This window comes from Microbispora rosea, from assembly GCF_044460045.1.
Taxonomy (GTDB): Bacteria; Actinomycetota; Actinomycetes; order Streptosporangiales; family Streptosporangiaceae; genus Microbispora; species Microbispora rosea.
Genome location: NZ_JBITJO010000006.1, coordinates 170,503 through 569,405, shown reverse-complemented (window position 1 = coordinate 569,405; position 398,903 = coordinate 170,503). Strand labels below are relative to the sequence as shown.

367 protein-coding genes, 1 tRNA gene, 2 pseudogenes and 3 riboswitches (1 of these 373 running past the window's edge) are annotated in these 398,903 nt (G+C 71.8%); of the genes and pseudogenes, 212 read left to right on the top strand and 158 right to left on the bottom strand.

Going from position 1 to position 398,903, the window contains the following annotated elements; genetic code table 11:
• Positions 1-496: 496 nt before the first annotated feature.
• Together ACIBK1_RS27465 and ACIBK1_RS27460 are read left to right on the top strand one after the other, a co-directional pair.
• Complete coding sequence (locus ACIBK1_RS27465) at positions 497-1,210, top strand: hypothetical protein (protein ID WP_396738592.1); 714 nt, start codon at positions 497-499, stop codon at positions 1,208-1,210.
• A gap of 159 nt (positions 1,211-1,369) precedes the next feature.
• Positions 1,370-3,076 (top strand): amidohydrolase, encoded by a 1,707-nt coding sequence (locus ACIBK1_RS27460; protein ID WP_396738590.1) that lies wholly within the window; start codon positions 1,370-1,372, stop codon positions 3,074-3,076.
• Positions 3,077-3,223: 147 nt separating this feature from the next.
• Here the strand turns inward: ACIBK1_RS27460 and ACIBK1_RS27455 are convergent, their stop codons facing one another.
• The 10 genes from ACIBK1_RS27455 to ACIBK1_RS27410 all read right to left on the bottom strand — a co-directional run bounded on the left by ACIBK1_RS27455 (position 3,224) and on the right by ACIBK1_RS27410 (position 10,652).
• Positions 3,224-3,676, bottom strand: coding sequence for a VOC family protein (locus ACIBK1_RS27455; RefSeq protein WP_357321113.1), 453 nt, complete (start codon positions 3,674-3,676; stop codon positions 3,224-3,226).
• Positions 3,673-4,590 (bottom strand): helix-turn-helix domain-containing protein, encoded by a 918-nt coding sequence (locus ACIBK1_RS27450; RefSeq protein WP_396738588.1) that lies wholly within the window; start codon positions 4,588-4,590, stop codon positions 3,673-3,675. Before ACIBK1_RS27450 ends, ACIBK1_RS27455 begins: the two co-directional genes overlap by 4 nt.
• Positions 4,591-4,679: 89 nt before the next feature.
• Positions 4,680-4,967, bottom strand: coding sequence for an HPr family phosphocarrier protein (locus ACIBK1_RS27445; RefSeq protein ID WP_030508309.1), 288 nt, complete (start codon positions 4,965-4,967; stop codon positions 4,680-4,682).
• A gap of 75 nt (positions 4,968-5,042) precedes the next feature.
• A complete protein-coding gene (locus ACIBK1_RS27440; RefSeq protein WP_030508308.1) occupies positions 5,043-6,083 on the bottom strand; it encodes a zinc-dependent dehydrogenase in 1,041 nt (346 codons plus the stop codon).
• Complete coding sequence (locus ACIBK1_RS27435; RefSeq protein ID WP_076431713.1) at positions 6,080-6,547, bottom strand: PTS sugar transporter subunit IIA; 468 nt, start codon at positions 6,545-6,547, stop codon at positions 6,080-6,082. Before ACIBK1_RS27435 ends, ACIBK1_RS27440 begins: the two co-directional genes overlap by 4 nt.
• Entirely contained in the window at positions 6,540-6,848 is a 309-nt protein-coding gene (locus tag ACIBK1_RS27430; RefSeq protein ID WP_396738585.1) for a PTS lactose transporter subunit IIB, read from the bottom strand. The genes ACIBK1_RS27435 and ACIBK1_RS27430 overlap by 8 nt, the downstream gene beginning before the upstream one ends.
• 4 nt (positions 6,849-6,852) lie before the next feature.
• Positions 6,853-8,055: a mannitol-specific PTS transporter subunit IIC gene (gene mtlA, locus ACIBK1_RS27425; RefSeq protein ID WP_396738583.1), complete on the bottom strand. Its 1,203-nt coding sequence runs from the start codon at positions 8,053-8,055 to the stop codon at positions 6,853-6,855.
• A gap of 211 nt (positions 8,056-8,266) precedes the next feature.
• Positions 8,267-9,232, bottom strand: coding sequence for a 1-phosphofructokinase (pfkB, locus tag ACIBK1_RS27420; RefSeq protein ID WP_036406665.1), 966 nt, complete (start codon positions 9,230-9,232; stop codon positions 8,267-8,269).
• On the bottom strand, positions 9,229-9,990 hold the full coding sequence (locus ACIBK1_RS27415) for a DeoR/GlpR family DNA-binding transcription regulator (RefSeq protein ID WP_030508303.1): 762 nt from the start codon (positions 9,988-9,990) through the stop codon (positions 9,229-9,231). Before ACIBK1_RS27415 ends, pfkB begins: the two co-directional genes overlap by 4 nt.
• A 191-nt stretch (positions 9,991-10,181) precedes the next feature.
• Positions 10,182-10,652, bottom strand: coding sequence for a MarR family winged helix-turn-helix transcriptional regulator (locus ACIBK1_RS27410; RefSeq protein ID WP_143734019.1), 471 nt, complete (start codon positions 10,650-10,652; stop codon positions 10,182-10,184).
• 86 nt (positions 10,653-10,738) lie between these two features.
• On the opposite strand from ACIBK1_RS27410, the gene ACIBK1_RS27405 reads away from it, so the two are divergent.
• Entirely contained in the window at positions 10,739-12,334 is a 1,596-nt protein-coding gene (locus ACIBK1_RS27405) for an FAD-dependent monooxygenase (RefSeq protein WP_396738581.1), read from the top strand.
• Between the two features lie 849 nt (positions 12,335-13,183).
• The gene (locus tag ACIBK1_RS27400) at positions 13,184-13,531 is read left to right on the top strand and encodes a hypothetical protein (RefSeq protein ID WP_396738579.1); all 348 of its coding nucleotides are present in this window, start codon (positions 13,184-13,186) and stop codon (positions 13,529-13,531) included.
• Between the two features lie 64 nt (positions 13,532-13,595).
• Here ACIBK1_RS27400 and ACIBK1_RS27395 read toward each other — a convergent pair whose 3' ends face one another.
• Together ACIBK1_RS27395 and ACIBK1_RS27390 are read right to left on the bottom strand one after the other, a co-directional pair.
• A complete protein-coding gene (locus ACIBK1_RS27395) occupies positions 13,596-15,551 on the bottom strand; it encodes a Xaa-Pro dipeptidyl-peptidase (RefSeq protein ID WP_081903572.1) in 1,956 nt (651 codons plus the stop codon).
• 171 nt (positions 15,552-15,722) lie between these two features.
• Positions 15,723-16,970 carry a DUF7402 domain-containing protein gene (locus ACIBK1_RS27390; RefSeq protein ID WP_197042631.1) on the bottom strand — a complete coding sequence of 416 codons (1,248 nt, stop codon included), beginning with the start codon at positions 16,968-16,970 and terminating at the stop codon, positions 15,723-15,725.
• A 417-nt stretch (positions 16,971-17,387) separates the two neighbouring features.
• On the opposite strand from ACIBK1_RS27390, the gene ACIBK1_RS27385 reads away from it, so the two are divergent.
• Both ACIBK1_RS27385 and ACIBK1_RS27380 read left to right on the top strand, forming a co-directional pair.
• Complete coding sequence (locus ACIBK1_RS27385; RefSeq protein WP_396738577.1) at positions 17,388-18,632, top strand: CynX/NimT family MFS transporter; 1,245 nt, start codon at positions 17,388-17,390, stop codon at positions 18,630-18,632.
• A 131-nt stretch (positions 18,633-18,763) separates the two neighbouring features.
• Positions 18,764-19,549: a class I SAM-dependent methyltransferase gene (locus ACIBK1_RS27380; protein WP_357315062.1), complete on the top strand. Its 786-nt coding sequence runs from the start codon at positions 18,764-18,766 to the stop codon at positions 19,547-19,549.
• Positions 19,550-19,772: 223 nt separating this feature from the next.
• Here the strand turns inward: ACIBK1_RS27380 and ACIBK1_RS27375 are convergent, their stop codons facing one another.
• A complete protein-coding gene (locus tag ACIBK1_RS27375) occupies positions 19,773-20,246 on the bottom strand; it encodes a hypothetical protein (protein ID WP_396738575.1) in 474 nt (157 codons plus the stop codon).
• Positions 20,247-20,710: 464 nt separating this feature from the next.
• A complete protein-coding gene (locus tag ACIBK1_RS27370; RefSeq protein WP_396738573.1) occupies positions 20,711-22,105 on the bottom strand; it encodes an MFS transporter in 1,395 nt (464 codons plus the stop codon).
• A gap of 209 nt (positions 22,106-22,314) precedes the next feature.
• On the opposite strand from ACIBK1_RS27370, the gene ACIBK1_RS27365 reads away from it, so the two are divergent.
• The 3 genes from ACIBK1_RS27365 (at position 22,315) to ACIBK1_RS27355 (ending at position 24,558) form a co-directional block, all read left to right on the top strand.
• Positions 22,315-23,025: a TetR family transcriptional regulator gene (locus ACIBK1_RS27365; protein WP_396738571.1), complete on the top strand. Its 711-nt coding sequence runs from the start codon at positions 22,315-22,317 to the stop codon at positions 23,023-23,025.
• 2 nt (positions 23,026-23,027) lie between these two features.
• Positions 23,028-23,354 (top strand): GNAT family N-acetyltransferase, encoded by a 327-nt coding sequence (locus tag ACIBK1_RS27360; RefSeq protein ID WP_396738569.1) that lies wholly within the window; start codon positions 23,028-23,030, stop codon positions 23,352-23,354.
• Between the two features lie 223 nt (positions 23,355-23,577).
• Entirely contained in the window at positions 23,578-24,558 is a 981-nt protein-coding gene (locus ACIBK1_RS27355) for a DUF4232 domain-containing protein (protein ID WP_396738567.1), read from the top strand.
• Positions 24,559-24,667: 109 nt separating this feature from the next.
• Here the strand turns inward: ACIBK1_RS27355 and ACIBK1_RS27350 are convergent, their stop codons facing one another.
• Complete coding sequence (locus ACIBK1_RS27350) at positions 24,668-25,003, bottom strand: hypothetical protein (protein WP_396738565.1); 336 nt, start codon at positions 25,001-25,003, stop codon at positions 24,668-24,670.
• A gap of 220 nt (positions 25,004-25,223) precedes the next feature.
• Complete coding sequence (locus tag ACIBK1_RS27345; RefSeq protein ID WP_081903571.1) at positions 25,224-25,670, bottom strand: MarR family winged helix-turn-helix transcriptional regulator; 447 nt, start codon at positions 25,668-25,670, stop codon at positions 25,224-25,226.
• A 54-nt stretch (positions 25,671-25,724) separates the two neighbouring features.
• On the opposite strand from ACIBK1_RS27345, the gene ACIBK1_RS27340 reads away from it, so the two are divergent.
• Positions 25,725-26,111, top strand: coding sequence for a hypothetical protein (locus ACIBK1_RS27340; protein ID WP_156080924.1), 387 nt, complete (start codon positions 25,725-25,727; stop codon positions 26,109-26,111).
• Between the two features lie 202 nt (positions 26,112-26,313).
• The gene (locus tag ACIBK1_RS27335) at positions 26,314-26,613 is read left to right on the top strand and encodes a helix-turn-helix domain-containing protein (RefSeq protein ID WP_030508287.1); all 300 of its coding nucleotides are present in this window, start codon (positions 26,314-26,316) and stop codon (positions 26,611-26,613) included.
• A gap of 521 nt (positions 26,614-27,134) precedes the next feature.
• Here ACIBK1_RS27335 and ACIBK1_RS27330 read toward each other — a convergent pair.
• Positions 27,135-27,211, bottom strand: a tRNA-Ile gene (locus ACIBK1_RS27330).
• 238 nt (positions 27,212-27,449) lie between these two features.
• Here ACIBK1_RS27330 and ACIBK1_RS27325 point away from each other — a divergent pair.
• A complete protein-coding gene (locus ACIBK1_RS27325) occupies positions 27,450-28,472 on the top strand; it encodes a substrate-binding domain-containing protein (RefSeq protein WP_396738562.1) in 1,023 nt (340 codons plus the stop codon).
• Positions 28,473-28,561: 89 nt separating this feature from the next.
• On the opposite strand, the gene ACIBK1_RS27320 is transcribed toward ACIBK1_RS27325, so the two are convergent.
• Both ACIBK1_RS27320 and ACIBK1_RS27315 read right to left on the bottom strand, forming a co-directional pair.
• Positions 28,562-28,801 carry a hypothetical protein gene (locus tag ACIBK1_RS27320; RefSeq protein WP_396738560.1) on the bottom strand — a complete coding sequence of 80 codons (240 nt, stop codon included), beginning with the start codon at positions 28,799-28,801 and terminating at the stop codon, positions 28,562-28,564.
• Positions 28,802-28,810: 9 nt separating this feature from the next.
• Complete coding sequence (locus ACIBK1_RS27315; protein WP_231513903.1) at positions 28,811-30,484, bottom strand: sodium:solute symporter family protein; 1,674 nt, start codon at positions 30,482-30,484, stop codon at positions 28,811-28,813.
• A gap of 188 nt (positions 30,485-30,672) precedes the next feature.
• Between ACIBK1_RS27315 and ACIBK1_RS27310 the strand changes: the two genes are divergently transcribed.
• Positions 30,673-30,870 carry a DUF2795 domain-containing protein gene (locus ACIBK1_RS27310; protein ID WP_076431748.1) on the top strand — a complete coding sequence of 66 codons (198 nt, stop codon included), beginning with the start codon at positions 30,673-30,675 and terminating at the stop codon, positions 30,868-30,870.
• 166 nt (positions 30,871-31,036) lie between these two features.
• On the opposite strand, the gene ACIBK1_RS27305 is transcribed toward ACIBK1_RS27310, so the two are convergent.
• Complete coding sequence (locus ACIBK1_RS27305) at positions 31,037-31,864, bottom strand: patatin-like phospholipase family protein (protein ID WP_396738558.1); 828 nt, start codon at positions 31,862-31,864, stop codon at positions 31,037-31,039.
• A 201-nt stretch (positions 31,865-32,065) separates the two neighbouring features.
• Between ACIBK1_RS27305 and ACIBK1_RS27300 the strand changes: the two genes are divergently transcribed.
• The 8 genes from ACIBK1_RS27300 (at position 32,066) to ACIBK1_RS27265 (ending at position 41,452) form a co-directional block, all read left to right on the top strand.
• Positions 32,066-34,810: a cellulose binding domain-containing protein gene (locus tag ACIBK1_RS27300; protein WP_396738556.1), complete on the top strand. Its 2,745-nt coding sequence runs from the start codon at positions 32,066-32,068 to the stop codon at positions 34,808-34,810.
• 119 nt (positions 34,811-34,929) lie between these two features.
• On the top strand, positions 34,930-35,232 hold the full coding sequence (locus ACIBK1_RS27295; RefSeq protein ID WP_396738554.1) for a hypothetical protein: 303 nt from the start codon (positions 34,930-34,932) through the stop codon (positions 35,230-35,232).
• Between the two features lie 257 nt (positions 35,233-35,489).
• On the top strand, positions 35,490-36,095 hold the full coding sequence (locus ACIBK1_RS27290) for a hypothetical protein (RefSeq protein ID WP_396738552.1): 606 nt from the start codon (positions 35,490-35,492) through the stop codon (positions 36,093-36,095).
• Between the two features lie 16 nt (positions 36,096-36,111).
• Positions 36,112-36,609, top strand: a complete 498-nt coding sequence (locus tag ACIBK1_RS27285; protein WP_396738550.1) for an HAD domain-containing protein — start codon at positions 36,112-36,114, stop codon at positions 36,607-36,609.
• A gap of 101 nt (positions 36,610-36,710) precedes the next feature.
• Positions 36,711-37,490 carry a phosphotransferase gene (locus ACIBK1_RS27280; RefSeq protein ID WP_396721061.1) on the top strand — a complete coding sequence of 260 codons (780 nt, stop codon included), beginning with the start codon at positions 36,711-36,713 and terminating at the stop codon, positions 37,488-37,490.
• Between the two features lie 157 nt (positions 37,491-37,647).
• Positions 37,648-39,705 carry a phosphate acetyltransferase gene (gene pta, locus ACIBK1_RS27275; protein WP_396738548.1) on the top strand — a complete coding sequence of 686 codons (2,058 nt, stop codon included), beginning with the start codon at positions 37,648-37,650 and terminating at the stop codon, positions 39,703-39,705.
• 83 nt (positions 39,706-39,788) lie between these two features.
• Positions 39,789-40,967, top strand: a complete 1,179-nt coding sequence (locus tag ACIBK1_RS27270) for an acetate/propionate family kinase (protein ID WP_030508275.1) — start codon at positions 39,789-39,791, stop codon at positions 40,965-40,967.
• Positions 40,968-41,029: 62 nt separating this feature from the next.
• Complete coding sequence (locus ACIBK1_RS27265; RefSeq protein WP_231513901.1) at positions 41,030-41,452, top strand: TIGR02611 family protein; 423 nt, start codon at positions 41,030-41,032, stop codon at positions 41,450-41,452.
• Between the two features lie 3 nt (positions 41,453-41,455).
• Here the strand turns inward: ACIBK1_RS27265 and ACIBK1_RS27260 are convergent, their stop codons facing one another.
• From ACIBK1_RS27260 to ACIBK1_RS27250, 3 genes are all read right to left on the bottom strand, one after another.
• Positions 41,456-42,643 (bottom strand): M20 family metallopeptidase, encoded by a 1,188-nt coding sequence (locus ACIBK1_RS27260; protein WP_396738546.1) that lies wholly within the window; start codon positions 42,641-42,643, stop codon positions 41,456-41,458.
• Positions 42,644-42,713: 70 nt separating this feature from the next.
• On the bottom strand, positions 42,714-43,034 hold the full coding sequence (locus tag ACIBK1_RS27255) for a GroES family chaperonin (protein WP_030508272.1): 321 nt from the start codon (positions 43,032-43,034) through the stop codon (positions 42,714-42,716).
• A gap of 61 nt (positions 43,035-43,095) precedes the next feature.
• Positions 43,096-43,695, bottom strand: a complete 600-nt coding sequence (locus tag ACIBK1_RS27250; protein WP_030508271.1) for an RlpA-like double-psi beta-barrel domain-containing protein — start codon at positions 43,693-43,695, stop codon at positions 43,096-43,098.
• Between the two features lie 356 nt (positions 43,696-44,051).
• Between ACIBK1_RS27250 and ACIBK1_RS27245 the strand changes: the two genes are divergently transcribed.
• Positions 44,052-44,600 (top strand): DUF1349 domain-containing protein, encoded by a 549-nt coding sequence (locus tag ACIBK1_RS27245; RefSeq protein ID WP_030508270.1) that lies wholly within the window; start codon positions 44,052-44,054, stop codon positions 44,598-44,600.
• Between the two features lie 3 nt (positions 44,601-44,603).
• On the opposite strand, the gene ACIBK1_RS27240 is transcribed toward ACIBK1_RS27245, so the two are convergent.
• Entirely contained in the window at positions 44,604-44,999 is a 396-nt protein-coding gene (locus ACIBK1_RS27240) for a winged helix-turn-helix transcriptional regulator (protein ID WP_396738543.1), read from the bottom strand.
• Between the two features lie 88 nt (positions 45,000-45,087).
• Between ACIBK1_RS27240 and ACIBK1_RS27235 the strand changes: the two are divergent.
• Positions 45,088-45,744 (top strand): annotated as a pseudogene (locus tag ACIBK1_RS27235) (NADPH-dependent F420 reductase); the annotation flags it as partial.
• Positions 45,745-45,747: 3 nt separating this feature from the next.
• On the opposite strand, the gene ACIBK1_RS27230 reads toward ACIBK1_RS27235, so the two are convergent.
• Positions 45,748-46,779 (bottom strand): endonuclease/exonuclease/phosphatase family protein, encoded by a 1,032-nt coding sequence (locus tag ACIBK1_RS27230; RefSeq protein WP_030508267.1) that lies wholly within the window; start codon positions 46,777-46,779, stop codon positions 45,748-45,750.
• A 93-nt stretch (positions 46,780-46,872) separates the two neighbouring features.
• On the opposite strand from ACIBK1_RS27230, the gene ACIBK1_RS27225 reads away from it, so the two are divergent.
• Positions 46,873-48,123: an ArgE/DapE family deacylase gene (locus tag ACIBK1_RS27225; protein ID WP_396738541.1), complete on the top strand. Its 1,251-nt coding sequence runs from the start codon at positions 46,873-46,875 to the stop codon at positions 48,121-48,123.
• Positions 48,124-48,142: 19 nt separating this feature from the next.
• Here the strand turns inward: ACIBK1_RS27225 and ACIBK1_RS27220 are convergent, their stop codons facing one another.
• Both ACIBK1_RS27220 and ACIBK1_RS27215 read right to left on the bottom strand, forming a co-directional pair.
• Complete coding sequence (locus ACIBK1_RS27220; protein WP_396738539.1) at positions 48,143-50,530, bottom strand: helicase-associated domain-containing protein; 2,388 nt, start codon at positions 50,528-50,530, stop codon at positions 48,143-48,145.
• A 421-nt stretch (positions 50,531-50,951) separates the two neighbouring features.
• Positions 50,952-51,461, bottom strand: a complete 510-nt coding sequence (locus ACIBK1_RS27215; protein WP_030508264.1) for an ATP-binding protein — start codon at positions 51,459-51,461, stop codon at positions 50,952-50,954.
• Between the two features lie 200 nt (positions 51,462-51,661).
• Between ACIBK1_RS27215 and ACIBK1_RS27210 the strand changes: the two genes are divergently transcribed.
• From ACIBK1_RS27210 to ACIBK1_RS27200, 3 genes are all read left to right on the top strand, one after another.
• Positions 51,662-52,483 (top strand): helix-turn-helix domain-containing protein, encoded by an 822-nt coding sequence (locus ACIBK1_RS27210; RefSeq protein WP_197042637.1) that lies wholly within the window; start codon positions 51,662-51,664, stop codon positions 52,481-52,483.
• Positions 52,484-52,717: a DUF397 domain-containing protein gene (locus ACIBK1_RS27205; protein WP_030508262.1), complete on the top strand. Its 234-nt coding sequence runs from the start codon at positions 52,484-52,486 to the stop codon at positions 52,715-52,717.
• 116 nt (positions 52,718-52,833) lie between these two features.
• Positions 52,834-53,109, top strand: coding sequence for a hypothetical protein (locus ACIBK1_RS27200; RefSeq protein ID WP_030508261.1), 276 nt, complete (start codon positions 52,834-52,836; stop codon positions 53,107-53,109).
• 67 nt (positions 53,110-53,176) lie between these two features.
• Here ACIBK1_RS27200 and ACIBK1_RS27195 read toward each other — a convergent pair whose 3' ends face one another.
• On the bottom strand, positions 53,177-53,755 hold the full coding sequence (locus ACIBK1_RS27195; protein WP_396738537.1) for a histidine phosphatase family protein: 579 nt from the start codon (positions 53,753-53,755) through the stop codon (positions 53,177-53,179).
• A gap of 102 nt (positions 53,756-53,857) precedes the next feature.
• Here ACIBK1_RS27195 and ACIBK1_RS27190 point away from each other — a divergent pair, with 102 nt between their 5' ends.
• Entirely contained in the window at positions 53,858-54,730 is an 873-nt protein-coding gene (locus ACIBK1_RS27190) for a Gfo/Idh/MocA family protein (RefSeq protein ID WP_396738535.1), read from the top strand.
• Here the strand turns inward: ACIBK1_RS27190 and ACIBK1_RS27185 are convergent.
• The gene (locus tag ACIBK1_RS27185) at positions 54,693-55,988 is read right to left on the bottom strand and encodes an acyltransferase (protein WP_231513900.1); all 1,296 of its coding nucleotides are present in this window, start codon (positions 55,986-55,988) and stop codon (positions 54,693-54,695) included. The two genes, ACIBK1_RS27190 and ACIBK1_RS27185, sit on opposite strands and share 38 nt — an antisense overlap.
• A gap of 573 nt (positions 55,989-56,561) precedes the next feature.
• On the opposite strand from ACIBK1_RS27185, the gene ACIBK1_RS27180 reads away from it, so the two are divergent.
• The 4 genes from ACIBK1_RS27180 to ACIBK1_RS27165 all read left to right on the top strand — a co-directional run bounded on the left by ACIBK1_RS27180 (position 56,562) and on the right by ACIBK1_RS27165 (position 60,228).
• The gene (locus ACIBK1_RS27180) at positions 56,562-57,512 is read left to right on the top strand and encodes an ABC transporter substrate-binding protein (RefSeq protein ID WP_396738533.1); all 951 of its coding nucleotides are present in this window, start codon (positions 56,562-56,564) and stop codon (positions 57,510-57,512) included.
• Between the two features lie 105 nt (positions 57,513-57,617).
• Positions 57,618-58,646 carry a FecCD family ABC transporter permease gene (locus ACIBK1_RS27175; protein ID WP_357320375.1) on the top strand — a complete coding sequence of 343 codons (1,029 nt, stop codon included), beginning with the start codon at positions 57,618-57,620 and terminating at the stop codon, positions 58,644-58,646.
• Positions 58,643-59,458, top strand: coding sequence for an ABC transporter ATP-binding protein (locus tag ACIBK1_RS27170; RefSeq protein ID WP_030508255.1), 816 nt, complete (start codon positions 58,643-58,645; stop codon positions 59,456-59,458). Before ACIBK1_RS27175 ends, ACIBK1_RS27170 begins: the two co-directional genes overlap by 4 nt.
• Positions 59,455-60,228 (top strand): adenosylcobinamide amidohydrolase, encoded by a 774-nt coding sequence (locus ACIBK1_RS27165; RefSeq protein WP_396738530.1) that lies wholly within the window; start codon positions 59,455-59,457, stop codon positions 60,226-60,228. Before ACIBK1_RS27170 ends, ACIBK1_RS27165 begins: the two co-directional genes overlap by 4 nt.
• Positions 60,229-60,334: 106 nt before the next feature.
• On the opposite strand, the gene ACIBK1_RS27160 is transcribed toward ACIBK1_RS27165, so the two are convergent.
• On the bottom strand, positions 60,335-62,146 hold the full coding sequence (locus tag ACIBK1_RS27160; protein ID WP_396738528.1) for a serine/threonine-protein kinase: 1,812 nt from the start codon (positions 62,144-62,146) through the stop codon (positions 60,335-60,337).
• A gap of 27 nt (positions 62,147-62,173) precedes the next feature.
• A complete protein-coding gene (locus ACIBK1_RS27155) occupies positions 62,174-63,814 on the bottom strand; it encodes a zinc ribbon domain-containing protein (protein ID WP_396738526.1) in 1,641 nt (546 codons plus the stop codon).
• Positions 63,815-64,007: 193 nt separating this feature from the next.
• On the opposite strand from ACIBK1_RS27155, the gene ACIBK1_RS27150 reads away from it, so the two are divergent.
• Complete coding sequence (locus ACIBK1_RS27150) at positions 64,008-65,192, top strand: sensor histidine kinase (RefSeq protein WP_051761766.1); 1,185 nt, start codon at positions 64,008-64,010, stop codon at positions 65,190-65,192.
• Entirely contained in the window at positions 65,189-65,851 is a 663-nt protein-coding gene (locus ACIBK1_RS27145; RefSeq protein WP_396738524.1) for a response regulator, read from the top strand. The genes ACIBK1_RS27150 and ACIBK1_RS27145 overlap by 4 nt, the downstream gene beginning before the upstream one ends.
• On the opposite strand, the gene ACIBK1_RS27140 is transcribed toward ACIBK1_RS27145, so the two are convergent.
• On the bottom strand, positions 65,791-66,501 hold the full coding sequence (locus ACIBK1_RS27140; RefSeq protein ID WP_076431800.1) for a hypothetical protein: 711 nt from the start codon (positions 66,499-66,501) through the stop codon (positions 65,791-65,793). The genes ACIBK1_RS27145 and ACIBK1_RS27140 overlap by 61 nt on opposite strands.
• A 173-nt stretch (positions 66,502-66,674) precedes the next feature.
• On the opposite strand from ACIBK1_RS27140, the gene ACIBK1_RS27135 reads away from it, so the two are divergent.
• The 3 genes from ACIBK1_RS27135 (at position 66,675) to ACIBK1_RS27125 (ending at position 70,641) form a co-directional block, all read left to right on the top strand.
• A complete protein-coding gene (locus ACIBK1_RS27135; RefSeq protein WP_396738521.1) occupies positions 66,675-68,795 on the top strand; it encodes a DUF6421 family protein in 2,121 nt (706 codons plus the stop codon).
• A gap of 37 nt (positions 68,796-68,832) precedes the next feature.
• The gene (locus ACIBK1_RS27130; protein ID WP_030508247.1) at positions 68,833-69,486 is read left to right on the top strand and encodes an SDR family NAD(P)-dependent oxidoreductase; all 654 of its coding nucleotides are present in this window, start codon (positions 68,833-68,835) and stop codon (positions 69,484-69,486) included.
• A 63-nt stretch (positions 69,487-69,549) separates the two neighbouring features.
• Positions 69,550-70,641, top strand: a complete 1,092-nt coding sequence (locus ACIBK1_RS27125; protein ID WP_396738519.1) for a threonine aldolase family protein — start codon at positions 69,550-69,552, stop codon at positions 70,639-70,641.
• A 123-nt stretch (positions 70,642-70,764) separates the two neighbouring features.
• Here ACIBK1_RS27125 and ACIBK1_RS27120 read toward each other — a convergent pair whose 3' ends face one another.
• The 10 genes from ACIBK1_RS27120 to ACIBK1_RS27075 all read right to left on the bottom strand — a co-directional run bounded on the left by ACIBK1_RS27120 (position 70,765) and on the right by ACIBK1_RS27075 (position 82,773).
• Positions 70,765-72,399, bottom strand: a complete 1,635-nt coding sequence (locus tag ACIBK1_RS27120) for a PucR family transcriptional regulator (protein WP_197042628.1) — start codon at positions 72,397-72,399, stop codon at positions 70,765-70,767.
• Positions 72,400-72,449: 50 nt separating this feature from the next.
• On the bottom strand, positions 72,450-73,574 hold the full coding sequence (menC, locus tag ACIBK1_RS27115; RefSeq protein WP_030508244.1) for an o-succinylbenzoate synthase: 1,125 nt from the start codon (positions 73,572-73,574) through the stop codon (positions 72,450-72,452).
• Positions 73,571-74,377: a GNAT family N-acetyltransferase gene (locus ACIBK1_RS27110; RefSeq protein WP_396738517.1), complete on the bottom strand. Its 807-nt coding sequence runs from the start codon at positions 74,375-74,377 to the stop codon at positions 73,571-73,573. Before ACIBK1_RS27110 ends, menC begins: the two co-directional genes overlap by 4 nt.
• Complete coding sequence (locus tag ACIBK1_RS27105; RefSeq protein WP_396738515.1) at positions 74,374-74,583, bottom strand: hypothetical protein; 210 nt, start codon at positions 74,581-74,583, stop codon at positions 74,374-74,376. The genes ACIBK1_RS27110 and ACIBK1_RS27105 overlap by 4 nt, the downstream gene beginning before the upstream one ends.
• Before the next feature lie 2 nt (positions 74,584-74,585).
• Positions 74,586-75,980: a serine hydrolase domain-containing protein gene (locus ACIBK1_RS27100; protein ID WP_030508241.1), complete on the bottom strand. Its 1,395-nt coding sequence runs from the start codon at positions 75,978-75,980 to the stop codon at positions 74,586-74,588.
• Complete coding sequence (locus ACIBK1_RS27095; RefSeq protein WP_063754614.1) at positions 75,977-76,765, bottom strand: ABC transporter ATP-binding protein; 789 nt, start codon at positions 76,763-76,765, stop codon at positions 75,977-75,979. Before ACIBK1_RS27095 ends, ACIBK1_RS27100 begins: the two co-directional genes overlap by 4 nt.
• A gap of 67 nt (positions 76,766-76,832) precedes the next feature.
• Positions 76,833-78,737 (bottom strand): dipeptide/oligopeptide/nickel ABC transporter permease/ATP-binding protein, encoded by a 1,905-nt coding sequence (locus ACIBK1_RS27090; RefSeq protein WP_396738513.1) that lies wholly within the window; start codon positions 78,735-78,737, stop codon positions 76,833-76,835.
• 1 nt (position 78,738) lies between these two features.
• Positions 78,739-79,749, bottom strand: a complete 1,011-nt coding sequence (locus ACIBK1_RS27085; protein ID WP_396738511.1) for an ABC transporter permease — start codon at positions 79,747-79,749, stop codon at positions 78,739-78,741.
• Positions 79,750-79,751: 2 nt separating this feature from the next.
• Positions 79,752-81,350 (bottom strand): ABC transporter substrate-binding protein, encoded by a 1,599-nt coding sequence (locus ACIBK1_RS27080; RefSeq protein WP_396738509.1) that lies wholly within the window; start codon positions 81,348-81,350, stop codon positions 79,752-79,754.
• 43 nt (positions 81,351-81,393) lie between these two features.
• On the bottom strand, positions 81,394-82,773 hold the full coding sequence (locus tag ACIBK1_RS27075; RefSeq protein ID WP_396738507.1) for a serine hydrolase domain-containing protein: 1,380 nt from the start codon (positions 82,771-82,773) through the stop codon (positions 81,394-81,396).
• Positions 82,774-82,983: 210 nt separating this feature from the next.
• On the opposite strand from ACIBK1_RS27075, the gene ACIBK1_RS27070 reads away from it, so the two are divergent.
• Entirely contained in the window at positions 82,984-83,835 is an 852-nt protein-coding gene (locus ACIBK1_RS27070) for an alpha/beta fold hydrolase (RefSeq protein WP_357323499.1), read from the top strand.
• 30 nt (positions 83,836-83,865) lie between these two features.
• On the opposite strand, the gene ACIBK1_RS27065 is transcribed toward ACIBK1_RS27070, so the two are convergent.
• Positions 83,866-84,543, bottom strand: coding sequence for a DUF305 domain-containing protein (locus ACIBK1_RS27065; protein WP_239104776.1), 678 nt, complete (start codon positions 84,541-84,543; stop codon positions 83,866-83,868).
• A 106-nt stretch (positions 84,544-84,649) separates the two neighbouring features.
• Between ACIBK1_RS27065 and ACIBK1_RS27060 the strand changes: the two genes are divergently transcribed.
• The gene (locus ACIBK1_RS27060) at positions 84,650-85,327 is read left to right on the top strand and encodes a DUF3105 domain-containing protein (RefSeq protein WP_030508233.1); all 678 of its coding nucleotides are present in this window, start codon (positions 84,650-84,652) and stop codon (positions 85,325-85,327) included.
• A gap of 95 nt (positions 85,328-85,422) precedes the next feature.
• Here ACIBK1_RS27060 and ald read toward each other — a convergent pair whose 3' ends face one another.
• The gene (gene ald, locus ACIBK1_RS27055; RefSeq protein ID WP_030508232.1) at positions 85,423-86,541 is read right to left on the bottom strand and encodes an alanine dehydrogenase; all 1,119 of its coding nucleotides are present in this window, start codon (positions 86,539-86,541) and stop codon (positions 85,423-85,425) included.
• Between the two features lie 853 nt (positions 86,542-87,394).
• Between ald and ACIBK1_RS27050 the strand changes: the two genes are divergently transcribed.
• From ACIBK1_RS27050 to ACIBK1_RS27040, 3 genes are all read left to right on the top strand, one after another.
• Positions 87,395-88,312 (top strand): SecDF P1 head subdomain-containing protein, encoded by a 918-nt coding sequence (locus ACIBK1_RS27050; protein ID WP_156080922.1) that lies wholly within the window; start codon positions 87,395-87,397, stop codon positions 88,310-88,312.
• A gap of 230 nt (positions 88,313-88,542) precedes the next feature.
• On the top strand, positions 88,543-89,058 hold the full coding sequence (locus tag ACIBK1_RS27045) for a hypothetical protein (protein ID WP_231513898.1): 516 nt from the start codon (positions 88,543-88,545) through the stop codon (positions 89,056-89,058).
• Between the two features lie 159 nt (positions 89,059-89,217).
• On the top strand, positions 89,218-89,928 hold the full coding sequence (locus tag ACIBK1_RS27040; protein WP_156080921.1) for a hypothetical protein: 711 nt from the start codon (positions 89,218-89,220) through the stop codon (positions 89,926-89,928).
• 128 nt (positions 89,929-90,056) lie between these two features.
• Here ACIBK1_RS27040 and ACIBK1_RS27035 read toward each other — a convergent pair whose 3' ends face one another.
• The gene (locus ACIBK1_RS27035; protein WP_396738504.1) at positions 90,057-92,324 is read right to left on the bottom strand and encodes a molybdopterin cofactor-binding domain-containing protein; all 2,268 of its coding nucleotides are present in this window, start codon (positions 92,322-92,324) and stop codon (positions 90,057-90,059) included.
• Positions 92,325-92,443: 119 nt separating this feature from the next.
• Between ACIBK1_RS27035 and ACIBK1_RS27030 the strand changes: the two genes are divergently transcribed.
• Positions 92,444-93,967, top strand: coding sequence for a PucR family transcriptional regulator (locus ACIBK1_RS27030; protein ID WP_396738503.1), 1,524 nt, complete (start codon positions 92,444-92,446; stop codon positions 93,965-93,967).
• Here the strand turns inward: ACIBK1_RS27030 and ACIBK1_RS27025 are convergent.
• Together ACIBK1_RS27025 and ACIBK1_RS27020 are read right to left on the bottom strand one after the other, a co-directional pair.
• On the bottom strand, positions 93,917-96,802 hold the full coding sequence (locus ACIBK1_RS27025) for an AfsR/SARP family transcriptional regulator (protein WP_396738502.1): 2,886 nt from the start codon (positions 96,800-96,802) through the stop codon (positions 93,917-93,919). The genes ACIBK1_RS27030 and ACIBK1_RS27025 overlap by 51 nt on opposite strands.
• A gap of 90 nt (positions 96,803-96,892) precedes the next feature.
• Positions 96,893-99,811 (bottom strand): AfsR/SARP family transcriptional regulator, encoded by a 2,919-nt coding sequence (locus ACIBK1_RS27020; protein WP_396738500.1) that lies wholly within the window; start codon positions 99,809-99,811, stop codon positions 96,893-96,895.
• A 979-nt stretch (positions 99,812-100,790) separates the two neighbouring features.
• On the opposite strand from ACIBK1_RS27020, the gene ACIBK1_RS27015 reads away from it, so the two are divergent.
• From ACIBK1_RS27015 to ACIBK1_RS27005, 3 genes are all read left to right on the top strand, one after another.
• A complete protein-coding gene (locus ACIBK1_RS27015; RefSeq protein ID WP_030508224.1) occupies positions 100,791-102,083 on the top strand; it encodes a helix-turn-helix domain-containing protein in 1,293 nt (430 codons plus the stop codon).
• A gap of 310 nt (positions 102,084-102,393) precedes the next feature.
• Positions 102,394-102,972 (top strand): copper resistance CopC family protein, encoded by a 579-nt coding sequence (locus ACIBK1_RS27010; protein WP_030508223.1) that lies wholly within the window; start codon positions 102,394-102,396, stop codon positions 102,970-102,972.
• A complete protein-coding gene (locus ACIBK1_RS27005; RefSeq protein WP_396738497.1) occupies positions 102,969-104,963 on the top strand; it encodes a cytochrome c oxidase assembly protein in 1,995 nt (664 codons plus the stop codon). The genes ACIBK1_RS27010 and ACIBK1_RS27005 overlap by 4 nt, the downstream gene beginning before the upstream one ends.
• A 147-nt stretch (positions 104,964-105,110) precedes the next feature.
• Here the strand turns inward: ACIBK1_RS27005 and map are convergent, their stop codons facing one another.
• Positions 105,111-105,959 (bottom strand): type I methionyl aminopeptidase, encoded by an 849-nt coding sequence (map, locus tag ACIBK1_RS27000; protein WP_030508221.1) that lies wholly within the window; start codon positions 105,957-105,959, stop codon positions 105,111-105,113.
• Positions 105,960-106,002: 43 nt separating this feature from the next.
• On the opposite strand from map, the gene ACIBK1_RS26995 reads away from it, so the two are divergent.
• A complete protein-coding gene (locus tag ACIBK1_RS26995) occupies positions 106,003-106,179 on the top strand; it encodes a hypothetical protein (RefSeq protein WP_396738495.1) in 177 nt (58 codons plus the stop codon).
• 55 nt (positions 106,180-106,234) lie between these two features.
• Here ACIBK1_RS26995 and ACIBK1_RS26990 read toward each other — a convergent pair whose 3' ends face one another.
• Positions 106,235-106,525, bottom strand: a complete 291-nt coding sequence (locus ACIBK1_RS26990) for a CBU_0592 family membrane protein (RefSeq protein WP_156080920.1) — start codon at positions 106,523-106,525, stop codon at positions 106,235-106,237.
• Positions 106,526-106,629: 104 nt separating this feature from the next.
• Between ACIBK1_RS26990 and ACIBK1_RS26985 the strand changes: the two genes are divergently transcribed.
• Complete coding sequence (locus ACIBK1_RS26985) at positions 106,630-106,770, top strand: LysR family transcriptional regulator (protein ID WP_197042626.1); 141 nt, start codon at positions 106,630-106,632, stop codon at positions 106,768-106,770.
• Between the two features lie 22 nt (positions 106,771-106,792).
• Here the strand turns inward: ACIBK1_RS26985 and ACIBK1_RS26980 are convergent, their stop codons facing one another.
• From ACIBK1_RS26980 to ACIBK1_RS26960, 5 genes are all read right to left on the bottom strand, one after another.
• Positions 106,793-107,371 carry a hypothetical protein gene (locus tag ACIBK1_RS26980; RefSeq protein WP_030508219.1) on the bottom strand — a complete coding sequence of 193 codons (579 nt, stop codon included), beginning with the start codon at positions 107,369-107,371 and terminating at the stop codon, positions 106,793-106,795.
• Between the two features lie 342 nt (positions 107,372-107,713).
• Positions 107,714-108,127, bottom strand: coding sequence for a lasso peptide biosynthesis B2 protein (locus tag ACIBK1_RS26975; RefSeq protein ID WP_396738493.1), 414 nt, complete (start codon positions 108,125-108,127; stop codon positions 107,714-107,716).
• 5 nt (positions 108,128-108,132) lie between these two features.
• On the bottom strand, positions 108,133-108,405 hold the full coding sequence (locus tag ACIBK1_RS26970) for a PqqD family peptide modification chaperone (protein WP_197042625.1): 273 nt from the start codon (positions 108,403-108,405) through the stop codon (positions 108,133-108,135).
• 38 nt (positions 108,406-108,443) lie between these two features.
• Positions 108,444-110,234, bottom strand: a complete 1,791-nt coding sequence (locus ACIBK1_RS26965; protein WP_396738491.1) for an asparagine synthase-related protein — start codon at positions 110,232-110,234, stop codon at positions 108,444-108,446.
• Between the two features lie 102 nt (positions 110,235-110,336).
• Positions 110,337-110,462, bottom strand: a complete 126-nt coding sequence (locus ACIBK1_RS26960) for a lasso RiPP family leader peptide-containing protein (protein WP_142556472.1) — start codon at positions 110,460-110,462, stop codon at positions 110,337-110,339.
• A gap of 587 nt (positions 110,463-111,049) precedes the next feature.
• Between ACIBK1_RS26960 and ACIBK1_RS26955 the strand changes: the two genes are divergently transcribed.
• A complete protein-coding gene (locus ACIBK1_RS26955) occupies positions 111,050-112,783 on the top strand; it encodes an ABC transporter ATP-binding protein (protein ID WP_387068232.1) in 1,734 nt (577 codons plus the stop codon).
• A 59-nt stretch (positions 112,784-112,842) separates the two neighbouring features.
• Here ACIBK1_RS26955 and ACIBK1_RS26950 read toward each other — a convergent pair whose 3' ends face one another.
• Together ACIBK1_RS26950 and ACIBK1_RS26945 are read right to left on the bottom strand one after the other, a co-directional pair.
• The gene (locus tag ACIBK1_RS26950; RefSeq protein ID WP_396738488.1) at positions 112,843-113,517 is read right to left on the bottom strand and encodes a response regulator transcription factor; all 675 of its coding nucleotides are present in this window, start codon (positions 113,515-113,517) and stop codon (positions 112,843-112,845) included.
• Positions 113,514-114,299 (bottom strand): sensor histidine kinase, encoded by a 786-nt coding sequence (locus ACIBK1_RS26945; RefSeq protein WP_231513896.1) that lies wholly within the window; start codon positions 114,297-114,299, stop codon positions 113,514-113,516. The genes ACIBK1_RS26950 and ACIBK1_RS26945 overlap by 4 nt, the downstream gene beginning before the upstream one ends.
• A gap of 165 nt (positions 114,300-114,464) precedes the next feature.
• Here ACIBK1_RS26945 and ACIBK1_RS26940 point away from each other — a divergent pair, with 165 nt between their 5' ends.
• The 4 genes from ACIBK1_RS26940 to ACIBK1_RS26925 all read left to right on the top strand — a co-directional run bounded on the left by ACIBK1_RS26940 (position 114,465) and on the right by ACIBK1_RS26925 (position 117,845).
• Positions 114,465-115,205, top strand: coding sequence for an ABC transporter ATP-binding protein (locus tag ACIBK1_RS26940; protein WP_396738486.1), 741 nt, complete (start codon positions 114,465-114,467; stop codon positions 115,203-115,205).
• Positions 115,206-115,261: 56 nt separating this feature from the next.
• On the top strand, positions 115,262-115,966 hold the full coding sequence (locus tag ACIBK1_RS26935; RefSeq protein WP_396738484.1) for an ABC transporter permease: 705 nt from the start codon (positions 115,262-115,264) through the stop codon (positions 115,964-115,966).
• Positions 115,963-116,733, top strand: a complete 771-nt coding sequence (locus ACIBK1_RS26930) for an ABC transporter permease (protein ID WP_030508211.1) — start codon at positions 115,963-115,965, stop codon at positions 116,731-116,733. Before ACIBK1_RS26935 ends, ACIBK1_RS26930 begins: the two co-directional genes overlap by 4 nt.
• 446 nt (positions 116,734-117,179) lie before the next feature.
• A complete protein-coding gene (locus ACIBK1_RS26925; RefSeq protein ID WP_231513895.1) occupies positions 117,180-117,845 on the top strand; it encodes an LmbU family transcriptional regulator in 666 nt (221 codons plus the stop codon).
• An 89-nt stretch (positions 117,846-117,934) separates the two neighbouring features.
• On the opposite strand, the gene ACIBK1_RS26920 is transcribed toward ACIBK1_RS26925, so the two are convergent.
• Positions 117,935-119,830: an ABC transporter ATP-binding protein gene (locus ACIBK1_RS26920; RefSeq protein ID WP_051761760.1), complete on the bottom strand. Its 1,896-nt coding sequence runs from the start codon at positions 119,828-119,830 to the stop codon at positions 117,935-117,937.
• A complete protein-coding gene (locus tag ACIBK1_RS26915) occupies positions 119,827-120,729 on the bottom strand; it encodes a hypothetical protein (protein ID WP_396738482.1) in 903 nt (300 codons plus the stop codon). Before ACIBK1_RS26915 ends, ACIBK1_RS26920 begins: the two co-directional genes overlap by 4 nt.
• A gap of 311 nt (positions 120,730-121,040) precedes the next feature.
• Here ACIBK1_RS26915 and ACIBK1_RS26910 point away from each other — a divergent pair, with 311 nt between their 5' ends.
• From ACIBK1_RS26910 to ACIBK1_RS26880, 7 genes are all read left to right on the top strand, one after another.
• Positions 121,041-121,253 carry a mersacidin/lichenicidin family type 2 lantibiotic gene (locus tag ACIBK1_RS26910; protein ID WP_076431873.1) on the top strand — a complete coding sequence of 71 codons (213 nt, stop codon included), beginning with the start codon at positions 121,041-121,043 and terminating at the stop codon, positions 121,251-121,253.
• A gap of 54 nt (positions 121,254-121,307) precedes the next feature.
• Positions 121,308-124,313, top strand: a complete 3,006-nt coding sequence (locus tag ACIBK1_RS26905) for a type 2 lanthipeptide synthetase LanM family protein (protein WP_396738480.1) — start codon at positions 121,308-121,310, stop codon at positions 124,311-124,313.
• A 65-nt stretch (positions 124,314-124,378) separates the two neighbouring features.
• The gene (locus ACIBK1_RS26900) at positions 124,379-125,134 is read left to right on the top strand and encodes an ATP-binding cassette domain-containing protein (RefSeq protein WP_396738478.1); all 756 of its coding nucleotides are present in this window, start codon (positions 124,379-124,381) and stop codon (positions 125,132-125,134) included.
• Positions 125,131-125,829, top strand: a complete 699-nt coding sequence (locus ACIBK1_RS26895) for a hypothetical protein (RefSeq protein ID WP_030508204.1) — start codon at positions 125,131-125,133, stop codon at positions 125,827-125,829. The genes ACIBK1_RS26900 and ACIBK1_RS26895 overlap by 4 nt, the downstream gene beginning before the upstream one ends.
• 47 nt (positions 125,830-125,876) lie before the next feature.
• Positions 125,877-126,665 (top strand): twin-arginine translocation signal domain-containing protein, encoded by a 789-nt coding sequence (locus ACIBK1_RS26890; protein ID WP_030508203.1) that lies wholly within the window; start codon positions 125,877-125,879, stop codon positions 126,663-126,665.
• 129 nt (positions 126,666-126,794) lie between these two features.
• Positions 126,795-127,466 carry an NADPH-dependent F420 reductase gene (npdG, locus tag ACIBK1_RS26885; RefSeq protein ID WP_030508202.1) on the top strand — a complete coding sequence of 224 codons (672 nt, stop codon included), beginning with the start codon at positions 126,795-126,797 and terminating at the stop codon, positions 127,464-127,466.
• A gap of 85 nt (positions 127,467-127,551) precedes the next feature.
• Positions 127,552-128,847 (top strand): esterase-like activity of phytase family protein, encoded by a 1,296-nt coding sequence (locus ACIBK1_RS26880; RefSeq protein WP_396738476.1) that lies wholly within the window; start codon positions 127,552-127,554, stop codon positions 128,845-128,847.
• Between the two features lie 74 nt (positions 128,848-128,921).
• On the opposite strand, the gene ACIBK1_RS26875 is transcribed toward ACIBK1_RS26880, so the two are convergent.
• On the bottom strand, positions 128,922-129,602 hold the full coding sequence (locus tag ACIBK1_RS26875) for an alpha/beta hydrolase (protein WP_357318105.1): 681 nt from the start codon (positions 129,600-129,602) through the stop codon (positions 128,922-128,924).
• A 113-nt stretch (positions 129,603-129,715) separates the two neighbouring features.
• Between ACIBK1_RS26875 and ACIBK1_RS26870 the strand changes: the two genes are divergently transcribed.
• A complete protein-coding gene (locus ACIBK1_RS26870) occupies positions 129,716-130,894 on the top strand; it encodes a trans-sulfuration enzyme family protein (protein WP_030508199.1) in 1,179 nt (392 codons plus the stop codon).
• A 174-nt stretch (positions 130,895-131,068) separates the two neighbouring features.
• On the opposite strand, the gene panB is transcribed toward ACIBK1_RS26870, so the two are convergent.
• A complete protein-coding gene (gene panB / locus ACIBK1_RS26865) occupies positions 131,069-131,914 on the bottom strand; it encodes a 3-methyl-2-oxobutanoate hydroxymethyltransferase (protein WP_396738473.1) in 846 nt (281 codons plus the stop codon).
• A 201-nt stretch (positions 131,915-132,115) separates the two neighbouring features.
• On the opposite strand from panB, the gene ACIBK1_RS26860 reads away from it, so the two are divergent.
• From ACIBK1_RS26860 to ACIBK1_RS26850, 3 genes are all read left to right on the top strand, one after another.
• Entirely contained in the window at positions 132,116-133,414 is a 1,299-nt protein-coding gene (locus ACIBK1_RS26860) for an MFS transporter (RefSeq protein ID WP_396738471.1), read from the top strand.
• A 543-nt stretch (positions 133,415-133,957) separates the two neighbouring features.
• Positions 133,958-135,472: an MFS transporter gene (locus ACIBK1_RS26855; RefSeq protein WP_081903559.1), complete on the top strand. Its 1,515-nt coding sequence runs from the start codon at positions 133,958-133,960 to the stop codon at positions 135,470-135,472.
• 7 nt (positions 135,473-135,479) lie between these two features.
• Positions 135,480-136,121 (top strand): TetR/AcrR family transcriptional regulator, encoded by a 642-nt coding sequence (locus ACIBK1_RS26850; protein ID WP_357318096.1) that lies wholly within the window; start codon positions 135,480-135,482, stop codon positions 136,119-136,121.
• Positions 136,122-136,725: 604 nt separating this feature from the next.
• Here the strand turns inward: ACIBK1_RS26850 and ACIBK1_RS26845 are convergent.
• Positions 136,726-137,445 (bottom strand): response regulator transcription factor, encoded by a 720-nt coding sequence (locus tag ACIBK1_RS26845; protein ID WP_363528521.1) that lies wholly within the window; start codon positions 137,443-137,445, stop codon positions 136,726-136,728.
• Positions 137,442-139,163: a sensor histidine kinase gene (locus ACIBK1_RS26840; protein WP_396738469.1), complete on the bottom strand. Its 1,722-nt coding sequence runs from the start codon at positions 139,161-139,163 to the stop codon at positions 137,442-137,444. Before ACIBK1_RS26840 ends, ACIBK1_RS26845 begins: the two co-directional genes overlap by 4 nt.
• 136 nt (positions 139,164-139,299) lie before the next feature.
• Here ACIBK1_RS26840 and ACIBK1_RS26835 point away from each other — a divergent pair, with 136 nt between their 5' ends.
• The 3 genes from ACIBK1_RS26835 to ACIBK1_RS26825 are packed head-to-tail and all read left to right on the top strand — an operon-like array spanning position 139,300 to position 142,582.
• On the top strand, positions 139,300-140,238 hold the full coding sequence (locus tag ACIBK1_RS26835) for an ATP-binding cassette domain-containing protein (protein ID WP_396738467.1): 939 nt from the start codon (positions 139,300-139,302) through the stop codon (positions 140,236-140,238).
• Complete coding sequence (locus tag ACIBK1_RS26830) at positions 140,235-141,803, top strand: hypothetical protein (RefSeq protein WP_396738465.1); 1,569 nt, start codon at positions 140,235-140,237, stop codon at positions 141,801-141,803. The genes ACIBK1_RS26835 and ACIBK1_RS26830 overlap by 4 nt, the downstream gene beginning before the upstream one ends.
• Positions 141,800-142,582, top strand: coding sequence for an ABC transporter permease (locus tag ACIBK1_RS26825; protein ID WP_396738463.1), 783 nt, complete (start codon positions 141,800-141,802; stop codon positions 142,580-142,582). The genes ACIBK1_RS26830 and ACIBK1_RS26825 overlap by 4 nt, the downstream gene beginning before the upstream one ends.
• On the opposite strand, the gene ACIBK1_RS26820 is transcribed toward ACIBK1_RS26825, so the two are convergent.
• From ACIBK1_RS26820 to ACIBK1_RS26805, 4 genes are all read right to left on the bottom strand, one after another.
• On the bottom strand, positions 142,579-144,327 hold the full coding sequence (locus tag ACIBK1_RS26820; RefSeq protein ID WP_396738461.1) for an NAD+ synthase: 1,749 nt from the start codon (positions 144,325-144,327) through the stop codon (positions 142,579-142,581). The genes ACIBK1_RS26825 and ACIBK1_RS26820 overlap by 4 nt on opposite strands.
• Before the next feature lie 50 nt (positions 144,328-144,377).
• Entirely contained in the window at positions 144,378-145,886 is a 1,509-nt protein-coding gene (locus tag ACIBK1_RS26815; protein ID WP_030508188.1) for a BTAD domain-containing putative transcriptional regulator, read from the bottom strand.
• 81 nt (positions 145,887-145,967) lie between these two features.
• Positions 145,968-147,992, bottom strand: a complete 2,025-nt coding sequence (locus ACIBK1_RS26810; protein WP_396738458.1) for a sensor histidine kinase — start codon at positions 147,990-147,992, stop codon at positions 145,968-145,970.
• Between the two features lie 301 nt (positions 147,993-148,293).
• The gene (locus ACIBK1_RS26805; protein WP_197042624.1) at positions 148,294-149,505 is read right to left on the bottom strand and encodes an MDR family MFS transporter; all 1,212 of its coding nucleotides are present in this window, start codon (positions 149,503-149,505) and stop codon (positions 148,294-148,296) included.
• A gap of 74 nt (positions 149,506-149,579) precedes the next feature.
• Here ACIBK1_RS26805 and ACIBK1_RS26800 point away from each other — a divergent pair, with 74 nt between their 5' ends.
• On the top strand, positions 149,580-150,542 hold the full coding sequence (locus ACIBK1_RS26800) for an ArsR/SmtB family transcription factor (protein ID WP_030508185.1): 963 nt from the start codon (positions 149,580-149,582) through the stop codon (positions 150,540-150,542).
• Here ACIBK1_RS26800 and ACIBK1_RS26795 read toward each other — a convergent pair whose 3' ends face one another.
• Entirely contained in the window at positions 150,543-152,630 is a 2,088-nt protein-coding gene (locus ACIBK1_RS26795; RefSeq protein ID WP_396738456.1) for a sensor histidine kinase, read from the bottom strand.
• A gap of 245 nt (positions 152,631-152,875) precedes the next feature.
• Between ACIBK1_RS26795 and glnA (ACIBK1_RS26790) the strand changes: the two genes are divergently transcribed.
• Positions 152,876-154,237: a type I glutamate--ammonia ligase gene (gene glnA, locus ACIBK1_RS26790; protein ID WP_030508183.1), complete on the top strand. Its 1,362-nt coding sequence runs from the start codon at positions 152,876-152,878 to the stop codon at positions 154,235-154,237.
• 158 nt (positions 154,238-154,395) lie between these two features.
• Complete coding sequence (locus ACIBK1_RS26785; RefSeq protein ID WP_030508182.1) at positions 154,396-155,154, top strand: hypothetical protein; 759 nt, start codon at positions 154,396-154,398, stop codon at positions 155,152-155,154.
• Between the two features lie 110 nt (positions 155,155-155,264).
• On the opposite strand, the gene ACIBK1_RS26780 is transcribed toward ACIBK1_RS26785, so the two are convergent.
• Positions 155,265-156,122 carry an alpha/beta hydrolase gene (locus ACIBK1_RS26780; protein ID WP_030508181.1) on the bottom strand — a complete coding sequence of 286 codons (858 nt, stop codon included), beginning with the start codon at positions 156,120-156,122 and terminating at the stop codon, positions 155,265-155,267.
• A gap of 69 nt (positions 156,123-156,191) precedes the next feature.
• Here ACIBK1_RS26780 and ACIBK1_RS26775 point away from each other — a divergent pair, with 69 nt between their 5' ends.
• Both ACIBK1_RS26775 and ACIBK1_RS26770 read left to right on the top strand, forming a co-directional pair.
• Positions 156,192-156,893 carry a type 1 glutamine amidotransferase gene (locus ACIBK1_RS26775; RefSeq protein WP_030508180.1) on the top strand — a complete coding sequence of 234 codons (702 nt, stop codon included), beginning with the start codon at positions 156,192-156,194 and terminating at the stop codon, positions 156,891-156,893.
• A gap of 269 nt (positions 156,894-157,162) precedes the next feature.
• Entirely contained in the window at positions 157,163-160,189 is a 3,027-nt protein-coding gene (locus ACIBK1_RS26770; RefSeq protein ID WP_396738453.1) for a bifunctional [glutamine synthetase] adenylyltransferase/[glutamine synthetase]-adenylyl-L-tyrosine phosphorylase, read from the top strand.
• Between the two features lie 82 nt (positions 160,190-160,271).
• On the opposite strand, the gene ACIBK1_RS26765 is transcribed toward ACIBK1_RS26770, so the two are convergent.
• Positions 160,272-161,084, bottom strand: coding sequence for an SAM-dependent methyltransferase (locus ACIBK1_RS26765; RefSeq protein WP_030508178.1), 813 nt, complete (start codon positions 161,082-161,084; stop codon positions 160,272-160,274).
• A 127-nt stretch (positions 161,085-161,211) separates the two neighbouring features.
• On the opposite strand from ACIBK1_RS26765, the gene ACIBK1_RS26760 reads away from it, so the two are divergent.
• Positions 161,212-162,579 carry a hypothetical protein gene (locus ACIBK1_RS26760; RefSeq protein ID WP_396738451.1) on the top strand — a complete coding sequence of 456 codons (1,368 nt, stop codon included), beginning with the start codon at positions 161,212-161,214 and terminating at the stop codon, positions 162,577-162,579.
• A 71-nt stretch (positions 162,580-162,650) separates the two neighbouring features.
• The gene (locus ACIBK1_RS26755; protein ID WP_396738449.1) at positions 162,651-163,889 is read left to right on the top strand and encodes an MFS transporter; all 1,239 of its coding nucleotides are present in this window, start codon (positions 162,651-162,653) and stop codon (positions 163,887-163,889) included.
• Positions 163,890-164,034: 145 nt separating this feature from the next.
• On the opposite strand, the gene ACIBK1_RS26750 is transcribed toward ACIBK1_RS26755, so the two are convergent.
• Positions 164,035-164,211, bottom strand: coding sequence for a type II toxin-antitoxin system prevent-host-death family antitoxin (locus ACIBK1_RS26750; RefSeq protein WP_083743859.1), 177 nt, complete (start codon positions 164,209-164,211; stop codon positions 164,035-164,037).
• A gap of 53 nt (positions 164,212-164,264) precedes the next feature.
• Between ACIBK1_RS26750 and ACIBK1_RS26745 the strand changes: the two are divergent.
• Positions 164,265-165,416 (top strand): annotated as a pseudogene (locus ACIBK1_RS26745) (RNA-guided endonuclease InsQ/TnpB family protein).
• Between the two features lie 100 nt (positions 165,417-165,516).
• Complete coding sequence (locus ACIBK1_RS26740) at positions 165,517-165,840, top strand: ester cyclase (RefSeq protein ID WP_030508840.1); 324 nt, start codon at positions 165,517-165,519, stop codon at positions 165,838-165,840.
• Positions 165,841-165,887: 47 nt separating this feature from the next.
• Here ACIBK1_RS26740 and ACIBK1_RS26735 read toward each other — a convergent pair whose 3' ends face one another.
• Positions 165,888-166,328 carry a YybH family protein gene (locus ACIBK1_RS26735; RefSeq protein ID WP_396738446.1) on the bottom strand — a complete coding sequence of 147 codons (441 nt, stop codon included), beginning with the start codon at positions 166,326-166,328 and terminating at the stop codon, positions 165,888-165,890.
• A 57-nt stretch (positions 166,329-166,385) separates the two neighbouring features.
• The gene (locus tag ACIBK1_RS26730; RefSeq protein ID WP_030508842.1) at positions 166,386-166,976 is read right to left on the bottom strand and encodes an NADPH-dependent FMN reductase; all 591 of its coding nucleotides are present in this window, start codon (positions 166,974-166,976) and stop codon (positions 166,386-166,388) included.
• 152 nt (positions 166,977-167,128) lie between these two features.
• On the opposite strand from ACIBK1_RS26730, the gene sigJ reads away from it, so the two are divergent.
• Positions 167,129-168,064 carry an RNA polymerase sigma factor SigJ gene (gene sigJ, locus ACIBK1_RS26725; RefSeq protein WP_030508843.1) on the top strand — a complete coding sequence of 312 codons (936 nt, stop codon included), beginning with the start codon at positions 167,129-167,131 and terminating at the stop codon, positions 168,062-168,064.
• Positions 168,065-168,079: 15 nt separating this feature from the next.
• On the opposite strand, the gene ACIBK1_RS26720 is transcribed toward sigJ, so the two are convergent.
• Positions 168,080-168,850, bottom strand: coding sequence for a neutral zinc metallopeptidase (locus ACIBK1_RS26720; RefSeq protein WP_156080964.1), 771 nt, complete (start codon positions 168,848-168,850; stop codon positions 168,080-168,082).
• Between the two features lie 124 nt (positions 168,851-168,974).
• On the opposite strand from ACIBK1_RS26720, the gene ACIBK1_RS26715 reads away from it, so the two are divergent.
• A complete protein-coding gene (locus ACIBK1_RS26715) occupies positions 168,975-169,493 on the top strand; it encodes a GNAT family N-acetyltransferase (RefSeq protein WP_396738443.1) in 519 nt (172 codons plus the stop codon).
• Between the two features lie 10 nt (positions 169,494-169,503).
• Here the strand turns inward: ACIBK1_RS26715 and ACIBK1_RS26710 are convergent, their stop codons facing one another.
• Entirely contained in the window at positions 169,504-170,118 is a 615-nt protein-coding gene (locus tag ACIBK1_RS26710) for a class I SAM-dependent methyltransferase (protein WP_396738440.1), read from the bottom strand.
• 4 nt (positions 170,119-170,122) lie between these two features.
• Positions 170,123-170,995 (bottom strand): LysR family transcriptional regulator, encoded by an 873-nt coding sequence (locus tag ACIBK1_RS26705; RefSeq protein WP_036407160.1) that lies wholly within the window; start codon positions 170,993-170,995, stop codon positions 170,123-170,125.
• An 83-nt stretch (positions 170,996-171,078) separates the two neighbouring features.
• On the opposite strand from ACIBK1_RS26705, the gene ACIBK1_RS26700 reads away from it, so the two are divergent.
• A complete protein-coding gene (locus ACIBK1_RS26700; RefSeq protein WP_030508848.1) occupies positions 171,079-172,320 on the top strand; it encodes an MFS transporter in 1,242 nt (413 codons plus the stop codon).
• A 75-nt stretch (positions 172,321-172,395) separates the two neighbouring features.
• The gene (locus tag ACIBK1_RS26695; protein WP_396738437.1) at positions 172,396-173,121 is read left to right on the top strand and encodes an HAD family hydrolase; all 726 of its coding nucleotides are present in this window, start codon (positions 172,396-172,398) and stop codon (positions 173,119-173,121) included.
• Positions 173,122-173,179: 58 nt separating this feature from the next.
• Here ACIBK1_RS26695 and ACIBK1_RS26690 read toward each other — a convergent pair whose 3' ends face one another.
• Positions 173,180-173,605, bottom strand: a complete 426-nt coding sequence (locus tag ACIBK1_RS26690; RefSeq protein WP_030508850.1) for an MmcQ/YjbR family DNA-binding protein — start codon at positions 173,603-173,605, stop codon at positions 173,180-173,182.
• Between the two features lie 166 nt (positions 173,606-173,771).
• On the opposite strand from ACIBK1_RS26690, the gene ACIBK1_RS26685 reads away from it, so the two are divergent.
• On the top strand, positions 173,772-174,536 hold the full coding sequence (locus ACIBK1_RS26685) for an SDR family NAD(P)-dependent oxidoreductase (RefSeq protein WP_363416099.1): 765 nt from the start codon (positions 173,772-173,774) through the stop codon (positions 174,534-174,536).
• A gap of 18 nt (positions 174,537-174,554) precedes the next feature.
• On the opposite strand, the gene ACIBK1_RS26680 is transcribed toward ACIBK1_RS26685, so the two are convergent.
• From ACIBK1_RS26680 to ACIBK1_RS26665, 4 genes are all read right to left on the bottom strand, one after another.
• Complete coding sequence (locus ACIBK1_RS26680) at positions 174,555-175,136, bottom strand: dihydrofolate reductase family protein (protein ID WP_030508852.1); 582 nt, start codon at positions 175,134-175,136, stop codon at positions 174,555-174,557.
• A 66-nt stretch (positions 175,137-175,202) separates the two neighbouring features.
• On the bottom strand, positions 175,203-176,042 hold the full coding sequence (locus ACIBK1_RS26675) for a helix-turn-helix domain-containing protein (protein WP_197042675.1): 840 nt from the start codon (positions 176,040-176,042) through the stop codon (positions 175,203-175,205).
• Positions 176,043-176,323: 281 nt separating this feature from the next.
• On the bottom strand, positions 176,324-177,748 hold the full coding sequence (gene glnA, locus ACIBK1_RS26670) for a type I glutamate--ammonia ligase (protein WP_030508854.1): 1,425 nt from the start codon (positions 177,746-177,748) through the stop codon (positions 176,324-176,326).
• 169 nt (positions 177,749-177,917) lie between these two features.
• Positions 177,918-178,973, bottom strand: coding sequence for a hypothetical protein (locus tag ACIBK1_RS26665; RefSeq protein WP_156080966.1), 1,056 nt, complete (start codon positions 178,971-178,973; stop codon positions 177,918-177,920).
• 109 nt (positions 178,974-179,082) lie between these two features.
• On the opposite strand from ACIBK1_RS26665, the gene ACIBK1_RS26660 reads away from it, so the two are divergent.
• Complete coding sequence (locus ACIBK1_RS26660) at positions 179,083-179,544, top strand: RDD family protein (RefSeq protein WP_030508856.1); 462 nt, start codon at positions 179,083-179,085, stop codon at positions 179,542-179,544.
• Between the two features lie 18 nt (positions 179,545-179,562).
• Here ACIBK1_RS26660 and ACIBK1_RS26655 read toward each other — a convergent pair whose 3' ends face one another.
• Positions 179,563-180,219, bottom strand: a complete 657-nt coding sequence (locus tag ACIBK1_RS26655) for a response regulator (RefSeq protein WP_030508857.1) — start codon at positions 180,217-180,219, stop codon at positions 179,563-179,565.
• Between the two features lie 3 nt (positions 180,220-180,222).
• Positions 180,223-181,275, bottom strand: a complete 1,053-nt coding sequence (locus ACIBK1_RS26650; protein ID WP_396738431.1) for a HAMP domain-containing sensor histidine kinase — start codon at positions 181,273-181,275, stop codon at positions 180,223-180,225.
• A 220-nt stretch (positions 181,276-181,495) separates the two neighbouring features.
• Here ACIBK1_RS26650 and ACIBK1_RS26645 point away from each other — a divergent pair, with 220 nt between their 5' ends.
• From ACIBK1_RS26645 to ACIBK1_RS26635, 3 genes are all read left to right on the top strand, one after another.
• Positions 181,496-181,771, top strand: a complete 276-nt coding sequence (locus ACIBK1_RS26645) for a hypothetical protein (RefSeq protein WP_030508859.1) — start codon at positions 181,496-181,498, stop codon at positions 181,769-181,771.
• Positions 181,772-181,815: 44 nt separating this feature from the next.
• The gene (locus ACIBK1_RS26640) at positions 181,816-182,274 is read left to right on the top strand and encodes a CBS domain-containing protein (protein WP_396738428.1); all 459 of its coding nucleotides are present in this window, start codon (positions 181,816-181,818) and stop codon (positions 182,272-182,274) included.
• Positions 182,275-182,490: 216 nt separating this feature from the next.
• A complete protein-coding gene (locus ACIBK1_RS26635) occupies positions 182,491-183,777 on the top strand; it encodes an ArsB/NhaD family transporter (protein ID WP_396738425.1) in 1,287 nt (428 codons plus the stop codon).
• Positions 183,778-183,817: 40 nt separating this feature from the next.
• Here ACIBK1_RS26635 and ACIBK1_RS26630 read toward each other — a convergent pair whose 3' ends face one another.
• The 4 genes from ACIBK1_RS26630 to ACIBK1_RS26615 all read right to left on the bottom strand — a co-directional run bounded on the left by ACIBK1_RS26630 (position 183,818) and on the right by ACIBK1_RS26615 (position 187,571).
• Positions 183,818-184,615 carry a class I SAM-dependent methyltransferase gene (locus ACIBK1_RS26630; protein WP_030508862.1) on the bottom strand — a complete coding sequence of 266 codons (798 nt, stop codon included), beginning with the start codon at positions 184,613-184,615 and terminating at the stop codon, positions 183,818-183,820.
• Between the two features lie 5 nt (positions 184,616-184,620).
• Positions 184,621-185,292, bottom strand: coding sequence for a DUF4191 domain-containing protein (locus ACIBK1_RS26625; protein ID WP_387068358.1), 672 nt, complete (start codon positions 185,290-185,292; stop codon positions 184,621-184,623).
• 29 nt (positions 185,293-185,321) lie between these two features.
• Positions 185,322-186,263 carry a lipoyl synthase gene (lipA, locus tag ACIBK1_RS26620; RefSeq protein WP_030508864.1) on the bottom strand — a complete coding sequence of 314 codons (942 nt, stop codon included), beginning with the start codon at positions 186,261-186,263 and terminating at the stop codon, positions 185,322-185,324.
• A 135-nt stretch (positions 186,264-186,398) separates the two neighbouring features.
• A complete protein-coding gene (locus tag ACIBK1_RS26615) occupies positions 186,399-187,571 on the bottom strand; it encodes a hypothetical protein (RefSeq protein WP_396738422.1) in 1,173 nt (390 codons plus the stop codon).
• 82 nt (positions 187,572-187,653) lie between these two features.
• Between ACIBK1_RS26615 and ACIBK1_RS26610 the strand changes: the two genes are divergently transcribed.
• Positions 187,654-188,307 carry a TetR/AcrR family transcriptional regulator gene (locus ACIBK1_RS26610; RefSeq protein ID WP_396738419.1) on the top strand — a complete coding sequence of 218 codons (654 nt, stop codon included), beginning with the start codon at positions 187,654-187,656 and terminating at the stop codon, positions 188,305-188,307.
• Positions 188,304-188,591, top strand: a complete 288-nt coding sequence (locus ACIBK1_RS26605; protein WP_357322230.1) for a DUF6204 family protein — start codon at positions 188,304-188,306, stop codon at positions 188,589-188,591. The genes ACIBK1_RS26610 and ACIBK1_RS26605 overlap by 4 nt, the downstream gene beginning before the upstream one ends.
• Before the next feature lie 3 nt (positions 188,592-188,594).
• Here ACIBK1_RS26605 and lipB read toward each other — a convergent pair whose 3' ends face one another.
• The 6 genes from lipB to ACIBK1_RS26575 form a co-directional block, all read right to left on the bottom strand.
• Positions 188,595-189,263, bottom strand: a complete 669-nt coding sequence (lipB, locus tag ACIBK1_RS26600) for a lipoyl(octanoyl) transferase LipB (RefSeq protein WP_051761889.1) — start codon at positions 189,261-189,263, stop codon at positions 188,595-188,597.
• A gap of 5 nt (positions 189,264-189,268) precedes the next feature.
• Entirely contained in the window at positions 189,269-190,009 is a 741-nt protein-coding gene (locus ACIBK1_RS26595; protein ID WP_030508869.1) for a Type 1 glutamine amidotransferase-like domain-containing protein, read from the bottom strand.
• A gap of 34 nt (positions 190,010-190,043) precedes the next feature.
• A complete protein-coding gene (locus ACIBK1_RS26590; protein WP_396738414.1) occupies positions 190,044-190,934 on the bottom strand; it encodes a TIGR01777 family oxidoreductase in 891 nt (296 codons plus the stop codon).
• 101 nt (positions 190,935-191,035) lie between these two features.
• Positions 191,036-192,514 carry a 2-oxoglutarate dehydrogenase, E2 component, dihydrolipoamide succinyltransferase gene (gene sucB / locus ACIBK1_RS26585; protein ID WP_030508871.1) on the bottom strand — a complete coding sequence of 493 codons (1,479 nt, stop codon included), beginning with the start codon at positions 192,512-192,514 and terminating at the stop codon, positions 191,036-191,038.
• 33 nt (positions 192,515-192,547) lie between these two features.
• The gene (gene lpdA, locus ACIBK1_RS26580) at positions 192,548-193,927 is read right to left on the bottom strand and encodes a dihydrolipoyl dehydrogenase (RefSeq protein WP_030508872.1); all 1,380 of its coding nucleotides are present in this window, start codon (positions 193,925-193,927) and stop codon (positions 192,548-192,550) included.
• A 154-nt stretch (positions 193,928-194,081) separates the two neighbouring features.
• Complete coding sequence (locus ACIBK1_RS26575) at positions 194,082-195,602, bottom strand: leucyl aminopeptidase (RefSeq protein ID WP_396738409.1); 1,521 nt, start codon at positions 195,600-195,602, stop codon at positions 194,082-194,084.
• Positions 195,603-195,738: 136 nt separating this feature from the next.
• Between ACIBK1_RS26575 and ACIBK1_RS26570 the strand changes: the two genes are divergently transcribed.
• From ACIBK1_RS26570 to ACIBK1_RS26560, 3 genes are read left to right on the top strand one after another with little or no spacing between them, the layout of a single operon-like run.
• Positions 195,739-196,098 (top strand): GntR family transcriptional regulator, encoded by a 360-nt coding sequence (locus ACIBK1_RS26570; RefSeq protein WP_030508874.1) that lies wholly within the window; start codon positions 195,739-195,741, stop codon positions 196,096-196,098.
• Positions 196,095-197,123 (top strand): DUF1648 domain-containing protein, encoded by a 1,029-nt coding sequence (locus ACIBK1_RS26565; protein WP_396721207.1) that lies wholly within the window; start codon positions 196,095-196,097, stop codon positions 197,121-197,123. Before ACIBK1_RS26570 ends, ACIBK1_RS26565 begins: the two co-directional genes overlap by 4 nt.
• Positions 197,123-198,109, top strand: a complete 987-nt coding sequence (locus ACIBK1_RS26560) for a lysostaphin resistance A-like protein (RefSeq protein ID WP_396738406.1) — start codon at positions 197,123-197,125, stop codon at positions 198,107-198,109. The genes ACIBK1_RS26565 and ACIBK1_RS26560 overlap by 1 nt, the downstream gene beginning before the upstream one ends.
• 18 nt (positions 198,110-198,127) lie before the next feature.
• Here the strand turns inward: ACIBK1_RS26560 and ACIBK1_RS26555 are convergent, their stop codons facing one another.
• Positions 198,128-199,108, bottom strand: a complete 981-nt coding sequence (locus tag ACIBK1_RS26555; RefSeq protein ID WP_396738403.1) for an adenosylcobinamide-GDP ribazoletransferase — start codon at positions 199,106-199,108, stop codon at positions 198,128-198,130.
• A gap of 18 nt (positions 199,109-199,126) precedes the next feature.
• Positions 199,127-200,185 carry a bifunctional adenosylcobinamide kinase/adenosylcobinamide-phosphate guanylyltransferase gene (locus tag ACIBK1_RS26550; RefSeq protein ID WP_396738400.1) on the bottom strand — a complete coding sequence of 353 codons (1,059 nt, stop codon included), beginning with the start codon at positions 200,183-200,185 and terminating at the stop codon, positions 199,127-199,129.
• A 165-nt stretch (positions 200,186-200,350) separates the two neighbouring features.
• On the opposite strand from ACIBK1_RS26550, the gene ACIBK1_RS26545 reads away from it, so the two are divergent.
• The gene (locus ACIBK1_RS26545) at positions 200,351-200,557 is read left to right on the top strand and encodes a hypothetical protein (protein WP_030508879.1); all 207 of its coding nucleotides are present in this window, start codon (positions 200,351-200,353) and stop codon (positions 200,555-200,557) included.
• Between the two features lie 79 nt (positions 200,558-200,636).
• Here the strand turns inward: ACIBK1_RS26545 and ACIBK1_RS26540 are convergent, their stop codons facing one another.
• Positions 200,637-201,635 (bottom strand): aldo/keto reductase family protein, encoded by a 999-nt coding sequence (locus ACIBK1_RS26540; RefSeq protein ID WP_030508880.1) that lies wholly within the window; start codon positions 201,633-201,635, stop codon positions 200,637-200,639.
• Between the two features lie 64 nt (positions 201,636-201,699).
• On the opposite strand from ACIBK1_RS26540, the gene ACIBK1_RS26535 reads away from it, so the two are divergent.
• The gene (locus ACIBK1_RS26535) at positions 201,700-202,881 is read left to right on the top strand and encodes a hypothetical protein (protein WP_396738398.1); all 1,182 of its coding nucleotides are present in this window, start codon (positions 201,700-201,702) and stop codon (positions 202,879-202,881) included.
• Between the two features lie 102 nt (positions 202,882-202,983).
• Here the strand turns inward: ACIBK1_RS26535 and ACIBK1_RS26530 are convergent, their stop codons facing one another.
• Complete coding sequence (locus ACIBK1_RS26530; protein WP_030508882.1) at positions 202,984-203,619, bottom strand: DUF3043 domain-containing protein; 636 nt, start codon at positions 203,617-203,619, stop codon at positions 202,984-202,986.
• A gap of 147 nt (positions 203,620-203,766) precedes the next feature.
• On the opposite strand from ACIBK1_RS26530, the gene ACIBK1_RS26525 reads away from it, so the two are divergent.
• The 5 genes from ACIBK1_RS26525 to ACIBK1_RS26505 are packed head-to-tail and all read left to right on the top strand — an operon-like array spanning position 203,767 to position 207,080.
• Positions 203,767-204,567: a PspA/IM30 family protein gene (locus tag ACIBK1_RS26525; protein WP_030508883.1), complete on the top strand. Its 801-nt coding sequence runs from the start codon at positions 203,767-203,769 to the stop codon at positions 204,565-204,567.
• Complete coding sequence (gene pspAA, locus ACIBK1_RS26520) at positions 204,564-204,842, top strand: PspA-associated protein PspAA (RefSeq protein WP_030508884.1); 279 nt, start codon at positions 204,564-204,566, stop codon at positions 204,840-204,842. The genes ACIBK1_RS26525 and pspAA overlap by 4 nt, the downstream gene beginning before the upstream one ends.
• On the top strand, positions 204,842-205,735 hold the full coding sequence (gene htpX / locus ACIBK1_RS26515; RefSeq protein ID WP_396738395.1) for a zinc metalloprotease HtpX: 894 nt from the start codon (positions 204,842-204,844) through the stop codon (positions 205,733-205,735). Before pspAA ends, htpX begins: the two co-directional genes overlap by 1 nt.
• A 10-nt stretch (positions 205,736-205,745) precedes the next feature.
• Positions 205,746-206,294 (top strand): PspA-associated protein PspAB, encoded by a 549-nt coding sequence (gene pspAB / locus ACIBK1_RS26510; RefSeq protein ID WP_030508886.1) that lies wholly within the window; start codon positions 205,746-205,748, stop codon positions 206,292-206,294.
• Between the two features lie 15 nt (positions 206,295-206,309).
• Positions 206,310-207,080 carry a maleylpyruvate isomerase family mycothiol-dependent enzyme gene (locus tag ACIBK1_RS26505; protein ID WP_396738392.1) on the top strand — a complete coding sequence of 257 codons (771 nt, stop codon included), beginning with the start codon at positions 206,310-206,312 and terminating at the stop codon, positions 207,078-207,080.
• A gap of 97 nt (positions 207,081-207,177) precedes the next feature.
• Here the strand turns inward: ACIBK1_RS26505 and nadA are convergent, their stop codons facing one another.
• Positions 207,178-208,332 carry a quinolinate synthase NadA gene (gene nadA, locus ACIBK1_RS26500; protein ID WP_197042676.1) on the bottom strand — a complete coding sequence of 385 codons (1,155 nt, stop codon included), beginning with the start codon at positions 208,330-208,332 and terminating at the stop codon, positions 207,178-207,180.
• A gap of 196 nt (positions 208,333-208,528) precedes the next feature.
• Here nadA and erpA point away from each other — a divergent pair, with 196 nt between their 5' ends.
• Positions 208,529-208,882, top strand: coding sequence for an iron-sulfur cluster insertion protein ErpA (gene erpA, locus ACIBK1_RS26495; protein WP_030508889.1), 354 nt, complete (start codon positions 208,529-208,531; stop codon positions 208,880-208,882).
• A gap of 178 nt (positions 208,883-209,060) precedes the next feature.
• Entirely contained in the window at positions 209,061-210,047 is a 987-nt protein-coding gene (locus tag ACIBK1_RS26490; protein ID WP_030508890.1) for a carbohydrate kinase family protein, read from the top strand.
• Positions 210,048-210,057: 10 nt separating this feature from the next.
• On the opposite strand, the gene ACIBK1_RS26485 is transcribed toward ACIBK1_RS26490, so the two are convergent.
• Entirely contained in the window at positions 210,058-210,381 is a 324-nt protein-coding gene (locus ACIBK1_RS26485; RefSeq protein ID WP_081903633.1) for a sulfurtransferase TusA family protein, read from the bottom strand.
• The gene (locus ACIBK1_RS26480) at positions 210,381-211,514 is read right to left on the bottom strand and encodes a cysteine desulfurase family protein (protein WP_363534691.1); all 1,134 of its coding nucleotides are present in this window, start codon (positions 211,512-211,514) and stop codon (positions 210,381-210,383) included. The genes ACIBK1_RS26485 and ACIBK1_RS26480 overlap by 1 nt, the downstream gene beginning before the upstream one ends.
• Positions 211,515-211,701: 187 nt before the next feature.
• Here ACIBK1_RS26480 and ctaC point away from each other — a divergent pair, with 187 nt between their 5' ends.
• The 4 genes from ctaC to ACIBK1_RS26460 all read left to right on the top strand — a co-directional run bounded on the left by ctaC (position 211,702) and on the right by ACIBK1_RS26460 (position 215,894).
• Positions 211,702-212,532 (top strand): aa3-type cytochrome oxidase subunit II, encoded by an 831-nt coding sequence (gene ctaC / locus ACIBK1_RS26475; RefSeq protein ID WP_030508893.1) that lies wholly within the window; start codon positions 211,702-211,704, stop codon positions 212,530-212,532.
• Positions 212,529-214,193: an aa3-type cytochrome oxidase subunit I gene (ctaD, locus tag ACIBK1_RS26470; protein ID WP_030508894.1), complete on the top strand. Its 1,665-nt coding sequence runs from the start codon at positions 212,529-212,531 to the stop codon at positions 214,191-214,193. Before ctaC ends, ctaD begins: the two co-directional genes overlap by 4 nt.
• Positions 214,190-214,585 (top strand): cytochrome c oxidase subunit 4, encoded by a 396-nt coding sequence (locus ACIBK1_RS26465; RefSeq protein WP_030508895.1) that lies wholly within the window; start codon positions 214,190-214,192, stop codon positions 214,583-214,585. The genes ctaD and ACIBK1_RS26465 overlap by 4 nt, the downstream gene beginning before the upstream one ends.
• Positions 214,586-214,778: 193 nt before the next feature.
• Positions 214,779-215,894, top strand: a complete 1,116-nt coding sequence (locus ACIBK1_RS26460; RefSeq protein WP_396738388.1) for a L,D-transpeptidase — start codon at positions 214,779-214,781, stop codon at positions 215,892-215,894.
• Here ACIBK1_RS26460 and ACIBK1_RS26455 read toward each other — a convergent pair.
• A complete protein-coding gene (locus ACIBK1_RS26455; protein ID WP_197042677.1) occupies positions 215,851-217,017 on the bottom strand; it encodes an acyltransferase family protein in 1,167 nt (388 codons plus the stop codon). The genes ACIBK1_RS26460 and ACIBK1_RS26455 overlap by 44 nt on opposite strands.
• Positions 217,007-218,059, bottom strand: a complete 1,053-nt coding sequence (locus ACIBK1_RS26450; protein WP_396738385.1) for an alpha/beta hydrolase — start codon at positions 218,057-218,059, stop codon at positions 217,007-217,009. Before ACIBK1_RS26450 ends, ACIBK1_RS26455 begins: the two co-directional genes overlap by 11 nt.
• 134 nt (positions 218,060-218,193) lie before the next feature.
• Between ACIBK1_RS26450 and ACIBK1_RS26445 the strand changes: the two genes are divergently transcribed.
• Entirely contained in the window at positions 218,194-219,423 is a 1,230-nt protein-coding gene (locus ACIBK1_RS26445; RefSeq protein WP_396738382.1) for a sensor histidine kinase, read from the top strand.
• A complete protein-coding gene (locus ACIBK1_RS26440; RefSeq protein ID WP_396738379.1) occupies positions 219,420-220,073 on the top strand; it encodes a response regulator in 654 nt (217 codons plus the stop codon). The genes ACIBK1_RS26445 and ACIBK1_RS26440 overlap by 4 nt, the downstream gene beginning before the upstream one ends.
• A 101-nt stretch (positions 220,074-220,174) precedes the next feature.
• Here ACIBK1_RS26440 and qcrB read toward each other — a convergent pair whose 3' ends face one another.
• Genes qcrB through ctaE form a run of 4 tightly spaced genes read right to left on the bottom strand, consistent with a single transcriptional unit; the run spans position 220,175 to position 224,323 of the window.
• Positions 220,175-221,806 (bottom strand): cytochrome bc1 complex cytochrome b subunit, encoded by a 1,632-nt coding sequence (qcrB, locus tag ACIBK1_RS26435; RefSeq protein ID WP_030508901.1) that lies wholly within the window; start codon positions 221,804-221,806, stop codon positions 220,175-220,177.
• Positions 221,803-222,882: a cytochrome bc1 complex Rieske iron-sulfur subunit gene (gene qcrA / locus ACIBK1_RS26430; RefSeq protein ID WP_363535978.1), complete on the bottom strand. Its 1,080-nt coding sequence runs from the start codon at positions 222,880-222,882 to the stop codon at positions 221,803-221,805. Before qcrA ends, qcrB begins: the two co-directional genes overlap by 4 nt.
• The gene (gene qcrC, locus ACIBK1_RS26425) at positions 222,879-223,688 is read right to left on the bottom strand and encodes a cytochrome bc1 complex diheme cytochrome c subunit (protein WP_030508903.1); all 810 of its coding nucleotides are present in this window, start codon (positions 223,686-223,688) and stop codon (positions 222,879-222,881) included. The genes qcrA and qcrC overlap by 4 nt, the downstream gene beginning before the upstream one ends.
• A 17-nt stretch (positions 223,689-223,705) precedes the next feature.
• A complete protein-coding gene (gene ctaE, locus ACIBK1_RS26420; protein WP_030508904.1) occupies positions 223,706-224,323 on the bottom strand; it encodes an aa3-type cytochrome oxidase subunit III in 618 nt (205 codons plus the stop codon).
• 162 nt (positions 224,324-224,485) lie between these two features.
• On the opposite strand from ctaE, the gene ACIBK1_RS26415 reads away from it, so the two are divergent.
• The 3 genes from ACIBK1_RS26415 (at position 224,486) to ACIBK1_RS26405 (ending at position 227,168) form a co-directional block, all read left to right on the top strand.
• Positions 224,486-224,881 (top strand): response regulator transcription factor, encoded by a 396-nt coding sequence (locus ACIBK1_RS26415; RefSeq protein WP_030508905.1) that lies wholly within the window; start codon positions 224,486-224,488, stop codon positions 224,879-224,881.
• 335 nt (positions 224,882-225,216) lie between these two features.
• Complete coding sequence (trpD, locus tag ACIBK1_RS26410) at positions 225,217-226,266, top strand: anthranilate phosphoribosyltransferase (protein ID WP_036407110.1); 1,050 nt, start codon at positions 225,217-225,219, stop codon at positions 226,264-226,266.
• Between the two features lie 98 nt (positions 226,267-226,364).
• On the top strand, positions 226,365-227,168 hold the full coding sequence (locus ACIBK1_RS26405) for a sensor histidine kinase (protein ID WP_396738376.1): 804 nt from the start codon (positions 226,365-226,367) through the stop codon (positions 227,166-227,168).
• A gap of 40 nt (positions 227,169-227,208) precedes the next feature.
• On the opposite strand, the gene ACIBK1_RS26400 is transcribed toward ACIBK1_RS26405, so the two are convergent.
• The 3 genes from ACIBK1_RS26400 to ACIBK1_RS26390 all read right to left on the bottom strand — a co-directional run bounded on the left by ACIBK1_RS26400 (position 227,209) and on the right by ACIBK1_RS26390 (position 229,975).
• A complete protein-coding gene (locus ACIBK1_RS26400; RefSeq protein ID WP_030508908.1) occupies positions 227,209-227,496 on the bottom strand; it encodes an Lrp/AsnC family transcriptional regulator in 288 nt (95 codons plus the stop codon).
• Positions 227,497-227,605: 109 nt separating this feature from the next.
• The gene (locus ACIBK1_RS26395) at positions 227,606-229,333 is read right to left on the bottom strand and encodes a DEDD exonuclease domain-containing protein (protein ID WP_396738373.1); all 1,728 of its coding nucleotides are present in this window, start codon (positions 229,331-229,333) and stop codon (positions 227,606-227,608) included.
• A gap of 60 nt (positions 229,334-229,393) precedes the next feature.
• Positions 229,394-229,975, bottom strand: coding sequence for a GNAT family N-acetyltransferase (locus ACIBK1_RS26390; RefSeq protein ID WP_396738370.1), 582 nt, complete (start codon positions 229,973-229,975; stop codon positions 229,394-229,396).
• 324 nt (positions 229,976-230,299) lie between these two features.
• On the opposite strand from ACIBK1_RS26390, the gene ACIBK1_RS26385 reads away from it, so the two are divergent.
• The 5 genes from ACIBK1_RS26385 to ACIBK1_RS26365 all read left to right on the top strand — a co-directional run bounded on the left by ACIBK1_RS26385 (position 230,300) and on the right by ACIBK1_RS26365 (position 236,086).
• Positions 230,300-231,616 carry an NYN domain-containing protein gene (locus ACIBK1_RS26385; protein ID WP_030508911.1) on the top strand — a complete coding sequence of 439 codons (1,317 nt, stop codon included), beginning with the start codon at positions 230,300-230,302 and terminating at the stop codon, positions 231,614-231,616.
• A 148-nt stretch (positions 231,617-231,764) separates the two neighbouring features.
• Positions 231,765-232,727, top strand: coding sequence for a C40 family peptidase (locus ACIBK1_RS26380; RefSeq protein WP_030508912.1), 963 nt, complete (start codon positions 231,765-231,767; stop codon positions 232,725-232,727).
• A gap of 318 nt (positions 232,728-233,045) precedes the next feature.
• Positions 233,046-233,200, top strand: a riboswitch (cyclic di-AMP (ydaO/yuaA leader).
• Between the two features lie 74 nt (positions 233,201-233,274).
• Entirely contained in the window at positions 233,275-233,856 is a 582-nt protein-coding gene (locus ACIBK1_RS26375; RefSeq protein ID WP_396721238.1) for a C40 family peptidase, read from the top strand.
• Between the two features lie 103 nt (positions 233,857-233,959).
• Positions 233,960-234,877, top strand: coding sequence for a hypothetical protein (locus ACIBK1_RS26370; RefSeq protein WP_396738367.1), 918 nt, complete (start codon positions 233,960-233,962; stop codon positions 234,875-234,877).
• Positions 234,878-234,976: 99 nt separating this feature from the next.
• On the top strand, positions 234,977-236,086 hold the full coding sequence (locus ACIBK1_RS26365) for a glycosyltransferase family 4 protein (protein ID WP_030508915.1): 1,110 nt from the start codon (positions 234,977-234,979) through the stop codon (positions 236,084-236,086).
• A 7-nt stretch (positions 236,087-236,093) separates the two neighbouring features.
• Here the strand turns inward: ACIBK1_RS26365 and ACIBK1_RS26360 are convergent, their stop codons facing one another.
• The 4 genes from ACIBK1_RS26360 to ACIBK1_RS26345 form a co-directional block, all read right to left on the bottom strand.
• Complete coding sequence (locus ACIBK1_RS26360) at positions 236,094-237,410, bottom strand: Nramp family divalent metal transporter (protein WP_396738364.1); 1,317 nt, start codon at positions 237,408-237,410, stop codon at positions 236,094-236,096.
• Positions 237,411-237,628: 218 nt separating this feature from the next.
• The gene (locus ACIBK1_RS26355; protein ID WP_030508917.1) at positions 237,629-238,528 is read right to left on the bottom strand and encodes a manganese catalase family protein; all 900 of its coding nucleotides are present in this window, start codon (positions 238,526-238,528) and stop codon (positions 237,629-237,631) included.
• 242 nt (positions 238,529-238,770) lie between these two features.
• Positions 238,771-239,625: an SAM-dependent methyltransferase gene (locus tag ACIBK1_RS26350; RefSeq protein ID WP_363533165.1), complete on the bottom strand. Its 855-nt coding sequence runs from the start codon at positions 239,623-239,625 to the stop codon at positions 238,771-238,773.
• A 308-nt stretch (positions 239,626-239,933) separates the two neighbouring features.
• Complete coding sequence (locus ACIBK1_RS26345) at positions 239,934-241,733, bottom strand: AMP-dependent synthetase/ligase (protein WP_030508919.1); 1,800 nt, start codon at positions 241,731-241,733, stop codon at positions 239,934-239,936.
• Positions 241,734-241,970: 237 nt separating this feature from the next.
• On the opposite strand from ACIBK1_RS26345, the gene ACIBK1_RS26340 reads away from it, so the two are divergent.
• The 7 genes from ACIBK1_RS26340 (at position 241,971) to ACIBK1_RS26310 (ending at position 248,049) form a co-directional block, all read left to right on the top strand.
• Complete coding sequence (locus tag ACIBK1_RS26340) at positions 241,971-242,738, top strand: metallophosphoesterase family protein (RefSeq protein ID WP_030508920.1); 768 nt, start codon at positions 241,971-241,973, stop codon at positions 242,736-242,738.
• A gap of 14 nt (positions 242,739-242,752) precedes the next feature.
• Complete coding sequence (locus tag ACIBK1_RS26335; RefSeq protein ID WP_030508921.1) at positions 242,753-243,190, top strand: SRPBCC family protein; 438 nt, start codon at positions 242,753-242,755, stop codon at positions 243,188-243,190.
• Complete coding sequence (locus tag ACIBK1_RS26330; protein ID WP_030508922.1) at positions 243,187-244,347, top strand: ArsA family ATPase; 1,161 nt, start codon at positions 243,187-243,189, stop codon at positions 244,345-244,347. Before ACIBK1_RS26335 ends, ACIBK1_RS26330 begins: the two co-directional genes overlap by 4 nt.
• Positions 244,344-244,793, top strand: a complete 450-nt coding sequence (locus ACIBK1_RS26325) for a hypothetical protein (protein WP_030508923.1) — start codon at positions 244,344-244,346, stop codon at positions 244,791-244,793. The genes ACIBK1_RS26330 and ACIBK1_RS26325 overlap by 4 nt, the downstream gene beginning before the upstream one ends.
• Positions 244,794-244,987: 194 nt before the next feature.
• A complete protein-coding gene (locus tag ACIBK1_RS26320; protein ID WP_030508924.1) occupies positions 244,988-245,932 on the top strand; it encodes an ROK family glucokinase in 945 nt (314 codons plus the stop codon).
• A 4-nt stretch (positions 245,933-245,936) separates the two neighbouring features.
• Positions 245,937-246,680 carry an endonuclease/exonuclease/phosphatase family protein gene (locus ACIBK1_RS26315; RefSeq protein ID WP_030508925.1) on the top strand — a complete coding sequence of 248 codons (744 nt, stop codon included), beginning with the start codon at positions 245,937-245,939 and terminating at the stop codon, positions 246,678-246,680.
• 169 nt (positions 246,681-246,849) lie between these two features.
• Positions 246,850-248,049, top strand: a complete 1,200-nt coding sequence (locus ACIBK1_RS26310) for a hypothetical protein (RefSeq protein WP_051761867.1) — start codon at positions 246,850-246,852, stop codon at positions 248,047-248,049.
• Between the two features lie 57 nt (positions 248,050-248,106).
• On the opposite strand, the gene ACIBK1_RS26305 is transcribed toward ACIBK1_RS26310, so the two are convergent.
• Positions 248,107-248,610, bottom strand: coding sequence for a hypothetical protein (locus ACIBK1_RS26305; protein ID WP_030508927.1), 504 nt, complete (start codon positions 248,608-248,610; stop codon positions 248,107-248,109).
• A 12-nt stretch (positions 248,611-248,622) separates the two neighbouring features.
• Entirely contained in the window at positions 248,623-249,387 is a 765-nt protein-coding gene (locus ACIBK1_RS26300; protein ID WP_030508928.1) for an alpha/beta hydrolase, read from the bottom strand.
• A gap of 118 nt (positions 249,388-249,505) precedes the next feature.
• Here ACIBK1_RS26300 and ACIBK1_RS26295 point away from each other — a divergent pair, with 118 nt between their 5' ends.
• Positions 249,506-250,204: a lysophospholipid acyltransferase family protein gene (locus ACIBK1_RS26295; protein ID WP_030508929.1), complete on the top strand. Its 699-nt coding sequence runs from the start codon at positions 249,506-249,508 to the stop codon at positions 250,202-250,204.
• A gap of 265 nt (positions 250,205-250,469) precedes the next feature.
• Entirely contained in the window at positions 250,470-252,008 is a 1,539-nt protein-coding gene (locus ACIBK1_RS26290) for an MDR family MFS transporter (RefSeq protein ID WP_051761868.1), read from the top strand.
• A 337-nt stretch (positions 252,009-252,345) separates the two neighbouring features.
• Here ACIBK1_RS26290 and mmuM read toward each other — a convergent pair whose 3' ends face one another.
• The 3 genes from mmuM to ACIBK1_RS26275 all read right to left on the bottom strand — a co-directional run bounded on the left by mmuM (position 252,346) and on the right by ACIBK1_RS26275 (position 257,465).
• Entirely contained in the window at positions 252,346-253,200 is an 855-nt protein-coding gene (gene mmuM, locus ACIBK1_RS26285; protein ID WP_396738357.1) for a homocysteine S-methyltransferase, read from the bottom strand.
• A gap of 547 nt (positions 253,201-253,747) precedes the next feature.
• Positions 253,748-256,417: a VIT domain-containing protein gene (locus ACIBK1_RS26280; RefSeq protein ID WP_396738354.1), complete on the bottom strand. Its 2,670-nt coding sequence runs from the start codon at positions 256,415-256,417 to the stop codon at positions 253,748-253,750.
• 4 nt (positions 256,418-256,421) lie between these two features.
• Positions 256,422-257,465, bottom strand: a complete 1,044-nt coding sequence (locus ACIBK1_RS26275) for a helix-turn-helix domain-containing protein (RefSeq protein WP_396738351.1) — start codon at positions 257,463-257,465, stop codon at positions 256,422-256,424.
• Positions 257,466-257,911: 446 nt separating this feature from the next.
• Here ACIBK1_RS26275 and ACIBK1_RS26270 point away from each other — a divergent pair, with 446 nt between their 5' ends.
• Entirely contained in the window at positions 257,912-259,003 is a 1,092-nt protein-coding gene (locus tag ACIBK1_RS26270; protein WP_231513943.1) for an alkaline phosphatase PhoX, read from the top strand.
• Positions 259,004-259,116: 113 nt separating this feature from the next.
• Here ACIBK1_RS26270 and ACIBK1_RS26265 read toward each other — a convergent pair whose 3' ends face one another.
• Positions 259,117-260,337 (bottom strand): MFS transporter, encoded by a 1,221-nt coding sequence (locus ACIBK1_RS26265; RefSeq protein ID WP_396738347.1) that lies wholly within the window; start codon positions 260,335-260,337, stop codon positions 259,117-259,119.
• A gap of 88 nt (positions 260,338-260,425) precedes the next feature.
• Between ACIBK1_RS26265 and ACIBK1_RS26260 the strand changes: the two genes are divergently transcribed.
• Positions 260,426-260,884, top strand: a complete 459-nt coding sequence (locus ACIBK1_RS26260; RefSeq protein ID WP_396738344.1) for a winged helix-turn-helix transcriptional regulator — start codon at positions 260,426-260,428, stop codon at positions 260,882-260,884.
• A gap of 221 nt (positions 260,885-261,105) precedes the next feature.
• On the opposite strand, the gene ACIBK1_RS26255 is transcribed toward ACIBK1_RS26260, so the two are convergent.
• Complete coding sequence (locus ACIBK1_RS26255) at positions 261,106-262,014, bottom strand: bifunctional helix-turn-helix transcriptional regulator/GNAT family N-acetyltransferase (RefSeq protein WP_396738341.1); 909 nt, start codon at positions 262,012-262,014, stop codon at positions 261,106-261,108.
• Between the two features lie 263 nt (positions 262,015-262,277).
• Between ACIBK1_RS26255 and ACIBK1_RS26250 the strand changes: the two genes are divergently transcribed.
• From ACIBK1_RS26250 to thiI, 4 genes are all read left to right on the top strand, one after another.
• The gene (locus ACIBK1_RS26250) at positions 262,278-263,303 is read left to right on the top strand and encodes a 6-phosphofructokinase (RefSeq protein WP_030508938.1); all 1,026 of its coding nucleotides are present in this window, start codon (positions 262,278-262,280) and stop codon (positions 263,301-263,303) included.
• Between the two features lie 183 nt (positions 263,304-263,486).
• Entirely contained in the window at positions 263,487-264,629 is a 1,143-nt protein-coding gene (macS, locus tag ACIBK1_RS26245; RefSeq protein ID WP_036407115.1) for a MacS family sensor histidine kinase, read from the top strand.
• A 107-nt stretch (positions 264,630-264,736) separates the two neighbouring features.
• Positions 264,737-265,387 (top strand): response regulator, encoded by a 651-nt coding sequence (locus ACIBK1_RS26240; protein WP_030508940.1) that lies wholly within the window; start codon positions 264,737-264,739, stop codon positions 265,385-265,387.
• A gap of 192 nt (positions 265,388-265,579) precedes the next feature.
• Positions 265,580-266,776 (top strand): tRNA uracil 4-sulfurtransferase ThiI, encoded by a 1,197-nt coding sequence (thiI, locus tag ACIBK1_RS26235; RefSeq protein WP_036407118.1) that lies wholly within the window; start codon positions 265,580-265,582, stop codon positions 266,774-266,776.
• An 87-nt stretch (positions 266,777-266,863) separates the two neighbouring features.
• Here thiI and aroF read toward each other — a convergent pair whose 3' ends face one another.
• Positions 266,864-267,922 carry a 3-deoxy-7-phosphoheptulonate synthase gene (gene aroF / locus ACIBK1_RS26230; protein WP_030508942.1) on the bottom strand — a complete coding sequence of 353 codons (1,059 nt, stop codon included), beginning with the start codon at positions 267,920-267,922 and terminating at the stop codon, positions 266,864-266,866.
• Positions 267,923-268,173: 251 nt separating this feature from the next.
• Here aroF and ACIBK1_RS26225 point away from each other — a divergent pair, with 251 nt between their 5' ends.
• Complete coding sequence (locus ACIBK1_RS26225; protein ID WP_030508943.1) at positions 268,174-268,794, top strand: sulfite oxidase-like oxidoreductase; 621 nt, start codon at positions 268,174-268,176, stop codon at positions 268,792-268,794.
• A gap of 27 nt (positions 268,795-268,821) precedes the next feature.
• Positions 268,822-269,964: a sensor histidine kinase gene (locus ACIBK1_RS26220; protein WP_363531357.1), complete on the top strand. Its 1,143-nt coding sequence runs from the start codon at positions 268,822-268,824 to the stop codon at positions 269,962-269,964.
• Between the two features lie 49 nt (positions 269,965-270,013).
• Here the strand turns inward: ACIBK1_RS26220 and ACIBK1_RS26215 are convergent, their stop codons facing one another.
• Positions 270,014-271,381 carry a sensor histidine kinase gene (locus tag ACIBK1_RS26215; protein WP_030508945.1) on the bottom strand — a complete coding sequence of 456 codons (1,368 nt, stop codon included), beginning with the start codon at positions 271,379-271,381 and terminating at the stop codon, positions 270,014-270,016.
• A gap of 214 nt (positions 271,382-271,595) precedes the next feature.
• On the opposite strand from ACIBK1_RS26215, the gene ACIBK1_RS26210 reads away from it, so the two are divergent.
• Positions 271,596-272,324: a LytR/AlgR family response regulator transcription factor gene (locus tag ACIBK1_RS26210; protein ID WP_030508946.1), complete on the top strand. Its 729-nt coding sequence runs from the start codon at positions 271,596-271,598 to the stop codon at positions 272,322-272,324.
• 32 nt (positions 272,325-272,356) lie between these two features.
• Here the strand turns inward: ACIBK1_RS26210 and ACIBK1_RS26205 are convergent, their stop codons facing one another.
• Positions 272,357-272,938, bottom strand: coding sequence for a TetR/AcrR family transcriptional regulator (locus ACIBK1_RS26205; protein WP_030508947.1), 582 nt, complete (start codon positions 272,936-272,938; stop codon positions 272,357-272,359).
• A 77-nt stretch (positions 272,939-273,015) separates the two neighbouring features.
• On the opposite strand from ACIBK1_RS26205, the gene ACIBK1_RS26200 reads away from it, so the two are divergent.
• Both ACIBK1_RS26200 and ACIBK1_RS26195 read left to right on the top strand, forming a co-directional pair.
• Positions 273,016-273,960 carry a daunorubicin resistance protein DrrA family ABC transporter ATP-binding protein gene (locus ACIBK1_RS26200; protein WP_030508948.1) on the top strand — a complete coding sequence of 315 codons (945 nt, stop codon included), beginning with the start codon at positions 273,016-273,018 and terminating at the stop codon, positions 273,958-273,960.
• Positions 273,957-274,784: an ABC transporter permease gene (locus ACIBK1_RS26195; protein ID WP_030508949.1), complete on the top strand. Its 828-nt coding sequence runs from the start codon at positions 273,957-273,959 to the stop codon at positions 274,782-274,784. Before ACIBK1_RS26200 ends, ACIBK1_RS26195 begins: the two co-directional genes overlap by 4 nt.
• Positions 274,785-275,274: 490 nt before the next feature.
• Here ACIBK1_RS26195 and ACIBK1_RS26190 read toward each other — a convergent pair whose 3' ends face one another.
• A complete protein-coding gene (locus ACIBK1_RS26190; RefSeq protein WP_030508950.1) occupies positions 275,275-276,114 on the bottom strand; it encodes a deoxyribonuclease IV in 840 nt (279 codons plus the stop codon).
• Positions 276,115-276,300: 186 nt separating this feature from the next.
• Here ACIBK1_RS26190 and uraD point away from each other — a divergent pair, with 186 nt between their 5' ends.
• The 9 genes from uraD (at position 276,301) to alc (ending at position 284,418) form a co-directional block, all read left to right on the top strand.
• Positions 276,301-276,774, top strand: coding sequence for a 2-oxo-4-hydroxy-4-carboxy-5-ureidoimidazoline decarboxylase (uraD, locus tag ACIBK1_RS26185; RefSeq protein ID WP_030508951.1), 474 nt, complete (start codon positions 276,301-276,303; stop codon positions 276,772-276,774).
• Positions 276,771-277,118, top strand: a complete 348-nt coding sequence (gene uraH / locus ACIBK1_RS26180) for a hydroxyisourate hydrolase (protein ID WP_030508952.1) — start codon at positions 276,771-276,773, stop codon at positions 277,116-277,118. Before uraD ends, uraH begins: the two co-directional genes overlap by 4 nt.
• 1 nt (position 277,119) lies before the next feature.
• The gene (gene pucL / locus ACIBK1_RS26175) at positions 277,120-277,992 is read left to right on the top strand and encodes a factor-independent urate hydroxylase (RefSeq protein ID WP_396738334.1); all 873 of its coding nucleotides are present in this window, start codon (positions 277,120-277,122) and stop codon (positions 277,990-277,992) included.
• Positions 277,993-277,995: 3 nt separating this feature from the next.
• Complete coding sequence (locus ACIBK1_RS26170; RefSeq protein ID WP_396738331.1) at positions 277,996-278,853, top strand: FAD binding domain-containing protein; 858 nt, start codon at positions 277,996-277,998, stop codon at positions 278,851-278,853.
• On the top strand, positions 278,853-279,353 hold the full coding sequence (locus tag ACIBK1_RS26165) for a (2Fe-2S)-binding protein (protein WP_076432050.1): 501 nt from the start codon (positions 278,853-278,855) through the stop codon (positions 279,351-279,353). Before ACIBK1_RS26170 ends, ACIBK1_RS26165 begins: the two co-directional genes overlap by 1 nt.
• A 98-nt stretch (positions 279,354-279,451) precedes the next feature.
• Positions 279,452-280,819 (top strand): 8-oxoguanine deaminase, encoded by a 1,368-nt coding sequence (locus ACIBK1_RS26160; RefSeq protein ID WP_396738327.1) that lies wholly within the window; start codon positions 279,452-279,454, stop codon positions 280,817-280,819.
• Between the two features lie 43 nt (positions 280,820-280,862).
• Entirely contained in the window at positions 280,863-282,044 is a 1,182-nt protein-coding gene (locus ACIBK1_RS26155) for a glycerate kinase (protein ID WP_396738324.1), read from the top strand.
• Between the two features lie 107 nt (positions 282,045-282,151).
• Entirely contained in the window at positions 282,152-283,444 is a 1,293-nt protein-coding gene (allB, locus tag ACIBK1_RS26150) for an allantoinase AllB (RefSeq protein ID WP_363531390.1), read from the top strand.
• Positions 283,441-284,418 (top strand): allantoicase, encoded by a 978-nt coding sequence (gene alc / locus ACIBK1_RS26145; protein ID WP_396738320.1) that lies wholly within the window; start codon positions 283,441-283,443, stop codon positions 284,416-284,418. Before allB ends, alc begins: the two co-directional genes overlap by 4 nt.
• Positions 284,419-284,521: 103 nt before the next feature.
• Here the strand turns inward: alc and ACIBK1_RS26140 are convergent, their stop codons facing one another.
• The 5 genes from ACIBK1_RS26140 to thiO all read right to left on the bottom strand — a co-directional run bounded on the left by ACIBK1_RS26140 (position 284,522) and on the right by thiO (position 289,854).
• A complete protein-coding gene (locus ACIBK1_RS26140) occupies positions 284,522-285,271 on the bottom strand; it encodes an NUDIX hydrolase (RefSeq protein WP_396738317.1) in 750 nt (249 codons plus the stop codon).
• A 211-nt stretch (positions 285,272-285,482) separates the two neighbouring features.
• The gene (pknB, locus tag ACIBK1_RS26135) at positions 285,483-287,543 is read right to left on the bottom strand and encodes a Stk1 family PASTA domain-containing Ser/Thr kinase (protein WP_396738314.1); all 2,061 of its coding nucleotides are present in this window, start codon (positions 287,541-287,543) and stop codon (positions 285,483-285,485) included.
• 210 nt (positions 287,544-287,753) lie between these two features.
• Positions 287,754-288,518: a thiazole synthase gene (locus ACIBK1_RS26130; protein ID WP_396721290.1), complete on the bottom strand. Its 765-nt coding sequence runs from the start codon at positions 288,516-288,518 to the stop codon at positions 287,754-287,756.
• A 2-nt stretch (positions 288,519-288,520) separates the two neighbouring features.
• A complete protein-coding gene (gene thiS, locus ACIBK1_RS26125) occupies positions 288,521-288,721 on the bottom strand; it encodes a sulfur carrier protein ThiS (RefSeq protein WP_030508963.1) in 201 nt (66 codons plus the stop codon).
• Complete coding sequence (gene thiO, locus ACIBK1_RS26120; RefSeq protein ID WP_051761870.1) at positions 288,718-289,854, bottom strand: glycine oxidase ThiO; 1,137 nt, start codon at positions 289,852-289,854, stop codon at positions 288,718-288,720. The genes thiS and thiO overlap by 4 nt, the downstream gene beginning before the upstream one ends.
• Positions 289,843-289,953: riboswitch (TPP riboswitch) on the bottom strand. Its footprint overlaps the gene before it by 12 nt.
• A 110-nt stretch (positions 289,954-290,063) precedes the next feature.
• Here thiO and ACIBK1_RS26115 point away from each other — a divergent pair.
• The 4 genes from ACIBK1_RS26115 (at position 290,064) to thiE (ending at position 293,043) form a co-directional block, all read left to right on the top strand.
• Positions 290,064-290,603: a dihydrofolate reductase family protein gene (locus tag ACIBK1_RS26115; protein WP_396738310.1), complete on the top strand. Its 540-nt coding sequence runs from the start codon at positions 290,064-290,066 to the stop codon at positions 290,601-290,603.
• A 161-nt stretch (positions 290,604-290,764) separates the two neighbouring features.
• Entirely contained in the window at positions 290,765-291,943 is a 1,179-nt protein-coding gene (locus ACIBK1_RS26110) for an NAD(P)/FAD-dependent oxidoreductase (RefSeq protein WP_030508966.1), read from the top strand.
• A 43-nt stretch (positions 291,944-291,986) separates the two neighbouring features.
• Positions 291,987-292,361 carry an Rv2175c family DNA-binding protein gene (locus ACIBK1_RS26105; RefSeq protein WP_030508967.1) on the top strand — a complete coding sequence of 125 codons (375 nt, stop codon included), beginning with the start codon at positions 291,987-291,989 and terminating at the stop codon, positions 292,359-292,361.
• A 28-nt stretch (positions 292,362-292,389) separates the two neighbouring features.
• Positions 292,390-293,043: a thiamine phosphate synthase gene (gene thiE, locus ACIBK1_RS26100; RefSeq protein ID WP_036407125.1), complete on the top strand. Its 654-nt coding sequence runs from the start codon at positions 292,390-292,392 to the stop codon at positions 293,041-293,043.
• Positions 293,044-293,101: 58 nt separating this feature from the next.
• Here thiE and ACIBK1_RS26095 read toward each other — a convergent pair whose 3' ends face one another.
• A complete protein-coding gene (locus ACIBK1_RS26095; RefSeq protein ID WP_030508969.1) occupies positions 293,102-294,169 on the bottom strand; it encodes a polyprenyl synthetase family protein in 1,068 nt (355 codons plus the stop codon).
• Between the two features lie 140 nt (positions 294,170-294,309).
• Between ACIBK1_RS26095 and metF the strand changes: the two genes are divergently transcribed.
• Positions 294,310-295,239 carry a methylenetetrahydrofolate reductase [NAD(P)H] gene (metF, locus tag ACIBK1_RS26090; RefSeq protein WP_030508970.1) on the top strand — a complete coding sequence of 310 codons (930 nt, stop codon included), beginning with the start codon at positions 294,310-294,312 and terminating at the stop codon, positions 295,237-295,239.
• Positions 295,240-295,253: 14 nt separating this feature from the next.
• Here metF and ACIBK1_RS26085 read toward each other — a convergent pair whose 3' ends face one another.
• Together ACIBK1_RS26085 and ACIBK1_RS26080 are read right to left on the bottom strand one after the other, a co-directional pair.
• On the bottom strand, positions 295,254-295,832 hold the full coding sequence (locus tag ACIBK1_RS26085; protein ID WP_363535294.1) for a GNAT family N-acetyltransferase: 579 nt from the start codon (positions 295,830-295,832) through the stop codon (positions 295,254-295,256).
• 44 nt (positions 295,833-295,876) lie between these two features.
• Positions 295,877-296,353: a YbaK/EbsC family protein gene (locus ACIBK1_RS26080; protein ID WP_030508972.1), complete on the bottom strand. Its 477-nt coding sequence runs from the start codon at positions 296,351-296,353 to the stop codon at positions 295,877-295,879.
• A 126-nt stretch (positions 296,354-296,479) separates the two neighbouring features.
• Between ACIBK1_RS26080 and ACIBK1_RS26075 the strand changes: the two genes are divergently transcribed.
• Together ACIBK1_RS26075 and ACIBK1_RS26070 are read left to right on the top strand one after the other, a co-directional pair.
• Complete coding sequence (locus ACIBK1_RS26075) at positions 296,480-297,367, top strand: L,D-transpeptidase family protein (protein WP_396738307.1); 888 nt, start codon at positions 296,480-296,482, stop codon at positions 297,365-297,367.
• A 403-nt stretch (positions 297,368-297,770) separates the two neighbouring features.
• The gene (locus tag ACIBK1_RS26070; protein ID WP_030508974.1) at positions 297,771-298,208 is read left to right on the top strand and encodes an SAV_6107 family HEPN domain-containing protein; all 438 of its coding nucleotides are present in this window, start codon (positions 297,771-297,773) and stop codon (positions 298,206-298,208) included.
• Positions 298,209-298,431: 223 nt separating this feature from the next.
• Here the strand turns inward: ACIBK1_RS26070 and ACIBK1_RS26065 are convergent, their stop codons facing one another.
• Both ACIBK1_RS26065 and bldD read right to left on the bottom strand, forming a co-directional pair.
• Entirely contained in the window at positions 298,432-299,676 is a 1,245-nt protein-coding gene (locus ACIBK1_RS26065; protein WP_030508975.1) for an arginine deiminase, read from the bottom strand.
• Between the two features lie 202 nt (positions 299,677-299,878).
• Positions 299,879-300,373 (bottom strand): transcriptional regulator BldD, encoded by a 495-nt coding sequence (bldD, locus tag ACIBK1_RS26060; RefSeq protein ID WP_030508976.1) that lies wholly within the window; start codon positions 300,371-300,373, stop codon positions 299,879-299,881.
• A gap of 488 nt (positions 300,374-300,861) precedes the next feature.
• On the opposite strand from bldD, the gene pyrR reads away from it, so the two are divergent.
• The 20 genes from pyrR to ACIBK1_RS25960 all read left to right on the top strand — a co-directional run bounded on the left by pyrR (position 300,862) and on the right by ACIBK1_RS25960 (position 324,363).
• The gene (gene pyrR, locus ACIBK1_RS26055; RefSeq protein WP_030508977.1) at positions 300,862-301,419 is read left to right on the top strand and encodes a bifunctional pyr operon transcriptional regulator/uracil phosphoribosyltransferase PyrR; all 558 of its coding nucleotides are present in this window, start codon (positions 300,862-300,864) and stop codon (positions 301,417-301,419) included.
• Entirely contained in the window at positions 301,416-302,351 is a 936-nt protein-coding gene (locus ACIBK1_RS26050) for an aspartate carbamoyltransferase catalytic subunit (RefSeq protein WP_030508978.1), read from the top strand. The genes pyrR and ACIBK1_RS26050 overlap by 4 nt, the downstream gene beginning before the upstream one ends.
• A gap of 26 nt (positions 302,352-302,377) precedes the next feature.
• Positions 302,378-303,682 (top strand): dihydroorotase, encoded by a 1,305-nt coding sequence (locus ACIBK1_RS26045; protein ID WP_357319220.1) that lies wholly within the window; start codon positions 302,378-302,380, stop codon positions 303,680-303,682.
• Complete coding sequence (gene carA / locus ACIBK1_RS26040) at positions 303,679-304,797, top strand: glutamine-hydrolyzing carbamoyl-phosphate synthase small subunit (RefSeq protein WP_396738303.1); 1,119 nt, start codon at positions 303,679-303,681, stop codon at positions 304,795-304,797. The genes ACIBK1_RS26045 and carA overlap by 4 nt, the downstream gene beginning before the upstream one ends.
• On the top strand, positions 304,790-308,068 hold the full coding sequence (gene carB, locus ACIBK1_RS26035) for a carbamoyl-phosphate synthase large subunit (RefSeq protein WP_030508981.1): 3,279 nt from the start codon (positions 304,790-304,792) through the stop codon (positions 308,066-308,068). The genes carA and carB overlap by 8 nt, the downstream gene beginning before the upstream one ends.
• Before the next feature lie 133 nt (positions 308,069-308,201).
• The gene (locus ACIBK1_RS26030; RefSeq protein WP_030508982.1) at positions 308,202-309,059 is read left to right on the top strand and encodes a dihydroorotate dehydrogenase electron transfer subunit; all 858 of its coding nucleotides are present in this window, start codon (positions 308,202-308,204) and stop codon (positions 309,057-309,059) included.
• Between the two features lie 21 nt (positions 309,060-309,080).
• Positions 309,081-310,055 carry a dihydroorotate dehydrogenase gene (locus tag ACIBK1_RS26025; protein ID WP_030508983.1) on the top strand — a complete coding sequence of 325 codons (975 nt, stop codon included), beginning with the start codon at positions 309,081-309,083 and terminating at the stop codon, positions 310,053-310,055.
• Positions 310,052-310,750: an orotidine-5'-phosphate decarboxylase gene (pyrF, locus tag ACIBK1_RS26020; protein WP_396738300.1), complete on the top strand. Its 699-nt coding sequence runs from the start codon at positions 310,052-310,054 to the stop codon at positions 310,748-310,750. Before ACIBK1_RS26025 ends, pyrF begins: the two co-directional genes overlap by 4 nt.
• A 219-nt stretch (positions 310,751-310,969) precedes the next feature.
• The gene (mihF, locus tag ACIBK1_RS26015) at positions 310,970-311,293 is read left to right on the top strand and encodes an integration host factor, actinobacterial type (protein WP_030450375.1); all 324 of its coding nucleotides are present in this window, start codon (positions 310,970-310,972) and stop codon (positions 311,291-311,293) included.
• 122 nt (positions 311,294-311,415) lie between these two features.
• On the top strand, positions 311,416-311,976 hold the full coding sequence (gene gmk, locus ACIBK1_RS26010) for a guanylate kinase (RefSeq protein ID WP_396738297.1): 561 nt from the start codon (positions 311,416-311,418) through the stop codon (positions 311,974-311,976).
• Between the two features lie 13 nt (positions 311,977-311,989).
• A complete protein-coding gene (gene rpoZ / locus ACIBK1_RS26005; protein WP_030508986.1) occupies positions 311,990-312,253 on the top strand; it encodes a DNA-directed RNA polymerase subunit omega in 264 nt (87 codons plus the stop codon).
• Between the two features lie 14 nt (positions 312,254-312,267).
• Entirely contained in the window at positions 312,268-313,545 is a 1,278-nt protein-coding gene (coaBC, locus tag ACIBK1_RS26000; RefSeq protein ID WP_396738294.1) for a bifunctional phosphopantothenoylcysteine decarboxylase/phosphopantothenate--cysteine ligase CoaBC, read from the top strand.
• A 68-nt stretch (positions 313,546-313,613) separates the two neighbouring features.
• Complete coding sequence (locus tag ACIBK1_RS25995; RefSeq protein ID WP_030508988.1) at positions 313,614-313,982, top strand: hypothetical protein; 369 nt, start codon at positions 313,614-313,616, stop codon at positions 313,980-313,982.
• 165 nt (positions 313,983-314,147) lie between these two features.
• On the top strand, positions 314,148-315,335 hold the full coding sequence (gene metK, locus ACIBK1_RS25990; protein WP_030508989.1) for a methionine adenosyltransferase: 1,188 nt from the start codon (positions 314,148-314,150) through the stop codon (positions 315,333-315,335).
• Positions 315,336-315,489: 154 nt separating this feature from the next.
• Positions 315,490-318,126 (top strand): primosomal protein N', encoded by a 2,637-nt coding sequence (locus ACIBK1_RS25985; RefSeq protein ID WP_396738291.1) that lies wholly within the window; start codon positions 315,490-315,492, stop codon positions 318,124-318,126.
• 40 nt (positions 318,127-318,166) lie between these two features.
• Positions 318,167-319,834: a hypothetical protein gene (locus tag ACIBK1_RS25980; protein WP_396738288.1), complete on the top strand. Its 1,668-nt coding sequence runs from the start codon at positions 318,167-318,169 to the stop codon at positions 319,832-319,834.
• 23 nt (positions 319,835-319,857) lie between these two features.
• Positions 319,858-321,099 carry a hypothetical protein gene (locus tag ACIBK1_RS25975; protein ID WP_396738285.1) on the top strand — a complete coding sequence of 414 codons (1,242 nt, stop codon included), beginning with the start codon at positions 319,858-319,860 and terminating at the stop codon, positions 321,097-321,099.
• Between the two features lie 46 nt (positions 321,100-321,145).
• Positions 321,146-321,694, top strand: a complete 549-nt coding sequence (gene def, locus ACIBK1_RS25970; protein WP_030508993.1) for a peptide deformylase — start codon at positions 321,146-321,148, stop codon at positions 321,692-321,694.
• Positions 321,694-322,623, top strand: a complete 930-nt coding sequence (gene fmt / locus ACIBK1_RS25965; protein ID WP_030508994.1) for a methionyl-tRNA formyltransferase — start codon at positions 321,694-321,696, stop codon at positions 322,621-322,623. Before def ends, fmt begins: the two co-directional genes overlap by 1 nt.
• 240 nt (positions 322,624-322,863) lie before the next feature.
• Positions 322,864-324,363, top strand: a complete 1,500-nt coding sequence (locus tag ACIBK1_RS25960; RefSeq protein WP_396738281.1) for an RsmB/NOP family class I SAM-dependent RNA methyltransferase — start codon at positions 322,864-322,866, stop codon at positions 324,361-324,363.
• A 161-nt stretch (positions 324,364-324,524) separates the two neighbouring features.
• On the opposite strand, the gene ACIBK1_RS25955 is transcribed toward ACIBK1_RS25960, so the two are convergent.
• The gene (locus ACIBK1_RS25955; protein ID WP_396721313.1) at positions 324,525-325,397 is read right to left on the bottom strand and encodes a winged helix-turn-helix transcriptional regulator; all 873 of its coding nucleotides are present in this window, start codon (positions 325,395-325,397) and stop codon (positions 324,525-324,527) included.
• 61 nt (positions 325,398-325,458) lie between these two features.
• On the opposite strand from ACIBK1_RS25955, the gene ACIBK1_RS25950 reads away from it, so the two are divergent.
• Positions 325,459-326,766, top strand: coding sequence for an MFS transporter (locus ACIBK1_RS25950; RefSeq protein ID WP_396738278.1), 1,308 nt, complete (start codon positions 325,459-325,461; stop codon positions 326,764-326,766).
• Positions 326,767-326,892: 126 nt separating this feature from the next.
• Positions 326,893-327,567: a ribulose-phosphate 3-epimerase gene (gene rpe / locus ACIBK1_RS25945; RefSeq protein ID WP_030508998.1), complete on the top strand. Its 675-nt coding sequence runs from the start codon at positions 326,893-326,895 to the stop codon at positions 327,565-327,567.
• A 204-nt stretch (positions 327,568-327,771) separates the two neighbouring features.
• Here rpe and ACIBK1_RS25940 read toward each other — a convergent pair whose 3' ends face one another.
• The 5 genes from ACIBK1_RS25940 to ACIBK1_RS25920 form a co-directional block, all read right to left on the bottom strand.
• Positions 327,772-328,803 (bottom strand): ABC transporter ATP-binding protein, encoded by a 1,032-nt coding sequence (locus ACIBK1_RS25940; RefSeq protein ID WP_051761872.1) that lies wholly within the window; start codon positions 328,801-328,803, stop codon positions 327,772-327,774.
• A complete protein-coding gene (locus ACIBK1_RS25935; protein ID WP_051761873.1) occupies positions 328,800-329,864 on the bottom strand; it encodes an ABC transporter ATP-binding protein in 1,065 nt (354 codons plus the stop codon). Before ACIBK1_RS25935 ends, ACIBK1_RS25940 begins: the two co-directional genes overlap by 4 nt.
• 52 nt (positions 329,865-329,916) lie before the next feature.
• On the bottom strand, positions 329,917-330,897 hold the full coding sequence (locus tag ACIBK1_RS25930) for an ABC transporter permease (RefSeq protein WP_030509001.1): 981 nt from the start codon (positions 330,895-330,897) through the stop codon (positions 329,917-329,919).
• 78 nt (positions 330,898-330,975) lie between these two features.
• The gene (locus ACIBK1_RS25925; protein ID WP_357322251.1) at positions 330,976-332,769 is read right to left on the bottom strand and encodes an ABC transporter substrate-binding protein; all 1,794 of its coding nucleotides are present in this window, start codon (positions 332,767-332,769) and stop codon (positions 330,976-330,978) included.
• A gap of 32 nt (positions 332,770-332,801) precedes the next feature.
• Positions 332,802-333,827 (bottom strand): ABC transporter permease, encoded by a 1,026-nt coding sequence (locus ACIBK1_RS25920; RefSeq protein WP_081903640.1) that lies wholly within the window; start codon positions 333,825-333,827, stop codon positions 332,802-332,804.
• 339 nt (positions 333,828-334,166) lie between these two features.
• Positions 334,167-334,317: riboswitch (FMN riboswitch) on the top strand.
• A 132-nt stretch (positions 334,318-334,449) separates the two neighbouring features.
• Between ACIBK1_RS25920 and ribD the strand changes: the two genes are divergently transcribed.
• The 6 genes from ribD to ACIBK1_RS25890 all read left to right on the top strand — a co-directional run bounded on the left by ribD (position 334,450) and on the right by ACIBK1_RS25890 (position 339,286).
• Entirely contained in the window at positions 334,450-335,598 is a 1,149-nt protein-coding gene (gene ribD / locus ACIBK1_RS25915) for a bifunctional diaminohydroxyphosphoribosylaminopyrimidine deaminase/5-amino-6-(5-phosphoribosylamino)uracil reductase RibD (protein ID WP_396738273.1), read from the top strand.
• Positions 335,599-336,207: a riboflavin synthase gene (locus ACIBK1_RS25910; RefSeq protein ID WP_030509005.1), complete on the top strand. Its 609-nt coding sequence runs from the start codon at positions 335,599-335,601 to the stop codon at positions 336,205-336,207. It begins immediately after the preceding gene.
• On the top strand, positions 336,204-336,836 hold the full coding sequence (locus ACIBK1_RS25905; protein WP_396738270.1) for a nicotinamide riboside transporter PnuC: 633 nt from the start codon (positions 336,204-336,206) through the stop codon (positions 336,834-336,836). The genes ACIBK1_RS25910 and ACIBK1_RS25905 overlap by 4 nt, the downstream gene beginning before the upstream one ends.
• Positions 336,833-338,113, top strand: coding sequence for a bifunctional 3,4-dihydroxy-2-butanone-4-phosphate synthase/GTP cyclohydrolase II (locus ACIBK1_RS25900; RefSeq protein WP_231513948.1), 1,281 nt, complete (start codon positions 336,833-336,835; stop codon positions 338,111-338,113). The genes ACIBK1_RS25905 and ACIBK1_RS25900 overlap by 4 nt, the downstream gene beginning before the upstream one ends.
• 76 nt (positions 338,114-338,189) lie before the next feature.
• Entirely contained in the window at positions 338,190-338,660 is a 471-nt protein-coding gene (gene ribH / locus ACIBK1_RS25895; RefSeq protein ID WP_396738266.1) for a 6,7-dimethyl-8-ribityllumazine synthase, read from the top strand.
• 176 nt (positions 338,661-338,836) lie between these two features.
• The gene (locus ACIBK1_RS25890) at positions 338,837-339,286 is read left to right on the top strand and encodes a PH domain-containing protein (RefSeq protein WP_030509009.1); all 450 of its coding nucleotides are present in this window, start codon (positions 338,837-338,839) and stop codon (positions 339,284-339,286) included.
• 25 nt (positions 339,287-339,311) lie between these two features.
• Here ACIBK1_RS25890 and ACIBK1_RS25885 read toward each other — a convergent pair whose 3' ends face one another.
• The 5 genes from ACIBK1_RS25885 to ACIBK1_RS25865 form a co-directional block, all read right to left on the bottom strand.
• Positions 339,312-340,481: an LLM class flavin-dependent oxidoreductase gene (locus ACIBK1_RS25885; protein WP_396738262.1), complete on the bottom strand. Its 1,170-nt coding sequence runs from the start codon at positions 340,479-340,481 to the stop codon at positions 339,312-339,314.
• Positions 340,478-341,470, bottom strand: coding sequence for an ABC transporter substrate-binding protein (locus ACIBK1_RS25880; protein WP_396738259.1), 993 nt, complete (start codon positions 341,468-341,470; stop codon positions 340,478-340,480). Before ACIBK1_RS25880 ends, ACIBK1_RS25885 begins: the two co-directional genes overlap by 4 nt.
• Complete coding sequence (locus ACIBK1_RS25875; RefSeq protein ID WP_396738256.1) at positions 341,467-342,228, bottom strand: ABC transporter ATP-binding protein; 762 nt, start codon at positions 342,226-342,228, stop codon at positions 341,467-341,469. The genes ACIBK1_RS25880 and ACIBK1_RS25875 overlap by 4 nt, the downstream gene beginning before the upstream one ends.
• Positions 342,225-343,070, bottom strand: coding sequence for an ABC transporter permease (locus ACIBK1_RS25870; protein WP_396738253.1), 846 nt, complete (start codon positions 343,068-343,070; stop codon positions 342,225-342,227). The genes ACIBK1_RS25875 and ACIBK1_RS25870 overlap by 4 nt, the downstream gene beginning before the upstream one ends.
• Before the next feature lie 79 nt (positions 343,071-343,149).
• Positions 343,150-344,109, bottom strand: coding sequence for a helix-turn-helix transcriptional regulator (locus ACIBK1_RS25865; protein ID WP_396738250.1), 960 nt, complete (start codon positions 344,107-344,109; stop codon positions 343,150-343,152).
• 88 nt (positions 344,110-344,197) lie between these two features.
• Between ACIBK1_RS25865 and ACIBK1_RS25860 the strand changes: the two genes are divergently transcribed.
• Entirely contained in the window at positions 344,198-345,331 is a 1,134-nt protein-coding gene (locus ACIBK1_RS25860; protein ID WP_396738247.1) for an epoxide hydrolase family protein, read from the top strand.
• A 33-nt stretch (positions 345,332-345,364) separates the two neighbouring features.
• Here ACIBK1_RS25860 and ACIBK1_RS25855 read toward each other — a convergent pair whose 3' ends face one another.
• Positions 345,365-345,952, bottom strand: coding sequence for a hypothetical protein (locus ACIBK1_RS25855; RefSeq protein WP_197042682.1), 588 nt, complete (start codon positions 345,950-345,952; stop codon positions 345,365-345,367).
• Positions 345,953-347,189: 1,237 nt separating this feature from the next.
• Between ACIBK1_RS25855 and ACIBK1_RS25850 the strand changes: the two genes are divergently transcribed.
• On the top strand, positions 347,190-347,456 hold the full coding sequence (locus ACIBK1_RS25850; RefSeq protein ID WP_030509017.1) for a DUF4031 domain-containing protein: 267 nt from the start codon (positions 347,190-347,192) through the stop codon (positions 347,454-347,456).
• Between the two features lie 114 nt (positions 347,457-347,570).
• On the opposite strand, the gene ACIBK1_RS25845 is transcribed toward ACIBK1_RS25850, so the two are convergent.
• The 7 genes from ACIBK1_RS25845 to ACIBK1_RS25815 all read right to left on the bottom strand — a co-directional run bounded on the left by ACIBK1_RS25845 (position 347,571) and on the right by ACIBK1_RS25815 (position 354,024).
• Positions 347,571-348,185, bottom strand: coding sequence for a metal-dependent phosphohydrolase (locus ACIBK1_RS25845; RefSeq protein WP_396738244.1), 615 nt, complete (start codon positions 348,183-348,185; stop codon positions 347,571-347,573).
• A gap of 80 nt (positions 348,186-348,265) precedes the next feature.
• On the bottom strand, positions 348,266-348,919 hold the full coding sequence (locus ACIBK1_RS25840; RefSeq protein WP_076432127.1) for a UbiX family flavin prenyltransferase: 654 nt from the start codon (positions 348,917-348,919) through the stop codon (positions 348,266-348,268).
• The gene (locus ACIBK1_RS25835; RefSeq protein ID WP_030509020.1) at positions 348,916-349,755 is read right to left on the bottom strand and encodes an ABC transporter permease; all 840 of its coding nucleotides are present in this window, start codon (positions 349,753-349,755) and stop codon (positions 348,916-348,918) included. Before ACIBK1_RS25835 ends, ACIBK1_RS25840 begins: the two co-directional genes overlap by 4 nt.
• A complete protein-coding gene (locus tag ACIBK1_RS25830) occupies positions 349,752-350,552 on the bottom strand; it encodes an ABC transporter ATP-binding protein (protein ID WP_030509021.1) in 801 nt (266 codons plus the stop codon). Before ACIBK1_RS25830 ends, ACIBK1_RS25835 begins: the two co-directional genes overlap by 4 nt.
• On the bottom strand, positions 350,549-351,589 hold the full coding sequence (locus ACIBK1_RS25825; protein WP_030509022.1) for an ABC transporter substrate-binding protein: 1,041 nt from the start codon (positions 351,587-351,589) through the stop codon (positions 350,549-350,551). The genes ACIBK1_RS25830 and ACIBK1_RS25825 overlap by 4 nt, the downstream gene beginning before the upstream one ends.
• Complete coding sequence (locus tag ACIBK1_RS25820; protein ID WP_051761877.1) at positions 351,586-353,079, bottom strand: UbiD family decarboxylase; 1,494 nt, start codon at positions 353,077-353,079, stop codon at positions 351,586-351,588. The genes ACIBK1_RS25825 and ACIBK1_RS25820 overlap by 4 nt, the downstream gene beginning before the upstream one ends.
• 186 nt (positions 353,080-353,265) lie before the next feature.
• Complete coding sequence (locus ACIBK1_RS25815) at positions 353,266-354,024, bottom strand: IclR family transcriptional regulator (RefSeq protein WP_030509024.1); 759 nt, start codon at positions 354,022-354,024, stop codon at positions 353,266-353,268.
• A gap of 272 nt (positions 354,025-354,296) precedes the next feature.
• Between ACIBK1_RS25815 and ACIBK1_RS25810 the strand changes: the two genes are divergently transcribed.
• From ACIBK1_RS25810 to ACIBK1_RS25745, 14 genes are all read left to right on the top strand, one after another.
• A complete protein-coding gene (locus ACIBK1_RS25810) occupies positions 354,297-355,517 on the top strand; it encodes a flavin-dependent oxidoreductase (protein ID WP_396721341.1) in 1,221 nt (406 codons plus the stop codon).
• Between the two features lie 124 nt (positions 355,518-355,641).
• The gene (locus ACIBK1_RS25805; RefSeq protein WP_030509026.1) at positions 355,642-355,962 is read left to right on the top strand and encodes an ArsR/SmtB family transcription factor; all 321 of its coding nucleotides are present in this window, start codon (positions 355,642-355,644) and stop codon (positions 355,960-355,962) included.
• 107 nt (positions 355,963-356,069) lie between these two features.
• On the top strand, positions 356,070-356,972 hold the full coding sequence (locus ACIBK1_RS25800; RefSeq protein ID WP_051761878.1) for an AAA family ATPase: 903 nt from the start codon (positions 356,070-356,072) through the stop codon (positions 356,970-356,972).
• A complete protein-coding gene (locus ACIBK1_RS25795) occupies positions 356,965-358,170 on the top strand; it encodes a vWA domain-containing protein (RefSeq protein WP_051761879.1) in 1,206 nt (401 codons plus the stop codon). The genes ACIBK1_RS25800 and ACIBK1_RS25795 overlap by 8 nt, the downstream gene beginning before the upstream one ends.
• A complete protein-coding gene (locus ACIBK1_RS25790; RefSeq protein WP_030509029.1) occupies positions 358,163-359,263 on the top strand; it encodes an XdhC family protein in 1,101 nt (366 codons plus the stop codon). Before ACIBK1_RS25795 ends, ACIBK1_RS25790 begins: the two co-directional genes overlap by 8 nt.
• Positions 359,260-359,835: a nucleotidyltransferase family protein gene (locus ACIBK1_RS25785; protein WP_030509030.1), complete on the top strand. Its 576-nt coding sequence runs from the start codon at positions 359,260-359,262 to the stop codon at positions 359,833-359,835. The genes ACIBK1_RS25790 and ACIBK1_RS25785 overlap by 4 nt, the downstream gene beginning before the upstream one ends.
• A 75-nt stretch (positions 359,836-359,910) precedes the next feature.
• Positions 359,911-360,711, top strand: coding sequence for an SAM-dependent methyltransferase (locus ACIBK1_RS25780; protein ID WP_030509031.1), 801 nt, complete (start codon positions 359,911-359,913; stop codon positions 360,709-360,711).
• A gap of 95 nt (positions 360,712-360,806) precedes the next feature.
• Positions 360,807-361,841, top strand: a complete 1,035-nt coding sequence (locus tag ACIBK1_RS25775; RefSeq protein ID WP_030509032.1) for an LLM class F420-dependent oxidoreductase — start codon at positions 360,807-360,809, stop codon at positions 361,839-361,841.
• 255 nt (positions 361,842-362,096) lie between these two features.
• Positions 362,097-363,158: an aminopeptidase P family protein gene (locus tag ACIBK1_RS25770; RefSeq protein ID WP_396738237.1), complete on the top strand. Its 1,062-nt coding sequence runs from the start codon at positions 362,097-362,099 to the stop codon at positions 363,156-363,158.
• 25 nt (positions 363,159-363,183) lie between these two features.
• Positions 363,184-363,744 (top strand): elongation factor P, encoded by a 561-nt coding sequence (gene efp / locus ACIBK1_RS25765; RefSeq protein ID WP_030509034.1) that lies wholly within the window; start codon positions 363,184-363,186, stop codon positions 363,742-363,744.
• Position 363,745: 1 nt separating this feature from the next.
• The gene (gene nusB / locus ACIBK1_RS25760) at positions 363,746-364,156 is read left to right on the top strand and encodes a transcription antitermination factor NusB (protein WP_030509035.1); all 411 of its coding nucleotides are present in this window, start codon (positions 363,746-363,748) and stop codon (positions 364,154-364,156) included.
• Positions 364,157-364,270: 114 nt separating this feature from the next.
• Complete coding sequence (locus tag ACIBK1_RS25755; protein WP_030509036.1) at positions 364,271-364,993, top strand: methyltransferase domain-containing protein; 723 nt, start codon at positions 364,271-364,273, stop codon at positions 364,991-364,993.
• A gap of 42 nt (positions 364,994-365,035) precedes the next feature.
• Complete coding sequence (locus tag ACIBK1_RS25750; protein ID WP_396738234.1) at positions 365,036-366,280, top strand: DNA polymerase IV; 1,245 nt, start codon at positions 365,036-365,038, stop codon at positions 366,278-366,280.
• A gap of 147 nt (positions 366,281-366,427) precedes the next feature.
• A complete protein-coding gene (locus tag ACIBK1_RS25745) occupies positions 366,428-366,805 on the top strand; it encodes a DUF3040 domain-containing protein (protein ID WP_030509038.1) in 378 nt (125 codons plus the stop codon).
• A 119-nt stretch (positions 366,806-366,924) separates the two neighbouring features.
• Here the strand turns inward: ACIBK1_RS25745 and ACIBK1_RS25740 are convergent, their stop codons facing one another.
• From ACIBK1_RS25740 to ACIBK1_RS25730, 3 genes are all read right to left on the bottom strand, one after another.
• Positions 366,925-369,369 (bottom strand): DUF3488 and transglutaminase-like domain-containing protein, encoded by a 2,445-nt coding sequence (locus ACIBK1_RS25740; protein ID WP_063754633.1) that lies wholly within the window; start codon positions 369,367-369,369, stop codon positions 366,925-366,927.
• A 35-nt stretch (positions 369,370-369,404) separates the two neighbouring features.
• Positions 369,405-370,661: a DUF58 domain-containing protein gene (locus ACIBK1_RS25735; protein WP_030509040.1), complete on the bottom strand. Its 1,257-nt coding sequence runs from the start codon at positions 370,659-370,661 to the stop codon at positions 369,405-369,407.
• A gap of 77 nt (positions 370,662-370,738) precedes the next feature.
• Positions 370,739-371,719, bottom strand: a complete 981-nt coding sequence (locus ACIBK1_RS25730; protein ID WP_396738231.1) for an AAA family ATPase — start codon at positions 371,717-371,719, stop codon at positions 370,739-370,741.
• A 499-nt stretch (positions 371,720-372,218) separates the two neighbouring features.
• On the opposite strand from ACIBK1_RS25730, the gene mraZ reads away from it, so the two are divergent.
• The 18 genes from mraZ (at position 372,219) to ACIBK1_RS25640 (ending at position 393,883) form a co-directional block, all read left to right on the top strand.
• Entirely contained in the window at positions 372,219-372,650 is a 432-nt protein-coding gene (mraZ, locus tag ACIBK1_RS25725; RefSeq protein WP_030509042.1) for a division/cell wall cluster transcriptional repressor MraZ, read from the top strand.
• 283 nt (positions 372,651-372,933) lie between these two features.
• The gene (rsmH, locus tag ACIBK1_RS25720; protein ID WP_396738228.1) at positions 372,934-373,857 is read left to right on the top strand and encodes a 16S rRNA (cytosine(1402)-N(4))-methyltransferase RsmH; all 924 of its coding nucleotides are present in this window, start codon (positions 372,934-372,936) and stop codon (positions 373,855-373,857) included.
• Positions 373,854-374,633, top strand: coding sequence for a hypothetical protein (locus tag ACIBK1_RS25715; RefSeq protein ID WP_156080970.1), 780 nt, complete (start codon positions 373,854-373,856; stop codon positions 374,631-374,633). The genes rsmH and ACIBK1_RS25715 overlap by 4 nt, the downstream gene beginning before the upstream one ends.
• A 959-nt stretch (positions 374,634-375,592) precedes the next feature.
• Entirely contained in the window at positions 375,593-377,323 is a 1,731-nt protein-coding gene (locus ACIBK1_RS25710; RefSeq protein ID WP_036407146.1) for a peptidoglycan D,D-transpeptidase FtsI family protein, read from the top strand.
• A 79-nt stretch (positions 377,324-377,402) separates the two neighbouring features.
• A complete protein-coding gene (locus ACIBK1_RS25705; RefSeq protein WP_076432457.1) occupies positions 377,403-378,974 on the top strand; it encodes a UDP-N-acetylmuramoyl-L-alanyl-D-glutamate--2,6-diaminopimelate ligase in 1,572 nt (523 codons plus the stop codon).
• Between the two features lie 63 nt (positions 378,975-379,037).
• Positions 379,038-380,405 (top strand): UDP-N-acetylmuramoyl-tripeptide--D-alanyl-D-alanine ligase, encoded by a 1,368-nt coding sequence (locus tag ACIBK1_RS25700; RefSeq protein WP_363534605.1) that lies wholly within the window; start codon positions 379,038-379,040, stop codon positions 380,403-380,405.
• Complete coding sequence (mraY, locus tag ACIBK1_RS25695; RefSeq protein ID WP_030509048.1) at positions 380,402-381,478, top strand: phospho-N-acetylmuramoyl-pentapeptide-transferase; 1,077 nt, start codon at positions 380,402-380,404, stop codon at positions 381,476-381,478. The genes ACIBK1_RS25700 and mraY overlap by 4 nt, the downstream gene beginning before the upstream one ends.
• Positions 381,460-382,839, top strand: a complete 1,380-nt coding sequence (murD, locus tag ACIBK1_RS25690) for a UDP-N-acetylmuramoyl-L-alanine--D-glutamate ligase (RefSeq protein WP_030509049.1) — start codon at positions 381,460-381,462, stop codon at positions 382,837-382,839. Before mraY ends, murD begins: the two co-directional genes overlap by 19 nt.
• Positions 382,836-384,296: a putative lipid II flippase FtsW gene (gene ftsW / locus ACIBK1_RS25685; RefSeq protein ID WP_081903644.1), complete on the top strand. Its 1,461-nt coding sequence runs from the start codon at positions 382,836-382,838 to the stop codon at positions 384,294-384,296. Before murD ends, ftsW begins: the two co-directional genes overlap by 4 nt.
• Position 384,297: 1 nt before the next feature.
• Positions 384,298-385,377, top strand: coding sequence for an undecaprenyldiphospho-muramoylpentapeptide beta-N-acetylglucosaminyltransferase (gene murG, locus ACIBK1_RS25680; RefSeq protein ID WP_030509051.1), 1,080 nt, complete (start codon positions 384,298-384,300; stop codon positions 385,375-385,377).
• Positions 385,374-386,798, top strand: a complete 1,425-nt coding sequence (gene murC, locus ACIBK1_RS25675; RefSeq protein ID WP_030509052.1) for a UDP-N-acetylmuramate--L-alanine ligase — start codon at positions 385,374-385,376, stop codon at positions 386,796-386,798. The genes murG and murC overlap by 4 nt, the downstream gene beginning before the upstream one ends.
• Positions 386,799-386,853: 55 nt before the next feature.
• Complete coding sequence (locus ACIBK1_RS25670; RefSeq protein ID WP_030509053.1) at positions 386,854-387,525, top strand: cell division protein FtsQ/DivIB; 672 nt, start codon at positions 386,854-386,856, stop codon at positions 387,523-387,525.
• A 247-nt stretch (positions 387,526-387,772) separates the two neighbouring features.
• Positions 387,773-389,236 carry a cell division protein FtsZ gene (gene ftsZ, locus ACIBK1_RS25665; protein WP_396738222.1) on the top strand — a complete coding sequence of 488 codons (1,464 nt, stop codon included), beginning with the start codon at positions 387,773-387,775 and terminating at the stop codon, positions 389,234-389,236.
• A 33-nt stretch (positions 389,237-389,269) separates the two neighbouring features.
• Positions 389,270-389,983, top strand: a complete 714-nt coding sequence (locus ACIBK1_RS25660; protein ID WP_396738219.1) for a YggS family pyridoxal phosphate-dependent enzyme — start codon at positions 389,270-389,272, stop codon at positions 389,981-389,983.
• 134 nt (positions 389,984-390,117) lie between these two features.
• The gene (locus tag ACIBK1_RS25655; protein WP_030509056.1) at positions 390,118-390,645 is read left to right on the top strand and encodes a cell division protein SepF; all 528 of its coding nucleotides are present in this window, start codon (positions 390,118-390,120) and stop codon (positions 390,643-390,645) included.
• 104 nt (positions 390,646-390,749) lie between these two features.
• Positions 390,750-391,016 (top strand): YggT family protein, encoded by a 267-nt coding sequence (locus ACIBK1_RS25650; RefSeq protein ID WP_205829672.1) that lies wholly within the window; start codon positions 390,750-390,752, stop codon positions 391,014-391,016.
• Between the two features lie 49 nt (positions 391,017-391,065).
• A complete protein-coding gene (locus ACIBK1_RS25645; RefSeq protein ID WP_030509058.1) occupies positions 391,066-391,929 on the top strand; it encodes a DivIVA domain-containing protein in 864 nt (287 codons plus the stop codon).
• A 46-nt stretch (positions 391,930-391,975) separates the two neighbouring features.
• Complete coding sequence (locus ACIBK1_RS25640) at positions 391,976-393,883, top strand: hypothetical protein (RefSeq protein ID WP_396738216.1); 1,908 nt, start codon at positions 391,976-391,978, stop codon at positions 393,881-393,883.
• Between the two features lie 75 nt (positions 393,884-393,958).
• On the opposite strand, the gene ACIBK1_RS25635 is transcribed toward ACIBK1_RS25640, so the two are convergent.
• Positions 393,959-394,390, bottom strand: a complete 432-nt coding sequence (locus ACIBK1_RS25635; RefSeq protein ID WP_396738213.1) for a carboxymuconolactone decarboxylase family protein — start codon at positions 394,388-394,390, stop codon at positions 393,959-393,961.
• Positions 394,390-395,139 carry a dienelactone hydrolase family protein gene (locus ACIBK1_RS25630; protein ID WP_396738210.1) on the bottom strand — a complete coding sequence of 250 codons (750 nt, stop codon included), beginning with the start codon at positions 395,137-395,139 and terminating at the stop codon, positions 394,390-394,392. The genes ACIBK1_RS25635 and ACIBK1_RS25630 overlap by 1 nt, the downstream gene beginning before the upstream one ends.
• Before the next feature lie 141 nt (positions 395,140-395,280).
• Between ACIBK1_RS25630 and ACIBK1_RS25625 the strand changes: the two genes are divergently transcribed.
• Entirely contained in the window at positions 395,281-396,126 is an 846-nt protein-coding gene (locus ACIBK1_RS25625) for an MmyB family transcriptional regulator (RefSeq protein WP_396738207.1), read from the top strand.
• A gap of 37 nt (positions 396,127-396,163) precedes the next feature.
• Here ACIBK1_RS25625 and ileS read toward each other — a convergent pair whose 3' ends face one another.
• Positions 396,164-398,903, bottom strand: partial view of an isoleucine--tRNA ligase gene (ileS, locus tag ACIBK1_RS25620; protein ID WP_396738204.1) — the 3' portion only. Its footprint extends 419 nt past the window's final position; 2,740 of the gene's 3,159 nt are visible here — the last part of the coding sequence; the start codon falls outside the window, past its right edge; the stop codon is at positions 396,164-396,166.

Sequence of the window (398,903 nt, the reverse complement as noted above, 5' to 3'; positions counted from 1 at the left end):
TGATGCACGCCGCGGCGGAGGACACCGCCGCCGGCAGACTGGACGCCGGCGACGCCCCACGGGTCATCTCCGCGACGCTGCTCGCCGCCCTCACCGCGCCCGGCACGGCCGTACCCACACCCGCCCCGTAACCACCGCCGTCACCGGCCCGCCCCCGGCTCGCCCCGGGCCGCGCGAGCCGACGCCGCGAGCACGCCGCGCGGCATGGCCTCCGCCAGGGTGCCCTCTCAAGGCGCCGGACCTCCTCGCCACCGTGCCGCGACCGCGCACGCCTCTCAATATGGCAGCGATCGAGAGACTGCTAGCACCTAAGTCGTACATATAGGTACGACTTAGGTGCTAGCCTGAACTCGTACATGGGTGTACGAGTTATCGAATCGTGCGCACCTTCCACCGACTCGGCGGCGCACTCGGGGACGCCGCCCTGTCCACCGTCGCCGCCGGCCGCGCATCAGACGCGCACCCCCGCAATGCAACGAGATCCAGGAGAACGACGATGAGTAGCCACCGCTCGGCGCACGAGGGCGCCGGCACGACGACATCCGCCCGGCCCCTCCACCACCACGGCGCCGAGGACGGCACCCGGTATGTACGGGCGATGGTGAGGCTCACCGCGATGATCGGGGGCCCGTTCTTCCTGCTCACCGTCGTCCTGCACCCTGCCCGCGACGGACACGACATCGCGGCGGGCGCCCAGTGGTACGCCTTCACCCATTCCATGGAGGCCATCAGCCTGCTGATCCAGGCGACCTGCCTGGCCGGTGTCCTGGCTCTGGTCATGAACAGGTTCGGTCCGCGCGGACTCACCACGCTGTACACCGCCCTGGCCGGGACCATGCTCTGGTTCGGTCTGATCGTCTTCGACGGCGGCCACAACCCGGTGACCGCCAAGTACGCGCCCGACCTCGTGCACACCTCCAAGGACATCGACATCGAGGGCGGCATCATCGTGCTGGCCGCGAACATCGTCTTCCCGCTGGGATACGTCTTGCTCGCCCTGCTGCTCAACCGGTACGGACAACGGCTGACCGGCCTGCTCCTGGGATTCGGCGGCGTCGTCTACGCGATCGGCGGAACCGCGTCCCTGTTCGGCTTCGGACCGCACTCGATGATCACATCCGTCATCGAGATCACCGGCGCCGCCCCGTACGCGCTGGGTTACGTGCTGCTCGGCCGCACCTTCGGACGGGCCCGGCAACTCTCCACCTGACGCCCCGGTCGCGCCGGCCTCCCCGCCGGGTGACCGCCGCGCCGCGGCCCTACGAGAAGGACGCCGTCGTCGGGTCGCGTGCCGTTGGTGGGTGGTGAACGCCACCAAGCACTGAAGGAGGCGCCCATCGGAGACCGGCAGCGGAAGCACGGAGGACCAATGGACACGACCGTACTGGTCGGCGGCCGCATCATCACCTGCGACGAACGCGGCAGCATCGCCGAGGCCATCGCCATCCGCGACGGCCGGGTGCTGGCCGTGGGCGACAGCGACACCGTCCGCGCTCAGGCCGGAACCGGCGCCCGGGTGGCCGACCTCGGCGGCGGCATCGTCATCCCCGGTCTGATCGACACCCATCCGCATCTGATGCACTTCGGCGCGCTCGCGGAGCCGCTGGTCGACCTCACGGACGTGAGCTGCCACGAGGACATCGTGGCCCGGATCGCCGCCCGGGCGGCCGTGACCCCACCGGGTGAGTGGATCATGACCACTCCCGTCGGCGAACCGCACTACTTCATCCGCCGGTCCTATCGCGATCTCGTCGAGGGCGTCCTGCCGCACCGCGACGTCCTCGACCGCGCGGCGCCTCGGCATCCGGTGTTCATCCAGGCGTGGGCACCGGTGGTGCCGAACGTCTGCGCCATGAACAGCCTCGCGCTCGACCTGCTGGACATCGGCCACGCCACCCCGGATCGCGTCGGCGACGTCTGGATCGAGAAGGACGCGGCCGGCCGTCCGACCGGACGCCTGCACGGCTCGGTGACCAACTACTACTGCGACGACCCGTTCATGAACGGCCTGCTCCGCCGGCTTCCGCTGCTGCAGCCCGAGGCGATCATCCCCGGGACGCGGCGGGCGATGCGCGCCTTCAACGCCCTCGGCGTCACCGCCGTGTACGAGGCGCACCTGATGACCTTCTCGCTCATCGAGTTCTACCGGTCGCTGCGCGACCAGGACCAGCTCACTCTCAGGGTGCTGTGCGCCCCAGAGGCCGAGCCCTTCGGGGTGGTGTGGAGCGACCCGCTGCAACCTCCCGGCTATCGGGAGCGGCTGGACCGGGCTCGCGACCTCACCGACCGCTCGGATCACATGTTCCGCGTCGACGGCGTCACCGTCTCGCCGTACGGCCCGTGCTGGCCGGGATTCGCCCGCATGCGCGAGGCGTACCAGGACCCGTACGGCAGGCAGACCCGAGGCCGGTCCACCGTGAGCCTGGAAAAGGTCGGTCAGGCGATCCGGTACTGCCACGAGAAGGGGGTGCGCCTCAACATCGTCACCTCAGGCCAAGCCGAGACCGACGGCGTGCTCGGCCGGCTCGAAGAGCTCGGGCACGTGCCCCTCACCACCGACGGCCGGGCCTGGCTGCTGCAGCACTTCTCCTTCGCCGAACCCGACCTGGTGCGACGCGCCGCCGCCCTCGGCCTCGACATCACGACCACCATGTCGTTCTCCTGGGGCAAAGGAGAGCTCGTTCGCGAACGGTTCGGCGACCACCTGCTCCCCGACTTCATCCCGCTCGCCCGGCTCCTGGACTCCGGCCTGCACGTCGCCGCCGGCACCGACTGGGGACCCAAGAACGTCTTCGAACACATCGCTCTGGCCGTCGAACCCCGCTATGCCGCCGGCGGCAACGCCGCGGCGACCCCCGGTATCAGCCGCCGCCGGGCACTGGCCATGTGGACCAGCGAAGCCGCCCACGTCCTTCGCTGGGACGACATCGGATCGCTGCGACCCGGTAACCACGCCGACCTGGTCATCCTCGACCGCGACCCGCTCGCCTGCCCGCTCGACGAGCTTCCCGGCACACAGGTCGTCACCACCATGCTCGGCGGCAAGACCGTCACGGGGCCCGACCCCACGGAGTGACTCACCGCTCCTCTTCGCGGCGGCAGCGCGTTGCGACTCTCGTCATGCCGGGTCCGAGGGGGCAGAACGCCGTGGCGGTCGTGCCGCCCGCGGACCCGGCTGGGCTCATCACGGCCGAAGGAACCGCCGGGCCTTTCGCGGACGCCGCTATTCGCTGCCGCCGGCCGCCGAATGGGACGACGTCTCAAGGGCCGCCCTCCGCGGCTCGCCGCGGTAGGTGCCGAACGACCAGAGGTTGTCCTCCCGGTCGCGGACGACGAACTCGCGGGAGCCGTAGTCGGTGTCGTGCGGCTCCTGGACGATCCGCGCCCCCGCGGCGGTCGCCCGGGCGAACAACGCGTCGGGATCGTCGGTCACGGCGTACGCGCCGAACGAGCCGGGGGTGAGGCTCCACTTGTCGTCCGGCGTGTCCCGGACGCTGCCCAGCATGATCCCGCCGCCGTGCGGCCAGGAGAGCTGGGCGTGGTCGACGTGGTCGCCCTCGCCGTAGACGGCGGTCTCCTCGAAGCCGAACGCCTCGACGAGGAAGGCGATCAGGGCGCGTGCGTCCCTGGCCCGCAGCGTGGGCCATACCTGCGGTGCTGGTGTGGTGTCGTTCATGCCACCGAGTCTGGCGAGCCGTCCCCCAGGCCGGCTTGGACGTTTCGGAACAGCTCGCTGCCGTGGCCGCCCTCATCGGCCAGCCAGCGACTGGGCGAGCACCCGGCGAACGCGCCGAACTCGCGGGCGAGATGCGCCTGGTCGTAGAACCCGCACTCGACCGCCGCGTCGGCCAGCGTGAGCCGCCGTCCGGACGCCGCCGCCCCCTGCAGCAGACGGCGGACCCGGTCGAACCGCACGACCCGCGCCGCCTCCTTGGGGGACAGGCCGATCTCCTCCCGGAACCGGCCGTTGAGGTGCCTGGTGCTCCATCCCGTCTCGTGGGCGAGACCGGACACGGTGACCCGCCCGCCGGCGGTCAGCATCCGCCGCCACGCGCGCGCCACCTCGGCCGGGTGTGCCCGGGTGGGGCGGGCGTGCCGGGACAGGACCGAGTCGAGGACGGCGAAGCGCTCGTCCCAGCCCCGCGCCGCAAGCAGGCGCTCGCGCAGCTCGCCCGCCAGCCGGCCGAGCACCTCGGCGCCGTCCAGGTCGAGGCCGGACAGCTCCCCGGCGGGCAGCCCGAGCAGGGCCCGCGCACCGAGCGGCGTCAGCGCGAGCTGCACGCCCGACTGCCGCCCGTCGTGCGTGATCAGTGCGGGGCTGGTGTGCAGCCCGCCGACCAGCGTGTCGTACGACCCGGGAGGGGTGCGCGGATCGGGGTGCGCCGCGACGACGAGCGGATCGTCGAGCGTGACGATCATCGTCAGGTAGGGCGACGGCAGGCCGCGGTGCGTGGCCGGCGGAACCCCGGCCTCGCGGTAGCCGCTGTACCACGCGACCAGCGGACGCAGCGCGGGAGCGGGCCGCCGGTGCAGGTAGCGTGCCTCGTCGCGCTCGTCTTGCTTGCCCGCAGTCCGCCGTGTCGCCGCCATCGGCCGGTCCTCCTTCCCGCCCTCCCAGTCTCCACGAAGGAGCGCACGGCGGCCATCGTCGCGGCGGTTCCCGTGTCCGCGGCCGGCGGTCAGGCGGCCCCTTCGGCCCCTTCGGCGTCCAGGTCGCGGGACAGCAGGTCCGCGAGGGCGGCGAGGGCCTCGTCCGCCCCCGGGCCCTCGGCCTCCAGGGTGACCTCGGTGCCGTGCCCGGCGCCGAGGGTCAGCACGCCCAGCATGCTGTTAGCGGGGACGGCCTTCCCGCCGCCCACACGGATGCGCACGGGCACCGTCTGCCGCGCCGCCGCCTCGACGAAGATCTTGGCGGGTCGGGCGTGCAGGCCGGAGCGCGAGGCGACCGCCACTGTCCTTTCCGGCATCGCGTTCCTCTCAGGGCTCGGTTGACGAGCTCGATCTCAGGGCTCGGTCTCAGGGCTTGATCTCAGAGTTCGATTTCAGGGCTCGATGGTGACCTTGATGGCGGCGCCGCGGGCGACGACGTCGATGGCGTCCATGACCTCGTCCAGGCCGAGGCGATGGGTGATCAGGTCGGCGACCGGCACCGCCCCCTCGGCGATGAGCCGCAGGGCGCGGGCGTTGTGCGCGGGGCTCGACCCGTTGGCACCGACGATGGTGAGCTCCCGGTAGTGCACCAGGTTGGAGTCGCAGGCGATGATCGGGTCGTCCTTCGGCAGTCCGCCGAAGAAGCTGATCCGGCCCTGCCGCGCCGCCATCTGCAACGCCTGCTGCTGGGCCGCACCGGAGGCCGCCGCCGTGATCACCACGTCGGCGCCCCGGCCCCCGGTGAGCTTGAGCACCTCGTCCACGAGGTCGGTCTCGCCGGAGCAGATCGCCGCGTCCGGCCGCACGAGGTCGGCCGCCATCGTGAGGCGTTCGGCGTTCAGGTCGGCGAGGAACACCCGGGCCGCGCCGCGCGAGCGGGCCAGCCGCACGTGCAGGCAGCCGATCGGGCCCGAGCCGACGACGACCACGTCGTCGCCCTCGCCGACGCGGGCCAGCTCCTGCCCGTTGAGCACGCACGCGAGCGGCTCGGCGAGGGACGCCTCGGCGAACCCGACCCCGTCGGGGATGCGGTTGAGCCCGTCCACGGCGAGCACCTTGGCCGGCACGACCATGTACTGCGCGAAGCCGCCGTCGTAGTGGTAGCCCATCGACTCCTGGTTGGGGCAGACCGTGAGGTGACCCCGGCGGCACTCCTCGCACGTGCCGCACGGGATCGCGGCGATCACCTGCACCCGGTCGCCCGGGCTCCAGCCGGTGACGCCCTCGCCGAGCTCCACGATCTCCCCGGCGATCTCGTGGCCCATCACCCGGGGCGGCCTGATGTGGTGATGTCCGAACCGATAGATCTTCACGTCCGTGCCGCACGTCGAGCAGTTGCGTACGCGGATCTTGACCTCGCCGGGGCGGGCGACGGGCTCGGGAACCTCCTCCAGGCGGATGTCCCCGGGAGCATGGAAACGGGCGACTTTCACTCGGAGTCTTCCTCTCCGTCCGGTTGCAGCAGATGGATGACCTCGTCGACCTCGGTGGCCCCGCGCAGGGCCGCGGCGCGGTCCGGGTCGAGCAGGATCTGGGCGAGCTCCGACAGCAGCCGCAGATGGCCGTCCCCGCGGGCCGCGATGCCGACGCACACCGTCACCTGCTCGCCGTGCCAGTCGACGCCGTCGGGGAAGCGCAGCACGCAGAGGGCGTCGTGGCGGACCGCCTCCTTCGAGGTCAGCGTGCCGTGAGGGATCGCGACGCCCTCGCCGACGTACGTGGAGATCGACCGCTCGCGTTCGAGCATGGCCTCGGTGTAGCTCCCGTCGACCGCGCCGACCTCTTGGAGGACCGCGCCGCACTGCCGGATGGCGTCCTCGACGTCCGTCGCGGTCGCGGCCGTCCGTACGGCGCGGGGATCGAGGGGGAGCGGGGCCGTGCCGGCCCGGTCAGCCATCGATCGTGCCCCCGTTCTTGATGGCGGTGACGACCCGCGCCACGGCCGGGTCGCCGATGAAGACCTGGAACGGCACGAGCACGACGCCGGGGGCGCTCGCCCTGGCCCGGTCGGCCAGCCCGGTGTGGCACACGATCACGTCGGCGTCCCCGGGGATCGAGTTGACCGGGGTGTGCTCCACGCTGACCGTGGTGCCCTTGAGCTGCTTGCGCAGCGTGCTCGCCAGCATGACGCTGCTGCCCATGCCCGCGTCGCAGGCCACGATGAGCTTGCGGACGTCCTTGCCCTCGATGCTGGCCACGGTTCTACGCCTCCTTGGTGGCGGGCACGCTCTCGGCCGCCGTCTCGCCGGTTGTGTCGCGGTTCTCGCCGCTCGTGATGGTGGTGTCGTTCGTGTTCGTGTCGTTCGGGGTCGAGTCGTTCGGGGTCGCGCCCTGCGCCGGGTCGTCCGCCTGGTCGCCGTTCGCGCGGCCGAAGCCCAGCAGCGCGGCGGCGACGGCGAAGGAGACGGCCGTCGCGATCACGATCCCGGCGATCACACCGAACCAGCCGCCCTTCGGGGTCACGGCCATGTAGGCGAAGATGCTGCCCGGCGACGGCGTCGCGACCAGGCCCGCCCCGGTGACCAGGAAGGTGAGCACGCCCGAGGCGCCGCCGGCGATCACCGCGAGGATCAGCCGCGGCTTCATCAGCACGTACGGGAAGTAGATCTCGTGGATGCCGCCGAAGAAGTGGATGATCATCGCGGCCGGAGTGCTGGGACGCAGCGACCTCGGGCCGAACAGCAGGTAGGCGATCAGCAGGCCGAGGCCCGGGCCGGGGTTGGACTCCAGCATGAACAGGATCGACTTGCCGTGCTTGACCGACTCGGCGACGCCCAGCGGCCCGAGCACGCCGTGGTTGATCGCGTTGTTGAGGAACAGCACCTTGGCCGGCTCGATGATGACCGAGGCGATCGGCAGGAGCGAGTGGCTGATGAGCCACTCGACGCCGCTGCCCGCCACCTCGGTGACCTTCTCCACGATCGGGCCGATGGCGAGGACACCGGCGATCGCCATGACGGCGCCGACGATGCCGGCGGTGAAGTTGTCGACCAGCATCTCGAAGCCGGCCTTGGTCCGTTCGGCGGTGAACCGGTCGACGTACTTGAGGATCAGCGCGGCCAGCGGGCCGATGATCATCGCGCCGAGGAACATCGGAACGTCCGCCCCGACGACCACGCCCATCGTGGCGACGGCGCCGACGACCGCGCCGCGCTGGGCGTGGACCATCCGGCCACCGGTGTAGCCGATGAGCACCGGAAGGAGGGTGCTGATTATCGGGCCGACGAGCTCGGCGAGTGTCTTGTTCGGCAGCCACCCGGTCGGGATGAACAGGGCCGTGATGAGGCCCCAGGCGATGAAGGCGCCGATGTTGGGCATGATCATCCCGGCGAGATGGCCGCCGAAGCGCTGGATCGTGGCCCGCACACCGGTGCCGGTGACAGTGGGGGTATAGGGCGTGGCCATTGACGTGCTCCTTTGGGGGGCGACCGGCCTGGCTGGCCGGGTTGTGAGGGGGGTGGACCGCTGTCATCCCCCGGGTTATGAGCGAGCGGACCGGATGTGTCGTGTGACGCGGAGCGGACGGAGCGGATGAAGCGTTCGAGCCGGAGCGGGTGAGTCCGAGCCGACAGCGGGCTGGGGGAGGGCGAGTGAGCCGGCGGGCGCCGTGTGGGGCTCACACGCCCCCGGGCGCCGGGCGCGGAGGTGGCGTGAGCGGCCGGGCCGGGTCGGGCGGACCGATCCGGACGTTGGTGCGATCGATGTCGGCCGGGCCGGGCATCCGGCTGCCGGGCAGCCCCACGGCGGCACCGGCCCAGGCGAGGCCCTCGGCGAGGGCCGTCGCGCCGCGGGCCCCCGCGGCGAGAAAGCCCGCCAGCAGGGCGTCGCCCGCGCCCACGCTGCTGCGCGGCTCCTCGACCGCGCATTCGCCGTACCAGACCTGGTCGTCGTGCTCCACCAGCAGCGCGCCGTCCGTCCCGAGGCTGGTCAGGACCGACCGCGCGCCCATGGCGCGCAACTTGCCGACCGCGTCGAGCACGTCGCCGACACAGGCGATCGACGTGCCGGTCGCCTCGGCCAGCTCGTCACGGTTCGGCTTGATCAGCGCGGGGCCGGCGTTCACCGCGGACACGAGGGCGGGGCCGCTGGTGTCGACCGCCAGATTGATGCCGGCCTCGGCGAACCGGCGGCACAGCCCGGCGTAGACGTCCACCGGCACACCGGGCGGGAGGCTGCCCGAGGCGACCACCCAGTCGGCCGACCGGGCGGCGTCGAGCACGGCGCCCGCCAGCGTGTCGAGCTCGGCGGGGGTCAGCGCGGTGCCCGGCTCGTTGACCTTGGTGACGGTGCCGTCGGGCTCGGCGATCGCGACGTTGGACCTGGTGGGGCCCTCGACCGGCACGGGGATCATGTCGATGCCCTCCGCCGACAGCAGGTCGAGGAGCCGGCGCCCCTCGCTGCCGCCGTACGGGATGACCGCGCACGACCGTACGTCGTTGGCCAGCAGGGCCCGCGACACGTTGACGCCCTTGCCGCCGGGGTCGAGGTGGGTGGCGGCCGCCCGGATGACGGCACCGCGGGTGAGCTCGCCGACCTCGATCGTGCGGTCGAGGCTGGGGTTGAGGGTCAGGGTGAGGATCACGCCCGGACCACCTCCGGCCCGGCGGCGGCCAGCGCGGCGGCCTGGTCGGGGTCGAGCCCGGTGTCGGTGATGACGACGTCGATCTCGCCGAGCGTGGCGAAGCGCGCCAGATAGGTGCCGGAGAACTTGGTGTGATCGGCCAGCAGGACGGCGCGGTCGGCGCAGGCGATCATCGCCCGCTTGATCGCCGCCTCGGCCGGATCGGGGGTGGTCAGGCCCTTGGCCACCGAGCAGCCGTTGGTGGCCATGAAGGCCACGTCCACGTTGAGCTGTGACAACTGCTGGATGGCCCAGTCCTCCACGGTCGCCAGCGTCCGGCCGCGCACCCGGCCGCCCAGCATGAGCACGGTCAGGTTGGGGCGGGCCGCCAGCACCGTGGCCAGCGGAGGCGAGTTCACGACGACGGTGAGCTCGCGGTCCGGAGGGAGGGCCTGCACGAGCCGGCTCGTCGTGGAGCCCGCGTCGATGACCACGGAGCCGTCCTCGGGGAGTTCGGCCAGGGCGGCCTTGGCGATGCGCTCCTTCTCGGCCGTCAGCACCTCGTCCCTGGCGGCCAGTGCGGGCTCGAACCCCAGGCGCTCGACCGGGATCGCGCCGCCGTGCACGCGCCGCAGGACGCCCGCGCGCTCCAGTGCGGTCAGGTCGCGGCGGATCGTCTCCGTCGTGACGCCGAACCGCTCGGCCAGCGTCACCACGTCGACCCGGCCGGCGTCGCGGGCCGCCCGCAGGATCTCCTGCTGCCGCTCCTCGGCGTACATCGTGTTGGTTCACCGCCGTTTCAATGTTGTTTCGTATGTGTTTATACCTGCCTGTGTTGGAGGGTCAAGGGCAGTCAACGTAACGAAACGGACACCCGGCGTTGTGAGGAGGGGTGGGGGCGCCTGGTCCACCATGTCCGCGAAGGCCGGTCGGCCCGCGCGGCGCGAACCGGCCGGCGTCGCCGCAGTGGTCAGTCGCGGGGACGCGCGATGAGCGCGGCCGTCACCTGGTGCGCCCGCGCGTTGAGGCGGCGGACGAAATCGACGAACTTCTCCAGTTGGTCGTCGTCGTAGTCGGAGACGACCGCCAGGAACTCCGCCTCCATGGTGCTGAAGATCTCCTCCAGTGCCGCCTCGTGTCGTCCGGTCGAGTGGATCAGCACCTTGCGGCGGTCGAGGGTGTCCCGGCGCCGTTCGACGAAGCCGCCGCGTTCGAGCCGGTCGACCACCGACGTGACGGCCGACGTGCTCAGGCCGGTGAGCTCGGCCAGCCGTCCCGCCGTCAGCTCCGGCTCGTGGCGGGCCAGATCGAGGCACTTCAAATCGGTCGGGCCGAGGCCGAAGCGGTCCGCGATCGCCTGATGCAGCACGAGTCCGCGGCCGGCGTTCTCGCGCATCGCCTCCATGAGGGATCGGAGGGCCTTGGATCGGTGGGTTGACACGAGCGCTCCACATCGTTCATAAGTAGATATCTCGATTAGTCGAGATTTCCCAACAGTCGGACGAATCTTATCGTGAGGGGCCGATCATGACTATGGAGTCCGTACCCGTCCTCGTCGTCGGAGCGGGTCTGGCCGGGCTGTCCACCGCGATGTTCCTCGGTCTGCACGGGGTGTCCGCGCTCGTCGTGGAACGCCATGCGGGACTGTCGACCCAGCCGAAGGCGCGGGGCCAGATGCCTCCGACGATGGAGGCGCTCGCCACGGCCGGTGTGGCCGGACGGTTCCTGGAGGCCGCGCCGCCCGGGGGGACCGAGAGCATCATCGTGATCGCCGAAAGCGTCACCGGCAGGGTCCTGCACGACTTCGTGCAGACCGCGCCGGACTTATCCGCCTTATCCGCTGCTCCCATGGCCGCGACAAGTCAGGAACGGGCGGAGCGCATCCTCGCCGGCAGGGCCGTCCAACTGGGAGCCGAGATCAGGTTCTCCACCACCCTGGAGTCGTTCCGGCAGGAGGAGGACGCGGTCGTCGCCACGCTCCTCGACACCGCCGGCGGGCGGCGGCGGACGGTGACCTCCCGCTTCCTGGTCGGCGCGGACGGCCACAAGGGCACGATCAGGGACGCCGCCGGCATCGCGGCGCACGGGCGGACCTCGCCCCGGCCCGCCCGGACGATGTTCCTGCAGTTCGAGGCCGATCTCGACGTCACGCTCAAGGGAGCAGCCTTCGGCCTGTTCTACCTCCGCAACCCCGCCCTGCCTGGCGGGTCGGTCACCGTGGTCACCACCGATCACCCCGGCAGGTACGTCGTGAGCTGTGTGTTCGGCCCGGATGAGGAACCCGATCGGGACGGGCTCACCGAGATGATCCGCATCGCCTGCGGCGTGCCGGACCTGGACGTGACGATCGTGGACGCGGCGTGGTCCTCCTCGGGCGAGCATGTCACCCGCATCGCCGACGTTTTCCACTCCGGGCGGGTCCTCCTCGCGGGTGACGCCGCCCACCTGATGCCGCCGACCGGCGGGCAGGGCGGCAACACCGCCGTCATGGACGGGTATCACCTCGCCTGGAGGCTCGCGTACGCGCTGGCCGGTGTCGCGGGTCCCGGGCTGGTCGCCTCCTACGACGCCGAGCGCCGCCCGTACGCCGACGCCCTCGCCGAGCAGCAGTACGCGAACATGATTCAGCGGCAGACGCCGCATCTGCGCGACGACACGGTCGCGGAGATCATGGATCCCGCGGTCGGGCTGTTCGGGTACGTCTGCCCGTCGGGGGCGTTCGTCCGCGAACCGGGCGAGGAGCGCCCGCTCTTCGAGGATCCGGCCGCGCCCTCGGGACGTCCGGGGACCCGGGCGCCCCATGTGCGGCTCAGCCGGGAGGGCACGCCGATCTCGGCCCGCGATCTGTTCGGCACCGGGTTCACGGTGCTCGCCGGCGCCGGGGGAGGGGCCTGGGAGAAGGCGGCGGCCGAGGCCGCGCGGACTCTGCGCGTCCCCGTCGAGACGTACGTCGTCGGCGCCGGGCCGGTGCTCGGCGACCCGGACGGCCGGTTCCCCACCGCGTACGGGATCACCTCGACCGGGGCCGTGCTCGTACGGCCGGACGGGATCATCGCCTGGCGGTCGCCCACTGAGGCCGGCCTCGTGGAGCTGGAAGGCGTGCTGTGCAGAGTCCTCGCGTGAGCGGCTAGGGTGCTGGGCTCGTGAGATCGCGCGGGGAGGTGCCGATGCGCCCGTCGGGGCAGGAATGGGCGAAGGTGCGGCGACGCCTGGACGGGCACCGGCACGAGCTGGCCGTCGCGGCGGATCGGCTCTACCCCGGGCCGGCCAGGGCCGGATCGACGCGTCTGCTCACCCGGGACGGCTGGACTGCGACCCCATGGACCCTGGCCACGCCGCTCGACCTGCGTGAGGTGCGGCTCGGCTGGGTGGAGGACGCTCCCGCGCCCACTGTCACGGGCCGCGAACCGGAGGCGGCGGCTCTGCTGCCGGAGGGCGCGGACGCCTACCCGGACGCGCTGGGGACGCTCGCCCGCCCCCGGCTCTTCGAGGACCGCACCTGCTACCGGCTGCTGGACGTCGCCTGGCCGGAGCTGACCTTCACCCGAGCCCGCTACTTCGACGGCGTGAGCGTGGGAGAGGCGGCCGCCCACGAGTTCGCCGCCCACGAGTTCGCCGCGCGCGAGCTCCCCGGGCATGAGTCCGACGGGCATGAGTTCGACGGGCACGGGTTCGACGGGCCTGGGGGCGGGCGGCCGCTGCCGTTCCGCGCGCTCGTGGGCGATCCCACCGACCTGAGCCGGCGGCCCGCGCTCTGCGCGATCTCCACCCTGACGCTGCGCCACGATCGCCGTACGGGCGAGACGTCGTTCGTCCTGCACTGGCGTGACCCGGCGCGGGTGGCGCACGGCGGCGGGCTCTACCAGGTCATGCCGGTCGGGGTGTTCCAGCCCGCGCACGAGTCCGCGGACGCGGAGAAGGCCGACTTCGACCTGTGGAAGTGCGTGGTCCGCGAGTACGCCGAGGAGTTCCTTGGGCGGGGAGAGGAGTACGGCGACGGGGTTCGACTACGAGAGCTGGCCGCTTTACCGGCTGCTGACGGACGCCCGCGAGGACGGCCGGGTGCGTTCCCTCGTGCTGGGCGTGGGGGTCGATCCGCTGACCTTCGCGACCGACTTCCTCACGGTGACCGTGCTGGAGGCGGAGACGTTCGACGCCGTCTTCGGCGACATCGCCGCCTCCAACAGCGAGGGCCGGATCGTCGGCCGCGTCCCGTTCGACGCGGAGACCGTGCGCCGGCACGTCCGCGACGAGCCGATGCAGGCGGCGGGCGCGGCCGTGCTGGACCTCGCCTGGAGGCACCGCGAGGATCTGCTGTAGTCACACGAACGCCGTCCCCACCGGCTGGTCAGGCCGAGGGGGACGGCGTGTCGAGAGAGGACGGTCAGCCGGCGGAGGCGAGCGCGCCTTCGCCGCCCACGATCGGCAGCGTCACCGTGCTCTTCGTCGTGTCGAGGTACAGCAGCGCGCCGGGGGCGGGCCGGATGGTGTACTCGTAGTCGCTCGACAGCAGCACGACCCCGAGCCGGTGCCCGGCGGGGAAGATGTAGTCATGCGGCTGCATGTCGAAGTCGAGGCGGTAGGGCGTGCCCGGCTTGACCGGCTCGGTCTGCCAGATCGACTTGCGGTTCTGCGGGTCGGTCCAGCCCCGGGTGATGATCTTCGCCTTGCCGTTCTGGTCGTAGTCGACGAGCAGCGCGGTGACGTTCGCCGCCGGCTGGCCGAAGGACATCCGCAGCGACACCCGCGGCGTGCCGCTGAGCCTGGCCGGCGCGGTCAGCGCGGCCGACTTGTACGCCAGGCGGTTGGGCGAGGTGGCGGCGTCGGCGAGGGTCTGCGCCGGCTTGGTGGCGTCGTCGACGATCGTCTCGGTCACCGGCTTGCCCTTACGGGTCTTGTCCGGAGTGAGCACGCCGGCCGCGCCGCCGTCGCCGGGGGCGAGGTTGAGCTCGGTGTCCGCGGCGGCCGGGTCGGGCCACTCGGCGTACTGCACCAGGGTCCTGTCCTCGCGCTGCACGAGGGCGCGCGGGTCGTTCTCCACGCCGTTCTGGTAATTCCAGAGGTAGCGGGTGAACCAGCGGTTGAGCACGTCGACGCTGGGGGAGCCGCCGTGGCCGCCCTGGTGCAGGTAGATCTTGTGCGGCACCCCGCGCGCCTTGAGCGCCTCGTACCACTGCGCGGCGTGCTTGGTCTTGACGTTCCAGTCGTTGAGGCCGTGCGCGACCAGCACCGCGGCGTGGACCTTGTCCACGTCGTTCATGTAGTTGCGCTCGTCCCAGAAGGCGTTGTAGTCGCCGGTCTCGCGGTCCTGCGCCTTCGCGAGCTCCTCGATGACGCTCCGGCAGACCTGCTGGTCCGCGCGCGTGTAGACGTACTCGGCGAGCACGTCGGTGTCCTCGCCCTGGTAGCCGCCGGCGGCGACGACGGCGCCGTTCGCCCGGTAGTAGTCGTACCAGCTGGAGATCGCCGAGATCGGCACGATGGCCTCCAGCCCGTCGACGCCGGTGCTCGCGACCGCGTTGGGCAGGGTGCCGTTGTACGAGGTGCCGATCATGCCGACCTTGCCGGTCGTCCAGGTCGCCTTGACCTCCTGCCCGGAGGCGTCGTACGCCTTCGCGCGGCCGTTCAGCCAGTCGACGACGGACTTGGCGCCGATGGTCTCGTTGCGCCCGCCGGTGGTCGGGCAGCCGTCGGACTGGCCGCTGCCCAGCGACTCGGCGTGGACCACCGCGAAACCGCGGGGCAGCCAGTTGGACTCGTGGCTGGTGCTGATGACGGGCTGCGGGCCGCTCGCCGAGAGGGACGCGTCGGCGCCGCCGTCCCCGGAATCGTCCGCGGCCGCGGCGGACAGGCGCTCGTCGGTGGCCGGGTCGAGCAGCGTGCCGCCGCGGTTCAGCCAGCCCTTGCCCGGGCGGACCGCCTGGTGGAGCTCGTGGTCGACGTCGTGGTTGGCGATGTCGTTGCCGCCGGCGTAGTAGGGGCTGACCTCGTAGACCACGGGCGACTTCAGGCCGGCCGTCTCGGTCTCCCGCAGGCGGGTGACCTCGGCGTGCACCCGGTCGTTCCGCCCGTCGCCGTCGCTGTCGACCGGGGTCTCGACCCACACCTCCTCGCGGATCCAGTCGTTCCTGTTGGACGAGAACACCGGCTGGGCCATGCCGTCCTGGATCACCGGTCCGACGGGGGCGGCCGCGGTCGCGGGGGCCGAGTTCACGGCGAGCCCCGTGACGGTGGTGGCGACGGCCAGGCCCAGCGCCGCCGCGCTGCGGCGTGCGGCACCCTTACGGCGTGACGCGGCTGGCGGGACGAGGCCAGGCGTCACCCGGCGCGATGAGGACATCGAAAACCTTCCACGAACGATCGGGGGGACTCTGGGCCGGGAGATTCGGCCCGCAGAGGGCGATGCTAGGGACGCAAATGCGGAATGTCTTCGGACGACCGTTCTGTCTTGATCGGGACTGTTTTCGACATATGTCGAAATCGGTCGCCGCGCCAGGGCCGCGGGCGGGCGTCAGTAGCCGTAGCGGCTCTTCAGGTGCCGCCAGACGTCGCGCAGCATCCACGCGTCGAACTCGGTGATCGACGTGGCGGAGCCCGCCTTCATGAGGAAGCAGCACTGCCCGGCCGGGGTCCAGTCGTAGAAGTCGTCCAGGCCGAAGCTGTGCCCGATCTCGTGGAGGAGGATGTGGATGTCGTCGCTGCCGAGGTTGTCCGTCAGATACTCGCTGCCGACGCGCTGTCCCCAGGCGCCTCCCATGCCGCCGTTCATGCCCTCGGTGAGCCACAGCGACATGTCGTAGTGGTGGGACGCGCCGCCCGGGCAGTTCGGGTAGGCGCCCGACTGGTCGAACAGGCGTCCGCACGGCTCGGCGCACTGCGGCGCGTTCTCGCTCATGTCGCCGACGTACACGTCGACCGAGTCGTCGCTCCACTGCAGCAGGGCGCGGTCGCGTACGGCCCAGCCGACCACCTTCACCGGCACGTCCGCGTACGGCCAGCCGTTGTGGCCCGCCATCACGTCCATCCACTTCTTGAACGACCTGGCGAGCGCGGCCTGGATGTCGTCGCGCAGCTTCGCCGAGACCGGCGCGCCGGAGTCCCAGCGGACGCAGTAGTTGACGCTGCCGCCGTTGGCCATGATCTGGTCCCAGGCGTAGTTGCGGTAGCCGTACAGGTCGGGGTAGGTGGACTCGACGTGCCGCCAGACCTCGTCGAGCGGCGCGACCAGGTTTGCGGGCGGGCTCCAGGTGCTCTGCCGCCCGGCGGCGTCGGCGAGCGCCCTGATCTCCAGGAGCCCGACCGACGCCTCGCCGCTACGCAGGACGACGCGCAGCCGGGTGGTGGTGACGGCGGGGAACGTGACGGTGTTGTAGGTGTCGGCGGCGGTGGGGTAGGAGGCGGGGATGTCGACGTACGCTCCGCCGTCCCAGCTCTGGAGCTTCCACGAGGCCGGCAGACGCACGCCGCCTCCGTCGTCGAAGAAGTAGACCTGCACCGAGGAGATCGTCTGGGCGGACGGCCAGGTCAGCAGGGCCCACTGCTCGCCGGCCTCGGGCCAGGTGCCCCAGCGGCGGTTCTGCGTCTCGTCGGAACGAGCCGGGTCGATGCCGTCGTTGACGGCGGCCACGCTCTCCCAGGGAGAGGTGTAGGAGGCGGAGGCGGTGGCCGACGGGGCCACGTCCACGACGGCGGCGTCGGCATGCGCGGGCGCCAGCAGGAAGCCTGCGACCAGCGCGAAAACGGCGAACAATCGCCTCATGCCTGTCTCCTTCGCGGCTGATGCTCACCGGCCGCTGTGGGGGAAGTGCTGTGGAACGGGAGTGATCCGAGTTTTTTCCGCCACAAAAGGGGTGTCAAGTCCCCAACCGGAACGATGTGACGGACGGGCTGCGAGCAGGCAGGGTCGTCGCAGCCCCAAAGGCGACCCGGTGGATTTCGGAAAAAGTCGCTGATTCTAGGATGACCTGGTCGTTTGAGGGTGACGAGGTGGTTTACGGGATGACAGCGCGTGGATGACAGGGCGGTTGGGGATCCGCCGGCTCCGCATGACGGAGTGGTCCGGAATGGGCCGGCGGTTCGGGAGGGGCCGGTGGCCAGGGATGAGCCGGTGGCCCGGGATGAGCCTGTGGTCCGGGACAGGACGCGGCCGAAGGGCGACGCAGCGCGGCGGAGCCCGGTGAGGCAGCGGCAGGGCCCGGCCCGGTCCGCCACATGGACGCGCCGCCTGGCGGTCACCGCACTGGTGCTGGCCGCGCTCAACCTCCGCCCCTTGGTCACCAGCCTCGGACCCGTGCTCGAAGAGGCCCGCGCCGCTCTCGGGATGAGCGCCGCCGTCGCCGGCCTGCTCACGTCCGTGCCGGCGGTGTGCTTCGCGCTGGTCGGCTCGGCCGCGCCCCGCCTGGCCCGCCGTTACGGACCGGACGGCGTCGTCCTCGCCGGGATGGCGGCGGTCGCGCTCGGGCTCGCCGTGCGTCCGTTCGTCGGCAGCACCCCGGTCTTCCTCACGCTGAGCGGCCTCGCGCTGGCCGGGATCGCGGTCGCCAACGTGCTGTTGCCGGTCGTGGTCAAACAGCGCTTCCCGGACCGGGTCGGCATGATGACCGGCCTGTACTCCATGGCGCTCAACCTCGGCGCCTCGGCCGCCGCCGCCGTCACCGTCCCCCTCGCCGGCGCGTTCGGCGGTGACTGGCGTGCCGGTCTCGGCTCCTGGGCCGTCCTCGCCGCCGTCGCCGTGCCGCCGTGGGCCGCCCTCGTGAGGGACGGCCGGCGGCCAACCGGGCCCCGGCTCGGGCATCAGCTCGGGCAGGGCGAACGTACAGCGGGAGGGGACGTCGCCGCGGAGGCCGGGACGCGCGTACGGGTCGCGCGCAGTCCCATGGCCTGGGCGCTCGCGGCCTTCTTCGGCCTGCAGTCCACTTCCGCGTACGTCATCATGGGCTGGCTGCCCCAGATCTTCCGTGACGCCGGGCTGTCCGCCGAGGCCGCCGGGCTGCTGTTCGCCGTCACCTCGGTGCTCGGGGTGCCGCTGTCTTTCGTGCTGGCCGCCGTCGCCGGTCGGCTGCGGAACCAGAGCGGCATCGCGGTCCTGCTCGGTGCGTTCGGGCTCGCCGGGTACGCCGGGCTGTGGGCGGCTCCCGCCGCCATGCCCTGGTTGTGGGCGGTGCTCCTCGGCGTGGCCAACTGCTCCTTCCCGCTGGTGCTCACCATGATCGCCATGCGCGGCAGGGACGGCGCGACGGTGATCCGGCTGTCCGCCTTCGCGCAGAGCGTCGGTTACCTGCTGTCGGTCCCCGGTCCCATCCTGGTCGGAGTGCTCTATCAGCACAGCGGCGGTTGGCACGGGCCGTTGGCCTTCGTGTTGTGCCTCATGGTGTCGCAGATCGCGGCCGGATACTTCGCGGGCCGCAACCGGCAGATCTGATCTCCCGCCGCTCCGGTCGCCGGCCCTCCCGGCCGCCGCCGTGGGCGCGAGGGGCACCGGGCGTCGCGGAAGACGTCCCGGCCGCGGCGAGCCCTTGCGCACGGAAAATCGTTGGACGGTCGCGTGCGCCGATGATGATCCTGGGGAGCATGCGGCAGGAGGACATCTGGAACACCGACACCGCCCAGCACTACGACACGCCGGGCGCCGGGATGTTCGCGCCCGAGGTCCTCGGGCCGGCCGTCGACCGCCTCGCCGAGCTCGCCGGCGACGGGCGGGCGCTCGAATTCGCGATCGGAACCGGCCGGGTGGCCGTCCCGCTCGCCGAGCGTGGCGTGCCCGTCACCGGCATCGAGCTGTCACGTCCGATGATCGACCAGCTGCGCACGAAAGTGGACGAAGCGACGATCCCGGTTGTCGTCGGCGACATGGCCACCGCCACTGCCCCTGCCACTGCCCCGGGCGAGTACACGCTCGTCTACCTCGTCTACAACACGATCTCCAACCTGCTGACCCAGGCCGAGCAGGTCGCGTGCTTCCGCAACGCCGCGCGCCACCTGACCCCCGGAGGCCGCTTCGTGATCGAGCTCTGGGTGCCCGAGCTGCGCAAGCTCCCACCGGGCCAGGACGCCGTGGTGTGGCATCGCGAACCCGGCTACATCGGCCTGGACGCCTACGACCTCTTGCGGCAACACCTCGTGTCGCACCATTTCAGGTTCGACGAGAGCGGACAGGCCCGGCTGTTCCGCAGCCCCCACCGCTACATCTGGCCGGCCGAGCTCGATCTCATGGCCCAGCTGGCCGGGTTCGAGCTGGAGAGCAGGCACGCGGACTGGATCGGGACCGAGTTCACCGCGGAATCGCGTTCGCACGTGTCCGTTTACCGCATACCTCCGGGTGAAACCGCGTCTCGATAAGGGCGACGCTGTCGCCGACGTGAATTGCGCATCCGCTGAGGTCTGGAAATCCGCTTACGGCGGCGACGGGCCGAAATGCCGATGAATGGGCCGTGCGCCCCGGCGGCAGGGGAGAGCCCCGCGAGGCGGCTGCCTCGTGGGGCAGGAGGGTCCGGCAGGTTCGATGTGCGGTTATCGGTCCTTGCTGCTGTTGGGGCCTCTTCTCTCCCCGCTGCTGATGCCGCTACCGCGGTCCGCGTTCCTCGAATCGGCCGCGCTCTTCCATGCGCCCGCGTTCACGGCCGCGCTCCTCGAATCGTCCGCGTTCGCGTCCGCGCTCTTCCATGCGCCCGCGCTCGCGTCCGCGTTCCTCGAATCGTCCGCGTTCGCGTCCGCGCTCTTCCATGCGCCCGCGTTCACGGCCGCGCTCCTCGAACCGGCCACGCTCGCGTCCGCGCTCTTCCATGCGCCCGCGTTCACGGCCGCGCTCCTCGAACCGGCCACGCTCGCGTCCGCGTTCACGACCGTAGTGGCCGTACGTCCGGCGGCGCTCACGTTCACGGCACCTGCCTCCGGGACAGGGTTGCGCCGGGTTCTGCATGACCTGTGCGGTGCTGCCGGCCGCGTTGGCCGGCTGCGTCTGCATCGTCACCGGGACGATGAGGGCCGACGCCGTGATCGCGCCAGCAGCCAGTGCTTGCTTGAGCATGAGTATCACTCCGTCGACTCCGTGAATGTCACCCGGGAAACCCGGCCACACGGAGCGCGAATCGATCCATCGAACCTTGGATCCAGACCCTCGTTCTCACGCTAGAGGTAAGAAAAGGCCCCGTCACCCAGAAATGCGCAAACAACCGCTTTCCGCTGCAGAAAACACATGTAATCGGAGATGTTGTCGGACCGTTTCCCTGCGCCGACAACTCCTTTACCCGGGTTGCTGAATTCCTTCCACATCATTGAGCTGCATGGGTTGCGATCGCATATCGGCGGCCGGAGCTCCGTCTCCGGCCCCTTCCCGATTATTACGGTGAATCGCTGACCGAAACCGCGCGGGTTCTCGAGGTTGCCATGACGGCTGCCGAGGAAACGGCCCGGCGCGAGCCCCGCTCGCCGCCCAGCCCGTCGGCCACAGCCGTGTCCGGGCCGCAGTGCGGCAACCACGAGATCGCGCGGCATGGCCGGTCATTCCGGTTCCGGGACCACGTCGCGGCCGCCGTGCCGCGCAGGCGTCGCCGTGCTCGTACGCGGCAGGACGGTGAAGGCGATGAGGACGGCACCGGCCAGGAGCGCGGCGCTGAGTGTCATGCCGAGTGCGTATCCCTCGGTGAGGCCCTCGACCGTGGTGCTCGGGCCGGTGCGGGCGTGGGCGGCCGTGCCGAGAACGGCCAGTCCGAGTGATGCGCCGATCTGGCGTGAGCTGGAGAGCAGTCCGGAGGCCATGCCCGACTCGCTCGGCGTGACTCCCACGGTGGCGGCGGAGACGACCGGTCCGAGGCAGAGCCCGAATCCGACGCTGGTGACGAGCGACGGGCCGAGGACGTCGGCGAGGAAGGAGCCGTCGGCGCTGATCAGGCCGAACCAGGCGAACCCGATCGCGGTCACCAGCCCGCCGATGATCAGCATGGTGCGGAGCGGGAGACGGTAGCCGAGGTTGATGGCGGCCGCGGCGCCGGCGATCACGCCGACCGCGAAGGGCAGCAACTGGATCCCGGCCACGGTCGGGCTGACCTGGAGCACCTGCTGGAGGTAGAGGGACGCGAAGTAGAAGGACGAGGCCATGGCGGCGCCGAGCAGGAGGTTGTAGGAGTTGGCGCCGGCGACCGAGCGGTTGGCCAGCAGGCCGAGCCGGATCAGCGGGTCGCGGGTGGTGGTCCGCTCGACGTGGACGAACGCGGCCAGCAGGGTGACGGCGGTCACCAAGGTCGCCAGGGTGACGGGCGAGGTCCACCCGTACTGGTCGGTGCGGACGACGCCGAACACGAGCAGGGACATCCCCGCCGTCGCCAGGATGGCGCCCAGCACGTCCGGACGGCCGCCGGGAGCCGTGGGCGGAGCGCCGGTGACACCCCGCCAGGCCAGGGTCAGCGCGACGGCGGCCATCGGGACGCTGATGAACATCACCCAGCGCCAGCCCGCGTACTGGGTGAGCACACCGCCGATCAGGACGCCGAGGGCGCCGCCGGCGGCGTTCACCGCGCTCCATATGCCGTAGGCCCGCACACGGGCCTTGCCGGAGGGGAAGGTGACGGTAAGCAGCGCCAGCGCGGCCGGAGACAGCGCGGCGGCCCCGATGCCCTGCAGGGCGCGGGCGGCCACCAGATGGCCGGGCTCCTGTGCGAAGCCGCCCGCCAGGGAGGCGAGGCCGAAGACGGCGAGCCCGAGCAGCAGGACCCGTTTGTGGCCGTAGCGGTCGGCGATCTTCCCGCCCAGCAGGAGGAGGCCCCCGAAGGTGAGGGCGTAGGCGTGGATCACCCAGGTCAGGCCGACCGCGCCGAAGCCGAGGCCCGCGGCGATCCGCGGAAGTCCGAGATTCACGACCGACAGGTCCACCGACACCATGAACTGGACCACTGCCACCGCGGCGAGGGTGAGCCCTGGCCGAGCGGCCGTACGAACGACCGGTGTTGTGCTTGGTGATCGCGTATGTGTCACCGTTCCTCACTCCTCCGGCAGATTAGGGCGGATACTTTTCGTACGGGTACTGAAAGTACATCGGAAGCGGGGTGGGTGTCGATGGCCGAAGTCCCGATTGGCGGAAGGGAACAGCCGGACGGAATGATGGGACGGTGTCCCGAAGCAATGCGCCGCACGGCCGCACCGGCCGTCCACCGGTGACCTCCCGCGCGCAGATCCTGGAGGCGGCCCGCCGGCTCATCGATCGGGACGGCTGGGAGAAGCTGAGCATTCGCCGCCTGGCCGCGGAGCTCGGCATCGGGACGATGACCCTCTATCACCACGTGCGGGACAAAGAAGACCTGCTGCTTCTGCTGATCACCGAATACGCGGACCAGGTCCCGCGACCCGACCTGCCCGGCGACCCGCGCGACCGCATCATCGCGACCGCCACCCTGGTCCACGACGCCCTCGCGGCCTGGCCGTGGGCCGCGGAGGTCCTCACAGTCGACGGGTTCGTCGGCCGGCTCGGCGAATCGGTGTGGATGGTCGAGACCATCGTGGCCGGAGCCATCGACCAGGGATGCACACCCGAACAGGCCGTGCACGTCTTCCGCCACATCTGGTACTACACGGTCGGCGAGATCCTCGTCCGCGCCCACTCCGCTCACCAGCCGGCGGACGACGGGCGACCCGCGGACCAAGCCCCCCTCTTCAGCGGCCTCGACAAATCGCGGATGCCACGCCTGGTCGCTGTCGGCGACCAATGGCGAACGCTGTCCGCGCAGGACACCTACCCCCAGGGACTGCGGGCCCTCGTCGACGGGCTGCTCGCACAGGCCACGCCGGAAACGTCGCGTAAGCCCCGCTCGATACGATCGTGATCGTGGTGGACTGGAGGCTCCGGCCCGCTTCGACGGCGGACGTCGAGGCGGTGGCCGAGCTGCGGGCCGTGGTGCTCAAAGCGGATCTCGAGCGGCTCGGCCGATACGACGAGCAGCGCGTACGGCAGCGGCTGCGCGACGGATTCGCGCCGGCGCACACCTGGACGATCGAGGTGAACAATGCCTTGGCCGGCTGCGTGGCGCTGCGACCGGCCGAGGGCGCCTACTGGCTGGAGCACTTCTACCTGGCGCCGGAGCTGCAGGGCCGGGGCGTCGGCTCCGCCGTGCTGGGCAGGCTGCTGGACGGTGTGACCGAGAAGGCGCCCTGATCCGGCTGAACGTGCTGCAGGGCAGTCCGGCCCGGCGGCTGTACGAGCGGCACGGGTTCACGGTCGAGACCGAGGACGAGGTGGACGTGTTCATGGTGCGCGATCCGGACCCTGCCCGTCGCTGATCGATGCCTGTCGCTGATCGATCGGCCACGCACCTCCGGCCTCGTACGGTCACGCCCAGAGGGGGCCTCGGCGGCCTGTCTGCCCTAAGGTTCTTCTCATGCCTTACGGCCGGATGCGTACCAGTTCGCTCGGCCTTTCCGCCGTGCTCGCCGGCGTCCTGCTCCTCTCGGCCTGCGGATCGGAGAGGGTCGCCGCCTGGAGCGACGGTTTTCAGCAGACCCGGGGACCCGACTCGGCAGACCGGCGTGGCGACCCCTCATGTGGGGCCCCGTCCACCGGTATGTCACCCGGGTCTGGCACTTCGGAGCTTCCCGGCGGCTCCGAAGATCTGGAGAAGGACGGCGTCAGGATAACCGGCCCGGGCAGAGGGGTCCGCGACTGCGACCTCTATCCGTTCTCCGCCGAGTTCCAGGTCACCAACCACGAAACCGAACCCTTCACGTACACCATCACCTTCACGTTCGTGTCCCGTTCCGGAGAGGTGCTGGCAGGTACGGAACAGACGGTTCCAGCGGTCGAGCCCGGTCAGACCGTTGAAAGCACGGTCGCCCTAAGCCGGCTTCCTCCGCAGGGGCCTCCCGTTGCGGGCGCGCGAATAGCCAAGGTCAGAAGCGTCCCGGCGGACGAGGCGCCCGCTGCGGCAGGCCCCTGCCCGCCCTCCGGGATCCGGGTCACATTGGGCAATGCCGACGCCGCCATGGGGCTCCGCGTCGTGGGTCTCCGTCTGGAGAACTGCTCGGCCCACGCCTACCGCCTCGACGGCTACCCGCAGCTCCAGCTCCTCGACGAGGACAGAAAGCCGGTCACCGGTGTCGAGGTCCTGCACGGTGACGGCGGCATCTCCACCGTGACCGGCTTCGACGATCCGCCCCAGCCGGTGACCCTGAAGCCGGGCCAGAGCGTGTCCGCAGGCCTGATGTGGCGCAATACCGTCACTGACGGCATTTCCGTGAACGTGCCGTACGTCAGAGTGAACGCCAAGGCCGGTGCTCCTCCGGTGATGGTGACGCCGGAGCTCGATCTCGGCACCACCGGGAAACTCGCCGTCAGCCCGTGGAAGAAGGACGAGGCTCGATAGGCCCTGTCGAAGGATCGGCTCGGTCTCGGTCTGCTCCGGCTCGCGACGTGCGTGGGCAACGCGAGACGGCCAACTGTCGCATCCTGGAAGCGCTCACGGGATGAGGGCCTCAGTCGCCGTCGAGGTGCAGTTCTGTCGCCAGGTCGGCGGCGCACCGGCGGGCGAGATCTTCGAGTCTTCGAAGCGCCTCCACGTCCTGAGCGGCCGATGTGGGGAGGCGGGCAAGCTCGGAGAGGAGCTGCGGCATCTCGGCCGGCGAAAGGATCAGGCTGCCATACGGGTCGACGCGTTCCAGCATCGGATGGGTGCCTTGTCCGCGCACCTGGTCGACGACACGCACGAAGACATCCTTGGGGTCCGGTGCGACGGCGACGGGCGTGAGCTTTCTGCGCTTCGGGCTGGTTCCACGCTGCTCCACCCTCATCAGCACCGCGTCAACGCCCATGATCACACCTTAGTCAGGACCCTGGGAGAGATCTCGGAGTCCTTCGGTGTACGGGCGCGGAGTTCCGCGAGGCGCCGAAGCGCGCCAGGCTCGCACCGGGAAACGGTGCGGGCAAGATGCGCCGGGGGCGGTTCGAGGCTGGTGGTTCGGACGAGTTGTCGCGCGCCGGGCTCCTTAGCCGGGACTGGCCGTGCGGGTGTCGCTCACCCCCCGTCTCCGGTTACATCTTGCGGTTGGCGGCCGCGATCGAGTCGCGGAGTTTCGTGAGGAGCCGTTCGAGGGTCTGGACCTCGGCGGCGGCCCAGCCGCCGGTGAACAGCATCCAGCGTTGCAGGCCCATACGCTCCAGGGTCGCGAGTTCGGTGCGGCCTTTCTCGGTGATGGTGATGGTGTTCGCCCGGCGGTCGGCCGGGTCGGTGAGGACCTGAACCTTGCCCTCTTCGGTGAGGGCCTGGACCTGGCGGGTGGCCGATGACTGGTGGACGCCGAGTTCTTTGGCCAGGTCGGAGACGCGGACGGGTTGTGTGCTGGCAATGAGTTGCAGCATGCGCAGCAGGCCTGCGTTGGGGCGTCGCCTGCGCGTGCGTTCGATGCCCTCGCTGATCAGGAGGAGGGCGTCCACCATGCGTTGAACGTCTTGTTCGTCGGGTTTCTCGTGGTCGTGCATGAGTTCACTCTAAGATGTTTGCATGCCGCATGCAATTAAAGTAGTGTCGCGACCATGACAAAGAACGCATTGATCAAGCGGCTCGCCTACACCATCGCGGGCCTTGGCATCGGTGTATTCCTGCTCACGATGGCCGTCGCCGCCTTCGGTCAGGAACCGGCGAACAACGTGTGGACCAAGGCCGGCGGCATCCTCGCGGGGTCGGTGATCTGTCTGATCCTGACCAAGCGCGTCCTCGCGGGATCGAAGGGCACCTATGACCGGCTCCGGATCATCTCCCTCGTCGCCTGCGCCCTGGTCGCGGTCAACGTCGCCCTCCCCGGTGTCATCCCGGTCTGGTTCCGCGCCGAGCAGGTCGTCCACGGCCTCCTTCTCGTGACCCTCGCCTGGGCCCTGTGGTCGCCCGAGATGCGGGAATCCTTCCGTGTCACCGCACGCTGAACTTGATCCCTCGGGTCGTCGACACCTGGTTTGCACCGGGAAGCGGTAAGGATCACCTACTGGATCGCTCCGGGGAGGCGGATCGTCATGCTGACGGTGTTCCGTAAGCAGCGGATGCGGAGTCGGCCGAGATCGAGCGTGCGTGGCGGGCCATGCAGCGGTGTATCGCTGCGGCCCACACCGCAGATGAGGAGTGAGCGGCATGGGGGAGCGCAGAGCCTGGGCGGACAAGAAGGCTGAGATCATGAGCCGCCCCGGTGCGGGAGCGGCATACGAGGCGGCCAGGATTAGGTTCGAGCTGGGCGAGGCGGTACGGCTGCGGCGTGAGCAGCTCGGGCTGACCCAGGCAGAGCTGGCCGAACGCACAGGGCTGAAGCAGCCGGCGGTGGCGCGGTTCGAAGCCGGCGGGACGATGCCCACCATCCCGATGCTGGAGCGGCTGGCGGAGGCTCCGGAGATGCGGCTGAGCGTCCAGTTCCAGCCGCTGCGGGAGGCGAGCTGATCCCACCGGAGCGGCGTTCGACCTCGTACCATTCGAAGCCACTTCAGGAACATCAAGGCCCGGGGCTGGAGTCCTGTCCTGACCTGGGCCTTCGTGGGTAGAGCGGGTGACGGGAATCGAACCCGTGCTGTCAGCTTGGGAAGTCTCTAACGCACTTGGCCTCTGAGCTGGGAAGCGCTGACCTGCGGGGGAGAGTACCCCGGCTGCCATGAGTCCCTCTCGTTCCCTCTGCTGACGGGCACGCAACGGGCACGGTCTGACCTGCTGGTCGTGGCCGTACAGCCAACCCACCAGCTGTCCAGGTAGACGCGTTAGTCCGTACCCTTGGCGGCCCGGCCGTACGATCTCTGCCATGCGCGCCGAAATCGCCGGGATCACCTGGGGAAACGAGGCCGTGAGCATTCCATGTATGTCCCGCGGACGGTGGCATGCGGCTGCTTCCGGCGGCTGTCGAGGGTATGTCCGGACAGGCGTGATCAACCATAAAACCGCAGGTGAGGCCGCGGATGGCTGGTCGTACGTGGTAGGGCGGGTGGGACTTGAACCCACGACCCACGGATTATGAGTCCGATGCTCTGACCGGCTGAGCTACCGCCCCGCAATGGTGGAGTCTCTCACAACTTAGTGGGTGAGGGGATCGGTGGACTGAGGTGAACAGCGGCCTTCGGCCGTGGGCGTAATCGCCGCCCGATCGCCCTCCGGTGATCGCTCGTGCTGAGGCGCGGCTGCCCTCCGAGAGTCATGGGGCGTATGTCCGGGTATGTGACTGTTGAGGCGACATCGCTCCACAAGACGGCTCTGCGAAACGTGGCTCCGCAACGAATCGGGGGTGCCCCGTGGGGAGACGACTGGCGGGCGTCTGCGTGCTTCTCATGATGTCCCTTCCAGCCTGCGGGCAGGGCGGGCGACAGCCAGGAGCGGAACTCGGAGCGGTCGGCGACGTGCGGGAGGGCTTCACCGTCGGCCTGCTGCTCCCCGGCGAGGGACCCGACCGGCCTCTGTTCACCCGGGCCCTGGCGTCCCTCTGCCCGCGCTGCCACGTCCAGTATGCGAACGCCGCGGGCGACCAGGCCCGGCAGGGGCGGCAGATCGGCCGGATGCTGGCCGACGGCGTGCGGGTGCTGGTCCTCGGCGCGGTGAACCCGGGGGCCGCCGCTCCCTGGGTGGCCAGGGCCAAGCTGTCCGGGGCGAAGGTCGTCGCGTACGACCGGCTGGCGAACGGGCCGGTGGACGCCTACGTGGCGACCGATCCGGCGCGCGTCGGGCGGGAGCAGGCGCTGGCGCTGCTCGGCGCCATGAAGGCCGCGGGTCCGGTGCTGCTCCTGAACGGCCCCGCCACAGACCCGTACGCCGCGACGGTGAAGCGGGCCATGCACGCCGTGCTCGACGGCCGGGTGACGATCGGCTGGGAACGGGACCTGACCCGGCCCGACGAGGCCGTACGCGAGGTGGCGGCGGCCGTCGCCGCGCTCGGCGGGCCCGCGAAGGTGGCGGGCGTGTGCTGCGCGAGCGACGCGGCGGCGGAGGCCGTCGCGGCCGAGATGGCGCGGACGGGGATGGCCGGGGTGCCGTTGATCGGGCACGGCGGGCGGCCCGCCGCGCTGGGGCGTGTCCAGGCCGGCACGCAGACCGCCACGGTCCGCGCCGACGTCGCGGCCCAGGCGGCGGCCGCCGCCAGGCTGGCGGTCGAGGTCGCGGGCGGCAGGACCGTGTACGGCACGGCCGTCGTGTCCAACGGGACGACGGTCTCGATCCCGGCGGTGCTGGTCCCGCCCGCCGTGGTCACGAGGGCACCGGCCCGTAAGGCCCCCGCCCCCGCCCCCGGCACCGCTCGCGGACAGGGCGCGCCGTCACACTGACACACGCGGGACCGAGCATGGGACAGGGCTCCCCACAGGGAAGGGCCGCGGCCGCACGGGGATGCGACCGCGGCCTGGGGAGGGCGGGTTCACTCCTCTTCGTCGGAGGCGGCGGGACCGTCGAACGGGCGCAGGCGCTCCCAGAGCAGGAACGCGCCGCCGACGACGAGCATCGCGACGCCCGTCCACAGGTTGATGCGGATGCCTTCCGCCTTCTGGATCTCCTGGGCGCTGTCGAGCAGCCCGGTGACCGTGAGGATCAGTCCGTACACCAGGAACAGACCACCGATCACGCGGCGGATGTCGAAGAGCCGTTGCGGGGCGGCCATGCAAACCTCCTACAGGAAGGGCAGGTAGAACGCCGCGGCGAGCACGACCGCCCCGGCGCCGAGGATCACGGGGGAGCGGTACCAGGCGGCGTCTCCCGCCAGCGCGTCGTCGGAGACGGACGCGTCGCTCAGGCCGTAGACGAGCCCGCGCAGCTCGCTCTCCGGCTTGGGGGTGGTGGCGAGCGTGACCACGACGGAGACGATCGCGTCGACCACGAAGGCGATGCCGGCGCCCCAGAAGCTCGCGTTCAGCTCGGTGCCGAAGTCGAACACGCCCGCCTTGTAGAGGATGTACGAGGCGAAGGCGCAGACCGTGCCGCTCAGCAGGCCCCAGAAACCCGCCCAGGCGGTCATCCGCCGCCAGAACAGGCCGATGATGAACGTCGCGAACAGCGGGGCGTTGAAGAACGAGAACAGCGACTGCAGGTAGTTCATGATGTTGCCGAACCCGGCGGCGATGAACGCCGTGCCGATTCCGGCGAGGACGCCGACCACGGTGGCGATCCGGCCGAGCCGCACGTACCACTCGTCGGGGTGGTCGCCGTTGACGTGCGCCTTCCAGATGTCCTGCGTGAAGACCGTGTTGAAGCCGCTGATGTTGGCGGCCATGCCGGCCATGAACGACGCGAGCAGGCCGGTCACCGCGACGCCGAGCACACCGTTGGGCAGGAACTCGTTCATGAGCAGCGGGATCGCCTCGTTGTACGTCGGCCCGCCGTCCTTGCCGAGGTTGCCGAACAGCACCACCGCGACCAGGCCGGGGATGACGGTGACGATCGGGATCACGAGCTTCGGGTAGGCCGCGACGATCGGGGTCAGCCGCGCGGCGTTGGTGTTGCGGGCCGACAGCGCGCGCTGCACCTCGGCGAAGTTCGTGGTCCAGTAGCCGAAGGACAGCACGAAGCCGAGACCGAAGACCAGGCCGATCCAGTTCGCGTTGAGCGGGTTGTCGGTGCCGGCGGTGTGCGCCCAGGTGTGCAGCCCGCCCTCGCCGAGCACGCTCTGCTTGACCTTCTCGCCGAGGCCGGAGAAGCCGCCGACCCGCGTCAGTCCGATGATCACCACAGGTACGAGCCCGGCGACGATCACGAAGAACTGCATGACCTCGTTGTAGATCGCCGAGGACAGGCCGCCGAGCGTGATGTACGCCAGCACGATCGCGGCCGACACGAGGATGGACAGCCACAGCGGCCAGCCGAGCATGGCGTCCATGATGAGCGCCAGCGCGTACAGGTTGATCCCGGCGATGAGGATCTGCGCGACGGCGAAGGTCCCGGCGTTGAGCAGCTGGGTCGCCCCGTTGAAGCGGCGGCGCATGAACTCCGGGACGCTGTGCACCTTGGACCGGTAGTAGAACGGCATCATCACGACGCCGAGGAACACCATGGCGGGGACCGCGCCGATCCAGTAGTAGTGCAGGGTCATCGCGCCGTACTGCGCGCCGTTCGCCGCCATGCCGAGGACCTCGGTCGCGCCGAGGTTGGCGGACATGAAGGCCAGGCCGGTGATCCAGGCGGGAAGCGCGCGGCCCGAGAGGAAGAAGTCCAGACTCGTCCGTACGGCCCGTTTGGCGGCGAAGCCGATTCCCAGCACCACGAGGAAGTACAGGGCGAGGATCACGTAGTCCAGAACGTTGACGTCGAGCCGCAGATCCTGTGCGGCCAGCAATTGGGCATCAGGCACGCGATGCCAGCTACCCGCAGGTCCCGTCGTTTCACAAACTCCCGCCCCGTATACCCAATCGTGACAAAACCGCAGGTGAAGGCACTGCAAAGCCCGTCAGGGGACGTGCGTGGCGGAGTCCCGAGTGACGGGGGAGTGACCGGGTAGGCGAGGGAGAGCAGGAGAACACCGACGAAGGGAGGCACGTCATGGCGACCGCACCGAACCCGATCCAGCTGCAGAAACACCTGAAGGGCGTCGACTATCCGGCCGGCAAGTCGGACCTGATCCGCACGGCCCGCGACCATGGCGCGGACGACAACGTCATCGACGCGCTGGAACGCATTCCGGACCGGCAGTACGACGGCCCCAACGCGGTCAGTAAGGCGGTCACCGAGGCCCGGTGAGAAAGGGCCCGGTGAGAAAGAGGGCCGGTGAGAAAGAGGGCCGGTGAGAAAGAGGGCCGGTGAGAAACCGGTCCCGGCTCGGGCGGCCGGCGCGGGAGCGTTCCCGCGCCGGCCGCCCGCGTGACGTCGGGCGCCGTTCCGGCGGGTACGGCGGGCGGATCCGGAGTCAGGACCAGACGGCGGCGATCGGCTCGGCGAGCACGGCGGCCTGGTCGATCCCCGCCGCGAAGGCCGGCCCCCACAAGGCCGGGTCGAGGACGTTCTCGCCGAACACCGCGGTGGACGCCGCGTCGGGGTGGACGACGTACGACGCGGACGCCCCCGCCTTCGTCATCTCGGCTTCGAGGACGGCCCGGGGGGTGAGGTTGCCGAGCGGTTCGAGCACCACGAGCGCGCGGGCGCCCTCCGCGAGATCGGCGTTGGTCGCGGAGCGGACGCCTCCGTCCACGTACCTGCGGCCGTTGATCTCCACGGGCGGGAAGACCATCGGCACGGCGCAGCTCGACGCGACGGCGAGCACCAGCGGCGCGCCGGAGGACCGGTCCCATACGACGAACTCGCCGGTGGCCGCGTCCACGCTGGTGATCAGCAACTCGCGCTCGGGCCACTCCTTCACCGGCAGCCGCTCGCCGACCGCCGCGAGCCGATCGGCGTAGTGGTCGACCCTGGCCGCGAGGGCCATCTGGCCGACCCTGCGCCGGGCCTCCCGCCGGTCGAGGGTCGGGTCGAACATGATGGCGAACGCCTGCATCACCTCGTCCATGTGGTCGACGGCCGGAGGCGGGCCGGTGTCCACCACGGCCTGGTGCGCGATCGCCTCCTCCAGGTCGGCATCGGTGGCCACGAGTGTGCCGACGACCGAGCCGGCCGAGGTGCCGATGATCCGGTCCGCCGTCCCCAGGTCCACGCCGAGACGGCGCAGGCCGGTGACGATCCCCGCTTCCCAGGCGATGCCGGCGACTCCTCCGCCGCCGAGCACGAGAGCAGTAGTCATAACCAGAATTATGTTCCACGCGAACGGGTGCTCGGGCCGGAGTGAAACCGGTTGCAATTTGTCTGGACGCCAAACTATTGACGGCGCTTCCGCTGGTGTGTGAATCTTCCCTTCAGATTTCCATGCACGTGGGAGAAGGACGGTCAGGGTCCCCGCCTGGTCGTGCATGGCCGGTTGTCCGTGCTCGGAGGGAAACCGTCCATGCGAAGATTCGCAACCCTGCTCGTGGTCGCCGCCGTGGCCCTGGTCACGGCCGTGATCAGAATGAGCCCTGTGTCGGCCGTGGCCGCCGACCCCTACACGTTCAAGAACGTGCAGATCCTCGGGGGCGGATTCGTTCCCGGGATCGTCTTCAGCCCCGCGCAGAAGGACCTCATCTATGCGCGCACCGACATCGGCGGCGCGTACCGCTGGAACCAGTCCTCCCAGACCTGGACGCCGCTGCTCGACTGGGTGGGGCAGTCCAACTGGGGCTACAACGGCGTGGCCAGCATCGTCCCCGACCCGGTGGACGCCAACAAGGTGTACGCCGCCGTCGGCATGTACACCAACAGCTGGGACCCCAACAACGGCGCGATCCTGCGCTCGTCGAACAAGGGCGACACCTGGCAGGTGAGCCCGCTGCCGTTCAAGCTGGGCGGGAACATGCCCGGCCGCGGCATGGGCGAGCGCCTCGCGGTGGACCCGAACAAGAACAGCATCCTCTACTTCGGCGCGCCCAGCGGCAACGGCCTGTGGCGGAGCACCGACTCCGGCGCCAGCTGGTCGAAGGTGACGAACTTCCCGAACGTCGGCAACTACGTCGCCAGCCCCGGGGACGCCTACAACGGCGACAACCAGGGCGTCGTCTGGGTGACCTTCGACAAGCGCACCGGCACATCGGGCAACGCCACGCAGACGATCTACGTGGGTGTGGCCGACAAGAGCAACACGGTCTACCGCACCACCAACGGCGGCACCTCGTGGGAGCGGGTCGCGGGGCAGCCCACCGGCTACATCGCCCACAAGGGCGTGCTCGACACGGCCAACGGCTACCTCTACATCGCCACCAGCGACACCGGCGGCCCGTACGACGGCGCCAAGGGCGACGTGTGGCGCTATGCCACCGCCACCGGCGCCTGGACCCAGATCAGCCCGATCCCGTCCAGCAGCGGCGACGACTACTTCGGCTACAGCGGCCTGACGATCGACCGGCAGAACCCGAAGACCATCATGGTCGCCACCCAGGTCTCCTGGTGGCCCGACGCGATCTTCTTCAGGAGCACCGACAGCGGCGCGACCTGGACCCGCATCTGGGACTGGACGTCCTACCCGAACCGCAGCTTCCGCTACAAGATGGACATCTCCGCCGCTCCGTGGCTGACCTTCGGGACCAACCCCCAGCCGCCGGAGGTCACGCCCAAGCTGGGCTGGATGAACGAGTCGGTGGAGATCGACCCGTTCGACTCCGACCGGATGATGTACGGCACCGGCGCGACGATCTACGGCACCACCGACCTCACCAAGTGGGACTCGGGCGGCCAGTTCACGATCAAGCCGATGGTGAAGGGCCTGGAGGAGACCGCCGTACTCGACCTGATCAGTCCGCCGAGCGGCGCCCCGCTGGTCAGCGCGCTGGGCGACATCGGCGGCTTCCGGCACACCAACCTCGACGCCGTGCCGTCCATGATGTTCACCCAGCCCGTCTTCACCTCCACGACCTCGCTCGACTACGCCGAGACGAACCCGAGCGTGATGGTGCGGGCCGGCAACTTCACCGACTCCGACCGCCCGAACGACAGCCACGTGGCGTTCTCCACCGACGGCGGCGCGAACTGGTTCCAGGGCACCGAGCCGGGCGGGATCAACAGCGGCGGCACGGTCGCCGCGGCGGCCGACGGCAGCCGCTTCGTCTGGGCGCCCGGCGACCCCGGCATCCAGGTCGTCTACTCCGTCGGCTACGGCAACAGCTGGAGCGCCTCCAGTGGCGTCCCGGCGGGCGCGATCGTCGAGTCCGACCGTGTGAACGCGCAGAAGTTCTACGCCTTCTCCGGCGGCAAGTTCTACGTGAGCACCAACGGCGGCGCGAGCTTCAGCGCCACCGCGGCGACCGGGCTGCCCACCACCGGCGTGCACTTCAAGGCGCTGCCCGGCAAGGAGGGTGAGATCTGGCTGGCCGGCGAGGGCGGCCTGTGGCACTCCACCAACTCGGGCGCCTCGTTCACCAAGCTGTCCAACGTCAGCAGCTCGATCAACGTCGGCTTCGGCAAGGCGGCGCCCGGCAAGACCTACCAGGCGCTCTACCTGGCCGGCACCGTGGATGGCGTGCAGGGCTTGTTCCGGTCCGACGACACCGGCGCGAGCTGGGTGCGCATCAACGACGACCAGCACCAGTACGGCAACATGGGCGAGGCCCTGACCGGCGACCCGCGGATCTACGGCCGGGTCTACCTCGGCACCAACGGCCGGGGCATCATCTACGGCGACCGCACCGGCGGGTCCTCCCCGTCGCCGTCGCCGTCCGCTTCTCCGTCGAAGTCGCCGTCCCCGAGCCCGTCCGCGTCGCCCTCGGCCTCCCCGTCGCCGTCCCCGAGTCCGTCGGCGTCGCCCTCGCGCAGCCCGTCCCCGAGCCCGTCGCCCTCGGCGAGCCCGTCGGGCGGCAAGGGGTGCTCGGCGACGTACAAGGTGGTCAACCAGTGGCCGGGCGGCTTCCAGGGCGAGGTCACGGTGAACAACACCGGCAGCGCCTCGATCAGCGGCTGGAGCGTCAAGTGGGCCTTCGCCAACGGCCAGACGGTCAGCCAGTCCTGGAACGGCACGGTCAGCCAGTCCGGAGCGAACGTCACGGTCACCAACGTGAGCTACAACGGCTCGGTCGGTGCCGGGGCGTCCACCACGTTCGGGTTCCAGGCGAGCTGGAACGGAACCAACGCCGTCCCCTCGCCGGTGACCTGCACCGCCTCGTGAGATAGCACGGCAACGGCCGTACGGATGCGCCACCTCGGCGGCGCATCCGTATGGCCTCTTGCCTGTCTCGACGAGAACGGCCTGGGTCTCCTCCGGGGTCCCGTCCCGTCCTCCGATTCATGACGCGGGAGTGCCTGGAGCGGCTGATGTGGCAGTTGGCATCCAATGACATACGGCACGTGGTCATGGAACGTAGGAACGCCGCAGGCGACAAAGAGGACCTTGACTTGGTCAACGCCCTTCGCGCTCGGCAAGAGCTGCCGCACGACATGCATGTTCAGTGGGGCGATCCTCTCGCCGAGGAACTCCTCTGGCTGCCCGATGTGGTCGCGGGAATAGTCGCCAGAGCGGAGGCGGGGGATGACTCGTTGTGGCGTCTGCTGCGCGGCGAGCGCATGACCGAGCGCGTGATCTGCGAATGATCGCGCAAAACCGGGAATGATCCCGAGAACGCGAAGCCCGGGTTCCCGTCAATTCCGGCGGTAAGCCCGGGCTCACTTCCTCTCCCCCTCGCAGGGGGCGGCATCTGGAAGCATACCTGGGAAGACGGCTCCGCGCATCACCGTCAGTGACGTTCGCATGACCTGACGCAATGATCGAACCGTCCGCGAGCGACCCGACCGTTCTCAGCGGGAAATTCGCGTGCGCCCCGAGGGCGGCCGGGTGTTGCATGAATCCGATGATCGACGAACCGCTGGAACGACTGCGCGCCGCCGCCCGGCGCACGCGTGAACTCGCCCTCAACCGGGCGGGCACCGGCCTGGGCCACGAGGACGCCGACGACGACGTCGGCACGATCGGCACGGACGGCGCCCTCGGATTCGACCCGTTTCCCCTGCTCGAAGCCCTCCACCGCCACGGCGTCCAGGCCGTGGTGATCGGGCAGGTCGCGGGCATCATGCACGGATCCGCCGAGCTGACCGGCGATCTGGATCTGCTCTGGGACGGCGAACCGGTCCACGCCCCGGCCCTGGCGGCCGCCTTCATGTCCGTCGACGCCCGGCTCTCCGACGAAACGGGCGCCCCCATGGCGACTCATCCGGATGCTCTGCTCCGTCCCAAAGTGCAGTTCACCGCGCCCGGAGCGAGCGGCGACTGCTGCACCCCCGCGCTCCCCTGGGGCGACATGCGTGTCCCGGAGATCCTCGACAGGGCGATCACGGCACACGGCCCGGGCGGCCTGGAAGTCCACTACGTGTCCCGGGAGGACCTCATCCGGATGCGGCGGGCCATGGGCCGCCCCAAGGACCTCCGGCGAGCAGCCGAGCTCGACGGTCTCGCGTGAGACGAGGTGAGACAGCGTGACCGATCATGCCGGTCGTCCGCTGCTCTTCCTCGACGTCGACGGACCGCTTCTTCCCTTCGGCGAGGACCCGCAACGCGCAGCGCCGGGTGCTTCACCAGGCTCGCGCCTGGCGCGGCTCACCTCCGAGGTGGGGAGTCGGCTGGCAGCGCTGCCCTGCGAACTCGTCTGGGCGACCACCTGGGAAGAGGAGGCGAATGCCGAGATAGCGCCCCGGATCGGGCTGCCGCGGCTGCCAGTGGTGAGCTGGCCGGAGCCGACCGGCCACCACACACGTGAGGACCAGTGGTTCGGGCTCTGCTGGAAGACCCGGACCCTGGTGAACCGGGCGGGCGGACGCCCGTTCGCCTGGGTAGACGACGAGATCACCGACGCCGACAGGGACTGGGTCTCCGCGCGCCATAGCGGTCGGGCTCTCCTTCACCGCGTGGAGTCATACAGGGGGCTCACCGACGAAGACTTCGCAGCCCTCGATCAATGGCTTCGAGCCTTGTGAATCACGCGGGATGCATTCGTTCGACCTGTCCGCGCCCGGCCCCGAAGCCAGGGCCGGAAAAGGGTTGGGCTGGGACGGCGCACAGGTGATCTATTGGAGCGGTGACGGGACTGTCGGATGAGTGGGGCGGGGCGGGATGGGACAGCCAGGCGCGGTTGGTCCGCGGGCGGTGGGTGGAGCGCCGTCCCAGGCGGCCGGAGGTGGCTGCGCGGCTGCTCATGGAGACCCGCCTGATGCCGTGGCTCGCGCGGCGGCTGCCGCTGCCCGTCCCGATCCCTCATGTCCTGCGGCAGGAGCCCTTGGTCGTACGGCACGAGATGGTCGCCGGTGAGCCGCTCGGGACTTTCGAAGCCGCGGGCGGCCGGACCCTGGGCGCGTTCCTGCGGGCCCTGCACGCGGTAGATCCCACGGAGGCCGTACGGCGCGGTGCGCCGCCGCCGCGGGAAGTGCTGAGAGAGCGGGCGGCGACGGTGAAGGACTTCGGCGCCCGCGTCATACCGCTCCTGCCGGACGACCGGCGAGACGCCGCTTCGACGTTGCTGGACGCCGTGGCCGCGTTGCCCGCCCACTCTCTGGTCCATGGCGACCTCGGGCCCGAGCATGTGCTGATGCGGGACGGCGCGGTGAGCGGCGTCATCGACTTCAGCGACGCGCACGTCGGTGACCCGGCGCTCGACCTGGCATGGGCGCTCCACGGCGCCCCGCCGGCGTTCGCCCGGGCCGTCGCGGCGGAGTACGGCGCCGCCCCGGAGCTCGCGGAACGGGCACTGCTGTGGCACCGGCTCGGCCCGTGGCACGAGGTCACGCACGGCCTCGACACCGGCGACCCGGACACGGCGCGCAGCGGTCTGGAAGGCATCCTCGCCCGCCTCCCGGCCTGAGCAGGCGGGCCGCGGGCGCTTCAGCGCCTGGGAGACCGTACGACCAGTGAGGAAAGGCCCTACGGATGTGACCTTCGACTGGTATCTCCGCAGGGCCCTTCGCATAGCCTTGCCTGGGCGGGCCGTCGGGCCGCGCCTGGACAGGGGTGACTGCGCGATGGCGATCGGGGTTTACGTCGCGGCCGGCGACGCGAGGAGCAACAAGGGCACGATCGCCCTCGGCATGATCGAACTGCTGACCCGCCAGGTGGGCACGGTCGGCGTGTTCCGGCCGGTCGTCCGGTCGGGCCGCGAGGACAGCCTGGTCAACACCGTGCGCAGCCGCTTCGGGATCGGCCTGCCGTACGCCATGTGCACCGGCGTCACCTACGAGGAGGTGCACGCCGACGAGGAGCGCGCGGCCGGGGAGATCCTGGCCCGCTACCGGGCGCTCGCCGGGCGGTGCGACGCGGTCGTGGTGATCGGTACCGACTACACCGACGTGGGCGCGCCCACCGAGTTCGTGTTCAACGCCGAGCTCGCCGCCAACCTGGGCACGCCGGTGATGAACGTGGTGACCGGGCTCGACCGCACCCCCGACGACATCGCCGCGGCGGTCGAGATGTCGCGCAAGGAACTGGCCGAGCGGCACGCCACCGAGCTGGCGACGGTCGTCACGGGGGTCGTCCCCGGCCTGGTGGACGAGGTCGCCGCCCGCGTCCCCGCGTACGTCCTGCCGGAGGTGCGGCGGCTGTCCGCGCCGACGGTCAGCGACCTGATGGCCGCCTGCGACGGCGACCTGTTCATCGGTGACGCCGACCAGCTCGGCCGGGAGACGGGCGGGCTGATGATCGGCGCGATGTCGCTGCCGAACATCCTGGAGCGCCTCACCGAGGGCCTGGCGGTCGTCGTCCCCGCCGACCGGGCCGCCGCGCTGGTGCCGGGTCTGCTGGCCGCGCACAAGGCCCCCACGTTCCCCGCCCTGTCGGCGATCATCCTCAACGGCGGGCTGGAGCTGCCCGACGCGGTGGTCCGCCTGCTGAAGGGCATGGACATCCGGCTGCCGATCATCACGACCGGCGGCGGCACGTTCGAGACCGCGACCAAGCTGTCGAAGGCCGAGGGCCGGTTCAGCCCCGACGCCAAGGGCAAGATCGACACCGCGCTCGGGGTCTTCGCCGAGCACGTCGACGGCGGGGCGCTGCTGCGCAGCCTGCAGGTCACCAAGGCCGCCGCGATCACCCCGCTCATGTTCGAGTACGACCTGCTGGACCGCGCCCGCGCCGACCGCAGGCACATCGTGCTGCCGGAGGGCGCCGAGCCGCGGATCCTGCGCGCCGCCGACAGCCTGCTGCGGCGGGGCGTCGCCGAGCTGACCCTGCTGGGCGACGAGCGGGAGATCCGGCTGGCGGCGGCCACGATGGGCCTGGCCGTCGACGGCGCCCGCGTGGTCAGCCCGTTCGACCCGGAGCTGCGCGAGCTGTTCGCCGAGGAGTACGCCCGGCTGCGCGCGCACAAGGGCGTGACGGCCGGGCAGGCCCGCGACATCGTCACCGACGTCTCCTACTTCGGCACGATGATGGTCCACCTCGGGCTTGCCGACGGCATGGTCTCGGGCGCCGCCCACACCACGGCCCACACGATCAGGCCCTCGTTCGAGATCATCAAGACCTCGCCGGGCGTCGGCGTGGTGTCCAGCGTGTTCTTCATGTGCCTGGCCGACCGGGTCCTGGTGTACGGCGACTGCGCCGTCGTCCCCGACCCCACGGCGGCCCAGCTCGCCGACATCGCGATCTCGTCGGCCACCACGGCCGCCAGGTTCGGGGTCGAGCCGCGGGTGGCGATGCTGTCGTACTCGACCGGCGAGTCCGGCGCCGGGCCCGAGGTGGACAAGGTGCGCGAGGCCACCGCGCGGGTCCGCGAGCTGCGGCCGGACCTGCCCGTCGAGGGCCCGATCCAGTATGACGCCGCGGCCGAGCCGAGCGTGGCGCGGACCAAGATGCCCGGCAGCCCCGTGGCCGGCCGGGCGACGGTGTTCGTGGTGCCCGACCTCAACACGGGCAACAACCTCTACAAGGCCGTGCAGCGCAGCGCCGGCGCGGTCGCGATCGGGCCGGTCCTGCAGGGCCTGCGCAAGCCGGTCAACGATCTGTCCCGCGGCGCGACCGTGGGCGACATCGTCAACACCGTCGCGATCACGGCCATCCAGGCGCAGGCGCACAGGGAAGCACAGTGAGCGTGCACGCGTGACGGGAAGCACAGTGAGCGCGCAGGCGCGAGGAAAAGCACAGTGAGCGCGCAGGCGCGGGAGGAGACAGAGTGAGCGGGCAGGTCCTCGTCCTGAACACGGGGTCGTCGTCCATCAAGTACCGCCTCATCGACATGGGGGCGCGGCGGGCCGTGGCCGGTGGGCTGATCGAGCGCATCGGCGAGGACGAGAGCGTGCTCACCCACGACGGCGTACGGACCGAGCGCCGGGTGGCCGACCACGAGGAGGGGCTGAAGGCGGTGCTCGCGGCCTTCGCCGAGCACGGGCCGCCCCTCGACGGCGTGACCGCCGTGGGCCATCGGGTCGTCCACGGCGGCAGCAGGTTCGTCACGCCCGTGCTGATCGACGACGAGGTCGAGCGGGCCATCGAGGAGATGGCGCCGCTGGCTCCGCTGCACAATCCGGCGAACCTGGAGGGGATCCGGGTCGCCCGGCGGGCCTTTCCCGGTCTGCCGCACGTCGCGGTCTTCGACACCGCCTTCCACGGCACGATTCCGCCCCACGCGCACACCTACGCCGTCCCCCGAGAGTGGACCCGCAAGCTCGGTGTCCGCCGCTACGGCTTCCACGGCACCTCCACGGCGTACGTCTCCCGCCGGGCGGCCGCGCTGCTCGGCCGGCCGTACGACGAGGTGAACTCGATCGTGCTGCATCTCGGCAACGGCGCGAGCGCGACGGCGGTGCGGGGCGGGCGCAGCGTGGACACCTCGATGGGCATCACCCCGCTCGCCGGGCTGGTGATGGGCACCCGCTCCGGGGACGTCGACCCGGCTCTGGGCGCCTACCTCGGCCGGGTCGCCGGCATGGACCTCGCCGGTGTCGATGTGGCGCTCAACAAGGAGAGCGGCCTGCTCGGCATGTGCGGCGTCAACGACATGCGGGAGGTCTGGCGGCTGGCCGACTCGGGCGACGAGGACGCCCGGCTCGCGCTCGACGTCTACGGCTACCGCGTGCGGGCCTACATCGGCGCCTACTACGCGGCGCTCGGCCACGTGGACGCCCTCGTCTTCACGGGCGGGGTGGGGGAGAACAGCCCCCGTGTCCGCGCGCTCGCGACGACGGGGCTCACCAGGCTCGGCATCGAGATCGATCCCGATCGCAACACCGCCGAGGCGGCGGAGGCCAGGGTGGTCTCCCCGGAGGGCGCCGAGGTGACGGTGCTGGTGGTGCCCACCAACGAGGAACTGGAGATCGCCGAGCAGACCGCCGCCTGCCTCGGGGACGCGTGAACCCGCCGGTCGCCGCCGCGTCGCGTGCTGGCTATCGTGGGCAGCGAATGGGGGTGAGCCGTGTGGCGACGGCTGAGGACAGTCGTACGGGTGAGCACGAGGGGACTGCCGATCCGCCGGGCTGGCTCGACCGGATCCGTGCGACTCCGGCGGGCCGGTTGACGCTGCGGATCGTCATCGGGGTGGTCGGCGCCGCGCTCGTGATCACCGGCCTGATCATGGTGCCGTTCCCGGGGCCGGGCTGGCTGGTGGTCTTCGCCGGGCTCGCCGTGCTGGCCACGGAGTTCACCTGGGCGTCCCGGCTGCTGGCGTTCGCCAAGGACAAGGTCAGGGCGGCGACCGGCTGGCTGAAGCGGCAGAACTGGTTCGTCCGCATCGTCGCGAGCGCGCTCACCCTGCTCTGCGCCGGGGCCATCATCTGGGTGTCGGTCCGGCTGACCTTCGGCGTCGACCTGATCCAGGAGGCCCGCGAGCTCCTCGGCTGACCGTCAGGCGCGGGCCAGCCTGCGGACCGCGAGTTCGGTGAGCAGCGTCGCGCCGTCGGACAGGATGGCGTCGTCGAACTCCGCCTCCGCGGAGTGGTTGGCCGGGGCGGTGGCGAGGTCCCGGCCGGGCGGGCAGGCGCCGACCACGAGGAACGCCCCGGGCACCTGCTCCAGCACGTACGAGAAGTCCTCCGAGCCGGTCGCCGGCGTGGGCAGCGGGAAGTAGCGGTCCTGACCGAGGGCCTCCCGCACCGTGTGGGCGGCGAACTCCGCCTCGGCGTCGTCGTTCACCGTCACCGGATAGCCGATGCCGAACGTGCAGTCGACGGTGAGGCCGTGCGCCTCGCCGATGCCGCGGGCGAGGCGGACCAGGCCCTCCCTGACGCGGTCGCGTGAGCCGGCCGAGAACGTGCGCACGGTGGCCTCGAACGTGGCCTCGTCCGGGATCACGTTGTCGGTGGTGCCGGCGTGGAAGCTGCCCACCGTCACCACGACCGGGTCGAAGACGTCGTAGCCGCGGGTGACGTGGGTCTGCAGGGCCGTCACGATCTCGCAGGCGGCGGGGATCGGGTCGAGGGCGCGGTGCGGGGAGGACCCGTGGCCGCCCCTGCCGCGCACGGTCACGGTCAGCGTGTCGGCCGCGGCCAGCACGGGCCCGCCCTTGGTCAGGAACAGCCCGCGCGGGATCGTCGTGGAGAAGACGTGCATGCCGTACGCCGCGACGGGCCTGGCCCCGGCCGCGTCGAGCACGCCCTCCTCGATCATCAGCCGGGCGCCCTCTTCCCCCTCCTCACCGGGCTGGAACATCAGCACCACGTCTCCGGCGAGGTCGGCACGGCGCTCGCTGAGCAGGCGGGCGGCCCCCACCAGCATGGCCGTGTGCAGGTCATGGCCGCAGGCGTGCATGCGGCCGTCGAATCGCGACCGGTAGGGAACGTCGGTCTTCTCGTGCACCGGCAGCGCGTCCATGTCGGCGCGCAGCAGCACGGCGGGGCGGTGATCAGCGGGGCCGGGGCCGCCGCCGCGCAGGACGGCGGTCACCGACGACAGGCGCTCGCCGGTGGTGATCTCCAGGGGCAGGCCGTCGAGTGCCGCGAGCACCTTCTCCTGCGTGCGGGGCAGGTCGAGACCGATCTCCGGCTCCCGGTGCAGCGCGCGGCGAAGATCGACGAGGTCATCCTGAAGCGTCACGGTTCACCTCGGCGGGAGGTCGGGAGGCCAGAGACAGAGGTCCGGAGGCCACAGACAAGAGGTCGGGGGGTCAGAGGTAGAGGCCGGTGCCGTGGTCGGTCTGCTGCGTCGCCACGGCGTGCAGGTCGCGCTCGCGCAGCACCAGGTAGAGCTGGCCGTGGACCTCCACCTCGTACTGGTCCTCGGGGTTGAATAGGACCTTGTCACCGGTCTTGACCGACCTGACGTTGGCGCCGGCGCCGCACACCTCGCCCCAGACGAGCCGGTTGGCCATCTTGACCGTTGCCGGGATGACGATGCCCGCGCTGCTGCGCCGCTCCTCAAGGTCCCGCTGAACCCTGACCATCACGCGGTCGTGGAGCATCTGGATCTCGAACTTCGGGTCAGCCACGCTCGCAGTTTACGCGCAGCGGCCCGGGCACCGTCATCGGAGGTTCACCGGCGCCGGGGGCTCACCGGCGGCCCATGGCCAGGTCGTGGCCCGTTCCCGAGCGGCGGTAGACACCGCCCTTGCCCCACTTCAGCACCTGGAACCGTACGTGGACGGTGTTGGAGGCGACGCCCGTCAGGTCGGCCATCATCTTCTCGGACAGGTCGACGATCGCCGGGATGTCGTGCTGGGCCACGGCCCACTCGGCCGGGCCGAAGTCCTCGACGACGCCGATCGCGCTCTTCTTCTTGTACGTGATCCGCACCTTGGTGCCGAGGGGCCAGTAGGGGCTGGCGATGGTCCGGTATCGCATCGGCTTGCCCGACGCGGTCTGGGCGTCCCAGAAGGACGTGGCGGTGGAGACGCCGGAGGGCAGGGCGGCGGCCTTCTTCGCCTTCGCGTACGCCGAGCGGAGGGCCTCGTTGAAGGCCGCGCCCAGTGCGGCCAGGTCTGTGGGGATCGGGCGGGCGGTGTCGGGGGAGACGACGGGCGCCCTCGGGGGGAGTGGCACGGAGGAGGGAGCCTGAGGGATCACCGAGGCGTCCGCGGCGGTGGCCGCGCAGGCGACGAGTGTGGTTCCGGCCATCGCCGTGATGATCACCTGACGGGCTCGCTTGCGCATGAGGTTCCTTTCGTCTCGGTCGCGGGGCGGCCCTCGGGGGAACGGGGCCTCGCGTCGTCGAGGAGTCCCGGCTGGCAGGCGGGTTCCGCACGCGCGCCCGGGTATGGCGGAGCGACCTTCGGAAAAGTGGGGCGGAAGGCTCCGGAAGCGGGTCGCGCGTTCCCTGGGGAAGGGGATACGACGGTTTTGCGATGTACGGGATTTACTGGGGCAAAAGGTGATGTGAGGCACGAGTATAGGGAAAGAGTAAGTAAAGTGGACAAATCGATCTAAAGACCGCGTAGATCGTCCTTGACGCAGGCGCCCGGAAAGCGCTCTGATTGCACGATCAGGCAAAGCGACGGCAGGGGGCCGGCATGGCGTTGGACGACTTCGTGTGGATCAACGAGCCCGCCGAGTGGTCGCAGACGGGGGAGGGCCTGCGGGCCGTCGCCGGCGCCCAGACCGACCTGTGGCAGACCACGCACTACGGCTACTCGTACGACACCGCCCACATGTTCGGCCGCCAGGTCGCCGGGGACGCGCGGCTGACCGTGACGTTCGAGGCCGACTACGCCGAGCAGTACGACCAGGCCGGGGCCGTGCTGCGGATCGACGAGGAGAACTGGATCAAGGCGGGGGTCGAGTTCGTCGACGGCGGCCACCAGCTCAGCGTCGTCGTCACCCGCGGCTTCTCCGACTGGTCCGTCACGCCCGCGCCCGGCGGACTCGTCTCCGCGACGTTCGACCTCGAACGAGCCGGCGACGCCGTGACCGTCCGATACGGCGTGAACGGCGCGGAGCCGGAGCACTTGCTGCGCCTGGCCTACTTCCCGCCGCAGGCCCCGGCCCTCGCCGGGGTGATGTGCGCAGCCCCGGTGGGCAAGGGCTTCGAGACCCGCTTCGGCCGCGTGTCGCTCAGGTAGCCCTCACGCGCCTGTGAGGCGCCGCTCCCGTCCCCGTGCCGTGTGGCGGTCCTGGGCGTCCAGCACGGCGTCTCCGTGGCGCACGGCCCACATGCCCATCGCGCGCATGGGTGCGAGCAGAGCCGTGCCCGCCTCCGTCAGCGCGTAGTCGACACGGGGCGGCGCCTCGGCGTACGCCCGGCGTTCGACCAGGCCGTTGTGCTCCAGGCGGCGCAGTGCCTCGTTGAGGACCTTGGGAGAGATCCCGCCGATATGGGCGCGCAGCCGCCGTGGCCGCATCGGGCCGGTCTCGCCGAGCGTGTAGACCACGACGCTATCCCAGCGGTTCGCGAGCACCTCGAACGCGAGGCGCGCCCGGCAGTCGGAGGTGTACGCCGGCCGGTCGGGGAACTCGTCCATGGCCTCATCCTGCCCGCCGCGAAGGACACCGTGTGGTGTGCGTCGGTTCGCCTAGCGTCGCGGACCGTCACCTGATTCCCCGGAAACGGAGCCCCTCATGCGTATCGGCATCCTCGGCACGGGCGCGATGGCCACGGCACTGGGCGGCGCCTGGGCCCGCGCCGGGCACGACGTGCTCGTCGGCGGACGCGACCGGTCCGCGGCCGCCGCGACGGCGGCTCGCATCGGCGCCGCGAAGGACGGGACGCTCGCGGACGCGGCGGCCCACGGCGACGTCGTCCTCGCGGCGGTTCCCGCCGGCGCGGCGCCGCGGCTGGTGAACGGGCTCGCGGCCGACCTCGCCGGGCGGACCGTCGTCGACTGCTCGAATCCCCTCCGGCCAGGAGACGACGGGCCTGTGCTGACGACGGGCGGCACGACCTCGGTCGCCCGGCTGATGGCGGACGCCGCGCCGGGCGCCCACGTGGTCAAGGCGTTCAACCTGTGCCACGACAGCATCTGGACGCTGCCCCGGCCGGCGTTCGAAGGGGTCGCGCTGGCCGTGCCGTTCTGTGGCGACGACCCGCTGAGCCTCGACAGGACCGCCGCGCTGATCACGTCGATGGGATGCACGCCGATGCCCTGCGGAGGGCTGTCCCGTGCGGTCTACGTCGAGGCGGCGGCGGCGTTCGCGATCGGGGCGTGGTGGTCCGGGGCGGAGCCGCGGTTCGCCTTCCCCGCGTCGGAACGGGCCCCGCGGCGCTAAGCGCTAGGTGCCGGTCGTGGGCAGGACCAGCTCGGCGAAGATCGCCCGATGGTCGGTCTCCGGCAGCCGATGGACGCCGAACGCCCGGACCGCGACGCGCGGGTCCACCAGGATGTGGTCGATCGTGACGGGCGGCACCGGCAGGCCACCGAAGTCCGACGACTTCCGGTAAGGCCAGGTGCCGGCCAGGCCGTTGCCGGTCGCGTCGGCCGCGTCCCGGTAGCCCGCGTCGAGCAGGCTCCGCACCGGGGCGTGGTCGAGCGTCGCGTTGAAGTCGCCGGACAGGATCCGTACGAGCTCGCCCGGGCCGGGCAGCGAGGCGAGCGACCTCGACCAGCACCTGAACCGGAACGCGTAGCGCGGCGCGCACGGGTGCACGGACACGACGGCGACGGGTCCGGCGCCGGGAACCTCGATGACGCCCGCCGCCTGCCTGCGGCCGTTCACCGCCGTGAGATCCGCCGGCCGCAGCGGGAACCGCGTGAAGATCCCGGAGCCGCTGGAGTCCTCCTGGGCCCGGTCGTCCGCGTACGGCAGGAGCGTGGTCAGGCCCGCCGCGCGCAGGCCCGCCGAGGCCTGCGGGGTCAGTTCCTGCAGCGTAAGGACGTCGGGGCGCAGCCGCCGCACGAGGTCCACCAGCGCGGCGGGCGGCACCGAGCCGTAGAGCAGGTTGGCCGACAGGATCCGCAGGGCCGGGCCGGCATCGCCGGCCGCCCGCACGCCGGGACCGGCCGAGCCGAGAGGGGACGCGTCCGACAGCGCGCGGGGCAGCACGCAGGCCGCCAGCGTCACGGTGACCGCGAGGCCCGCGACCAGCGCGACGGGACGCCGCACGAGCAGCGCGACCAGCGGCGCGACGACCGAGGCGAGGGCGACGTACGGCGTGAACGCCACCAGCTGCACCCAGCGGAAATGGACGTCGCCGGGCACCAGCCGCAGCAGGGCCCACAGCGCGAACGGAGCGACCGCCGGCCACGCGATCAGGCTGCGCCAGACCCCCGGGCGGCCCACCCAGCCGGCTGTCAGTCTCGCCATCCCGGACTCCTTCCTGAAAGATCCACCGTACGACGGAATGCACGTGCATTCCGGGGCTCCACGCCGGTCGTGGCAGGCCGTACAGTCTCCGGCATGGATGTCGAAGCGAGAGTTCTGGACGCCCTCGACGAGGCGGAGACGGTGCGCCTGCTGGCCGACCTGGTCAGGGTGCCGAGCATCACCGGCACCGACGCCGAGTCGGACCTGCAGGACAGGTGCGCCCGCATGCTCACCGAATGGGGCCTCGACGTCGACATGTGGAAGCTCGACCTCGACGATCTCCGCTCCCGTGAGGGGTTCCCCGGCATGGAGGCGGAGCGCGCCGAGGGATACGGCGTGGTCGGCGTCACCGAGGGTGAGGGCGCGCCCGCGCTGATCCTGCAGGGGCACGCCGACGTGGTGCCGATCGGCGACCCGGGCAAGTGGGAGGGGCAGGACCCCTTCGGCGCGCGCCTGACCGCGACCGCCCTGCACGGCCGGGGCGCCTGCGACATGAAGGCCGGTCTCGCCGCCAATCTCGCCGTGGTGCGCGCGCTGCGCGCGACCGGCGTGCGGCTCGCGCGGCCCCTGGCCGTCCACTGCGTGATCAGCGAGGAGGACGGCGGGCTCGGCGCGTTCGCCACCCTGGCCAGGGGCCACAGCGGGGAGGCGGCCGTGATCACCGAGCCGACGAGCGGGAAGCTGATCACCGCCAACGCCGGCGCGCTGACCTTCCGCCTGGAGGTCGCCGGCCGGGCCGCGCACGGCGCCACCCGCTACGAGGGGGTCAACGCCGTCGAGGCGTTCGTGCCGGTGCTGCAGGCCGTCCGGCGGCTCGAACGCGAGCGCAACGCCGATCCCGGCTCCCTGTTCGCGGGCAACCCGCTGCCGTACCCGATCGAGATCGGCACCGTGCGCGCGGGCGACTGGGCGAGCACGGTGCCCGACCTGCTCGTGGCCGAGGGACGGCTGGGCGTCCGGCTCGACGAGGACCCGGCCGACGCCCGCGCCGCCTTGGAGAGCGTCCTCGCCGATCTGGACGACCCCTGGTTGCGGGACAACCCCGTACGCGTCACCTGGCCGGGCGGGCAGTTCGCCAGTGGCCGGCTGCCCGAGGGGCACCCGCTGGCGGAGGAGGCGGCCCGGGCCGTGGCCGACGTGACCGGGGGACGGCCGGGCCGCACCGCCGCGCCGTACGGGAGCGACCTGCGCCTGTACGCGGGGGCGGGCGTGCCGACCCTGCACTACGGGCCGGGCGACGTCCGGTTCGCGCACGCCCCGCGTGAGCAGGTCGACCTGCGGGAGGTCCGCGACGTCACCCGCGCCCTGGCCCTGCTCGTGCTGCGCCGCTGCGGCGTCCGCTGAGGCGTCCCCGTGAGGCGCGTCAGCAGTCGGCGGTGACCGCGGCGATCTCGTTGAGCGGGAACTCCAGGTAGTCGCCGGCCTCCTCGCACCACGCGTCGAGCACGCCGCTGCGCAGTTCACCGTGGCTGACCGTGGCGGTGACCCCGTCGGCCAGCGTGATCATCGCGCGGACGTCGCGGTCCACGACGAAGCCGAGCAGCGACTGCTGCGCCGCCGGGAGCCGGGTCGCCATGCGCCCGATGACGGCCCACGTCTGGCGGGGCTGCGCCGTGGCCGCCACCGGGCCGCCGCTGACCAGCAGCCGCCTGGCGTGCTCGCGGGGGTCGGGCGGGGGCTCCAGCAGGGGGCCGGGAGGTTCGAGCTCGGCGACCCGGCCGCCGGGCAGGAGGATCAGCCGCCCGCCCTGCGGCTCGCGCCGGATGGTGATCTCTCCGGTGTCGTCCACCGGCACCGGGGCGTAGCCCGCATCCCTGAGGGCGGCCAGTGTGGCCGCGGCGGGCGCCGCGCCGGCGAGCACGGTCGGCGCCAGCAGCCGCAGGCCCAGCTTGGCCAGTTTGCGGTGGGCGGCGATCTCGGCGAGCAGCGCGGGGTCGGAGCCCTGGACGATGCAGCCGACCGACGACACCGTGACCTCGCCGTGCCGCCGCGCCACGTCCCTGATCAGGTAGGTCAGCGGCTGGGGGAGCGTCCCGGCCTCCGACAGGTCGGCGACGAGCGTGTCGGCCGTGTCCCCGCCGTCCAGGGCCCGCCGTACGCTCGCGGGGCTGAACCGCCAGACCGACGCCGTGCCCTGCGACTCGCGGTCGGCGGCGCGGTCGAGCAGCGCGGCGAGCTCGACCGACGGCGGGCCGGTCACCACGGCGGTGAGGTCGGCGCCGAACAGGGCCGTGCGCTGGGCGCTGGCCATGGCGTGCGTGGCTGCCTTCGCCAGCGCGGGGTCGTGCTCGACCTCGGGCGCGCATTCGCGCGTCTCGTCCCCGGCGACGGCCGCGAGCGGGGCCAGGGCCCGGCCGAGAGCGGTGAGCGCGTCGCAGGCCACGAGCCCCAGCAGGCGGGCCTCCGCGAGCACGGCCTCCGCGCAGCCGTCCAGCAGTTCCCGGTCGAGCAGCGGGGCGCGCCAGTGCACCCGCTGCACGAGCTCCGGCAGCGTCGCGAAGGCCCTGCCCTCCGTGATCTCGGCGAGCGCCGCGAACAGGGCCCACCGGATCCTGGCGATCGTCTCGCCGGCCGGGTCGTCGCCGAGCGCGGCGGGGTGGCGGCCGTCCACCCGGCGCAACGACGACCGCTCCATCCGCCACCAGGCGGCCAGCAGGACGCGCAGCCGCATGGGCGCCTCCTCCAGCCGCCACGCGTCGTACCGGCCGGCCGGCGTCAGCCCGCCCGCCTCCTCGTCGATCGCGATCAGCCGGGCGACCGCGCAGACCTCCAGCAGCAGCCGGGTCTCGTCCTCGGCGCAGCCGGTCTCCCTGGCCAGGCGCTTGATCTCCCGCACGCCGACCCCGCCGTTCTTGAGCAGTGGCAGCGGCGTCTTGTCGACGTTCTCCAGCAGCGCCGTGGCCCGGTCGAGCACGTGCGGCGCGGCAAGGCACATCGCGTGCTCGACGCCGTCGGCGTCCGCCTCGGCCGTGGCCAGATCGGGCGGGTACGGCGTGAACGGCCCGCGGTAGTCGGGCCCGCGCAGCGCCAGCGCGACCTCGCGGGGCATCTCCGCCAGGTCCCACTGGGTCCGGAAGAGCAGGCCGCGGTCGAGGGCCCACTTCTCCGGCGTGCCCGGGGTGATGAACCGGTTGCCGTTCACGCTGCGGACCGGGCCGTCCCACGCGAAGTCGTCGAGCATGCCGAGCGTGCCGTCGGGGGCGTCGTCGAGAAGCGCCCCCAGGCGCTCGCAGTCGCCGAGCAGCGCGGTGATCCGGGCGACCACCTGGCGCCTGCCGCCCTGCGCGGACAGGTCGAGCACGCGGCACATGCGGCGCAGCGCGTCGGTGCTGAGCTTCCAGGAGTCGAGGTACGCGCCGAGCGGCTCGCCCAGGCCGCAGGGCGCGGTCCACCAGCGGGCGACGGCCTCGGCCACGGTGATCCTGCCGTCGCGGCCGGGCCAGGCGACGGCGTGGTCGTAGAGATGGTCGAGCCAGGGGATCACCGCGGAGGTGCTCACCCCGAGGAAACGGGCCAGTTCGTCCTCCGTCGGACGGCCGCCGATGACCAGGCACGCCTGCAGGAGTTCGAGCGGGGGAAGGGGGAGGCCGCGCATGACCTCCATGACGGCGAAGGTGTCGGTCAGACGTTGCGCGAGGGCGTCCAGTCGCCGGGGCCACGGCGCGGCGATCGCGTCCGGCCGGTTCGCCAGCACGCGGGCGAGCCTGTCTTCGTCAAGACTGGTCAGCCAGCCGATTAGGTGATCGTCCATCGTAGATCTCTCGGGAGTCCCAGGAAGCCACCGTAGTGCAGATCACCGTCTCGCCGGGGTCCGTGAGCGAACAAAGAGCGCAAAGTCACGAATCCGGAGATCACGATATTTCTCCGCCGATCGCTGGGGAACGAGCACGCCGCCGGGCCGTCGCGGCCCGCTCTCCGCCCATCATCGCGTGCCGCGCCCGGCCTCAGGGGCGGTTCCGGGGAATCCGGGCCGCCGGCCGGAGGGCGCTCCCATGCATTCCGGGCTGCACGGGAGCGCTCTTCGGCCGGCGGACCATGACCGGCGATAGGTAAATCTGGCGATCCGGTTAGGTTTTCCGGCACCCCCGGCAGGAGAGCCGGCACTCCCCGTCCGGGACGGCCGAAGCCTACGGCGAAGCGCGTGGCCCCGCCGTCCGGCCGCAGGCCGGTGGTCAGGCCGCCAGTACGGCCCACACCGCCTTGCCCTGTGGGACGAGCGGGCACCATCCCCAGCACACGCTCAGCGATTCCACGATGTGCAGCCCGAGACCGCCCGGCTCGAAGGGCGTGGGGTCCCGCAGCACCGGCGCGGACGACCCCGGATCGGTGATCGCGCAGGTCACGTGTGCTCCCCGCCGGATCAGCGACAGCCGCATGGCCTCCCGCACACGGCCGTCGGCGAGTGTCATGCCGTGCCGCAGGGCGTTGGTGACCAGCTCCGAGACGACAAGTTCCATCCCGTCGATCAGGTCGGCCAGCTGCCAGCCCGCGAGGGTCCCCATGGCGAAGCTGCGCGCCGAGTGGACCGATTCCGCACGGGGTGGCAGGACGAAGGTGGCGCTGGCGGCGGCCGACCCGGGGTCGAGGAGATCGCGGGCGGGCTCCGGCCACCAGCCGATGGGCGGCCACCAGTCGAGCGCCGACCACTGGTTCTGGCCACGAGTCAGGTTCGTGGACTGCACGGGATCATGATGAGGGACACTCCCGTGCATGTGCAAGAGCGAATGCACGTGCAAGCGTGTTGTGCACGCGCTACGGTTACCCCCGAACACCACCGGGACGAAGGGGGCGATCTTTGACAGACTGTGAACCAGTCCACAAAGCGGAGGAATAGCACGTGTCCATAGATCCGCCCGGATCCGGTTCCACCGTTCGACGCATCATGCTCGGCGCGAGCCTGCGCCGGCTGCGTGAGCAGCGGGGGCTGACCCGCGAGGTCGCCGGATTCCACATCCGTGCCTCGGAGTCGAAGATCAGCCGGATGGAGCTCGGCCGGGTCGGGTTCAAGACACGTGACGTCGAAGACCTCCTCACGCTGTACGGCGTCCACGACGACGCCGAGAGGCGTGGCCTGCTGGAGATGGTCCGCGAGGCGAACACGCCCGGGTGGTGGCACAAGTTCGGTGAGGTGCTGCCGAACTGGTTCGTCACCTACGTCGGCCTGGAGGAGGCCGCCAGCGTGATCCGCACCTACGAGGTGCAGTTCGTGCCCGGCCTGCTGCAGACGGCGGCGTACGCCCGCTCGGTCATCCTGCTCGGTTATCCGGACGCCCCGGAGGACGAGCTCGAACAGCGCGTCCATCTGCGGATGCAGCGGCAGGAGAGGCTCACGCGCAAGGACGGCCCCCGGCTGTGGGCCGTCATCGACGAGGCCGCGCTCAAGCGGCCCATCGGAGGGAGTGCGACGATGCGGGAACAGCTCCAGCATTTGCTGGAGGTGTCCACGCTGCCGAACATCACCCTTCAGGTGATGCCCCTTCGCTACGGGATGCACGCGGCCGAGGGAGGCGCGTTCACCATCCTCCGCTTCCCGGAGTCCGACCTTTCGGACGTGGTCTACGTCGAGCAGCTCTGGGGTGCGCTCTACCTGGACAAACGTGAGGACATCGATCCCTACCTCACGGCCATGGAGCAGCTGTGCGTGGAGAGCACCACGCCCGGCGGCACTGCCGAGATCCTCGGCGAACTTCTCAGAGAGACATAAATGCACGCTTATAACGGGATGCCCGCAACCGACATCGCCGGGGTCACCTGGCGGAAAAGCGCCCACAGCAACTCGACCGGCAACTGCGTGGAGCTGGCCGAGCTTCCCGACGGCAGCGTGGCCGTCCGGAACTCCCGCTATCCCGACGGGCCGGCGCTCATCTACACACGTGACGAGATACGGGCTCTGGTGCTCGGGGTCAAGGACGGCGAGTTCGACGGACTGCTGGTCTGACCGGCTCTGGAGCGACCCCGTGTTCACCCGCTTCTCACAGGCGTAACAGCGCGACGCGGGAGGCGTAACACGGATCCGGCAGAGTGGGTCCCAGTAAAGCTCACAAGGGGGACCCCGTGCTGGACCAGATGACTCTTTATCCGGTGGCCGACGACGTGCTGTTCGCACCCGGAGGCCGCGTGGTGATCCGCACCTACGGAGTCGCCACTCCGGCCGACCCGGCGGACGGGCAGCCGAGGTCGGTGGCCTACCGGACATGGGTCACGGGGGTACGGGAGCAGCCCAGGTACTGGCGGTGGGGGCACTTCGAGGACGCCCGGCGCGGCCACCGCAAGGTCCTGGAATGGCTCACCGGCCGAGGCCCGCAGCCCCAGCCGGTCGCCCAGGTGTGACACGCGTCTCGGGCGCGCGTGATCGGACAGGTTCGATCGGACAGACGTGACTCAGGCCGGCACGCCTTCAGGCCGGCGCATTCCAGCGGAGCAGGACCGGCTCGTCGTGCTCGTAGCCGAGGACGGAGTACGTCCCGGTGTCGAGGCGGAAGTTCCTGCCGTGGTCGGCGGGCAGCGCCAGCCAGCGGGCCGCCAGCACACGCAGGATGTGCGCGTGCGCGACGACCAGGACGTCCCCGTCCGCCGACCGGATCCGGGCGAGGACCTTGTCCGCCCGCTCCCCGACGTGCTCGACGGTCTCACCCGGGTGCGCCCCGTCTCCCGGGACGACGCCGTCGCGCCAGACGTACCAGCCGGGGCGTGACTCGCGGATGTCGGGGGTGGAGATTCCCTCGTAACCGCCGTAGTCCCACTCCCACAGATTCGGGTCCACCTCGTACGGCCCGGCGCCGGCCAGCTCGGCCGTACGGCGGGCCCGCTGCGCGGGACTTACGAGGACCAGCGCGAACGACCGGCCCGCCACCAGGCGGGACAGGGCGCGCGCCTCCTCCTCGCCGTGGGGTGTCAGTGGCAGGTCGGTGCGGCCCGTGTGCCGCCCGGCCCTGCTCCACTCGGTCTCGCCGTGCCTCAGCAGGATGACGTTCATAGGGCCTCCATCTTGCCCGTGTGACCGGTTTCACTCGCCACGGCCCCCTTGACCGCCCGGCCGTGGCCTGCAGTAGGGTCCCCCGCGGGAAAGGGGGCCGTCATGGAGCCGGTGCGGGTGGGACTCGTCGGTGCGGGACCGTGGGCGGAGATGGTGCACGCGCCCGCGCTCGCCGCCGGGCCGCACACGACGCTGTCCGGGGTGTGGGCGCGCAGGCCCGAGGCGGCGCGATCGCTGGCCGGCGCCCACGGCGCGCCCTCCTTCGAGCGGCTGGAGGACTTGTTCGCGGCGTCGGAGGCGGTCGCCTTCTGCGTGCCGCCCGCCGTCCAGGCCGAGCTCGGCGTGCGCGCGGCCCGGGCGGGCAGGGCGCTGCTGCTGGAGAAGCCGCTCGCGGCCGACCTCGACGGCGCCCGGCGGCTCGCCGGGGCGATCGAGGAGGCGGGCGTCGCCTCCCAGATGCTCTTCACGTTCCGCTACTCGGCGGCGACGGCCGGCTTCCTGGACCGGGCCCGGCGGATCGAGCCCTTCGGAGGGCACGCCGCGAACATCTCCGGAAGCCTGCGCGGCGGCCCCTTCGCCACCCCCTGGCGGCTGGAGCGCGGCGCGGTGCTCGACGTGGGCCCGCACATGATCGACCTGCTCGACGCCGCGCTGGGCCGGGTGGTCGCGGTCAAGGCGCACGGCGACCCGCTCGGCTGGGTCGGCCTGCTGCTGGAGCACGAGGGCGGCGCGGTCAGCGAGGCGTCGCTGAGCATGGCCGCCGAGGGCGAGACCCCGCCCAGCCGCGTCGAGGTGTACGGACGGCTCGGCAACGCCACACTTCTCGGTTCCGAGCTCGGCGACGTCTTCCCCGAGGTGGTACGGCAGTTCGCGGGCACGGTGCGCGACGGCGGCGGGCATCCGCTCGACGCCCGCCACGGCCTGCGCATGCAGGAGATCATCGACGACGTGGAGCGGCAGCTGCGGGCCGGCTGACCAGGGCGAGGCCCGCGATCAGGGCGACGGACGCGATCAGCGGCGCTGCGCCGGGCGCGAAACCGGTGATCGTGAGGGTGAGCAGCGCGCCGCCCACGAGCGGGACGGCCGCCGGCACATGCCGGTGGGCTGCGGCGCCCGCGGGGTCCTCGAACCGGCCGAGCATCGCGGTGAGCGCGACCAGGACCAGCGCCAGGACGGTCAGCCACAGCGGGACGGCGCTCCACCAGGCCGCCGAGCCGGCCTGCGGGGTCGTCAGCCCGAACCCGACGGTCGCCACACCGCCGACGGCGACGAGCGCGGTCATGTGCCACAGGTAGACCGTCATCATGCGCGGAGCCAGCGCGCTGAGCACCGCCTCGGCCCTCGGGCGGGCGGCCAGCGCGTTCACGGCGGGGCGCAGCAGCATCGCCAGGCCGAGCTGACCGGCGAACAGCGCGAGCAGGCAGGCGCTCGGCGGGGCCATGTTCGAGATCATCCCGGGCATCCCGATCATGCTGGCGGGGTAGGGCCCGGTCGCGACCAGGGCCGCCACCATCGCGAACCCGGCCACCGCGAGCCCGGCCGCCCGGCGGCCCGTCAGCCACTCCAGGCCGCCCTCGGCGTACCGGAACCCGACCTGGTGGACCGCCAGCCAGACGAAGGCGACGTTGAGGTAGCCGGCGGCCTCAAGGCCCGAGAACCGGACCACGTCCATCAGCACCGCGCCGCCCGCAAGCACCGGCAGGACCACCCCGGTCCGCATCCGCAGCAGGCGCGGTGTGGCCACCACGGCCAGCAGGTAGACCGCCAGGAACCACAGCAGCTGGCCGACCGTCCGCGCGGCCACCTCCACCGGCTGCGCGGGAACGCCGAGGGCCACCAGGAGGTGGGGGAGCGGCAGCCACACGACCGCCAGCGGCACCACCGGCCAGGCCAGGCGGCGTACCCGGCGCGCGGTCCACTCCCGCGCCGCGCCGGACCGCGCTTGCGGGCCCCCCGCCCGTCGCACCGCCGACCGGAAGCTGATCGCGTTGGCCGCGCCCCCGGCGAAGAAGACCAGCGGCATGACCTGCGAGATCCAGGTGACGTACGGGATCGCCGCCAGGGCGTTGCCCGTGGTGAGCCGTCCCTGGGCGTATGACAGGACCGGCATCGTCCAGTGCTGGACGACCACCAGGACCATCCCGAAGACGCGCAGGACGTCGATGAAGCGATCCCGCGGCGCGGGCGCGGCTGGGGCCCTCTCGGCCGCGGGGGGAAGCATGGTCAGGGACACGGGGGCCGCCTTCGCTGTGTCGGGCCGCCGCGGAGGGCGATCCACGGGCGGCGGGGCCGGGGAATTCGGGTCCTCCGGCTCTCGGGGTCTTCTGGCAGGGGGTCTTCTGGCGCAGGGTCTTCTGGCGCAGGGTCTTCTGGCGCGGGGTCTTCTGGCAGGGGGTCTTGGGGCTGCGCGTCAAGCGTCCCGCCGCGGCCCCGCCCGGCGCAGCGACGCGGTCCCTACTTCAGCTCATGGGCGCCCCCCTACCGCCGGGGTAGGGCCTGCCCTACCACCCCGGCGTACGCCCAGGCAGACGGCCCGTCCGAGTGGAGCGCCGTCCGCCCCCGGGCGGCGGGTTCCGGGGCGGGGGTGGACGCCGCGTGAGGGATTGGTACCGTTGCGTCCGACGCGCGCCGCGCAGCGAAGTCCGGTGAGAACCCGGCGCTGTCCCGCAACTGTGGTTCCCCGCCCCCGGGGACGAGCCAGGTCGCCTGCGCTGCGCGCCGACGCCATCGACCCTCGTGGAAAAGGGTGATCCGTCGCTTCCAGCGGGTCCCTCGATTCCCGGCATTCCCCCTTATGGAGGACCTCGTGAGGCCCGTACGCACGGCCGTCGCGGGTGTGGTGCTGGGCGTGCTCGCTCTGGCCGGCTGCGGCCAGAGCGACGGCGCCGCCACGTCCGCGACCCCCACCCCCGCCGCCTCGGACGGCACCGGACAGGGCGCCTTCCCCGTCACGGTCCAGGCGGGCAACGGCGCGGTGACCATCGCCAAGAGGCCCGAGCACATCGTGTCGCTGTCCCCGACGGCCACCGAGATCCTGTTCGCGATCGGCGCGGGCGCGCAGGTGACGGCCGCGGACGACCAGTCGAACTACCCGCCCGAGGCGCCCAAGACCTCGCTGTCGGGGTTCAAGCCCAACGTCGAGGCGATCGTCGCCGCCAAGCCCGACCTCGTGGTGCTCGCCAACGACCTGGAGGGCGTGGTCTCCGGGCTCGGCAAGGTCGGCGTGCCGGTGCTGCTCGAACCCGCCGCGGCCAAGCTGGACGACACCTACGACCAGATCAGGGACCTCGGCGCGGCCACCGGCAACGCGGCCAAGGCCGACGAGGTGGCGAGCGGCGTCAAGCAGAAGATCGACGCCCTCGCGGCGGCGGCGCCGAAGGACAAGGAACTGACCTACTACCACGAGCTGGACACCACGCCCTACGCGGCGACATCGGGCACGTTCCTCGGGCAGGTCTACGGCCTCTTCGGGCTGAAGAACATCGCCGACGAGGCGCCGGACGCGGCGGGCGGCTATCCCAAGCTGTCGGCGGAGTTCATCGCCAAGGCCGACCCCGACCTGATCTTCCTCGGCGACACCAAGTGCTGCGGGCAGGACGCCGCCGCGCTGGCCAAGCGGCCGGGCTGGTCCGGTCTGTCCGCGGTGAAGAAGGGCCGCGTGGTGGGTCTGGACGACGACGTCGCCTCCCGCTGGGGGCCTCGGGTCGTGGACCTCGCCCAGGCCGTCAGCGACGCCGTGCAGAAGGCGGCGAGCTGAGCCGGTGACGACGCGGACGCCCCTGGTGGCGCGGTGCGCGATGACGACGCGGACGGCCCTGGTGGCGGGGTGCGCGGTGACGCCGGTGAGGCCGGCGGTGGCGTCATGACTCCGGCCCGGCCGCGCGGCCGGGCGCTGCTCGTCGCGTCCGTCGTGCTGGCGGCCAGTCTCGCCCTCGGCCTGATGGCGGGCGCGGCGGGCATCTCGCCCCGCGCCATCGCGCTCGCGCTGCTCGACCGGCTGCCGCTGGTGTCCGTGCACTCGGGCCTTGCGCCGGTCGAGGAGGGCCTGCTGTTCCAGCTCCGGGTGCCGCGGGTGCTGCTCGCCGCCGTCGTGGGCGGGCTGCTCGCCACTGCGGGGGCCGGCTACCAGGGCGTGTTCCGCAACCCGCTGGCCGATCCCTATCTGCTCGGGGCGGCGGCCGGAGCCGGCCTCACGGTGACGCTCGTCGTGGTCTTCCTGGGCGGCGATACCGGGGTGAGCGCGGTGCCGATCGCCGCCTTCGCCGGGGCCGTCGGCGGGGTGTTCCTCGCGTACGCGCTGGGCCATACGGCGGGCCGGGGCGGCGGCACCGCGACGCTCGTGCTCGCCGGGGTCGCGGTCACCTCGTTCCTCACCGCCATCCAGACCTTCGTGCAGCAGCTCAAGGTGGAGGAACTGCAGCGGATCTACTCCTGGATCCTCGGCGACGTCGGCGGCGGCTGGGACCAGCTCCGCATGATCGCGCCGTACGCCGCGGTGTCCACCGTCGTCATGCTGCTGCACGGGCGGCTGCTCGACGTGCTGTCGGTCGGCGACGAGGAGGCGGTCAGCCTCGGCCTGCGCGCGGCGCGCGTGCGCTTCGTCGTGCTGCTGGCCGCCTCGCTCGCCACCGCGTCGGCGGTGGCGGTCAGCGGGCTGATCGCCTTCGTCGGCATCGTGGTGCCGCACGTGGTCCGCCGGCTCGCCGGCTGGTCCTACCGGATCGTGCTGCCGCTGTCGTTCCTCGGCGGCGCGGCGTTCCTCGTGCTGGCCGACACGATCGCGCGTACGGTGCTCGCACCGGCCGAACTGCCGATCGGGGTCGTCACGGCGTTCGTCGGGGCGCCGTTCTTCGTCACCGTCCTGCGCGTGACCCGGCGGGTGGAGACGTGAGCGGGCGGGCCGTACCGGCCGTCGAGGCGCGCGGCGTGGGCGTCACGCTGGGCGGGCGGCGGGTGCTCGCGGACGTCACGCTGTCGGCCGCGCCCGGCCAGTGGCTGGCGATCATCGGCCCGAACGGCGCGGGCAAGTCCACGCTCCTGCGGGCCGTCGCCGGGCTGGTGCCGAGGGAGGGCGAGGTGCTCGTCGAGGGGACGGCCGTGGACGACCTGCGCCCGCGCCGGCGGGCCCGGCTGATCGCCTACGCCCCGCAGAGCCCGGCGCTGCCGCCCGACATGACGGTCTACGACTACGCGCTGCTCGGCCGCACGCCGTACATCGCCTATCTCGGCAGCGAGAGCGCGCGGGATCGTGAGGTGACGCGGTCGGTGCTGGAACGGCTCGACCTGGGCGGCTTCGCGTCCCGGCCGCTCGGGCACCTGTCCGGCGGCGAGCGCCAGCGCGTCGTGCTCGCGAGGGCGCTGGTGCAGCAGGCGCCGGTGCTGCTGCTCGACGAGCCGACCACGGCGCTCGACCTGGGCCATCAGCAGCAGGTGCTCGAACTCGTCGACCGGCTGCGCCTGGCCGACGACCTCACCGTCGTGACGACGCTGCACGACCTCAGTCTCGCCGCGCAGTACGCCGACGCGCTCGTGCTGCTCGCCGCCGGGCGGGCGGTCGCGGCCGGGCCGCCCGCGCGGGTGCTGGCCGAGCCGCTGCTGACCGAGCACTTCGGCGCCCGCGTGCGGGTGGAGCCCGGCCCCGAGGGGCGGCCGGTCGTCCACCTGGTCCGCCCGTCGGTCGCCTCGATGGCGGAGGAGGCGTGACGGGCCTCCCTCGGCCGTCCCTGACATACCGGACGGAGGACGGCCTCCGGCTGGGCGCGCTGCTGTGGCGGTTCGGGCCCGGCTGGCGGATGATCTCCTCGGCGATGCTGGGCGGCGGCGTCGGCCGCCGTGAGTGGGCGCTGAACGCGCAGGTGGCCGCCGGTTACTCACGCATGGACCCGGTCGAGCACATGGACGCGCTCGGCCCCGGCGGCCCCGGCGTCGGCATGATGACGGCGGCGGTGGTGGAGCGGTACGCCGCGGCAGAAGACGGGGGAGCGGAGGCCGTCGCCACGGTCGGCCTGGGCGTGCCGACCTGGGCGGCCGCGCCCGAGGGCGTGCCCGACCCCGGCCTGCCCGCCGCCCCGGAGTCCGCGCGGGAGACCGCCCCGGAATCCGAAGCGGAGTCCGCGCGGGAGACCGTCGGCGCGGGCGACGCCGGGGTGCTGGAAACCGGCGGGCGCGCGCCGCGCCCAGGGACGATCAACATCCTGGTGGCCGTGCCGGTCGCGTTCTCCGACCCCGCGCTGGTCAACGCCGTCATGACGGTTACCGAGGCGAAGACGCAGGCGCTGCTGGAGGCGGGATTCCCCTGCACCGGAACCGCGTCGGACGCCGTGTGCGTCGCCGTACGGGAGGACGGTCCGGCGGAGGCGTTCGGCGGCCCGCGCTCCGTCTGGGGCGCGCGGATCGCCCGCGCGGTCCACCGGGCCGTCCTCGACGGCGCCCGGGACTGGCGCGCCCGGCGGGAACACAGCCCGCTTCTGTGATCGGTCGTTCCGGGACGGCCATGCGCTCCTCCTGCCGCCGGGTACCGATCACGTGTGCCGGCGGCGGGAGCCCGGCCAAGGCCCGGGGGCGGCCCGGCGGACCCGGCTAGGACGTGAACGTGATGCTGTTCACCATGTGGTCGATGTTCGACTGGTTGAACTTGCCCGCCGGGCAGAAGAACGTGATCAGCACGGTCGTGCCGGTGTCGCCCTGCCGTACGACGTAGGTGATGAATTCCAGCCGCGAGGCCTGCTGGGGGTCGCTGAGCACGCCCTCGATCCGGAACGCCGGCCTGGCCCCGACAGTCGTCGGCACCGGCACGCCGTAGTAAGTGGCCACGCCGGGCAGCGCGGGGCCCAGGCTCTCCTGGAGCTCCATCGGCGAGTCGGAGGTGCTCAGGGTGTTGCTGACCTGGGCGAACACGCCCGCGGCGCGATCAGGCTGGCCCGTGATGATGGGGGTCACCTTCGACCAGTCGGTGTTGCCCGGCACCGCGAACAGCGCGTTGAACTCGTTCACCGCAGGGGAGGCGATCATCCACTGGTCGGCGTTCGTCGTGGCTTCGCCCCAGGCCGAGGGGTACGACATGGTGAACGGCGCCGCGGTGCTGCCCGGGTAGGTGTTCCACGTCGCGGCGGTGTCCCCGCCCCTGGTGAGCAGCAGCGTGGCGGCGACGGCGATGGACACCAGGATCGCCAGGCCGCCGATCAGCGGTCCGAGCGGCAGCCCTCGCCGGTGGCCCTGCGGGGCCGCCGACGCGACCGTCGCGTGTGAGTGCGGTGACCCGGGAGGGAACGACCCCTGTCCCTGCACCCCTCCCTGTACGTGGCCCACGGCGGTCCCGGCGCCGGTCGGATGGCTCACGGGCGGGCGGGACGCCGCGGGCGTCGAGCCGGAGGGATGGGTGACGGGCGGCCTGGTGCCGGGAGGGAACGAGGTGGGCGTGGCCGGCGGGTAGGACCCCTGCGGACGGGTCCCGGCGGGTTCCGGAGAGACCGGCGGATACGAGACCGGGGGATAGGAGGTGGAGACCGGAGGATACGACGGGGAGGCCGGCGCCGGGTCGCCCGCACCGCCGCTGATCGCGTCGCGCAGCGCGGACACGAACGCCTGGCACGTCTCGAACCGCTCGCCCGGCGACTTGGCCAGCGCCCGCGTGAGCACGGCGTTCACCGCGTGCGGCAGGTCCGGCCGGTACGGCGTCAGCGGCGGCGGGTCGTGGGACACGTGGGCGTAGAGCAGCGCGAGTTCGGTGTCCCGCTGGAACGGCGGCTGCCCGGCGAGCGCCTCGTACACCACGCAGGCGAACGCGTACATGTCGCTCCGGCCGTCGACCGGCAGCCCCCGGATCTGCTCGGGGGCGACGTAGCGGGGGGTGCCCATGAAGTGCCCGTGGCTGGTCAGCCCGGCCTCCGCCGAGGAGCTCTTGGTGAGCCCGAAGTCGGTCAGATAGACGTGGTCGGCCCGCGTGACCAGGATGTTGGCCGGTTTCACGTCGCGGTGCACCAGGCCGTGGGCGTGCGCGGCGTCCAGCGCCGAGGCGATCTGCACGAACAGCGGGTTGGCCCGCCCGACCGGCAGCGGCCCCTCCGACTGCACGAGCTTGCGCATGTCGCTGCCCTCGACGTAGCGCATGGCGATGAACAGCAGCTCGTCGCGCTCGCCGGCCTCGTACACCGGGATGATGTTGGGGTGGTCGATGCTCGCCACCATCCGGGACTCGCGCACGAACCGGTCGCGGAAGCGATCGTCGTGCGCGAGCTGCGGCGCGAGCACCTTCAGCGCCACGGCCCGCCCGAGCCGCTGGTCGCGGGCCCGGTAGACCGTCGCCATGCCACCCCGTCCGACGACCGCCTCGACCGTGTAGTCGCCGAGCCGCCGCCCGACGAGCGGCGGCATCACGGGTCCCTCGGTCATACGGTCTCCCCTTGAACGTCCTGTAGATCACGAATCGGCTGGGTTCCCGCAGAAGCCGCAGAAGCGGTGTCCCTGCCCCAGCCGCATGCCGCACTGCGTGCAGAACTTCAGCTGCGCCTGTCCCCGAGGCGGCGACGGGTTCGGCGGGTACGAGTGCCCGCGCGGCGGCGAGGGCTCCTCCGGATGCGCGTGCCCGTGCGCCGGCGACAGGTCCGCGGGGTACGAATGTCCGCCGGGCGGGGACGGATCCGCGGGCACGGGAGCCGGCGGCGGCCCCACGACGTCGGGAGACCGGGCGGCCTCCGCCCCGAACACCCTGGTCACGGCGTACGGCGGCCAGGAGTTCTCCGGCGGCGGGTAGGACCCGGCCTCGCCCGCGAACTCCCCCTGCGCGGCGACACCGGGTGCGGCGACACCGGGCACGGGGACACCGGGGTCGGTCTCGCCGCCGGTGCCGGGGCGTGCGGTGCTCCTGCGGCGCAGCAGCACGACGCCCACGGCCAGCAGGGCGAGGACCGCGACGCCGCCGGCCGCCCACACGTACAACGGCACCGACGACTTGGGCGGCGTGACGGCGACCGGGCGCGCCGCCGGTTTGGCGCCGGCGTCCTCCGCGGTGCCCTGCTTGGATTGGGCGACCCGTAGATGGTCGGCCGCCACCGCGTGGTCGGGCCGCAGGTTGAGCACCTGCTGCAGCGCCGGTATCGCGCCGCTGTAGAGCTTGTTGTGGTAGGAGGCGAGCGCGTTCTCGTACACGACGTCGACCGCGCCGCGGCGGGGGGTGACCCCCGCGGCGACCAGCGCGCTGCGGATGTCGTCGGCGGGGGTGATCGTCGCCGGTTCGCCGCCGCCCCCGGAGACGAACCCGACGACCTCGCTCTTGCCGTCGTCGATGAGGGCCGCGCCGGGCGCGCCCTCGTCCAGCAGCTTGGCGACCTTGTCGCGCTCCTTGAAGGTCCGGCTGCCCGGCGGGTCGAGGTGCGCGGTGTCGAGCTTGGGCGGGGTCTTCGCCGAGGGCCTGCCCGGGAGCGACATGACGTCGAGCGACTCGACCGCCCCGCCGATCGTCGTGCCCAGCGGAACGGTCGGCAGCGACTGCTTCTCGCCACCCTTGGTGACCTTCAGCACGGCCGGGGACGCGGGGGAGGTTCCGGCGGTCAGGATCTGCGCGGGCAGGCCCCCGGGCGGCGGTGGGTCGAGGTAGGGGTAGACACTGACGTTGGTCGTGACGTCGGCGATGCAGGTCGATTCGGTCTGCTGCGGCGGATAGCACGCCTGGAGTCGCCGGTCGAGGTCGGCGTCGTCCAGGGAGTGCCGCTTGAAGTCGGCCGGGATCTTCACCTTGAAGTATTCGGCGAACACCCGGTTGGCGGCGTACACCCGGGGATCCTCGGCGGCCTGCACGACCTGGGTCGCGGTGACGACCACGCCGTCGGGCGTGACCGTGAAGCCGCTGCCCTTCGCCAGGTCGACGTCGTAGTCCCGGGCCAACTGCTTGATCACGCCACGGTCGTCGAGCAGCGTGATGCGGACATGCGAGGAGGACTCCACGCGTACCGCGCCGGGGGTGACCCGGTCGGTGGAACCGCTGGGGTGCGGGTGGAGCAAGGGCGCCGCGAGCGCCGACAGCGCGCCCAGCCCCGCGATAAGGGAGTGCAGGCGGGGCATCTGCTTCTCCTATGCCTGTTCGGAACGCCTCAAGCGTCTCAGCGCGGACAGTGCTCGACAAGGTGGGTTTCGTGACCGACACCCACTTGATACAGCGCGATGATCGCGCCGTCGCTTGACGATTACTTGCAGGCCGATTGCGGGAGGTCTGTTCCCTGATGCGCGCTGTGCCGTCAAGGATTACTCTGCGCGCATGCGCTTGTCCCCCCTCCGCTCGGTTCCCCGCGTCGACCTCCTGATCGGCCTCGCGATCATCGCGCTGGGCACCCTTGAGGCGTTCACGGACGCCATGGACTACGGAGCGGCCCGCAATCCCGAGCTGTGGTGGGTCGGGCAGGCGCTGGTCACCGGCGTCCTGGTCTGGTATCGCCGCAGGGCTCCGGTGGCGGTCTTCATCCTCATGATCCTCGCGCAGTACGCCTGGCACCGGCAGGGCAACGAGTCATGCCCGGTCTGGCAGCTCGCCGCGCTGCTCATCGTCTTCCACACGATCGGCGCCCACCTGTCGGTCAGGCACGGCGGCGCCTGGGCGTTCGCGGGCATCCTGATCTTCGACTCGGGGGCCGTCGACCACCGGTTCCTGCCGTTCCAGGAGGTCGTCTACCTCACCGTCATGTTCGGCTCGGCGTACGCCACGGGACTGGCCCTGCACGGCTACCTCCTGCGGGCGCACCGGATGAGCGAACGGGCGGCGCGGCTGGAGTCGGAGCGGGAACGCCGGGCCGCCGAGGCCGTCGCCGCCGAGCGCAACCGGATCGCCAGGGAACTGCACGACGTGGTGGCCCACAGCGTGAGCATGATGGTCATGCAGGCCGGGGTGCTGCGCCGGCGGATGGGCGCGGCGCAGGAAGACGGCCCCTCTCAGGAGGCCGAGATGCTCAGCGGCATCGAGCAGGCGGGCCGAGAGGCGGTCGAGGAGCTGCGGATCATGCTCGGCGCCCTGCGGATGCCGCAGGACGAGGCGCTGCCCCAACCGGGGCTCGACATGGTGCCCAACCTCATCTCGACCGTCGGGTCCTCCGGGCTGCGCGCCACGCTGCGGGTCGAGGGCGACGCCGTACGGCTCGCGCCCGGTCTCGACCTGTCGGCCTACCGGATCGTGCAGGAGGCCCTCACCAACGCGGTCAAGTACGCCGGGGACGCCGACGTGCGCATCCGGATCGCCTACCACCCCGAACGGCTGGAACTCGAGATCATTGACGACGGCGGGGGCGCCGGACCGGCGCTGTCCACCGGCAACGGGCTCATCGGCATGCGGGAGCGGGCCGAGCTGTTCGGCGGCTCCCTGGACGCCGGGCCGCTGCCGGAGGGCGGTTACCGCGTCCGCGCGACGCTGCCCATCTCCCAGGGAGTGCCGATGAGCGAGGCCACGAATTGACCGTCCGCATCGTCCTCGCCGACGACCAGGCGATGATCCGGGCCGGCCTGCGCATGGTGGTCGAGAGCGAGCCCGGCATGGAGATCGTGGGCGAGGCCGCCGACGGCGCCGAGGCGGTCGCCCTGGCCCGCCGGGTGCAGCCCGACGTCGTGCTCATGGACATCTCGATGCCGCGCATGGACGGGCTCACCGCGGCCAGGCAGCTGCTCGACGCGCCCCGGCCGCCCAAGGTCATCATGCTGACGACGTTCGACACCGACGAGAACCTGTACGCCGCGCTGCGCGCGGGCACCAGCGGCTTCCTGCTGAAGGTGTCGCCGCCGGAGCAGCTCGTGGAGGCAATCAGGGTCGTCGCCGCGGGTGACGGCCTGCTCGACCCCGCCGTCACCACCCGGGTGATCGCCTCCTTCGCGGGCCGGCACGAGCCGGTCCGGCCTCCGCAGCTCGCCGAGCTCACCCCGCGCGAACTGGAGGTGCTGCGGATGCTCGCCCGGGGCCTCACCAACGCCGAGATCGCCAAGGAGCTCTTCGTCGGCGAGGCCACGGTCAAGACCCACGTCGCCCGCGTGCTCATGAAGCTGAACCTGCGCGACCGCGCTCAGGCGGTCGTGTTCGCGTACGAGTCGGGCGTGGTGACGCCGGGGTCGGCGCTCGGGTAGTACGACGCCCAATCGGCGTTCGTCATGCGCAGCACCTTGAGACCGAGGTAGCCCATGGCGATGACGGGGGCGCCCCAGAACGGGATCGTCAGCGGGCTGTACGGCACCGCGATGGCGCCCAGGTAGCCCACGGCGACGACGGCCGAAACCCACCAGTGGACGAAGCCGGCGCGCCAGACGGCCAGCAGGAGCAGCGGCAGTCCGATCATGCCGAGGTAGATCCACGGCAGCGTGAACCCGAAGATGACGCCGGGCAGGTTGAACACCTCGTCGAACATCTTCTGGCCCTGCTCGACCGGGTAGTGCTGCCCGAACCACCACTCCACGGGGTCCATGAGGAGCAGCGCCGAGACGCTGATGTAGCCGATGATCGTCATGCCACCGGCGATGTGCCCGAAGACGACGGCCTTCCTGCGCACCAGGTGCAGCAGGCCGAAGGCCGCGATCGGGACGAGCACCCAGCTCCAGTGGTAGAGCAGCGACTCCAGCTGGGCCAGGGCGGGGTTGTCGCCGTAGCTGACCATCTCGCGGTCGTCGCCCCACGTGCCGGGGTCGACGAGGAGCGCGACGAACTGCAGCAGCGGCGCGACGAACAGCAGGACTCCGGTGACGGAGCGCCGGAAGGCCACCGAGTCGGACATTTTGAACATCGATCTTTCCCTTCGGGTCTTTCTCCCTACGGCCGGTGACGGTAGGTGAGCGACCCCCGGGGACTCGTCCGCCGCTCGGATGATGGCTCCTCATCCGCTAGAGCGACTTATCGCTGCAAGGCCGGATATGTGTATATTTTCCGGAAGACGGCTCACAGTACGGGAGATTTTTCATGACGGCTTTCCCGGCGGTCTTGTTCGACGAGGCGCACAGCGAGGCGTGGACGATCCGGCGAGAGGTCGCCGAGTCCATGAATCCCGCCCACCCCGACGACAACAGCTATGCGGAGGCCGCCGGGGCGCTGCGGCGGCTCGGCCACACGGTGCACGCGCACACCGAGGGCCCGATCACCCCGGCCGTGCTGGACGGGTGTGACGTCTTCGTGGTCGCGCACCCCTCGGCCGGGCGCTGGGAGCGCACCACCGGGGTCGGCAGCCCCGTCTTCTCCGCCGAGGAGATCGACGCGCTCGAGGCGTACGTCGCGGGCGGCGGCGGGCTGATCGTGCTGGCCGAGCACGAGCAGGAGAAGTACGGCAGCAACCTGGGCGAGCTGCTCGCCCGGTTCGGGGTGACGGTCGAACACACGACTGTGCAGGACCCCGGCAACTGCCACAACACCGTGGCGACCTGGGTCCTCGGCGTGCCCACCGCGCAGGCCGTGACCGCGCAGGCCGTGACCGGGCAGGCCGTGACCGGGCCGGCCGGCGTGGCCCAGGACCTGCTGGCCGAGGTCAGGCGTGCCTGCTTCTACCGCGCGGGCACGCTCGGCGCGCCGGCCGAGGCGAGCGTCCTGTTCACGACCTCCGGGTCCGCCGACCCCGCGGGCGCCCCGCTCGTCGCCGCCGTACGGCACGGCAGGGGCCGGGCGGTCGTCCTGGCCGACTCCGACCTGTTCGGCGACGACTCGATCCGCGACTACGACCACGAGAAGCTGTGGGGCAACCTGGTCACCTGGGCCGCCCGGGTGCCCGAGGCGTCCGGCGCCGCCCGCGCGTCCCGCCCCGAGGTGGCGGAGGAGTTCGGCCGGCTGAAGGCCGCCGTGGAGCGGCTGCGCCCGCTCCAGGCCAAGGACGGCTCGGTCACCGGCGACCACGACGAGGCCGTGGCGTGCATCAGCGAGATCGTCGACGGCGTCGCCCGGCTCGCGCCGCACTTCCCGCACGACGCCGAGTATCTCGACGCGGTGATGAAGGACTTCCGCGCGTGGGTCGCGGCCGGCCTCGGCAAGCCCGACTTCCTCGACTCGCTGAACCTCTTCCACCCCGACGCCCAGCGGATCGACGGCCTGGAGCACCTGGTCGTCTTCCCGATGTACACCCAGAACGGCAACCCCGACCGCAACGTCGAGGCGGTCTGGATCAGGGTCGTGTGGCCCGACTGGCTGGCCGAGCTGGAGGCGGGCGGCTACGACAACCCGATGTTCGTGCCGATCACGTTCGTCGACTTCACCTCCGGCTACGACACCAACTCGGCCGTGCTGTTCCCCGAGACCGTGGTCGTGCGCCAGACCCCGCCGCGCTTCACCTGGGGCGGCATCTTCTGCGACCGCGAGGCCGCCCGGTTCCGCCGGGTCAGCGAGGCCGCCGCGGCCACGCTGAAGCTGGAGCTGCCGCCGGACGCCGCCCGGCTGCTGGCGTCCCAGGACCTCGCCCAGGACACGTTCGTGCTCTGGGACCTCGTCCACGACCGCACGCACAGCCACGGCGACCTGCCGTTCGACCCGTTCATGATCAAGCAGCGCATGCCGTACTGGCTCTACAGCCTGGAGGAGCTGCGCTGCGACCTCACAGCGTACGGCGAGGCCGTGAAGCTGGAGGCCGCGGGCGTGCCGCACGCGCGGTACGTGCAGTACGCCATCCTGTTCGACCGGCTGTTCCGCTTCCCGATCACCGGCGAGCGGGTGCGCAACTACGACGGGCTCGGCGGCCAGCTGCTGTTCGCCTACCTGCACCGGCAGGGCATCGTGCGGTGGACCGACAACCGGCTCACGATCGACTGGTCGCGGGTCGCCGACGGCGTCGCCGACCTGCGCGGCGAGGTGGAGAAGCTCTACCGCGACGGCATCGACCGGTCCAAGCGGGCCCACTGGCTCGCCGCGCACGAGCTGGTCGCGACGTACGTCGAGCCCGACCCGGCCTCGGTCTGGAAGCAGGGCGTCCAGGCGCTGCCCGCGGAGCAGAAGGCCATGGTCGACGCCGTGCTGCCCGACGAGTTCCCCCTGAGCATGTTCTACGAGGCCCTGCGCCGTAAGCTCACCGAGGTGGTGGAGTCGACCCGGGGCATCCGGGCGTGAGCGCGAACCACGTGGGTGAGATCGGGAGGGGCGTGCGATGAGCAGGGTGATCGTGGTCACGGGGGCGGGCGGTCCGGCAGGCCGTGCCGTCGTCGGGAGGTTCACCGAGCTGGGGGACACGGTCATCGGCGTGGACAAGTCCGGCGCGGAGGGCTGCCTGGCCGTCGACCTGCTCGACCGGGACGCCGTACGCGGCCTGGCCGGGCGGGTGCGGGCCGAGCACGGGCGGGTGGACGGCGTCGTCCACCTGGTCGGCGGCTGGCGCGGGTCGAAGACCTTCGCCGACACCTCGCTCGACGACTGGGACCTGCTGCACGACCTGCTGATCAGGACCCTGCAGAACGTGTCGCTGGAGTTCGAGCCGCTGCTGCGGGAGAGCGGGAACGGCCGTTTCGCGATCGTGTCGGCCCGGGCCGCCCAGAAGCCGACGCAGGGCGGCGCGGCGTACGCGGCCGCGAAGGCCGCCGCGGAGGCGTGGACGCTGTCGCTGGCCGACGCGCTGAAGGACACATCCGCCGCCGCGGTGGTCCTGGTGGTCAACGCGTTGGTGCACGATGAGATGAGGGCCGCGAACCCGGACAAGCCGTATCGGACCTTCACCGACGTGAAGGACCTGGCGGCGGCGGTCGCGGGCCTGTGGGACGAGGAGCCGGCTGCGGTCAACGGCCGCAGGATCGACCTCGTGCCCTGATCTACGCTGCTGATCCGGACCCGCGGCCGGCCTGAACGGGCCGGTCGGGGGCCCGAAACCGCGATGGGGAGACATCTCGTGACAACCGATGCCGTACGCCGGCACGACCCGGCGAGCCGGACGTTCGCCAGTGACAACTACGCGGGGGTGCACCCCGAGGTCCTGGAGGCGATCGCCCTCGCCAACGGGGGACACCAGGTCTCCTACGGCGACGACGTCTACACCGAGGCGGTCCGGGGCGTCTTCCGCAGGCACTTCGGCGAGCACGCCGAGGTGTTCCCCGTGTTCAACGGCACGGCGGCCAACGTCGTGTCGCTGCGCTCCATGTGCGCCCACTGGGAGGCCGTGGTCTGCCCGGAGACCGCGCACATCAACACCGACGAGGGCGGCGCCCCCGAGGTCACCGGCAGGCTGAAGCTGCTGACCGTGCCGACCCCCGACGGCAAGCTCACGCCGGATCTGATCGACCGGCAGGCGTGGGGGTTCGGCGACGTGCACCATGCGCAGCCCCGGGCCGTGTCGATCTCCAACACGACCGAGCTGGGCACGGTCTACACCCCGGCCGAGATCAAGGCGGTCTGCGACCACGCCCACGAGCTGGGGATGGTCGTCCACCTCGACGGGTCGCGGATCACCAACGCCGCCGCCGCCCTGGACGTGCCGCTGCGCGCGCTGACCACGGACGCGGGGGTCGACGTGGTGTCGTTCGGCGGCACCAAGATCGGTCTGCTGCTGGGCGAGGCCGTCGTCGTGCTGAACCCGGAGGCGTCGCGGGGCCTGCCCTACCTGCGCAAGACGAGCATGCAGCTCGCCTCGAAGATGCGCTTCGTGTCGGTGCAGTTCGAGGCCCTGCTCGGGGGCGACCTGTGGCTGCGCAACGCCCGCCAGGCCAACGCGATGGCCCGGCGGCTCGCGGACGCCGTACGGGACCTGCCCGGGGTGAGCGTGCCGCGCCCGGTCGAGGCCAACGCGGTCTTCGCGGTCCTGCCCGTCGACGTGGCCGACCGGCTGCGCAAGCGGTTCCGGTTCTACAACTGGAAGGAGCAGATGGGCGGGGGCGTGGTCGAGGTGCGGTGGATGTGCGCCTTCGACACCACCGAGGCCGACGTGGACGCGTTCGCCGCGGCGCTGGCCGAGGAACTCCGCGCCTCGTAGGGCTCGGTCAGGTCGGCCTCTTGATCCTTCGGCCCGCCGCGATCAGCGGGCCGAAGGGCGGCCTACCCGTGGGCCTGCCGCTGGACGGCCGCCGCGAGCGCGCGGTGACGCAGGGATCGATCGTCAGCGCGGCGCAAGGATGCGCAGTTGCAGCATCGCCGCGAACCGCTGTTCCGGATCGTCGAGGTCGATCTCGCCCACCTCGGCGACGCGCCTGAGCCGGTAGCGCAGTGTGTTGGCGTGGATGAACAGCGCGTTGGCCGCCTTGCCCACATCACCGAGGGCGTCCAGCCAGGCGTCCAGTGATTCGACGAGCCCGGCGTTGTGCCGCTCGTCGTACTCCATCAGACGGGCGATCGCGCCGCCCGGTCGCTCGTCGCGCGCCGCGGCGAGGTCGCGCAGCTCCAGGACCAGGGCGAGCGTCTGAACGTCGTCGAGCCGGGCCACCCGCAGGTTGGTGTGGCCCTCTCGCATCACCCGGAGCACCCGGTCGGCCTGGGCCCTTCCCTGGACGATCCCGCTGATGTCCGATCCCGCGGAGGCGACCGCCACGAACGCGCGGAGGCTCCCACCGACCCGCTCCACGAAGTCGGCGGCGAGCCGGGCGGCCCGCTGTTCCGGGCTGCCCGTCGAGACGACCACGGGCAGCAGGCCGTACACCGTGCCGCCGACGGCCGCCACCGCGGACGACGGCACCGTCACCGACAGATGCACCGACAGCGCGTCCGCGAGCCGTTCGAGCAGGGCGGCCCTGCTCTGGTCCGCCCCAGAGTGATCGTCGTCGGGCGGCAGGCCCGCGCTCACGATGACGAGACGGCGGCCGGAAAGGCCGAGCCGCGCGAGCGCGTCCCGCGCCCCGGCACCCCCCTCCAGGACGGTTCCGACGAGGTCGGTGCGCAGCCTCCGCTGGACGTCGGCACCGGCGCGGATCCGCAGCAGATGCAGCGCGACCAGCTTCGACGCGTCGAGCAGAGCCTCCGTGCGCTCGTCGTCGACGTCGCCGTCCATGGCGGCCCAGATCGAGCCGAGCACCTCGTCTCCGGCGCGTACCGCGATGGCGACGCGTTGCACCGTGATCCCGTCGTAGCCCAGATCCTGCGGCTTGACGACGACCGGCCACTGGAAGCGGTAGAGGTCCCGGAAGACGCCCAGTTCCGTCAGCCGCGTGGCGTACCGCTCGGGCACCTGCCGGCCGATGACCGTCTCCACCCGGGAGGGGTCCGCCTCGTCCTGGCGCCCGGAGAAGGCGAGCACACGGGAGTTGCGGTCCTCGATGGTGATGGGGGCGTCGAGGAGCGCGGCCACGGCGTTGGCCACGGCGAAGAGGTCGCCGGACGGGAGACCCCCGAGCGACTCGTGCCCGATGACTCCGATGTCTCCTTCGGCGAGCACCGAGCGGATGAGCGCGGTGAGCTGTGCCCACGTGGCGCCCCGGCGCAGCCCGATCAGGGCCACGCCGCTCGCGAGGACCGCCTCCCGCACCTCGGGGGTCACGGCGACCGGGGCCCGGACGACGAGGCCCACCGTGTCATGGTCACCGAGCGAGCGGAGCAGCCCGCCCAGCGTGCCACCGGCCGGGTCGACTCCGACGCCCAGCACGAGCGAGCGCGGCGGGAGCACGGGTTCGTCGAGCGGGTCGAAGATGACGAGTCCGCTGATCTCTCCCGGGTGGTCGACGTCGCCGATGACCAGTTCGAGCAGCGTGGTACCGAGGTCGTCCAGCACACGACCGAGGCTGGCACGCGGACGCCGGCTCACGCCGGGAAGTATAGGCGGCCGGGCCCGCGTGTGATCCGATCGGCCGATGACTAGAAGGGGATCCATTCGGCCGACGTCGTCACCGCGTCCAGCACCTCCGGAATGGGGGTGACACCCAGCCCGGGGCCGGCGGGCACCGCGATGTGACCGTCCGCCATCACGATCGGCTCGGTGATGTCCGTCTGGTAGAAGCGGTCAGAGGCCGAGATGTCCCCCGGCAGAGTGAATCCGGGCAGGGCGGCCAGGGCGACGTTGGCCGCCCGGCCGATGCCCGTCTCCAGCATGCCCCCGCACCAGACCGCGAGTCCGTGAGCCGCGGCCAGGTCGTGGATCCTCCGGGCCTCCAGGTACCCGCCGACGCGACCGGGCTTGATGTTGATGATCTGGCAGGCGTCGAGTGCGATCGCCGCGGCGGCGGTCTGCGCGGAGACGATGGACTCGTCGAGACAGATCGGCGTCGCCATCTGCCGGGCCAGCGCGGCGTGCCCGAGAACGTCCTCTTCTTCCAGCGGCTGCTCGATCAGGAGCAGGTCGAACTCGTCGAGCTTCGCGAGGTGGCGCGCGTCGCGAAGCGTGTAGGCCGTGTTGGCGTCGACCTGAAGCGGCACGTCCGCGCCGAAGCGCTCGCGCACGGCGGCCACCGGGACCAGGTCCCACCCCGGTTCGATCTTCAACTTGATGCGTACGTACCCCGCGTCCAGAAATCCCTGGACGACCGTCAGCAACTGCGGGACCGAGTCGTAGATGCCGACCGACACACCGCTGGGGACCCGGTCGGCGACGGCGCCGAGTTCACGACCGAACGAGCGGCCGAGCCCCCGGAGTTCCGCGTCGAGGATCGCCATCTCCACGGCGGCCTTGGCCATGCGCTGTCCCTTGAACGGATGCAGCAGGCCGGCCACGGCGGCCGCACCCGAGCGCGCGATCGCCGCCTGCCCCTCGGGCGACGCCAGCTTCGGCAGGAGGAAGCGTCGCAGCACGTCCACCTGCGAGTCGACGTACTCGCTCGAGTAGAGCGGGTCGGCGAGCGCCACACATTCCCCCCAGCCCTCGGCGTCGTCCGTCACGGCCTTGAGCAGGAGGATGTCGCGCTTGGTCTGCGTGCCGAACGAGGTGCGGAACGGTGATACGAGCGGCATCGAGACACGCCGAAGTTCGATTCCGCGCAGCTTCATGACGTTTCTCCATCGGGTCGGGGGAGCTCGACGAGGTAGCCGAGCGTGAAGTCGAAGTCGACGACGCGACCGCCGGAGGCCATCAGCGGCTCCAGCTCGCCGCGGAGCCGGCGGCGCCAGGCCCCGGCGGCGGCCGCGTCGCCGGCACGGAGGGACTCGATATCGGCCGGAGCCGCCACCCTCCTGCTCGACGGGCCGCCGGCCGGGCGTTCGTACGGTGCTCCCGAGCAGGCGGCGAGGACACGTGGCGAGAGCAGTTCCCAATGGACCAGAAGCCGGTCGGTGTCGTCGCCACCGTTGATCGCGTCGTGCATCGCGCCGTAGAAGTTGGGCAGGTACTCCACCGGGAGCGCCCCCAGTTTGACGATGTTGAAGTAGGCGTTGCGGCTGACCAGCGGATCGAAGGTCCACTCGATCGTGCCGATGCCGCGCGCGAGTGCCCACGCGCGCTGGTGCAGCTTGAGCGCCGTCCCGACGCCGCGGCCGGCCAGCCCCGGCGCCACCCCCGCGATATGGCTGTGCAGGGTGCGTGCCGCCGGCTCCGCGTGGAAGCCGATGCAGACGCCGATGAGCCGGTCTCCGTCATAGGCGCCGACGACGTAGTTGCCCGCCATCGTCAGCGCACGGAGGAACTCGACGGTGATCAACGGGTTCTCCGGCCGGCCCCAGATCCCGACGAGCAGGTCGATCACGGCGTGGGCCTCGTCGAGGTCCCGGACTTCCCGGATCACCACTCCTGCCTTCGCCGCCCATCTCGCCGCCTGGTCCGCCGCCACGTCGAGGGAGGAAGCCTCGATGCTCACGCCTCGCCCTCCAGCGGTTCGGCGGCAGGCTCGCGAACCGGCATCGTGCGAACGAGCAGCCTGCCGGCGACGACATGTTCGTGGCCGGCGTGGGCGCCGCACCGATCCGAGGAGGGCGGCTCGCACTCGACGAGCTCCCGGAGATCGGTCCGGATCGCGCCGGGGCTGAGGTCGGGGCTGAGGGAGCCATGCGAAGTCCCGGGCACGGTCAGCCGAGCTTCTTCGGGGTCGCGCGAGCGCCGTAGTGGACGTACTCCTCGCCGGTGGGCAGCGAGTAGAACCGCACCGGCGCCCACGACTCCATGCCCTCGGGACGGACCGCGTACACGTCCCGCTCGACCGGGATCATCTCGTAGGTCTCGACGGGAATGTCCTCGATCTCGGCCAGGGGACCCATCACCGTGACGCGCAGGACCGGCTTGCCCTCGTCCTCGAGCACCTCCATGCGCACCGACTCGCGCTCGTACGTGCCGGCGTACGGCGTCACGTCGGCCGTCACCGGCTCGGCGGGCGGCTCGAACGGCTCGGGCAGCTTCACACCGGTGAGCTCGTTGAAGATCTCGTCGTAGAGGTTGACGTAGAGGTCGCGCGTGTGGCCGCCGTTGGTGGTGAGCGCGACCGCGACGCCGGCTTCCGGCAGGATGCGCAGGAACGCCGCCTGGCCGACCGTGTTGCCGTCGTGCCCGTGGGCCCGGTGGCCTCGCCAGTCGCACCGGAACCAGCCCAGGCCCCACGAGTCGCCGAGCAGGTGCTTCTCGGGGCAGTCGGTCTGGTAGGCCGACATCGCCGCGACGCTCTCCTCCGACAGCACGCGGGTGCCGTCGGCGGCGAGCCCGCCGGTCATGTGCATCCGGGCGAAGGCGAGCACGTCGGTGACGGTCGCCGTGATCAGGCCGGCCGGACCGACCGCGCGGGGCAGTCCCCCCCACACCGGCGCGACCACCGGCTCCTCACCGCCCTTGATGTGGCCCATCGCGTGGGCGAAGACCATGGCCTCCTCGGGCAGGGTCGTGGTGTGGGTGAGGCCGAGCGGGGAGAAGAGCCTCTCCCTGATCGCCTGGTCCCAGGTCTGGCCGGTGACGACCTCGATGATCCGGCCGAGCACCGAATATCCCGCGTTGCAGTACGACCAGGTGGCGCCGACCGGATGGTTCTGCGCGGAGTCGGCCAGCAGCGCGACGTACTTCTCCAGCGCGTCGTCACCCCGGCCGGTGTCGGTGAACAGATCGCCGTCGATGCCGCTGGTGTGGGTGAGCAGGTGCCAGACGGTCACGGCCGCGGTGGTCTCCGGCTCCCGCAGCCGGAACTCCGGAAGGATCTCCATGACCGGGGTGTCGAGGGCGAACCTGCCCTCGTCCACGAGCTGCATGACGACGGTCGCTGTCCACACCTTGGAGATCGAGCCGATCTGCCACACCGAGTCCGTGGTGGCCGGCTGGCCGGTGCCGGCGTGCAGCACGCCTGTGGCGGCGGTGACGAGTTCGTCGTCGCCGCCGTCGGCGCCGAGCCGGAGAATGCCCAGCTGGGCGCCCGGAACGCCATGCTTGGCGGCGAGCTCGTCGAGCCGGCTCTGCCAGTGCGGCTGGTCGATGGTGGTGGTCACGTGTGCTCCTTCGGGGTGGGGGAGAGGACGTCGTGCCTGTTTCCCGCGGACGCCCGGTGCGCGGCGCCGGGAACGGCGGTGAGGAGATGGCGGGTGTACTCGTGCTGCGGCGAGCCGAGCACCTGCGTGGTGGGGCCGTGCTCGACGATCTCTCCGTCGTACATCACCGCCACGCGGTCGGCGACGTACCGGACGACCGCCAGGTTGTGGGAGATGAACAGCAGGGACAGATCCAGTTCCCGCCGCATCTCACGGACGAGGTTGAGCACGGCGCCCTGCACGGAGACGTCGAGCGCCGAGGTGATCTCGTCGGCGAGGATCACCTCGGGCCGGGCGGCCAGGGCGCGGGCCAGCGCGACCCGCTGGCGCTGGCCGCCGGAGAGCCGGCCCGGGCGGTCGTCGGCGCGTGCCGCGTCCAGATGGACCAGCGCGAGGAGACGCGCGATCTCCGCGCGCCGAGCCTGTTTGCCGAGGCGCTCCCGCATGGCCTCGGCGATGCTCTCGCCCACGGTCATGCGCGGGTCGAGCGAGGAGTACGGATCCTGGAAGACCATCTGCACCGGGCGCTCGCGCCCGCGGGTCGGCACCGGCCGATCGTCCAGCAGAATCCGGCCGCCCGTCAGGGGCGCCAGGCCGACGGCGGCCCGGGCCAGGGTCGACTTCCCCGACCCCGACTCGCCGACGAGGCCGACGATCTCGCCCTGGGCGATGTCGAGGCTGACGCCCTTCAGCACGGTGTGCGAGCCGTAGCTGACGGAGACGTCGCGGAAGCTGAGGACGCTCATGCTGTCCCCTCGCCTGACGGCTCGGGGTCGCATGAGCGAAGCGCGCTGTGTCTATTGATTCGCTCGCTCATGCGGTCACCTCCGCGGTGTCGGTGGGAAGCGCCTGTCCGGCCTTGTGGCACGCGACGCGGTTGCCCGCCGCGTCGGCCTGGAGCCGGGGCTCGGCCGTGCGGCAGTGGTCGTCGGCGAGCGGGCAGCGGGCCGCGAAGGCGCAGCCGGGCGGAACCCGGGAGGGATCGATCGGCAACCCGGGAATGACGGCGAGCGGCTTGGTCAGGTCGGTCTCCATGTCCGGCACGGCCGCGACGAGCGCCCGCGTGTACGGGTGCCGGGCGAGCGTCCGAAGGTCCTGCGCCGGAAGTTCCTCGACGATGCGGCCGGCGTACATCACCAGCACCCGGTCGCACACGTCCGTCACGACCGAGACGTCGTGGCTGATGAGCAGGAGGGCGGCGCCGGTGTCGCGGCGCACCTCGGTGAGGAGTTCGAGGACCTGTCGCTGCACGGTGACATCGAGAGCGGTGGTCGGCTCATCGGCGATGATGAGCCGCGGGGTCCCCATGAGGCCCATGCCGATCATCGCCCGCTGGCGCATTCCCCCGGAGAACTCGAAGGGATACTGCCTCGCGCGCCGCTCGGGCTCGCGGAGCTTGACCGCACGCAGGCGATCGACCGCACGGGCGAAGGCCGCCCTACGGCTCAGGCCTTGGTGAAAACGGCTCACCTCGGCCAGTTGCGGACCGACCCGGTGAACCGGGTTGAAGGACGTCATGGGGTCCTGGAAGACGACGGCCAGCGACGTGCCGAGGCGCTTGCGCCGGGACTCGGGATCGCCGGCGGCCATGAGGTCTTCTCCTCCGAAGACCAGGTGATTCGCCTCGACACGCGTCGGCTCCTCGATGAGCTGGGCCAGGGCCAGCGCCGTCATGGACTTGCCCGAGCCGGACTCGCCGACGACACCGACGGCTTCGCCGTCCCGGATGGCGAAGGTGACGCCCCGCACCGCCCGGATCGGGTTCCGGGCGGCGGGAATCGTCACCCGCAGGTCTTCCACCGAAAGGACCGTGCCGGCGTCGGCGGACGCCGTCGTGGCCCCTGAACCGCGGATCTTGCCGGCGGTGTTCCGGACCTGGCGCGGCCGCACCACGCCGGGGATCACGTCGATGCCGAAGGCGGCCGCGAAGGCCTCACCCGTGAGGTTGAACGCGAGGCCCGCGAGGATGACGGCGATGCCCGGCCCGAGCGCGGCGAGGGGGTGGACGTATATGCCGTTGAGCCCGTCCTGCATGAGCTTGCCCCAGTCGTAGGACGGGGCTTGCACGCCCAGCCCCAGGAACGAGAGCCCGGCGAACGTGAGCAGCGCCCCGCCGGCGGCCATCGTCGCGTTGACGATGAGCGGCTGGGCGATGTTCGGCAGCGCGTGGCGCAGCAGGATGCGCAATCTGCTCACGCCCGCGATGCGGGCCGCGGCGATGTAGTCCCGCTCCGAGATGCCGGCGATGAGCGTGTGACACAGCCGGGCGAACGCGGGCGCTCCGGCCAGGCCCACCGCGAGTGCCGCCCCTCGCGCGCCGACGCCGAAGATGACGGCGAAGAACAGGACGAGTAACAGGCCGGGGAAGGCCACCAGCACGCTGACGGCGCCTGTGACGAGCCGGCCCGCGCGCCGCCCGACCAGCAGGGGCGCGGCGCCCAGAACGATGCCCAGCGCCATGCTGATCGCCGTCGCCGCGAGTGCCAGCGCGATCGAGAGCCTGGTGGCCACCAGCACCCGGAAGAAGAGGTCCCGGCCGAGGTTGTCGGTGCCGATCCAGTGGCCGGCCGAGGGCCCGGCGAGCAGGTTTCCCGTGTCGACGACCGTGGCCCGTCCGTCCCACAGGACCGGTCCGAACACGGCGACCAGCAGGACGAGGACGAGGAGGCCGAATCCGACCAGGCCGACGGGCCTGAGCAGGACGCGTGCCGCGCGCATCTCAGCTGTCTCCGATCGCCGAACGGGGGTCGAGCAGCGCGAGCACCACGTCGACGAGGGTGTTGATCAAGAGGACTCCGACTCCGTAGACGAGCACGGTGCCCTGCACCAGCGGATAGTCCTTCGTAGTGATCGAGGAGACGATCGTGGAGCCGAGACCGGGCCAGGCGAACACGTTCTCCACCAGGACCGTTCCGGCCACGAGCGAGCTCAGCAGCAGACCGCCGAGCGTCAGCGTCGCCGTGACCGCGTTGGGCAGGGCGTGCAGGAGATGGATCCGCACCGGGGTCAGCCGCTTGGCCCGTGCCGTGCGGATGTAGTCGGCCTCCATCACCGCGAGCATCTCCACGCGGACGATGCGCGACAGGACCGCGGCGGGACCGATCGCCAGCGCGAGCACCGGAAGCACATAGGAATCGAGGCCGTCGCGACCCGCCACAGGGAAGAGGTGGGTCTGCACCGCGAGCAGGTAGACGAGCCCCACGCCGAACAGGAAGTCGGGGATCGCGCCGAGCACGATGTTGGTCCCCGTGAACGCGAGCTCCGTGCGCCGCCTCCTGCCCCGGCGGGTGAGCACCGCCATCACGACGCCCAGGGGCACCGCGATGAGCATCGAAAGGACGAAGGCGGCCACGGCCAGCTCGGCCGTCGCGGGCAGCCGCTGCGCGATCGTCTCGCTCACGGGAAGGCGGCTGGTGATCGAGGTGCCCAGCTCCCCGTGGAACAGGTGCACCAGGTAGTCGGCGTACTGCCGCCAGAGCGGGTCGAGCAGACCGAGCTCCCGCGTACGTGCCAGCACCAGGTCCGCGGGCGCGGTCGGCCCGAGCGCGGCCCGCACCGGATCACCCGGGATCAGATGAATCATCAGGAACGAGGCGGTCACCAGGATCCAGAGCGACAGCAGCAGGCGTCCCGCCCGCCGGACGGCGAAGCGGAACCACCTGTGCGCCCACAGGCCGCCCAGCCAGCCGGGGAGGCCGCGCGGGACTGTCGCCGACGTCGATTCGCTCATCGTCAGCCGAGCATCCGGATGCTCGTCGGGACGATGCTGCCGATGACGTCGAGCGTCGCTCCCTTGAGGAAGGTCGGGATCGGGCTGTTGGCGAACGGCACCATGTCAGCGGCCTTGTAGAGCGCCTGCTCCGCGGCGAACCAGTCCTTGCACCCCTCGGCGCCGTTGGCCTTCATCGCCTTGGTGGCGGCGGCGAGGTAGTCGGGGTTGTCGATGGCGGAGAAGTTCGTGCCCTTCGGGGCCGCGGGGCCGGAGACGAACGGCATGACCTGGTCAGGGGTGCTGACGGCGAGCGGCAGCCAGACGATGTCCCAGGCGCCGGTGCCGAAGACCACGCCGGAGGCCTCGGTCTGGGTCTGCTGCGTGGCCTTGACCTCGATGCCGACCGCCTTCCAGGCCGCCACCGCGAGCTCGGCGGCGGCGCCCCCGCCGGTCCCGAGCGAGTTGGGGTAGATGAGGGTGAGCGAGAGCTTCTTCCCGTCCTTGACGCGGATGCCGTCCGGGCCCTTCGCCCAACCGGCGGCGTCGAGGGCGGCCCCGGCGGCGGTGGCGTCGAAGGAGGGCACGTTGCCGGTCACCGCGTCACCGGTGCAGGCGGCCGGCGGAAGGGCGGCCAGCTGGGTCGCGGGCAGGCCCTTGCCGGAGGTCAGGGCGACCTGGAGCTGCTTGAGATCGACCCCCTGGGTCAGCGCCATCCGCACCGCGGGGTCGGCGGTGGCGTGACCGTCCGCGTGGTTGTACCACTGCTCACCGATGACCGTCTGCGTGTCGGCGGACTTCAGGCCCGCCTTGGCGAGGCGGTCGGCGTCGGGGCCGACGATCTGGACGGCGTTGATGGTGCCGGCGAGCAGCTCGTTGGCGGAGGTGGTCTCGTTCGCGACGACCTTGAAGATCACCTTGGCCGGCATCCCCGTCTCGGCCGTGGTGGCGCCGCCGGGTCCCCACGTGTAGCCCTTGCGGACCTCGTAGGTGTAGTGGTCGGACGGAACCGCCTCGGTGAGGACGTACGGGCCGGTGCCGCTCACCCCGGCCTTGAGGCTTGCACGGTTCTTCATGCCGCCGTCGCACACCATCGGCAGGCTCGCGAACGAGTTCAGCACGAACGGAGCCGGCGCGGCCAGCTTGACGGTGACGGTCGAGCCCGAGGCCGTGGCGGTCGCGCCGGCGGGGATGAAGACGCCCAGGAACGGGCTCTTGTTGTCCGGGTTCTCCACGTACGTGATGTTGTCGACCACCGTCTGCGCCGTGAACGGTGTGCCGTCCGAGCACGTGACGCCGTCCTTGATCGTGAAGGTGACCGTGGTGCCCTCGACGGTCCACGACTTGGCCAGCTGCGGAAGGATCGTGCCGTCCTTGCCGGTGGCCACCAGGTTGTCGTAGGCGAACTGGGTCATGCCGTACAGGGTGCTCACCACCGAGCCCTGTGGGTCGAGGGCGCCCGGGTCCGAGGAGACGTCGATGGTGAAGGTCTTGCCGTCGGCGTAGCCGGCGGCACTTGGCGCGGCGGAGTCGGACCCGTCGCCACCGCAGGCGGTGAGACCGGCCGAGCCGGTCAGCGCCAGGGCGAGCGCCGTGAGAGCCCTCGTACGGATGGGAGTCATGTGGTTCCTTTTCCGGGGGGTGGGCCGGAGCCGATCCGAGCTCTCAGGCGCGGGCGACCACACGGCCGTAGTGGATGTACTTTGCGAGGCCGGCGTCGTCGCGTCCGATGAAGGCGAAGATGGGGTGGATGCCCTGGGTCGACTCGAGGGAGATCAGAGAGTCGCCCTCGAAGTGCACCAGTCGAGTGCGCATGGGCTTCTCGCCGATCTCGGCGATGATGTCCTTGGGCACCCGGTCGAGCCAGATCGCTCCGTCGGCGTCCTGGCTGACGGTGAAGTCGTAGATCGTGTCCGAGTAGCGGCCCAGGTACGGCGTCGGGTCGATCGTCTCCGGCTCGGCCGGCGGCACCGGATGACCCGGCAGGGTGATGCCGGTGAGCTCCTTGAGCAGGTGCGCCAGCACGTCGGTGAAGACACCGAAGAAGCCGCCGCCGTTGGTCAGCAGCGCGATCGCGACGCCGTGCTCCGGCACGAACCGGAGGAAGGCCGCCTGGCCGATGGTCCCGCCGTCGTGGCCGATGACGGTGTGGCCGTCGTGCTCCTCCATTTCCCAGCCCAGGCCCCACGAGCCGCCCATGCCGGTGAGCCGGGGCACTTTCACCTGCGGCTGCTGCATGGAGGTGACGGTGCCGGGCGTGAGTATGACGGAGCCGTCGGGCGCCGTACCGCCAGCCATGTGCATGGCGATGAAGCCGAGCAGGTCGCGTGGGGTCATGGCGAGCATCGCGCCGGCGGGGGCGTTGGACCTCGCGAGCGCCCAGGTCGGTGCGGCCGCGATCGTGCCGTCGGGGCCGGGCACGTGGCCGACGGCGGTCCGGTGCAGGATCGCCTCGTACGGGCTCGGACAGACGTGGGTGAGCCCGAGCGGGGTGGCCAGGCGCTCGATCAGCACCTGGTCGAAGGGTTTGCCGCGCAACACCTCGACCAGGCGGCCCAGCACCACGAAGCCGGTGTTGTTGTAGGAGAAGACCTCGCCCGGCGGGTAGAGCTGCGGGATGTCGTGAATCGAGGCGAGGTACTTCTCGATGGCGTCCTCGCCGCGACCGGTGTCGGTGAAGACGTCGCCTTCGAAGCCCGCGACGTGGCACAGCAGCTGGCGGGTGGTGATCGAGGCGGACGCGGCCTCGTCGCCGACGGTGAACTCCGGCAGGTAGGTGCGCAGCGGAGCGTCGAGGTCGACCAGGCCGTCGTCGACCAGCTGCATGACCAGGGCGCTGGTCCACAGCTTGGTGATCGACCCGATCTGGAAGACCGAGTCGGTGGTCGCCTCGACTCCGGTGGCCATGCTGAGGACACCTGCGGCCGAGGCGAGCACCTGCCCCTGGGTGAGCACCGCGATCGAGGCGCCCGGCACCTCGTGCTCGGCCACGAGCCGGGCGAAGTTCTCGTCAAGCCAACGCTGCACGCTCTCCGGCGACATCATGCCGCTGAGGCTAGAGGCCGATCATGCCGCCGTACTCGGCCGATCGGACAACCAAAATCGCTGGCGATTGTCCGATCGGACAAGTCGATGTCGTAATCGCCACCTTCGCACGACCACCCGCCGGAAGTCGGCAGGGGAGCAACCGAGGGAGACAACCGAGGGGAACATTCGTTCAAGACGCCGGCGCGTACCGGCGGCGACAGTGGGCGCATGACTGTTTCCGACGGCAATCTGCATGTGGGCGACGAGACCACCGAGAGCTCGACACTGTCCCTGGACGACGGCGACATCCATGTGTGCCAGGACGGTCCCCGCGACGCGCCGGCACTCCTGCTCATCCACGGGTCCGCCTCCTCGACCCGCTCGTGGGACCGGCTGGTTCCGCTGCTGACCGGATCGCATCGCGTCATCAGGATCGACCTGCTCGGGCACGGCCGGTCGGCCAAACCGGCCGGCCCGAGTTACGCGGTCCCGGACCAGGCGCACCGGGCCGGTGAGGCACTGGACCGGCTCGGCGTCGGGCGCGCGATCGTGGCCGGTCATTCCAGCGGCGGCGCGGTCGCCACCGCTCTCGCCGAGCGACGGCCCGACCTGGTGACCGCGCTCGCGCTCGTCAACACCGGACCCGGCATGCACGCCTTCATCCCGTCGGAGTCCGCCGTGATCACACCGTCGCAATGGCCGCCGACCGACGAGCAGCTCCGCCGCTTCGCCGGCACCGCGTTCAGCCGCGCGGGCTACCGGATCCCGCAGGAACTGCTGGACGAGGTCCGCATGATGACCTACCACACGCTCACCGCGACGATGCAGGGCATCCGCGACTACCTGGAGCAGCGTGCCCTGCCGGATCGGCTGGCGGTCCTCGGCCGACCGCTACTGGTGATCTTCGGCGAGGACGACCGGAGATGGCGATCCTCGTCCGCCGCCGACTACCGCGTCGTCCCGGGCGCGGAAGTCGAGTTGCTGCCGGGTCTCGGACACTCGCCCATACTTGAGGACCCGGAAAGGACCGCCCGCTCGCTGCTGGCCTTCACCGCGGTCCACGCCGTTCGGGCGGACTGAACGCGACCGCCGGACCGCGGCCGGAGAGGGTCACGGCGCGGGGAGCGGCTGGGCTCCCCGCTTGGCCAGCAGGTCCTTCATCGTGCGGATCTCGGCGTTCTGGCCGTCCACGATGTGCTGGGCCAGGGCGCGCACCTCGTCGCGATCCGACAGCTTGAGCAGGCCCTCGGCCATCTCCACGCCGCCCTGGTGGTGGCGGATCATGAGCTGGAGGAAGAGGATCTCGGCGTCCCTGCCGGTGGCCTGGCGGAGCCGGTTCATCTCCTCCTCCGTGGCCATGCCGGGCATCGTTCCCGGCGTCGGGGCGGTCGTGGCCGCCCCGCCGTGCCCGTGCCCGGACATCCAGGCCATGGCCGGGCGGTCGGAGCTCTGGTCGAGGCCCCACTGCTGCAGCCAGCCCATGAAAATTCCACGCTGGGTGCTCTGCGTCGTGATGATGTCGTACGCCAGGCTGCGCAGCGCCTCGTCGGAGGTCTTGTCCCTGAGGATGAAGGACATCTCCACCGCCTGCGCGTGGTGGACCCCCATGTCTCTGGCGAACCCGGCGTCGGGGGAGGTGTCCCCGGGCGTCCCCTGCCTGGTGAAGAACAGCACGAGCGCCGCCGCCGCGAGGAGGACGACGACCAGCCCGAGGATGGGAAGGCGGCGCCGGGCCGGGGGAGCGGTCTCCACGGCGTTGTCCTCTGGGGCGTCGATGTCAGTGCTCACCGCCCACAGGCTACTCTCCAGGGACGTCGCCCTGCCCGAAGCAATACCTTTAGCCACTATTCTCCATACGCAGCGGGGGTGTTGGTGATCAGCAGATGGAGGAGCGATGACGAAGGAGAAGGCGCAGGCGAGGCGTGACCACCTCGCCCGCATGCGCGCCGAGCAGAAGCGCAAGGAGCGGCGCGCCGCACTTCTCATGTGGGGGATAGGCGGTCTCGTGATCGTCGTCCTGGTCGCCCTCGTCGCCGTCTACGTGGTCAACGACCGCTCGGCCAAGTCGCTCAGCGCCGTCAAGACCTTCACCTACAAGGGCTCCGACCACTCCTGGACGAAGGTCGCCTACAAGGAGACCCCGCCCGTCGGTGGCCAGCACAACTTCTATTGGCAGAACTGCGGCATCTACGACAAGCCGATTCACAACGAGCACGGCGTCCACTCGCTGGAGCACGGCGCGGTGTGGATCACCTACCAGCCCAACCTGCCCAAGGCCGAGGTGGACAAGCTCAAGACCATCGCCTCCGCCGACTACATGCTGCTGAGCCCCTACCCCAACCTGCCGTCCAAGATCGTCGCCAGCTCCTGGAACCACCAGATCGCGCTGGACTCGGCGGACGACCCCCGGCTGCCCGAGTTCGTCAAGAAGTACAAGCAGAACCCGACCGACACTCCCGAGTACGGCGCCTCCTGCTCCGGCGGCATCGGCACCACCGACGAGCAGCCGCTCCCGCCGCCGCAGACGGACGCCGCGCAGGAGCCCATGCCGAGCACGGCCCCGTCGTCCTGACGGCACGGCGCGTCAGGGCGCGTCGTGTCACGGCGCGTGGTGCCAGGACACGTCGCGTCAGGGCACGTCGCGTCAGGGTGCGTTGAACCAGGGACTCAGGGAACCAGCACGCGGTCCACGGGTACGGCCTCCAGCCCGTGGGCCTCGGCCACCGGGCGGCTCGTGAGGTGGCCCTCGTGGGTGCTCAGACCGTGGGCGAGCGCGGGGTCGGCGGTCAGCGCCTCGCGCCAGCCCAGGTCGGCGATCGCCAGCGCGTACGGCAGCGTGACGTTGGTCAGCGCGTACGTCGAGGTGTGCGGCACCGCCCCCGGCATGTTGGCCACGCAGTAGAACACCGAGCCGTGCACCCGGTAGACCGGCTCGGCGTGGGTGGTCGGCCGCGAGTCCTCGAAACAGCCGCCCTGGTCGATGGAGATGTCCACCAGCACCGACCCCGGCTTCATCCGTGAGACGAGGTCGTTGCTCACCAGGGTCGGCGCCTTGGCGCCCGGCACGAGCACCGCGCCGATCACCAGGTCGGCGTCCACCACCGCCCGCTCGACCTCGTACGCGTTGGACGCCACCGTCTGGCAGCCTCCCCGGAAGACGAGGTCGGCGTGGCGCAGCCGGTCGACGTCGCGGTCGAGCAGCAGCACCTGGGCCCGCATGCCCACGGCGACCGCGGCGGCGTTCATGCCCGACACGCCCGCGCCGATCACCGCCACCTTGGCCGGGTAGGTGCCGGGGACGCCGCTCATCAGCACGCCGCGCCCGCCGCCCTGGCGCATGAGATGGTAGGCGCCCACCTGTGGCGCCAGCCGTCCGGCGACCTCGGACATGGGCGCGAGCAGCGGCAGCGTGCGGTCGGGTTTCTGCACGGTCTCGTACGCGATGCCGGTCACGCCCGACTCCAGCATGGCCCGGGTGCAGGACTCCGAGGCGGCCAGGTGGAGATAGGTGAACAGCACCTGGCCCTTGCGCATCCGGTGGTACTCGTCCGGCACCGGTTCCTTGACCTTCAGGACGAGGTCGCCCTCGGCCCACACCTCATCCGCCGTGCCGAGGATGACGGCCCCCGCCGCGGTGAAGTCCTCGTCCGGGATCGCCGACCCGAGTCCCGCGCCCTTCTCGACGAGGACCTGATGACCCTTGCGTACGAACTCGTTGACCCCCGCGGGTGTGAGCGCGACCCGGTACTCGTGCGTCTTGATCTCTCGGGGAACTCCCACCTTCATGTCTTCACTGTCTGCTCCCGACGTCCGTATGGGCATCGGTCAACGGGCAACCATTTGGCGGATATTCATGACAAATTGTCAATAAAGGATCGCATTGAACGTTCCATGGTCACCCGGTTACCCGCAGTTGGCAGACCTCGGTAGGCTCTGCGAGCGGTGTAAGGGATCGAGGTAGGGAATGCACAACGCGCCCGTGCCGGGAGACGAAGAGCCCGGCCCGCGGCCCGGCCTGACATCGGGAGCCGAGACGGCGCCCATGCCCAAGCCGGTCGGCCCCGAGGACCGCGGCGGCGTGCCCGCCGAGGCGTCCGGCGGATGGGGCGGCTGGTTCGGGGGCACGTCCGGCGGTACCGGGGCCGCCGCGGAGACGACCGTTCTGCCGCCCGCCGGCGGCGGACCAGGTGACACGTACGGCGGGCCCGGGGACCCCGGTGGAGGCCATCCGCCGCCCGGCGTGCCCGACGAGCGCGCCGGGTTCGGCGACCCGCTCGCCGGCTCACTCGCTGATCCACTCGGTGACCCGGGCGGTGCACGGAGTGAGTACGGCGGGTTCGGCGGGTCCGACGATCCGCTCGGTGAACGCGGTGAGCCGCCGGGCAGGCCCGGTGATCCGCTCGCCGACACGCTCGCCGGCCCGGTAGGTGTGCCGGGTGAGTCCGGCGGGCCGTTTGACCCTCTCGGCATGTCAGGTGGACCCGGTCTGTCAGGCGGACCCGGCATTCCGGATGGGCCGGCTGACCCGCTCGGGGGCCCGGGCGGAGCGGGCGACCCGCCTGGGATCCCCGGCGAACTCGGTGGCGTGCCCGCTGTCGAAGGTGCTCCCGTCCTACCCGCTGAGCCGGTGGAGCCCGCCGTGCCCGGCGCAGCCGATGGCGCGCCTCCAGGCGAGGCCGCAGAGCCGGGTGACGGGCCGCCCGCCCCCGACGGCCCCACGGAGCCGAGGGCGGCCAGGGGGACGACGATCGCTCTCGTCGCGGCCCTCGTGCTCGTGGTCGTCATGTCCGGCGTCCTCGGCGCCGTCGCCGTGGTGATGACCCGCAACCCGGACGCCCCGCCGCTCAAGCAGACGCCCGTACGCACCCTGCTGACGCCCGTGCACTTCGCCCCGGTAACCGGGGTGGGGGCGGCGCCCTGCGCGGGAACGGACGCGATTCCGGACGACAAGGGCACCTCCTGCTACCAACTCGACCCGGGGGTCACGGTCACGACCGTGCAGAAGATCGAGGAGGTGACGGACAACGACGGCACCTACTCGATCAGGCTCGTGCTGTCCCCCTCCAGCCAGGAGCAGATCGCCGCGCTCACCCGGGATACGGTCAAACAGCAGCTTGCGATCGTGGTGGGGGAGAAGGTGGTGGCCGCCCCGCGGGTGGCCCAGGAGATCACCCAGGACAGCCTCGGCATCGCGGGCTTCGACAAGGCCCAGGCCGATGCGATCATGGCGCTGCTGACCGGATCCGCCCCCGCGAACCAGCAGAACCCGGCCGCATCGCCCGCCGCCACCGACACCGGCCAGCCCGGCGGCACTCAGCCCGGTGGAACGCAGCCGGGCGGCACTCAGCCCGGTGGCACTCAGCCGGGCGGCACTCAGCCTGGTGGCACTCAGCCTGGTGGCACTCAGCCGGGCGGCACGGTGTACGAGGGCGGCCAGCCGGGTGGGTCGCAGACGGGCGGGACCCAACAGGGTGGGACCCAACAGGGCGGTACGGGACAGCAGGGCGGCACGGGACAGCAGGGCGGCGCGCAGTCCAGCCCTGAGGGGTTCCAATGAGCGCATCATGGTCCGGGCCCGCGCCCTCAGACCTGAAGCGGACCTGAGTCACCCCGAATCAGGCCCGAATCGGGCCGAATCGGCCTTCCGACGGCCGGGGCGCGTTCGCCCCGGCCAACCGGCCCTGACGGGGATGATCAGCCGTTGATCGCGATACCGGTAGGGTCGCCGTCATGCAGCGGATGACCGGTTTGTTGGTAGGTGCGGTTTTTGGGACCGTCTTCGTGTTCGTGAACTCGCATCCACCCCTTGGTCACTCTCTCGCGCTCGTCCTCCGGATCGCCGCGGCCGTCGCCCTGGCCGGCGTCGTCGCCACCTGGGTCCTCGCCGTCGGGCGTGCCAGGTCCACCGGTGCCGAACCCGGCATCGGGGGAGGCGGCGCGGCCGGGAAGATGTTCGGCCTCGGCTTCGCGGTGGTCGTCGTGATCGAAGCCGTCGCACTGTTCGGCGGCATCGCCGTGCTGCGGGCCCTGAGCCGCCCCGAGGAGAGCAACGTCGCCTGGATCGCTCTCGTCGTCGGCGTCCACTTCGTCGCCCTCGGGCCGATCTGGAGGGATCGGACGATCATGGTGCCCGGTGCGGTCCTCACCGCGCTCGGGGTCGCCGGGCTCGTCATGTCCGCCACCTCGGCGGTGGCGTGGGTGCCCGTGGTCAGCGGAGTGCTGTCCGGTGTGACGCTGCTGGCCGGATGCCTGTCCGCCGCGGGGCGCGGCCTGGCCGCCCAGAGGTCCCCGGCGTCAGGCTGAGGCCGGTGACCGTCCCTGCCCGGCATCGGGCTGAGGTGCCTGTCCCCCTGACCTCGGTCGGAGGCCGGCTACGGCCCGGATGGCCGTCGGGAGGGCGGCAGCGGCCGGTGCAAGCCGGGGTCAATCCAGGTGCAAGCAGAGCCTCGTAGCGTACGGCACGTGTCAGCACGATGGTTGCGAGGCGCGGCCGCCACGGCCGCGACCGCCGCGTTCCTGGTCCCCGCCTCCCTGCTCGCCGCCGCCCCGGCTCTCGCGCACACCGCGCACGCCCCCGTACGTGCCGCCGCGCACGCACCTGCGCAGTCCCCCGTCAGAGCGGCCGCTCACGGCGCGGCCGCACCGGCGGTCGTCGCCAAGAAGCTGTTCCGCGCGTGGCTGCGCGCGGACCGCCACGCGGCCTCCCGGGTCGCCACCGCGGGCGCGGTCTCCACGCTCTTCGCCTACCCCTTCCGGGCTCCGGACGAGTTCGCGGGCTGCTCGGGCAACGCCTGCCGGTTCGTCCACACCAGCGTGCGCGTGCCGGGCGGGCTCGACGGCATCCTGATGATCGTGTCGGGCGCCAAGGTCACGAAGGTGTACGAGTCCCGCCACCTCGTCACGCCGTCCGCCGCGGCCAAGCACCTGTTCGACGCCTGGCGCAAGGGCGACCGCAACCGGGGCCTGGAGATCGCCACGACCACGGCGGTGAAGACGCTGTTCCGGACGAAGTACGACCCGAAGGGCGTGAAGTACTTCTTCCAGGGCTGCAACTCCGAGCCCAAGGGCTACGGCTGCGCCTACTCCTACGAGGGCGGCGGCATGTTCATGCACGTGCGGGGCTCGAAGAGCCGCGGCTACGAGGTGACCTCCATCAGCTACATCGCCGACTGACCCCGACCCGGCACCAGCTGCGCCCGCCCAACCTGCGCCGACTCAACCTGCGCCGGCTGAACCGAGCCGGCGGAACCGAGCCCGCCGCCCCGGCTGCCTTTCGGGCGCGCCGAGCATGGCGGCGGGGCTCAGCGGGCGACCGGCGAGAGCGCGACGTCCTCGGGCCGGATCGGGACACGGGAGAGATCCAGCCCGGTCGCGGCCCTGACCGCCGCGGCCACCGCCGGGGTCGACGACAGCGTGGGCGGCTCGCCCGCGCCCCGCAGGCCGTACGGCGCATGGGGGTCGGGGTTCTCCAGCACCGACACCCGCATCGGCGGCATGTCGAGGATCGTGGGGATCAGATAGTCGGTGAACGAGGGGTTGAGCACCCGGCCGTCCCTGACCTGGATCTCCTCCATCAGCGCCAGGCCCAGGCCCTGCGCGGTGCCGCCGTGGATCTGCCCTTCCAGAGCCAGCGGGTTGAGGATTTTTCCGACGTCCTGCACGGCGGCCAGCTCGACGACCTTGACCAGGCCGAGCTCGACGTCGACGTCGACCACGGCCCGGTGCACGCACAACGCGAGCTGCGTGTGGGAGTCGCCCTGGCCGGTGACCGGATCCATGGGGAACGTGGGCCGGTGGCGATATTCCCGCGTCTCCTCGACCGGCCCGAACCGCTCCAGCACCTCCTCCAGCGACAGCTCCGGATGCGCCGCCCGCAGCGCGTCGAGGCGCGCCCGCACCGCCTCGCAGGCCGTCTTGACCGCCCCGCCGGTGACGTACGACTGGCGCGAGGCCGAGGAGGACCCGGCCGAGCCGACCGCGGTGTCCGCCGGGGCGACGGTGACCTTGGCGATCCCGAGCTCCGTACGCGCGATCTGGGCCTGGACGGTGACGAGCCCCTGGCCCACCTCGGCGGCGGCGGTGTGCACGAGCACGTGCGGCTCGGCCCCGGCGAGCTCGACGCGCACCCGTGCCGTCGAGTAGTCGTCGAAGCCCTCCGAGAAGCAGATGTTCTTGATGCCGACGCCGTAGCCCACGCCGCGCCGCACGCCCTCGCCGTGGGTGGTCTGCGCGACGCCGCCCGGCAGGAGGCGCAGGTCGGGCCGCTCGTCCGCCGGTTCCGTCGGCAGCGGCATCGCGGCCAGCTCCTTCAGCATGTCCGCGAGCGGCGCGGGGCTGTCGATCACCTGCCCGGTGGCCAGGCGCGACCCCTGCGACACCGCGTTGCGGACCCGGATCTCGACCGGTGACAGCCCGCAGGCCGCCGCGAGCCGGTCCATCTGCGACTCGTACGCGTAGCACGCCTGGACCGCCCCGAACCCGCGCATCGCCCCGCAGGGCGGGTTGTTCGTGTAGACGCCGTACGCGTCGATCCAGACGTTGCCCACCTCGTAAGGACCGACGCCGAGCGAGGCGGCGTTGCCCACCACGGCCGGGGTGGACGAGCAGTAGGCTCCGCCGTCGAGCAGGATCTCCGCCCTGACGTAGACGAGCCGCCCGTCGGACGTGGCGCCGTGCTCGTAGCGCATCCGCGCCGGATGCCGGTGGACGTGGCCGAAGAACGACTCCTCGCGGCCGTACACCATCTTCACCGGGCGGCCCGTCCGCAGCGCCAGCATCGAGGCGTGGACCTGCATCGACAGGTCCTCCCTGGCGCCGAACGCGCCGCCGATTCCGGCGAGCGTCAGCCGCACCTTCTCCTTCGGCAGGCCCAGGCACGGCGCCACCTGGTCCTGGTCGACGTGCAGCCACTGGGTGGCGACGAACAGGTCCACCCCGCCATCCTCGGCCGGCACGGCCAGACCCGACTCCGGCCCGAGGAACGCCTGGTCCTGCATGCCGACCTCGTACTCGCCGGTGACGACCACCTCGGCATCGAAGGTCTGGCCCACCCTCACGGGCTGGTGCCGTACGAGGTTGCCCTCCGGATGTACGGCGGGGCAGGACGGGTCGAAGGCGGCCCGGCGCGGATCGGTCACCGCCTCGCGCTTCTCGTAGTCCACGACGATCGCGGCGGCGGCGCGGCGGGCGGTCTCCGGATGGTCGGCGGCCACGATCGCCACCGGCTCGCCCTGATAGCGGACCTGGTCGACGGCGAGCACCGGCTGGTCGCGGACGTCCAGCCCGTAGAACTTCTCCCCGGGCACGTCCTCGTGGGTGAGCACGGCGAACACGCCGGGCATCGCGAGCGCGGGGCCGACGTCGATCGAGCGGATCCAGGCGGACGGGTGCGGGCTGCGCAGCGTCGCGCCCCAGAGCATGCCCTCAAGCCACAGGTCCGAGGAGTACGCGAACTCCCCGGTCACCTTCAGCGTGCCGTCGGGTCGCGGCGCGCTCTCGCCGAGGCCGGAACGCCGCCCCGCTCCGGTCGTCGTGCCCGCCGTTGTGCCCGCCGCCGTCTCAGTCGCCATCCACCGCTCCACGGTCGTAGTACAGCAACCGGGCGGGGGCGGAGCCTATCGGCGCGGCCATGAAACCCGGGGACGGGCGTAGTCGATGCTTGTAGATATCTCCAAATACGCTGTCTTCCGTGCTGTTGCATGATCTGCTCGCCGCCCCGGAGCTGCGGCTCACCCTGCTCACGGGCGACGAGCGGCTGGACCGCGAGATCAAGGGCGTGCTCATCACCGATCTGCCCGATCCCCGGCGATACCTGTCGGGCGGCGAACTGGTGCTGACCGGCCTGATGTGGCGCCAGTCGCCCGACGACTCCGCCCGGTTCGTGGACGCCCTGGCCGAGGCGGGCGTGGCCGCGCTCGGCGCGGGCGACGCGCGGCTCGGCACGGTCCCCGGCGACCTGGTGGAGGCCTGCCGGGCTCGCGGGCTGCCGCTGCTCGAAGTGCCCGTCGAGGTGTCGTTCGGGGCCGTCACCGAACTCGTCGGCAGGCGCGTCGCCGCAGCCCAGGCGGGCGACCTGCGCGGCGCCCTCGGGCGGCACCGCAGGATCGTCGCGGCGGTGGCAGAAGGAGCCGGGCTCGGCGAGCTGTTCACCCTGGTAGAGGCCGAGCTCGGCGTCACGGCCGCGGTCGTGTCCGCTTGCGGCGCGGTCGTCGCGGGCGACCTGCCGCAGGAGCGGGCCGTACGGCTGGCCCACGACTACCTCGCCGCCGTCCGCCTGCCGGTCGTCGTGAACCGCGGCGGGCCGTTCACGCTGTTCGCCGTGGGCCGATCGCACCGGGCCGCCGGCTGGGCCCTGGTCTGCCGGGGCGAGGTCGACGTGGAGATCGGCTACGAGCTGGCGGCGTGCGTCGCGATGGAGCGGACGCGGGCGGAGGAGGGCCGCCGGGTGGAGCGCCGGCTGGCCGAGCAGCTCATCGCCCTGGCCTGCGCGGGCGGCGACCTCGCGGAGCTGTCGGCCCGGCTGCGGACGTGCGGCATCGACCCGGCCGAGCCGTACGCGGTGGTCACCGCCACGGCGAGCAGGCGCGGGGCGAAGGACGGCCCCGACCCCGCTCTGCTGGGCGGTCAGGTGGTGGAGGAGCTGCTGGACCGCGGGGTGGTGGCCGCCGCGGGCGCCGACGCGTCGGTGGCGCTGGTCCCCCTGCGCGCCGACACGCCCTGGGGCGACCGCGACGCACTCGCGGCGCTGCTGCGCGCCCGTACGGCGGTGCTCGCGGGCGGGCTGTCCTCGATCACGGTGTCGGCCGGGCTGAGCGGCGCGCTGACCGGGGCGCAGGCCATCCGGGGCGGGGTGGAGGAGGCGGGCCACGCACGGCGGATGGCCGAGGCGCGCGGCGGGGGAGTGGTCACCAGCGACGAGATCTACACCCACGCGCTGCTGCTGGCGACCGTGCCCGGCGACGTGCGGTCCTCGTTCGCCGAGAGGCTGCTCGGGCCGTTGTTCGACTACGACCGGAGGCACGGGGCCGAGCTGGTGCGCACGCTCGGCGCGTTCCTCGACTGCACGGGCTCGTGGAACGCCTGCGCCGAACGGCTGCACGTGCACGTCAACACGGTGCGCTACCGGATCAGGCGGGTCGAGGAGCTCACCGGCAAGGACCTGTCATCCATGGCCGACCGCGTCGACCTCTTCCTCGCCCTCCGCGCCGGCTGAGCCGTCCGCGGTCCGCGACGGACCGTCCTGCGGGCTCTCGCCGAGCAGGGCGAGCTCCTCGCGGGCGAAGTCCACCCAGTAGCCGGCCCCGCACTCCTGCGCGACCGCCAAGGTCTCCCGCAGGTACGCGCGCGCCCTGTCGAGCCTGCCCATGAGGCGTTCGGCCCTGCCCAGCTTGCCGAGGCACCTCGGTTCCATGGCGCGGGAGCTGTTCTCCCTGATGAGGACGAGGGCCTCGTCGTAGAGCATCGCCCCGGACCGGGGGTCGTCCTGCCTCAGGTGCACCTCGGCCATGCCCATCAGCGCGTCCGAGCGATGCATGGCGTCCCCGGCCTCTTTCGCGAGCGCCGCCATCTCGACGTACGCGGCCATGGCCGCCGCCACGTCCCCCAGGCCGAGATGTGCCGCGCCGAGGCAGACGAGAGCGTGGCGTTCGCCCACGGCCGCCCCGATCTCCCTCGCTATCCGCAGCTCCTCCCGTGCCGACGACAGGGCCTCCTCGTGCCGATCGAGCGCGTTGAGCACGATGGCGAGGTTCCCCAGGGCCCTCATCCGCGCGAAGGAGTCGCCGCACGTGCGGCGAAGGTTCACCTCGGCGCGCTGGTGGGCGAGCGCCTCCTCGTAGCGTCCCGTATGGCCCAGGCCGAGGGCGAGATAACCGTTCGCGAGGGCGGAGATCTCCAGGTCCCCGAGCCGCTCGCCCACATCGAGCGCCTGGCGGCCGAGGGTGATGACGTCCCGGTGGTGACCGGCGAAGGTAAGAGGCCAGTGGAAGGAGAAGCCGAGGTGCGCGCCGGAGCGCGCGAGGGACGGAGTGCGCCGGGCCATCCCCTGTGCCGCGACGGCGAGGACGTTGGGGCGTTCCCGCTCCAGCCACGCGGACGCGTCCGTGCTGCCGGTCAGGGCAAGAGGTTCACACGTCGCGAACTCGTGCGGGGGATGCACCCGATGCGGGTCGATCAGTTTCATCGCCAGGCGCACGGTCGTGCCGTACAGGCCGAGCACGCGGTCGAGCGCGTCGTCGCGGTCGCGCTCGCTCAGACGCCGCTCGGCCAGTTCCATCGCGAACAGCCGGACCAGGTCATGGAGGCGGAACCGTCCCTGCTCGCCTGGTTCGGCCAGATTCGCCCGCACCAGGCGGGCCACGGCGCGCTCCGCCGCGTCCCGCGGCACGTCGAGAAGGGCCGCCACGACCTCGGGTGTGGCGTCCGGCGTGCGCAGGACGCCCAGATGGCACAGGGCAGCCGCCGCCGCCCGGTCGAGCTCGTGCCCGCTTGCCGCCAGCACATCGTGGCTGAGCTGCAGGCTGGCGCGCACCGCGAGATCGCCCGACTCCAGCTCGTGCAGTGCCCGCCGTTCGTCGCGTAGCCGGGCGTTCAGCTCGGTCAGGGGCGTGTGGCGGTTCTCCATCAGACGCGCCGCCGCGAGGCGCAGGGCGAGGGGCAGTCCGCCGCACAGGTGGGCCAGTTCGGCGGCGGCGGCCGGATCGGCGGCGATCCGTTCGGCGCCGACAAGTTTCGCGAGCATGGCGACCGACTCCGACCGCTGCATCCTGCCGAGGACGAACTGGACGCAGTCGTCGGCCGCCGCGAACGACTCCCGGCTCGTGACGAGCAGGGCATTCCCGGCCGGCAGGCCCAGCAGAGGGCGGACCTGGTCCAGGCCGGACGCGTCGTCGAGCACGATCAGCGTGCGGCGGCCCGCCAGGCGGTCTCTGAGCATCGCCGCGGCCTCGTCCGGATCGGACGGGACCGAGTCCGGGCGCACACCGAGGCCCCGCAGTAGCCTGCCGAGCAGATCGAGGGGGTTCAGCCGTCCGACTCCCGGTGTCGCCCCGAGCAGGTTCAGGTACAGCTGGCCGTCCGGATAGTGATCGCTCACCGTGTGGGCGGCGCGTACGGCGAGGGTCGACTTTCCCGCTCCCGCCGTGCCGGTGACGGCCACCACCGCCTGCGGGTCGCCCCCGTCCCCGGGCGCGAGCAGAGCGCGCAGTCGCACCAGCGTCTCCGTCCGCCCCACGAAGATCTGCGGATCGCGCGGAAGCTGACGCGGCCGGTCGATCTCTCCGGGAGCCGTGACCGCCATGGGGGACGGCGCCGTCGCGAGGGAGGGGTCCGCGCGGAGGATGAGCTCGTACGCCCGCCGCAGGGATACGCCGGGATCGACGCCGAGGTGTTCGGCGAGCAGACTCCTGGTGTCGTGGAAGACCTCGAGCGCCTCCGCCTGCCGCCCGCAGCGGTAGAGCGCGAGCATCTGCAGTTCCCGGGCCCGCTCCCGCAGCGGGGCCTCCACGGTCAGCCCGGCGAGCGCGTCGAGCGCTTCCTGACGCCGGCCAAGCCGCAGCAGCGCGTCGGCCTGGTCCTCCCGCACCGTCTGGCGCATGCTCTCCAGCCGGGTTCGCGCCGCCTCGCAGAAAGGGCCGGGAAGGCCGCCCAGGGCGGTGCCCGCCCACAGTCCCAGCGCGGCCTGCAGTTCGCGCAGCCACGCGCCGAGGTCCTCCTTGGCCTGGTAGCGGCGAGCCTCCGCGAGGCGCTGTTCGAACTCCTCGGCGTCGGTCCGGCACGCGTCCCGCGCCAGGCTGTAGCCGTTCGCGGACTGGGTGAGCAATGTGAACGGCCCGCGCCTGCCGCGCTCCGGTTCGAGCAGCCGCCTCAGCCCGGCCACATAGGTGTAGAGGCTCTGCTCGGCCGTCTTCGGTGCGGCGGCGCCCCACAGGGCGCCGATGAGCCTGTCCTTCGTGACGAGGTGGCCCGCCTGTGCGGCGAGCACCCAGAGGGTGGCCCGTTGCAGCGGCGGCCCCGGGTTCAGCTGCCGGTCCTCCAGCGACACGGTCACCGGTCCGAGGACCCGGAGCCGGAGGCCACCCCCGCCGATTTCTCCATGTGCCGTCCCCATGGACGTCCTGTCCCTCCTGCGAACCGACGATCAGCCGGTGAGCGCCGCGCGGGGCGGTACCTCGCGGGTCGCTCTCAGCTCGGGGAAGGCCGTCTCGATGACGCGCAGCTCGTCTTCCGCCAACCGGGAGAGATTCTCGTCCGCGGACCGCTGCCGCGCCGCCAGCGCCTCCCGGGCGTAGGCCAGGGCCCGTGCCGGCTCGTTCAGGAGACGGTGCACTCTGGCGAGCATGGCGAGCGACTCGCACTCGCTGACCCGGTAGCCGATCTCCCGGGCCAGACGCAGGCCGCGCTCGAGGTAGGACTTCGCCGTCCGCGGATCGCCGCGGTCCAGGCACAGCTCGGAGAGCAACGCGAGGCCTTCCGATTCGTGGTAACGGTCTCCCGCGGCCTGCGCGAGTGCGAGCACCTCGCCGAGCAGGCTCATGGCCGCCGTCAGGTCGCCCAGCTCCCGGCAGGCGACCACCCTGATCAGCAGCGAATGACGCTCGCCGACCTCGGAGCCGATCTCTCTGGCGATCGCCCGCTGGGCTTCCGCCCCCTCACGCGCCTCCGCGTATCGCTCGAGCTTGAGAAGGACGACGCCCAGGTTGCCCAGGGCGCGCATCTCGCCGAACCGGTCGCCTAGCGCGCGTCTCAGCTCGAGCTCGGCACGCTGGTGCAGCAGGGCCTCGGTTTCCCTGCCGAGGTTCACCAGAGCGTGCGCGAACTGGCCGTGGGCCAGGGACAGGATCTCCTGGTCGCCGGTCCGTTCGCCCACGGCCAGGGCCTGCCTGTTGAGGTCGCGCTGCTCGTGGCGGTGCGCGCCCCTCGTCAGCTGCCACATGAGGGAGAACCCGACGTAGGCCCCCAGTCGTGCGACGTCGTCGTCCTCGCTCTGCATCGCCTGTGCGGCGGTGGCGACCACGTCCGGCAGCTCCTCCTCCAGCCAGTCCCTGGCCTCGTCCGCCGACGTCAGCGCGAGCGGGCGCTGTGGCACGGCGGGCCAGGGAAGCTGCACGCGGTGGGGATCGAGCACCGTGCTGGCGTGGCGTGCGGTCGCTCCGTAGAAGCCGAGCGCGCTCATGAGCGCGTCCTTGCGCGCCTCCGGCAGGAGACGGGCGTCCGCGAGCTCGATCGTGAACAGCCGCACGAGGTCGTGGAGGCGGTAGCGGCCCGGTCCCGAGATCTCCAGCAGGTGCGCGCGTGCGAGGCGGCCGAGGGCGCGCTCGGCGGCGTCGACCGGTTCCCTGAGAAGGGCGGACACCAGCTCGGGGGTCAGGCTCGCCACATGCAGGACGCCGAGGTGGCACATCGTCCGCGCGGCCAGCCGATCGAGCTCGCCGCCGTGGGCCAGACCCTCGTAGCTCAGCTCCAGACTGGAGCGGACGGCCCTTCGGCCCGACTCCAGCTCGTGCAGCGTACGCCGCCGGTCCTCCAGCCTCGTGCCCAGATCCCGCGCGGTCCAGTCGGGACGTTCGGCGAGGCGGGCGGCGGCCAGGCGCAGGGACAGCGGCAGCAGGTCGCACAGGTGCGCCAGGCGGTCCGCGGCGGCCGGATCCGCCGCAATCCGTTCCGCTCCGACGAGCTTCGCCAGCACGGTGACCGCCTCCGACCGCAGCAGCCTCCCGAGCACGAGCTGGACGCAGTCGTCGGTCTCCGCGTGCGACTCACGGCTCGTGATCAGCACGGCGTTGCCGGACGGCAGGCCCAGCAGGGCGCGCACCTGCTCGGGCCCCGCCGCGTCGTCGAGCAGGATCAGGGTCCTGCGTCCCTCCAGCCGGTCGCGCAGCACCGCGGCGGCCTCGTCCTCCTCGGACGGCACGGCCCCGCCCGGCAGCCCCAGGGCGCGCAGGAGCCTGCCGAGCACGTCGATCGGCTTCAGGCGCTCGCCCCCCGGCGTCGCCCCCTGGAGGTTGACATACAGCTGTCCGTCAGGAAACGCGGAGGAGGAGGCGTGGGCGGCCCGTACGGCCAGTGCGGACTTGCCCGCCCCGGGGGCCCCGGTGATCGCGACCACCGCCTGCGGGGGTCCGCCGTCCCAGGGGGAAAGCAGGGACCGCAGGCGGACCAGTTCCTCGGCCCGCCCCACCAGAACGCTCGCCGCCCGCGGCAGCTGGCGGGGAGGCCGCGCCGGGGCCTTGGCGCCGCTCGCGCGGTCCTGCACCCGCGCGAGGGAGGGATCGGCCCGCAGGATCAGTTCGTACCGCTCACGCAGGGCCGTGCCGGGATCAACGCCGAGCCGCTCCGCGAGCAGCCGTTTGATGTCCATGTACGTCTGGAGGGCGTCGGCCTGCCTGCCACAGCGGTACAGCGCGAGCATGAGCAGGTCGCGGGTGCGCTCTCGCAGGGGAGCCTCCGCGGCCAGGTCGGTCAGCGCCGCCGCGGCCTCCTGGTGCAGTCCCAGGCCGAGCAGCGTGTCGGCGTGGTCCTCCCGCGCGGACAGGCGCAACTCCTCGAGACGAGCCCGTTCCGCCTCTGCGAAAGGACCCGGCACGCCGCACAGGGCGGGCCCCGACCAGTGCGCCAGGGCGGCGTCCAGCGCGCGCAGGCCGCCACGGTGGTCGCCCGCGCTGTGCAGCCGGCGTGCCTCGGCCAGGTGGCGTTCGAAGTCCGCCACGTCCACCTGCATCTGCCCGCGTTCCAGCGCGTAGCCGCGCGACCGGCTCACCAGGACGGCGTATGGACCGCGGGTGCCGGGGTGGGGCTCCAGCACCCGCCGGAGGCCGGCGATGTAGGTGTAGACGCTCTGCTCGGCCGTGTTCGGGGGCCGATCCCCCCAGAGACCACTGATCAGCATGTCCTTCGGGACCACGCGTCCCTCATGCCCGACGAGTACGCACAGGGCCGCCCGCTGCAGCGGCGGTCCCAGCTCGATGGGCCGTCCGCCGCGCCAGCCCGCAGGCGGACCCAGTAACCGCAGACGGGACGGTAAGTCCTGAGACGTTCCACATTCATTCGCATTATCCATACGACTTTGGACTCCATGCGGTGACGGCGCAGACGCGTTGAGTGCATCGCCCGGCCCTATTGGGAGGCTGTGCGCGGAGCCTCGTGACCGGGCCGCCGGTGCTGTCCCTCGGCGTTCTTGTACAGCTACTTCAATACGAAGTCATCCCCGTGACGCCGCCTATGGGCACATCGTTGGACCTAGATCGGCAGAAGCTTCAATATGCCATCACGTATCTAGATTTTGTCTAGATACGTGGAGAAGCGTTCGAGGATCTGGCGTGGAGGCGTGCGTCGGAGCCGCGGTCTCCCTATGTCCCCGCAGCTACGTCATGGGCATCCCGATGTCACGTGCGACCCCTTCGTGCGGCCGCTCCATCGTGGGTGACGAAGAGGGGCGATCGCGGCTTCGTGCCGCTTGAGCGGGTCGCATGCCGGGTTGGACTCCTGCCTCCGGGCCGGCGAGCCAAGGCTGAGTCCGAGAGGGGCGCCGGGCGCGATCCCTCGGTGGTCTGGCACCGGACAAAGGAACGCGGTCCGGCGCGGACAATTTTATTGCGTCACCGAGGTGCAATCGGTATCTGGCGCCACCGGGAGATTGAATTCACCCGCTCCGACAATCGCGGAAATGAGATGCGTTGATATGCGGCGGCGGACTGAAAATAATCGCTCGATTGGGTTGGAGGCATGGCCGCTTTGAATACTTGAATACTTGGAGCGGCGTGCGCCGGAGCGCCGGAGAGGATGCAGGGATGCCGGACAGTGCCTGATCTTCGTCTCCGGCGTCCCGGCGTGCTGCCAAGCGGCTTGATCAGCAGCAGAGTTGGTTGGCCAGGAAATTCGTCTCCGCAGAAGACGTGGAGGCGGTAGCTGGCGTAACATCGCCGCCAACGGCCAGTACGGCCGAAATGACGAGGGTAAGAACAGGCAGGGTAAGGCGGCGCACGGTGGATCTCCCATCAGCTCAGACTGCCGGGCCTACAATAGTGCAGGAGTTGCCAATGGCGGCGCAAGATCTGGTCGGACAGCGCATCAAGGCGATTCGCCGTCAGCGTGGGCTCTCGCAAGCGCAGTTGGCACACCCCGAACTTTCAGACAGTTATGTATCACTGATCGAAAGCGGCAAGCGCACCCCCACCCCCGCCGTGCTCGAACTCCTCGCACAGAAGCTCGACTGCTCGCTCACCTACCTTGTCAACGGTGTCACAGCGGAGCAGATGGAGGACCTCGAGGTCGGCCTCAGCTTCGCCAAGATGGCGTTGGAGAACGGCGAGGTGGGCGAGGCCCGCCGCCGCTACGCCGAACTGCTCGCCGACGGCAACCTCCAGGGACTCGCCTCGCTGCGGGTGGAGGCACGGTACGGCTACGCGCTGGCCTCCGAGGCGTGTGGCGAGCTCGCCGAGGCCATCTCCGTGCACGAGCAGCTCAGCGAGTCGGAGTCGGAGACGATGACGCAGGAGCGCAAGATCGCGGTGGCCCTGGCATTGTGCCGGTGCCATCGGGAGCGGGGTGACTATTCCGCCGCCGTTCAGGTCGGTGAGCAGGCGCTTGAGAGACTGGGCAAGTCTGGTTGGAATGATGCGCTGATCGAGCTCGGCTCCACGCTGCTGGGCGTCTATCTCAGGCGGGGCGACATGCTGCGGGCCGGGCATTTCGCCGCCGAGTTGCTGGCGGCCGCCGACGCCCTGGGAACTCCCCGGGCCGCCGTAGCAGCATGTTGGAACGCCGCGTATGTGGCCGAGGAGGCGGGGCGCGGGGAAGAGGCCCTCACCCTGATCGAACGTGCGCTGGCGATCCAGTCCGAGACCGGCGAGCCACGCAACCTGGCGCGCCTACGGGGGGCACACGCGAACCTGGTCCTCAATCTGTGCCCCGACGACTCGGAGAAAGCGTACGACCTCCTGCTCAGGGCGCAGCGGGAGATGGAAGCCGCGGCCACGAGCACCTTCGAGAGGGCCCTCGGCGCCCTCGATCTCGCATGGGCGGAGATCGTCCTTCACCATCCCGAACAGGCCATTGAATACGCGCGGGCCGTCGTCGACCTGGTGCGCGGCACTCCAGGGTGGATGGAGACACGGGCCGCCCTCCTGCTCAGCCAGGCGCACTTCCTGCTCCACCAGGACGAGGAGGCCGCGGCCGAGCTGGACACGGTGAGCCAGTGGCTGGAGAACGCGCCACCCACGCGGAAGACGGCCGAGGACTGGATGACGCTCGCGGAGATGCGCCGGCGGACTGGCGGAGAAGAGCAGAGCGTAGTCGCCTACCAGCGTGCTCTCGCCTGCGTCGAGCTCTGACCGCGCGCGGGGATCAGGCGTCAGAGGGACAGGTTCTGCCGGGCCGGAGGCTGCTCGCCCCGGCCCGGCTCGCGTCTCATGCGATGAGCGCGCGGACCTTAAGAGCTTGCTGACGCGTGGGCCACGACGACGGACGCGGGCCGCGAACGGAGCGGCCGGCCCCCGTTCACCGGTCCGCCGAGCGGGGCGCCGTCGGCCGGCAGGCATGGAGGGCCGGCTGCGGCGTGATCAGGGGTCTTCTTCGGGTTATCCCCAGTCTGCCGGTGCGAGGTATGGACCGGACCCCCGCGTCGGTAGCCTGGGAGGTGCCATGAAGACACCCTTCCTCGCCGCCTTCGCCGCGCTCGTGGCGGCTCTCCTGCTCTGTGTCGCGCCGGCCCTGCCCGCCGAGGCGCACACCTCGCTCAAGAGTAGCGACCCGCAGAAGAACGCGCAGGTCAAGACCTTGCAAAAGGTCACGCTCGAGTTCGCGGACTCCGTTCAGTTCCCGGTCGTGGTCGTCCGCGGTGAGGACGGCAAAAGCTATGAGAAAGGCGAGCCGGTCGTCGACGGGCCCAAGGTCACCGAGGCGGTGACCGAGCCGGTTCCTCCGGGTCGCTACACGATCGCCTGGCGTGTGGTCTCTCCTGACGGGCACCCGCTTGAGGGGGAGATTCCGTTCACCGTGGTCGGCGACCAGTCCATAGGGGCGGCGACCTCGGCGGCCGCTCCCGGCGACCCGTCGTCTCCCGGCGACCCGTCGCCGGCGGCCGCCGCGCCCGCGACGGCACCTGCGGCGCAGGCCGATGACGGCGGGCAGGGAGGCGTCCCCGGGTGGATCTGGGCGGTGATCTTCGGGATCGCCGGCGTCGGCATCGGGATGTTCCTGAGCCTGCGGAAGAAGCCGTGAACAAGGCGGTGCGCCTGACCGCCGCGGCGCTCTGCGCGGCCGTCGGCGCACTCGTCATCGCGATGGTGCTCGGCGGCGCCGCGACGCCGCGCATCATCCCCGGCCTGCCCGACGAGGGCACGCTGACCCGCTGGATGCTGCCGCTGTCGAAGCTCGCGATGGACGTCTCCGGCGTCCTGACCGTCGGCCTGCTCGCGGCGGCCGCGGGGTTCCTGCCGAACGACAAGGGCCTGCTCGGCAAGCAGGCGCAGAGTTACGTGAAGGGCGCGTCGTGGTCCGCGCTGGCCTGGGCGGTCGCCGCGGCGGTGGCGCTGGTCTTCAGCCTGTCGGAGACCCTTGGCGCCCCGGTGGGGCAGATCCTCGCCGGCGACGAGCTCACCAGCTACGCGAGCCAGGTGCCGCAGGGCATCGCGCTGACCCTGGTCGTGCTGTTCGCCGTCGCCATCGCGCTGTTCGCCCGGGGGGCGATCACCGCGGGCACCGCCGGGGGGCTGCTGGTCTTCGCGCTCGTGACGCTGCTGCCGCCCGCGCTCACCGGGCACTCCTCCTCCTCACCCAACCACGGGCTGGCCACCACCTCGGTGGCCATGCACCTGCTCTTCCTGGCCCTGTGGGTGGGTGGTCTCGGGGTGGTCTGTGTGCACGCGCTGCGTGGGCGGCCGCTCCTGGACGTCGCCGCCGCGCGCTTCTCCCGGATGGCGCTGTGGTGCTTCGCCGGGGTCGGCGTCTCGGGGCTCGCCGCCGCCGCTTCGCGCCTCACCTCGGTCGGCGAGCTGTTCACCTCGAACTACGGCCTGCTCCTGCTGGCCAAGATCGTCGCGTTCGGCGTGCTCGGGTTCGTCGGCTGGCGCCACCGGGGCCGTACGCTGCCGAAGCTGTCGGCGGGGGAGCCGCACGCCTTCCTCCGCCTCGCCCTCGGCGAGGTCCTGCTGATGGGGGCGACGATCGGGCTGGCCGTGGCGCTGTCCCGGACGGCTCCGCCGCCCGTCGACACGCCGGTCGACCGCGCCTTCGAGCTGCTCGGCTACCTGGTCCCGCCGCCGATGACGTTCGCGAACCTGCTGACGCTGTGGTGGTTCGACCTGTTCTTCGCCGTGCTCGCCGTCGTCATGGCCGGCCTGTACGGCGCGGGCGTCGTGCGGCTGGCCCGCCGGGGCGACCGGTGGCCCCTGGGCCGCACGGTCAGCTGGTATCTCGGCGTCGTCGTTCTCGTCCTCAGCACGCAGAGCGGCGTGGCGCGTTACTCGCCCGTGCTGTTCAGCGTGCACATGACCGAGCACATGATCCTGTCGATGCTGGTCCCGATCTTCCTGGTGCTGGGCGCGCCGGTAACGCTGGCGCTGCGTGCGCTCAAGCCCGCCACCCGCCGGGGTGACCGGGGCCCGCGCGAGTGGCTCACGGTGATCCTGCACAGCAGGGTCCTGAAGTTCGTCAGCCACCCCGCGATCGCGACCGCGATCTTCGTGGTGTCGACGTTCGCGCTGTACTTCACCCCGCTGTTCGCCGCGGCGATGGAGGAACACCTCGGTCACATCGCGATGACCGTGCACTTCCTGCTGAGCGGCTCGCTGTTCTTCTGGGTGATCATCGGCGTGGACCCGGCGCCGTACAAGCTGCCCTACTACGGGCGGCTGCTGCTGCTCATGGTGACCATGCCGTTCCACGCGTTCTTCGGAATCGCTCTGATGAGCATGGGGACGGTGCTGGCGTCCGGTTACTACGACCAGCTCGGGCGCACCTGGGGCGCGTCCTCGCTGGCCGACCAGCAGACCGGCGGCGCAATCGCCTGGGCCTTCGGCGAGATCCCCACGCTGATCGTGCTGCTCGCGCTCGGCTTCCAGTGGTGGCGCGACGACGAGCGCGTCGCGCGCCGTGCCGACCGCCGTGCCGACGCCGCGGCCGCCAAGTCCGGCGGCACCGGGGACGCGGAGCTGGACGCCTACAACGACTACCTGGCGAAGCTGGACAGGCGGGACAGGGCCGCCGAGTAGGCCGCCGGCGTTTTCGACGGGCCGTGCCGCCGGCGATCGTGCCCCGCCGAGACCCGCGGTTAAAGGAACCCGCGCGACGCCTCACGCAGACGCCGCGGCGCGTCGCCGGAACACCGGCGCGGCGCCGCGGCACCGCCTCCCACGCTCCTACGGCAGCGTGAGGATCTCGTAGCCCGACTCGGTCACCACGAGAGTGTGCTCGAACTGCGCGGTGCGCTTGCGGTCCTTGGTCACCGCGGTCCACTTGTCGGGCCAGATCTCGTAGTCGATCGTGCCGAGCGTGAGCATGGGCTCGATCGTGAACGTCATCCCCGGCACCAGGGTCACCGACAGCGAGGGGTCGTCGTAGTGGGGGACGATGAGCCCGGAGTGGAACGAGGTCGAGATGCCGTGCCCGGTGAAGTCGCGGACGACGCCGTAGCCGAAGCGCTTGGCGTACGCCTCGATGACCCGGCCGACGATGTTGAGCTGGCGGCCCGGCGCCACGGCCTTGATCGCCCGCATCATCGCCTCACGGGTCCGCTCCACCAGCAGGCGCGACTCCTCGTCGACGTCGCCGACCAGGAAGGTGGCGTCGGTGTCGCCGTGCACGCCGCCGATGTAGGCGGTGATGTCCACGTTGACGATGTCACCGTCGCGCAGCAGGGTGTCGTCGGGGATCCCGTGGCAGATCACCTCGTTGATCGAGGTGCACAGCGACTTCGGGTAGCCGCGGTAGCCGAGCGTCGACGGGTAGGCGCCGTGGTCGCAGAGGAACTCGTGCCCGATGCGGTCGAGTTCGTCGGTCGCCACGCCGGGGGCGACGTGCCTGCCGACCTCCTCGAGCGCCTGCGCGGCGATCCGGCCCGCGATCCGCATCTTCTCGATGGTCTCGGGGGTCTGGATGTCGCTGTCGCCCTTCTTGGGCTCGGCCTTCCCCACGTACTCGGGCCGGGGGATGTGGGCGGGAACCTTGCGGGTGGGCGAGATTCGCCCGGGGCGGAGCAGCGTGGTCATGCGGCCAAGTCTAGTTGCGCGTCAAGGGGGCACGATTAAGGACGTGAGCGATCAATGGTGGTTCTGCCTGAAGCACATGAGCGTCGAGCCCGAGAAGGGCTGCCCGAACAAGGACCGACTCGGTCCCTACGACTCCCGCGACGCGGCCGCCAACGCCCTGCAGACGGCGGCCGAGCGCAACAAGCGCTGGGCCGAGCAGGACAAGGAATGGGACGACTGACCCCCTGACCCCCGACCCGGGCCCGGCCTTCCAGAGTCTCAACCGGGCCCGGTTCTCACCGTCCCGGTGCCGGTGCGGGGTCCGCCGCGTGCCGCCGGGCGGTCGCACGGCGGGCGACGAGCCGGCCGAGCGTCCACACGCCGATGCCGCTCCACACCAGGTTGAGGCCCGCCGAGGGCCAGGCCGAGTAATACGCGCTGTTGATCATCAAGGTGGCCGCCCCGCCGAAGTTGAGCAGCTGGTAGGGCAGCTTGTCCGCGGACATCCGGCCGGACGACACCAACGCGTACGCGAGCAGAAGGACGACGGCGCCCGCGGTGCCGATGATCGTGATGAAGGTGGACATCAGGACGGTTCGCCGTCCACGCACATGGTCATGACCCGATGATCCTGCCTGCGGAGAGTGAAGGGCAAATGAAGGATTCTTGATCCGAACATAAGACCTGCTGCATGGATATCGACCCGTGGCGGCTGCGGATCCTGCACGGGGTGTCCCGCAGAGGCGGCGTCATGAAGGCCGCGCAGGCGCCGCACCTCACGCCCTCGGCCGTCTCCCAGCGGCTCGCCATCGTGCCGTCGCCCGCGTCCTGATCCGTCGCCGGGTGCCGGTCGCTCAGTCGCTCACCCGGGGGCCGGTGATCCGGTCGGCCAGGCGGGCGAGGCGTTCCCGCAGACCGAGCCGCCGAATCTCCCCGGCCGCGCTGCTCACCAGGTGCTGCGCCGCGTCGAAACTCAGGACGGCCCCCTCGGCCGGTACGGCGATCGCGTCGTGGGCCAGAGACTCCAGTTCGGGGTCGCCGCCGTCGACGGCGAGGATCGTGGCGCCGCTGCGGCGGGCGTCGTCCACGCGTTCGAGCAGGGGCACGGGCGCCCGTTGCTCGGTGACCACGAAGAGCGTCTCGCCCCTGCCTGCGCTCCGCAGGCGCTCCACCCCGACCCGTAGGTGGGCGGGCGCGCCGGGCGGCGGCGCCCAGCGGACCAGCGTGGGGGAGAGCTGGGCGAGCCCCGACAGCCGGGCCTCGTCGGAGAGATGGGCGGTGACGTGCCACGGCTCGTCCTCGGGGGTGCCGACGACGAGGAGCCCTCCGGCCGACCGGGTGGCCCGCAGGGCCAGGCCGAGCTCCCGGGTGCGTTCGAGCCATCCGGTGGAGGCGAGCACTTCGCGCAACAGGTTCACCGATGCGGCGTCCATGAACGTTATGGTGCCTGACACGAGCGCGTGAAGTCCCGCCAATCGGGTCCATGACACACGGTTACCGCTGGGTAACGATCAGCCCGCGGCGCCGATTACCGAATGGGATCCAACAGCCGGAAGGCGGCTTCATGAACCTTCGCGTTCGCGCCACCCTGTCCGTGATCGGGTCTCTCCTCCTGCTGCCCGCGCTCACCGGCACCGCACGCGCGACCTCCGCCGGAGGCGCCGGGTGCCGGGCGCGAACCTGTCCGGCAGCGCTCCCGTCGTCGTCATGGGCTATTCGCAGTGCCGGTCGTCCGCGACCTGGGCCGGAGCATCGGGGATGTCCTGTTCCTCACGTCACGACCGGGACCCCGCCCGACGAGGCCGGACGCGGGACGCGTGAACGACCGTATAGGCCGATACCTTCTCGGGCTCTCCCACCGGCCGGCCATCCACCTCCACCCAGGCGTGAGCGGTGAACGGGTGCATCGCGAATCCGGCGCGCCAATCGGGGGCGCTTCCCCGGAGGCGGCACAAGATCACGACGGCCACCGAACGTTGGAGGCATCCCTGTCCGGCGCAGCGCGGGCTCAGCGCGCACACCACGTTCCGCGCTTCACCGGCGTCCGTCGCCGACGCGTGAGCGACGCCTCGGCAAAGCCACGTCAGTACGGCGGCAAGACGATTTGGGGAAAGCAGGATCAGCACCCGTGCGACGGTGATGGCCAGGCGCGCTTGAGCCCGGTACCTGACCGGATGGAGCGTTTCCATCGTGATCAGTCCGAAGAGTCGGCGCGAATGAGGCGCGCCTCGACAAGAGCCGCGACCAACTGGTCGATGTCGGCTTTCACCCGCACGCGATCGATGTCATGGGTTTGAGCGATCGACTCGACCACTTCGGTGGCTGTGTCGCCGTCGAGCAGGCGTTTCAGCATCAATAGTGCGGTGCCGTTGATGCGCCAGTAGGCCGCTTTACGTCCGGTCCCTACCAGGACCGCTTGCCCGTCGACTTCCTGGAGCACAACTCCCTTGTTCAATTGGATAGCCACGCTATTTCCTTATTCGTCGTGAAGATGGAAACGGGTGATCAATCGACTCCACGCAGCCATCGCTCCGCGGTGACCAACTTCTCAAGTTCAAGTAGCCCGATGTCGGATGCCGCTGGTTCAGCCAGAATCGGCTCGATCAATTCTCGCTGAACGAGGTCGCGCTCCACCAGACAGCTGTCCTTGAACTCGACGAGGAGCTTGTCCCGGCGGGCTCGATGCTCGGCGTAGATATCCGAGGTGAAGTCTCCCCGGCCTCTCTTGTCGTAGAAGCCGCTTGGCGCGATTCCGTTCATCGTGGCCGCCAGCAGCGGCTTGTCGACAGAGTCGCTGACCCGGGCGGATGCTGGAGCGCGGAGCACCGCGCGCACGACCCGGCTGTCGGTGAAGGGCGCGCACCAGCGAATGTCGTACTGGCCGTACACCTCGGAGAACTGCCGGAGTATCTTGCCTTGAAAAGTGACCGACTCCACGGTCTGGTGTGCGAGCGGGTCGCGGCCCAAGGGCTCGGGCGCCGACGTGGCCGCATCGAAGAACGCCTGAACGACAAGGTTTCTCGCCTTGGTCGTGATCCACCGGGGGAGAACCACCGGCGGAAACCAGGAGTACGCGTCCTCGGGCCGCGAGGGGGCATCGTGCGCGATCGAGGCAGCGACACGCAGGAAATATCTCTGATAGCTCTGCCGGGATGACGCGCCCCTGAGAAGCGGAACTAGACGCTGCTTCTGCGTGAGTTGGAATCTGCGCATACGCCTCAAGGCCGCGACGGCATTCTCGCGCCACAGAGCCCGGAACAAGCCAGGAACCACGTCGAAGAGTTCGTCGCCACCGAGGCCGGTGAAGTGAACGTGCGCCCCGGTCCGGCAGAGCTCATCCGCCAGGAGGTCGAGGTAGCCGCGGGAGGCGGCCCAGACAAGAGGACCTTCGGCGATGGAGGCCGGGCTCGGGTCGGGATCCAGGTCGAACGCCGTGCTCTGTTCGGCCAGCGGCGGGAACTCGTGCAGGGGCAGCCGGAGGTCTCGGGCAACCTCGCGGGCACGGGTCGTCTCGTCATTCCATGGGCTCATGGACGACGTTCTGTAGGTCGTGAATTCCGCGTCCAGGTCCGCGAGCAGGAAACAGAGGCTCGTCGAGTCCAGGCCGCCGGACAGGTCCGCACTGACGCGCCTGGCGCCGCTGTGGATCGCTCTGCCGGCCGCTTCGCGCAGCGACGCGCGAACAGCGTCGGCCGACGACGCGAAGTCTTCGCCCGAAGCCGGAGGAACCCACCATCGCACGGGCCGAGCCGACCCCCGCGCGTCGATCCGCAGCCACTCGCCGATGCCCAGCGAGCACAGACCAACCCACGGTGTCCGCGAAGCGAACGGGTGGATGGGCAGTGCCTTCACCAGGGAGAGTGCAAGCCACGTCTCATCGACCTGGGGCTGTGTCACCTCCCTCAGTACACGCGGGCTGTTCGAGGCGAGCGCGACACCGTTGACCATGCCCCAGAACAGCTGCCTTTGCGTGCTCAACGAGCCTTGCAGACGCTGCTGCCCGTCGGCCGAGACAAGGAGGAAGCTGTGTAGCGTCAGGCTCTTCGCGATGTCGTCGACGCGCGCACTCGTCGAGAGGTCGTCGACTTCGGCCGCGACGACAGGGTCGCTGTTCGCTTCGGGAACGGCGATCCTCGTCCCGTCCGTCAAGTCCCGGACCGCCCAGTGCGACAGATCGTCCGTGAGAATCCAGGGCCTTCCCGAAGGATGCCGGACGACATCCGGCTCGACATCCCAGCCGAGACGGCCGGCGATGTGGTGATCGAGGTCTCGGTCCGGTAAAGCCAGAAACTTCACGTGACGTCACCCAACCATTGGAGTTCCAGTTGCGTCGCCGGTGAGTCGACCAAGCAAATGTGCGGGTGAGGTGAACTGAATCACCTCACCCGCGCACCGGACTCACGGTGAGATGAACGTGTGCCCACCGAAGAGGTCGCGGTAGTCCCACCAGGGGTAGCCGTTTGTCACTTCACGGAACCCGCCAATTTCCTCCAGGACCGGAGCGACGTAAGACTGCTTAGCCATGTCTCTCACCTCCTTCCTATTAGAACGGGTACCACAAGATAGGCGCAGTCAGCGCCTACTGACCCCCGCAATAGGCGGCAGTTGTTGTTCTCTGCCCCAAGCCTGCGGGCCGTGGGGTCACGCTAACACGCCGGCAGAGAAGCGGCCAGATTCGCGTCGAGATGTCCGATGACGGCCTCGATATTTTTCCGCTTTCGACGGACCGGGCCCTAGAAGAATGAGGATGTGCGCGCGAATACCATGCGCTTCACTATCTGTCATCCCCTTGACTCGGAGTGGGGTGCTTATCGACATGATGCGACGGCGGTTCTGATGACGGTATGCATCTTCCTCAATCCGCCTCGCAATGAGAGATCGGTCACATTGTCCGCGGCAGACTCCCTGTGATAGTCCGAAATCATTCTTCCACCGGCCTCTTGGCGCCTCATGTCGTGCTGGGTCTTCCATGCGAACGGGCCGAAAGACCGAGGTCGCAGACCTCCGGATGTCGCGCGACCACCCGTGATCTTGTTCTTCCGCTCGGACGTTGAATCGTGATTGGATGGTGTGACATGCGACGTGGCGATGGAGCCCGTTCGTCGCTCCGTGTGCTGCTGGGCCTGCTGAGGGGCAATGGCGGACTTCTCACAGGCGGGATCGTCGTCAGCCTGCTGGGAGCCGCCGCGTCGTTGCTGCTTCCCGTTGTCGTGAACCGCCTGGTGAAAGAGGTCGGCGGCTCCGGCGGGACGTCCCTGATCCCGCATGTTCTGCTGGCATGCGCGCTCCTCCTGGCCGTAGGACTTCTCAGCGCGCTGCAGCAATATCTCCTCTACCGCATGGGGGAGGGCATTGTTTTCAACGCCCGGCGGACGCTGATCCGTTCGTTGCTGCGCCTGCCGATCCGTGAGTTCGACGAGCGCCGAAGCGGCGACTTGGTGTCTCGTGTCTCCAACGACACGACAGTCATTCGCCTGGCATTGACCCAGGGGGTCCTCGCGAGTGCCGGCGGAATCGTCACGATGGTTGGCGCGCTGGCCGCACTGCTGCTACTCGATGCCTTACTCTTCGGGCTGACGCTGGGCATAGCCGCGGTTTTCGCGATACTCACGACTGGGATGTCGCTGGGCGTCAAGAAGGCGAGCCGCGAACTGCAGGAAAGCGTCGGTCAGCTCACATCGGCGCTGAGCAGGGCCATTGTGGGCATCAGGACGATTCGCGCCGGGAACGTGACCGATCCCGAAGAGCGGGCCATCATCCGCACCGCCGACGACGCGCGCAAGGCGGGGCTGAAGGTCGCAAGGATCACAGCGCTCCTGGAGCCGATGTCGCTTCTGACCATGCAGGCCGCCGTCCTGATGGTGCTGGGGGTCGGCGGCCTCAGGGTCGCGGCCGGTCAACTCGCCATCGGCGACATGGTGTCGTTCCTTATGTACGTTTTTCTGCTGATCGCCCCGCTCGGACAGATCTTCTCCGCCTTGGGGTCCCTTGGCTCCTCGATAGGTGCGATCGATCGCATTCGGGAGATCACCGAGCTGCCGAGCGAGTCCGGCGATCACCGGGTCACGTGCACGTCCAAGGGGCGCGCAGGAGCGGCGAGCGTCACGTTCAGGAACGTCACCTTCGATTATCGGGCCGCGGCCGTGAACGGCTCCTCGCGGCGGGGCGCGCTCTCGGATGTGTCCTTTCATATCGATCCCGGTCAGCGTGTCGCCTTGGTCGGCCCTTCGGGAGCGGGCAAGACCACCGCTCTCAGCTTGATCGTGCGCTTCTACGATGCGACTTCCGGCCGAATCCTCATCGACGGCGTGGACATCGCAGATCTTCCTCACGAACTCGTGCGTGACCGCGTTGCGTACGTCGAGCAGGACTCGCCGGTATTACCGGGGACGATTCGCGAGAATCTCACGCTCATCGCGCCAAAGGCGACGGACGCCGACTGCTGGGGTGTCCTGGACGCCCTGGAACTCGGGGAGAGGATTCGGGTCTCGACCACGAGATTGGACACTCCGGTCGGGGAGTTCGGCGCGACCCTGTCGGGTGGAGAGCGTCAGCGGCTTGCCGTCGGACGCGCGCTTCTCGCACGGCCCCGGCTCCTCCTCCTCGACGAGTCGACGGCGAATCTCGATGGACGAACCGAGATGCTCGTCCGCCGGGCGATCGCGTCGGCAGCGGACAACTGCACTCTCGTGATCGTGGCTCATCGCCTCGCGACCGTGCGAGACGCCGATTCCATCATCGTCTTGGACGAGGGCCGTGTCTCGGCGCAGGGCAGCCACGATGATCTGATGAAGGAGAGCCCGCTGTACCGGGAGCTCGCGCGCAATCAGCTCCTTGTCGAGTGAACGCGCGCGCCGGTTCGCGGGCGGCTGCACGTGCGATCGCGAGACGCCCCGGCGCGTATTCAACGTGTCGACTGGACGAGGTTGCTCTCGTAGGCCGCGATGACGAGGTGCGCGCGATCTCGCGCCTGGAGCTTGCTCAGCAGGTTGCCGATGTGGGTCTTGACGGTTTTGATCGAGATCGTGAGCGTCGTCGCGATCTCGTCGTTGGAGAGCCCGTGGCCGACCAGGGTGAGGACCTCGGTCTCCCGCTCGGTGAGACCGTCCAGGCTCCCCGGCTTCGCGACCGCCGGCTGGGCGATGTAGGCCTCGATCAGGCGTGTAAGGACTCTCGGGGCGAACAGCGACTCGCCCTGATGCGTTCGGCGAATCGCGTCGAGGAGTTCGTCCGGGTGGGCGTCCTTGAGGAGAAAGCCGCTGGCGCCGGCTTGCAGGGCGGCGCGGACATACTCGTCGAGCTCGAACATCGTGAGAACGATGACCTTCACCGATTCAGTGCCCGGGTCGGCCATTAGGCGGCGGGTGGCTGTGATTCCATCTGTGCCCGGCATGCGGATGTCCATCAGCACGACGTCGGGATGGAGTTCAGCCGTGAACTCGACCACCTCATCGCCTGTGCCCGCCTCGCCGACCACCGTCATGTCGTGATTGGCGTTGATGACGGCGGCCAGGCTGTGACGCAGCAACGGCTGGTCGTCGGCGATGACGACGCGAATCGGAGTCTCGCAGTCACTCATGACGTCCGAGCCTCGGGAATACGGGCGGTGACGCGAAACCCGTTCTCGACGTGCTCGGCTCGAAAGGTCCCGCCGACGGCGGCAACGCGCTCCCTGAGCCCCTCGATCCCATGCCCGGCTCCCGGGTGAGGTGTCCATCCGTCCACAGGGCCTTCGTCCCATACGCTCGTGACCACCCAGTCGCCGTCGCGACGCACGTGCACGTTCGCGCTCGTGGGTCCGGCATGCCGAGCGGTGTTCGTGAGGGCCTCACGCACGATGGAGCAGACCGTGAGTTGCGCGCCGGAGCTGATGTCATCGATCTCGCCGAGTCTGAGAGTGACGGTTGGGCCTGCCCTTTCGGCATCCTCGATGATGGCCGGCAGGTCGTGAAGGGATTCCGCGGGCCGCAGAGGTGCGGTCGTGCCAGTCGAGTCACGCAGCACGTTGAGCATCCGGCGTAGCTCTGTCGTGGTCTGCCGCCCGATGCGCTCGATGTCCGACAGCGCCGCGGAGCTGTCATCCCCCGCGCCGAGATAGCGTGCCGCGCTCGCGCGGACGGTGATCAGACCGAGGCCGTGAGAGACGATGTCGTGCAACTCGCGAGCGATGCGGAGTCGTTCGGCCTGTGCCGCGCGTTCGCCGGCCCATGCCGTCAGGCGCGCTTCGTACGCGATTCGCTGCCGGCGTGCGTGAAACAGCGCCCACACGGTGACCGTCAACGCCAGCGCGGCGATGACTACCGGGAGGACGACCGCGGCGGTACCCCCGCGGCCGACCGCGAGAAGAGCGAGCAGGAGCACGACGTGGACGGCGATGGCCAGTGGCCAGACTCGCCGACTGCGTTTCGGAAGTGCCTGACCCGGCCCCATCCCCCAAGTCTAAGGACTCGCTCGTGGATGAAGCATCAGTCCTGGGTCCGAGAGGCCCAGGTCCGAGCCGCGAGACGATGTCCGGTCTTCGGTCCGATGACCGGAGGCCATGTTCCGGGTTCACATGTGAACATGATTACGATCGACAGCCTCGTCAAGCGGCGCGGTTCCAAGGAGATTCTGAGCGGCGTCGGCTTCCAGGCCCGCCCCGGAAGAGTGACCGGCTTTCTCGGCCCGAACGGAGCGGGAAAAAGTTCCACGCTGCGCATTCTGCTGGGCCTGGATCGAGCGACCTCCGGCACGGCACTCATTGGTTCTGTCCCGTTCGTGCAGCTTCGTGATCCGCTTGCCACGGTCGGGGCCATGCTGGACGGCTCCGGCGCGCATCGGGCGCGGACGGGCCGGGCACACCTGCGGTGGGTGGCTCGCTCCGCAGGGCTGCCGCGGGCGCGCGTCGACGAGGTCCTTGACATCGTGGGCCTGACGAGCGCCGCATCGAGGCGGGTCGGCAGCTACTCCCTGGGGATGGCGCGTCGTCTCGGGCTGGCGGCGGCGCTGCTCGGAGACCCGGAGATCCTGATCCTGGACGAGCCGGTGAACGGGCTGGACCCGGACGGCATCCGCTGGATCAGGACCTTCCTCCGCCAACAGGCCGCGTCCGGCCGTACCGTGCTGCTCTCCAGCCACCTCATGGGGGAGCTCGCGGAAACCGTGGATGACGTCGTGGTCATCAACGAGGGCAAGGTCGTGGCGGATGGCACCCTCGACGAGATCACCGGCTCTCACCGCACTCTCGAGGACGCGTTCTTCGCCCTCACCACGGGGGGTGCGCCATGAGGGCGCTCGCGGCTGAGGCGTCGAAGCTCGCCTCGTTGCCGACGGTGTGGATCGCGATGGCCGCCGGGGTGCTCGTGCCAAGCGTGATCGCCGCAATCACCGCGTCGTCGACCCGCAGCACGATCACCCGCGGCGCCGCGACCGTCGCCGGGGCCGACACCGGATATCAGGAACTGGCGTTCGGCGTGGTTGGTGCGATCATCCTCGGTGTCGTCGCCATCAGCAGCGAGTACTTCACCGAGAGCGCGGAATCCGGAGGCGGGCGTCAGATCACCACCAGCCTGACCGCCGTTCCCGCCCGCCTTCGGTTCCTGCTCGCGAAAATCTCCGCGGTCGCGATCGCCGCCGCGGTACTCGCGATCATCGCGTCGGGGACCACCATGGGTGTCATCCACGTGGTGCTCGGCGAGCACGCCCCTGCGATGGGAGCGGACGATGTTCCGCGGCTGGCCGGTGTCGTCTGCTACTGGGTGTACACCGCGCTCCTTGCCTTCGGGATCACCGTGCTCACCCGCCACGGGGTGATTCCGCTCGCGGTGCTCATCGCGAACACCTCGGTCGTCACCGTCACCTATCTGCTGACCAAGATCACTCCGCTGGCGAATTACCTGCCCGACATGGCCGGGGTCCGCATGTTCATTCGGAGGCTCGCCGACAACACTGTCGAGATCAGCCCGCTTACCGGAGGGCTGGTGATGACCGCCTGGGTGGCGGTGCTGCTCGTGATCGCCGCCGTCGCATTCACGCGGAGGGACGCATGACCGCCCCTACGACGGCGACTCGCACCCGTGGCCGGGAAGCCGCTCAGGCGCTCGCGGCGGAAATGTCGAAACTCGTGTCTCTTCCGGCGACCTGGCTGACGCTCGGAGGCACTCTGGTGGTGAATCTGATCCTCGCGGTCGCGTTCACGGTCGCCGGCCTCCAGGGTTCCACCGGCACCAAGAGCGCCATCGACATCGGATTGGCTTCGATCAGCTACGCGCAAGCCGGCTTCGTCATCCTCGGCGTCCTGACAGCCTGCTCCGAGTACATCGGTGGGCAGATCCGCACCACGCTGACCGCGATGCCCCGCCGCGCCCTTCAGTTCACCGCCAAGCACCTCGCGTTGGCGATAGTCGTGTTTCCCGCAGCGGCGATCACCGCCGCGTCCGGAGTCGTGCTCACGGCTGGTGTGCTCGGCGACACCGCTGCGCCGTCGACCTCAGGTCGTGTCGTGGGGGCCCTGAGCGGTGTGAGCGCGTATCTCGTGCTCACAGCGTTGATCAGCGCCGCCGTCGGTGCGCTCGTGCGCCGGACTCTTGCGGCAGTCGTCGTCCTGCTGGGGTATTTCTTCATCGTCGGACCGCTCCTGCGTGATCACACCCCTGCGGCGAAGTACCTCCCGGACACTGCCGGATTCGCCATGTGGTTTCCGGTAGCGGACGACGCGAGCGCGGTGACACCGGCGCAAGGCGCCCTGCTCCTCACGGCGTGGACTGTCGCCCTGATCGTCTTCGTCGTAATCGGGTATCGCCGTTGGGATATGTGACGCACAATTCCCAGAACCACTGGTCAGACGGCCGGTCGACGCCGTCGGCGAGCGCGATCACGATTTGCGGCCGGAGCGCAAGGCCCGCCGGGGATGATCCGGGCACCGCGGAGTTGGGGGAGTCGTCCTTCGCGCCTCCCACGTCAACAGCGTGGTTGACATCTCAAGACAATGGCGGAAATCATGCAGATGTTCCCGGCGGCCTCCGTTAGCGGGAAGCGTGCTCAGCGGTGCTGCCGCGTGTCCGTGTTCCTCCTTGCTTCGCACATATCGCTGCCGAGGAGTGCGGTCAACCAGCTCCATGACGACATGGGTGAGGAGGCAGCGCTCTCACACCCCTGAGATTGAGGAGCCGATCGGGAAAACCGTCCTCATGAATCAGAGGCGGAGCCGAGGCCTGACCGCCTTGGCTCTCTACGGGGTTTCAGAACCGGGGGTTATGACCAATGGCGATGCCACTTCTCGATCCTGTTCCGAGGAAGGAAGAAGAGCGCGGGACTGCTCGCCGGGGAGTCAGCGACATGAGAAGGCATTCTCAACAGGAGAGGCTGGGGCTCGACGCGTCAGTGCGAGCGGGCAGGCTCGGGCTGCGTCTTCCAGTGGACCTGACATTCGAGTCATGGCAGAGGATCGGCAACCAGTTATGCGTCATCGCGAACTCCTCCACCTGGTGGCTGGGTGACTGGCTCGTCTACGGTGAGGAGTTCTTCAGTGACCGGTACCGGATGGCTATCGCAGAGACGTCCTTGTCGTACAAGACTCTCCGTAACTATGCATGGGTGGCCCGAAAGTTCCCAATGTCCCGTCGACGGGACACGCTGAGCCTGCAGCACCACGCGGAGGTGGCCGCCCTCACCGAAGACGAGCAGGAGTTGTGGCTCACCCGGGCGGAGAAGGAAGGCTGGCCGCTCAACAGGCTGCGCAGGGAGATACAAGCAAGCCGTGGCCGCGGCCAGGACACGGACACGGTGACGGTGACCATCTCCGTCGCGGTCTCGTCGGAGCAGGAGGAGCGGTGGAAGGCGGCGGCGCAGGTCGCGTCCGTCCCCTTGCCCGAGTGGATCGCCGCGACACTCGACCGGGCCGCTGTTCAGGACCACGATCCGAGGTAGCTGTTGGTCGTCGGCGACAGGTGGGCGGAGGACGTGGCTCCCGATACCCGTCGCCGGCCGGTCCGATCCTCCGGCGGTCCCAGCCGCGTTCACCCCGGGCTCTGCGCCGTCGAGCTCGGGGAGCCGGAAGTCATGTAGGCGGCGGCCTGCAGTGTGTACATCTCGGCGTACAAACCCTTGTCCGCCATGAGGCTGTCGTGCGTCCCACGCTCCAGGATGCGCCCATCCTTCAGCACGAAGATCTGGTCGGCGTGCCGGACGTTGGAGAAACGGTGTGAGACAACGATCGCGGTGCGCCCCCGCAACAGCTTCCGCAGGTTCTCCAGCAGCGCGTGGTCGGCCTGCGCGTCCAGCGCCGACGTCGGCTCATCCATGATCACCAGGTCCCGGCCCCGGTAGAAGGCGCGGGCGATGGCCAGGCGCTGTCGCTCGCCTCCGGACAGCGCGGTGCCGCCACCGAACTCGGGGCCGAGCGGGGTCTCGTACCCGCCCGGCAATCGGTCGACCAATTCGCGCGCGCCCGCTTCGTCGACTGCCGTGCGGACGGCCGTCTCCCCGTCCGGCCGCGTCGTGTCCCCAAGCGCCACGTTCTCGGCGACGGAGAAGTGGTAGGTCATGTGGTCCTGGAAGACGGTCGTCACCTGGTCGCGCAATCCCTCACGGCTGAGCTCGGAGGTGTCCGCACCGTTCCAGAGCACGGCGCCCGACGAGGGCTCGTACAGGAAGGCCAGGATCTTCGCCAGCGTGGTCTTGCCCGAGCCGTTCGGGCCGACGAACGCGACTATCTGGCCGGCTCGGATGGTCAGGTCGACGTTGCGCAGGGCCGGCCGCGCGGTCTCGGGATAGACGAAACCGAGCTCGCGCACGCACAGTTCGCGCAGCGGTCCCGGCTGCGCGACCTGACGGCTGACCGAGCTCCTGCGCATGAGCTGAGCGAAGAAGGCGTGCTGGTCGTCGAGGAACAGCCCCGCCTCGGACAACTCGGCCAGCGGACCGCCCAGACCGGCCATCGCCGTCGCCAGCCTGCTCAAGCTGAGCACGGTGGTGAGCACCGTCGAGGTGTCCATCGCCCCGGCGGCGTAGAACCAGGCGAGCACGGTCACGACCACGCACAGGATCAGGCCGAACGCCAGCACTCCCAGCAGCTGTCTGCGCCACTGCCCGCGCAGGGTTTCGCGCAGTTCCGCGTACCGCCTGCGGGTCAGGAGGTCGTATCTCTCGGCGAAGTGCTCCGACAGGCGGAAGGAGCGCACTTCCGCGGCGGCCTGTCGGCCGGTGATGAGCATGCCGACGTACCTGCGCATCCGCTCAAGCGGGGTCATCCTGGTGAAGAAGGCGAATCGGTCGCCGGCGAGCTTGGAGCTGACGACCGCGATCGGGGCCGCGGTGAGCGCCATCACCGGCAGCAGCCATGGCTCCAGCACGATGAGCAGCACGGTGAAAGCGGCCACCTGGAAGGCGGAGGCCAGCAGGCCGTTGACGCCCCTCACCACCTGCCGCGGTTTGCCGTCGGCGGTCTCCTCCGCCCGGCTGATCCGGTCGTGTACGACCGGGTAGTCGAAGTCGGCGAGGTCGAGCTTCGCGATGGCGGCGTGCATGCGGCGGCTGCTGAACTGACGCACCCGGTCCACGAGCAGCTCGTTCAGCGTATGACGCAAGTTGCCGAGAATGAGAGTGACCAGGGTGAGCAGGACCGCTCCGGCAAGCCACGGGATGAGCGTCCTGGTCGCCTGCGCGGGGCCGTCGGAGGACTCGAGGAAGACCCCTACGCTGCCGCGGAACAGCAGCAGCAGACCGACGCCGAGCAGCCCCTCGACGGCCGGCAGGAGGATCACCCCTGTCCAGAACAGCGTCGCGTCCGCCTGCCTGCTCAGCCTGAGGGCGGCCATGACGGTGGCGGCGGTGCCGGAACGGCTCATCGCTTCCTTCATCGCCGTGCCGGCGGTCTCCCCCTGCTCCGCGGGGCTCGCTGGAGAGCCCTTCATCGGCGTTCGTATCCGAGCAGGTCCAGCAGGTGCCCGTGGCGGCGATCGAAGGCGCGGACGGTGGCCTCGGAGAACGCGGCCCGCCATGCGCCCGACCGGCCGTCACGGAAGGTGAACGACGCTCGATTGAACAGCGACTTCGCCAGCGTCGCCGGATCCGCCTCGGCGCCCAGGAACGCGACGACCCGCTTGACCGCCGCCTCCTGGAGATCGAGGGTTCCGCCGCCGTCGGGGCCTATCAGTTCCTCGAAGGAGACCCTGCACACGGCCGGATGCGCGGCCAGCCAGCGACTGCTTCGCAGTTCCGAGAGCCCGGGGAACTGCTCGTCCTCCAAGGCGTAGGCGATCTGTTCGTCGAGGTGGGTAAGGGAATGGAGTATGTCGCTGTAGAGGCCGAAGCGGACCAGCTTGCCGATGCCCTCCGGCCGCGTGTCGGTGAGGAAACGCACCATCGACAGAAGGCTGTCGCGCGGGTCGCGGTGCAGGAACAGAATGCGTGGCTCACCGCCCGTGCGCCATTCGTGGATGAATTTGCCGTACACCTGCGCGAGGTCCATCTCGTGCACGAACCAGCAGGTGTTCGGAGGAGTGTCGGAGAAGGTGCCGGTGGCGGTACGCCACAGGGTTTTCTGCACGAGCTCGCTGAGCATCGTCTCGTGCGGATAACGGGAGGCCAGCGGGACGCCCAATCGATGGAGCCATGCCCACATCACAGCCGTCCGGGCCACGTCGGTCAGCCGCGCGAAGCGCTCGGGGTCCTCCGTGACCCGCATCCGGAGCAGTTCCTCGTGGTCGTAAACCTGTGAGACGAGGTTCCACGAGGCGTCCTCGTCAAGAGTCATGCGCTCGTCCGGTGACGTCTTCACCTCTCCCTGGAGGCCGTACCCGAGAGCGAGCATCAATTCCTTGATGAGATGGGTGCCCGCTTTGGGAGGCGATACCACGACGACTCTTGGAGCACGGGCCATGAAATTTCCCTCCTCATACCGCCCTACAGCAATACCACGGTCCGCGCCGGGCTGAAAGACGGATGGAACTCGGCGTGAAAATTCCGGGATAATACGTCGGCGATTTCACCGGGTCAACCCTCCTCGGGTGTTAGTGCAAAAAAGGGATTTATGGAAGCCTGTCGCGATGAGAGGTTGCTCACATTGTCGGGAGTTACGGTCCCATGTGATATTTCGGAACGACCGCTTAGGAGAGGAGAAAAATGCAGACAACAGATCTGGCCAAGGCGTGGAAAGACCCCGGTTTCAGCGCCACCCTCACCGCTGAGCAACTGTCCACCCTTCCCGCGAACCCGGTCGGCGACCTCGCCGACATCGCCGACTTCGCCAACGAGGGCGAGGTCCAGCCGATCATGATGTCGTGGGCTCCGTGCTGGATCACCTGGAGCAGCGACACGAATTGCTGCGCCTACTGACGCGGCAAGGTGAGAGGAGGTCGGGCGTCCGCTCCGCGCGGGCGCCCGCACCTCGTGTCCCTGCCGATCTGGATCGCCGAGTCTGTGAAATACGGGGTCAGAATGGCGCCTGAGCACGCGATCGATTCACTGCTCCAATTCTCGAAGCGCAACGTAGATGCCGCCGCCGCTGATTTGATCGAGAGAGTGCAGGAACGTCTCGGATCCCTCGCGGCCGAGCCGCTTCTCCATCACCTGACAGCGGCGCCGCCCCGCGCCGGGCTCGCCAGGATCGTTCTCAGGATCCTCGTACTGGAGCTCAACGTGCAGCGGGTCGAGGGCCTCTTGCACGGGGCCACGCCCGCCGAGCGCTTCGACTTCTTCTTGGCGCGCTTGTCGGACACGGACTTCACACGGCGAATTTGGCGCGACTATCCGCTGATGCATGCGGAATGCCACCGGCTGCTCGCTCACTGGGTGGGCGCGCGCTGTGCGTTCGCCGAGCATCTGGCGGCCGACTTCGGGCTGTTGCGCGGGCTTGGTATCCAGGCGGACCTACGAGAGATCGACGAGATCTCCTTCGACGCCGGCGACAGCCACGAAGGTGGCCGGTCTGTGGCTATCGTCCATTTCGGTCGCGGGCAGAGCGTCGTGTACAAGCCCAGAGCGGTGTCGATGGAGGCTCGGTTCCAGGCGTTGCTGGACTGGGTGAACGCCAAGGGGTTCGAGCCGCGGTTGCGCACCGTGCGCGTCCTCGACCGCGGCGACCACGGATGGCTGGAGCACGTCGGCGGCGGCGAATGCGACACCTCCGCCGCCGTCGAGCGTTTCTACCGCCGTCAGGGCGGCTATCTGGCTCTGCTGCACGCGCTCCGGGCGCGCGACCTGCACATGGACAACGTCATCGCGGCCGGTGAGCATCCCTTCCTCGTCGATCTCGAATGCCTGTTCACCGGAGACCTGAACGCCTCACAGGCCGACTCCGCCGGAGATGAGGCTCTGATGCGCGGCCTGTTCGACTCGACCGTGCTCGCGGTGGGCATGCTGCCCTTCTCACGCCCGCGGACGGATGCGGCGGGCAGGGAGACGAGCGGCGACGTGAGCGGGCTCAACGGCGGCGGCGACTCGCGGTTGAGCGCGGGCGAGCTGCCCCAATGGGTGGACGCCGGCACGGACACGATGCGGCTGGCACATGGCCGGGTACCCGTCCCCGCGTCGGCGAACCTGCCGCGCCTCTACGGCGAGGTGCGACGGTTCGACGAGTACCGGGACGTCTTCCTGTCGGGGTTCGAGCGCATGTACAGGCTCATCCGGACGCACGCCGACGATCTGCTCGCTGAAGGTGGCCTCCTGGAGACCTTCCGAGGCGCCCGGGCCCGTCACATCCTCGGGGCGACGCAGACGTACAACGCCTTCCTCTGGGCGAGCTGCCACCCGCACCTCCTGGGCGCAGCAGAGCAACGCGAGAAGTACCTCGACCGTGCGCTGTCCCGCCAGAAAGGACTCGCGCTGGGAGCGGAGATCGCGGCCAGCGAACGTGCACAACTCGCGGCCGGCGACATTCCCATCTTCACGGCGGACGCGGACGGCACCTGCCTCATCGGCGGAGACGGACGGGTGATTCCCGGCGCGCTGGCTCAGGATGGGCTGAGCGCTGTACGTGAGCGGATCGCGGGATTCGGCGACGACGATCTTCTGCGCCAGCGATGGATCGTGGAGTGCGCTGCGGCCACGGCCGCCGCCCCGGATCTCGACTCCTCCCCGGTCTTCCGGGTGCCCAGGGACGACAGACCGGTCCACCGACGGTCCAGCTCGAAGGAGGCGCCCGACGCCGGGACCGTCGTCGGTCATGCCATCGAAATCGGGGACGAGCTGATTCGGTCCGCGCTACGCCATGAGGGGGAGGTCGGCTGGCTCGGCCTGGCCTCGGTAAGCGGGGGAGGGTGGCAGCTCCTACCGACCGGGCTCGACCTCTATTCCGGCAACAGCGGCATCGGCCTGTTCTTCGCCTACCTGGCCCGAGTGACCGGCCAGGACAGGTTTCATGAGCTGGCACGGGATATCTCGTACGGCATCGTGCGCCGGATGGAACGCGCGATCTCGTTCGGCCATCGTGAGGGCCGGCAGAACGCAATGCTGACCCTCGGCATGTCGGGCGGCTTGACCGGCGCCCTCTACTTTCTGACGCACTGGGCGGCTCTCACCGCGGACACCGTTCCGCTCACTCGGTTGATCGACGACGTCGCGCCGGGGATGGAGGAGATCTGTGGCGCCGACGAGACCCTCGATGTCGTCGGCGGCGCCGCCGGTCACGTCCTCGCTCTCTGCGCGGCCTGGAGCGTCGCCCCGTCCCACGGGCTCGTGGGGCTGATCGGAAAGGTGAGCACGCACCTGGCCGAGCGCGGGGTCCGCACCGGCGACCAGATCAGCTGGCCCACAGCGCAATTCGACGGCCTGGCGCTGGGCGGATTCGCGCACGGCGCGTCCGGCATTGCGCTGGCCCTGGCCAGGGCGGCACGGGTGACCGGCGACGACACGCGGCTCGAGACCGCCAGGGCCGCGCTGCGTTTCGAAAGATCACTGCGCGACGAACATGGCGAAGCCTGGCCGGACCTGCGGCCGAACGTCCCCTGGGAGACGATGGTCGCCTGGTGTCACGGCGCGCCGGGAGCCGGTCTCGCCCGGCTGGCACTGGCCGAGACGCTGGGCGACGACAGGTCCCTGGCCGCCGACATCGAGCTCGCGGCTCGCATGACCGCCGACTATTACCAGGCGGCGAAGGAATATTACCCGGTGCGCAATTTGTCGCTTTGCCACGGGGAGCTGGGGAACCTGGATTTCCTCTGGTCGGTCGCCCGAAAAACAGGTGAGGGTGATCTGCTCCGCCTGGCGGAAAACGTCACGACGGCAGTGCTGGCCGCGCAGGAGGATTATGGTTGGATTTGCGGGGTGCCGCGCGGGCTTCGCACCCCAGGTTTACTGCTCGGACTCGCCGGTATAGGACTCGGCTATCTACGCATCGCCGATCCCGCCCGGGTGCCCTGCCTTCTCACGCTCGACGCTCCGGCCGGTAACCTGTGATATGCCCAGCATCGGATACGATCACAGATCCGACTGAAAACCTATCGCAGAGTGGAGGGCGGCGAGTGCGCCTCCGGAACGTCTCCTATCGTTACCGGCGCAAAGCTCCTTGGGTTCTCCGTGGTGTCGACGTCGAGGTGGCGCCGGGCCGGATAACCGAGGTAACCGGAGCGAATGGTGCCGGTAAATCGACGCTGCTGCGGCTTGTCGCCGGACTGGCCCGGCCGTCGGCCGGTCACATCGAGCAGCGGCCGCGAATCGTGGGATACGCGCCCGAGCGTTTTCCCTCCGCCCTACCCTTCACGGTGCAGGAATATCTTGAGCACGTATGTCGTATCCGCGGGGTGCGCGTGGCCGACCGGCAGGCCGTGATCGGCCATTGGACGGAGAGGCTGCGGTGCCGGCACCTGGCCGCGACCCGAATCCGTGATCTCTCCAAGGGCAGTGCCCAGAAGGTCGGGCTGATCCAGGCGTTCCTGGCCAAGCCGGAGCTCCTTGTGCTCGACGAGCCTTTCGCCGGGCTCGACGTGGCGGCCATGAACGCCGTCTCCGCCGCAGTGGGCGAGGTGGCGGCGCGCGGCGGCAGCGTCGTCGTGAGCGACCACCAGAACTACCTAAGCGACGTCGACCTGCGACAGCGGTGGGAAGTCGGCGCGGGCACGGTATCCGTGTTGCCGGCCTCGCCCAAGCCGCGGGAGGAGAAGCAGACCGTGGTCCTGCGGGTGCGTGTACAGGAACGCAGCGCGGGCATCGCCGTCGAGCACCTGCGCGAGCTGGGCTATGACGTGGAGATCGGCGGCCCGGCGGAGGTCCGGAAATGAACGTCGCGGCCCTGAGCTGGTTCTACATCAAGGCATACGGAAACTCCTATCGGTTCATCCAGCCGCTCGTCCCCACGCTGGTGCTGCTGGCGATCCTTTCCGGCGCGCCGCCGGGCACGCCGGGCGCGGCCCAGGCCGCGGTGCTGGAGACGTTGGGGTACCTCAGCGTTTTCATGATTCCGGTGTGGGCGTGGGCGTCCCGCCAGGTCCTCGACACAGAACCGGACACCCATCGGCTCGTGTCGGCCACGATGGTGAGCTCCCGTCCCAGGCTGCTGACCGGGCGTCTGCTGGCCTGCTACGCGGTGAGTCTGGTGCTTTCAGTGATCGCCCTGCTGCCGCCCCTGTGGATGACTCTGCAGTCGGGGGCGGGCATGCGGGGGCTGCTCTCCGGGGCGGTGCTTCTGGTGGTCGAGCCGGCTGTCGCTCTCGTTTTCGGCATCCTGACCAGCCGCGCACTGGTCCCGTCCACCGGCGGATCCACCCTGTTGTTCCTGGGAGGGCTCCTCGTGGCCGCCCTCCTGGACGCCCGCGCCGGGTTCTGGCCGGGCCCGCCGATCGTGTCGGGGGTCGGTGCGGCCAACGAAGGGCTGGACGCCCTGCTCGCCGCCCTGCCCGGCGTGGCGTCGCGCGCCCTGGCGTGGACGGCCATCGGAATCGCCGTGTTCGCGTTTTTGCGGAGGCGCCGCGAGTGACAGTCTTCGTCGGTTCCTGTCCTTCTAGTGGAGAATGAGGTCCCCCCATGCGCCAGCCCAGCCGTCGTAGCGTCCTGAAGGCTTCCGTGGTGACGCTCGGAGCGATCGGAGCGGGAATTCCGTTGAGCGGTCCCGCGTTCGCCGCCGACTACAATCCCGCCCCACAGGACCCGGAATTTCCGGACGTCGAGGGAATGCGCGGGGACCGGCGGGCGAACGAGCTGTGGTACACCTACGAGAATGTCTTCCAATATCAGGCGACCGCCGAGATAATCGACGCCTACACCACCATCGGCGCGGTCGCGGGCGGATCGCCCGAGCAACTCTATCCCCTCTATAAGCAGCACCGCCAGGCGGGCACCTATCCCGACGGATTCATCGCCCAGATGGCTCCGGCCAAGGACGCGCTCGAATATCTCTCCCGCTTACAGCTCGACATCTACGACCGCTTCTACCGGCACGACGACAATGGATTGACGGCGGCGTTCGTCTGGTTCGGCGAGGGAGTTCTTTTCGATCCGCGCATGCCGTACGGATCGAAAACTCACATGATGAACGTCAAGCCCGGCGAGCCGCCGCAGAACTGGCATGCGTGGCACCCGATCATCAGGGCCACGGTGTTCCTCGGGATCGACGTCATGCGATGGATCGAGATCAACCGTCTCGTCGGGATCGGCTGGACGATCCAGTCCATCACCAAACCGCGAGCCGGCGCCGACAATCCCTACCTGGACAAGAAGAGCGTCCACAACGTGGTGAAGACGTGGCGCCACATGTCCCCGGCGAGGATGGACGATATGTTCGATAACTTCCCCTATCCTCCGGGCATCTCCTGACATCGGCGCCGAGTGTGAGGCTTCACCCGCCCGGGGGGTGAAGGCCGCGTGGGGCTGCGGCTGACAGCTCGCGTCCTCTGAGGGACGCCCCGGGGCGGCTCTCGGTGGTGACCTGGCATGATCGGAGCCATGGTTGAGCACACCGCCGTAGATCTGCCCGACGTCTCCGCGCTGACCATCGGCATCCTGGGTGGGACCGGGGACCAGGGCAAGGGACTGGCCCGCCGGTTCTCGCTGGCCGGGCACACCGTGCTGATCGGCTCGCGCAGCGCCGAGCGCGCCGAGGAGGCGGCCCGCGAGATCGGCGTACGCGGGGCCGCGAACGCCGAGGTGGCGGCCGAGGCGGACGTCGTGATCGTCGCGGTGCCCTGGGAGGGGCACAAGGCACTGCTGGAGTCCCTGCGCGAACCGCTCGCCGGGAAGATCGTGGTGGACTGCGTCAACCCGCTCGGCTTCGACAAGCAGGGGGCGTACGCGCTGCCCGTGGAGGAGGGCAGCGCCGCGCAGCAGGCCGCCGCGGTGCTGACCGGCAGCCGGGTGGTCGCGGCCTTCCACCACGTGTCGGCGGTGCTGCTGCTCGACCCCGCGGTGGCCGAGATCGACCTCGACGTGCTCGTGCTCGGCGACGACCGCGAGGCCACCGACGTCGTACGCGCGCTCGCCGGCCGCATCCCCGGCGCGCGCGGGATCTACGCGGGCCGGCTGCGCAACGCCCACCAGGTCGAGGCGTTCACGGCGAACCTGATCTCGGTCAACCGCCGCTACAAGGCCCACGCGGGCATCCGGGTCACCGACGTGTAGCCATCCGCGCTTCATCTGATCGTCACGTCGCAGACGTGATCGTTCACTACCTTCGGGCGCTGTCTCGCCGTCTGAAAGGTTCCCAGTGCTACGTCACGTCTCCGCCGGTCTGGCGATCGCCGCCGCGCTCACCCTCACCACCACCGGTACGGCCGCAGCCGATCCGGTCAAGGGACCCGTCGTCGTCGCCGACGTCACGCTCCCCGCCCCCGCGCTGAAGCAGGTGCAGCCGTCCATCGCGGACGATCATGGTGTGCGGCTCGGCGGCGTCGGCAGCGGCCTGTTCCCGGCCGAGCGGGCCGGGGAGTTCTGGCTCGTCACCGACCGCGGCCCGAACGGCCAGCCGACCGTGGACGGGGAGAAGCGCCGGACCTTCCCGGTGCCCGAGTTCGCCCCGGCGATCGTGCGGGTCGCCCTCGCGGGCGGCACGGCGAAGATCAAGCAGTACATGCCGATCGTCGGCGCCTCCGGCAAGCCCGTGACCGGCCTGTCGAACCAGGCAGGGCACGACGAAACGCCCTACACCTGGGATGGCCGCACGGTTCTGCCGTACAACCCGAGCGGGCTGGACGTCGAGGACCTCGTGCGCACCCGCGACGGCGACTTCTGGCTGGTCGACGAGTACGGCCCGTCACTGGTGCGGGTGTCGCCGGACGGCCGGGTGCTGAGGCGGCACGTCCCCGCGGGGCTCGGGCTGACGGGTGCGGACTACCCGGTGAAGGAGACGCTGCCCGCGATCCTGGCGAGCCGCCAGCAGAACCGCGGCTTCGAGGGCCTGGCGATCTCATCCGACCAGCGCACGCTGTACCTGGCCGTGCAGAGCCCGCTGGCCAACCCCGACAAGAAGGCCGCGAAGAAGTCGCGGTTCGGGCGGATCCTCACCTTCGACCTGCGCAGCGGGAAGGTGACCGGGGAGTATCCGTACCGGTTCGAGGACGTCACGACCTTCGACCCGAAGGTGAACGGCGACCAGAGCGAGATGAAGATCTCCGGTCTCGCGTACGCCGGCCCGGACCGCCTGCTCGTGGACGAGCGCACCGACAACGTCGCGCGGGTGTACTCCATCGACCTGAAGAAGGCGACGAACCTGCTCGGCGGGCCGTACGACGACGCGAAGACCAGCCCGTCGCTGGAGGAGCTGACCGGCGCGTCCGGCCTGAGGCTGCCCGTCAAGTCGCTCGTGCTGGAGCCGAACGCGCTGGTGTCGTCGCTGCCCGGCAAGATCGAAGGGCTGGCGGTGCTCGATCCGCACACGATCGCGCTGGCCAACGACAACGACTTCGGCCTCGGAGACTTCGGCCCCGACGGCAGGCTGGTGGACAGCGGCGTGCCGAACCGTCTCGTCGTCGTCCGGCTCGCTCGCGCGCTCGGCGCCCGCTGAACGCGCCCCCTGAACGCGTCCTCTAAGCGCCTGCACTGAGCGCGTGCACTGACCGCGCCCGCCCACGGGCGCGGTTATGCGGCGCTCGCGAGCAGCCAGTCGGCCACCGCCTCCGGCGCGACGAGCTGGTGCAGGTGCTCGCCGGGGATGCGGGCGACCGGCCAGCCGCGCTCGCCGGCCTCGTGGGCTAGGGCGGCATACGCGTCCGCGAACCACAGGTAGCCGCTCCTGAGATGGTCCCAGCGGGCCGGCACCGGGATCTCCTCCTGGTAGTACGCGAGGGGCAGCCGCGCCTGCTCGGCCACGACCACCTGGCGGATCACCGGGTCGGGCAGGAGGGCGGCGACGTCGTCCTCGGGCCACCAGTCGGTCCATCGGGGCAGGACGCCCGCGTCGTCGGCGAGGGAGCGCAGGAAGGCGAGATGCTCCGGCTCCGCCGCCTGGCACACGCCGCTGCGCGGCGGCACCGCGGCGTCGACGAACAGGCACGCGGCGACCTGCCCGGCGAGGGCCTGCGCGATCAGTGGCACGAACAGCCCGGCGTTGCTGTGCGCCACGACGGCCAGCGGGCCGCGCGGCGCGCTCGCCGCCACCTCGCTCACCACCCTCGGCCAGTAGGGCGGCGGACCGGCCGTCACGTCGGTCAGCCGCGGCACCACGGCGGTGTGCCCGCGCGCCCGCAGGGTCTCGGCGACGGGGGTCCAGGTCGAGGGGCCGACGGAGGGACTGTGCACGAGGAGGAAGCTGACGTCCATCCCCTCATCCTCACCATCGGCGACGGCGGCGGACGCCCTCTCCGCTCGCCGCGTAACCGGTCGTCGAGTGTCTAATCTGACAAGAACGGCTTTTCTAGGTAATTGTGGACGCCATGAGCTCCTTGCATCCGGAAACGCGCGTCGTCCACCTGCCCCGGCCCACGCCGGAGGCCAGCACGCCGATCTCCATGCCGATCTACCAGACCTCGGGATTCGTCTTCGACGACCCGGCCGTCTTCGCCGACGGCATGGGGCGGCCCGACGGGGCGTACGTGTACGGCCGGCTCTCCAACCCCACGGTGCGCGCGCTGGAGGAGGCGGTCGCCGGCCTGGAGGGAGGCGTGGCCGCCGTGGCCACCGGCTCGGGCATGGGGGCGATCAACGCCGTGCTGCTCGGCCTGCTGAAGTCGGGCGACCACGTGATCGCCCAGTCCGCGTTGTACGGCGCCACCGCGCAGACGCTGGCCGACCTCGCGGAGCGTTTCGGCGTCGAGGTCACCCGCGTGCCGGAGGACGACCCCGCGGCCGTACGCGCCGCCGTGCGGCCCACGACGAAGCTGCTGTATCTGGAGACCATCGCCAACCCGATGACGCAGGTGGCCGACCTGCCGGGGATGTGCGCGGCGGCGCGCGAGGCCGGGATCCTCACCGTGGTCGACAACACCTTCGCCTCGCCGGTCCTGTGCCGTCCCATCGAGCACGGTGCGGACATCGTCGTGCACTCCGTCACCAAATACCTGTCCGGGCACACCGACGTCGTCGGCGGGATCGCCGTGTTCGCCTCCGAGGACGTGTACCGCAGGGTGTGGTCGTACGCGGTGGAGCTCGGCGCGACGACCGACCCGTTCGCCGCGTGGCTGACCCTGCGGGGGATGCAGACGCTGCCGCTGCGGATGGAGCGCCACTGCGCCAACGCCCGCGTGCTCGCGACGCGGCTCGCCGGACACCCGGCCGTGGCCGCGGTGCACTGGCCGGGCCTGTCCTCCCACCCGTCGCACGAACTCGCCGCGAAGCTCCTGCCCGACTTCGGCGGCGTGTTCTCCTTCGACCTCGCCGGAGGGCGTTCCGCCGGAGAGGCGTTCATGCGCAACGTCCGGCTCGCGCTGCTCGCGCCGTCGCTGGGCGGCGTGGAGACCCTGATCCTCCACCCGGCCACGACGTCGCACCGTACGGTGAGCGCCGAGGGCCTGGCCGCGGCGGGCATCGGCGAGGGGACGGTCCGGGTGGCCGTGGGCATCGAGCACGCCGAGGACCTGTGGGCCGACTTCGCCCAGGCGCTCGACGCGATCTGATTCGACACGGTCTGACCCGGCTGAATCGGCGCGGTCTGATTCGACCCGGCTGAATCGGCGCGGGCCGATTCGGTGCGGCGACGGCTCGCGGGGAACGGTCCCGGCCGCCGGAAGACGCCGGAAGACGCCGGTCGAGGGCGGCCGCCGCGCGGTGCCGCGGCCGCCCGCCGGGTGTCAGCGGTAGCTGTGCTCGGGCCTGGGGAAGACCCCGGAGACCACCTCGTCGGCGTACGCGCGGATCGCCCGGTCCATCTCTCCGGCCAGGTCGAAGTACTTCTTCACGAACTTCGCGGGCTGCGGGGTCAGGCCCATGAGGTCCTGCCAGACGAGGACCTGCGCGTCGGTGTGGGGCCCCGCCCCGATGCCGACCGTGGGGATGCTCACCGACGTGGTGACCCGCTGGGCGAGGTCGGCGGGAACGCATTCGAGCACGACGGCGAAGGCGCCCGCGTGCTCCAGCGCCTTGGCGTCGGCCATGATCTCGTCGCCCGCCTGCCCGCGGCCCTGCACCCGGTAGCCGCCGAAGGCGTTGACCGACTGCGGGGTCAGGCCGAGGTGGGCCATGACCGGGATGCCGGCCGACACCAGCATCTCCACCTGCGGGAGGACCCGGTGGCCGCCCTCCAGCTTGACGGCGTGCGCGCCGGCCTCCTTCACGAAGCGGGCGGCGGTCTCCAGGGCCTGCTGGGGTGAGGCCTGGTAGGAGCCGAACGGCAGGTCGGCCACGACCATCGCCCGCGACGAGCCGCGTACGACCGCGGCGGTGAGGGGGATGAGGTCGTCGACCGTGACGGGCAGCGTCGAGTCGTAGCCGTAGACGACCATTGCGGCCGAGTCGCCCACGAGCATCACCGGGATGCCCGCCTCGTCGAACACCTTGGCGGTCATGGCGTCGTACGCGGTGACCATCGGCCACTTCTCGTGGCGTTCCTTGGCTGCCGCGATGTCGCGGACGGTGACCCTGCGTCCTGCGGCCCCGCCGTAGAGGGCGGGCTTGGACACAACGGAAACAGAGGACATGGCTACCTCCCGGCCTCGTGGCGCCCCTGTGGCGTCCCCGGACAGTCAGATCATTGCATGCCGCCATGGGCTGGAACACCCCCATACGGGCGCCGTAATCCTGGCGTGCAACGAGTGGGACTAAAGGGACGAAAGAGGCGACCCGGCGACGGAAATGTCAGACGCGCCCGGCACAATGCCATGCGGAGGTAAGGAACCACAATGGCTTTTGATCGTTACCGGCGGGTGCTCGCCCTGCCGGGTGTGCGGGCGTTGCTGCTGGTCGGCATGATCGCGAGAATTCCCCTCACCGGCACCGGCATGACGCTGACCCTGCACGTGGTGAACGACCAGAAGCTGGGGTTCCTCCAGGCGGGCCTGGTCGGCACCGCCTCCATGGCGGGCGCCGCGATCGGCTCGCCGCTCGTCGGCCGGTTCGTCGACCGGCGCGGGCTGCGGCCGGTGATGGCCGTGACGACCATCGTGCAACTGTGCCTGTGGTGCGTCGCGCCTGCGATGCCGTACGCCGTGCTGCTGCCGGGCGCGCTGATCGGCGGGCTGTTCAGCCAGCCGGTGTTCGGGACCATCCGGCAGTGCGTGGCCGCGATGGTGCCGAAGGAGAACCACCAGACCGGCTTCGCCCTCGACTCGATGGGTGTGGAGTTGTCGTACATGGTCGGGCCCGCCCTCGCCGTCGCGAGCGTGACGGCGTTCGGCAGCACGGCGACGATGTACGGGGTGGCGGCCGGTCTGGCGGGTTCGGGAGTGGCGCTGTATCTGCTCAACCCGCCCACGCGGTCGGCGGAGGAGGACGCGGGGCACGAGGGTTCCGTCCCCCGGCGGCAGTGGCTGCGTCCTGGCCTGCTCGCCCTGCTCTGCCTGGTGTCCGGGCTCACCTTCGTGCTCACCACCACCGAGTTGAGCGTGGTGGCGATGCTCAAGGCGGACGGCGCGACCGCCTGGACCGGGCTGGTCCTCGCGCTGTGGTGCGCGTACTCGCTCGTCGGAGGGTTCGTGTACGGCGGGCTCTCCCGGGGGCTGCCGCCCGCCCTGCTCGCGGGCGGCCTGGCGCTGCTGACCGCGCCCGTGGGACTGGTCGGCGGGGGCTGGGGCTGGCTGTGCCTGGCGCTGGTGCCGGCCGGGCTGCTGTGCGCCCCGGCTCTGTCGTCCACCGTGGACGCCGTCAACCGGCGCGTCCCGGCGGCGGCGCGGGGTGAGGCGATGGGCCTGCACGGCACGTCCCTGACGATGGGAGGAGCCCTGGCCGGGCCCCTCGCGGGCGGGCTCCTGGACACCCGCGGCCCGGTCTTGGCCTTCGCCGTGTCCGGAGCGGTCGGCGTCGCGCTGGCCCTGCTCACCGCCCTGGTCAGGCGCGACGCTCCGCCCGCCGCTCTCGCCCCGGGCGGATCGAGTGACGCGGCCGGGCCGGAGCGTGTGAGCGGTCTCGGCGCGGCGGCCGGAGCGGACATCGCGGCCGGGCCGGATGTCGCGACGCCCCTGCCCGCCGCCGCTGGAGAGTAGGGACCGGTGCCCGCCTCCGCGGGAGCAGGACCGGTGCCTGCCCCCGTGCGGGAGGAAGACCGGTGCCCGCCTCCGCTCCGGAGGAAGACCGCCGGGCCGGGTGGAGGAATGAAATCCGCCCCGGAGTGGGAATAGAACCTGCCCCCGCGTGGATGTACAGGGGGGCGTGGTTGTCTCTCGGGGCAGCCGCGCGAAGGGCGTCCGCCGCCTGTCCGGGTGGCCTCGGCTGCTCCGGAGCGCCGTGCGAGACGCGGTCGTGCCCCCCGGCGCGCCGGAAGACGCGGGGTGCCGGAGACGAACAAGGCGCGGGTGCCGGAGGCGAGCGGCACGGGAGCGGCGCCTCGGCCGAGCATCTTCAACCCAACTGACCAGCGGATACGGCGGCACCACCCCGGATTATGAAACGGTCCCGTTGCGTATCGGAATGACCAACGCTACGCTTGCGTTGCGAAACTCAGTCGTATCGAAATCATGGGGGAATCCGTGGAAGCTTCCGCAGAAGCTCATACAGGTCACCCACGCCGTTGGCAGGTCCTCGGCGTGATGGTGTTCAGCCTGCTGGCCGTCGTCCTCGACAACACCATCCTCAACGTGGCGATCAAGACGATCGCCGATCCCGTCCACGGCCTGGGCGCGACCCAGAGCGAGCTCGAGTGGGCGATGAACTCCTACACGCTGGTGTTCGCCGGCCTGCTGTTCACCTTCGGCGTGCTGGGCGACCGCTACGGGCGCAAGCGGATGCTCATGGCCGGCATGGTCCTGTTCGGCCTGGCCTCCCTGGCCAGCGCGTACGCGCAGGACCCGATGCAGCTCGTCGCGGCGAGGGCCCTGATGGGCCTCGGTGGCGCCGCGATCATGCCGGCCACGCTGGCGATCATCTCGAACGTCTTCCCGATCCACGAGCGGGGCAAGGCGATCGGCATCTGGGCAGGCGGCGTCGGCATCGCCGTGGCGATCGGCCCGATCACGGGGGGCCTGCTGCTGGAGCACTTCTGGTGGGGTTCGGTCTTCCTCGTCAACGTGCCGATCGTGATCATCGGCCTCGCGCTGATCGCCGGGATCGTGCCCGACTCCAAGGACCCGAACAAGAGCGGTCTCGACCCGATCGGTGTGCTGCTGTCCATCCTCGGCCTGATCGCCCTCGTCTACGGCATCGTCCGGATCAGCGACCTCGGCACCGTCGCCGACGTCTCGGTCATCGTGCCGTCGCTGCTCGGTCTCGCGATCCTCGCCGCGTTCGTCTGGTACGAGAGCCGGATCGACCACCCCGCCTTCGACGTGCGCAACTTCCGCAACGCAGGCTTCTCCACCGCGATCGCCACCGTCGGCCTCGTGTTCTTCGCGGCCATGGGCGTGATGTTCTTCCTCGCCTTCTACTGGCAGATCGTCCGGAACTACTCGCCGCTGCAGTCGGGGGCGCTCGTGCTGCCGTTCGCGGCCGCTCAGCTGATCTTCGCGCCGCAGAGCGCGCGCATGGTGCAGAAGTACGGCGCTCGCGCCGTCGGCACGGTGGCCATGCTCGTCATCACGCTGGCCCTGGCGTGCTACGCCTTCGTGCAGGTGGACACCCCGATCTGGATCCTGCTGGCCCTCGGCTTCGTCCAGGGCGCCGCGATGGCCAACATCATGCCCCCGGCGACCACGGCCATCATGAACGCGCTGCCGCGTGAGAAGGCCGGCGTGGGCTCCTCGATGAGCAACGTCGTCCGGCAGGTCGGCGGCACGCTGGGCATCGCCATCCTGGGCGCGGTCCTGTCCGCGAGCTACCGCAGCGACATGGAGGACAAGGTCGCGGCCCTGCCGGAGCAGCTCCGCCACGTCGTGACGGAGTCCATCTCCGGCGCGGCCGGCGTCGCCGAGCACCTGGGCCCGCAGGGCACGAGGCTGCTCGACGCCGCGAACGCCGCCTTCGTCACCGGCATTCACTGGGCGGCCCTCGGATCGGCCTTCGTCGCCCTCGTCGGCACTCTCGTGGTGGCCCGCTGGATGCCGGGGAAGGGTTCCGCCGGCGCCGCGGTCGACAAGGCTGAGATCGAAAAGGAAGCGGCGGTAGTGTGAACTGGTCATGAAGACGCAGCAGACGGCTGAGGTGGCGGCCCGCCCGGCGGGCCGCCCGCGCAGCGAGAAGGCGGAACGGTCGATCATCGAGGCCACTCTCGAACTGCTCGGCGAGGGCATCGGGGTGTCGGAGCTGTCCATCGAGTCGATCGCCGGCCGCGCCGGTGTCGGGAAGACCACGATCTACCGCCGGTGGTCCAACAAGGAAGACCTGGTGGTGGACGCCCTGGCGACGCTCAAGCCGCCGATCCCGCTGCCACAGGGCGGAACCGTGCGGGACGACCTGGTGACCTACCTCCGGGTGATCCAGGAGGAGTCCCGCCACCATCGCACCCGGTGCATCATGAACATCGCCATGAGCGACTCCGAGCGGCATCCCCGGCTGGCGGAGCGGTTCCGCGAGCTGGCCGTGGAGCCGCGCAGGGCGGTGGTGACGGCGGTTCTGCGGCGCGGCATGGAGACCGGTGAACTGCGTGCGGACCTCGACCTCGACATGGCGCTGGCGCTGCTCAGCGGGGCCATGATCTGGTCCACGAAGTGGTCCCACTCCGGCGACCCTCAGACCGACCTGCCCGAGCGGATCGTCGACGAGGCGCTCAAGGGCTTCCGCCCCCGCCCCTCCACCTCTGAGCCGTGCCCCGAGTTGTGACCTGTCCCTCCGCCCCCGAGCTGTGACCCGGCTCTCCAGGCCCGGGCCGTGATGCGGCCCTCCACTTCCGAGTCGTGACCCGGTCCGTACGGCCCACGGCCGTGCGGACCGCGCTCGTCACCGTCGTGCGCTGCGCGCGGAACGGCGCGTAGCGCCGAGCATCCTCGGGAGAGCCGGGTACCACTGGCGGGAATGGACGCGAGGGCGGGCGGCCGTCCACCGACGACGCCGTCTCCTATGACCTCTCCGATATCCCCGTGACCGGTGCCGGACGCCTACCGGCACCGGTCACGGCTTTCTCGTTCCGGGCCCGCCTCATTTCAGGCGCATAGAGCGCGCCCATCAATGTGCCGGTGTCCCCGGACATCTCCCAGACCATCGGTGGTCGCGACTGCCGGAGCCGTTGTGCACCTCGTACGCGCTGGTGGGCAGGCTGCCGGGGGTCGCGGCGTCTCAGGCCGGCGTCGCCGTCTTGGGGGTCTCCACGGTGGCACGGAGGTCGCGTCGGCAAGGGCCCGTTCGATCGGGGCCGCCGCGAACGGCCGCCGGGCCACCGGCGCGCGGCGCGTATGGCAGGCGGTCGGGTGGCGCGTATGGCACGCGGTCAGGTCAGGCCGGGGAAGCCCGGCCCTTGCGGGCCGAGGTCCTGCCGGCCCGAGGGTCCCGTAGAGCGGGGAACGACCAGTCCGGTCTCGTACGCCATGACGACGGCCTGGGTCCGGTCGCGCAGGCCGAGCTTGCCCAGCACCCGGCTCACGTGCGTCTTGACCGTCTCCTCGGTGACGGTCAACCGTGCGGCTATCTCGGCGTTGGACAGCCCCTCGGCCACCAGCCGTAGCACCTGCGTCTCACGCGGGGTGAGCGCGGCCGGGACGGCGGGCTCGGGCCTCGGCCGGAAGCGGGCGAACTCGGCGATGAGGCGGCGGGTGATCGAGGGGGCCAGCAGCGCGTCGCCCGCCGCCACGACGCGGACCGCGTCGAAGAGGCGCTCGGCGGTGACGTCCTTGAGCAGGAAGCCGCCGGCTCCGGCGCGCAGCGCGTCGTAGACGTACTCGTCCAGGTCGAAGGTCGTCAGGATGAGGACCCGTGTTCCGGAACCGGTGAGCCGTCGGGTGGCCTCGATGCCGTCCATGACCGGCATGCGGATGTCCATGACGACGACGTCGGGGCGCAGCTCTCGGCATGCCCGGACGGCCTGCGCCCCGTCGGACGCGGTCGCGACGACGACGAAGTCCTGCTGGCTGCCCAGCAGTTCGGCGAAGCCGGTGCGGACGACCAGATGGTCGTCCGCGACGACGACGCGGATCGGTGTCGCGCCGGTCACGGGTGCCCTCCCTCAGAGGCGGCGGATGCGACAGGGCCACCATGGCAGGCAGGACCATCAGGGTAGGCAGGACCATCAGGGTAGGCAGGACCATCAGGGTACGCAGGACTGTCAGGGGCGCCGGAAGCCGGGGAACCGTCGGCACCCGGGAGGCGGGGGAGGCGCGCCTCCACGACGAATCCGCCGCCGGCCGCGGAGCCGATGCGCAGTTCGCCGCCGACGGCAGCGGCCCGTTCCCGCATTCCGGCCAGTCCGTGACCGGCCAGTGCGTGACCGGCCAGTGCGTGACCGGCCAGTGCGTGACCGGCCAGTGCGTGACCGGCCAGTCCGTGACCGGTCACGCCGCCCGGCACGCCCGCGTTGTCCGATGCGCCGGCTCCGCCCGGCGTGCCCGTGCCGTCGTGCCCACCGTGCCCACCGTGCCCGACGTGCCCGACGGTGCCGGTCGTCGTGCCCGAGGAGAGCGGAACGCCGGGGCCGTTGTCCCGTACGCGAAGCCGCAGAGCGTCGCGGGTGTAGTGCAGCTCCACGTCGACGGCGGCGCCCGGCGCGTGCCGCCGGGCGTTGGTGAGCGCCTCCTGGATGATGCGGTAGGCGGCGAGCTCGACGCCGGGATCGAGCACGGCAGGGGAACCGCTGAGAACGAGGCGCACGGCTGTTCCCGCGGCGTCGCGCGCCTCGTCGAGCAGCGCGTTCAGCTCGGCCAGCCGCAGGCCGGGCTGCGGGCGCAGATCCGCAGCCCGTTCCCGGTCGTCCTCGCGGAGCACGCCGAGCAGGCGCCGCATCTCGGTCAGCGCCGCACGGGCGGTGTCGCCGATCGCCCGCAGCCGCTCCGCCCCGGCGGACGGCATGCCCGGCACGGCGACACGGGCCGTCTCCGCCTGTACGGCGACCATGGAGATGTGGTGGGCGACCACGTCGTGCAGTTCCCGGGCGATGCGCGCCCGCTCGCCGCGCGCGGTGTGCTCCAGCAGGGTGCCGGCGATGACCTGCCGGGCGGCCAGGTTGTCCGCGGCCTCACCTCTGGCCCGCCGGGCGACTCCGGCCAGGGCCGCCGCCGGGGCTATGCACGCGAGCAGCAGGACGAGGACGCGCGTCTCGCCCTCAGCGGGAACCAGCATCTCCACCCCTCGGGGCGGGGTCCAGCCGGGCAGGCCGAGCAACGCCGCCACGACGTACGGCACGGCGAGTAAGGGGCCGAGCCACCGCGCTCCGGTGAGACCGAGCCGGTAGAGGCAGACCACCACGACGGCCGCGCCTGCGATGGTGAGCGTCCGGAAGGCCGTGAACGACAGCAGGCCCGCGACGCCGACGACCACGGCGGCGGTGGCGGGCTGGGTCCGCAGGAACACGACCGGCACCGTGGTGGCCAGGGCGAGCAGGCCGAACGCGACCAGACGCAGCGAGGCCCCGGCGGGATCGCCCCCCGGGCCGGTGAACGGCGTGAGCGCCGTGCCCGTGCCCATGCCGGTACCCGTGCCGGTGCCCGTGCCCATGGGGGTGCCCGGAGCGCTCGATGCCATGCCCATCGGTGCGCTCACGCCGTGCCCGAACAAGGGCGGCGCGGTCGCGCCGCGGGCGTGCGCGACCGCCTCGGCCAGCGCGAGCAGGGCGGCGAGCACCCCCAGCGCGACGGGCGCGTACGAGGCACGGAAAGCGGGTGTCCACGCGCGAAGGGTCCACCCCCGCCTGTCTCTCCGGTCGTCCGCGCGCTCCACGGGAGGTCATTGTCCCAGGCATTCCCTTTCCGGACATCCCTCACAGGAGGGACGGAAGGTCCCTCATACCGGGGAGGGCGAAGATGGCTCCCCGCCGTGACGCCGCGCGTTCCGGCCGCCGCCTAACCTGCCGGGCATGCGAGCGGCCATCGAAGTAATCGGATTACGCAAGCGCTACGGGCGCACTGTGGCGCTGGACGGGATGTCCTTCACGGTGCTGCCGGGCCGGGTCACCGGTTTCGTCGGACCCAACGGCGCGGGCAAGTCCACCACGATGCGGGTGATCCTCGGCCTCGACGCGGCCGACGAGGGCTCCGCGCTGGTCGGCGGCCGGCCGTACCGGAGTCTGCGGGCTCCTCTGTGCCAGGTCGGCGCTCTGCTGGACGCCGCCGCGCTGCAGCCGTCCCGTACGGCGCGCAACCACCTGCTGTGGCTGGCCCACTCCCAGGGGCTGGGCGCGCGGCGCGTCGACGCGGTGATCGAGCAGGTCGGGCTGGGGGCCGTGGCGCGGCGCAGGGCGGGCGGGTTCTCGCTCGGCATGCGGCAGCGTCTCGGCATCGCCGCCGCGCTGCTCGGGGATCCGCCCGTCCTCATACTGGACGAGCCGGTCAACGGCCTCGACCCGGAGGGCGTCGTGTGGATCCGCGGCCTGCTGCGGTCACTGGCCGCCGAGGGACGCGCGGTGCTGGTGTCCAGCCACCTGATGAGCGAGATGCAGGACATGGCCGACCACCTCGTGGTGGCGGGCCGGGGGCGGGTTGTGGAAGACACGAGCGTCGCCGACCTGATCGCCGCCGCCTCCGACGGGCGGGTCACGCTGCGCACGACCGCGCGTACGGAGGCGATGGAGGCACTGGCCCGCGCCGGCGCCAGGGTTGCCGTCCAGGACCGGGACACGCTCACCGTTTCCGGGCTGGAGGCCGGGCGGATCGTCGCCCTGCTCGGCGCGAACGACGTGCCGTTCTCAGAGGTGGCCGCGCACCGCGCCTCGCTGGAGGAGGCGTACATGGAGCTGACCAGGGACGCGGTCGAGTTCCGCGCCACGACTCCGGGAGACGGGACGGCGACCTCATGACGGACCCCTCGACGGTCGTGACAGACCCCACGACGGGCGGGCGCGACGGCTTTCCGCACCTGGTCCGTGCTGAATGGACCAAGTTCAGGACCGTACGCGGCTGGGTGGCCGGCATGACCCTCGCCGTGATGCTCGTCGTGGCGCTGGGGCTGCTGTCCGCGGCGGGCAGCCACGCCTCCTGCGGCATGGGCGGCGTCGAGACCGCCTGCACGCTCACGACCGGGCCGGGCGGTGAGGCGGTGAGCGACAGCTTCTTCTTCGTCCACCGCCGGTTGGACGGCGACGGCTCGATCACCGTGCGGGTGGACTCCATGACCGGGCAGATCCGGCTCCCCGACACCGTTCCCGGGGTGCGCAGGGTGGTGGCCGGAGTGGTGCCGTGGGCGAAGGCCGGGATCATGGTCAAGGACGGCGTCCGGCAGGGCGCGTCGTACGCCGCGGTGATGGTCACCGCCCGGCACGGGGTGCGGATGCAGCACGACTTCACCGAGGACGTCGCGGGCAGGTCCGGCGGCGTCTCGCCGGGGTCGCCGCGCTGGCTGCGGCTGACCCGGTCGGGCGGCACCCTGACCGGCTACGAGTCGGTGGACGGCAGGCGGTGGACCGTGGTCGGCACGGCCCGTCCGGCCCATCTGCCGGCCACGGTGGAGGCCGGCATGTTCGTGGCCTCCCCGGGCGACCTGACGGTGAGCAGAGGGGATCTGGGCGGCGCCTCCGTCCAGGTCCGGTTCACCGAGGCGAGCGCCGTCTTCGACCAGGTCCGGGTGGAGGGCCGGGCGGGCGGCACGTGGAGCCATGACGACGTCGGCGTCGCGTACGAGGCCGACGGCAGGACGCCCCACCACCCGGGCCGGTTCACCGAGTCCGGCGGAGCGTTCGCGATCACCGGGGTGGGCGACGTCGCGCCGAGCGTAGACGGCGTGCGGATCGAGAGCACGCTCTCCGGCCTGGTCGCCGGGCTGGTGGCGGTGATCGTCGTGGCGGTGCTGTTCGTCAGCGCGGAACACCGGCGGGGCCTGTTCCGCACCACTCTGCTGGCGGCACCACGGCGGGGCCGGGCGTTCGCGGCCAAGGCCGTGGTCGTCGGCGCGGTGGCCTTCGCCGCCGGCCTCGCCACCGCCCTCACCGTTCCCCTCGGCGCGCGCGTCCTGCGGGCGAACGGCAACGCCGTCCTCCCGGTGAGCACGTTCACCGAACTGCGGGTCGTGGCCGGTGTCGCGGCGCTGACGGCCGCCGTCGCGGTCCTCGCCCTCGCCTGCGGCGCCCTGGTGCGGCGGGGCGCGGTGGCGGTCGCCGCAGTGGCCGGGCTGGTCGTGGTGCCGTACATCCTCGCGACCGCCTCCGTCCTGCCCCCGGATGTGGCGCGGTGGCTGCTGCGGCTCACCCCGGCGGCCGGGTTCGCGGTGCAGCAGAGCATTCCGGAGTACGCCCAGGTGCTCGGCTACTACAGCCCCCAGGGCGGCTACTATCCGCTGCCGCCCCTCGCCGGGCTCGCCGTGCTCTGCGGCTATGCCGCACTCGCTGCCGTCCTGGCCGCCGTACGCATCCGCAAGGGGGACGCGTGAGACGCGAGCTTCGCGCGGAGTGGACCAAGGCGCGCACCGCACCGGGCACGGCGTGGCTGCTGTCGGCCATCGTCGTGCTCACCGCCGCCGCGAGCGCCGCCGTGGCCGCGACCGTCTCCTGTACGGCGGGGGGCTGCGACCAGGACGTCCCCCGGCTCGGCCTCGCCGGGATCCAGGCGGGCCAGGCGGCCGTGGCCATCATGGCCGTGTTCGCGGTCACCGGCGAATACGGCAGCGGCATGATCGCGACGACGTTCGCGGCGATGCCGCGCAGGGGCCGGGTCCTCGCCGCGAAGGCCGCCGTCCTCACCGGCCTGACGCTGGTCGCCGGGACGGTCGCGGTGCTCGCGTCCGTGCTGGCGGCGCGGCTCATCCTGCCCGGCAACGGGTTCACGGCCGCCAACGGCCACCCGCCGCCGTCCCTGGCGGACGGCCCGACGCTGGGCGCGGCGGCCGGCACGGTGCTCTACCTCGCGCTGATCGCCCTGTTCAGCCTCGGCGCCGCCACCGCCTTGCGGGACTCCGCCACCGCGGCCGGCGTGGTGTGCGGCGTGCTGTACGTGCTGCCGCTCATCCCGCACATGCTCGCCGACCCGGGCTGGCGGCGGCTGCTCTGGCAGGCCACGGCGGCGAACGCCGGGCTCGCGATCCAGACGACCACGCACCTGGACGACCTTCCGCTCGGCCCGTGGGAGGGCCTCGGCGTGACGGTCGCCTGGGCCGCCGCGGCGTTGCTCGGCGCCTGGTTGCTGGTCCGCACGCGCGACGTGCGGGCTTAGGGGCGCTCGCGCCAGCGGTTGGTGATGGGCAGGCGGCGGTCGCGGCCGAAGTTCTTGGGCGTGATCTTCGGGCCCGGCGGGTACTGACGGCGCTTGTACTCGGCCAGGTCGACCAGGCGGATGATCTGCGTGACCAGCTCGGGGTCGTGACCGGCCGCGACCAGCTCGTCGCGGCCCATGTCCCGCTCCACGTAGTCGCGCAGCAGCCGGTCGAGCACCTCGTAGGGCGGGAGCGAGTCGGTGTCGCGCTGGTCGGGCCGCAGCTCCGCGCTCGGCTCCTTGGTGATCGAGTTCTCCGGGATCGGAGGCCGCCCCGGCTGGACGTTGCGCCACTCCGCGAGCTTCCAGACCACGCTCTTGAGCACGTCCTTGATGGGGGCGAACCCGCCCGCCGAGTCGCCGTACAGGGTGGAGTAGCCGGTGGCCAGCTCGCTCTTGTTGCCAGTGGTCAGCACCAGGTGGCCGTGCTCGTTCGAAAGGCTCATCAGCAGCATGCCGCGCACCCGGGCCTGCAGGTTCTCGGCCGCAAGGCCGTGCAGCTCGATCTCCTTCTCGAACCCCGCGACGATGTCGGCGATCGGCACCATCTGCGAGTTGACCCCCTGGCGGCGCACCAGCTCCTCCGCGTCGGTGATCGAATGGTCCGAGGAGTAGCGCGAGGGCATCAGCACCACGTGCACCCGCTCGGGCCCGACGGCGTCGGCGGCGATCGTGGCGACGAGGGCGGAGTCGATGCCGCCGGACAGGCCGAGGATGACCGAGCGGAAGCCGTTCTTGCGCACGTAGTCGCGCACGCCGAGCACGAGCGCGTGGTAGATCTCGGCCAGGTCGTCCAGCCGCTCGGCGACGACCGGCGCCTCCGGCTCGTACGGCTCGACCGGCGCGGCCGACAGCAGCACCCGTTCGACCGTGATGACCGTGCCGTCGTGCGCGTCGTGGCGGGACTCGCCGAGCTCGCCCGTGCCCTCCGGGAGCTCCAGGTCGGTGACGAACAGGTCCTCCTCGAACTGCGGCGCGCGGGCGACCAGTTCCCCGGAGGCGTCCACGATGAGCGAGTCGCCGTCAAAGACGAGCTCGTCCTGCCCGCCGACCATGTTCACGTACGCGAGCGCGCAGCCCGCCTCGCGGGCCCGCCGCGCGCACAGCTCCAGCCGCACGTCGTCCTTGTTCGTCTCGTACGGCGAGCCGTTGGGGACGACGAGCAGGCCGGCGCCGGCCTCGGCGACCACCGACACGGGACCGCCGTCCTGCCACAGGTCCTCGCACACGGCCACGGCGACGTCCACGCCGTGCAGGCGGAAGATCGGCAGGCGGTCGCCGCGCACGAAGTAGCGATACTCGTCGAACACCCCGTAGTTCGGCAGGTGGTGCTTGGCCGACTTCGTGACCACCCGGCCCTCGTGGAGCAGGGCGACCGCGTCGAGCGGGGCGCCCTTGGGCTGTCCCACGCGCGGGGCGAGGTCGGCCCGGTCGAGGTAGCCCACCACGACGGGGAGATCGCCGAACCCCTCGTCGGCGAGCCGCATGGCCGCCTTCGACAGCGCCGTGATCGACGCCTCGACGAACGACGACCGGAGCACCAGATCCTCGGCGGGGTAGCCGGTCAGGAACATCTCGGGGAACACCACGAGGTGCGCGCCGCGCCCGGCGGCCCTGCGGGTCCACTCGACGAGCATGTCGGCGTTGCCGGTGATGTCACCGACGACCGGATTGGTCTGGGCGAGAGCGATACGCAGTTGAGCCACGGTCCCACCCTAAGGTGTCCGATTATTTGTCGTCAAAGCGACGATAAGGGTCAGGCGCCGGGCGATCCGGGGCTGACCAGCCCTCTCTCGTACGCGAGGACCACGAGCTGGGCGCGGTCGACCAGGCCGAGGCCGCGCAGCAGCGCCGTGACCTCGTCGGCGACCTCCTGCTCGGGCACGGCGAGCGTCATAGCGATCTGCCGGTTGGTGAAGCCCCGGGCGACGAGCTTGATCAGGTCGAGGTCGGAGTCGGACAGGCCCTCCGGCGCCGCCGGGTCGCGCCGCCCCGCGAACGCCGCGATGAGGTGCGTGGTGACCGCCGGGTCGAGCAGCGCGTCACCCGCGACGGCCGCCCGGACCGCCGCGATGAGCTGCTCGGGCGCCGAGGTCTTCAGCACGAAGCCGCTCACCCCCGCCCGCAGCGCGGCGTAGAGGTTCTCGTCGGTGCCGAAGGTGGTCATCATGATCACCTTTGGCGGCGCCTCCGCCGCGAGGATCCGCCGGGCCGCCGCCAGGCCGTCCAGGCGCGGCATCTGGATGTCCATGAGCACCACGTCGGGCCGCACCGACTGGACGAGCGCGATGGCCTGCTCGCCGTTCTCCGCCTCCCCGACGAGGTCGAGCCCCGGCTCGCTGTCGAGGATCACCTTGAGACCGGTGCGCACCAGCGCCTGGTCGTCGGCGACCAGCACGCGCAGGGCCGCCACGCCGGGGGCCGCTCCCGCCCCCGCCGTACCCGCCGGTGCCGACACCACGGACGGCCCCTTCGAGGGCCCGCCCGGCGGCGCGTCCGCGGCCGGACCGGGGGCGTCCAGATGCTCCGCCTGGACGAGGATGTCCTGCTCAAGTCGCTGCAGGGTGGGGCCGAGGTCGAGCCCGAGTTCGTCGCGCAGCGCCTCCCGGGCCCGGCGCAGCGCGCCGAGCGCGTCACCCTGCCGGCCGGCGCGGTAGAGCGCGAGCGCCAGCAGCCGCCAGGCCTCCTCCCGCAGCGGGTGCGCCGACGCGTGCGCCTCCAGGTCGGGGATCATCGGGCCGGTGCGCCCCAGTCGCAGGGCGGCGTCGGCGCGGCGCTCCACGGCGAGCAGGCGAAGCTCGTCGAGCCGCGTGGCCTCGGTCTGCGCCCAGGCCAGCTCCTGGAACCCGGCGAGCGCGGGCCCGCGCCACAGGGCGAGGGCCGTCTCCATCCGCTGCAGCGTCACGGCCGGGCCCTCGTGGTCGCTCTTGACCAGGTGCTCGAAGTGCCAGGAGTCCACGTTCTCGACGTCCGCCCGCAGCGCGTAGCCGGGCGGGGCCGACACCAGGACGCCGGCCTCCTCGCGCGGCGCGCGGTTCGGTTCGAGCGCCCGGCGCAGCCGGGACACGTACCCCTGGATCGTGGACAGCGCCTGAGCGGGCGGCTCGCCGGGCCACAGCTCGTCGATCAGCATGCTCACCGGTACGGCGCGCCCTCCGGCCACGAGCAGCCGGGCGAGCACGGCCTGTTGCCGCTGGCCGCCCAGGTCGAGCGTCTCGCCATCGGAAAGCGCCTCGAACGGCCCAAGAGCACGAAAAGTCACCATCGCACGGTAAGCGTAGAGGCAGCGGCCGTCCCGGTCGTGCCACGCGGCTCTCGGTTGGGTCACGAGGCGGGCGGGCGGCGCTCAGGCGGTGAGCGGGAACCGCGCCTCGACGACCGTGCCGCCGGTCCCGGGGGCGGTGACCACGCAGCTTCCGCCCAGTTCGGCGGCGCGCTCGCGCATCGAGGACATGCCGACCCCCGCGCGCAGCCGGGCGGGCGGGCCGATGCCGTCGTCGGCGACCGTCACCCGCAGTTCGCCGCCGCCGTCCCCGGCCGGGGGACGAGTGACGCGGACCTTGACGCGGGTGGCTCGCGCGTGGCGGCGCACGTTGTTCAGCGCCTCCTGCACGATGCGGTACACCGCGACCTCCACGGCGGCGGGCAGCCCCGCGAGTTCGCCGTCCACCCGCACCGAGACGCCCTCGACGCCGTCCGTCCCCGCGGGCAGCGTCTCCTCCGCCAGCGCCCGTACGGCTCCCTCCAGCCCCAGGTCGTCGAGGGCCGGGGGACGCAGGCCGTACACGAGCTCGCGGATGTCGCCGGCGACCGCGTCCATGCCGACCCGCAGGTCCCGCAGCAGGTCGTCGGCCGTACCCGGCGACGTGGACAGGTTGATCCTGGCCATGTTGATCGTCATCGCCATCGCCCCGAGCGTCTGGCCGAGCCCGTCGTGCAGGTCGCGGCGCAGCCGCCGCCGCTCCTCCTCGCGGGCGGCGAGGATGCGCTCGCGCGAGCGCTGGAGGTCGGCGGCCATCCGCACGGCGTGGGCGACGTCGGCCACATAGGGGAGCAGCGTGGACAGCACCCGATCGTCGTGGGCGGCGGCGAACCGCCGGGCCCCGGGCGGGCCGACGAGCAGCCGGCCCACCGGCTCGCCGTGCCAGACCAGCGGCACCTCGCGCGGCGACGGCCCGACCTGGCCGCTCTCGACGTACCGCGGCCTGCCGTCGGCGATCTCGACGGCGACCCCGTCCACGGCCAGGCCCTCGCGCACGACCGTCACCACCGACGCCAGCGCGTCGGCGGGATCGGCCCGCCGCACCTCCTGCGTCAGCCGTTCCGCGAGCAGCGCGGGATCGCCCACCCTGCCGTAGAGGGCGCGATCGACCACGCATTGCAGGACGCGGCGCAGCGGCTGGAAGAACGCGCCGGCGAACAGCGCCGCCACGAGGCCGCCCACCTGGTGGTATCCGGACACGACCAGGCTGGAGACCGCCCCGGCCCCGAAGTAGACGGCGCTGATCGCCCCCAGGAGCCCGGCGGTGACGAACGTACGGCTGATCACCGTGTCGATGCCGTACAGCCGGTAGCGCAGCGCCGCGAAGAGGATCGCGAACGGGATGAGCGCCGTCCACAGCGTCGCGGGCAGCCACATCGCGGGGCCGAGCAGGTACAGCGCCACGTATACCGCGAAGACGGACAGCGGCCAGGCGATCTGCCGGCGCGTCACCGGGTCGGCGCGCCGCAGCCGGAGCGCCAGCGAGGCCAGCGCCGCCACCACGCAGGCCTGGATCACGTACTGCAGGACGTCCCAGACCGTCGCGTAGTAGGGGAGGAGGGCCCTCACCTGCAGCGGGTTGTGGATCACCGCCGGCCAGGGGTAGCCCACCGGATCGGGATCGGGCCGCAGCAGGCCCAGGACGACCTCGGCGAGGGTGGCGACGGCCCCGGCGGCGAGGACCACGCGCCAGCCGCGGGAGGGCAGCCTCCCGGTGGGGGAGTGGAGCGGAACCATGACCGCCAGCAGCAGGCCCGACACCGCCCAGCAGGTCAGCTGGACCGCCCGGGCCGTGGCGGCCGCCCCCATGTCGCCCTGCGAGGCCCAGTGGAACATCAACGCGGTGAAGGCCACGTTGCCCGAGCCCAGCACACCGCCCACCCAGATCAGCCAGGCCACGCTGAGCCGGGGCCGCTGGGAAAGCAGGAACGCTCCCGTGAGCGGGAACGTGAGCGCGACGCCGAAGTCCGGCGTCAGCGGGGGGTGCGGCTGCCACTCGGCGGGGATCCGGACCTGGACCAGTACCCCCACGAGGGTCAGGGCCAGTGCCACGGCCGCCATCGCCCAGGCCATCGTCCGCACGGGAAAGGCAGGGGGGTTCTCGTCCATGCTGGGATGGATTATGTCCCGTCCCGTTCGCCCCCGCCAGCAACCCCCACCCCACCCCTTTCCCTTCCCCCGTGATCTTGTAGTTTGCCGCAGATAATCGCCCTGCCTGCGCCTTCTCCGTCCGTGATCTTGCACATCTTCTCGTAGGCCGTCCTGGACCTCGGCGAACGTTGTTGGTGATCTTGCAAATGCAAGATCATGGACGATGAACGCGAAGGTCAGCCGGTCTGTGTCCGAAAAACTGCATGATCACCGACGATGAACGTCCAGGTCGGGCGGCACTGCGCGACAAACTACAAGATCACGGTGATGGTGAGGGGGAGGGGCGGCGGCGGATGGCGCGGCCGATGAGGAGCTGGCCCACCGCCGCGAGCAGGCCGAGGCCGCCGAACAGGGGCCACACCAGGCCGGGGGCGTCGGCCAGCAGCCGGGTGCCCACCAGGGGCGCGAGCAGGGTTCCGGCCGACCAGGACAGGCCGTACAGGCCCGAGTAGCGCCCGCGCAGGTGGGGCGGCGCGAGCGTCGCGACGATCGCCCCCGGGATCCCGGCCGTGAGCACCTCGCCGAGCGTCCAGACCGCCACGGCCGCCGCGTGCCCGGCCGCCGACGACGCCAGTGAGGTCACCGCGAATCCGACGCCGACGAGCGCGAACCCGGACGCGAGGACCTTGGACGAATCGAACCGGGCCAGCCACGCGTTGGTGAGCGGCTGGACGACCACGATCAGCAGGCCGTTGACCGCCATCGCCATGCCGTACGCGCTCGCGGGCAGCCCCTGGCCGGTCATGGCGAGCGGCAGCGTGGTGTAGCCCTGCAGGTAGACCAGCGAGTACGCCAGGTTGCCCAGCACGAAGACCAGCATGAGCCGGTCGCGCAGCACGTCGGCGAACCGGCCGGGCAGCGCGTCCTCGCGGGCCGGGCGGGTCTCCGGGATCGCCCGCCACACGAGAAGGCCGAAGATCAGGCAGGTCACGGCGTCCACCCAGAACAGCACGGTGAAGCCCGAGTGGGCGAGCCACCCGCCCGCCACCATGGCGACGGAGAAGCCGAGGTTGATGGCCCAGAACAGCAGCCCGAACGCCCGCGGCCGGTCCTCCGGCGACACCAGGTCGGCGACGATCGCCTGCGAGGCCGGGCGGTAGGCGTCCACCACGATGCCCAGCACGAACATGCCTGCGACGAGCCCCGGCACGCTGGTGGTGTAGCCGAGCGCGACCATGGTGACGGCCGTGGCGACCATGCCGCCCGTCAGCGTGATCCGGCGCCCGAGGCGGTCGGCCAGCCACCCGGCGACCGGCTGCGACAGCAGGGACCCCACGCCGAACATCGTCATGACCAGCCCGGTGGTGGCGAGGGAGACGCCGCGCGCCTGGGTGAGGTAGATGCCGATGAACGGCTCCACCATCGTGCCGAGCCGGTTGACGAACGTTCCGCCGAACAGCACCCAGAACGGCCGGGGCAGGCCGCCGACCTTCGACTGGATGAAGCCGGTCCTGCTGATCACAGTGGTCACGGGCGTCCACTCTTGGACACCGGGGCCGCGCCATGCCAATCTTTTAGCCCTGGCTAAAACATGGGGGGTCGATCGTGGCGGTGGAGTGGCGGTTCACGCCGGACGACGTGGCGCGGCTGCGCTTCGCGTTCTCCCCGATGTGGGAGCTGGTCGCCAGCCTCCGGGTGCTGCGCGCCCCCGGCCGCCACTCGCTGCACCTGCCGTGGCTGCGGGCCGTACGGCCGCGCCTGCGCGAGGTGGACCTCACGGATCTGTTCGCGCTGGTCCCGGTGACCGGCTATGTACCCGACTTCCTCACCCCGCCGCCCGACACCCCGCTGCCGGACTTCGCCGCCGAGCTGGAGCGGGTGCGCGCCACGCCGCCCGGCACCGCGTACGAGGAGATGGTCTGGGTGCAGACGCCCGATCCCGCGGCGCTGCGGCGGTTCGCCGACGACCCCGCGGAGGGCGTGCGGCGGGTGGCCGACCAGCTGCGGGCGTACTGGTCGGTCGCGCTCGAGGAGTTCTGGCCGAGGATCAGCGCGCTGCTGGAGGGCGACGTCATGTGGCGGGCCCGCACGCTGGCGGCCGGGGGAGTGCGCGAGCTGTTCGCCGACTTGCACCCGGGCGTCGCCTGGCACGGCGACCGGCTCGTCACGGCCAAGAACTGCGCCTACGACGGCGACCTCGGCGGGGACGGCCTCGTCCTCGTGCCCAGCGCCTTCTCCTGGCCCGACGTCTGGGTGATGTACGAGCCGTACTCGCCGATGCTGTGCTACCCGGCGCGGGGCGTCGGGACGTTGTGGTCGGACGGCACGCCCTGTACGCCCGAGGCGCTGGCCGCGCTCATCGGCCGCACCCGGGCGCAGGTGCTCGCCGCGCTGGCCGAGCCCGGCTCGACCAGCGGGCTCGCCCGGCGGCTCGGCCTCACGCCGGGCGCGGTCAGCCAGCACCTCGCCGTGCTGTCCGACGCGGGCCTGGTGGCGCGGCGGCGGCTCGGCCGCGAGGTGCTCTACCGGCGGACCCCGATCGGCGAGTCGCTCGCCGCCGTCTCCTGATCAGTCCGCGGCCGGCAGTGCGGGCACGGCGGGCAGCCGGGCGGTGACCGTCGTGCCGAGGCCGGGTTCGGAGCCGACGGCGCAGGTGCCGCCCAGCTCGGCCGCCCGCTCGGCCATCGAGCTCATGCCCACGCCCGACCGGCGGCCCGGCGGCAGTCCCACGCCGTCGTCGGCCACGACGACCCGCAGCTCGCCGTTCCTGTGCAGGACCACCCGCACCCGCCGGGCCCGCGCGTGCTTGCGCGCGTTGGTCAGCGCCTCCTGCACGATCCGGTAGGCCGCCACCTCCACGGCGGCCGGCAGCCCCGACATGTCCCCGGTCACCTCGACCTCCGCGACCGACTCCGCACCCGCTGCCAGACCGGGGCGCGCCTCCTCCACCAGGGCCCGTACGGCTCCCGCCAGCCCGAGGTCGTCGAGCGCGGGGGGACGCAGGCCGTACACGAGCTGGCGGACGTCGGCGGTGACGCTGTTCATGCCCTCGCGCAGGTCCCGCAGCAGGGTGTCGGCCGTCTCCGGGGACCGTTCCAGGCTGTGGCGGGCCATGTTGATCGTCATCGCCATCGAGGCGAGCGTCTGCCCGAGCCCGTCGTGCAGGTCGCGCCGCAGCCGCCGCCGTTCCTCCTCCCGCGCCGTCAGGATGCGCTCGCGGGAGCGCTGCAGCGCGGTGGTCAGCGACACCGTGTGCGCGGCGTCGGCGACGTACGGCGCCAGCACCGCGATCACGCGCTCGTCGTGTGCGGCGGGGAAGCGGCGCCTGTCGGGCGGGCCGATGAGCAGGCGGCCGACCGGCTCGCCGTGCCAGACCAGCGGCATCTCCCGCGTCACGGGAGCGGGCCGCCCGCTCGTCGTGACGATCCCGTCGATCTCCACCGCGATGCCGGTGACCGACAGACCCTCGCGCAGCACCTCCAGGGCGGCCAGCAGGGCGTGCGCGGGGTCGGCGTGCTGCAGCCGCCGCCGCAGCCCGGCGGCGAGCGCGAGCGGGTCGCCGCGCCTGCCGTACAGCGCGCGGTCGACGAGGCGCTGCAGGCCGCCGCGGATCGGATGGAAGAACGCCCCGGCGAACAGGGCCGCGGCCAGGCCGGCGAACCGGTCGACGCCGGACAGGATCAGGCTGGAGCCCGCTCCGACGAGCACGTAGACGGCGGCGACGACGCCGGCCAGGCCCGCGCCGACGAGGGCCCTGCTGATCAGCGTGTCGATGCCGTACAGCCGGTAGCGCAGCACGGCGACCGCGATCGCGGCCGGCACCAGCGGGAGCGTGAGCGAGGCCGTCCACCAGACCGGATGGCCGACCACCCAGGGGATCACCACCCCGGCCATGGCCATCAGCGGCCACAGGATCTGGCGGCGCTCGATTCCGTCGGCCCGGCTGAAGCGGACGACGAGCGAGGAGAACGCCAGCGCCATGCCCACCGCGACGACCGTGTGCGCCACCTGCCGGGCACCCTGGTAGTACGGCGCGAAGGCCGCCACCTCCAGCGCGTTGTAGCCGGTGCGCACGCTCGACGGGGCGATCAGCGAGCACAGCCAGTCGAGGGCGAGGGCCGTGGCGGTCACGGCCCCGGGCACGCACCACCGCTTGGACAGGATGCGCCCGGTGGGGTAGAGCAGCGGCAGCAGCACCCCGAGCGCGTACGTCGTGAGGTTCCACACGCCGTCGGCGAACACCCAGAGCGGGTGGACCAGCGGATGGCCGCCGTTCTGGACGAGCAGGGTCGCCGTGTTGGCGGCGAGGATGTTGGCGGCCGAGCCCAGGCCGCCCAGGCACAACAACCAGCCGAGCAGCAGCCGGGGCCGCGAGATCACCAGCAGCGCGCCGAAGATCGGAAATGTCGTGCCGGCCACGTCCTCGGGCGCGAACGGCAGCGGCGTGTAGGGGGAGTCGGGCAGCTGGGCGGTCACCCAGATGTCGGCGAGCTCCAGGCAGATCGACACGCCCGCGATCGCCACCGCGACGGCGGGCCCGAGGACCCGCACCCTGCCCGGCCAGTCGAGCGCCCGCAGCCGCCGGAGCCGGGGTTCCGCGGAGTCGAGCAGCGGTCGTGCCACGGACGTGGGCTCCTTCGGGTCGGGCACCGGCATGCCGGGAAGGTAGTGCGCACGGGTCGACACCCGATCAACACCGGATCAACAGCAACGACGACCGGGCCGCGAGGTTTGTTCTGTGTGACGTTCGTCACCATCCGCGTCCGTGCCGCCGGGCGCCGCCGCCGTTCCCCGCCGTGGTGATCCGCAGGACCGCCGGCTCACATCCCCTCGTAACCCCTGTGAAACACTCAGCAGGCAGACTGGTAGGCGACCAGACCTGTGACTCCGTGAGGTACGCCTTGGACCGCCAGCAGGAATTCGTGCTCCGCACGCTCGAAGAGCGAGACATCCGGTTCATCCGGCTGTGGTTCACCGACGTGCTCGGTTTCCTGAAGTCGGTGGCGATCGCGCCCGCCGAGCTGGAGGGCGCCTTCGCCGAGGGCATCGGCTTCGACGGCTCGGCCATCGAAGGCTTCTCCCGGGTCTACGAGTCGGACATGCTGGCCAAGCCCGACCCGTCGACGTTCCAGATCCTGCCGTGGCGCAGCGAGTCTCCGGGCGCCGCCCGCATGTTCTGCGACATCCTGATGCCGGACGGCTCGCCGTCGCACGCCGACCCGCGCTTCGTGCTCAAGCGGACGCTGGCCAAGGCGGCCGACATGGGCTTCACGTTCTACACCCACCCCGAGGTGGAGTTCTTCCTCCTGCGCAACCGGCCGGAGAAGGGCGACAGGCCCCAGCCCATCGACGAGGGCGGCTACTTCGACCACACGCCGCACAGCGCGGGCCACGACTTCCGCCGCAACGCGATCATGATGCTGGAGTCGATGGGCATCTCGGTGGAGTTCAGCCACCACGAGGGCGCGCCGGGCCAGCAGGAGATCGACCTCCGCTACGCCGACGCGCTGACCACGGCTGACAACATCATGACGTTCCGGCTGGTCATGAAGGAGGTGGCGCTGGAGCAGGGGGTGTGGGCGTCGTTCATGCCCAAGCCGTTCACGGACTTCCCCGGGTCCGGCATGCACACCCACATGTCGCTGTTCGAAGGCGACCGCAACGCCTTCTACGAGCCCGGCGCCGACTACCAGCTGTCCAAGATCGGCCGGTCCTTCATCGGCGGCCTGCTCCGGCACGCCGCGGAGATCACCGCCGTGTGCAACCAGTGGGTCAACTCCTACAAGCGGCTGTGGGGCGGCGCCGAGGCGATCGCCGGGGCCGGCGGCGAGGCCCCCGCGTACATCTGCTGGGGGCACAACAACCGCTCCGCGCTCGTCCGCGTGCCCATGTACAAGCCGCACAAGGGCGGCTCGACCCGCATCGAGTTCCGGTCGGTCGACTCCTCCTGCAACCCCTACCTCGCCTTCGCCGTCATCCTGGCCGCCGGGCTCAAGGGCATCGAGGAGGGGTACGAGATGCCGCCGGGGGCCGAGGACGACGTGTGGGCGCTCACCAGCGCGGAGCGGCGGGCGCTCGGCATCCAGCCGCTGCCCCAGTCGCTGGACGAGGCGATCGTGGCGATGGAGCACAGCGAGCTGGTCGCCGAGACGCTGGGCGAGCACGTCTTCGACTACTTCCTGCGCAACAAGCGCGCGGAGTGGCAGGATTACCGCCGCCAGGTGACCGAGTTCGAGCTCGGCCGCTACCTGCCCGTGCTCTGACGGGGTCACCGCGTCACCACGGCGTTACAGGCTGCAAATCTTTCTGACACTCTCGTCTGTTTGGCTGGTCCCTACGCCGGAACAGTAAAATCGGCTCACTTGTTACGACTTTTGTGGGTGAGCCGTATCAAGACGTGACTCAGGGAGGGCGTGGCCATATGACGGCGGCTGCGGGGCTGCAGACCGTTCTGACGGTACCGAAGCGTTTCCGGGGACCCGAGGGCACCGCCAACGGCGGCTGGATCGCGGGGACTCTCGCCGGCACGCTGACGGGAGGCGGTCACGACTCGCCGGTGGAGGTCACCCTTCGCAGACCGGTACCGCTGGAGACCGCCCTGTCGGTCGAGCACGTCGGCAACGCCGTCGTTCTCAGCCAGGGCGACAGTCACCTCGTCGAGGCGATTCCCGTCGCCGAGACGCTGACGCCGCCGCCGTTCGTGCGGTTCACCGACGCGGCCCGTGCGGAGGCCGGCTTCCCCGGCAGGCACGGCCACGCCATCGCGGGCTGCTTCGCCTGCGGGCTGCGCGAGCCGGGCGACGGGCTGCGGATCTTCCCCGGCCCGGTCGAGAACCCGGAGGACGGCGCCGAGCTCGTGGCCGCGGGCTGGCGGGTGCCGTTCAACGTGACCGACGAGCAGGGCGTGGTCCCCGACTCGATCGTCTGGGCGGCGCTGGACTGCGCCACGGGATGGGCGCACTACCGCAGCTTCCCGGACCGGCAGCCCATCCAGCCTCCGCTGCTGGGCCGGCTGACCGGGCAGGTGTTCCGCCGGGTCTATCCGATGGGCCGATACTCGGTCGTGGCCCGGGCGGAGGGCCGTGACGGCCGCAAGCTGTTCGGCACGAGCGCGGTCTACGAGGTGGACGGCGCGCTCGTCGCCGCCGCCAAGGCCACCTGGATCCTGCCCCGCCAGTGACACGGCTCCGCCAGTGACATGGCTCCGCCAGTGACGCGGCCCGGCGGGTGACGCCGGGCCGCACCCGAGTCAGGCCGACGGCTGCCGTTCCCGCACGAAGGGATGACCGCTCACCCGGTGAGGCGGGCGGCCACGACCGCGGCGCAGCGGGGGTCGAACAGGATCGTGTAGTGGTTGCAGCCGGGCACGACCTCGTCGCGGAGGCCGGGCAGGACGGCGGCCCACTGAGCGGTGAGGTCGTCCGGGAGCATCCCGACATCCTGGTTCAGCAGCCCTCGCGGCGCGCGGAGCAGGAGTGGCGCCGGTTCGAGGGCCTTCAGCGCCGTCCCGATCGCCTCGTGCTCGGTGAGCAGCCAGCGGCCGTCCTGCCGTACGGCGTCCTCGCGGGCGCGTGAGCGGACGGCGCCGTCCGGCCCGGCGGCGTCGTAGCGGACGTACTCCTCGATCAGCGGGGACCAGTCGTGGGCGAGCGCGGGGTGGGCCCGGAAGAAGTCGAGGTAGGCGTCGACGCTCGGATAGGTCTGGGAGAGCCGGACGACGGCCGGGCCGAGCGTCGCCTCCAGCACCTCGTCGGGGTCGGCGCCGGGCGGCAGCGGCAGCGGCAGGCCGCCGTCCACGAGCACCACCCGGGCGTAGCGCCGGTGCGCGCCGTGCAGCGCCGCGACGTAGGCGCCCATCGAGTGCCCGGTGAGCACGCTCGTGTCGTCGGCGCCCACGTGCTCGGCGACCCGTTCCAGGTCCTCGGCGTGCCGGTCCAGGCCGTACGGGCCGGGCAGATCGGCGCTGTGGCCGCGCCCGCGCAGGTCCACGGCGACCAGCGACCAGCCGGGCGGCAGCGCCTCGGCCACCGCCCGCCACGCCATGAGGGAGGCGGTGATGCCGTGCGCCGCGATGATCAGGCGGGGACCGCCGCCGAACCTGGCGATCCGCAGCCGTCCGCCGGGGACGGCGACCTCATCGATGTTCATGATTCGGACTGTACGGTACGACCCTCTCCGGTATCGCCTGTCCTGATATGTGTCTTTAAGCTCTCCCCTATGGGTGAACGTCTGATCGTCATCGAGCACGAGGCCGAGGCCGGTCTGGGCTTCTTCGCCGGCCGGCTGGAGGCCGCGGGTGTCGAGGCCGAAGTCGTCCGGCCGTACAAGGGAGAGCCGGTGCCCGGCCGCGCCCACGCCGGGCTGCTGGTCCTCGGCGGCGCCGCGGCGGCCTGGGACGACGAGGGGTACGGCTGGCTGCCGGCCACCAGGGACCTGATCGCCCGCGCCGTGGACGAGGGCGTGCCGACGCTCGGCATCTGCCTCGGCGCCCAGCTCATGACCATGGCCTGCGGCGGGACCGTCGAGCGCGGCGACGCGGGCCTGGAGATCGGCCTGGGGGAGATCGAACCGCTGCCCGAGGCCGTCGCCGACCCGCTGCTGTCCGCGCTGCCGTCCGGCCCGGTCCGGGCGATCCAGTATCACTACGACGCCATGACCACCCTGCCCGAGGGCGCCGTACGGCTGGCCACTGGCGCGCGCTACGCCAACCAGGCGTACCGGCTCGGCGACCGGGCCTGGGCCGTGCAGTTCCACCCCGAGGCCACGCCGGAGATCTTCGCCTCCTGGACCGCCGGAGGAGACCTGCCGCCCGAGCGGGCCGGGGAGCTGAACGCGCAGGTCGAGGCGGCCGGCGACGAGCTGAGGCGCACCTGGGGGCCGTTCGCCGAGGCGTTCGCGGCCCAGCTCACCCGGCGCTGACATGCACCGACAAGGGCCGACATGAGTGGAGAGGCGCGCGCGGAAAACGCGTGATGGGCCGATTACGCAGAGAAACCGCTAAGGACGCGCACAACGCGGAGGGTTAGCGTGTGCGCTGAGCCCGGCGGGCGCCGGGCGGTGACATCCGAGGTCGGCTCCGCCGCAGGGGGCCGATCTCTGCGAGGAGGCTTCCGACCCATGTGTACGGTTACTGGGAAGGTTCGTCTCGGGGGGCCGACGTGATCGACGTCGGGGTGGAGGAAGGAACGGTGAACGCCGCGCCTCGGATACAGACGACGGCAGGGCGCCTCGCGGCGCTCGGATTCGCCGACGGTGCGCGGGCCGAACGGCTGCTCGACGAGCTCGGCCCCGAGGCGGTCGGCGATCTCGCGCTGCTCGACGACCTCGTCGGGGCCGCGGACCCGGATCTGGCGCTGACCACGCTGAGCCGCCTGGTCGAGCGGGACCCGAGCGTGCTCGGAACGTTCCGCGCCGACCCGGACCTGCGCCGCAGGCTGCTCGGTGTGTTCGGGCTCAGCGCGGCGCTCGGCGAGCACGTCGTGCGGCACCCGGAGTGCCTGCCGTCGATCCAGTGGACGCGATGGCCTGCGCTCGGCGACCTGCGCGAGGAGATGCTGCTCGCGGTCGGGGCGGACCCGGACACGGCCGAGCCCGTCGCCGAGCCCGCGGCCGACGGGGTCACCGCCGGGCCGGGCACACCGAGTACCTCGGGCACGCCTGGACCGGCGATGGAGGCGCTGCGCGTCGCCTACCGGAACCGCCTGCTGCACCTGGCCACGCGGGACGTGACCGGCGAGTGCACCCTGGCCGAGGTCGCCGCCGCGCTGGCCGACCTCGCCTCGGTCGCGCTGGAGGCCGCCCTCGCCATCGCCAGGGCCGAGGTGGCGGACGCGGGCGACGTACGGCTGGCCGTCATCGGCATGGGCAAGTGCGGAGCCCGCGAGCTGAACTACATCTCCGACGTCGACGTCGTCTTCGTGGCCGAGCCCAAGGAAGGCGTGGACGAGACCAAAGCGCTGCAGACCGCCACGCGCCTCGCGCAGGGCATGATGCGGGCCTGCTCGGCGAGCACCCCCGAGGGCGCGCTGTGGGAGGTGGACGCCAACCTGCGCCCGGAGGGCAAGATGGGCCCCCTCGTCCGCAGCATGGAAAGCCACCTGGCCTACTACCGCAGGTGGGCCAAGACCTGGGAGTTCCAGGCGCTGCTCAAGGCACGCCCGGTCGCGGGCGACCTGGAGTTCGGCCAGCAGTACGTCGCCGCGGTCAACGAGCTGGTGTGGCAGGCCGCGGCCCGGCCGAAGTTCGTGGAGGACGTGCAGTCCATGCGCCGCCGCGTGGAGGCGCACGTGCCCGCGGGCGAGGCCGACCGGCAGATCAAGCTCGGGCCGGGCGGGCTGCGGGACATCGAGTTCGCCGTCCAGCTCCTCCAGCTCGTGCACGGCCGCTCCGACCCGCTGCTACGCCGCAGGGCCACGCTGTCGGCCCTCGCCGCCCTCTCCAGGGGCGGCTACGTCGGGCGCGACGACGCCAAGGCGCTCGCCGAGGCCTACACCTTCCTGCGCCAGGTCGAGCACATGCTCCAGCTCCACCGGCTGCGCCGCACGCATGTGGTGCCGGCCGACACCGCCGACCTGCGGCGGCTCGGCCGGGGGCTCGGCATGACGACCGACCCGGTGGGGGAGTTCACCACCACGTGGAAGCGGCACGCGCTGGAGGTGCGGCGGCTGCACGAGAAGCTGTTCTACCGCCCGCTGCTGCAGGCCGTGGCCCGGCTGCCGGAGACCGAGGCCCGCCTGTCCACGGCCGCCGCCACCGCGCGGCTGGAGGCGCTCGGCTACGCCGACCCCGAGGGCGCGCTGCGTCACATCGCCGCGCTCACCAGCGGCGTCTCCCGCCGGGCGGCCATCCAGCGGACGCTGCTGCCGGTCATGCTCGGCTGGTTCGCCGACGCCCCCGACCCCGACGCCGGCCTGCTCGGCTTCCGTCAGGTGAGCGACAAGCTCGGCACCACGCCCTGGTATCTGCGCCTGCTGCGCGACGAGACCGCCGTGGCCGAGCGCCTCGCCCACCTGCTCGGCACCAGCAAATACGTCACCGGGCTGCTGCTGCACGCCCCCGAGGCCGTCGCGATGCTGGGCTCGCCCGCCGAGCTCGCCGTACGGCCCGCGGCGACGCTCGCCGCCGAGGCGGCCGCCGCGGTGGGCCGCCACGCGGAGGACGCCGAGACCGCCGTCGCCGCCGTGCGGGCGCTGCGCCGCAGGGAACTGCTCCGCACGGCCTGCGCCGACCTGTCGGGGCTGATCGACATCGAGGAGGTCGGCCAGGCCCTCTCGTCGCTGAACGACGTCACGATCCAGGCGGCGCTGGACACCGCGATCAACAAGGTGACGCTGGAGCGGCGGGCTCCGTTCCCGACGCGGATGGCCGTGATCGCCATGGGCCGCCTCGGCGGCCTGGAGAGCTCCTACGCCAGCGACGCCGACGTCATGTTCGTGCACGCGCCGCTGCCGGGGGCGGCCGAGCGGGACGCGACCGGCGCCGCCCACGCGGTGGCCGAGGAGACGCGCAGGCTGCTCGCGCTGCCCGCCCCCGACCCGCCGCTGCAGATCGACGCGGGGCTGCGGCCGGAGGGGCGGCAGGGGCCGCTCGTGCGCACGATCGCCTCCTACCGGGCCTACTACGACCGCTGGGCCTCGCACTGGGAGGCCCAGGCGCTGCTGCGGGCCCGGTTCTGCGCCGGCGACGCCGAGCTCGGCCGCGAGTTCGTCGCGCTCGTCGAACCGCTGCGCTACCCGGCCGGGGGGATCTCCGCCGACGCCGTACGCGAGATCCGCAAGCTCAAGGCGCGCATGGAGGCCGAGCGGCTGCCGCGCGGGGCGGACCCGGCCCTGCACACCAAGCTCGGCAGGGGCGGGCTGAGCGACGTGGAGTGGGTGGCCCAGCTCATCCAGCTGCGGCACGCGGGAGCCGTGCCCGCGCTGCGTACGACGCGTACCTTGGACGCGCTGCGCGCGGCGGCGGGGGAGGGCCTGCTCGACCCGGCCGACGAGGAGGTGCTCGCGCAGGCGTGGCTGTTCGCGTCGCGCATCCGCGACGCCCTCATGCTGGTGCGCGGGCGGGCGGCCGACAGCATCCCGACCACGGTCAAGGAGCGTGTGCTGCTGGCCCGGGCGCTCGGCTATCCCCCCGAGGGCACCGAGGACTTCGTCGAGGACTACCGGCGCGCCACCCGGCGGGCCCGGGCCGTGGTGGAGCGCGTCTTCTACGAGGACTGACTCCGGCCCTGGGCCGGGTGCTCCCGTGCGGGGCCGGTGAGGGGCCGCGTGGGGCGGGTGGCGGGGGCCGTGCGGGGGACGGTCAGAGCTTCCTGCCCACGGCCCCGTACCCGCCGTGTACGCGGTCGGCGAGGAAGGGGACCTCGTCGGGGTCCGTGCGCCACTCGCTGAGGGCCGCCATGCCGGGCTCGACGAGCTCGAAACCGTCGAAGAACCGGCTGATCTCGGCGCCGGTGCGCAGGGTGAGCGGCACGGGCCCGGTGTTGTACGCCTCGGCGAAGGCCTCCAGGCTGTCGCGGGCGAAGTCGCCGGTGACGTGGGTGACGGCGAGGTAGCTGCCGGGCACGACCGCGTCCGTGTAGCGCTTGACGATGCCGAACGGGTCGTCCTCGTCCTTGATGAACATGAGCGTGCCCACGATCACCACGGCGATCGGCCGGTCGAAGTCGAGCGTCGCCAGCGTGTCCGGATGCGTGAGGACGGCGTCCGGGTCGCGCAGATCGGCCTCGACATAGGCGGTCCTGCCCTCCGGCGTGCCACGCAGCAGCGCGCGGGCGTGGACCATCACGATCGGGTCGTTGTCGACGTAGACGACCCTGGCCGCCGGATTCACGGCCTGCGCGACCTCGTGGGTGTTGTTCTGGGTCGGAATGCCGGTGCCGATGTCGAGGAACTGGGTGATTCCCTGCTCCGCGAGGAACCGTACGGCCCGGCCGAGAAACGCCCGATTGTCCCGGACACCTTGGACGACCCCGGGGGAGGCGATCTTGACCGCTTCGGCGACCCTGCGGTCGGCCTCGAAGTTGTCCTTGCCGCCCAGCCAGTAGTCGTAGATCCGGGCGGGATGCGGCACCAAGGTGTTGAGCTTTGCGGCGGCGGGTGTTTCGTCAGCCATTACATGCTCCGGAGGACGTGGTTTTCCTGATCTTATCCGTTCGCACCTCGCTTCCGGTCGCTTGATCGAAATTCGGGATCGCGGAATGCGTTGCCCTCACTGAGGCGACGTTGTATCAACGGTACGGGTGATCTCTTTGATCTCGTATTACGCAGACCTGGCCATCGGGCTGATCCTGGCCTTCCTGCTGCTGTCGCTTCTCGTCAGCGGCGTCAACGAGGGCATCGTCAGGCTGCTCGGAATCCGCAGCAAGTTCCTGTGGGCGTACCTGCGCGACACCCTCGACGGCGCGGAGACGGCGGACGGGGCCTCCCGGCTCGACCGGATCCTGGACGCGCTCAAGAGGCTCGGCCGCACGCCGCCGACGCAGGCGGTGTCGCCGGAGGAGGGCCGCTCGCGCCTGCCCGCCAGCCTCGTGGGGGTGTTCGCGCGGCTGCCGTTCGGCCGGGACCCGCGGCCCGCGTTCAGCCAGCAGCCGCCCCCGGTGGAGAGCCCGCCGCTCGCCGCCGCCGCGGGCTCCGTCGCCGCCGAGCAGATGACCGCCGAGCAGATGACGGCCGCACAAACGACGGCCGGGCAGACCGGGCAGGCGACGGCGGCCGGAGAGACCGTGGACCCCGCGCACCCCGCAGGGCAGGCCGACCCCGAGGAGACCGCCGTCCTCACGGTGGAACCGGCGGCTGACGGCGCGGCTGACGGCACGGCGGTCGGTGCGGCGGCCGGCGTGCTGCCGCCGGAGCAGGGCATGTCGATGGCCGAGTTGCTCCACGAACGGCTGCAGGAGATCGACCACGCCAAGCGCGGAAGGACGAGCATCGCCGACATCCCGCCCGCGCGCTTCGCCGTCGCCGTGATGGAGATCGCCACCGAGCACGGCGGCGTGGAGGCCCTGATGCGGGACCTCGACGCGTTGAAGAGCCCCTTCTCGCGCCCGCTCAAGGCCGTGTGGGACAGGGCGAGCCACGACCTGGAGGCGTTCCGGCACGGCGTCGAGGACTGGTTCGACGGTGAGATGGAGCGGCTCAGCCTGCTCTACCGCCGCTACGTCCGCTGGGTCATCGTCGCGCTCGGCCTCGTCGTGACGCTGTCGTTCAGCATGGACTCCCTGGAGTACGGCAAGACCCTGCTGCGCGACAACGCCTACCGCAGCGCGGTGACGGCCTTCGGCGAGGCGGGCCCCCAGGCGCTGGAACCGCTGCGTGAGCAGTGCGAGCCGGGCCAGGACCCCTACGCGTGCGTCACCGACGTGCTGAGCACCCCGGCGTTCGTGAAGATCTTCACGCACGCCCCGGTGAGCGTCACGATGGACGCGGCCGACGGCCCGGCGTGGGGCTGGCACGGCGGGGACTGGTGGCAGCGCCTCACGTCGCCGGCCCACTGGCCGGGGTTCCTCATCACGCTGATCGCCCTGCTGTTCGGCGCGCCGTTCTGGTGGGACATCCTGCGCCGGGTGAGCGGCCTGCGCACCCGGAGCCCCGGCTCCACCTCCTCCTGACCGGCCGCGCCGCGGTCCGAGGCCCCGTATATCGGTTGCGGCGGCCGATCCGCGTGCGTACGGTCGGCCGGGTGCGTGGGCGAGGGCCGGCCGGGTCGCTGTGGCGGCACCGGGACTTCATGCTGCTGTGGAGCGGCCACACGGTGAGCCTGTTCGGCTCGCAGATCAGCTGGATCGCCCTGCCGATGGTCGCGGTCGCCGGGCTGCGCGCCACCACGTTCGAAGTGGCGGTGCTCGGGGCCATGAGCACGCTGCCGGCGCTGGTCGTCTCGCTCCCGGCGGGCGTGCTGGCCGACCGTCACCGCAGGCGGCCTCTCATGATCGCGTGCGACGCCGGGTCGGCCCTGGCCATGGCGTCGGTGCCGATCGCCGCCGTCCTGGGCCGGGTCACGATGGCCCAGCTCTACGCGGTCACGCTGGTGGTCGGCGCGCTCGGCGTGCTCTTCGGCACCGCGTCCGGCAGCCTGACGCCGGTGCTGCTCGGCGGGGGCCGGCTCACCGACGCCAACGCCAAGATGAACACCGCGCGGGGCCTGGCCGAGATGGCCGGGCCGAGCGTCGGAGGCTTCCTGGTCGGCCTCGTCGGCGCCGCCCGTGCGGTCGCCGTGGACGCCCTCTCGTACGCCGTGAGCGCCGCGGCCCTGGCGTCGATGCGCCTGCGGGAACCGAAGCCCGAGCGCGCCCCGCACCGCGGGCGCTTCCTCGGCGAGATCGCCGAGGGGCTGCGGTTCGTGCTCGCCCATCCGGTGCTGCGCGTGCTCGCGCTCTCCGGGGCGGTCAGCGCCGTGCTGCTGCGCGGGATCAGCTCGATGTGGCTGCTCTATGTCGTGCGGGAGCTGGGCTGGAGCCCCCGGGCGGCCGGGCTCGTCTACGGCCTGAGCCTCATCGGCGGCATCGCCGGGAGCATGGTGGCCGCGCGGGTCACGGCCCGGCTCGGCCTCGGCCGCGTGATCGTCCTGGGCGCTCTGCTGTCGGCCCCCTTCGAGCTGGTCACCCCCCTCGTGCCGCCCGGCCTGGCCGGCCAGTGGACCGTCGGGCTGGTCTTCACCTTCCTGACGGCCGCCGGGATGGTCCAGATGACCGCGGCCCAGACCGCGCGCCAGTTGCTGTGCCCGCCCGGCATGCTCGGCCGGATGAACGGCTCCACCCGTTTCCTGGGGGCGGGCCTGCTGCCGCTCGGGCCGCTCCTGGCCGGCGCTCTCGGCGTCTGGATCGGCCTGCGCCCCGCTCTGATCATCCTGGGCGGCGCGACCCTGCTGTGGCCGCTCCTGCTGTCCCTGTCACCCGTACGCGCTCTGGATGTGAGATGACCACCGTGAACGACGACGAGTCGCGGTCGCCCCGGCGGCTCGCGACGTGCTACCAGGATGCGGGCCAGTGCTCCGGCCTTCAGGGCGCGGGTGAAGGCCCGTGTGGGAGGGCCGTCAAGGCCTGAGCGTGCTCTAACCCGCAGCGTCAGCCAAGTTCGCCCTGCACGAGTTCGGCAGCTTCCGCGACCGGTACCGGCACGATGGCGGCGACTCTGCGCCCCCGGTTGGTGATGTAGGTGATGCGGCCTCGGACAGCGGCGTCGTTGAGGACGTCTGCGAACAGCCTGCGTGCGTCGGCGACGCTCATCTCTTCCGACTCCATATGAGGCAGCGTACATGGATGCGCTTTCATGTACATTGATGTACAATTGATTCGTGCAGCTCAGGTACAACTTCCGCCTCTACCCGACGCCGGGTCAGCGTCAAGCGCTGGCACGGGCGTTCGGGTGCGCGCGGGTGGTGTTCAACGACGGGCTGCGCGCACGGACCGACGCTCGGGAACAAGGCGTGCCGTACATCCGCGACGGGGAGTTGTCCAAGCGGGTCATCACCGAGGCGAAGAAGACCCCCGAACGCTCCTGGCTGGGCGAGGTCTCCGCCGTGGTGCTGCAATAGGCGCTGGCGGATCTGAACACTGCCTACCGGAACTTCTTCAACTCAATGGCGGGGAAGCGGAAGGGGCCGAAGGTCGCCCCACCCCGTTTCCGATCCAAGAGGGACAACCGGCAGGCGATCCGCTTCACGAAGAACGCCCGGTTCTCCGTCACAGCGGGCGGGAAGCTGCGCCTGCCAAAGATCGGAGACGTTCCGGTCCGCTGGTCACGGGACCTGCCCGCCGAACCGTCCAGCGTGACGGTGATCAGGGACGCCGCCGGGCGGTACTTCGCATCCTTTGTGGTCGAGACGGCAGGCGAGCCGCTTGCCAAAGTGACGCCGGAGATCGGGATCGACCTCGGTCTCACGCACTTCGCGGTGCTGTCGGACGGTCGGAAGGTGGACAACCCGCGTTTCCTCCGCCGTGCCGAGCGACGCCTGCGTAAGGCACAGCAGGAACTGTCCCGTAAGGAGAAAGGTTCAGCGAACCGCCACAAGGCCAGGGCCAAGGTCGCCAAGGCACATGCCGGGGTGGCCGACGCGCGCCGTGACTGGGCACACAAGCTCTCCACCGCGTTGATCCGCGATAACCAAGCGGTGTACGTGGAGGATCTTGCCGCCTCCGGCCTCGGCCGTACCCGCCTTGCCAAGTCCGTTCACGATGCGGGCTGGTCATCCTTCGTCGGCATGCTGGAGTACAAGGCGGCCCGGTACGGCCGCCACTTCGCCAGGATCGACCGGTGGTTCCCCTCCTCCAAGCTCTGCTCACAGTGCGGGGCGCTGCAAGAGAAGATGCCGCTGAACGTCCGGTCGTGGGAGTGCCCGTGTGGTGCGGTCCACGACCGGGACGTCAACGCGGCGAAGAACATCCTGGCCGCCGGACGGGCGGACAGGCTAAACGCCTGCGGAGGGACCGTAAGACCCGCCGCCTAGCGGAGGGCAGGACCTGGCGAAACAGGAAGCCACAGAGGTGCCGCACGCGCGGCACGGGCTGAATCCCCAGGCTTCAGGCAGGGGAGCGCGTCAATTCGAGATGTGGAACACCGGCGACGCCTCGGCGGCCGAGCGGATCCTGAGCCCGGGCTGGGTCGATCACGCCCATCCCGAGGTGACCGGGCCCGAGGGCGTGCGGGAGGCGATCGAGCGGATCCGCGGCGCGCGGCCGGACCTCCGGTTCCGCATCGACGCCGTCCTCGGGGAGGGCGACCTGGTGGCGGTCGTGGGGAGCGCGGGCCGCGGCCAGGACGCGGACGGCGCCCCCCTGGTCTGGCTCATCCGCGCGGAGGACGGCCGGCTCGCCGAGATGTGGACTTATCACGGCAGCGGCGGGGGCCCGGGGGGCCTTCGGCTCCGGTAACGCCCAGGTCGGCGCGGACCGGGGCGTTACCGGCAGCACCGCCCGCGTCAGGGTTCGAGGTCGGTCACTCCCCGGCCGCTCGCGACGTCGAACGGAACGGAGGCCTGGTCGTGCACGACCAGCCAGTCGCCTCCGGTCTTCCGGAAGCAGAAGGTGCCCCGGACCCACATGCCGCTCGTCGCCGTCCCGTTCCCCAGCGTGCCGCTGAGCCGGCCGAAGCAGTGACCGAATGCCACGTCGTCCCCCACGGCGAGGGTCAGGTCGCGCACCTCGTAATCCACCTCGTGGAAGAACGCGAACACCTTCGCCCAGTTCTTCAACTTCGCGTCCACCCCGACGTGCTGCAGCGGCGGCTCGACGTCGAAGGACACGACGTCCTTCGCGTAGAGCCGCCTCAGGCCGTCGAGATCCTTGGCCCGGATCCCTTCGACGATCCTGCCGATCTGCCGCCTGATCGTGGCTTCGTCGTCCTCGCGTCGCGTAGACATCGCTGTCCGTCCTTTCAATCAGTTCTCACTGGTACGACCGGACAGCGCCGGGAAATGTCAGGTCGCGGCGACGGCGACCGGGGCGGCGGCGCGCAGCGGCGCGAGGGCGGTGCTCCAGGCGACGACATGGTCCAGCAGCGTGTCCAGGGCGCCGGCGCTGTGGGCGCCCGGCCTGAAGACCGTGTAATCCTCGAACTCGGTCTGCAGCGGCAGCGTGACCTGCGGGGCCACATCCGCTATCTGCAACGCCCCGCAGACCAGCCGCAACTGCTCGACCGCGCGGGCGCCGCCCACGACGCCGTACGAGACGAACCCGGCCGCCTTGTTGTTCCACTCCGCGTACAGGTAGTCGATGGCGTTCTTGAGCACTCCGGGGGCCGACTGGTTGTATTCGGGAGTGACCATCACGAACCCGTCGAACGCGGCGATGGTGTCCGCCCAGGCCCTGGTGTGCTCGTGCTGATAGCGGCCCGGTGACATCAGCGCCGGCGTCGCCTCGTCGAGGTGCGGCAAGGGGTGGTCGAGCAGGTCGACCAAGGCGAACTCGGCGTCGGTGCGGCGTGACGCCGTCTCATGCACCCATGTGGCGACCTGTTCGCCCCTGCGGCCGGGGCGGGTGCTGCCCAGTATGATTCCGATCTTGATCATCGCTCTCCTGCTCTCCACTGCCGATGCCGATGCTTCGAGCGGTACGACAACGCGGCGCCCCGGAATGTGAGGCGGCGGTCCGGCCTCACACTTCACCGCGCTGTCTTGTCGGACCGGTAGGGCAGAACTCGACCCAGGGAGCTTCCGGAACCATGACCGACCACGCGGGACCAGGACACGACGGGTCCGACGCGGGCCTGAGCGCGATCATCAGCGAGCGGCGCCAGCTGATCAACCTCGCCTACCGGCTGCTCGGCTCCCTGGCCGAGGCCGAGGACGTCGTCCAGGAGACCTACGCCCGCTGGTACGCCATGTCCCCGCAGGAGCGGGACGCCATCGCGTCCCCCGGCGCCTGGCTGACCAAGGTCGCCGGCCGCGTCTGCCTCAACGTGCTCACCTCGGCGCGGGCGCGGCGGGAGACCTACGTGGGCGAGTGGATCCCCGAGCCGCTGCCCGACCCCACGGAGTGGACCACCGGGCGGCCGGACGGCATCGGCGCCGACCCGGCCGACCGGGTCACGCTGGACGAGTCGGTCAGCATGGCCTTCCTCGTCGTGCTCGACGCGATGACCCCGGCCGAACGCGTCGCGTTCGTCCTGCACGACGTCTTCCGCTACTCCTTCGCCGAAGTGGCGGAGATCGTCGGCCGGACCCCGGCGGCCTGCCGCCAGCTGGCGTCCTCGGCCCGCCGCCGCATCCGCGACTCGCGGGCCGCCACGGCGCCGGCATCCCGGCAGGCCGGGATCGTCAGGGACTTCAAGCAGGCGTGGGAGACCCAGGACATCAACGCCCTCATCGGGCTCCTCGATCCCGGCGCCACGGGAATCGCCGACGGCGGCGGGCTGGCCAGCGCACTGCTCCGCCCGATCGAGGGCGGCGAGCAGATCGCACGTTACTTCGCCGGACTCGCCGCCAGAGCGCCCAGCCTGACGCTCCTCGAGCGTACGGTCAACGGACAGCCCGGCCTGATCGCCCAGCAGGACGGCGTCACCGTCTCCGTTTTCGCGTTCGAGGTGGTCGACGACCGGATCACGCGCATCTGGGCCGTACGCAACCCCGACAAGCTCCACCCGTGGACGACCGCCTGACGGCGCCGCTCACCGTCAGGTCACCTTCGAGGACGGGGCGGTCCAGGTGTTGCAGGCTCCGGGGTCGCCGGACTTGAATCCCTCGGTGGCCCAGTAGGTGATGGACTTGCGGCTCCCGCTGTACTTGCCCGCCCAGCCACGTACGTAGAAGAGCAGATCGTCCCAGTCCTCGGGGTCACGCCGGAAGGACTTCCAGACGCTTCGCAGGGAGGCTGCGGCGAAGCAGGTGTTCTGCAGGCTGTAGCGCCGTGTCTGCTCGGCGAGCTCGGCCTTGTTCCGGTAGTCGAGCTTGAAAGAGGCCCGGTACATGCCGGTGACGTTCTGCACGTGTTCCCCGTAGGACGTCGCCAGCAGGTTGAACAGGTAGAGATCCCCCGGCTGCCGCAAGAGGTCCTTCGAGAGCACGATCAGGATCGTGCGCGACGTCTCGCAGTAGAAGCCGTCCCAATCGCCCTTGCGCCACTTGTCGCCGCAGTACTTCGCCGGCACTTCGGTGGCGTACGTGAGCTTCACGGGGGACGGCTTCAGATTCGCCCGGCGGAACTCGGTGCCCCAGGTGCGGGTGAGGCAACGCAGCGCCTCGTTCAGATAGAGCTTCACGGACCTCGCGTCCCCCTTCTTCACCGGCCTTTCCCGGCACGCGGTGGCCGGCAACGGTCCCGCGCCGTACAGGCGGTTGTCGGTGAGGGTCCTGCTCTTGACCGGGTGGGCGGCGGCCGTGCCGGTGAGGGCCGGGACGAGCCCCAGTGCCACTGTGCCGGCAAGCGCGATCTTGGCGAGTTTCACGGACGACGAGGTTAGGCCACACAAAAGAGTCGCGGAAGGCTTTCGTGTGGAAATAAACCGCTTGCTTCGCGCGCGGTAGTGAGGTGTACAACGGGCGGCGTCGGAAAGCGGAAATGGAGCGTGGATGGTCATCAGACGCGCCGAACCGGCGGACGCGGAGGCGATCGCCGTCGTCCACGTCCGGTCGTGGCAGGCCGCCTATCCGGGGCTCATGCCTCAGGCCCATCTCGACGGGCTCACTGCGGCCATGCGCCTGCCCGTCTGGGAGCGGCTGCTGGGGGAGGCCGCCCCGCCGCGTACGGAGGTCCTCGTGGCGGAGGCGGACGGCTCCGTCGCCGGGTTCGCCTCGCTCGGCCCCGGCCGGGACGACGACGTCGATCCCGCCGTGGTGGCGGAGATATCGGCGATCTACCTGGTGCCCGAGATATGGGGCGCCGGGGTCGGTGGGCGTCTCATGGCCGCCGCGCTGGACAGCCTCGCCGCCGCCGGGTATGAACAGGCCGTCCTCTGGGTCGTCGACGGGAACACCCGCGCGCGGCGGTTCTACGAGCGCGGCGGCTGGCGCCCCGACGGCGCCGCACTGCACGACGAGTCGGACGGCTTTCCGCTCACCGAGATTCGCTATCGCCGGGCCCTGGGTTGACCATCGAGCGCTATCGGCCGGGCTTCGTCCAGGTCAGGGAGTATCGGCGGAGCACGTGCCGGCGGTAGCGCACGCCCGGCAGCAGGCGGCCCGCCGCGGCCCGCACCTGCCCGTAGCTCATCCGCGGTGCGGCCACCGGCATCCCCTCGGGCTCCCGCGCGCGGCGCAGCACCTTCGTGATTCGCACGACCGGGGCGGCCGCGATCATCGCCGCCCACTCCGCGGGGGACGCCTCGCGAGCCAGGCCGACCACCACCAGCGTGCCGCCGGGGCGCAGCAGTGCGCGCATCCGGGTGAGGGCGGCGTCGAAGTCCATGTGGTGGATCGCGGACACCGAGCAGACGAAGTCGTACTCCTCGGCGGGCAGGACGGCGGTGGGGAAGTCGCCCTCGACGAAGGTGAGCTCCGGCCGCCCGGCCGCGAGCTCTCGGGCACGGGCGATCATCTCCGGCGATCTGTCGACGCCGGTGACGCGCTTGGCCCGGCCGGTCAGCTTCCGGGCGAGCAGCCCGTCTCCGCAGCCGACGTCCAGCGCGTCACCGCACCCTTCGGGGACGGCGCGGAGGATGCCCGGGTGCCGGGCGACGTTGGTGTTCCAGTAGGGGTCCGAGTCGGCCTGGCGCATCGGGTCATCGTAGAGCGGGCGTCATGACGAAGTCCCGGAAGCGGGTGGCGGGGGCGGCCGGATCGTGGTCGGTACGCCAGGCGAGGCCGATGGTGCGGCGGGCGGCCTCCGCCGCGATCCTGACGCCGACGGTGCCGGACTGCCCGGCGAAGGGCTCCGGGACGACGGCCACGCCGAGCCCGGCCGCGACAAGGCCCTCGATGGTCGCGAGGTCCTGGCTCTCGAAGGAGACGGCGGGGGACACCCCGGCGTCGCGCAGCAGCGCGTCGACCAGGGCCCGGTAGCCGAAGCCGACCGGCGTGGTGACGAGCTCCTCGTCCGCCAGCTCCTGGAGGGCCACCTCCTCCCGGTGACGCAGCCGGTGGCTCGGCGGCACGACGAGCACCAGCCGCTCCTCCTGCAGCGGGTGCCAGCCGAAGTCTCCGGGCGGGCGTGGGGAGGTGATCGCGAGGTCGGCGGCCCCGGTGCGCAGATCCTGGACGATCTCGTGCGCCGGTTCCTGGCGCAGCAGGATGCGCATCCGGGGAGCGTGCTCGTGGAAGGCGCGCAGCAGCCGCGGGACGAGGGAGGTGGCGATGGAGTCGAGGAAGGCCAGGCGCACCACCCCGGTGTCCGGGTCGAGCAGGCTCCGGAGGTCGGTCAGCAACTGCTCGTAGCGTGCCGTGAGGTCGCGCGCGGCCGCCGCCACGAGTCTCCCGTTGGGCGTCAGGTGGACCCCGTCCGGCGCCCGCTCGAACACCCGGGTGCCGAGTTCGGCCTCCACCCGGGCGAGGGCGCGCGAGAGCGTCGGCTGGCTGGTGCGCAGGATGGCGGCGGTGTCGGTCACGTGCCGGTGCTCGGCGAGGGCGACCAGCCAGGACAGGTCCCGGAGCAGCATGCCCGCCATCATACGCATCGCGTATCGAAAGCCGCTTATCATCGCATTGGACGCATAACGGCAGCAAGTGCACAGTCGTTCGGGTGACCGCTGTTCTCGAGACCTCCGCCGTGGAAGGACACCTGCCGGGCACCGCCGGATACCGGCGGGTCGTCGTCGCGCTGTTCGCCGCCGGGGTGGCGACCTTCGCGCTGCTGTACAGCACCCAGGCGATCCTGCCCGAGCTCGCCGCGCAGTTCGGGGTGTCCACCGCGGAGAGCACGCTGAGCGTGTCGCTCACCACGCTCGGGCTCGGCGTCGCGCTGCTGGTGGCGGGCCCCCTGTCCGACGTCGTCGGGCGCACCCGGCTGATCCACCTGTCGTTGACGGCGTCCGCCGTCGTCGCGGCCGCGTGCGCGCTGGCGCCCGGCTGGCCGGCGCTCGTGGTCCTGCGGACGCTCCAGGGCATCACACTGGCCGGGCTCCCCGCGGTGGCCACCGCCTATCTGCGCGAGGAACTGCACCCGTCCACGCACGCCCGCGTCGCCGGTCTGTACGTCGGCGGCACGGCGCTGGGCGGGATGGCCGGTCGCCTCCTGACCGGCGCGGTCGCCCAGGCCGGCGGCTGGCGCTGGGCTCTCGCCGCGGCCGCCGTACTCGGCTTGCTCTGCGCCCTGACCGTACGCGTGCTGCTTCCGGCCTCCCGGCGCTTCACCGCGGCCCCCGCGAGCATGCGCGCCCTGCTCCGCGGGAGCCTGCGCGCGGTCTCGGACCGCGGACTGCTCGCGTTGTACGGCATCGGCGGCTGTTCGATGGGGGCTCTGGTCGCGGTGTTCAACACCCTGGGCTTCCGGCTCTCGGGCGCGCCGTTCCACCTCGGCGTCGGAGCCGCCGGCCTGATGTTCCTCGTCTATCCCATCGGCTCGGTCAGCTCCGCGGTGTCCGGCCGGCTGGCGGACGGCTACGGACGCCGGACCGTGACGCCGCTCGGCTGCCTGCTGGCCGTCGCCGGCGCGCTGGTGACGCTGTCGTCCTCGCTGCCGGTCGTGGTGATCGGGCTCGCTCTCCTCACCGCGGGCTTCTTCGCCGTCCACGGGGTGGCCAGCGGCTGGGTTCCGGCACGGGCGCACGCGGGCGGGGTCTCCACGGGCCAGGCCGCCTCGCTCTACCTGTTCACCTACTACCTCGGGTCCTCCGTCTTCGGCAGCCTCGCGGGGCGCGCCTGGACGGACGCCGGGTGGCCAGGGGTGGTCGCCCTCGCCGTGCTCCTGCTCATCGGCACCGGCGCTCTCACACTCCTGCTGCGCAGGACCCCCGCCCATGCGCCGGCTGGCTCGAAACAGTGAACCCACGTGGTGGGGCCGCGGTTGCGCGACGGTGTGAATCAGCCGCCGCCCCCTCTATGTGGGAGATTTCCGCTTATGAGTACGAGGGTGCGGCTACATGTCGCCCGTGTCCTGGCACGGACCCACATCGTCCTGATCCCGCTCGATGGGACACTTTGCGATTTCTATCGCGGTGTGGACACGGCGGCGATCGCGGACAGGATCCACGAGATGCTCTTCTCGGCAGGACACAGGATGTCGGTCCTGATCGCCATCCAATCCGACCCTGTCGCGAAGATGGGCTACGCCTACAGCGTCGGCCCGGACTACGGGGCGCAGGCCGAGGAGATGGTGAGGGAGGCCGAGCTGGCGGCGGCCACGACGGCCGTGCCCACATCGGGAGCGCAGGAGGTGTTGCAGGCCTGCCGGGCCAGCGGCAGGCGCATCGTCGTGGCCGGAGACATCTGCTCCGACGCCATGGAGACCTACCTTGACCTGCACGGCCTGCGACCGCTGGTGGAAGCGGTCGTCGGGCGTGAACAACGGCCGGCGATGTCGGAATGGCCGGGTCTCGATCTCGCGCGGCAGGCGGTGAAGGCGCTGGGAGCGGAACCGTCCGATTGCACTCTCGTCAGCATGTCCGTCCTGGGGATGTATGCGGCGGCGGAAGCCGGTATCCAGGCGATCGGCGTGGTGAGCAGGAACGGCAGCCGCAAGCATCTCGCCGGCAACGGCGGTTCGGTCGCCGTATCGAACTTTGCCGAACTGGCCGGTGCGCTCACTGCCGTCCCGGCGACGGACTCATATGAGCCCTCACCGTGACTGCCGCGCATCAACCGGTTACTTCTCTGTCACCCTCCACATCACCCACCCGTGGGTTCTAGACCAGGCCACGGCGCTGATCCGTGAGGCGCTCGCGCGCTGACCCCCCCTTTCTCGCGATCTCAGGCCGAGCTGTGCGGTCATGCTCGGCCACCAGCCGCTTCGGCGCCTGCTGACGCCATGCCTCTTCCACGAGACTCCTGACGCGTTCCGCCGGGACTCCGCCCAGCTCGACCTGCAGCCCGAGGAAGCTCTTCCGCGCATCGGGGCGGCGCAGGGCCTCGTAGGCGGACGGGTCGGCCTGCGACGCGTCGGCTGCCTGCTGCTCGCCGACGCAGAACACCGCCGTCGTCTCGTCCCTGCCCATGCCGAGGAAGGTCCGGCCCCGAACCTTGAAGACGGGAACGTGGAACCGGAAGTGACTGACCTCTTCGACCTCGGGCAGCGCCGTGGCCCAGCGCCGGATGTCGTCCGTAATGGTCATGAATGGACACTATCCACATGCTGCCGCGGCAGCCGTCCCCCAGGGCCGCGGTGACCTGATTGGACTTGCCGGTCCATTTTTCATCTCGCACAGTGGCAGTGCCGCACGGGTGACCGGACCAGGTTCCGGTGCGGGCACAGGCAGACGAGGATGACAGGAGCGCGTAATGGGTGGACGGCTACAGGGCAAGCGGGCGCTGGTGACCGGATCGACGAGCAACATCGGGCGGGCGATCGCGGAGGCGTTCTCGGCGGAGGGCGCGCACGTGATCGTATCCGGCCGCAGCGCCGAGCGGGGTGGCAGAGTCGTCGACGGCATCCGTGCGCGTAGTGGTCGGGCCGACTTCGTGAAGGCGGATCTGGACGGAAGCGCCGAGGCCTCGTACGCCCTGGCGAGGGAGGCGATGTCCGTTCTCGGCGGGGGCATCGACATCCTGGTCAACAACGCCGGGATCTACCCCGGGGACAGCACGGCGGACACCGACGAGAAGACCTTCGACCAGGTCTACGCCGTCAACGTGAAGGCGCCGTTCTTCCTGACCGCCGCGATCGCTCCGGCCATGGTCGAGGCCGGCGGCGGGGCGATCATCAACCTGGGGTCGTGGATCACGCGCCTGGGCGTTCCCGTGGGCGCGCTCTACAGCTCCACCAAGGGCGCGGTGGAGACCCTTACGCGCGCCTGGGCCGCCGAATTCGGTCCTCGCGGCGTGCGCGTGAACGCGATCTCCCCGGGCGTGATCCTGGAGCCCACTCCGGGGGTGGCGCACCCGGGCGAGGTCATGATGAACGGCACTCCGGCGGGGGGCATGGGCGAGCCGCAGGCCGTCGCGCATGCCGCGGTCTACCTCGCCAGTGAGGAGGCCGCGTTCGTCCACGGCATCGTGCTGGACGTGGACGGCGGCCGTACGACCACGGCCGTCATCGCCGCATGACGCGGCGCATCAGATCGGTCAACGGCGCACCCGATAGCGCAGGTGAAGCACCCGGTTGCCCTGAATCACCACGTCAGGATCCTCCAACAGGTGCTGCGCGTGGACCGACCCGAAGTAGCGCTTGCCGGACCCGAACACGACGGGTACGACGTCCATGCGCACCTCGTCGATCAGGCCCGCGGCAAGCACCTGGCCACCGACGTCGCCGGCGGCGACCTCGACCACGCGGTCGCCCGCAAGCTCCTGCGCCTTGGCCACGGCTGCCTCGACGTCGTCGACGAAGTGGAACGGCGCCTCGGGGTCCCAGCCCTCGGGCATCGGCCGGTGCGACACGACGACCACGTGGTCGATCCCGCTCGGCGGCGTGCCGCCCCAGCCGTCCGTCAGGTCGAAGACGTGGCGGCCGACGATCGTGACTCCGATCTGGTCCCAGTACGCCCGGGTGTAGTCGTAGGACGTCTGCGACACCTTCAGCTCGCCGCTCTCGTCCAACGCGACGTCACCGCTGGACAGCCAGTCGAACAGCGGTCCGGGCTGGTCGTTCTCGTCCGCGACGAAGCCGTCCACCGACACCGAGCTGTACATGACCACCTTGCCCACGGGGCTCTCCTCTGCTCTGGGGTGCCCCCAAATTAGCGAGTCGTGAGCCGTCGCTCTTGTAAGAAATCAATCGGCCGGCAGCGGCCAGCCGTCCATCACGTGGCCGGGATGTTCGCGCAGGAACCGCCGCCGGACTTCGACGTACCGGGTCGGCGTGAGCCCGGTGAACGCCCGGAACTCGTGGCCGAAGTGGGCCTGGTCGAAGTAGCCCGCGCCACCGGCGAGGTCGCTCCAGTCGATCGGGCCGGCGGGATCGATCGCGAACACGGTGGCGGCGAAGCGGCAGGTGCGGGCCAGCCGCTTCGGCGTGACGCCGATGAGCTCCTTGAACCGCTGTGCCAGATGAGTGCTGCTGACACCGGCCGCCACGCTCAGGTCGCCGATCGCCACCGCCCCGCTGGTCGCCGCGATGACGCTGCTCGTATGGCGGACCAGCCCCAGACCGGCGGTCTCGCACAGCCGTCGCATCAGCTCCTCCTCGAGCAGCGTCAGCATCTCGTGCGGTCCGTCCGCCGTCGCCATCCGGTCTCGCAGCTCAGCGACGGCGGGCCGGCCCCACACCTGCTCTATCGTCACCGGCCGGTCACACAGCTCGGCCGCGGGCATCGGCAGGAACGGCGCCAGCCCCCACGGCTTGACGTGCGCGCCGACGGACCGGCTCGGGAGCGGGTAGCCGAACTCGAACGCGCGGGTGGGCATGGTGACCATGCAGCCGTCGGCGTACTCGGCCGTCTCGATGTCGGTGCCGGATCGGATGCGGAACGGTGCCCCGAGGTTGACGATGAGCAACGCCGACGGCATCGGCGGCAGCGTCAGCCGGGCGTACGGCGGCGCACCGTCCAGGTAGTAAAGGTCGTCGATCAGCCCGTCCAGCGGCGGTCGCGGCACTCTGGACACGTACTCCACGCCCACAGCATCGCGGCGACCCTGTTCGCGATCAACCCCGCCGCCGTCCGGCGTGCTTTCACCCGATCGCCGGGAGCGCCGGCGGGAGGCGGCGGCGTTGCCGTGACGGCGGCGCGTGCGGCCCGGTCAGGGCCGCCGTGAGCGCGCATTGCGGAAAGCCCGTGGCAAGGTACGGAACCTTGCCACGGGCTTTCGATGGGGTGATCGTCGCTCGGACGGAACTGAGGCGGAACCGGCCGGACACCGCGCGATGGACGAGCACGTCACCGCGCGGTCACCGGTCACACGTCGTAGTAGAGCTCGAACTCGTGCGGGTGCGGGCGGAGGCGGATCGGGTCGACCTCGTTCTCGCGCTTGTAGGAGATCCACGTCTCGATGAGGTCCGGCGTGAACACGCCGCCCTCCAGCAGGTAGTCGTGGTCGGCCTCGAGCGCGTCGAGCACCTTCTCCAGCGAGCCCGGCACCTGCGGGATGTTGCGGGCCTCTTCCGGCGGCAGCTCGTACAGGTCCTTGTCGACCGGCTCCGGCGGCTCGATCTTGTTGCGGATGCCGTCGATGCCGGCCATGAGCATGGCGGCGAAGGCGAAGTACGGGTTGCAGGACGGGTCCGGCACGCGGAACTCGATGCGCTTGGCCTTCGGGTTCGAGCCCGTGATCGGGATGCGGACGCAGGCCGAGCGGTTGCGCTGCGAGTAGACCAGGTTGACCGGGGCCTCGTAGCCGGGCACCAGGCGGTGGTAGGAGTTCACCGTCGGGTTGGTGAAGGCCAGCAGCGACGGGGCGTGCTTGAGCAGACCGCCGATGTAGTAGCGCGCGATGTCCGACAGACCGGCGTAGCCGACCTCGTCGTAGAACAGCGGCTCGCCGTCCTTCCAGAGGGACTGGTGGCAGTGCATGCCGGAGCCGTTGTCACCGAAGATCGGCTTGGGCATGAACGTGACCGTGCGGCCCGCCTGGATGGCCGTGCTCTTGATGATGTACTTGTACAGCATCAGCTTGTCGGCCGTCTGGAGCAGCGTGCCGAACCTGAAGTCGATCTCGGCCTGGCCCGCGGTGCCCACCTCGTGGTGCTGCATCTCGGTCTCGATGCCGGCCTCGATGAGGTTGCGCACCATCTCCGAGCGCAGGTCGGTGAAGTGGTCCATCGGCGGGACCGGGAAGTAGCCGCCCTTGTAGCGGGGCTTGTACCCCAGGTTGCCGCCCTCGGAGGCCTTGCCGGTGTTCCAGGCGCCCTCGATGGAGTCGATGTAGTAGTAGCCGGCGTTCTGCTTCGTCTCGAAGCGGACGTCGTCGAAGATGTAGAACTCGGCCTCGGGGCCGAAGAACACGGTGTCCGCGATGCCGGTGCCCTTGAGGTACTCCTCGGCCTTGCGTGCGACGTTGCGCGGGTCGCGGCTGTAGGCCTCACCGGTCAGCGGGTCGTGCACGAAGAAGTTGATGTTCAGCGTCTTGTGCTGACGGAACGGGTCGAGCACGGCCGTCGTCGGGTCGGGCAGCAGGAGCATGTCCGACTCGTGGATGGCCTGGAACCCGCGGATCGACGAGCCGTCGAACATGAGGCCGTCGGTGAAGACGTTCGGCCCGAAGTTCTCGGACGGGAAGGTGAAGTGGTGCGTCGTCCCCGGCAGGTCCGTGAACCTGACGTCGACGAACTGCACACCCTCGTCCCGGATGAACTTGAGGACGTCATCGGCGGAGTTGAACACTCTCGAACCTCCCAGGGGCATGGGCTAGCAACCCGAAAATAGGCCGATGCCGTTTCCGCCCCATGTCTCGATTGTTTCGCGCGTGTTAAGGGAATGCGCTACCCGGGCGGTCGCGGCGATATCGTCGGCCCGCCGTTCCCCGGGCTCCATCGTACGACCTTTTCGCAGGTCAGGTGCCCAACGCGGCCGGGCAGCGCGGCCCGCCGGAAACGCCCGGGACGCGGTCGTAGGGATCGACGGGCTCGCCGGAGGGCCGCGCTCCCTGCGGGTCGCCGGGGAATCGCGGACGTACGAATCCGTCATCCGGTGTGCAATTCGCACCAAAGAGGGCCGATCTGTCGCTGTTCACCCAGACGACGAGCTTTCCGTCCTCGCGGTACGCGGAGAATTCGCTTCTGTGGTGCTCGACGACCCTCGTCACGATCGAGGGCGCGCCGGGGCGGCTGACCGGGTGGACGAACAGATAGTCCGTCTCGATCCTGACGCCTCCACCGGCCCTTTCGGAGATCGTCGTCTCGCCGGAGACCTTCACGACGTCCCCGACCGGCTCGGCCGTGTCCGGCGCGAGGCTGAACAGCCACGACCGGGTGCCGGAGGGGCCGCTGTCGCGCAGGTGACGGAGGAACGTCTCGCGCTGCCGGGGATGCAGCAGGCGGATGAACTCCTCCGGGCGTCCGCCGCGCACGGTGGCCGGGTCGAGGTGCGCGGCCGACAGCAGTCGCCGTACGCGCCGCAGGGCGTCGCCGACCTCCTGCTCGGTGAGCCCGCCGAGCGAGCGCGCCGCGGGCATGGCCAGCCCCTGCTCGCCGTCGGCGTAGTCGACGGCGGGAGTGCCGGCGAACGGGGCGTCGGACGGCGCCGGGACGGGGCCGTGGTCGAACAGGCCCTCCTCGCCGTCGGGAATGGGCGTCAGCACGGGACCCGGCCGGGCGACCACGGGACCGGAGATCATGAGCTTCTCGCCGCCTGCGGCCGGGCGGACGATGCCGAGCCGCTCCAGGACGTCCGGCCGCAGGACGACGACGAGCCCCACGAGCACGACCAGGCCCGCGATCACCAGCAACGCGGCCGGGCGGCGCCGCCGTCCCGGCGGATAAACGTCCGTCTCGGCCGCCGTGGTCATCCGCCGGATCTCGTCCTCGTCGAACTGCGCGACCAGCGCCTCGAAGCGCGCGTCGATGTCATCGGGGTCCGCCGGTCGCACGGTGCCCTCCAAAGCGCTCAAGTCGGAAACGATTCAAGATACCGGGATTCAATGCGAAAAGCCCGCACAGGAGGTACGGCTTCGCGGCCGGACGCCGGACCGGCGACCCTCCCCGATACGCTGGGAAACCATGAACGACCGGCAGCCGCGTTGGACGCAGACCTGGATGGGGGGCCCGCGGGCCGCCGGGGTGGACCTGGGTTATCCGGGGCAGCGCCTCGGTCTGCCCGAGCAGGGTCCCGGGGCGGTCGCGGGGTGGGGACGCAGGATCGGCGCCGTCGTCGTCGACTGGCTGCTGTGCACCTGGGCCATCGCCGGCGGCCTGCTGCGCTTCCAGGGAAACGACGTCGGCGCGGTCGGACTCGGCGTCTTCGCGGCGGAGTACGTCCTGCTGGTCGGCACGATCGGCATGACGCTGGGGATGCGCCTGTTCGGCATCCGCGTGGCCCGGCTCGACGGCGGGCGGCCGCACTTCTCCGGCGTGCTGGTGCGCACGCTGCTGCTGTGCCTCGCCGTGCCCGCGCTCATCTGGGACCGCGACCGGCGCGGCCTACACGACCGCGCGAGCGGCACTGTCGTGGTCAACCTCTGACATAGAGGGAGGCCGCGGTCAGGGTTCGACGAGGCCGGCGCGGATGGCGTAACGGGTCAGTTCGAGCCGGTCGCGCATGCCCAGCTTCTGCAGGATGTTCGCGCGGTGCCTGTCCACGGTCTTCACGCTGATGAAGAGCGTCTCCGCGATCTCCTTGGCCGAGTTGCCCTCGGCGATGAGCTTGACGATTTCCTCCTCCCGGGGCGTCAGGATGCTGTCCGGTACGCGCTCGCCCTGCCGGGCGCGCCGGAGGTAGTCGCGGATGAGGGCGGTGACCGCGCCCGGGTAGAGGAAGGGCTCCCCGCGCATCGCCGCCCGGCAGGCCTCCAGGAGGTCCTGGTCGGCGACCGACTTGAGCACGTAGCCCGAGGCGCCGGCCTTGAGCGCCTCGAAGAAGTACTGCTCGTTGTCGTACATCGACAGGATCAGTATCCGGATGTGGGGGGCGTGCCGTGAGATCTCGCGCGCCGCCTGGATCCCCGTCATGCGGGGCATCGCGATGTCGAGGATGGCGAGGTCGATCTCCTCGGACCGGGCGGCCTCGACCGCCTCGGCGCCGTCGGCGGCCTCGGCGACCACGACGAGATCGGGCTCCGCGTCGAGGATCAGCCGCAGTCCGCGCCGGACCAGCGCGTGATCGTCGGCAAGCAGGATGCGGGTCTTGGGGCTCTCCATCGATCAGCTCTCCTTCACCGCGTGCGGGGGTACGACCAGACGCACGTCCGTGCCGCCGCCGGGCGGGGAGTCGACGGTCAGCCGGGCGCCGATGAGAAGGGCGCGCTCGCGCATGCCGCGGATCCCGGCGCCTTCCCTGCGGACGCCCCCGCGCCCGTCGTCGGCGATGCGCAGTGTGAGCCGTCCCTCCTCCTGCCGGAGCGACAGCTCCACGTGGCGGGCGTGGGAGTGCCTGGCGACGTTCGTCAGCCCCTCCTGCGCGATCCGATAGAGGACGAGTTCGACCTCGCCGCTGAGGGCGGGCAGGCCGGGGTCGACCTCACGCGTGATCGCGATTCCGCTCGCCCCCGCGAAATCGCTGCTCAGCGCGCTCAGCGCACTGTGCAGGCCGAGGTCCTCCAAGACCCCGGGCCGCAGCCGCCTGGCGACCTGCCGCACCTCGTCCAGGCTGGCGCGCACCGTCTCCTGGGCCGAGCGCAGCTCCTCCCGGAGCTCCTCGGGCGCCCGGTCGACGACGCGCTTGAGCGACAGCAGCGCCACCGTGAGGCTCTGGCCGATCTCGTCGTGCAGCTCGCGCGCGATCCGCTGCCGTTCCCCCTCCTGCGCGGCCAGCGCGTACGCGCTGCTGGCGCTGCGCTCGGCTTCGAGACGTTCGAGCATCTCGTTGAACGTGCCGATCAGCTGGGCGAGATCGCCGTTGCCGCTGTCGGTGAGCCGGTCGCCCGCCCTCAGCAGGTCGACCCGCCGCATGAGCGTGGTGAGCGCGTCCAGCGGGGCGAGGCTTTTGCGGATCAGCAGCGCGTTGGCCGTGATGATCAGGGCCAGGCCCACGATCAGGACCGGGATCTCGGCGAGCAGGACCGGTGAGGACACCGTGGCGGGGGAGAGCGCGAGCACGAACGTCCCGGCGGTGAAGACCAGTCCGTTGATCGCGAACAGCCGCCAGAACAGCGCGCGGGCCGGATGCCGCGACCGCGTCGCCGCCGCTCGGCCGGCCCCCGAGTCGATACGCGGGCCGGCCCGCGGGTCGGTACGCGAATCGGTGCGCTCGTTCACGGCTCACAGCCTGCTCGTCCGCGTGCGCCGGTGTCCATGCGGGCTGCCCCCCATCGTGCGGCCGTCCTACATGTCATACCTCTCCCGATATGGGTGTCGCACCCGATGGTGGTGGCCCGCGCCGTCTCGAAGACTGGTGACGACGGGCGGAGAGGGGACGCGATGACGCCGGCGGGCCTCATTTCCCCGGCGCCGCTCGCCGCGATGGGAGGGAGCTGAGATGGACGTGACCCGCGCCACCCTGCCCGGCGTCGCGACCGTGGTGCACCAGTGCGTCACCCGCGACGGACAGCGCTTCGGCGTGCTGGTGGAGAAGTCCGGCGGCCGGAGGCTTCTCCTCTATGGCTCCGCGGAGCCCGACACGCCGTTGCAGGTGATCACACTGGACCGGCGCGAGGCCGATCAGCTCGCCGACATCCTGCACAGCAGGCCCGTCCTCGATCGGCTCGCCCATCTGGAACGCCGCTTCGCCGAGTTCGTGGAGGCGGCCCGATGACCACGCCAGGAACCGTCCGCCTCTCCGATCGATGTGATGGTCTGATGCAAGCACGCGATGTCGTTGTGAACCTGCCGACGGTGACCGTCCACGACTCCGTCGCCCGGGCCGTACGGATCATGGTGCTGAACCGGATGCCCGGGCTGATCGTGGTGGACGACAGGGGACGGCCGGGATGGGTGCTGCCCGGCACGCAGGTCCTGCGTCTCACGGTGCCCGGGGCCTATCAGGAGGACCCGGCGCTCGCCCGGGCGATCGACGAATCCCACGCCGACCGCCTCTGGCAGGAACTGGCCGGCATAACGGTGGGCGAGTGCCTGCCGTCCCGGCCGCCCAGGCCGGTCACGGTGCCCCTCGACGCGACCCTGCTCGAAGTGGCCGCCCTCATGACGCGGCTGCGCAGCCCCATCGCCGCCGTCGTCGGGCCGGACGGCACCCTGGCCGGTGCGATCACCCTGGAGCGGCTGCTCACCAGCCTGGCGCTCGTACCACCGGGTGAGTGATCTCCCCATCTCGGCGGCGGGCCGTCCCGCACCCTTTCCGGTCGCAGACCCATCTCGCGTCCGTCCGCGTCGCGCCGTGCGGCGTCCCCACGATCCGGAGGTTCCGATCATTCACCGCTTCGCCATGCCGTCGTCGTCGCGGCGCCCGCCCACCGGGACGCCGTTCCGCAACCCCGCCTGCCGTGCGCGCACCGCCGGACCACCGGGGCGCCGCACGTGAGCGCGGCCGTCTCCTTCGCGATTTTCCTGGTGGCCTTCGTCTTCATCGCGTCGGAGAAGGTGCACAAGGTCAAGGTGGTCCTCGTCGCCGCCGGGGCGATGGCGGTCCTGGGGCTGATCCCCGGCGACGAGGTGTTCTTCTCCGAGGCCGCCGGAATCGACTGGAACGTCATCTTCCTGCTGCTCGGCATGATGATCATCGTCGGCGTCGTCAAGCACACGGGAGTCTTCGACTACCTCGCCATCTGGGCGGCCAAGAAGTCCAAGGGCCGGCCGTACCGGCTGATGGTCATGCTGATGATCATCACTGCGATCGCCTCGCCGTTCCTGGACAACGTCACCACGATCATGCTCGTCGCGCCGGTCACCGTGGTCGTCTGCAACCGGCTCGGCATCCCGGCTCAGCCGTACCTCATCGCCGAGGTCCTCGCGTCCAACATCGGCGGCGCGGCCACGCTCATCGGCGACCCGCCCAACATCATCATCGGCAGCCGCGCCGGCCTGACGTTCAACGACTTCCTGGTCCACATGGCGCCGATCGTGGTCGTCGTCTTCGTGGTGTTCGTGCTGCTCACCCGGGTGCTGTTCCGCACGTCGTTCCACTACGCACCGGAACGGGTGGCCGCGGTGATGGCGCTGCAGGAACGGCGCGCGATCACCGACCCGCGCCTGCTCGTGCGATGCATGATCGTGCTCGGCGGGGTCGTCGCCGCGTTCTGCCTGCACCCCGTCGTGCACGTGGAGCCGTCGATCGTCGCCCTGGTGGGCGCCGGGGTGATGCTGCTGGTGTCCCGCGCCGACGTGTCCGACGTCCTGCGAGAGGTCGAGTGGAGCACCCTGGTCTTCTTCATGGGCCTGTTCGTCCTGGTCGCCGGCCTGGCGAACACGGGTGTCATCGCGACGATGGGCGGCTGGACCGTCGGCGCGCTCGGCGGCGACCACTTCCTGTCGGCCACGGCGCTGCTGTTCGGCTCCGGCGTGCTCGGCGCGTTCTTCGACAACATCCCCTACGTCGCGACGATGGTGCCCGTCGTGGAGGAGATGGTCGCCCAGGCGCCGGACGCGAGGACCGGGCAGGCCCTGTGGTGGTCCTTCGCCCTGGGGGCCGACTTCAGCGGCAACGGCACCGCGGTGGCGGCGAGCGCCAACGTCGTGGCCGTGGGCATCGCCGCCCGGACCGGCCACCGCATCGGCTTCTGGCAGTTCACCCGCTATGGCGTCCTCGTCACCGCGCTGAGCATCACGATGGCCTGGGTGTACGTCTGGCTGCGTTACTTCGCCTGAGATGAGCGCGCGGGAACGCGGGGCCGTCCGCCGCCGGGTCCTACGACGCGGCCCTGACGCACCGGAAGATCGCCGTGCCGGGGAGCAGGCGGCCGCGCAGCGGACTCCAGCCGCCCCACGCGCGGTCGTGACCCGGCGGCCACTCCGGCTCCGTCAGGCCGGTCAGGACGAGGCCGGAGGCGGCGATCAGGCCCACCCAGTCGCCCATCGTCCGGTGGTGCTCCACGTACGACGCCTCACCGTCCTCGCCGAACTCGACGTACGGCGATCGGTCGAAGTAGGGGCGGTCGGCGGTCAGGCCGCGCGGGCCCGGATCGTCGGGGAAGGCCCACCGCACGGGGTGGCTGACGGAGAACACGAACCGGCCGCCCGGCCGCAGCACCCGGCGCACCTCGGCGAGCACCGCCCCGGCGTCCGCGACGAACGGCAGCGCCCCGTAGGCCGAGCACGCGAGGTCGAACGACTCGTCCCCGAACGGCAGCGTCTCGGCGTCGGCCTGGACGACGGGCAGCCACACCTCGGCGGCCATGTCGATCCGCCGGGAGTGCTGCAACTGCCGGTAGGACAGGTCGACCGCGGCGACCGTCGCGCCCTGTCCCAGCAGCCACCGGCCGCACTGGCCGGCGCCGCACCCGATCTCCAGCACGCGGCGCCCCGCCACGTCGCCGAGCAGCCGGGCCTCGGCCTCGTCCAGGCCCTCGGGGCACCACACGAAGCCGTCGTCGCGCAGGAACTCGCCGTGCTCGGCCTGGTAGTCGTCGGCCGCGCCGTCCCACCAACCGCGGTTGGCCCGGGAGGTCTGCGACCGGGAGACCGGCCGCCTTCCCACGAAGTCCAACGTCGTCAGCGCATCTTGGGGCCGCGCGGCATCCGGGCGCCCTTGGGGATGGGGCCCTTCGGCATCGGGATGGCCGGGGTGAGGGCGCGCATCCGGTTGTTGACCTCGGACACCGCCCCCTTCTTCAGGTTGCGGGGCAGCTTCATCATGTGCCGCTGGAGCTTGGCCAGGGGGATCTGACCCTCCGCGTCACCGCACTGGACGTCGTACACGGGCACGTCGACCGCGACGCGCTGCACGCGCTTCTTCTCCGCGACGAGCATGCGCTGCACCCGGTTCGACGGGCCCTCGGAGACCAGGATGACCCCCGGGAACCCGACGACCCGGAAGACGAGGTCCTGGTCGCGGTTGACCGCGACCGGCTTCTCCTCGACATACCAGGTGCCGCGCAGGCTCTGCAGGATCGCGTACGTCGCCCCCGGCTGGCCGTGCAGCATCGAGTACTGCGCCTTCTGCGCCAGACGGCTGAAGACGATCATCCCCACCAGCACGGCGGCGAAGACGCCGAACACGATCCACGTCCAGCCGAAGATCACGCCGATGACGACGAACAGGACGAGCGTGCCCAGAGCCGACGCGTAAACGATCGGCATGCCCTTGGGGTTCGCCTGCTGAATGATCTGTGCGACCATCCGGAGCTGCTTGAGGCGCCCCGGAGACGCTGCGTCTTTCGCCATGCTCTGAAGGATACAAACGTCGAGCTGACTTAATGAAAACGAGACTCGCCCACGCGGGCGGCGATCGCCTGCTGGTACAGGCGGCCGGCCCGGTAGGACGAGCGCACCAGCGGCCCGGACATGACGCCGGCGAAACCGATCTCCTCGGCCTCACGCTGGAGCTCCACGAACTCCTCGGGCTTGACCCAGCGGTCCACGGGGTGGTGGCGGGGGGTGGGGCGCAGATACTGCGTGATGGTCACCAAATCGCAACCGGCCTCGTGCAGGTCGCGCAGCGCCTGGATGATCTCCTCGCGCTCCTCGCCCATGCCGAGGATGAGGTTCGACTTGGTGACCAGCCCCGCCTCGCGGGCCAGGGTGATGACCTGCAGCGAGCGCTCGTAGCGGAACGCGGGCCGGATCCGCTTGAAGATCCGGGGCACGGTCTCGATGTTGTGCGCGAAGACCTCGGGCCTGCTGGAGAAGACCTCCTCCAGCTGGCCGCGGTCGCCGTTGAAGTCCGGCACCAGCAGCTCGACGCCGCAGCCGGGCACCGCCTCGTGGATCTGCCGGGCGGTCTCCGCGTACAGCCAGGAGCCGCCGTCGGGCAGGTCGTCACGGGCGACACCGGTCACCGTGGCGTAGCGCAGGCCCATCTGGCGCACCGACTCGGCGACGCGGCGCGGCTCGTCCCTGTCGTACTCGGCCGGCTTGCCGGTGTCGATCTGGCAGAAGTCGCAGCGCCTGGTGCACTGGTCGCCGCCGATGAGGAAGGTGGCCTCGCGGTCCTCCCAGCATTCGGAGATGTTGGGACAGCCCGCCTCCTGGCACACGGTGTGCAGCCCCGCGCCCTTCACCAACGACTTGATCTCGTTGAAGTTGGGGCCGTTGTGCAGCCGGGTCTTGATCCACGGCGGCTTCTTCTCGATGGGGGTCTGGCTGTTGCGCACCTCCAGGCGGAGGAGCTTTCGGCCTTCAGGAGCGACGGTCATGCGACTTCCTTCGCAGCACTCCGCGGTAGCGGTCCGCGGGCCCGGGGTCCGAGCGGGAGCACGCGGCCCTGCGCCGTACGCGGGCCTGCGTGCCTGTCGGAACGCTCGTTCACACGTCCAGCTTATTACCTGCTCTCAGGTGATCCGGGACAGCTCCCGGACGGCGCGGGCGAGCCGGCGGGACAGCTCGGCGTCGATCCGGTCGGACTCGCCGGAGCCGAGGCCCGCCGAGCCCTCCTCGACGCCGGCGGATTCGAGGAGTGAGGCCCGCAGCGCCATCGGCGGCTCCGCCTGCCAGGCGGCCTGCCCGGCGAGGGACTTCTCCCGGCGCGCGGCCACCATGCCGGGGCCGGCGTCCCTGGAGAGCACGGCACGGCGGATCTCGTCGGCCGTCTCCCCGCGCCTGGCCGCGGCCATCACGGGAGTGAGGCGGCTTTCCGCCATGACGAGCGCGTCGACATACTCGACGACGGCCCGCGACGAGACGGCGCGGGCCGCGACCTGGTCGGCGTAGTAGACGGCGTGCTGCGACTGGGCGGAGACGAGCTGGCGCAGCGCGAGCTCGGCGAGGAACAGCGGCCACACCAGAATCCAGCCGGTGACCTTGCCGATCGCCTGCGACGCCATCCTGCCCCCCTTGACGGCGCTGTTCGCCTCCACCAGGGGATCGCCGAAATCGCGGTAGCCGTCGACCCGCATGCCCGTGAGGGCGTGCCGCCACTCTCCCACGGTGGCCAGCGCCGACGGGACGAGCAGGCCGCGGCCGGGGTCGCCGCTGACGTCGCGCGCGAGCTCCGCGCCGAGCATGCCCGCCCGCTCGCGCGGCGTCAGCGTGAGCAGCAGCGGGAGGCCGACGAGCAGCACGGGCCGCCGTCGCAGCCCGGGGCGCAGATGGGCGCACCGGTAGAGACGGTCGTGCAGGTGGATCGCGGTGGGTGGCGCCGCCCCCACCGCGCCGGCGATCCGGTCGGCCGCCTCGAACAGAGCCGGCGCCTCGGCTCTGGTGACCTCTTCGGCGCCGTCCGGGAGCCGGACCGTACGGGGCCTGGTCCAGATCGCGATGGCGATGGGCACGCTGCCGCACAGCCAGCCGATCACGTTCCCGCCCCAGCCGACGACGATGAGGACGCCGGCGGCCAGGACGGCGGCGGTCACCGCGTGGACGACGGCCGACAGGGCGAGGGAGACCAGCGTGGCGGCCGTGCGGGGCCGGTCGAGTCGCCGGCCCCGGAGCCGGTGGAACCGCCTCATGGCGTCACGGGGCAGCAGATCGGCACGGACCTCGCCGGGGGGTGAGGAGAGGTTCATGCCGCGAGTATCACCGAGGCGGTCCCGCTCGGCGAGAGGCCGAAAACCGCAATGCATTGCAATTTTAGAGTAGGGTGCAGCAATGGCCGAGGGACTGCGGGAGCGCAAGAAGCGGCGGACCCGGCAGCACATCGCCGACGTGGCGATCGGGCTGTTCGTGGAGCGCGGCTTCGACAACGTCACGATGGCCGAGGTCGCGTGGGCCGCCGAGGTGTCGGTGAACACCGTCTACAACTACTTCCAGGCGAAGGAGGACCTCGTGCTCCCGCCCGAGGAGGCGTCGCCGCGGCGGCTGGCCGACATCGTGCGGGAGCGGCCGCCGGGGCAGTCGGCGGCCGGCGCGGTGCTGGATCGCCTGCGCCGGGAGATTCGCGGACGCGAACGCGCGGTCGGGCTGAGCGCGGGATTCGGGCGGGTGCTGGAGATGATGCGCGCGGCCCCCACGCTGACCGCCCGGCTGGAGGACCTCGGCCGCCGGATGACCGACGCGCTGGCGGCCGAGCTGGCCGAGGAGACCGGCGCGGACGCCGCCGATCCGCTGCCGCGCCTGATCGCCTGGCACATCGGCTGCCTCCACTCGCTGGTCTACGCCGAGATCGGGCGGCGTACGACGGCGGGGGAGAGCCCGGACGCCATCGCGGCCGCCGTGCTGGAGCTGCTCGACGTCGCCGAGAGCCTCCTGGGCGAGCGCGTCCGCGCCTATGCCGTACGAGAGGGACGACCGTGTTCAGAGTGACGATCAGGGGCAAGTTCAAGGGGCTCGACGACGCCGGCCGGGCCGCGGTGACGGCGGCGGGCGGCGCGGCCTACACCGAGGGCGGCACGTTCACCCACGACGCGAGCGTGTCCGCCTTCACCTTCCGCTGCCAGGTGCCCGCCGGGCCGGACGACGGCGAGGACGAGGCCACGCTGGGGGCGATGGCCGCGCTCGACGCGCACGGGCACCCGTACGAGATCCTGCGGGTCGCGGTGACCGACATGCGCCAGATCAAGATCCGCCGGAAGGGCCGGGGCGCGTAGGCGTCAGGCGAGATCCTCCTCGTACAGGTCGTACGGCTCCTCGCCCAGGGCCTCGGCGAGACGCTTGCCGGCGAACGGGATGACCTCGTCGACCGTGATCCGCCGGCCGGTCTCGGCCGCCAGCGACGTGACCCCGGCGTCGTCTCCGGCGATGCGGGTGTACCAGCTCAGGTCGTTGACGCAGTTGAGCGCGAAGCCGTGCATGGTGACCCCGCCGGAGACCCGGATGCCGATCGTGCCGAGCCTGCGGTCGGGCACCCCGTGCGCGGGGTCGCCGGGCACCCATATCCCGCCGGCGCCCTCGACCCGCCGGGCCGTCACCCCGAAGTCGGCGCAGACCTGGATCAGGACCTCCTCCAGCGACCGGATGTAAGAGACCACGTCGCCGATGCGGATGATGGGGTAGCAGACGAGCTGCCCCGGGCCATGCCAGGTGATCTTCCCGCCCCGGTCGACGTCGATGACCGGGGTGCCGTCGACCGGCCGCTCGTGCGGCAGCGTCCGCTTGCCCGCCGTGTAGACGGGGGCGTGCTCCAGCACGAGGCACACGTCGGAGATCTCGCCGGCCGCCCGCCGCGCGTGCAGCCGCCGCTGCAGGGTCCACGCCTGCTCGTACGGAACGTCGACGCCCAGGCGGACGATGGCCACGCCCTTCACGTTCCCATCGCCCATCACGTTCACAGCGTAGAGGTGAGCAGCCGGGGCTCGATACGCAGCTCCTTGACGGCGGGCCCGTCCCGCTCGATCCGGTAGGCGTACCCCTGGGGGTCGGTGGTCACGGCCTGGATGAACTCGGTGCCCACGTAGTGCAGCGCCACGCCCTCGTCGGCGGCGTACCCCTCGGGCAGCTCGCCCGCCGCGACCGACTCGTGCAGCAGCGCCCGCCGCTGCGGGTCGGAGTTGTAGTGGACGCCGCACGAGTAGGGCAGCAGGCCCAGGCCCTCGGCCCAGGGACGCAGCGTCGGGCCGAACGAGTCGGTGTTGCCGCCGACGTGCCAGCACAGCGCGCCGGCGCTCTGCCCGGACAGCACGATCCCCGCCCGCCACGCCTCGGCGAACGCCTCGTCCAGGCCGTGCAGCCGCCACAGCGCGGCGAGGTTGGCGACGCTGCCGCCGCTCACGTAGATCGCGTCCTGCTCCAGGATCCACTCGCGGGGGTCCTCGACGTTCGGCATCGGGAAGACGGTCAGGTGGCTCACCTCGACGTCCCAGCGGGCGAACGCGCCGTACATCTTGAGCAGCCAGTCGGCGTCGTCGCCGGTGGCCGTGGCGAGCAGGCCGAGCTTGGGGCGGTCCTGGCCGGTCAGGTCGAGGACGTAGCGCAGCAGGGCGGTCGGCTCGATGAACCCGTATCGCTCCGTCTGCCGGAACGAGCCGCCTCCGATGGCGACGATGTGCGACTGCCCGATGCGGCTCATGCCCATCACTCCTGTTCCCGGATCGAATGACTCTTTAGAGTACGGCGGCCAGCGCCTCGCCGATGGTGGGATGGGCGAACCGATGACCCGCGTCGAGCAGCCGCCGGGGGAGCACCCGCTGACCGGCGAGCAGGGCCTCCTCCGCGAACTCCCCGAGCGCCAGGCGCAGCGCGAGGCGCGGGGCCGGCAGCGGCATCGTCGGGCGCCGCAGCGCCTTCGCGAGCGCGGCCGTGTACTCGGCGTTGGTCACCGGCTCGGGAGCCGTGAGGTTCACCGGCCCCGCGAGCCCGTGCGCGAGCAGGAAGCGCACCGCGTCCACCCAGTCGGGCAGCGAGATCCACGAGACGTACTGCCTGCCGCTGCCGAGCACGGCGCCCGCGCCCATCTTGAAGATCGGCAGCATCCGGGCGAGCGCGCCGCCCCGGCCGCTGAGCACCATCCCGGTGCGCAGCAGCGTCACCCGCACGCCCGCCTCTCCGGCGGGCTCGGTGGCGGCCTCCCAGCCGCGCACCAGATCGGCCAGGAAGCCCGTGCCCGCCGGCGCGGACTCGTCCACGGCGCGATCCCCGGTGTCGCCGTAGAAGCCGATCGCGGAGGAGGACAGCAGCACCCGCGGTCCGCCTTCGGCGCGGGCCAGCGCCGCGGCGAGGGTGCGCGTGCCGCTGAGACGGCTGTTCACCAACTTCCGCTTGTACGCCTCGGACCACCGGCGCTCGCCGATCCCGGCGCCGGCCAGGTGGACGACCGCGTCCGCGCCCTCCAGCGCGCCGGGGTCGAGCACGTCGCCCTCCGGGTCCCAGAAGGACTCGTCGGGCCCGGCGGGCGCCCGCCGTACGAGACGGTGCACCTCGTGCCCGTCGGCGCGCAGCGCGCTCACCAGAGCCGTCCCGAGCAGCCCCGACGAGCCTGTCACCACTGTCGTCATCGTCTCCACGCACGCATCACTACCCGGAAACGGACGGGGCCGCCCCGCGAAGCGCGGGACGGCCCCTGTGGCGGTGCGGCTGGCGCCGCCCCGGCGTACGGCTACGCCAGGCCGAGCTGGGCCTCGAAGCGGCCCTCCTCGAGACGGTGCTTGATCGTCGTGAGGAAGCGGGCCGCGTCGGCGCCGTCGACCAGGCGGTGGTCGTAGCTGAGCGCGAGGTACACCATCGAGCGGACCGCGATGACCTCGCCCTCCGGGGTGTCCACGACGACCGGGCGCTTGACGACCGCGCCGGTGCCCAGCATGCCGACCTGCGGCTGGTTGAGGATCGGCGTGTCGAACAGCGCGCCCCGGCTGCCGGTGTTGGTCAGCGTGAACGTGCCGCCGGTGATCTCGTCGGGGCTCACCTTGTTGGTGCGGGTGCGCTCGGCCAGGTCGGCGATCTTACGGGCGAGCCCGGCGATGTTGAGGTCGCCCGCGTTCTTGATCACCGGGACGAGCAGGCCCCGCTCGGTGTCGGTTGCGAAGCCGAGGTGCTCGACGTCGAAGTAGGTGACCTCGTTGGTCTCGCTGTTGATCGTGGCGTTCAGCTTCGGGTGCTGCTTGAGCGCCTCGATCGCGGCGATCGCGAAGAACGGCATGAACGACAGCTTCACGCCCTCGCGCTGCAGGAAATCCGACTTGGCCCGGTCGCGCAGGCGGGCGATGCGGGTGACGTCGACCTCGACCACGGTGGTGAGCTGGGCCGAGACCTGCAGCGATTCCACCATGCGCTTGGCGATGGTCTGCCGCAGGCGCGACATCTTCTCCGTACGGCCGCGCAGCGTGGTGTCCACCCGCACCTCCGACGCGGCGGGCGCGGCGGCGGCCGGGGCGGCGGGCGCCTGGGCCGGGGCGGGCGCCGCCTGCGGAGCCGGAGCGGCGGCAGCGGCGGCGGCCTGCTCGCGCTGGACGCGGGCGGCCTCGATCACGTCCTGCTTGCGGATCCGGCCGCCGACGCCGGTGCCGGTCAGCGCGTCGAGGTCGACGCCGTGCTCGGCGGCGAGCTTGCGGACCAGCGGCGTGACGTACGGGCCCTCGCCCGACGAGGGCAGCGGGGTCGGCTCGCTCGGCTGCGCGGCCGGGGCGGAGGCCTGCGGCTGCGGAGCCGGGGCCTGCGGGGCCGGGGCGGGCGCCGGCTGCGGCGTCACGACGGCGGGCGCGGGCTGCGGGATCGACGAGATCGGCGCGGCGGGAGCGGGCTCGGGCGCCGCCGCCGGCGCAGGGGCCGGAGCGGGCTCGGGCTCGGGCTGCGGAGCGGGGGCCGGAGCCGCCGGCTCGGCGGCGGCCGGAGCGGCGCCCGCCTCGGAGTCGATCAGAGCGAGCTCGGCGCCGACCTCGACCGTCTCGTCCTCAGCGACGATGATCTTGGTCAGGTAGCCGGCGGACGGCGACGGGATCTCGGTGTCGACCTTGTCGGTCGACACCTCGAGGAGCGGCTCGTCGGCCTCGACGCGGTCGCCTTCCTTCTTCAGCCAACGGGTGACGGTGCCCTCGGTAACGCTCTCGCCGAGCTGGGGCATGGTTACAGAGACCGGCATGGTGTGTCTTCTCTCGCGTTCGCTAGGAGGGCTTCAGTTGTGGACGTGCAGCGGCTTGCCGGCCAGGGCCAGCATGGCCTCGCCGAGAGCCTCGGACTGGGTCGGGTGCGGGTGGATGAGCTGGGCGACGTCGGTGGGCGTGGCCTCCCAGTTGAAGATCAGCTGAGCCTCCGCGATGAGCTCGCCCACCCGGCTGCCCACCATGTGCACACCCAAGACCCGGCCGTCGCGCTCGGCGACGACCTTGACCTCGCCCTGAGTCTGGAGGATCTTGCTCCTGCCGTTGCCGGCGAGGTTGTAGCTGAGCTCGACGACATCGTGACCGCGCTCCCGGGCGACGGCCGTGCTGATGCCCACCGAGGCCACCTCGGGCTCGGAGTAGGTGATGCGCGGCACGCCGTCGTAGTCGATCGGGACCGGGTTCATGCCGGCGATGTGCTCGGCGACCAGGATGCCCTCGGCGAATCCGACGTGGGCCAGCTGCAGCGTGGGGATCAGGTCGCCCACGGCGTACACGCCCGGCACGCTGGTCTGGCAGAACTCGTTGACCAGCACGTAGCCGCGCTCCATCGCGACGCCGTTCTCCTCGTAGCCGAGGCCGGCGGAGACCGGTCCGCGCCCGACGCAGAGGAACAAGAACTCCGCGTCGAGGGTCTTGCCGTTCTGCAGGGTGACGACCACGCCGGTGTCGGTGGTCTTGACGCTCTCGAACCGGGCGCCCAGCTCGTACTTGATGCCGCGGCGGCGGAAGGCGCGCTCCAGCAGCTTGGAGCTGGACTCGTCCTCCAGCGGCAGCAGGTGCGGCAGCGCCTCGACGATCGTGACCTCGGCGCCGAACGAGCGCCACACGCTGGCGAACTCGACGCCGATGACGCCGCCGCCCAGGATGACGACCGAGGACGGGATCCGATCGAGGACCAGCGCGTGGTCGCTGCTGATGACCCTCTCGCCGTCGATGTCGAGGCCGGGCAGCGACTTCGGCTCGGAACCGGTCGCCAGCACCACGTGGCGGCCCTCGAAGACCTGGTCGCCGACGATGACGCGGTTCGGGCCGGCGAGGCGGCCCTCGCCCTCCACGATCGTGATCTTCTTGCTCTTGACGAGCCCGGTGAGGCCCTTGTAGAGGCCCGCGATCACCTTGTCCTTGTACGCGTGGACGCCGGGGACGTCGATGCCCTCCAGCCGGGTGCGGACGCCGAACGACTCGCCCTCGCGAGCCTGGTCGGCGAGCTCGGCCGCGTGCAGCAGCGCCTTGGTGGGGATGCAGCCGCGGTGCAGGCAGGTGCCCCCGACCTTGTCCTTCTCGATGAGGACGACGCTCATGCCGAACTCGGCCGCCCGCAGGGCACAGGCGTATCCACCGCTACCGCCACCTAGGACGACGATGTCGTAGGGGCCGCTGCCATCAGCCACTGGAATGCTCCTTGGTCGTATTCGCACCGCCGGGTGGACCCGGCAGCATCTTTTCACTTGTCCCGGAAGATCGTGGCCCCGGCCCGGGGCCCGTGCGGGCACGCCGCGACGGGGCCGTCTTCCGTTCTCGAACAGCCCGCGAAGGCTCCTTCTCTTAAACAGCCTGCGCGGACGTGCCGTTCCCCGCGTAACGCTCGGCGACGGCGACGAGCGTGCGGGTCAGTGCGCCGGTGCCGCCCTTGGGCGTGTAGCCGTGCGGCTCGCCCTTGTTGAACGCGGGCCCGGCCATGTCCACGTGCGCCCAGCGGACGCCCGCGGGGACGAACTCCCGCAGGAAGATGCCCGCGGCGAGCATGCTGCCCCACCGCTCGGGCTGGAGGTTGGCGATGTCGGCGACCGCGGAGTCGAGCCCCTTGCGCAGCTCGGCGGGCAGCGGCATGCCCCAGGCGCCCTCGCCCTGCTCGCCGGCGATGCGGACGATCTCCTCGCGCAGGTCGTCGTCGTTGGCCATCACGCCGGCCGTGCGCCACCCTAGCGCCACGATCTGGGCGCCGGTCAGGGTGGCGACGTCGATGATCACGTCGGGCTCGTCCTCGGAGGCGCGGGCGATGCCGTCGATCAGGACCAGGCGGCCCTCGGCGTCGGTGTCGAGCACCTCGACGGTCTTGCCGCTGTAGGTGTGCAGGACGTCGGAGGGGCGCTGGGCGCTGCCCGAGGGCATGTTCTCCGCGAGGCAGAGGTAGCCGACGGCGTTGACGCGCAGGCCCAGCCGGGCGATCGCGAGGAGCGCGCCGAACACCGCTCCCGCTCCGCCCATGTCGGACTTCATCCAGTCCATGGAGGCGGAGGGCTTGAGCGACAGGCCGCCGGAGTCGAAGGTGATGCCCTTGCCGACGAACGCGACCTTCCGAGTGGCCTCGGGGTGGCTGTAGGCGACGCGTACCAGGCGAGGCGGGTTGATCGAGCCCTGGCCGACGCCGATGATGCCGCCGTAGCCGTCCTCCTTGAGCCTGACCTCGTCCAGCACCTCGACCGACAGGCCGGCCTCGCCGCCGGTCTCCTGGGCGATCTCGGCGAAGCGCGCGGGCCACAGGTCGGACGGCGGCGTGTTCACCAGGTCGCGGACGAGGGTGACGGAGTCGGCGAGCGTCGCCGCGTGCGCGACGGCCTCCTCGGCCCCGGCCGCGCCGGACAGGACGGTGAGCTCGCCGACGGGCGGCTTGCGGTCACCGCCGGTGCGGTAGCGCGTGAAGTCGTAGGCGCCCAGCAGACCGCCCAGCGCCACGGCTTCCGTCTCGGCGGCCGTACGGGCGGGCAGGGCGAGCGTGGCGGACGCCGTGCCGGCGAGGGAGCGGACCGCCGCTCCGGCCGCGCGGCGCAGGGTTTCCAGGTCGTAGCCGTCCCCGGCGCCGTCCTGCGGCGCGTCGCCGAGGCCGACGGCGACGGCGACGGGCGCGGGCAGCGCCCCGAGGGTGGGGATCTTGACGACCTCTTCGGCCTTGCCGGTGAACCCTACGGTGGTGAGGATCCCGGCGAGTCGTCCGTCCAGGGCCTGGTCGAGGCCTTCGCCTCCGGGAGCCGGGCGTGGACCCTCCGGGGTCGTGTGGACGCCGATTATGAGAGCACTGGTCTCGATGGAGACCGCGTCAGATGCGTTTATGCGCACTGTGGTCACGTGAGCCGATGCTAGCTGGGCTGATGCGGCTACGCATAAACGAGGGTTCATCCCACCTATCGGCAATCCCGATGGTGCCAATGAAGGTAGCACCATATAGACCTTTCCGGCCTATGGTGCTAATGTCACTAGCACTATGTTGCTCACGCTGGATCTCAACGATCCGCGGCCCCTGCACGAACAGGTGGCCGCCGCCATCAGGCGCGCGATCGGAGCCGGAGACATCGCCCCCGGCGATCGGCTGCCGCCGGCCCGCGACCTCGCCCACGCGCTGGGCGTCAACGCGAACACGGTGCTGCGCTCGCTGCGCGACCTGCGCGACGAGGGACTGCTGGAGTTCCGCCGCGGGCGCGGCGTGTCCGTGCTGCGGCGGCCGGACGGCCGCGCGGCGCTGCGGACCCGTGCGCGCGACCTGCTCGACGAGGCCGTCAAGTACGGCCTCACCCCGGACGACGTCGTGGCCCTGGTCAGGGACGTCGGGAAGGAAATGGCATGACCGACACGCGGGACACCTCCGCGACCGGCTTCCGCACCCGATTCCTGCTGGCCGCCGCGGCCTGGGCCGTCCTGGTCGCCGCCGTGCTCGTGGCGGTGCCGAAGGCGTTCTCCGATCGCCTGCCGGACCCGGTGGCCACCCACTGGGGTCCGTCCGGCGCGCCCGACGGCTCCGCCCCGGCCGTCTTCCTCGCGGTCGTCCCCCTGGCGCTCTGGGCGGTGCTCGCGGTGTCCTGTCTCGCTTTCGGGCGGCGGCGCCTCGTCGTCCGGCGTGCGGGCCGGTACGGGATCGTCGCCGGTCTCGCCTGGGGTGGGATCTTCGTGGTCGGGGCGCAGGCCGTGTCGATCGCCGCCAACCTCGACAGGTCCCGCTGGCAGGACGCGGCTCCGGTCACCTGGCAGGCGATGCTCGTCGTCGTCGCGGCCTCCGCGTGCGCCCTGCTCGCGGCGTGGGCGGGACGTCGTGGGCCGGACGAGCCGCCGCGGGCGCCCGAGCCGGGCGCGGCCGTCCCCGACCTCGCCCCGGGACGGCGGGTGGTGTGGGTGTCGTCGGCGTCGGCCCCGCTGCTGCTCGTCCTCTCCGGCGCCGTGCTGGCCGCGTCCGTCGCGTTCGCCGTGCTCAGGCTCATGGGCCTGTCCGGCCGCGACTGGCACACGGCCGCCGTGCTCGCCGTCGTCGCCCTCGCCGGGTTCGCGCTCTCGACCGTCTCGGTCAGGGTGAGCTCCGAGGGCATGCGGGTGGCGTACGGCCCGCTCAGGTGGCCCGCGCGGCGGGTGCCGCTCGGCCGGATCGAACGCGCCTGGGTGGAGGAGCGGTATCCGTCCCAGGTGGGCGGCTGGGGCTACCGCGGCCTCCCGGGACGGGCCACGATCATGATCCGCGGCGGCGCGTGCCTGGTCGTGCGGTACACCTCCGGCGGGCAGCTCGCCATCAGCGTGGACGACGCCGACAGCGGCGCCGCCCTGCTCAACGCCCTCCTCGCCCGCCATCCGGCCGCCCCCGGCCCGGCCTCAGGTGAAAGGTGATGACCGTGATCCGGCGCCACACCGATGTCTGGCTCTTCCTCCTCGTCGCGTTCGGGGCCTCGTGGCTGATCGCGCTGCCCCTGTGGACCGGGCCCGTCAGCCCGGCCGCCTTCCAGCTCCTCGGCATCCCGATCATGTTCACGCCGTCCCTGGGCGTGCTGGCCGTGTGGCTCACCCGGCGGCGCGGCACGCCGCTGAAGGAATGGGCGCGGGCGACCGGGCTCACGCTCGGACCGGACCGGGGCACCACGGCCCCGCTCCTGGTGACGGCGCTGCTCGGCGTGCCGCTCCTCGTTGCCGTCGCCCTCCTGGTCAGCGCCGCCGTCGGCGTGGTGAGCCTCGACTTCGCCGGGCTGAGCCTCTACCGCGCGCAGCTGGGCGCGGCCCTCGACAAGGTGCCGCTGGACCCGGGGGTCCTGTACGTCGTGCAGGTCGCGCAGGCCGTGCTGATCGCCCCGTTCATCAACGCGATCCCCGCGTTCGGTGAGGAGTGGGGCTGGCGGGGCTGGCTGCTGCCGCGTCTGCTCGGCGACCCGGCGGTCGCACCCGTGCCCACGGCCTCGCAGGTGCCGGGCGGCTCGCCCGTGCCGGCGGGAGCGCCCGGCACGGGGGAGCGGCGGCCCGCCCGGGTGTGGCCGGCGATCGTGCTGTCCGGCGTGATCTGGGGTCTCTGGCACGCCCCCCTCACGCTGAAGGGCTACAACTACCCTGCGCTCGGCGCCTGGGCGGCGGTGCTGTTCATCGGCTTCTGCGTCATCTTCGGCGCGCTGCTCGGCTGGATGCGGCTGCGCTCGCGCAGCGTGTGGCCCGCGGTCATCGCACACGGCTCGCTGAACGCCCTGGCGGGCCAGGCGCTGCTCCTCGGCGACGCGGACGCGCCGCCGAACCCGGCGCTCGCCGGGATCACCGGGATCGTCGGCTGGGTGCTGCTCGCGGTCGTCGTCGTCATCGCCTACCGGCTGCGCCCCGTCGCCGTGCGGCGCTGACCGGCGCGTCCGCGCCCCTCACAGCAGCAGGGCGGCGACCAGCAGCGTGACGGTCGTGGCCGTCTCCACCAGAGCGCCGAGCACGTCGCCGGTGATGCCGCCCAGCCGCCGTACGGCCCGGCGGCGCAGCAGCGCGGCCGCCCCCAGCCCGGCGGCCATCGCCAGCAGCAGCCCGGCCGTCGTGATGACGTACGGATCGTCCGACAAGCGGTGCAGCAGCCACGCGGGCCGCAGGCCCGCGCCGGGGATGCCCTCGTAGATGATTCCCGGGGACAGGTCCGGGGCGGAATAGCTGGTGTAGCCGAAGGCGGTCGCCGAATCGAACGGCCAATCGAACGGCCAGCAGTAGTTCAGCAGCGACGGGCCAGCGGCCGCCACGAGGGCGAGCACCACCACGACGGCCGCCGTCGCGGCGGTGGCCCCGATCGCGGCGCCGCGCCCCACGGTTCCGGCGACGAGCGCGCCGAGGCCGGTGGGTTGGGCGGCGGGCACGCCCTCGCGGCAGGCCCACGTGACGGCCAGCCTGCCGGTCGCCGCGGCCGCCACCAGCACGACCCAGGCGACCTCGCCGTCCCGCGCCAGCACGGCCACCTGCACGAGCAGGGTGATCACGAGGGTGACCACCCCGAACGGGCCGATGTCGGAGCGCTTCATCACGTCGAGCGCGCCGTCGGCCGGCTTGCCGCTGCCGAGCCCGTCGGCCAGGTCCGCGAGGCCGTCCAGATGCAGCGCCCGCGTCAGCCACGCCAGTGTGCCCACGGCGAGGACGGCGCCGAGCAGCTGCGAGCCCGACAGCGCGCCGGCGACCACGAGCACCACGGCGGCGATCACGCCGAGCAGCAGGCCGACGAACGGCGCCAGCGACATCGCGCGTCCCGCCACGGCGCGGTCGACCTCCACCGGCCGCACGGGGAAGACGGTGAGGGTCCCGACCGCGAGCCGCCAGGCCGCGCCGGGGCCGCGTACGGGGCCGGGTGCGGGGGAGGGTTCATCGGGCACGAGGGGAGATCGTAGTTGTCAAAGGGGCAGCGGGACTACCCGGCCGGAGACCACCAGGGCGACGTCCTCGGACTCGCGGGCGAGGGCCTGGTTGAGGCGGCCGAGCGCGTCGCGGAACAGCCGTCCGGCGGGGGTGGCCGGGATCACCCCGAGGCCCACCTCGTCGCTCACCGCCACCACGTGGGCGCGGGTGCCGCGCCAGGCGGCCGCGAGCGCGTCGCACCGCTCCGCCACCCGATCGAGGGCGGCGCGGTGACCGGCCGAGGACGTGCCGTCGGGCCAGGCGGCGCACTCGTCGAACACGGCGGCGAGCCAGGTGCCGAGCCCGTCGACGAGCAACGTCCCCGGACCGCCGGAAAGGACGGACACGAGGTCGGTCGTCTCCACGGTCCGCCAGTGCGCCGGGCGCCGTTCGCGATGGGCGCGCACGCGGGCGAGCCAGGCCGGGTCGTCACCGCCCGAGGGACCGGTGGCGACGTAGGTCACCTCGGGTTCGGCGGCCAGGCGGAGCTCGGCCTCCTCGGACTTGCCCGACCGCGACCCGCCCAGCAGCAGCGTCCGGCGGGGCCGCACCCGCGGGGTCGCCTCCGTGGTCGTCCCTGTGGTCGCCGTGTCCACGACGGTTCCGTCGGGGACGGCCGCCGCGCCCCAGAAACCGAGCCGGCGGCCCAGCTCGCTCTCCGCGGGAACGCGGTGGTCGAGATGCACCGCGATGATCCGTGTCGCGGGCGTGACCCGTCCGCGGCGGCGCAGGTCCCCCAGCCGCTCGGGACGGTCGGGCAGGTCCATGAGCACCGCGTCGAACGGCCCGTCGGCGTCCCGCCCGGGTGACCCGGTGGCGGGTCCCGCGGCGTACAGCAGCCGGCCGCCGCCGGGCCCGGTGACCTCGCGCCCGTCGGCCGTGTCGCGGACCGTGTACCCATCGGGCAGGCGGGCGTCGGTCACCCGTACGCGGCCGTCGAGCACGATGGACGACGGACGCCGGTGGCCGGGGGCGAGCCGGCCGCAGGACGCGCAGGGACAGCCGGGGACGGGCCAGCCCTCCGGGCCGCCGGTTCCCTCCAGGCGGATCTCCATGCCGCTGCCTTTCCGCGTCCGTGTCGCCGGTCGGCCCCGCGTCGGCGGGGGAGGTTGGACGCCGGGAAGAGAGGATAGGGTCCGGCTGCACGGTCTTTGTGCCGCACCGGCCCCGGCGTGAAGTCCCGGCGCGGGGGCGGCGAGGAACCGAAGGAGCGGGTGCGCATGATTTGGCGGTGGCGTTACGAGGACGCGAACGGCGGCGAGGTCACGGACCGGCCGCTGCCCCGGGAGATCTTCTCCAGCCAGTCGGACGCGGAGTCGTGGCTGGGGGAGAGCTGGCGCGAGCTGCTCGAGGCCGGTGTCGAGCAGGTGTCGCTGATGGAGGACGAGCGGGTCGAATACTCGGGGATGTCCCTGCGCGCCGACTGAACCGCGCGGGGGCCGGGACCGCGACGGGCGCGGTCGCGACCCCCGCGACCGCGCCCGTCCGGCAGGACCGGAGACGGCGTCAGGGACGCGTGGGCGGGCTGACGGTCTTGGCCGGGTCACGCTCGACGACCGGGCCGAGCACGTCGTCGATCTTCTTCAGCACCTCGGCGTCGAGCTTCACACCCGCGGCCTTGACGTTGTCGCGCACCTGCTCGGGCTTGGTGGCCCCGATGATGGCCGACGACACGTTGGGGTTCTGCAGCACCCACGCCACGGCGAGCTGGGCCATCGAGAGCCCGAGGTCGGCCGCGATCGGCTTGAGGTCCTGCACCCGGCGCAGCAGCTCGTCGTCCATCAGCCGGCCGATGAAGCCCGAACCGGACGGGTCGGTGGCGCGGGACCCGGCCGGCGGCGGCTGGCCGGGCAGGTACTTGCCGGTCAGCACGCCCTGGGCGATCGGCGACCAGACGATCTGGCCCAGGCCCTCCTTCTCGCACAACGGCACGACCTCGGCCTCGATGACCCGCCAGAGCATCGAGTACTGCGGCTGGTTCGACACCAGCCGGTCGAAGCCCATCTCGTCGGCGATCTTCAGGGCCCGGGCGATCTGGTCGGCCGACCACTCGCTGACTCCGACGTACAGCACCTTGCCCTGCCGTACGAGGTCGTCGAAGGCCCGCAGGGTCTCCTCCAGCGGCGTCTCGGCGTCGAAGCGGTGCGCCTGGTAGAGGTCGACGTAGTCGGTCTGCAGCCGGCGGAGCGACCCGTTGATCGACTCCATGATGTGCTTGCGGGACAGTCCCCGGTCGTTCTTGCCTTCGCCCGTGGGCCAGTAGACCTTGGTGAAGATCTCCAGCGACTCGCGCCGGATGCCCTTCAGCGCCCGGCCGAGGACCTCCTCGGCCCTGGTCCCGGCGTAGACGTCGGCGGTGTCGAAGGTCGTGACGCCTTCGTCGAGGGCCGCGCGGACGCACTCGACGGCGGCGTCCTCCTCCACCTGGGACCCATGGGTGATCCAGTTGCCGTAGCTGATCTCGCTGACCATGAGGCCACTGCGGCCAAGATGACGGTATTCCATGGGTCCGACCTTAGGACATGACATCGCGTCACTCCCCCGGATGGTTCGCGGTAATGTGCCCGGCGTGCGCCGGTTGATCGTTTCTCGCCCCGTACGGCTGGCTCTGGCCGTCGCGCTGGTGGCCGGTGTCGCCGTAGGGCTGGTCGCCGCCGCCCGCCGGCGCCGCGCCGCCGTGCAGGTCCCGGCCGCTCCGCACTCCGCTCCGCCGGATTCGCGGCAGCCCGCCCCGCTGAAAGAGGTGGGGGAGCCGGCCGGGCGCGGCCCCGAGCCCGTGCTCGGCTGGCCCACGAGGGAGGACCTCGAGAGGTACGACCGGCCGGAGGCCGGCGCGCCGATCGCGCGCCTCCTCGGCGGGCTTCCCCGGATGGAGCGGCCGCGCGGGCGGAAGGCGCGCCGCTGGACGGCCGCGCTCGTCGGGCTCGGCCTGCTCGTGCTCGCGTCGCAGTTGCTGGAGAACGCCGTGTTCCGCCCGGAGCCCGGGGCGTCGTTCGGCTGGACGGCGTACGCGGGAGACCCTGCCGGGCCCTGCCTCGCGGACGGTTGCCCGGCGGCGGGCAACCGCGTGTCCGCCGGTCGGCCGGACGAGTCCTGCCTCGCGGCCGCGTGCGGCGTGGTGCGGAATCTCGTGCCGTCCGAGGGTCCCGCGGGCGCGGAGGCCGCGCCGGTGGCGCCGGTGCCGTCCCCCGCTCCCGAATGCGCGGTCCGGAAGAGGTCCACGACTCCAGTGGCACGGCCGGTATCCCGGCGCGTGACGGCCGCGGTGAACCGGCAGTGGCGGCGGATAGAGAGATGGCTGAAGGCGCACGCGCCCAGGACGTACGCCTCGCTGAACGGCCCCGCCAGCCGACGACTGGTGGCGACGGCCGAGGCGCGGCTGGGGACGCGCATCCCCGACTCGTTGCGGGCCTCGCTGCTGCGCCACAACGGAGCCCGGGGATCGGCGGCGTTCCGGTTCTCGCCGTATTACTGGGTCATGGGCGCGCGCGAGCTGGTCGCCTCCTGGCCCGAGGTATGCCGGATGGGCGGAGGCATCCCCTTCGCCTACAGCTCCGACGTCGCCGACTACCTCGTGACGGACTCCGCCACGGGCGGGGTGGGCTCGGCGGACTGGGAGACGCCGTACTTCGAGGACGAGTGGACGTCGTATTACGCGCTGCTCACGGCCACGGCGGACGCCCTCGCCGAGGGCGGGCCCGTGGGCGGGTCGGTCCCCGTGGTGCGCGAGGGCGTTCTCGAGTGGAAGTGAGGCGGCCCAGGCCGGACGGCCTGGGGAGCCACGCCCGGGCAACCCGGGCCGGGCAGCCCGGACATCCGGGGTCAGGCTGCCCGGGTCAGGCGGCCGTGCGGGTCACTTCTTCGCGCCGGCCGTGTTCTTGAGGGCGACCGGCAGACCGCCGGGCAGGACGGTCGGCTTGGGGAAGCGCAGGCGGCGCATCTGCGACGAGCGCATCGCCGCGTAGAAGCCCACGCCCTTGAGGTCCTCGCCCGGGAACTTCGCCGCCGCCTCCTTCTTCACCCTCCCGGCCACGTAGAACGAGCTCGCCAGCACGAGCACCATCACGACCGGCAGGGACAGCGTGTAAAGCAGCATGACGGCCGAGCGGACCGGGATCGGGAACGGCACCATCGACAGCAGCATGATGACGAACACGACGGGCAGGAAGTACTGCCCCGGCAGCCGCCGCGAGTCCACCCAGTCGCGCGCGAACTTGCGCACCGGGCCGCGGTCGCGTGCCGGAAGCGCCCGCTCGTCGCCGCGCAGCATGGCGTCGCGCTGCTTGCCGCGCAGCGCCTTGTCGCGCTCGCGCGCCAGACGGTAGGCCTCCTTGCGGTTGGCAGGAGCGGTCACCGGGGAGCGGCGGCGGCCCTGCGCCTCGCTCCGCTTGGGGGTGGGACGGCCCTTACCCGGGGTGCCGTGGGGCTTAGGATCCTCTACAGGGACGGGGGAGTCCTCCGCTGAGGTCTGAGTGCGACGTCGGAACACGTCGCCCAGCCTACCGGGAGTGCAACTTAGTGACGCCCTCGCGCGTTATGCGTAGGGTGAACCCAGGCGGTTACGCCGCCTGACAAGGGGTTTGAGACGGCTGGGGTCACCCACGCACAACCTTGGAGAAGGGGACGGCCGACGCGCATGAGCGTGATGAAGAGACTTTCCATGATCTTCAAGTCCAAGGCCAACAAGGCCCTGGACAAGATGGAGGATCCGCGGGAGACGCTGGACTATTCCTATCAGCGCCAGCTTGAGCTGCTGCAGAAGGTCCGCCGGGGCGTGGCCGACGTGGCCACCAGCCGCAAGCGGGTGGAGCTGCAGATCAACCAGCTCGAAGGGCAGGCCACGAAGCTGGAGAACCAGAGCAGGCAGGCCCTGTCGGCCGGGCGCGAGGATCTGGCCCGCGAGGCGCTGACCCGCCGCAACGGTCTCAACGCCCAGATCGCCGACCTGCGCATCCAGTACAGCAACCTCCAGGGCGAGGAGGAGAAGCTCACCCTCGCCAGCCAGCGGCTCCAGGCCAAGGTCGACTCCTTCCGCACGAAGAAGGAGACCATCAAGGCCACCTACACGGCGGCCGAGGCCCAGACGCGGATCAACGAGGCGTTCTCCGGCATCTCCGAGGAGATGGGCGACGTCGGCCTGGCCATCCAGCGGGCCGAGGACAAGACCGCGCAGATGCAGGCGCGCGCCGGCGCGATCGACGAGCTGCTCGCCAGCGGCGCACTCGACGACTTCACCGGGCAGCGCGACGACATCCAGGCGGAGCTCGACCGCATGGGCGGCGGCTCGGACGTCGAGCTGGAGCTCGCCAAGATGAAGGCCGAGCTCGGCCAGGGCCCGGCGCCCAGGAGCGCGATCGAGCAGGGCCAGCAGGGCCAGGCCGCCCCGTCCAACCAGCAGCACACGCAGCAGCTGCGCCAGCCGGGGGAGGGACTGTGATCGTCAGAATCATGGGTGAGGGCCAAGTCGAGATCGGCGCCGCCGACATCGACGTCCTCAACGAGCTCGACAGCGAGCTGGAGGCCGCGATCGAGTCGGACGACGAGACCGAGTTCCGCACCAAGCTGCACGCGCTCCTCGACAAGGTGCGTCACGTCGGCAAGGCCCTGCCGGACGACTCGCTGGAGCCGTCCGAGCTGATCCTGCCGCCGGCCGACGCCTCGATCGAGGAAGTGCGGGAGATGCTCGGGGACACCGGGCTCATCCCTGGCTGATGGCCTCCACGCGCTTCGCCCCTGATCGCGGCCTCACCGTCCGGATGACCGTGACGATGTTCCTGCTCGGGCTGCTCTATGTCGCGTTCGTGGCGGTCCTGGTCGTGGTGGGCGTACGTGCGGTCACCGTGCTCGTGATCGCCGGGGGTCTCCTGCTGGTGCAGTACTTCCTGTCCGACAAGATCGCGCTGTTCGCGATGCACGGGCGGGAGGTCTCCCCGCAGGAGGCTCCCGAGCTGCACGGGATCATCGACCGGCTGAGCGCGATGGCGGGGATGCCGAAGCCGCGGGTGGCGATCGCCGACTCGGACATCCCGAACGCGTTCGCCACCGGACGCAACCAGAAGAACTCGGTGGTCTGCGTGACCACCGGCATTCTGCGCAGGCTCGACGCGCGGGAGCTCGAAGGCGTGCTGGCCCATGAGATGTCCCACGTGGCCCACCGGGACGTGGCGGTGATGACGATCGCCTCGTTCCTGGGCGTCGTGGCCGGTCTGATGACGCGCTTCGCGCTCTACACCGGTCTGGGCGGCCGGAGGAACGACAACGGCCCCCCGGTCGGCCTGATCATCTTCGCGGTCTCCGGCCTGGTCTACGCCGTCAGCTTCCTGCTGACGCGGGCGCTGTCGCGCTACCGCGAACTGGCCGCCGACCGTGCGGGCGCGCTGCTGACGCAGCAGCCGAGCGCCCTGGCCAGCGCCCTCGTCAAGATCAGCGGTGACATCGGCAGGATCCCGACCAGGGACCTGCGCGAGGCGCAGCCGTTCAACGCCTTCTTCTTCGCGCCCGCCCTGTCGGGCCAGAGCGTCGCCTCGCTGCTGTCGACCCACCCCTCGCTGGAGCGCCGGCTGGACCAGCTGGCCAGGATCTCCGCCGCGCTGGGCCGCGGATGAGGGGGCGCTGATGGGCTGGTTCGACTCACTGCTCGGCCGCTCCAAGCCCGCCAGGCCCGACCTGGACGCGCTGTTCGCCCTGCCGTCGGCCGCCGTCACGCTGCAGGCCGCCACCGGCTTCGCCCCGGCGGGAACCGGGTCGGTGTGCTTCCGCGCCGCCGAGGGCGGCGCCTTCGCCCGGCTCGAACAGGACATCGAGGCCCTGATGGGCAGGGTCGAAGTCTCCCGGGACTCCTACGGCTACACCTGGCTGCAGGTGCGCAATTCCGACGTGGCCGGGCTCGTCACCGACCTGCACGCGGCCAACTCGTCCCTGGAGTCGGCGGGGTTCGGCCCGTCGCTGCTGTGCTCGCTCGTCACCTTCGCCGACCCGTCGCGACGGAAGCTGGCGATCGTGTATCTCTACAAGCGCGGCACGTTCTACCCCTTCGCCCCGGTGGGCGAACCGCGCCGCGACAACGCGCTGGAACTGCAGGTGCGCGGCGTCCTGGACCACGAGCTCACGATCGAGCCCGAACTCGCGAGCTGGTTTCCCGTCTGGGGCGCCCCCGGCCTCTGACCTTCGGGAGCTCCCATGACCGAGTGGACCCACCTCCGGCACACCGAGGCCGCGGCCGCGGAGATCGGCCGGATGGCCGAGGCCGTACAGGGACGGGACGGGACCACACCTGTGCCGACCTGCCCGGGGTGGGACCTCAGGGAGCTGGTCGAGCACACGGGAGCCATCCACCGGTGGGCCGCCGCGATGGTGCGCGACGCCGCCGTCCGCCGATACGACCGCGCCGCGATGGACCACGGCATCCCCGAGGACTTCGCCGGCCACGCGGAGTGGCTGGAGGCCGGAGCCGGGCAGCTCGCCGAGGCGTTGAAGGGCCGCGACCCGGATACCGAGGTGTGGAACTGGACGGGGAACCGCAGCGCCCGGTTCTGGTCCCGCCGCCAGCTGCACGAGACCGTCGTCCACCGCGCCGACGCCGAGATCGCCCTCGGGATCGCCCCGGAGATGGACGAGGACGTCGCGGCCGACGGGGTGGCGGAGTTCTTCGACATACTCCCGTACACCCGGTGGCAGCCCCTGATCGCCGAGCTGAGGGGCGACGGGGAGACGATCTCCTGGCGGACGGAGACGGGCGGGATCTGGCTGGTGCGGCTCACGCCCGAGGGGTTCGCGTACGAGCGGTCCGGCGCCCCGGGTGACGTGGCCGCGGACGTCACTGCGGATGTCACCGTGCGCGCGGAGACGACCGGCGACCTGATGCTGACGCTGTGGGGACGGCGCGAGCCCGGGGCGGTCGAGGGCGACACGGCTCTACTGGACTGGTGGCGCGAGCGCGCCCGGATGTGAGGCCGGAAGCCGCGGTCGAGGTCGGAAGAACGCGGGGCGCCCCCGGGAGGTCCCGGGGGCGCCCCGCGTCACAGTGCCCCGATCACGGCGGCCTCGGTTACGGCAGGGCCAGCATGCGGTCGAGGGCGACCTTGGCCCAGTGGGTGGTGTCCGCGTCGACCGTGATCTGGTTGACGACCTCGCCGTCGGCCAGCGACTCCAGCGCCCAGACCAGGTGCGGAAGATCGATGCGGTTCATGGTGGAGCAGTAGCACACGGTCCGGTCGAGGAACGTGATGGTCTTGTCGGGGAACCGGTTCGCCAGCCGGCGCACCAGGTTCAGCTCCGTTCCGACGGCCCAGGAGGACCCGGCCGGGGCCTCCTCCAGCATGCGGATGATGTACTCGGTCGAGCCGACGAAGTCCGCCTTGGTCACGACCTCGTGGCGGCACTCGGGATGCACGAGCACGTTCACCCCGGGGATGCGGGCGCGCACCTCGTCCACGCAGGCAGCGGAGAAGCGCCCGTGGACCGAGCAGTGGCCCTTCCACAGGATCATCTTCGCGTTCTCCAGCTGCTCCCGGGTGAGGCCGCCGTTCGGGCGGTGCGGGTTGTAGACCACGCAGTCGTCCAGCGACAGCCCCATCTCCAGCACGGCCGTGTTCCGGCCCAGGTGCTGGTCGGGCAGGAACAGCACCTTCTCGCCCTGCTCGAACGCCCAGTCGAGGGCGCGCTTGGCGTTCGAGGAGGTGCACACGGCGCCGCCGTGCCGCCCGCAGAACGCCTTGATGTCCGCGCTGGAGTTCATGTAGGTGATCGGCACGACCCGGTCGGCGATGCCGGCGTCCTCCAGGGCGTCCCAGCAGTCCTCGACCTGGTTGAAGGTCGCCATGTCGGCCATCGAGCAACCGGCGGCCAGGTCGGGAAGCACCACCTTCTGCGTGTCACCGGTCAGGATGTCGGCCGACTCCGCCATGAAGTGGACACCGCAGAACACGATGTACTCCGCTTCGGGCCGGGCGGCGGCCTCGCGGGCGAGCTTGAACGAGTCGCCGGTCACGTCGGCGAACTGGATGACCTCGTCGCGCTGGTAGTGGTGACCGAGCACGAACAACCGGTCGCCGAGCCGCTCCTTGGCCACGCGGGCGCGTTCCACGAGGGTCGGATCGGACGCGGGAGGCAGCTCGCCCGGGCAGTCGACGCCGCGTTCGCTGTGCGGGTCGGTGTCCCGGCCCAGGATGAAAAGCGGAAGGCCAGTCTCTGTGATCGTCACGACCACACCCCCTCGGGGACTTATCGTCTAACTGACGACTAATCATTACACATCACCTCGCCTGGTTCGTCGCGCGGTTGCCTGTGAGGCATCTGGAATGTGTAGGGCTGCACGGGTGTTGGTAGCGTCTAGGTAGGACGTCAGAACCAATCAGACCGCCCCGAAGGGCGGTTGGCGCAGACGCGGGAGTCAGCACATGACGGTTGAGAGCAGCGAGACCACGCAGCAGGGCCTGATCCTGACTGACGCGGCCGCGGCCAAGGTCAAGAGCCTGCTCGAGCAGCAGGGCGAGGAAGGGCTGCAGCTCCGGGTGGCCGTCCAGCCGGGTGGCTGTTCCGGCCTGCGTTACCAGCTCTTCTTCGACGACCGGTCGATGGACGGCGACGTGGTCGCCACCTTCGGTGGCGTGAACGTCGTCACCGACCGGATGAGCGCGCCGTACCTCATCGGCGCCACGGTCGACTTCGTGGACACCATCGAGAAGCAGGGCTTCACCATCGACAACCCCAACGCGACGGGGTCGTGCGCCTGCGGCGACTCGTTCAACTGACGGCGAGCGCGTGCCCGGCGTCGCCGGGCTCGTGCCGCGATGGAGGGTGGGTCGAGCGCCCCGTACGGGTTGTTCCGTGCGGGGCGTCGTCGTGCCCGAGACGGTACGCTCAGGAGGTTCGGCGGGACAACGTCCCCGCCCCTGTCTCTCTGATGCTGACAACGAGGAGAATGACCCCGTGCGCATCGCCGTCACCGGCTCCATCGCCACCGACCATCTGATGACGTTCCCCGGCCGCTTCGGCGACCAGCTCATCGCCGAGCAGCTCGACCGGGTCTCGTTGTCGTTCCTCGTCGACGAACTGCAGATCCGCCGTGGCGGATGCGCGGCCAACATCGCGTTCGGCATGGGCTGCCTGGGGCTCACCCCGGTCCTCGTCGGCGCCGTCGGCACCGACTTCGCCGACTACCGCTCGTGGCTGGAGCGCCACGGCGTCGACTGCGACTCGGTGCACATCTCCGAGCTGCACCACACGGCGCGCTTCCTGTGCACCACGGACGAGGACCACAACCAGATCGCCTCGTTCTACACCGGCGCGATGGCCGAGGCGAGGGAGATCGAGCTGGGCCCGATCGCCGACCGTCTCGGCGGGCTCGACCTCGTCCTGATCAGCCCCAACGACCCGGCGGGGATGCTGCGGCACACCGACGAGGCGCGGCAGCGGGGCATCCCGTTCGCCGCCGACCCGTCGCAGCAGCTCGCCCGCATGCCGGGCGAGGAGATCCGCCAGCTCGTGGAGGGCGCGGCGTACCTGTTCAGCAACGACTACGAGCTGGGCCTGATCGCGCAGAAGACCGGCTGGTCGGACGAGGAGATCCTCGACCGGGTCGGCGTACGGGTGACCACCCTCGGGCCCAAGGGCGCCAGGATCGACCGCAAGGGCGAGCCGTCGCTGCACATCCCGCCGGCGCCCGAGCTGGGCAAGGCCGACCCGACCGGCGTCGGCGACGCCTTCCGCGCCGGGTTCCTCTCCGGGCTCGCCTGGGGCCTGTCCCTGGAGCGCTGCGGCCAGATCGGCAACCTCACCGCCACCCACGTGCTCGAGCAGGTCGGCTGCCAGGAGTACGAGCTGAGCCAGCGCGTCTTCCTGGAGCGCTTCGCCGCGGCGTATGGCTCGGAGGCGGCCGACGAGGTGGGCGGGCACGCCCGCTGCCACTACGCCTGAGGACGGGCGCTCAGTAGTTGCGGCGCACGTGGATGGACCAGCCGCCGTGAGGCAGCTCGTAGCTCCCCACGTGCTCGTGTGACTTCAACCGGCACCAGGCCGGGACGTCGGTGAACGCGGCGGGGTCGTCGGCCAGCACGGCGACCACCCCGCCCGTCGCCACCTGGTTGATCCGCTCGGCCAGCATGATGATCGGGATCGGGCACTTGCGGCCCAGCGCGTCGATCGTCAGCGCGGGCGGCTCCGCCGGCTGGATCGGCTCGGCGACTTCGGCGGGCTCGGCCCCAACCGCCTCGGGAGACCGCCGGGCGCCGCCCGTCCGTCTGCGCCACATCAGTGCACCCCCAAGCTCGACCGGATCCGCCGCACGATGTCCGGGAGCACCGCGAGGAAGCGATCGATGTCGTCCTCGGACACGCCACGGGGCAGCGATACCCGCACATTTCCATGCGTAAGCACGCCCATTGCCTCCAGAACATGCGATGGACGAAGCGTACTCGCCGTGCAGGAGCTGCCGGACGAGACGGCGAAACCGGCCTTGTCGAGCTCGGTGAGCAGCGCCTCGCCCTCGACGTACAGGCAGGAGAACGTGACGAGGTGCGGCAGCCGCAGGACCGGGTCGCCGACGACCTCCACGTCGGGCACCAGGCGGGGCACCTCGGCGCGGATCCGGTCGACCAGGGCGGACAGCCGCCGTCCCTCGGCCTCCGCCTCCTCGGCCCGGGCGCGCAGCGCCGCGGCGGCGGCCACGATCGCGGGCACGTTCTCGAACCCCGGCACGCGCCGCCGTTCCCGCTCGTCCTCGGGCAGCGGCGAGCGCCATCGCACGCCCTTGCGCACCGCCAGAACGCCCACCCCGGCCGGTCCGCCCCACTTGTGCGCGCTCGCGGTCAGGACCGACCAGCCGTCGGGGACCGGCAGGCGGCCCGCCGACTGCGCAGCGTCGACCAGCAGCGGCACACCCGCCTCACGGCAGGCCCGCGCCGCCTCCTCGACCGGCTGGAGGGTCCCCACCTCGTGGTTCGCCGTCTGCAGGCACGCCAGGGCGGCGCCGGGCCGTGCCACGGCCTCGGCGAACGCGTCCGCGTCCACCCGGCCCGTACGGCTCACGCCCACGATCTCCATCTCGCCGCCGCCGCCCTCGTGGAGGGCGCCCGCGTGCAGGACACTGGAGTGCTCGACGGCGCTCGCCACCAGGCGGGTCCCGGCCCGGCGGCGGCCGGCCAGCGTGCCGAGCACGCCGAGGTGCACGGCCTGCGTCCCCGACGAGGTGAACGACACCTCGTCGGGCCGGGCGCCGATCAGCTCGGCTACCTCTGCCCTCGCGCGCTCCAGTAACATCTGGGCGCGGCGCGCCGTGCCGTACAGGCGGGCGGGATCGGCCCAGCCGGCGTCGATCGCCGCCAGCAAGGCGTCACGGGCCGCGGGATGGAGAGGTTCGGTCGAAGCCGCGTCCAGGTAGGCCACAGTTAGGACATTAACGGGGGCTGCTCAGAGGGGCGGCGCCGGTCCGCGCTAATGTGTCCCCCAGCGTGAACTCAACCAAGTAAAGGTCTGACCGGCCGGAAGACTGGCGCCGGTCTCACCTAAGGGTCAATTGGAAAAACCGCCCAGGAGAGGAACTCTTGGGCTTCATCTGTGGGGTAGGCGATCCGTGAGTCCGACCCGCCGTACGACACGGCGACCGTGGGCACGCCGCCGGTTGCCCGGAGCCGCCGCCCTGGCGCTGCTGGTGGCGTCCGGGACGGCGTGTAGCAACCAGGCGATCGATCAGTGGTCCCGTGGGGGCATGCCGGAAGGTGTCACCAAGCAGGCCGGCATCGTCCAGACGCTCTGGAACGGGAGCTGGATCGCGGCTCTCGCCACCGGCGTGGTCGTCTGGGGACTGATCCTGTGGGCGTGCATCTTCCACCGTAAGAAGAAGAACAGCCCCGATCAGCTGCCTCCGCAGGTGCGCTACAACCTGCCGATCGAGATCCTCTACACGGTGGTCCCGGTCATCATGGTCGCGGTCTTCTTCTACTTCACGGCCCGTGACGAGACCGAGATCACGCGGATCACCAAGGCCGCCCCGGTCAAGGTGGCCGTCGAGGGCTACCAGTGGAGCTGGCGCTTCACGACCGAATACCAGGGCCAGAAGGCCGTGGTCGCGGGCGTGCCCGTGGACCTCAGCAAGCAGAGCGCGGAGAACCCGCAGGGTCCGCAGCTCGTGCTGCCGGTCAACACCCAGGTCCAGTTCGACCTGCACTCGCCCGACGTCATCCACTCGTTCTGGGTGCCGGCCTTCCTGTTCAAGCAGGACGTCTTCCCGGGCAACGTGCACAACCGCTTCCAGATCACGACGCTCGACAAGACGGGTGTCTTCGTCGGCCGATGCGCCGAGCTCTGCGGCACCGACCACAGCAAGATGCTGTTCTCCGTGAAGCTCGTCCCGCAGGCCGAGTTCGACCAGTACATCAAGAGCCAGGCGGGGAGTGCGCAGTGACCGCCATCCAGGAACCGGCCGGCATCGCCGCGCGGCCGTACACCAAGGGCACGGTCATCGCCAAGTGGCTGTCCTCGACCGACCACAAGGTGATCGGGCACCTCTACCTGATCACGTCGTTCGTGTTCTTCCTCATCGGCGGCCTCATGGCGCTGGTGATGCGGGCCGAGCTCGCGCAGCCGGGGCTGCAGGTCGTGTCCAACGAGCAGTTCAACCAGCTGTTCACCATGCACGGCACGATCATGCTGCTCATGTTCGCGACGCCGCTGTTCGCGGGCTTCGCCAACGAGCTGATGCCGCTGCAGATCGGCGCGCCCGACGTGGCGTTCCCCCGGCTGAACATGGTGAGCTACTGGCTCTACCTGTTCGGCAGCACGATCGCCGTCTCCGGCTTCTTCACCCCGAACGGGTCCGCGTCGTTCGGCTGGACCGCGTACGCGCCGCTGTCGAACGCGGTGACCTCGCCGGGCCTCGGCAGCGACCTGTGGGTCCTCGGCCTGGCGCTGTCCGGTCTCGGCACGATCCTCGGCGCGGTGAACTTCATCACCACGATCCTCACCATGCGGGCCCCCGGCATGACGATGTTCCGGATGCCGATCTTCACCTGGAACATCCTGCTCACCAGCATCCTGGTGCTGCTGGCCTTCCCGGTCCTGGCGGCCGCGCTGCTCGCCCTTGAGGCCGACCGCAAGCTGGGCGCGCACATCTTCGACTCGCCCACGGGCGGGGCGATGCTGTGGCAGCACCTGTTCTGGTTCTTCGGTCACCCCGAGGTCTACATCATCGCGCTGCCGTTCTTCGGCATCATCACCGAGATCCTTCCGGTCTTCAGCCGTAAGCCGATCTTCGGGTACATCGGCCTGGTCGGCGCGACCATCGCCATCGCCGGCCTGTCGGTCACCGTGTGGGCCCACCACATGTTCGTGACCGGCCAGGTGCTGCTGCCGTTCTTCTCGTTCATGACGTTCCTCATCGCCGTGCCGACCGGAGTGAAGTTCTTCAACTGGATCGGCACCATGTGGCGGGGACACCTGTCGTTCGAGGCGCCGATGCTGTTCGCGGTCGGCTTCCTGGTGACCTTCCTGTTCGGCGGCCTGACCGGCGTCATCCTGGCGTCGCCCCCGCTGGACTTCCACATCAGCGACACCTACTTCGTCGTGGCCCACTTCCACTACGTGGTCTTCGGCACCGTGGTGTTCGCGATGTTCGCCGGGTTCTACTTCTGGTGGCCCAAGTTCACCGGCAAGATGCTGAACGACAAGCTCGGCAAGCTCCACTTCTGGCTGCTGTTCTTCGGCTTCCACCTGACCTTCCTGGTGCAGCACTGGCTGGGCGTCATCGGCTTCCCCCGGCGCTACGCCGACTACTCGGCGAGCGACGGCTTCACCGACCTGAACATGGTCTCCTCGGCCGGCGCGCTCCTGCTCGGCCTGTCCACCCTGCCGTTCTTCTACAACGTGTGGGTGACGTGGCGTAAGGCGCCCAAGGTCACCGTGGACGACCCGTGGGGCTTCGGCGGCTCGCTCGAGTGGGCGACCTCCTGCCCGCCGCCGCGGCACAACTTCACGTCGCTGCCGCGCATCCGGTCCGAGCGCCCGGCGTTCGACCTCAAGTACCCGCACATCACCGCCAAGCCGGAGCTGGTGGAGGAGTCCCGATGAAGATCCAGGGATGGATGTTCCTGCTCTGCGGCGTCTTCTTCGCCGCCGCGGACGTGGTCTACTGGTTCTGGTCCAAGGAGCCGACCGGCACCACCGCCATGGCGATCTCCGTCGGCCTGGCCCTCATGATCGGCTACTACCTGCTGTTCACCGCGCGTCGCGTCGGCGACCAGCCGGAGGACAACAAGGAAGCCGAGATCAGCGACGGCGCGGGCGAGATCGGCTTCTACAGCCCGCACAGCTGGTGGCCGCTGTTCGTGTGCCTGTCGGCCGCGCTGACGTTCTTCGGCTTCGCGGTCGGCTGGTGGCTGTTCTTCATCGGCCTGTTCTGCACGGTCATGAGCATGATCGGGTTCGTGTTCCAGTACTACCGGGGCAACTTCTCGCACTGATCGCGCGAATCCTCTGACGGCCGGTCGGCGTTCTCGCCGACCGGCCGTCCGCGTTCTTTGCCGGCATGCGGTCCCCGGACTGCCCGAGCGGTACGTCACCAGGGAATAACCCCCGGAAAGCGACGCTAGGGGGACGGACGTGCGTGCTGGTGCGGGGGCGCTGGCCCTTCTCGTGATGGTTGCCGGGTGTTCCATGTCAGGCGGGCGCGACGAGGATCGAGGCCCAGGGACAGCGATCAGCATCAGCCCGCTGGACGGCGCGGCCGACCTGCCGCCCGAGCTTCCGATCCTGATCGGCGCGGCGGGCGGCACGCTCACCCACGTGGCCGTACAGGCCGCGGGGAAGCCCGTGGCGGGCGTGTTCAGTCCCGACCGCACCCAGTGGCGCAGTGAGCGTCCCATGGCTCCTGGGACGGCCTACAGCGTCGAGGCGACGGCCGCGGGCTCCGGCGGCTCGGCCACCAGGACCGTACGCTTCGCCACGAAACAGGCCGCCAAGACCTTCGGCATCTCCACCTTGCTGCCCAACAAGCAGGACACCGGGCTCAAGGTCGGCATCGGCATGCCGATCATCATCACCTTCGACAAGCCGATCGGCGACCGCGTGTCCGTCGAGCGCAACCTGATCGTGCGGGCGTCCAAGCCCATCGACGGCGCCTGGCACTGGCTCGACGACAAGAACGTGGTCTTCCGCCCGGAGAAGTACTGGCCGACGTACACGAAGGTCCGCGTCACCGCGCGCCTGGCCGGCATCAGGGGCGGCGAGGGCATGTACGGCAAGCAGGACTACGTCAGGGACTTCGAGATCGGCCGTTCGCAGATCAGCGTCGCCAACACCCAGACCCACTACATGAAGATCGAGCGGGACGGCAAGCAGATCAAGAACATGCCGATCAGCGCGGGCATGGGCGACGTGCTCCGCCACCACACCACCAGCGGGATCCACGTGGCGATGTCCAGGGAGGACGTCACGGTCATGACGTCTCCGGACGCCTCGCCGGGGCAGTCCGGCTACTACGAGACGACCGTGTACAACAGCGTCCGCATCTCCAACACCGGCGAGTACGTCCACGGCGCTCCGTGGTCGGTCGGCGACCAGGGCAACTCCAACGTCAGCCACGGCTGCGTGAACGTCAGCCCCGAGAACGCCAAGTGGTTCAAGAACAACACCCTGATCGGCGACCCGATCATCGTGACCGGGACGCCGCGCAAGCTGGAGGCGACCAACGGCTGGAGCTACTGGCAGGACTCCTGGCCGGAATGGCTCAAGCGGAGCCGCCTGCGCGCGGCTCCCGCCGAGTCCCTCTGAGCGGCCTATCAGCGCCGCGTGGGCGGCGTGTCTCGTGGCGGCGGAAGACGGCCCAGCACACGGCCAGGGCCGCCCCGAACGCCGGCAGCCACGCCAGCCGGGCGGCCACCCAGCCGGGATCGCCGGGGACGGTGTGCAGCCCGGGCAGCGGGCCGCCCGCGAGGCGCAGGGCCGCCGCCGTGACCGCGATCATCGCGGTCTGGTGCCACAGGAAGATCGTCATCGCGGAGAGGTTGGCCAGCGCCACCGGCGCCCAGGCGGCGGGACGGCGCAGCACCCGCCGCAGCGGCCCCGACAGCACCAGGGCCGCCCCGCACTGGGCGAGCCCGAAGGCGACGGCCGCCACCGTGGGCGGGGACTGGTTGGAGACCGGCGCGCCCGGAACCCCGACCATGGACGCCGGATAGCCGGCCCACAGGACGAGAGCGGCGGTGGCGGCGGCCCCGCCGAGCAGCAGCGCCCACCCTGTCAGGCGGCCGTCCAGCCGTCCGCGCGCCCAGAGGGCGCCCAGACAGTACGGCACCAGCCAGCCGGTTCCCACGTTGATCCAGCCGGCCCAGGACGGCCCGTCCAGGCCGAACCTGACGAGGTCGGCCAGCGCGACGGCGGCGAGCGGCCACGCCGGGTGCAGCCGGGCGGCGAGCGGGGTCACCGCCGTCAGAGCGGCGAAGACCAGCAGGAACCACATCGGCGACCACACCAGCTTGACCAGCGCGTAGACGGTCCCCGGATCGGCTCCCCACCCGAGCATCGCGACCGCCGCCGCGCTCCACACCCCCAGCAGGGGCGCCACCGGGCGGAACAGGCGGGCCATCCGGGCGGCGGCCCACCGCCCGTGACCCACGCCCCGGCCCCGCGCGCGGCCGTGGCTCTCAACGGCCACCCGCCCGCCCACGAAGAAGAACACGGCCATGGTCTGGAACAGCCAGGAGGCGGGCGCGAGCTGCGGCATGTACTTCAACGGGCTGGTGACGCGCAGGACGCCGCTGTCGGCGACCGGGGCGGTCACCAGCCAGTGGCCGGCCACCACACCGGCGACGGCGAGGGCGCGCAGCGCGTCGACGGCCCGGTCGCGCCGGCCGGGTGTCGCCTCCTCGACGCGCCGGACGAGGTCACGAAGCATGGTTCACCCCGGCGGGAGCATGCCCCGACAGGATCCGGGCGATGTTCGCCAGGGCGGGCGATCCGTCTTTCAGATAGTCGCTGTGACCGCCGTCGCCCGCGGTGAAGATCCGGGCGCCGAACCGGGGGTCCACGGGATCCTCTCCGAGCCCGATCGTGGCGAAGGGCAGGCGCACCGCCGCGTGCGGCAGGCCGCCGACCCAGTCCCCGGTGCTGCGTGCGGCCCACACGGTCGCCCGGGTGCGCATCGCCGCCACGTCGGCCACGCCCGCGCCGGCGCTGCCGTACAGGATGATGTCCGCGACGTCCAGACCGGGCGCGGCCCGGCCGCACAGCACGCTCCCGTACGAGTGACACAGCAGGCCGATGCGGGCGGTGGGCTTGAGCCGGGCCAGGTCGCGGACGAAGGCGCGCAGTGCGGGGACGCCCTCGTCCGCGCGGCCGGGAGTCAGCGCCTGGAAACTCACGACGCTCGGGGGCCGGTAGCCGAGCCAGGCGACGACGGCCCCCCGGCCGCCGAGCGCCCGCTGCAGCCGCATGGAGCCGCCCCGCAGGAGTCCGTACGTGTCGAGGCCGGTGCCGGAGCCGGGGACGATCACCGCGATCCGGTCGGCCGCCGCCAGGTCGCCGAACACCTCGGCGACCCGGCCGCCGTCGCGGCCGTCGAAGGACAGGAAGCTCCGGGCGGGGCCGGCCATCGCCCGCAGCATCGCGGCCCGCCATCGGTGACCGGCGGCCGTGGCCGTCCGCATCGCCGCCTCGATCGCGCCGCGGGTGGCGGCGTACCGCTCGGCCAGGCTCGCGGCGGTCACGGCCCGCAGTGGGGGCAGGCGGGGCGGGACGGGCGCGGCGACCGCCTCGGGACGCGCCGCACCGGTCACCGGGAGGGCGAGCGCGGCGGCGACGAACGCGGCGAGCAGCCTCCGGCGCAGGCGCCCCCCGGCAGGGCGGAGGTGGCGGCGTTCGCCCGTGCCGCCGCGGGGGAGGGGGAGTGGGGAAGGCGGCCGGGCGTGGGCGCCCGTCGGCTGCGTGGTGTCGATCACCCGATTCACGGTGCCGCGAGCTGCGCCCCCGCCACATCGGACTGTCAGCGACATTCGCCGCGACACCGGTCAGACCGTGGATGTAAACCCCTGGTCGGATGCTCGCAAATGGGACACTCCTCTACGCTCTGAGCATGCCGGTCACGCCCCCGAGTCCCTCCCTGAAGCGGCTGCCGCCCGGGACCTGGGTGGTCCTCGCCTGGTGTGGGGGCATGGCGTTGACGTTCCTGCTGCGACTGCAGTTGCCCGGAGAGTGGCACCCCGCCATGCGACCGGCGGCGCAGTTCTTCCGCTGGGACGGCCTGGTCGACATGGCGGTGGCCACCGCACTCGTGCTGGTCTGTGGCGCACTGCTGCGCCGCCGCCCGTTGCCGGCTCTGGTCCTGGTGCTCGCCGCGTCCGTTTTCGGGACGTTACCCCTGGGCGTGGCGGAGATTCCGCTGCCGCAGTTCCTCGCGGCCGAGGTCGCGGTGTTCTTCATCGCCGCGGAACGGCCGCGCGGGACCGGTGTCGTCGCGGTCGTCATGGCCCTCGCCACGCTGGGCGCCCATCTGGCGGTGCGGTTGATGTGCGGGTGGCCGATCGGGGTGTCGTCCGAGGCGGCCGTGGCCCTCACGACCGTCATCGCCTGGCTGCTCGGCAACTCGGTGCGCGAGTCGCGGGAGCACGCCGAGCAGCTGCGCGCCCGCGCGGCGACCCAGGCGGTCAGTGACGAGCGGCTCAGGATCGCTCGTGAGCTGCACGACATGGTCGCCCACAGCATCGGAGTCATCGCCCTGCAGGCGGGCGCCGCGCGGCGGGTCATCGACACCCAGCCGGAGCGGGCACGGGACGCGCTCGGCGAGATCGAGACGGCCGGCCGCCAGACGCTGTCGGGGCTGCGCCGGATGCTCGGCGGCCTGCGCGGCCCCGAGCAGGGGCGTCCGGCGTCGCCCGGGCTCCTGGGGACGGCGTCCCTGGAGACGGCGCCTCTGGAACCGAGTGCCGGCCTCGCCGGCGTCGACCGGCTGGCCGCCACGACCACGCAGGCGGGCGTACGGGTCGACGTGCGCCGGCTGGGGGAGCCTCGTCCACTGCCGCCGGAGATCGACGTGTCGGCCTACCGCATCGTCCAGGAGGCCGTGACCAACGTGGTGCGTCACGCCGGCACGGCGTCGTGCCGCGTGTGGATCGACTACCGGGACGACGAGGTGCGCATCGAGGTGCTCGACGACGGGCGCGGCGGTGACAGCGGGGAAGGTTACGGCCTGATCGGGATGCGCGAGCGGGTCGGCGTCCTGCACGGGACCTTCGCCGCCGGCCCGCGTCCCGAGGGAGGCTTCCGGGTCGAGGCCCGGCTGCCCGTGCCCGCGGGGGTGCGATGACCGTCCGCGTGCTGCTCGCCGACGACCAGCCGCTGGTCCGCGCCGCCCTGCAGATGGTCATCGCCGACGCGCCCGACCTCGACCTCGCCGGAGAGGCGGGCACCGGCGCGGACGCGGTGCGGATGGCGGAGGAGGCCGGGCCCGACGTCGTGGTGATGGACATCCGCATGCCCGGCATGGACGGGATCGAGGCCACCCGGCTGATCACCGAGGGCTGCGGCGCCCAGGTCCTCGTCCTGACGACCTTCGACGACGACGAGTACGTCCACGGCGCGTTGCGCGCCGGAGCGTCCGGGTTCCTCGTCAAGGACATGGCCCTGGACGACATCCTCGCCGCCATCCGGGTGGTCGCCGCCGGGGAGGCCCTGATCGCGCCGCGCGTGACCCGCCGGCTGATCGAGGAGTTCGCTGGCCGTGCCGCGCCCGGTCCGCGGCCTCGTCAGGCCACGGGGCTCACCGAGCGGGAGGCCGAGGTGCTGACCCTCGTCGGGCGCGGCCTGTCCAACGCGGAGATCGCCGCCGAGCTGTTCATCAGCGCCGCCACCGTCAAGACGTACGTGACGCGGCTGCTCGCCAAGCTCGGCGCCCGCGACCGCGTGCGGCTCGTCATCATCGCCTACGAGACGGGCCTCGTGTCCCCGACCGGCTGAGCCGGATACGCGCAGATGGCGCGAGGCGGGAAGCACAACGGCCCGGCGGGGGAGTGGTCTCCCCCTGCCGGGCCGCTTCGTGCCTGTCGGTCAGGTGCCCGTCAGTGGAGCTCCTTGCGGTCGCCGGCGCCGACGCCCGCGTGCTCCTCCTCGTGGCCCTCCTCGTGGTGGCCGTCGGTCAGCGGAACCCGGTCGGTCCCGTACGCCTGACTCATCTTGAGCCGGAGCCGGCCGAGGGCGCTGCGGGCGCCCTTGGGCGGGATGCCCTCGCCGTCTTCGGCGCTCTCGAGCATCGGGATCTCCTGCTTGCCGCGGATGTGCTCGGCGATGTCCTCCGCCGGCGGCGTGTGGACCTCGATGTACTGGCCGTTCGGCATTCGCTTGATGACGCCGGACTCCACGCCGTGGGACAGCACCTCGGCGTCCTTGCGCTGGAGGCCGATGCACATCCGGTAGGTGATCCAGTACGCGATGGCCGGGCCGATGAAGATGGCGAACCGTCCGAACCACGTCGTGCTGTACAGGTCGAGGTGGAAGTTCGCCGACAGCTCGTCGTTGGCGCCCAGCAGCCACAGGATGCCGTAGAACGTCATGCCCGAGATGCCGATGGCCGTGCGGTGCGGGTTGTTGCGCGGCCGGTCGGCGATGTGGTGCTCGCGGCGGTCGCCCGTGACCCACTGCTCCAGGAACGGATACAGCGCCAGGCCCGTCATGACGAGGCCCAGCGGCACCAGCGCCGGGATCAGCACGCTGAACGTCACCGTGTGGTCGAGGAAGTTGATCTCCCACGACGGCATGAGGCGGAGCGCGCCCTCCAGGAAGCCCATGTACCAGTCGGGCTGGGATCCGGCCGAGATGTCCGCCGGCGTGTACGGCCCGAACAGCCAGATCGGGTTGATCTGGGCGAACGTGCCGAGCAGCGCGATGACGCCGAACGTGAACAGGAAGAACGCGCCCGCCTTGATCATGAAGGCCGGGTAGAACGGGGCGCCCACCACGTTCTTGTCGGTCCTGTTCTTGCCCGGCATCTGCGTGTGCTTCTGCACCCACATGAGGATCATGTGGGCCGAGACGAGCGCGAGCAGGATGCCCGGGAGCAGCAGGATGTGGATCGAGTAGAACCGCGAGATGACGTCGTGGCCCGGGTACTCGCCGCCGAACAGGAAGAACGAGACGTAGGTGCCCACGATCGGAATCGACTGGGCGACGCCCTGGGTGATCCGCAGACCCGCGCCGGAGAGCAGGTCGTCGGGGAGGGAGTATCCGGTGAGGCCCTCGAGAAGCGCCAGCGAGAGCAGGAGGATGCCGATGATCCAGTTGAGCTCGCGCGGCTTGCGGTACGCCCCGGTGAAGAAGACCCGGAGCATGTGCACCGTCATGCCGCCCACGAACAGCAGCGCCGCCCAGTGGTGGATCTGCCGCATGAGCAGACCGCCGCGGACGTCGAAGCTGATGTGCAGCGCCGAGGCGTAGGCCTCCGACATCCTCACGCCGTACAGCGGGGCGTAGTTGCCCGTGTACGTGACCTCGCCCATGCCCGGCTTGAACCAGAACGTCAGGAACGTACCGGTCAGCAGCAGGATGACGAACGAGTAGAGCGCGATCTCCCCCAGGAGGAACGACCAGTGGTCGGGGAAGATCTTCCTCAGGTTGCGCTTGAGGAAGTTCCCCGAGCCGATGCGGTCGTCGACGAACGTCGAGACGCCTTCGATGGCCTTCGGGGGAGCGTTCATGATGCGTTCTCCCTAGCTTCGGCTTCAGCGTCGCCACGCTCCCAGAAGCTGGGACCGACGGGGACCTTGAAGTCGGACTTCGCGACGAGGTAGCCCTCCTCGTCGATTCCGATGGGGAGCTGCGGCAGCGGCCGGGCGGCGGGGCCGAAGACCACCCTCGCTCCGTCCGCCGCGTCGAAGGTCGACTGGTGGCACGGGCAGAGGATGTGGTGCGTCGTCTGCTCGTAGAGCGCCGCCGGGCAGCCCACGTGGGTGCAGATCTTGGAGTAGGCGACGATGCCGTCGTGCGTCCAGTTCAGGTTCGTGCCGGACTTGAGCTCCTCCGGACGGAACTTGAGCAGGATCAGCGTCGCCTTGGCCAGCGCGTTCAGGTCCTCCTCGTAGCCCTCGGGGACCACGGAGAGGATGCCGCCGGGCGAGTTGAAGTCGGCCGCGCGGATCGGCTGGCCGGAGCCCTCGACCACGAGGCGGCGCGGCTTGCCGTCCTTGGTGGGCTCACCCCAGACGGTGTGCCTGAGCGCGGTCCCGGGGAGCGGGCCGAGGTCCTTCAGCAGCACCAGCGGGGCCAGGCCCAGCGGAGCGGCGGCCAGCAGCAGCGTGCGGCGCAGCAGCCGGTGCTTGACGAACCCGCTCTCGTCGGCGCCCTGGAGGAAGGTCTCGTTGACGTACTCACGCGTGTCGTCGTCGGAGCGCATCTCGTGGCGCTCCTGGACGAGGTTGTACTTCGGCATGATCTGCCGCACCCAGACCGTGAGTCCCGCGGCCAGCGCGAGCAGGGCCAGGGCCAGGGTGCCGCCGAGCGCGAAGTTCGAGGCGGCCGTCTTGTCGATCGTGCCGACCTGGAAGATCACGTACGAGGCGATGAAGCCGGCCCCGGCCAGGAAGGTGATCAGGAACAGCAGCGCGACGAGGCGCTCGGCCTTGCGGGCCTTGACGGGGTCCTGCGGGATCACGCCGGGAACACCCACGGGCGCGTGGATCGGGTCGCTGTCGACGATCGGCGCGTCCGCGGGTGGCGTGCCGAGGACACGCGTCGGCACGCGGCTGCTCTCGGGGTACTCGTTCTGCTCTGTCATGCCGCACGCCGCTTCTTCGCTGTGATCCAGATGGAGGCCAGGATCAGGAGGCTGAGACCCACGACCCACGCTACAAGGCCCTCGGTGACGGGGCCGATGCGGCCCAGTCCCGAACCGCCCGGGTCGACCTGCGACCGCACGTGGGTGATGTACGCGATCATGTCACGCTTCTGCTCGGGCGTGATCGTCGAGTCGTTGAACACCGGCATCGCCTGCGGGCCGGTGGCCATCGCCTCGTAGATCTGCGTCGGCGTCGCCGGGTTCAGCGGCGGCGCGTACTTGCCGTAGGTCAGCGCGCCGCCGGCGCCCACGAAGTTGTGGCACTGGATGCAGTTGGCGCGGAAGAGCTCGCCGCCCTTGGCCGGGTCACCCTTGGCCGGGTCGACCTGCTCGGCGCTGGGCACCGTCGGACCGCCGCCCAGCGACTGGACGTACGCCGCGAGCTGGTCGACGGCCTGGTCGGTCGCCCACTCCGCGCGCGGCTTGCGCGGAGCCTGGGGACCCGCGTCGGCGGCGGGCATGCGGCCACTGCTCACCTGGAAGTTCACAGCGGCGGCTCCGACGCCGATGAGCGTCGGAGCCTTCTTGGTGCCCTCGGCGTTCAAGCCGTGGCAGCTCGCGCAGTGCGCCACGAACAGGCTCTTGCCCTGCGCCGCGTCGTCGGCCTTGCCGGACGCGATCGCGGCGTCCGCGGTGCTGCCGTTCGGCGCCGTGAGCGCGTAGCCGCCGCCGAGCAGGCCCAGCGCGAGCGCCACGACGGCGACTCGCGCGAGGGGATGGCGCCGTCGGGCGGTGATGGAGTTCACCGAAATCCCCGTTCCGATCATTTGATGATGTAGATGGTCGCGAAAAGGCCGATCCAGACCACGTCGACGAAGTGCCAGTAGTAGGACACGACGATCGCGCTGGTCTGCTGCTCATACGTCAAGCGCTTCGCGGCGTACGTACGTCCCAGGATGAACAGGAACGCGATCAGACCACCCGTCACGTGCAAGCCATGGAAGCCCGTGGTCAGGTAGAACACCGAGTCGTACGGAGAGTGCGAGAGGATGTGACCCTCCTCCGCCAGGTGCCCGTACTCCCAGAGCTGTCCGCCCACGAAGAACGCACCCATCAAGAAGCTTACGACATACCAGAATCGCAGCTTCTTGACCTGGCCTTTCTCGACGGCCCACACGCCCAGCTGGCACGTGACGCTCGACAGAACCAGGACGGTCGTGTTGAAGGTCGCGAACGGGACGTTGAGGTCCGCCTCGGGCCAGTGCGTGCCCTGCCCCAGGCTGACCGACCGGATGGTGAAGTACATCGCGAACAGCGCCGCGAAGAACATGAGCTCAGAGGACAACCACACGATGGTGCCGACCTGAACCAGGTTCGGCCGGCTGGACCCGTGCGGTCTCGTCGTCGTAGTAATTGCGGATGCTGTCGCCACGCCCAGCATTATTGCGGCTCCCCAGGTCGGGTCGCCCCACGACCCCCCGCTAGGGTCCATCTGCGCCTACGAAACGGGCATGTCATGGCAATCGCCCCGGGGCTGCGAGCCCTGCAGCCGCGCCGGTAGCATCACGATGACCATACCCCGCGATTCGACAGTGAGCGTGAAATGAGGGTTCTCGTCTACAGCGACGACGCAAGCACCCGGGAGAAGGTGCGGCTGGCCATCGGGCGGCGCCCCGCCGCGGACGTGCCCCTCGTCGAGATCGTCGAGTGCGCGACCCAGCCGGCCGTGATCAAGCACCTCGACTCCGGCGACATCGACGTGGCCGTCCTCGACGGCGAGGCGCAGCCGGCCGGCGGGATGGGGGTCAGCAGGCAGGCCAAGGACGAGGTGCACAACTGCCCGCCGATCCTGCTGTTGATCGCCCGCAGGGACGACCGCTGGCTGGCCAACTGGTCCCGCGCCGACGCCGTCGTCGCGCAGCCCATCGACCCCGTCGTCCTCGCCGAGGCGGTGGCCGATCTCATGCGGCGCCGCCTCAGCCTCACCAGGGCGCACTGAGCCGCGCGCACCGAGCCGCGCACCGGCCCGCGCGCCCTCAACCGGGCGTACCGAGCCGGGCGCACTCAACGGGCGCACTCAACGGGCGCACTGGACCGGGCGTACTGGACCGGGCGTACTGGACCGGGCGCACTCAATCGGGCGCACGGAGCCCGGGCGGGCCGGGCCCCGGCGCATCGTCGGGCGGGCCCGTAACCGGGAACGCCGGCGCCGGACGCACGTCGACGCCGGGCGCAGGCGCGCCCGGCCCACCGGTCCCGTGCCCCGGCCCGCCCGGCCGTACCGCACAGCCGACACGCCGACCCGACCCCACATCGAATCCCGCGGAGCCCACCATGGACACGCGCACCACCTGGCCCTCCACGCTGAACGCCCTGCTGGCGGGCGAGAACCTGACGGCCGACGAGACGGCCTGGGTAATGGGGGAGATCATGTCGGGGTCGGCCACCCCGGCGCAGATCGCCGCCTTCGCCGTCGCCCTGCGGGCCAAGGGCGAGACCGTCGCCGAGGTGACGGGCCTCGTCCGCACCATGTTCGAGCGCGCGACCCCGCTCACGGTCGAGGGGCCGGTGGTCGACATCGTCGGCACCGGCGGAGACCGGGCGCACACCGTCAACGTCTCGACCATGGCCGCGATCGTCGCGGCGGCGGCCGGGGCCCGGGTCGTCAAGCACGGCAACCGGGCCGCCTCCTCGCTGTGCGGCGCGGCCGACGTGCTCGAACACCTGGGCGTCGCCCTCGACCTGTCGCCGGAGACCACCGCCAGGGTCGCGGTGGAGTCCGGCATCGCCTTCTGCTTCGCGCCCGTCTACCACCCCGCGCTGCGCTTCACCGGCCCGCCGCGCAAGGAGATCGGCGTGCCCACGGTGTTCAACTTCCTCGGGCCGCTGGCCAACCCCGCGCGCCCCGCCGCCCAGGCAATCGGCGTGTTCGACGCGCGCATGCTGCCGGTCATGGCCGGGGTCTTCGCGGAACGCGGCGTGTCGGCGCTGGTCTTCCGGGGCGACGACGGCCTGGACGAGCTGTCCACCGCGGCCCCGTCGACGGTCTTCGTCGTCCGGGAGGGCACCGCGACCCAGACGACGATCGACCCGGCCGACCTCGGCATCCCCCGCTCCCAGCCGGGCGACCTGCGCGGCGGCGACGTCGAGTTCAACGCGGGGGCGGTGCGCGACCTGCTGCGCGGCGAGACGGGACCGGTGCGCGACGCGGTGCTGCTGAACGCGGCGGCCGGCCTGGTCGCCTACGACGGGCCGGGCGACGACCTGATCGGCGACCTGCGCGCGGCGTACGCCCGCGCGGTCGAGGCGGTCGACTCGGGCCGGGCCGCGCAGACGCTGGAGCGCTGGGTCGAGATCAGCCGCGCGCTCGGCGGTAAGGCCTGATCGCGCTCCTGATCCGGATCTCCTCCACCGCGGGAGGGATCAGCGGTCCGTCTTGATGGGGACGTGCCGGATTCGGCCTGAGCCGTACCGTTCCCGCCATGATGCGCCTGTCCGCCCTTCGCGTCATCCACCGCTGGGCCGCGTCGGCCCGGGGCGGGATGGCCTCACTCGCCGCCGGTCTCCGTGGTGCGCCCTCCGCCGGTCGTCGCCCCGGCGCGGTCTCCCCTGGAGGAGACCGCGACAGGGACGGCCGGCGGGTCAGGCCGGAGGGCGGGGACGACGCGCGGCCCGGAAGGCCCGCTCACCTCGCGGCCGAGGACGACGTCGTCAGGGAACGCCTGCGGATCGCCTCGGAACTGCACGACCTGGTGGCCCACGACCTCAGCGTGATGACGCTGGGCGTGGGAGCGGGCCGGGTGATCATGGACCAGGACCCGGAACGGGCGCGGCGGACCTTCCGTGAGGCCGAGGAGTCGGGCCGGCGCGTCCTGTCCGACCTGCGCCGGATGATGGGCCTGCTGCGCGTGGAAGGGCAGCGCCACGGCCCCCAGCCGGGCCTGGGAGACCTGCCCGGGCTGATCGACGACTTCCGGGCGGGCGGGCTCGCCGTCCGGCTCACCGAGGTCGGCGCCCGGGGGAGCGGCCCCACGCTGGAGCTGTCGGCCTACCGCATCGTGGAGGAGGCGCTGGGCAACGCCCTGTGGTACGGCATGGCCCGCTCCGCGACGGTCACGCTGCGGTGGCTGCCGGCCCTCCTGGAGGTCGTCGTCCACGACGACGGGCTGCCCCGCGACCGGCTCGTCGGCACCTGGGAACGCGCGGCGCTGTTCGGCGGCTCGGTCGCCGCGCACCGGCTTCCCGGCGGGTTCGAGGTCCGCGTCCGGCTGCTCCGCCCGGCCTGACCCGCCGCCCCGGGCGACCATGGCGCGTGGCCGGGCGGGATCAGTCCGCGTCGGCGAGGCCGATGGAGAAGGCCGCCTCCAGGTCGTGGCGGGAGTAGGTGCGGAAGGCGATGTGCGTCTCGGTGTGACGCACCCCGGGCACCTTGTTGACACGGCCGGGCACCACCTCTGCCACCGCCTCGTAGCGGCCGACCCTGACCATGGCCAGCAGGTCGAACTCGCCGGTGATCGAGTACACCTCGCTGACGCCCTCGATCTCGGCGATGGCCTCGGCGACCTCGGGGATCCTGTCGACGTCCGCCTTGATGTGGACGATCGCGGTGACCATGGGCGTCTCTCCTGCTGTCTCGCGGCTCGGGTCTGTCGACCCCGACATTAGTGCCACCCCCGCGGCCTCACCTCCGCGGCCTCACCTCCGCGGCCTCACCTCCGCGGCCTCACCGCAGGGGCCGTCCCTCCCGGCGGTCGCCGCGCTGGTGCCGGTAGGCGCGCTCGATGCGCTCGACCAGCCGCCCCGCGCCGTACGCGGGAAGGCTCCAGGTGCCGTCGACCTGGACGAGACGCACGCCGGGGGAGTCGAGCCAGCGCAGCACGCACTCGGTCTCCTCGGCGCTGGCGGCCGGGGTCGGGCCGGGGCCGGGGACGACGGTCTCCGCCGTGGCGACCAGCGCGTCCACGTACGGCGTGGGGTGGGCGCCCCGGGGCATCACGCCGGCCGCGGCGAGCCTGCCGTGCCGGATGACGTGGATGTCCCAGCCGCCGTCGAAGGCGGGGCTGGCCGCGACCATCTGCGGGATGCCGGTCAGGGAGCGCAGGCGCTGCATGCGCGCGGCGGTCCTGACGTATGCCGCGAGCCGGTCCCGGTCGACGGCCGCCTCCTCGTATCGCTGCTCGGCCGACAGACGGCTCATGCGCGCCTCCATCGCCGAGAACACCGCCTCCGCGTCGAGCTCCATCGCGTGCCGGGCGCGGCGGGCGTGGCGGGCGTAGCTCTCCTCGCTCTCGCGGCCCTCGCAGGGCGCGCCGCAGCGGCCCATCTCGGCGAGCGCGCAGGCGGGGCGCCGCACGCGGGCCGACAGCCGTTCGGTGCACTGCCGCAGCGGCAGCGCCTCGTGCATGGCGGTCCGCGCGTCGTCGGCGGTGCGGCTGCTGCCGAACGGGCCGAGGTAGGCCGCGCCGTCGTCCTTCACCTCGCGCACGACGCTGAGCCGTGGGAACGCCTCGTCGGTCAGCTTGAGCCAGACCGCCCGCTCAGGGAAGCGGGACCGCCTGTTGTAGCGGGGCTTGGTGGCTCCGATCATCCGCAGCTCGCGGATCTCCGCCTCCAGCGCGGTGGCGCAGACGATCGTCCTGACCCGCTCGGCGATGCCGACCATCTCGCGGATGCGGGAGCGCGTCTCGCTCGCGGTGAAGTAGCTGCGCACGCGGTTGCGCAGGTTGGAGCTCTTGCCGATGTAGAGCGCCTCACCCTTGAGGTCCTCGAAGATGTAGACGCCGGGCGCGCCGGGCACCCCCTCGGCGAGGTGGCGCTTGCGCTGCTGCTCCGGGGTGGGCGCGCGCACGAAGCCGCGCAGGTCTTCCAGCGTGTGCACGCCGAGCGACCCGACCCGCGCGATGAGGCCGTGCAGCACGTCGACCGTGGCCTTCGCGTCGGCCAGCGCCCGGTGGCAGGGCTCGGTGGAGCTGCGGAAGACCCGCGCGAGGGTGGCCAGCTTGCAGTTGGGGGTCTCGTCGCGGGTGAGCACGCGGCGCGCGAGGTCGGCCGTGTCCACCACGGGGTTGGCCGGGGGCGGATAGCCGTTGACCTGGCACGCCGCCTTCAGGAACGACATGTCGAACGGCGCGTTGTGCGCCACCAGCGCGGCGCCGGCGACGAACTCCAGAAAGCTCGGCAGCACCTCGGAGAACTTCGGCGCGGCCACGACCATCGCGTCGGTGATGCCGGTCAGCACGGAGATGAACGGCGGGATCGGGCCGCCGGGGTCGACCAGTGTGGCGAACTCGCCGATCACCTCGCCGCCGCGTACCTTCACCGCGCCGATCTCCGTGATGGCGTGCTCCGCGGCCGACCCGCCGGTGGTCTCCAGGTCGAAGACGACGAACGTCACCTCCCGCAGGGGAGTGCCGAGCTCGTCCAGCGTGCCCTGTACCGCATCCACGCCCATGACCATAGAAGTCCCGACCGACAATTGCCGCCCCCGCCCCAGGCGAAGGCAAAGCGACGGTCAGGCCGGCGGCTGCGCGCCGACCGCTCCCGCGTGCCATTCGCGCGCCAGCATCGCGTAGATCAGCTCGTCGCTCCACGCGCCGGCGAAGAACTCGTTCTCCACCAGGTGGGCCTCCTTGCGCATGCCGAGCCGCTCCATGAGGCGGGCGGAGGCGGTGTTGCGCGCGTCGCAGTTGCCGTGCACGCGATGCAGCCCGAGACCCTCGAATGCGATGCGGAGGACCTCGCGGGCCGCCTCGGTGGCCAGCCCGCGGCCCTGGTACGCCGGGTTGAAGACGAAGCCGATCTCGCCCTGGCGGTGCTCCCGGCTGCGCAGGAACAACGTGAGGTCCCCGATCACGGGCCCGCCGCCGGCCGACTCGGCGGCCACGCACAGCATGTCGCCGCCCTCTCCGAGCGACGCGCAGGCGATCTTCCGATCGAGCGCGGCCTTCGTCTCCTCCCGCGTGCGGGCGTCCCAGTAGAGGTATCTGGCGACCTCGGGCAGGGAGTGGAAGGCGTGCAGGTCGTCGAGGTCGGTCTCGGTGAAGGGGCGCAGGACCAGCCGGGGGGTCGTGATCGGATACGGCGGCGTGAACACGCCGCCAAGCGTACGGCCAGGGACCGGGCGCCCCATCGAGGGGTTGTGCCGCGCCCGGGCCGCCGGTGCGGGACGCCGTGACAGATCATGAACGCGACATGGACACGGTGCGACGGCCGTACCCTTGAAAGAAGACAGGAACAAGGGAGTGTCTCGCAGATCTTGCCGTGTGATGGCGGTCCGGTGGGCGCGCCGTGAGGCCCACGCCTCGCGGACGGCGGGCATCGGGACGTTCTCGCACTCGGGGGCGACAGCACCGCGAGGCGCCGCCGGGGCGACCGCAGTGGGCAGCAGATCCGTAGGACACGGCCGAGGAGCGACGAGATGAGTTCAGCCGGAGAAGGCCTGTCTCGTCCGTTGCCCGAGCAGGTGCGTTTACAGGTGGTGGAGGTCGCGGCGCAGGTGCTGGGCTCGATGCCCGCCGCGGCCGTGCCGCCGCCGTTGCGCAACATCGCCAAGTTCGACCCGCGCAAGCGCGCCCGTCTGGGCAGCGCGCCCATCGCGGCCCAGCTGGAGAACGACAAGGAGTTCCGCGAGCGGGTGGCCGAGGCGGTGGAGGTCGCCTGGCCCGAGCTGGTGGGGAGCCTGGCCGAGGGCACGGTGCCCCCCGCGGCCGAGCCGGTGCTGGTCGCGGCGGCGGCGTACCTGACCCGCCCGCCCGGCTGGCCGGACCTGGTCGAGCAGGCGCGGACCGACCTGGAGCAGGCCGCCGCCGCGGGCACCCAGCGGGAGCAGGCGGAGACGCGGCTGCGCGAGCAGCTCGCGGCGCAGCGCGCCTCCGCCAAGGAGGAGATCGACCGGGTGCGCGAGCAGCTCAAGGCGGCCCGCGCGGAGAACTCCGACCTGCGGCGCAAGCTGCACGACGCCCGCGAGCGGGTCAGGGCCGCCGAGGCCAGGGCGGCCGAGCTGGAGGCCGAGACGGCCGAGGCGCGGACCAGGGCCGCGAGCGCCAACGGCGCGGCCGAGACCGAGGTGCGCCGGCTCAGGGAGCGCCTGGCGGACGCCGAGCGCCAGCTGGAGGCCAGCCGCAGGGCCGCCCGCGAGGGCCGCAGCGTCGAGGACGCCCGGGTGCGGGTGCTGCTGGACGCGCTCCAGGACGCCGCCTCCGGGCTGCGCAAGGAGCTCGGGCTGCCCACGACGATCACCAGGCCGGCCGACCACGTGAACGCGGTGCAGCCCGGCGAGCCGGGCGTGACGGCCGTTCCCGCGCGGGCGCTGGCCAACGACGACCCGCAGCTCCTCGACCAGCTCCTGGCCATCCCTCATCTGCATCTGATCGTCGACGGCTACAACGTGACCAAGACCGGCTACCCGTCGCTGACCCTCGCCGACCAGCGGGCCCGGCTGCTGACCGGGCTCGGCGGGCTCGCCGTGCAGACGCGGGCGGAGGTGACGTGCGTGTTCGACGGCGCCGAGCTGAACGGGCCGGTCCAGGTCTCCGCGCCGCGTGGGGTGCGGGTGAGGTTCAGCGCGCCCGGGGAGATCGCCGACGACCTCATCCGCGCACTGGTGCGGGCGGAGCCGCCCGGGCGGGCCATCGCCGTGGTCTCCTCCGACAGGGAGGTGGCCGAGTCGGTGCGCCGCATGGGCGCCCGGCCGGTGCCCTCGCTCCTGCTGCTGCGCCGTCTCGGCCGCGGCTGAGCCGCCGCGCGCGCAGCCCGCGACGGCGTCGTCACCAAGGGTGATGACTGCCGCGAATACCTGCGAATAGGTTGAAGCTTCAAGATCGCCTAGATAGAGTCGCGCCGCAGGTTCGTTGATCTAAGAGGTTGATCCTCAAGGGGGCTCAGTGCGAGGGCGTGTGCCGGTGGCCGCCGGTCTGGCCGCCGTGGTCCTGCTGACGCCGATGACGGGCGCGGAGGCGGATCCGAAGCCCACGGTCGCGCAGGCCAAGGCGAAGCTGAGCAAGCTCAACGAGCAGGCCGACAAGCTCGTGGACCGCTACAACGCGGCCAACGAGAAGTGGAAGAAGTCGCGGCAGAAGTACCTCGCGATCAACGAGGACTACAAGAAGCAGAACGTCCGGGTCGAGGCGCTGCGCTCCGGACTGGTCTCGATGGCCGTCAGCAGCTACCAGGTCGGCGAGATGGGGTCGTGGGGCGGCGTCTTCTACAGCTCCAACCCCGATGCCATGCTCAGCGGCCTCGCCACGCTCAACCACATGTCGGCCGAGCGGGCCGGGCGCCTCAGGGAGTACGAGGGCGCCATCAAGGACCTCAAGGACCGCCGCGACCAGAGCAAGGTGGTCTACAAAGAGGCCGCCGACGTCAAGGACGAGCTGGCCGGCGAGAAGGAGAAGGTCGACAAGCTCGTCCGGGAGCAGATGAAGCTGCTGCGCTCGCTCGGGACGTTCAACCCCGGCAACCCCAACAGCGCCGGCGTCGTCTACACCGGGCCGGCGTCCGGCAACGCGCTGGAAGCCCTCCAGTTCGCCTACAAGCAGGTCGGCAAGCCCTATCGCTACGGGGGCACCGGACCGGGCGCCTGGGACTGCTCCGGGCTCGTGCAGGCCGCGTGGGCGGCGGCGGGCGTGCGGCTGCCCCGGACCAGCTACGAGCAGTGGGCCTGGGGTGCGAGCCGCAGGGTCTCGCTGGACGAGCTCCAGCCGGGCGACCTGCTCTGGCACGCCGGATACGGACACGTCGGCATCTACGCCGGCGACGGCAAGGTCGTCCACGCCCCGCAGACCGGCGATGTTGTGAAGATTGTCTCACTCGCGGAGTATCACGCGATCGGAGCTGTGCGCCCCTGAGGGGTTGGCCACCTCTGTGACGGTGTGTGGTTTTCGGGGCTCTTGTGACCGCATTCAGCCCTTGTTGCGCAGATTGTGAGCAGAGTCACACTTAGCCCTCTCGCGAGGTGGGTAAGCTGCGATTTCTTCTCCGCGGCCTTCGTTATCCGATCTTTATCCGGCGGGCGGGCTTTGCCGAACGCCGCGAGTCCTCGGTAGCTTCTGGGCCGCGGCGAGCACGCCTCGCCGCGGCGCGTCCCGGTCCGGCCGGCCGGGCCGCGCAGTCATCCACCGGCATCGGCGTCCTCCAACACCCTCCCCCTCGCGGGATCCCCCGGCGCCGATGACCAGCCGAGTCCGTGCAGTCAGGAGGCACGGAGCCGGGGAACCATCGACCTTCACGCGAAGGTCCGGGGTGAATCGGCGCATCGCGCGCCGTAGGGCGACTTCCCCGCCCGAACCCGTCAGCTAACCCGGTAGGCGTGAGCGGAAGACCCGAGGAGAGATCCTGTCTACCACCCCCGCTAGTCTGTCCCGTCTTGCCCGAATTGCCGTTGGTGGTGCCGCGTTGACGGCATCCGTAGGGGTCGCCGGAGCACATCCGGCGGCGGCCGATACGGCGGCCGACACGGTGACGGTCACGGTCGTCAAGACGGCCACAGCGACGAAGACGGCCACGAACACGAGCGACGGGAACAGCGCGAAAACCGCCGCCCGCAAGGCCGCCGCGAAGAAGCGGACCAAGAAGCACACCGCCAAGCGGAAGATCAGCAGGACCTCGCTCCAGCGGGCCAAGGCCCGGCGCGCGGTGAAGACCGCCGAGAAGCAGATCGGCGACCCTTACCGCTACGGAGCCACGGGACCGGGCGCGTTCGACTGCTCGGGCCTGGTCCAGTACGCCTGGCGCAAGGCGGGCGTACGGCTGCCGCGCACGACGTGGTCCATCCGCGGCGCGGTCAGGACGAAGGTGTCCTGGGGGCACTTCGAGCCCGGTGACCTCATCTTCACCAGCGGCGGCGGCCACGTCGGCATGTACGTCGGGCACGGCAAGATGATCCACGCTCCGCACACCGGCACGCGGGTCAGGATCGACAAGCTGGACGCCTATCGGAAGAGCACCTTCGTGGGTGCCGTCCGTCCGGGCGTCTGACGGGCGCCGGTCACCAGCCCCCTCGACCGGCGCCGTCCCTACGGCCCCGTCCATCTCGCCGAGGTGGACGGGGCCGTGACATGTGCTGGCTACCATGCACGGCGTGACTGTCACGAGCGGCGTGCCCGGGGGCGGCCTGCGGAGCGTGCGCGCCGGGACCGACCGGTGCCGGCTCGAAGCCGCGCCCCACGGGGTCCCTCCCCGCCGGGTCGCGGTCGTGGCCGTCGCGCTGGCCGCGCTGCTGGCCGGGCTCGCCGCCGCGGCGCCGCCCGACCCGCTGCGCGCCCTGCGGCTGGACGCCCGCGCCGCCGTGCGCGAGCATCCGGGCATGTGGACCGGCGCCTCCGTCGCCCGCGGCGAGCGCGCCGTCGTCGTCGGGTCGCCCCGGCCGCTGGTCGCCGAGGTCGCCGCACTGGCCGATCGCGCGGGCCGCACGGTCACGAGGATCTGGGGCGGGCGCGGCGGCGCGGTGGTCCTCGTGCCGCGCACCGAGGAGCAGGCCGCCGTGCTGGCGACGCCGGCGAAGGTGGACGGCCTGGCGGCGGTCGCCACCGGCGGCCGTGTGATCGTGCAGCCGGCCGCGTTCGCCCGCCTGTCCGCGACCGGCCGCCTGGTCGTCGTGACCCATGAGCTGACGCACGTCGCGACCTCCGGTCCTCGCGCGGTGCCGATGTGGCTCATGGAGGGCTTCGCCGACTACGTGGGCTACCTGGACAGCGGACTGCCGGTCCGTACGGTCGCCGCCGAGCTGGCCGCCGACGTGGCGGCGGGGAGGGCGGCGCTGGACGGCCTGCCCGGGCCCGCCGACTTCGCCGCCAGGCCCGCCCAGGCGTACGAGGAGGCGTGGCTCGCCTGCCGCTACATCGCGGCCCGCTTCGGCGAGCGGAGGCTGGTCGCCCTCTACCGCGCCGCGCTGCGCGAGGAGATCGGCGCCGCCCTCGGAGAACAGCTCGGGCTGACCGCCGACGGCCTGACCAGCGCCTGGCGGTCGTGGGCCCGCGAGCAGCTCGCCCGGCCCTGATCCCGATCTTCTTGGGACGACGGTGCGGCGGCGGCTGCGACAATGCGTTCTCGGGCGGCGCGGGCGGACCGTGCGATCACGCCGGCAGCGGGGGTGAGGATGACGAAGCGGACGCTGATCGTCACGAACGACTTCCCGCCCAGACCGGGCGGCATCCAGGCGTTCGTGCACGGCCTCGCCTCGCGCCGGCCGCCCGGCTCCGTGGTCGTGTACGCCCCGCGCTGGAAGGGATGCGAGGAGTTCGACTCCCGCCAGCCGTACGAGGTGGTCCGGCATCCCTCCTCGCTGATGCTGCCGACGCGCTCGGTGGCGAGAAGGGCGGCGGCGCTCGTGGAGGACGGCGCCACCGTCGTCTTCGGCGCGGCCGCGCCGCTGGGGCTGCTCGCTCCCGTCCTGCGCGCCGCCGGCGCGGGCCGGATCGTCATGCTCACCCACGGGCACGAGGCGTCGTGGGCCCGCCTGCCGGGCGCGCGCGCCCTGCTGCGCCGCATCGGCGCGGGGGCCGACGTGGTGACCTACCTCGGCGACTACACCCGCCGCCGGATCGCCCGGGTCGTGCCCGCCTCCAGGCTCGTACGGCTCGCGCCCGGCGTGGACACCGCCCTCTTCCATCCGGGGGCGGGCGGCGACCGGATCCGCGCGTCGCTCGGCCTGGGCGACCGGCCGGTGGTCGTGTGCGTCTCCCGGCTGGTGCCGCGCAAGGGCCAGGACGTGCTGCTGCGGGCCTGGCCGCTCGTTCTCCGGCGGGTTCCCGGCGCGGTCCTCCTCCTGGTCGGCGGCGGCCCCCTGCGGCGGTCACTGGAGAGGACGGCCGCCGGGGCCGGGCCGCGCGGCTCGGTGGTCGTCACCGGGTCCGTCCCCTGGGCGTCCCTCCCGGCCTACTACGACGCGGGCGACGTGTTCGCCATGCCCTGCCGCAGCAGGTTCGGCGGGCTCGACGTCGAGGGCCTCGGCATCGTCTACCTGGAGGCGTCGGCCACCGGGCTGCCCGTGGTCGCGGGCTCCTCCGGCGGCGCCCCCGACGCCGTACGGCACGGCGAGACGGGCCTGGTGGTCGACGGCACGTCGCACACGGCGGTGGCCGGCGCGCTGAGCGATCTGCTGGCCGACCCGGCCCGCGCCCGCGCGATGGGCGAGCGGGGCCGGGCCTGGATCGAGGAGGAGTGGCGCTGGGACCTCGTCGCGGCCCGGTTCGCCGCACTGCTGTGAGGCCGCCTCAGCCGGTGAACACGTCCACGAGGAGAAAGCCGTTCAGTGCGCTGATCACGGCGGCGACGGCGACGCCGGCGACCGTGGTGAGGCGGCGGTTGACCAGATCGCCCATCAGCTTCCTGCTGCCGGTGAACGCCACGAGCGGGACCAGGGCGAACGGGATGCCGAAGGACAGCGCGACCTGGCTCAGCACGAGCGCCCGCGTGGGGTCCACCCCGGCGGCCAGCACCGCCATGGCCGGGATGATCGTGACCAGCCGCCGCGCCAGGAGCGGCACGCGGCGGCGCAGGAACCCCGCCATGATCACCTGCCCGGCGTAGGTGCCCACGCTGGACGAGGCCAGGCCCGAGGCGAGCAGCGCGAGCGCGAACGCGACGGCCGCCCCGGGGCCGAGAACCTGCCCGAGCCCGGCGTGGATGGCCTGCAGGCTGCCGGGATCGCCGCCGCCGAACGTGATGGCGGCCACGGTCAGCATCGCCATGTTCACCAGCCCGGCGGCGCCGAGGGCGACGGCGATGTCCATCCGGCTGGCGCGCACGGCCTCCCTGCGCACATCCTCTCTGCGCACATCCTCGCTGCGCACCTGCCCCCTGCCCATCTCGTCGGGGGACCCGCCGGGCGCGCCCTGGTGCTGGGTGAGGGCCGAGTGCAGGTAGACGACGTGGGGCATGACGGTCGCCCCGACGATCCCGGTGGCCAGCAGCAGGCTGTCGGTCCCGGCCAGGCGGGGCACGAAGCCGCCCGCCACACCCGAGAGGGACCCCGACAGCAGCACCTGGTAGGCGAATCCGGCCAGGACCACTCCGAGCATCGCCGCGACGGTCGCCTCGAACCGGCGGCGCCCGCGCGGCGCGAGCATGAGCAGCAGCGAGGAGACGACGGCCGTGATGGCGGCGGCCGGCAGCAGCGGCACGCCGAACAGCAGGTTCAGGGCGATCGCGCCGCCGATGAACTCGGCCAGGTCGGTGGCGGCGGCGACCAGCTCGGCCTGCACCCACAGCGGCAGGCTCACCCGGCGCGGCAGGTGGTCACGGCACAGTTCGGGCAGGTTGCGGCCGGTGGCGATGCCGAGCTTGGCCGAGAGCGCCTGCACGAACATGGCCAGCACGTTCGCGAGCGCGATCACCCACAGCAGCATCGTCCCGTATTGGGCCCCGCCCGCCATGTTGGTCGCGAAGTTGCCCGGATCGATGTACGCCACGGAGACGACGAAGGCGGGGCCGCACAGCCCGGCCAGCCGCGCCAGGCGGCCGGGCGCCGCCCGCCCCTCGGCGCGTACGGCGGGTGCGGGCCCCTTCAGGGGACGGCGGGAGTCGAGCACGAAAGCCTCACAGGAAACACGGGAGCCTCACAGGCGGGAAATGCGGGGTGCGGCACGGCGGGCTCCCGGCGGGCGTGCCAGGGGCCCGGGCCGGGCGCCGTGATGCGGCATCTGCGGTCGGCGCAGGCGCCGTCAGGTCGCGCGTGGTGCGAGGGAAGGAGCGGAGGCCGGAGCCCGACCGGCCCCCGCGTCCGGCTCGCGGGCTCGGCGAGGCCCGGTCAGGTGAGCTTGTCCTTGAGCTTGCCCATCGGGCCCACCTCGGTGCCGAGGGCGGGGCTCTTCGGTTCGCCCATGCTGCCGTCGTAGGTGTCGTACAGATTCGGGTCGGGCGGCGGCGCCATGGCGAGATCCCCGAGCGGCTCGGGGTTGAGGAGATAGGAGAACTGGTGGCGGCCGTCGGGCTGCGGGCCGCTCGCCCAGCCGCCCGCCTGGGCCTCGGCGCCGTCGGACAGGTCCCAGATCGTCTCCGCGTGCTCGGCGTGCTCCTCGTCGAACAGCGCGTTGGGCACCACGACGTCCTCCAGGCCGTCCGTCCGGAGTTCCTCGATGGCCTTGAGCCACAGGTTCTGGTGCAGGGTGTCGCGGGCGAGGTTGAACTTCAGCATGTCCTTCACGCCCCGGTCGTCCGTCATGTGATAGAGCCGGGCGGTCTGCAGCCTGCCGTGCGCCTCGGCCGCGACGTTCGCCTGGAAGTCCGCCAGCAGGTTGCCGCTCGCGACGATGTAGCGGCCGTTCCAGGGATACCCGTTGCTGTCGGCGGGCATCGGGCCACCGCCGGCCACGATGGCCTGCTGCGGGTCCATCCCGCCGAGGACCGCGCCGAGCACGGGGTCGACGGTGGCCATCTTCGTGACCGCCGTGGAGGGCGCGCCTTCGAGGAGGCGGGCGACCATCGTGGCGAGCATCTCGACGTGCCCGATCTCCTCGGTCGCGATGTCCATGATCAGGTCCTTGTACTTGCCGGGCATGCGGCAGTTCCAGCCCTGGAACAGGTACTGCATCGTGACCGTCATCTCGCCGAAGGCGCCGCCGATGAGCTCCTGGAGTTTGCGCGCGTACACCGGGTCGGGCTTTTCTGGCTTGGCCTCGAACTGCAGGCGGCGGTTGTGCCGGAACATATGACTCCTTGCGTGGAAGACCACAGGGAGCCGCAGGCCCTACGGCGGGCCAAGGGCGCGACCCCGCTGGTGCATGTGGTGGGGGGTCACGCATAAATCCCAACACGTGGCGCAACGGGACCACAGGAGCGACACCTAACGAAGGGTCCAATGGATGGACAGGTGCCGCCCCACGCCTTGATTAGGTGCGAAAACCAACTGTTCGCGCAAATGCGACACACCGGCCCGCGCGAGCGGCGCGGTCAGGGTTTGCGGCCGACGCCGCCGGCGACGCAGATGCCGCCGAGGTCGAGGGGGTGGCGCACGGGTTCCTCGGGACGCCACTCGGGCACGTGCACGACGCCGGGCTCGACCAGGTCGAGGCCGTCGAAGAACCGCGCGATCTCGGGCATGTCCCGTGCGCGGCCGGTGCCGAGCATCTGCAGCAGCACCGCCTCCAGTTCGCGCATCTCCGGCGCGCAGGAGCAGAAGTGGGTGAGCTGCATGTAGCTGCCCGGGGCCAGGCGCGCCTTGTAGGCGTCCACCAGGCCGTTCGGGTCCTCCGCGTCGGCGAGGTGGTGGACCACGGCCACCAGCAGCAGGCCGACGGGACGGGAGAAGTCGAGGAAGCCCTCGACGTCGGGGTGGTCGAGGATGACCTCGGGCTCGCGCATGTCCGCGGTGATCACGCGGGTGCGCTCGTCGGTCTGCAGGATCGCCCGGGCGTGGGCCAGCACGATGGGGTCGTTGTCCACGTAGACGACCTTCGCGGCGGGATTGATCCGCTGCGCGACCGAATGGGTGTTGTCCATGGTGGGCAGACCCGACCCGATGTCGAGGAACTGGTCGACGCCCTGCTCGGCCATGTACTTCACGCCGCGGAACAGCATGGCCCGGTTGTTGCGGGCGCCCTCGCCGCGGTCGGGGAAGTGCCGCATGCCTTCCATGGCGATCGCGCGGTCCACCGCGAAGTTGTCCTTGCCGCCCAGGAACGCGTCGTACACCCGCGCGATGCTGGGCTTCGTCGTGTCGATCTCCGGGGGGAGATAGTCGGGATCGCGGTGCGTCCAGTCCCAGCTGCCGGCCCTGTCGCCCATCGCCCGCCCTTCTCCAGCCATCGATCATGGATGCGTCTGGAGCATAACCAAGCAAGGCGCAACATTGCGGGACCAAACCCGATATTTTCGGGGACCGTGCGGGGCCGGCAAGGCATCGCCGCAGGTGGCCTGTCGTCGGCGACACGGAGGATCCGCACCTGTCAGGGTGTTCCGGTCGTCCCGATCACCGCATGTGGCGGGGGATCGTGGTCGATTTCGTGACCGCAACCCGCTTCGTCCTGACGGTGCGCCGAGAATCGCTGAAACTTTCAAAGAATCATCGACAGATTTCGGCGCACCGTGTCGTGCCGCGACCGGCGGTGCGCCGCTCAGCCGCCGTACAGCTCGTCGATCTGCTTCGCGAAGTCGCGGGCCACGACGTGCCGCTTGATCGACTGCTTCGGCGTGACGTGGCCGCTGTCCTCGCTCAGCTCGATGTCGAGGATGCTGAACTTCTTGATCTGCTCGGCCTTGGAGACCATCCGGTTGGCGTCGTCGACGGCCTGCTGCACCTCCGCGACGACGGCCGGGTCCGAGCAGAGTTCGGCCATGGAGGCGCCGGAGCGGCCGTTGGCCTGCTTCCACTGCTCCATCGCCTCCTGGTCGAGGGTGACGATCGCCCCGATGAACGGTTTGCCGTCGCCGACGACCATGACCTGACTGATCAGGCGGTGCGCCCGGATGGCGTCCTCAAGCGGCGCCGGCGCCACGTTCTTGCCGCCGGCGGTGACGAGGATCTCCTTCTTGCGGCCGGTGATGCTCAGGTAGCCGTGTTCGTCGAGGCGGCCGACGTCCCCGGTGTGGAACCAGCCCTCCGGGTCGATCGCCTCCTTGGTGGCGCGCTCGTTGTTCCAGTAGCCGTCGAAGACGTGGCGGCCCTTCACCAGGATCTCGCCGTCGTCGGCGATCCGGATGCTCACGCCGGGGAACGGCTTGCCGACCGTGCCGATCTTGTTGGCGCCCGGGATGTTGACGGTCGAGGGCGCGCTGGTCTCGGTCAGCCCCCACCCCTCGAACACCTCGATGCCCACCCCGCGGAAGAAGTGGCCGAGCCGCTCGCCGAGGGCCGAGCCGCCGGAGACGGCCGCCGTCAGCGCGCCGCCCGTGGCCGCCCGCAGCTTGCCGTACACGAGCTTGTCGAAGGCCGCGTGCTTGAGCCGGGCGCCGAGACCGGCCCCGCCGGAGCTCTCGGCCTTGCTCCACTCGATCGCGGCCCGTACGGCGGCGTGGAAGATCTTGCCCTTGCCCTCCGCGTTGGCCTTCTGCTCGGCGGCGTTGTAGACCTTCTCGAACACGCGCGGCACGCCCAGCAGGAACGTGGGCTTGAACTCCCGCAGGTCGGGGGCCACGTTCTTCATGTTCGGGCTGTGCGCCAGCACCGTGCCGGTCTCGATCAGGACGACCTGGATGAGCCGGGCGAAGCTGTGCGCCAGGGGGAGGAAGAGCAGCGCGGCCCGGCCCTCCACGTCGAACAGCGCCTCCAGCGGTCCGCGGGAGACGTTGCGCGCGGTGAACAGCAGGTTGTCGTGGGTCAGGCGGCAGCCCTTCGGCATGCCGGTGGTGCCCGAGGTGTAGATGATCGTGGCGAGGTCGCGCCCGCCCCGGCTCGCCCTGCGCTCGGCGAGCGTGTCGTTGGACACGTCGGCGCCGAGGCGCTCCAGCTCGGCGAACCCGCCGCCGTCGATGCGCCACAGCAGCGGCAGCCCGGGCACGGCCTCGCGGACGGTCTCCTCGTGCGCGGCCGTCTCGACGAACGCGGCCTTGGCGCCGCTGTCGGTCAGGATCCACTTCACCTGGTCGGCGGAGGAGGTCTCGTAGATCGGCACCCCCACCGCGCCGGCCGCCCAGATGGCGTAGTCGGCGACCGTCCACTCGTAGCGGGTGCGCGACATCAGGCCGACCCGGTCGCCGGGCTCGATCCCGGCGGCGATCAGTCCCTTGGCGACAGCCGCCACCCGGTCCCTGAACTGCGCGGCGGTGACCGGTGTCCACGGCGCGGCCGGATCCTCACCCTCCTTGCGGCGGATGACGACGGCGTCCGGCTCGTCCACGCCGCGCTGGAACACCACGTCGGTGCAGTTCGCCGACAGGGGCACGTCCACCAGCACGGGAACGCTGAACTCGCGCACGGGTCACTCCTTCGCGCACGGCCGCGCGACCCCCGGAGCGCAGGGCGGGGACCGCGTTGCGGGCATAACTCTTCGTGTCTCACCGGACGCTACCGCGCCAAGTTACGCATGGGTAGGTCCGTCACCCAGGCGTTATCCAGGGGCGAATCGACGCTATCAGTGTCCCCCGCGCCGCGGGCCCGACACCTTTCCGTTACCCAAGCGGGTGCTAGGTAAAGCGACCGTTACCATGTCCGCATGCGCATCCACGTCGTCAGCGACGTCCACGGCCGGGCCGACGCGCTCGCCCGCGCGGGCGACGGGGCCGACGCCCTGATCTGCCTCGGCGACCTGCTCCTCTTCATCGACTACGCCGACCACTCGCAGGGCATCTTCCCGGACCTGTTCGGCGCGGAGAGGGCGAGCGAGTACGTGGGACTGCGCGCGGCGGGCCGCTTCGACGAGGCGCGGCAGCTGTCGGCCGGGCTGTGGGCCACCCTCGACGGCGACCCCCGCGACTTCATCGAGGCGGCCGTCCGCCGCCAGTACGAGCAGATCTTCGCCGCCATGCCGACGCCGGCCTACCTGACGTACGGCAACGTGGACATGCCGCGCCTGTGGACGGACCATCTGCGGCCCGGCCAGCAGGTCCTGGACGGCGAGGTGGTCGAGATCGGCGGGCTGACCTTCGGGTTCGTCGGCGGCGGCCTGCGCACCAGATACCGCACGCCGTACGAGATCGACGACGAGGAGTACGCGCGCAAGGTCGAGGCGGTGGGCGAGGTGGACGTGTTGTGCTGCCACATCCCGCCCGCCATCCCCGACCTGCTGTACGACGTGGTGGCCCGGCGGTTCGAACGGGGGAGCGAGGCCACGCTGGAGGCGATCAGGAGGACGCAGCCGCGCTTCGCGCTGTTCGGCCACGTTCACCAGCCACTGGTCAGCCGCACCCGCGTCGGTCGCACGGAATGCGTCAACGTCGGCCACTTCCGCGGCCGTGGCACGCCTTTCGCCCTGGAATGGTGAAGTACGGTTGGCGCATGGCTGATCGCACTTCGTCGAGCATCACGATCGGCGCCGGCCGGTCGACAATCATGGCCGTCATCGCCGACTTCCCCGCCTATCCGGAGTGGGCCGGCCAGGTGAAGAAGGCCGACGTCCTGGAGACGGACGCGGACGGCCGTGCTTCCCGGGTCCGCTTCGTCCTCGACGCCGGCGTGATCAGCGACGAGTACGTCCTCGGGTACGACTGGGACGGCGACGCGGGCGTGAGCTGGCGGATGGTCGAGGCCGGGAAGATGCTGTCGGGCCTGACCGGCAGCTACCGCCTGGACGACAGCGGCGGCGGCACCGAGGTCACCTACGACCTGGCCGTGGACCTCAAGGTCCCGATGATCGGCATGATCAAGCGCAAGGCCGAGAAGGTCATCGTCGACACCGCGCTGAAAGGGCTCAAGCGGCGCGTCGAGAGCCGATGAGGATCCTCCTCTTCACGGGGAAGGGCGGGGTCGGCAAGACGACGGCGGCCGCCGCGACCGCCACGCTCGCCGCCGAGCGGGGCAACAAGACGCTGGTCGTCTCCACCGACACCGCGCACTCGCTCGCCGACGCGCTCGGCGTGCCGCCCTCGTCCGAGCCTGTCGAGGCCGCGCCCGGCCTGCACCTGCAGCAGGTGGACACCCAGAGGTCGCTGGAGCGGCACTGGGGCGAGTTACGCGACTACGCCGGCAACCTGCTGGCCGAGCTCGGCCTCGACGAGGTCACCGCCGAGGAGATCACCGTACTGCCCGGCGCCGAGGAGATCCTCGCGCTGCTCGAACTGCGTGAGCAGGCCCGCACCGGCCGCTGGGACGTGATCGTCGTCGACTGCGCGCCGACCGCCGAGACGCTGCGCCTGCTCGCCCTGCCGGAGGCGCTCGACTGGCACGTCAACCGCCTGCTCCCGACCGGCAGGCGGATGCTCAGGGCGCTGTCGCCGGTCATCCGGCACGTCGCCAAGGTGAGCGTGCCCGAGGGCGAGGTCGTCTCGGCGGGGGAGCGGCTGCACCGCGGCCTGCTGGAGGTACGCGCGCTGCTGACCGGCGACGACGCGTCCGTGCGGCTCGTGCTGACCCCCGAGGCGGTGGTCGTCGCCGAGGCCCGCCGCACCCTCACCTCGCTCAGCCTGTACGGCTACCGCGTCGACGCGGTGATCGCCAACCGGGTCTTCCCCGCGGAGGGCGCCGACGAGTGGCGGCTGGGATGGGTGGAGGCCCAGACCAGGCAGCTCGCCACGGTGCACGAGTCGTTCGCCCCGCTGCCCGTCTTCACCGTCCCCTATCTCCCGGCGGAGCCGGTCGGGACCGCCGCTCTGTCGGGCCTCGCCGCGCGGATGTACGAAGACCGGGACCCCTTCGCGCGCCCCGGCGTCGAGCCGCCGCTGAGGTTCACCACCGACGAGCTGGCGCTGTCCCTGCCGCTGGCCGACCGCGACGACCTCGACCTCGCGCGCAAGGGGGACGACATCATCGTCACCGCCGGGTCCTACCGGCGCGTCATCGCCCTGCCCGCCGCCCTCGCCCGCCGCGAGATCTCTTCGGCCGCGCTCCGGGACGGCCGGCTCCGGGTACGGTTCGAGGCAGGAGGGGCGAAATGACGGATTCCAACGACACAACTCCGCGCAGCCAGGACCCGCTCGGGTCGGCGGCGGAGGAGGCGATGAAGCTGCTGGACGCCGTGCAGCGGCGGATGGGCCGGGAGTTCGGCAAGGGGCTCGTGAAGGGCGGCGTGAGCGGCTTCGGATCCGCCTTCGGCGGCGCCGGCGCGGGCGGCCGGGGCGGCGACGACGTGTGGAGCGAGGCCGTCGCGGAGGACCACGACGAGTACGTCTGCCGGGCCTGCCCGGTGTGCCGGGTCATCGCGGCACGCCGCGAGGCCGGCGGCGACGTCACCGGCCACCTGATCGCTGCGGGCGGAGAGCTGTTCGCGGCGTTCCGGGAGGCGGTCGACGCCCTGCAGCGTCCCTCGGCGAGCGGCAGGGAGCGCCCGGCCGGGGAGCGGCGACCCGGCGAGCCGAAGGTCGAGCACATCGACCTCGGTTGACGGGCCGGCCGAGGGCGGGCGACGACGGGATTGCCACAACCCGGCTCTATCGGCTTCAATCGGCGCGGCGTGATCGCTCGGGCGGTAGCGGCCCGGGCGCAGGCGGATCCGGGCGAGAAGCCGATCTGGGCGAAACGCGGATCTGGTCGAGAAGTGGATCCGGGCGAGAAGCGGATTGGGCGGGAGGAAGACGAATGGCGCTGACCATCGGCGTAGACGTGGGCGGTACCAAGATCGCGTACGGTGTCGTCGACGAGCACGGCGCCATCCTCGAGCGCGGCCTGCGGCACAGCCCGGCGGGCAGTCCCGAGAAGATGGCGCTCACGATCGCCGATGCGGTGACCGAGCTCGCGGCCCGGCACTCGGTCGAGGCCGTCGGCATCGGCGCGGCGGGCTTCGTCGACGAGACCCGCTCGATCATCCGCTTCGCCCCCAACCTCGCCTGGCGCGAGGAGCCGCTGCGCGAGAAGGTGGGCGAGCTGGTCGGCCTGCCGGTCGTGGTCGAGAACGACGCCAACGCGATGGCCTGGGGCGAGTACCGGTTCGGCGCGGGCCGGGGCGAGAGCCACGTCGTGTGCGTGACCGTGGGTACGGGGATCGGCGGCGGCATCGTGCTCGGCGGCGAGCTCTACCGCGGCCGGTGGGGGATGGGCGCCGAGCTGGGCCACATGCAGGCGGTGCCGGGCGGCCGGCCCTGCGGTTGCGGCAACAGCGGTTGCTGGGAGCGGTACGCCAGCGGCAGCTCGCTGCTGCTGGAGGCCAGGAACAACGCGCAGGCCGACCCCGACGGAGCCGAGCACCTGCTGCGGCTCGGCGGCGGCTCGGCCGAGGGCATCCAGGGCGAGCACGTGACCGAGGCGGCGCGTCAGGGCGACCGGGCGGCGCTGGCCGCCTTCGAGTCGCTCGCCCAATGGCTCGCCCAGGGGCTGGTCGACATGGCGGCCGTCCTCGACCCCGGGTGCTTCATCATCGGCGGCGGCGTCTCCGGCGCGGCGGACCTGTTCGTCGACCGGGTGCGTGAGGAGTTCGCCGCCCGGCTGACCGGCCGGGGCCATCGCCCGCTCGCCGAGATCAGGGTCGCCGAGATGGGCCCGTCGGCGGGGCTCGTGGGAGCCGGCGACCTCGCCCGGCTCCGCTGACGGCGTGCTGCGGGTCGCGACCTACAACGTACGGGGACTCAAAGACGACCGGAGGGCGCTGGTCCGGGTGATCCGGGCCCTGCGGCCCGACGTGCTGTGCCTGCAGGAGGCGCCCCGCCTGCCCGGCTGGCAGCGGGAGCGGCGGGCGCTGGCCCGCGCGGCCGGTCTGTCCGTGGCCGCCGGAGGCCGCGTGGGCGGGACCGCCGTCCTCACCGCCCCGGCCGTACGGCTCCTGCGCGGGCGGGGGCACCGCCTGCGGTGGTTCGCCGGGCTCGAGTGGCGGTCCGTCGCGCTCGCCGTCGTGGAGAAGACGGTGGGGAAGGACCGCGAGCGGTACGCCGTGGGCTCGGCCCACCTCGACCTCCTGGCGGGGGCGCGCCTGAGTCACGCCGCCCAGATCGTGCCGATCCTGGAGCGCGCGGCCCGGGAGTTCGAGGCCGCGCCGGTGCTGGCCGGGGATCTCAACGAGGTTCCCGGGGCTCCCGTCTGGCGTCTCCTCGGGGGCCGCTACACGGACTGCTTCACCGCCGTGCGGGACGCCGCGCCGCGGATCGGGGCGGACGGAGACGACGGCCGGGAAGGTGCGACGTTCCCGGCCCGCGATCCCCGCGTGCGGATCGACGCGATCTTCGCGGGACCAGGCCTGACCGTCGTGTCGTACGGCGGCACGGAGATCCCGGCCGAGGACCTGCGCGCCGCGAGCGACCACCGGCCGGTCGTCGCCGAGATCGCCCTGACGCGGCCCTGACGACGCCCTGACGCCGCCCGCCCGGGCCTGACCCGCCGCGGCCGTGCCGGCGGCGGCGCGGATTCCGGCCGGCCGGAGAGGGCCGATACGGCCGCGCCTCCGCATCTCTAGGTAGTCGGATTCGCGACCTGTGTGACGGGGAGTGCCCGGCCACCCGTACGATCGTTTCATGACCCGCCGCCTCACACGGCGTGCGGTGCCGTTGTGTGTGCTGTTCGCCGGTCTGCTGGCCGGTCTCCTCCCGCGCGCCACATCGGTCGCGCACGCGCACGCAGGGATCGTCCGCGCCCAGACGGAGCGCGGCCCGTCGGGGAACGAGGTCGCCCAGGACGCGGGCTCCTCCACCGGACGGCTCCAGCCCGACGGCTCGCTGTCCGACGTGGCCGGCCTGTCGGCCACGGACATCTGGGCCGTGGGCCAGCAGAACGCCTGGGACTTCTGGCGCAACCAGGGGATCATCACGCATTGGGACGGCTCCTCCTGGCGCGAGGTGCCGATCCGGGGCGACGCCACCGGCGCCGGCCACCTCCGGTCGGTCGCCGCCGCCTCCGCCACCGAGGTCTGGGCCGTCGGCGACGGCCACGACGGCCTGCCGTACGTCGCGAAGGGCACGCGCGACGGGTTCGACCGCGTCGGCGTGCCGCAACTGCGCACCGGGGACTGGCTCGGCGGGCTCGCCGCCTCGTCCGGGCGGGTGGTCGCGGTCGGCAGCCGGGACGGCAAGGCGTTCCTGCTGAGCAGCGCCGGCTCCGGCAAGGGCACGGTCTGGAAGACCGGCCAGGGCCCGGCGGGCGCGATGTACGGCGTGGCGCTCGCGGGCCGGTCGGACGGCTGGGCGGTGGGCGACTCCGGCTCCGGGCCCCTGGCCATGCACCTGACCGGCAGCGGATGGAAACAGGCCGACCTGCCGGAGATCAAGGGCGGCTTCCTGCGGGACGTGTACGCGGACGGCCGCAAGCGCGCGGTCGCGGTCGGCGGCGTCTACCAGCGCGACGGCGGCATCGCCCCGCTGGTGCTCGACTGGGACGGCAGGCACTGGAAGCGGGTGACGCCGCCGGAGCGGCGCGCCGAACTGTACGGCGTCACAGGGGACGGCGACGGCGCGTTCTGGATCTCGGGATACGACCCGAAGCACGAGGCCGAGGGCTTGCTGCTCCGATACGACGGATCGCGCTGGACCACGCTGCGGGGCCCGGCGACGACGGAGGAGCGCACGGTGCGACTGCAGGCGGTCGCGCACGTCGGCGACCTCACCATGGCGGTCGGTCACAGCCTGGACGACAAGGGCCGCTACACCGACCTCGTGGAGCGGTTCGGCCCGCCTCCCGTCGACGGCGGCACGGTGAAGGCGGCCTCCGAAGCCGAATGAACGCCGGCGCGGCCTGACCAGGACCGGCCGAGGCGTGCGCCGTCGTCCCGGCCGGAGTCAGATGACCGCGCCGTCGTCCCAGCCGGAGTCGGCGGGCGGGCCGTCGCCCATGCGCACGACGAGGATCACGAACCCCGCGATGAACGCCGCCACCGCGGCGAACACGATCCAGCCGTCCATGGGCCACTGCAGCAGGGCGGCCAGGAGCAGGTAGGCCGGGCCGCCGAACAGCGCCAGCCAGGAGAGCCGGCTGAGGGCGTCGCCGTGCGGAAGCGGCGGAGGGGGCGGCGGGATGTAGTGGTCGTCGTCGCCGGGGGTGGGAGCCCGCTCCTCACCGGTCCGGTCGTCGTCCTCGACCCCGTCGCCGAGCGCGTCGTCGCCGAGAGCCACGCCACCCGGAGCACCACCGCCGCGGGCGTCGTCGCCGTCGCCCGCGTCGGCCTGCTCGGTGACGTTCTCCCGGTCGGGCCATGGTTGTTCGGCCGAGGCGTCCTCGGCTGTCTCGTTGAACGAGGCGACGATCTGGCGCCAGACCTCGTCCTCGTCACTTTGCGGCGTCACGTCGATCCCGGGTCACAAGTCCTTCGTCAAGGGTACCGAGGCATGGGAGCGGATGAACTCCAGGCTCCCTTCGAAGATCACAGGCGCGTCGTTGTCGAGGGTGGCGACGTGATAGCTGTCCGCCAGCTCTCTGACCTCCAGATTGTTTCCCATTCTCGCCTGCAGGAACGCGACGCTCCCCGGCTTTACCACGTGGTCGTCGCTGCTGTGGAACACCAGCACCGGCTGGGTCACCTTGGCGATGTCGGACTGGACGAGCTTCCACAGCCGGGGCAGCGTGGCGGCGGCCCGGACGGGCGTGCGCGGATAGCCGAGCTCGCTCGCGCCCTCCTTCTTGATGTCGCCCGCCACCCCCGGGGTCGAGCGTACGACGTACTTGAGCGCCGGGGCCAGGTGCAGCAGCGGCACGTCGTTGATCACGGACGGGTTGACCACCACGACGCCCGTGACGGCGTCCCCGTGGACCTCGGCCAGGCGCAGCGCCATGCAGCCGCCGAGGGACAGGCCCATCACGAACGCCTGCGCGCACCGGCCGCGCAGGTCGGCGAACGCCTTGTCCAGCTCGGCGTACCAGTCCTCCCAGCGGGTGCGGCTCATCTCCTGCCACGTCGTGCCGTGGCCGGGCAGGCGGGGCAGGGACACCGTAAGTCCCGCCCGGGCCAGATGCTCACCCCACGGTCGCAGGGATTGCGGCGAGCCGGTGAACCCGTGGCAGAGCAGGACGCCGGTCTCACCGCCCTCGTGGTGGTACGGCTCCGCACCCGGTAGCACTGGCATGGGAGACCTCCGCGAAACGGTGGCGTGTTCCGCCCGATACTCGCACGTTGGTCAGCGTTAGTGCGAGAGGGCTGCGCGTGCGAAGATGACTGCACATCTGAGCCGAGGGGGTGCCCGAGTGTTCTACTGGGTGGTCAAGGCCATCATCTGGCCGATCCTCCGCTTCGTGTTCCGCCCCTGGGCAGAAGGGGTGGAGAACGTGCCGAAGGAGGGTCCGGTCATTCTGGCCGGCAACCACCTGTCGTTCGCCGACCACTTCTTCGGGGCCGGATTCCTCCCGCGCAAGGTCATCTCTTTGGGCAAGGCCGAATACTTCACCGGCCGGGGGGTCAAGGGGCTGGTGAGCCGCGCGTTCTTCTCCGGCGTCGGCACCGTGCCCATCGACCGCTCCGGCGGAAAGGCGAGCGAGGCGGCGCTCCGCACCGGCCTGCGCATCCTCAAGGACCGCCAGGTGCTCGGCATCTACCCGGAGGGCACCCGCTCGCCCGACGGGCGTCTCTACAAGGGCAAGACCGGTGTGGCGCGGCTTGCCCTGGAGTCCCGGGCACCGGTGATCCCGTGGGCGATGGTCAACACGTTCGAGATGATGCCCCCCGGCCGGCCGCTCCCCAAGTTCGGCATCCGCCCCGGCGTCCGATATGGCAAGCCGATCGACTTCTCCCGTTACTACGGCATGGAGAACGACCGCCTCGTGCTGCGGGCGGTCACCGACGAAATCATGTACGCGCTGATGGAGCTGTCGGGCCAGGAGTACGTCGACAAGTACGCGGCGGCGGCCAAGACGGAAACGACCAGGGCAGCTCGCGAGAATTCCTAATACTTCCGGACCGGACGGGTAACGTTGCGGTGTTCGCCGCGCACATTGGGACGTTCAGACACGTTCGGATCGGAAGGCGTAGGAGCATGCCAGCACGCAGGCACCGCATTTGGGCCGAGCCCGGCGCCGCGAGGCACGGAGCGGACGACGAAGCGGACGACAGGGCGGACGACGGAGCGGACGGCGCGTCCACGACCCCGGCGAGCAGGTCCGCCGCATTCCGCGGGACCGCGGCCGTCGGAGTCGCCGCTTGCGGGTGCCCCGCATGAGCGTCCGCGAGGAGCAGCAGGCCGACACCGGATATCTGCCACACCGCCAGATCCTGGTCGTGCTCTCCGGAGTGGCGGCCGGAATGCTGCTGGCCGCCCTCGACCAGAGCATCGTCGGCACCGCCCTGCCGCGCATCGTGAGCGAACTCGGCGGCCTCGACAAGCTGTCGTGGGTGGTCACCGCCTACCTGCTCACCTCGACCGCGGCGACCCCGCTGTGGGGCAAGATCTCCGACCTGTACGGCAGGCGGATGATCTTCCAGGCCGCCATCGGCATCTTCCTGCTCGGCTCGGTGCTGGCCGGGCTGAGCCAGAACATCGGTCAGCTCATCGGGTTCCGGGCGATCCAGGGCCTGGGCGGCGGCGGGCTGATGGCGCTGGCGTTCAGCATCATCGGCGACGTCATCCCGCCCCGTGAGCGCGGCCGATACCAGGGCTACTTCGGTGCCGTGTGGGGCACCTCCAGCGTCGCCGGGCCGCTGCTCGGCGGCTTCTTCACCGACGGCCCCGGCTGGCGGTGGATCTTCTGGATCAACCTGCCGATCGGGCTGATCTCGCTCGTCGTGACCTCGATGGCGCTGCGGATCCCCTTCACCCGCCGCAGCCACCGCGTCGACTATCTGGGTGCGGCGCTGATCGTGGCCGGGGTGTCGTGCTTCCTGCTCTACCTCGACTGGGCGGGCGGCGACATCGGCTGGACGGCTCCCGGCTCGCTGGCCCTGCTGACGGGCTTCGTGGCGTTCGCGGCCCTGTTCGTGTTCGTCGAATTGCGGGCGCCCGAGCCGATCCTGCCGATGCGACTGTTTCGCAACAAGATCTTCAGTGTGGGCAACGGCTTCAGCTTCCTCGCGGGCCTGGCGATGTTCGGCGGCATGATCTTCCTGCCGGTCTATCTCCAGGCGGTCCAGGGCATGTCGCCCACCGTCTCCGGACTGGCGCTGCTGCCGGCCGTCTTCGGCATCTTCTCCACGTCCATCACCTCCGGCCAGATCATGAGCCGGACCGGCCGATACAAGATCTTCCCGATCCTGGGCGGAGCGGTCCTCCTGGTGGCCATGTGGCTGCTGTCCACGATCAAGGTGGGCACGCCGTACTGGCAGGTGGCGGTCTACGCCTACCTCTTCGGCGCCGGGCTCGGATTCACCATGCAGACGATCGTCACGGCCATCCAGAACGCGGTGGAGCGCGCCGACATGGGCGTGGCGACGAGCTCGGCGACGTTCTTCCGGATGATGGGCGCCGCCATCGGCACGGCGATCATGGGTGCGGTCCTCACCAGCCGGCTCACTCACTACCTGACCGCCGAGTTCGGCGGCAGGATGCCGCCGGGGCGGGTGGACGCCAACAACGTGCAGGCGATCCAGCAGTTGCCGCAGCCGTTCAAGGATCACGTGCTGGTCGCGTTCACCAGCGCGATCGACGACGTGTTCCTCGCCAGTCTGCCCTTCGTCGCCCTCGCGCTGGTCGTGGCCTTCTTCCTCAAGGAGATCCCGCTCGCCGCGCGGAGCACCGAGGGCCCGGCCGCCATGGGCTGATCACGCGTGTAGCCGACGGCGGCGTACGGCCCGGGAGCGGGCGGTTCGCCGCCGGTGCGGAGCGCCGCCGGGTGACGGCCAGAACGCGGCAGTGTCTTCGCGCCTGGCTCTCGCGGTCTCTGCGCGGCCCGGCTTTCGTAGTCTCTGCTGGCCCGGCTCCCGCGGGCCTTGCCCGCCCGGCTGGCACGGTCTTCGCGCGGCCTGGCTCCCGCGGTCTTCGTGCGGCCGGCTTTCGCGGTCCTTGACCCGGCTTTCGCGGTCTTCGTGGGGGCCCGGCTCCCGCCACCGGTGGCGAGGAGCCGGGCGATGCCGGTCTTTCCGCTCTCCGTATTCGGGCTCAGGTGAGGTGGGAGCGGATCTCGCGAATGTGGGCCGGGGTGGTGCGGCAGCAGCCGCCCACACGACGGGCGCCGAGCGCGGCCCAGTCGGCCGCCGCCCTGCCGAACTCGACGGGATCGGCGAGACCCAGCCAGCGCCGGTTCGCGGGGTCCCACGTCTCACCGGAGTTCGGGTAGACGATCGAGGCTCCGCGCTTGATCAGGTCCGGGATGAACCGCGGCGCGGTGCAGTTCGCGCCCACGGCGACCACCTGAGGCAGGTCCGTGAAGATCGCCGCGGACTCCTCGAACGGCGTTCCGTCGCTGATGTGCTCGCCGTCCCGGCAGGAGAAGGTGACCCACGCCTGCACGGACGGAGTCTCGCGCAGGAGCCTCGCGAGCGCCCGCGCCTCGGCCTGCGAGGGGATCGTCTCGCACGCCAGCAGGTCGGCCCCCGCGCCGGCGAGGATCTCGAACCGCTCCCGATGCCACTCGGTGAGGCCGTCCTCGTCGAGGTCGTACTCGCCGGTGTACTCCGCGCCGTTGGCCAGGTAGGCGCCGTACGGTCCCACGCTCGCGGCGACGAGCCCGTGCCCGGCTTCGTCCCTCGCCTGTACGGCAAGCGTCACCGACAGCCGGATGAGGTCGCGGGCCTCCTGGGAGGTGAGGCCGTGCCGTACGAACCCGGGGACGCTCGCCTGGTAGCTCGCCGTGGTGGCGACATCTGCTCCGGCCCGGAAGTAGTCCAGGTGCGCTTGACGGATGACGCCGGGGTCGTCGGTGAGCAGCCGTGCCGACCAAAGGTCGTCGCTCAGGTCGCAGCCGAGTGTCTCCAGGTGCGTGGCGAGACCGCCATCGAGGACGATTGGGTTCATACCGGGCAACACTACGTGCTCACGTGCATCGGCGTGCGGCCCCGTCGCCGGCTGGACCGAGGCTGGGGCGCCTTCGGCCGGCCGGCCGAAGGCGGAGGCCGCGACTCGCGTGGCGGGAACCGATCGGCGATCCCCGGCGTTGGCGGCATATGGGGCTGAAAGGGCTCATCAATCGGTTGCTGCGCCGCCGGTCTCCCGTCCCCGCAGGTGGACGCGACGATCGGCCCGACACGGGAGGGGTGAGGGAGCCGCGGCGTCCCGTACCCACCCCGCCGTCCGATGTCATTCGCCTACCCGAACCCTCGTAGGGGCTCCGCTTACAGCGGAACCCGAACCGATGCGGCCGGGGCCTGGCTTCCCCGCCGGTGCCCCGGTCGCGCTGGTTCTCCTCTCGGCAGGCCGGTCGCTCCGAGCGGCGCCGTCCGATGAGCCGGCGGTCGGCTGACCGCACTTCGCGCGGCCCAACTGCTGGCGACAGAGCTGGGCGGCACGCCGGGTGGTGCGGCGCGGTGGGCCGGCCCTCCTCGCCGGTGTCCCGGACGCCGTCTCACGATCGTTTCCAGAAGGGACGCCGGCCCTCCTTCGCTCCGGTCGCGGACCCCGGGGGCGCGGACCCCGGGAATGCGGACCCCGGGGACGTGGGCCCCGGGTATGTGGACCCGGGGGACGTGGGATCCGTCGTGGAGGCGGAGCCGGAGCGGCCGGTCAGGGCCGTCAGCAGGTCGGCCGTCCGCCGCCAGAGGTCGTCGAGTGAGACCTCGGCCCACTCGGCCCTCTCCAGGTCGGTCGCGAGCGCGGCGAGGTCCGGGTGACCCCCCACCATCTGGGCGACGACACGGAGGCGACTGGCGAGATCCGCCAGATAGCGCCGCCGCTCCCGCTCGGGCAGCGACTCCGCCTGGCCCAGCCTCGCGAGCTCCTCGGCCAGCACAGGCCGGATGCCCTCGACATCCGTGACAGGGGCGGTTCCTTCGCCGGGATGCGGAAGGAAACGACCGACAGAGAACCCGCGGGACGCCCGTCTCCGAGCCGGTGCGGGCGCCGCGGCGTAAGGCGGGGCAGCGGGTGCGGCAGGAGGTGCGCCGGGCGGCGGAGCCGCTGCGATGGGCCGGTCCGCCGCCGAACCGGGAGGCGTCTCGGGTCCGGCCGGGATGAACGCGGCCATCTTCGCCATCATCGGAGCGCCGGCCGCCATCATCGGCATCGCTGTCGGCATCTCCCAGCCGCTCGGCGGTTCGACGGGCTGGATCACCCGGTGCTCCGGGCCGCCCTCGCCGGTGACGCGGGTGTCGACGGCCACGAAGGCGGTGAACCGGCACAGCACGCCGAAGCGTAGCGACGCGTCGACGATCCGCTGTTCGAGGGAGTGGTCGCCCATGGCGTATCGGTCTTCCAGGCCGCGCAGATGCGCCCGCGCCCACACGGCCCGGGCCGCCGGGCCGTGGGCGGGACGGCCCTCGATCCGCTCCTCCCACGGGCGGCCGTCGGCCGTGCGGCCCTGCACGGTGAGGGCTCCGGCGGGCCGCCGCCCTTGGTAACGCCCGCTCACGACCAGAGGGACGCCGGGGTAGAGCGAACCGGCATGCGTGACGGTGTCCGCCACGAGATCCAAGCCTTCCGCCTTCAGCGCGACGTCCGTCACCAGCGGCGAGCCGATGCGGCGGTGGATGTGCTCCATCGCCGCGTCGAGCCGGTCCTCCGACTCGACCAGCTCGCACCGGCCCGAGCCGAGCAGGGCCAGTCGCCCGAGGAACCCCGCGTTCACCGCCCTGTCGATGCCCACGGTGTGCACCCGGATGCCGTGCAGCCGGGCGCCGATGCGTTCGAGGATCTCGTCCTCGTTGCCGACCTGGCCGTCGGTCACCAGGACGAGCACCCGGTCTCGTGCCTGCTCGCCGTACACTCCGGGTCCGCCGTGCCGGCCGTCCTCACCCGGCTGACCGGGGTTCGTGCCGGTGGCCTTCCCCGGAGCGGGCGCGGTGTGGCCGTCGAGCAGCCGCAGGGCCTCCTCCAGGGGAGCGAGCATCTCCGTCCCTCCGCGCGCGTCGAGCCGGGACAGGTGCTCGACGGCGCGGTAGCGGTTGCGGTCGCTCGCATCCACCAGTCCGCCCGAGAGGGCCCGCTCAACCACCGAATCGAACGAGAGCACGGCGAACCGGTCATGCCGGGTCAACGTGTCGACGATCCGGGCGGCGGCCCGCCGTGCGGCCACCATCTTCCAGCCCGTCATGCTGCCGGAGCGGTCGAGCAGCAGGACGACGTCACGGGACACGGTCCGAGTGGCGTCCTCCGGCGGCGGCAGCAGGGTCAGCACGAAGGTTCCCCCGGCGTCCGCCGTGTCCTCCGCTGTGCCTTCGGCGGAGCCGCTGCCGTCGGTCGTGCCTTCGCCGGGTGAGCCGGCGTCCGCGGCGTCGTCCGGGACGAGCGCGAGCGACGAGGAGGCGTCGAACGCCAGGCGCAGGATGAAGTCACGGTCGAGCCGCTCGCCGGGCCGCAGCCTGATCGTGTCGCCCTCCCTGTCGACCTCATGCAGGCTGGAACGGACCTCACGCAGGTCGAGCCCGGTGGGGTCGATCGTCGTCGCGAGCGACAGCCGTACGGGATAGGGGAAGCCGGGAAGCAGGACGGGCGGCGTGATCCGGGAGGCGTCGGGCACGGCGTCGGTGTCGGGTGCCACGCCGCCACCGGCAGACGGGCCGGGCAGCGGTGCCCCGGGGATGTAGCGGGGGGCCACGACCAGCGGGAAGCGGAACTCGGCCGCGCCGTCCTCGTAGGGAAGCGGCTGGCTCAGCGTGAGGCGGACCACCACGCGCTCCCCGGGAACGATGTTGCCGACCCTGATCGTGAACACGTCGGGCCGGTCCTCCTCGGCGATCGCCGCGCGCCTGCCCTCGGCGAGCGCCCGGTCGTAGTCGGCCCGTGCCTGCCCGCGCTCCTTGAGCACGCCGTCGACCACCCGGTCGTCCGCCTCCATCCGGAAGGCGGTGACCGCGGCCCGCGGCGGCAGCGGGAAGACGTAAGTCGCTTCCAGCGACACATCGAAGGCATTGCGGAAGGTCTGGACGACCTCGACGCCCGCCACCAGTCCGGTGACGTGGGCGGCGACGTCCACGCTTTCCAGCGGAAGGTTGCCCTTCTCGGTCTCCAGCGCTCCGAGCCCGGCGTCCGGCACGGGCCGGCACTCCTCCGGCCGCAGAGGTGTGATGGGAACGGTCATGACGTCATCCCTCCAGCGTGTCGGGCATGTCGGAAGCGTGTGGATCGAGTGCCGAGGCGTCACGGGGGTCATGGGCGCTCTCGAACGGCCCGGCCAGACCGAGCGTGGCGAGGGCCGCGAGAAGCGGCGCCGCGGCCTGGCGTAGCGCGGCCACGTCGTGGCCATGTGGGACCCGATGGGCCGGATCGAGCAGGACCGTCACCCCGGGCGCGAGCCGTACACCGTGCACGACGTCCGGGGTCACGGTGTTCACGGGCACGGTGTCGATGGGCCCGCTGTTCACGGGCGCAGCGTCCCCGTGGGTGGTGTCTCTGTGCGGCGTGTCTCTGTGCGGCGTGTCTCTGTGCGGCGTGTCTCTGTGTGTGGTGTCTCTGTGCGCGGTCAGGAAGTGGCCGGAGTCCGCCGTGGCGGCGGATGAGGCCGTCCGCGCCCAGAAGCGGTCTCGCGCCGCCGGCCGCGCGACGTCCGGGATGGCGGGCTCGGTGCCGCTTTCCGGACTCCCCCCGCACCAGCCGGGGGCCGGCGATGTCGCGGTGTCCGGCGGGCCGAGAGGGCGGTTCGCGCCGTTCGCCGGGGCCGGGACCGCCGGGCCGCGAGGAGGGGGCGGGGAGAGCGGCCGAGGCGCCGGTCCGGACGACGGCTCGGCGAGCCCGGCGACGCGCTGGAGCATGGCGTCGGTCGCGCCCGCCAGTTCCGCCTGGATGTCGGCGATGGACAGGCCGTCCGCCTGGCGGCGCTTCACGGCCACAAGCTGGAGCAGGTGACGGCGGCCGTAGAGGGCCACCCGGCCGCGCCGGCCCAGCGGCGGGTCGAGCAGCCCGATCGTCGTGTACCAGCGGATGAGGCGCTCGTTCGGCACTTCGCGGACCCTGCCGTTGGCGCGCGGCTCCGGACCGCCGACGCGCAGCTCCCGGTCCTTGGCCTGTGGCTCCGGACCGTCGTCGCGCGGCTCCCGGGCGTGCCGCTCCTGGCCGTGGACGTGCCGCTCCTGGCTAAGCAGGTCCGCCGCCCGCTCCGCCAGTTCGCCGATCGTCCAGGTGTCGCTCATGCCTCCACGATGACACTGTCACAATGACACTGTCAACATCGCTTCCGTTATGCGGCGGCATGGTTTTCGAAGAGTTCGTCTCGGCGAGGGACGCCGCTTCTCCCGTCGTTCACACGAGACGGCTCGACTGGGTGCCGCGACGTGTGCGACGTGCCGCCGCGGGACAGGAGAACGCGGGACAGCAAACGCCGGACAGGCGGACGCGGAACCCAACGCGCAGCAGCCCACGGCGGAGCACCTAAGCGCGGAGCAAGAAGACAGCGGAACACGGCGCGGGACAGGCGGACCCGGGGGCAGGAACCCCCGGTCGGGTGCCCGCCGGGCGGGCAGGGGAGCGAGGCGGCTCGGCCCGATCCGGCCCGGCGCGGCGGCCGCGCGGAAACGAGCGAACGGCCCGTCGGTGGGCGGCCGGCATGACCAGGGGCAGGTCAAGGAGGCGGTCAGCGGTGCAGGGTACTTCCGTCCGATCGGCGGCGCTCTCGGCGCTGCCGGGAGCGATGTGGCGCGCGACGTTCGCACGGCCTGACGACGGAGGCGAGCCGCCCGGTGGCGAGCCGTACGGGCCGGGGGATCCGGACGGCCCGTTCCCGGCGGACGTGCTGCGGGCCCTGCCGCCGGGTTTCGCCGGCCGGGTCGTGGCGCGGTCGGGCGAGCGTGCCGGGGGAGTCCTCTGGCACGCGGCCCCGGACGGCGGCGGATGCTTCCCCGACGAAGACGGCTGGATATACGTGTCCAACTGCGCGCTGCCACTGCTCGGCGGCGTGACGGCGCTGCGTTTCGCCCCGGACGGGACCCTGCGCGGCGGATATCGCATCCTGTCCGGCGCCGACCGCTGCGGGGCCGGCGCCGCGACACCGTGGCACACCTGGCTGTCGGGCGAGCGGACGCCGTACGGCCGGGTCTTCGAATGCGACCCGTACGGCCTGCGCGCCCCCATGCCCCGGCTCGCGATGGGCCTGTTCACCCATGGTGGCATGGCCTGCGATCCCGACCGTGGCGTCGTCTACCTGACGGAAAGGGAGCCGGACGGATGCCTGTACCGGTTCCGCCCTGACGACTGGGGCGACCTCACGACGGGCGTGCTCGAGGTGATGGCCGGCGACCCCGGCGAGGAGTCCGTGACCTGGGAACGGGTGCCGATCCCGGCCCTCCCTGACCACGTGCCCCTGCGTGAGCAGGTCGAAGGGGCCAGGAGGTTCGCGGGCGGAGGTGACTGCCGCTGCTCCGACGGCCTGGTGCGGTTCGTCACCGAGGGCGACGGCCGGGAGTGGGCGTACGACGCCGGCCGCGAGCGCCTGACGGTGCTGCGCGAAACGGCAGGAGGGCAGGGCGGCGGTGCGGACGGCGAGATCGTCCTCGTCGCCGGTGATCGAGCGGTGCCGTTCCTGCGCGTCACGGGCGGCTGGACCGTCGCGGGCCCTTCGATGTCCCCGGACGGCGACCGGCTCTACTTCTCCTGCCGTCCACCCAGGAACGGGTCGCCGGCCCCCGTGACCGTCGAGGTCCGCGGGCCGTTCCACGATCTCGCCGGCGCCTGAGCCGGCGCCCCCACAAGCCGGGCTGCTCCGCGTCACGTCGAGGTCCACGCCGCGCGGCGCACGCGGCGAGGTGATGACGATTCGGCGGATGCTCCGCGAACCGGACGGCTTGGTCAGCCTCTTGCGCTTCCTCCTGCGCCCGGCGCGCGTGCCTGCCTTCTCGGATCGGAGGTTCGCGCTGTCGAGGAGCGGTCCCGGCCGGCCGCCCAGACGACCAGCGCGCAGGCCGCGAACGCGGCCCCGAGGAGACTGCAGCCCGCCCAGCCGTGGGCGGTGAAGACGGCGGTGGTCGCGGCCGCGCCGAGGGCGGAGCCGAGCGAGTAGAAGACCATGTAGCCGCCGATGACGCCGCTGGTGCGCTCCGGATGCGCGGCGGTGAGCAGGTGCTGGTTGCTCACATGCACGACCTGGACCGCGAAGTCGAGAACCACGATTCCGGCGACGAGGAGCCACAAGGACCATGGCAGCCGCGCTATCGCTGCCCACGAGACGACGAGCAGGGTGAGCGCGAGACCGGTGATCGGGGTCGCTCGTCCCGCGTCCGCCCATCGTCCCGCGCGTGCCGCTCCGAGTGCACCGGCGAGTCCGGCGATGCCGAACAGTCCGATCTGGCTCTGGCTCAGCTGCCACGGAGTGCCGGTGAGCGGCAGGGAGAGTCCGCTCCACAAGGTTCCGAAGGAGGCGAACAAGAAGAACGCGATGAGCCCGCGTGTCAGGAAGAGTCGCTGCCCGAACAGTCCGCCGAGTGAGACGACGGTTTGCCTGTACCCCTGATGCCGGTTGGGGCGCTCCTCCGGCGGCAGGACGGCGAGGACGAGGGCCGCGAGCCCGAGTGACAGCACCGCGAGCACGGCGTAAGAGCTTCGCCAGCCCCACGCCTCGGCGAGCGCTCCGGTGACGACCCGCGCGCCCAGGATGCCGGCCACGACGCCCGAGGTCACGACACCGATGTTCCGTCCGCGTTCGGCGGGCGGTGAGACCGACGCGGCGTAGGCCACGGTGGTCTGCACCACGACGGCGAACACCCCTGCCGCCGCGATCCCCGCGAGCGCCACCCACGCGGCTGACGCCGAGGCCGCCACGATCATGCCCACAGCGCTGATCGCCAGGTGCGCGGCGATGAGCGGGCGCCTGTCGACCACATCGCCGAGCGGCACCAGCAGCACCAGCCCTGCCAGGTAGCCGATCTGGCCGGTCGCGACGATCCATCCAGCGCGGTCCGCGGCCAGACCGAGATCTCGTCCCATCGGCTCCAGAACCGGCTGCGCGGCGTAGATGCTCGCCACAGCGACACCACACACGACCGCGAGCAGTAACCGCCGCCACGCGTCCATCGCACCCCGATCCCCATCAGTAGCAAATTGCAACCAATTCGACCGTAGGGCAGAATGGTTTCAATCTGCAACTGATTGGGAGGGTGCCGTGTCGACCAGCACCATGCGCGTCCCGGACCCGGCCTGGACCGACCCCGAGTGCCCGGTGGCCCGCACGCTCGATCTCGTCGGCGACAGGTGGAGCCTTCTCGTCATCCGTGACGCGATGGACGGGGCGCGGTCGTTCACCGAGTTCCAGCGGCGCACCGGCATCGCCCGCAACATCCTCGCCGACCGCCTCCGCAGGCTGATCGCTCAAGGGCTCCTCGCCCAGCACACCGCACCGTCGGGACGCCGGCAGGAATACGTGCTCACCGACGCGGGCCGCGACCTCTTCCCGGTCATCCTCACTCTGCGGCAGTGGGGGGAACGCCACGCCTTCGCCCCTGGCGAGACCCATTCCGTCCTCGTCGACCGGCACGGCATCCCCGTGCCGGAGATCACGCCGACCGGCGCCGACGGCACCCCTCTCGACACTGACACCACGCTCGTGCGGAAAACCCGATAAGGAACCCGGCCGCGCCGTGACGAGGGGGCCTCGCCGGCTTCATCGGGCCGGCGCCGCGTCCGGGGGAGGAGCGGCAAGGCCGAATGCAGGGCGGGGCGAACCTCGTGAAGCCCGCCCGGCCCCGCGTCGCCGGGTCCCTCATCGCCTGGCGTCCCGTCCACCTGCCCGAACGCCCTGATGTCACCGCCAGGGCCGCGGCAGCGGCCGGGCGGAGCCGGAAATCACAGGTCCTTGGCCCATACCTGGTCGGTGACGGGGATGCCCGACTCCTCGCCCGGATGCTGCTCCACCAGCTCGAATCCGGCGGCCTGGTAGATCCGGCGGGCGCTGACGAGCACGTCGCGGGTCCAGAGCACGATCCGGCGATAGCCGGCGGACGCGGCGAAGCGCAGGCACTCGTCGACCAGGCGCCCGCCGATGCCCATGCCGCGGGCGGACGACTCGACCAGCAGCAGGCGGAGCTGGGCCGTCGTCTCGTCCTTGCGCACGCAGAAGATGCATCCCACCGGCTCGCCGTGCACCTCGGCGATCCAGGCCGCCTCCCCGCGGGGGTCGTGGTCCTCGACGTACTCGGCGACGATCCGCGCGACCAGGGCCTCGAACGCGGCGCCCCAGCCGTACTCCTCGCTGTAGAGGACCCCGTGCCGGTGCACCACCCAGCCGAGGTCGCCGGCCCGCGGCGGCCTGATGACGTACGGCTCGCGCCGCTCGGCGGGCTCCAGCAGGCTCCGCACGGCGCCCATCGCGGAGACGAGCCGACGGCGTTCCGGATCGGTCAGCTTCGCCAGCAGGGTCTCGATCTCGGCGGCCGATCGCCGGTCGAGCACGGCGAAGGTGTCGCGGCCCTTCGGGGTGAGCCGTACGACCTGCCGGCGGGCGTCCTCGGCCGACCGCTCCCGGGACACGAGCCCGTCGCCTTCGAATCTGGCGAGGATCCGGCTCAGGTAACCGGGGTCGAGACCGAGCATGGCCCTGATGTCGGCGGTGTCGGCCGCCTCCCTGGTGCCGAGTTCGAACAGCACCCGCGCTTCGGTCAGGGAGTAGGAGGTGTCGTGCATACCGGCCCCGAGCACGCCGATGACGGACGTGTAGAAGCGGTTGAACGCACGGACTTCGGGAACTATGTCCATTTTTCCCTTGCCTAACTCAAGGAAATGATTGACGGAGTCAAAGATAGAACCGCGGCGGGTCGTTGGGAAGACGCCACTTACGACGCGGGTGGTCTCGTCGTGCGAGACTGAGTTGGTCCGGTCGGCCGGGTGGCGTAGCCTCTCCTTTTGGTCTAGACCATTGAGACAGGCTCAGGCAGAATGCGATGCGGTGGAGCGCCGGGGCCTGCGTCGGGCCGGCCGCGCCATTCCACGCGTAATCCCAGATGGAGGAAGAACCCGTCATGCGTATTGGAGTCCTGACCGGAGGCGGCGACTGCCCCGGGCTGAACGCGGTGATCCGCGGCGTCGTCCGCAAGGGCGTCGGCGTGTACGGGCACGAGTTCGTCGGATTCCGCGACGGCTGGCGTGGCCCTCTGGAGGGCGACACCATGCCGCTCGACATCCAGGCCGTCCGGGGCATCCTGCCGCGTGGCGGCACCATTCTCGGCTCCTCCCGCACGAACCCGATCAAGATCGAGGGCGGCGTCGAGCGGATCAAGGAGAACCTCGCCGCGCAGGGCGTCGACGCGCTCATCGCCATCGGCGGTGAGGACACGCTGGGCGTGGCCAAGCAGCTGTTCGACCGCGACGTAAAGGTCGTCGGCGTGCCCAAGACGATCGACAACGACCTCAACGCCACCGACTACACCTTCGGCTTCGACACCGCGGTCAACATCGCGATGGAGGCCATCGACCGGCTGCACACCACCGCCGAGTCGCACCACCGCGCGCTGATCTGCGAGGTCATGGGCCGTCACGCGGGCTGGATCGCGCTGCACGCGGGCATGGCCGCCGGCGCCAACGTGATCCTCATCCCGGAGAAGCCGTTCGACATCGAGAAGGTCTGCGCCTACGTCGAGTCGCGGTTCAAGACCCGCTACGCGCCGATCATCGTCGTCGCCGAGGGCGCCCACCCGCTCGAGGGGCAGATGGCGCTGCAGGCGGGCGAGCTGGACGCGTTCGGCCACGTGCGTCTCGGCGGCATCGGCGAGCTCCTCGCCAAGGAGATCGAGAAGCGCACCGGCAAGGAGGCCCGCACCACGGTCCTCGGCCACATCCAGCGCGGCGGCACCCCGACCGCCTACGACCGCGTGCTCGCGACCCGCTTCGGCCTCGGCGCGATCGACGCGGTGAACGAGGGCGACTTCGGCAAGATGGTCGCGCTGCGCGGCACCGACATCGTCCGCGTCCAGCTCGCGGAGGCGACCGCCGAGCTCAAGACCGTGCCGGCCTCCCGCTACGAGGAGGCCGAGGTCTTCTTCGGCTGATCGGTCGCGGGCCCGTCACCGCGGCCCGCGCACGATCCGTACGGCTCCCGCGTCGCCCCGCGGGAGCCGTACGCATGTGCGGTCTCGAACGGCACGAAGTGAACCCCCGGGGCGCGGCGATTGCCCGATTATGTGAGCGGAGGGCCCGGCCCTCCCGGCTCAATCACGAGAGGGCGCCGCGCGATGGGCATCGAAGGACCGTTCTGGCGGGCGATCGCCGTCTTCCGCGTGGCGTCGCTCGCGTACGCGGCGCTGCTCGTGCTCAGGGCCGGCGGCTACGACCGTCCCGCCGTGGCCTGGGCCGTCGTCGGCGTGATGGCCGTCTGGACGGTGGTCATGCTCGTCCCGCCTCCCGCCGCGCGGCGGGGACCGCTGCTGGCCGCCGACCTCGTCGTCACGGCGGCGTGCCTGCTGGCCTCGCCGTACGTGCAGAGCCGCGACGACATGCTGGCCGGGGCGATCCCGATCACGGCGACCTGGGCGGCCGGGCCCGTCCTGGCGTACGGCGTGGCGCGGGGACGCCGTGCCGGTGCGGTCGCCGCCGCGGTCATGTCGGCGGCCGACCTGTGGCTGCGCAGCGGCAACGGGGTCGACCTCGCCTCCATCCCGGTGAACGGCGCCGTGCTCATGTTCATGGCCGGCGTCGTCGTCGGGCACGTCGCGCGGCTCGCGCGGGAGGCCGAGGAGCGCATGCGGCGCGCCGCGCGGATCGAGGCGGCGGGCCGCGAGCGGGAGCGGCTGGCCCGCGGCATCCACGACTCGGTGCTCCAGGTGCTGGCCCTGGTGCAGCGCAGGGGCGCGGAGATCGGCGGCGAGGCGGCCGAGCTGGGCAGGCTGGCGGGGGAGCAGGAGGCGGCGCTGCGGGCGCTGGTGCAGGTTCCGTCAGGCGCGGCGGAGGCCGATGCCGACCTGCGTGAGCTGCTGCGGCCGTACGGCACCTCGCGGGTGACCGTGTCCGCGCCCGCGACGCCGCTGCCGCTGCCGGCCGAAAGCGCGCGGGAGGTGGCGGCGGCCGTCGGCGCGGCCCTCGACAACGTCGCGCGGCACTGCCCCGAGGGCACCCGGGCGTGGATACTCGCGGAGGAGGACGGCGGCGCGGTCGTCGTCACCGTACGCGACGACGGACCGGGCATCCCCGAGGGCCGGCTGGAGCAGGCGGCCCGCGAGGGGCGCATGGGCGTGGCCCGCTCGATCCGGGGCCGGGTGGCCGACCTCGGCGGCACGGTGGCCATCACCTCGTCGCGGACGGGAACGGAGATCGAGCTGTCGGTTCCGGTGAGCGCGGACGAGGCGCGGGCGGACGAAAAGAGCGGGAGGCGGTCGTGAGCGGAGACGAACGGCCGGGCGCGGATGATCCCGCGCGTCCGGCCGCCGGCGCAGGGGCGGAGGACGGGGCGGCGGCCGACGGCCGGGGACGCGCGCGGGTGCGGGTCATGGTGGTGGACGACCACCCGATGTGGCGGGAGGCGGTCGCCAGGGACCTGACCGAGGCCGGGTACGACGTCGTCGCCGCCACCGGGGAGGGCCGCCAGGCGCTGCGCGTCGCGGCGGCGGTGCGGCCGGACGTGGTGGTGCTGGACCTGCGGCTGCCGGATCTGCCGGGCGTCGAGGTGGCCCGGGGGTTCGGCGCGTCCGCCGCCCCGCCGCGCGTGCTCGTCCTGTCGGCCAGCGCCGAGGAGGCGGACGTGCTGGAAGCGGTCAAGGCGGGAGCCTCCGGGTATCTCGTGAAGTCGGCGAGCCGGGAGGAGTTCCTGGACGCCGTCCGGCGCACCGCAGAGGGCGACGCCGTCTTCACTCCCGGCCTGGCCGGGCTGGTGCTGGGGGAGTATCGCCGGCTGGCCCATGGGGCGGCCGGCCCGGGCCGGGACGCCGCGCAGGACGGCCCCCGGCTGACCGACCGGGAGACCGAGGTGCTGCGCATGGTCGCCAAGGGCCTGACCTATCGGCAGATCGCCGAGCGTCTGGTGCTGTCGCATCGCACCGTGCAGAACCACGTGCAGAACACGCTGAGCAAGCTCCAGCTCCACAACCGGGTCGAGCTGGTCCGCTACGCGATCGAGAAGGGCCTGGCCGAACTCGACTAGCGACGACGACGTGGCGGGGCGATGCGGCGAGGCAAAGATTGGAGGGGCGCCGGGAGCCGATCGGCGCTGGTACGGCGGCGGCATTACAGTGGGAAGCCCGTATCGCCGTGACGCGTTGTCCCTGGCGTATGTCCCCTGGCCGTGCCCTCCCCGGCGTGACGGCCGTCCATGTCCGTCCGGAGGTTTCCACAGATGACCATGACCGCCCTCGGAGAGCCCTCGGTGCTGCTCAAGTTAGGCGAGGTGGTTCTGAAGGGCCGGAACCGCGAGATCTTCGAGATGCGCCTGCGGGCGAACATCAAGCACGCTCTCAAGGACCACCGGGTCGACATCCGCCAGCGGCACGGGGTGATCGCCCTGTTCCTGCCCGCGGGGACCGAGGTGGAGGAGGCGGAGGTGGTCGCGGCCCGCGTGGCCGACGTGCCCGGCATCGTGCTGGTCCACCTGGCCTGGCGGGTGGCGAAGGACACGGACGCGATCACCAAGGCCGCGATCGAGCTGATCAGGGACAGCGACGAGGTGGCCCGCAAGGCGCGCTTCGCCGTACGGTCGCGGCGTCGCGACAAGCGCTTCCCGCTGCGTTCGAACGAGCTCGACCGCGTGGTCGGCGGGGCGATCAACGACACCTACGGGCTGCCGGTCGACCTGAGCAACCCGGAGCTGACCGTGCACATCGAGGTGGACAAGGACGAGGCGTTCCTGTTCACCGGCGGCCGGCCGGGTCAGGGCGGCCTGCCGGTCGGCTCCAGCGGCCGGGCGCTGGCGCTGCTGTCCGGCGGCATCGACTCCCCGGTCGCCGCCTACCGCATGATGCGGCGCGGCCTGCGCGTGGACTTCCTGCACTTCTCGGGCATCCCGTTCACCACCTCCGAGTCGATCTACAAGGCGTACGCGCTGGTGCGCAACCTGGACAAGTTCCAGGGCAAGTCGCGCCTGTGGGTGGTGCCGTTCGGCAAGGCACAGCAGTCGATCAAGAACTCCGGCCAGGACCGGCTCGCGGTGATCGCGCAGCGGCGGCTGATGCTCAAGACGGCCGAGGAGGTCGCCCACCGCATCCACGCCGAGGCGCTGGTCACCGGCGACAGCCTCGGCCAGGTCTCCTCGCAGACCCTCACCAACATCACGGCGCAGGACCACGCCGTGGACCTGCCGATCCTGCGTCCGCTGATCGGCCTGGACAAGACCGAGATCATGGCCGAGGCCCGCAGGATCGGGACGCTGGAGATCTCCGAGCTGCCCGACGAGGACTGCTGCACGCTGCTCGCGCCCCGGCAGGCCGAGACCCGCGCGAAGATCGAGGACCTCAAGCAGATCGAGAAGCGCCTGGACGCCGAGGACCTCGCCGCCCAGCTGGCCGATTCGATCCAGCCGTACAAGCTCGACGTCTGAGCCCGCGTCGTCCTCCGGCGCCGCCGGGGCCCGGGGCCGCGTGACGCGGTTCCCGGGCCCCGGCGGACCGGTCCGGCCGGGACGGGGTCAGGCGGGGATCGGGGACGCCGCCGTCGCGCCGGCGGTCGTGACGGTCGCGGTGCGGCCCACCAGCGGGGGGAAGTCGCGCATGACGGCCGCGAGGTCGTCCAGGTCGCCGTTCACCAGGGCCTGCGGGCCGTCGCACAGGGCCTGCTCGGGGTGGGGGTGCACGTCGACGATCAGGCCGTCCGCCCCGACCGCGACGGCGGCCCGCGACAGCGGCAGCACGAGGTCGCGCCGGCCGCCCGAGTGCGACGGGTCCACGATCACCGGCAGGTGCGACAGCCGCTGGACGACCGGGACCGCCGAGATGTCGAGCGTGTTGCGGGTGGCGGGCTCGTAGGTACGGATGCCGCGCTCGCACAGCACGATGTCGAGGTTGCCGCGCTGGGCGACGTATTCGGCCGCCATCAGCCACTCCTCGATGGTCGCCGTCATGCCCCGCTTCAGCATGACCGGCTTGCCGGCCGCGCCCACGGCCTGCAGCAGCGCGAAGTTCCCCGCGTTGCGGGTGCCGACCTGGAGCATGTCGGCGTACGACGCGACGAGCGCCACGTCGTGGGCGTCCACGACCTCGGTGACGATCGGCAGCCCGGTCTGCTCGCGCACCTCGGCCAGGATGCGCAGGCCCTTCTCGCCCAGCCCCTGGAAGGCGTACGGCGAGGTGCGCGGCTTGTAGGCGCCGCCGCGCAGCAGCGTCGCGCCCGCCGCCTTGGCCATCAGCGCGGCCTCCAGCGTCTGCTCCGGCGTCTCGACCGCGCACGGGCCCGCGATCAGGGTGACGGTGTCCGGGCCGATCGGCACGCCGCGCACGGTCACCGTGGAGCGCTGGGGATGGTTCTCCCTGCTCACGAGCTTGTACGGAGTGGAGACCCGCACGACGTCCGCGACGCCCGGCATGGAGCGCAGGTTCAGTGTGGCGAACTGCTCGACGTCGCCGATGAGGCCGACGATCGTGCGGTTCACGCCGCGGCTCGCGAACGCCTTCCCTCCGGCGGCGGCCACGACGCCGGCGATCGCCTCGACGTCGTCCTGCGTTGCCTCGGGGGTCATGACGATGACCATGGTGACTCCTGTCGCTGTGAACGGTGCGGGTCCGGAAAAACGACGAAGGCCCCGGGTCCGTGTGGACCCGGGGCCTTCGTTCGCCGTGGCTGTCAGCGCAGCGCATGGAGGCGATCGGTCCTCACGGGTCCGTCGCCATACCAAAACGACCAAGCGGTGCGCATGTGACGCAATATAGCGCACGCTTCCATGATCGTGCCGCATTCGCACGCCCGGGGGCCGGTGTGGTCGTCCTCCGGGCGGATGGCAGGATGGCGTGCGTGCCGGAGAACCCTGAGGAGGAGACGCGCCTGCCGCCGGGCCAGTACGTCCCGCGCGGACGGCCCGTCGTCCACTACGGGCGGGTCCCGGCGTTCCGCCCCGAGACATGGCGTTTCCAGGTTTTCGGCGCCACGGCCTCGGGCCGGGTCCACGAGTTCTCGTGGGAGGAGTTCTCCGCGCTGCCCAGGATTACGGTCGTCGCGGACTTCCACTGCGTCACCAAGTTCTCCCTGATGGGCAACGAGTGGGGTGGCGTTCCCACGTCGGCGCTGCTCGACCGCGTCCCCCCGGCGCCGGGCGTGCGCCACGTCATGGTGTGGGCCGAGTACGGCTACAGCGCCAACATGCGCATGTCGGACTTCGACCGCCCAGCCACGCTGTTCGCCACACACCTCGACGAGACCCCGCTGTCCCCCGAACGCGGCTATCCCGTACGGATCGTGGTGCCGCACCTGTACGCCTGGAAGAGCGTGAAGTGGGTGCGCGCGGTCGAATACCTGACCGAGGACCGGCGCGGCTTCTGGGAGGAGCGCGGCTACCACAACGTGGCCGATCCCTGGAAGGAACAGCGCTACTCATACCAGGAGGACCCGGGCGACGGCCCTCCGTGAGGCCGCCGAGCGGCTACGGTGTCCGGCGTGTCTTCAGCCGTCTGGGTCACGCTGTGCGCGCTCTGCGGGGTCTGCGGCGGCGTGCTGGCCCGCACCCTCGCCTGCCGCGGGCCCGCCCCCGGCGAACTGCGGGGGGAGGGGACGTTCCTCGCCCTGCGCGTCGCCGGGCTGGCGGCCGGCTCGCTGCGCGCCGGGCTGACCCGCGGCTCCGCCCGCCGCGCCGCACGGCACCTGCGGACGTTGCTCGGCACGGCAGGCCTCGTGGTCGCCACGAGCGACCGCGTCCTGGCCAGGGACGGCACGGGCGCGCCGGCGGACGAGGCGGTTCTCGCGGAGGTGCGCGCGACCATGGAGGGCGGCAGGCCGCGCCTCGTCTCCGCCCCCGGCGGCGACCGGCACGGAGTGGTCGTCCCCCTGACCGTGGAGGGCAGGGCGGTCGGCGCGCTCGCGGCGTACGACGCCGAGATCGGCACCGGCCTGGTGCGCACGGCCGCCGAGGTGGGCCGCTGGATGTCCGGCCAGCTCGAACTCGCCGAGCTCGACGCCTCCCGCAGGCGCACCCTGGAGGCGGAGGCGCGGGCCCTGCGGGCGCAGATCTCGCCCCACTTCGTGTACAACTCGCTGACCACGATCGCCTCGTTCGTCCGGACCGATCCCGAGCGCGCCCGCGAGCTGCTGCTCGACTTCGCCGACTTCATCCGCTACGCGCTGCGCCGGGCGGCCGACTTCACCTCGCTGGCCGACGAGCTGAGCTGCGTGGACCGCTACCTGCTGCTGGAGCAGGCGAGGTTCGGCGACCGGCTGCGCTTCACCGTCCAGGTCGCTCCCGAGGTGCTGCGGGTCGACGTGCCGTTCCTGTGCCTGCAGCCCCTGGTGGAGAACGCCATCAAGCACGGCATGCCGGGGGAGGTCCGGGTCGTGATCAGGGACGCCGGGCCGGAGGCGCACATCTGGGTCGAGGACGACGGCGTCGGCATGGACCCCGAACATCTGCGGGCCGCGCTCGCCGAGGAGAGCAGCGGGATCGGGCTGAGCAACGTGGACCTGCGCATGCGCCACCTCTACGGCCAGGACTACGGGCTCATGGTCGAGACGGCGCCCGGCAAGGGGACCCGCATCCGGCTGCGCATCCCCAAGGCCCGCTCCCGCCCCGTCCCGGCCCGCTCCTGAACCCCGGCGGGGAACGGGCCGGGGAGCGGGGGCGACGGCGACCGGGGGTTCAGCCGGTCAGGATCGGGAGCCGGAGGACGAACCGCGCGCCGCGCGGGGAGTCCTCGACGCACAGGCTGCCCTCGTGCGCCACCGCGATCGCCCGGCACAGGGCCAGGCCGAGGCCGCTGCCGTCGGGATCGAGGCGCCGCCCCGCCTCCAGCCGGATGAAGGGTTCGAAGATGCGCTCCCGGTCCTTCTCGTCGACACCGTCGCCGTCGTCCAGCACGACCACCAGCGCCTGGTTCCCGGCGCGCTCGGCGCTCACCTCCACCTGACGGATGGCATGGCGCTGCGCGTTCACCAGCAGGTTCGTCACGATGCTGGCCAGCTGCACGCGGCTGCCGAGGACGTGGACGTCCGGCTCGGTCCTGCTGCGCACCGGCACGCCCGTGGTGCGCGCCGCCGCCTCGGCGCGTACGAGCGCTCCGAGGTCGACCGGCTCGGCCGAGCACGGCGTGTTGCGCAGCCGGGCGAAGGCGAGCAGCTCGTCGATGATCTGCTGCATGCGCTCGGCGGCCGGCAGCGCCCTGACGATCGCCTCCCGTGGGTCGATCTCCGGGAAGAGCAGCGCCTCCTCCAGTCCCGTGCGCAGGCCGGTGAGCGGGGACTTGAGCTCGTGGGACACGATGGCGGCGAACTCCCGTTGCCGCGTGACCGCCGACTCCAGCCGGTCGAGCGTCTGGTTCGCGGTGTGGGCCAGCCGGGAGACCTCGTCCCGGCCGGACGGCTGCGGCACCCGCATGGACAGGTCGTTGGCGGTGATCTCCGACATCCGCTGCCGGATCGCGTCGATGGGGCGCAGGATGCGGCCCGTCCCCCGCCAGGTCGTCCACGTCCACAGGGCCACCAGCAGCACTCCGCCGACGCCGACGAGGAGCTCCAGCCTCCGCCCGCGCAGGGCGGGCGGCTGGTCCGTGCCGGCGTAGACGAAGTGGGGCTCGCCCTGCCAGAGCTCCCCGGACTGCAACGACGGGACCCGGGCGGCGGTGAGCATGACGCACCGCTCGCTCCCGGGGCACTCGGTCACGTCGTGGATGCGGTTCTCCTCGGTCGGCCTGACCGTGCTCATCGGCTGGTCTCCGACCATGGGCCCGGCCGTCACCACCTGGCCCCGCGAGTCGACGAGCTGGACGAGCGGGACCCGCGCCGTCGGCGTCGGCGGCGGAACATGTCCGCGTTCCATCAGGCCGATCCACTCGGTCGCGACCCGGCGGGTCTCCCTGAAGATCTCGGCTTCGAGCCGGTGCCGGACGAGCAGGCACAGGCCGACGCCGATCACCACGGCGAGGAGTACGGACACCGTCGCCACGGTCAGCGTCACACGCGCCTGGATGGAGTTGGAGAGAGGAGGGAGCGTGACCGGCCTGATGCTCATCCAAGTTCCTCATTGGCTTGGTATTGCTGTCAACGGTAAGCGGCCCTAGTAGACAAAATGGCTGCTAGACGCCCAAAGCCGGATAGTTCTATCTAGTCTTGGCCTGGACCTTGCCTCGGAATCGCGGGTGACGGTGGCGGAGAGTATCGGGAATGTCACCTACCGCTCAGTCACCTCTTGCGCGGAGGGCTGAACACGCGGCACGGTGGACGCCATGCTGCGTGTCCTCGCGGTGGACGACGAGGTCCCCGCCCTGTCCGAGCTCGCCTTCCTGCTCCGCCAGGACGCCCGGGTGGAGCACGTGAGCACGGCGACCGACGGCGGGGCCGCCCTGCACGACATGGTCCAGATGATCGCCGACGGGGAGCGCCTCGACGGCGTCTTCCTCGACGTGCGCATGCCGGGCCTCGACGGCCTCGACCTGGCCCGGCTCATCGGCGGGTTCCCCGCGCCTCCCCGCCTGGTCTTCGTCAGCGCCCACGACTGCGCGGTCCAGGCGTTCGAGCTGGAGGCCGTGGACTACCTGCTCAAGCCCGTACGCCCGGAACGCCTGGCGGAGGCCGTACGCCGGCTCTCGGCCGCCGTCGCGCCACCCGGCGCCGAGGAGGACCTGGAGACGATCCCGGTCGAGCTCGGGGGCCGCACGAAGTTCGTGGCCCGGCAGGACGTGTGCTACGCCGAGGCTCACGGCGACTACGTCCGCCTGCACACGGCCGAGGCCGTCTACCTCGTGCGGATGTCCCTGGCGGCCCTGGAACGCCGCTGGGCGGGCGCCGGGTTCGTCCGGGCCCATCGCAGCACCCTGGTCAACGCCCGGCACGTCAGCGAGCTCCGCTTCGACGCCGGGCGGGTGGTCCTGCAGGTGGGCGGCGAGACGCTGCCGGTGAGCAGGCGGCACACGCGGCAGGTGCGCGAGCAGCTCGTCCGGCAGTTCCGTCCCTGAGCCTGCGCGCGCCACCCGCACCGTAGGGCGCGTCAGGGGCGAGCCGGGGACACGACCATGCCGCTCTCGAAGGCGCGGGTCACGGCGGCGGCGACGCCGTGCCGGGGGAGCAGCCCCTTCTCGGCCGCCTCCCACCCGGTGTAGGTGAGGGCCCACAGCACCTGCTGGATCCACTCGGCGCTGACGCCGGGGTCGAACACGCCCTCGGCCTGGCCGCGCTCGATGAGGGTGACGGTGGTCGGCACCGACAGATCGGGCTCGAAGCAGGCCGTGAACTCCTCGAGCACCCGGGGGTCGCCGAACAGGAACGCCAGGCGGTCCCCGGCGTCCACCAGGGCGGCGATCAGCCTGCGCATCGCCTCGATCGGCGGGCCCTGGTCGATGGCCGCCCCGGCCGTCGATTTCTCCACCACGCGGAAGGAGTCGACGACGGCCGCGTTCACGAGGTCCTGCCGGTCGGAGAAGTAGCGGTGCAGCGTGCTGCGGCCGATCTGGGCGGCTTCGGCGATGTCCGCGAGCGTCGCGCCGCGGTCGCGGGCGAGAACCGAGGCCGCCGCAGCGAGGATGGCACGGCGCGTACGGCTGCGCGTGCCCGATTCCCTGGTGTCGGTCACCTCCGGAAGGCTAGCAGCGCCTCCATTAGGAGACGATCGCGGTTGATAATGAGACATCGAAGTCTCATTATGAGGTGATGAACTCTTACTCAATCGTCGCCGAGGGGCTGGGCAAGCGCTTCGGCGACACCAGGGCCCTCGACGGGTTCGACCTGAAGGTCGCCGGCGGGAGCGTGTGCGCGCTTCTCGGCCCGAACGGCGCGGGCAAGACCACCGCCGTCCGCGTGCTCACCACGCTGGCGCGGCCGCACTCCGGCCGTGCGCTCGTGGCCGGGTTCGACGTCGCGCGCCGACCGGCCGAGGTGCGCCGCCGCATCGGCCTGGCAGGACAGGAGGCCGCCGTGGACGAGATCCTCACGGGACGGGAGAACCTCGAGATGTGGGGGCGGCTCCACCACCTCGGCGCGGCGGCCGCGCGACGTCGCGCCGGCGAGCTCCTGGAGCGGTTCGGGCTGGCCGAGGCGGCCGACCGGCGGGTCAGGCACTACTCCGGCGGCATGCGGCGGCGTCTCGACCTGGCCGCCGCGTTCATCCAGGCCCCGCGCGTGCTCTTCCTGGACGAGCCGACCACCGGGCTCGACCCCCGCGGCCGCACGGAGGTCTGGCGCACCGTGCGCGCCCTGGCCGACGCCGGCAGCACCGTGCTCATGACGACGCAGTACCTCTTCGAGGCCGACCAGCTCGCCCGGCAGATCGCGGTGATCGACGGGGGGCGCGTGATCGCGGACGACACCCCCGAGCGCCTGAAGTCGCTGATCGGCGGCGACCACCTCGACCTCGTCGTGCGCGATCCCGCCCGCCTCGGCGACGCCGCCGCCGTCCTCGCGGGCGTCGCGCAGGCCGAGCCCGTGGCCGACGCGGACGCGCGCCGCCTGACCGCCCCCGTGCGCGACCGCGTCGCGGCGCTCACCACGGTCGTACGCGAGCTGGAGCGGCGCGGCATCGAGGTCGAGGACGTCTCCCTGCGCCGTCCGACGCTGGACGAGGTGTTCCTGAGCCTGACGGCGGAGGCGGCCGCGTGAGCGCCCTCGCCGCCCCGGACGCGCCGCCTCGGTGGAGCGAGCGGCTGCGCTGGACGCTCTCGGACGCGTCGGTCATCGCCCGCACCAACCTCACGCACTGGGTCCGCAACCCGGCCGCGGTCCTCAATCTGACGCTGTATCCGATCGTCATGGTCGTGCTGTTCGGCTACGTCCTCGGCAGCGCGATGAACGTCGCGGGCGGCGGCGACTACCGCGAGTTCCTCATGCCGGGCATGTTCTCCCAGACGATGGCGATGGGGGTGATGACCACGATGACGGTGGTCAGCCTGCAGACATCCCGCGGGGTGACCGACCGCTACCGCTCGACGCCGATCTCACGGCCCGGGGTGGTGCTCGGCCGCGCCTTCGCCGACATCGTCAACTCGGTGCTCGAACTGCTGATCCTGCTCGCGTGCGGCCTGGTCGCCGGATGGAGCTGGCACCGGGGGATCGGCGACGCTCTGGCCGCCGTGGGCCTGCTCCTCCTGCTGCGCTTCGCGCTCATCTGGGTGGGGATCTACCTCGGGCTGGCGCTCACCCCGGAGGCGGCGAGCGCGGCCTGGCTGCCGCTGCTGCCGCTCACGATGCTGGCCAACACCTTCGTGTCCCCGGCGCTCCTGCCGGGCTGGCTCGGGGCGATCGCGGAGTGGAACCCGCTGTCGGCGACGGTCGCCACCTGCCGGATGCTGTTCGGCAACCCCGGCTGGCAGGGCGACTCCTGGGCCGCCGAGCACGCCCTCACGCTGGCGATCGGCTGGCCGCTGCTGATCACGCTCGTCTTCCTGCCCCTGTCCGCCCGGCGCTACCGCCGCCTGGGCGGCTGAGCTGTGCCCACTTGAACCGTGCACCCTCGTCGGGGGGCACGCGCCCGGCGGGGGGCGCCTTCGCGCGCCCCGATCTACCGCTCGTCGTCTTCGGGGGCCCGCTCGTCGCGCGGGAGCGGGCCGCATGGCGCTAACTAGAGACCGCTCGTCCGAAGGGCCATCCCGCCCCCCGACTACACCTCGTAGTCTTTCGCACGTCGCAAGACACGCGGGGTAATCACAAAGTGAGCAGGTTGTCACCGAATGGTTACCATGCGGGGCCCTACTCGGGGGGGAAGGGCCCCGCCAACGCGTATCGGGGGGTGCGCGGCGATCCGGCCATACGGGGGCGCCGGATCGCCGCGAACGCCCCGGCCCGGCGCACCCCATCCCAGCTCACTGCGGAAGGGCCCCAACCCCGCTCGTCCCGGAAGGGCCGCTGCCCCCGGACGCCCGGTCCCCGCTGTGGCCCGGTTCCCGCTGTGGCCCGAAGGACCGGAACGCGAGCTGGTCAGTCGCCGCGCAGCTTCTTGAGCAGCTCGATGTCCTCGCGGTGCTTTTCCACCTTGCCCGGCGTCTCGATGCAGACGGGCACCCCGGCGGCCGTGGGGTGGCGCATCAGCTCGCCGAACGCCTGGGCGCCGATGTGCCCGGCCCCGATGTTCTCGTGCCGGTCCCGCTTGGAGCCGCAGGGGTCCTTCGAGTCGTTGGCGTGGATCAGCTTGAGCCGGCCGGGGGCGACGTCGTTCAGCGCGTCCATCATCTCCTTCACCCCGCCCGGCGCGGCCAGGTCGTGTCCCGCGGCGAAGGCGTGGCAGGTGTCGAGGCACACGCCGACCTTGGGGTGGTGGTCCAAGGCCTCCAGATAGGGGCCGAGGTCCTGCACGGTCGCGCACAGCATCTGGCCCTGGCCCGCCATCGGTTCGAGCAGCAGGTCGGGGCCGTCGTCCCCAAGCTCGTCCAGCACCGGCAGCAGGTGCTCGTGGATCTGGCGCATGGCGGCCTCGCGCGACTGGCTCACGGCGGAGCCGGTGTGGACGACCACGCCGAGCGCGCCGGTCTCGGCGCCCCTGCGCAGGGTGTGGCGGATCACCGCGATCGACTTCTCCAGGGTCTCCCGCGTCGGCGACCCGCAGTTCACCAGATAGGCGGCGTGCAGGAAGACCGGTACGCCCGACTCGCGGAGCTTGGCGTCCTCCGTGGGGTTTCCCTCGCTGAGCGCCCAGCCCCGCGGGTTGGTGACGAAGACCTGGATCATCTCCGCGCCGATGTCGGCCGCGTACTTCAGCCCGCCCTTGGCGAGACCGCCGGCGACGAAGACGTGTCCGCCGATGAGATTGGAAGGAGTCATGATGCCCCCCAGATTATTGGCACAGAGCGTTGGCACAGAGTGTTGGCACGGGCATTGGCACAGGACGTCGGCGCAGGCCGATGCCGTCCCCTTGTCACAACGTACAAAGCGGCCCCCGGAGCAGGGCGCCCGGTTCGGACTTCGCGCCGCTGGATTCGCCCCGGGCCCGGCGGTTGACTGACGGGCATGCGCGAACTCAGCCGGGAGGACCTGCGGTCCTGCTGCGCCTCCGCCAGGTGGGTGGAGGCGGTCGCCGCACGCGGGCCGTTCCGCGACCCCGACGGGCTCCGGCGCGCGAGCGAGGCCGCTCTTTCGGCGCTGGCCTGGGACGACGTGCTGGAGGCGCTGGCGGCGCACCCGCGGATCGGTGAGCGGCCCGACGGCGCGGGACGCGAGGCCGCGTGGTCGCGGTCCGAGCAGTCCGGGACCGCGGACGCCGGCCGGGAGGTGCTCGTCGCGCTCCGCGAGGGCAACGCCGCCTACGAGAGCCGCTTCGGTCACGTCTACCTGGTCTGCGCGACGGGCCGGGAGACCGGCGAACTGCTGGCGCTGCTGCGCGACCGGCTCGGCAACGACGAGGAGACCGAGCGCAAGGTCGTCAGGGACGAGCTGTCGAAGATCGTCGCGTTGCGGCTGGCCAAGCTCTGGGAGGGCCGGTGAGCCTTTCGACGCACGTGCTCGACACCGCGGCGGGGCGACCGGCCAAGGACCTGTTCGTACGGCTGTCGCGGCGCGCCGCGCACGGGTTCGTGCCGGTGGCGGAGGGCCGCACCGACGGCGACGGCCGCATCCGGGAGTGGACCCCGCTGGGCCGGGAGTGGGACCCGGCCGGGGATCCGCGCCCGGGGACCTACCGGCTCGTGTTCGACACCGGCGCCTACCTGGGGGACGAGGCGTTCTTCCCCGAGGTGAGCGTCGTGTTCTCCATCCGGGAGGCCGGCGAGCACTACCACGTGCCGCTGCTGCTGAGCCCGTTCGCCTACTCGACCTACCGGGGGAGCTGACGTGGCCGTTCTGGGGCCGAACAGGTATGGCAAGGCCGAGACGCGAGTCGTGCGGGTGACCCGGCACGGCGACGCCCACCGGATCAAGGACCTCACGGTCAGCACGTCGCTGTCGGGCGACATGACCGAGGTGCACCTGAGCGGGGACAACTCCGCCGTCCTGCCCACCGACACGCAGAAGAACACGGTCTTCGCGTTCGCCAAGAAGCACGGTGTCGGGGCGATCGAGGACTTCGCGCTGCTGCTGGCGCGTCATTTCGCGGACTCCCGGCCCGCGATCCACCACGCCCGGGTCGCCGTCGAGGAGCACGCCTGGGAGCGCAACGGCGCGTTCGGGCACTCGTTCGTCCGCGCGGGCCGCGAGGTCCGTACCTGCGTGGCCCACTACGACGGGACGACGGCGTGGGTGGTCTCCGGCCTGCGCGATCTCGTCGTGCTCAACACGACCAACTCCGAGTTCTGGGGCTTCGCCAAGGACGAGTACACGACGCTGCCGGAGACCCGCGACCGCGTCCTGGCCACCGCGGTGGACGTGGCGTGGCGGCACGCGGACGCCTCCCAGGACGTGACCCAGGACTGGGACAAGACCTACGAGAACGCGCGGGCCGCCCTCCTCGCGGCCTTCGCCGACACCTACAGCCTGTCGCTGCAGCAGACGCTGTACGCCATGGGCACCCGGGTGCTGGCCGAGTGCCCGGGAGTCTGCGAGGTGCGGCTGTCGCTGCCCAACAAGCACCACTTCCTGGTGGACCTCGCGCCCTTCGGGCTGGACAACGACGGCGAGGTCTTCTTCGCCGCCGACCGGCCGTACGGGCTGATCGAGGGCACGGTGCTGCGCGAGGACGCGCCCGCCGCCGGCCCGGCCTGGGAGTAGCCGATGGACTTCCTGCGACCGCCGACCTGGCCGGACGCCCTGGCGCTGAAGGCCGAGCGGCCCACGGCGACACCGATCCAGGGCGGCACCGACGTCATGGTGGAGATCAACCTCGACAAGGGCCGTCCCGCCGCCCTGCTCGACCTCACCCCGATCCCCGAGCTCCGGGAGTGGTCGCGGGAGGGCGGCGAGATCCGCGTGGGCGCGGGCGTGACCTACTCCCGGCTGATCGCCGAGCTCGGGACCGACCTGCCCGGCCTGGCCCAGGCCTCCCGCACGGTCGGGTCGCCGCAGATCCGCAACCGGGGCACGGTCGCGGGCAACCTCGGCGCGGCCTCGCCCGCGGGCGACAGCCATCCGCCGCTGCTGGCGTGCGGCGCGGTCGTGGAGGCCGAGTCGGTGCGCGGCACCCGGCTGATCCCGATCCGGGAGTTCTACACCGACGTGAAGCGCAACGCCCTCGCTCCCGACGAGCTGATCCGCGCCGTGCGCGTCCCTGTCGCCACCGGCCCGCAGTACTTCTCGAAGATCGGCACCAGGAACGCCATGGTGATCGCGGTCTGCTCGTTCGCGGTCGCCGTCGACCCGGGCGAGCGGCGGGTGGGCACCGGCATCGGCTCGGCCGCGCCGACCCCGCGCCACGCCCCGCAGGCCGAGGACTTCGCGTCGGGGAGACTGGACTGGGAGGGCCACGGCCCGCTCGATCCCGGCGTGGCACGCCGCTTCGGCGAACTCGTGGCCGCGTCCGCCGCGCCGATCGACGACGTGCGGGGCCGCGCCGCCTACCGCACGCACGCGCTGGCCGTGATGGCGCGCCGCGCGCTGGGCTGGGCCTGGGACGACTTCAGGGGGAGCGCGTGATGAGGGTCAACGTGACCGTGAACGGCCGCCCGATGACGGCTGACGACGTGTGGGAGGGCGAGAGCCTGCTGTACGTCCTGCGCGAGCGGCTCGGCCTGCCGGGCGCCAAGAACGCCTGCGAGCAGGGCGAATGCGGCTCCTGCACGGTGTATCTCGACGGCGCCCCGGTCTGCGCGTGCCTGGTCGCCGCCGGGCAGGCGGAGGGACGCGAGGTGGTGACGGTCGAGGGGCTGGCCGTCGGAGGCGGGCCCTCCGGTGAAACCGGTTTGCACGAGGTGCAGCGCGCGTTCGTGGACGCGGGGGCCGTGCAGTGCGGCTTCTGCACCCCCGGTCTCGTCGTCCAGGCCCACGCGCTGCTCGCGGGCGCGGAGGGGGTGCCGCCGGACGCCGACATCCGGGAGGCCCTGGCCGGCAACCTGTGCCGCTGCACCGGGTACGAGAAGATCCTCGACGCGGTCCGCCTCGCCGCCTCCCGCCGCCACCCCCACCCCCCGCCGTGATCTTGTAGTTTGTCGCACTCGCGCGCCGCCCCCTGCGCCGGAACCCTCCGTGATCATGCAGAAAATCGTGCTCGCCGCACCTGACCAGGGAGTCTCCATTGCGTGATCTCGCACCACGAGGAGTGGTCATCGAGAACGCCTACGTCGTCCCGGTCGTGGGAGAGGAGATCCCGTCCGGCCACGTCGTGGTGGAGGACGGCCTGATCACCTCGGTCGGCCCGGGCCCGGCGCCGGTCGTGCCGGAGGGGGCGGAACGCGTCGACGCCTCCGGCTGCCTGGCCACCCCCGGCCTGGTCAACACCCATCACCACCTCTACCAGTGGGCGTCCCAGGGGGTGACCCCGGACGGCACGCTGTTCGAGTGGCTGGTGGCCAGCTACCGGCTGTGGGCCCGGATGGACGCCGAGGTGGTGTCGGGCGCCGCGACGGCCGGGCTGGCCTGGCTGGCCCTGTCGGGCTGCACCACCTCCACCGACCACCACTACGTCTTCCCCAAGGGCAGGGGAGACCTCTTCGAGGCGGAGATCGAGGCTGCGCGGCGGGTCGGGCTGCGCTTCCACCCCTGCCGGGGGTCGATGGACCGGGGGGCCTCGCAGGGAGGCCTGCCGCCCGACGAGGTCGTGGAGGACGTCGACGAGATCCTCCGGGCCACCGACGACGCGATCCGCAAATTTCATGATCCGTCGTTCGGGTCGATGCTGCGCGTCGCGGTCGCCCCCTGCTCGCCGTTCTCGGTCAGCGGGGAGCTCATGACCCGCTCGGCCGAGCTCGCCCGCTCCCACGGCGTACGGCTGCACACGCACGTGGCGGAGACGGCCGACGAGGACGAGCACTGCAGGGAGCAGTTCGGCGTGCTGCCCGTCGAATACCTCGACCGGCTCGGCTGGCTGGGCCCCGACGTGTGGCTGGCCCACTGCGTCCACCTGACCGACAAGGACGTGCGGCGCTTCGGCGAGACCGGCACGGGTACGGCCCACTGCCCGTCGTCCAACGGACGCCTCGGCGCGGGTATCGCCCGCATCTCCGACCTGCTGGCCGCGGGCGCGCCGGTCGGGCTCGGCGTCGACGGCGCGGCGTCCAGCGAGATGACTCCGCTGGCCGGGGAGATCCGCATGGCCGTGCTCATGCAGCGGGCCCGGTACGGCCCGCGCGCGCTGACCGCCCGCCAGGCCCTGGAGATGGCCACGCTCGGCGGCGCCCGCTGTCTAGGCCGGGAGGCCGAGATCGGCTCACTGGAGCCCGGCAAGCTCGCCGACGTGGCGCTGTGGCGGCTCGGCGGCTTCCACGCCGCGATCGACGATCCCGTCGTCGCGTTCGCGTACGGCCCGACCCCGCCGCTCGCCCGGCTGCTCGTGGGCGGCAGGACCGTCGTGGACGGCGGCGAGCTGCGCACCGTGCCCGGAGAGGAGGCCGCGCGGGCCGGGGCCGCCGCCCATCGGAGGCTCACCACCATGGATCATGTCTGAAACGTTCCCGGACACGATCGAAGGGCCACAGGTGAGCCACACCATGACAGGACACGTCGTCATCGCGCCGGACAAGTTCCGGGGGTCGCTGACCTCGCCCGAGGTGGCCGCGCACGTGGCCGCGGGGTTGGGTGACGTCCCCGTCGTCGAGCTGCCGGTGGCCGACGGGGGTGACGGCACCGTGGACGCGGTCGTGGCGAGCGGGTTCACCCGGGTCGAGACGGAGGTGACCGGGCCGGTCGGCGATCCGGTGCGGGCGAGCTACGCCGTGCGGAACGAGCCCGGCGCACGGGCCGCCGTGATCGAACTGGCCGAGGCGTCGGGCCTGCGCCGGCTCCCTGGCGATCCGGCGCCGCTGACCGCCAACAGCCGCGGCACCGGCGAGCTGATCGCCCACGCCGTACGGCACGGCGCGACGCGGATCGTGCTCGGCCTGGGCGGCAGCGCCTGCACCGACGGCGGCGCGGGGATGGCCCAGGCCCTCGGCGTGCGGCTGCTTGACGCGGCAGGAGACGACCTGCCCGCGGGCGGGGCCGCGCTGCGCGACCTGCACAGCATCGACGCCTCCGGCCTGCTGCGCGGGTTCGAGGTGATCGTGGCGAGCGACGTGGACAACCCGCTGCTCGGGCCGTACGGCGCGGCGGCGGTGTACGGCCCCCAGAAGGGCGCGAGCCCGCAGGACGTGGCCGTGCTGGAGGCCGGGCTGGCCCGGCTGGCGGCCGTCGCCGCGCACACCCACGGCCTGGCGGGCGCCGCCGAGCACGACGGCGTGGTGCGGGCGATGGGGGTGGCCGGGCGGCCGGGGGCGGGCGCCGCCGGTGGGGTGGGCTTCGGCGCGCTGACGTTCCTCGGCGCGGAGATCCGGCCCGGCATCGGCTATCTGCTGGACCTCGTGGAGTTCGACCGCCACGTGGAGGGAGCCCGGCTGGTGATCACTGGTGAGGGCTCGATCGACGAGCAGACCCTGCGCGGCAAGGCCCCGGTGGGCGTCGCGGCCGCGGCGGCCAAGCACGGCGTGCCGGTCGTGGCCGTCTGCGGGAGGCGCACCGTCGGCGACGACGAGCTGCGCGCGGCCGGCATCGAGGCGGCGTACGCGCTGACCGACATTGAGCCCGACGTGCGGCGGTGCATGGCCGAGGCCGGGCCGCTTCTCGAACGGCTCGCGGCCCGGATCGCCACCGCGCATCTGGTGCAAGATCACAAACGGACAATGCCCGGGTCGTGAGGGGAGAGGCGGGTTTCGTGCATGATCACGGAGGTGATCGCCGCAGGTCGGCGGCATGGTCTGCGACAAACTACAAGATCACGGGGGGAGGGGGGGAGTACGACCTGGTGGTGAGGTCCCGGCGGACCGTCACCCCGGAGGGGGAGCGTCCACTGGCCGTCGCCGTGCGCGGCGGCGTGATCGCGGCCCTGCGCCCGTACGACGAGCCGCCGGCGGCGGAGGAGTCCGCCGACCTCGGCGACCTGCCGCTGCTGCCCGGACTGGTCGACTCCCACGTGCACGTCAACGAGCCCGGCCGCACCCACTGGGAGGGATTCGCGACCGCCACCAGGGCGGCGGCGGCCGGGGGCGTGACCACCATCGTGGACATGCCGCTCAACTCGCTGCCGCCGACCGTGGACGTGGCGGCTCTGGAGGTCAAGCGGAAGGCCGCCGAGGGCCGGTGTCACGTGGACGTCGGCTTCTGGGGCGGCGCGATCCCCGGCAACCTCGCCGGCCTGCGGCCCCTGCACGAGGCCGGGGTGATGGGCGTCAAGTGCTTCCTGTCCCCGTCCGGAGTGGACGAGTTCCCCGCGCTCGACCGCGACGGGCTGCGGGCCGCGCTGGCGGAGGTGGCGTCGTTCGACGGCCTGCTGATCGCCCACGCCGAGGACCCCGGGCTGCTGGCCGAGCCCGGCGGCCCCGCGTACGACGACTTCCTCAGGTCCCGCCCGCAGGAGGCCGAGCGCAGGGCCGTCGAGCAGGTGATCGCCCTCGCGGCGGAGACCGGCGCGCGGGCGCACATCGTGCACGTGTCGGCCGCCGCCTGCGTCGAACCGCTGCACGCCGCCCAGTCGGCCGGGGTGCGCGTCACCGCCGAGACCTGCCCGCACTACCTGACCCTGGCGGCCGAGCAGGTCACCGGGCCCGCCTACAAGTGCTGCCCGCCGATCAGGGAGGCCGCCAACCGCGACGCGCTGTGGCGGGCGCTCGCCGACGGCGTGCTCATGGGGATCGTCTCCGACCACTCCCCGTCGACGCCCGACCTCAAGGTGCCCGACTTCGCCGCCGCCTGGGGAGGGATCTCCTCGCTTCAGGTCGGCCTGCCCGTCGTGTGGACCGCCGCCCGCGCCCGCGGCCACGGCCTGGCCGACGTGGCGCGCTGGATGGCCGAGGGGCCGGCCCGCCTGGCGGGCCTGCCGCACAAGGGGGCGATCAGGGAGGGCAACGACGCCGACCTCGTCGCCTTCGACCCCGACGCCGGGTTCACCGTGGACGTCGCGGCGCTCCACCACCGCAACCCGGTGTCCCCCTACCACGGCGCGCGGCTGGCGGGCGTGGTGCGCACCACCTGGCTGCGCGGCACGCCCGTCGATCTCGCCACGCCGCGCGGCCGGCTGCTGACGAGGGGAGCGCGATGACCGGCTTCACCCGCCTGCCCGACCTCGCCCTGCGCACGTACGGCGGGTCGGTCGTGGCCGCCAACGACGAGTCGTTCGCCGAGCGGGAGGCCCTGATCCGGCCGGGACCGGCCGAGTTCCGGCCGCACACCTTCGGCGCCAAAGGGCAGGTCTACGACGGCTGGGAGACCCGGCGGCGGCGCGAGCCCGGCCATGACTGGGCGATCGTGCGGCTCGGCCTGCCGGGGATCATCAGGGGCGTGGTCGTGGACACCGCGTGGTTCCGCGGCAACTACCCGCCGTACGCGTCGGTCGAGGCGTGCGCGGCCGAGGGCTACCCCTCGCCGGAAGAGCTGGACGGCTGGGTGGAGATCGTGCCGAAGAGCCCGCTGAAGGGCGACGCGGTCCACGAGTTCGCCGTGACCGACCCCCGCCGCTTCACCCACGTGCGGCTGAACATCTTCCCCGACGGCGGCGTCGCGCGGCTGCGGGTCCACGGGCGGGTCGTGCCCGACCGGGCGTTCCTGGAGGGCCTGACGGCCGACCTCGCCGCGCTGGAGAACGGCGGCCTGGTGACGGCGTGCTCCGACGAGTTCTACTCCTCGCCGAACAACGTCCTCGCGCCCGGCCTGGCCCGCAACCAGGCCGAGGGCTGGGAGACCGCCCGCCGCCGCGACGGCGGCAACGACTGGCTCGTGGTCGCCCTGGCCGGGCCGGGCCGGGTGGCGGTCGCGGAGATCGACACGACCAATCTGGTGTTCAACGCCCCCGGCTGGGCGTCGCTGAAGGGGGCGGACGCGGACCGGGCGCCGCTGGAGGACGAGGACGCCTGGTTCCCGCTGCTGCCCAGGACCCGCCTGCAGCCCGACACCCGCCACCGCTTCCGCCTCGACGACGACCGCCGGATCACCCACGCCCGGCTCGACATCTACCCCGACGGGGGCCTCGCCCGCCTCCGCCTCCTCGGCACCCTCGCCCCCTGGTCCCCGTCCTGACGCCGGGCTTGACGATCCACGCTCAGGAGTGGGCACCGCACCGCCGGTGAGTGGGGCGGCGGCCGACGGCGCGCGGGCGGCGACCCGGGGCGTTCGGGGGCGATCACGACTGCCACGCGGCGTACCGGCGGACGACCGGTTCCAGGTAGTCGGCGTGAGGCCCGCTGAGCCGCGCGAGCTCGGCGGGGGAGCGGACGAGGGTGATCCGGTCCAGCTCCGGGTCGCGGCCCAGAGCCGTCTCCGACGCCACGAGATCCGCGAATCGTTCGTGCAGGAACGGCGCGGGCCGGGGCGGAGCGAGGAACAGGACGCCGACGCTTCCACCCTCGTCCCGGATGATCAGCCACAGGGTCAGTTCATCGGGCGCCGTGTCGGCGCCGATCTCCTCGGCCAGTTCCCGCGTGGCGTGCCGGCGCAGGGCGGCCGCGTCGAGGAGCCCGTCGTCCTCGGGAGGTTCGGCGGAACCACCCGGCAGTTGCCAGCGGCCCGGAGCGGCCGTCCACGAGGACATCCGCACCACCAGGAGGCGCCCGTCGTCCGTCGGCTGCACGACGTTGACGAACAATGACGGCAGCCACACTGCGGCGCCCGGGACACGGCGCAGGGCATGGAGCCGGTAGGTGGTCCGTGCCCACGTGATGACCAGGCCGTCCGGATCACCCCGTCGCAGTCCCGCGCATGACACGGCCGGTCCGTCGAAGAGGGCCGGATTCGCCCGCACCGCCTCGTCCCACGCGCGATTCACGGCCGCCTGCTCGTCGGGCGGGATCCGCGGCGCGGCGGCTTCGACGAGGCGGAGCCGGCGAGTCTCCAGGAGTTCGACGCCGGCGGGTGCCGGCAGAGCCTCGCTCACCGGCCCATGTTCGCACGAGCACCACCCGCCGGAGGTGACTCGCACGCGCACCAGACTCGTACGGGCACGGGACTCGCCAGGGACAGGGACCGTGTCCCGGCACGGCTCCTGTCACCGCTCCCGGCAGGCGTCGCCGGCCGGGCTCCGCACCGTGGAACGGCCTCGGAGGACTCCGCGACCGGTACGGCGGCGGGAACGCCCGTCCCAGGCGTCAGTGCCAGAGCGTGATGGTGGTGCCCGGCGGCTGCTGGCCGAGCGGATTCTCGCCGACCACGCGGTCGGTGCCCACCAGCCTGCGGGTCTTGACGTTGAAGCCGGCCGCCTTCAGCTCGTTCACCGCGTCCTTGATGGCCTTGAAGCGCACGTCGGGCACGTTGACGACGGCGGGCGGGCTCTGGCCGGGGTCGGCGGGGTTGACCTCCCACGGCCAGTGGAAGCCCTGGTCCGGGCCGCGTGAGGCCGTCAGATGGACGGTCGCCCCGGCCACCACTTCGGCGCCGCCGGGCGGGTCCTGGGCGATCACCGTGCCCGGCGGGGCGTCGTCGGTGGTCTCGTCGATCTGGACGTTGAAGCCCTTCTCACGCAGGAACTTCTCCGCCTGGTCGCGCATCATCTGCGTGACGTCCGGCATCAGCAGTCCGGCGCTGACGACGAAGTTGACCGTGCTGCCCTTCTTGACGCGCTTGCCCACCGGCGGGTTGGTGCGGATGACCTGGTCGCGGGGGATGGTGTCGCTCGCGCTCTTGCTCACCCGCCCGGGGGTCAGCCCGGCATCGGCGATCTTCGCCCGGGCGTCCGTAAGGCTGAGCTTCTCGACTATCGGCACGGTGATCAACTGCGGACCGGCCGACGGGATCAGGGTGAGCACCGAGCCCTTGACCACCTCGGCGCCCGCTCCCGGATCGGTGTCGAGGACGATGTCCTTCGGCACCTTGTCGTCGAACCGCGCCTCGCCGACCCGGACCTCGAAACCGGCCTGCTGCGCCACCTGCCTGGCGACGGTGACGGGCTTGTTCACCAGGTCGGGGACCTTCGTGTAGCGGCCCTGGGAGAACCACCAGCCGGTGAAGGCGATGCCCGCCAGCATGACGACGGCCAGCGCGGCGACGAACCAGACGGGCCTGATCCTGCCGCGTCCCCGGCGTCGCCCCGTCTCGGCCCGGCCGGTCACCAGTTCCGAGCGCGGCTGGATCATCGTGTGGCCGAGCGATGAATCGGGCTCGGCGAGCGCGTGCTGCCCTGTGCCCAGCGACCCGGTGCCAAATGACCCGGTGCCAAACGACCCTGTGCCGAGCGACCCCGTGCCGAACGGCGAGGCCCCGCCGGCCGGTGGGATGGTCCGGTGCGCGCCCGTCCGTACGCCGCTGTGGGCACCGGTGTCCGGGGCCCCGTGGCGCGCGGCGTGCGCACCGGTGTTCCCCGTCTTCGGCAGCGTGCGGTGGATCTCGACGGCGGCGACGAGCATGGCGGTCGCGTCCGCCGGGCGCCCGGCGGGGTCCTTGTCGGTGGCCGCGGCGACGAGCGCGTCGATCACCGGCGGCGCGTCGGGCACGATCGAGGACGGCGGGGGGACGGTCTCGTGCACGTGCCGGTACGCGACCGACATCGGCGTCTCGCCCGTGTACGGCTGCCGCCCGGTGAGCAGCTCGAACAGCATGATCCCGGCGGCGTACACGTCGCTGCGCGCGTCGGCCATGCCGGTCGTGACCTGCTCGGGCGACATGTAGCCGATCGTGCCGATCATCATGCCGGTCTTGGTCTGGTTGGTCGCCTCGATCGCGCGGGCCAGGCCGAAGTCCACGACCTTCACCCGGCCGTCGTCGGCGAGCAGCACGTTCTCGGGCTTGACGTCGCGATGGATGAGCCCGGCCTGATGGGCGGCGCCGAGGGCGGCGAGCACCGGGATGACCATCTCCAGGGCCTCGCGGGCCGGGAGACGGCCGCGCCGGCGCAGGACGTCGCGCAGCGTCCGGCCGGGGACGTACTCCATCGACAGGTAGACGTGCGCCCCGTCGGTGCCCTGGTCGAAGACCTGCACGATGTTGGGGTGCGAAAGGCTGGCCACCGACTTGGCCTCGCCGATGAACCGCCGCACGAACTGCGGGTCCTCGGCCAGCGAGCGGTGCATCACCTTGACGGCGACCGTGCGGTCGAGCCGGACGTCCAGAGCCAGGTAGACGGAGGCCATGCCACCCCGGGCGATCCGGGACTCGACGCGGTATCGCCCGTCGAGCAACTGCCCCACGAGCGGGTCGGTTAGCGTCGTGTCCACTCGCCAGAGTTTACGGGTGATTTGCCGCCGGGCGTGTTCCCGAATCCCAAACCGAGACCTATTCGGCCGCCTCCCGCGCCGTCCGAAAAGCCATGCCGATTCCGAAAACCGGGCTTACCAGACGAGGGACCGGCCGCCGTCCACCCCGCCCGCGCAGACGTTCGGGGCAGGCGGGCGAGGGGAGGACGGCTGGTCGCGGGGGTGGCGGATTCAGGACGCGCGAGCGGGGGAGGACGCCTCGGCGTAGCGGCGGCGCGGGATGCGCCCGGCGAGACGGGCGAGCCGCCCGGCCGTGACCGCCTGCCGCATGGCCGCGGCCATCAGGCCGGGCCGGTGCGCCCGCGTCACGGCAGTCGCCAGCAGCACGGCGTCGCAGCCCAGCTCCATCGCCAGCGCGGCGTCGCTGGCCGTGCCGATGCCGGCGTCGAGAATCACCGGCACCGTGGCGGCCTCGACGATCAGCTCGATGCTGTGCGGGTTGCGGATGCCCAGCCCTGAGCCGATCGGGGCGCCGAGCGGCATCACCGCCGCGCACCCGGCGTCCTGGAGCCTGCGGGCCAGCGCCGGGTCGTCGCCGATGTACGGCAGCACCGTGAAACCGTCGGCGACCAGCCGCTCGGCGGCGTCGAAGGTCTCGATCGGGTCGGGCAGCAGGGTCCGCTCGTCCGCGATGACCTCCAGCTTGACCCAGTCGGTCTCCAGCGCCTCGCGGGCCAGGCGGGCGGTCAGCACCGCCTCCCCGGCGGTGAAGCAGCCCGCCGTGTTCGGCAGCACCCTGATGCCGCGAGCGCGCAGCAGGTCGAGCACCGAACCGCGGGACTCCGGGTCGAGCCTGCGCATCGCGACGGTCGTCAGCTCGGTGCCGGAGGCCTCCAGCGCCTGGTCGAGCACCTCCAGCGACGGTGCGCCGCCGGTGCCCATGATGAGCCGCGAGGTGAACTTCTCCCCGCCCAGCACGAGGACGTCGTCGGTCATGCTCACCCTCCCTGCACGGCCGTGAGCACTTCGACGCCGTCGCCGTCGGCGACCTGGGTGGAGTCCCAGGCGCTCCGGCTCACGACTTCGCCGTTCAGCGCCACCGCGACCCCCGACGTGAGGGCCGTGAGGGTCCGTACGGCGTCGCCGATCGTGGCGCCGTCCGGCAGTTCGGCCGCGCTTCCGTTGATCGTGACTTTCATTGGCTGAATCTCCCTGGATCGCAGAACCGGGCGACCGGGGGCACCTCGTCGCCGGTGAGGAACGCGGCGACGGCGTCGGCGGTGACCGGGGACAGCAGCACCCCGTTGCGTCCGTGCCCGGTCGCCGCGAGCACGCCGGGCGGCCCGGCGGGACCGATGAGCGGAAGGTTGTCGGGCGTGCCCGGGCGGAAGCCGGTCGTCGTCTCGGCCAGTTCGAGCTCGGTGATGCCGGGCACCAGTTCGCGGGCGTCGCGCAGCAGCTCGTACACGCCTCCGGCGGTGACCCGCGCGTCGTACCCCATCTCCTGGGTGGTGGCGCCCAGGGTGATCTCTCCGTCGCCGCGGGGGACCAGGTAGGCGGGGGAGCCGTGCACCAGCCCCCTGACGCACCGGGTGAGGAAGCCGCGTGGCCCGCGCAGCCGGAGGATCTCGCCCTTGACCGGGCGCACCGGCAGGCCGGGCAGCAGGGACGCCGACCACGACCCGGCCGCCACGACGACCTGGCCGGCCGTGACGGCGCCGCCGGACTCCAGCCGTACGCGGGGGGCGCCCGGCCCCTGGGCGTCGATTCCGGCGACGCGCTCGTTCACGAGCGTGCCGCCCGCCTTCTCGAACGCCGTGAGCAGGGCGCGCACGACCCTGCGCGGGTTGACCCAGGCGTCGTCGCGGGCCAGCAGCCCACCGCGTACGGAGGGGGAGAGCATCGGCTCGAAGGAGCGGCACTCGCGCCCGGTGAGCCGCTCGACCCGCAGGCCGAGCGTCCGCTCGAAGGCCGCGAGGTCGTCGAGGACGGCCATGTCGTCCGCGCCGCGGGCGACATCCAGCGTGCCCTCGGTCCGGTAGTCGAGGTCGGCGCCGGTCTCGTCCTCAAGCTCCGCCCGGAACGCCGGCCAGGCCGCCAGCGACGCGAGACCGAGCCGCAGCAGGGGCTCCTCCGTGTAGGTCACCTCGCTGACCGGCGCGAGCATCCCCGCCGACGCGTGGGTGGCCCCGCCTCCGGGCGAGGGGTCGATCACCGCCGCCGACAGGCCGCGCCGGGCGGTGCGCCAGGCCGCGGCCAGGCCCGCCACCCCGCCGCCCACGATCACGACGTCGTAGCCGGACTGGACGCCGGATGGCGGTGTGCGGGACACAGCGCTCCCTTCGCCGGCATTACCCGGATCAGGTCGGGGCGGTCGAGAGCCTCACGCTCTCCTCTCAGCCCGGTCCGCCGGGCTCCCGCGCGTCTTACCCCCATAAGGGTAGTACGCCGCCTATAACGGGCGATCGCCGGACCGATGAGTACGGGGGCCGGCCGCCGTCATAGGAGACCGGACGTTCAACGACTCTGCGGAGGCACCTCATGGCCACGATGCTGTATTCGGCCACCATGTCCCTGGACGGCTTCATCGCCGGGCCGGGCGGCGACATGTCCTGGCTGACCGAATATCTCGGGCCCAATCCGGACGCGGACGGGCTCGTCGGCGACATCGGCGCGCTGCTCGTCGGCAACCGCACCTTCCGGGGCGACGACCCGAACCGCGGCACCCCGAAGGAGGGCGCGTTCGGCGGCGCGTGGAGCGGGCCGCAGATCGTGCTCACCCACGATGTCCCGGCCGCGCCGGTGCCCGGCGTGACCTTCGTGACGGACCTCGGCGCCGCCGTCGAGGCGGCCAGGGCGGCCGCCGGGGACAGGTATGTCAACGTGCTCGGCGCCGACGTCGCCGCGCAGTGCCTCGACGCGGGCCTGCTCGACGAGATATTCGTGTGCGTGGCGCCCGTGATGCTCGGCGACGGCGTCCGGCTGTTCTCCCGCCCCGGCGGGGCCCGGGTCCGGCTCGAACGGACCTGCGTCTCGCATGTGCCGCACGCGACGAACATCCGGCTGCGCGTGCTCCGGTGAGAACGCGATGTGACAACGCGATGTGAGAACGCGCGGTGGGAAGACGCGGTGAAAGGCGCGGGGCTCACAATGCGGGCCCCCGTGGAAGTGCGCGTCAATTACCCAACTCGTTATGGGGGCCCCGTTGGCCAGGGCCCCCGTTGACAATCTATGGTCAAGCTGTGGATCACGTCGTGGTGGTGGGTGCCGGCCTGGCCGGCGTGCGAAGCATCGAGGCGTTGAGGTTCCGTGGGTTCACCGGACGCATCACGCTCATCGGCGAGGAACACCATCGCCCCTATGACCGGCCGCCGCTGTCGAAGGCGGTGCTGCTCGGAGAGACCGACTCCACTGTCGTCGACTCCGACCTCGACGCCCTCGACGTACGGCTGTGTCTCGGCACGGCGGCCAAGGGCCTGCGCGACGGCGTGCTGGAGACGACCGAGGGCGAGCTGGAATACGACGGCCTGGTCATCGCCACCGGCGCCACGCCGATCCGCCTGCGCGGGGAGGGCCGTCAGCACGTGCTGCGCACGATCGAGGACGCGCTCGCGCTGCGCGAGCGGCTGGTCCCCGGCGCCCGCGTGGCCGTCGTCGGGGCCGGCTGGATCGGCGCGGAGGTCGCGACCGCGGCGGCCAGGGCCGGTTGCGCGGTGACCGTCGTGGAAGCGGGGGAGAGCCCGCTCGCCGTGGCCCTCGGGCCCGCCGTGGGCAGCCACACCACCGGCTGGTACGCGCAGGCGGGCGTCGAGCTGCGCCTCGGGGCGCTGGTCGGCACCGTGGACCCCGACGGCCTGACGCTCATGTCCGGCGCCCGGGTCCCGGCCGACGTGGTCGTCACCGGCGTCGGGGTGCGCCCCGCCGTCGACTGGCTGAAGGGGTCGGCGGTCCGCGTCGACGACGGGGTGGTGGTCGACGAGCACCTGCGCACGTCGCTGCCCAACGTGGTCGCGGTGGGCGACTGCGCGAGCTGGTGGTCGCGCAGGTTCGGCTCCCGGCTGCGCGTCGAGCACTGGGACACCGCGCTCCAGGCCCCCGACGTGGCCGCCGCCACCCTGCTGGGCGGGGAGGCGGTCTATGACCCCGTGCCGTACTTCTGGTCCGAGCAGTTCGGTCACATGGTGCAGTTCGCCGGTCACCGGGAGGCCGGCGACCGCATGGTGCTGCGCGGCGACCCGCGCAGGGACGCGAAGTGGGCGGTGTGCTGGCTGACGGCGGACGACCGGCTCGCCGCGGTGCTCACCGTCGACCGGCCGCGCGACGTGGTGCAGGGCCGGAAGATCGTCGAGGGCGGTCAGCGGCTCGATCCTCTGCGGGTGGTGGATCCGGCCCGGCCGCTACGCGACTGCATTATGGCCTAATCAAGGTGTTTCCCGGCAGCGCGTATGTGGTAATGGTGGTTCCGTGACGCTTACTGTTGCGCAGATCGACCGGGAGACCGACCAACTGGTAGGGGAGTGGCTCCCCCTCTCGGAGGCCGCCAAGAAGCTGGGACTCAACGTCGGCCGCGCCAAGCAGCTCCTCAAGGACAAGAAGCTCGTCGGCGTCCGGCGGGGTGGCGGCGAGCCGCAGATCCCGGCGGTGTTCATCGTGGACGGCGAGGTGCTCAAGGGCCTGCCCGGCACGCTCACCGTCCTGTCCGACGCCGGGTACGACGAGGTGGAGTCGATCCGGTGGTTGTTCACCCCGGACGACTCGCTGCCCGGGGCCCCGATCGACGCGATCGTGAAGGGCCGGCACACCGAGGTCAAGCGCAGGGCCCAGGCCCTCGGCTTCTGACCCCGCCGCCGCATGGCATTGTGGTCGGGTGGACGACATCCGGCGAAAGCGGCTCGCGCAGGCCAGGCTCTACCTCTGCACTGACGGCAGGAGGGACCGCGGCGACCTGGAGAAATTCCTCGACGCGGTCCTGTCCGGCGGGGTGGACATCGTGCAGCTCAGGGAGAAGGGCCTGGAGGCGCGCGAGGAGCTGGACCTGCTCGAGGTCTTCCGCGCGGCCTGCGACAGGCACGGTGCGCTGCTGGCGGTCAACGACCGGGCGGATGTGGCCTACGCCGCCCGGCCCGACATCCTGCACCTCGGCCAGGACGACCTCCCGGTCCCGGTGGCGCGGGAGATCCTCGGTCCCGATGTCCTCATCGGCAGGTCCACGCACTCGGCGGCCGAGGCGTCGGCCGCCGCCGTGGAGCCGGGCGTGGACTACTTCTGCTGCGGGCCGATCTGGCCCACGCCCACCAAGCCCGGCCGCCCGGCGCCCGGCCCCGCGCTGCTGGAGCATGCCGCGGGCCTGGGCGCCGACCGGCCGTGGTTCGGCATCGGCGGCATCGACCTGGGCAACCTCGACGAGGTGATGGCGCGCGGCGTGCGCCGCGCCGTGGTCGTCCGGGCGATCACCGAGGCCGACGATCCGGGCGCCGCCGCCGCCGCGCTCAAGGCCCGGCTGTCCGCCGTCCCGCTCTGAGCAGGAAGCTCGCGTCGGGTACGGCGGAACACGCGTCGGCTACGGCGGGCCGCGCGCCTCAGGTGCGGCGCGACGTGGCGGCCACGGCCAGGGCGGCCAGTGCCGTGCGGGCCTCCTCCTCGATCGGCGCCTGGCCGAGGGCGTGGAGCGCGTCGTCGAGGTAGCGCTTGATCATGCCTTCGCACGCGGCCAGCGCGCCGGTCTCCTCGATCACCGCGCGCAGCCGCCCGACCCCGTCGGCGTCCAGCTCGGGGTCGCCGAGCAGGTCCCGTACGACCGCCGTCTGGGCGGGGGTGGCCGAGGCGAGCGCACGCGCGATCAGGACGGTCCGCTTGCCCTCGCGAAGGTCGTCCCCGGCGGGCTTGCCGGTCTCCGCCGGGTCGCCGAACACGCCGAGGATGTCGTCGCGGAGCTGGAAGGCGATGCCCACCTGCTGGCCGTACTGCACGCAGAGCCGGTCGATCCAGGCGTGGTTGGCCTGAGCGGCGAGGACGAGCCCGAGCCGGAGCGGCTGCTCGACCGAGTATTTGCCGCTCTTGTACAGCGCCACCCGCAGCGCGCTGTCGAACGTGCTCTCCCCCTGCGCCTGTTCGAGCAGGTCGAGATACTGCCCGCACATCAGCTCGGTGAGCATGTAGTCGTGCATCGGCTGGGCGACGGCGATCGCCTCGGGCGCCAGGCCGCTGTTGCGCCACATCTCCCCGGACCACACCAGCAGCAGGTTGCCCAGCAGCACCGCCGAGCCCTCGCCGAACTGCCGGGCCGAGCCGAGCCAGCCCGCCTCGGCGTGTATCCGTTCGAACCGGCGGTGCGCCGACGGCATGCCCCGGCGCACGTCGCTCGCGTCCATCACGTCGTCGTGGATGAGCGCGCTGGCCTGCAGGAGCTCCAGTGAGGCGGCGGCGAAGCGCAGGCCCGGTTCGTCGCCTCCTCCGGCGGCGCGCCAGCCCCAGTAGCAGAAGGCGGGCCGCAGTCTCTTGCCGCCGGCCAGGAAATCCTCCGCGGCGGACAGCAGGACGGCCAGATGAGGGTCACTGAAGTGTGGTCGCTGCCGGTCGAGGAACTCCCGGAGTGCGAGGTCCACCTCCGTACGGATGGAATCGAGCGAGGCGGCGGAAGCGGTCATGTTCTGAGACTAACCGGGGTTGATCCAGACACCCATCAGCAGATCCCCTCCAAGTGGGCCAACTCGCTCTGATAGGGCAAATGTCCACATAGCAAGACCATGACGGTCGCGAAAACCGCCATCGCTGTACCCTTGCCGGTATGGCTCTCGGTCTGCCCTCGCGGCTTCCTGATCGCGTCCCGACGGTCCGCGAACTGCTGGCCGCGGGCGAGCGCTCGTTCTCGTTCGAGTTCCTCCCGCCGAAGACCGACGAGGGGGAGCGGCAGCTGTGGCGGGCGATCCGTGAGCTGGAGGCGCTGCGCCCGACGTTCGTCTCCGTGACCTATGGCGCCGGCGGCTCGACCCGGGACCGCACGGTGGACATCGTCGAACGGCTGGCGCACGAGACGACGCTGACCCCCGTCGCCCACTTCACCGCGGTCGACCACTCCATCCGCGAGCTGCGCCACCTCGTCGGCAGGTTCGCCGACGCGGGCGTGCGCAACATCCTCGCCGTACGCGGCGATCCGCGCGGCGGCAACCCCCTGGACGAGTGGGTCAAGCACCCGGAGGGCGTCCTGTACGCCGAGGATCTGGTGCGGCTGATCCGCCAGGCGGGCGACTTCTGCGTGGGGGTGGCGGCCTTCCCGTACAAGCACCCCAGGTCGGCGACCATCGAGTCGGACACGAAGTATTTCGTGCAGAAGTGCCGGGCCGGCGCGGACTACGCGATCACACAGATGTTCTTCAGGGCCGAGGACTACCTGCGGTTGCGCGACCGCGTGGCGGCCCACGGGTGCGACACCCCGATCATCCCGGGCATCATGCCCGTCACGCAGATGAGCACGATCGCCCGGTCGGAGCAGCTGTCCGGCGCGCCGTTCCCGCCGGAGGTGGCCGAGCGGTTCGCGGCCGTCGCCGACGACCCGGCCGCGGTCCGCCGCGTCGGCCTCGAGCACGCCATCGAGATGTGCCAGAAGCTCCTCGACGAGGGCGCGCCCGGCATCCACTTCATCACCTTCAACCGGTCGAGCGCGACCCGCGAGGTGTTCCAGGCGCTGCACAGCGTGCCCGCCGCCGCAACCGGCTGAGCCGGCCTGTCCTGTCAGCCTTCCGCGGCCTCGCGAGCCTCGCTGCCGGCCAGCGGCAGCCGCACCCCGGCGATGACGTACTCCTCGTAGCCGCCGGGGAAGACGAACCGGGTCATCAGGTCGGCGAACCCGACGTCCCGGTAGAGGTGCCGGGCCACCGTGGGGGCGTCGTGCGTCGACAGCACGGCCGTACGCTCCGGGCGGCCCTCGCACAGCGTGTGGATCAGCCGCCGGCCGATGCCCCGGCCCTGGTGCTCGGGGCGCACGTGGACCTCGGCGATCTCCAGGGCGTCGCCGAACCAGTCGTTCGCCACCACCGGCCCGGCCCGGTCCTGCAGCGCCCCGCGCACGACGTCGTGCCACCACTGCCCCTGGCCGCCGTGGAAGCCGTACGCGAAGCCGGCGATGGCGGAGGTCTGCGTGTCCTCCGCGAGCACGCAGTCGAAGTCGGGGTAGGTGGCGTGGTTGCGCATGATCGCCATGCGGCCCGCCAGCTGGTCCGACGGCGGGCGCATGGCGACCGTGTAAATGTCCAGCACGGTGTCCAGCACAGCCCTGAACTCGTCAGGCCCCACCCGTAGCAGTCGGATCACTCGTCGCACACTAGCAAAACGACGCCGGACCGGTCCGGCAGGTGTCACTCCACCTCTGCGGGCGTGCCCCCCGTGATGCGCAGCAGCTCGTCGTAGGACGCGGGGAAGACGGTGTGGGGGTGCCCGGCCGCGGCCCAGACGACGTGGTGCTTGCTCAGCCAGGTGTCCACCAGCGTCCGTACGGGCGCGGGGTGCCCGATCGGGGCGACGCCGCCGATGGGCTGCCCGGTGTGCTCGCGGACGAACTCCGGCGTGGCCCGCCGCACCTTCGCCGCGCCCACGAGCCGCGCGATCAGATCGGTGTTCACGCGGTGGGCGCCGCTGGTCAGCACCAGCAGCGGCGCGCCGTCCGCGTCGAAGATCAGGCTGTTGGCGATCGCGCCGACCTCGCAGCCGAGCTGGGCCGCCGCCGTGGCGGCCGTCGGCGCGGCCTCGTCGAGCACGACGACCTCGCCCGTCACCGCGTGAGCCCGCAGGGCCTCCTGAACCCGGACGACGTTCGGATGCAACTTTTCTGCCACCTGGTCACTCTAAACGGATTGCCAGGACATACGCGGCCGATTATGGCCACTTACGATCACGCGGCTCACAATCAGTCCGTAAGGTGAGTCCTTTGATCGAGAAACGGGCTTATGAGGGGGTTGGTCATGATGAGGGGTCGACGGCGACTGCTCGTCGCGGTCGGGGCCGCGACGTTCGCGACGGCCTTCGCGGCCACCGGCGTCGCCGGCACGGCGCAGGCGCGCACCGCCGTGCCGGTGGGGGTCGTGACCACGGGGACCGCGCTCCCGGCGCTCCCGGCGCTCCCGGCGCTCCCGGCGTCCTCGGCGCTCCCGGCGCTCACGGCGCGAGGGGCTGTCCCCGCCCGCGCCACCGGTTATCCGGCGTTCACCGCGCCGGGCAAGACGCTCAAGCTCGGCGTCAAGGGCTCCGCCGTGAAGGCGCTGCAGGCCCGGCTCAAGGAGCTCGGGTACGTGCCCGGCAGCGTCGACGGCCGATACGGCGGGGCCACGCTGACGGCGGTCTGGGCATTCCAGAAGGTGCAGGGGATCACGCCGACCAGCACGGTCGCCGCCCGCACCTGGAGGGCGCTGGAGAACCCCCGGGCGCCCAAGGTCCTGGTGCCCAGGGGCAAGGCGACCCGCGTCGAGGTGAACCTGACCAAGCAGGTGATGGTTCTGTACCGGGGTGGCGCGCCGGTGCTGATCAGCCACATCTCCAGCGGCAGCGGCATCCCCTACACCGAGTACGCCACCTGGAACGGCAAGCGGCAGCGGTTCTCCGGCAGCGCCCGCACGCCGACCGGCGACTACAAGACCACCTGGCGGGTCAAGGGCTGGCACCGGTCCTACCTCGGGCAGCTCTACAACCCCATCTTCTTCAACGGCGGCATCGCGCTCCACGGCGCGCTGTCGGTGCCGCTCTACCCGGCGTCGCACGGCTGCGTGCGGCTGCCCATGAACGTGGCCGAGATGCTGCCGGGCATGCTCGGCAAGGGCGTCCCGGTGCACGTCAGGGGCGCCTTCAGGCGCTAGCTCCCCACCCGGAGGGGCCTCGAGCGAAACGGTCGCTCGGGGCCCCTCCGTCGTCTCCGGCCCCGCGTTTCGAACGCGGTCCTCGAACATGTATTCGTTGACAGCCTTGACAGGGGGCATGATCGAATCTATGTTCGATGGAGTGGGCGTGGGACTCGCGGCTCGCGCCCACCCCGTCGGATTCGTGCCTTCGTCGTCGGCGGAGACGGATGCGGCACGGCCCGCGGCGTGGGCCGGACGGGGAGAGGGGAAGCTCCTCGTCCGGCCGCCCGCGGGAGGCTGAGAAAGCGCCGGGTGATCTCGAGCGGTCGGGATCTCCCGGCCGGCGAAATTGTCGGTGCGGTCTGCGACTGTGAAGTCACCGGCGACCTTCGCCGGAGTGCCACGACTCAAGGAGGCGGGCATGACTGAGCAGAAGGACGATCAGAAGAGCGGGCCTCGGCTCTCGCAGGCGGTTCTGGCACACCTCGCGGACGCCAGGGCATGCCTCGCGGACGCCACCGTCGGGCCCACTCCAGCGGACCGCTACGTGTCGGCCCACCTGGCGGCCCTCCGTGCGGCCGCCGGGATCCTCGCGGCCCGTCCGCGGCCGATGGACGGCCGCAGGCGGCGGCTGCGCAGCGCCTGGGAGCTGCTCCCCGAGGCCGAGCCCAAGCTCGCGGACTGGGCGGCCTATTTCGCGGTGAGCGCGACCAAGCGCGCGGCGGCCGAGGCCGGCATGGTCCGAGCCGTCACGCAGAACGACGCGGAGGAAATCATAGCGGAGGCGGACAGGTTCGTCGGCGAGGTCGAATCGATCCTCGGCCTGCCCGGCCGCCCCACCCTGCCCATGGCCGGCTGAGCCCATGGCCGGCTGACGCCGCATCCTGGGCCGTGCGCCGCACCGGTGATCGAGCCGGACCGGTGGGCCGGCAGGAGCCGACGGCCGTGGCGCTGGTGGAGGCCTACCAGGTCATCGCGGTGATCGATGGGCTGGATGAGATCGGCTCCCTCCTGCAAACCGCGGGGGAGACAGAGCGACTCAGGCTGTGGTCACATCGCGGCCGGCATGATCGTGGCGGAGGTCAGACGGGGTCGCGCTCCAGGGGGCAGCTCATGCACCGCGGCCCGCCGCGTCCGCGGCCGAGCTCGCTGCCCCGGATGGTGATGACCTCGATGCCGTGCCTGCGCAGGTGGTTGTTGGTCGTGGTGTTGCGCTCGTAGGCCACGACCACGCCGGGTTCGAGCGCCAGCACGTTGCAGCCGTCGTCCCACTGCTCGCGCTCGGCCGCGTGCACGTCCTGCGTCGGCGTGAGGACCTTGATGTCGTCGAGGCCGAGGGCCCGGGCGATCGCCTTGTGCATGTCCTCCGGCGGGTGGTCGGTGACCTTCAGCTCCTTGTCGGTGTCGCCCGGCTCCACCGTGTAGGACGGCAGCATGCCGAGCCCGGCGTACTTGGTGAACACGCCCACGTCGACGTTGGTCATCACGGTGTCGAGGTGCATGAACGCACGGGTCTTGGGCAGGTCGAGCGCCACGATGCGGGTCGCCGAGCCCGCCCGGAACAGGTTGGTCGCCAGCATCTCCACGGCCTGCGGCTGGGTGCGCTCGCTCACCCCGACGAGCACGACGCCGTCGCCGAGCACCAGGACGTCGCCGCCCTCGACGGTGGCCGGGGCCATGCGCACGCCCTCGTACCAGACGTTGAACCCGCCGCCGTCCGGGTTGCCGTACCCCGAGGCGAACAGCGGGTGCCACCGGTAGACCGCCTCGTAGTTGACGGTCTCCCGCCTGCGCGCCTTCTTGCGCATCGGATTGATCGAGACCCCGTCGTACACCCAGCAGGAGGTGTCGCGGGCGAACAGGTGGTTGGGCAGCGGCGGGAGAACGAAGTCGTCCACGCCGAGCGTGTGGAAGGCGATGGAGCCCGGGTCGCAGCCCAGCTCAAGGATCTCGCGTTTGGTGATCCCGCCGGTCAGCAGCGGCGCGAGCGCGTCCGCGTCGAGCGCGTCGAGCGTGTTGCGGATCGCGTCGGCGGCCAGCGGGCCGAACCAGTGCTCGTCGACGCTGCCGTCGAGGATGTGCTTGCGCGCGTCGGGGATCTCGATCACCTCGCGCAGGAGGTCGCCGAGGTGGTGCACTTCGACGCCGCGCCCGGCGAGCACCTCGCACCACTCCCGGTGCTCCTCCAGTGCGCGCTGCACCCACAGCACGTCGTCGAACAGCAGGCCGTCCTTGTTGCCCGGGGTGAGCCGCTTGAGCGCGAGTTCGGGTATGTCCACCAGAACCCGGCGAAGCCTGCCCACCTCGGAGCCCACGTAAAACGTCATGTCCTGCCTATCCCCGCAGGGCGGGAATCAGTCGTACCGGCGGCTCCCCGTTGCGGAGGGGCCGCCCGTGACGACGGTGTGTCCGGTGGCCGGCGCCGACGCGCCGCCCGGGCCACACGCGGCAGAACTTGGCCCGTCGGACACGGCCCGTGCCCGAGAAGCCGGACATCGTCACGGGAGCGCGTACGGACCGGGCGGGAGGTCAGAAGGACTCGACGGCGCGGCGGGCCTCCGCGTCGAGCACGCCCCAGTGGATGAACTCCTCGGTCAGCTCGACCGGCGACTTGTCATAGATGACCGCGAGCGAGCGCAGGTCCTCCTGCCGGATGGACAACACCTTGCCGTTGTAGTCGCCCCGCTGGCTCTGGATGGTGGCGGCGTAACGGGCAAGCGGACCGGCCTTGTCCTTGGGCAACTGCGACAGGCGCTCCAGGTCGATGACCAACTTGGGAGCGGGCGCAAGCGGACTGGGGGCGGCTCCGCCCGGAAGAAGCTCCGACACCGGCACTCCGTAGAAATCCGCGAGCTCGGCGAGCTTCTGCACGGTCACCGCGCGGTCGCCCCGCTCATAGGAGCCCACGACGACGGCCTTCCACCGTCCACGGGACTTCTCTTCCACACCGTGCAGGGACAGCCCCTGCTGGGTCCGGATGGCGCGCAGGCGCGCGCCCAGCGACTTGGCGTAGTCAGACGGCATCGTGTGGCCCCCGGCTTTCTATGTCTCTTCTCACTTGATTGTGCGTCCTTGTCCTAAGCGTTCCGAACACCGGGGTTGGTGCCGTGACCGGCACCTTCGGTGACCGCTGCGTCGGGTTTTACCCAGGAAGGTCGCGTGTTGTGGTTACGGACAGTGACGGTAAAGCCGACACTCCCAAAGGTCAAGCTGATTGGAAAAAAGAGCGCGAAACAGTGCTCTCACCGAAATCACCGACACCCGGTGCGATGCGGCTTCCGATCCCCGGCACGTCCCTCGCCCGTTCCCCCGGAACGTCCCCGCCGCGTCCGAGGAACGGCGCCGGAAGGTTCCAGGTCCCCGGCACGTCCTCGTCACGCCGAGGGCGAACGCCCCCCGCGGTGGCATCACCCCTGGCGGGAGGGGGGTTCGCAGACGGCCCTGATACTCTAAGCAGAACCGACACCCTTTTAAGACCCGTCCCGTGAGGCGGGAAAGGTGGTGACTTTTTGATGTCTGATGCCCGAAATCAGGCCCGCGCCGTTCTGGAGGGGCCCGACATCCACCGGGCGCTCACCCGGATCGCGCACGAGATCCTCGAACGCACCAGGGGTGCGGAGAGCGTCGTCCTGATCGGAATCCCCACCCGCGGCGCCACGCTCGCGCACCGCATCGCCGGGCGCATCGCGCAGTTCGAGGGGATCAAAGTCCCCGTCGGCGCCATCGACGTCACGATGTACCGCGACGACCTGCGCCTGCGGCCCGCGCGCCCGCTCGGCCGCACCGAACTGCCCCCGGACGGCGTGGACGGCAGGACCGTCGTCCTCGTGGACGACGTCCTCTACTCCGGCCGCACCGTGCGCGCCGCGCTCGACGCGCTGAACGACGTGGGCAGGCCCCGGGCCGTCCAGCTCGCCACGCTCGTCGACCGCGGCCACCGGGAGCTGCCGATCCGCGCCGACTACGTCGGCAAGAACCTGCCGACCTCCAAGAGCGAGAAGGTCAAGGTCTTCCTGGAGGAGACGGACGGGCGCGACGCGGTCGTGCTCATCAAGGAGGACGACCGATGAAGCATCACCTGATCTCGACCGGCGACCTCACCCGCGACGACGCGCTCCTCATCCTCGACACGGCCGAGGAGCTGGCGCGGGTCTCGCAGCGGTCCATCAAGAAGCTGCCGACGCTGCGCGGCCGCACGGTGGTGAACCTCTTCTTCGAGGACTCCACCCGGACCCGCATCTCCTTCGAGGCCGCGGCCAAGCGCCTGTCGGCCGATGTGATCAACTTCTCGGCCAAGGGGTCGAGCGTGTCCAAGGGCGAGTCGCTGAAGGACACCGCGCTCACCCTGGAGGCCATGGGGGCCGACGCGGTGGTGATCCGGCACAGCGCCTCGGGCGCGCCGCACCGCCTGGCCACCTGGGTGCGCGGCAGCGTGGTCAACGCCGGGGACGGCACCCACGAGCACCCCACCCAGGCGCTGCTCGACGCCTTCAGCATCCGCCGCCGGCTGGGCCGGCTGGAGGGCCTGAAGGTCGCCGTCGTGGGCGACGTGCTGCACAGCCGGGTCGCCCGGTCCAACGTGCTGCTGCTGCACACGCTCGGCGCGGAGGTGACGCTGGTCGCCCCGCCGACCCTGCTGCCGGTGGCGGTCGAGACCTGGCCCTGCCAGGTCTCCTACGACCTCGACGCCGTGCTGCCCAAGTCGGACGTCGTGATGATGCTGCGGGTCCAGCTGGAGCGGATGAACGCGGCCTACTTCCCCTCGGCGCGGGAGTACAGCCGCCGCTACGGCCTCGACCGCGACCGCTTCGCCCGCCTGCACGACGACGCCATCGTCATGCACCCCGGCCCGATGAACCGCGGCATGGAGATCTCCGCGGAGGTCGCCGACTCGCCGCGCTCGACGATCGTCGAGCAGGTCACCAACGGCGTGACGGTCCGGATGGCCGTCCTCTACCTGCTGCTCGGCGGTTCCGAGCCCGCGATCGGAGGCGCCGAATGAGCACGTACGACCTTCACGAGGGGACTGTGACCACCATCCTCATCAGGGGCGCCCGGATCCTGGGCGGCGCCCCGAGCGACATCCTGCTGCGCGACGGCGTCGTGGCGGAGACCGGCGACCTCGCGGGCGCCGCGAAGGCCGGCCAGACGGTCGACGCCGACGGGCTGATCGCCCTGCCCGGCCTGGTCGACCTGCACACCCACCTGCGCGAGCCCGGCCGGGAGGACGCCGAGACCGTCGAGACCGGCACCCAGGCCGCGGCGCGGGGCGGATACACCGCCGTCCACGCGATGGCCAACACCTCCCCGGTGGCCGACACCGCGGGCGTGGTGGAGCAGGTCTGGCGGCTCGGCCAGGAATTCGGGCACTGCGACGTGCAGCCCGTCGGCGCGGTGACCTCCGGCCTGGAGGGCCGCCAGCTGGCCGAGCTCGGCGCGATGGCGGACTCGGCGGCCCGCGTGCGGGTCTTCTCCGACGACGGCAAGTGCGTGTCCGACGCGGTGCTGATGCGCCGGGCGCTGGAGTACGTCAAGGCGTTCGGCGGCGTCGTCGCCCAGCACGCCCAGGAGCCCAGGCTGACCGAGGGCGCCCAGCTCAACGAGGGCGAGGTGTCGGCCAGGCTCGGCCTGACCGGCTGGCCGGCGGTCGCCGAGGAGGCGATCATCGCGCGCGACTGCCTGCTCGCCGCGCACGTCGGCTCCCGGCTGCACGTCTGCCACGTCTCCACCGCGGGCTCCGTCGAGATCATCCGCTGGGCCAAGTCGAAGGGCTGGGACGTGACCGCCGAGGTCACCCCCCACCACCTGCTGCTGACCGACTCCTGCGCGGAGAGGTCGCCGCTCGGGCCGTACAACCCGATCTACAAGGTGAACCCGCCGCTGCGCACCGCCGACGACGTGCGGGCGCTGCGCGAGGCGCTGGCCGACGGCACGATCGACTGCGTGGCCACCGACCACGCGCCTCACCCGGTCGAGGACAAGGAGACCGAGTGGGGGGCGGCGGCCATGGGCATGATCGGCCTGGAGACGGCCCTGTCCGTGGTCCAGGAGGCCATGGTCGAGACCGGGCTGCTCGACTGGGCCGGAGTCGCCGACCGGATGTCCGCACGGCCGGCCAGGATCGGCCGGCTCGCCGGTCACGGCCGCCCGATCGAGGCCGGCGCCCCCGGCAACGTCACGCTGTACGACCCGTCGGTCCGGCAGCCCGTGGACCCGTCCGCGATGGCGTCGAAGAGCCGCAACACCCCCTACGAGGGGCTGACCCTGCCCGGCCGCGTCGTCGCCACGTTCCTGCGCGGCCGCCCCACCGTTCTCGAAGGGAAGCTCGTATGACAGCCCTGCTCGTGCTCGAGGACGGACGCGTCTTCGAGGGAACGCCGTACGGCGCCATGGGCGAGACGTTCGGCGAGATGGTCTTCAACACCGGCATGACCGGCTACCAGGAGACGCTCACCGACCCCTCCTACCACCGCCAGATCGTGGCGATGACCGCCCCGCACATCGGCAACACCGGTGTCAACGACGAGGACCCCGAGTCCCGCAGGGTCTGGGTCGCGGGCTACGTGGTGCGCGAGCCGTCCCGGATCCCGTCGAACTGGCGTTCCCGCAGGACGCTCGACGACTACCTGCGCGACCAGGGCGTGGTCGGCATCGCGATGCCCGGCACCCGGGCTCTCACCCGCCACCTGCGCGAGCGCGGCGCGATGCGCGCGGGCATCTTCAGCGAGGGCGGCGAGCTCGCCGACCTGGTCGAGCGGGTGCGGCGCTCGCCCGGCATGGAGGGCGCCGACCTTGCCCGCGAGGTCAGCACGGCCGAGCCGTACGTCGTCCCGGCGCGTGGCCGCAAGCGCTTCACCGTCGCCGCGGTCGACCTGGGCATCAAGGCGATGACGCCGGAGCGGATGTCCGAGCGGGGCTGCGAGGTGCACGTGCTGCCCGCCACGGCCAAGGCGGCCGACATCCTCGCCCTCAACCCGGACGGCGTCTTCTTCTCCAACGGCCCTGGCGACCCCGCGACGGCCGATTACGCGGTCGAGTCGCTGCGCGAGGTGCTGGGCGAGGGCGTGCCGTTCTTCGGCATCTGCTTCGGCAACCAGATCCTCGGCCGGGCGCTCGGCCTCGGCACCTACAAGCTGCGCTACGGCCACCGCGGGGTGAACCAGCCGGTGCAGGACCGCAGGACCGGCAAGGTCGAGATCTCCGCGCACAACCACGGCTTCGCCGTGCGCGCGCCGCTCGACGGGCCCTTCGAGACCCCGTACGGCGCGGCCGAGGTCAGCCACGTCAACCTCAACGACGACTGCGTGGAGGGGCTGCGCCTGCTGGACCGCCCCGCGTTCAGCGTGCAGTACCACCCCGAGGCGGCCGCCGGCCCGCACGACGCCGCCTACCTGTTCGACGAGTTCTGCCAGCTGATGGACGACAAGAAGGGGGCCAAGGGTGCCTAAGCGTACGGACATCAGGTCCGTCATGGTGATCGGCTCCGGCCCGATCGTCATCGGACAGGCGTGCGAGTTCGACTACTCCGGCACCCAGGCCTGCCGCGTCCTGCGCAGCGAGGGCTTCCGGGTCATCCTCGTCAACAGCAACCCGGCCACGATCATGACGGACCCGGAGTTCGCCGACGCCACCTACGTCGAGCCGATCACGCCGGACATCGTCGAGAAGATCATCGCCAAGGAGCGGCCCGACGCGCTGCTGCCCACGCTGGGCGGCCAGACGGCGCTCAACACCGCCGTGGCGCTGCACGAGGCGGGCGTGCTCGACAAGTACGGCGTCGAGCTGATCGGCGCCGACATCGACGCCATCCAGGCGGGGGAGAACCGCGAGCGGTTCAAGGAGATCGTCGCCAAGGTCGCCGCCGAGCGCGGCCTCAACGCCGAGTCGGCGCGCAGCGCGATCTGCCACACGATGGACGAGTGCCTGCGCGCGGCCGGCGAGCTGGGATACCCCGTCGTCGTCCGCCCGAGCTTCACCATGGGCGGCGCCGGCTCCGGCTTCGCCCACGACGAGCACGAGCTGCGCCGCATCGCGGGCGCCGGCCTCGACGCGTCCCCGACCACCGAGGTGCTCCTGGAGGAGTCCATCCTCGGCTGGAAGGAGTACGAGCTGGAGGTCATGCGGGACCGCAACGACAACGTGGTCATCGTGTGCTCCATCGAGAACATCGACCCGATGGGCGTCCACACCGGCGACAGCGTGACGGTGGCGCCCGCGCTGACGCTGACCGACCGCGAGTACCAGAACATGCGCGACGTCGCGATCGCGGTCATCCGCGAGGTCGGCGTGGACACCGGTGGCTGCAACATCCAGTTCGCGGTCGACCCGGAGACCGGCCGGATGATCGTCATCGAGATGAACCCGCGCGTGTCGCGGTCGTCGGCGCTGGCGTCCAAGGCCACCGGCTTCCCGATCGCGAAGATCGCCGCCAAGCTCGCCATCGGCTACACCCTCGACGAGATCCCCAACGACATCACCAAGGAGACCCCGGCGTCGTTCGAGCCGTCGCTCGACTACATCGTGGTCAAGGTGCCGAGGTTCGCGTTCGAGAAGTTCGCCGGGGCCGACCAGACGCTGACGACCCACATGAAGTCGGTCGGCGAGGCGATGGCGATCGGCCGCTCCTTCCCCGAGGCGCTGCAGAAGGCGCTGCGGTCGATGGAGAAGAAGGGGTCGTCGTTCAGCTGGGCGGGCGAGCCCGGCGACCTGGACGAGCTCCTGGAGGCCTGCCGCAAGCCGCACGACGGACGGCTGCGCACCATGCAGCAGGCCATCAGGGCGGGCGCGACCCCCGAGCAGGTCCACGAGGCCACGTCGGTTGACCCGTGGTTCGTCGACCAGCTCTTCGCGATCGACGAGGTCGCCCGGTCGATCACCGCGCTCGACCGGCCCACCCTGGAGCTGGCCAAGCGGCACGGTTTCAGCGACGCGCAGATCGCCGAGATCCTGGGCGTGCCGGAGCCCGAGGTGCGGGCCACGCGCTACGAGTTCGGCGTCCGGCCCGTCTACAACACCGTGGACACCTGCGCCGCCGAGTTCGCCGCGCGCACGCCGTACCTCTACTCCACGTACGACGAGGAGACCGAGGTGCCGGTGGGGGACCGGCCCAAGGTGATCATCCTGGGCAGCGGGCCCAACCGCATCGGCCAGGGCATCGAGTTCGACTACGCCTGCGTGCACGCGTCGTTCGAGCTGGCCAGGGCCGGCTACGAGACCGTGATGGTCAACTGCAACCCCGAGACCGTCTCGACCGACTACGACACCTCCGACCGGCTCTACTTCGAGCCGCTCACGCTGGAGGACGTGCTGGAGGTCGTGCACGCCGAGCAGGAGACCGGGCCGGTGGTCGGCGTCATCGTGCAGCTCGGCGGGCAGACGCCGCTCGGGCTCGCCCAGGCACTCAAGGACGCGGGGGTGCCCGTGGTCGGCACCTCGCCCGAGTCGATCCACCTCGCCGAGGACCGGGGCGCGTTCGGGCAGGTCCTCGCCGAGGCCGGGCTGCCCGCGCCCAGGCACGGCACCGCGACGACCGTGGAGGAGGCGCAGGCGGTCGCCGAGGAGATCGGCTACCCGGTGCTCGTGCGGCCGTCGTACGTGCTCGGCGGCGCCGGCATGGCCATCGTGTACGACGAGGACACCCTCGGGGCGTACATGGCGAAGGCGGCCTCCGAGCACCCGGTGCTCATCGACCGGTTCCTCGACGACGCCATCGAGATCGACGTGGATGCGCTGTTCGACGGCGAGGAGCTCTACCTCGGCGGCGTCATGGAGCACATCGAGGAGGCCGGCATCCACTCCGGCGACTCGGCGTGCGCCCTGCCGCCGATCACGCTGGGCGGCTTCGACATCAAGCGGATCCGCGCGGCCACCGAGGCCATCGCCCGCGGAGTGGGCGTGCGCGGCCTGCTCAACGTCCAGTACGCCATGGCCTCCAACGTGCTGTACGTCCTGGAGGCCAACCCGAGGGCCAGCCGCACGGTGCCGTTCGTGTCCAAGGCCACGGCGGTGCCGCTGGCCAAGGCGGCGGCGCGGCTGATGCTGGGCGCGACGATCGCCGAGCTGCGCGCCGAGGGCATGCTGCCGGCCGGCTACGACGGCGGCACGCTGCCGCTGGACGCGCCGGTCGCGGTCAAGGAGGCGGTGCTGCCGTTCAACCGGTTCCGCGGCGTGGACATCGTCCTCGGGCCGGAGATGCGCTCGACCGGCGAGGTCATGGGCATCGACGAGTTCTTCGGCACGGCGTTCGCCAAGTCGCAGTCGGCGGCGTACGGCGCGCTGCCGACCAAGGGACGGGCGTTCGTCTCGGTCGCGAACAAGGACAAGCGGGCCATGATCTTCCCCGTGAAGGCGCTCGCGGACCTCGGCTTCGAGATCCTGGCCACGGAGGGCACCGCCGAGGTGCTGCGCCGCAACGGCGTACGTGCCAAGATCGTGCGCAAGCACAGCGACGGGACGGGGCCCGACGGTGAGCCGACGATCGTGCGGCGCATCCTCGACGGAGAGGTGGACCTCATCGTGAACACCCCGTTCGGCAGCCCCGGCCAGGGCGGGCCGCGCCTGGACGGGTACGAGATCCGCACCGCCGCCGTCAACCGCGGCATCGCCTGCATCACGACCGTCCAGGGCCTGGCGGCGGCCGTGCAGGGCATCCAGCACATCGTCAGGGGCGACATCGACGTGCGTTCCCTCCAGGAACACGCCAGGAGGCTGCGAGACTGAACGCGGAGGGCGCGCCGGTGATCTGGACTGAGGAGCGAGGGGAGCGAGGTTCGAGCGACCCGGAGCGACGAGGGAAGATACCGGCTTAGGCGCCCGTAGCCGCGCGAGCGGAGCGAGCGCAAAGGAGCGGAGAGTGGCCGGCAGTCCGGTTCAGGTCACGGGAACGGTGCTGACGACGCGCCGCGTGGACGCCTACCATGCGCTCACGGTCGTCGCGCCGGGAATCGCCGACCGGTTCCGGCCCGGCCACTTCGTCACGGTCGCCGTCGGAGGCCGCGACTCCTCCATGCTCACCCGGCGGGCCTTCACGATCCACGATGTGAAGCCGGACTACGGTGGCACGGTGGAGCTCGTCTTCGGCGTGCGCGGTGCCGGGACGGCCTGGCTCGCCGACCTGCGGGCGCGCGACACGCTCGACCTGGTCGGCCCGCTCGGCCGTCCTTTCCCACTGCCCCGCGACCCCTGCACCTGCGTACTGGTCGGCGACGAGCACGGCGCGGCGGCGCTGTTCGCGCTCGCGGACGCGCTGCAGCAGCGGGGCTGCCGCGTCGACTTCGTGCTCGGGGCGCCGTCGGCCGACCGGGTCTTCGGGGCGCTGCGGGCCCGCAGGATGGGCGAGACGACCACGCTGACGACCGAGGACGGCTCACTGGGCATGCGCGGCAGGGTGACCGACGTGCTGCCCGGCGTGATCGCCGACGCGCGGGCCGACGCGGTCTACGCGTGCGGGCCGATGGAGATGCTGCGCGGCGTCACGACGGTCGCCGTCGAGTTCGACATCCCCGTGCAGGTGGCCGTGGAGGAGTCCATGGCCTGCGGCATCGGCGTCTGCATGACGTGCGTGGTCCCGGTCATCGGCGACGACGGCGTGACCCGCATGGTCCGCGCCTGCACGGAGGGGCCGGTGTTCCGGGGCGAGCGGGTGCGGTTCGACGACGTCGGGACGATCCCGTTCGACGCGCTCGGCGCGCCCGGCGGACGGCATGCCTGAGCCGGGGCGGGGGAGGCGGCCGTGACCGCCGACCTGCGGACCTACCTGGCCCATGTGGAGCTGCCCAACCCCGTGCTGACCGCCTCGGGCTGCGGCGGGACCGGCCGTGAGCTGGCCCAGTTCTCCGACGTCCACCGGCTGGGCGCGTTCGTCACCCGGTCGATCACCATGGCCCCGCGCGCGGGACGGCCCACGCCGCGAATGGCCGAGACCCCCTCCGGGCTGCTGAACGCCGTGGGTCTGCAGGGCCCGGGCGTCGAGGCGTTCCTGGAGCGCGAGCTGCCCTGGCTGGCCGAGCGCGGAGCCCGCACGGTCGTGTCGATCGGAGGCGGCACCGTGACCGAGTACACCGCGCTGGCGCGGAGGCTGGCCGGCGTCGACGGCATCACCGCCGTGGAGATCAACCTGTCGTGCCCGAACGTCGAGGATCGCGGCAGGGTGTTCGCCCGCGACGGGGCCGCCGCGGCGGAGGTCGTGGCCTCGGTGCGCGCGGCCACGCCGTACGAGGTGCCGGTGATCGCCAAGCTGTCCCCGGACGTGGCGGACGTCGTCGCGGTCGCTCGCGCGTGCGTGGACGGCGGCGCCGACGCCCTCGCGATGATCAACACCCCGGTCGGGATGAGCATCGACGTGGACACGATGCGTCCCTCGCTCGCGGCCGGCACCGGCGGCCTGTCCGGCCCCGCCGTACGGCCCCTGGCGGTGCGCTGCGTGTGGCAGGTGCACGCGGCGCTGCCCGGAGTGCCGATCATCGGCATGGGCGGCGTGACGACGGGCAGGGATGCCCTTGAGCTCGTCCTGGCGGGCGCCTGCGCCGTCGCGGTGGGTACGGCCCTGTTCCACGACCCCTACGCCTGCCCGCGCGTGCTGAGGGAGCTTGAGGAGCTTCTGCAGGAGCGCGGGTTCGACCGGCTCGCCGACGCCGTGGGCCTGGCCCACCGCCCGGCGGGCGCGCAACCACGAACACGCACAGATCTCGAGGAGAGTTCGCTTTGACTACGCCCGCTCCCATCGCCGTCGCCCTGGACGCGCCCGACATGGAGACCGCGGCCCGCTGGGCCGGCCTGGTGACCCCGCACGTCTCCACGGTGAAGGTGGGGCTGGAGCTCTACCTGCGGCACGGGCCCGACGTGATCGCCTCGGTGCGCGGCGCGAGCGGTGTGCAGGTCTTCCTGGACCTCAAGCTGCACGACATCCCGAACACCGTCGCCGCGGCCGCCCGGGCGGTCGCCCGGCTCAAGCCGACGTACCTCACCGTGCACGCCGCGGGAGGCCCGGCGATGGTCAGGGCGGCCGTCGAGGCGGCCCCCAACACCCAGATCGCGGCCGTGACGCTCCTGACGTCGCTTTCCGAGGCCGATCTCCGCCAGATCGGCATCCAGGGACCCCCTGCGGACGTCGCGCGCCGTATGGCCGCCGTGGCCGTCGGGGCGGGCGCCCAGGCCCTCGTCTGCTCGCCCAGGGAGGTCGCCGCCGTACGCGCGGAGGTCGGCCCGGACGTGACATTGATCACTCCCGGCGTACGGCCCGCGGGCGCCGACACCCAGGACCAGGCGCGGGTGGCCACGCCGGAGGACGCGATCGCCCAGGGGGCCGATCTCCTCGTGATCGGACGGCCCATCACGGGGGCGCCCGACCCGGGGGCGGCGGCCGCCGGGATCGCCGCCGCGCTGCGCCGCGTGAGCCCCTGAGCGAGCGCTCGCCGGCCTGGGACGCCGTCACCATGCGTCATCCCGCTCCGGGCCTGCTGAGGCGGTTTTGATCTACGAAGAGTGACTTTTCCAATACCAAAAGTAGTAAAATCAATTTTGTGGTCCGAGAAACCGCCCTTGACGTTGCCGTTACGGCCAAGACCAGCTAGTTTCCCCTCCCGTCCGAGTACATCGACAAGAAATTCGAGGTGACCCGGCGTGGCTCTTCCTCCCCTGACCCCCGAGCAGCGCGCCGCAGCTCTTGAGAAGGCTGCCAAGGCACGCAAGGAGCGTGCCGAGGTCAAGAACCGGCTCAAGCACGGCGCGGTTTCTCTGGCTGAGGTGCTGAAGGATGGGCAGACCGACGACGTCATCGGCAAGATGAAGGTCTCGGCTCTGCTGGAGTCGCTCCCTGGCGTCGGCAAGGTCCGCGCCAAGCAGCTCATGGAGCGCCTTGGTATCGCCGAATCCCGCCGCGTGCGGGGTCTCGGCGCCAACCAGCGCGCCTCCCTGGAGCGCGAGTTCGGCGGCGCCGAGAGCTGATCTCGGCGGCGTACGAGCGAGTTACACGGGGGTACGGAGTGACCGACATGTCCCGGTCCGCTGGAGATCGGGCCCACGAGGCAGTCGCGACCAGCGGGTTCAGGACACACGGCGGTGACTCCATGCCCCGCCCGCGCCTGACGGTCCTGTCCGGTCCGTCGGGTGTGGGGAAGTCCACGGTCGTCGCCGAGCTCCGGCGGTCCCACCCCGAGGTGTGGCTGTCGGTCTCGGTGACAACCCGGAAGCCCCGCCCGGGGGAGCAGCACGGCGTGGAGTACTTCTTCGCCGGCAACGACGAGTTCGACGGGCTCGTCGCCTCCGGTGAGCTTCTGGAGTGGGCCGAGTTCGCCGGCAACCGGTACGGCACGCCCAGAGGGCCGGTGCTGGAGAAACTGGCGGCGGGCGTCCCCACCCTGCTGGAGATCGACCTGCAGGGCGCCAGGCAGGTGCGCAGGACGATGCCCGATGCCCTGCTGGTGTTCCTCGCCCCGCCGAGCTGGGAGGAGCTGGAGCGGCGGCTGCGCGGCCGCGGCACCGAGCCTCCCGACGTGATCGCCCGGCGCCTGGAGATGGGCCGGGTCGAGCTGGCGGCGGAGAAGGAGTTCGACCTCACGATCGTCAACACGTCCGTCAAGGACGTGTGCCACCGGCTGATAACCTTGATGGGAAACTCACCTAGCTAGGGGAATCACTGACGTGGCAAGCAGCTCCGCCTACGCGGAAGGCATCACCAACCCGTCGATCGACGCGCTTCTCGACATCGTCGACAGCAAGTACAGCCTCGTGATCATGGGTGCGAAGCGGGCGCGCCAGATCAACGCCTACTACTCGCAGCTCGGCGAGGGCCTGCTGGAGTACGTGGGGCCCCTCGTGGAGACCCACGCCCAGGAGAAGCCGCTGTCCATCGCCCTGCGCGAGGTCTCCGAGGGCCTGCTCACCTCTGAGCCCATCGAGGGCTGAGTATCGCCTCCGTCATGACGTCTGTCGTGCTGGGCGTGAGCGCCGGCATCGCGGTCTACAAGTCCTGCGAGTTGCTGCGCCTGTTCACCGAGTCGGGACACGACGTGCGCGTCGTGCCGACCCGGGACGCGCTGCGGTTCGTCGGCGAGCCGACCTGGGCCGCGCTGTCGGGCAATCCGGTGACCACCGAGGTGTGGGAGTCGGTGCACGAGGTGCCGCACGTGCGCATCGGGCAGTCCGCCGACCTGGTGGTCGTCGCCCCGGCGACGGCGGACGTGCTGGCCCGCGCCGCGCACGGCATGGCCAACGACCTGCTCACCAACACCCTGCTCACGGCGCGGTGCCCGGTGGTGTTCGCGCCCGCGATGCACACCGAGATGTGGGAGCACCCGGCCACGCGGGCGAACGTGGCGACCCTGCGCGAGCGCGGCGCGATCGTGATCGAGCCCGCCGTCGGCAGGCTCACCGGAGCCGACACCGGTCCCGGGCGGCTGCCCGACCCCGCCGAGATCTTCGAGGTGTGCCGCCGTGTGCTGGCGGGGCGGCGCGAGGACCTGGCCGGCCGGCACGTCGTCGTCTCCGCCGGAGGCACCCGCGAGGTGATCGACCCCGTGCGCTTCATCGGTAACCGGTCCTCCGGGCTGCAGGGATACGCCCTGGCCCGTACGGCCGTCGCCCGGGGCGCGGAGGTCACGCTGGTGGCGGCGAACGTGGCGCTGCCCGATCCCGCGGGCGCGAAGGTCGTCCGGGTCGAATCGGCGCGGCAACTGCGCGACGCGGTCCTGACGGCGGCCGAGCACGCCGACGCGGTCGTCATGGCCGCCGCGGTCGCGGACTTCCGGCCCGTACGGCAGAGCGACACGAAGATCAAGAAGTCGTCCGCCGAGCCCGATCCAATCCATCTGGCGAAAAATCCAGACATCCTGGCCGAGCTGGGGGAGATCCGCCGGTCCGGGCGGGAGGCGTGCGCCGCGGCGGCGGGTGACCGGCGCGAGACCGGCGACGGGCCGGGCGCCAGCGAGGCGGCCGGGGCCGGCGGGCCGCGTCCGCGGGTGATCGTGGGATTCGCGGCGGAGACCGACGACGTCCTGGCCAACGGCAGAGCCAAGCTGGAACGCAAAGGCTGCGACCTGCTCGTGGTCAATCAGGTCGGGGAGAACCTGGCGTTCGGCACGCCGGACAACGCGGCCGTCGTCCTCACGGCGGAGGGCGGATCCGTGGAGATTCCGAGGGGTCCCAAAGAGGATCTGGCCGACGTAGTGTGGGATTTGGTGGCGCAGCGTCTCGCCTGACCTTCGTGTGGTGCCGGCGCGGGCGCCCGCCCCGCCCCCACAGGTCGTGCAGCGAGGGAGCGATCGCCATGCCGGTGTCCGCCACGATCAGGGAGCGCTGCCGGGCGATGCTCGGCCCCGGCGAGGACATCCGCTACGTGTTCCGTGCGGTGGCCCTGCCGCCTCCCGCCACGATCAGTTTCCTCGTCGTGGTGACGGACCGGTCGATCACCCTGCTGTCCATCAAGATGTTCAGCAGGGACGAGCCGTCGGGGGTGTGGGCACGTTACCCCCGCCGCACCCGCCTCGGGCCGGTGGAGTTCGGGTCAGGGCCCCGCATCGAGATCGGCGGCATGACCCTGGAGGTCGACGACGAGTACGCCGCGGTGGTTGCGGCGGCGGACGCGGAGGCGTTCTCGCCCGGTGACCTGCCCAGAGATCCCCTGCCCGACCTCTGACACTCCGTGCGCGGGCCGCCGATCCTGCGACCCGACCCCGGATGGCTTCGCGGCTCCGCAGCGCCTGGGGCTAGACTCGCGTGAGCATCGAGTGGCCGCGGTGGGGCTGGGCTCTACCGCCGGCCACTCATGGACGTCAGCAGCCGCTGCATGAGGAGCCCTGAGTTGTCCCGTCGCCTGTTCACCTCCGAGTCGGTCACCGAGGGCCACCCGGACAAGATCGCCGACCAGATCAGTGACGCGATTCTCGACGCAATGCTCAAGGACGACCCCAAGAGCCGGGTCGCCGTCGAGACGCTGATCACCACTGGCCAGGTCCACGTCGCCGGCGAGGTGACGACGGAGACCTATGTCGACATCCCCGCCCTGATCCGCGAGAAGATCCTCGAGATCGGCTACGACGCCTCTCACAAGGGCTTCGACGGCGCCTCCTGCGGCGTGTCGGTGTCCATCGGAGCGCAGTCGCCGGACATCGCGCAGGGTGTCGACGACGCCTACGAGCACCGCGCGGGCGAGGGCGCCGACGACTTCGACCGTCAGGGCGCGGGCGACCAGGGCCTGATGTTCGGCTACGCCTGCCGTGAGACGCCCGAGCTGATGCCGCTGCCGATCCAGCTCGCGCACCGGATGGCCCGCCGCCTGTCCGAAGTGCGGAAGAACGGCACCGTTCCCTACCTGCGCCCCGACGGCAAGACCCAGGTCACGATCGAGTACGACGGCGACCGCCCGGTCCGCCTCGACACCGTTGTCGTCTCCACCCAGCACGCCCCGGAGATCGACCTGAGGGAGATGCTGACGCCCGACATCCGGGAGCACGTGGTCGAGCCCGTGCTGGCCGACCTGGAGATCGAGATCGAGGGTTACCGCCTGCTGGTCAACCCGACCGGCCGCTTCGAGATCGGCGGGCCCATGGGCGACGCCGGGCTCACCGGCCGGAAGATCATCATCGACACCTACGGCGGCATGGCCCGCCACGGCGGCGGCGCCTTCTCCGGCAAGGACCCGTCCAAGGTCGACCGCTCGGCCGCCTACGCCATGCGCTGGGTCGCCAAGAACGTCGTCGCGGCCGGCCTGGCCGACCGCTGCGAGGTCCAGGTCGCCTACGCCATCGGCAAGGCCCAGCCGGTCGGCCTGTTCGTCGAGACGTTCGGCACCGAGAAGGCACCGGTCAACGTGATCCAGGACGCGGTGCTCCGGGTCTTCGACCTGCGCCCTGCCGCGATCATCCGCGACCTCGACCTGCTGCGCCCGATCTACTCCGAGACCGCCGCCTACGGCCACTTCGGCCGCGAGGGCTTCTCCTGGGAGTCCACGGACCGGGCCGACGCCCTGCGCGAGGCCGCGGGTCTGTGACACGCGACTGACGAGCACCGCGAACATCGTCGCCGCGAGCGGCGCCCGCCCCTGACGGCGGGCGCCGCTCAGACGTGCCCGGCGGATGCGCGGAAGTCCACAGGCGGTGGGCGTACGTGCGATTGCGGCTCGCCTGGTCTGGTAGGACGTAGACGTGACCGAGCCGACCCGCGCCCCGCATCCGCAGGAGGCGCTCCTTCCGGCGCCCCCGGCCGCCGCACGGCGGTCCGCCGAGCGGGCGCGGGGCGCGACCGCGCGGGGGCAGGGCGCGAGCGCGCGGGGGCAGGGCGCGAGCGCGCGGGGCCGGGGCGCCGCGGGGCAGGCGCGGGCGGGCGCGTCCAAGGGCGCGCGGGAGGCCGCGCAGAACCTCCCCGTCGCCAGGGTCGTCGTCGACACGCCGCTGCCGCACCTCGACCGCCCCTTCGACTACCTCGTCCCCACCACGCTGGACGCCGAGGCGGTGCCCGGCTGCCGGGTGCGCGTCCGCTTCGCCGGGCAGCTCGCCGACGGCTACCTGCTCGAACGGCTCCCCGCGAGCGAGCACGAGGGCCGGCTGTCCTTCCTGGAACGGGTGATCTCCCCGGAGCCCGTCCTCACCCCCGACATCGCGCGGCTGGCCCGCGCCGTGGCCGACCGGTACGCCGGAACCATGTCGGACGTCCTGCGCCTGGCCGTTCCGCCGCGACACGCCCGGGTCGAGGGCGAGGCCAGAACCCCCGCGCGCCGGGCGGACTCCTCCCGTGACGGCGACGTTCCCCCGGCCGCCCCCGAGCCCGTACGCGCGACCACGGACCCCGGCGGCCCCCGTGCACACCCCGCCGAGGCCGCGGAACCGGGGCAGGAGGCGACCCCCGAAGACGCGCCCTCCCACGACGCGACCCCCGAAGACGGGGCTCTCCAAGACGGGGCCCTCGAAGACGGGGCTCTCGAAGACACGGCGCACGCGGCGACGGTCCGCGAGGAGACGACGCCGCACCAGATCGCGTCACACCAGATCGCGCCACACCAGACCGGGCCACACGAGGCCGTGCCGCACGAGGAGGCGGGGCAGCGGGCGGCGCGGGCGTACGGCGACGCCTGGAGGGCCTACCCGGCGGGCGCATCCTTCCTGGAGGCGCTGGCCGAGGGCAGGGCCCCGCGCGCCGTGTGGACGGCCCTGCCCGGCACGGACGCCGACGGGCCGTCGTGGCCGCGCGCCATCGCGGCCGCCGCGCGGGCGACGCTGGACGGCGGCCGGGGCGTCGTCGTGGTGGTTCCCGACGGCAAGGACGTGGCGCTCGTGACCGCGGCCCTGGGGGAGACGCCGCACGTGGCGATCACGGCGGACCTCGGCCCCGCGGAGCGCTACCGGCGCTGGCTCAAGGCGTTGCGCGGCGAGATCGGGATCGTGGTGGGCAACCGCCCCGCGGCGTACGCGCCGGTGGCCCGGCTGGGGCTGGCGGTCGTCTGGGACGACGGCGACGACCTGCACGCCGAGCGCCACGCGCCCTATCCGCACGCCCGCGAGGTGCTCGGCCTGCGGGCGCACCAGGCCGGGGCGGGCCTGCTCGTCGGCGGCTACGCCCGCACCGCCGAGGCCACGGCGCTCGTCGAGACGGGCTGGGCGGCCCCGCTCGTCCCCGACCGGGCGGCGGTCAGGGCCCGGGCGCCCCGGGTCCGCCCGGCGGGCGACGACGCGGAGCTGGCTCGGGACCAGGCGGCCAGGGCGGCCCGCCTGCCCAGCCTCGCCTGGCGGGCGCTGAGAGAGGGACTGGAACACGGCCCCGTCCTCGTCCAGGTGCCGCGCAGGGGCTACCTGCCCGCGCTGGCGTGCCGCCACTGCCGTGCCCCCGCCCGCTGCTCGGGCCTGCCGCCGGCGCGCCCGGCGCCGGACGCCCTGGGAAACGCGGCGCCCGGCAGCGGACCGGGCGTCCATCAGCCCGGCGTCCCCGGCGTCCTCGGCGTACCCGGTGGGACCGGACAGGCGGGCGGCAGGGCGAGGCTGCTCGCGGAACCGGTGTCCGCGCCGTCCCCGGCCACCGGACCGGTGTGCTCGGGTCCGCTCGCGCTGCGCGGCGGCCACGCCGTGCCCTACTGCCGCTGGTGCGGCAGGATCGCGGGCGACTGGCGCTGCCCGTCCTGCGGCGGGACCGGCGTGCGGGCCGTCATCGTGGGCGCGCGGCGCACGGCAGAGGAGCTGGGCCGGGCCTTTCCCTCGGTGGCCGTGCGCACCAGTGGGCGCGACGGCGTGCTGGCGACGGTGAGCGGCGCCCCCGCGCTGGTCGTGGCGACGCCCGGGGCAGAGCCGGTGCCGGATGGCGGCTACGCGGCCGCCGTGCTGCTCGACGGGTGGGCGCTGCTGGGCCGTCCCGACCTGCGTGCGTCCGAGGAGGCGCTGCGGCGCTGGACGAACGCCGCCGCCCTGCTGCGGCCGGCGGGAGAGCTGGTCGTCCTGGCCGACGCCGCGGTGCCCGCCGTGCAGGCTCTGCTGCGCTGGGACCCCGTCACCTTCGCGGAACGCGAGCTCGACGAGCGGGCCGAGCTGGGCTTTCCCCCGGCCGTGCGGATGGCGACGCTGACGGGCCCGGCCGCGGCCGTGAGGGAGACGCTTGCGGACGCCGGGCTGCCTCCCGGAGCGCAGGTGCTGGGGCCGGTGCCGGTTGAAGGCGAGCTCGAACGGGCCATGGTCCGGGTGCCGCGCCACCTCGGGTCCGCGCTGGCCCGCGCGCTCAAGGGCGCCTCCGGTGTGCGCTCCGCACGCAAGGCGCCGGACGTGGTACGTGTGAACATTGATCCGCTCGACCTCATCTGACCGATTCGCCTCGCACAAAGCGAGCCGTTAGCGTGCCTCTGTGTCGATCGAATGGGTGAACCGGGCCATCGACGGCCTGCGTGCCTGGGGGCGCGACCGGAACGTCGAGGTCGACGTCGACGAGGTACGTCTGCTGTGCGACTACGCCAGCGACTACCTGGAGGTGAACGAGCTGGGCGATTTCCGGGCGGGCACCTTCGAGGAGCTCCTCCTGGAGATCTATCCGCGCAAGGTCATCGCGCCGCCGGAGAGCGCGCCGGAGACGGTCGCCGCGGCGCGGACACTGGTCGAGTTCCTGCTGGACACGGGCGAGATCGGCAGCAAGACGGCCGTACGGATGCGGGAGACCATCGACCGCATCGAGCCCGAGATGCCGCAGGCGCTCGCCGACACGTCCAAGTTCGGCATGGCCAAGAGCCTGTTCAGCGCCATCGGGCCCGACTCCCTGGAGCTCGACGCGGCCCAGTCCGCGCGGGCGGAGGACGCGGCGGACGGCGACGAGTGCGACTGCCCCGGCTGCGCGCCCCTGCCGCCCGTACGGCTCGCGCCGCGCGAGGAGGTGGCGCGGGCCGTGCGCGAGGTGCCGCTGCTGCGCGACGCCCACCGGGTGGTGACCTGGCTGGTGGAGGGCGGCCGTACGGTGACCACGCGCCGGTCCCTGCGGGTCAGGGACGCGCGGGCGTGTAAGGCCGAGCTCGGCGTCGGGTGTCCGGAGCCGGCGTGGCGGCTCGCGCTCGACCTGGGCCTGGCCCGGCTCGACGGCACGGCCGTCGTGGTCGCGGAGGACTTCCGCGAGCTGGACGCGCGTGGTGAGGACGAACTGCTCGACCTGTGGCGGTCGGCGGTGGAGTTCCTCGTCGAGAGGCCCGTGCCGCTCACCGGGGAGGCGGTCGTGGACGAGGGGATGTCCCAGATCCACGATCTGCTCTACCGGCTGCAGTCGCCCGTCCCGGTGGACGCGCTCGCCGACTACCTGCGCGAGGTGGCCGCAGGGCGTCCCGTCGGGAGGCTGGACGAGGCGCTGACGGCCCTGGTGTACGCGGGAACGGTCCAGCGCACCGAGGACGGCCTGGCCCTCACCGCGCACGCCCTGTGGGGCCTGCGGGAGCTGTACGCCGGCATGGGCCTGGACGCGCCGCTCGCGCCCGCCCCGGCCGAGGGCGACGCGAGCGGGCTGATCGCCGGCCTGATCGGCGACGGCACGGCGGACGAGGCGGCCGAGCGGGACATCGCCGAGTGGCTGTCGCGGCGCACCGCCGAGCAGGCGGCGTCGGAGCTGCTCGCCGCCGTGGCCGGCGCCCCGGCGGAGGTGCGCGGGGTCGCCGTGACCATCGTGGACCGGCTGGACGTCGAGGCGGCGCCGGTCGTGCGGGCCTACCTGGACGACGCCGAACTGCGCCCGCACGCCATCCACTGGCTGTCCTCGCGGGGCCTGGACGCGCCCGCGCTCACCCCCGAGGAGGTCCTGTGGGTGAGCGTCGACATGCTCGCGCTCGCGCTGCCCGCCGCCGAGGCCGACCCGGAGGGCTTCGCGGAGAACATCGCGGCCTCGGGGCCGCCCGCCCATCTGATCGAGGACATGTGGCGGGTGGAGCACCCCGACGTGGTCGAGGTTCTCGAACTGCTCGGCAGCACGCTGACGGACCAGGCCGCGGCCAAGGCCGCCCGGAAAGCGGCTTTCAAGGCTCGTTCGCGGGGCATCAGGTGACTGCTGTGCAGTAAGTTGCTGGAATGGCCGACAGCGACGTGCTCACCTTCCCGCCGGTCGACATCGCCCCAGACGAGCAGCTCGTCCACGCGGTGCGGGAGGTCCCGCTCGTGCGGGACGCCCGCCGCGTCGCCGAGTGGGTCCGGGCCCGCTGCACGGCTTCTCCCCGCGGTGTGTGCGAGGTCACCGAGCAGGGGCTGCCGCACCCCGCCGAGGCCGAGGCGGTCGTCGCCGAGCTGGGCCTGGAGGCCGCCAGGCTGCGCCTGCTGTGGGTGGTCGCGGTCAACGGCCGCCTCGTGGAGGTCACGCGGCAGGGCGCCCGCCCCGGGCCCGGCGTGCCCGACCCCATGGAGTTCTGGGACGGCGTGGTCATGGACGTGCTCGACCGGACCGAGGAGGGCCTGACCGGGTCGGCCGTCATCGACGAGCACCTCACCGAGATCCTCGCGACGATCTACTCGGTGCGCGAGGGCATGCCGCTCGCCGCCCTGGCCGGCGGCATCCTCCAGGCCCACGAGGTGGGCTGCGGGGCGCGGCCGGCCGACCTGCGGCGGCTGCGGATGACCCTCCCGGGAGAGCTGGCGGCGGCCATGGCGCTGCTGGAGTACTGCGGGCTGATCGAGCTGACCGGGGAGCTCGTCCGGCTCACCCAGCCGGGCGTGTGGGCCGTGCGCCGCGACCTGCTCAGGGAGGGCCACGACGCGCCGTCGCTCGGCGAGGTGGCCGCGCTCGCCGAACTGGGCGCCGCCGACCTCATCGACGCCATGCTGACCGGCCGGGCCTCCGCCAGCGCCGCCACGCTGTGGCTGGAGCGCCGGGTGCCGGAGGACGCGGCGCGCGAGCTCATCAAGATCGCCGCGTCGGGCAACGCCGCCCAGCGCGGCACCGCCGGGACCGTGCTGGAGGAGCTGGGCCCGGAGGCCGCGCAGGCCGTACGGGAGGCCCTGGACGAGCCGATGATGTGGCGCTACGCCGCGGCATGGCTGGGCGTTCGGGACCTGGAGGCGCCGGCCCTCGGCGAGGGCGACGGGGCCTGGGTGGCGGTGGACACCCTCGCCGCCCTGCTCTACATCGGCGCCCCGGTCGACTCGGTGGCCCATTTCGACCTCCTCGGTGAGGACCTGCTGACGCTGGTGCCCCAGATGGGCCGGGCCGACCACCCCGACGCCCTCGCGGTGCTGGAGATGCTCGGCAGGCACCATCCCGATCCGCTGATCGCGAAGACCGCCAGGAAGACGGCGATGAAGGTGCGTTCACGCCCGTAGACTGGGGTGATCCTCCTCGTGTATGTGACGTGAACGGAGCCGACCCTTGGCCATTCAGCCGATCCGCCTGTTCGGCGACCCGGTGCTGCGCACCCCGGCCGAGCCGGTGGTCGACTTCGACAAGGAACTGCGCAAGCTCGTCAAGGACCTGACCGACACCATGATGGACGCGCCGGGCGCCGGCCTGGCCGCACCGCAGATCGGCGTCGGCCTGCGCGTGTTCACCTACTACGTGGACGAGCAGCTCGGGCACCTCATCAACCCGGATCTCGACCTCGGCGGCGAGGTGGACGAGGAGGGCGAGGAGGGCTGCCTGTCCTTCCCCGGCCTGACCTTCCCGACGCCCCGCGCGATCAGGGCGGTGGCCAAGGGCTTCAACATGCACGGTGAGCCGGTGACGCTCGAGGGCACCGATCTCATGGCGCGCTGCTTCCAGCACGAGACCGACCACCTGGACGGCGTGCTGTTCATCGACCGCCTGGACTCCAAGCAGCGCAAGCTCGCGATGAAGGCGATCCGCGAGGCCGAGTGGAGCGGCCTGTCGGCGCCGGTGGTGAAGATCTCACCGCACGCCACGCAGGGAAGGGCTCTGTAGTGCGCCTGGTCTTCGCCGGCACGCCCGACACCGCGCTCCCGTCGCTGCGCGCCCTGCTGGACTCGCCCCGCCACGAGGTGGCGGCCGTGGTGACCCGGCCGGACGCGCAGTCGGGCCGGGGACGCAAGATGCATCCCAGCCCGGTGGCGCAGCTCGCGGAGGAGTCGGGGATCGAGGTGCTCAAGCCGGCGAAGGCCGCAGACCCGGAGTTCCTCGACCGGCTGAGGGCGATCGGCCCCGACTGCTGCCCCGTGGTCGCGTACGGCGCCCTGCTGCCGCAGGCGGCGCTCGACATTCCCGCGCAGGGGTGGATCAATCTGCACTTCTCCGTGCTGCCCGCCTGGCGCGGCGCGGCGCCCGTGCAGCACGCCGTGCTGCGCGGCGACGACGTCACCGGGGCCTCGACCTTCCGCATCGTGAAGGAGCTGGACGCGGGGCCGGTGTTCGGCGTGCTCACCGAGCAGATCCGGCCGGACGACACGAGCGGCGCGCTGCTGGCCCGGCTCGCGGAGGCCGGCGCGGGCCTGCTGCTGGCCACGCTCGACGGGGTCGAGGACGGCACGCTGGAGGCGCGTCCGCAGCCCGCGGACGGCGTCAGCCTGGCCCCGAAGATCTCCGTCGAGGACGCCAGGATCGACTGGACGGCGCCCGCGATGCGGGTGGACCGGCTGGTGCGGGCCTGCACTCCGGCTCCCGGCGCGTGGGCCGAGTTTCGCGGTCAGCGGGTCAAGATCGGCCCGGTACGGCTCGCGCCCGACGCGGGCAAGCTCGCCCCCGGCGAGATCGCGGCCACGCCGAAGGTCGTCCTCGTCGGGACCGGCAGCCACCCGGTGGAGCTCGGCGAGGTGCAGCCGCAGGGCAAGCGGCAGATGACCGCGGCCGAATGGGGCCGCGGCGTCCGGTTCTCGGACGGTGAGACCCTGGTCTGAAGGGCCCTGCCCGCCGTGACTGCGGCCTCGGCATCCTGCCGGGAGGACCGCATGGCGGGCAATGGCGGGCAGCGGAAGGTGGGCCGCCGAGCCGGAGCCGTGTCGGTGACCGGGCGGAGCCGAGGCGGCGGATCGGCGAGTGACAGGGCCGAGGGCGCGTCAAGCGCGGCAGCGTCGAACGCGGCGGCATCGAGGTGGACAGGGTCGTGGCAGGGTCGTGGCAGGGTCGAGGGTGACAGCGTGAAGCAGGGCAGAGGTCAGGGCGGCGGCGCACGGCGCGGTCAGGGAAGCGGCCAGGGCGGCGGCCAGGGCGGCGACTCCGGGCAGGTCCGCCCTGGACGCGGCGGCAGGCCGGGCCGCGGCGGGCAGGCCGCGCACGCGGCGAAGGCCGGGCAGCCGAAGCAGGGCCGGGGTCGCCCGCCCCGCGACGAGGCGCGCAACGCCGCCTACGACCTGATGCGGGCCGTCGACGAGCGCGACGCGTACGCCAACCTGCTCATGCCGACCCTGCTGCGGCAGCGGCGGATCACCGGACGCGACGCGGCCCTCGCCACCGAGCTGGCGTACGGCACGCTGCGCGGCCTCGGGACCTACGACGAGGTCATCGCCGCGTGCAGCGACCGGCCGCCGGAGGAGGTGGACCCGCCGCTGCTCGACGCCGTGCGTCTCGGCGTCCACCAGCTTCTGCGCACCAGGATCCCGCCCCACGCGGCGGTCAGCGCCACCATCGACCTCGTGCGGCTGCGCGTCGGGCCGGGCCCGTCCCGTTACGCCAACGCCGTGCTGCGCAAGGTCGCGGGCCGCACGCTGGAGCAGTGGCTGGAGATCGTCGCCCCGCCGCGTGACCAGGACCCGATCGGCAACCTGACGGTCGCCTACAGCCACCCGCGCTGGATCGTCACCGCCCTGCGCGACGCGGTCGGCGGGGACGTGGACGAGACGGCCGCGCTGCTGGAGGCCGACAACGAGCGGCCCCGCGTGGCGCTGGTGGCGCGGCCGGGGCGGGCCACCGTGGAGGAACTGGTCGCGGCAGGGGCCGAGCGCGCCGCCTACTCGCCGTACGCCGCCTATCTGCCGGAGGGCGACCCGGGCGCCATCCTCGCCGTGGGGGAGGCGCGGGCCGCGGTGCAGGACGAGGCCAGCCAGCTCGTCGCGCTCGCGCTGACCCGCGTGCCGCTCGACCAGGACAGCACGTGGCTGGACATGTGCGCGGGCCCGGGCGGGAAGGCCGGGCTGCTCGACGCGGTGGCGGCGCAGCGGGGCGCCCGGCTGCTCGGCGCCGACGTGCAATATCACCGCGCCCGGCTGGTGTGGGGCACCACCCGCGAGGCGAAGGTGATCACGGCGGACGGCACGCGGCCCGCCTGGCGGCCGGGCGCGTTCGACCGGGTGATGCTCGACGCCCCCTGCACCGGGCTCGGCGCCCTGCGCAGGCGCCCGGAGGCCCGCTGGCGGCGCGACCCCCGGAGCATCCCCGAGCTCACCGCGCTGCAGCGGCGGCTGCTCGGCTCGGCGCTCGACGCCGTCCGGCCGGGCGGCGTCGTGGCGTACGTCACCTGTTCGCCGCACCTGGCCGAGACCAGGGCGGTGGTGGAGGACGTGCGCGACCGCGTGGAAGTGCTGGACGCCCGCGCGTTCCTGCCGGAGGTGCCCGGTCTCGGCGACGGCCCGTACGCGCAGTTCTGGCCGCACCGGCACGGCACGGACGCGATGTTCCTCGCGCTGCTGCGCCGCTCCTGACGGACGCGATGTTCCTCGCGCTGCTGCCCGACTCCTGACCGCCTCGCCGTCACCGCCGCCCGCGGAGCCGGGCGTCTCCTGGGCGACGGCCAAGAGCGGGCGCGCGACGGGTGACGAAGCCGCGGACCGTCGTCATCGACCGCGGACGCGCCGGATCGTCGTCATCGACCGCGCACGAGGGCGAGCATCTCGTCCACTGAACCGGCCGGATCGTTGATCGGAAACTGCACCGCCCGGATGATCGCGTCGGGGTCGGCCAACAGAGTGAGGCGCTTGAAGCGGTCGACGCCTGCCGTTCGGAAGGTCGGCAGCAGCAGCCCGGCGGCGAGCCTGCTGTCCTGGTCCGACAGGAGGGGGTAGGGCAACCGCGCGTGCGCGACGAAGGCGGCCAACTGGTCGGGTCGCTGCGTGCTCACGCCTCGGACCGCGGCGCCTGCCGCCTCGAAGTCGGCACTCCGTGACGCATAGGTGAGAGCCTCCAGAGTGCACCCCTTCGTCCCCGGGATGTCGGTCCAACCGGGCGGGTAGCCCTGGGCGCCCGGGGCGAAGGCGCCGGGGAAGAAGAAGAGCACGGTCCAGACGCCCGGTGCGCTGGGTGTGACCGGCTCGCCGTCGTGTCGTTCCAGCACGACATCCGGGAGTTTCCGGCTGACCAGATCGTGCACGCGACGGCTCTCGGCGGACCCGTCCTCGCTGGTCGCGGTCAGCACACCGTCGCCCATCACATGTCTGGTGCCCCAATCCTGCAGGGCGATGAGCGCCGGCAGCAGGCCTTCACCCTTCGCTGTCAGCACGTAGTCGTAGCGCGGCGGGTGATCGGAATAGGGCCGCCTCTCGAGCACCCCATGTTCGACAAGCCCGGCCAGGCGTTCGGCCAGAGCTCGACGGCTGACGCCGAGCTCACGCTGGAGGCCGTCGAAGCGGGTGATGCCGCCCGCGACGTCGCGCACGATCAGGAACGTCCACCAGTCGCCGATCACTCCGAGCGCTTGCGCGATGCCGCAGTCGGAGTCGGAAAGATCGGCACGCTTCACGCGCTCCAGTATAGTGCGTTCCAGATTGGAACTCACTCGACGAGGAGAGGCGGGCACCGGGATGGGAATCGACAGTGGAGGTGGGGCGGGCGTCTTCTGGCGGTGGTGGGCGGCCGGCACCACCAGCGCGGTCGGCTCGGCGGTGGGCGCGGTGGCGCTGCCGCTGACGGCCTTGACGGTGCTCGACGCCTCCGCCTTCCAGATGGGCATGATCGCCGCCGCCGGCTACGTCGCCTGGATCGTGATAGGCCTGCCCGCCGGGGTGGTCGTGCAGCGGCTCCCCATGCGGAGGGTGCAGGTCGGCGCCGACCTGGCCCGCGCGGCGGCGGTCGTCTCCATCCCGCTGGCTTGGTGGCTTGACCGGCTGACGGTCGCCCAGCTGGTGATCGTGGCCCTCGTGACGAGCTTCGCGACCGTCGTCTTCGACGTGGCCAACTCGACCTTCCTGCCGTCGATCGTGAGCAGGGAGCAGTTGCAGTCTCGTAACAGCCTGACGTCCGGCACCCACGCCACCACTCAGCTCGGCGGGCCGTCGGTCGGCGGCCTCGTCGTCCAGGTGCTCGGGGCGGTGCCCACCCTCCTCGTCGACGCGGCCGGCTATCTTGTCTCGGCACTGCTGCTACGGACCCTGCCCGAACGCCGCGTACAGGCCCCCGACCGCTGGCCGCCGATGCGCGCGATGATCGGCGAAGGCTGGCGTTTCGTCGTGCACCACCCGCTCATGGGTCCGTGCATGTGGGCCGCCACCGCGGCCAACACGGTCTGCGGGGCACAGCAGGCGCTCTACGCGCTGTACCTCGTACGCGAGCTGCACGCCGCGCCCGGCCTCGTCGGCCTGCTGCTGGCGGCGGACGGCGTCGGCACGCTGATCGGCGCGGCTTTGACAAACCGGGTCACGGCCAGGATCGGCACCGCCCGCGCCCTGATCGTCGCCGGTTTCGTCGCGGTCGCCGGGGCGCTCGTCGTTCCTCTCGGCACCGGTTGGCAGGCCTTCGCCGCCTTCGCCGCGGGCAACGTGGTGTTCGCCGCCGGCGTCGTGGTGCTCAGTGTGGTGACCCGCACGTATCGGCAGATCGCCAGTCCTCCCGACCTGCTGCCTCGGGTGATGGCCACGGTCCGCTTCGTCTCCTGGGGCGCGATCCCGATCGGCGGGTTGATCGCCGGAGTGGTCGCCGGGATGCTCGGCGGCCGGATCACCTTGATGATCTTCGTCGTCGCGGCCGTCTGCGTACCGCTGGTCCTGCTGGCCTCACCGATCCGGCACCTGCGCGACCTTGCCGACTATCGGCAGAGCGGCGAATCCACGGGCCCGCCGGCGTATCGCCCGCGGCTCGCACCCGAAGCCCGAGCGGACACGTCCACCTCGTGACGCCCGAGCGCGTGAACTCTCGCCCGTCGACGGGAGCCGGCGCGGCGCCGGTGAGCATCGGCGTCCCGGCGTCCCGGCCCGTGACCGTCGTGGCCGCCGGGGGAGGGGAAATAGACTGCAGGCACTATGGCCGTTCAGATCTCGCCCAGCATCCTGTCCGCAGACTTCGCCCGCCTCGCCGACGAGGCCGCACGGGTGGAGAACGTCGCCGACTGGCTCCACGTCGACGTCATGGACTACCACTTCGTGCCGAACCTGACGCTCGGCCTGCCGGTCGTCGAGTCGCTGCTGAAGACCACCGCGACGCCGGTCGACTGCCACCTCATGATCCACGACCCGGACCGGTGGGCGCCGGACTACGCGGAGGCGGGTGCGGCCAGCGTCACGATCCACGCCGAGGCGGCCAAGGCCGCCGTGCGCACGCTGCGGGCGATCCGCGCCGCCGGGGCGCGGGCCGGTCTGGCGCTGAACCCGGCGACCGCCGTCGAGGGGTACGAGGACCTGCTGCCCGAGATCGACATGATGCTCGTCATGACCGTCGAGCCGGGCTTCGGCGGGCAGCGCTTCCTCGACATCGTGCTGCCGAAGCTGGCGCGGGCCCGGGCGCTGATCGACAAGCACGGCGGCGAGGTGTGGCTCCAGGTCGACGGCGGCGTCTCCGCGGAGACGATCGAGCGCTGTGCCGAGGCCGGGGCCGACGTCTTCGTGGCGGGCAACGCCGTCTACGGCGCCGACGACCCCGCCCGCGCCGTCCAGGAGCTCAGGACCCTCGCCGAACGAGCCACCCCACCCAGGTGGTGATCTTGTAGTTTGTCGCAGTCGTATGGCTTTCCCCGCCGCTCATGCTTTGTGATCTTGCAGCGTTCCACTGCTTCATGCCCCCGAGCAGGGAAAGCGCCGTCCGTGATCTTGCAGTGTGTCGCTGGGTGCAAGATCACGGACCGTGAAGGCGAAGGTCGGCCGGACGTGCCGGACTCCTCTGCAAGATCACGCGGGGAGAGGGGGTTAGGCGAGGGCGGGGTCGAGGACCACGTCCTCGCCTTGGGTGGTGGGCGCCTCGGGGAAGTGGCAGGCGGTCAGGTGGCCCTCGCGGTTGCCGCTGAGCCTGACCAGGGGCGGCACCTCCGTGGCGCACTTGTCCTGGGCCTTCCAGCAGCGCGTGCGGAACCGGCAGCCGGACGGCGGGTTGATCGGCGAGGGCACGTCGCCGGCCAGGCGGATCCGCTCGCGCGGCTCGCTCGACACGTCCGGCTCGGGCACGGCCGACAGCAGGGCGTGCGTGTACGGATGCCGGGGCCGCTCGTAGATCGACTCACGGTCGCCCACCTCCACGATCTTGCCGAGGTACATGACGGCGACGCGCTGCGAGAAGTGCCGCACGATCGCGAGGTCGTGGGCGATGAACAGGAACGCGATGCCGAGGTCGCGCTGCAGCTCCTGCAGCAGGTTGACCACCTGGGCCTGGATGGAGACGTCCAGCGCCGACACCGGCTCGTCGGCGATGATGAGCTTGGGGTCGAGCGCGAGGGCCCGGGCGATCCCGATGCGCTGCCGCTGGCCGCCGGAGAACTCGTGCGGGAAGCGGTTGTAGTGCTCGGGGTTGAGGCCGACGATCTCCAGCAGCTCCTGGACCCGCTTCTTGCGCCCGCCGGGCGGGTTGATGTCGTTGACCTCCATCGGCCCGCGGATGATCGTGCCCACAGTGTGGCGCGGGTTGAGCGAGCTGTAGGGGTCCTGGAAGATCATCTGGATCTCGGACCGGATCGGCTTGAGCTGCCGGCGCGAGTTGTGGCTGATGTCCTGACCTTCATAGAGGACCTTGCCCGTGGTGGGTTCGAGCAGGCGGGCCGCCAGGCGGCCGGTGGTGGACTTGCCGCAGCCCGACTCGCCCACCAGGCCGACGGTCTCGCCCGCGCCGACCGTGAGGTCGATGCCGTCCACCGCGTGGACGGCTCCGACCTGACGCTTGATCAGCGCGCCACCCCGCACGGGGAAGTGCTTGACCAGCTCCTTGAGCTCCAGCAGCGTCTCGTTCATGCGTGGTCCTCGGTCTTCGCGGTGCGGAGTTCCCTCTTCTGCTCGAGGGTGAGGTAACAGGCGTCGCCGTGCCCGGTCTCCGGGGAGATCGACGGCCGCTGGTTGAAGCACAGCTCCGGCCCGGCGAGCTTCGGATAGTCGCAGCGCGGGTGGAACGGGCAGCCGGACGGCGGGTTCAGCAGGCTCGGGGGAGTGCCGCGCACCGGCATCAGCGGGACGTCGACGGACGAGTTCAGGCGCGGCATCGACGACAGCAGGCCCCAGGTGTAGGGGTGGCGCGGCTCGCGCAGCACCTCGCGGACGGTGCCGCGCTCGGCCGCCCGCCCGGCGTACATGACCATGACGTTGTCGGCGGTGCCGGCCACGACGCCGAGGTCGTGGGTGATCAGGATGATCGCGGTGCCGAACTGCTGCTGGAGTTCCTTGAGCAGGTCGAGGATCTGCGCCTGCACGGTCACGTCGAGCGCGGTCGTCGGCTCGTCGGCGATGAGCAGGTCGGGGTCGCACACCAGCGCCATCGCGATCATCGCGCGCTGCCGCATGCCGCCGGAGAACTCGTGCGGGTAGTGGTCCACCCGTGTCTCCGGCTGGGGGATGCCCACGCGCCGGAGCATCTCGACGGCGCGGTCGCGGGCCTCCTTCTTGCTCGCGCCCTTGTGCTTGCGGTAGACCTCGCCGATCTGCCGGCCGATCGTGTGGAACGGCGACAGCGCGGTCAGCGGGTCCTGGAAGATCATCGCGACGCGGTTGCCGCGGAGCTTCTCCATCGTGGTGCGGTCCGCCGAGATCAGCTCCTGGTCCTCCAGCCAGATCTCTCCGCCGATCTTCGTGTGGGCGGGGTCGTGCAGGCCGAGGATGGCGAGGTTGGTCACCGACTTGCCCGATCCGGACTCGCCGACGATGCCGAGCGTGGTGCCCTTCTCCAGATCGAAGGACAGGTTGTCGACGGCGTGCACGATGCCGTCCTCGGTGCTGAACTCGACGCTCAGGTCGCGGACGGACAGGAACGGCCCGGGGCCGCGCGAGGTCCCCGGCTCGCTGCTCCACGACACGGTGGTCACTTGCTGCTCCAGTTCCCGGTTCGACTTGTTAAGGCGTTGGCAGGGCGGGGGCTCAGCTGAGGCGGACCCGCGGGTCGATGAACGCGTAGAGCACGTCCACCAGGATGTTCAGCAGGACGATCGCCGCCGCGCCCACGATGGTCACGCCGAGCAGCATCGGCAGGTCGGTGTTCTGCACGGCGCGTACGGCCAGCTCGCCGATGCCGTGCAGGCTGAACGTCTGCTCGGTGATGATCGCGCCGCCCAGCAGCGTGGCGAGGTCGACACCGAAGATCGTGACAATCGGGATCATCGCGCCGCGCCAGGCGAAGCGGAAGAAGACCGCTCTGCTCGACATGCCCTTGGCGCGCGCCGTGCGGACGTAGTCCTCGGCGAGCTGCTCGACCATCTGCGAGCGGGTCATGCGGGTGTAGTTGGCGGTGAAGATGATCGACAACACCACCCACGGCAGCAGCAGGTGGGTGAACCAGTCCAGCGGGTTCTCGGTGATCGGCACGTACGACGGGCGGGGGATCAGCTGCAGGGTGTCCACGAGGTAGAACGCCAGCAGCGGCCCGACGAAGTAGATCTGGAGCGAGGCCCCGACGACAGACGAGGCGCTGGCGATCTTGTCGAGCGGCTGCCCGACCTTCCAGGCCGCGATCATGCCGGTCATGATGCCGAACGCCAGGATGACCACCGACGCGCCCAGGGTGAGCGACAGCGTCACCGGGAAGCGGTCGACGATGGCGCCGAAGACGGGCTCCTGGGTGGCGAAGGAGTAGCCGAGGCAGGGCGCCGGGCACTCGCCGAACTGGACGAACTCGCGGCCCGTGAAGATGCCTGCCAGCCAGTGCCAGTACTGCACGAAGAGCGGCTCGTCCATGCCCAGGTTGTGCCGGATCAACGCCAGCGTCTCGGGCTGGCAGATCTTGCCGCAGAACGCCCGGGCGGGGTCACGCGGCACGGCGTAGAAGAGGTAGAACGTGATCGCGCTGATGATCATCAGGATCACGAGGGCGCCGGCGACGCGGCGTACCAGATAGCTGGTCATGGTCTCGGACTTGCTCCTGCGGGCGGGACGGGCAGGGGGTCCGCCGCCCCGGTGAAGGGGCGGCGGACCCGGTTGCTGCTACTTCACGTAGATGTCGAGCGCCGACTGCTCGCCCTCGACCGGGTCGAACTTGACCCCGCCGAGGCCCGAGCCGTACAGGCCGAAGTAGGTCTGGTAGAACTCGGGGACGATCGCGGCCTTGTCCATGATCTGCCGGTCGATCGCGGCCCACGCCTTACCCGCCTCGGCAGGGTCGCTGATGGCGTTGGCCTTGTCGATGGCGTCGTTGATCTCCGGCAGGTTGAGGTGCGTGTAGTTCGGCTGGTTGTCGGAGATCAGCCGGCCGTCGTACTGCGGCTGGATCGAGGTCGATCCGGTCGGCCAGTCGGCCGCCCAGCCGCCCCAGTAGATGTCGAACTTGTTGTCCACCGGGCCGATGGCGTCGTAGTACGTCGTCGGGTTGAGGGGCTTGGCCACGACCTTGAAGCCGGCCTTGGTCAGCGCCTCCTTGATGGCGACGGTGACCTTCTCCTGGACCGGCGTCTGGTTGTAGGCGTAGACGACGGTCGGGTTCGGGTCGCCCGACTTGGCGAGCAGCGCCTTGGCCGCCTCGGGGTCGCCCTCGGGCTTGGCGAGCTTGTTGTACAGGTCGAACGCCTCGTAGCCGAGCACCGTCGGGCTCATGACCGTCGTGGCGATCTTGCCGGCCGAAATCTCACCGCCCTGGAGCTGCTGGATCTGCTTGGACGGCCAGGCGGTGATGATGGCCTTGCGGACGTTGACGTCGGTGACCCGCGTGGTGTTGATGTTGTAGAAGGTCGTGAACGGCGTCAGGCCCTGCAGCGACCGCTTCATCAGCTCGGGGTCGTTCAGCACCTCCTGGATGCGCTCGGGCGCGACCGGGTTGTGGAAGGTGAACGCCTGCTTGTCGTTGCCGGTGTCGGCCATGAAGCGCTCGGTCGTCTGCTGCGACTGAAGGCCGAACTCCATGTGGAACTTGTCCGGGTACGCGTGCCGGATGGGGTCGGTCTTCGGGTCCCAGTTCTCGTTGCGCTCCAGGTCCATCGACTTGTCCGTGATGTGGCTCACGATCTTGTACGGACCCGAGGAGAACGGCTGCTTGTCGTACTTCTGCTTCGTGTCCTGCGCCTTGGGCACGGCGCCGTAGCCGGTCATGGCCACGGTGAAGTTGAAGTCCGGGTGCTCCCCGTTGAGCTTGAAGATCACCGTCTTGTCGTCCGGAGTCTCGATCGTGTCGAGCTCCTTGCCGTCGTACGGGCCCTTGTACTGGTCGCGGAACGGCTTCTTCGGGTCCGGGACCAGCCACGTCTCGGCGTAGTCCGGGCCCTCGGTGATGAAGTCGGCGAACAGGCGCTCGAAGCTGTACTTGATGTCAGCGGAGGTGATCGGCGTGCCGTCCTGCCACTTCAGGCCGTCCTTGAGCGTGAACTGCCACGTCTTGCCGTTGTCCGTGGTGGTGCCGGTGTCGGTGGCCAGGTCGCCGACGAGCTTGATGTTGCCCGCGTCGTCGTGCTTGTAGGCGGTGAGCTGGCGGGTGAACAGGTGGGACACCGAGGAGTTGTAGTTCACGTAGACGCGGCCCGGGTCCAGGTGGCTGAAGTCGTCCCGGTCGATCATGTAGACCGTGCCGCCGGACTTGGCGCCGGACACCTCGGGCGCGGGGCCGGCGGAGTCGGCCGCGGTGCCGACCGAGATGGCGCTGACGGCCTTGTTCTCCAGAGGCTTCTGCGTGGTGCCAGACGCGCCCTGGGGCGCCCCGCCGCCCCCGCCCTTGGCGCAGCCGGCGAGGGCGAGCGCGCCCGCCGCGAGCACGGCCGTCATCGAGGCGATCCGCCTGCTATGCGATCTCATGTGGTCCTTCCTATGGGGGAGAGCGCGCGTGGTCAGCGCTTTGTCTTGGGGTCGAAGGCGTCGCGGATGGAGTCCCCGAGCAGGTTGAACGCGACGACGAAGATCAGCATGGACACGCCGGGGAACAGGAGGTAGGTAACGTCGGAGTGGTAGACGTTCACCCCCACCTGGAACATCCGGCCCCAGTCGGGGGTGGGTTCCGTCATGCCGACGCCCAGGAAGCCGAGACCGGCCTCGGCGCCCACGTACAGCGGGAGCGCGAGCGTGGACTGGATGATGATCGGCGTCCAGAGGTTGGGCAGGAGCTCCTTGAAGATCACTCTGGCCGGCGACGCGCCGGTGACGCGGGCGGCCTCCACGAACTCGCGCGCCCGCAGTGACAGGACCTGCGCGCGGAGCAGGCGGGCGATCGTGGCCCAGCCGAGGACGGTGAGGACGACGCAGATGGACACGTAGCGCAGCCAGACGGGCGTCTCCTCCTCCGGCAGCACGATCGCGGCCTCGACGACCGGCAGGAAGACGATCAGGAAGAGCTGCGAGGGGAACGCGAGCAGCGTGTCGATGACCCGCCCGATCACGTAGTCCGTCTTGCCGCCGAGATAGCCGGAGGTGATGCCCATCGCGACGCCGATGACGGTGGTGATCACCGTCACGACGATCGCGATGCTCAGCGAGGTGCGGATGCCGTACACGAGCTGGGTGAACACGTCGCGGCCCAGGCCCGGCTCCAGGCCGAACCAGAAGTCGCCGCTCATGCCGCCGTTGGGCGCGATCGGGTAGCCGAAGTCGTTGAGCAGGCCGGGCTGGTTCTGGCCGTAGGTCGTGTACGGATCCTTGCCGTACAGCGCGGCGATCACGGGAGCCAGCAGCGCGATCAGGAAGAACGCGAGCACGATGAAGGCCGAGACCACGCCCGTCTTGTCGCGCCGGAAACGGCGCCACATGAGCTGGCCGGGCGATCGGCCGACGACGGCGGAACCGGAACCGGCGGCGCCCGCGGTGCCCGCGGTGTCCGCGGACTCGGCGGCGTCGGTCGCGGTCGAGGAGGGGAACGTCATGGTGCGGTGCTCCCGGGTGGACCATTAACGATCGGAAGAGATCCGACTATAGGGAACCCTGGCAACTAATTTTGCAGGGGTCAATCACTTGGGGCGGGCAGTCCGCCACTTGTTTGCTTCGTTGTGCAAAGTAAATCACCTTGTGTCCTGCGACCGCATTGACCTCGGTATACGTGGCGCGGAACACTACTTATTACACAAATGCTTTTGTGTCACAGCTTTGTGACACAACCCGCACACCGCTGAGACCAACCCAACGGGGTAAGCGTGTGCCGCAGATCACCACAATCCCGGCCTACGGCTACGAGCCGGGCATGGCTACACTGACGGGTAGCAGAGCAGCGTGCTCCGGGGTCGGTGTAATTCCGAACCGGCGGTGACACCCCTGTCCCCAGGGGTGAAGTCCGCGACCCGGCCGAAGCCATCGGCCGGTGGACCTGGTGAGATTCCAGGACCGACGGTGAAAGTCCGGATGGGAGGAAGCGCGCGAACGGGCGGCCGTGGTGCCGCCGGGCGGCCGTGTGGCCGCGCCGGCGGTGGTGCCGTCCGTGCAGGTGATGCGAGGCCGCATCCCGAACGATCCCCGGGGCCCGCCGTAGACAACGGCGAGAGGAAGACCGGGGTGACCTCAGCGGACATCCTTCACATGCGGCGCGCGATCGCGCTCGCCGCCCGGGGCCTGGGCGGTACCAGCCCCAATCCCGTCGTCGGCTGTGTGATCCTCGATCCGTCGGGCGAGGTCGCGGGAGAGGGCTTCCACGCCTACGCCGGAGGGCCGCACGCCGAGGTCGTGGCGCTGCGCGAGGCCGGCGAACGGGCCAGGGGCGGCACGGCCTACGTGACGCTGGAGCCCTGCAACCACACCGGCAGGACCGGCCCCTGCTCCGCCGCCCTCCTGGAGGCGGGCGTGGCCCGGGTCGTCGTCGCCGTCTCCGATCCCAACCCGAAGGCCGCGGGCGGCGCCGCCGTGCTGCGGCGGCACGGCGTGGTGGTGGACGAGGGCGTGCTGACCGCCGAGGCCGAGGAGGTCAACGCCGCCTGGCTGACCTACGTGCGGGCCGGCAGGCCGCACGTGACCTGGAAGTTCGCCGCCACCGTGGACGGCCGCTCGGCGGCCGAGGACGGCACCAGCCAGTGGATCACCTCGCCCGAGGCCAGGGCGGACGTGCACCGCCTGCGGGCGGGCAGCGACGCCGTCGTCGCCGGCATCGGCACCGTGCTCGCCGACGACCCCCGGCTGACCGCCAGGCCCGCCGCGGGCGTCCCCGTCCCCCCGCGCGCGGCGCCCGTGCTGCGCGTGGTCGTGGATTCCGACGCCCGCACCCCGGCCGCCGCCCGTGTCCTGGACGGCGAGGCCCCGACGCTGGTGGCCGTCGCCGAGGACGCGGCCGTCCCCGCCCATCTGTCGCCTCACGCCGTACGGCTCCCGCGCGTCCCCGGCGGGATCGACCTGCACGCCCTCCTGGCCGAGCTGCACGACAGGCAGGTCGTGAGCGTGCTGATCGAAGGCGGGCCCACCCTCGCCGGCGCCTTCCTCCGTGAGGGCCTGGTCGACCGGGTCGTCGGCTACCTCGCCCCGGCGCTGCTGGGGGCGGGAGCGGCCGCGCTCGGCCCTGCGGGCGCCTCGACGATCACCGAGATCCACCGGCTGGAGTTCGCCGAAGTCACCCCCGTCGGACCGGACCTCAGGCTGGTCCTGCGTCCCAAGTCCTCCGGCATCGCGTCCTCTGGCATCGCGTCCTCCAGCCTGCAGTCCCCTAAGGAGAGCTGAATGTTCACCGGAATCGTCGAGGAGCTCGGCGAGGTCGTGGCACTCGAGGCGCGGGGCGACTCCGCGCGTCTCACCGTGCGCGGCGCGGTCGTCACCTCGGACGCCGGGCACGGCGACTCCATCGCCGTCAACGGCGTCTGCCTCACCGTGGCCGGCGCCGAGGGGGACTCCTTCACCGCCGACGTGATGAAGGAGACCCTCGACCGGTCGTCGCTCGGGGCCCTGCGCCCCGGTTCACGGGTCAACCTGGAGCGCGCCGTACGGGCCGACCAGCGGCTCGGCGGGCACATCATGCAGGGCCACGTCGACGGGACCGGGGAGGTGCTGTCGCGCGAGCCCGGGGAGCACTGGGAGATCGTGCGGCTCTCGCTGCCCGTGAACCTCGCCCGATATGTCGTGGAGAAGGGCTCGATCGCGGTGGACGGCGTCAGCCTCACCGTGACCGCCGTGACGGAGGACACCTTCTCCGTCAGCCTGATCCCCACCACCCTCGAACTCACCACGCTCGGCCGCAAGCAGCCGGGCGAGCCGGTCAACCTCGAGGTCGACGTGATCGCCAAGTACGTCGAGAAGCTCACCGCGGCGACCGCCAAGGGAGTCTCGGCATGAGCTGGACGGAGGCCGGGTTCGACGTCTTCGGGCAGCACGTCCTGTGGACCGACCTGGTGGGCAACGTGTGCGCGCTGGGCACGGTGTGGCTCGCGATCAAGAAGACGATCTGGACCTGGCCGGTGCAGCTGCTCGGGTCGGCGCTGCTGTTCGTGGCGTCGTTCAGTGCGCACATCACCGGCAACGCGCTCAAGCAGGCGCTGTTCGGCATCCTGGCGGTCTACGGCTGGGTGAAGTGGTCGCGCGGCACGCGCGGCGGCGCGGAGCTGCCGATCCGCTCGGCACGCGTGCGGGAGCGCGTCACGCTGGTGATCGTCATGATCGCCGGGACGGTCGCGGTCGCGCTGCTGTTCACCCTGCTCAACTCCCGCGGCTGGAACATCTCCTGGGCGCCGTGGCCGGACGCCTACATCTTCGTCGGCAGCGCGGTGGCGACCTGGGCGCAGGGCAAGGCGCTGGTCGACTTCTGGATCATCTGGGTCGCCGTGGACCTCGTGGGGGTGCCGCTGGCGTTTCGCTCCGGGCTGGTGGTCTCCGGCCTCGTGTACGGGTTGTTCTTCGTGATGGTGATGATCGGGTTCCGGGACTGGCTGCGCCAGTCGCGCGAGTTGCGGGCGGTGACCGCATGAGTGAGGGAAAGCGCCACATGAGCGGGATCAGGCTGGATCCGATCGAGCGGGCCGTCAACGACATCAGGGACGGCAGGCCCGTCGTGGTGGTGGACAACGAGAACCGCGAGAACGAGGGCGACCTCATCTTCGCGGCGTCGAAGGCCACGCCCGAGCTGGTCGCCTTCATGATCCGCTACACGAGCGGCGTCATCTGCGTCGGCATGGAGGGCACCACGCTCGACCGGCTCGGCCTGCCGCTGATGGTGCAGGACAACCGCGAGCGCCTGCGCACCGCGTACACGATCAGCGTGGACGCCAGGGACGGGGTGACGACGGGCATCTCCGCCGCCGACCGGGCCAAGACGATCAGGACCCTGTGCGACTCGGCCACCGAGCCGTACGAGCTGGTCCGGCCGGGGCACATCTTCCCGCTGCGCTACCGGGAGGGCGGCGTGCTGGTGCGCCCCGGGCACACCGAGGCGTCGGTGGACCTCGCCAGGCTCGCCGGGCTGACCCCGGCCGGCGCGCTCGCCGAGATCGTCAACGACGACGGCACGATGGCGCGCCTGCCCCGCCTGCGCGAGTTCGCCGACGAGCACGACCTCGCGCTGGTGTCGATCGAGCAGCTCATCGAGCACCGCCGCAGGTCCGAGCGGATGGTGACCAGGGTCGCCGAGACGCGCATTCCCAACCGGTACGGCGTCTGGCGGGCGTACGGCTACGCCAGCGCCGTCGACGGCGGCGAGCACATCGCGCTGGTGTACGGCGACATCGAGGACGGCGAGAACGTGCTCGTCCGGGCGCACTCGGAATGCCTCACCGGCGACGTGCTCGGCTCGCTGCGCTGCGACTGCGGCGTGCAGCTCGACACCGCCATGCGCATGATCGCCGAGAACGGGCGCGGCGTGATCGTGTACCTGCGCGGCCACGAGGGACGGGGCATCGGCCTGCTGGCCAAGCTGCGCGCCTACAGCCTGCAGGACAACGGCAGCGACACCGTCGACGCCAACCTGGAGCTGGGGCTGCCGGTGGACGCCAGGGAGTTCTCCAACGCCGGGCAGATGCTCGCCGACCTCGGCGTGAAGTCGGTGCGGCTGCTGACCAACAACCCGGCCAAGGTGCGGGGCATGGACGGGTACGGCATCAAGGTCCTGGGCCGCGAGCCGATGCCGGTGGCGATGAACCCCTACAACGAGCGGTATCTGACCGCCAAGCGCGACCGGCTCGGCCACGAGATCTCGGGCGACGTCCCCCGCGACATCCACGGCGAACACTTCGGCAAGGAGGCTTCGTGAGCGAGCGAAGCGAGCGAATCAGCGAAAACGGCGCGGTCCGCTCATGCGGCTCCGAGCCGTCAGTCAAGGAGGTTTCATGAGCGGCGAGGGACGGCCGGACGCGGCGGCGGTGGATGCGGGCGGGCTGACCGTCGGCATCGTCGCCGCCCGGTGGCACGAGAAGATCACCGACCAGTTGCTCGCGCGGGCGGAGCGGGCGGCGCGGGACAGCGGGGCGGACGTGGTCACGGCACGGGTGGCCGGGTCGCTGGAGATCCCGGTGGTCGCGCAGGCCCTGGCCCGGCGCTGCGACGCCGTCGTCGCGCTCGGCGTGGTGGTCCGAGGGGAGACGGCCCACTTCGACTACGTCTGCGACTCGGTGACCACGGGCCTGACCAGGGTCTCGCTCGACGAGTCGACCCCGGTGGGCAACGGGGTGCTCACCTGTGACACCCTTGATCAAGCGGTTGAGCGGTCCGGCGTGCCGGGCAGCAAGGAGGACAAGGGGTACGAGGCGACGATCGCCGCCCTGGAGACCGCCCTCCTCCTTCGCGGCCTCACCGGCTGACCTCGCCCGGTCTTCGAAGCCGCAGCCCGCGAAGCCGCAATCCTCGAAGCCGCAGTCCTCGCATCCGCAGCGCCGAGCCGGGAAGACTTGACTGGTGATCACGCAGTATCCGCACGCCGCCCCGGAGGCCGGGGACGCCGTACGCCGCTTCGCCGTGCCGGCTCGCGGGGGTCGTCATGCCTGAGAGCACGCCTCCGCTGCCCGTCACCTGGCGTCCCCGCGCCACGACGATCATCGCGTACGGCATGGCGGCGGTGATGGTGATCGGCTCGATCCTGATGGCCGTCGTGCTGCCGGAGCAGTTCGGGGTCGCCGACCGGCTGGGCATGGTCGCCTTCGGCGTGGCGGTGGCGTGCGTGCTGCACCTGCTCGGCCGCCTGCGGGTGCGGGCGGACGAGAAGGGGATCACGGTGGTGAACCCGCTGCGGGTCCACCGCTTCGAGTGGGCCGAGGTGCTGGACGTCACGATGGTGGAGGGCGACCCCTGGCCCAAGCTGGACCTCGCCAACGGGATCAGCCTGGGCGCCATGGGCATCCAGAGCACCGAGCGGGAACGGTCGCGGCGGGCGGTGGCCCAGCTCACCGCCCTCATCCGCGAGCGCGGCGAGGCCCCCGACCGCCTGTGACGGCGGCGGGGGCCCCGGCGGGTCGTCAGGCGCTCAGCCGTACGGGCTCGCCGGCGCCGAGCAGGCCCCGCCGGCGCAGTTCGGGCAGCACGCCCTCGCCGAACCAGAAGGCCTCCTCCAGGTGCGGGTAGCCCGACAGGACGAACTCCTCCACGCCGAGTGAGGCGTACTCCTCCACGAGGTCGGCGACCTCCGCGTGGCTGCCGACGAGCGCGGTGCCCGCGCCGCCTCGCACCAGGCCGACCCCCGCCCACAGCCCGGGGTGGATCTCCAGGTCCCTGACCCCGCCGCCGCGCGAGCCCCCGTTGGCGCCGCCGCCGGTGCCGCCGCGGAAGCCCTCGTGGAGCGCGAGCATCCGCTGCTGCCCGACCGACTCGCTGCGGGACAGGACGGTCCGCGCCGACGCGATGTCCTCGGGGGAGATCTGGTCGAGCAGCCGCCCGGCCTCCGCCCACGCCTCCTTGGAGGTGTCCCTCGTGATCACGTGCAGCCGGATGCCGAAGCGCAGGGTGCGGCCCTCCGCCGCGGCGAGCTCGCGCATCCAGTCGAGCTTGGCCGCGACCTGGGACGGCGGCTCGCCCCAGGTGAGGTAGACGTCGACGTGCCGGGCCGCCACCGGGCCCGCGGCGGCGGAGGAACCGCCGAAGTACAGCTCGGGCACGGGGTCGGGCCGCTCGGCGACCGTCGCCCCCTCGACCTCGTAGTAGTTCCCCCTGAAGTCGAACGGGCCGTCCCACGCGCCGCGCACGATCGACAGGAACTCGGCGGTCCGCGCGTACCGCTCGTCCTTGCCCAGGTGGTCGCCGAACCGCCGCTGCTCGGCCGCCTCCCCGCCGGTCACCACGTTGAGCAGCAGCCGGCCGCCGGAGAGCCGCTGGTAGGTGGCGGCCATCTGCGCCGCGAGCGTCGGGGACAGCGCCCCCGGCCGGAACGCGACCAGGAACTTCAGCCGGGTCGTCACCTGGGTCAGCGCGGCGGTGACCAGCCAGGCGTCCTCGCAGTAGGTGCCCGTGGGGGTCAGCACGGCCTCGAACCCGGCCTGTTCGGCCGCGCGGGCCACCTGGGCGAGGTAGTCGATCGTGGGCGGCCGGAAGGCGGCGGCCGGGGACTGCCCGTGCACGCGGCGCAGGCCGTGCCCGCCGCCGGTGATTGCCCGGCCGTCGCCCGAGGTGGGCAGGAACCAGTGGAATCTCATCGCTGTGCCTTTCCTACGACGTCGTTGAAGCGGTCGTCGACGAACTGGGAGAAGGTGATGGTGCCCGGCACGAGGCCCTCGGCGGTGAACGCGTCGGCGATCTCCTGTTCGGAGGAGACGACCGAGTCGTCGATCACGACGGGGGTGGCGACGGCGTTGGCGACGGCCGCGTCCGCCACCTCGACCGGCAGGCCCGTCTCCTGCGCCCACACTTTGGCCCACTCGTCCAGGTGGGTGGCGGCCCAGTTCCGCGCCTTGGCGAGCCGGGTGAGGAAGTCGCCGATCGCGGCCCGCCTGCCCGCGTCGTCGAGCGCGGCGGGAGCGGCGACCTGGAAGCCCAGGCCGTTGACGATGCCCGCGCCGTCGACCAGGAGCCGGGCCTTGTGCTGGATCTCGGCCTGGGAGGTGAAGGGGTCCCAGATGGCCCAGGCGTCGACGGTGCCGGACGAGAACGCCGCCAGGGCGTCGGCGGGCTGGAGATACTGCGGCTGGATGTCCTTGAACGACAGCCCCTCCTTCTTGAGGACCGCCAGCAGGTGGTAGTGGGCCGAGCTGCCCTTCGCCACCGCGATCTTCCTGCCCTTGAGCTGCGCGGGCGACGTGATCGCGGACCCGTCGGGGACGACGATCGCCGATCCCTTGGCGCTCTGTCGGTACGCCGCCACGATCTTGATCTTCGAGCCGGAGGCGGCGGCGAAGACGGGCGGGGTGTTGCCCACGCCGCCGATGTCGACCGCGCCCGCGTTGACCGCCTCCAGCAGGGGCGGCCCGGAGGTGAACTGCGACCACGTGATCGCGTAGGAGGTGCCGTCGAGCAGCCCCGCGGCCTTGAGAAGGGCCTGCGACCCGGCCTTCTGGTCGCCGACCCGGAGGGTGACGCGGCCCGCGCCCTGACCGTCCTTCCCCCCGGACGTGCCCTGTCCCGTCGAGGCGCAGGCCGTGGCGGCCGCCAGGACGATCAGCAGCGCGGCGAGCGGTCTCCTGGTCATGCGGGTCCTTCCGGGGTGACGCCCAGCGCGGACAGCAGGGCGGCGCGCAGGGTGAGCAGGTCGGGGTGGTCGCGGTGCCGGGGGCGCGGCGCGGCGACGGTCCACTCGTGCGCGAGGCGCCCGCCGTCGAGCACCAGAACCCGGTCGGCCAGCAGCAGCGCCTCGTCCACGTCGTGGGTCACCAGCAGCACGGCCGGGCCGTGCGCCGCCCACAGGTCGAGCACCAGGCGGTGCACGGTGATGCGGGTCAGCGCGTCGAGCGCGCTGAACGGCTCGTCGAGCAGCAGCAGTCCCGGATCGCGGACGAGCGCGCGGGCCAGGCTCGCCCGCTGCGCCTCGCCGCCGGACAACGTCAGCGGCCATGCCCGCGCGCGGTCGGTCAGGCCCACCTCGGCCAGCGCCGCCTCCGCCCGGCCGGCCGGGTCGGGCCCGTTCAGGCCGAGCGTGAGGTTGTCGCGCACCCGCTTCCACGGCACCAGCCGGGGCTCCTGGAAGGCCACGGCCACCGAGCCGTCCACCTTCAGGCCGCCCTCGACCTCCTCGTCCAGGCCGGCGAGCGCGCGCAGCAGCGTGGACTTGCCCGAGCCGCTGCGGCCGAGGAGCGCGACGAACTCGCCGCGCCGGATCGTCAGGTCGAGGCCGTCGAGCACGGTGCGGTCGCCGAAGCGCCGGGTGAGCCCGTGCACGGTGGCCACCACCGGGGCGGTCACCGTGTCGTTCACCGTCTTGTACACCGGGGCGTGCACGGTTTCGTTCACCGGGACAGGAACTCGCGTCGCCATACCAGCGCCCTCCTCTCCAGGAGCCGGACCAGGGCGTCGGTGAGCAGGCCGAGCGCGCTGTAGACGAGCAGGCCGACCACGATCACGTCGGTGCGCAGGAACTCCCGCGCGTCGTTGATCATGTAGCCGAGGCCGGCGTCGGCGTTCACCTGCTCGGCCACGATCAGCGCCAGCCAGGCCACCCCGAGGCTCTGCCGCAGCCCGACGAGCGTCTGGGGGAGCGCGCCGGGCAGCACGATGTGCCGTACGAGCGCGGTCCGGCCGAGCCGCAGCGTCCGCGCGACCTCGGCGAGCTTGCCGTCCACGCCCCGGATGCCCGCGAACGTGTTGAGGTAGAGCGGGAAGGAGACGGCGAGCGCCACCAGCAGCACCTTGGGCGTCTCCCCGATCCCGAACCAGAGGATGAACAGCGGGATCAGGCCGAAGAACGGCAGCGCCCGGAGCATCTGCATGAGCGGGTCGACGGCGTTCTCACCGCTCCGGCTCAGCCCGGCGACCAGCGCGAGGCCGACGCCCGCGACCGCTCCGGCGGCGAAGCCGAGGAGCACCCGTTCGAGGGACACCGCGATCGCCGTGGGCAGCGTCCCCGAGCCCACCAGGTCGAGCGCGGTCACGGCGATCTGCGACGGGGCGGCGAGCAACCGGGCGGGCAGCAGCCCGAGCACGCTGGCGAGCTGCCACAGCAGCACGACGACGAGGGGGCTTACCCATCTGTGCCACCCCCTCCGCGGGTCGCGGGCCGAGGCGGAGCGGCGACGCGGCCGGGGATCCGCCCGGACCGCGCTCCGTAACTCGCCCTGGAGTTCGACGACGGACATGGACACACCTCGCTGTTGACGACGAAGGATTCGCCACCAGGGTTGCCCACATTTCCTACCAAGTCAATAGGATTATGCTTCACGGCGCCGAGGCGCGAACGGCGCGGGCGCTCAGCGCACGCAGATACGCCCGCAGCTCCGGCGGCTCGTGCACCTCGAACTCGCAGCCGAGCATGAGCAGACGCGACGCGAGCCACTCCAGGGTGTCGGCCCGTCCGCGCAGGCGGCAGCTGTGGTCGTCGACCGGCTCGACGCTTTCCGCGGCGGCGCCGAGCCGGCGTGCCGCCTGTCCGGCCGGCAGGAGCAGGGTCGCCACCACCTCGTAGACCGGTGCGGACGAGTACAGCTTGGCCGCGACGAACTCGGCCGGGTCCTGGTCCGGGGGCACGCGGCCCGGGAACCGTACGCCGGTCGGGTGGGGGTCGCCGATCCGGTCGGCGCGGAAGATCCGCCAGTCGTCGCGGTCGTTGTCGAATGCCATCAGATACCATCGGCGTCCGGTCGCGACCAGGCGATAGGGCTCGGTCAGGCGCCTGGTCTCGGCGCCGTCGCCGGACCGGTAGGCGAAGCGCAGCCGCTCGCGGTTGGCGGCGGCCCCGGCGAGCACCACCAGGGTCCGCGGGTCCACGGGCGGCTCGGCTCCGGCGAGCATCGGCACGGTCGCGGCGGCGATCGCGCCCACCCGGTGCCGCAGCCGGGAGGGCAGCACCTGCTCCAGCTTGGCCAGGGCGCGCACGGACGCCTCGTCGATGCCGTCCACCGGATGCGCGGCGGCCGTGCGCAGGCCGACGGCGATGGCCACCGCCTCCTCGTCGTCGAGCAGCAGCGGCGGCATGGCCGCACCCGCGGCGAGCCGGTAACCGCCCACCGCGCCCATCGTCGCCTGGACCGGATATCCCAGCTCGCGCAGCCGGTCGACGTCGCGGCGGACGGTCCGGGGGCTGACCCCCAGACGCTCGGCCAGCTCGCTGCCCGGCCATTCGCGGGGAGTCTGCAGCAGCGACAGCAGGCCGAGCAACCGTGCGGACATGTCACCCATGGACCAAGCATGCCCGCTCATCTAGGACAGACCGTGACCTACATGGCCTCTAACGTCCATCCCGTCATCGCGACCTACCGGGAGAGACATGAGCCCCGAGATCCGCCCTTTCCGCATCGAGATCGCTGCGGCCGATCTGGACGACCTGAACGACAGGCTGGACCGCGCCCGGTGGCCCCGTGAGCTGCCCGGCGACGGATGGAGCCGTGGCGTCCCCGCCGCCCTCCTCCGTGAGCTCGCCCGCCACTGGCGCCAGGAGTACGACTGGCGCGGGCACGAGGCGCGGCTGAACGAGTTCCCGCAGTTCATGACCGAGATCGACGGTCAGGACATCCACTTCCTGCACGTGCGCTCGGCCGAGCCCGACGCTCTGCCGCTCGTCCTCACGCACGGCTGGCCGAACTCGTTCCTGGAGTTCACCGAGCTCATCGGCCGTCTCACCGACCCCCGTGCGTACGGCGGTGACCCCGCCCCGGCGTTCCACGTCGTGGTGCCCTCCCTGCCGGGCTTCGGCTTCTCCGCGCCGCCGCGCGGCACCGGCTGGACCGCGGCGCGCGTGGCGCGCACCTGGGCGGAGCTGATGCGTCGTCTCGGCTACGAGCGGTACGGCGCGCAGGGCGGGGACTTCGGGGCCTACGTCGCCCCGGAGGTGGCCAAGGCGGCGCCGGACGACGTCGTCGGCGTCTACGTCATCAGCGGTCTCGGCTTCCCCTCGGAGAAGGACCTTCCGGAGATGACCGAGGACGAGCGGGCGGCCTACGCCCGGCTGATGGAACAGGACTGGATGAACGGCGTCGACCACCACGGGCTGCTGCGCGCGGCGCCGCAGACGTTCACGTATGGCTGGCACGACTCACCGGTCGCGGCGCTGGCCTGGATGACCCAGAAGTTCCACGAGTTCAACGCCTCCGGCAGGCCTCTCGATGAGGTGATCGACCGGGATCTGTTCCTGACCAACGTGAGCCTGTACTGGTTCACCGGGACGTTCGGGACGTCGGCCTGGCCGTACTACGAGAGCACCGGCTTCGGCTGGCCCGAGGGCCAGACGGTCGCGCCGACCGGCGTGTACAGCGGACCGCCCGGCATCCGCCGGCTCGCGGAGCGGCACAACACCATCCTCCACTGGCCGGAGGACAACCCGGGCGGCCACCACTTCATCGCCATGGACCAGCCGGATCACCTCGCCGCCGACATCCGCGCGTTCTTCGCCAAGGTGGGCTGACCGGCGCGGACCGGCGGCGTCGTCACCCACAGATCAGCTCGTGCCGGGAATGGTGACGTTCTGCTCCTTGAACCCGTAGCCGGTCTTCGAGGCGTCGCGCTGCAGGCCCGCCATCGAGCTGTTGCCCGCGGCGATGTCGGCCGGCGTGGCGGTGCCGTTCTGCAGCTTGCCGGTCAGCGCGGAGAACTGGTTGCTCACGCCCTGCACGGCCCTGCACAGCGTCGGATTGGCCGCGGCGAAGCCCCTGGCGACCTTAAGCTGGTGCAGGGCGAAGGCGCCGGCGATCGCGGCCTTCGCGATCGTGCGCTTGCGCTTGTCCGCCCCGGCCCTGAAGCCGCCGCTGCGCAGCGGTTTGTAGATGTAGCGGTGGAAGGCGCCGAGCGCGAGACCCGCGTGCAGCGCGAACCGGGTCTTGGCGAACTTCCTGGCGTTGCCGCCGGTCGGGCACGGCGAGTTGTACTCGGTCTCGGCCGCGGTCGGCGTCGCGAGCGCCGTCGCGGCGGCGCCCCCGGACACCGGGACGGTGGTGGTCGTGCCGCCGCCGCAGCCGACGAGCAGTGCCGTCATCAGCACGGCCGCCGCCGCGAGCGCGGTAAGGGACCGAACAGTTCGTGCAGCCATCGTTTTCCCCCTGTGCCCCGGATCCTGTGACCCCCCGGATCCCGTGACCCTGGATCCTGTGACCCGTGCCTGTGGACCCCGTGCCTGCGGACCCTGTGCCTCTGGACTCTGCGGTTGCGCGGCGCACCGCCCTTGATCACCCCGGGCCCGCGCACCGTGTGGCGTCCCCAATCCGGGCCGTCGCGTGTGTGTGATCGGCGCCCTTCGCCGCGGCGCTCACCGAGCCGCGGATGTCGCGGGGCCGTGCCGGCCTCCAACGCGAGGGCGTTCTGGACGACGGTTGCCGCCCAGGCGGCGAGTATGCGGGCTTTTGCCGGGTCGGGGCGCTTTCCATGCCGCGGCGGGACGGACATTTTGGGGCAGCCGCACGGTTGGCATGGCGAAAGCGCGAGAAGCGGGCGAATTCGCTGGGAGAATCGGGCCCGGCCCGGTCCGGCGCATCGGGGGGACGTAGATCCCGCGTCGGCGGAAAGCCGGGGCCGGGCCATTCCGGAGCCGGCCCGGTCCGTCATTCATCGATCCCTGCCAATCGCCGCATCCGGATTCGCATCGGATTTTCCCTGGATCATGCGCGATGGCGGGCGGTGGGCTGGACGCCTCCCGGAAGAGATTCGGACAATGGGGGGGAAACAGCCCGATCCGCCGCGTTGCGGCTTGATCGAGAGGGAGAAGGGCCATGCGAGGTGGGCGAATCAGCATGATCGTCGGCTCGGCGCTGCTCGGCACGATCGCGCTCTGGCCGGCCGCGGCGTCTCCGGCGTCGGCGGGCACGGGTGGCGCGACCGCCGCGCAGGCGGCTCCCGGTGATTCGTACGCGAAGCCGAAGCCGCCTAAGTGCACTTATCGATGCACAAACCACCGTAAGTTCAAATGCTGTCCCAAGTGCACGCGAGTTGCGGGGAAATGCTAGGGAGTGTCGCGACGCGACCTAGAAGGTAATCCCTGCCGGGGCAGCCCCCGGAGGCCGTCGGCGCGCTGTCCGGTCATCTGCCATTCGCTCCGAATCCGCCTCGAATTCGATCTGAATTTCGATCCGAATTCGAGGCGATTCCACGCACCGCCGTGGCGGCGCCGGCTGCCGTATCGCCGGAGGGGCGCCGGGGCGGGCGGCGGGGTCGTGGCCCGCGCTCCGGGCTATGCTCACCCGGGACGACACCGGGGGACGACCCCCGGACCCGCAGGCGCGGTCAGGTGATCCTCTGCTGCGGGTTGCCCGACCGGCCCGGGGGAGGGGCGCATGGCGGTTCTGATCGACCGGCCGAACTGGCCGGGACCGCGGGGCCTGCTGTGGTCCCACCTGGTCAGCGATTCCTCCCTGGAGGAACTGCACGACTTCGCCCGCCTGCTCGGCGTGCCCGAGCGGGCCTTCGACCGGGACCACTACGACGTGCCGGAGACGGTCTACGACCAGGCCGTGCTCCTCGGCGCCGAGCCCGTCGGCAGCCAGGAACTGGTGCGGCGCCTGCGCGAGTCGGGCCTGCGCCGCCCGAAGACCCGCATCTGATCTACATCGTAAAGGCGTCCGACCGGCGCCGGATCTTCGCGGGAGTATGCCGGGCAGCGGCTCCCGAACCGGTCCGGCGGCGACCCGCACGGCTCGCCGTGTGCGCGTCGCCGGTCAGAGACCGGCCAGCTCGGCGGCGACGTTCTCACGTGCCCGCGGCTCCCACAGGTCCCGGCCCACAGGGGTGCCGAACAGGCGGGGCTTGCCGAGCAGCTCCCGCAGCACCCCGGCACGCCCGGTCCTGAACGCCTCGTCAGGCACGTGGCGGTACTCCTGCCGTACGGCCCTCGTGTACGCCTCGTAGGCGCCGGGCGGCGCCGCGAGGATCGCCAGATCGGCGTCGCACAGGACGGCCGCGTTCATGTCGCCGGGCTCGTAGCCGTGCCCCGCCGTGAGCCGTACGAGCCGGGCCACCTCGCGCACCCGCTCCGCCGGCAGGCCGCAGGCGGGCAGCCTGGCCTGGGCGAGCTGGGCGCTGCGCTCCTCGTCCCACCCCGGCCGCCCCTCGTAGACGGCGTCGTGGAACCACGCCGCCAGCCGTACGGCGTCTGCGTCCCAGGCCTGGGCGGCGAGCGGCTCGATCGCGGCCAGGACCGCCCGCAGGTGGGCCGTGGTGTGGTAGCGCCGGTGCGGTTCGGCCCAGCGGGCCTCCAGCTCGGCGGCGAGCGCCCGCCCGGCCGGCGAGCCGGTGAGGCAGCCGGGCCGGGGCAGGCTCCGATCGTCGGTCATGTGCCGAACCCTAAGCGCCGCCCCGCCGACCTGCTCGTCCGGGCTCGCACCGGGGGGAGGGCGACCGCGGGCCGGCCGGCCTATCTGCCGGGACGATCCAGCGCGGTCGCCGGGTCCGCGCCGCCGAGTTCGCTCTGATCGCCGGTGCGTGCCGCCGAGGCGGGAGTCCCCTGCCACGGCGGCGCGCCGGGCACGTGCACGCCGATCAGCGACAGCGCCCGGGCCACGATGTGGTCCACCACGTCGTCCAGCGACTCCGGGGCGGCGTAGAAGGCCGGCATCGGGGGCGCGATGATCGCGCCGATCTCGGTCGCGGTGACCATCGCCCGCAGGTGACCCAGGTGCAGCGGCGTCTCACGTACGCACAGCACCAGCCGCCGGCGTTCCTTTAGGGTGACGTCGGCGGCCCGCACCAGCAGGTTCTCCGACACCCCCGAGGCGATGGCGCCCAGCGTCTTGACGCTGCACGGGATCACGATCATCCCGTCCACCGGGTAGGAGCCGGACGCGATGGACGCGCCGATGTCGCGGAAGTTGTGCACCACCTCGGCGTCGAACGTCGCGTCCGGCATCTCGTACGCGGCCGTGCGCCGGGCGGCGGGGCTGACGATGAGATGCCGCTCCACCCCCGCCGCGCCGAGCAGCTGGAGTGTCCGTACGGCCAGGGCCGTCCCGGTCGCGCCGGAGACGCCGACGACGACCCGGCGCGGTGCGCCGGCGATCGGGGTGTTCATCGCGAGCCTCCCGCGATCGACCGGTTCCAGGGGGCCAGCCGCCGCTCGATCAGGCCGATCAGCCCGGTCAGCGCGACCGCGGCGGCCATCAGCACGACGACGGCGGCGAACATCCGGTCCGGCTGGAAGCTGTGCCCGGCGTCCACGATGACGCCGCCGACCCCGCCGATCGCGGTGAAGAACTCGGCGATCACGATGCCGACCACGGCCTTGCCGATGCCGATGCGCAGCCCGGTCATGATCGACGGGATGACGGACGGGATCACGATCTGGCTGAGGATGCGCGACTGCGAGGCGCAGAAGACGGTGCCGACCTCGATGAGGGTCCTGGGCACGTGCTGCACGCCGTTCCAGGTGTTGATGGCGATGGCGAAGACCGTCATGGTCATGACCATCGCGGCCTTGACCGCGAAGCCCAGGCCGAACCAGAGCATGAAGACCGGAGTGAGGGCGATCATCGGCATCGCGTAGCCCGCGATGACCAGCCAGCCGATCGCCGCCTCGACGACCCGGAACCGGCCGATGAGCAGGCCCAGCGGCACCCCGACAACGATGGCCAGCACGTAGCCGGTGAGGAAGGGCTGGGCGCTCTCCCACACCGCCGTGAGCATCGTGCCGTCCCCGATCATGCTGATCAGCGCCTTGAGGACGGCACTGGGCGGCGCGGCCAGGATCGGGTCGACCTGCCGGGCGGCGAGCTCCCAGATGACCAGCAGGACGACCACGCCCGCGGCGGTGACGAGGCGGTCACGGCCGCTGCGGCTCTGGGACCGGATCTTCCTGGACAGCGCGGTCTCGTCGTCGGCGGGCGCCGCCTGGTCTACCAGAGCGGTCATGCGGACACTCCATCCTGCTGCCGGATCTCGCGGCCGTGCACGAGTTGCAGCAGCTCGTGGCGGCGCTGGGCGAACTCCGCGGAGCCGCGGCGCTCGTCGATGGACGTGGAGCGGCCGAAGGCGGTGTCGAGCACGCCGTGCACCCGGCCGGGATCGGGCACGAGGGTGACCACGCGGTCGGCGAGCAGCACGGACTCGTCGATGTCGTGGCTGACGAAGATGATGGTCTTGCCGGTCCGCTCGTGGATCTCCAGCAGCTCGGCCTGCATCTTCTCCCTGGTCTGCGCGTCGAGCGCGGAGAAGGGCTCGTCCATGAGCAGCACGGCGGGGTCGATGGCGAGCGCGCGGGCGATGCCGACCCGCTGCCGCATGCCGCCGGACAGCTCGTGCGGCCGGCGGTTCGCGGCCTGCGTCAGCCCGACCAGCTCGATCGCCCGTTCCGCGGCCGCCCGCCGTTCCGCCTTGGGCAGGCCGCGGGCCTCCAGGCCGAACTCGACGTTGGCGAGCGCGGTACGCCAGGGCAGCAGCTCCGCGTTCTGGAAGACGATGCCCCGGTTGGGCCCGCAGCCGTGTACCGGCTCGCCGTCCACCTTCACCGTGCCGGAGGTCGGGTGCTCCAGGCCCATGATGATCCGCAGGAGCGTGGTCTTGCCGCACCCGCTGCGCCCGGTCAGGGCCACGATCTCCGAACGGCGCACCTGGAACGTCACGTCCCGCAGCGCGTGCACCTCGCGCCCCTTGTCGTCCGCGAAGACCTTGGACACTCCCTGAACGTCCACCGCCAGGTCGTCGCTCATTGGCTGTCCCCGTAGTAGTTCGACGGGACCTGGCCGAGCTCGCCGACGGCCTTCTGCCGATAGCTGTCGTCCACCAGCGGGTCCACCGGGATCGCCGTCTTGGTGATGCCGAGCTTCACCTGGAGGTCGGCGAGATAATTGATCTGCTTGACCGGGATCTCGCCGTTCATGGCCAGGTAGCCGCCGTCGTGGAACTCCTTGTACGTGTCGGAGATCATCGGGTCGTCCGCCGCCACCTTGAGCGTCTTGGCGGCCAGCGCCTGGGCCTCGTCCGGGTGCCCGTCGGCGTACCGGATGCCCTCGACCAGGCCGGCGATGAGGCCGGTGACCGCGTCGCCCTTCGACTGGAGCACGTCGTCCCTGGTGATCAGCGCGTACCTGGGGAAGTCGGGCACCACGTCCTTGGCCCGGGCGAGCACCTTGACACCGTCCTTGGCGGCCTGCGCGGTGTAGTCCAGCGGCGCGGAGGCGGCCTGCACCTGCCCGGAGACGACCGCCTTGTAACGGTCGGACGACCCGCCCGAGTTGACGAGCTTCACCGAGGACGGATCGACGGACGACTGGAGCATCATGGCCTTGGCGACCACCGCCGGCAGGCCGGTCGGGGTGGAGATGGCGAGCGTGGCGCCGGACAACGCGGACATGGAGGCCAGGTCGCTCTTGCCGTAGATGGCGTAGTTCTGGCCGGGCATGGTGGACCCGACGAACTTCAGCTTCGCGCCCTTCTGCGCCGCGAGCAGCGCCTCGCTGGGGTTGCCCTGGATCACGTCGACCTGCTTGGCCAGCAGCGCGGGGAAGGCCTGTGCGGCGCTCTTCAGCTGGACGACCTCGACCTTGACGCCGTGCTTGGCGAAGAAGTCCTTCTCCTGCCCCATCAGCAGATAGCCGGAGTCGGCGCCGGGCTCGTAGATGCCGTAGGTGATGGTGGCGCCGTCGCCACCATCGCCGGCGGCGGTGTCGTCGCCGCCGCACGCGGTGACGCCGAGGGCCAGGGAGGCGGTCACCGCGACGACCGCGGCCAGGCGAAGCCTGATCATTGTGCTTCCTCCGGTTGCTGTGCATGGGGGGATGGGGAGCCGAGTCCCGCCAGGACGTCGGCGAACTTGCGCGCGACCTGGTCACGCAGTTCCGGGCTCGCCTCGGCGACGGGCGGGAACTCCTTGAGGCGGTCGTACGGGCGGACGGCCATGATGACGGCCCGCGAATTGTGCGTCTGGCCGTGCGGGATGCGCGGGTCGAGCGGCCCGCTCCACGCCCGGCGGATGATCTCGATGTCGTCCACCGGGTCGCACCGCGTGGACATGGCCCACAGCACGTCGAACATGTCGGTCGGGTCGATGTCCTCGTCCACCACGACGACGAAACGGCCGAGATAGGAGCCGGACTGGCAGGAGGCCGCGAGCAGCCCGGCCTGCTTGGCGTGGCCGTCGTAGGCCTGCTTGACGGAGATGACGTTGAACAGCCGGGCCGCACCCGCCTCGTGGCACCACACGCCCTGCACGCCGGACAGTCCGGCCCGCTCGACCTCGTCCCAGATCATCCCCGCCTTCATCACGCACTTGCTGTAGGAGAAGTTGGAAGGGGGCCTGATGGGGGAGGCGACGGTCACGATGGGGTCGTTGCGGTGGTAGATCCGGCGGATGCGCACCACGGGCTGGTCCGAGCGGCCGCCTGCGTAGTAGCCGGTGAACTCGCCGAACGGCCCCTCGGGCGCGACCTCGCCCGGATACATCTCGCCCTCGAGCACCAGCTCGGCCCGGGCGGGCATGGGCAGCCCGTGGAGCTCGGAGGCCACCACCTCGAACGGCCGGCCGCGGTGCCCGCCCGCGTAGTCGTACTCCGACAGGCCGTAACGCAGCTCGTTGCCCGAGGCGAGGAAGAGCAGCGGGTCGTGACCGCAGGAGATCAGGACCGGGCAGGGCTCGCCGCGGGAGAAGTACTTCTCCCTGATCTGCCTGCCCTGCTTGCCGGGGGACATCCACAGGCCCACCCGGTCGGGGCCGTGCACCATGACCCGGTAGGTGCCGATGTTGACCCAGCCGTCGTCGGGGTCGCGCATGATGACCAGGTCGTCGGTGCCGATGTACCGCCCGCCGTCCCGCTCGTGCAGGAGCGGTGCGACCAGCGCCGTCACGTCCACCTCGTCGTCGCGCAGGACGTTCTCCAGCACCGGGCCGTCGTCCACGGTGACCGGCGGGATGGGCTCGTGGGTCTTCATCCGGTCCCGGTACGCGCGCACGACGTCGAGCGGATGACCGGGCGTCGGGAGGCCGAGGGTGAGGGCAAGCCGCTCGGCCGAGTTCGTGGCGCCGGAGAAGGCGCGGTGGCCGGGCTTGGCGCCCACGAGGTCGTCGAACAGGACGGCGGGACCGCCCTCGCCGCCGCGGTGCGCGATGAGCTCGATGAGGGTCCCGAGCTCGAGGTGCGGGTCGACGCCGCCGAGCCGCACCAGCTGACCGGACCGGTCGATCCGCTCGATCAGCTCGCGCAGGTCCGCGTGGGGAGCGTCGTAGTCGTTGTAGCTCACCGGCGCCACCCGCGCGAAAGCACGCTGAAGTGACCGTTTTGATGCAGAATCATGACATGTATCCGTCTCATGGCACAGCGTCCGGGTTCGTGCCAGAAGTTACGGTGCGTTTTCATAAAAGGGAATCACGCGGACATAGATTCTGCATAGCGGAACACATTCGGCCGACGTCGGGCGGCCGCGTGGTCACAGATCCTGGCTGATGCCCTCGGAGGCGGCGCGCAGCAGGGGAAGCATCGTGTGCAGGTTGCCCTGCGTCATGCGCTGGTGGGGCAGGCTGACCGCCAGCGCCGCGAGCGCGCGGCCGAGATGGTCGCGTACGCAGACGGCCACCGCGTCCAGCCCGGCGGCGCTCTCCTCGTGATTCACTCCGTAGCCCAGGTCGCGCACACTGCGCAACTCCGCGCGCAGTGCGTCGGGGTCGGTGATGGTGCGGTCGGTGACCCGGATGAAACCGTCGGGAAAGAGCGCGAGCACCTCCTCGTCGGGCAGCTCGGCGAGCAGGACCTTGCCGCCCGAGGTGCTGTGCGCGGGCAGCAGCGTGCCGGTGCGTGACGACACGCGCAGAGGCCGGTCGCCCTCCACGCCGTCGATGAACCGGGCGCCGTTGCCCTCCAGCACGATCAGGTTGATCGTCTCGTGCAGCTCGGCCGCCAGCCACTCCATGTGCCGCCTGGCCTTGCGCCGCACGTCGAGCCCGCCCACCGCGGTCAGCCCGATCTCCACCACGACCCGGCCGGCGCGGTAGGCCCTGGTGACCCGGTCCTGGGCGACGAATCCGCGGTGCGCCAGCGTGAGCAGCAGCCGGTGGGCCGTGGAGCGGGCGACGTCGAGCTCGTCGCTGACGTCGGTGACCCGCACCTCCCCCCGGTCTCTGATCATGAGCAGGATCTGCAGCGCTTTGTCCACCGAGCCGATGGCGTATGGGGGGAGGGCGTCAGTCATGGTGTTCTGTATAGCAGAAAAATCGCGCCAAACCCGTCTGTATTGGACAACGTGATGGCACCATGTGGTCGGTGCCGGACCAGGCGCCACCCATCGCAGGCCGTCGTCAACCGCCCGCCCCGCGACCCGGACCGCCTGATGAGCGGACGTACCGGGACGGAGCCGCCGGCACCGGCCATCCCCCGCCTGACGGCCCGACAGCACAGGAGCCAGGAGTCCTCATGCCGCCACGGTCCCCCGATCCCGCAAGCCTCTCGGTCGAGGAAGATGTTTTGATCGTCGGCGCCGGCATCGCCGGCCTGGTGCTCGCGCTCGAACTGCACGACGCCGGGATCGGCTGCCGTGTCTACGAGGCCGTGCCCGATCTCGGCGCGCTGGGCGTCGGCATCAATCTGCTGCCTCACTCCACCCGCGTCCTGCACCGGCTCGGCCTCGGCGACGCGCTGGCCGAGGCCGGCGTCGTCACCAGGGAATCGGTGTTCTTCAACCGCTTCGGCCAGCTCATCTACCGGGAGCCCTCCGGCCTGTACGCCGGATACGAGCATCCGCAGTACTCCATCCACCGCGGCGACCTGCAGGCGGTCCTGCTCGCGGCGGTGCGGGAGCGGATCGGCGAGGACGCCGTGGTGCTCGGCCACCGGTGCGCCGGAGCGGAGCAGGACGAGAACGGCGTGACCGTCCGCTTCACCGGTCCCGGCGGCGACCCGCTGCCCTCCGTACGGGCCCGGGTGCTGGTCGGCTGCGACGGCATCCACTCGGTGCTGCGCAAACAACTCCACCCGGACGAGGGCACGCCGCGCTACTCGGGCATCAACATGTGGCGAGGTGTGACCAAGGGCCGTCCGTTCCTGTCCGGGGCCAGCATGGTGCGGGCCGGCTGGATCGACCGGGGCAAGCTCGTCGCCTACCCCATCAGGAACCTGCCCGACGGCGACCAGCTCATCAACTGGGTCGTCGAGATCCAGACCCCCCGGCACCTGCAACGCGACTGGAACCGGCGCGGCCACCTGGAGGACTTCATCGGGCCCTTCGAGGACTGGCACTTCGACTGGCTCGACGTACCGGCGATGATGCGGGCCTCCGAGACCATCCTGGAATACCCGATGGTCGACCAGGATCCCCTGGACCACTGGAGCGTGGGCCGGATCACCCTGCTCGGCGACGCCGCCCACCCCATGGTGCCCCGCGGCTCCAACGGCGCCGGCCAGGCGATCCTCGACGCCCAGGCGCTCCGCAACCACCTGAGCGGCACGCCCGACCCGGTGGCCGCGCTGCGCGCGTACGAGGCGGAGCGGCTGCCCGCGACCGGGCAGGTCGTGCTGGCCAACCGGAGCATGCCGCCGGACGTGATCATCCGCGAGGTGTGGCAGCGGACCGGCGACCGGCCGTTCGAGTCCATCGACGACGTGATCAAGGTGGAGGAGCTGGCCGCGATCTCCCAGCGGTACAAGGAGATCGCGGGCTACTCCGCCGAGGCCCTGCGCGACCGCTGAGCCGGTCCCTGCTCCGGACGCCGGTCGGCGCCGCCCGGGGGGCTGCACAGCCGGAAGGCGGCAGAACCCCCCGGCCACCCGGCCGTCCTCCCGACGTGCCCGATTGTTCGACTACTATCGAACCATGCCTGGAGCCAGGGACCTCCCGCACCCCGACGCCGCGAGCCTTGTGCTGACCGACGTGCTGTTCGCGCTCAGCGACCCCTCGCGGCTGGCGCTCGTACGGCGGCTCGCGCAGGGCCCGCTGGAGGTGGCCGCGTGCCAGCCCACCGGGGGAGAGGTGCCGAAGTCGACGCTGTCGCACCACCTGAAGACCCTCCGCGAGGCCGGTGTCGTCCGCAACGTCCCGGAGGGCCGGCAGCGATACGTGAGTCTGCGCAGGGAGGATCTGGACGACCGCTTCCCCGGGCTGCTGGACGCCGTGCTCGGCACCGCTGCGGAGTAGGACCCGCACGGATCTGTGCGATCGTGGCGACGCGACCCCGTCTGACCCGTCCGGCTTTGGTGGATTCGGCCAGAGCCTCGCGGGACGCCGCCACGTAGCCTGTCCCTGTGCTGCGGCGGACGACCACGATCTCGGACATCGACGCGCCGGCGAGGCTGGCGGAGCTGCTCGATCACCACGACTACCTGGCCGACGAGGGCGTGACGACCGCGGCCTACCTCGCGCTCAAGATGGGCCGGCCGCTGTTCCTGGAAGGCGAGGCGGGCGTCGGCAAGACCGAGCTGGCCAAGACGCTGGCGGCGATCCTGGACGCGCCGCTGATCAGGCTGCAGTGCCACGAGGGGCTCGACGCGGCGCAGGCCATGTACGACTGGGACTTCCCCCGGCAGCTCCTGCATCTCAAGGCGGCCGAGGCGGCCGGCGTGGCCGACGTCGCCGCGCTCGAGGGCGAGATCTACGACCGGCGGTTCCTCATCGCGAGGCCGCTGCTGCGGGCCCTGGAGACGCAGCCCTGCGTGCTGCTGGTGGACGAGATCGACCGGGCCGACGACGAGTTCGAGGCGTTCCTGCTCGAGGTGCTGTCCGACTTCACGATCTCGGTGCCGGAGATCGGGACGATCAGCGCGGCGACCCCGCCGGTGGTCGTCCTGACCTCCAACCGGACCCGCGAGGTGCACGACGCGCTCAAACGGCGCTGTCTGTATCACTGGCTGGAGCATCCCGGGTTCGACCGGGAGGTCGCGATCCTGCGGCGGCGCCTGCCCGGATGCGCGGAGCGGCTCGCGGCCGACGTGGCGCGGACGGCGGGCCGGATGCGCGAGGCCGGCCTGGTCAAGCCGCCCGGCATCGCCGAGACCCTCGACTGGGCCGAGGCCCTGCTCACGCTCGGCGCGGTGGAGCTCGATCCGGCCCTGGCCGCCGCGACGCTGGGCGCGGTGCTCAAGCACCGGGAGGACCAGGAGACGGTCCGGGCCCTGGGGCTGCTCACGCCGGGCGGCGGCCGTGGCTGACGACGCCGCCGTCACCGGCAGGGGCGGGCACGGCAGCGGCCATGGCCCGCTCGCGTCGCCGGGCGGCGGCCCGGAACCGGTCGCGGTGCTGACCGGGTTCGCCCGGACGCTCCGGGCGGCGGGGGTCGCGGCCGACCACCATCGCACGCAGGCCTTCCTGAGGGCGCTCGGCCAGCTCGACGCCGCCGACGGGCGGAACGTCTACTGGGCGGGCCGTCTCACCCTGTGCGCCGGGCCCGACGACCTGCCCCGCTACGACCGCTGCTTCGCGGCCTACTTCTCCGCGGCCTTCCCCGCGCCGCGCCGCGTACGCGCGACGGTCGTGTCCGTGACCCGCCCGGTGGCGGCGGCGTACGGCGGCGGGGAGCCGGAACCGGCGGGCGAGACGGGCGCGCCCCCGGCCACGGCGAGCGAGATCGAAGTGCTGCGGCACCGGGACGTGGCGCGGATGAGCGAGGCCGAGCGGCGGGAGGTGCACCGCCTGCTCGCGCTGCTGCGCGGTGCGCGGCAGCCGCGCAGATCGCGCCGCCACCGCCCGTCGCCCCACGGCGGCGCGACCGACGCCCGGCGAACGGTCAGGGAGATCCTGCGGCACGGCGGGGAACCGGCCCGGCTGCGCCGCCGCGTGCACAGGGACCGGCCGCGACGGGTCGTCATGCTCGTGGACGTCAGCGGCTCGATGGCCGCATACGCCGACACGCTGCTGCGCTTCGCCCACGCGCTGGTGCGCGCGGAGCCGAGGGCGACCGAGGTGTTCAGCATCGGGACCCGGCTCACCAGGATCACCGCCGCGCTGCGCCACCGCGACCCCGGCCTCGCCATGGACGGATGCTCGGCGGCCATCCCGGACTGGAGCGGCGGCACCCGGCTGGGGGAGGAGGTGCGGGCGCTGCTGCGCCTGCCCGACCCCCGGGGCGCGATCGTCGTGATCGCCTCCGACGGATGGGAGCGGGGCCCTGCCGACCTGCTGGAGGCGCAGATGGCCCGGCTCTCCCGGCTGGCCCGCCGCGTCGTGTGGGTCAACCCGCACAAGGGCGACCCGGCGTACCGGCCGCTGACCGCGGGCATCCGGGCGGCGCTGCCCCACGTCACGGACTTCGTCGCGGGGCACAGCCTGGCCGCGTACGAGGACCTGGCCGCGCTGCTGGCCGGCGACCGGCCCGTGCGGGCCATGGGGAGGGGAGGGGCCGATGCGTGACGTGCTGGACCAGGTGCTGCGCTGGTGGGAGCAGGGGCGGCGGTTCGGCCTCGCCACCGTCGTCGGCACCTTCCGCAGCGCGCCGCGCCCGCCCGGCGCCGCCATGGCCGTCCTCGACGGCGAGGCGGCCGGCAGCGTGTCGGGCGGCTGCGTCGAGGGAGCGGTCTACGAGCTCGCCGCGCAGGTCGTCGCCACCGGGACGCCGGTGCTGCAGCGGTACGGCGTGAGCGACGACGACGCCTTCGCGGTCGGCCTGACCTGCGGCGGGATCATCGACGTGTTCGTGGAGCCGGTCTCCAGGGAGGACTATCCGCAGCTGGGGGAGGTCGCCGCGGACGTCGCCGCGCGGCGGCCGGTCGCCGTGGCCACGATCGTCGCGGGCCCCGGCCGCGTCGGGGCCCGCCGCGTGGTCTGGCCGGATCGGGCGGCGGGCTCGCTCGGCTCGGCCCGGCTCGACGACGCGGTGGACGACGACGTGCGCGGCATGCTCGCGCAGGGCCTGACCGGCGTGCGGCGTTACGGCTCCGAGGGCGAGCGGCGGCTCGACGACCTGCGGGTGTTCGTGCAGTCGTTCGCGCCGCCGCCGCGCATGCTGGTCTTCGGCGCGATCGACTTCGCCGCGGCCGTCGCGCGGATCGGGCGCTTCCTCGGCTACCACGTGGTGGTGTGCGACGCGCGGCCGGTCTTCGCCACGGCCAAGCGGTTCCCCGAGGCCGACGAGGTCGTGGTGGCCTGGCCGCACGACTACCTGGCCGCCGCCGAGGTCGACGAGCGCACCGCGATCTGCGTGCTCACCCACGACCCGAAGTTCGACGTGCCGCTGCTGGAGGTGGCCCTGCGCACTCCCGCGGCGTACGTCGGGGCCATGGGGTCGCGGCGCACGCACGCGGACCGGCTGGCACGGCTGCGCGAGGCGGGCCTGACCGAGGACGAGCTGGCCCGGCTGAGGTCGCCGATCGGGCTCGATCTCGGGGCGCGCACGCCGGAGGAGACGGCCGTGTCGATCGCGGCCGAGCTGATCCAGCTGCGCTGGGGCGGCAGCGGCAGGCCGCTCACCGAGACGTCGGGGCGCATCCACGGCGAGTCGCGGTGAGCGGCGCGGCGGTCGCCGGGCTGCTGCTGGCCGCCGGAGGCGGCAGCAGGTTCGGCGGGCCGAAGGCGCTGGCGGAGTTCGAGGGGGAGCGGCTGGCCGACCGCGGGGTGCGGCTGCTCGCCGAGGGCGGGTGCCGCCCGGTGCTGATCGTCCTCGGGGCCGCCGACGTGCCGGTCACCGGTGCGGTCGTCGTGCGCAATCCCGGCTGGGCGGCCGGCCTGGGGTCGTCCCTGCGGGCCGGGCTGCGCGCGCTCCCTCCGGCCGCCCCCGCGGTGGTGATCGCGCTGGCCGACCAGCCGCTCGTGCGGCCCGAGGCGGTGCGCCGGCTGATCGCGGCGTTCGAGGCGGGCGCCCGCGTCGCCGCCGCGGCGTACGGCGGGGCGCCGCGCAACCCGGTGCTCGTCGCGCGCGAGCACCTGGCGGAGGTGGCCGCGCTCGCCGAGGGCGACGTCGGCGCGCGGCCCTTCCTGCGCGCGCATCCCGAACTGCTCACGGCCGTGCCCTGCGACGACGCGGGCGACCCCGCGGACGTCGACACCCCGGCCGACCTGCGCCGACTCCGCAAAGAGTGATTCGCCCGATTCGCCGCCAATGGTGAGCTCCGTCACAATGATCGCAAGCAGTCCGGCCGAGCAGGGAGCGTTGTCATGACGGAGCAGGCGCCCGGCGGGTTCGACGTCACTCAGCCCAACGTCGCCCGCATGTACGACTACTACCTGGGCGGCAAGAACCACTTCCCGGCCGACCGGGCGGCGGCCGAGCGGATCATCGAGCTGTCCGAGGGGCACGTACGGGAGGCCGTTCGGGAGAACCGCGCGTTCCTCGGCCGGGCCGTGCGCTACCTGGCGGCCGAGTGCGGCATCCGCCAGTTCCTCGACCTCGGCGCCGGGCTGCCGACGCAGGGCAACGTCCACGAGATCGCGCTGAAGGAGGCCCCCGACTCGCTCGTGACGTACGTGGACAACGACGCGGTGGTGGCGGCGCACGCGCGGGCCCTGCTGGAGGGCGATCCGCGGGTGCGCTTCCTGGAGGGCGACCTGCGCAGACCCGAGGAGATCGTCGCCGCGGCGTCGGCGGCCGGTCTCACCTTCGACCGGCCCGTCGCGCTGCTGCTGGTGGCCTGCCTCCACTTCGTGCCGGACGAGGAGGACCCGGAGGGGATCGTGGCGGCCTACCGCGAAGTGCTTCCCTCCGGGAGCCACGTCGTCATCTCGCACGCCTGCTCCGACCCCATACCGGAGGCGATGGCCGCGGCGGGCGGCGTGTACGGCAGGGCCAACGCGCCCTTCGAGGCCAGGCCGGCGGCGCGCATCGCCCGGTTCTTCGACGGGTTCGACATGGTCGGGCCGGGCGCGGTGCCGCTGAACGAGTGGCGCCCCGAGCTCGACGCGCTGCCGTTGCGCGGCGGCTTCCTGCCGGTGCTCGGAGGCGTCGGCCGCCGCCCCTGACGGTGGTCACGGCCGCTCCATCTGGCTAGCCTTGGGACCCGAGTACGGAACATCATTCGGTTACTGGCTGGTTCACGCGCGGAAGGACGAAGCGGATGCGGATCGGGATGGCCCTCAACTACTCGGGGGGCTTCAAGGAGACCGTCGCCGAGCTGGCCGACTACGAGAAGGCCGGGCTCGACATCGTGTTCGTGGCCGAGGCGTACAGCTTCGACGCCGTCAGCCAGCTCGGCTACATCGCGGCGAGGACCGAGCGGCTGCAGATCGCCTCGGGCATCCTGCCGATCTACTCCCGTACGCCGGCCCTGCTGGCCATGACGGCCGCCGGCCTCGACTACGTCTCCGACGGGCGGTTCACGCTCGGCCTCGGCGCCTCCGGCCCGCAGGTGATCGAGGGCTTCCACGGCGTGCCGTACACCGCGCCGCTCGGCCGCACCCGCGAGGTGATCGAGATCTGCCGCACGGTCTGGCGGCGCGAGCGGCTGGAGTACTCCGGCAAGCACTACACGCTGCCTCTGGAGGGCGGCACCGGCCTTGGCAAGCCGCTCAAGCTGATCAACCACCCCGTGCGCGAGCGCATCCCGATCGTGATCGCCGCCATCGGGCCGAAGAACGTGGAGCTCGCCGCCGAGCTGGCCGAGGGCTGGGAGCCGATCTTCTACATGCCGGAGAAGGCCGGCGAGGTGTGGGGCCCCTCGCTGGCCGCCGGTCGCGAGCGCAGGGATCCCGCCCTCGGCGAGCTGGACGTGGTCGCGCAGGCCGTGCTCGCGATCGGCGACGACGTCGACGGCGTGCTTGAGCTGGGTCGATCCATGGCCGCCCTCTACATCGGAGGCATGGGCGCCAAGGGCAGGAACTTCTACAACGACCTCGCCCGCCGCTACGGCTACGAGAAGGAGGCCGAGCAGATCCAGGACCTCTACCTGGAGGGCAAAAAGAAGGAGGCCGAGGCGCTGGTGCCGAGGGAGCTGCTGGAGCGCGTCTCGCTGGTCGGCCCGGAGGGCCACGTGCGGGAGCGGCTGGCCGCGCTGCGAGAGGCCGGGGTGACCACGCTCAACGTCGCCCCCGTGGCCCACACCCACGAGGAGCGTGTGCGGCTCATCGAGAAGATCAGGGACATGGCGGCCTGAGCCGTCCGGCCGGCGCGGGCAACCGTCGCCCCGCGCCCTCCCGCGCCGTCGCCCCGCGCCGTCCCGCGCCGTCGCCCCGCGCCGTCCCGCGCCGTCGCCCCGCGCCGTCCCGCGCCGTCGCCCCGCGCCGTCCCGCGCCGTCCCGCGCCGTCGCCCCGCGCCGTCCCGCGCCGCCGCGCCGCCCGAGTGGGCGGCGCGGCGCGGGACGCCCCGGCCGCGGCGTGTGAGTGCGCCGTGCGGGCGTAGAGTCCGGGCGTGACGTACGAAACTCGCCGCGCGCGGCTGGCCGCGGCGCTCCCCGGGCACGACGCGGCCGCCGCTCTGGTCACCTGGCCGGTCAACGTCCGCTATCTGACCGGCCTGAGCAGTTCCAACGCCGCCGTGCTCGTCACCGCGACGGGTGAGGCCGCGCTCGCCACCGACTCGCGCTACCTGGAGACGGCCCAGGCGGTGTGCTCGGGCGTCGAGGTGATCGAGGACCGCGACGTCGCGGGGGTCCTGCTCGGCCGCGTGCTCGGCGCGGCGCGGGTCGCGGTGGAGGCCGACCACATGCCGGTGGGGCTGTTCCAGCGGCTGACCGCCGAGCACGCCGGCCTCCATCCGGTCGGCGGCCTCGTGGAGGCCGTCAGAGCCGTGAAGGACGAGGGGGAGATCGCCGCGCTGCGGCGCGCCTGCGCGATCACCGACGAGGCGTTCTCCGCGGTCCTGGGGCGCATCGCCCCCGGCGTCACCGAGCGGGAGATCGCCCGGTGGCTGGAGGCCGTCATGGTCGAGCTCGGCGCCGACAAGCCGGCCTTCGACTCCATCGTGGCGAGCGGCCCCAACGGCTCGATCCCGCACCACTCGCCCTCCGACCGGCAGGTCGAGCGGGGCGACCTGGTGACCATGGACTTCGGCGCCCGCTACGACGGCTACCACGCGGACATGACCCGCACGGTCGCGGTGGGCCCGCCCGCCCCCTGGCAGCGTGACCTCCACGACCTCGTACGGCAGGCCCAGCGCGCGGGCCGCCACGCCGTACGGGCGGGGGCGACGGCGCACGAGGTGGACGCGGCGGCGCGCGAGGTGATCGCGGAGGCGGGTCACGCCGAGCGGTTCGGCCACGGACTGGGTCACGGAGTCGGACTGGAGATCCACGAGCTGCCGTTCCTGGGCCCTGGCAGGACCGGTAGACTAGAGGATCGAGTTCCGATCACCGTCGAGCCGGGGGTCTATCTCCCGGGCAGGGGCGGTGTGCGCATCGAGGACACGCTGGTGACGCGTGGTGACGGGCCGGAGCTTCTCACACTGACGACCAAGGAGCTGCTCGTCCTGTAGGGCAGCCGCACGCGGGAGACGCTACGTGGCGACGACGAACGACCTGAAGAACGGACTCGTGCTCAAGCTCGACGGTGGGGAGCTGTGGACCGTTGTCGAGTTCCAGCACGTCAAGCCGGGTAAGGGCGGTGCGTTCGTCCGCACCAAGCTCAAGAACATCCTGTCCGGGAAGGTCGTCGACAAGACCTTCAACGCCGGCGTGAAGGTCGACGTGGCGAACGTCGACAAGCGCGACATGCAGTACTCCTACCTCGACGGCGACGACTTCGTGTTCATGGACACCGAGACCTACGACATGGTCAACATCCCGCGTGACGTGGTGGGCAGCGCGGCCAACTACATGCTGGAGAACACGACCGCGACCATCGCCTTCAACGAGGGCAACCCGCTGTACGTCGACCTCCCGGCGGCCGCGGAGCTGACGATCTCGCACACCGACCCGGGCCTGCAGGGCGACCGCTCCACCGGCGGCACCAAGCCCGCCACCCTGGAGACCGGCGCCGAGATCAAGGTCCCGCTCTTCATCACGACCGGCGAGAAGGTCAAGGTCGACACTCGCACCGGCGAGTACCTCGGTCGGGCCTGACGTGTCGGCTCGGGGGAAGGCCCGCCGCCGCGCGCTGGACATTCTCTTCGAGGCCGAGGCCCGGCAGCTCAGCCCGCTCAACGTGCTCGCCGAGCGGGTGGAGCGGGCCGACCCGCCGGTCAACGAGTACACCTCCTTCCTCGTCGAGGGCGTGGTCCGGCACCTGGACCGCATCGACGAGCTGATCTCGACGTACGCCGAGGGCTGGACCCTGGAGCGCATGCCGGCCGTGGACCGCAACGTCCTGCGGGGCGGGACCTACGAGATGCTGTGGTCGGAGGAGGTTCCGGAGGGCGTGGTCATCAGCGAGTGGGTGCACCTGGCCGCGGAGCTGTCGACCGACGAGTCGCCGCAGTTCGTCAACGGGCTGCTGGCCCGCTTCAAGCAGCTCAAGCCCTCGCTTTCGCTCTGACCCCACGGCCCCTCGGTCCGGCGGCCCGGCAGCTCCCGCGGCTGCGGCGGTTCCGGGAGGCCGACAGCTCCGAGAGGCCCGACAGCTCCGTCAGGCCCGATAGGGAGGCCGTAAGTGCGTGACGCCACACGCCGCGCCGTCGTCTGGGAGGCGCTGCGCGCGCTCCTGGCCGAGCGGACGGCCGCCACCGGGCGCGACACGCTCGACATCGTCGACGCCGGCGGCGGCACGGGCGGTTTCGCCGTGCCGCTGGCCACGCTCGGGCACGCCGTGACCGTGGTCGACCCGACCCCCGACTCGCTGGCCGCGCTGGAGCGCCGCGCCGCCGAGACGGGCGTCGGCGTGAAGGGCCTGCAGGGCGACGCCGCCGACCTCGGCGACCTGCTGGAGCCCGGCAGCGCCGACCTGGTGCTGTGCCACAGCGTGCTGGAGTACGTCGAGGACCCGGCGGGGGCGCTGGGCGCGGTCGGCGGCATCCTGCGGCCGGGCGGCGTGGTGAGCGTGCTGGCCGCCAACTCGGTCGCCGCCGCCGTCCACCGCTCGCTGGCCGGTCACTTCGACGAGGCGCGCCGGGTGCTGTCGGACCCGGCGGGCCGCTGGGGCGACCGCGACCCCACGCCGCGCCGCTTCTCCCGCGAGACGCTGGGCGCGCTGCTCGCGGGCGCCGGGTTCACCGTCGGCGAGGTGCACGGCGTGCGGATCTTCGCGGACCTCGTCCCGGGCATGCTGGCCGAGGGCGACCCCGAGGGCCTCGTCGCGCTGGAGCGGGCGGCGGCGACCCATCCCGTGCTCCGCGACGTCGCCACCCAGATCCACGTCATCGCCTACCGCCAGTAGAAAAGACGTTCGGATAGCGCGGTGGTCGGGTAGGGTGACCTCATGTCCCGGAACCAGCTGCTGCCTCGGGATCCGTCGCCACCGCCGGACGGGCCGGTCGACGACAGCGGCTGCCCCATCCTGCACGTGGACATGGACGCCTTCTACGCCAGCGTCGAGCTGCTCGACCGTCCGGAGCTGCGGGGCACCCCGGTCATCGTCGGCGCCACCGGCGCGCGCGGGGTCGTGCTGAGCGCCACCTACGAGGCCCGCAGGTTCGGGGTCCACTCGGCGATGCCGATGACCCGGGCCCGGCGCATCTGCCCGCAGGCCACGGTCATCCCGCCCCGCCACGCCGCGTACGCCGAGGTGTCCCGCGGCGTGATGGAGATCTTCAAGGCGATCACCCCCGAAGTGGAGCCGATCGCCTCCGACGAGGCGTTCCTCGACGTCGGCGGGGCCCGCCGCAGGCTCGGCAGCCCCGCCGACATCGCCGCGATGATCCGCGCCCAGGTGGCCGAGCGCTTCGGCATCACCTGCTCGGTGGGGGTGGCGAGCACGAAGTTCGTGGCCAAGCTCGCCTCGCGCCAGTGCAAGCCGGACGGCCTGCTGGTGGTCCCGGCCGACCGGGTCGTGGAGTTCCTGCACCCGCTGCCCGTCGCCGCCCTGTGGGGCGTGGGAGAGCGCACCGAGCAGGCCCTCGTACGGCTCGGCATCCGCACCGTGGGAGACCTGGCCCAGGTGCCGGCGGCGACGCTCCAGCGCGAGTTCGGCGCCGTCGGCGCGCACCTTGCGGCCCTGGCCTGGGGGCGCGACGAACGCCGGGTGGTGCCGCACGCGCCCGACAAGAGCATCGGCAACGAGGAGACGTTCCCGCACGACGTCGACGACCCCGAGACGATCAGGCGTGAGCTGCTGCGACTGTCGGAGCGGGTGGCCGCACGCCTGCGGGCCGGTGGGCACGTCGGCCGCACGGTCAGCGTCAAACTCCGTCGATCCGACTTCACGACCATCACCCGGTCGCGTACGCTGCGCGAGGCGACCGACGTCGCGAAGGAGATTTTCGACACATCATGCGAGCTCTACGAGGCCGCCGGGCTGGAGCGGGTGCGGTTGCGGCTGGTCGGCATGCGTGTGGAGAACCTGATCCCGGCCGCCGCGGCGACGCGTCAGCTGGGCCTGGGGGAGCGGGAGACCGGCTGGCGGGAGGCCGAACAGGCCATGGACCGGGCGGCTCGCCGTTTCGGCCCGGACGCGGTGAAGCCGGCATCGCTTGTTCGGCGTCCGTTTGGTCCAATAGGTCTATGACGTCACCTCCGGTTTGGACCGCGTTGGACGTTTTCTTTCGCCTACGTCTGAGGCCTCGTATTCTGGGGATAACCGACCGCGAGGTTCGGACACCCCGTGTCGTCCGTTGCCGTCTTCCCCTGAATGGGGCCGTCCTTGGGAGGCGCCGTGCCGCTGTCTGAGCACGAGCAGCGCTTGCTCGACCAGATCGAGCAGGCCCTCTATGCCGAGGACCCGAAGTGGGCGAACACCGTACGGATCAGCGATCCGCGCAGCCACTACAAGCGCCGCCTGGTGAAGGCCTCCATAGGCTTCGCACTCGGCGTGGTCCTGCTGATGGTCGGCGTCGTCGCGGCCCAGATCTGGCTCGGTGCCGCCGGCTTCGTGGTCATGCTGGCCACCTGCCTGTGGGGCCTGTCGAGCTGGAAGCGTATGAACGGGTTCGGTGACTCCCCGCCGACCCGCAGCCGCGGCCGCCGCCCCCAGCGCCAGAGCTTCATGGAGCGCATGGAAGAGCGCTGGCGCCGCCGCCACGACGAGCACTGATCCCCGTCTGAATCCGAGCCACCGCCGGTGGGCCCGCTTCCCGGGCCCACCGAGTCGTCTGCGGCGACCGGCGCCCCCGGCCCCTCTCGTCTGACGAGCGGCCGCCGGGGGCCGGCCGATCAGCGGCGGGAGCCGGTGAGGGTCCGCTCCCGGTCGAGGTCGCCCGCTCCGGCCCGGGCGTCGCCCGGGCGCTCCGGCGTGGCCGTTCGCGTTCCATCGGGCCGCGCCCGCCAGAGCCGGGGCCGCAGTCCCTCCAGCCGGTCGAACACGTCGAGCGCGCCCTCGCCGGCCGCCCGCACCCGCAGCAGGACGGACATCGGGGCGAACACGGCCCCCAGGCGCCGCCACCGTGAGGTCTTCGACGCCAGATCGCGCCTGATCCGGTGCAGGTCCGCCGGTGCGGGCCCCGACGCCGAGGGCGTGGGAGCGTACCTGAGCCGTTCCTCGGACGTGACGACGCGGGTGAGTGACTCGGCGGCCTGCGGCCCGAGCGCGTATCGCTCGCCGATCCTGCGGCCGAGCGCGCGCGGCGTCTCGCTCGGCTCCCCGGCCATCCCCAGGTCCGTGAGCATGTCGCGCAGCTCGGCCCAGGCCGCGTGGCCTCCCGTCGCCGTCCGCGTGATCCGGCGAAGGCGCCTGCGGCGCATCGCGAGCCGCGCGGCGGCGGGCAGCAACAGCAGCGCGAGCGCGGCGGCGGCGCCGATGCCGATCTTGACGGGCACGGGCGTGCCCGGGTCGGCCGCGATGGCCGTGCCGTCGAGGTCGCGGTCGAGCTGGCGCGGGTTCGGCCGGGCCGGCCCCGCGCTCTGGTCGCCGTCGTCCTCCTCGTTCGCCGACGGCCCGTCGGACGGGTTCGCCGTGGGATCGTCCGTCGGCGTGACGGGCAGCGAGTACAGCGGCACCTGGGCCGTGCCCTGCCCGGCGGCCCCGGCGGGGGTGGGCTCGAACCGCAGCCAGCCGATTCCGTCGAAGAACAGCTCCGGCCAGGCGTGGGCGTCGTGGGTGCGGACCGTCCACTCGTCGCCGATCTTGGTGCCGCCCGTGTATCCGATCGACACCCGCGCCGGGATGTTGAGCAGGCGCGCCATCACGGCCATCGCCCCGGCGAACTGCTCGCAGTAACCGGTGCGGTCGCGCAGCAGGAAGCGGGACAGCGCCTGCGCGCCCGATCCGGACGCGCGCACGTCGTAGGTGAACCGGCCGTCGCGGGTGAACCACTCCTGCAGCGCGACCGCGGCCTCGTACGGCGTGGCGGCGTCGGCGGTGACCTGGCGCGCGAGGGCGGCCACCCGGGGGTCGATCCCGTCGGGCAGTTGCAGGTAGCGGTCGCTCTCCGGGAGGGTCACCGCCGTGCGCAGCTCGGTCACGGTGGGATCGGGCTCCTCGGTCACCACCCGATAGTCCAGCCCGGCCGCCTCGTCATCGGTGGAGAAGACCATGAGCGAGGACCGGTCCGCGCGCCAGTCGCCGTCCGCGTCGACCTGCCTGGCCGGGTACGGCAGCGGCAGGAAGTTGAGCTTGTCGATCTCATCGCTCATCGTGACCCGCATCTCGGCGCGCTTCACCGACACCCCGGGCCGGAGCCCGGGAGCGGGCGGCAGCGGCCCCTCCGACACGCGGTCCTCCGGGCGTCCGCGCAGCGGGGCCAGCGTCCACTTCGTCCCGTCGAAGATGTCGAGAGAGTAGATCCGCAGGTAGCGCGGCACGTTGTCGCTGCTGGTGTAGGTGAGCACGGTCGCGTTGCGCTGCTGCCTGAGCTGGCCGCCGAGCTTGGCGATGGCGTCGGGGATGCCGATGTTGCCGCCGCCCCCGCCGAGGCCGTTGCCCACGCCGAAGCCGAACAGCGGATCGGGGGAGAGGGCGGGCAGCACCGCGGGCACCAGGACCGCCAGCGCGATCGCCGTCACGCCGATGCGCTTGCCCGACAGGGCGAGCCGCTCGGTGTCGGGAGCGGCGCCGCGCGCGGAGCCGGCGGAACGGCGCACCACGACGGCCCGGCCCCAGCGGCTCAGGCGCTCCCGCCCGTCGGCGACGAGCAGGCCGACGTAACCGAACGCCGCGACGACGAACGCGATCCACCCGATCGGCTCCGTGATCACCGCCGCGGGCACGGTGAACAGGGCGAGCAGCGGCAGCCCGGCCAGCGCCGCCCGGCGCAGCCGCACCGCGAGGACGTCCACGAGCAGGGCGATCAGCGCCACGCCCGCCGTGGTGAGCAGCATGATGCCGGCGTTGTCCGGCACCGGGGCGGCGTACCGTTGGATGTCGTCGAACCCGGAGCCGATCAGCTCGGCCAGCCCGGCGAGCGAGTCCTTGGTCGGGATGATGCGCAGCCACGCCTCGTCCGGCGTGAAGACGAGCGTCAGGTAGAGCAGGACCGCCACGGGTGTCACGGCGGGCGCCACCCACGGGCGGGCGCCCAGGTGAGAGGCCACCGCCCCGGCCACGGTGGTGACGAGGATCGCCCCCAGGCAGGACCAGAACCAGGTGCCGCCCTCGAAGAGCGGGTAGAGCGTGATCGTGACGGCCGCCGTGGCCAGCCCTGCCGCAACCGGCAGTTTCATTGCTTCCTACCTTCCGTCCCGCCGGAGCGGCCGGCTCAGGCCGCGCTCCTCTTGTTTCCGGCCTCCGGCCATACGCCGGCGAGCGAGGCGCCCGCGGGCAGGTCGAGCACCCGCCACCCCGCACCGGTCAGGATCGACCGCGCGGCTCGCGCGTTCTCCTCGGCGACGGCGTCCCAGGAGGCCCCGTGCCCGGAAGCGCGGTCCCAGGAGGCGAGATCGAGCAGGATCGCGACGGCGGTCACGCCCGAGTGCCTGAGCTGGGCGAGAGTCCGGGCCTCCTCGGGGTCGAGCGCCCCGAGGACCGCGATGATCAGCCCTTCACCGCCGCCCTGGCGCAGCGCGCCGACGCCGTGTTCCAGTGAGCGCGCCGTGCTCGGCCGGACGACGGCGAGGGTGTCGAGCAGCGACCACGACTGGCCGGTGTCCACCACGTGCCGCGCGCCCTGATCGGTGACCAGGCGCAGGGCGAGCCCCTCCGCGGACAGGTGCACGCCGATGGACGCGGCGGCGGAGACCGCGACCTCGAACGACGAGCGCGGCCCCTCGCCCCGGTGGGCGTGCCTGCGGGTGTCGAGCAGCAGCGCGCCCCTGCTCTGCCACTCCTGCTCCTCGCGCCTGACCATCAGCTCGCCGTGCCGCGCGGTCGAGCGCCAGTGGACCCGGCGCAGGTCGTCGCCCTGCCGGTACTCGCGGGGCGCCACGTCGTCGTCGCCCGCCGCCGCGACCGACCGCGTACGGCTGTCGCCGCCGCCGCTGTACTCGCCGGAAAGGCGCACCGGCGGCAGCGGCACCACCTCGGGCGTGACCACGAGCGTGTCGGTGATGGTGAACGAGCGGGCCAGCTCGACCAGCCCGAACGGGTCGGCGATCCGCACCGAGAGCGGCCCGATCGGGAAGCGCCCGCGCAGGTCCGAGCTCACCTTGTAGTCGATCTCCCGGACGCCGCGCGACTCCATCCGGTCGAGGACGAACCTCGGCCGCGTGCCCAGCGCGTACTGCAGGGTGTCCTCCACCAGCAGCAGTCCGGTGGGCAGCCGGGTGACGTTCTCCAGCCGCAGGGTGACCGTGGTCTCCTCGCCGGCCTGCACCCGCGCCGGGGTGAGCCGTCTGGCGCAGGCCAGCCGGTAACGCGTGCGGGCCACGACCAGCGACGCGATCAACGGCATCGCGATGATCAGCACGGACACGCGCAGCAGGTCCTGCTCGCCGAGGACGAGGGCGCACAGCAGGGCCGCCACGCCCGAGGCGAGGAACGAGCGTCCTCGCGGGGTCAGAGCCTTCAGCCCGATCATGGGCCCTCCGTCACTTGCTCACTGTCACATCGCCGGGCGCGCACCGGCCCCACTCGCACCCTGCTCACTCGCGTCCGCTACTTGGCGTCGGGGACCGGGACGCGCCGCACCAGCTCGCCGACGAGCTGTTCGGGGTGGCGGCGCTGCCCCTGCGCCTCCAGGCTGGGCAGCAGGCGGTGCGCCAGCACGGGGACGGCCAGGTCCTGCAGGTCGTCCGGGATCACGTAGTCGCGGCCGGACAGCGCGGCGTGGGCCCGCGCGCTGCGCACCAGATGAAGGGTGGCACGCGGGGAGGCGCCGAGCCGCAGGTCGGGGGAGTGCCTGGTGGCCGAGACCAGGTCGACGGCGTAGCGCTTGACCGGCTGGGAGACGTAGACCGCGCGCACGGCCTGGATCAGCGCGGCCACCTCGGTCGTGGTCGCCACCGCCTCCATCTTGTCCAGCGGCTGTGAGGCGCCGTGCACGTCGAGCATCTCCAGCTCGGCGGCCGTTTCCGGGTATCCCATGGCGATCTTGGCGGTGAAGCGGTCGCGCTGCGCCTCGGGGAGGGGATAGGTGCCCTCCATCTCGATCGGGTTCTGGGTCGCGATGACCATGAACGGCGACTCCAGCGCGTAGGTCACGCCGTCGACCGTGACCTGGTGCTCCTCCATGCACTCAAGGAGGGCGGACTGCGTCTTGGGCGAGGCGCGGTTGATCTCGTCGCCGACGACGATGTTGGCGAAGACCGGTCCGGGCTTGAACTCGAACTCCCGCGTCTGCTGGTTGTACGCGCTGACACCGGTGATGTCGCTCGGCAGCAGGTCGGGGGTGAACTGGACGCGCTTGACCGGGCAGTCGATAGAGCGCGCCAAGGCCTTGGCGAGCATCGTCTTGCCCACGCCGGGCACGTCCTCGATCAGCAGGTGGCCCTCCGCCAGGAGCACGGTGATAGTAAGGCGGACGACGTCGCTCTTGCCCTCGATCACTGATTCGATCGAGTTGCGGATCCGGTGGGCGGTGTCGATCAGATCCTCGAGCCGGGCTGAAGCATCGGTGACGTCGGGAGTTACTGCCACCAGGCCTCCATGAGGGTGCGTCCCCGAGAATGGGGCGTTATACGTTCCTTTTCCATTCTGTGTACCGACCCTATGTCCCCTCTGGTTCTGGGGCGACTTTGTCCGGAAATCCGGGTGAACTGCCCACAGTGTTGTGGCATCCCTTCACGGTCACGTGGCGCGTTCGTCCGAATCCCGTGACATCCCGTGACACGTGAAGCCGCGGCGCCCCGGCACGCTCCACTTCCCCCCACCGAGTTCCTCCACCGGGCTCCCGCCGCCGCCGGGAACCCCGTACGTGCCGGGGTTTCCGTGATGCCCGACACGCCCGCGCAAGGGGTGGGGGCGCCGCCGCGCCCCACTCCGACCCACCCCATTTCACCTGCGAAAACGCCGCCGATTTTGAATGCCGACACGTTCAGAATCAGTTGACGGTGGGGAGAAGTGGAGTATGGTGGTGCGCAGTGGAGGGCAGGGGCTATAGCGCTGAGCGCTCCGCAAGGCACAGGAGGTGGGTCCGGTGTTCCTCGGCACCCACCACCCGCGCCTCGACGACAAAGGACGGCTGTTCCTGCCGGCGAAGTATCGCGAGGAGCTGGCGGAGGGTCTGGTGATCACCAAAGGCCAGGAGCGCTGCCTCTACGTCTTCCCCGTAGAGGAGTTCCAGCGCATCACCGAGGCCCTGCGTACCGCTCCGGTGACGGCGAAGGCGGTCCGCGACTACAGCCGTGTCTTCTTCGCCAGCGCGTCCGACGAGGTACCGGACAAGCAGGGACGCATCACGATTCCCCAGACGCTGCGGCGGTACGCCGGGCTGGAACGTGACTGCGTCGTGATCGGCGCCAACACGCGACTGGAGATCTGGGACGCCCAGGCATGGGACACCTACCTGGAGACCCAGGAGCAGGCATTCTCCGATCTGTCGGAGGAGGTGCTGCCCGGGATTCTGTAGATCGGTCCATTCTTTTGATCAATTGACCCGTCGGTGACGTTCGGCGAGGTCTCCACCCGCTCCCATGTGGCAGCTGATGCACCTTCCCCGGTGTCAGACGCCACGGCCGGCGACGCGGATGGGGACCTGGCCGGACGGGTCGGTTCCCCGGGAACCGGCATGGGTGGGGGTCCGTTGGGTAGTCACCGGCGGCACAGCCGCGAATCCGCGAGTACTGCGGCGTAAATGGGGGTTGGAAGCGTTGTCGCAAGAGCCCGGTCAGCCGGGTGGTCACGTTCCGGTCATGCTCGATCGCGTGCTGGAGTTGCTCGCTCCGGCGTTGTCCGGACCGGACCCGGTGGCCGTGGACGCCAACCTCGGTCTCGGCGGCCACGCCGAGGCGCTTCTGGCCGCCCACCCCTCCCTCCACCTCGTCGGCATCGACCGCGACCCCACCGCCATCGAGCGCTCCACCGCCAGGCTCGCGCCGTACGCGGACCGGATCACCCTCGTGCGCGCCGTCTCCGACGAACTTGCCGACGTGCTCCGTGACGCCGGACGGCCCCGCGTGAACGCCGCGCTGTTCGACCTCGGCGTGTCCTCCCCTCAGCTCGACGAGGCCGAGCGCGGTTTCGCCTATTCCTACGACGCCCCCCTCGACATGCGGATGGACCGCGAGCAGGAGCTCACCGCCGAGGTTGTGGTGAACACCTACTCCGCCGCGGACCTCACCCGCATCCTGCGCGACTACGGCGAGGAGCGCTTCGCGGCACGCGTCGCGAACCTCATCGTGAAGGAGCGCGCCAAGGACCCCATCATCAGCACGAAACGGCTTGCCGATCTGGTCCGCGCGGCGATACCCGCCGCCACGAGGCGGACCGGAGGCAACCCGGCCAAGAGAACGTTCCAGGCGCTGCGCATCGAGGTGAACGGAGAGCTGTCGGCGCTCGAGCACGCGCTCCCCGCCGCGCTCGGCGCGCTGACGCTGGGCGGGCGCGTGGTCGTGCTCGCCTACCACTCCCTTGAGGACCGGCTCACCAAGCAGGTTCTCGTGGCGCGAACCAGGGACACCAGCCCCCCCGGGCTGCCGGTCCCCCTGGAGGCTCACCAGCCCCGGTTCCGCCTTCTGACGAGGGGAGCGGAGCTCCCGGACGACGAGGAGGTGGCCCGCAATCCGCGGGCGGCCTCGGCCCGCTTGCGGGCGGCAGAGAGGATCCGCGAGGGATGAGGACAGAGCAGGAGAGCAGGAGGACGGCCGGGCGCACGGCCGCGCCGCCCCGCGTGCCCGGCCGCACGCCGGGCCGGACCGCCGCGACGGCGGACGAGGCCGTCGCCGCTCCGGACAAGCGCCGCGTCCGTCCCGGCGCGCCCACGACAGGCGACGCCCGAGCGCGTGAGGCGGTCCCGGCCCCCCGCGGCGGCGCGGCGGCGTCCGCGGGATCCGTCGCGGCCCCGAATCGCGACGGCTCCCGGGCGCGTACGGCCGCCCCCGCCACTTCCGGCACGGCCGCATCGCGTACGGCCGCGTCCCGCACGCCCACATCGCGCACGGCCACCCGTCCCGCGCCGTCCCGTGAGGCCCGCGGCCTCACCGAGGTCGCGCCCGCTCCGCGGCGCGTCCGGCGCGGTGGTTCGGAAACCCGGCCGGCGGCGACCGCGCGTGCCACAATGGCGCGGCGGGCGTTCCGGCGGCCGCCGCGTGCGCCCTTCGTGCTGCTCGTCGTGGGCCTCATGTGCGGTGGCCTGGTGACCCTCCTGCTGCTGAACGTGGTCCTCTCGCAGGACTCGTTCAGGCTGAGCGACCTGCAGTCGAGCATCGACGAGCTGCACGAGCAGGCCGCGGAGCAGGAGAACCAGCTCCGCCAGTGGACGCAGCCGAACGCGGTGAAGGAGCAGGCCGCGGCGCAGGGACTCGAACCCGACGCGTCCCCGCCGAAGTTCATCGACGCGGGAGGCGGCGCGGCGACGCAGGAGCAGGCCCAGAAGGAGGGCACGGACCGGTGAGAGACAGCGGCCGGAACCCGGGTCCCGGCCGCGGGGGTCCCAACGGGCGAGGCGGTGGCCAGGGCCCGGGCGGTGACAGGAGGAGCCCGGGCTCCCCGGGGCGGCCGTCCCGCCAGGACGGGCCGCCGAGGCCGGGCCGTCCCGGTCGTCCTGCCGACCCCGGACGCGACGACGCGACGGGCGGCCCGTCCCGGCGCGGCCGGACCGGAGGAGCTCCGGAAGGCGGAGGCGGCCAGGGCGGCGGCCGGGGCGGCGGCCGGGCGGACGGTGCTCGCGACGCCACGGGCGGGCGCGACGACATCAGGAACGGCCGTGGCGGCGAGTCGCCCGGCCGGCGCACCGGCGGGCCGCGCAGCGGCGTGCCGGGTCATGGCGGGCGAGGAGGCGCGTCCGGCGCCCCCGGCCGCCCACGCGCCGCGGCCGCCGGCGATCCGCGTCCCGGCGCTTCCGGAAAGTCCGGCTCCTCGGGAAGGCCCGGCGTCTCCGGAAAGCCCGGTGTCTCAGGAAAGTCCGGCGCCCCAGGAAGGCCCGGCTCCTCGGGAAGGCCCGGCGTCTCCGGAAAGCCAGATGTCTCCGGAAAACCCGGCGCTTCGGGAAAGTCCCCCGGAAAGTCAGGCGCTCCCGGAAAGCCCGGCGTTTCCGGCAGACCCGGCGTCCCGGGGACATCGGGAACGACCGGAGACGGTGTTCCCCCGACGGGAGGCGCTCCGGGCAGGTCCGGCGCGCCACGGCCCTCCACGCCGAGGCCGTCCACGCAGGGAGCACCCGGCGGGACAGGCGGCACCGGCGGGGGCCGTTCCCGCGCCGGCGGCGCCCCGCCGCGCCCTGCCGGCTCGCAGCGCCCCTCCGGTCCTCAGCGTTCCTCGGGCCCGCAGCGCCCCTCCGGCCCGCAGTGGTTGCCGGGCTCGCAGCGTTTCTCGGGCCCGCCGGGCCCGCCGGGCCCGCCGCGTCCGCCCGCCGTGCTCCGGCTGGGCAACCCCGCCCGGCGGCTGCGGGCGGCGCTGGTGGTGATGGCGATCGTGCTGTCGCTGTTCGCCGGCCGGTTGGTCCAGCTCCAGGGGTTCGACTCCAAGGTGCTGCAGGCGAGGGCCGCCGAGCAGCGCGTGCGACCCGAGACCCTGCCGGCGAAGCGCGGCTCGATCACCGACGCCGGAGGCCACGACCTCGCCGTGACGGTCGAGGCCAGGGAGATCTACGTCGACCCCAAGGACGTCGACCCGGCCAAACGCGACCTGGTCGCCACCACGCTGGCGCGGGAGCTGAACAAGCCCAAGGAGGAGATCGCGGCCGCGCTGGCCAAGACCACCCAGCGGTACATCCCGCTCGCCCGCGACGTCGAGCCGCCGCGGGCCAAGCGCATCATGGGCTTCGAGCTCAAGGGCGTGGGCGCGAAGGAGACCTACCGCCGCCTCTATCCCGGAGGCTCGCTCGCGGGCGGCCTGCTCGGCTTCGTCGGCGTCGACGGCAGGGGCCTGGAGGGCCTGGAGAGCGCGTACGACGACATCCTGGCGGGCAAGGACGGCAAGCAGAGCGTCGAGCTCGGCGCGAACCGGCAGCGCATCCCCATGACGCGCAGCCAGCGCGAGGCGCCGGTGCCGGGCCGGGACGTCCGCCTGACCATCGACAGGGACCTCCAGTGGGCCGCGGAGCAGGCGCTCGACCGGCAGGTCCGCGAGAGCCGGGCCCGCAGCGGCAGCGTGATCGTCATGGACGTGCGGACCGGGCAGATCCTCGCCATGGCGAACGCGCCCCAGGCCGACCTCAACGACTGGCAGTCGGCCCCGGCGGATGAGCGCACCAACCGGGCCGTGTCGGAGGTGTTCGAGCCAGGCAGCACCAACAAGGTGATCACGGCCGCGGCGGCGATGGAGGCGGGCGCGGTCACCCCCGAGACCGTCTTCCGCGTGCCCGACCATATCCAGTGCGCCGACCAGCAGCTCAAGGACGCCCACCCGCACAAGCCGGAGCCGCTGACGTTCACCGGGATCCTCGCCGAGTCGAGCAACGTGGGCACGATCATGGTATCGGAGAAGATCCCCAGCCAGCGGCTGTACGACATGTTCCGGTCCTTCGGATTCGGCGCGCGCAGCGGATCCGGGGTCCCCGGCGAGCAGGCCGGCCTGCTGCCCCAGTGGCAGACGTGGTCGGGCAGTCAGCGCTGTACGATCGCCTACGGCCAGGGCATCTCGGTCACCGCGCTGCAGATGGCCAGCGTCTACCAGACGATCGCCAACGGCGGAGTGCGGATGACCCCCTCGATCGTGGCGGGCACCACCGACGCGCACGGCGCGTTCGTCCCCAGCCCCCCGGCCAAGGGCACCCGGGTGATCAGCCAGACCACCGCAAACAAGATCGCGCTCATGCTGGAGGCCGTGGTGGGCCACGAGGGCACTGGAGAGGAGGCCTCCATCGAGGGCTACCGTGTCGCGGGCAAGACCGGCACCGCCATGCGGTACGACGAGAAGTGCGCGGGATACTGCGGGTACACCGCCACGTTCGTCGGTTTCACCCCCGCGGACCAGCCCCGGCTGATGGCCCTGGCGGTCATCCAGGACCCGAAGAAGGACCACTACGGCGGCTCCGTCGCCGCCCCGGTGTTCAAGGACGTCATGACTTTCGCGTTGAAGAACAGGAAGATCCCGCCGACCGGCACGAAGGCGCCCGCGATGGTCCTTCGCCCGTCGGAGTGACGGCGGCGTGACCGGAGCCGGAGTGGCCGGGACGGGCGACGGAGAGGGGTACGCTCTCGCCGTGCGTTCCCCGTCGTCCATGCGTCCAGAGGCCGCCCAGGCCCGTCCGCTGTCCGCCCTGGCGTCCCTGCTCGGCACGTCGTCGGCCGTCCCGTCCCCAGGAGCGCGGGCGGTGCGCGGCACGGTCACCGGCATCACCCTCGACTCGCGCCGGGTGCGGCGCGGCGACCTGTACGTGGCCGCGCCCGGGAAGGCCCGGCACGGCGCGGAGTTCGCCGCCGACGCTCTGGCGTCGGGCGCGACGGCGATCCTGACCGACGCCGACGGCCGCGACCGGGCTGTCGCCACCGGGTTGCCGGTGCTCGTCGTGCCCGATCCGAGGGCGGTGCTCGGGCAGGTCGCCGCCTGGGTGTACGGCAAGCCCGCGGCCGGCATCACGCTCATCGGCGTCACCGGCACCAGCGGCAAGTCCACCTCGACGTTCCTGCTGGAGGCGGGCCTGCGGGCGGCGGGCCACCGCACCGGCCTGGTCGGCGGCGTGGAGATCCGCGCGGGCGACGTGCGGTTCGTCCCCGAGCTCACCACCCCCGAGGCGACCGACCTGCAGGGGCTGTTCGCGCTGATGCGCGAGCGGGGCGTGAGCGCGGCGGCCATGGAGGTCTCCAGCCACGCCCTGGCCCTCGGCCGCGTGGACGGCCTGTTCTACGACGTGTCGATCTTCACCAACCTCTCGCAGGACCACCTGGACTTCCACCGCGACCTGGACGACTACTTCGCGGCCAAGGCGCGGCTGTTCACCCCCGAGTTCAGCCGGGCGGGCGTGGTGAACGTCGACGACGCCCACGGACGGGAGCTGGCCGCGACGGCCAAGATCCCGATCACCACGTTCTCCGCCACCGGGGCGCCGGAGGCCGACTGGCGCGCCGAGGACGTGCGCCTCGGCTCCGCGGGCAGCACGTTCCGCCTGGTCGGCCCCGGCGGGGTCGAGGCCGATGTGTCGGTGGCCCTGCCCGGCCCGTTCAACGTGGCCAACACGCTCGGCGCGCTGGTGGCGCTGGTGGAGGCCGGGGTCCCGCTGCAGGCCGCGGTGACCGGCGTCGGCGAGTTCGGCGGCGTACCGGGTCGGATGGAGCGGGTGCCGGGCGCGGACGACGTCCAGGTGATCGTGGACTACGCGCACAAGCCGGGCGCGGTGGAGTCGGTCCTGCGCTCGCTGCGCGCCGTGCTGGACGACGGGCCGGGAGGCCGCCTGGTGATCGTGCTGGGCTGCGGCGGCGACCGCGACCGCGGCAAGCGCCCGATGATGGGCGAGGCCGCCGTCCGCCTCGCCGACCTCGCCGTGTTCACCAGCGACAATCCTCGGACGGAGGACCCGCTCGCGATCCTCGCCGCGATGCTGGAGGGCGCGCTGCGGGTACCTATCGAGGAGCGGGCCCACGTGGTCGTGGAGCCGGACAGGGCGGCCGCCATCCGTCTGGCGATCGGCGGTGCGGTGCCCGGAGATGTGGTAGTTGTGGCCGGCAAGGGGCACGAGCAGGGGCAGTATGTCGGGGGCGAGGTCATTCCCTTCGACGACCGTGAGGTGGCCGCCGCGGCCGTCGCCGAGCGGAGCGGGGCACGGCGGGCGGCGCGAGAGGCCGCCGATGCGTGAGCCGAGGCCGGGCCGTGCCCTGGCGGCCGAGTTAGCGACGCGAAAGAGAGCAGGAAAGACACCATGATCCCGTTGCCGCTGGCCCGGGTCGCCGAGATCACGTCCGGAGCGCTCAACGAGGCGGCCGACCCCGCGGCCGTGGTCCGGGGGCCCGTCGTGATCGATTCACGGGCGGCCGGACCGGGCTCGCTGTTCGTGGCGATCAAGGGGGAGCGGGCCGACGGGCACGACTTCGCCCGGCAGGCCCGCGACGCCGGCGCCGTCGCCGTCCTCGCCACCCGGCCCGTCGACGCGCCGGCCGTGATCGTGGGCGACCCGCTCGCGGCCCTGGCCTCGCTCGCCACCGCCGTGCTGTCGGAGCTGCCCGGCGCGACCGTGGCCGGGGTGACCGGCTCCGCGGGCAAGACCACGACCAAGGACCTGCTGGCCGGTCTCACCGCCCGGCTCGGCCCCACGGTCGCCCCCGTCGGCTCGTTCAACAACGAGATCGGCCACCCGCTGACCGTCCTCAAGGCCGACGAGACCACGCGCTTCCTGGTCCTGGAGCTGAGCGCGCGCAACATCGGCCACATCGCCTACCTCGCGGGGATCGCCCCGCCCCGCATCGGTGTGGTGCTCAACGTCGGCACCGCCCACCTCGGGGTGTTCGGCGGCAAGGAGGCGATCGCACAGGCCAAGGGCGAGCTCGTCGAGGCGCTGCCCGCCGACGGGGTCGCCGTGCTCAACGCCGACGACCCGCTGGTGTGCGCGATGGCCGGCCGTACGCGCGCGCGGGTGACCTACTTCGGACGCTCGCCTGAGGCGCACGTGCGGGCGGAGGACGAGACGCTCGACGCGGCCGGCCGGGCCTCGTTCACGCTGCGCACGCCGTCCGGCGCCGCCCCGGTCCGGCTGCGCCTGTACGGCGCGCACGCGGTGGAGAACGCCCTGGCCGCGGCGGCGGCCGCGCACGAGCTGGGACTGCCGGTGGCCGGCATCGCCGAGGAGCTGTCGGCGGCCGAGCCGCGCAGCCGCTGGCGCATGGAGGTCGGCGAACGGCCCGACGGCGTGACCGTGATCAACGACGCCTACAACGCCAACCCCGACTCCATGCGGGCCGCCTTCGGCAGCCTCGCGGTGATCGGTGAGGGACGGCGGCGGTTCGCGGTGATCGCCGCGCTGCGCGAACTCGGCGAGGACGGCCCGGCGCTCAACGAGGACCTCGGGCGGCTGGCCGCGGGCGCGGGCCTGGAGGCCGTCGTCGTCGTGGGGGAGGACGCCGAGCCGGTTCTCCGGGGCGCGCCCGGCGCGATCCACGTCCCGGACGCCGCGGCGGCGGTGCGGGAGTTGTCGGACCGGCTCGCGCCGGGCGACGTGGTGCTGGTGAAGGGGCCGCGTGCGGCCGCGCTCGAGCGGGTCGCCGAGGCGATCCTCGGAGGTGACGCCCGGTGAGGAACATCCTCATCGCGGGGGCGATCTCGCTGATGCTGTCCATGGTCGGCACGCCGCTGGCCATCCGGCTGTTCGCCCGCAGGGGTTATGGCCAGAACATCCGGGAGGAGGGCCCGTCGGGACATTACGACAAGAAGGGCACTCCCACGATGGGCGGCACGGTGATCGTCATCGCGTCGCTGATCGGCTACTTCGTGGCGCACGGGGTGACCGTCTTCTCCGCGGTCACCGACCCCCCGACGGCGTCGGGACTGCTGGTGCTGTTCCTGATGACGGGCCTCGGCGCGGTCGGCTTCCTCGACGACTTCATCAAGATCTACAAGCAGCGCAGCCTGGGCCTGCGCAGCGGCGCCAAGGCGGGCGGGCAGCTCCTCATCGGCGCGATCTTCGCGGTGCTGGTCCTGCGGTTCCCCAACGCCTACGCCGTCACCCCGGCCGACACGCACGTGTCGTTCCTGCGGGACATCGGGCCGTCCATCGGGCTCATCGGGTTCATGATCTGGGTCGTGTTCTTCATCGTGGGCTTCTCGAACGCGGTGAACCTGACCGACGGCCTCGACGGCCTGGCCTCCGGCGCCACCTGCCTGGTCCTCGCGGCGTACGTGCTGATCGGCAACTGGCAGTTGCGCAACAGCTGCACGACGGTCGGCTTCGGCCCCAACTGCTACTGGGTGCGGGATCCGCTCGACCTGGCGGTTGTCGCGGCCGCGGTGCTGGGCGCCTGCCTGGGCTTCCTGTGGTGGAACGCCCCGCCCGCCAAGATCTTCATGGGTGACACCGGCTCGCTGGCCCTCGGCGGCGTGATCGCCGGCCTGGCCTTCACCACCAGGACCCAGCTCCTGCTCGTCATCCTGGGCGGCCTTTTCGCGATCATCACGATGTCCGTGATCATCCAGGTCGGGTCCTTCAAGCTGACCCGCAGACGCGTCTTCAGGATGGCGCCGCTCCAGCACCACTTCGAGCTGTCGGGCTGGGCCGAGACGACGATCGTGGTGCGCTTCTGGCTGATCGCCGCCCTGTGCGTCGCCGCCGGTCTCGGGCTGTTCTACCTCGAATGGATGCCGAAACAGTGAACGTCGTCGTCGTCGCCGGCCTCGGCGTGTCCGGCGCCGCCGCGGCGCGGGCCCTGGCGGCGCGCGGCGAGCGCGTGACCGTGCTGGAGTCCGCGGACGGCGAGCGGCAGCGCGCGACGGCCGCCGAGCTGGCCGAGCTGGGCGTGGAGGTGCGCTTCGGCGAGCATGCCCTGCCCGCCGGGACCTCGCTCCTGGTCACCTCGCCGGGCTGGCGGCCCACCCACCCCCTGCTCGTCGCCGCCGCGGACGCGGGCGTCGAGGTCATCGGGGAGGTGGAGCTGGCCTGGCGGCTGCGGCAGGAGCCCGCCGCCCCCTGGCTGGCGCTGACCGGCACCAACGGCAAGACCACCGCCGTCCGCATGCTCACGTCCATGCTGTCCGCGGCCGGGCACAAGGCCGTGGCCGTGGGCAACGTCGGCGTCCCCATCGTCGAGGCCGTCGACGGGCCGTACGACGTGCTGGCCGTGGAGTTGTCGAGCTTCCAGCTCCACTGGTCCTCGACCCTGGCCCCGCTCGCGGGGGCCGTGCTCAACGTGGCGCCCGACCACATCGACTGGCACGGCTCCATGGAGGAGTACGCCGCGGCCAAGGCGCGTATCTTCGCGGGCGCGGGGACGGTGGTCTACAACGCCGACGACGCGTCGTCGTCCCGCCTGGCCGAGCCGTACGCCTCACGGGTGGGCTTCACGCTCGCCGTGCCCCGGCCGGGGCAGCTGGGGGTCGTGGAGGACCTGCTGGTCGACCGGGCCTTCGTGGCCGACCCGGCCACCTCGGCGGAGGAGCTGTGCTGCCTCGCCGACGTGCGGCCGTTCGCGCCGCACAACGTCGCCAACGCGCTCGCCGCCGCCGCCCTGGCCCGCGCGTACGGCGTGCCGCCCGAGGCCGTGCGGCGCGGCCTGCGGGAGTTCACGCCCGACCCGCACCGGATCGCCCACGTGGCCCGGGTCGGCGAGGTCGACTACGTGGACGACTCCAAGGCCACCAACCCGCACGCGGCCGCCGCGTCGCTGGCCGCCTACGAGTCGGTCGTGTGGATCGCGGGCGGCCAGCTCAAGGGCGCCGACATCGACGACCTCGTGCGGCAGGCCGCGCCCCGGCTGCGCGGCGCGGTGCTGCTGGGGACCGACCGGGATGTGATCCGCCGCGCATTGGCGCGACACGCCGCGAATGTCCCCGTGGTGGACGTGCCGGGGCAAGACACTGGGGTCATGGACCGTGTCGTCACCGAAGCCGCCCGGCTCGCCACCCCGGGTGACACCGTGCTGCTCGCCCCCGCCGGGGCGTCACTGGACATGTTCGCGAGTTACGGAGCGCGTGGGGAGGCCTTCGCCCGAGCCGTGCGGCGGCTGGCGGCCCGGTGACGGGCCCCGCGACCGGCCCCGCCGGCGCCGCCACCGCCCGGAAGGCGGAACGCCAGGGGCCCGAGCCCGTCGGCTGGGCCGCCGCCCAGCTCGCCGCCCTGCGCGAGCTGCTCGCCCGCCCGCTGACGTCCTACCACCTGGTGCTCGGGTGCAGCGCGCTGCTGCTGGCGCTCGGGCTGATGATGGTGCTGTCCGCGTCGAGCATCGAGGCGCTGCAGCGGACCGGCGACCCGTTCTACTGGTTCCTCAAGCAGGTCACGTCGGTGGCGATCGGGCTTCCCCTGATGTGGGTCTGCGCCCGGTTGCCACAGCGGTTCTTCCGTCTGGCGGGCTATCCGCTGATGGGCCTGTCGATCCTCGGCCTGTTGATGGTCATCTTCCTCGGCCAGGAGCTGCTGGGCGCCCAGCGGTGGATCGTCATCGGCCCGTTCTCGGTCCAGCCGTCGGAGCCGGCGAAGCTGGCCCTGGTGCTGTGGGGAGCCGACCTGCTCGCGACGCGGGCGCGCTCCGGCCGCATCGAGTGGCGTCAGCTGCTGATCCCGCTGATGCCGGGTGTGGCCCTGCTGGCCGTCCTGGTCATGCTGGGGCGCGACCTCGGCACGACGCTCGTGCTCATGATGATCTTCCTGGCGCTGCTGTGGGTGGTCGGCGCGCCGGTGCGGCTGTTCGGGGGGATCCTCGCGCTGCTCGTGCTGGCGACCGCCACTATGATCGTCGTCGAGCCGTACCGGCTTGGCCGCCTCACCGGCTTCATGCACGTGTGGGAGACCGCGCAGAACGAGGGGTTCCAGTCCGCCCAGGGACTGATGGCCATCGGCTCGGGCGGATGGTTCGGCCTCGGGCTCGGCGCGGGCCGGCAGAAGTGGAACTACGTTCCGCACGCGGAGAGCGACTTCATCTTCTCCATCCTGGGCGAGGAGCTCGGGCTGATGGGGACGCTCGTGGTGGTCGCGCTGTTCGGCCTGCTCGGGTACGCCGGGCTGCGCATCGCCATCAGGACGAAGGACCCCTTCGTCCGGCTGTCGGCCGCCGCCGTCACCGCCTGGATCGCCGGGCAGGCCGTCGTCAACATCGGCGCGGTCATCGGGGTCTTCCCGGTCACCGGCATCCCACTGCCGCTGGTGTCGTACGGCGGATCGGCGCTGCTGCCGACGCTCGCCGCGCTCGGCATGCTGGTGTCGTACGCCAAGCAGGAGCCCGGAGCGGCCGAGGCGCTGGCCGCCCGTGGCCCGGGACCGGCCGCGCGGGCTCTAAGCTGGCTTGGCCTGAACGGCCGCGCCGGGCGGCGGCCCGCGGCCTCGCGGGCACCGGCCCGTCAGCAGGCGGCACGGCCGCCGACGGCACGAAGAGGAACGACAGGGAACGCACGCGGGAGCATTCGCGAGAAAATCCGGGAAGACGTCCGCGAGAACATTCGCGGCGACGTCCGTGAGAACATTCGCGAAGACAGGGAGTGACATGAGGGTGGTCCTCGCCGGCGGCGGGACGGCCGGCCATATCGAGCCGGCGCTCGCGCTGGCCGACGCGCTTCGCCGGCTCGACCCGAGGATCGGCATCACCTGCCTCGGCACCGAGCGCGGCCTGGAGACCCGCCTGGTGCCCGCCCGGGGCTACGAGCTCGAACTCGTCCCCGCCGTGCCGTTGCCCCGCTCGCTCAGCCCCAAGCTCCTCACCGTGCCCGGCCGCCTCGCGGGGGCCATCGGCAGCGCCGCGGGCATCCTCGACAAGGTCGGCGCGGACGTCCTGGTCGGCTTCGGCGGGTACGTCGCCACGCCCGGCTACCTCGGCGCCCGGCGGCGCGGCGTGCCGATCGTGGTCCACGAGGCCAACCCCCGGCCGGGTCTCGCCAACCGGCTCGGCGCCCGCCTCACCGAGCACGTCTTCACCGGCCACCCGGACGCCGTGCTCCCGAACGCCGAGTACATCGGCATCCCGCTGCGCCGTGAGATCAGCATGATGGACCGCCTGTCGATGGGCGACAAGGCGCGGTCGTACTTCGGGCTGGAGTCCGACCGGGTGACGCTGCTCGTGTTCGGCGGCTCCCAGGGCGCCCGCTCGGTCAACCAGGCGGCGCTGGAGGCCGCGCCCTACCTGCGGGCGGCGGGCGTCCAGGTGCTGCACGTGATCGGGCCCAAGAACACCGTCGAGGTGGAGCCTCCGCCGGGCGACCCGCAGTACGTCATCCTGCCGTACGTCGACCGGATGGACCTCGCCTACGCCGCCGCCGACCTCGTGCTGTCCCGCGCGGGCGCCATGACCTGCGCCGAACTCACCGCCGTGGGGCTGCCCGCGGCGTTCGTGCCGCTGCCGCACGGCAACGGCGAGCAGCGCCTCAACGCCGAGCCCATCGTGCGGGCCGGGGGCGGGCTGATGGTCGACGACGCGAACCTGTCGGCCGCCTGGATCGTCCAGACGCTGCTGCCGATCCTGAACGACCCCGAGCGCGTGGTCGCGATGTCCGAGGCCGCATCTCGGATGGGCCGCAAGGACGCCGACATGGCGCTCGCCCGCAAGGTGCTGGAGATCGCTCACCGATGAGTCTCGTCAAGCTCGTGGATCCCGTCCCGGCGGCCGACCTGGGGCGGGTGCACTTCATCGGCATCGGCGGCGCAGGCATGTCCGGCATCGCCCGGATCCTGCTCAAGCGGGGCGTGCCGGTGTCGGGCAGCGACGCGCGGCCCTCCGAGCTGCTGGGCGAGCTGCGCGAGCTGGGCGCCGTCATCCACGTCGGCCACGCCGCCTCCCACATCAAGGACGTGGACACGGTCGTGGTGTCCACCGCCATCCGCGACTCCAACCCCGAGCTGGGGGAGGCGCTGCGGCAGAACCTGCGGGTGATCCCGCGTGCCGCCGCCCTGGCCTCGGTCATGACCGGCCGCACCGGCATCGCCGTCGCCGGCACGCACGGCAAGACCACGACCACCTCGATGCTGACCGTGGCCTTGCAGAAGTGCGGCGAGGACCCGTCGTACTGCGTCGGCGGGCAGCTCGTGACGACCGGGCTCGGCGCCGACGACGGCGCGGGCGAGGTGTTCGTCGCCGAGGCCGACGAGAGCGACGGCTCGTTCCTCATGCTCGCGCCGCGCGTCGCCGTGGTCACCAACGTCGAGGCCGACCACCTCGACAACTACGGCGACCCCCAGGCCGTCCACGACAGCTTCGCCCGCTTCGTCGAGCGGATCGGGTCGCTGCTCGTGGTCTGCGCCGACGATCCCGGCGCCGCCGCCCTCGTGCCCCTCGCCCGCGAGCGCGGCCTCACCGTCGTCACGTACGGCGAGAGCGCCGGCGCCGACCTGCGCACGACCGACGTGGCGCCGCGCGGCCTCGGCGTGGAGTTCGGCGTGGAGCTCGGCCCCGACGTGCCCGGAGGTCCGGGACGCGGTGAGGTGCGCCTCGCCGTGCCGGGCCGGCACAACGCGGTCAACGCCACCGCGGTGATCGCCGTGGCGCTCCACCTCGGCCTGCGCTTCGACGACGTCAAGGAGGGCCTGGCCGCCTTCACCGGGGCCAAGCGGCGGTTCGAGTCCAAGGGCGAGGCCGCGGGTGTGACGGTCTTCGACAGCTACGCCCACCACCCGACCGAGCTGACCGCCGATCTGCGCGCCGCCCGCGACGTCGTGACCGGCGACGGCCGGGTCATCGCGGTCTTCCAGCCGCACCTGTACTCGCGCACCCGGTTCTTCGCCGACGAGTTCGGCGCGGCGCTCGGCCTCGCCGACGAGGTGATCGTGCTGGACGTGTACGGCGCGCGCGAGGATCCCGAGCCCGGGGTCTCCGGCGCGCTGGTCGCGGGGAAGATCCCGCTTCCCGCCGAGCAGGTCGTCTACGCGCCCGACCGGCGGGCGGTGCCGGAGCTCGTCGCCGGCCGGGCCCGCCCCGGGGACATCGTGCTGACCATGGGTGCGGGAGACGTGACGGAGCTCGGCCCGAAGATCGTCGCGGAGCTGTCCGCCCGGTGATGGGCGCCGTGATGCGCGCCGTGACCCGCGCCCCGATCGGGAGCGTGGGGGACCGGTGAGGCGGGCCGTCCGGCGTTCGGCGCTCGCCACCCTGCTGACCGGCGGGGTGGTGGGCGTCGCCACGTGGGTCGTGTTCTTCTCGCCCGTCCTCGGCGTGCGGGACGTCGAGATCACCGGCAACAACCGGATCCCCGCCGAGCAGCTGCGGCAGGCCGTCGCGGTGCGCACCGGCACTCCGCTCGCCACCGTCGACCTCGCCGGGGTCGAACAGCGGCTGCGGGCGATGCGCGCGGTCGAGTCGGCCACGGTCGACCGCGGCTGGCCGGGAACGCTGCGCGTCAGCGTGGTCGAGCGCGTCCCCGCCGCCGCCGTGCCCATGGGCGGGACGACCGCGGTCGTCGACCGGTACGGCGTCGTCCTGCAGCAGGTGACCGTGGCCCCACCCCGGCTGCCGGTGCTGCGCGTCCAGCGGGCCGCCGTGGACGACCCCGCCACCAGGGCCGGGCTCACCGTGCTCCGGGCACTGCCGGACAGCGTCCTGCAGCGCCTGCGGGAGCTGCGCGTCCCCACGCCCCGGTCGATCACGCTCAAACTCGCGGACGGCCGCACGGTCCTGTGGGGAGACGCGGGACGCTCGGCGCAGAAGGGACGTGTCCTGCTCGCCGCCCTCGCCAAGCCGGGAACCAGCTACGATGTCAGCTCGCCGCAGGTGGTGACGGTCAAGTGAGAAATCTCACGGGCCGTTTACCCACGGTCCGGGACCGGCTTTCAGCGGGGCATCGTGCGAAAAGGACAGCGCGCGACACGCCGGACGGCCTTGCGGCGCGGTTAGTTGACCCTGGGGGATCCACAACCCTACTGTCCGTATCAATCCTCAGGTTGACATAACTCTAAATCTCAACTTGAGGGTGAGAGTTCAGAAGACGGCGGGCCCTGCCCGCATGAAACGCAAACGAGCGGAAAGGCCCCTCGTCGTGGCAGCACCGCAGAACTACCTCGCGGTCATCAAGGTCGTCGGCATCGGCGGCGGCGGAGTGAACGCCGTCAACCGGATGATCGAGGAGGGACTCAAGGGCGTCGAGTTCATCGCCATAAACACTGACGCCCAGGCGCTGCTGATGAGTGACGCCGACGTGAAGCTCGACGTGGGGCGCGAGCTCACGCGGGGTCTCGGCGCGGGCGCCAACCCGGAGGTGGGCCGCAAGGCCGCCGAGGACCACCGGGAGGAGATCGAAGAGGTCATCAAGGGCGCCGACATGGTCTTCGTGACCGCGGGCGAGGGCGGCGGCACCGGAACCGGCGGCGCGCCGGTCGTGGCCAGCATCGCCCGCTCGCTCGGCGCGCTGACGATCGGCGTGGTCACCCGGCCCTTCAGCTTCGAGGGCAAGCGCCGGGCCATGCAGGCCGAGGCCGGCATCGAGACCCTCCGCGAGGAGGTCGACACGCTGATCGTCATTCCGAACGACCGGCTGCTGTCGATCTCCGACCGCCAGGTGAGCGTGCTCGACGCGTTCAAGGCCGCCGACCAGGTGCTGCTGTCCGGTGTGCAGGGCATCACCGACCTCATCACCACGCCCGGTCTGATCAACCTGGACTTCGCCGACGTGAAGTCGGTCATGTCTGGCGCGGGCTCGGCCCTCATGGGCATCGGCCACGCCAGGGGCGACGACCGGTCGGTCGCCGCCGCGGAGATGGCGGTCTCCAGCCCGCTGCTGGAGGCGAGCATCGACGGCGCCCACGGCGTGCTGCTGTCCATCGCGGGCGGCTCCGACCTGGGCCTGTTCGAGATCAACGAGGCGGCCCAGCTGGTCAGCAACGCCGCCGCGCCCGACGCCAACATCATCTTCGGCACGGTCATCGACGACGCGCTCGGCGACGAGGTGCGGGTGACGGTCATCGCGGCCGGGTTCGACGAGCCGGAACCGGCCAAGCCGGCGGCCGCGCCGCTGTCGCGGCCCCAGCAGGCTCGTCCTGCGACGCCCGCACCCGCGGCCCGTCCCGCGCCCGCCCCGGCCAAGCCGGAGCAGCGCGCGGAGCCCGCGCAGCCGCCGGTGCGTCCGGTGAGCGGCGTGGCGCAGCCCGCGCCCGCGCAGGTGCAGCCCGTGAATCCGCCGGTGACCCAGTTCTCGGTGAACGCGCTTCCGGCGAACCCGGTGCCGCCGCCGTCCCAGCCCGTGAGCCAGCCGGTCCAGCAGGCGACCTCGCAGGCGGCGTCCCCGCCGGAGGCCCACCAGGCCGAGCCGGTCACGCCGTTCCCGCGCGACGCGGCGGCGGACGGCGGGCGCGACCAGGGCGCCACCGGGCCGCTGTCGATCCCGCGCCCGGCTCCCGAGCCGCCGACTCCGATCACCTCCAGGACCACTCAGCCCGGCCCCCGGCGTCCGGTGGTGTTCGAGGAGCAGGAAGAGGAGCTCGACGTGCCGGACTTCCTCAAGTGACGTTGCACGTCCGTACGGCCGGGGGCGCGGTCCGTGGGTGACCGGCGCGAGGAGCTGGCCGCGGCCCTGGCCGAGGTGGAGCGGCGCATCGGCGACGCCTGCCGGGCCGCGGGCCGGTCGCGGTCGGAGATCACCCTGATCGCGGTGACGAAGACCTACCCGGCCTCCGACGTGCGACTGCTCGCGGAGCTGGGCGTGTCGCACGTCGGCGAGAACCGCGACCAGGAGGCGGCGGCCAAGGCGGCCGAGTGCGCCGGTCTCGGCCTCACGTGGCATTTCATCGGCCAGTTACAGACGAACAAGGTCCGCTCGGTCGCCTCCTACGCCCACATGGTCCACTCGGTGGACCGCCCCCGTCTGGTGGACGCGCTCGGCCGCGAGGCCGTACGCGCGGGGCGCGAGGTGGACTGCCTCATCCAGGTCGCCCTGGACGCCGAACCGGGCGAGGGCGGGGCCGGGCGGGGCGGCGCCGCGCCGCAGGAGGTGCCGGCGCTCGCGGGACTCGTCGCGAAGACGGAGGGGCTTCGTCTGCGGGGGGTCATGGCGGTCGCCCCGCTGGGGGAGGACCCGTCCGCCGCGTTCGCCCGGCTGCGGGCCGTCGCGGAACGGGTCCGCGAGGAACACCCCGCCGCCGATGTCATATCGGCCGGAATGAGTGGAGACATCCCCCAGGCTGTGGCGAACGGCGCGACACACCTGCGTGTCGGTACGGCGTTGCTCGGCCGCAGAAAGCCCTTCGTCAGGTAATGTCCCCCAAGTGGACCATGGTGTCCGCGCTCAGGTAGAGGTCGATCAGCGGTGAGCTCCAAGGGGGGTACGGCTACCGCCCTGGCCTTCCGAAGGGACCTTGAAGGCACCAGTAACGCGGAGGACGACGAGCGATGGCCGGCGCGATGCGCAAGATGGCGGTCTACCTCGGTCTCGTGGAGGACGACCGCTACGAAGACAGGTACGCGGCAGAGTACGGCACCGACGAGGAGTACGGCGACGAGGAGTACGAGTCGCCGCGGCGCGGCTTCGCCGCTCCCTCGGGCGCGCACTCGGGGCCCTTGGAGCGCGAGGACGACACCGAGACGGCCGTCCCCGCCCCGCGTCCTCCCACAACCGTGCTCGAGCGCCGTACGACCGATCTGGCGCGCATCACCACCCTGCATCCCCGCACGTACAACGAGGCGCGGACGATCGGCGAGCACTTCCGCGAGGGCACGCCGGTCATCATGAATCTGACAGAGATGGTCGACAGCGACGCCAAACGCCTTGTCGATTTCGCGGCAGGTCTCGTCTTTGGCCTACACGGCAGCATCGAACGTGTTACCAACAAGGTGTTCCTGTTGTCCCCCGCCAACGTTGAGGTGACCGCCGAGGACAAGGCCAGAATCGCGGAACGCGGCTTCTTCAACCAGAGCTAGAGTTCCATACATGAACAGTGACCGGCTTAGCGGTGCCCGTGTGGCCCGGGGACGGCTGGACCGAGGGGAGGCGGGGCTCGACCGTGGGGATCATTAGCGAGATCTTGGTCATCGCCCTGACCCTCTTCCTGGTTCTGCTGATCGGCAGAATGATCATAGATACGGTGCAGGCGTTCGCCCGCGCCTGGCGGCCCACCGGGGTCGTCCTGGTGCTGGCGGAGGTCGTTTACACAGTGACCGACCCGCCTCTCAAGTTCCTCCGCCGTTTCATTCCGCCCCTCAGGTTGGGTACGGTGGCCTTTGACCTGAGCTTCACAGTGCTGTTCATTGTGGTTTTGGTCTTGATCCAAGTCGTGAACGCGCTTCGTTGATCGGGTACCGTCCGACCGGACAGACTCCAAGCGCGCCAAGGAGACCCAAATGCCGTTGACGCCCGCTGATGTGCGGAACAAGCAGTTCAGTACCACCCGGCTGAGGCCGGGGTACGACGAGGAGGAGGTCGACGCGTTCCTCGACGAGGTCGAGGCCGAGCTGGACCGCCTCATCCAGGAGAACGAGGAACTCCGCGCGAAGCTGGCCGAGTGCCTCAGAGGCAAGGTGCCCGGGGGCATGGGCATGCCCGGCTCCATGCAGATGGCGCCCGCTCCCGTGGCCGAGCCGAAGCCCGAGATGATGGCCCCCCAGCCGGAGCCGATCAAGCCTCCGGAGCCGGCCCGTCCCGAACCGGTTCCCGTCGGCATGGGTCTGCCGCCCGCCGAGGACAACATGGACACCGCGGCCCGTGTGCTCGCCCTCGCCCAGCAGACGGCCGACCAGGCGATCGCCGACGCCCGTCGCGAGGCGGACGAGACCGTGACCCGCGCCCGGCGTGAGGCCGACGACATCCTCGGCAAGGCCCGCCGCCAGGCCGAGCAGATCATCGGCGACGCCCGCGCCCGTGCCGAGACGCTGGAGCGCGACGCCCAGGAGCGGCACCGCCAGGCCATGGGCACCCTCGTGCAGACCCGCGACGAGCTGGAGCGCAAGGTCGAGGAGCTGCGCAGCTTCGAGCGCGAGTACCGCAGCCGCCTCAAGCTGTACCTGGAGAACCAGCTCGCGGAGCTCAACGTCGCCGGTGAGGGCAGCGGAGGCTTCCCGATCGTGGGTGCCGCCCCGGCCATGGCCCACGCCGTCGCCCCCGCGCCCCCGCAGATGGGCGCCGCCCCCAACCCGTTCGGCCAGGAGCCCTCGCAGCACTCCGGCGCCTTCCCCGGACCCGACGGCCCCCACAACGACCGCCGGTAAGAAGTGGCGGGTCCTCACAGGGACCCGATAGCTCGGAGAACCCCCCGTGATCCTCATCAGTGCCGCACTGGTCCTCGCCGCAATCGTCCTGCTCATCGCGGGCGTCGTGCTGGGGACGCCTCCTCTCGTGATGTGGTCGATCGTCGTCAGCGTGCTGTCGGCGGTCTGCCTGCTGATCGGGGCACTGCTGAGACGCCACGAGCTGTTCCCTGCCGGTGGGCGTGCCGCCGAGGGAACCGCTCCCACCCCCCAGGGTTCGTCCGTGCCCCAGCTCGCGCACGTCGGTGCCGTGAGCGGGGCGTACGGCGGAGCCCTCGCCGGGGCACCGGCGCATCCGGTGGCCACGCCCATGCTGGCGGCCCCACCGGTCACACATCACGGGGCATTGCCCCCGCAGACCTTCCCGTCCCCGCCGCCCCAGCGGACGGGACCGATCACGCGGCCGCCGGCCGGTTCCGGCCGCGGCCTCGCCCCCGACGCGATCGTCCTCGTGATCCCCGGGCGCAAGCGCTTCCATCTGGCCACCTGCCGCCAGCTCGCCGGGCGTGAGACCGAGGAGCTGACGCACGAGGAGGCCCGCGAGGAAGGCTTCACCCCCTGCACCACCTGTCTCCCCGAGATCTCCAGCCGCACGGCGGAGCCGGAGGAGGCCCCATCCCGTGGCGATACCGCCCGCGACGACGCGGCCCCCGACGAGGGCCTCCGCGCGGAAGCCGCCCCCACGACCACCACGCCTTCGGCCGGGACCTCCGGCACGACCGGCAGGGAACCGTCCCGTTCCACGCCCGCTGATCGTGAGCCGCCTGTCGCGCGGTTCCCTCAGCCCGGCGTCCCGGGGCCGCGCCTGCCCGAGCCGTCCGACGACGAAGCGCGTGAAGAGCCCCGCGAGACGGTGGAAGAGGCGTCCGGGAAGACAGCCGGCGACGGCGAGGCCGATGAGCACGACGGTCCGGCGCGCGACACGGTCTCGCAGGCCGATGGCGGGACCGAGGGCGAGGGGCACGCTCCGGTGGACTGGTTCGGCCGGGGCGCGCCGGCGGAGTCCGGCGCCGAGACGACGACCCCGCGGTCTGCCGCCTCCACCCCGCCGTCCACGCCCGCGGGCTCCACTCCGCCGTCCTCGCCTTCCGCCTCGTCCTCCGCGGCATCTTCGGGATCGTCGTCCGATTCCTCCGCGCCGTCCCGGCCTTCTGCCACGTCATGGTCCGCACCGGCCTGGTCTCCGCCGGCTGCGGGATCGGCGTCGGGTCCGGCGGACGACGAGACGGACGACTCGCTGACCGACACCGCGGAGCACGACTGGTTCAGGCCCGGGGCACCCCTGCCGTGGGACCCCGCACTGTCGAAGGCCGCCGCCGGCGAGGCGGCGAAGGAAACTCCGTCGTCGGAGGACGGCGAGTCCGACGGACCCGCTGCTGGGGGCAAGGCCCAGGCCGCGGCCGCGCCGCAGCGGGCCGCCTCCTCCCGCTCGGACGACGAGCGGGACCGTGACGACCAGAGCGGATCCGGGGCCGGGGACGCGCACTCGGCGTCCCGCTCTGAGGACGCCCCCACGCCCCCGCCCACGGGGGCCCGAAAGCCGGTGGAGCCGGCAGAGACCCCCGGATCCGGGCGCGCCGGATCCGCGGCCTCGGCCGGCTCCACCACCGGCCCGGCGCCCGCCGCCGGGAGCACCGCCGACGAGAGCGCCGGAAAGGGCGCTGCGAAGAGCACCGGGAAGACCGGCACCGCCAGTACGCAGGACGGCGAGGACGAGGACGACGGCGCCGACGCGGCGGAGCCGTCCGCGGACGGGGACGCGCGGGTGCGGGTCATGGTCGGCACACGGCGCTACCACGAGGCCGGGTGCCCCCTGATCAGCGGGATGGGCGAGTCGGGCATCGAGACCATGACACGGGCCGAGGCCGACGAGGCCGGCCTCACCCCCTGCTCGGTCTGCCAGAACGACCGTTGACACCCCGGGCGTGACGCCGGGCGAGACAGGCCTCCGCGCCCGCGGCTTCCGCTTCATGCGCCCGCGCAGTAGGGCCTACCGCAAGCCCTCTGCGTCCGGCGTCACGGACCGGCCCCGGCCGTTCCCGGTGGTGAGGGGGAGCAGCCCGCGGGCGTCCAGGACCTGCCGGGCGAGTGTCATCGCCCCGAAGACGCGCGGGAAGCCCGCGTACGGAAGCGCTTGCATGATCGCCTCCACGAGTTCCCGGGGCCGCAGGCCCGCGTTGAGTGCCGTCTCCATGTGCGCCCGGAGCTGCGGCTCGACCCCGCCGAGGGTGATCAGCGCGCCGATGACGACCAGCTCCCGCCGGGCGGCGTCGAGCCCGGGACGGGCGTGGACGTCCCCGTAGGCGAACTCGACCGCAAGCCGCGACAGGTCCGGGGCGATGTCGGCGAGGGCGTCGTACGCCTCGATGCGGGTGGCGCCGAGCTCGGCCTGGCGGGCGAGGCCGCGTTCGTAGCGCCCCATCACGCGGGGGCCTCCCCGCCGTGGCGGGCGGTGAAGCCGAGGATGCGGTGCCAGGCGTCGGCGCAGGCCTCCTGCCACCGGTCGTAGGAGTCGTCGAAGAACGAGTGCGGAGCGCCGTCGTACACGTGCTCCTCGTATTCCTTCCCGGTCCGGTCGAAGGCGGCGGTCAGCGTGGCGTACTCCTCCGGAGTGGTCACCACGTCGGCCCCGGCGAGCAGCATGAGCAGCGGCGCGGACGGCTCGGCCGCGCGGTCGCCGAGGAAGCGGGGCGGACCGTAGAAGCCGATGGCGCCGGCGAGGCCGAGCCCGGCGGCGCCGAGCCGCCAGGAGTAGCCGCCGCCGAGGCAGAAGCCGACGCTGAACAGCGGGCCGGGATGCCAGGCGCGGATCGCCGCGGCGGCGGCCGCGGCGTCGGTTTCGACATGAAGCGGTTGCAGCAAGGCGAGGTGGGCGTACCCGTCGAACGAGTCGTCCCGGTCGCCGGTGCCGGCGCTGCGCCCGTAGTAGTCCATCACCAGGGTGTGGAAGCCCGCCTCGGCGAACCGCCGCGCCAGGCTCGCGTAGAACGGGTGCAGCCCGCGAACGTCGGGAAGCAGCAGCACGTTGCGGCCGTTCGGCACGGCCGGGGCGGTCCGGTAGGCGCGGAACCTGTTGCCGTCGACGGTGCCGATCTCCAGGGGCCCGTGTTCCGCCACCCCTCCGGTGACGACGGGGGCGGCGGGCGGTCTGCTGTCGATGTCGTGGCACATCGTGGTCTCCTCTTCGTCGGTGGTCCGTTGACGGGAGCCTCCCGCGCGCAGGGCGGGCGGCCCAGGCCCGGCGTGTACGGGTACCGGCAGGGCCACCCTGAGCCCACCCGGGGCCGCGAAGAAGCCGACATACTGGACGTCGTGGGAGATCGACACGAGCTGGCGGGCTTCCTCCGGTCTCGCCGGGGGCGGATCACGCCCCAGACCGCGGGGATCGCCGCCGGGCCGCGCCGCCGGGTGCGGGGGCTGCGCCGGGAGGAGGTCGCGCAGCTCGCCGGGATCAGCGTCGAGTACTACCAGCGGCTGGAGCAGGGGCGGGTCGCGCGGCCGTCGCCCGAGGTGCTCGACGCCCTCGCCGCGGCGCTCCGCCTCGACGACGTGGAGCGCGAGCACCTGCGCACGCTCGCGGTACGGGAACGTCCCCGGCGTGCGGCCCGGCCCCAGGACGTCCGGCCGGAGCTGACTCGGATGCTGGACCTGATCCACACGCCCGCCATGGTCGTCGACGACCGGTTCGACGTCCTCGCCGCCAACGCGGTCGCGGTCCGCCTCTTCGCCGTCGACACCGCCTCGCCCGTACGGGCGAACCTGGCCAGGCGGCTGTTCCTCGACTCGGGGAGCAGGGACTTCTACGTCGAGTGGGCCGAGGTGGCCGCCGCGACCGCCGGGCAGCTGCGGGTGGCCGCGGGGCTGTACCCCGAGGACGCCGAGCTGGCCGAGCTGGTCCGTGAGCTCCGCGACGGCAGCGAGACCTTCCGCACGCTCTGGAACGCCCGCGAGGTGGACGTCCGCACCTCCGGGACCAAGAGCTTCCGGCACCCCGCCCTGGGCACGATCACGTTCTGCTACGAGAACTTCGTGACGGCGGGCGACCCCCGGCAGCGGCTGGTCGTGTTCGTCCCCGCTGCCGACGGTGCCGCCGACGCGGCGGTGCGCCTGCTGACGACGTGGACGCGCACCGGGCCGCTGTCCCCGGCGAAACGCTGATGGGGCCGGTCGGCGACCGGCCCCATCAGTGAGGAGATCAGGCCTTGCGGAGGCGGAAGGACAGGCCGAGGTCGGCGTCCTCGTGCATCGGCAGGTCCTCGTCCGGGGCGCCTTCGGTGAGGCTCGCCGCCAGCACCTCGTCGGCGACGGCGTCGCCGCCCTCGCGCAGCGCCTCGGCAAGCTCACCCTCGGCCGACCACCACAGATCGATGCGGTCGGTGATGGACAGGCCGGTGGACTTGCGGGCCTCCTGGACGAGCCGGATCACGTCGCGGACCAGGCCGGCCCGGCGCAGTTCGTCGGTGATCGCCAGGTCCAGCGCCACGGTCTCGCCGGTGCCGGTGTCCACCGCGCCGGTCTCCACGGCCCAGCCCGACTTGGGCTGCTCGGTCACGATCACGTCGTCCGCGCCCAGCTTCACCGTGCCCAGCTCCCCGGCCTCGACCGTCGCGGACCCGCCCGAGCGCAGGGCGCGGGCCAGCTCCGCCGGGTCGGCGCCCGCCACGGCCGCGGCGACGAGCTTGGTCTGCGAGCCGAACCGCTTGCCGAGGCTGCGGAAGTTGGGCTTGACCGTGAAGGTCACCAGGTCGGCGGAGAACCCGGACAGGTCCTCCAGCCGCTGGACGTTGAGCTCGTCGGCGATGAGGTCGCGCAGCTCGCCGGGGAGACCGGCCCAGCCGGGGGCGCCGACCAAGGCCCGGCCGAGCGGCTGGCGGGTCTTGAGCGACGACGAGGCGCGCGCCGACCGGCCCAGCTCCACGAGCCGGCGCACCAGCGCCATCCGCTCCGACAGCTCGGGGTCGAGCAGCGCGGCGTTCACCTCCGGCCAGGTGGCCAGGTGCACGGAGGCCGGGGCGTCCTGGTCGCGCAGCACGTCCCACAGGTAGTCGGTGAGGAACGGCACGAGCGGGGCCATGAGCCGGGTGACGGTCTCCAGGCACTCGTAGAGCGTCGCGAACGCCGACGCCTCGCCGGACCAGAAGCGGCGGCGCGAGCGGCGGACGTACCAGTTGGACAGGTCGTCCAGGAACTCGGTGAGCCGTCGCCCGGCCTTGGCGGTGTCGAACTCCTCCATCGACGCGGTGACGTCGGCCACCGTGCGGTGCAGCTCCGCCAGCGCCCACCGGTCGATCAGCGGCCGCTCGGCGTACGCCGGGGCCTCGGCCACCCGCGAGGGGGACCACGCCTCGGCGTTGGCGTAGAGCGTGAAGAACGACGCGGTGTTCCAGTAGGTCAGCAGGACCTTCCGGACGATCTCCTCCAGTGCCGCGTGGCCGATCCTGCGGGGAGCCCAGGGGGACCCGGAGGTGGCCATGTACCAGCGCAGGGGGTCGGCGCCGTGCTGGTCCATGAGCGGCATCGGCTGCAGCACGTTGCCCAGGTGCTTGCTCATCTTGCGGCCGTCCTCGGCGAGGATCAGGCCGAGGCAGAGCACGTTCTCGTACGACGACCGGCCGAACACCAGCGTGCCGACGGTCATCATCGAGTAGAACCAGCCGCGGGTCTGGTCGATCGCCTCGCAGATGAACTGGCCGGGGAAGGAGTTGTCGAAGACGTCCTTGTTGACCAGCGGCGCGCCCCACTGCGCGAACGGCATCGCGCCCGAGTCGTACCAGACGTCGATCACGTCGGGCACGCGCCGGGCCTCCGCCTGACACGTCGGGCAGGGGAAGGTCACGTCGTCGACGTACGGACGGTGCGGGTCGAGGCCGGTCAGGTCGCGGCCCGCCAGCTCGCCCAGCTCCTTCAGCGAGCCGACACAGGTGACGTGGTCCTCGTTCTCCGAGCAGACCCACAGCGGCAGCGGCGTGCCCCAGTAGCGGGACCGCGACAGCGCCCAGTCGACGTTGTTGCGCAGCCACTCGCCGTACCGGCCGTGCTTGATCGTCTCGGGGAACCAGTTGGTGCGCTCGTTCTCGGCGAGAAGCCGGTCCTTGATCGCGGTGGTCCTGATGTACCAGGACGGGAGCGCGTAGTAGAGCAGCGGGGTGTGGCAGCGCCAGCAGTGCGGGTAGCTGTGCTCGAAGTGCTCGCCGCGGAACAGCAGGCCGCGCTCGCGGAGGTTGTCGGTCAGCGGCTCGTCGGCGTCCTTGAAGAACAGGCCGCCCACGAACGGCACGTCCGGCAGGAAGCGCCCGTCCGGGCCGATCGGGTTCACCACCGGCAGGCCGTAGCGCTTGCAGACGGTCATGTCGTCGGCGCCGAAGGCGGGGGCCTGGTGGACCAGGCCGGTGCCGTCCTCGACCGTGACGTACGTGCCGAGCACGACGTAGTGGGCGCCCTCGATGTCCACCAGGTCGAAGGGGCGCCGGTAGACGGTGTGCTCCAGCTCGGAGCCCTGGTAGGTGGCCAGCACCTCGGCGTCCTCGCCGAGGACCCGCCGCAGCAGCGGCTCGGCCACCACCAGCACCTCGTCGCCGCGCCGGGCCGCGACGTACGTCACGTCGGGGTGCACGGCGACCGCGGTGTTGGACACCAGGGTCCAGGGGGTGGTGGTCCAGATCAGCAGCGAGGCGCCCATCTCGGCCAGGGGACCGGAGACGACGGGCATCCGCACGTACACCGACGGGCTGGAGACGGTCTCGTAGCCGCCGGGCTGGCCGAGCTCGTGGTCGGACAGGCCGGTGCCGCAGCGGGGACAGTACGGCGTGATCCGGTGGTCGCGGAAGAGCAGGTCCTTGTCCCAGACGACCTTGAGCGACCACCAGACGGCCTCGACGTACTGGGGGTCCATCGTGCGGTAGGCCTGGGACATGTCGACCCAGTAGCCCATCCGC

What these genes read in the sequence shown, in the direction of transcription:
- ACIBK1_RS27465 (WP_396738592.1), top strand. Translation starts at nt 497, where the DNA reads ATGAGTAGCCACCGCTCGGCGCACGAGGGCGCCGGCACGACGACATCC.
- ACIBK1_RS27460 (WP_396738590.1), top strand. Translation starts at nt 1,370, where the DNA reads ATGGACACGACCGTACTGGTCGGCGGCCGCATCATCACCTGCGACGAA.
- ACIBK1_RS27455 (WP_357321113.1), bottom strand. Translation starts at nt 3,676, where the DNA reads ATGAACGACACCACACCAGCACCGCAGGTATGGCCCACGCTGCGGGCC.
- ACIBK1_RS27450 (WP_396738588.1), bottom strand. Translation starts at nt 4,590, where the DNA reads ATGGCGGCGACACGGCGGACTGCGGGCAAGCAAGACGAGCGCGACGAG.
- ACIBK1_RS27445 (WP_030508309.1), bottom strand. Translation starts at nt 4,967, where the DNA reads ATGCCGGAAAGGACAGTGGCGGTCGCCTCGCGCTCCGGCCTGCACGCC.
- ACIBK1_RS27435 (WP_076431713.1), bottom strand. Translation starts at nt 6,547, where the DNA reads ATGGCTGACCGGGCCGGCACGGCCCCGCTCCCCCTCGATCCCCGCGCC.
- mtlA (WP_396738583.1), bottom strand. Translation starts at nt 8,055, where the DNA reads ATGGCCACGCCCTATACCCCCACTGTCACCGGCACCGGTGTGCGGGCC.
- ACIBK1_RS27415 (WP_030508303.1), bottom strand. Translation starts at nt 9,990, where the DNA reads ATGTACGCCGAGGAGCGGCAGCAGGAGATCCTGCGGGCGGCCCGCGAC.
- ACIBK1_RS27405 (WP_396738581.1), top strand. Translation starts at nt 10,739, where the DNA reads ATGACTATGGAGTCCGTACCCGTCCTCGTCGTCGGAGCGGGTCTGGCC.
- ACIBK1_RS27395 (WP_081903572.1), bottom strand. Translation starts at nt 15,551, where the DNA reads ATGTCCTCATCGCGCCGGGTGACGCCTGGCCTCGTCCCGCCAGCCGCG.
- ACIBK1_RS27390 (WP_197042631.1), bottom strand. Translation starts at nt 16,970, where the DNA reads ATGAGGCGATTGTTCGCCGTTTTCGCGCTGGTCGCAGGCTTCCTGCTG.
- ACIBK1_RS27380 (WP_357315062.1), top strand. Translation starts at nt 18,764, where the DNA reads ATGATGATCCTGGGGAGCATGCGGCAGGAGGACATCTGGAACACCGAC.
- ACIBK1_RS27355 (WP_396738567.1), top strand. Translation starts at nt 23,578, where the DNA reads ATGCCTTACGGCCGGATGCGTACCAGTTCGCTCGGCCTTTCCGCCGTG.
- ACIBK1_RS27350 (WP_396738565.1), bottom strand. Translation starts at nt 25,003, where the DNA reads ATGGGCGTTGACGCGGTGCTGATGAGGGTGGAGCAGCGTGGAACCAGC.
- ACIBK1_RS27345 (WP_081903571.1), bottom strand. Translation starts at nt 25,670, where the DNA reads ATGCACGACCACGAGAAACCCGACGAACAAGACGTTCAACGCATGGTG.
- ACIBK1_RS27340 (WP_156080924.1), top strand. Translation starts at nt 25,725, where the DNA reads ATGACAAAGAACGCATTGATCAAGCGGCTCGCCTACACCATCGCGGGC.
- ACIBK1_RS27335 (WP_030508287.1), top strand. Translation starts at nt 26,314, where the DNA reads ATGGGGGAGCGCAGAGCCTGGGCGGACAAGAAGGCTGAGATCATGAGC.
- ACIBK1_RS27320 (WP_396738560.1), bottom strand. Translation starts at nt 28,801, where the DNA reads ATGGCCGCCCCGCAACGGCTCTTCGACATCCGCCGCGTGATCGGTGGT.
- ACIBK1_RS27310 (WP_076431748.1), top strand. Translation starts at nt 30,673, where the DNA reads ATGGCGACCGCACCGAACCCGATCCAGCTGCAGAAACACCTGAAGGGC.
- ACIBK1_RS27305 (WP_396738558.1), bottom strand. Translation starts at nt 31,864, where the DNA reads ATGACTACTGCTCTCGTGCTCGGCGGCGGAGGAGTCGCCGGCATCGCC.
- ACIBK1_RS27300 (WP_396738556.1), top strand. Translation starts at nt 32,066, where the DNA reads ATGCGAAGATTCGCAACCCTGCTCGTGGTCGCCGCCGTGGCCCTGGTC.
- ACIBK1_RS27295 (WP_396738554.1), top strand. Translation starts at nt 34,930, where the DNA reads ATGACGCGGGAGTGCCTGGAGCGGCTGATGTGGCAGTTGGCATCCAAT.
- ACIBK1_RS27290 (WP_396738552.1), top strand. Translation starts at nt 35,490, where the DNA reads ATGATCGACGAACCGCTGGAACGACTGCGCGCCGCCGCCCGGCGCACG.
- pta (WP_396738548.1), top strand. Translation starts at nt 37,648, where the DNA reads ATGGCGATCGGGGTTTACGTCGCGGCCGGCGACGCGAGGAGCAACAAG.
- ACIBK1_RS27250 (WP_030508271.1), bottom strand. Translation starts at nt 43,695, where the DNA reads ATGCGCAAGCGAGCCCGTCAGGTGATCATCACGGCGATGGCCGGAACC.
- ACIBK1_RS27245 (WP_030508270.1), top strand. Translation starts at nt 44,052, where the DNA reads ATGGCGTTGGACGACTTCGTGTGGATCAACGAGCCCGCCGAGTGGTCG.
- ACIBK1_RS27240 (WP_396738543.1), bottom strand. Translation starts at nt 44,999, where the DNA reads ATGGACGAGTTCCCCGACCGGCCGGCGTACACCTCCGACTGCCGGGCG.
- ACIBK1_RS27230 (WP_030508267.1), bottom strand. Translation starts at nt 46,779, where the DNA reads ATGGCGAGACTGACAGCCGGCTGGGTGGGCCGCCCGGGGGTCTGGCGC.
- ACIBK1_RS27225 (WP_396738541.1), top strand. Translation starts at nt 46,873, where the DNA reads ATGGATGTCGAAGCGAGAGTTCTGGACGCCCTCGACGAGGCGGAGACG.
- ACIBK1_RS27220 (WP_396738539.1), bottom strand. Translation starts at nt 50,530, where the DNA reads ATGGACGATCACCTAATCGGCTGGCTGACCAGTCTTGACGAAGACAGG.
- ACIBK1_RS27210 (WP_197042637.1), top strand. Translation starts at nt 51,662, where the DNA reads ATGCTCGGCGCGAGCCTGCGCCGGCTGCGTGAGCAGCGGGGGCTGACC.
- ACIBK1_RS27205 (WP_030508262.1), top strand. Translation starts at nt 52,484, where the DNA reads ATGCACGCTTATAACGGGATGCCCGCAACCGACATCGCCGGGGTCACC.
- ACIBK1_RS27195 (WP_396738537.1), bottom strand. Translation starts at nt 53,755, where the DNA reads ATGAACGTCATCCTGCTGAGGCACGGCGAGACCGAGTGGAGCAGGGCC.
- ACIBK1_RS27190 (WP_396738535.1), top strand. Translation starts at nt 53,858, where the DNA reads ATGGAGCCGGTGCGGGTGGGACTCGTCGGTGCGGGACCGTGGGCGGAG.
- ACIBK1_RS27175 (WP_357320375.1), top strand. Translation starts at nt 57,618, where the DNA reads ATGACTCCGGCCCGGCCGCGCGGCCGGGCGCTGCTCGTCGCGTCCGTC.
- ACIBK1_RS27160 (WP_396738528.1), bottom strand. Translation starts at nt 62,146, where the DNA reads ATGACCGAGGGACCCGTGATGCCGCCGCTCGTCGGGCGGCGGCTCGGC.
- ACIBK1_RS27155 (WP_396738526.1), bottom strand. Translation starts at nt 63,814, where the DNA reads ATGCCCCGCCTGCACTCCCTTATCGCGGGGCTGGGCGCGCTGTCGGCG.
- ACIBK1_RS27150 (WP_051761766.1), top strand. Translation starts at nt 64,008, where the DNA reads ATGCGCTTGTCCCCCCTCCGCTCGGTTCCCCGCGTCGACCTCCTGATC.
- ACIBK1_RS27140 (WP_076431800.1), bottom strand. Translation starts at nt 66,501, where the DNA reads ATGTTCAAAATGTCCGACTCGGTGGCCTTCCGGCGCTCCGTCACCGGA.
- ACIBK1_RS27135 (WP_396738521.1), top strand. Translation starts at nt 66,675, where the DNA reads ATGACGGCTTTCCCGGCGGTCTTGTTCGACGAGGCGCACAGCGAGGCG.
- ACIBK1_RS27130 (WP_030508247.1), top strand. Translation starts at nt 68,833, where the DNA reads ATGAGCAGGGTGATCGTGGTCACGGGGGCGGGCGGTCCGGCAGGCCGT.
- ACIBK1_RS27125 (WP_396738519.1), top strand. Translation starts at nt 69,550, where the DNA reads ATGGGGAGACATCTCGTGACAACCGATGCCGTACGCCGGCACGACCCG.
- menC (WP_030508244.1), bottom strand. Translation starts at nt 73,574, where the DNA reads ATGAAGCTGCGCGGAATCGAACTTCGGCGTGTCTCGATGCCGCTCGTA.
- ACIBK1_RS27095 (WP_063754614.1), bottom strand. Translation starts at nt 76,765, where the DNA reads ATGAGCGTCCTCAGCTTCCGCGACGTCTCCGTCAGCTACGGCTCGCAC.
- ACIBK1_RS27090 (WP_396738513.1), bottom strand. Translation starts at nt 78,737, where the DNA reads ATGCGCGCGGCACGCGTCCTGCTCAGGCCCGTCGGCCTGGTCGGATTC.
- ACIBK1_RS27085 (WP_396738511.1), bottom strand. Translation starts at nt 79,749, where the DNA reads ATGAGCGAATCGACGTCGGCGACAGTCCCGCGCGGCCTCCCCGGCTGG.
- ACIBK1_RS27080 (WP_396738509.1), bottom strand. Translation starts at nt 81,350, where the DNA reads ATGACTCCCATCCGTACGAGGGCTCTCACGGCGCTCGCCCTGGCGCTG.
- ACIBK1_RS27075 (WP_396738507.1), bottom strand. Translation starts at nt 82,773, where the DNA reads ATGATGTCGCCGGAGAGCGTGCAGCGTTGGCTTGACGAGAACTTCGCC.
- ACIBK1_RS27070 (WP_357323499.1), top strand. Translation starts at nt 82,984, where the DNA reads ATGACTGTTTCCGACGGCAATCTGCATGTGGGCGACGAGACCACCGAG.
- ACIBK1_RS27060 (WP_030508233.1), top strand. Translation starts at nt 84,650, where the DNA reads ATGACGAAGGAGAAGGCGCAGGCGAGGCGTGACCACCTCGCCCGCATG.
- ald (WP_030508232.1), bottom strand. Translation starts at nt 86,541, where the DNA reads ATGAAGGTGGGAGTTCCCCGAGAGATCAAGACGCACGAGTACCGGGTC.
- ACIBK1_RS27035 (WP_396738504.1), bottom strand. Translation starts at nt 92,324, where the DNA reads ATGGCGACTGAGACGGCGGCGGGCACAACGGCGGGCACGACGACCGGA.
- ACIBK1_RS27020 (WP_396738500.1), bottom strand. Translation starts at nt 99,811, where the DNA reads ATGGATAATGCGAATGAATGTGGAACGTCTCAGGACTTACCGTCCCGT.
- ACIBK1_RS27015 (WP_030508224.1), top strand. Translation starts at nt 100,791, where the DNA reads ATGGCGGCGCAAGATCTGGTCGGACAGCGCATCAAGGCGATTCGCCGT.
- ACIBK1_RS27010 (WP_030508223.1), top strand. Translation starts at nt 102,394, where the DNA reads ATGAAGACACCCTTCCTCGCCGCCTTCGCCGCGCTCGTGGCGGCTCTC.
- map (WP_030508221.1), bottom strand. Translation starts at nt 105,959, where the DNA reads ATGACCACGCTGCTCCGCCCCGGGCGAATCTCGCCCACCCGCAAGGTT.
- ACIBK1_RS26990 (WP_156080920.1), bottom strand. Translation starts at nt 106,525, where the DNA reads ATGTCCACCTTCATCACGATCATCGGCACCGCGGGCGCCGTCGTCCTT.
- ACIBK1_RS26985 (WP_197042626.1), top strand. Translation starts at nt 106,630, where the DNA reads ATGGATATCGACCCGTGGCGGCTGCGGATCCTGCACGGGGTGTCCCGC.
- ACIBK1_RS26980 (WP_030508219.1), bottom strand. Translation starts at nt 107,371, where the DNA reads ATGGACGCCGCATCGGTGAACCTGTTGCGCGAAGTGCTCGCCTCCACC.
- ACIBK1_RS26975 (WP_396738493.1), bottom strand. Translation starts at nt 108,127, where the DNA reads ATGGAAACGCTCCATCCGGTCAGGTACCGGGCTCAAGCGCGCCTGGCC.
- ACIBK1_RS26960 (WP_142556472.1), bottom strand. Translation starts at nt 110,462, where the DNA reads ATGGCTAAGCAGTCTTACGTCGCTCCGGTCCTGGAGGAAATTGGCGGG.
- ACIBK1_RS26950 (WP_396738488.1), bottom strand. Translation starts at nt 113,517, where the DNA reads ATGAGTGACTGCGAGACTCCGATTCGCGTCGTCATCGCCGACGACCAG.
- ACIBK1_RS26940 (WP_396738486.1), top strand. Translation starts at nt 114,465, where the DNA reads ATGACCGGAGGCCATGTTCCGGGTTCACATGTGAACATGATTACGATC.
- ACIBK1_RS26935 (WP_396738484.1), top strand. Translation starts at nt 115,262, where the DNA reads ATGGCCGCCGGGGTGCTCGTGCCAAGCGTGATCGCCGCAATCACCGCG.
- ACIBK1_RS26930 (WP_030508211.1), top strand. Translation starts at nt 115,963, where the DNA reads ATGACCGCCCCTACGACGGCGACTCGCACCCGTGGCCGGGAAGCCGCT.
- ACIBK1_RS26925 (WP_231513895.1), top strand. Translation starts at nt 117,180, where the DNA reads ATGGCGATGCCACTTCTCGATCCTGTTCCGAGGAAGGAAGAAGAGCGC.
- ACIBK1_RS26920 (WP_051761760.1), bottom strand. Translation starts at nt 119,830, where the DNA reads ATGAAGGGCTCTCCAGCGAGCCCCGCGGAGCAGGGGGAGACCGCCGGC.
- ACIBK1_RS26915 (WP_396738482.1), bottom strand. Translation starts at nt 120,729, where the DNA reads ATGCTCGCTCTCGGGTACGGCCTCCAGGGAGAGGTGAAGACGTCACCG.
- ACIBK1_RS26910 (WP_076431873.1), top strand. Translation starts at nt 121,041, where the DNA reads ATGCAGACAACAGATCTGGCCAAGGCGTGGAAAGACCCCGGTTTCAGC.
- ACIBK1_RS26895 (WP_030508204.1), top strand. Translation starts at nt 125,131, where the DNA reads ATGAACGTCGCGGCCCTGAGCTGGTTCTACATCAAGGCATACGGAAAC.
- ACIBK1_RS26890 (WP_030508203.1), top strand. Translation starts at nt 125,877, where the DNA reads ATGCGCCAGCCCAGCCGTCGTAGCGTCCTGAAGGCTTCCGTGGTGACG.
- npdG (WP_030508202.1), top strand. Translation starts at nt 126,795, where the DNA reads ATGGTTGAGCACACCGCCGTAGATCTGCCCGACGTCTCCGCGCTGACC.
- ACIBK1_RS26875 (WP_357318105.1), bottom strand. Translation starts at nt 129,602, where the DNA reads ATGGACGTCAGCTTCCTCCTCGTGCACAGTCCCTCCGTCGGCCCCTCG.
- ACIBK1_RS26870 (WP_030508199.1), top strand. Translation starts at nt 129,716, where the DNA reads ATGAGCTCCTTGCATCCGGAAACGCGCGTCGTCCACCTGCCCCGGCCC.
- panB (WP_396738473.1), bottom strand. Translation starts at nt 131,914, where the DNA reads ATGTCCTCTGTTTCCGTTGTGTCCAAGCCCGCCCTCTACGGCGGGGCC.
- ACIBK1_RS26860 (WP_396738471.1), top strand. Translation starts at nt 132,116, where the DNA reads ATGGCTTTTGATCGTTACCGGCGGGTGCTCGCCCTGCCGGGTGTGCGG.
- ACIBK1_RS26855 (WP_081903559.1), top strand. Translation starts at nt 133,958, where the DNA reads ATGGTGTTCAGCCTGCTGGCCGTCGTCCTCGACAACACCATCCTCAAC.
- ACIBK1_RS26850 (WP_357318096.1), top strand. Translation starts at nt 135,480, where the DNA reads ATGAAGACGCAGCAGACGGCTGAGGTGGCGGCCCGCCCGGCGGGCCGC.
- ACIBK1_RS26835 (WP_396738467.1), top strand. Translation starts at nt 139,300, where the DNA reads ATGCGAGCGGCCATCGAAGTAATCGGATTACGCAAGCGCTACGGGCGC.
- ACIBK1_RS26830 (WP_396738465.1), top strand. Translation starts at nt 140,235, where the DNA reads ATGACGGACCCCTCGACGGTCGTGACAGACCCCACGACGGGCGGGCGC.
- ACIBK1_RS26815 (WP_030508188.1), bottom strand. Translation starts at nt 145,886, where the DNA reads ATGGTGACTTTTCGTGCTCTTGGGCCGTTCGAGGCGCTTTCCGATGGC.
- ACIBK1_RS26810 (WP_396738458.1), bottom strand. Translation starts at nt 147,992, where the DNA reads ATGGACGAGAACCCCCCTGCCTTTCCCGTGCGGACGATGGCCTGGGCG.
- ACIBK1_RS26795 (WP_396738456.1), bottom strand. Translation starts at nt 152,630, where the DNA reads ATGCCGGTGCCCGACCCGAAGGAGCCCACGTCCGTGGCACGACCGCTG.
- ACIBK1_RS26785 (WP_030508182.1), top strand. Translation starts at nt 154,396, where the DNA reads ATGACGGCGGCTGCGGGGCTGCAGACCGTTCTGACGGTACCGAAGCGT.
- ACIBK1_RS26780 (WP_030508181.1), bottom strand. Translation starts at nt 156,122, where the DNA reads ATGAACATCGATGAGGTCGCCGTCCCCGGCGGACGGCTGCGGATCGCC.
- ACIBK1_RS26775 (WP_030508180.1), top strand. Translation starts at nt 156,192, where the DNA reads ATGGGTGAACGTCTGATCGTCATCGAGCACGAGGCCGAGGCCGGTCTG.
- ACIBK1_RS26765 (WP_030508178.1), bottom strand. Translation starts at nt 161,084, where the DNA reads ATGGCTGACGAAACACCCGCCGCCGCAAAGCTCAACACCTTGGTGCCG.
- ACIBK1_RS26750 (WP_083743859.1), bottom strand. Translation starts at nt 164,211, where the DNA reads ATGGAGTCGGAAGAGATGAGCGTCGCCGACGCACGCAGGCTGTTCGCA.
- ACIBK1_RS26740 (WP_030508840.1), top strand. Translation starts at nt 165,517, where the DNA reads ATGTGGAACACCGGCGACGCCTCGGCGGCCGAGCGGATCCTGAGCCCG.
- ACIBK1_RS26735 (WP_396738446.1), bottom strand. Translation starts at nt 166,328, where the DNA reads ATGTCTACGCGACGCGAGGACGACGAAGCCACGATCAGGCGGCAGATC.
- ACIBK1_RS26730 (WP_030508842.1), bottom strand. Translation starts at nt 166,976, where the DNA reads ATGATCAAGATCGGAATCATACTGGGCAGCACCCGCCCCGGCCGCAGG.
- sigJ (WP_030508843.1), top strand. Translation starts at nt 167,129, where the DNA reads ATGACCGACCACGCGGGACCAGGACACGACGGGTCCGACGCGGGCCTG.
- ACIBK1_RS26715 (WP_396738443.1), top strand. Translation starts at nt 168,975, where the DNA reads ATGGTCATCAGACGCGCCGAACCGGCGGACGCGGAGGCGATCGCCGTC.
- ACIBK1_RS26710 (WP_396738440.1), bottom strand. Translation starts at nt 170,118, where the DNA reads ATGCGCCAGGCCGACTCGGACCCCTACTGGAACACCAACGTCGCCCGG.
- ACIBK1_RS26705 (WP_036407160.1), bottom strand. Translation starts at nt 170,995, where the DNA reads ATGCTGCTCCGGGACCTGTCCTGGCTGGTCGCCCTCGCCGAGCACCGG.
- ACIBK1_RS26695 (WP_396738437.1), top strand. Translation starts at nt 172,396, where the DNA reads ATGAGTACGAGGGTGCGGCTACATGTCGCCCGTGTCCTGGCACGGACC.
- ACIBK1_RS26690 (WP_030508850.1), bottom strand. Translation starts at nt 173,605, where the DNA reads ATGACCATTACGGACGACATCCGGCGCTGGGCCACGGCGCTGCCCGAG.
- ACIBK1_RS26685 (WP_363416099.1), top strand. Translation starts at nt 173,772, where the DNA reads ATGGGTGGACGGCTACAGGGCAAGCGGGCGCTGGTGACCGGATCGACG.
- ACIBK1_RS26660 (WP_030508856.1), top strand. Translation starts at nt 179,083, where the DNA reads ATGAACGACCGGCAGCCGCGTTGGACGCAGACCTGGATGGGGGGCCCG.
- ACIBK1_RS26655 (WP_030508857.1), bottom strand. Translation starts at nt 180,219, where the DNA reads ATGGAGAGCCCCAAGACCCGCATCCTGCTTGCCGACGATCACGCGCTG.
- ACIBK1_RS26645 (WP_030508859.1), top strand. Translation starts at nt 181,496, where the DNA reads ATGGACGTGACCCGCGCCACCCTGCCCGGCGTCGCGACCGTGGTGCAC.
- ACIBK1_RS26640 (WP_396738428.1), top strand. Translation starts at nt 181,816, where the DNA reads ATGCAAGCACGCGATGTCGTTGTGAACCTGCCGACGGTGACCGTCCAC.
- ACIBK1_RS26625 (WP_387068358.1), bottom strand. Translation starts at nt 185,292, where the DNA reads ATGGCGAAAGACGCAGCGTCTCCGGGGCGCCTCAAGCAGCTCCGGATG.
- lipA (WP_030508864.1), bottom strand. Translation starts at nt 186,263, where the DNA reads ATGACCGTCGCTCCTGAAGGCCGAAAGCTCCTCCGCCTGGAGGTGCGC.
- ACIBK1_RS26615 (WP_396738422.1), bottom strand. Translation starts at nt 187,571, where the DNA reads ATGAACCTCTCCTCACCCCCCGGCGAGGTCCGTGCCGATCTGCTGCCC.
- ACIBK1_RS26610 (WP_396738419.1), top strand. Translation starts at nt 187,654, where the DNA reads ATGGCCGAGGGACTGCGGGAGCGCAAGAAGCGGCGGACCCGGCAGCAC.
- lipB (WP_051761889.1), bottom strand. Translation starts at nt 189,263, where the DNA reads ATGGGCGATGGGAACGTGAAGGGCGTGGCCATCGTCCGCCTGGGCGTC.
- ACIBK1_RS26595 (WP_030508869.1), bottom strand. Translation starts at nt 190,009, where the DNA reads ATGAGCCGCATCGGGCAGTCGCACATCGTCGCCATCGGAGGCGGCTCG.
- ACIBK1_RS26590 (WP_396738414.1), bottom strand. Translation starts at nt 190,934, where the DNA reads ATGACGACAGTGGTGACAGGCTCGTCGGGGCTGCTCGGGACGGCTCTG.
- sucB (WP_030508871.1), bottom strand. Translation starts at nt 192,514, where the DNA reads ATGCCGGTCTCTGTAACCATGCCCCAGCTCGGCGAGAGCGTTACCGAG.
- ACIBK1_RS26570 (WP_030508874.1), top strand. Translation starts at nt 195,739, where the DNA reads ATGTTGCTCACGCTGGATCTCAACGATCCGCGGCCCCTGCACGAACAG.
- ACIBK1_RS26565 (WP_396721207.1), top strand. Translation starts at nt 196,095, where the DNA reads ATGACCGACACGCGGGACACCTCCGCGACCGGCTTCCGCACCCGATTC.
- ACIBK1_RS26560 (WP_396738406.1), top strand. Translation starts at nt 197,123, where the DNA reads ATGACCGTGATCCGGCGCCACACCGATGTCTGGCTCTTCCTCCTCGTC.
- ACIBK1_RS26550 (WP_396738400.1), bottom strand. Translation starts at nt 200,185, where the DNA reads ATGGAGATCCGCCTGGAGGGAACCGGCGGCCCGGAGGGCTGGCCCGTC.
- ACIBK1_RS26545 (WP_030508879.1), top strand. Translation starts at nt 200,351, where the DNA reads ATGATTTGGCGGTGGCGTTACGAGGACGCGAACGGCGGCGAGGTCACG.
- ACIBK1_RS26540 (WP_030508880.1), bottom strand. Translation starts at nt 201,635, where the DNA reads ATGGAATACCGTCATCTTGGCCGCAGTGGCCTCATGGTCAGCGAGATC.
- ACIBK1_RS26525 (WP_030508883.1), top strand. Translation starts at nt 203,767, where the DNA reads ATGAGCGTGATGAAGAGACTTTCCATGATCTTCAAGTCCAAGGCCAAC.
- htpX (WP_396738395.1), top strand. Translation starts at nt 204,842, where the DNA reads ATGGCCTCCACGCGCTTCGCCCCTGATCGCGGCCTCACCGTCCGGATG.
- pspAB (WP_030508886.1), top strand. Translation starts at nt 205,746, where the DNA reads ATGGGCTGGTTCGACTCACTGCTCGGCCGCTCCAAGCCCGCCAGGCCC.
- ACIBK1_RS26505 (WP_396738392.1), top strand. Translation starts at nt 206,310, where the DNA reads ATGACCGAGTGGACCCACCTCCGGCACACCGAGGCCGCGGCCGCGGAG.
- erpA (WP_030508889.1), top strand. Translation starts at nt 208,529, where the DNA reads ATGACGGTTGAGAGCAGCGAGACCACGCAGCAGGGCCTGATCCTGACT.
- ACIBK1_RS26485 (WP_081903633.1), bottom strand. Translation starts at nt 210,381, where the DNA reads ATGTGGCGCAGACGGACGGGCGGCGCCCGGCGGTCTCCCGAGGCGGTT.
- ACIBK1_RS26465 (WP_030508895.1), top strand. Translation starts at nt 214,190, where the DNA reads ATGAAGATCCAGGGATGGATGTTCCTGCTCTGCGGCGTCTTCTTCGCC.
- ACIBK1_RS26460 (WP_396738388.1), top strand. Translation starts at nt 214,779, where the DNA reads ATGTCAGGCGGGCGCGACGAGGATCGAGGCCCAGGGACAGCGATCAGC.
- ACIBK1_RS26455 (WP_197042677.1), bottom strand. Translation starts at nt 217,017, where the DNA reads ATGCTTCGTGACCTCGTCCGGCGCGTCGAGGAGGCGACACCCGGCCGG.
- ACIBK1_RS26445 (WP_396738382.1), top strand. Translation starts at nt 218,194, where the DNA reads ATGCCGGTCACGCCCCCGAGTCCCTCCCTGAAGCGGCTGCCGCCCGGG.
- ACIBK1_RS26440 (WP_396738379.1), top strand. Translation starts at nt 219,420, where the DNA reads ATGACCGTCCGCGTGCTGCTCGCCGACGACCAGCCGCTGGTCCGCGCC.
- qcrB (WP_030508901.1), bottom strand. Translation starts at nt 221,806, where the DNA reads ATGAACGCTCCCCCGAAGGCCATCGAAGGCGTCTCGACGTTCGTCGAC.
- qcrA (WP_363535978.1), bottom strand. Translation starts at nt 222,882, where the DNA reads ATGACAGAGCAGAACGAGTACCCCGAGAGCAGCCGCGTGCCGACGCGT.
- ctaE (WP_030508904.1), bottom strand. Translation starts at nt 224,323, where the DNA reads ATGCTGGGCGTGGCGACAGCATCCGCAATTACTACGACGACGAGACCG.
- ACIBK1_RS26415 (WP_030508905.1), top strand. Translation starts at nt 224,486, where the DNA reads ATGAGGGTTCTCGTCTACAGCGACGACGCAAGCACCCGGGAGAAGGTG.
- trpD (WP_036407110.1), top strand. Translation starts at nt 225,217, where the DNA reads ATGGACACGCGCACCACCTGGCCCTCCACGCTGAACGCCCTGCTGGCG.
- ACIBK1_RS26405 (WP_396738376.1), top strand. Translation starts at nt 226,365, where the DNA reads ATGATGCGCCTGTCCGCCCTTCGCGTCATCCACCGCTGGGCCGCGTCG.
- ACIBK1_RS26400 (WP_030508908.1), bottom strand. Translation starts at nt 227,496, where the DNA reads ATGGTCACCGCGATCGTCCACATCAAGGCGGACGTCGACAGGATCCCC.
- ACIBK1_RS26395 (WP_396738373.1), bottom strand. Translation starts at nt 229,333, where the DNA reads ATGGGCGTGGATGCGGTACAGGGCACGCTGGACGAGCTCGGCACTCCC.
- ACIBK1_RS26385 (WP_030508911.1), top strand. Translation starts at nt 230,300, where the DNA reads ATGAGTTCAGCCGGAGAAGGCCTGTCTCGTCCGTTGCCCGAGCAGGTG.
- ACIBK1_RS26365 (WP_030508915.1), top strand. Translation starts at nt 234,977, where the DNA reads ATGACGAAGCGGACGCTGATCGTCACGAACGACTTCCCGCCCAGACCG.
- ACIBK1_RS26355 (WP_030508917.1), bottom strand. Translation starts at nt 238,528, where the DNA reads ATGTTCCGGCACAACCGCCGCCTGCAGTTCGAGGCCAAGCCAGAAAAG.
- ACIBK1_RS26350 (WP_363533165.1), bottom strand. Translation starts at nt 239,625, where the DNA reads ATGGCTGGAGAAGGGCGGGCGATGGGCGACAGGGCCGGCAGCTGGGAC.
- ACIBK1_RS26340 (WP_030508920.1), top strand. Translation starts at nt 241,971, where the DNA reads ATGCGCATCCACGTCGTCAGCGACGTCCACGGCCGGGCCGACGCGCTC.
- ACIBK1_RS26335 (WP_030508921.1), top strand. Translation starts at nt 242,753, where the DNA reads ATGGCTGATCGCACTTCGTCGAGCATCACGATCGGCGCCGGCCGGTCG.
- ACIBK1_RS26330 (WP_030508922.1), top strand. Translation starts at nt 243,187, where the DNA reads ATGAGGATCCTCCTCTTCACGGGGAAGGGCGGGGTCGGCAAGACGACG.
- ACIBK1_RS26325 (WP_030508923.1), top strand. Translation starts at nt 244,344, where the DNA reads ATGACGGATTCCAACGACACAACTCCGCGCAGCCAGGACCCGCTCGGG.
- ACIBK1_RS26320 (WP_030508924.1), top strand. Translation starts at nt 244,988, where the DNA reads ATGGCGCTGACCATCGGCGTAGACGTGGGCGGTACCAAGATCGCGTAC.
- ACIBK1_RS26310 (WP_051761867.1), top strand. Translation starts at nt 246,850, where the DNA reads ATGACCCGCCGCCTCACACGGCGTGCGGTGCCGTTGTGTGTGCTGTTC.
- ACIBK1_RS26300 (WP_030508928.1), bottom strand. Translation starts at nt 249,387, where the DNA reads ATGCCAGTGCTACCGGGTGCGGAGCCGTACCACCACGAGGGCGGTGAG.
- ACIBK1_RS26290 (WP_051761868.1), top strand. Translation starts at nt 250,470, where the DNA reads ATGAGCGTCCGCGAGGAGCAGCAGGCCGACACCGGATATCTGCCACAC.
- mmuM (WP_396738357.1), bottom strand. Translation starts at nt 253,200, where the DNA reads ATGAACCCAATCGTCCTCGATGGCGGTCTCGCCACGCACCTGGAGACA.
- ACIBK1_RS26280 (WP_396738354.1), bottom strand. Translation starts at nt 256,417, where the DNA reads ATGACCGTTCCCATCACACCTCTGCGGCCGGAGGAGTGCCGGCCCGTG.
- ACIBK1_RS26275 (WP_396738351.1), bottom strand. Translation starts at nt 257,465, where the DNA reads ATGAGCGACACCTGGACGATCGGCGAACTGGCGGAGCGGGCGGCGGAC.
- ACIBK1_RS26265 (WP_396738347.1), bottom strand. Translation starts at nt 260,337, where the DNA reads ATGGACGCGTGGCGGCGGTTACTGCTCGCGGTCGTGTGTGGTGTCGCT.
- ACIBK1_RS26255 (WP_396738341.1), bottom strand. Translation starts at nt 262,014, where the DNA reads ATGGACATAGTTCCCGAAGTCCGTGCGTTCAACCGCTTCTACACGTCC.
- ACIBK1_RS26250 (WP_030508938.1), top strand. Translation starts at nt 262,278, where the DNA reads ATGCGTATTGGAGTCCTGACCGGAGGCGGCGACTGCCCCGGGCTGAAC.
- macS (WP_036407115.1), top strand. Translation starts at nt 263,487, where the DNA reads ATGGGCATCGAAGGACCGTTCTGGCGGGCGATCGCCGTCTTCCGCGTG.
- ACIBK1_RS26240 (WP_030508940.1), top strand. Translation starts at nt 264,737, where the DNA reads ATGGTGGTGGACGACCACCCGATGTGGCGGGAGGCGGTCGCCAGGGAC.
- thiI (WP_036407118.1), top strand. Translation starts at nt 265,580, where the DNA reads ATGACCATGACCGCCCTCGGAGAGCCCTCGGTGCTGCTCAAGTTAGGC.
- aroF (WP_030508942.1), bottom strand. Translation starts at nt 267,922, where the DNA reads ATGGTCATCGTCATGACCCCCGAGGCAACGCAGGACGACGTCGAGGCG.
- ACIBK1_RS26225 (WP_030508943.1), top strand. Translation starts at nt 268,174, where the DNA reads ATGGCGTGCGTGCCGGAGAACCCTGAGGAGGAGACGCGCCTGCCGCCG.
- ACIBK1_RS26215 (WP_030508945.1), bottom strand. Translation starts at nt 271,381, where the DNA reads ATGAGCATCAGGCCGGTCACGCTCCCTCCTCTCTCCAACTCCATCCAG.
- ACIBK1_RS26210 (WP_030508946.1), top strand. Translation starts at nt 271,596, where the DNA reads ATGCTGCGTGTCCTCGCGGTGGACGACGAGGTCCCCGCCCTGTCCGAG.
- ACIBK1_RS26200 (WP_030508948.1), top strand. Translation starts at nt 273,016, where the DNA reads ATGAACTCTTACTCAATCGTCGCCGAGGGGCTGGGCAAGCGCTTCGGC.
- ACIBK1_RS26190 (WP_030508950.1), bottom strand. Translation starts at nt 276,114, where the DNA reads ATGACTCCTTCCAATCTCATCGGCGGACACGTCTTCGTCGCCGGCGGT.
- uraD (WP_030508951.1), top strand. Translation starts at nt 276,301, where the DNA reads ATGCGCGAACTCAGCCGGGAGGACCTGCGGTCCTGCTGCGCCTCCGCC.
- ACIBK1_RS26170 (WP_396738331.1), top strand. Translation starts at nt 277,996, where the DNA reads ATGGACTTCCTGCGACCGCCGACCTGGCCGGACGCCCTGGCGCTGAAG.
- ACIBK1_RS26165 (WP_076432050.1), top strand. Translation starts at nt 278,853, where the DNA reads ATGAGGGTCAACGTGACCGTGAACGGCCGCCCGATGACGGCTGACGAC.
- ACIBK1_RS26155 (WP_396738324.1), top strand. Translation starts at nt 280,863, where the DNA reads ATGACAGGACACGTCGTCATCGCGCCGGACAAGTTCCGGGGGTCGCTG.
- alc (WP_396738320.1), top strand. Translation starts at nt 283,441, where the DNA reads ATGACCGGCTTCACCCGCCTGCCCGACCTCGCCCTGCGCACGTACGGC.
- ACIBK1_RS26130 (WP_396721290.1), bottom strand. Translation starts at nt 288,518, where the DNA reads ATGACCGACGACGTCCTCGTGCTGGGCGGGGAGAAGTTCACCTCGCGG.
- thiS (WP_030508963.1), bottom strand. Translation starts at nt 288,721, where the DNA reads ATGAAAGTCACGATCAACGGAAGCGCGGCCGAACTGCCGGACGGCGCC.
- ACIBK1_RS26115 (WP_396738310.1), top strand. Translation starts at nt 290,064, where the DNA reads ATGGCCACGATGCTGTATTCGGCCACCATGTCCCTGGACGGCTTCATC.
- ACIBK1_RS26095 (WP_030508969.1), bottom strand. Translation starts at nt 294,169, where the DNA reads ATGACCGCTTCCGCCGCCTCGCTCGATTCCATCCGTACGGAGGTGGAC.
- metF (WP_030508970.1), top strand. Translation starts at nt 294,310, where the DNA reads ATGGCTCTCGGTCTGCCCTCGCGGCTTCCTGATCGCGTCCCGACGGTC.
- ACIBK1_RS26075 (WP_396738307.1), top strand. Translation starts at nt 296,480, where the DNA reads ATGATGAGGGGTCGACGGCGACTGCTCGTCGCGGTCGGGGCCGCGACG.
- ACIBK1_RS26070 (WP_030508974.1), top strand. Translation starts at nt 297,771, where the DNA reads ATGACTGAGCAGAAGGACGATCAGAAGAGCGGGCCTCGGCTCTCGCAG.
- ACIBK1_RS26065 (WP_030508975.1), bottom strand. Translation starts at nt 299,676, where the DNA reads ATGACGTTTTACGTGGGCTCCGAGGTGGGCAGGCTTCGCCGGGTTCTG.
- bldD (WP_030508976.1), bottom strand. Translation starts at nt 300,373, where the DNA reads ATGCCGTCTGACTACGCCAAGTCGCTGGGCGCGCGCCTGCGCGCCATC.
- pyrR (WP_030508977.1), top strand. Translation starts at nt 300,862, where the DNA reads ATGTCTGATGCCCGAAATCAGGCCCGCGCCGTTCTGGAGGGGCCCGAC.
- ACIBK1_RS26050 (WP_030508978.1), top strand. Translation starts at nt 301,416, where the DNA reads ATGAAGCATCACCTGATCTCGACCGGCGACCTCACCCGCGACGACGCG.
- carA (WP_396738303.1), top strand. Translation starts at nt 303,679, where the DNA reads ATGACAGCCCTGCTCGTGCTCGAGGACGGACGCGTCTTCGAGGGAACG.
- gmk (WP_396738297.1), top strand. Translation starts at nt 311,416, where the DNA reads ATGCCCCGCCCGCGCCTGACGGTCCTGTCCGGTCCGTCGGGTGTGGGG.
- coaBC (WP_396738294.1), top strand. Translation starts at nt 312,268, where the DNA reads ATGACGTCTGTCGTGCTGGGCGTGAGCGCCGGCATCGCGGTCTACAAG.
- ACIBK1_RS25995 (WP_030508988.1), top strand. Translation starts at nt 313,614, where the DNA reads ATGCCGGTGTCCGCCACGATCAGGGAGCGCTGCCGGGCGATGCTCGGC.
- ACIBK1_RS25975 (WP_396738285.1), top strand. Translation starts at nt 319,858, where the DNA reads ATGGCCGACAGCGACGTGCTCACCTTCCCGCCGGTCGACATCGCCCCA.
- ACIBK1_RS25950 (WP_396738278.1), top strand. Translation starts at nt 325,459, where the DNA reads ATGGGAATCGACAGTGGAGGTGGGGCGGGCGTCTTCTGGCGGTGGTGG.
- rpe (WP_030508998.1), top strand. Translation starts at nt 326,893, where the DNA reads ATGGCCGTTCAGATCTCGCCCAGCATCCTGTCCGCAGACTTCGCCCGC.
- ACIBK1_RS25940 (WP_051761872.1), bottom strand. Translation starts at nt 328,803, where the DNA reads ATGAACGAGACGCTGCTGGAGCTCAAGGAGCTGGTCAAGCACTTCCCC.
- ACIBK1_RS25930 (WP_030509001.1), bottom strand. Translation starts at nt 330,897, where the DNA reads ATGACCAGCTATCTGGTACGCCGCGTCGCCGGCGCCCTCGTGATCCTG.
- ACIBK1_RS25925 (WP_357322251.1), bottom strand. Translation starts at nt 332,769, where the DNA reads ATGAGATCGCATAGCAGGCGGATCGCCTCGATGACGGCCGTGCTCGCG.
- ACIBK1_RS25920 (WP_081903640.1), bottom strand. Translation starts at nt 333,827, where the DNA reads ATGACGTTCCCCTCCTCGACCGCGACCGACGCCGCCGAGTCCGCGGAC.
- ACIBK1_RS25910 (WP_030509005.1), top strand. Translation starts at nt 335,599, where the DNA reads ATGTTCACCGGAATCGTCGAGGAGCTCGGCGAGGTCGTGGCACTCGAG.
- ACIBK1_RS25905 (WP_396738270.1), top strand. Translation starts at nt 336,204, where the DNA reads ATGAGCTGGACGGAGGCCGGGTTCGACGTCTTCGGGCAGCACGTCCTG.
- ACIBK1_RS25900 (WP_231513948.1), top strand. Translation starts at nt 336,833, where the DNA reads ATGAGTGAGGGAAAGCGCCACATGAGCGGGATCAGGCTGGATCCGATC.
- ribH (WP_396738266.1), top strand. Translation starts at nt 338,190, where the DNA reads ATGAGCGGCGAGGGACGGCCGGACGCGGCGGCGGTGGATGCGGGCGGG.
- ACIBK1_RS25890 (WP_030509009.1), top strand. Translation starts at nt 338,837, where the DNA reads ATGCCTGAGAGCACGCCTCCGCTGCCCGTCACCTGGCGTCCCCGCGCC.
- ACIBK1_RS25885 (WP_396738262.1), bottom strand. Translation starts at nt 340,481, where the DNA reads ATGAGATTCCACTGGTTCCTGCCCACCTCGGGCGACGGCCGGGCAATC.
- ACIBK1_RS25880 (WP_396738259.1), bottom strand. Translation starts at nt 341,470, where the DNA reads ATGACCAGGAGACCGCTCGCCGCGCTGCTGATCGTCCTGGCGGCCGCC.
- ACIBK1_RS25870 (WP_396738253.1), bottom strand. Translation starts at nt 343,070, where the DNA reads ATGTCCGTCGTCGAACTCCAGGGCGAGTTACGGAGCGCGGTCCGGGCG.
- ACIBK1_RS25865 (WP_396738250.1), bottom strand. Translation starts at nt 344,109, where the DNA reads ATGGGTGACATGTCCGCACGGTTGCTCGGCCTGCTGTCGCTGCTGCAG.
- ACIBK1_RS25860 (WP_396738247.1), top strand. Translation starts at nt 344,198, where the DNA reads ATGAGCCCCGAGATCCGCCCTTTCCGCATCGAGATCGCTGCGGCCGAT.
- ACIBK1_RS25855 (WP_197042682.1), bottom strand. Translation starts at nt 345,952, where the DNA reads ATGGCTGCACGAACTGTTCGGTCCCTTACCGCGCTCGCGGCGGCGGCC.
- ACIBK1_RS25850 (WP_030509017.1), top strand. Translation starts at nt 347,190, where the DNA reads ATGGCGGTTCTGATCGACCGGCCGAACTGGCCGGGACCGCGGGGCCTG.
- ACIBK1_RS25845 (WP_396738244.1), bottom strand. Translation starts at nt 348,185, where the DNA reads ATGACCGACGATCGGAGCCTGCCCCGGCCCGGCTGCCTCACCGGCTCG.
- ACIBK1_RS25840 (WP_076432127.1), bottom strand. Translation starts at nt 348,919, where the DNA reads ATGAACACCCCGATCGCCGGCGCACCGCGCCGGGTCGTCGTCGGCGTC.
- ACIBK1_RS25835 (WP_030509020.1), bottom strand. Translation starts at nt 349,755, where the DNA reads ATGACCGCTCTGGTAGACCAGGCGGCGCCCGCCGACGACGAGACCGCG.
- ACIBK1_RS25830 (WP_030509021.1), bottom strand. Translation starts at nt 350,552, where the DNA reads ATGAGCGACGACCTGGCGGTGGACGTTCAGGGAGTGTCCAAGGTCTTC.
- ACIBK1_RS25825 (WP_030509022.1), bottom strand. Translation starts at nt 351,589, where the DNA reads ATGATCAGGCTTCGCCTGGCCGCGGTCGTCGCGGTGACCGCCTCCCTG.
- ACIBK1_RS25815 (WP_030509024.1), bottom strand. Translation starts at nt 354,024, where the DNA reads ATGACTGACGCCCTCCCCCCATACGCCATCGGCTCGGTGGACAAAGCG.
- ACIBK1_RS25805 (WP_030509026.1), top strand. Translation starts at nt 355,642, where the DNA reads ATGCCTGGAGCCAGGGACCTCCCGCACCCCGACGCCGCGAGCCTTGTG.
- ACIBK1_RS25790 (WP_030509029.1), top strand. Translation starts at nt 358,163, where the DNA reads ATGCGTGACGTGCTGGACCAGGTGCTGCGCTGGTGGGAGCAGGGGCGG.
- ACIBK1_RS25780 (WP_030509031.1), top strand. Translation starts at nt 359,911, where the DNA reads ATGACGGAGCAGGCGCCCGGCGGGTTCGACGTCACTCAGCCCAACGTC.
- ACIBK1_RS25775 (WP_030509032.1), top strand. Translation starts at nt 360,807, where the DNA reads ATGCGGATCGGGATGGCCCTCAACTACTCGGGGGGCTTCAAGGAGACC.
- ACIBK1_RS25750 (WP_396738234.1), top strand. Translation starts at nt 365,036, where the DNA reads ATGTCCCGGAACCAGCTGCTGCCTCGGGATCCGTCGCCACCGCCGGAC.
- ACIBK1_RS25740 (WP_063754633.1), bottom strand. Translation starts at nt 369,369, where the DNA reads ATGAAACTGCCGGTTGCGGCAGGGCTGGCCACGGCGGCCGTCACGATC.
- ACIBK1_RS25735 (WP_030509040.1), bottom strand. Translation starts at nt 370,661, where the DNA reads ATGATCGGGCTGAAGGCTCTGACCCCGCGAGGACGCTCGTTCCTCGCC.
- rsmH (WP_396738228.1), top strand. Translation starts at nt 372,934, where the DNA reads ATGCTCGATCGCGTGCTGGAGTTGCTCGCTCCGGCGTTGTCCGGACCG.
- ACIBK1_RS25715 (WP_156080970.1), top strand. Translation starts at nt 373,854, where the DNA reads ATGAGGACAGAGCAGGAGAGCAGGAGGACGGCCGGGCGCACGGCCGCG.
- ACIBK1_RS25705 (WP_076432457.1), top strand. Translation starts at nt 377,403, where the DNA reads ATGCGTCCAGAGGCCGCCCAGGCCCGTCCGCTGTCCGCCCTGGCGTCC.
- ACIBK1_RS25700 (WP_363534605.1), top strand. Translation starts at nt 379,038, where the DNA reads ATGATCCCGTTGCCGCTGGCCCGGGTCGCCGAGATCACGTCCGGAGCG.
- murD (WP_030509049.1), top strand. Translation starts at nt 381,460, where the DNA reads ATGGATGCCGAAACAGTGAACGTCGTCGTCGTCGCCGGCCTCGGCGTG.
- murG (WP_030509051.1), top strand. Translation starts at nt 384,298, where the DNA reads ATGAGGGTGGTCCTCGCCGGCGGCGGGACGGCCGGCCATATCGAGCCG.
- murC (WP_030509052.1), top strand. Translation starts at nt 385,374, where the DNA reads ATGAGTCTCGTCAAGCTCGTGGATCCCGTCCCGGCGGCCGACCTGGGG.
- ACIBK1_RS25655 (WP_030509056.1), top strand. Translation starts at nt 390,118, where the DNA reads ATGGCCGGCGCGATGCGCAAGATGGCGGTCTACCTCGGTCTCGTGGAG.
- ACIBK1_RS25645 (WP_030509058.1), top strand. Translation starts at nt 391,066, where the DNA reads ATGCCGTTGACGCCCGCTGATGTGCGGAACAAGCAGTTCAGTACCACC.
- ACIBK1_RS25635 (WP_396738213.1), bottom strand. Translation starts at nt 394,390, where the DNA reads ATGGGGCGCTACGAACGCGGCCTCGCCCGCCAGGCCGAGCTCGGCGCC.
- ACIBK1_RS25630 (WP_396738210.1), bottom strand. Translation starts at nt 395,139, where the DNA reads ATGTGCCACGACATCGACAGCAGACCGCCCGCCGCCCCCGTCGTCACC.